General features: G+C 35.9%; 503 protein-coding genes, 1 tRNA gene, 8 pseudogenes, 7 riboswitches and 2 other annotated features (2 of these 521 running past the window's edge). Of the genes and pseudogenes, 380 read left to right on the forward strand and 132 right to left on the reverse strand.

The window, feature by feature from the left end; genetic code table 11:
- On the forward strand, positions 1–473 hold the 3' portion of the coding sequence (locus tag AC1Q8N_RS09650; protein WP_048541475.1) for a DoxX family protein. 28 nt of this gene lie to the left of the window's left edge; only the last 473 of its 501 coding nucleotides appear in the window; the start codon falls outside the window, past its left edge; its stop codon occupies positions 471–473.
- Positions 474–514: 41 nt separating this feature from the next.
- On the opposite strand, the gene AC1Q8N_RS09655 is transcribed toward AC1Q8N_RS09650, so the two are convergent.
- Together AC1Q8N_RS09655 and AC1Q8N_RS09660 are read right to left on the reverse strand one after the other, a co-directional pair.
- Positions 515–1,393: an alpha/beta fold hydrolase gene (locus tag AC1Q8N_RS09655; protein ID WP_048541477.1), complete on the reverse strand. Its 879-nt coding sequence runs from the start codon at positions 1,391–1,393 to the stop codon at positions 515–517.
- 15 nt (positions 1,394–1,408) lie between these two features.
- Positions 1,409–2,242: a GNAT family N-acetyltransferase gene (locus AC1Q8N_RS09660; RefSeq protein WP_048541479.1), complete on the reverse strand. Its 834-nt coding sequence runs from the start codon at positions 2,240–2,242 to the stop codon at positions 1,409–1,411.
- Positions 2,243–2,503: 261 nt separating this feature from the next.
- Between AC1Q8N_RS09660 and AC1Q8N_RS09665 the strand changes: the two genes are divergently transcribed.
- Positions 2,504–3,889 (forward strand): alkaline phosphatase, encoded by a 1,386-nt coding sequence (locus AC1Q8N_RS09665; RefSeq protein WP_000714921.1) that lies wholly within the window; start codon positions 2,504–2,506, stop codon positions 3,887–3,889.
- A 55-nt stretch (positions 3,890–3,944) separates the two neighbouring features.
- Positions 3,945–4,412: a hypothetical protein gene (locus tag AC1Q8N_RS09670; protein ID WP_048541481.1), complete on the forward strand. Its 468-nt coding sequence runs from the start codon at positions 3,945–3,947 to the stop codon at positions 4,410–4,412.
- 75 nt (positions 4,413–4,487) lie between these two features.
- Here AC1Q8N_RS09670 and AC1Q8N_RS09675 read toward each other — a convergent pair whose 3' ends face one another.
- Complete coding sequence (locus tag AC1Q8N_RS09675) at positions 4,488–5,138, reverse strand: GTP pyrophosphokinase (RefSeq protein WP_000456212.1); 651 nt, start codon at positions 5,136–5,138, stop codon at positions 4,488–4,490.
- A gap of 348 nt (positions 5,139–5,486) precedes the next feature.
- Here AC1Q8N_RS09675 and AC1Q8N_RS09680 point away from each other — a divergent pair, with 348 nt between their 5' ends.
- From AC1Q8N_RS09680 to AC1Q8N_RS09690, 3 genes are all read left to right on the forward strand, one after another.
- Positions 5,487–6,122 (forward strand): nitroreductase family protein, encoded by a 636-nt coding sequence (locus tag AC1Q8N_RS09680; protein WP_098076754.1) that lies wholly within the window; start codon positions 5,487–5,489, stop codon positions 6,120–6,122.
- Positions 6,123–6,254: 132 nt separating this feature from the next.
- Entirely contained in the window at positions 6,255–6,404 is a 150-nt protein-coding gene (gene rpmG / locus AC1Q8N_RS09685) for a 50S ribosomal protein L33 (protein ID WP_001265617.1), read from the forward strand.
- 89 nt (positions 6,405–6,493) lie between these two features.
- Positions 6,494–7,987, forward strand: coding sequence for a YcdB/YcdC domain-containing protein (locus AC1Q8N_RS09690; RefSeq protein WP_098076752.1), 1,494 nt, complete (start codon positions 6,494–6,496; stop codon positions 7,985–7,987).
- A 43-nt stretch (positions 7,988–8,030) separates the two neighbouring features.
- Here AC1Q8N_RS09690 and AC1Q8N_RS09695 read toward each other — a convergent pair whose 3' ends face one another.
- Entirely contained in the window at positions 8,031–8,918 is an 888-nt protein-coding gene (locus AC1Q8N_RS09695) for a hypothetical protein (protein ID WP_141519960.1), read from the reverse strand.
- Between the two features lie 181 nt (positions 8,919–9,099).
- Between AC1Q8N_RS09695 and sigK the strand changes: the two genes are divergently transcribed.
- A complete protein-coding gene (sigK, locus tag AC1Q8N_RS09700; RefSeq protein WP_000051382.1) occupies positions 9,100–9,813 on the forward strand; it encodes an RNA polymerase sporulation sigma factor SigK in 714 nt (237 codons plus the stop codon).
- 290 nt (positions 9,814–10,103) lie between these two features.
- Positions 10,104–10,892: a phosphatidylserine decarboxylase gene (locus AC1Q8N_RS09705; RefSeq protein ID WP_001255007.1), complete on the forward strand. Its 789-nt coding sequence runs from the start codon at positions 10,104–10,106 to the stop codon at positions 10,890–10,892.
- A 148-nt stretch (positions 10,893–11,040) separates the two neighbouring features.
- Here AC1Q8N_RS09705 and AC1Q8N_RS09710 read toward each other — a convergent pair whose 3' ends face one another.
- Entirely contained in the window at positions 11,041–11,196 is a 156-nt protein-coding gene (locus tag AC1Q8N_RS09710; RefSeq protein ID WP_000853283.1) for a sporulation histidine kinase inhibitor Sda, read from the reverse strand.
- Positions 11,197–11,443: 247 nt separating this feature from the next.
- Between AC1Q8N_RS09710 and AC1Q8N_RS09715 the strand changes: the two genes are divergently transcribed.
- From AC1Q8N_RS09715 to AC1Q8N_RS09750, 8 genes are all read left to right on the forward strand, one after another.
- On the forward strand, positions 11,444–11,956 hold the full coding sequence (locus tag AC1Q8N_RS09715; protein ID WP_048541490.1) for a YqeG family HAD IIIA-type phosphatase: 513 nt from the start codon (positions 11,444–11,446) through the stop codon (positions 11,954–11,956).
- Positions 11,957–11,959: 3 nt separating this feature from the next.
- Entirely contained in the window at positions 11,960–13,066 is a 1,107-nt protein-coding gene (gene yqeH, locus AC1Q8N_RS09720; protein ID WP_048541493.1) for a ribosome biogenesis GTPase YqeH, read from the forward strand.
- A 15-nt stretch (positions 13,067–13,081) separates the two neighbouring features.
- Positions 13,082–13,915, forward strand: coding sequence for a shikimate dehydrogenase (aroE, locus tag AC1Q8N_RS09725; protein ID WP_048541495.1), 834 nt, complete (start codon positions 13,082–13,084; stop codon positions 13,913–13,915).
- Between the two features lie 5 nt (positions 13,916–13,920).
- On the forward strand, positions 13,921–14,223 hold the full coding sequence (gene yhbY / locus AC1Q8N_RS09730; protein WP_048541496.1) for a ribosome assembly RNA-binding protein YhbY: 303 nt from the start codon (positions 13,921–13,923) through the stop codon (positions 14,221–14,223).
- Positions 14,224–14,353: 130 nt separating this feature from the next.
- Entirely contained in the window at positions 14,354–14,923 is a 570-nt protein-coding gene (nadD, locus tag AC1Q8N_RS09735) for a nicotinate-nucleotide adenylyltransferase (RefSeq protein WP_001226041.1), read from the forward strand.
- On the forward strand, positions 14,913–15,482 hold the full coding sequence (gene yqeK / locus AC1Q8N_RS09740) for a bis(5'-nucleosyl)-tetraphosphatase (symmetrical) YqeK (protein WP_048541499.1): 570 nt from the start codon (positions 14,913–14,915) through the stop codon (positions 15,480–15,482). Before nadD ends, yqeK begins: the two co-directional genes overlap by 11 nt.
- Positions 15,479–15,835, forward strand: coding sequence for a ribosome silencing factor (rsfS, locus tag AC1Q8N_RS09745; RefSeq protein ID WP_000653210.1), 357 nt, complete (start codon positions 15,479–15,481; stop codon positions 15,833–15,835). Before yqeK ends, rsfS begins: the two co-directional genes overlap by 4 nt.
- Positions 15,832–16,581 carry a methyltransferase domain-containing protein gene (locus AC1Q8N_RS09750; RefSeq protein WP_493521173.1) on the forward strand — a complete coding sequence of 250 codons (750 nt, stop codon included), beginning with the start codon at positions 15,832–15,834 and terminating at the stop codon, positions 16,579–16,581. The genes rsfS and AC1Q8N_RS09750 overlap by 4 nt, the downstream gene beginning before the upstream one ends.
- A gap of 171 nt (positions 16,582–16,752) precedes the next feature.
- Here AC1Q8N_RS09750 and comER read toward each other — a convergent pair whose 3' ends face one another.
- On the reverse strand, positions 16,753–17,580 hold the full coding sequence (gene comER / locus AC1Q8N_RS09755) for a late competence protein ComER (RefSeq protein ID WP_098076748.1): 828 nt from the start codon (positions 17,578–17,580) through the stop codon (positions 16,753–16,755).
- Positions 17,581–17,657: 77 nt separating this feature from the next.
- Here comER and AC1Q8N_RS09760 point away from each other — a divergent pair, with 77 nt between their 5' ends.
- The 3 genes from AC1Q8N_RS09760 to AC1Q8N_RS09770 all read left to right on the forward strand — a co-directional run bounded on the left by AC1Q8N_RS09760 (position 17,658) and on the right by AC1Q8N_RS09770 (position 21,214).
- The gene (locus tag AC1Q8N_RS09760; protein ID WP_098076746.1) at positions 17,658–18,257 is read left to right on the forward strand and encodes a helix-hairpin-helix domain-containing protein; all 600 of its coding nucleotides are present in this window, start codon (positions 17,658–17,660) and stop codon (positions 18,255–18,257) included.
- A gap of 63 nt (positions 18,258–18,320) precedes the next feature.
- Entirely contained in the window at positions 18,321–18,878 is a 558-nt protein-coding gene (locus tag AC1Q8N_RS09765; protein WP_000439786.1) for a ComE operon protein 2, read from the forward strand.
- 14 nt (positions 18,879–18,892) lie between these two features.
- Entirely contained in the window at positions 18,893–21,214 is a 2,322-nt protein-coding gene (locus AC1Q8N_RS09770; protein ID WP_098642269.1) for a DNA internalization-related competence protein ComEC/Rec2, read from the forward strand.
- A gap of 29 nt (positions 21,215–21,243) precedes the next feature.
- Here AC1Q8N_RS09770 and AC1Q8N_RS09775 read toward each other — a convergent pair whose 3' ends face one another.
- A complete protein-coding gene (locus AC1Q8N_RS09775) occupies positions 21,244–21,378 on the reverse strand; it encodes a YqzM family protein (protein ID WP_000997609.1) in 135 nt (44 codons plus the stop codon).
- A gap of 345 nt (positions 21,379–21,723) precedes the next feature.
- On the opposite strand from AC1Q8N_RS09775, the gene holA reads away from it, so the two are divergent.
- Positions 21,724–22,734, forward strand: coding sequence for a DNA polymerase III subunit delta (holA, locus tag AC1Q8N_RS09780; protein ID WP_001279932.1), 1,011 nt, complete (start codon positions 21,724–21,726; stop codon positions 22,732–22,734).
- A gap of 81 nt (positions 22,735–22,815) precedes the next feature.
- Here the strand turns inward: holA and rpsT are convergent, their stop codons facing one another.
- Complete coding sequence (gene rpsT, locus AC1Q8N_RS09785) at positions 22,816–23,073, reverse strand: 30S ribosomal protein S20 (RefSeq protein ID WP_001274014.1); 258 nt, start codon at positions 23,071–23,073, stop codon at positions 22,816–22,818.
- 181 nt (positions 23,074–23,254) lie between these two features.
- On the opposite strand from rpsT, the gene gpr reads away from it, so the two are divergent.
- The 31 genes from gpr (at position 23,255) to AC1Q8N_RS09940 (ending at position 54,348) form a co-directional block, all read left to right on the forward strand.
- Complete coding sequence (gpr, locus tag AC1Q8N_RS09790) at positions 23,255–24,358, forward strand: GPR endopeptidase (RefSeq protein ID WP_000662625.1); 1,104 nt, start codon at positions 23,255–23,257, stop codon at positions 24,356–24,358.
- On the forward strand, positions 24,358–24,720 hold the full coding sequence (locus AC1Q8N_RS09795; protein WP_142346260.1) for a YqxA family protein: 363 nt from the start codon (positions 24,358–24,360) through the stop codon (positions 24,718–24,720). The genes gpr and AC1Q8N_RS09795 overlap by 1 nt, the downstream gene beginning before the upstream one ends.
- 210 nt (positions 24,721–24,930) lie before the next feature.
- Positions 24,931–26,754, forward strand: a complete 1,824-nt coding sequence (gene lepA, locus AC1Q8N_RS09800) for an elongation factor 4 (protein ID WP_001030960.1) — start codon at positions 24,931–24,933, stop codon at positions 26,752–26,754.
- A gap of 159 nt (positions 26,755–26,913) precedes the next feature.
- Positions 26,914–27,288, forward strand: coding sequence for a winged helix-turn-helix transcriptional regulator (locus AC1Q8N_RS09805; RefSeq protein ID WP_001293536.1), 375 nt, complete (start codon positions 26,914–26,916; stop codon positions 27,286–27,288).
- Between the two features lie 51 nt (positions 27,289–27,339).
- Entirely contained in the window at positions 27,340–28,479 is a 1,140-nt protein-coding gene (hemW, locus tag AC1Q8N_RS09810) for a radical SAM family heme chaperone HemW (protein WP_098076741.1), read from the forward strand.
- Between the two features lie 133 nt (positions 28,480–28,612).
- Positions 28,613–29,629: a heat-inducible transcriptional repressor HrcA gene (gene hrcA / locus AC1Q8N_RS09815; RefSeq protein WP_000954947.1), complete on the forward strand. Its 1,017-nt coding sequence runs from the start codon at positions 28,613–28,615 to the stop codon at positions 29,627–29,629.
- Between the two features lie 114 nt (positions 29,630–29,743).
- The gene (gene grpE, locus AC1Q8N_RS09820) at positions 29,744–30,310 is read left to right on the forward strand and encodes a nucleotide exchange factor GrpE (protein ID WP_000392716.1); all 567 of its coding nucleotides are present in this window, start codon (positions 29,744–29,746) and stop codon (positions 30,308–30,310) included.
- Positions 30,311–30,336: 26 nt separating this feature from the next.
- Entirely contained in the window at positions 30,337–32,172 is a 1,836-nt protein-coding gene (gene dnaK, locus AC1Q8N_RS09825) for a chaperone protein DnaK (protein WP_000034697.1), read from the forward strand.
- A 193-nt stretch (positions 32,173–32,365) separates the two neighbouring features.
- Positions 32,366–33,481 carry a molecular chaperone DnaJ gene (dnaJ, locus tag AC1Q8N_RS09830; protein ID WP_000043954.1) on the forward strand — a complete coding sequence of 372 codons (1,116 nt, stop codon included), beginning with the start codon at positions 32,366–32,368 and terminating at the stop codon, positions 33,479–33,481.
- Between the two features lie 28 nt (positions 33,482–33,509).
- Complete coding sequence (prmA, locus tag AC1Q8N_RS09835) at positions 33,510–34,448, forward strand: 50S ribosomal protein L11 methyltransferase (RefSeq protein ID WP_098642270.1); 939 nt, start codon at positions 33,510–33,512, stop codon at positions 34,446–34,448.
- Between the two features lie 145 nt (positions 34,449–34,593).
- Entirely contained in the window at positions 34,594–35,343 is a 750-nt protein-coding gene (locus tag AC1Q8N_RS09840; RefSeq protein WP_064474770.1) for a 16S rRNA (uracil(1498)-N(3))-methyltransferase, read from the forward strand.
- A 6-nt stretch (positions 35,344–35,349) separates the two neighbouring features.
- Positions 35,350–36,702 carry a tRNA (N(6)-L-threonylcarbamoyladenosine(37)-C(2))-methylthiotransferase MtaB gene (gene mtaB / locus AC1Q8N_RS09845; protein ID WP_000108688.1) on the forward strand — a complete coding sequence of 451 codons (1,353 nt, stop codon included), beginning with the start codon at positions 35,350–35,352 and terminating at the stop codon, positions 36,700–36,702.
- A gap of 469 nt (positions 36,703–37,171) precedes the next feature.
- Positions 37,172–37,345, forward strand: coding sequence for a 30S ribosomal protein S21 (gene rpsU, locus AC1Q8N_RS09850; protein ID WP_000048061.1), 174 nt, complete (start codon positions 37,172–37,174; stop codon positions 37,343–37,345).
- A gap of 15 nt (positions 37,346–37,360) precedes the next feature.
- A complete protein-coding gene (locus AC1Q8N_RS09855) occupies positions 37,361–37,804 on the forward strand; it encodes a GatB/YqeY domain-containing protein (RefSeq protein WP_000054579.1) in 444 nt (147 codons plus the stop codon).
- A gap of 109 nt (positions 37,805–37,913) precedes the next feature.
- Complete coding sequence (yqfC, locus tag AC1Q8N_RS09860) at positions 37,914–38,207, forward strand: sporulation protein YqfC (protein ID WP_000732264.1); 294 nt, start codon at positions 37,914–37,916, stop codon at positions 38,205–38,207.
- A gap of 178 nt (positions 38,208–38,385) precedes the next feature.
- Positions 38,386–39,585 (forward strand): sporulation protein YqfD, encoded by a 1,200-nt coding sequence (gene yqfD, locus AC1Q8N_RS09865; RefSeq protein ID WP_098847169.1) that lies wholly within the window; start codon positions 38,386–38,388, stop codon positions 39,583–39,585.
- 3 nt (positions 39,586–39,588) lie between these two features.
- The gene (locus AC1Q8N_RS09870) at positions 39,589–40,548 is read left to right on the forward strand and encodes a PhoH family protein (protein WP_000840500.1); all 960 of its coding nucleotides are present in this window, start codon (positions 39,589–39,591) and stop codon (positions 40,546–40,548) included.
- 193 nt (positions 40,549–40,741) lie between these two features.
- Entirely contained in the window at positions 40,742–42,886 is a 2,145-nt protein-coding gene (locus AC1Q8N_RS09875) for an HD family phosphohydrolase (protein WP_048541521.1), read from the forward strand.
- Entirely contained in the window at positions 42,883–43,353 is a 471-nt protein-coding gene (gene ybeY / locus AC1Q8N_RS09880; protein WP_000054689.1) for an rRNA maturation RNase YbeY, read from the forward strand. Before AC1Q8N_RS09875 ends, ybeY begins: the two co-directional genes overlap by 4 nt.
- Positions 43,350–43,703, forward strand: a complete 354-nt coding sequence (locus AC1Q8N_RS09885) for a diacylglycerol kinase family protein (RefSeq protein WP_000715485.1) — start codon at positions 43,350–43,352, stop codon at positions 43,701–43,703. The genes ybeY and AC1Q8N_RS09885 overlap by 4 nt, the downstream gene beginning before the upstream one ends.
- Positions 43,704–43,802: 99 nt before the next feature.
- Entirely contained in the window at positions 43,803–44,201 is a 399-nt protein-coding gene (locus tag AC1Q8N_RS09890; protein WP_048541523.1) for a cytidine deaminase, read from the forward strand.
- The gene (gene era, locus AC1Q8N_RS09895; protein WP_001080239.1) at positions 44,194–45,099 is read left to right on the forward strand and encodes a GTPase Era; all 906 of its coding nucleotides are present in this window, start codon (positions 44,194–44,196) and stop codon (positions 45,097–45,099) included. The genes AC1Q8N_RS09890 and era overlap by 8 nt, the downstream gene beginning before the upstream one ends.
- 176 nt (positions 45,100–45,275) lie before the next feature.
- Positions 45,276–45,419: a YqzL family protein gene (locus tag AC1Q8N_RS09900; RefSeq protein WP_000883924.1), complete on the forward strand. Its 144-nt coding sequence runs from the start codon at positions 45,276–45,278 to the stop codon at positions 45,417–45,419.
- A gap of 33 nt (positions 45,420–45,452) precedes the next feature.
- Positions 45,453–46,199, forward strand: a complete 747-nt coding sequence (recO, locus tag AC1Q8N_RS09905) for a DNA repair protein RecO (protein ID WP_000487012.1) — start codon at positions 45,453–45,455, stop codon at positions 46,197–46,199.
- A 107-nt stretch (positions 46,200–46,306) separates the two neighbouring features.
- Positions 46,307–46,939 (forward strand): transcriptional regulator CcpN, encoded by a 633-nt coding sequence (gene ccpN / locus AC1Q8N_RS09910; RefSeq protein ID WP_000583754.1) that lies wholly within the window; start codon positions 46,307–46,309, stop codon positions 46,937–46,939.
- 29 nt (positions 46,940–46,968) lie between these two features.
- Positions 46,969–47,781, forward strand: coding sequence for a pyruvate, water dikinase regulatory protein (locus AC1Q8N_RS09915; protein WP_000368941.1), 813 nt, complete (start codon positions 46,969–46,971; stop codon positions 47,779–47,781).
- A gap of 850 nt (positions 47,782–48,631) precedes the next feature.
- The gene (dnaG, locus tag AC1Q8N_RS09920; protein WP_048541525.1) at positions 48,632–50,428 is read left to right on the forward strand and encodes a DNA primase; all 1,797 of its coding nucleotides are present in this window, start codon (positions 48,632–48,634) and stop codon (positions 50,426–50,428) included.
- Positions 50,429–50,487: 59 nt separating this feature from the next.
- A complete protein-coding gene (gene rpoD, locus AC1Q8N_RS09925; RefSeq protein ID WP_000764061.1) occupies positions 50,488–51,615 on the forward strand; it encodes an RNA polymerase sigma factor RpoD in 1,128 nt (375 codons plus the stop codon).
- Between the two features lie 385 nt (positions 51,616–52,000).
- Positions 52,001–52,357, forward strand: coding sequence for a cytochrome c550 (cccA, locus tag AC1Q8N_RS09930; RefSeq protein ID WP_000828145.1), 357 nt, complete (start codon positions 52,001–52,003; stop codon positions 52,355–52,357).
- 165 nt (positions 52,358–52,522) lie between these two features.
- Positions 52,523–53,230, forward strand: a complete 708-nt coding sequence (locus AC1Q8N_RS09935) for a tRNA (adenine(22)-N(1))-methyltransferase (RefSeq protein ID WP_098047955.1) — start codon at positions 52,523–52,525, stop codon at positions 53,228–53,230.
- Positions 53,227–54,348, forward strand: a complete 1,122-nt coding sequence (locus AC1Q8N_RS09940) for a Nif3-like dinuclear metal center hexameric protein (RefSeq protein ID WP_098047954.1) — start codon at positions 53,227–53,229, stop codon at positions 54,346–54,348. The genes AC1Q8N_RS09935 and AC1Q8N_RS09940 overlap by 4 nt, the downstream gene beginning before the upstream one ends.
- A gap of 40 nt (positions 54,349–54,388) precedes the next feature.
- On the opposite strand, the gene AC1Q8N_RS09945 is transcribed toward AC1Q8N_RS09940, so the two are convergent.
- Positions 54,389–55,339, reverse strand: a complete 951-nt coding sequence (locus tag AC1Q8N_RS09945) for a 4-hydroxy-3-methylbut-2-enyl diphosphate reductase (RefSeq protein WP_000706674.1) — start codon at positions 55,337–55,339, stop codon at positions 54,389–54,391.
- Positions 55,340–55,428: 89 nt separating this feature from the next.
- Entirely contained in the window at positions 55,429–56,163 is a 735-nt protein-coding gene (vrrA, locus tag AC1Q8N_RS09950; RefSeq protein ID WP_048541532.1) for a VrrA/YqfQ family protein, read from the reverse strand.
- 180 nt (positions 56,164–56,343) lie between these two features.
- Between vrrA and AC1Q8N_RS09955 the strand changes: the two genes are divergently transcribed.
- Both AC1Q8N_RS09955 and AC1Q8N_RS09960 read left to right on the forward strand, forming a co-directional pair.
- Complete coding sequence (locus AC1Q8N_RS09955; RefSeq protein WP_000194012.1) at positions 56,344–57,654, forward strand: DEAD/DEAH box helicase; 1,311 nt, start codon at positions 56,344–56,346, stop codon at positions 57,652–57,654.
- A gap of 190 nt (positions 57,655–57,844) precedes the next feature.
- Positions 57,845–58,741, forward strand: coding sequence for a deoxyribonuclease IV (locus AC1Q8N_RS09960; RefSeq protein ID WP_048541534.1), 897 nt, complete (start codon positions 57,845–57,847; stop codon positions 58,739–58,741).
- A 26-nt stretch (positions 58,742–58,767) separates the two neighbouring features.
- Here AC1Q8N_RS09960 and AC1Q8N_RS09965 read toward each other — a convergent pair whose 3' ends face one another.
- Positions 58,768–59,022, reverse strand: a complete 255-nt coding sequence (locus AC1Q8N_RS09965; protein ID WP_061677324.1) for a DUF2624 domain-containing protein — start codon at positions 59,020–59,022, stop codon at positions 58,768–58,770.
- A gap of 149 nt (positions 59,023–59,171) precedes the next feature.
- Between AC1Q8N_RS09965 and AC1Q8N_RS09970 the strand changes: the two genes are divergently transcribed.
- The 4 genes from AC1Q8N_RS09970 to AC1Q8N_RS09985 all read left to right on the forward strand — a co-directional run bounded on the left by AC1Q8N_RS09970 (position 59,172) and on the right by AC1Q8N_RS09985 (position 62,322).
- Positions 59,172–60,050 (forward strand): YitT family protein, encoded by an 879-nt coding sequence (locus AC1Q8N_RS09970; protein ID WP_000435955.1) that lies wholly within the window; start codon positions 59,172–59,174, stop codon positions 60,048–60,050.
- A gap of 241 nt (positions 60,051–60,291) precedes the next feature.
- On the forward strand, positions 60,292–61,062 hold the full coding sequence (locus AC1Q8N_RS09975) for a metal ABC transporter ATP-binding protein (RefSeq protein ID WP_001059648.1): 771 nt from the start codon (positions 60,292–60,294) through the stop codon (positions 61,060–61,062).
- On the forward strand, positions 61,062–61,895 hold the full coding sequence (locus AC1Q8N_RS09980) for a metal ABC transporter permease (RefSeq protein ID WP_000613823.1): 834 nt from the start codon (positions 61,062–61,064) through the stop codon (positions 61,893–61,895). Before AC1Q8N_RS09975 ends, AC1Q8N_RS09980 begins: the two co-directional genes overlap by 1 nt.
- A gap of 13 nt (positions 61,896–61,908) precedes the next feature.
- Positions 61,909–62,322 carry a Fur family transcriptional regulator gene (locus AC1Q8N_RS09985; RefSeq protein WP_001054512.1) on the forward strand — a complete coding sequence of 138 codons (414 nt, stop codon included), beginning with the start codon at positions 61,909–61,911 and terminating at the stop codon, positions 62,320–62,322.
- 79 nt (positions 62,323–62,401) lie between these two features.
- Here AC1Q8N_RS09985 and ispG read toward each other — a convergent pair whose 3' ends face one another.
- The 3 genes from ispG to AC1Q8N_RS10000 form a co-directional block, all read right to left on the reverse strand.
- Positions 62,402–63,511 (reverse strand): flavodoxin-dependent (E)-4-hydroxy-3-methylbut-2-enyl-diphosphate synthase, encoded by a 1,110-nt coding sequence (gene ispG, locus AC1Q8N_RS09990; RefSeq protein WP_122950842.1) that lies wholly within the window; start codon positions 63,509–63,511, stop codon positions 62,402–62,404.
- A 164-nt stretch (positions 63,512–63,675) separates the two neighbouring features.
- Positions 63,676–64,041: a hypothetical protein gene (locus AC1Q8N_RS09995; RefSeq protein ID WP_493521174.1), complete on the reverse strand. Its 366-nt coding sequence runs from the start codon at positions 64,039–64,041 to the stop codon at positions 63,676–63,678.
- Between the two features lie 74 nt (positions 64,042–64,115).
- Complete coding sequence (locus tag AC1Q8N_RS10000) at positions 64,116–64,874, reverse strand: DUF1189 domain-containing protein (protein WP_493521175.1); 759 nt, start codon at positions 64,872–64,874, stop codon at positions 64,116–64,118.
- 242 nt (positions 64,875–65,116) lie between these two features.
- Here AC1Q8N_RS10000 and AC1Q8N_RS10005 point away from each other — a divergent pair.
- The 14 genes from AC1Q8N_RS10005 (at position 65,117) to glcK (ending at position 79,355) form a co-directional block, all read left to right on the forward strand.
- Positions 65,117–65,190, forward strand: a tRNA-Ile gene (locus tag AC1Q8N_RS10005).
- A gap of 221 nt (positions 65,191–65,411) precedes the next feature.
- Positions 65,412–66,023 (forward strand): superoxide dismutase [Mn], encoded by a 612-nt coding sequence (gene sodA / locus AC1Q8N_RS10010; protein WP_001052034.1) that lies wholly within the window; start codon positions 65,412–65,414, stop codon positions 66,021–66,023.
- A 115-nt stretch (positions 66,024–66,138) separates the two neighbouring features.
- The gene (locus AC1Q8N_RS10015; RefSeq protein WP_000871369.1) at positions 66,139–67,416 is read left to right on the forward strand and encodes an MFS transporter; all 1,278 of its coding nucleotides are present in this window, start codon (positions 66,139–66,141) and stop codon (positions 67,414–67,416) included.
- 109 nt (positions 67,417–67,525) lie between these two features.
- A complete protein-coding gene (locus AC1Q8N_RS10020) occupies positions 67,526–69,652 on the forward strand; it encodes a peptidoglycan D,D-transpeptidase FtsI family protein (protein ID WP_048541541.1) in 2,127 nt (708 codons plus the stop codon).
- Between the two features lie 332 nt (positions 69,653–69,984).
- Entirely contained in the window at positions 69,985–70,902 is a 918-nt protein-coding gene (phoX, locus tag AC1Q8N_RS10025) for a phosphate ABC transporter substrate-binding protein PhoX (protein WP_493521176.1), read from the forward strand.
- Between the two features lie 27 nt (positions 70,903–70,929).
- Positions 70,930–71,880: a phosphate ABC transporter permease subunit PstC gene (gene pstC / locus AC1Q8N_RS10030; protein ID WP_098076721.1), complete on the forward strand. Its 951-nt coding sequence runs from the start codon at positions 70,930–70,932 to the stop codon at positions 71,878–71,880.
- A 1-nt stretch (position 71,881) separates the two neighbouring features.
- Positions 71,882–72,748 carry a phosphate ABC transporter permease PstA gene (pstA, locus tag AC1Q8N_RS10035; protein WP_048541547.1) on the forward strand — a complete coding sequence of 289 codons (867 nt, stop codon included), beginning with the start codon at positions 71,882–71,884 and terminating at the stop codon, positions 72,746–72,748.
- A 28-nt stretch (positions 72,749–72,776) separates the two neighbouring features.
- The gene (gene pstB, locus AC1Q8N_RS10040; protein WP_000226689.1) at positions 72,777–73,592 is read left to right on the forward strand and encodes a phosphate ABC transporter ATP-binding protein; all 816 of its coding nucleotides are present in this window, start codon (positions 72,777–72,779) and stop codon (positions 73,590–73,592) included.
- Positions 73,593–73,757: 165 nt separating this feature from the next.
- The gene (gene phoU, locus AC1Q8N_RS10045; protein ID WP_048541577.1) at positions 73,758–74,414 is read left to right on the forward strand and encodes a phosphate signaling complex protein PhoU; all 657 of its coding nucleotides are present in this window, start codon (positions 73,758–73,760) and stop codon (positions 74,412–74,414) included.
- A gap of 378 nt (positions 74,415–74,792) precedes the next feature.
- Positions 74,793–77,147, forward strand: coding sequence for a sugar phosphate nucleotidyltransferase (locus AC1Q8N_RS10050; protein ID WP_098847166.1), 2,355 nt, complete (start codon positions 74,793–74,795; stop codon positions 77,145–77,147).
- Between the two features lie 68 nt (positions 77,148–77,215).
- Positions 77,216–77,365, forward strand: a complete 150-nt coding sequence (gene rpmG, locus AC1Q8N_RS10055; protein WP_001265616.1) for a 50S ribosomal protein L33 — start codon at positions 77,216–77,218, stop codon at positions 77,363–77,365.
- A gap of 104 nt (positions 77,366–77,469) precedes the next feature.
- A complete protein-coding gene (locus AC1Q8N_RS10060) occupies positions 77,470–78,048 on the forward strand; it encodes a 5-formyltetrahydrofolate cyclo-ligase (protein WP_001206435.1) in 579 nt (192 codons plus the stop codon).
- A 103-nt stretch (positions 78,049–78,151) separates the two neighbouring features.
- Positions 78,152–78,352: a YqgQ family protein gene (locus AC1Q8N_RS10065; protein ID WP_000253699.1), complete on the forward strand. Its 201-nt coding sequence runs from the start codon at positions 78,152–78,154 to the stop codon at positions 78,350–78,352.
- 19 nt (positions 78,353–78,371) lie between these two features.
- The gene (gene glcK / locus AC1Q8N_RS10070) at positions 78,372–79,355 is read left to right on the forward strand and encodes a glucokinase (protein WP_000391711.1); all 984 of its coding nucleotides are present in this window, start codon (positions 78,372–78,374) and stop codon (positions 79,353–79,355) included.
- A gap of 80 nt (positions 79,356–79,435) precedes the next feature.
- Here glcK and AC1Q8N_RS10075 read toward each other — a convergent pair whose 3' ends face one another.
- Positions 79,436–79,609 (reverse strand): DUF2759 domain-containing protein, encoded by a 174-nt coding sequence (locus tag AC1Q8N_RS10075; protein ID WP_000524847.1) that lies wholly within the window; start codon positions 79,607–79,609, stop codon positions 79,436–79,438.
- A 170-nt stretch (positions 79,610–79,779) separates the two neighbouring features.
- On the opposite strand from AC1Q8N_RS10075, the gene AC1Q8N_RS10080 reads away from it, so the two are divergent.
- On the forward strand, positions 79,780–80,409 hold the full coding sequence (locus AC1Q8N_RS10080; protein WP_048541550.1) for an MBL fold metallo-hydrolase: 630 nt from the start codon (positions 79,780–79,782) through the stop codon (positions 80,407–80,409).
- Between the two features lie 9 nt (positions 80,410–80,418).
- Positions 80,419–81,531 carry a class I SAM-dependent methyltransferase gene (locus tag AC1Q8N_RS10085; RefSeq protein ID WP_048541553.1) on the forward strand — a complete coding sequence of 371 codons (1,113 nt, stop codon included), beginning with the start codon at positions 80,419–80,421 and terminating at the stop codon, positions 81,529–81,531.
- Positions 81,532–81,682: 151 nt separating this feature from the next.
- Here AC1Q8N_RS10085 and AC1Q8N_RS10090 read toward each other — a convergent pair whose 3' ends face one another.
- The 4 genes from AC1Q8N_RS10090 to metI form a co-directional block, all read right to left on the reverse strand.
- Positions 81,683–81,973, reverse strand: coding sequence for an ArsR/SmtB family transcription factor (locus AC1Q8N_RS10090; RefSeq protein WP_000894375.1), 291 nt, complete (start codon positions 81,971–81,973; stop codon positions 81,683–81,685).
- Between the two features lie 433 nt (positions 81,974–82,406).
- Positions 82,407–82,919 (reverse strand): cysteine hydrolase family protein, encoded by a 513-nt coding sequence (locus AC1Q8N_RS10095; RefSeq protein WP_048541554.1) that lies wholly within the window; start codon positions 82,917–82,919, stop codon positions 82,407–82,409.
- A 162-nt stretch (positions 82,920–83,081) separates the two neighbouring features.
- A complete protein-coding gene (gene metC, locus AC1Q8N_RS10100; RefSeq protein ID WP_000122285.1) occupies positions 83,082–84,245 on the reverse strand; it encodes a cystathionine beta-lyase in 1,164 nt (387 codons plus the stop codon).
- Positions 84,242–85,354, reverse strand: a complete 1,113-nt coding sequence (metI, locus tag AC1Q8N_RS10105; protein ID WP_098076766.1) for a cystathionine gamma-synthase/O-acetylhomoserine thiolyase — start codon at positions 85,352–85,354, stop codon at positions 84,242–84,244. The genes metC and metI overlap by 4 nt, the downstream gene beginning before the upstream one ends.
- 242 nt (positions 85,355–85,596) lie before the next feature.
- Positions 85,597–85,706: riboswitch (SAM riboswitch) on the reverse strand.
- 203 nt (positions 85,707–85,909) lie between these two features.
- A riboswitch (SAM riboswitch) is annotated at positions 85,910–86,019 on the forward strand.
- A gap of 70 nt (positions 86,020–86,089) precedes the next feature.
- Here metI and AC1Q8N_RS10110 point away from each other — a divergent pair.
- The 6 genes from AC1Q8N_RS10110 to AC1Q8N_RS10135 all read left to right on the forward strand — a co-directional run bounded on the left by AC1Q8N_RS10110 (position 86,090) and on the right by AC1Q8N_RS10135 (position 93,950).
- Positions 86,090–87,922 carry a bifunctional homocysteine S-methyltransferase/methylenetetrahydrofolate reductase gene (locus tag AC1Q8N_RS10110; protein ID WP_098076715.1) on the forward strand — a complete coding sequence of 611 codons (1,833 nt, stop codon included), beginning with the start codon at positions 86,090–86,092 and terminating at the stop codon, positions 87,920–87,922.
- Positions 87,922–91,320: a methionine synthase gene (gene metH, locus AC1Q8N_RS10115; RefSeq protein ID WP_098076712.1), complete on the forward strand. Its 3,399-nt coding sequence runs from the start codon at positions 87,922–87,924 to the stop codon at positions 91,318–91,320. The genes AC1Q8N_RS10110 and metH overlap by 1 nt, the downstream gene beginning before the upstream one ends.
- A gap of 18 nt (positions 91,321–91,338) precedes the next feature.
- Positions 91,339–92,397, forward strand: a complete 1,059-nt coding sequence (murG, locus tag AC1Q8N_RS10120) for an undecaprenyldiphospho-muramoylpentapeptide beta-N-acetylglucosaminyltransferase (RefSeq protein ID WP_088064408.1) — start codon at positions 91,339–91,341, stop codon at positions 92,395–92,397.
- A gap of 247 nt (positions 92,398–92,644) precedes the next feature.
- Positions 92,645–92,905: a DUF3966 domain-containing protein gene (locus AC1Q8N_RS10125; protein ID WP_000817963.1), complete on the forward strand. Its 261-nt coding sequence runs from the start codon at positions 92,645–92,647 to the stop codon at positions 92,903–92,905.
- A 102-nt stretch (positions 92,906–93,007) separates the two neighbouring features.
- On the forward strand, positions 93,008–93,382 hold the full coding sequence (locus AC1Q8N_RS10130; protein ID WP_001012499.1) for a nucleoside 2-deoxyribosyltransferase: 375 nt from the start codon (positions 93,008–93,010) through the stop codon (positions 93,380–93,382).
- 79 nt (positions 93,383–93,461) lie between these two features.
- A complete protein-coding gene (locus AC1Q8N_RS10135; RefSeq protein WP_141497593.1) occupies positions 93,462–93,950 on the forward strand; it encodes a hypothetical protein in 489 nt (162 codons plus the stop codon).
- A gap of 36 nt (positions 93,951–93,986) precedes the next feature.
- Here AC1Q8N_RS10135 and AC1Q8N_RS10140 read toward each other — a convergent pair whose 3' ends face one another.
- Positions 93,987–94,298 carry a hypothetical protein gene (locus AC1Q8N_RS10140; protein ID WP_001093232.1) on the reverse strand — a complete coding sequence of 104 codons (312 nt, stop codon included), beginning with the start codon at positions 94,296–94,298 and terminating at the stop codon, positions 93,987–93,989.
- 252 nt (positions 94,299–94,550) lie between these two features.
- Between AC1Q8N_RS10140 and AC1Q8N_RS10145 the strand changes: the two genes are divergently transcribed.
- Together AC1Q8N_RS10145 and AC1Q8N_RS10150 are read left to right on the forward strand one after the other, a co-directional pair.
- Positions 94,551–94,766, forward strand: a complete 216-nt coding sequence (locus AC1Q8N_RS10145) for a DUF3912 family protein (protein ID WP_001008334.1) — start codon at positions 94,551–94,553, stop codon at positions 94,764–94,766.
- Positions 94,767–94,864: 98 nt separating this feature from the next.
- Positions 94,865–95,272: a hypothetical protein gene (locus AC1Q8N_RS10150; RefSeq protein ID WP_098076707.1), complete on the forward strand. Its 408-nt coding sequence runs from the start codon at positions 94,865–94,867 to the stop codon at positions 95,270–95,272.
- Between the two features lie 233 nt (positions 95,273–95,505).
- Here AC1Q8N_RS10150 and AC1Q8N_RS10155 read toward each other — a convergent pair whose 3' ends face one another.
- The 3 genes from AC1Q8N_RS10155 to AC1Q8N_RS10165 all read right to left on the reverse strand — a co-directional run bounded on the left by AC1Q8N_RS10155 (position 95,506) and on the right by AC1Q8N_RS10165 (position 98,070).
- The gene (locus tag AC1Q8N_RS10155) at positions 95,506–96,900 is read right to left on the reverse strand and encodes an L-cystine transporter (RefSeq protein WP_048546455.1); all 1,395 of its coding nucleotides are present in this window, start codon (positions 96,898–96,900) and stop codon (positions 95,506–95,508) included.
- Positions 96,901–97,006: 106 nt separating this feature from the next.
- Complete coding sequence (locus tag AC1Q8N_RS10160) at positions 97,007–97,249, reverse strand: DUF2626 domain-containing protein (RefSeq protein WP_000440719.1); 243 nt, start codon at positions 97,247–97,249, stop codon at positions 97,007–97,009.
- A 125-nt stretch (positions 97,250–97,374) separates the two neighbouring features.
- Positions 97,375–98,070 (reverse strand): helix-turn-helix transcriptional regulator, encoded by a 696-nt coding sequence (locus AC1Q8N_RS10165; RefSeq protein ID WP_098076704.1) that lies wholly within the window; start codon positions 98,068–98,070, stop codon positions 97,375–97,377.
- Positions 98,071–98,275: 205 nt separating this feature from the next.
- On the opposite strand from AC1Q8N_RS10165, the gene comGA reads away from it, so the two are divergent.
- The 10 genes from comGA (at position 98,276) to AC1Q8N_RS10215 (ending at position 103,890) form a co-directional block, all read left to right on the forward strand.
- Positions 98,276–99,319: a competence protein ComGA gene (gene comGA / locus AC1Q8N_RS10170; RefSeq protein ID WP_048546451.1), complete on the forward strand. Its 1,044-nt coding sequence runs from the start codon at positions 98,276–98,278 to the stop codon at positions 99,317–99,319.
- Complete coding sequence (gene comGB / locus AC1Q8N_RS10175; protein ID WP_098076701.1) at positions 99,312–100,343, forward strand: competence type IV pilus assembly protein ComGB; 1,032 nt, start codon at positions 99,312–99,314, stop codon at positions 100,341–100,343. Before comGA ends, comGB begins: the two co-directional genes overlap by 8 nt.
- Positions 100,344–100,354: 11 nt before the next feature.
- The gene (gene comGC / locus AC1Q8N_RS10180; RefSeq protein WP_048546447.1) at positions 100,355–100,654 is read left to right on the forward strand and encodes a competence type IV pilus major pilin ComGC; all 300 of its coding nucleotides are present in this window, start codon (positions 100,355–100,357) and stop codon (positions 100,652–100,654) included.
- Entirely contained in the window at positions 100,651–101,106 is a 456-nt protein-coding gene (gene comGD, locus AC1Q8N_RS10185) for a comG operon protein ComGD (protein WP_098047944.1), read from the forward strand. Before comGC ends, comGD begins: the two co-directional genes overlap by 4 nt.
- Entirely contained in the window at positions 101,099–101,401 is a 303-nt protein-coding gene (comGE, locus tag AC1Q8N_RS10190; RefSeq protein ID WP_098076698.1) for a competence type IV pilus minor pilin ComGE, read from the forward strand. Before comGD ends, comGE begins: the two co-directional genes overlap by 8 nt.
- A complete protein-coding gene (gene comGF / locus AC1Q8N_RS10195; protein WP_098047942.1) occupies positions 101,371–101,841 on the forward strand; it encodes a competence type IV pilus minor pilin ComGF in 471 nt (156 codons plus the stop codon). Before comGE ends, comGF begins: the two co-directional genes overlap by 31 nt.
- Positions 101,838–102,209 carry a competence type IV pilus minor pilin ComGG gene (gene comGG, locus AC1Q8N_RS10200; protein ID WP_098076695.1) on the forward strand — a complete coding sequence of 124 codons (372 nt, stop codon included), beginning with the start codon at positions 101,838–101,840 and terminating at the stop codon, positions 102,207–102,209. The genes comGF and comGG overlap by 4 nt, the downstream gene beginning before the upstream one ends.
- 175 nt (positions 102,210–102,384) lie before the next feature.
- Positions 102,385–103,035, forward strand: coding sequence for a 2OG-Fe(II) oxygenase (locus AC1Q8N_RS10205; RefSeq protein ID WP_048546438.1), 651 nt, complete (start codon positions 102,385–102,387; stop codon positions 103,033–103,035).
- A 118-nt stretch (positions 103,036–103,153) separates the two neighbouring features.
- Positions 103,154–103,651, forward strand: a complete 498-nt coding sequence (locus tag AC1Q8N_RS10210) for a shikimate kinase (protein ID WP_098047940.1) — start codon at positions 103,154–103,156, stop codon at positions 103,649–103,651.
- A 38-nt stretch (positions 103,652–103,689) separates the two neighbouring features.
- A complete protein-coding gene (locus AC1Q8N_RS10215; protein ID WP_000106080.1) occupies positions 103,690–103,890 on the forward strand; it encodes a YqzE family protein in 201 nt (66 codons plus the stop codon).
- Positions 103,891–103,958: 68 nt separating this feature from the next.
- On the opposite strand, the gene AC1Q8N_RS10220 is transcribed toward AC1Q8N_RS10215, so the two are convergent.
- Together AC1Q8N_RS10220 and AC1Q8N_RS10225 are read right to left on the reverse strand one after the other, a co-directional pair.
- Positions 103,959–104,591: a VC0807 family protein gene (locus AC1Q8N_RS10220; RefSeq protein ID WP_001073110.1), complete on the reverse strand. Its 633-nt coding sequence runs from the start codon at positions 104,589–104,591 to the stop codon at positions 103,959–103,961.
- A 140-nt stretch (positions 104,592–104,731) separates the two neighbouring features.
- Positions 104,732–104,849: pseudogene (locus tag AC1Q8N_RS10225) on the reverse strand (GTP pyrophosphokinase).
- A gap of 73 nt (positions 104,850–104,922) precedes the next feature.
- On the opposite strand from AC1Q8N_RS10225, the gene AC1Q8N_RS10230 reads away from it, so the two are divergent.
- Both AC1Q8N_RS10230 and AC1Q8N_RS10235 read left to right on the forward strand, forming a co-directional pair.
- Positions 104,923–105,150: a hypothetical protein gene (locus tag AC1Q8N_RS10230; protein WP_000032702.1), complete on the forward strand. Its 228-nt coding sequence runs from the start codon at positions 104,923–104,925 to the stop codon at positions 105,148–105,150.
- A gap of 97 nt (positions 105,151–105,247) precedes the next feature.
- Complete coding sequence (locus AC1Q8N_RS10235) at positions 105,248–105,379, forward strand: hypothetical protein (RefSeq protein ID WP_098068043.1); 132 nt, start codon at positions 105,248–105,250, stop codon at positions 105,377–105,379.
- A 36-nt stretch (positions 105,380–105,415) separates the two neighbouring features.
- On the opposite strand, the gene AC1Q8N_RS10240 is transcribed toward AC1Q8N_RS10235, so the two are convergent.
- Together AC1Q8N_RS10240 and AC1Q8N_RS10245 are read right to left on the reverse strand one after the other, a co-directional pair.
- Positions 105,416–106,210: a YqhG family protein gene (locus tag AC1Q8N_RS10240; RefSeq protein WP_048546433.1), complete on the reverse strand. Its 795-nt coding sequence runs from the start codon at positions 106,208–106,210 to the stop codon at positions 105,416–105,418.
- Positions 106,197–107,879: a DEAD/DEAH box helicase gene (locus AC1Q8N_RS10245; protein ID WP_001100048.1), complete on the reverse strand. Its 1,683-nt coding sequence runs from the start codon at positions 107,877–107,879 to the stop codon at positions 106,197–106,199. The genes AC1Q8N_RS10240 and AC1Q8N_RS10245 overlap by 14 nt, the downstream gene beginning before the upstream one ends.
- Before the next feature lie 391 nt (positions 107,880–108,270).
- Between AC1Q8N_RS10245 and gcvT the strand changes: the two genes are divergently transcribed.
- The 12 genes from gcvT (at position 108,271) to AC1Q8N_RS10305 (ending at position 117,361) form a co-directional block, all read left to right on the forward strand.
- Positions 108,271–109,371 carry a glycine cleavage system aminomethyltransferase GcvT gene (gene gcvT / locus AC1Q8N_RS10250; protein ID WP_000631766.1) on the forward strand — a complete coding sequence of 367 codons (1,101 nt, stop codon included), beginning with the start codon at positions 108,271–108,273 and terminating at the stop codon, positions 109,369–109,371.
- A gap of 20 nt (positions 109,372–109,391) precedes the next feature.
- Complete coding sequence (gcvPA, locus tag AC1Q8N_RS10255) at positions 109,392–110,735, forward strand: aminomethyl-transferring glycine dehydrogenase subunit 1 (RefSeq protein WP_493521177.1); 1,344 nt, start codon at positions 109,392–109,394, stop codon at positions 110,733–110,735.
- Positions 110,732–112,207: an aminomethyl-transferring glycine dehydrogenase subunit 2 gene (gcvPB, locus tag AC1Q8N_RS10260; RefSeq protein WP_000795689.1), complete on the forward strand. Its 1,476-nt coding sequence runs from the start codon at positions 110,732–110,734 to the stop codon at positions 112,205–112,207. Before gcvPA ends, gcvPB begins: the two co-directional genes overlap by 4 nt.
- A gap of 328 nt (positions 112,208–112,535) precedes the next feature.
- Positions 112,536–112,739: a DUF3929 family protein gene (locus tag AC1Q8N_RS10265; RefSeq protein WP_000639160.1), complete on the forward strand. Its 204-nt coding sequence runs from the start codon at positions 112,536–112,538 to the stop codon at positions 112,737–112,739.
- A gap of 70 nt (positions 112,740–112,809) precedes the next feature.
- Positions 112,810–113,001, forward strand: coding sequence for a hypothetical protein (locus tag AC1Q8N_RS10270; RefSeq protein WP_000535935.1), 192 nt, complete (start codon positions 112,810–112,812; stop codon positions 112,999–113,001).
- Positions 113,002–113,117: 116 nt separating this feature from the next.
- The gene (locus AC1Q8N_RS10275; RefSeq protein ID WP_098076692.1) at positions 113,118–113,492 is read left to right on the forward strand and encodes a GntR family transcriptional regulator; all 375 of its coding nucleotides are present in this window, start codon (positions 113,118–113,120) and stop codon (positions 113,490–113,492) included.
- 3 nt (positions 113,493–113,495) lie between these two features.
- The gene (locus AC1Q8N_RS10280; RefSeq protein WP_493521178.1) at positions 113,496–114,368 is read left to right on the forward strand and encodes an ABC transporter ATP-binding protein; all 873 of its coding nucleotides are present in this window, start codon (positions 113,496–113,498) and stop codon (positions 114,366–114,368) included.
- A complete protein-coding gene (locus tag AC1Q8N_RS10285; protein ID WP_493521179.1) occupies positions 114,349–115,017 on the forward strand; it encodes an ABC-2 transporter permease in 669 nt (222 codons plus the stop codon). Before AC1Q8N_RS10280 ends, AC1Q8N_RS10285 begins: the two co-directional genes overlap by 20 nt.
- 14 nt (positions 115,018–115,031) lie before the next feature.
- A complete protein-coding gene (locus AC1Q8N_RS10290) occupies positions 115,032–115,664 on the forward strand; it encodes an ABC-2 transporter permease (protein WP_098642275.1) in 633 nt (210 codons plus the stop codon).
- Positions 115,665–115,695: 31 nt separating this feature from the next.
- Positions 115,696–116,319, forward strand: a complete 624-nt coding sequence (locus AC1Q8N_RS10295; protein WP_404519408.1) for an ABC-2 transporter permease — start codon at positions 115,696–115,698, stop codon at positions 116,317–116,319.
- 10 nt (positions 116,320–116,329) lie between these two features.
- On the forward strand, positions 116,330–116,926 hold the full coding sequence (locus tag AC1Q8N_RS10300; protein ID WP_048546478.1) for an ABC-2 transporter permease: 597 nt from the start codon (positions 116,330–116,332) through the stop codon (positions 116,924–116,926).
- A 246-nt stretch (positions 116,927–117,172) separates the two neighbouring features.
- Complete coding sequence (locus AC1Q8N_RS10305) at positions 117,173–117,361, forward strand: hypothetical protein (RefSeq protein WP_404519409.1); 189 nt, start codon at positions 117,173–117,175, stop codon at positions 117,359–117,361.
- Positions 117,362–117,377: 16 nt separating this feature from the next.
- Here the strand turns inward: AC1Q8N_RS10305 and AC1Q8N_RS10310 are convergent, their stop codons facing one another.
- The 5 genes from AC1Q8N_RS10310 to AC1Q8N_RS10330 all read right to left on the reverse strand — a co-directional run bounded on the left by AC1Q8N_RS10310 (position 117,378) and on the right by AC1Q8N_RS10330 (position 120,028).
- Positions 117,378–117,635, reverse strand: a complete 258-nt coding sequence (locus AC1Q8N_RS10310) for a DUF3975 family protein (RefSeq protein ID WP_098076677.1) — start codon at positions 117,633–117,635, stop codon at positions 117,378–117,380.
- Positions 117,636–117,650: 15 nt separating this feature from the next.
- Positions 117,651–117,965 (reverse strand): DMT family transporter, encoded by a 315-nt coding sequence (locus AC1Q8N_RS10315; RefSeq protein WP_000312623.1) that lies wholly within the window; start codon positions 117,963–117,965, stop codon positions 117,651–117,653.
- Position 117,966: 1 nt separating this feature from the next.
- Entirely contained in the window at positions 117,967–118,299 is a 333-nt protein-coding gene (locus AC1Q8N_RS10320; RefSeq protein ID WP_000312348.1) for a DMT family transporter, read from the reverse strand.
- 71 nt (positions 118,300–118,370) lie between these two features.
- Complete coding sequence (locus AC1Q8N_RS10325) at positions 118,371–118,952, reverse strand: TetR/AcrR family transcriptional regulator (protein WP_048546415.1); 582 nt, start codon at positions 118,950–118,952, stop codon at positions 118,371–118,373.
- A 98-nt stretch (positions 118,953–119,050) separates the two neighbouring features.
- Complete coding sequence (locus AC1Q8N_RS10330) at positions 119,051–120,028, reverse strand: LacI family DNA-binding transcriptional regulator (RefSeq protein ID WP_098076674.1); 978 nt, start codon at positions 120,026–120,028, stop codon at positions 119,051–119,053.
- A 318-nt stretch (positions 120,029–120,346) separates the two neighbouring features.
- Between AC1Q8N_RS10330 and AC1Q8N_RS10335 the strand changes: the two genes are divergently transcribed.
- Positions 120,347–120,883: a DNA polymerase III subunit delta gene (locus AC1Q8N_RS10335; protein ID WP_141519961.1), complete on the forward strand. Its 537-nt coding sequence runs from the start codon at positions 120,347–120,349 to the stop codon at positions 120,881–120,883.
- Between the two features lie 39 nt (positions 120,884–120,922).
- Here the strand turns inward: AC1Q8N_RS10335 and AC1Q8N_RS10340 are convergent, their stop codons facing one another.
- On the reverse strand, positions 120,923–121,306 hold the full coding sequence (locus AC1Q8N_RS10340; protein WP_000108656.1) for a rhodanese-like domain-containing protein: 384 nt from the start codon (positions 121,304–121,306) through the stop codon (positions 120,923–120,925).
- Positions 121,307–121,476: 170 nt separating this feature from the next.
- Between AC1Q8N_RS10340 and AC1Q8N_RS10345 the strand changes: the two genes are divergently transcribed.
- Complete coding sequence (locus AC1Q8N_RS10345) at positions 121,477–122,313, forward strand: lipoate--protein ligase family protein (RefSeq protein ID WP_000514070.1); 837 nt, start codon at positions 121,477–121,479, stop codon at positions 122,311–122,313.
- A gap of 28 nt (positions 122,314–122,341) precedes the next feature.
- Here the strand turns inward: AC1Q8N_RS10345 and AC1Q8N_RS10350 are convergent, their stop codons facing one another.
- From AC1Q8N_RS10350 to AC1Q8N_RS10365, 4 genes are all read right to left on the reverse strand, one after another.
- Positions 122,342–123,181, reverse strand: coding sequence for a hypothetical protein (locus AC1Q8N_RS10350; protein WP_000111930.1), 840 nt, complete (start codon positions 123,179–123,181; stop codon positions 122,342–122,344).
- 200 nt (positions 123,182–123,381) lie between these two features.
- Complete coding sequence (locus AC1Q8N_RS10355; protein ID WP_098642278.1) at positions 123,382–124,053, reverse strand: DUF1048 domain-containing protein; 672 nt, start codon at positions 124,051–124,053, stop codon at positions 123,382–123,384.
- Between the two features lie 7 nt (positions 124,054–124,060).
- On the reverse strand, positions 124,061–124,747 hold the full coding sequence (locus AC1Q8N_RS10360) for a DUF1129 family protein (protein WP_098047931.1): 687 nt from the start codon (positions 124,745–124,747) through the stop codon (positions 124,061–124,063).
- Between the two features lie 5 nt (positions 124,748–124,752).
- Positions 124,753–125,070, reverse strand: a complete 318-nt coding sequence (locus tag AC1Q8N_RS10365) for a PadR family transcriptional regulator (RefSeq protein WP_048546407.1) — start codon at positions 125,068–125,070, stop codon at positions 124,753–124,755.
- Between the two features lie 156 nt (positions 125,071–125,226).
- Here AC1Q8N_RS10365 and splB point away from each other — a divergent pair, with 156 nt between their 5' ends.
- From splB to AC1Q8N_RS10380, 3 genes are all read left to right on the forward strand, one after another.
- Positions 125,227–126,252 (forward strand): spore photoproduct lyase, encoded by a 1,026-nt coding sequence (gene splB, locus AC1Q8N_RS10370; protein WP_493521180.1) that lies wholly within the window; start codon positions 125,227–125,229, stop codon positions 126,250–126,252.
- Positions 126,253–126,396: 144 nt separating this feature from the next.
- Entirely contained in the window at positions 126,397–126,825 is a 429-nt protein-coding gene (gene mntR, locus AC1Q8N_RS10375) for a transcriptional regulator MntR (protein WP_001143070.1), read from the forward strand.
- A gap of 54 nt (positions 126,826–126,879) precedes the next feature.
- Positions 126,880–127,542, forward strand: a complete 663-nt coding sequence (locus AC1Q8N_RS10380) for an HAD family hydrolase (RefSeq protein ID WP_048546402.1) — start codon at positions 126,880–126,882, stop codon at positions 127,540–127,542.
- Here AC1Q8N_RS10380 and AC1Q8N_RS10385 read toward each other — a convergent pair.
- On the reverse strand, positions 127,539–127,940 hold the full coding sequence (locus AC1Q8N_RS10385; RefSeq protein WP_493521181.1) for an SA1362 family protein: 402 nt from the start codon (positions 127,938–127,940) through the stop codon (positions 127,539–127,541). The genes AC1Q8N_RS10380 and AC1Q8N_RS10385 overlap by 4 nt on opposite strands.
- A gap of 79 nt (positions 127,941–128,019) precedes the next feature.
- Positions 128,020–128,940: a DUF1385 domain-containing protein gene (locus AC1Q8N_RS10390; protein WP_000807116.1), complete on the reverse strand. Its 921-nt coding sequence runs from the start codon at positions 128,938–128,940 to the stop codon at positions 128,020–128,022.
- A 244-nt stretch (positions 128,941–129,184) separates the two neighbouring features.
- On the opposite strand from AC1Q8N_RS10390, the gene AC1Q8N_RS10395 reads away from it, so the two are divergent.
- The 4 genes from AC1Q8N_RS10395 to efp are packed head-to-tail and all read left to right on the forward strand — an operon-like array spanning position 129,185 to position 131,811.
- Positions 129,185–129,673: a YqhR family membrane protein gene (locus AC1Q8N_RS10395; protein ID WP_000076890.1), complete on the forward strand. Its 489-nt coding sequence runs from the start codon at positions 129,185–129,187 to the stop codon at positions 129,671–129,673.
- A gap of 52 nt (positions 129,674–129,725) precedes the next feature.
- On the forward strand, positions 129,726–130,166 hold the full coding sequence (aroQ, locus tag AC1Q8N_RS10400; protein WP_000757087.1) for a type II 3-dehydroquinate dehydratase: 441 nt from the start codon (positions 129,726–129,728) through the stop codon (positions 130,164–130,166).
- 4 nt (positions 130,167–130,170) lie between these two features.
- Positions 130,171–131,232, forward strand: a complete 1,062-nt coding sequence (gene pepQ / locus AC1Q8N_RS10405; protein ID WP_098076666.1) for a Xaa-Pro dipeptidase — start codon at positions 130,171–130,173, stop codon at positions 131,230–131,232.
- Positions 131,233–131,253: 21 nt separating this feature from the next.
- The gene (gene efp, locus AC1Q8N_RS10410) at positions 131,254–131,811 is read left to right on the forward strand and encodes an elongation factor P (protein WP_000626521.1); all 558 of its coding nucleotides are present in this window, start codon (positions 131,254–131,256) and stop codon (positions 131,809–131,811) included.
- A gap of 35 nt (positions 131,812–131,846) precedes the next feature.
- Here the strand turns inward: efp and AC1Q8N_RS10415 are convergent, their stop codons facing one another.
- Together AC1Q8N_RS10415 and AC1Q8N_RS10420 are read right to left on the reverse strand one after the other, a co-directional pair.
- Positions 131,847–132,167, reverse strand: a complete 321-nt coding sequence (locus AC1Q8N_RS10415) for a hypothetical protein (RefSeq protein ID WP_098076663.1) — start codon at positions 132,165–132,167, stop codon at positions 131,847–131,849.
- Positions 132,148–132,726, reverse strand: coding sequence for a GNAT family N-acetyltransferase (locus AC1Q8N_RS10420; RefSeq protein WP_098076660.1), 579 nt, complete (start codon positions 132,724–132,726; stop codon positions 132,148–132,150). Before AC1Q8N_RS10420 ends, AC1Q8N_RS10415 begins: the two co-directional genes overlap by 20 nt.
- 179 nt (positions 132,727–132,905) lie before the next feature.
- On the opposite strand from AC1Q8N_RS10420, the gene AC1Q8N_RS10425 reads away from it, so the two are divergent.
- The 9 genes from AC1Q8N_RS10425 to AC1Q8N_RS10465 are packed head-to-tail and all read left to right on the forward strand — an operon-like array spanning position 132,906 to position 138,415.
- Complete coding sequence (locus AC1Q8N_RS10425) at positions 132,906–133,187, forward strand: YqhV family protein (protein ID WP_000816054.1); 282 nt, start codon at positions 132,906–132,908, stop codon at positions 133,185–133,187.
- 27 nt (positions 133,188–133,214) lie between these two features.
- The gene (gene spoIIIAA, locus AC1Q8N_RS10430) at positions 133,215–134,141 is read left to right on the forward strand and encodes a stage III sporulation protein AA (protein ID WP_098076657.1); all 927 of its coding nucleotides are present in this window, start codon (positions 133,215–133,217) and stop codon (positions 134,139–134,141) included.
- On the forward strand, positions 134,135–134,650 hold the full coding sequence (gene spoIIIAB, locus AC1Q8N_RS10435) for a stage III sporulation protein SpoIIIAB (RefSeq protein WP_000238693.1): 516 nt from the start codon (positions 134,135–134,137) through the stop codon (positions 134,648–134,650). Before spoIIIAA ends, spoIIIAB begins: the two co-directional genes overlap by 7 nt.
- A 14-nt stretch (positions 134,651–134,664) precedes the next feature.
- Positions 134,665–134,868, forward strand: coding sequence for a stage III sporulation protein AC (spoIIIAC, locus tag AC1Q8N_RS10440; protein WP_000020914.1), 204 nt, complete (start codon positions 134,665–134,667; stop codon positions 134,866–134,868).
- A 23-nt stretch (positions 134,869–134,891) separates the two neighbouring features.
- Positions 134,892–135,275: a stage III sporulation protein AD gene (spoIIIAD, locus tag AC1Q8N_RS10445; protein ID WP_079998460.1), complete on the forward strand. Its 384-nt coding sequence runs from the start codon at positions 134,892–134,894 to the stop codon at positions 135,273–135,275.
- A gap of 10 nt (positions 135,276–135,285) precedes the next feature.
- Complete coding sequence (gene spoIIIAE / locus AC1Q8N_RS10450; RefSeq protein ID WP_048546392.1) at positions 135,286–136,458, forward strand: stage III sporulation protein AE; 1,173 nt, start codon at positions 135,286–135,288, stop codon at positions 136,456–136,458.
- A 12-nt stretch (positions 136,459–136,470) separates the two neighbouring features.
- Positions 136,471–137,103: a stage III sporulation protein AF gene (spoIIIAF, locus tag AC1Q8N_RS10455; protein WP_001161039.1), complete on the forward strand. Its 633-nt coding sequence runs from the start codon at positions 136,471–136,473 to the stop codon at positions 137,101–137,103.
- On the forward strand, positions 137,093–137,755 hold the full coding sequence (spoIIIAG, locus tag AC1Q8N_RS10460) for a stage III sporulation protein AG (RefSeq protein WP_493521182.1): 663 nt from the start codon (positions 137,093–137,095) through the stop codon (positions 137,753–137,755). The genes spoIIIAF and spoIIIAG overlap by 11 nt, the downstream gene beginning before the upstream one ends.
- Positions 137,756–137,770: 15 nt before the next feature.
- Positions 137,771–138,415 carry a SpoIIIAH-like family protein gene (locus AC1Q8N_RS10465; protein ID WP_048546387.1) on the forward strand — a complete coding sequence of 215 codons (645 nt, stop codon included), beginning with the start codon at positions 137,771–137,773 and terminating at the stop codon, positions 138,413–138,415.
- Between the two features lie 86 nt (positions 138,416–138,501).
- Here AC1Q8N_RS10465 and AC1Q8N_RS10470 read toward each other — a convergent pair whose 3' ends face one another.
- On the reverse strand, positions 138,502–138,696 hold the full coding sequence (locus AC1Q8N_RS10470; protein ID WP_002107729.1) for a hypothetical protein: 195 nt from the start codon (positions 138,694–138,696) through the stop codon (positions 138,502–138,504).
- A 470-nt stretch (positions 138,697–139,166) separates the two neighbouring features.
- Here AC1Q8N_RS10470 and accB point away from each other — a divergent pair, with 470 nt between their 5' ends.
- The 15 genes and pseudogenes from accB to AC1Q8N_RS10545 all read left to right on the forward strand — a co-directional run.
- Entirely contained in the window at positions 139,167–139,655 is a 489-nt protein-coding gene (gene accB / locus AC1Q8N_RS10475; protein WP_000472875.1) for an acetyl-CoA carboxylase biotin carboxyl carrier protein, read from the forward strand.
- A gap of 16 nt (positions 139,656–139,671) precedes the next feature.
- Entirely contained in the window at positions 139,672–141,024 is a 1,353-nt protein-coding gene (gene accC / locus AC1Q8N_RS10480) for an acetyl-CoA carboxylase biotin carboxylase subunit (protein WP_000592872.1), read from the forward strand.
- Between the two features lie 23 nt (positions 141,025–141,047).
- On the forward strand, positions 141,048–141,440 hold the full coding sequence (locus AC1Q8N_RS10485; RefSeq protein WP_000807630.1) for an Asp23/Gls24 family envelope stress response protein: 393 nt from the start codon (positions 141,048–141,050) through the stop codon (positions 141,438–141,440).
- Positions 141,441–141,787: 347 nt separating this feature from the next.
- A complete protein-coding gene (gene nusB / locus AC1Q8N_RS10490; RefSeq protein WP_000830249.1) occupies positions 141,788–142,180 on the forward strand; it encodes a N utilization substance protein NusB in 393 nt (130 codons plus the stop codon).
- Between the two features lie 23 nt (positions 142,181–142,203).
- Positions 142,204–143,064: a bifunctional methylenetetrahydrofolate dehydrogenase/methenyltetrahydrofolate cyclohydrolase FolD gene (folD, locus tag AC1Q8N_RS10495; RefSeq protein ID WP_000226735.1), complete on the forward strand. Its 861-nt coding sequence runs from the start codon at positions 142,204–142,206 to the stop codon at positions 143,062–143,064.
- 26 nt (positions 143,065–143,090) lie between these two features.
- A complete protein-coding gene (xseA, locus tag AC1Q8N_RS10500; protein ID WP_000415269.1) occupies positions 143,091–144,449 on the forward strand; it encodes an exodeoxyribonuclease VII large subunit in 1,359 nt (452 codons plus the stop codon).
- A complete protein-coding gene (xseB, locus tag AC1Q8N_RS10505; protein ID WP_000428423.1) occupies positions 144,439–144,669 on the forward strand; it encodes an exodeoxyribonuclease VII small subunit in 231 nt (76 codons plus the stop codon). The genes xseA and xseB overlap by 11 nt, the downstream gene beginning before the upstream one ends.
- Entirely contained in the window at positions 144,669–145,559 is an 891-nt protein-coding gene (ispA, locus tag AC1Q8N_RS10510) for a (2E,6E)-farnesyl diphosphate synthase (RefSeq protein WP_000150365.1), read from the forward strand. The genes xseB and ispA overlap by 1 nt, the downstream gene beginning before the upstream one ends.
- A 301-nt stretch (positions 145,560–145,860) precedes the next feature.
- The gene (dxs, locus tag AC1Q8N_RS10515; protein WP_000366437.1) at positions 145,861–147,753 is read left to right on the forward strand and encodes a 1-deoxy-D-xylulose-5-phosphate synthase; all 1,893 of its coding nucleotides are present in this window, start codon (positions 145,861–145,863) and stop codon (positions 147,751–147,753) included.
- A 3-nt stretch (positions 147,754–147,756) separates the two neighbouring features.
- A complete protein-coding gene (locus AC1Q8N_RS10520; protein ID WP_001274751.1) occupies positions 147,757–148,596 on the forward strand; it encodes a TlyA family RNA methyltransferase in 840 nt (279 codons plus the stop codon).
- A gap of 142 nt (positions 148,597–148,738) precedes the next feature.
- Complete coding sequence (gene argR / locus AC1Q8N_RS10525) at positions 148,739–149,188, forward strand: arginine repressor ArgR (protein WP_001032581.1); 450 nt, start codon at positions 148,739–148,741, stop codon at positions 149,186–149,188.
- Positions 149,189–149,454: 266 nt separating this feature from the next.
- The gene (gene recN, locus AC1Q8N_RS10530) at positions 149,455–151,194 is read left to right on the forward strand and encodes a DNA repair protein RecN (protein WP_000947743.1); all 1,740 of its coding nucleotides are present in this window, start codon (positions 149,455–149,457) and stop codon (positions 151,192–151,194) included.
- Between the two features lie 118 nt (positions 151,195–151,312).
- Positions 151,313–152,611 carry a SpoIVB peptidase gene (gene spoIVB, locus AC1Q8N_RS10535; RefSeq protein WP_048546381.1) on the forward strand — a complete coding sequence of 433 codons (1,299 nt, stop codon included), beginning with the start codon at positions 151,313–151,315 and terminating at the stop codon, positions 152,609–152,611.
- Between the two features lie 287 nt (positions 152,612–152,898).
- Positions 152,899–153,693, forward strand: a complete 795-nt coding sequence (spo0A, locus tag AC1Q8N_RS10540; RefSeq protein WP_033658812.1) for a sporulation transcription factor Spo0A — start codon at positions 152,899–152,901, stop codon at positions 153,691–153,693.
- 228 nt (positions 153,694–153,921) lie between these two features.
- Positions 153,922–154,314, forward strand: a pseudogene (locus AC1Q8N_RS10545) (glycosyltransferase family protein); the annotation flags it as partial.
- Between the two features lie 186 nt (positions 154,315–154,500).
- On the opposite strand, the gene AC1Q8N_RS10550 reads toward AC1Q8N_RS10545, so the two are convergent.
- Complete coding sequence (locus tag AC1Q8N_RS10550; RefSeq protein ID WP_001247671.1) at positions 154,501–154,647, reverse strand: YycC family protein; 147 nt, start codon at positions 154,645–154,647, stop codon at positions 154,501–154,503.
- 50 nt (positions 154,648–154,697) lie between these two features.
- Here AC1Q8N_RS10550 and AC1Q8N_RS10555 point away from each other — a divergent pair, with 50 nt between their 5' ends.
- On the forward strand, positions 154,698–155,426 hold the full coding sequence (locus AC1Q8N_RS10555) for a glycerophosphodiester phosphodiesterase (RefSeq protein ID WP_048546379.1): 729 nt from the start codon (positions 154,698–154,700) through the stop codon (positions 155,424–155,426).
- 48 nt (positions 155,427–155,474) lie between these two features.
- Here the strand turns inward: AC1Q8N_RS10555 and AC1Q8N_RS10560 are convergent, their stop codons facing one another.
- A complete protein-coding gene (locus tag AC1Q8N_RS10560) occupies positions 155,475–155,708 on the reverse strand; it encodes a DUF2627 domain-containing protein (protein WP_001190198.1) in 234 nt (77 codons plus the stop codon).
- Between the two features lie 136 nt (positions 155,709–155,844).
- Here AC1Q8N_RS10560 and AC1Q8N_RS10565 point away from each other — a divergent pair, with 136 nt between their 5' ends.
- From AC1Q8N_RS10565 to AC1Q8N_RS10655, 19 genes and pseudogenes are all read left to right on the forward strand, one after another.
- Complete coding sequence (locus tag AC1Q8N_RS10565; protein ID WP_048546377.1) at positions 155,845–157,917, forward strand: sigma-54 interaction domain-containing protein; 2,073 nt, start codon at positions 155,845–155,847, stop codon at positions 157,915–157,917.
- A 195-nt stretch (positions 157,918–158,112) separates the two neighbouring features.
- On the forward strand, positions 158,113–159,012 hold the full coding sequence (yqiS, locus tag AC1Q8N_RS10570) for a phosphate butyryltransferase (RefSeq protein ID WP_088048131.1): 900 nt from the start codon (positions 158,113–158,115) through the stop codon (positions 159,010–159,012).
- 34 nt (positions 159,013–159,046) lie between these two features.
- On the forward strand, positions 159,047–160,147 hold the full coding sequence (locus AC1Q8N_RS10575; RefSeq protein WP_000171359.1) for a leucine dehydrogenase: 1,101 nt from the start codon (positions 159,047–159,049) through the stop codon (positions 160,145–160,147).
- Between the two features lie 87 nt (positions 160,148–160,234).
- Complete coding sequence (buk, locus tag AC1Q8N_RS10580) at positions 160,235–161,338, forward strand: butyrate kinase (RefSeq protein ID WP_000056197.1); 1,104 nt, start codon at positions 160,235–160,237, stop codon at positions 161,336–161,338.
- Between the two features lie 4 nt (positions 161,339–161,342).
- Positions 161,343–162,764 (forward strand): dihydrolipoyl dehydrogenase, encoded by a 1,422-nt coding sequence (gene lpdA, locus AC1Q8N_RS10585; protein WP_000090438.1) that lies wholly within the window; start codon positions 161,343–161,345, stop codon positions 162,762–162,764.
- 27 nt (positions 162,765–162,791) lie between these two features.
- Positions 162,792–163,793: a 3-methyl-2-oxobutanoate dehydrogenase subunit alpha gene (bfmBAA, locus tag AC1Q8N_RS10590; protein WP_000852549.1), complete on the forward strand. Its 1,002-nt coding sequence runs from the start codon at positions 162,792–162,794 to the stop codon at positions 163,791–163,793.
- Positions 163,794–163,806: 13 nt separating this feature from the next.
- Positions 163,807–164,790 (forward strand): 3-methyl-2-oxobutanoate dehydrogenase subunit beta, encoded by a 984-nt coding sequence (gene bfmBAB / locus AC1Q8N_RS10595; protein WP_000290073.1) that lies wholly within the window; start codon positions 163,807–163,809, stop codon positions 164,788–164,790.
- A gap of 15 nt (positions 164,791–164,805) precedes the next feature.
- Positions 164,806–166,122, forward strand: a complete 1,317-nt coding sequence (locus tag AC1Q8N_RS10600) for a dihydrolipoamide acetyltransferase family protein (protein WP_098068060.1) — start codon at positions 164,806–164,808, stop codon at positions 166,120–166,122.
- Positions 166,123–166,462: 340 nt separating this feature from the next.
- Positions 166,463–167,641 carry an FtsW/RodA/SpoVE family cell cycle protein gene (locus AC1Q8N_RS10605; protein WP_000831201.1) on the forward strand — a complete coding sequence of 393 codons (1,179 nt, stop codon included), beginning with the start codon at positions 166,463–166,465 and terminating at the stop codon, positions 167,639–167,641.
- 107 nt (positions 167,642–167,748) lie between these two features.
- Positions 167,749–168,453 carry a DUF421 domain-containing protein gene (locus AC1Q8N_RS10610; RefSeq protein ID WP_048546371.1) on the forward strand — a complete coding sequence of 235 codons (705 nt, stop codon included), beginning with the start codon at positions 167,749–167,751 and terminating at the stop codon, positions 168,451–168,453.
- A gap of 70 nt (positions 168,454–168,523) precedes the next feature.
- Positions 168,524–168,988 carry an NUDIX hydrolase gene (locus AC1Q8N_RS10615; protein WP_048546369.1) on the forward strand — a complete coding sequence of 155 codons (465 nt, stop codon included), beginning with the start codon at positions 168,524–168,526 and terminating at the stop codon, positions 168,986–168,988.
- Positions 168,989–169,109: 121 nt separating this feature from the next.
- Positions 169,110–169,517 (forward strand): YjdF family protein, encoded by a 408-nt coding sequence (locus tag AC1Q8N_RS10620; RefSeq protein WP_000366594.1) that lies wholly within the window; start codon positions 169,110–169,112, stop codon positions 169,515–169,517.
- A 142-nt stretch (positions 169,518–169,659) separates the two neighbouring features.
- Positions 169,660–170,073 (forward strand): BrxA/BrxB family bacilliredoxin, encoded by a 414-nt coding sequence (locus tag AC1Q8N_RS10625; protein ID WP_001998211.1) that lies wholly within the window; start codon positions 169,660–169,662, stop codon positions 170,071–170,073.
- 252 nt (positions 170,074–170,325) lie between these two features.
- Positions 170,326–171,105 (forward strand): transporter substrate-binding domain-containing protein, encoded by a 780-nt coding sequence (locus AC1Q8N_RS10630; RefSeq protein WP_000735475.1) that lies wholly within the window; start codon positions 170,326–170,328, stop codon positions 171,103–171,105.
- Positions 171,106–171,141: 36 nt separating this feature from the next.
- Positions 171,142–171,801 (forward strand): amino acid ABC transporter permease, encoded by a 660-nt coding sequence (locus tag AC1Q8N_RS10635; RefSeq protein ID WP_048546366.1) that lies wholly within the window; start codon positions 171,142–171,144, stop codon positions 171,799–171,801.
- The gene (locus AC1Q8N_RS10640; protein ID WP_098076652.1) at positions 171,794–172,516 is read left to right on the forward strand and encodes an amino acid ABC transporter ATP-binding protein; all 723 of its coding nucleotides are present in this window, start codon (positions 171,794–171,796) and stop codon (positions 172,514–172,516) included. The genes AC1Q8N_RS10635 and AC1Q8N_RS10640 overlap by 8 nt, the downstream gene beginning before the upstream one ends.
- Positions 172,517–172,616: 100 nt before the next feature.
- Complete coding sequence (locus tag AC1Q8N_RS10645) at positions 172,617–173,585, forward strand: aromatic acid exporter family protein (protein WP_098076649.1); 969 nt, start codon at positions 172,617–172,619, stop codon at positions 173,583–173,585.
- A gap of 16 nt (positions 173,586–173,601) precedes the next feature.
- Positions 173,602–174,160 (forward strand): annotated as a pseudogene (locus tag AC1Q8N_RS10650) (L,D-transpeptidase).
- A gap of 132 nt (positions 174,161–174,292) precedes the next feature.
- Complete coding sequence (locus tag AC1Q8N_RS10655) at positions 174,293–174,532, forward strand: DUF3894 domain-containing protein (RefSeq protein WP_000281162.1); 240 nt, start codon at positions 174,293–174,295, stop codon at positions 174,530–174,532.
- Between the two features lie 77 nt (positions 174,533–174,609).
- On the opposite strand, the gene prli42 is transcribed toward AC1Q8N_RS10655, so the two are convergent.
- Entirely contained in the window at positions 174,610–174,702 is a 93-nt protein-coding gene (gene prli42 / locus AC1Q8N_RS10660) for a stressosome-associated protein Prli42 (RefSeq protein ID WP_000549038.1), read from the reverse strand.
- Positions 174,703–174,892: 190 nt separating this feature from the next.
- Between prli42 and AC1Q8N_RS10665 the strand changes: the two genes are divergently transcribed.
- On the forward strand, positions 174,893–175,438 hold the full coding sequence (locus AC1Q8N_RS10665) for a GNAT family N-acetyltransferase (RefSeq protein ID WP_002008488.1): 546 nt from the start codon (positions 174,893–174,895) through the stop codon (positions 175,436–175,438).
- Between the two features lie 127 nt (positions 175,439–175,565).
- A complete protein-coding gene (locus tag AC1Q8N_RS10670; RefSeq protein WP_048546358.1) occupies positions 175,566–176,684 on the forward strand; it encodes a tripeptidase T in 1,119 nt (372 codons plus the stop codon).
- Between the two features lie 44 nt (positions 176,685–176,728).
- On the opposite strand, the gene AC1Q8N_RS10675 is transcribed toward AC1Q8N_RS10670, so the two are convergent.
- Positions 176,729–176,929, reverse strand: coding sequence for a hypothetical protein (locus tag AC1Q8N_RS10675; protein ID WP_046957503.1), 201 nt, complete (start codon positions 176,927–176,929; stop codon positions 176,729–176,731).
- 144 nt (positions 176,930–177,073) lie between these two features.
- Here AC1Q8N_RS10675 and AC1Q8N_RS10680 point away from each other — a divergent pair, with 144 nt between their 5' ends.
- Positions 177,074–178,312 carry a DNA polymerase IV gene (locus AC1Q8N_RS10680; RefSeq protein ID WP_048546356.1) on the forward strand — a complete coding sequence of 413 codons (1,239 nt, stop codon included), beginning with the start codon at positions 177,074–177,076 and terminating at the stop codon, positions 178,310–178,312.
- Positions 178,313–178,353: 41 nt separating this feature from the next.
- Here the strand turns inward: AC1Q8N_RS10680 and AC1Q8N_RS10685 are convergent, their stop codons facing one another.
- The 3 genes from AC1Q8N_RS10685 to AC1Q8N_RS10695 all read right to left on the reverse strand — a co-directional run bounded on the left by AC1Q8N_RS10685 (position 178,354) and on the right by AC1Q8N_RS10695 (position 182,790).
- Positions 178,354–179,055 (reverse strand): MgtC/SapB family protein, encoded by a 702-nt coding sequence (locus AC1Q8N_RS10685; RefSeq protein WP_116443035.1) that lies wholly within the window; start codon positions 179,053–179,055, stop codon positions 178,354–178,356.
- Between the two features lie 111 nt (positions 179,056–179,166).
- Positions 179,167–181,872, reverse strand: a complete 2,706-nt coding sequence (gene mgtA, locus AC1Q8N_RS10690; RefSeq protein ID WP_142330264.1) for a magnesium-translocating P-type ATPase — start codon at positions 181,870–181,872, stop codon at positions 179,167–179,169.
- A gap of 328 nt (positions 181,873–182,200) precedes the next feature.
- Positions 182,201–182,368: riboswitch (M-box (ykoK) riboswitch) on the reverse strand.
- A 170-nt stretch (positions 182,369–182,538) separates the two neighbouring features.
- Complete coding sequence (locus tag AC1Q8N_RS10695; RefSeq protein WP_016086371.1) at positions 182,539–182,790, reverse strand: DUF3932 family protein; 252 nt, start codon at positions 182,788–182,790, stop codon at positions 182,539–182,541.
- 189 nt (positions 182,791–182,979) lie between these two features.
- On the opposite strand from AC1Q8N_RS10695, the gene rnz reads away from it, so the two are divergent.
- The 4 genes from rnz (at position 182,980) to sdaAA (ending at position 186,203) form a co-directional block, all read left to right on the forward strand.
- On the forward strand, positions 182,980–183,903 hold the full coding sequence (rnz, locus tag AC1Q8N_RS10700; protein ID WP_000397450.1) for a ribonuclease Z: 924 nt from the start codon (positions 182,980–182,982) through the stop codon (positions 183,901–183,903).
- A gap of 552 nt (positions 183,904–184,455) precedes the next feature.
- Positions 184,456–184,602 carry a hypothetical protein gene (locus tag AC1Q8N_RS10705; RefSeq protein ID WP_179194447.1) on the forward strand — a complete coding sequence of 49 codons (147 nt, stop codon included), beginning with the start codon at positions 184,456–184,458 and terminating at the stop codon, positions 184,600–184,602.
- Positions 184,603–184,646: 44 nt separating this feature from the next.
- Complete coding sequence (gene sdaAB / locus AC1Q8N_RS10710) at positions 184,647–185,306, forward strand: L-serine ammonia-lyase, iron-sulfur-dependent subunit beta (protein ID WP_000877441.1); 660 nt, start codon at positions 184,647–184,649, stop codon at positions 185,304–185,306.
- A gap of 18 nt (positions 185,307–185,324) precedes the next feature.
- Positions 185,325–186,203, forward strand: coding sequence for an L-serine ammonia-lyase, iron-sulfur-dependent, subunit alpha (gene sdaAA / locus AC1Q8N_RS10715; protein WP_000489470.1), 879 nt, complete (start codon positions 185,325–185,327; stop codon positions 186,201–186,203).
- A gap of 52 nt (positions 186,204–186,255) precedes the next feature.
- Here the strand turns inward: sdaAA and proI are convergent, their stop codons facing one another.
- Positions 186,256–187,095, reverse strand: a complete 840-nt coding sequence (gene proI, locus AC1Q8N_RS10720) for a pyrroline-5-carboxylate reductase ProI (protein WP_000027261.1) — start codon at positions 187,093–187,095, stop codon at positions 186,256–186,258.
- Between the two features lie 165 nt (positions 187,096–187,260).
- Here proI and AC1Q8N_RS10725 point away from each other — a divergent pair, with 165 nt between their 5' ends.
- Complete coding sequence (locus AC1Q8N_RS10725) at positions 187,261–188,214, forward strand: MBL fold metallo-hydrolase (RefSeq protein WP_064474854.1); 954 nt, start codon at positions 187,261–187,263, stop codon at positions 188,212–188,214.
- A gap of 9 nt (positions 188,215–188,223) precedes the next feature.
- Entirely contained in the window at positions 188,224–189,018 is a 795-nt protein-coding gene (locus tag AC1Q8N_RS10730) for an SDR family NAD(P)-dependent oxidoreductase (RefSeq protein WP_098076634.1), read from the forward strand.
- A gap of 29 nt (positions 189,019–189,047) precedes the next feature.
- Here AC1Q8N_RS10730 and AC1Q8N_RS10735 read toward each other — a convergent pair whose 3' ends face one another.
- Positions 189,048–189,233, reverse strand: a complete 186-nt coding sequence (locus tag AC1Q8N_RS10735; protein WP_001003210.1) for a YqzH family protein — start codon at positions 189,231–189,233, stop codon at positions 189,048–189,050.
- A gap of 224 nt (positions 189,234–189,457) precedes the next feature.
- Between AC1Q8N_RS10735 and argC the strand changes: the two genes are divergently transcribed.
- From argC to AC1Q8N_RS10770, 7 genes are all read left to right on the forward strand, one after another.
- Positions 189,458–190,495, forward strand: a complete 1,038-nt coding sequence (gene argC / locus AC1Q8N_RS10740) for an N-acetyl-gamma-glutamyl-phosphate reductase (RefSeq protein ID WP_098076631.1) — start codon at positions 189,458–189,460, stop codon at positions 190,493–190,495.
- A 10-nt stretch (positions 190,496–190,505) separates the two neighbouring features.
- Positions 190,506–191,729 (forward strand): bifunctional glutamate N-acetyltransferase/amino-acid acetyltransferase ArgJ, encoded by a 1,224-nt coding sequence (gene argJ, locus AC1Q8N_RS10745; protein WP_404519425.1) that lies wholly within the window; start codon positions 190,506–190,508, stop codon positions 191,727–191,729.
- A gap of 11 nt (positions 191,730–191,740) precedes the next feature.
- Positions 191,741–192,508 carry an acetylglutamate kinase gene (gene argB, locus AC1Q8N_RS10750; protein ID WP_098076625.1) on the forward strand — a complete coding sequence of 256 codons (768 nt, stop codon included), beginning with the start codon at positions 191,741–191,743 and terminating at the stop codon, positions 192,506–192,508.
- A complete protein-coding gene (argD, locus tag AC1Q8N_RS10755; RefSeq protein WP_098847153.1) occupies positions 192,505–193,665 on the forward strand; it encodes an acetylornithine transaminase in 1,161 nt (386 codons plus the stop codon). Before argB ends, argD begins: the two co-directional genes overlap by 4 nt.
- 12 nt (positions 193,666–193,677) lie before the next feature.
- Complete coding sequence (argF, locus tag AC1Q8N_RS10760; RefSeq protein ID WP_098068069.1) at positions 193,678–194,628, forward strand: ornithine carbamoyltransferase; 951 nt, start codon at positions 193,678–193,680, stop codon at positions 194,626–194,628.
- Between the two features lie 178 nt (positions 194,629–194,806).
- A complete protein-coding gene (locus tag AC1Q8N_RS10765; protein ID WP_098076763.1) occupies positions 194,807–195,367 on the forward strand; it encodes a DUF2062 domain-containing protein in 561 nt (186 codons plus the stop codon).
- Positions 195,368–195,425: 58 nt separating this feature from the next.
- On the forward strand, positions 195,426–195,632 hold the full coding sequence (locus tag AC1Q8N_RS10770) for a hypothetical protein (RefSeq protein WP_098076620.1): 207 nt from the start codon (positions 195,426–195,428) through the stop codon (positions 195,630–195,632).
- A gap of 24 nt (positions 195,633–195,656) precedes the next feature.
- On the opposite strand, the gene AC1Q8N_RS10775 is transcribed toward AC1Q8N_RS10770, so the two are convergent.
- Both AC1Q8N_RS10775 and AC1Q8N_RS10780 read right to left on the reverse strand, forming a co-directional pair.
- Positions 195,657–196,103: a MarR family winged helix-turn-helix transcriptional regulator gene (locus AC1Q8N_RS10775; protein WP_000445824.1), complete on the reverse strand. Its 447-nt coding sequence runs from the start codon at positions 196,101–196,103 to the stop codon at positions 195,657–195,659.
- Positions 196,104–196,175: 72 nt separating this feature from the next.
- Positions 196,176–196,955, reverse strand: coding sequence for a GDSL-type esterase/lipase family protein (locus AC1Q8N_RS10780; protein ID WP_048546328.1), 780 nt, complete (start codon positions 196,953–196,955; stop codon positions 196,176–196,178).
- Positions 196,956–197,317: 362 nt separating this feature from the next.
- On the opposite strand from AC1Q8N_RS10780, the gene cpdB reads away from it, so the two are divergent.
- A complete protein-coding gene (cpdB, locus tag AC1Q8N_RS10785; RefSeq protein ID WP_098847152.1) occupies positions 197,318–199,663 on the forward strand; it encodes a bifunctional 2',3'-cyclic-nucleotide 2'-phosphodiesterase/3'-nucleotidase in 2,346 nt (781 codons plus the stop codon).
- A gap of 50 nt (positions 199,664–199,713) precedes the next feature.
- On the opposite strand, the gene nhaC is transcribed toward cpdB, so the two are convergent.
- The gene (gene nhaC / locus AC1Q8N_RS10790; protein WP_048546316.1) at positions 199,714–201,087 is read right to left on the reverse strand and encodes a Na+/H+ antiporter NhaC; all 1,374 of its coding nucleotides are present in this window, start codon (positions 201,085–201,087) and stop codon (positions 199,714–199,716) included.
- 277 nt (positions 201,088–201,364) lie between these two features.
- Positions 201,365–201,585: a binding site (T-box leader), on the reverse strand.
- Positions 201,586–201,727: 142 nt separating this feature from the next.
- Here nhaC and AC1Q8N_RS10795 point away from each other — a divergent pair.
- From AC1Q8N_RS10795 to AC1Q8N_RS10830, 8 genes are all read left to right on the forward strand, one after another.
- A complete protein-coding gene (locus AC1Q8N_RS10795) occupies positions 201,728–202,084 on the forward strand; it encodes a hypothetical protein (RefSeq protein ID WP_404519426.1) in 357 nt (118 codons plus the stop codon).
- 122 nt (positions 202,085–202,206) lie between these two features.
- A complete protein-coding gene (gene bioA / locus AC1Q8N_RS10800; protein ID WP_098047911.1) occupies positions 202,207–203,595 on the forward strand; it encodes an adenosylmethionine--8-amino-7-oxononanoate transaminase in 1,389 nt (462 codons plus the stop codon).
- Positions 203,595–204,323, forward strand: coding sequence for a dethiobiotin synthase (gene bioD / locus AC1Q8N_RS10805; protein WP_097907239.1), 729 nt, complete (start codon positions 203,595–203,597; stop codon positions 204,321–204,323). Before bioA ends, bioD begins: the two co-directional genes overlap by 1 nt.
- Positions 204,289–205,476 carry an 8-amino-7-oxononanoate synthase gene (gene bioF / locus AC1Q8N_RS10810; protein ID WP_404519427.1) on the forward strand — a complete coding sequence of 396 codons (1,188 nt, stop codon included), beginning with the start codon at positions 204,289–204,291 and terminating at the stop codon, positions 205,474–205,476. Before bioD ends, bioF begins: the two co-directional genes overlap by 35 nt.
- Positions 205,473–206,213: an alpha/beta fold hydrolase gene (locus AC1Q8N_RS10815; protein WP_404519429.1), complete on the forward strand. Its 741-nt coding sequence runs from the start codon at positions 205,473–205,475 to the stop codon at positions 206,211–206,213. The genes bioF and AC1Q8N_RS10815 overlap by 4 nt, the downstream gene beginning before the upstream one ends.
- Positions 206,179–206,988, forward strand: a complete 810-nt coding sequence (bioC, locus tag AC1Q8N_RS10820) for a malonyl-ACP O-methyltransferase BioC (protein WP_098076612.1) — start codon at positions 206,179–206,181, stop codon at positions 206,986–206,988. Before AC1Q8N_RS10815 ends, bioC begins: the two co-directional genes overlap by 35 nt.
- A gap of 1 nt (position 206,989) precedes the next feature.
- Positions 206,990–207,988, forward strand: coding sequence for a biotin synthase (gene bioB / locus AC1Q8N_RS10825; RefSeq protein ID WP_098076609.1), 999 nt, complete (start codon positions 206,990–206,992; stop codon positions 207,986–207,988).
- A gap of 181 nt (positions 207,989–208,169) precedes the next feature.
- Complete coding sequence (locus AC1Q8N_RS10830; RefSeq protein ID WP_000549778.1) at positions 208,170–208,490, forward strand: hypothetical protein; 321 nt, start codon at positions 208,170–208,172, stop codon at positions 208,488–208,490.
- Positions 208,491–208,519: 29 nt separating this feature from the next.
- Here the strand turns inward: AC1Q8N_RS10830 and ribH are convergent, their stop codons facing one another.
- From ribH to AC1Q8N_RS10855, 5 genes are all read right to left on the reverse strand, one after another.
- On the reverse strand, positions 208,520–208,981 hold the full coding sequence (gene ribH / locus AC1Q8N_RS10835) for a 6,7-dimethyl-8-ribityllumazine synthase (RefSeq protein WP_098076606.1): 462 nt from the start codon (positions 208,979–208,981) through the stop codon (positions 208,520–208,522).
- Positions 208,982–208,999: 18 nt separating this feature from the next.
- Complete coding sequence (ribBA, locus tag AC1Q8N_RS10840; RefSeq protein ID WP_046956394.1) at positions 209,000–210,193, reverse strand: bifunctional 3,4-dihydroxy-2-butanone 4-phosphate synthase/GTP cyclohydrolase II; 1,194 nt, start codon at positions 210,191–210,193, stop codon at positions 209,000–209,002.
- Between the two features lie 12 nt (positions 210,194–210,205).
- Positions 210,206–210,850, reverse strand: coding sequence for a riboflavin synthase (gene ribE / locus AC1Q8N_RS10845; RefSeq protein WP_098047905.1), 645 nt, complete (start codon positions 210,848–210,850; stop codon positions 210,206–210,208).
- Positions 210,832–211,944, reverse strand: coding sequence for a bifunctional diaminohydroxyphosphoribosylaminopyrimidine deaminase/5-amino-6-(5-phosphoribosylamino)uracil reductase RibD (ribD, locus tag AC1Q8N_RS10850; RefSeq protein WP_098076603.1), 1,113 nt, complete (start codon positions 211,942–211,944; stop codon positions 210,832–210,834). Before ribD ends, ribE begins: the two co-directional genes overlap by 19 nt.
- A 310-nt stretch (positions 211,945–212,254) precedes the next feature.
- Positions 212,255–212,398, reverse strand: a riboswitch (FMN riboswitch).
- Between the two features lie 188 nt (positions 212,399–212,586).
- The gene (locus AC1Q8N_RS10855; RefSeq protein WP_001151582.1) at positions 212,587–212,793 is read right to left on the reverse strand and encodes a CDGSH iron-sulfur domain-containing protein; all 207 of its coding nucleotides are present in this window, start codon (positions 212,791–212,793) and stop codon (positions 212,587–212,589) included.
- 289 nt (positions 212,794–213,082) lie between these two features.
- Between AC1Q8N_RS10855 and AC1Q8N_RS10860 the strand changes: the two genes are divergently transcribed.
- Positions 213,083–213,328, forward strand: a complete 246-nt coding sequence (locus AC1Q8N_RS10860; protein WP_000360793.1) for a DUF2552 family protein — start codon at positions 213,083–213,085, stop codon at positions 213,326–213,328.
- 9 nt (positions 213,329–213,337) lie between these two features.
- On the opposite strand, the gene AC1Q8N_RS10865 is transcribed toward AC1Q8N_RS10860, so the two are convergent.
- Positions 213,338–214,261, reverse strand: coding sequence for an alpha/beta hydrolase (locus tag AC1Q8N_RS10865; protein WP_048546291.1), 924 nt, complete (start codon positions 214,259–214,261; stop codon positions 213,338–213,340).
- An 81-nt stretch (positions 214,262–214,342) separates the two neighbouring features.
- Between AC1Q8N_RS10865 and AC1Q8N_RS10870 the strand changes: the two genes are divergently transcribed.
- Together AC1Q8N_RS10870 and AC1Q8N_RS10875 are read left to right on the forward strand one after the other, a co-directional pair.
- Positions 214,343–214,822 carry a GNAT family N-acetyltransferase gene (locus AC1Q8N_RS10870; RefSeq protein ID WP_048546290.1) on the forward strand — a complete coding sequence of 160 codons (480 nt, stop codon included), beginning with the start codon at positions 214,343–214,345 and terminating at the stop codon, positions 214,820–214,822.
- 102 nt (positions 214,823–214,924) lie between these two features.
- Entirely contained in the window at positions 214,925–215,788 is an 864-nt protein-coding gene (locus AC1Q8N_RS10875) for a LacI family DNA-binding transcriptional regulator (RefSeq protein ID WP_048546289.1), read from the forward strand.
- A gap of 23 nt (positions 215,789–215,811) precedes the next feature.
- Here the strand turns inward: AC1Q8N_RS10875 and AC1Q8N_RS10880 are convergent, their stop codons facing one another.
- Positions 215,812–217,131, reverse strand: coding sequence for a Na+/H+ antiporter family protein (locus tag AC1Q8N_RS10880; protein ID WP_048546287.1), 1,320 nt, complete (start codon positions 217,129–217,131; stop codon positions 215,812–215,814).
- 131 nt (positions 217,132–217,262) lie between these two features.
- Entirely contained in the window at positions 217,263–218,261 is a 999-nt protein-coding gene (locus AC1Q8N_RS10885; protein WP_048546285.1) for an alpha/beta fold hydrolase, read from the reverse strand.
- A gap of 121 nt (positions 218,262–218,382) precedes the next feature.
- On the opposite strand from AC1Q8N_RS10885, the gene AC1Q8N_RS10890 reads away from it, so the two are divergent.
- A complete protein-coding gene (locus tag AC1Q8N_RS10890; protein WP_000151916.1) occupies positions 218,383–218,859 on the forward strand; it encodes a ribbon-helix-helix domain-containing protein in 477 nt (158 codons plus the stop codon).
- A 122-nt stretch (positions 218,860–218,981) separates the two neighbouring features.
- On the opposite strand, the gene AC1Q8N_RS10895 is transcribed toward AC1Q8N_RS10890, so the two are convergent.
- Positions 218,982–220,571 (reverse strand): bifunctional metallophosphatase/5'-nucleotidase, encoded by a 1,590-nt coding sequence (locus AC1Q8N_RS10895; RefSeq protein ID WP_493521183.1) that lies wholly within the window; start codon positions 220,569–220,571, stop codon positions 218,982–218,984.
- A gap of 203 nt (positions 220,572–220,774) precedes the next feature.
- On the opposite strand from AC1Q8N_RS10895, the gene AC1Q8N_RS10900 reads away from it, so the two are divergent.
- The 3 genes from AC1Q8N_RS10900 to AC1Q8N_RS10910 all read left to right on the forward strand — a co-directional run bounded on the left by AC1Q8N_RS10900 (position 220,775) and on the right by AC1Q8N_RS10910 (position 222,582).
- Complete coding sequence (locus AC1Q8N_RS10900; RefSeq protein ID WP_000727565.1) at positions 220,775–221,038, forward strand: YqkE family protein; 264 nt, start codon at positions 220,775–220,777, stop codon at positions 221,036–221,038.
- 70 nt (positions 221,039–221,108) lie between these two features.
- Positions 221,109–221,633 (forward strand): GrpB family protein, encoded by a 525-nt coding sequence (locus tag AC1Q8N_RS10905; protein WP_048546280.1) that lies wholly within the window; start codon positions 221,109–221,111, stop codon positions 221,631–221,633.
- A 121-nt stretch (positions 221,634–221,754) separates the two neighbouring features.
- A complete protein-coding gene (locus AC1Q8N_RS10910; protein WP_048546278.1) occupies positions 221,755–222,582 on the forward strand; it encodes an aldo/keto reductase in 828 nt (275 codons plus the stop codon).
- A 29-nt stretch (positions 222,583–222,611) separates the two neighbouring features.
- Here the strand turns inward: AC1Q8N_RS10910 and lolS are convergent, their stop codons facing one another.
- Together lolS and mciZ are read right to left on the reverse strand one after the other, a co-directional pair.
- Positions 222,612–223,526, reverse strand: a complete 915-nt coding sequence (lolS, locus tag AC1Q8N_RS10915) for an aldo/keto reductase (protein WP_098047900.1) — start codon at positions 223,524–223,526, stop codon at positions 222,612–222,614.
- Positions 223,527–223,724: 198 nt separating this feature from the next.
- On the reverse strand, positions 223,725–223,859 hold the full coding sequence (mciZ, locus tag AC1Q8N_RS10920; protein ID WP_048546274.1) for a Z-ring formation inhibitor MciZ: 135 nt from the start codon (positions 223,857–223,859) through the stop codon (positions 223,725–223,727).
- A gap of 74 nt (positions 223,860–223,933) precedes the next feature.
- Between mciZ and AC1Q8N_RS10925 the strand changes: the two genes are divergently transcribed.
- Positions 223,934–224,473 carry an NUDIX domain-containing protein gene (locus tag AC1Q8N_RS10925; protein ID WP_000067040.1) on the forward strand — a complete coding sequence of 180 codons (540 nt, stop codon included), beginning with the start codon at positions 223,934–223,936 and terminating at the stop codon, positions 224,471–224,473.
- A gap of 24 nt (positions 224,474–224,497) precedes the next feature.
- On the opposite strand, the gene AC1Q8N_RS10930 is transcribed toward AC1Q8N_RS10925, so the two are convergent.
- Positions 224,498–225,049, reverse strand: coding sequence for a GNAT family N-acetyltransferase (locus AC1Q8N_RS10930; RefSeq protein WP_000803489.1), 552 nt, complete (start codon positions 225,047–225,049; stop codon positions 224,498–224,500).
- Positions 225,050–225,204: 155 nt separating this feature from the next.
- Here AC1Q8N_RS10930 and spoIIM point away from each other — a divergent pair, with 155 nt between their 5' ends.
- The 9 genes from spoIIM (at position 225,205) to corA (ending at position 233,300) form a co-directional block, all read left to right on the forward strand.
- Complete coding sequence (gene spoIIM / locus AC1Q8N_RS10935) at positions 225,205–225,822, forward strand: stage II sporulation protein M (protein WP_223261357.1); 618 nt, start codon at positions 225,205–225,207, stop codon at positions 225,820–225,822.
- 106 nt (positions 225,823–225,928) lie between these two features.
- A complete protein-coding gene (gene fur, locus AC1Q8N_RS10940) occupies positions 225,929–226,384 on the forward strand; it encodes a ferric iron uptake transcriptional regulator (protein WP_000392655.1) in 456 nt (151 codons plus the stop codon).
- A gap of 103 nt (positions 226,385–226,487) precedes the next feature.
- A complete protein-coding gene (locus AC1Q8N_RS10945; RefSeq protein ID WP_001255255.1) occupies positions 226,488–226,718 on the forward strand; it encodes a YqzK family protein in 231 nt (76 codons plus the stop codon).
- A gap of 6 nt (positions 226,719–226,724) precedes the next feature.
- A complete protein-coding gene (xerD, locus tag AC1Q8N_RS10950) occupies positions 226,725–227,615 on the forward strand; it encodes a site-specific tyrosine recombinase XerD (protein ID WP_000390083.1) in 891 nt (296 codons plus the stop codon).
- A 143-nt stretch (positions 227,616–227,758) separates the two neighbouring features.
- The gene (locus tag AC1Q8N_RS10955; protein ID WP_053078532.1) at positions 227,759–228,502 is read left to right on the forward strand and encodes a FixH family protein; all 744 of its coding nucleotides are present in this window, start codon (positions 227,759–227,761) and stop codon (positions 228,500–228,502) included.
- Between the two features lie 442 nt (positions 228,503–228,944).
- Positions 228,945–230,129: a phosphopentomutase gene (gene deoB / locus AC1Q8N_RS10960; protein ID WP_048546267.1), complete on the forward strand. Its 1,185-nt coding sequence runs from the start codon at positions 228,945–228,947 to the stop codon at positions 230,127–230,129.
- A 12-nt stretch (positions 230,130–230,141) separates the two neighbouring features.
- Positions 230,142–230,963, forward strand: a complete 822-nt coding sequence (locus tag AC1Q8N_RS10965; protein WP_001078444.1) for a purine-nucleoside phosphorylase — start codon at positions 230,142–230,144, stop codon at positions 230,961–230,963.
- Positions 230,964–230,970: 7 nt separating this feature from the next.
- Entirely contained in the window at positions 230,971–232,275 is a 1,305-nt protein-coding gene (locus AC1Q8N_RS10970) for a pyrimidine-nucleoside phosphorylase (protein WP_001243077.1), read from the forward strand.
- A 62-nt stretch (positions 232,276–232,337) separates the two neighbouring features.
- Complete coding sequence (corA, locus tag AC1Q8N_RS10975) at positions 232,338–233,300, forward strand: magnesium/cobalt transporter CorA (RefSeq protein ID WP_002008459.1); 963 nt, start codon at positions 232,338–232,340, stop codon at positions 233,298–233,300.
- 34 nt (positions 233,301–233,334) lie between these two features.
- On the opposite strand, the gene AC1Q8N_RS10980 is transcribed toward corA, so the two are convergent.
- Positions 233,335–234,624: an NCS2 family permease gene (locus tag AC1Q8N_RS10980; RefSeq protein ID WP_404519434.1), complete on the reverse strand. Its 1,290-nt coding sequence runs from the start codon at positions 234,622–234,624 to the stop codon at positions 233,335–233,337.
- A gap of 134 nt (positions 234,625–234,758) precedes the next feature.
- The gene (locus AC1Q8N_RS10985) at positions 234,759–235,430 is read right to left on the reverse strand and encodes an SIMPL domain-containing protein (RefSeq protein WP_404519436.1); all 672 of its coding nucleotides are present in this window, start codon (positions 235,428–235,430) and stop codon (positions 234,759–234,761) included.
- 159 nt (positions 235,431–235,589) lie between these two features.
- Between AC1Q8N_RS10985 and AC1Q8N_RS10990 the strand changes: the two genes are divergently transcribed.
- Together AC1Q8N_RS10990 and AC1Q8N_RS10995 are read left to right on the forward strand one after the other, a co-directional pair.
- Positions 235,590–236,009 (forward strand): MarR family winged helix-turn-helix transcriptional regulator, encoded by a 420-nt coding sequence (locus AC1Q8N_RS10990; RefSeq protein WP_001003311.1) that lies wholly within the window; start codon positions 235,590–235,592, stop codon positions 236,007–236,009.
- Between the two features lie 102 nt (positions 236,010–236,111).
- Entirely contained in the window at positions 236,112–236,657 is a 546-nt protein-coding gene (locus AC1Q8N_RS10995; protein ID WP_098076574.1) for a hypothetical protein, read from the forward strand.
- A 17-nt stretch (positions 236,658–236,674) separates the two neighbouring features.
- On the opposite strand, the gene AC1Q8N_RS11000 is transcribed toward AC1Q8N_RS10995, so the two are convergent.
- The 5 genes from AC1Q8N_RS11000 to AC1Q8N_RS11020 are packed head-to-tail and all read right to left on the reverse strand — an operon-like array spanning position 236,675 to position 241,175.
- Positions 236,675–237,739, reverse strand: coding sequence for an ABC-2 transporter permease (locus AC1Q8N_RS11000; protein ID WP_404519438.1), 1,065 nt, complete (start codon positions 237,737–237,739; stop codon positions 236,675–236,677).
- Positions 237,740–237,777: 38 nt separating this feature from the next.
- Positions 237,778–238,842: an ABC transporter permease subunit gene (locus AC1Q8N_RS11005; RefSeq protein ID WP_493521184.1), complete on the reverse strand. Its 1,065-nt coding sequence runs from the start codon at positions 238,840–238,842 to the stop codon at positions 237,778–237,780.
- Positions 238,843–238,854: 12 nt separating this feature from the next.
- Positions 238,855–239,919: an ABC transporter permease gene (locus AC1Q8N_RS11010; RefSeq protein ID WP_048546256.1), complete on the reverse strand. Its 1,065-nt coding sequence runs from the start codon at positions 239,917–239,919 to the stop codon at positions 238,855–238,857.
- Positions 239,909–240,790 carry an ABC transporter ATP-binding protein gene (locus AC1Q8N_RS11015; RefSeq protein ID WP_048546251.1) on the reverse strand — a complete coding sequence of 294 codons (882 nt, stop codon included), beginning with the start codon at positions 240,788–240,790 and terminating at the stop codon, positions 239,909–239,911. The genes AC1Q8N_RS11010 and AC1Q8N_RS11015 overlap by 11 nt, the downstream gene beginning before the upstream one ends.
- Entirely contained in the window at positions 240,756–241,175 is a 420-nt protein-coding gene (locus tag AC1Q8N_RS11020; protein WP_000548033.1) for a GntR family transcriptional regulator, read from the reverse strand. The genes AC1Q8N_RS11015 and AC1Q8N_RS11020 overlap by 35 nt, the downstream gene beginning before the upstream one ends.
- Positions 241,176–241,341: 166 nt before the next feature.
- Between AC1Q8N_RS11020 and dacF the strand changes: the two genes are divergently transcribed.
- The 14 genes from dacF (at position 241,342) to AC1Q8N_RS11090 (ending at position 251,963) form a co-directional block, all read left to right on the forward strand.
- Positions 241,342–242,532 carry a serine-type D-Ala-D-Ala carboxypeptidase DacF gene (gene dacF / locus AC1Q8N_RS11025; RefSeq protein WP_000831992.1) on the forward strand — a complete coding sequence of 397 codons (1,191 nt, stop codon included), beginning with the start codon at positions 241,342–241,344 and terminating at the stop codon, positions 242,530–242,532.
- 170 nt (positions 242,533–242,702) lie between these two features.
- Entirely contained in the window at positions 242,703–243,053 is a 351-nt protein-coding gene (spoIIAA, locus tag AC1Q8N_RS11030; protein WP_000059133.1) for an anti-sigma F factor antagonist, read from the forward strand.
- Complete coding sequence (spoIIAB, locus tag AC1Q8N_RS11035) at positions 243,054–243,494, forward strand: anti-sigma F factor (protein WP_048546248.1); 441 nt, start codon at positions 243,054–243,056, stop codon at positions 243,492–243,494. It begins immediately after the preceding gene.
- 12 nt (positions 243,495–243,506) lie between these two features.
- On the forward strand, positions 243,507–244,265 hold the full coding sequence (gene sigF, locus AC1Q8N_RS11040; RefSeq protein WP_000350733.1) for an RNA polymerase sporulation sigma factor SigF: 759 nt from the start codon (positions 243,507–243,509) through the stop codon (positions 244,263–244,265).
- A 136-nt stretch (positions 244,266–244,401) separates the two neighbouring features.
- On the forward strand, positions 244,402–245,928 hold the full coding sequence (locus AC1Q8N_RS11045; RefSeq protein WP_000450092.1) for a sodium-dependent transporter: 1,527 nt from the start codon (positions 244,402–244,404) through the stop codon (positions 245,926–245,928).
- Positions 245,928–246,026 carry a methionine/alanine import family NSS transporter small subunit gene (locus AC1Q8N_RS11050; RefSeq protein ID WP_000016829.1) on the forward strand — a complete coding sequence of 33 codons (99 nt, stop codon included), beginning with the start codon at positions 245,928–245,930 and terminating at the stop codon, positions 246,024–246,026. The genes AC1Q8N_RS11045 and AC1Q8N_RS11050 overlap by 1 nt, the downstream gene beginning before the upstream one ends.
- A gap of 116 nt (positions 246,027–246,142) precedes the next feature.
- Complete coding sequence (gene spoVAA, locus AC1Q8N_RS11055; RefSeq protein ID WP_048546245.1) at positions 246,143–246,763, forward strand: stage V sporulation protein SpoVAA; 621 nt, start codon at positions 246,143–246,145, stop codon at positions 246,761–246,763.
- On the forward strand, positions 246,756–247,172 hold the full coding sequence (spoVAB, locus tag AC1Q8N_RS11060) for a stage V sporulation protein SpoVAB (RefSeq protein ID WP_048546243.1): 417 nt from the start codon (positions 246,756–246,758) through the stop codon (positions 247,170–247,172). The genes spoVAA and spoVAB overlap by 8 nt, the downstream gene beginning before the upstream one ends.
- Before the next feature lie 14 nt (positions 247,173–247,186).
- On the forward strand, positions 247,187–247,645 hold the full coding sequence (gene spoVAC, locus AC1Q8N_RS11065; RefSeq protein ID WP_000147730.1) for a stage V sporulation protein AC: 459 nt from the start codon (positions 247,187–247,189) through the stop codon (positions 247,643–247,645).
- 13 nt (positions 247,646–247,658) lie between these two features.
- The gene (spoVAD, locus tag AC1Q8N_RS11070; protein ID WP_404519441.1) at positions 247,659–248,675 is read left to right on the forward strand and encodes a stage V sporulation protein AD; all 1,017 of its coding nucleotides are present in this window, start codon (positions 247,659–247,661) and stop codon (positions 248,673–248,675) included.
- 3 nt (positions 248,676–248,678) lie between these two features.
- A complete protein-coding gene (spoVAE, locus tag AC1Q8N_RS11075) occupies positions 248,679–249,029 on the forward strand; it encodes a stage V sporulation protein AE (protein WP_000345909.1) in 351 nt (116 codons plus the stop codon).
- A 5-nt stretch (positions 249,030–249,034) separates the two neighbouring features.
- Complete coding sequence (spoVAEA, locus tag AC1Q8N_RS11080) at positions 249,035–249,604, forward strand: stage V sporulation protein SpoVABEA (protein WP_001254416.1); 570 nt, start codon at positions 249,035–249,037, stop codon at positions 249,602–249,604.
- Complete coding sequence (gene spoVAF, locus AC1Q8N_RS11085; protein ID WP_048546238.1) at positions 249,591–251,063, forward strand: spore germination protein SpoVAF; 1,473 nt, start codon at positions 249,591–249,593, stop codon at positions 251,061–251,063. Before spoVAEA ends, spoVAF begins: the two co-directional genes overlap by 14 nt.
- A 96-nt stretch (positions 251,064–251,159) precedes the next feature.
- Positions 251,160–251,963 carry a Cof-type HAD-IIB family hydrolase gene (locus AC1Q8N_RS11090; RefSeq protein WP_048546236.1) on the forward strand — a complete coding sequence of 268 codons (804 nt, stop codon included), beginning with the start codon at positions 251,160–251,162 and terminating at the stop codon, positions 251,961–251,963.
- A 31-nt stretch (positions 251,964–251,994) separates the two neighbouring features.
- On the opposite strand, the gene AC1Q8N_RS11095 is transcribed toward AC1Q8N_RS11090, so the two are convergent.
- A complete protein-coding gene (locus AC1Q8N_RS11095) occupies positions 251,995–252,861 on the reverse strand; it encodes a DUF1002 domain-containing protein (protein WP_000850509.1) in 867 nt (288 codons plus the stop codon).
- 187 nt (positions 252,862–253,048) lie between these two features.
- Here AC1Q8N_RS11095 and AC1Q8N_RS11100 point away from each other — a divergent pair, with 187 nt between their 5' ends.
- From AC1Q8N_RS11100 to ribT, 3 genes are all read left to right on the forward strand, one after another.
- Positions 253,049–253,486, forward strand: coding sequence for a peptidylprolyl isomerase (locus AC1Q8N_RS11100; RefSeq protein ID WP_000853789.1), 438 nt, complete (start codon positions 253,049–253,051; stop codon positions 253,484–253,486).
- 217 nt (positions 253,487–253,703) lie between these two features.
- Entirely contained in the window at positions 253,704–253,886 is a 183-nt protein-coding gene (locus AC1Q8N_RS11105; RefSeq protein ID WP_098076564.1) for a hypothetical protein, read from the forward strand.
- A gap of 67 nt (positions 253,887–253,953) precedes the next feature.
- Positions 253,954–254,322 (forward strand): GNAT family N-acetyltransferase RibT, encoded by a 369-nt coding sequence (gene ribT / locus AC1Q8N_RS11110; RefSeq protein WP_000908397.1) that lies wholly within the window; start codon positions 253,954–253,956, stop codon positions 254,320–254,322.
- 20 nt (positions 254,323–254,342) lie between these two features.
- On the opposite strand, the gene AC1Q8N_RS11115 is transcribed toward ribT, so the two are convergent.
- Together AC1Q8N_RS11115 and AC1Q8N_RS11120 are read right to left on the reverse strand one after the other, a co-directional pair.
- Complete coding sequence (locus AC1Q8N_RS11115) at positions 254,343–254,861, reverse strand: DUF309 domain-containing protein (RefSeq protein ID WP_000283580.1); 519 nt, start codon at positions 254,859–254,861, stop codon at positions 254,343–254,345.
- A gap of 97 nt (positions 254,862–254,958) precedes the next feature.
- A complete protein-coding gene (locus tag AC1Q8N_RS11120) occupies positions 254,959–255,054 on the reverse strand; it encodes a YjcZ family sporulation protein (RefSeq protein WP_000510194.1) in 96 nt (31 codons plus the stop codon).
- Positions 255,055–255,223: 169 nt separating this feature from the next.
- Between AC1Q8N_RS11120 and AC1Q8N_RS11125 the strand changes: the two genes are divergently transcribed.
- The 6 genes from AC1Q8N_RS11125 (at position 255,224) to phnF (ending at position 260,483) form a co-directional block, all read left to right on the forward strand.
- The gene (locus AC1Q8N_RS11125; RefSeq protein WP_001199757.1) at positions 255,224–255,967 is read left to right on the forward strand and encodes a segregation/condensation protein A; all 744 of its coding nucleotides are present in this window, start codon (positions 255,224–255,226) and stop codon (positions 255,965–255,967) included.
- 158 nt (positions 255,968–256,125) lie between these two features.
- On the forward strand, positions 256,126–256,698 hold the full coding sequence (scpB, locus tag AC1Q8N_RS11130) for a segregation/condensation protein ScpB (RefSeq protein ID WP_060488364.1): 573 nt from the start codon (positions 256,126–256,128) through the stop codon (positions 256,696–256,698).
- Between the two features lie 78 nt (positions 256,699–256,776).
- Positions 256,777–257,679 carry a ComEC/Rec2 family competence protein gene (locus tag AC1Q8N_RS11135; RefSeq protein ID WP_064474898.1) on the forward strand — a complete coding sequence of 301 codons (903 nt, stop codon included), beginning with the start codon at positions 256,777–256,779 and terminating at the stop codon, positions 257,677–257,679.
- 207 nt (positions 257,680–257,886) lie between these two features.
- The gene (gene nagA, locus AC1Q8N_RS11140) at positions 257,887–259,029 is read left to right on the forward strand and encodes an N-acetylglucosamine-6-phosphate deacetylase (protein ID WP_493521200.1); all 1,143 of its coding nucleotides are present in this window, start codon (positions 257,887–257,889) and stop codon (positions 259,027–259,029) included.
- Positions 259,030–259,033: 4 nt separating this feature from the next.
- Positions 259,034–259,822 carry a glucosamine-6-phosphate deaminase gene (nagB, locus tag AC1Q8N_RS11145; RefSeq protein ID WP_001024205.1) on the forward strand — a complete coding sequence of 263 codons (789 nt, stop codon included), beginning with the start codon at positions 259,034–259,036 and terminating at the stop codon, positions 259,820–259,822.
- Positions 259,752–260,483 carry a phosphonate metabolism transcriptional regulator PhnF gene (phnF, locus tag AC1Q8N_RS11150; protein ID WP_002194085.1) on the forward strand — a complete coding sequence of 244 codons (732 nt, stop codon included), beginning with the start codon at positions 259,752–259,754 and terminating at the stop codon, positions 260,481–260,483. The genes nagB and phnF overlap by 71 nt, the downstream gene beginning before the upstream one ends.
- A 70-nt stretch (positions 260,484–260,553) precedes the next feature.
- Here the strand turns inward: phnF and AC1Q8N_RS11155 are convergent, their stop codons facing one another.
- Positions 260,554–261,360 (reverse strand): Cof-type HAD-IIB family hydrolase, encoded by an 807-nt coding sequence (locus tag AC1Q8N_RS11155; protein WP_048546232.1) that lies wholly within the window; start codon positions 261,358–261,360, stop codon positions 260,554–260,556.
- Between the two features lie 165 nt (positions 261,361–261,525).
- Here AC1Q8N_RS11155 and glcT point away from each other — a divergent pair, with 165 nt between their 5' ends.
- From glcT to ptsP, 4 genes are all read left to right on the forward strand, one after another.
- Complete coding sequence (gene glcT / locus AC1Q8N_RS11160; protein WP_048546230.1) at positions 261,526–262,374, forward strand: glucose PTS transporter transcription antiterminator GlcT; 849 nt, start codon at positions 261,526–261,528, stop codon at positions 262,372–262,374.
- Between the two features lie 339 nt (positions 262,375–262,713).
- Positions 262,714–264,777, forward strand: coding sequence for a PTS glucose transporter subunit IIABC (gene ptsG / locus AC1Q8N_RS11165; RefSeq protein ID WP_098076561.1), 2,064 nt, complete (start codon positions 262,714–262,716; stop codon positions 264,775–264,777).
- A 135-nt stretch (positions 264,778–264,912) separates the two neighbouring features.
- Positions 264,913–265,176, forward strand: a complete 264-nt coding sequence (gene ptsH / locus AC1Q8N_RS11170) for a phosphocarrier protein HPr (protein ID WP_000411080.1) — start codon at positions 264,913–264,915, stop codon at positions 265,174–265,176.
- Complete coding sequence (ptsP, locus tag AC1Q8N_RS11175; RefSeq protein WP_098076558.1) at positions 265,176–266,888, forward strand: phosphoenolpyruvate--protein phosphotransferase; 1,713 nt, start codon at positions 265,176–265,178, stop codon at positions 266,886–266,888. The genes ptsH and ptsP overlap by 1 nt, the downstream gene beginning before the upstream one ends.
- 85 nt (positions 266,889–266,973) lie before the next feature.
- On the opposite strand, the gene AC1Q8N_RS11180 is transcribed toward ptsP, so the two are convergent.
- The 3 genes from AC1Q8N_RS11180 to AC1Q8N_RS11190 form a co-directional block, all read right to left on the reverse strand.
- Positions 266,974–267,333, reverse strand: a complete 360-nt coding sequence (locus AC1Q8N_RS11180; protein ID WP_000468021.1) for a DUF3915 family protein — start codon at positions 267,331–267,333, stop codon at positions 266,974–266,976.
- 196 nt (positions 267,334–267,529) lie between these two features.
- The gene (locus AC1Q8N_RS11185) at positions 267,530–267,748 is read right to left on the reverse strand and encodes a hypothetical protein (RefSeq protein WP_000100492.1); all 219 of its coding nucleotides are present in this window, start codon (positions 267,746–267,748) and stop codon (positions 267,530–267,532) included.
- Positions 267,749–268,038: 290 nt separating this feature from the next.
- A complete protein-coding gene (locus AC1Q8N_RS11190) occupies positions 268,039–268,656 on the reverse strand; it encodes a nitroreductase family protein (RefSeq protein WP_000180385.1) in 618 nt (205 codons plus the stop codon).
- Between the two features lie 330 nt (positions 268,657–268,986).
- Here AC1Q8N_RS11190 and AC1Q8N_RS11195 point away from each other — a divergent pair, with 330 nt between their 5' ends.
- The 4 genes from AC1Q8N_RS11195 (at position 268,987) to AC1Q8N_RS11210 (ending at position 272,727) form a co-directional block, all read left to right on the forward strand.
- Positions 268,987–270,279 carry a GGDEF domain-containing protein gene (locus tag AC1Q8N_RS11195; RefSeq protein ID WP_001023200.1) on the forward strand — a complete coding sequence of 431 codons (1,293 nt, stop codon included), beginning with the start codon at positions 268,987–268,989 and terminating at the stop codon, positions 270,277–270,279.
- Positions 270,280–270,369: 90 nt separating this feature from the next.
- Positions 270,370–271,506: a serine hydrolase gene (locus AC1Q8N_RS11200; protein ID WP_000591954.1), complete on the forward strand. Its 1,137-nt coding sequence runs from the start codon at positions 270,370–270,372 to the stop codon at positions 271,504–271,506.
- A gap of 4 nt (positions 271,507–271,510) precedes the next feature.
- On the forward strand, positions 271,511–272,389 hold the full coding sequence (locus tag AC1Q8N_RS11205) for an NAD(P)-dependent oxidoreductase (RefSeq protein ID WP_000440180.1): 879 nt from the start codon (positions 271,511–271,513) through the stop codon (positions 272,387–272,389).
- A 5-nt stretch (positions 272,390–272,394) separates the two neighbouring features.
- Positions 272,395–272,727 (forward strand): DUF3909 family protein, encoded by a 333-nt coding sequence (locus AC1Q8N_RS11210; RefSeq protein ID WP_064474902.1) that lies wholly within the window; start codon positions 272,395–272,397, stop codon positions 272,725–272,727.
- 42 nt (positions 272,728–272,769) lie between these two features.
- Here AC1Q8N_RS11210 and AC1Q8N_RS11215 read toward each other — a convergent pair whose 3' ends face one another.
- The 6 genes from AC1Q8N_RS11215 to AC1Q8N_RS11240 form a co-directional block, all read right to left on the reverse strand.
- Complete coding sequence (locus tag AC1Q8N_RS11215) at positions 272,770–273,045, reverse strand: hypothetical protein (protein WP_000054671.1); 276 nt, start codon at positions 273,043–273,045, stop codon at positions 272,770–272,772.
- A gap of 306 nt (positions 273,046–273,351) precedes the next feature.
- Positions 273,352–273,864: a 1,2-dihydroxy-3-keto-5-methylthiopentene dioxygenase gene (locus AC1Q8N_RS11220; RefSeq protein WP_000057324.1), complete on the reverse strand. Its 513-nt coding sequence runs from the start codon at positions 273,862–273,864 to the stop codon at positions 273,352–273,354.
- On the reverse strand, positions 273,842–274,480 hold the full coding sequence (locus AC1Q8N_RS11225) for a methylthioribulose 1-phosphate dehydratase (RefSeq protein WP_000811328.1): 639 nt from the start codon (positions 274,478–274,480) through the stop codon (positions 273,842–273,844). Before AC1Q8N_RS11225 ends, AC1Q8N_RS11220 begins: the two co-directional genes overlap by 23 nt.
- Complete coding sequence (locus tag AC1Q8N_RS11230; RefSeq protein WP_098076555.1) at positions 274,477–275,136, reverse strand: 2-hydroxy-3-keto-5-methylthiopentenyl-1-phosphate phosphatase; 660 nt, start codon at positions 275,134–275,136, stop codon at positions 274,477–274,479. The genes AC1Q8N_RS11225 and AC1Q8N_RS11230 overlap by 4 nt, the downstream gene beginning before the upstream one ends.
- Complete coding sequence (gene mtnW, locus AC1Q8N_RS11235; RefSeq protein ID WP_098642289.1) at positions 275,133–276,377, reverse strand: 2,3-diketo-5-methylthiopentyl-1-phosphate enolase; 1,245 nt, start codon at positions 276,375–276,377, stop codon at positions 275,133–275,135. Before mtnW ends, AC1Q8N_RS11230 begins: the two co-directional genes overlap by 4 nt.
- Positions 276,378–276,441: 64 nt before the next feature.
- A riboswitch (SAM riboswitch) is annotated at positions 276,442–276,547 on the reverse strand.
- 64 nt (positions 276,548–276,611) lie between these two features.
- Complete coding sequence (locus AC1Q8N_RS11240; protein ID WP_098076552.1) at positions 276,612–277,790, reverse strand: pyridoxal phosphate-dependent aminotransferase; 1,179 nt, start codon at positions 277,788–277,790, stop codon at positions 276,612–276,614.
- A gap of 14 nt (positions 277,791–277,804) precedes the next feature.
- Here AC1Q8N_RS11240 and AC1Q8N_RS11245 point away from each other — a divergent pair, with 14 nt between their 5' ends.
- The 4 genes from AC1Q8N_RS11245 (at position 277,805) to AC1Q8N_RS11260 (ending at position 281,568) form a co-directional block, all read left to right on the forward strand.
- Positions 277,805–278,668 carry a carbon-nitrogen family hydrolase gene (locus AC1Q8N_RS11245; RefSeq protein WP_141519955.1) on the forward strand — a complete coding sequence of 288 codons (864 nt, stop codon included), beginning with the start codon at positions 277,805–277,807 and terminating at the stop codon, positions 278,666–278,668.
- Positions 278,669–278,739: 71 nt separating this feature from the next.
- Positions 278,740–278,882, forward strand: a riboswitch (SAM riboswitch).
- A gap of 90 nt (positions 278,883–278,972) precedes the next feature.
- Entirely contained in the window at positions 278,973–280,154 is a 1,182-nt protein-coding gene (mtnK, locus tag AC1Q8N_RS11250) for an S-methyl-5-thioribose kinase (protein ID WP_098047890.1), read from the forward strand.
- Positions 280,151–281,212, forward strand: coding sequence for an S-methyl-5-thioribose-1-phosphate isomerase (gene mtnA, locus AC1Q8N_RS11255; RefSeq protein ID WP_098047889.1), 1,062 nt, complete (start codon positions 280,151–280,153; stop codon positions 281,210–281,212). Before mtnK ends, mtnA begins: the two co-directional genes overlap by 4 nt.
- Positions 281,213–281,430: 218 nt before the next feature.
- Positions 281,431–281,568 (forward strand): YvrJ family protein, encoded by a 138-nt coding sequence (locus tag AC1Q8N_RS11260; protein WP_000393342.1) that lies wholly within the window; start codon positions 281,431–281,433, stop codon positions 281,566–281,568.
- A 94-nt stretch (positions 281,569–281,662) separates the two neighbouring features.
- Here AC1Q8N_RS11260 and AC1Q8N_RS11265 read toward each other — a convergent pair whose 3' ends face one another.
- Positions 281,663–282,439 carry a 3-hydroxybutyrate dehydrogenase gene (locus AC1Q8N_RS11265; RefSeq protein WP_048562412.1) on the reverse strand — a complete coding sequence of 259 codons (777 nt, stop codon included), beginning with the start codon at positions 282,437–282,439 and terminating at the stop codon, positions 281,663–281,665.
- A 195-nt stretch (positions 282,440–282,634) separates the two neighbouring features.
- Between AC1Q8N_RS11265 and AC1Q8N_RS11270 the strand changes: the two genes are divergently transcribed.
- From AC1Q8N_RS11270 to AC1Q8N_RS11280, 3 genes are read left to right on the forward strand one after another with little or no spacing between them, the layout of a single operon-like run.
- On the forward strand, positions 282,635–282,967 hold the full coding sequence (locus AC1Q8N_RS11270) for a PadR family transcriptional regulator (RefSeq protein WP_098076549.1): 333 nt from the start codon (positions 282,635–282,637) through the stop codon (positions 282,965–282,967).
- On the forward strand, positions 282,967–283,734 hold the full coding sequence (locus tag AC1Q8N_RS11275) for a DUF1129 domain-containing protein (protein ID WP_098630439.1): 768 nt from the start codon (positions 282,967–282,969) through the stop codon (positions 283,732–283,734). Before AC1Q8N_RS11270 ends, AC1Q8N_RS11275 begins: the two co-directional genes overlap by 1 nt.
- 13 nt (positions 283,735–283,747) lie before the next feature.
- Positions 283,748–284,509 carry a DUF1129 domain-containing protein gene (locus AC1Q8N_RS11280; protein WP_098076543.1) on the forward strand — a complete coding sequence of 254 codons (762 nt, stop codon included), beginning with the start codon at positions 283,748–283,750 and terminating at the stop codon, positions 284,507–284,509.
- 163 nt (positions 284,510–284,672) lie between these two features.
- Here the strand turns inward: AC1Q8N_RS11280 and AC1Q8N_RS11285 are convergent, their stop codons facing one another.
- Positions 284,673–285,290, reverse strand: a complete 618-nt coding sequence (locus AC1Q8N_RS11285) for a DUF955 domain-containing protein (protein WP_098642290.1) — start codon at positions 285,288–285,290, stop codon at positions 284,673–284,675.
- 160 nt (positions 285,291–285,450) lie between these two features.
- On the opposite strand from AC1Q8N_RS11285, the gene AC1Q8N_RS11290 reads away from it, so the two are divergent.
- The 3 genes from AC1Q8N_RS11290 to AC1Q8N_RS11300 all read left to right on the forward strand — a co-directional run bounded on the left by AC1Q8N_RS11290 (position 285,451) and on the right by AC1Q8N_RS11300 (position 287,618).
- Complete coding sequence (locus AC1Q8N_RS11290; RefSeq protein WP_000288329.1) at positions 285,451–285,744, forward strand: DUF3928 family protein; 294 nt, start codon at positions 285,451–285,453, stop codon at positions 285,742–285,744.
- Positions 285,745–285,853: 109 nt separating this feature from the next.
- A complete protein-coding gene (locus tag AC1Q8N_RS11295; RefSeq protein ID WP_064474914.1) occupies positions 285,854–286,303 on the forward strand; it encodes an NUDIX hydrolase in 450 nt (149 codons plus the stop codon).
- Between the two features lie 139 nt (positions 286,304–286,442).
- A complete protein-coding gene (locus AC1Q8N_RS11300) occupies positions 286,443–287,618 on the forward strand; it encodes an acetyl-CoA C-acetyltransferase (protein WP_000552069.1) in 1,176 nt (391 codons plus the stop codon).
- A 31-nt stretch (positions 287,619–287,649) separates the two neighbouring features.
- Here AC1Q8N_RS11300 and AC1Q8N_RS11305 read toward each other — a convergent pair whose 3' ends face one another.
- Positions 287,650–288,402 (reverse strand): AAA family ATPase, encoded by a 753-nt coding sequence (locus tag AC1Q8N_RS11305; protein WP_000567977.1) that lies wholly within the window; start codon positions 288,400–288,402, stop codon positions 287,650–287,652.
- 10 nt (positions 288,403–288,412) lie between these two features.
- Positions 288,413–288,682, reverse strand: a complete 270-nt coding sequence (locus AC1Q8N_RS11310; RefSeq protein ID WP_098076540.1) for a hypothetical protein — start codon at positions 288,680–288,682, stop codon at positions 288,413–288,415.
- Between the two features lie 148 nt (positions 288,683–288,830).
- Between AC1Q8N_RS11310 and AC1Q8N_RS11315 the strand changes: the two genes are divergently transcribed.
- Both AC1Q8N_RS11315 and AC1Q8N_RS11320 read left to right on the forward strand, forming a co-directional pair.
- On the forward strand, positions 288,831–289,559 hold the full coding sequence (locus AC1Q8N_RS11315) for a DUF4184 family protein (protein WP_048546183.1): 729 nt from the start codon (positions 288,831–288,833) through the stop codon (positions 289,557–289,559).
- Positions 289,560–289,595: 36 nt separating this feature from the next.
- On the forward strand, positions 289,596–290,360 hold the full coding sequence (locus tag AC1Q8N_RS11320) for a CREC-EF hand family protein (RefSeq protein ID WP_048546181.1): 765 nt from the start codon (positions 289,596–289,598) through the stop codon (positions 290,358–290,360).
- 46 nt (positions 290,361–290,406) lie between these two features.
- On the opposite strand, the gene AC1Q8N_RS11325 is transcribed toward AC1Q8N_RS11320, so the two are convergent.
- Positions 290,407–290,838, reverse strand: a complete 432-nt coding sequence (locus tag AC1Q8N_RS11325) for a DUF3997 domain-containing protein (RefSeq protein ID WP_000758773.1) — start codon at positions 290,836–290,838, stop codon at positions 290,407–290,409.
- Between the two features lie 131 nt (positions 290,839–290,969).
- Here AC1Q8N_RS11325 and AC1Q8N_RS11330 point away from each other — a divergent pair, with 131 nt between their 5' ends.
- The 3 genes from AC1Q8N_RS11330 (at position 290,970) to AC1Q8N_RS11340 (ending at position 292,279) form a co-directional block, all read left to right on the forward strand.
- A complete protein-coding gene (locus AC1Q8N_RS11330) occupies positions 290,970–291,425 on the forward strand; it encodes an RDD family protein (RefSeq protein WP_000769076.1) in 456 nt (151 codons plus the stop codon).
- 181 nt (positions 291,426–291,606) lie between these two features.
- Positions 291,607–291,705 carry a hypothetical protein gene (locus AC1Q8N_RS11335; RefSeq protein ID WP_000145657.1) on the forward strand — a complete coding sequence of 33 codons (99 nt, stop codon included), beginning with the start codon at positions 291,607–291,609 and terminating at the stop codon, positions 291,703–291,705.
- Positions 291,706–291,769: 64 nt separating this feature from the next.
- Entirely contained in the window at positions 291,770–292,279 is a 510-nt protein-coding gene (locus tag AC1Q8N_RS11340; protein ID WP_000218424.1) for an SDR family NAD(P)-dependent oxidoreductase, read from the forward strand.
- Between the two features lie 66 nt (positions 292,280–292,345).
- Here the strand turns inward: AC1Q8N_RS11340 and AC1Q8N_RS11345 are convergent, their stop codons facing one another.
- Positions 292,346–293,446, reverse strand: coding sequence for an ABC transporter ATP-binding protein (locus AC1Q8N_RS11345; protein WP_098076533.1), 1,101 nt, complete (start codon positions 293,444–293,446; stop codon positions 292,346–292,348).
- 262 nt (positions 293,447–293,708) lie between these two features.
- Between AC1Q8N_RS11345 and malL the strand changes: the two genes are divergently transcribed.
- Positions 293,709–295,385 carry an oligo-1,6-glucosidase gene (malL, locus tag AC1Q8N_RS11350; RefSeq protein ID WP_098076530.1) on the forward strand — a complete coding sequence of 559 codons (1,677 nt, stop codon included), beginning with the start codon at positions 293,709–293,711 and terminating at the stop codon, positions 295,383–295,385.
- 40 nt (positions 295,386–295,425) lie between these two features.
- Here malL and AC1Q8N_RS11355 read toward each other — a convergent pair whose 3' ends face one another.
- Positions 295,426–297,186 (reverse strand): alpha-glycosidase, encoded by a 1,761-nt coding sequence (locus AC1Q8N_RS11355; protein WP_493521185.1) that lies wholly within the window; start codon positions 297,184–297,186, stop codon positions 295,426–295,428.
- A gap of 324 nt (positions 297,187–297,510) precedes the next feature.
- On the opposite strand from AC1Q8N_RS11355, the gene AC1Q8N_RS11360 reads away from it, so the two are divergent.
- The 4 genes from AC1Q8N_RS11360 (at position 297,511) to malR (ending at position 302,294) form a co-directional block, all read left to right on the forward strand.
- The gene (locus tag AC1Q8N_RS11360; RefSeq protein ID WP_000709925.1) at positions 297,511–298,770 is read left to right on the forward strand and encodes an extracellular solute-binding protein; all 1,260 of its coding nucleotides are present in this window, start codon (positions 297,511–297,513) and stop codon (positions 298,768–298,770) included.
- 64 nt (positions 298,771–298,834) lie between these two features.
- Entirely contained in the window at positions 298,835–300,136 is a 1,302-nt protein-coding gene (gene malC / locus AC1Q8N_RS11365; protein WP_001194989.1) for a maltosaccharide ABC transporter permease MalC, read from the forward strand.
- Positions 300,137–300,979, forward strand: coding sequence for a maltosaccharide ABC transporter permease MalD (gene malD / locus AC1Q8N_RS11370; RefSeq protein ID WP_001022607.1), 843 nt, complete (start codon positions 300,137–300,139; stop codon positions 300,977–300,979).
- 283 nt (positions 300,980–301,262) lie between these two features.
- Positions 301,263–302,294, forward strand: coding sequence for a maltose operon transcriptional repressor MalR (gene malR, locus AC1Q8N_RS11375; RefSeq protein ID WP_048546170.1), 1,032 nt, complete (start codon positions 301,263–301,265; stop codon positions 302,292–302,294).
- Positions 302,295–302,298: 4 nt separating this feature from the next.
- Here the strand turns inward: malR and AC1Q8N_RS11380 are convergent, their stop codons facing one another.
- Both AC1Q8N_RS11380 and AC1Q8N_RS11385 read right to left on the reverse strand, forming a co-directional pair.
- Entirely contained in the window at positions 302,299–303,462 is a 1,164-nt protein-coding gene (locus tag AC1Q8N_RS11380) for an aminotransferase A (protein WP_000434595.1), read from the reverse strand.
- 123 nt (positions 303,463–303,585) lie between these two features.
- Positions 303,586–303,786, reverse strand: a complete 201-nt coding sequence (locus AC1Q8N_RS11385; RefSeq protein ID WP_000929285.1) for a hypothetical protein — start codon at positions 303,784–303,786, stop codon at positions 303,586–303,588.
- A 309-nt stretch (positions 303,787–304,095) separates the two neighbouring features.
- Between AC1Q8N_RS11385 and kinB the strand changes: the two genes are divergently transcribed.
- Positions 304,096–305,370 (forward strand): sporulation sensor histidine kinase KinB, encoded by a 1,275-nt coding sequence (gene kinB, locus AC1Q8N_RS11390; RefSeq protein ID WP_098076521.1) that lies wholly within the window; start codon positions 304,096–304,098, stop codon positions 305,368–305,370.
- Positions 305,371–305,422: 52 nt separating this feature from the next.
- Here the strand turns inward: kinB and AC1Q8N_RS11395 are convergent, their stop codons facing one another.
- Positions 305,423–306,172, reverse strand: coding sequence for a DUF3967 domain-containing protein (locus AC1Q8N_RS11395; RefSeq protein ID WP_000387495.1), 750 nt, complete (start codon positions 306,170–306,172; stop codon positions 305,423–305,425).
- A gap of 236 nt (positions 306,173–306,408) precedes the next feature.
- On the opposite strand from AC1Q8N_RS11395, the gene nucA reads away from it, so the two are divergent.
- The gene (gene nucA, locus AC1Q8N_RS11400) at positions 306,409–306,843 is read left to right on the forward strand and encodes a DNA-entry nuclease (RefSeq protein ID WP_000811502.1); all 435 of its coding nucleotides are present in this window, start codon (positions 306,409–306,411) and stop codon (positions 306,841–306,843) included.
- 36 nt (positions 306,844–306,879) lie between these two features.
- Positions 306,880–307,269, forward strand: coding sequence for a competence protein ComJ (comJ, locus tag AC1Q8N_RS11405; RefSeq protein ID WP_098076518.1), 390 nt, complete (start codon positions 306,880–306,882; stop codon positions 307,267–307,269).
- A gap of 37 nt (positions 307,270–307,306) precedes the next feature.
- Here the strand turns inward: comJ and metE are convergent, their stop codons facing one another.
- The gene (metE, locus tag AC1Q8N_RS11410) at positions 307,307–309,595 is read right to left on the reverse strand and encodes a 5-methyltetrahydropteroyltriglutamate--homocysteine S-methyltransferase (RefSeq protein ID WP_098076515.1); all 2,289 of its coding nucleotides are present in this window, start codon (positions 309,593–309,595) and stop codon (positions 307,307–307,309) included.
- A gap of 128 nt (positions 309,596–309,723) precedes the next feature.
- Positions 309,724–309,911, reverse strand: a riboswitch (cobalamin riboswitch).
- Positions 309,912–310,265: 354 nt separating this feature from the next.
- Here metE and AC1Q8N_RS11415 point away from each other — a divergent pair.
- Entirely contained in the window at positions 310,266–310,697 is a 432-nt protein-coding gene (locus AC1Q8N_RS11415) for an NUDIX hydrolase (RefSeq protein WP_098076512.1), read from the forward strand.
- Positions 310,698–310,888: 191 nt separating this feature from the next.
- Here AC1Q8N_RS11415 and AC1Q8N_RS11420 read toward each other — a convergent pair whose 3' ends face one another.
- From AC1Q8N_RS11420 to AC1Q8N_RS11440, 5 genes and pseudogenes are all read right to left on the reverse strand, one after another.
- Positions 310,889–311,446 (reverse strand): PadR family transcriptional regulator, encoded by a 558-nt coding sequence (locus AC1Q8N_RS11420; protein ID WP_098076509.1) that lies wholly within the window; start codon positions 311,444–311,446, stop codon positions 310,889–310,891.
- Between the two features lie 159 nt (positions 311,447–311,605).
- Positions 311,606–312,763: pseudogene (locus tag AC1Q8N_RS11425) on the reverse strand (RNA-guided endonuclease InsQ/TnpB family protein).
- Positions 312,760–312,882 (reverse strand): annotated as a pseudogene (locus tag AC1Q8N_RS11430) (RNA-guided endonuclease TnpB family protein); the annotation flags it as partial. The pseudogenes AC1Q8N_RS11430 and AC1Q8N_RS11425, both read right to left, overlap by 4 nt.
- Positions 312,883–312,897: 15 nt before the next feature.
- Positions 312,898–313,023 (reverse strand): annotated as a pseudogene (locus tag AC1Q8N_RS11435) (MerR family DNA-binding transcriptional regulator); the annotation flags it as partial.
- Between the two features lie 199 nt (positions 313,024–313,222).
- The gene (locus tag AC1Q8N_RS11440) at positions 313,223–314,770 is read right to left on the reverse strand and encodes an MDR family MFS transporter (protein ID WP_404519457.1); all 1,548 of its coding nucleotides are present in this window, start codon (positions 314,768–314,770) and stop codon (positions 313,223–313,225) included.
- 425 nt (positions 314,771–315,195) lie between these two features.
- Between AC1Q8N_RS11440 and AC1Q8N_RS11445 the strand changes: the two genes are divergently transcribed.
- Positions 315,196–315,696: a hypothetical protein gene (locus AC1Q8N_RS11445; protein WP_000708184.1), complete on the forward strand. Its 501-nt coding sequence runs from the start codon at positions 315,196–315,198 to the stop codon at positions 315,694–315,696.
- A 31-nt stretch (positions 315,697–315,727) separates the two neighbouring features.
- On the opposite strand, the gene AC1Q8N_RS11450 is transcribed toward AC1Q8N_RS11445, so the two are convergent.
- Positions 315,728–315,961, reverse strand: a complete 234-nt coding sequence (locus AC1Q8N_RS11450; RefSeq protein ID WP_048546155.1) for an SPP1 phage holin family protein — start codon at positions 315,959–315,961, stop codon at positions 315,728–315,730.
- A gap of 163 nt (positions 315,962–316,124) precedes the next feature.
- Between AC1Q8N_RS11450 and AC1Q8N_RS11455 the strand changes: the two genes are divergently transcribed.
- Positions 316,125–316,766: a diguanylate cyclase domain-containing protein gene (locus tag AC1Q8N_RS11455; RefSeq protein ID WP_098079023.1), complete on the forward strand. Its 642-nt coding sequence runs from the start codon at positions 316,125–316,127 to the stop codon at positions 316,764–316,766.
- A 658-nt stretch (positions 316,767–317,424) separates the two neighbouring features.
- Complete coding sequence (locus AC1Q8N_RS11460; RefSeq protein WP_048546152.1) at positions 317,425–318,087, forward strand: YkyA family protein; 663 nt, start codon at positions 317,425–317,427, stop codon at positions 318,085–318,087.
- A gap of 31 nt (positions 318,088–318,118) precedes the next feature.
- On the opposite strand, the gene AC1Q8N_RS11465 is transcribed toward AC1Q8N_RS11460, so the two are convergent.
- Entirely contained in the window at positions 318,119–318,577 is a 459-nt protein-coding gene (locus AC1Q8N_RS11465) for a YkyB family protein (protein ID WP_048546151.1), read from the reverse strand.
- A gap of 168 nt (positions 318,578–318,745) precedes the next feature.
- On the opposite strand from AC1Q8N_RS11465, the gene ppx reads away from it, so the two are divergent.
- Both ppx and AC1Q8N_RS11475 read left to right on the forward strand, forming a co-directional pair.
- A complete protein-coding gene (gene ppx, locus AC1Q8N_RS11470) occupies positions 318,746–320,293 on the forward strand; it encodes an exopolyphosphatase (RefSeq protein ID WP_303740896.1) in 1,548 nt (515 codons plus the stop codon).
- Positions 320,294–320,400: 107 nt separating this feature from the next.
- Positions 320,401–322,509: a polyphosphate kinase gene (locus AC1Q8N_RS11475; protein WP_000425559.1), complete on the forward strand. Its 2,109-nt coding sequence runs from the start codon at positions 320,401–320,403 to the stop codon at positions 322,507–322,509.
- A 169-nt stretch (positions 322,510–322,678) separates the two neighbouring features.
- On the opposite strand, the gene AC1Q8N_RS11480 is transcribed toward AC1Q8N_RS11475, so the two are convergent.
- A complete protein-coding gene (locus tag AC1Q8N_RS11480; protein WP_000283744.1) occupies positions 322,679–322,915 on the reverse strand; it encodes a hypothetical protein in 237 nt (78 codons plus the stop codon).
- Between the two features lie 97 nt (positions 322,916–323,012).
- Positions 323,013–323,870, reverse strand: a complete 858-nt coding sequence (locus AC1Q8N_RS11485; RefSeq protein ID WP_048546146.1) for a metallophosphoesterase — start codon at positions 323,868–323,870, stop codon at positions 323,013–323,015.
- 244 nt (positions 323,871–324,114) lie between these two features.
- Between AC1Q8N_RS11485 and fadH the strand changes: the two genes are divergently transcribed.
- From fadH to AC1Q8N_RS11500, 3 genes are all read left to right on the forward strand, one after another.
- Complete coding sequence (gene fadH, locus AC1Q8N_RS11490) at positions 324,115–324,879, forward strand: 2,4-dienoyl-CoA reductase (protein ID WP_000660912.1); 765 nt, start codon at positions 324,115–324,117, stop codon at positions 324,877–324,879.
- A 255-nt stretch (positions 324,880–325,134) separates the two neighbouring features.
- A complete protein-coding gene (locus tag AC1Q8N_RS11495) occupies positions 325,135–326,352 on the forward strand; it encodes an EAL domain-containing protein (RefSeq protein WP_000564300.1) in 1,218 nt (405 codons plus the stop codon).
- 182 nt (positions 326,353–326,534) lie between these two features.
- The gene (locus AC1Q8N_RS11500) at positions 326,535–327,023 is read left to right on the forward strand and encodes a DUF3993 domain-containing protein (RefSeq protein ID WP_001233812.1); all 489 of its coding nucleotides are present in this window, start codon (positions 326,535–326,537) and stop codon (positions 327,021–327,023) included.
- A 117-nt stretch (positions 327,024–327,140) separates the two neighbouring features.
- Here the strand turns inward: AC1Q8N_RS11500 and AC1Q8N_RS11505 are convergent, their stop codons facing one another.
- Positions 327,141–327,377: a glutaredoxin family protein gene (locus AC1Q8N_RS11505; protein WP_001225788.1), complete on the reverse strand. Its 237-nt coding sequence runs from the start codon at positions 327,375–327,377 to the stop codon at positions 327,141–327,143.
- Between the two features lie 233 nt (positions 327,378–327,610).
- Between AC1Q8N_RS11505 and AC1Q8N_RS11510 the strand changes: the two genes are divergently transcribed.
- The 10 genes from AC1Q8N_RS11510 (at position 327,611) to AC1Q8N_RS11555 (ending at position 334,593) form a co-directional block, all read left to right on the forward strand.
- Positions 327,611–327,847 carry a YkuJ family protein gene (locus AC1Q8N_RS11510; RefSeq protein ID WP_000055151.1) on the forward strand — a complete coding sequence of 79 codons (237 nt, stop codon included), beginning with the start codon at positions 327,611–327,613 and terminating at the stop codon, positions 327,845–327,847.
- A gap of 215 nt (positions 327,848–328,062) precedes the next feature.
- On the forward strand, positions 328,063–328,212 hold the full coding sequence (locus AC1Q8N_RS11515) for a hypothetical protein (protein WP_000440533.1): 150 nt from the start codon (positions 328,063–328,065) through the stop codon (positions 328,210–328,212).
- Positions 328,213–328,286: 74 nt separating this feature from the next.
- Complete coding sequence (locus AC1Q8N_RS11520; RefSeq protein WP_098079026.1) at positions 328,287–328,805, forward strand: ribonuclease H-like YkuK family protein; 519 nt, start codon at positions 328,287–328,289, stop codon at positions 328,803–328,805.
- A 108-nt stretch (positions 328,806–328,913) separates the two neighbouring features.
- Positions 328,914–329,105: an antirepressor AbbA gene (gene abbA / locus AC1Q8N_RS11525; protein ID WP_048546142.1), complete on the forward strand. Its 192-nt coding sequence runs from the start codon at positions 328,914–328,916 to the stop codon at positions 329,103–329,105.
- Positions 329,106–329,266: 161 nt separating this feature from the next.
- Complete coding sequence (cbpB, locus tag AC1Q8N_RS11530; protein WP_000623572.1) at positions 329,267–329,710, forward strand: cyclic-di-AMP-binding protein CbpB; 444 nt, start codon at positions 329,267–329,269, stop codon at positions 329,708–329,710.
- A 142-nt stretch (positions 329,711–329,852) separates the two neighbouring features.
- Positions 329,853–330,737: a transcriptional regulator CcpC gene (ccpC, locus tag AC1Q8N_RS11535; RefSeq protein ID WP_002008407.1), complete on the forward strand. Its 885-nt coding sequence runs from the start codon at positions 329,853–329,855 to the stop codon at positions 330,735–330,737.
- A 71-nt stretch (positions 330,738–330,808) separates the two neighbouring features.
- Positions 330,809–331,531: a 2,3,4,5-tetrahydropyridine-2,6-dicarboxylate N-acetyltransferase gene (gene dapD / locus AC1Q8N_RS11540; protein ID WP_048546141.1), complete on the forward strand. Its 723-nt coding sequence runs from the start codon at positions 330,809–330,811 to the stop codon at positions 331,529–331,531.
- Between the two features lie 61 nt (positions 331,532–331,592).
- Positions 331,593–332,723 carry an N-acetyldiaminopimelate deacetylase gene (locus AC1Q8N_RS11545; RefSeq protein WP_098079028.1) on the forward strand — a complete coding sequence of 377 codons (1,131 nt, stop codon included), beginning with the start codon at positions 331,593–331,595 and terminating at the stop codon, positions 332,721–332,723.
- A 254-nt stretch (positions 332,724–332,977) separates the two neighbouring features.
- A complete protein-coding gene (locus AC1Q8N_RS11550; RefSeq protein WP_046956446.1) occupies positions 332,978–333,844 on the forward strand; it encodes a hypothetical protein in 867 nt (288 codons plus the stop codon).
- A gap of 83 nt (positions 333,845–333,927) precedes the next feature.
- A complete protein-coding gene (locus AC1Q8N_RS11555) occupies positions 333,928–334,593 on the forward strand; it encodes a potassium channel family protein (protein WP_002160673.1) in 666 nt (221 codons plus the stop codon).
- Positions 334,594–334,631: 38 nt separating this feature from the next.
- Here the strand turns inward: AC1Q8N_RS11555 and rnjA are convergent, their stop codons facing one another.
- On the reverse strand, positions 334,632–336,299 hold the full coding sequence (gene rnjA, locus AC1Q8N_RS11560) for a ribonuclease J1 (protein ID WP_000670370.1): 1,668 nt from the start codon (positions 336,297–336,299) through the stop codon (positions 334,632–334,634).
- 4 nt (positions 336,300–336,303) lie between these two features.
- Positions 336,304–336,516: a DNA-dependent RNA polymerase subunit epsilon gene (locus AC1Q8N_RS11565; protein ID WP_048546139.1), complete on the reverse strand. Its 213-nt coding sequence runs from the start codon at positions 336,514–336,516 to the stop codon at positions 336,304–336,306.
- A 547-nt stretch (positions 336,517–337,063) separates the two neighbouring features.
- Here AC1Q8N_RS11565 and AC1Q8N_RS11570 point away from each other — a divergent pair.
- Positions 337,064–337,837: a Cof-type HAD-IIB family hydrolase gene (locus AC1Q8N_RS11570; protein WP_000998280.1), complete on the forward strand. Its 774-nt coding sequence runs from the start codon at positions 337,064–337,066 to the stop codon at positions 337,835–337,837.
- A gap of 59 nt (positions 337,838–337,896) precedes the next feature.
- Here AC1Q8N_RS11570 and def (AC1Q8N_RS11575) read toward each other — a convergent pair whose 3' ends face one another.
- Positions 337,897–338,451 (reverse strand): peptide deformylase, encoded by a 555-nt coding sequence (gene def / locus AC1Q8N_RS11575; protein ID WP_048546135.1) that lies wholly within the window; start codon positions 338,449–338,451, stop codon positions 337,897–337,899.
- 155 nt (positions 338,452–338,606) lie between these two features.
- Positions 338,607–338,765, reverse strand: coding sequence for a YjcZ family sporulation protein (locus AC1Q8N_RS11580; protein ID WP_086692346.1), 159 nt, complete (start codon positions 338,763–338,765; stop codon positions 338,607–338,609).
- A gap of 513 nt (positions 338,766–339,278) precedes the next feature.
- Between AC1Q8N_RS11580 and pdhA the strand changes: the two genes are divergently transcribed.
- The 4 genes from pdhA (at position 339,279) to lpdA (AC1Q8N_RS11600) (ending at position 344,173) form a co-directional block, all read left to right on the forward strand.
- The gene (gene pdhA / locus AC1Q8N_RS11585; RefSeq protein WP_000536893.1) at positions 339,279–340,394 is read left to right on the forward strand and encodes a pyruvate dehydrogenase E1 component subunit alpha; all 1,116 of its coding nucleotides are present in this window, start codon (positions 339,279–339,281) and stop codon (positions 340,392–340,394) included.
- Positions 340,395–340,397: 3 nt separating this feature from the next.
- Entirely contained in the window at positions 340,398–341,375 is a 978-nt protein-coding gene (gene pdhB / locus AC1Q8N_RS11590) for a pyruvate dehydrogenase complex E1 component subunit beta (protein ID WP_000068162.1), read from the forward strand.
- 93 nt (positions 341,376–341,468) lie between these two features.
- Positions 341,469–342,755 carry a pyruvate dehydrogenase complex dihydrolipoyllysine-residue acetyltransferase gene (gene pdhC, locus AC1Q8N_RS11595; RefSeq protein ID WP_098079031.1) on the forward strand — a complete coding sequence of 429 codons (1,287 nt, stop codon included), beginning with the start codon at positions 341,469–341,471 and terminating at the stop codon, positions 342,753–342,755.
- Positions 342,756–342,760: 5 nt separating this feature from the next.
- The gene (gene lpdA, locus AC1Q8N_RS11600; RefSeq protein WP_000260106.1) at positions 342,761–344,173 is read left to right on the forward strand and encodes a dihydrolipoyl dehydrogenase; all 1,413 of its coding nucleotides are present in this window, start codon (positions 342,761–342,763) and stop codon (positions 344,171–344,173) included.
- A 39-nt stretch (positions 344,174–344,212) separates the two neighbouring features.
- Here the strand turns inward: lpdA (AC1Q8N_RS11600) and AC1Q8N_RS11605 are convergent.
- Both AC1Q8N_RS11605 and AC1Q8N_RS11610 read right to left on the reverse strand, forming a co-directional pair.
- Positions 344,213–344,856, reverse strand: a pseudogene (locus AC1Q8N_RS11605) (DHHW family protein); the annotation flags it as partial.
- A gap of 29 nt (positions 344,857–344,885) precedes the next feature.
- Positions 344,886–345,884: pseudogene (locus AC1Q8N_RS11610) on the reverse strand (MBOAT family O-acyltransferase).
- 246 nt (positions 345,885–346,130) lie between these two features.
- On the opposite strand from AC1Q8N_RS11610, the gene AC1Q8N_RS11615 reads away from it, so the two are divergent.
- The gene (locus tag AC1Q8N_RS11615) at positions 346,131–346,358 is read left to right on the forward strand and encodes a hypothetical protein (protein ID WP_048546134.1); all 228 of its coding nucleotides are present in this window, start codon (positions 346,131–346,133) and stop codon (positions 346,356–346,358) included.
- A gap of 1 nt (position 346,359) precedes the next feature.
- Here the strand turns inward: AC1Q8N_RS11615 and AC1Q8N_RS11620 are convergent, their stop codons facing one another.
- Positions 346,360–346,752: a DUF1885 family protein gene (locus AC1Q8N_RS11620; RefSeq protein ID WP_048546132.1), complete on the reverse strand. Its 393-nt coding sequence runs from the start codon at positions 346,750–346,752 to the stop codon at positions 346,360–346,362.
- A 127-nt stretch (positions 346,753–346,879) separates the two neighbouring features.
- Here AC1Q8N_RS11620 and AC1Q8N_RS11625 point away from each other — a divergent pair, with 127 nt between their 5' ends.
- From AC1Q8N_RS11625 to AC1Q8N_RS11640, 4 genes are all read left to right on the forward strand, one after another.
- The gene (locus AC1Q8N_RS11625; protein ID WP_048546469.1) at positions 346,880–347,176 is read left to right on the forward strand and encodes a DUF3055 domain-containing protein; all 297 of its coding nucleotides are present in this window, start codon (positions 346,880–346,882) and stop codon (positions 347,174–347,176) included.
- Between the two features lie 194 nt (positions 347,177–347,370).
- On the forward strand, positions 347,371–347,499 hold the full coding sequence (locus AC1Q8N_RS11630; protein WP_000536778.1) for a GapA-binding peptide SR1P: 129 nt from the start codon (positions 347,371–347,373) through the stop codon (positions 347,497–347,499).
- A gap of 59 nt (positions 347,500–347,558) precedes the next feature.
- Positions 347,559–347,687, forward strand: a complete 129-nt coding sequence (locus AC1Q8N_RS11635; protein ID WP_000536801.1) for a GapA-binding peptide SR1P — start codon at positions 347,559–347,561, stop codon at positions 347,685–347,687.
- A 45-nt stretch (positions 347,688–347,732) separates the two neighbouring features.
- On the forward strand, positions 347,733–347,861 hold the full coding sequence (locus AC1Q8N_RS11640; protein ID WP_048546130.1) for a GapA-binding peptide SR1P: 129 nt from the start codon (positions 347,733–347,735) through the stop codon (positions 347,859–347,861).
- Positions 347,862–347,896: 35 nt separating this feature from the next.
- Here the strand turns inward: AC1Q8N_RS11640 and AC1Q8N_RS11645 are convergent, their stop codons facing one another.
- Positions 347,897–348,727 carry a protein-glutamine gamma-glutamyltransferase gene (locus tag AC1Q8N_RS11645; protein WP_048546127.1) on the reverse strand — a complete coding sequence of 277 codons (831 nt, stop codon included), beginning with the start codon at positions 348,725–348,727 and terminating at the stop codon, positions 347,897–347,899.
- 75 nt (positions 348,728–348,802) lie between these two features.
- Positions 348,803–350,275, reverse strand: a complete 1,473-nt coding sequence (gene speA, locus AC1Q8N_RS11650) for an arginine decarboxylase (protein ID WP_000084901.1) — start codon at positions 350,273–350,275, stop codon at positions 348,803–348,805.
- Between the two features lie 368 nt (positions 350,276–350,643).
- Between speA and AC1Q8N_RS11655 the strand changes: the two genes are divergently transcribed.
- On the forward strand, positions 350,644–350,913 hold the full coding sequence (locus tag AC1Q8N_RS11655; protein ID WP_000456567.1) for a UPF0223 family protein: 270 nt from the start codon (positions 350,644–350,646) through the stop codon (positions 350,911–350,913).
- An 80-nt stretch (positions 350,914–350,993) separates the two neighbouring features.
- On the opposite strand, the gene AC1Q8N_RS11660 is transcribed toward AC1Q8N_RS11655, so the two are convergent.
- Entirely contained in the window at positions 350,994–351,620 is a 627-nt protein-coding gene (locus tag AC1Q8N_RS11660; RefSeq protein WP_048546126.1) for a YktB family protein, read from the reverse strand.
- 206 nt (positions 351,621–351,826) lie between these two features.
- Between AC1Q8N_RS11660 and AC1Q8N_RS11665 the strand changes: the two genes are divergently transcribed.
- Positions 351,827–352,015: a YkzI domain-containing protein gene (locus tag AC1Q8N_RS11665; RefSeq protein ID WP_001250166.1), complete on the forward strand. Its 189-nt coding sequence runs from the start codon at positions 351,827–351,829 to the stop codon at positions 352,013–352,015.
- 88 nt (positions 352,016–352,103) lie between these two features.
- Positions 352,104–352,895, forward strand: a complete 792-nt coding sequence (locus tag AC1Q8N_RS11670; protein WP_048546124.1) for an inositol monophosphatase family protein — start codon at positions 352,104–352,106, stop codon at positions 352,893–352,895.
- 44 nt (positions 352,896–352,939) lie between these two features.
- On the opposite strand, the gene AC1Q8N_RS11675 is transcribed toward AC1Q8N_RS11670, so the two are convergent.
- Complete coding sequence (locus AC1Q8N_RS11675; RefSeq protein WP_000400128.1) at positions 352,940–353,119, reverse strand: DUF5325 family protein; 180 nt, start codon at positions 353,117–353,119, stop codon at positions 352,940–352,942.
- A 140-nt stretch (positions 353,120–353,259) separates the two neighbouring features.
- Between AC1Q8N_RS11675 and typA the strand changes: the two genes are divergently transcribed.
- The 3 genes from typA to AC1Q8N_RS11690 all read left to right on the forward strand — a co-directional run bounded on the left by typA (position 353,260) and on the right by AC1Q8N_RS11690 (position 355,853).
- On the forward strand, positions 353,260–355,104 hold the full coding sequence (gene typA, locus AC1Q8N_RS11680) for a translational GTPase TypA (RefSeq protein WP_000914755.1): 1,845 nt from the start codon (positions 353,260–353,262) through the stop codon (positions 355,102–355,104).
- A gap of 156 nt (positions 355,105–355,260) precedes the next feature.
- Positions 355,261–355,563, forward strand: coding sequence for a YlaH-like family protein (locus AC1Q8N_RS11685; RefSeq protein ID WP_000893656.1), 303 nt, complete (start codon positions 355,261–355,263; stop codon positions 355,561–355,563).
- Between the two features lie 14 nt (positions 355,564–355,577).
- Positions 355,578–355,853, forward strand: coding sequence for a hypothetical protein (locus tag AC1Q8N_RS11690; protein WP_046956451.1), 276 nt, complete (start codon positions 355,578–355,580; stop codon positions 355,851–355,853).
- A gap of 35 nt (positions 355,854–355,888) precedes the next feature.
- Here the strand turns inward: AC1Q8N_RS11690 and AC1Q8N_RS11695 are convergent, their stop codons facing one another.
- Entirely contained in the window at positions 355,889–356,089 is a 201-nt protein-coding gene (locus tag AC1Q8N_RS11695; RefSeq protein WP_001995040.1) for a YlaI family protein, read from the reverse strand.
- A 145-nt stretch (positions 356,090–356,234) separates the two neighbouring features.
- Between AC1Q8N_RS11695 and AC1Q8N_RS11700 the strand changes: the two genes are divergently transcribed.
- Complete coding sequence (locus AC1Q8N_RS11700; RefSeq protein ID WP_048546122.1) at positions 356,235–356,690, forward strand: PNPOx family protein; 456 nt, start codon at positions 356,235–356,237, stop codon at positions 356,688–356,690.
- A gap of 246 nt (positions 356,691–356,936) precedes the next feature.
- Positions 356,937–358,265, forward strand: a complete 1,329-nt coding sequence (locus AC1Q8N_RS11705; protein ID WP_000358079.1) for a PhoH family protein — start codon at positions 356,937–356,939, stop codon at positions 358,263–358,265.
- Positions 358,266–358,310: 45 nt separating this feature from the next.
- Here the strand turns inward: AC1Q8N_RS11705 and AC1Q8N_RS11710 are convergent, their stop codons facing one another.
- Positions 358,311–358,808 carry a molybdopterin-binding protein gene (locus AC1Q8N_RS11710; protein WP_048546118.1) on the reverse strand — a complete coding sequence of 166 codons (498 nt, stop codon included), beginning with the start codon at positions 358,806–358,808 and terminating at the stop codon, positions 358,311–358,313.
- 150 nt (positions 358,809–358,958) lie between these two features.
- Between AC1Q8N_RS11710 and AC1Q8N_RS11715 the strand changes: the two genes are divergently transcribed.
- The 3 genes from AC1Q8N_RS11715 to pyc all read left to right on the forward strand — a co-directional run bounded on the left by AC1Q8N_RS11715 (position 358,959) and on the right by pyc (position 364,334).
- On the forward strand, positions 358,959–359,246 hold the full coding sequence (locus tag AC1Q8N_RS11715) for an Fpa/YlaN family protein (RefSeq protein WP_000135698.1): 288 nt from the start codon (positions 358,959–358,961) through the stop codon (positions 359,244–359,246).
- 125 nt (positions 359,247–359,371) lie between these two features.
- Complete coding sequence (gene ftsW / locus AC1Q8N_RS11720) at positions 359,372–360,553, forward strand: putative lipid II flippase FtsW (RefSeq protein WP_048546116.1); 1,182 nt, start codon at positions 359,372–359,374, stop codon at positions 360,551–360,553.
- A gap of 334 nt (positions 360,554–360,887) precedes the next feature.
- A complete protein-coding gene (gene pyc / locus AC1Q8N_RS11725; protein WP_048546114.1) occupies positions 360,888–364,334 on the forward strand; it encodes a pyruvate carboxylase in 3,447 nt (1,148 codons plus the stop codon).
- A gap of 233 nt (positions 364,335–364,567) precedes the next feature.
- Here pyc and ctaA read toward each other — a convergent pair whose 3' ends face one another.
- Positions 364,568–365,503, reverse strand: coding sequence for a heme A synthase (ctaA, locus tag AC1Q8N_RS11730; protein WP_001188735.1), 936 nt, complete (start codon positions 365,501–365,503; stop codon positions 364,568–364,570).
- Between the two features lie 496 nt (positions 365,504–365,999).
- Between ctaA and ctaB the strand changes: the two genes are divergently transcribed.
- The 7 genes from ctaB to AC1Q8N_RS11765 all read left to right on the forward strand — a co-directional run bounded on the left by ctaB (position 366,000) and on the right by AC1Q8N_RS11765 (position 373,139).
- Positions 366,000–366,923 carry a protoheme IX farnesyltransferase gene (gene ctaB, locus AC1Q8N_RS11735; protein WP_000017546.1) on the forward strand — a complete coding sequence of 308 codons (924 nt, stop codon included), beginning with the start codon at positions 366,000–366,002 and terminating at the stop codon, positions 366,921–366,923.
- Between the two features lie 93 nt (positions 366,924–367,016).
- Positions 367,017–368,066 carry a cytochrome c oxidase subunit II gene (gene coxB, locus AC1Q8N_RS11740; RefSeq protein ID WP_000745278.1) on the forward strand — a complete coding sequence of 350 codons (1,050 nt, stop codon included), beginning with the start codon at positions 367,017–367,019 and terminating at the stop codon, positions 368,064–368,066.
- A gap of 60 nt (positions 368,067–368,126) precedes the next feature.
- Entirely contained in the window at positions 368,127–369,962 is a 1,836-nt protein-coding gene (ctaD, locus tag AC1Q8N_RS11745) for a cytochrome c oxidase subunit I (protein WP_170956742.1), read from the forward strand.
- Positions 369,962–370,585: a cytochrome c oxidase subunit III gene (gene ctaE, locus AC1Q8N_RS11750; RefSeq protein ID WP_000557858.1), complete on the forward strand. Its 624-nt coding sequence runs from the start codon at positions 369,962–369,964 to the stop codon at positions 370,583–370,585. Before ctaD ends, ctaE begins: the two co-directional genes overlap by 1 nt.
- Positions 370,586–370,588: 3 nt before the next feature.
- A complete protein-coding gene (ctaF, locus tag AC1Q8N_RS11755) occupies positions 370,589–370,921 on the forward strand; it encodes a cytochrome c oxidase subunit IVB (RefSeq protein WP_000985692.1) in 333 nt (110 codons plus the stop codon).
- An 85-nt stretch (positions 370,922–371,006) separates the two neighbouring features.
- A complete protein-coding gene (gene ctaG / locus AC1Q8N_RS11760) occupies positions 371,007–371,912 on the forward strand; it encodes a cytochrome c oxidase assembly factor CtaG (RefSeq protein ID WP_000069010.1) in 906 nt (301 codons plus the stop codon).
- 228 nt (positions 371,913–372,140) lie between these two features.
- Positions 372,141–373,139, forward strand: coding sequence for a formamidase (locus AC1Q8N_RS11765; protein ID WP_000535797.1), 999 nt, complete (start codon positions 372,141–372,143; stop codon positions 373,137–373,139).
- 46 nt (positions 373,140–373,185) lie between these two features.
- Here the strand turns inward: AC1Q8N_RS11765 and AC1Q8N_RS11770 are convergent, their stop codons facing one another.
- Positions 373,186–373,551: a YugN family protein gene (locus AC1Q8N_RS11770; RefSeq protein WP_048546108.1), complete on the reverse strand. Its 366-nt coding sequence runs from the start codon at positions 373,549–373,551 to the stop codon at positions 373,186–373,188.
- A 206-nt stretch (positions 373,552–373,757) separates the two neighbouring features.
- Between AC1Q8N_RS11770 and AC1Q8N_RS11775 the strand changes: the two genes are divergently transcribed.
- The 6 genes from AC1Q8N_RS11775 (at position 373,758) to AC1Q8N_RS11800 (ending at position 377,286) form a co-directional block, all read left to right on the forward strand.
- On the forward strand, positions 373,758–374,792 hold the full coding sequence (locus tag AC1Q8N_RS11775; protein WP_048546106.1) for a CAP domain-containing protein: 1,035 nt from the start codon (positions 373,758–373,760) through the stop codon (positions 374,790–374,792).
- A gap of 186 nt (positions 374,793–374,978) precedes the next feature.
- A complete protein-coding gene (locus tag AC1Q8N_RS11780) occupies positions 374,979–375,422 on the forward strand; it encodes a YlbD family protein (protein WP_001143336.1) in 444 nt (147 codons plus the stop codon).
- A gap of 11 nt (positions 375,423–375,433) precedes the next feature.
- Entirely contained in the window at positions 375,434–375,679 is a 246-nt protein-coding gene (locus tag AC1Q8N_RS11785) for a YlbE-like family protein (RefSeq protein WP_001200991.1), read from the forward strand.
- A gap of 82 nt (positions 375,680–375,761) precedes the next feature.
- On the forward strand, positions 375,762–376,334 hold the full coding sequence (locus tag AC1Q8N_RS11790) for a histidine phosphatase family protein (protein WP_033657734.1): 573 nt from the start codon (positions 375,762–375,764) through the stop codon (positions 376,332–376,334).
- 116 nt (positions 376,335–376,450) lie between these two features.
- Complete coding sequence (locus AC1Q8N_RS11795) at positions 376,451–376,900, forward strand: YlbF/YmcA family competence regulator (protein WP_000634355.1); 450 nt, start codon at positions 376,451–376,453, stop codon at positions 376,898–376,900.
- A gap of 119 nt (positions 376,901–377,019) precedes the next feature.
- Positions 377,020–377,286, forward strand: coding sequence for a YlbG family protein (locus AC1Q8N_RS11800; RefSeq protein WP_002080814.1), 267 nt, complete (start codon positions 377,020–377,022; stop codon positions 377,284–377,286).
- Between the two features lie 55 nt (positions 377,287–377,341).
- On the opposite strand, the gene AC1Q8N_RS11805 is transcribed toward AC1Q8N_RS11800, so the two are convergent.
- Positions 377,342–377,731 carry a DUF7147 family protein gene (locus tag AC1Q8N_RS11805; protein ID WP_000616012.1) on the reverse strand — a complete coding sequence of 130 codons (390 nt, stop codon included), beginning with the start codon at positions 377,729–377,731 and terminating at the stop codon, positions 377,342–377,344.
- Positions 377,732–378,261: 530 nt separating this feature from the next.
- On the opposite strand from AC1Q8N_RS11805, the gene rsmD reads away from it, so the two are divergent.
- Positions 378,262–378,828, forward strand: a complete 567-nt coding sequence (rsmD, locus tag AC1Q8N_RS11810; RefSeq protein ID WP_001266975.1) for a 16S rRNA (guanine(966)-N(2))-methyltransferase RsmD — start codon at positions 378,262–378,264, stop codon at positions 378,826–378,828.
- Entirely contained in the window at positions 378,825–379,316 is a 492-nt protein-coding gene (gene coaD / locus AC1Q8N_RS11815) for a pantetheine-phosphate adenylyltransferase (RefSeq protein WP_000200598.1), read from the forward strand. The genes rsmD and coaD overlap by 4 nt, the downstream gene beginning before the upstream one ends.
- On the opposite strand, the gene ylbJ is transcribed toward coaD, so the two are convergent.
- Positions 379,308–380,537, reverse strand: a complete 1,230-nt coding sequence (ylbJ, locus tag AC1Q8N_RS11820; protein ID WP_000273093.1) for a sporulation integral membrane protein YlbJ — start codon at positions 380,535–380,537, stop codon at positions 379,308–379,310. The two genes, coaD and ylbJ, sit on opposite strands and share 9 nt — an antisense overlap.
- Before the next feature lie 113 nt (positions 380,538–380,650).
- On the opposite strand from ylbJ, the gene AC1Q8N_RS11825 reads away from it, so the two are divergent.
- Positions 380,651–381,442 (forward strand): patatin-like phospholipase family protein, encoded by a 792-nt coding sequence (locus AC1Q8N_RS11825; protein ID WP_000662602.1) that lies wholly within the window; start codon positions 380,651–380,653, stop codon positions 381,440–381,442.
- Positions 381,435–382,460 carry a SepM family pheromone-processing serine protease gene (locus AC1Q8N_RS11830; protein WP_000476311.1) on the forward strand — a complete coding sequence of 342 codons (1,026 nt, stop codon included), beginning with the start codon at positions 381,435–381,437 and terminating at the stop codon, positions 382,458–382,460. The genes AC1Q8N_RS11825 and AC1Q8N_RS11830 overlap by 8 nt, the downstream gene beginning before the upstream one ends.
- A gap of 24 nt (positions 382,461–382,484) precedes the next feature.
- Here the strand turns inward: AC1Q8N_RS11830 and AC1Q8N_RS11835 are convergent, their stop codons facing one another.
- Positions 382,485–383,726, reverse strand: coding sequence for a nucleotidyltransferase (locus AC1Q8N_RS11835; protein WP_165775555.1), 1,242 nt, complete (start codon positions 383,724–383,726; stop codon positions 382,485–382,487).
- Positions 383,727–383,879: 153 nt separating this feature from the next.
- Here AC1Q8N_RS11835 and AC1Q8N_RS11840 point away from each other — a divergent pair, with 153 nt between their 5' ends.
- The 3 genes from AC1Q8N_RS11840 to AC1Q8N_RS11850 all read left to right on the forward strand — a co-directional run bounded on the left by AC1Q8N_RS11840 (position 383,880) and on the right by AC1Q8N_RS11850 (position 385,252).
- The gene (locus tag AC1Q8N_RS11840) at positions 383,880–384,380 is read left to right on the forward strand and encodes a YceD family protein (protein ID WP_000872150.1); all 501 of its coding nucleotides are present in this window, start codon (positions 383,880–383,882) and stop codon (positions 384,378–384,380) included.
- Between the two features lie 61 nt (positions 384,381–384,441).
- The gene (gene rpmF / locus AC1Q8N_RS11845) at positions 384,442–384,615 is read left to right on the forward strand and encodes a 50S ribosomal protein L32 (protein WP_001984764.1); all 174 of its coding nucleotides are present in this window, start codon (positions 384,442–384,444) and stop codon (positions 384,613–384,615) included.
- A gap of 130 nt (positions 384,616–384,745) precedes the next feature.
- Positions 384,746–385,252, forward strand: coding sequence for an RsfA family transcriptional regulator (locus AC1Q8N_RS11850; RefSeq protein ID WP_048546098.1), 507 nt, complete (start codon positions 384,746–384,748; stop codon positions 385,250–385,252).
- Positions 385,253–385,286: 34 nt separating this feature from the next.
- Here the strand turns inward: AC1Q8N_RS11850 and AC1Q8N_RS11855 are convergent, their stop codons facing one another.
- Positions 385,287–385,760, reverse strand: coding sequence for an N-acetyltransferase (locus AC1Q8N_RS11855; RefSeq protein WP_000506689.1), 474 nt, complete (start codon positions 385,758–385,760; stop codon positions 385,287–385,289).
- Positions 385,761–386,139: 379 nt separating this feature from the next.
- On the opposite strand from AC1Q8N_RS11855, the gene panE reads away from it, so the two are divergent.
- The 39 genes from panE (at position 386,140) to pyrE (ending at position 429,765) form a co-directional block, all read left to right on the forward strand.
- The gene (gene panE, locus AC1Q8N_RS11860; protein WP_098047871.1) at positions 386,140–387,030 is read left to right on the forward strand and encodes a 2-dehydropantoate 2-reductase; all 891 of its coding nucleotides are present in this window, start codon (positions 386,140–386,142) and stop codon (positions 387,028–387,030) included.
- Positions 387,031–387,109: 79 nt separating this feature from the next.
- A complete protein-coding gene (gene bshC, locus AC1Q8N_RS11865) occupies positions 387,110–388,726 on the forward strand; it encodes a bacillithiol biosynthesis cysteine-adding enzyme BshC (protein WP_098079040.1) in 1,617 nt (538 codons plus the stop codon).
- Positions 388,727–389,094: 368 nt separating this feature from the next.
- Positions 389,095–390,027 (forward strand): 16S rRNA (cytosine(1402)-N(4))-methyltransferase RsmH, encoded by a 933-nt coding sequence (gene rsmH, locus AC1Q8N_RS11870; protein ID WP_000472512.1) that lies wholly within the window; start codon positions 389,095–389,097, stop codon positions 390,025–390,027.
- A gap of 15 nt (positions 390,028–390,042) precedes the next feature.
- Complete coding sequence (gene ftsL / locus AC1Q8N_RS11875) at positions 390,043–390,405, forward strand: cell division protein FtsL (protein WP_000067079.1); 363 nt, start codon at positions 390,043–390,045, stop codon at positions 390,403–390,405.
- A 21-nt stretch (positions 390,406–390,426) separates the two neighbouring features.
- Positions 390,427–392,577, forward strand: coding sequence for a penicillin-binding protein (locus tag AC1Q8N_RS11880; protein ID WP_088110381.1), 2,151 nt, complete (start codon positions 390,427–390,429; stop codon positions 392,575–392,577).
- A gap of 81 nt (positions 392,578–392,658) precedes the next feature.
- On the forward strand, positions 392,659–394,575 hold the full coding sequence (locus AC1Q8N_RS11885; protein WP_001266227.1) for a stage V sporulation protein D: 1,917 nt from the start codon (positions 392,659–392,661) through the stop codon (positions 394,573–394,575).
- Between the two features lie 207 nt (positions 394,576–394,782).
- Positions 394,783–396,258, forward strand: coding sequence for a UDP-N-acetylmuramoyl-L-alanyl-D-glutamate--2,6-diaminopimelate ligase (murE, locus tag AC1Q8N_RS11890; RefSeq protein ID WP_048546093.1), 1,476 nt, complete (start codon positions 394,783–394,785; stop codon positions 396,256–396,258).
- A gap of 23 nt (positions 396,259–396,281) precedes the next feature.
- On the forward strand, positions 396,282–397,256 hold the full coding sequence (gene mraY, locus AC1Q8N_RS11895) for a phospho-N-acetylmuramoyl-pentapeptide-transferase (RefSeq protein WP_000893058.1): 975 nt from the start codon (positions 396,282–396,284) through the stop codon (positions 397,254–397,256).
- Positions 397,257–398,609 carry a UDP-N-acetylmuramoyl-L-alanine--D-glutamate ligase gene (murD, locus tag AC1Q8N_RS11900; protein WP_048546091.1) on the forward strand — a complete coding sequence of 451 codons (1,353 nt, stop codon included), beginning with the start codon at positions 397,257–397,259 and terminating at the stop codon, positions 398,607–398,609.
- Positions 398,610–398,699: 90 nt separating this feature from the next.
- On the forward strand, positions 398,700–399,791 hold the full coding sequence (spoVE, locus tag AC1Q8N_RS11905) for a stage V sporulation protein E (RefSeq protein WP_000753516.1): 1,092 nt from the start codon (positions 398,700–398,702) through the stop codon (positions 399,789–399,791).
- A 104-nt stretch (positions 399,792–399,895) separates the two neighbouring features.
- On the forward strand, positions 399,896–400,990 hold the full coding sequence (gene murG / locus AC1Q8N_RS11910; protein ID WP_001265424.1) for an undecaprenyldiphospho-muramoylpentapeptide beta-N-acetylglucosaminyltransferase: 1,095 nt from the start codon (positions 399,896–399,898) through the stop codon (positions 400,988–400,990).
- A 61-nt stretch (positions 400,991–401,051) separates the two neighbouring features.
- Positions 401,052–401,957, forward strand: a complete 906-nt coding sequence (gene murB / locus AC1Q8N_RS11915) for a UDP-N-acetylmuramate dehydrogenase (RefSeq protein ID WP_048546089.1) — start codon at positions 401,052–401,054, stop codon at positions 401,955–401,957.
- 98 nt (positions 401,958–402,055) lie between these two features.
- Positions 402,056–402,826, forward strand: coding sequence for a cell division protein DivIB (divIB, locus tag AC1Q8N_RS11920; RefSeq protein WP_000798232.1), 771 nt, complete (start codon positions 402,056–402,058; stop codon positions 402,824–402,826).
- Between the two features lie 400 nt (positions 402,827–403,226).
- Positions 403,227–404,534 (forward strand): cell division protein FtsA, encoded by a 1,308-nt coding sequence (gene ftsA / locus AC1Q8N_RS11925; protein WP_048546087.1) that lies wholly within the window; start codon positions 403,227–403,229, stop codon positions 404,532–404,534.
- Between the two features lie 39 nt (positions 404,535–404,573).
- Positions 404,574–405,728, forward strand: coding sequence for a cell division protein FtsZ (gene ftsZ / locus AC1Q8N_RS11930; protein WP_000888983.1), 1,155 nt, complete (start codon positions 404,574–404,576; stop codon positions 405,726–405,728).
- A 312-nt stretch (positions 405,729–406,040) separates the two neighbouring features.
- Entirely contained in the window at positions 406,041–406,958 is a 918-nt protein-coding gene (gene spoIIGA / locus AC1Q8N_RS11935) for a sigma-E processing peptidase SpoIIGA (protein ID WP_048546085.1), read from the forward strand.
- Between the two features lie 19 nt (positions 406,959–406,977).
- On the forward strand, positions 406,978–407,697 hold the full coding sequence (sigE, locus tag AC1Q8N_RS11940) for an RNA polymerase sporulation sigma factor SigE (RefSeq protein ID WP_000976947.1): 720 nt from the start codon (positions 406,978–406,980) through the stop codon (positions 407,695–407,697).
- 157 nt (positions 407,698–407,854) lie between these two features.
- A complete protein-coding gene (sigG, locus tag AC1Q8N_RS11945; protein WP_000197753.1) occupies positions 407,855–408,634 on the forward strand; it encodes an RNA polymerase sporulation sigma factor SigG in 780 nt (259 codons plus the stop codon).
- Positions 408,635–408,806: 172 nt separating this feature from the next.
- On the forward strand, positions 408,807–409,085 hold the full coding sequence (locus AC1Q8N_RS11950) for a YlmC/YmxH family sporulation protein (protein WP_048546082.1): 279 nt from the start codon (positions 408,807–408,809) through the stop codon (positions 409,083–409,085).
- A gap of 117 nt (positions 409,086–409,202) precedes the next feature.
- Positions 409,203–410,021 (forward strand): peptidoglycan editing factor PgeF, encoded by an 819-nt coding sequence (gene pgeF, locus AC1Q8N_RS11955; protein WP_046956465.1) that lies wholly within the window; start codon positions 409,203–409,205, stop codon positions 410,019–410,021.
- Positions 410,018–410,692, forward strand: a complete 675-nt coding sequence (locus AC1Q8N_RS11960) for a YggS family pyridoxal phosphate-dependent enzyme (protein WP_000218035.1) — start codon at positions 410,018–410,020, stop codon at positions 410,690–410,692. The genes pgeF and AC1Q8N_RS11960 overlap by 4 nt, the downstream gene beginning before the upstream one ends.
- Before the next feature lie 19 nt (positions 410,693–410,711).
- On the forward strand, positions 410,712–411,182 hold the full coding sequence (locus AC1Q8N_RS11965) for a cell division protein SepF (protein ID WP_000119131.1): 471 nt from the start codon (positions 410,712–410,714) through the stop codon (positions 411,180–411,182).
- 6 nt (positions 411,183–411,188) lie between these two features.
- Entirely contained in the window at positions 411,189–411,452 is a 264-nt protein-coding gene (locus AC1Q8N_RS11970; RefSeq protein ID WP_000259082.1) for a YggT family protein, read from the forward strand.
- Between the two features lie 15 nt (positions 411,453–411,467).
- A complete protein-coding gene (locus AC1Q8N_RS11975) occupies positions 411,468–412,235 on the forward strand; it encodes a YlmH family RNA-binding protein (protein WP_000029706.1) in 768 nt (255 codons plus the stop codon).
- An 89-nt stretch (positions 412,236–412,324) separates the two neighbouring features.
- Positions 412,325–412,831, forward strand: coding sequence for a septum site-determining protein DivIVA (divIVA, locus tag AC1Q8N_RS11980; protein WP_001131609.1), 507 nt, complete (start codon positions 412,325–412,327; stop codon positions 412,829–412,831).
- A 51-nt stretch (positions 412,832–412,882) separates the two neighbouring features.
- Positions 412,883–413,107: a binding site (T-box leader), on the forward strand.
- Between the two features lie 71 nt (positions 413,108–413,178).
- Complete coding sequence (gene ileS2, locus AC1Q8N_RS11985) at positions 413,179–415,944, forward strand: isoleucine--tRNA ligase (protein WP_098079052.1); 2,766 nt, start codon at positions 413,179–413,181, stop codon at positions 415,942–415,944.
- 157 nt (positions 415,945–416,101) lie between these two features.
- Positions 416,102–416,431: a TraR/DksA C4-type zinc finger protein gene (locus tag AC1Q8N_RS11990; protein WP_001004658.1), complete on the forward strand. Its 330-nt coding sequence runs from the start codon at positions 416,102–416,104 to the stop codon at positions 416,429–416,431.
- Positions 416,432–416,555: 124 nt separating this feature from the next.
- Positions 416,556–417,014, forward strand: coding sequence for a lipoprotein signal peptidase LspA (gene lspA / locus AC1Q8N_RS11995; protein ID WP_000642186.1), 459 nt, complete (start codon positions 416,556–416,558; stop codon positions 417,012–417,014).
- A gap of 4 nt (positions 417,015–417,018) precedes the next feature.
- Complete coding sequence (locus AC1Q8N_RS12000) at positions 417,019–417,927, forward strand: RluA family pseudouridine synthase (protein ID WP_000005846.1); 909 nt, start codon at positions 417,019–417,021, stop codon at positions 417,925–417,927.
- A gap of 203 nt (positions 417,928–418,130) precedes the next feature.
- A complete protein-coding gene (gene pyrR, locus AC1Q8N_RS12005) occupies positions 418,131–418,673 on the forward strand; it encodes a bifunctional pyrimidine operon transcriptional regulator/uracil phosphoribosyltransferase (protein WP_001156490.1) in 543 nt (180 codons plus the stop codon).
- A gap of 146 nt (positions 418,674–418,819) precedes the next feature.
- The gene (gene uraA, locus AC1Q8N_RS12010; RefSeq protein WP_141499128.1) at positions 418,820–420,103 is read left to right on the forward strand and encodes a uracil permease; all 1,284 of its coding nucleotides are present in this window, start codon (positions 418,820–418,822) and stop codon (positions 420,101–420,103) included.
- 148 nt (positions 420,104–420,251) lie between these two features.
- Entirely contained in the window at positions 420,252–421,166 is a 915-nt protein-coding gene (gene pyrB, locus AC1Q8N_RS12015) for an aspartate carbamoyltransferase (protein ID WP_098642758.1), read from the forward strand.
- A complete protein-coding gene (gene pyrC / locus AC1Q8N_RS12020) occupies positions 421,150–422,436 on the forward strand; it encodes a dihydroorotase (protein ID WP_001108374.1) in 1,287 nt (428 codons plus the stop codon). Before pyrB ends, pyrC begins: the two co-directional genes overlap by 17 nt.
- Positions 422,433–423,530, forward strand: a complete 1,098-nt coding sequence (locus tag AC1Q8N_RS12025) for a carbamoyl phosphate synthase small subunit (protein ID WP_098047865.1) — start codon at positions 422,433–422,435, stop codon at positions 423,528–423,530. Before pyrC ends, AC1Q8N_RS12025 begins: the two co-directional genes overlap by 4 nt.
- Entirely contained in the window at positions 423,515–426,733 is a 3,219-nt protein-coding gene (gene carB, locus AC1Q8N_RS12030) for a carbamoyl-phosphate synthase large subunit (protein ID WP_098642756.1), read from the forward strand. Before AC1Q8N_RS12025 ends, carB begins: the two co-directional genes overlap by 16 nt.
- Complete coding sequence (gene pyrK, locus AC1Q8N_RS12035; RefSeq protein WP_000983346.1) at positions 426,730–427,509, forward strand: dihydroorotate oxidase B electron transfer subunit; 780 nt, start codon at positions 426,730–426,732, stop codon at positions 427,507–427,509. The genes carB and pyrK overlap by 4 nt, the downstream gene beginning before the upstream one ends.
- The gene (gene pyrD / locus AC1Q8N_RS12040) at positions 427,506–428,435 is read left to right on the forward strand and encodes a dihydroorotate oxidase B catalytic subunit (RefSeq protein WP_001081053.1); all 930 of its coding nucleotides are present in this window, start codon (positions 427,506–427,508) and stop codon (positions 428,433–428,435) included. Before pyrK ends, pyrD begins: the two co-directional genes overlap by 4 nt.
- A complete protein-coding gene (gene pyrF / locus AC1Q8N_RS12045) occupies positions 428,420–429,136 on the forward strand; it encodes an orotidine-5'-phosphate decarboxylase (RefSeq protein WP_048546062.1) in 717 nt (238 codons plus the stop codon). The genes pyrD and pyrF overlap by 16 nt, the downstream gene beginning before the upstream one ends.
- The gene (pyrE, locus tag AC1Q8N_RS12050) at positions 429,133–429,765 is read left to right on the forward strand and encodes an orotate phosphoribosyltransferase (protein WP_000711449.1); all 633 of its coding nucleotides are present in this window, start codon (positions 429,133–429,135) and stop codon (positions 429,763–429,765) included. The genes pyrF and pyrE overlap by 4 nt, the downstream gene beginning before the upstream one ends.
- A gap of 115 nt (positions 429,766–429,880) precedes the next feature.
- Here pyrE and AC1Q8N_RS12055 read toward each other — a convergent pair whose 3' ends face one another.
- Complete coding sequence (locus tag AC1Q8N_RS12055) at positions 429,881–430,135, reverse strand: YbeF family protein (protein WP_098077323.1); 255 nt, start codon at positions 430,133–430,135, stop codon at positions 429,881–429,883.
- A gap of 167 nt (positions 430,136–430,302) precedes the next feature.
- Complete coding sequence (locus tag AC1Q8N_RS12060; RefSeq protein ID WP_098642755.1) at positions 430,303–431,688, reverse strand: hypothetical protein; 1,386 nt, start codon at positions 431,686–431,688, stop codon at positions 430,303–430,305.
- A 100-nt stretch (positions 431,689–431,788) separates the two neighbouring features.
- Between AC1Q8N_RS12060 and AC1Q8N_RS12065 the strand changes: the two genes are divergently transcribed.
- Together AC1Q8N_RS12065 and AC1Q8N_RS12070 are read left to right on the forward strand one after the other, a co-directional pair.
- Entirely contained in the window at positions 431,789–432,220 is a 432-nt protein-coding gene (locus tag AC1Q8N_RS12065) for a YoqO family protein (protein ID WP_493521186.1), read from the forward strand.
- A gap of 15 nt (positions 432,221–432,235) precedes the next feature.
- Entirely contained in the window at positions 432,236–432,604 is a 369-nt protein-coding gene (locus AC1Q8N_RS12070; RefSeq protein ID WP_048546051.1) for a YoqO family protein, read from the forward strand.
- 33 nt (positions 432,605–432,637) lie between these two features.
- Here the strand turns inward: AC1Q8N_RS12070 and AC1Q8N_RS12075 are convergent, their stop codons facing one another.
- From AC1Q8N_RS12075 to AC1Q8N_RS12085, 3 genes are all read right to left on the reverse strand, one after another.
- On the reverse strand, positions 432,638–433,162 hold the full coding sequence (locus AC1Q8N_RS12075) for a DinB family protein (protein WP_098642753.1): 525 nt from the start codon (positions 433,160–433,162) through the stop codon (positions 432,638–432,640).
- A gap of 82 nt (positions 433,163–433,244) precedes the next feature.
- Positions 433,245–434,315, reverse strand: coding sequence for a M24 family metallopeptidase (locus tag AC1Q8N_RS12080; RefSeq protein WP_048546047.1), 1,071 nt, complete (start codon positions 434,313–434,315; stop codon positions 433,245–433,247).
- 342 nt (positions 434,316–434,657) lie between these two features.
- Positions 434,658–436,367, reverse strand: coding sequence for an Rqc2 family fibronectin-binding protein (locus tag AC1Q8N_RS12085; RefSeq protein WP_098642752.1), 1,710 nt, complete (start codon positions 436,365–436,367; stop codon positions 434,658–434,660).
- Positions 436,368–436,472: 105 nt separating this feature from the next.
- Between AC1Q8N_RS12085 and AC1Q8N_RS12090 the strand changes: the two genes are divergently transcribed.
- The 17 genes from AC1Q8N_RS12090 (at position 436,473) to spoVM (ending at position 454,465) form a co-directional block, all read left to right on the forward strand.
- Positions 436,473–439,196 carry a calcium-translocating P-type ATPase, SERCA-type gene (locus AC1Q8N_RS12090; protein WP_048546043.1) on the forward strand — a complete coding sequence of 908 codons (2,724 nt, stop codon included), beginning with the start codon at positions 436,473–436,475 and terminating at the stop codon, positions 439,194–439,196.
- A gap of 99 nt (positions 439,197–439,295) precedes the next feature.
- Positions 439,296–440,171: a YicC/YloC family endoribonuclease gene (locus AC1Q8N_RS12095; RefSeq protein ID WP_048546041.1), complete on the forward strand. Its 876-nt coding sequence runs from the start codon at positions 439,296–439,298 to the stop codon at positions 440,169–440,171.
- Between the two features lie 67 nt (positions 440,172–440,238).
- On the forward strand, positions 440,239–440,502 hold the full coding sequence (remA, locus tag AC1Q8N_RS12100) for an extracellular matrix/biofilm regulator RemA (RefSeq protein ID WP_001251456.1): 264 nt from the start codon (positions 440,239–440,241) through the stop codon (positions 440,500–440,502).
- Positions 440,503–440,515: 13 nt separating this feature from the next.
- Positions 440,516–441,133 (forward strand): guanylate kinase, encoded by a 618-nt coding sequence (gene gmk, locus AC1Q8N_RS12105; protein WP_001257740.1) that lies wholly within the window; start codon positions 440,516–440,518, stop codon positions 441,131–441,133.
- Between the two features lie 2 nt (positions 441,134–441,135).
- Positions 441,136–441,348 carry a DNA-directed RNA polymerase subunit omega gene (gene rpoZ / locus AC1Q8N_RS12110; protein ID WP_000933965.1) on the forward strand — a complete coding sequence of 71 codons (213 nt, stop codon included), beginning with the start codon at positions 441,136–441,138 and terminating at the stop codon, positions 441,346–441,348.
- Positions 441,349–441,520: 172 nt separating this feature from the next.
- The gene (gene coaBC, locus AC1Q8N_RS12115) at positions 441,521–442,726 is read left to right on the forward strand and encodes a bifunctional phosphopantothenoylcysteine decarboxylase/phosphopantothenate--cysteine ligase CoaBC (protein ID WP_098132062.1); all 1,206 of its coding nucleotides are present in this window, start codon (positions 441,521–441,523) and stop codon (positions 442,724–442,726) included.
- Positions 442,723–445,128: a primosomal protein N' gene (gene priA / locus AC1Q8N_RS12120; protein ID WP_098642751.1), complete on the forward strand. Its 2,406-nt coding sequence runs from the start codon at positions 442,723–442,725 to the stop codon at positions 445,126–445,128. The genes coaBC and priA overlap by 4 nt, the downstream gene beginning before the upstream one ends.
- A gap of 11 nt (positions 445,129–445,139) precedes the next feature.
- Positions 445,140–445,610, forward strand: a complete 471-nt coding sequence (gene def, locus AC1Q8N_RS12125; RefSeq protein WP_000279468.1) for a peptide deformylase — start codon at positions 445,140–445,142, stop codon at positions 445,608–445,610.
- Between the two features lie 23 nt (positions 445,611–445,633).
- Positions 445,634–446,578, forward strand: coding sequence for a methionyl-tRNA formyltransferase (gene fmt, locus AC1Q8N_RS12130; RefSeq protein WP_098047857.1), 945 nt, complete (start codon positions 445,634–445,636; stop codon positions 446,576–446,578).
- Positions 446,575–447,909, forward strand: a complete 1,335-nt coding sequence (gene rsmB / locus AC1Q8N_RS12135) for a 16S rRNA (cytosine(967)-C(5))-methyltransferase RsmB (protein WP_001249653.1) — start codon at positions 446,575–446,577, stop codon at positions 447,907–447,909. Before fmt ends, rsmB begins: the two co-directional genes overlap by 4 nt.
- Positions 447,910–447,913: 4 nt before the next feature.
- Positions 447,914–449,002, forward strand: coding sequence for a dual-specificity RNA methyltransferase RlmN (rlmN, locus tag AC1Q8N_RS12140; protein ID WP_000450539.1), 1,089 nt, complete (start codon positions 447,914–447,916; stop codon positions 449,000–449,002).
- A 4-nt stretch (positions 449,003–449,006) separates the two neighbouring features.
- Positions 449,007–449,759, forward strand: a complete 753-nt coding sequence (locus AC1Q8N_RS12145) for a Stp1/IreP family PP2C-type Ser/Thr phosphatase (RefSeq protein ID WP_000648694.1) — start codon at positions 449,007–449,009, stop codon at positions 449,757–449,759.
- Between the two features lie 8 nt (positions 449,760–449,767).
- The gene (gene prkC, locus AC1Q8N_RS12150; RefSeq protein ID WP_048546028.1) at positions 449,768–451,741 is read left to right on the forward strand and encodes a serine/threonine protein kinase PrkC; all 1,974 of its coding nucleotides are present in this window, start codon (positions 449,768–449,770) and stop codon (positions 451,739–451,741) included.
- Between the two features lie 268 nt (positions 451,742–452,009).
- Positions 452,010–452,891 carry a ribosome small subunit-dependent GTPase A gene (gene rsgA, locus AC1Q8N_RS12155; RefSeq protein ID WP_001113945.1) on the forward strand — a complete coding sequence of 294 codons (882 nt, stop codon included), beginning with the start codon at positions 452,010–452,012 and terminating at the stop codon, positions 452,889–452,891.
- 2 nt (positions 452,892–452,893) lie between these two features.
- Positions 452,894–453,538 carry a ribulose-phosphate 3-epimerase gene (gene rpe / locus AC1Q8N_RS12160; protein WP_000589963.1) on the forward strand — a complete coding sequence of 215 codons (645 nt, stop codon included), beginning with the start codon at positions 452,894–452,896 and terminating at the stop codon, positions 453,536–453,538.
- Between the two features lie 99 nt (positions 453,539–453,637).
- A complete protein-coding gene (locus AC1Q8N_RS12165; RefSeq protein WP_048546025.1) occupies positions 453,638–454,318 on the forward strand; it encodes a thiamine diphosphokinase in 681 nt (226 codons plus the stop codon).
- Positions 454,319–454,384: 66 nt separating this feature from the next.
- Positions 454,385–454,465, forward strand: coding sequence for a stage V sporulation protein SpoVM (spoVM, locus tag AC1Q8N_RS12170; protein ID WP_001213599.1), 81 nt, complete (start codon positions 454,385–454,387; stop codon positions 454,463–454,465).
- 73 nt (positions 454,466–454,538) lie between these two features.
- On the opposite strand, the gene rpmB is transcribed toward spoVM, so the two are convergent.
- Complete coding sequence (rpmB, locus tag AC1Q8N_RS12175; RefSeq protein ID WP_000124776.1) at positions 454,539–454,727, reverse strand: 50S ribosomal protein L28; 189 nt, start codon at positions 454,725–454,727, stop codon at positions 454,539–454,541.
- A gap of 375 nt (positions 454,728–455,102) precedes the next feature.
- Between rpmB and AC1Q8N_RS12180 the strand changes: the two genes are divergently transcribed.
- The 6 genes from AC1Q8N_RS12180 to fabD all read left to right on the forward strand — a co-directional run.
- Positions 455,103–455,465 carry an Asp23/Gls24 family envelope stress response protein gene (locus AC1Q8N_RS12180; protein WP_000021109.1) on the forward strand — a complete coding sequence of 121 codons (363 nt, stop codon included), beginning with the start codon at positions 455,103–455,105 and terminating at the stop codon, positions 455,463–455,465.
- Positions 455,466–455,487: 22 nt separating this feature from the next.
- Positions 455,488–457,164: a DAK2 domain-containing protein gene (locus AC1Q8N_RS12185; protein ID WP_000027123.1), complete on the forward strand. Its 1,677-nt coding sequence runs from the start codon at positions 455,488–455,490 to the stop codon at positions 457,162–457,164.
- Positions 457,165–457,451: 287 nt separating this feature from the next.
- Complete coding sequence (gene recG, locus AC1Q8N_RS12190; protein WP_001006889.1) at positions 457,452–459,500, forward strand: ATP-dependent DNA helicase RecG; 2,049 nt, start codon at positions 457,452–457,454, stop codon at positions 459,498–459,500.
- A gap of 88 nt (positions 459,501–459,588) precedes the next feature.
- The gene (fapR, locus tag AC1Q8N_RS12195; RefSeq protein ID WP_048546022.1) at positions 459,589–460,182 is read left to right on the forward strand and encodes a transcription factor FapR; all 594 of its coding nucleotides are present in this window, start codon (positions 459,589–459,591) and stop codon (positions 460,180–460,182) included.
- A complete protein-coding gene (gene plsX, locus AC1Q8N_RS12200) occupies positions 460,179–461,171 on the forward strand; it encodes a phosphate acyltransferase PlsX (protein WP_098047855.1) in 993 nt (330 codons plus the stop codon). The genes fapR and plsX overlap by 4 nt, the downstream gene beginning before the upstream one ends.
- 14 nt (positions 461,172–461,185) lie before the next feature.
- Positions 461,186–461,373 carry the 5' end (the start) of an ACP S-malonyltransferase gene (fabD, locus tag AC1Q8N_RS12205; protein WP_098079060.1) on the forward strand. 757 nt of this gene lie beyond the right edge of the window, so 188 of the gene's 945 nt are visible here — the first part of the coding sequence; its start codon is at positions 461,186–461,188; its stop codon lies beyond the right edge, outside the window.

Raw genomic sequence — 461,373 nt, forward strand, 5'->3', positions numbered from 1 at the left:
AAGCAGTTTCTTTTGTGTTAGCAGTAATTCGAGTGTATCTTGGTTATACATGGTTAATGGCTGGAATCGGTAAACTACAAGGAAAAGGGTTCGATGCAACTGGTTATTTACAAGGTGCAATTGAAAAAGCTAAAGGAGCACAACCGGCTGTTCAATCTTGGTGGGCATCATTTTTACAAGATTTTGCAATTCCAAACGTTGATCTATTTAATACACTTGTAACGTGGGGAGAAATTTTAGTCGGAATTGGTTTAATTGTAGGCTGTTTAACAAAAACAGCGGTCTTTTTCGGTCTTGTAATGAACTTTTCCTATATGCTTAGTGGGTCAATTGGTGTAAATCCTGAAATGGTTATCCTATCAATGTTCGTTCTAGTCTCTGGTATGAATGCTGGTAAATTTGGAATAGATGGTTTCGTTATTCCGAAAGTATTAGGATCAAAAACTCAAAAGCGCCAAAAGCAAGCTGCTTAATATATGAAAGCGGGTATCTCAAAATGAGATACCCGCTTATGTTATTTTTCAACTTTATTGTTCTTAAAGAATTCTTTTACATAACCTACAAATTCTTGTGGCTCTTGACGAAATGGTGCATGATAACCTTTTTCGATAATATGGAAAGTACTATTTTTTAAGAATTGATGATACGTTTCTCCTTCTTTCCAAGAAACGCTACTATCATTTCTTCCCCATATAATTAAGGTTGGTTGTTTAATTTCATTTGCATTGATTTGAAGACGTCTAGGCCATAATTTCATTTTATTGTAATGCTCTTCATCATTACGCTTGGATTTAACTTTGTTTTCATCATAATCTGCAATAGTAGAAACAGTATTTAAATCAGTCGACAACTGTGGTTTTGGTGAACCTTGTTTATTAACGAATGTATGAGGACCGCCTGTAGCATCAGTTAAAATAAGGTGGGTAACGGCTTCAGGATATAAATACGTTAAATTAAGAGAAATTTCTCCGCCCATTGAGTGTCCTAGTATTGCAAACGAATCATAACCTAGTTTTTTCATTAATTTATAATACAAATTTGCATGGTTTGGGAAAGAATAGTAAAAATCCATTGGCTTAGATGAGCGCCCGAATCCTAAAGCATCTACAGAAATAATTGTATGATCTTTTGCTAAGTCTGAGTAAATCTTTTGAAAACCATCTGACGATCCTCCAAATCCATGGATCATAAGTAAAGGTGGTTTTTCATTACCAATCTTTTTAAAGTAAATGGTTTGACCATCTATTTCTACCATTTTTTCCTCGGTAGCTAGTTTCGCTGTAAGTGTATTTTTCACTTGTTTTACTTGCTCTACTGGCTTTTCTGCTGCACTACATCCTACTAATAGTGTAAGAGTAAGACAACCTACCATAAAATAGCTAAATCGCGTCAATTAGGTGTCCCCTTTCTAACATAAGGCTGTGTCTATCATAGCAAATAGCATATTACGATTTCCAGGAAGTTGGCTACCATTTTTCATCATAAGAGGTGAAAGGAGCGTTTCTTGGAAATTTTCTGTTTGAAGAAATTTACGAAATGAAAATTGTGAATGTGGGACATCAATCCTTACTGTGCCATTCCAACATTCACAGATTCTCTTGAATAATTGAATAGCATCCTTCTCTTGTTTTGCGATAAGTGGAGTGACGCATAATATATTCCCTTTTTGTATACATAAGGAAAAAGCTTCTATACAGTTATTTCTCTCAATTTTAAAAGAGTGGCTCGTTCTTGGTAATAGTAATGAATAAAGTAAAGAACGATCGGCACCAGTTGTAATTTGATCGAGAGAAATAAGTGAGATAAGGTCTTTTTCTTTTACTTGTTGTGTATGAGTGATATTTGTCTTAGTAGTTTGTTTTTCAAAACGATGAATCGTCGTTACTGTTTGAAATTTGCATGATGTATAAAGAGGCTCGCCAGCTTTTGTTGCAATAAGTGCAATTGGTTGCTTTGGATGAGTGTGTTCTAAGCAACAATTTAGCAAAATACGTCCGATGCCTTGGCCTTGAAAATTAGGATGGACGATTAACATGCCAATAGTAGAAAAACTATCTTTAAAAGGAAATACTCCTCCAGCTGCAATCAGTTTATTTTCATGCATATAACCGATAAGTGTGCCGAGAGAAAGATACATTTCGAATTGTTTTTTCATAAATTCTTTATCTTGTAACCATCCAATAGCTTTACAAAGGTCGAGTAAATCAAAAATAAAAGATTCATCTAGCTTTATTGTTTTCATAAATACGCCCCACATTTCTATTAATTTTCATAAAAGTAGATTGAAAATGTTAAATAAGAGATTTACGTTACATGAAATCCAACTTGTTTATATTTTAATTGTAAAGGGGAAGAAGGTTGATACGAACAGACAAACTTATACAAATTATAACTGATATTTACATAAGTTAACAAAAAATTTACATATAACTAATTTTCTCTTAATAGTCTTCTATTAAATTTGATAGTGGGAAATGAATAACCTAATTAGGGGGACAAGACAGTGAAAAAGTTTGTGAAAAAAGCATGGCCATTTGCAGTTGTGGCGTCGTTAGCAGTTACTTCGGTGGCAACATGGAATTTTACACGTTCTAGTGAAGTAAATGCAGATGAGAGCGGAAGCAATGCAAAGATTAAAAATGTTATTGTGTTAATTGGAGATGGTATGGGTCCTTCATACATGACGGCTCATCGTTATATGAAAGATAATCCAAAAACATTCGAGATGGAATCTACAGAGTTTGATAAGCATCTTGTAGGAACACAAAAAACATATCCGGAAGATGAACATGAAAATATCACAGACTCTGCATCAGCAGCAACAGCTATGTCAGCGGGAATTAAAACATATAACGCGGCAATTGCAGTTGATAATGATAAAGCAGAAGTGAAAACTGTTCTTGAACAAGCGAAAGAAAAAGGGAAATCAACGGGACTCGTTGCTACTTCTGAAATTACACATGCAACACCAGCTGCTTTCGGTGCGCATGACATTAGTCGTAAAAATATGGATGCAATTGCAAATGATTATTTTGATGAAAAAATTAAAGGGAAGCATAAAGTAGATGTTATGCTTGGCGGCGGTGTAAAAAACTTTGTTAGAAAAGATCGTAATCTTACAGAAGAGTTTAAGAAATCTGGTTATAGCTACGTAACAGATCGAGATCAATTGTTAAATGATAAAAACGATCAAATTTTAGGTTTATTTGCACCAGGCGGTTTAGATAAAATGATTGACCGTAATGAGAAGACACCTTCATTAGAAGAAATGACAAATGCAGCAATTGAGCGTTTGAACAAAAATAAAAATGGTTTCTTCTTAATGGTTGAAGGAAGTCAAATCGACTGGGCTGGACACGATAATGATATCGTAGGTGCAATGAGTGAAATGGAAGACTTTGAAAAAGCATTTAAAGCAGCGATTGAGTTTGCGAAAAAAGATAAAAATACGTTAGTCGTTGCAACGGCAGACCACGCTACTGGCGGATTATCTTTAGGTGCGAATGGTGAGTATAACTTTAAAGTAGATCCAATTAAAGCTGCAAAACGCACACCAGACTTCATGGCAAATGAGATTGCAAAAGGTGCAAATGTAGAAGAGACATTAAAAAAATATATTGATTTACAATTAACACCAGAAGAAATTAAAGCGGTAAATGATATTGCTCCTTCAAAAGATGTAACAAAGATTGATAATGCGATTGAGGATATTTTCAATAAGCGTTCGGTTACAGGATGGACAACAGGTGGACATACGGGGGAAGATGTAAACGTATATGCATTTGGCCCTGGTAAATACTTGTTCTCTGGCGTTCAAGAGAATACAAATATCGCTAAACGTGTCTTTGATATTGTTGGCGGTGGCGATCCGAATAAAGGAAGACGCTAATTATCAAGAAAAGTGAGGCGAAATGCCTCACTTTTCTTTTTAGGAGATGGGAATGATGAGGACTTTTTTCAGAGGGATAGGAGCCCTTCTAATAGGTGTATTATTGCTAGTTGGATGTCAATCCAAGGAGAATTATATAGAACAAAAATCTACTACTAAAAAAATTGAGGAGAAGGTACAAATAACGAAAGAAGAAGAAAAATCGATTCAAGATGTTATGGAGAAATTTGTACGGACGACAAATGAAAAAAATCTTGCTGAACATATGGAGTTATTCTCAAAGAAGCTGCCTAGTGCTGAAGACTTAAAAACACAAAAAGAAGCCGCTTTTCAAAAGGGAAATAAGAAAATTGAATTGGAACATATAGACATGAAAGCTAGTAAAGCAGGGTATGTTGTAGTTGAAACAAAGGAAAAGGAAATAGATGGGGAGGTCACTCTTCAGAAAAATGTACAGTATGCACTTGGAAAAGAAGAGGATGGATGGAAAATTGAAGAGGTTCGCACGATAGGGAAGAAATAAAGTGAAACTTTAATCAGGGAGTCTTACTGCCCGTAAATAGCGAAATAAAAAAGGTTCTCATTGGAGAGAACCTTTTTATAGTGGTAATAGAATTTGATTTGAACATGCTTCGATATCATCAATATCTTGGCGAATTGTTGCCATTTTATTATCAAGATCTTCAGCCTTCATTGCCGCATCATGTAGTTCATCTTTTAAATACTCAGGTATTTTCCCTTCATATTTATAATAAAGTTTATGTTCTAAACTTGCCCAAAAGTCCATAGCAAGTGTACGTAACTGGATTTCTGCAAATACATCTTTTGTACCAGAATTCAGTGATAAAGGATACTTAATGATCATGTGTAAACTTTTATATCCGTTTCCCTTTGGATTAGCGATATAATCTTTTACTTCTATGATTTCCATATCCTCACGCTTTTGAATGACTTCTTTTAAATGATAAATATCTTCTACGAAGCAACATGTAATACGAATGCCGATGATATCTTGTAAATGTGTTTGTGCATTCTCAACTGTCGGTAATAAATTTTTACGTTCAAGCTTTTTAATAATACTTTCAGGTTGTTTTAATCTTGTTTTTATATGTTCAAACGGGTTGTAATCCTCTAAAAATTGAGCTTCCCGGTTCATAATTTCAAATTTAGTTTTTAACTCTTCTAAAGCAAATGTATATGGTAGTACAAAAGCTTTCCAGTAGTTAACTGTTGATTGGTTATATTCCATTTATATACACACCTTTTCCTATTTACAAGTGAGGTTGTTATTATACTAAATACCAAAGCATATAAGCGCAAGCAGCAAATGAGGAGATCATAAAACGATATTTAGTTTTCATACTTTCAACTCCTTTCGAGTAAGATTCTATATGAATAAACGTGATTGTTAATAAATTCACTATGTACAATTCTTATAGTAATAGATTCGTGTGAATTTCGTATGAACTAATTGTTTCAGATTTTTGTCTTTTTTTGTAAAGCATCATTATCTATAATTTAAAGTGTTTTCATTTTATTTATTTAATTGTATAAATTAATGTATATTTGAATTTGCGGTTATTAAGGAGGCTATACGGTGAACTTTGAAGAATTAGCAATTGCTAGACGTTCCGCAATGAAATTTGTACAAGGAATAGAAATCCCTGATGAGGATTTTAAAAAAATATTTGAGCTAACAAAGCTTTCGCCATCTTGTTACAATTTGCAACATACACATTATGTTGTAATTCGTGATCAAGAGCGAAAAGAAAGATTAAAAGAGTTAGCTTTCAGACAATATAAAGTTTCGAGTGCATCTGCGGTAATACTTGTTTGTGGTGATAAGAGAGCATACCAAAATGTCGAAAATATTTATTTTGGTATGAAGGTTTTAAAGATGATTGATGAATGTGAATATGAAGATACAATTAAGCAAACGAAAGGGCTATATGAAGGAAAAGGAGAACGCTTCATGGAAGAGGAAGCGATTAGAAATGCATCGTTAAGTGCGATGACTTTTATGTATGCAGCTAAATATTACGGCTATGATACGTGCCCAATGATCGGTTTCGATGAAAAAGCAGTGCAAAGTGAATTAAATATGCCGGAGCATGTAGCACCTGTTTTAATGATTACGATCGGAAAAAGCGATACTACTAAAATTCGCCCACGAGGATATCGAAAGCCGATTAGTGAGTTTGTTACATATGAAACATTTAAAAAAAAGGTATAGATTACTTAAACAAAAGGGTTCTATTTAGATCCCTTTTGTTTTGTAATTGACAAATAGAATGAAGTTATATAATATATAAATCGTAATCATTACGTTTTAGTTTGCGATCTTTGAAGGAAAGGAGAATTACATATGCGTGTAAATATTACATTAGCTTGTACAGAGTGCGGTGATCGTAATTATATTTCTAAAAAAAATAAACGAAACAATCCAGAGCGCATCGAACTAAAAAAATATTGTCCACGATTAAAGCGAGTAACGCTACATCGTGAGACGAAGTAGAAGACTAGAGATATCTCTAGTCTTTTTGTTTATAGCCATTTAGTTTTATTTGTTATAATTACCTTAAATTGTAATGAGGGAGAGGTATGATGAATCAAAAAGATAAAGAAAGAAAAGAGCAAGTGGCTCATATGATTGATATTCCAGATGATTTTAGGCTTGTTGTAGATGATCAAGAAGGTGTGGATGACCCATATCATCTATTATGGTGGGAGCATAAAGATGATGAGGAGAGAACGATACAAATTACGCTGAATAGACATACTGGTAATTTAATCGAATTTAGTATAGATGATAAAAAATATTTTTCGAGTGGTAAGGAAGCGCTAGAGGAGAATAAAGCAAGAGAGATTGCAAATGTATTTTTAAAAAAATATACAAAAGAAGGTTATGAATGTTATACATATGTAACGGTTAAGGACGACAGAAGTGGTTGGAAAGAAGTAAATTATATGCAAGAAGTGAATGGCTATCCACTGCCGAATACAGGATGTGTCGTGCAAGTTTGTCCTTCAGGTAATGTTGTGCATTTTCGTTATAATGGACAAAAAGCTATCGAGAAAAAAACGGTATGGCCAAGTGAAATTGTTGAGGAGAACGTCGTCTTAGAAAATTTGAAAGCTAGACAAGATATGAGACTTGTATTTGTGGATTTAACACACTCTTCATGTGAGTATGAAAATGGAGAGGAAGTAAAAGGGTACCATCTTGTATATGAACCAGAACCTAGCCATGCGTTTATTAATGCAAGTACAGGTAAAGATTTGTTTGGACCAGATCACTATAAATTGCCTCCAACTGTAGCTGTTGAAATAATGGAAAAAGGTAGCCAGCAAGATGATATATTCGATTTGCTTGACTGGGATAAAGACAGTTTTACAAAAGTAGCTGAGACGGAAGATGATGATGAAATAAGGATGAAATTTGTTCCAAAAGAGGAATTACAGAAACAAAAAGAAGAAAAAAATCCATATTTAATGAATGAATTTTTTAAGAAGCATTTACCGATGTTAAAATATAATAATTTTGTGTGCATTATGATTGATAAATCTACGAATGAATTAACTGGTTTTATAAAACTTACAGACGATAAAGAAGTAAAGCAAATACTGTCTAGAGAGGAATGTTTACAAAAAGCACTTCAATTTTTGGAACAAGTTATTCCAGATGTCACACAATATCTTCGTCTTTGGGAAGAACGTGAAGAAGCAGAAGATGGAATTGAAAGGTTTATCTTTTCCGTATATGTGAATGGCATTCCGGCAGAGTATAAGCAATTTATGGTTAATATCAATGCGGAAAATGGGGCTGTGGTGCATTATTCCGGAGAGTCTAGCAACCTTATAAAAGAATTGCTTACATACGAAACAACACCAAAAGTAAAAAAGGAAAAAGCGTTAGCAATATACAGAGGGGCCATGCGAGTTAATTTAGAATGGTTTTTAGAAAATGACGTAGAGGAAACGAACTACGAACTACTGTATAGACAAACGACGGATGAAAATTATAAAGAATCCTTCGATTGTAGTCGAGAAATTCGTTATATTGATGCGCATACTGGGGAGAAAATTTGGAGCAAGTAAAATAAAAAGAGTTATTTTTCAAAGAAAATAACTCTTTTTATTTTTATAATTTGCCTGTTCGTTTTTCAAATGTAAATGTGATAGGAAGGTTGCAAGGAGAACTATCACTTTTAAATGTTACTTTCCATTCTTTAGAATGAGCTTTAATTTCGAAATCAAGAAGGTTCATTGCTCTACGTTTATCTATTTCTAAAAACATATTATGAATTTCTGGTTCTTGCTGTAAATTAAGAGCCTTTAGTGTGACTGTTAATGTGAAAAAATTTCGCCCTTCATATACTATTTTTGATATTTTTGTTTTTTGTGTATTTAACAGTATATAAAAACGGTCTGATGGAGTTAATTGTACAGAGTCATCAGTAATTTCATCCTCCATATTATGAAGTTCAACTAAGAAAGATGTACTATGGGAAGAATCTTTTTTGCTTGTAATCTGTAATTCAGTGGGAATCATCGGTATTTCATAAAAATCATTCCTTATTATATTGTTGTAATCCTCGGAAAATTTACGGACTTCTTTTGGGAAAGAGTCTTCTTCTTTTGTACTTAAAAAAGTTTTATGTTGCTTTGGAATTTTTTCACTAAACTTTAATGTTTCTTTAAAGTAATAATTGGATCCAGTTAAAAATAAAAAACTACAAATTAATAAAAAAATTCGATAGTGATTTTGAAAGAACAATAGTATACATGTAATAAATCCAATTACATAGAAAATAAAGATAAGTAGTTCTAGTTTTGAGTGAAAGGAGAAACCATAGTTATGAAGAAATTTCATTCCAATTATAATTTGAGCTCCAAAAAACAAAGAAATTCCAAATTGAAAAAATAATAAATCAGGTCCTCTCTTAATAACAAAAGTAATGAACGAAATGAAAAGTAAAAATACCCCTAAATAAATTGTTACATTTAATAATCGATCTAATGTAAGCATGAATAGTGTCCCCTTTAATAGCATATTCATATATAACTAATAATTTATATAATTATAATATAACAATAAAATATTTTAAATATTGGAAGTGTTGAGTTTTATAAATAAACTGTACAGACACAAACAACCTCACGCCCACATACACATAATAAAGACCACTATTTTGGCGGAGGTGAAAGGTTTGAGTCTATTCGCCGCAATTGGATATATGGTTCGAGAAGTGTTTGTCTTTGTTTCTTATGTAAAGAATAATGCGTTTCCGCAGCCGTTATCATCAGACGATGAGAGAAAGTACTTAGAGTTAATGGAGCAAGGTGATGCTCAAGCGAGGAATTTGTTAATTGAACATAATTTACGGCTTGTAGCTCATATCGTTAAGAAATTTGAAAACACAGGGGAAGATGCAGAAGATTTAATTTCAATTGGTACAATCGGGCTTATTAAAGCGATCGAGAGCTATTCGGCAGGAAAAGGCACAAAACTTGCGACGTATGCAGCACGCTGTATTGAAAATGAAATTTTGATGCATTTACGTGTACTGAAAAAAACGAAAAAGGACGTTTCACTTCATGACCCGATCGGGCAAGATAAAGAGGGGAATGAAATATCGCTTATTGATATATTAAAATCAGAGTCTGAAGATGTAATTGATATGATTCAGCTTAGTATGGAGTTAGAAAAGATTAAAGAGTATATCGATATTTTAGACGAACGGGAGAAAGAAGTAATCGTGAAGCGTTTTGGACTGGGGCTTGATAAGGAGAAAACGCAACGAGAGATTGCAAAGGCACTTGGTATTTCCAGAAGCTACGTATCAAGAATTGAAAAGCGCGCTCTAATGAAAATGTTCCATGAATTTGTAAGAGCTGAGAAAGAGAAAAAAGCGAAAGAATAATGTACATTGCAAGCAGCCATATTTTAAAATGGGCTGCTTTTCTTTTTGTAAATAAGGAAAGAAAAAGAGTTGTGTTCAGAAGAAATCTATGTTCACTGTTGAAAATGACGGATTCTATCTGTAATATTAGAGGGTGCTAAACAATTTAAGAATAATACCATACTTAGTTTTCCGCATGTATAATGAAACAGTTCTATATGATATGTGGGAATAAGAACCAATTTTACATATGATATAGAAGGAAAAGAAGGGGAAGCTAAAGTTATAGACTGATTAGGAGGTTTCGCAATTTGCGACGTACATTATATCGACTTATGATCGAACTTACAAATGGTCGTTTTACTTCTTATATATTACGTAAATTTGCACAATCTCGTTTGAGCTCTATCATTATTCCATCGTATGCGAAAGTTTTTCAAATTAACCAAGATGAGATGGAAAAGGGTTTGAAGGAATATAGAACATTGCATGAATTATTTACGCGTAAGCTAAAAGAAGGAAAGCGTAGTGTTGATACAGATGCATCGAGTATCGTTAGTCCTGTTGATGGTGTTTTTGCTGATCACGGTCCTATTGAGGACACAAAAACATTTGATATTAAAGGTAAGCGTTATTCAATCGTGGATATGCTAGGTAATGAAGAACGTGCAAAGCGATATGCAGGTGGTACATACATGGTTATTTATTTAAGCCCAAGTCATTATCATCGTATTCATAGTCCGCTTTCTGGTTCTGTGACTGAAAGGTTTGTACTTGGTAGAAAGTCATATCCGGTAAATGCAGCTGGTATGGAATATGGGAAAGAGCCATTGTCAAAAAATTATCGCTCTGTTACAGAAGTAAATAGTGACGGTGAACATATGGCACTTGTAAAAGTAGGAGCTATGTTTGTTAATAGTATTGAGCTGTTGCATGAAAGAGACACTGTTCAAAAAGGTGAAGAAATGGCATACTTTACATTTGGCTCAACAGTTGTGTTATTGTTTGAAAAAGATATGATAGAAGTAGTGCAGGAATTGAAGAGTGGACAAGAGCTTCGTCTTGGTGAAAAAATTGCTACTCGTTCGGCTCATAAGTAAAGAAAACATTTTATAACTGTAAGCAAGAGTTATGGACAAAGATGCTTAATGACGAAATTCCCTAGATGGGAGTACTTGTTTATTCGAGAGCCATCGCAGGATGGCTCTTTTTACAAGTTAGCTCATTAAAATTTCACTTTATATGTAATCAAGACGATTTGACAAGCTTGTCCTCTAATGAGCGTCTAATCATTTCTTGTTTTATAAGTAAAATGAAGTCGGGATTTAATTTTAGTTCTTTTGCTTTATAATAAGACTCAGTGAGTAACTCAGTAGACAACTGTTCCATATATTTTGTTTTCAAGGTGAGTCACCTCCTAATAATTTAAGGATTGATTCGTTGTTGCATTTAATGTACCAAAAAAATATGACAGTCACAAACGAGTGGTTATCCACATACCTAGGTGGATAAAATGTGTATAGATTGTTAGTAAATTCCAAATTAGCTGAAAAATTAATGTGGAAAATGTGTACAATTTTATCCACAGGTCATATATCGAAATATGTTGTCGAAAAATTTTTATGAAAACTCCTCAAAGAGGTGAAAGAAATTGAAGCTATTTTTACCAAATGAATATGTGAAAAATGTATATCATGTTCAACCAGAAGATTTGAAAAAACGTGGAATTAAAGGTGTCATTACTGATTTAGATAACACGTTAATTGAATGGGATCGTCCAAATGCAACGCCACAACTTGAAGAATGGTTTTTGAAAATGAAAGAGCAAGGTATTCAAGTAACGGTCGTTTCAAATAATAATGAGCAACGTGTGAAAGACTTTGCTGATCCATTAGGTATTCCATTTATTCATAGTGCGCGTAAACCATTTGTTCGCGCGTTTAAGCGTGCGATACAAGAGATGCACCTGCAACCAGATGAAGTTGTAGTAATTGGAGATCAGTTACTAACGGATGTTTTAGGTGGAAACCGAGTGGGACTTCATACAATTTTAGTTGTACCGGTAGCACAAACCGACGGATTAGTAACGCGCTTTAATCGGAAAATTGAACGAAAAATTATGAGAAATATGAAGAAAAAAGGTTTAATTAACTGGGAGGAATAAAGTTTGACTGAAACAATTAAATGTATTGGTTGCGGTGTAGAAATTCAAACAGAAGATAAAAACGAAGTGGGATATGCTCCTACCTCATCTTTAGAGAAAGAACAAGTAATTTGTCAACGCTGTTTTCGCTTGAAACATTATAACGAAATTCAAGATGTATCATTAACAGATGATGACTTCCTACGCATTTTAAATGGAATTGGAAAATCGGATGCGTTAGTAGTTAAAATTGTAGATATTTTTGATTTTAATGGTAGCTGGTTACCTGGCCTACATCGTTTCGTGGGAAATAATAAAGTATTACTTGTTGGAAATAAAGCTGATTTAATTCCTAAGTCAGTAAAACATGATAAAGTAAAGCATTGGATGCGCTATAGTGCAAAGCAGCTAGGATTAAAGCCAGAAGATGTCTTTTTAATTAGTGCAGCAAAGGGACAAGGGATTGCTGAGTTGGCAGATGCTATTGAGTATTACCGCGGCGGAAAAGATGTTTACGTTGTTGGATGTACGAATGTAGGAAAATCAACATTTATTAATCGTATGATTAAAGAATTTAGTGATGAGACTGAAAATGTAATTACAACATCTCATTTCCCAGGAACAACACTTGATTTAATTGATATTCCGTTAGACGAAGAATCTTCTTTATATGATACGCCAGGTATTATTAACCACCATCAAATGGCTCATTATGTTGGAAAAGAAAGCTTAAAGCTTATTACACCAACAAAAGAAATTAAGCCAATGGTGTTCCAATTAAATGAAGAACAAACATTATTCTTCAGTGGATTGGCACGTTTTGATTATGTAAGTGGTGGTCGTCGTGCATTTACTTGTCACTTCTCGAATCGTTTAACAATCCATCGTACAAAGCTTGAGAAAGCAGATGAATTGTATAAAAATCATGCTGGGGATTTACTAAGCCCGCCAACACCAGAAGAATTAGAAAATATGCCAGAGTTAGTGAAATACGAATTTAATATTCGTGAACCAAAAACGGATGTTGTATTCTCTGGATTAGGATGGGTTACGGTAAACGAACCGGGAGCAAAAATTGTTGCACACGTACCAAAAGGAGTAAGTGTTTCGCTACGTAAATCTTTAATTTAATATGGAGAGGGATTTATGAAACAATTATATGGTGTAATCGGAAATCCAATTGGACATTCATTATCGCCTGTTATGCATAACGATGCATTTGAACACTTGAATATGGATGCCCATTATCATGCATTTCTTGTTAAAGAGGAAGTGCTAGGGGAAGCAGTAAGAGGTTTAAAAGCATTAGGTATTTCAGGATTTAATGTAACCACTCCGCACAAAGTTGCTATTATGGATTATTTGGATGAGATTGACCCGCTAGCAAAACAAATTGGTGCAGTAAATACAGTGGTTCATAAGGATGGGAAATTGATTGGCTACAATACAGATGGAATTGGTTTTGTCCGAGCGCTGCAGTCAATTAGTAGTGAACCACTTCAGGAGAAACGTATTTTATTGCTTGGCGCAGGTGGTGCTAGTCGAGCTATTTATTTTTCTCTTGCTGATGTAGGTGTGAAAGAGATTGATGTAGCTAATCGTACAGTAGATAAGGCGAAAGAACTTATTGCTGCATGTACAGCTACTGTTAATTCTGTTGCTTTATCGCTAGAAAAAGCAACAGAAGAACAAGGGAATTATGATATTATCATTCAGACGACAACAATAGGTATGCATCCACGCGTCGAATATACGCCATTACAAATTTCTTCGTTAAAAAAAGGGACGATTGTATCAGATATAATTTATAATCCATTTGAAACGAAAATTTTATATGAGGCAAAAGAGCAAGGTGCAATGATTCAAAATGGTATTGATATGTTTGTTTATCAAGGTGCACTTGCATTTGAAATGTGGACAGGGCGTGTACCGAATATCGATAGAATGAAACAATTAGTTATAAGAAAGCTTGGAGGCTAACATATATGTTAACAGGAAAACAAAAAAGATTTTTACGTGCACAAGCACATCATTTAACACCAATTTTTCAAGTAGGAAAAGGCGGAGTAAATGAAAATATGATTAAACAAATCGCAGATACTTTAGAAGTTCGTGAACTATTTAAAGTAAGTGTGCTACAAAACTGTGAATTCGATCGTCGTGAAGTTGCAGAAGAACTTGCAAAAGGCGCACGTGCTGAAATCGTTCAAGTAATTGGAAGTACAATCGTTTTATACAAAGAATCTAGAGAAAATAAACAAATTAAACTTCCTCGATCAAAAGACTAGCATATGCTATTTTTTATCGTTAGTGCGTAATGATGTAGAGAGCGAAACCAATTGAACTTTTATTAACAGTGAACTCTCTTCGGATAGGAATGAAGAGAGTTACTGTAGGTAAAAGGAAGGGGCGTTTCTTTTGAGAAAAATTGGCATCATTGGCGGTACATTTGATCCGCCACATTATGGGCATTTGCTAATTGCAAATGAAGTATATCATGCTTTGAATTTAGAAGAAGTATGGTTCTTACCGAACCAAATTCCACCGCATAAACAAGGACGGAATATTACAAGTGTAGAAAATCGCTTACAAATGTTAGAGCTTGCGACTGAGGCGGAGGAACATTTTTCTATTTGTTTAGAAGAGCTAAGCAGGAAGGGCCCATCTTATACGTATGACACTATGTTACAATTGACGAAGAAGTATCCGGATGTGCAGTTTCACTTTATTATTGGTGGAGATATGGTTGAGTATTTACCGAAGTGGTATAACATTGAAGCGTTACTCGATCTTGTGACGTTTGTTGGGGTTGCAAGACCTGGTTATACATTGCGTACGCCTTATCCTATCACCACTGTGGAAATTCCGGAGTTTGCAGTTTCTTCATCTTTATTGCGTGAGAGATATAAAGAGAAGCGAACATGTAAATATTTACTTCCTGAAAAAGTACAGGTGTATATCGAGAGGAATGGGTTGTATGAATCGTGAGAAAGCACTTCATATTGTCAAACAACAAATGCATGAAAAACGTTATATACACACAATAGGTGTAATGGAGACAGCAATTGAACTTGCTAAGTTATACGGTGTGGATGAAAAAAAGGCTGAAGTTGCAGCTATATTCCATGATTATGCGAAGTGTAGAGCGATTTCTGAGATGGAAGAGATTATTAAAAGTGAAGATTTGCCGAAAGATTTACTTTGTTATAACAAAGAGTTATGGCATGCGCCTGTTGGGGCATACTTAGTAGAAAAAGAAGTAGGCATTACGGATCATGAAATCCTGCAAGCTATTACATATCATACAAGTGGTCATGAGAAAATGACGATGTTAGATAAAGTAATTTATGTAGCTGATTACATTGAGCCTGGGCGAAAGTTTCCAGGGGTGGAGGAAGCTCGTAAACTCGCATATACGGATATAAATCAAGCTTTATTATTTGCGTTAAAGCGAACAATTCAATTTTTAATGGAAAAAAATCAAACGATTTATCCATTAACATTCCAAACATACAACGCAGTTATCAAGGAGGAAATTAGTAAATGAAAGATAAAGAGTTATTAGTATTAGCAGCAAAAGCAGCTGATGATAAGAGAGCAGAAGATATGGTTGTCCTAAATATGCAAGGTATTTCACCAATTGCAGATTATTTCATTATTTGTCACGGTAACTCAGATAAGCAAGTGCAAGCAATTGCGCGTGAAATTAAATCAAAAGCACATGAGTTCCAAATCGACGTACAACGTATGGAAGGTTTTGACGAAGCACGCTGGGTACTAGTTGACCTTGGAGATGTAGTTGCTCATGTATTCCATAAAGATGAGCGTAATCACTATAATTTAGAGCGTCTTTGGGGCGATGTGCCACGTGAGGATATTACAGACGAGCTAGACCAATGAAATACGAACAATTTGCATTGTTGTACGACGAACTAATGAATGATGTTCCTTATGATAAATGGGTGGAATTCACAGAGGAAAGTTTACAGCAAGCGGATATGAAAGAGGCGAAAATTCTTGATGTAGCATGCGGTACTGGTAATGTAACACTTCCGCTTGTACAAAAGGGTTACGATTTAATCGGTGTCGATCTTTCAGAAGAGATGTTAACGGTCGCTCAGCAAAAACTAGGCGGAGAAGGATACTTTATTCCTTTTTACCAACAAGACATGCGAGAGCTTGATGTTCCAGGTGAGTTTGACTGTGTAACGATCTTTTGTGATTCATTAAATTATGTATTGCAAGAAGATGGAGTGCAAGAAACATTTCGAAGAGTGTTTCACCATTTACGTCAAGATGGTTTGTTTTTATTTGATGTACATTCTTTATATAAAATACATCGTGTATTTCAAAATGAAACATACACAGTGAATGGAGAAGAAATATCTCTTATTTGGAATTGCTTCCCTGGTGAAGAATCAAATAGTGTAGAACATGATTTAACATTCTTTGTTCAAGACCCAGAAGAAGATGTGTACCATCGTTTTGACGAATGTCACGTGCAACGTGCATATCAGGTTGAAGAGTTAACGAAATGGCTTGAAGAAGCTGGTTTTACCGTGCTTCGCGTCACTGGTGACTTTGAGCGACTTGAAGTTACAGAACAAACAGAGCGTATTTTCTTCATGGCGAAGAAAAACGCATAAAACAAAAGCAACCGAGAAGGTTGCTTTTGTTTTATAAAGAAGTTGTAATTTTAGTTCTAGCATAATAGGAAGATGATATACGTGAAGTGTGAAAATGCTAGTTTAAGTGAAAATGTAATGTAAAAAAGTAAGTATTTATAAAAAGGATTTGGAATGACGATGACGTATTTATTATGTGTGTTTATTGAATTGTTGATCGACGCATTTTAAATCTTCATCAAATTTCTCATGTGTTCGCTCAATTAATTTATGAAACATATCCCCAACATGTTCTTCTAAAACACGAATGCCTTCTCCTGTAACGCCGCCTTTAACACATACTTTTTCTTGTAAAGTAGGCAATGTGAAAATCTCTTTTTCAAGTAGTTTCCCCATTCCAACGACCATTTCACTTACTAAAGTAGTGGCTTCTTCATGTGTAATATTTGTTTTATCTACAGCAGCGTTAATGAAACATTGTAATAAATAACTAAAGAATGCAGGGCCGCAGCTTGCTATATCAGATGAAACGCGCGTTATATCTTCTTCTATCATAAGGGGAGTAGAAATGTTTTTGAATAGGCGAAATAGCTTTTGTTGCCACTCTTCAGAGCATTTACTTCCAAATGTAAATAGTGATGCACCAGACAGGGCGCGGTTTGTAATGCTTGGAATGATACGTGCAACGTGGCAAGGTACAAGTGTCTCTAATTGTGACGGAGATATTGGACTTGTGATAGAAACTAAGCACTTTTCATCAGAAAAATGTTCAGCGTATTTTTGTAGGATCGGGTATATATCTATCGGCTTTACACAAATAAAAATAAGATGTGATCGTTCGATTACCTCATCGATAGTTTTGGCTATATGAACAGAAGGGTATTTTTCCTTTATATGATATGCTTTGGCGGGCGTTCGATTAATGATTGTAAGGCACGAAGGTTTGACAGCACGGGTTTCTAAAAATGCGTCGATTAGTATATTCCCCATGTTCCCTGTCCCTATAATTCCTATGTTCAATGTTTCATCCCTCCTTCGTAACAGCTTTCTCCTAAACAATATGAATGATGTTATAAATTTATGATTAGAGGTGTAAAATGATGTGGGATTTTCCAAAGAAATGGTTAGGGTTAGTAGCTATTATTGGAACTGTACTTTTTCTTCTTTTTTGGAAAACGAACCAGCATACAGAGCGAACGGTCGTTGCAACGGATGTGCAAGCGAAAGAGATAGAGAAAAAAAGTAAACCGAAAATATCGGATACAAAGCAGCAGAAAAAAATAATTGTAATTGATATGAAAGGGGCTGTTGTTAAAGAAGGGGTGTATGAAATGAAAGAAGGGGACCGGGTCAAGGATGCTATTGAAAAGGCAGGTGGTTTTTTACCCGAGGCAGATAGGAAGAAGGTGAATTTAGCACAAATGGTACAAGACCAAATGATCCTTTATGTACCGAATGAAAACGAACAAGTGCAAGAGGTAGCTGCTATTTCAAAGGGGGAGGGGAAAGTTCAAATAAATGCGGCTTCTAAAGAACAACTTGAAAAAATTACAGGCATTGGTTCTCGGAAAGCAGAAAGTATTCTGAAATATCGAGAAGAACATGGTCCTTTTCAGAAAATAGAAGATTTGTTAGAGATTGATGGGATTGGTGTGAAGTCATTGGAAAAAATAAAAGATCAAATTATTATTCCGTAAAAGATTGACGAAGTTTTTCTTCATTCGCTACACTACAAGTAGACAAAAAAGTAGGTGAAAAATATGGAACGAATTTCATGGGATCAATATTTTATGACGCAAAGCCATCTGCTATCTTTACGTAGTACATGTACAAGGCTTGCAGTAGGAGCGACAATCGTTCGTGATAAACGAATTATTGCTGGTGGATATAATGGTTCAATTAAAGGTGGCGTACATTGTATAGATGATGGATGCTACGTTATTGATAATCATTGTGTTCGTACAATTCACGCAGAAATGAATGCTTTATTACAGTGTGCAAAATTCGGTGTGAAAACGGAGGAAGCGGAAATTTATGTTACGCATTTCCCTTGTTTACAATGCTGTAAGGCGATTATTCAAAGTGGTATTACAGCAGTTTATTATGCGCAGGATTATAAAAATCATCCATATGCCGTAGAGTTATTTGAAAAAGCGAATGTAACAGTGAAACACGTTCCGCTAGAATATAATATTGCAGCATTAGAGGATCAAAAGCGTCATATGGAGTTAAAAGAACTATTTGCATCTTTAGAAAAAGAAAACTTATCAATGGAAGAATTACAGCATGTATTCACGAAAGCAAAAATGATGCTATAAGGAGTGAGTATGAGTTGTATGGACAATGGGGCTATGTTGCAATCTCGTTTATCATAGGGATTGCAATTGCCTTTTCCACTTCAGTTTTATTGCTGACTTGTTGTCTCGTTTTGTATGTTTTCTATTGTTTATACCGTACTTCGCGTAAAACCTTCTTTTTTTGTATGTTAGCGTGTTTTAGTGGCGCTATGTACACTACGTATATTCAAGGGAAAAACAAGCCTCTAGGAGGACCTTACGAAGTTACAAGGGGATTAATACAAAATACACCTCTTATTAACGGGGATCGCCTAACATTTCAAGTTGAAGATCAGAATAAAAATATAGTGCAGTTAAGTTACAAAATTAAATCGGCCTTGGAAAAGAAACAACTGCGACAATTACATGCAGGAGTATCATGTGTATTCGAAGGTGAGAGGAAAGAACCACCAATAGCTCGGAATTTTCATGGTTTTAATTATCGTGATTATTTGTATAAGCAAAATATTCATTTCATATTGGAGGCTACATATATTTCTGAATGCCAAAAAACATCGTTGTCACTCGTGCAATGGATTCTTCTTTTGAGACAGCAAGCAATCTTGGGCGTTACAGAAATGTTTCCAGCGCAATCAGGTGCTTTTATGAATGCATTAGTATTCGGTGATAGACAACAAATGACATTTGAAGTTGAAGAGCAATATCAGCAATTTGGTCTTGTACATTTGTTGGCGATTTCAGGATCGCATATCGTATTGTTAATGGTGATTGTGTATTTTATTTTGCTAAGAAGTGGTGTAACGAGGGAGGTAGCGACAGTATGTCTTATCTTTTGTATTCCTCTATATATGATTTTAGCAGGAGCATCACCGTCTGTTATAAGAGCTTCTATAACAGGAGTTTTGATGTTGATTGCTTTCATATGTTCTATTCGTTTATCTAGCTTAGATGCTTTAAGCGTTACAGCTATATGCATGCTTATATTTGATCCGTATCTTGTTTTTAATATTGGCTTTCAGTTTTCGTTCGTTGGTAGTTTCGCCTTGCTTTTGTCAGCCCCGCTTTTACTAGATAGTAGTAATGGAGTAATCCGAAATTCCATTTATATTTCTTTTATTTCACAACTCGTTAGTACTCCGATTTTGTTATATCACTTCGGTTATTTTTCTCCATATAGTATTTTTCTTAATATCCTATACGTTCCGTTTTTATCTCTTATTGTATTGCCGGGTAGTATTATCGTTTTGGTATGTATACCGATCGTCCCGTTTCTTGCAAAAGGACTTGCGAATGTACTATCAATAGGTTTGAATCTTTCTAATGATTTTCTAAGTTATTGTGAAAATTTACCGTTTATCCGCCTTGTTTTCGGGCAAACATCTATACTTCTTGTAGCTCTATATTACGCGAGTATTGTTAGTATATTGATGGTTTGGGAAAGGCGGGTGTCGAAGAAAATTATGTTCGTAGCTTCGGGTATATTTCTTTTTGTTTGTACATGTCATTATGTATATCCGTATTTTCGAGAAAGTGGGAGTGTTACATTTCTTGATGTTGGACAGGGAGACGCAATTTTAATTCGCCTCCCGTACGATAAAGGGATTTACCTCATTGATACCGGTGGCACAATGCGTGCAAATAAGGAAGAATGGCAACGGAAAAAGCATGAATTTTCTGTTGGAAATGATATTTTAATCCCTTATTTACAAAAGGAAGGGATTAAAACAATTGATAAATTAATTGTAACGCATGGAGATGCGGATCATATAGGTGCTGCGCAAGAGTTATTATCAAATATAACCGTAAAAGAAGTTGTATTTGGCCGAAAAGAACAAGATGCGGTATTAGAAAAATTATTAAAGAAACAGGCATTAGAAAAGGCAGTGAAAATAAGTGAAGTGGGGGAAGGAGAGAGTTGGAGCGTAAATGAAGCAGAATTTTTTGTGTTAGCTCCAACAGGAAAAGCAAGAAGTGAAAATAATGCTTCAATTGTAATATGGGCAAAATTAGGAGGGGCAACGTGGCTGTTTACAGGTGATTTAGAAGAAGAAGGAGAGAAATTTTTAATAGCTACGTATCCAGATTTACGGGCGGATGTTTTAAAGGTTGCTCATCATGGGAGTAATACGTCATCTATAGTGCCTTTTTTGAGCGCTGTACAGCCTGATGTAGCGATTATTTCTGTCGGTGAGCGTAATAGGTATGGGCATCCTCATAAGGAAGTGATAGAGCGTTTGGAGAAGATGGGGATTGAAATATGGCGTACGGATAAGCAAGGCGCTATTTCCTATGTGTTTAAAGTGGAACACGGAACCTTTCGTAGCAAAATCACATATGATGAAACACATGATAGATAAAAAAGAAGACTGCCAGTAAGCAGCAGTCTTTAAGAACCGATAAATTTAATAACAGTTGCAATGATGAAAAGTGTTGCGAAAAAACCAAATGAGACGATAAATCCTACCCCTGAATCAATAGCGTCATTGCGTTTACTTTGAACGTTCTGTTCAAAATCATTCATTTAGAATCCCTCCCCAACATTCCACTTTAGTATAAAATATTGTCAGAAAAAAATCTACAATTTCCATATGAAGAGAAATCGAGCGTTTTTACTACTTTAGATCATTAAGGAACGCGAGTTTTTTGTTTCCAAGCATGTTAACAGTTGGCACTTATACTCGAATTTTTATTGCGAATAATAAAGGGAAGGTGATTACCGCACACCAATAAGAAACCCGGGGCTTATTGCGTGGCGTTTAATATAAATAAAGGAACGGGTCATAAAGCCTGTTCCTTTGTACTTGTAAAACGAAAGCTAGGGCATTAGTATAAATATATATTGCCAAGTTAGGGAGTAGGAAAAAGTATGAGTGATATACATAAAAAGATTAAAAAGAAGCAGTTTGCTCCAGTGTATTTACTGTATGGAACGGAAGCGTTTTTTATAAATGAAACGATAAAGCTTATTACAACAGAAGCGCTTGAAGAGGAAGATCGCGAGTTTAATGTTGTGACATATGATTTAGAAGAAGCGTATTTAGAAGATGTGGTTGAGGATGCACGTACACTTCCTTTTTTCGGGGAACGTAAAGTGATATTAATAAAATCACCACTATTTTTAACTTCACAAAAAGAAAAATTAGAGCAAAATATAAAAATTTTAGAAGAATATATTGGGGAGCCTTCTCCATTTTCTATTCTTGTTTTTGTTGCGCCTTACGAAAAACTTGATGAACGAAAAAAAATTACAAAACTATTAAAGAAAACAGCGGATGTAGTAGAAGCGAATGCGATGCAAGTGCAGGATGTTCAGAAGTGGATTGTTGCTCGTGCAGATGAAGTACATGTGCATATAGATAATGCAGCTGTTAGTTTGTTGTTAGAGCTTGTGGGAAGTAATGTAACGATGTTGGCGAAGGAAATGGACAAGTTAACGTTATACGTCGGTATGGGCGGAGAGATTACACCGAAACTCGTTGGGGAGCTTGTGCCAAAATCGGTTGAACAAAATGTGTTTGCTTTGACAGAAAAAGTGGTAAAAAAAGATATTGCGGGTGCGATGCAAATTTTGGATGGATTATTTACGCAGCAAGAGGAACCAATTAAACTGCTTGCGTTATTAGTAAGTCAATTCCGCTTGCTCTATCAAGTGAAAGAGTTACAGCAGCGTGGTTATGGACAAAATCAAATTGCGTCTCATATTGGTGTGCATCCATATCGTGTAAAGTTAGCGATGAATCAAACGAAGTTTTTCTCTTTTGAAGAATTAAAAAAAGTGATTATAGAATTAGCGGAAGCTGATTATAGTATGAAGACTGGAAAAATGGATAAGAAACTTGTACTTGAGTTTTTCTTAATGCGGTTAAATCATATGTGATGAAACAAAAAGTTCACGTGCTTAGCACGTGAACTTTTTGTATATAAAAAAACGATCCAAATGGATCGTTTTTTAAACGCCTTACGCGTTTACTTGTTTCGCTAAGCGAGATTTTTGACGAGCTGCAGCGTTTTGGTGGATAAGACCTTTACGAGCTGCTTTGTCAAGTTTTTTAGAAGCAGTTTTGAAAGCTTCTTTAGCATTTTCAAGATCGTTATTAGTAACTAAAGCTTCTACAGTTTTAACAGCAGAACGCATGTCAGACTTGATAGAAGCGTTATGTGAACGACGCTCTTCGCTAAGTTTAGCGCGTTTGATAGCAGATTTGATGTTTGCCATACTTTTCACCTCCCTGGTGCAATCGAATGACTCGATTCTTAACATAGAACAAGTGATATTCTATCAAACGGTGAAGAGAATTGCAATAGTATATCAATGAAATTTCATGTAAAGGAAAGAATGACCTTATATAACTTTGGGAAATCTAACGATATTTACTATGAATTACGGAGGAGATACGATGAAAGAACCATTAGATTTAAGTAAATATAGTGTTAGAACGGACCTTGCTGTCGAGGCACATGAAATGCTGCAAGAGAGTCAAGAAGAGCAAAAAGGGATACAAGGAGTTATTGTCAAAGAGAGGGAAGAAGAAGGTATTACCATTACAAAAGTAACGATTGATGAAATTGCCTCTGAATCGATGGGTAAAAAACCTGGGAGTTATTTAACGCTTGAAGTACAAGGCATACGTCAACAAGATACGGAACTGCAACAAAAAGTAGAGCGCATTTTTGCAAAAGAATTTTCTTATTTCTTAGAAGAGGTTGGCGTTACGAAAGAAGCGAGTTGTTTAATTGTTGGTCTTGGGAATTGGAATGTAACGCCAGATGCGCTTGGACCAATCGTTGTAGAAAATGTATTGGTAACGAGACATTTGTTTCAATTGCAGCCTGAAAGTGTAGAAGAAGGGTTTAGGCCTGTTAGTGCAATTCGGCCGGGGGTAATGGGAATTACAGGAATCGAAACGAGCGATGTCATTTATGGAATCATTGAGAAGACGAAGCCAGACTTTGTCATTGCAATTGATGCATTAGCTGCCCGCTCTATTGAACGAGTAAATAGTACGATACAAATTTCTGATACGGGAATTCATCCTGGATCGGGTGTTGGGAATAAGCGTAAGGAACTTAGTAAAGAAACATTGGGTATTCCTGTTATCGCGATTGGTGTTCCGACTGTGGTTGATGCAGTTTCGATTACAAGCGATACAATTGATTTTATTTTGAAACATTTTGGAAGGGAGATGAAAGAAGGAAACAAACCTTCCCGTTCTTTGTTGCCAGCCGGTTTTACATTTGGAGAAAAGAAAAAATTAACAGAAGAAGATATGCCGGATGAAAAGAGTCGGAATATGTTTTTAGGTGCTGTAGGTACACTGGAAGATGAAGAGAAGAGAAAATTAATTTATGAAGTTTTATCTCCTCTTGGTCATAATTTAATGGTGACTCCGAAAGAAGTGGATGCTTTCATAGAGGATATGGCGAATGTAATAGCGAGTGGTTTAAATGCAGCCTTGCATCATCAAATTGACCAAGATAATACAGGAGCATATACACATTGATGGGAAGAGACGATAATCGTTTAAGCCGTTTTTCGCTTTTATGTATATGTAGTGCGGCCTTATGTTTACTTATGATAATAGCAGGGGTGGCACTTGCTAATCATGGTTTGAAAAGTATGAAAGGTTATCAGCAAATGTCGTATGAACAAATCGCTCATATGACAGGAACAGAGGGGACGGGTGCTGAATCAGAAATTTTGGAGGGTTCATTTTCCGCTACTGAAAAACAAAAACAATTAGAAAGCTTAAAAAGCTTTAATGTTGTAGAAGGAATTGGTATGGCAATAGCAAGTGCTACTTATGAAGTAACAAAGTTCGGAACGGATATAGTTGTTGGGAAAGTGAGAGAGATTTTTAGTTAAGGGTAGCAGGAAGAACGGTTGTCTTACCATTTTGTACGACAGCCGTTTTTAAATTTGAAAAAAGTTTGTCTCTTATGGTTTGTTCGCATAAGATATAGATAGAATGATTTGTATTGTAAGCAGCACGAGTTTTCATTGAATCTTTGCTGCTCTATTGATATAATCAGTGCTAGTGTATATTGGCGAGACTATTAGGAGTTGAGAACATAGATGAACAAAGAAGAAAGAGCAAAAAGACAGTCCAAAATCCGTAATTTCTCTATCATTGCTCATATTGACCACGGAAAATCAACGTTAGCAGACCGTATTTTAGAGAAAACAAACGCGTTAACACAACGTGAAATGAAAGCTCAATTGCTTGACTCTATGGATTTAGAGCGTGAGCGCGGTATTACAATTAAATTAAATGCAGTACAACTAACGTATAAAGCGAAAGACGGTGAAGAGTATATTCTTCACTTAATCGATACTCCAGGACACGTCGACTTTACGTACGAAGTATCTCGTAGTTTAGCGGCTTGTGAAGGTGCGATTCTTGTTGTGGATGCAGCACAAGGGATTGAGGCGCAAACATTAGCGAACGTATATTTAGCGCTTGATAATAATTTAGAAATATTACCAGTTATTAATAAGATCGACTTACCAAGTGCGGACCCAGAACGTGTACGTCAAGAGGTAGAAGATGTAATTGGTTTAGATGCATCGGAAGCTGTACTTGCTTCAGCGAAAGCTGGTATTGGTATTGAAGATATTTTAGAACAAATCGTTGAAAAGGTACCAGCTCCAACAGGGGATTCAGAAGAGCCTTTACAATGTATGATTTTCGATTCTTTATATGACCCGTACCGCGGTGTAATTGCATATATCCGTGTTGTAAATGGAACGGTAAAAGTTGGCGATAAAGTACGTATGATGGCAACTGGAAAAGAATTTGAAGTAACAGAAGTAGGTGTGTTTACACCGAAAACAACGCAACGTGACGAGTTAACAGTAGGTGATGTAGGTTTCTTAGCAGCATCTATTAAAAACGTAGGTGATACACGCGTAGGTGATACAATCACACATGCAAAACGTCCGGCTGCAGAGGCGTTAGCAGGTTATCGTAAATTAAACCCGATGGTATTCTGTGGTTTATATCCAATCGATTCTGCACGTTACAACGACTTACGTGATGCGTTAGAAAAATTAGAGTTAAACGATTCTGCTCTTGAGTTTGAACCAGAAACATCTCAAGCGCTAGGATTTGGTTTCCGTTGTGGTTTCTTAGGACTTCTTCACATGGAAATCATTCAAGAACGTATTGAACGTGAATTTAAAATCGATTTAATTACAACAGCACCAAGTGTTATTTATAAAGTTTATTTAACGAACGGTGAAGATGTTATTGTTGATAATCCATCTAATATGCCGGATCCACAATCTATTGATCGTGTAGAAGAGCCGTTTGTGAAGGCTTCAATTATGGTTCCGAATGACTATGTTGGAGCTGTAATGGAAATTTGCCAAGGTAAACGTGGAACGTTTATTGATATGCAATATTTAGATGAAACACGTGTTACACTAACATACGAAATCCCGTTATCAGAAATCGTATATGACTTCTTCGATCAGTTGAAATCAAATACGAAAGGATATGCATCGTTTGACTACGAGTTAATTGGTTACAAACCATCGAAACTTGTGAAAATGGATATTCTTTTAAATAACGAACAAGTCGATGCTCTATCATTTATCGTACACCGTGATTCAGCGTATGATCGTGGTAAAGTAATCGTAGAGAAATTAAAAGAATTAATTCCAAGACAACAGTTCGAAGTACCAATTCAGGCGACTATCGGAAACAAGGTTGTAGCACGTTCTACAATTAAGGCGATGCGTAAAAACGTACTTGCGAAATGTTACGGTGGTGACATTTCTCGTAAGCGTAAACTTCTTGATAAGCAAAAAGAAGGTAAAAAACGTATGAAGTCTGTTGGTTCTGTAGAAGTACCGCAAGAAGCATTCATGGCTGTACTGAAAATGGATGACAACTAATAATGGATTGTTATTTCATGCGGATTGAGATAAAAAAGAAGTCGTTTATACGGCTTCTTTTTTATGTATAATTACTTTTTAGACAACGTAGCTTCTCTCATTTACAATAGTGAGGTGGCTATATTTATGAATGATTGATATAGAGTTAGGAGACTATTAATGTCCGAAAATATTCGAAAAGATATTCACGAAAAAATACAAAATGGCAATTTTAATTGTGAAAAGGAATTGACGCTTTCTATTATTAGCGGGAAGTGGAAAGTTGTGATACTGTGGCATCTTGGTGTGGAAGGGCCTCATCGTTTTAGTGAATTACAACGATTATTCCCAAGCATTTCTCATAAAGTTTTGTCGAACCAATTAAAAGAGTTAATGGAAGATGGGATTGTTGACCGAACAGTATACCCAGAAATTCCTCCGCGAGTAGAGTATTATATGACGGAATTAGGCATGTCGCTTTTACCGATCGTTGAAATGATGTATGATTGGGGAAAAATGCGAATGGAACAAATTCGTAATACGTTAGAGAAGTGAAGATTCCTCCGGAGTGCGGAGGTTTTCTTTTTAGAAAGGTAGGAGTTATATTTGGTTCAAGCTGCATATATTCATATTCCATTTTGTCAGCATATTTGTCACTATTGTGATTTTAATAAAGTGTTTATTGAACGCCAACCGGTCGATCAATATTTAGAGTATTTAGAGAAAGAAATAATAAATACAGTTCAAAAAGTACCGTTTGATAGTATGAAAACGATTTTTGTTGGTGGAGGAACTCCGACAGCGTTAAATATGGAACAGACAAAAAAGTTACTAGATATTATAAACCGTCGCTTACGTCCGTTTGCCCCAAATTGTGAATTAACATTTGAAGCGAATCCAGGTGATTTACCAAAAGAGAAGTTAAATGTATTGCTAGAAGGTGGAGTGAACCGAATTAGTTTTGGTGTGCAAACATTTCGGGATGAGTTGCTTGAGAAAATTGGGCGTAAGCATACGAGGGAAGATGCATTTGTAGCAATTAGAGAAGCGCAGGAAGTGGGCTTTAAAAATATAAATGTAGATATTATTTATGCTCTGCCAGGGCAGACGATAGAAGATGTAAAAGAAACATTAGACATTGCTTTTACGCTTGGTGTACAACATTTCTCAGCATATTCATTAATTGTGGAACCGAAAACTGTGTTTTATAACTTAATGAATAAAGGGAAATTAAGACTTCCAGGTGAAGATCATGAAGCAAAAATGTATGAAATGGTAATGGATGAAATGGAGAAACACGGCTATAGCCAGTATGAAATTAGCAATTTCTCAAAAGGTGATAATGAAAGTAGACACAATCTCACATACTGGAATAATGAGGAGTATTATGGATTTGGAGCTGGAGCGCATAGTTATGTAAATGGAAAACGTATCCAAAATGTAGGGCCGCTCAAGCAATATTTCAATAAAATCGATGAAACTGGATTTCCGTATTTAGATGTTCACGCGGTGACGGAGAAAGAAAGAATGGAAGAAGAGTTGTTCTTAGGACTTCGAAAAACACAAGGTGTATCTAAAATATTGTTTCAAAAGAAATTTAATATGGAGATGAATCAAGTTTTCGCGAAGCAGTTGCAAAAAAATCAAGAACAAGGATTGCTTGAAGAGAAAGATGGATATGTTCGTTTAACGCGAAAAGGAAAATTATTAGGGAATGAAGTATTCCAATCATTTTTGATTGACTAATTAAATGTTCCATAAACGTGAAAAAGTTTCATTATTTCGTGACGTTTCCGTTGACAATTGAATGTCAATTTTGGTAAGTTATTAATAGATTTAGCACTCGAAGACAAAGAGTGCTAACAGAGGTGATGATGAGATGCTTACGGAACGTCAGCTCTTAATTTTACAAACAATTATTGATGACTTTATTGGATCAGCGCAACCTGTTGGGTCGAGGACGTTGGCTAAGAAAGATGAAATTACGTTTAGTTCAGCTACTATTCGAAATGAAATGGCTGATTTAGAGGAACTAGGATTTATTGAGAAAACGCATAGTTCTTCAGGACGTGTTCCTTCTGAAAAAGGATATCGTTTTTATGTAGACCATCTTTTAGCGCCGCAAAACTTACCGAACGATGAAATTGTACAAATTAAAGATTTATTTGCTGAAAGAATTTTTGAAGCGGAAAAGATTGCACAGCAATCGGCTCAAATTTTATCAGAGCTTACGAATTATACGGCCATTGTTCTTGGACCTAAGTTAAGCACAAATAAACTTAAAAACGTACAAATTGTACCGCTTGATCGTCAAACTGCAGTCGCTATTATTGTAACGGATACAGGGCATGTACAAAGCAAAACGATTACCGTTCCGGAATCTGTTGATTTATCAGATTTAGAAAAAATGGTTAATATTTTAAATGAAAAGCTGTCGGGTGTACCAATGGCAGAACTGCATAACAAAATCTTTAAAGAGATTGTTACAGTTTTACGTGGATATGTTCATAATTACGATAGTGCAATAAAAATGTTAGATGGTACATTTCAAGTTCCTTTATCGGAAAAGATATACTTTGGAGGCAAAGCAAATATGCTTTCGCAACCAGAGTTCCATGACATTCACAAAGTAAGATCCTTGCTGACGATGATTGATAATGAAGCCGAATTTTATGACATTTTGCGTCATAAACAAGTAGGTATTCAAGTGAACATTGGTAGGGAAAACTCTGCGACGGCCATGGAAGATTGTAGTTTAATTTCTGCAACATATTCGATTGGAGAAGAACAGCTTGGAACAATTGCTATTTTAGGTCCGACAAGAATGCAATACTCTCGGGTAATTAGTTTGTTACAGTTATTTACGAGGCAATTTACTGATGGACTTAAAAAGTAAATGAGAGTAATACATTCGCTCAAGTAATGAAATTTTCATTGCTGTGTGTAATATATAATGCTTAAGGAATTGTGTTCAGCATAATACCTAATACCTTTTAAGGAGGTGAATATTGTGGAAGAGCGTAACGAACAAGTGGTAGAAGAAGTAAAAGAAGCGCAAGTTGAAGAAGCTGTCACGACAGAAAACAGTGAAAAAACTGTAGAAGAAAAAAGTGAGGCTGCTCTTTTACAAGAAAAAGTAGATGAGTTACAAGCGAAGCTAACGGAAACGGAAGGTCGCACATTACGTCTACAAGCTGATTTTGAAAATTATAAGCGTCGTGTCCAAATGGATAAACAGGCTGCTGAAAAATATAGAGCACAAAGTCTAGTTTCAGATATTTTGCCAGCTCTTGATAATTTTGAAAGAGCGATGCAAGTGGAAGCAACTGATGAGCAAACGAAATCCTTGTTACAAGGTATGGAAATGGTGCATCGTCAATTGCTAGAAGCGCTGACTAAAGAAGGCGTTGAAGCGATTGAAGCTGTTGGTAAACAGTTTGATCCTAATGAACACCAAGCTATTATGCAAGTGGAAGATAGTGAATTTGAATCAAACGCGGTAGTTGAAGAATTCCAAAAAGGTTATAAACTAAAAGACCGTGTGATTCGCCCATCAATGGTAAAAGTAAATCAATAATTTACATAAAAGTAGGAGGATTCGCCATGAGTAAAATTATCGGTATTGACTTAGGTACAACAAACTCTTGTGTAGCTGTTATGGAAGGTGGAGAACCAAAGGTTATCCCAAATCCAGAAGGAAACCGTACAACACCTTCTGTTGTAGCTTTCAAAAATGAAGAGCGTCAAGTTGGGGAAGTTGCAAAGCGTCAAGCAATTACAAACCCAAATACAATCATGTCTGTTAAACGTCATATGGGTACAGACTACAAAGTAGAAGTTGAAGGTAAAGATTATACACCTCAAGAAATTTCTGCAATCATTTTACAAAACTTAAAAGCTTCTGCTGAAGCATACTTAGGTGAAACAGTAACGAAAGCTGTTATTACAGTACCTGCATACTTCAACGATGCAGAACGTCAAGCAACAAAAGATGCTGGTCGTATCGCTGGTTTAGAAGTTGAGCGTATCATTAACGAACCAACAGCAGCAGCGCTTGCTTACGGTTTAGAAAAACAAGATGAAGAGCAAAAAATCTTAGTATATGACTTAGGTGGCGGTACATTTGACGTATCTATCCTTGAGTTAGCAGATGGAACATTCGAAGTTATTTCAACTGCTGGTGACAACCGTCTTGGTGGAGATGACTTTGACCAAGTTATTATTGACCACTTAGTAGCTGAGTTCAAAAAAGAAAATAACATTGATTTAAGCCAAGATAAAATGGCACTTCAACGTTTGAAAGATGCAGCTGAAAAAGCGAAAAAAGATCTTTCTGGCGTAACACAAACACAAATTTCATTACCATTCATTAGTGCTGGAGCTGCTGGTCCATTACACTTAGAATTAACGTTAACAAGAGCGAAATTCGAAGAGATTTCAGCAGGTCTTGTTGAAAGAACGTTAGAGCCAACTCGTCGTGCATTAAAAGACGCTGGTTTTGCTCCAAGCGAATTAGATAAAGTTATCCTTGTTGGTGGATCTACTCGTATCCCAGCTGTACAAGAAGCTATTAAACGTGAAACTGGTAAAGAACCATATAAAGGTGTAAACCCTGATGAAGTTGTAGCATTAGGTGCTGCAGTTCAAGGTGGCGTACTTACTGGTGATGTAGAAGGCGTACTATTATTAGACGTAACTCCACTTTCTTTAGGTATTGAAACTATGGGTGGTGTGTTCACGAAATTAATCGAGCGTAACACTACAATTCCAACAAGTAAGTCACAAGTATTCTCAACAGCTGCTGATAACCAACCGGCAGTAGACATTCACGTATTACAAGGTGAGCGTCCAATGTCAGCTGACAACAAAACATTAGGTCGTTTCCAATTAACAGACCTTCCACCAGCACCACGTGGTATTCCACAAATCGAAGTAACATTCGATATTGATGCGAACGGTATCGTTAACGTACGTGCAAAAGACTTAGGAACAAGCAAAGAGCAAACTATTACAATCCAATCTTCTTCAGGTCTTTCTGATGAAGAAGTAGATCGTATGGTACAAGAAGCGGAAGCAAATGCTGACGCTGACCAAAAACGTAAGGAAGAAGTTGAACTTCGTAACGAAGCTGACCAACTTGTATTCCAAACGGATAAAGTTGTAAAAGATTTAGAAGGTAAAGTGGATGCGGCTGAAGTTGCAAAAGCAACAGAAGCGAAAGAAGCATTACAAGCTGCAATCGAGAAGAACGAGCTTGAGGAAATCCGTGCGAAAAAAGACGCTTTACAAGAAATCGTACAACAATTAACTGTTAAATTATACGAGCAAGCTCAAGCAGCTGCAGGGCAAGCAGAAGGTGCACAAGGAGCACAAGATGCTGGCGCGAAGAAAGACAATGTAGTAGACGCTGAGTTCGAAGAAGTAAAAGAAGATAAGTAATATAAATAAGTAAGATGACAAAAAGTCAAAGTCAAGCGTGCCTTGACTTTGGCTTTTTTCACGAATGAAAAGAAAAGTGTGAGGTTCTTAAGTTTTTTACTTTGCATACTGTAAGTGAGGAAACTTTGTTGCAAAGCACTTTCTTTCGGTGTTAAAATTACGTTTATGTGAAAGATTCGGGGGTTGTAAATTTATGAGTAAACGAGACTATTATGAGGTCCTTGGACTTAGCCAGGGTGCTTCAAAAGATGAAATAAAAAAAGCGTATCGTCGTTTGGCTAAAAAATACCATCCAGACGTAAGTAAAGAAGAAAATGCAATTGAAAAGTTTAAAGAAGTACAAGAAGCATACGAAGTATTAAGCGACGATCAAAAGCGCGCGCAATATGATCAATTTGGTCATGCTGGTGCAAATCAAGGTTTCGGTGGCTTTGGCGGCGGAGGAGACTTCGGCGGTGGCTTCGGTTTCGAAGATATCTTTAGTTCGTTCTTTGGCGGCGGTGGCGGTAGACGTCGTGATCCAAATGCTCCGCGTCAAGGTGCTGACTTACAATATCAAGTTACTTTAGAGTTTGAGGAAGCTATTTTTGGTAAAGAATTAAATGTTGAGATTCCAGTAGAAGATCCATGTGATACTTGTAAAGGTAGCGGAGCGAAACCAGGAACTTCAAAAGAAACATGTAAACATTGTTCAGGATCAGGGCAAGTAAGTGTAGAACAAAATACACCATTTGGTCGTATCGTAAACCGTCAAGCTTGTGGTCATTGTTCAGGAACTGGTCAAATGATTAAAGAAAAATGTACGACATGTCACGGTTCTGGTAAAGTACGTAAACGCAAAAAAATCAATGTTAAAATTCCAGCAGGTATTGATAATGGTCAACAAATTCGTGTATCTGGAAAAGGTGAAGCGGGCGTAAATGGCGGACCGGCAGGAGATTTATATGTTGTTGTTCATGTGAGAAATCATGAATTCTTTGAGCGTGAAGGAGATCACATTATTTGTGAAATGCCATTAACATTTGCGCAAATGGCACTTGGTGCTGAAGTGGAAGTTCCTACTGTTCATGGGAAAGTGAAGCTGAAAATTCCAGCAGGAACACAAACAGGAACAGAATTCCGCTTAAAAGGAAAAGGTGCTCCGAACGTACGTGGATACGGTCAAGGAGATCAATATGTAGTCGTTCGTGTTGTTGTACCGACGAAATTAACTTCACATCAAAAAGAGTTATTACGTGAATTTGCGGGACAAGAAGAGCAGGATGATAGTTTATTTGGAAAGCTTAAACGTGCTTTCAAAGGGGAATAATGGAAATGAAAAATGGAGTTGGTAAATTGTGAAATGGTCAGAAGTTAGTATTCATACAACAGAAGAAGCAGTAGAAGCTGTCTCTCATATTTTACATGAAGCTGGTGCTAGTGGAGTTGCGATTGAGGATCCAGCGGAGTTGACGAAAGAGCGCGAGCAACAATATGGTGAAATTTATGCATTGAACCCAGATGAATATCCGGCGGAAGGTGTATTAATAAAAGCATATTTCCCACAAACGGATTCTTTACAGGAAACGATTGCGGGTGTAAAATCATCTATTGATATGCTTCCATCTTACGACATCGAAATTGGTACTGGAAATATTACCGTTAACGAAGTCAATGAAGAAGATTGGGCTACTGCTTGGAAAAAATATTACCATCCAGTACAAATTTCTGATACATTCACAATTGTGCCGACGTGGGAAGAATATACACCAGCTTCTCCGGAAGAAAAAATTATTGAATTAGATCCAGGTATGGCGTTTGGGACAGGAACTCACCCGACAACAACGATGTGTATTCGTGCTTTAGAAAAAACAGTTCAGCCAGGTGATACTGTCATTGATGTAGGAACAGGTTCTGGTGTACTTAGTATTGCAGCGGCAAAATTAGGTGCGTCTTCTGTTCAAGCGTATGATTTAGATCCGGTTGCAGTGGAAAGTGCAGAAATGAATGTACGTTTAAATAAAACAGATGATATCGTGTCTGTTGGGCAAAATAGTCTTTTAGAAGGTATTGAAGGTCCTGTTGATTTAATCGTAGCTAACTTATTAGCAGAAATTATTCTTTTATTCCCTGAGGATGCAGCAAGAGTTGTGAAGTCGGGCGGATTATTTATTACATCGGGCATTATTGCAGCGAAGGAAAAGAGAATTTCTGAAGCGCTAGAAGAAGCTGGATTTACAATTGAAGAAGTATTACGAATGGAAGATTGGGTAGCAATTATTGCACGAAATGCGTAATATAGATTTTAGTTTATAATGAAAAGGGGAGTCTCTCACTATAAGGTGAGGGACTTGCCGTTTGTTATATGAAAAAATGATAACGTTTCGTTCTTTTCGTAAGTGTTGACTTACGAAAGGAACGAAACTCTACTAAGGTGATTATATGCAACGTTATTTTGTAGAAGAGAAATATGTAAATGAGACAAGTATTCGCATTGTAGGTGATGACGTACATCATATTGCAAGAGTGATGCGTATGTCAGCTGGTGATCACATTTATTGCTGTGTAAACGGAAAAACAGCAGTATGTTCAATTGATGAAATTACCAGTGAATTTATTAATACGGCTATTGTAGAATGGGTAGAGGCGTCAAGTGAACTTCCTGTTTTCGTGACGATTGCAAGTGGACTGCCAAAAGGAGACAAGCTAGAGTTAATTTTCCAAAAAGGAACTGAGCTTGGGGCGGCCGCATTTTTACCATTTCAAGCATCTCGCTCTATTGTAAAATGGGATGCGAAAAAAGCTGATAAAAAAGTTGAGCGTTTAAGAAAAATTGTGAAAGAAGCTGCGGAACAATCGCATAGAAGCGAAATTCCAGAAGTGCATGCTCCGGCATCATTTAAGCAATTGCTTTCAATGAGTAATGAGTATGATGTATGTCTTGTTGCGTACGAAGAGGAAGCAAAACAAGGTGAGAAATCCAATTTTGCTAAAGCTTTAACGACGATGAAACCAGGCCAAAAACTATTGATTGTATTTGGACCAGAAGGTGGTTTAGCGGAGGAAGAGATTACTACGCTTCGTGAACATAAATTTGTACCATGTAGTTTAGGACCAAGAATTTTAAGAACAGAAACGGCGCCGTTATATGCGTTAAGTGCTGCTTCGTATCATTTTGAATTGATGGGGTGATGATCAATGTCAACTGTTGCGTTCCATACGTTAGGTTGTAAAGTAAACCACTATGAAACAGAGGCCATTTGGCAATTGTTTAAACAAGGTGGATATGAAAGAACTGAATATGAAAAGAAAGCTGATGTATATGTTATTAATACGTGTACAGTAACGAATACGGGGGATAAGAAAAGCCGTCAAGTTATTAGACGTGCTGTTCGTCAAAATCCGGATGCGGTTATTTGTGTAACGGGATGTTATGCACAAACATCTCCAGCGGAAATTATGGCGATTCCAGGTGTAGATATTGTAGTTGGTACACAGGATCGTGAAAAGATGTTAGGATACATCGAAGAATTCCGCAAAGAGCGTCAACCAATTAATGCGGTCCGCAACATTATGAAAACACGTGTATACGAAGAACTGGATGTACCTTATTTCACGGATCGTACACGTGCATCTTTAAAAATACAAGAAGGTTGTAATAATTTCTGTACATTCTGTATTATTCCTTGGGCACGTGGTTTAATGCGTTCTCGTGATGGAAAAGAAGTTATTAAACAAGCGCAGCAATTAGTAGATGCAGGTTATAAAGAAATCGTATTAACAGGTATTCATACAGGTGGGTACGGTGAAGATATTAAAGATTATAACTTAGCTGGATTACTTCGTGATATGGAAGCGGAAGTAGGCGGATTAAAACGTCTTCGTATTTCTTCTATTGAAGCGAGTCAGATTTCAGATGAAGTAATTGAAGTGTTAGATAAGTCTGAAGTAGTTGTACGTCACTTGCACATTCCATTGCAATCTGGATCTAATACTGTATTAAAGCGTATGCGTCGTAAGTATACGATGGAATTTTTCCAAGAGCGTTTAGATCGATTGAAAGAAGCGTTACCAGGCCTTGCGATTACATCGGATGTAATTGTTGGTTTCCCAGGTGAAACAGAAGAAGAATTCATGGAAACATACAATTTCATTAAAGAGAATCGCTTCTCTGAGTTACACGTATTCCCTTACTCAAAGCGTACAGGAACACCTGCAGCGCGTATGGAAGATCAAGTTCCTGAAGATGTGAAGAATGATCGTGTTCATCGTTTAATTGAACTATCTAACCAATTAGCGAAAGAGTATGCGTCACAGTTTGAAGGGGAAGTGCTTGAAATCATTCCGGAAGAGCAATTTAAAGAGGGCGACCGTAAAGGGTTATATGTAGGCTATACGGATAACTACTTAAAAATTGTATTTGAAGGATCAGAAGAGTTAATTGGTAAGCTAGTGAAAGTGAAAATTACGAAAGCTGGTTATCCATATAACGAAGCGCAATTTGTTCGTGTTCTTGAAGATGATGTAAAAAAAGAATCAGCAAGCGCATAAAATGAAACTTTAATCAGTGGGGTTTTTGTTCCTCCCCACTAATTATCAGCCGGATTCTTACCTAAGTTCTTTGCTTGTGCTGAATTTTGAGGTGGGGGGTCTTCCTGCCCGGCAAATAAATAGCGGGATAAAAAAAGCATGCAAACGGAAACGATTTGCATGCTTTCTTTTTTCGTGGAGAAGTTAAGTGCTGAAAAAGGCAGGTACGTCGAATGAGTAGTTGTTTCGTACATTCCTGCATTAAAAAAGATGTAATGATAAAAATATAGTTGTCTTCAGGGGAAAAGGATAATAGCTATCTACGTAGCTTTTGAACAGGAAAGGGCATCTATTCTTCTTTTATTCTGCCAAATAGTTGACCTGAAGTGATAAAATGTATTATAATCGTAAAAGACATGCTGAAGAAGGGTTTCTTTTTGCATGCTGAAATTAGTATGTAAGTGTGATGTTTCGGAGGGAGGGAAAGAGAATGTCAAAAACAGTCGTTCGTAAAAACGAGTCTTTGGAGGATGCACTTCGCCGTTTTAAAAGATCGGTTTCTAAAACTGGTACACTTGCTGAAGCAAGAAAGCGCGAGTTTTATGAAAAACCAAGTGTAAAACGTAAGAAGAAATCTGAAGCGGCAAGAAAGCGTAAATTCTAAGAGAGGGTGTAAGTGATGAGTCTTCTCGGTCGTTTAAACGATGATATGAAACAAGCGATGAAGAATAAACAAAAAGAAAAATTAACCGTTATTCGTATGGTTAAGGCTGCTTTACAAAATGAAGGTATTAAACTGCAACATACTCTTACTGAAGAAGAGGAATTAACAGTTTTAGCTCGTGAAGTAAAACAGTATAAGGACTCCCTCCTTGAATTTAAAAAAGCTGGTCGTGAAGACCTTGTTAATAAACTGCAAAGTGAAATTCAGATTTTAAGCGCATATTTGCCGGAGCAATTAACAGAAGAAGAACTAGCGAATGTAATTAAGCAAGTTATTTCTGAAGTTGGTGCAACTTCTAAAGCAGATATGGGTAAGGTGATGACTGCTGTTATGCCGAAAGTAAAAGGTAAAACAGACGGATCACTTGTGAATAAGTTGGTTATCCAGCTATTAGCATAAAAAAACGTCTCATTTCGTATGAGACGTTTTTTTTATGCTTTTTTTCAGTTTGGACGTGATATTACAAGCTCTTTTTTCATACATATGGGATGAGAGGGGGTCTTTTGAGATGAAAAAATTAGAACAAATGAAGAATTGGTTAACAAAGCAAATAGACCTGCCAGTGGATGTGCTAATGGATCTACCTCGGATCACGCTTGTTGGGCAAGTGCATATCTATATAGAAAATCATCGGGGTTTATTAGTGTTTTCAGATAAAGAAGTAAGATTGTTATTAAAGCACGGTCAATTATTAATTAAAGGGCAATCCTTTATTATTAAAACAATCCTTCCAGAAGAACTTTTGCTTGAAGGGATAATTGAGCAAGTGACGTTTTTAGAAAACGAAAAAAAAGAGGAGTGAGGGAAACTTCCATATGTGAAGTTTTTCTTCGTTATTTTCGTGATTTGACCTTACTATTCAGTTTATCTCGCTATTTATGGGTGGTAGAACTCTTTATTTTATTTTCGTACGAGCTATTTTGCTAATTAAAGTGAAAAAAGTAGTGTGTATACTTTTGGAAAGGTAGTGGAGATAGTAGATGAAAAATAAATGGTTTATAAAATGGCTTGGATATGTAAAAGTACGAATTGAAGGTAGAGGTGCAGAACGGTTCGTTAACGAATGTGTACGTAGAAAATTATTAGTTTGGGATGTTAAGAAGATTGCTGATGAAACGTTAGTTTTTTGTATGTTATTACGAGATGTGAAGAAAATAAAACCAATTTATAGAAAAAATGAATGTAAACTATATTTTATTGGGCGTTACGGTTTTCCCTTTTTGAATAAGCGTTTAATTAAAAATAGTGGATTCTTAATTGGTTTTTTAATTTTCTTTTTTGGCATGATTGCATTATCCAATATGGTTTGGAAAATTGAAATTACAGGGGCGAAACCTGAAACAGAATATATATTGATGAAAGAATTGGACAAAATGGGTATTAAAAAAGGGAAATTACAATTCCAAATGCCTAATGTAGAAGATGTACAACGTCATTTGACAGACAATATTAATGCGATTACTTGGGCGGGACTAGAAATAAGAGGAACGACGTATCATTTTAAAATTGTTGAAAAAAACGAGCCGAAAAAAGAAAAGGAACAAAGGCCGCAAAATTTAGTAGCAAAAAAAGAAGCGATTGTGACAAAAACATTTGTTGAAGTAGGAAAACCAGTCGTCTTGAAAAATGACCATGTCGAAAAAGGGCAGCTTCTCGTATCAGGGGTATACGGTAATGAGGAGAGTCCGACGATTGTTTCGGCGAAAGGTATTGTATATGGAGAAACGTGGTACACGTCTGAGGTGAATGTACCACTGAAGACGCAATTTCAAGTATATACTGGCAATGCATATAATGAGCATTACCTTACATTTGGGAGTGTGAAAATAAAAATATGGGGATTTCAACATGATAAGTATAAACGCTCTCGTACTGAAAGTGTAAAACACGATGTGAAACTATTTGGTTTTACACTGCCGATCGCGTATGAAAAAGATATTGTACGAGAAGAGGAAGAAGCGAATCGGGAATATACTGAAAAACAGGCAATGAAAGTAGCGAAAGAGATGGCTGAAAAAGAACTAAAGAAAAAATTGGATGAACATGCTATGATTGTAAGTGATAAGATTTTGAGTAAAGAGGTTGAGGCGGATCAACTAAAAGTCACATTGCATTATACTGTGATCGAAAATATTGCAGAGCCACAACCAATATCCGAATCCGATATTCAAGGAGACTGAGTAATGGCAGAACAATTAGTAGAAATGAACCAACAATTGGAAAATGCTAACGAAGCAATCGCTCTTTTTGGAGTCAATGATGCTCATTTGAAAGTAATTGAACGGGAATTGAATGTATCGATTGTAACTAGAGGTGAAACTGTTCATGCATCTGGAGCAGTTGAAACTGTGACACTCGTAGAAAAAATCTTACAGCAATTACTTGTTGTTATTCGAAAAGGTATATCAATTACAGAAAGAGATGTTGCGTATGCAATTCAGCTCGCACAACAAGGGAAAATTGCTCAATTTGAAGAGTTATATGAAGAAGAAATCTTCAAAACGGCAAAAGGTAAATCCATTCGTGTAAAAACAATGGGGCAAAGAAGATATATTCATGCAATGAAGAAGAATGATATTGTATTTGGAATGGGACCTGCTGGGACTGGGAAAACATACTTAGCTGTAGTAATGGCTGTGAGAGCTTTAAAGCAAGGGTATGTAAAGAAAATTATTTTAACGAGACCGGCTGTAGAAGCTGGAGAAAGTTTAGGTTTTTTACCAGGAGATTTGAAAGAGAAGGTAGATCCGTATTTACGTCCATTGTATGATGCTTTGCACGATATTCTTGGACAAGAATATACGCAACGTATGATGGAGCGAGGGGTAATTGAAATTGCACCTCTTGCTTATATGAGAGGGCGTACGCTCGATGATTCATTTGTTATTTTAGATGAAGCGCAAAATACAACGGGTGCACAAATAAAAATGTTTTTAACTAGATTAGGTTTTAGTTCTAAAATGGTTATTACGGGGGACCCTTCACAAGTAGACTTACCAAAAGGGGTAAAATCAGGGCTTTCGCTAGCTTCTAACATTTTATCTGGTGTATCAGGTCTTTCATTCATTACATTAGAACAAACGGACGTTGTGAGGCATCCGCTGGTGCAACGTATTATTGAGGCATATGATAAAATGGAATGATCCTATTTGTCAGGATCATTTCTTTTTGTATTAAGGTTGGCGAACGGCATATTTTTTACTATCATAAAAGATAAGAGAAATAAACTATAGGTGCTGGTGTATCAAAATGTTACTTAAAAGTATTGTTGGCTAGAAGAAATGAAAGCTATAAATAGTTTCACTTTATTTCTGGAGAGGAGAAGGTATTGAAATCATGTTAAGATCTGAAGAAATTTCTAAGTGGTTTCGTAATTTACAACATTCGAAAAAACTAAGTTGGATTTCTTACGTTTTATTAGGAGCAGTGCTGTTTTTTGCACTTATGAATAATGTAAAACCAGAGCAATTAGATGTTGATATGTATTCTATTGCAAAAAAAACAATTCATTCTCCTATTAAAATTGAAGATAAGGTTATAACGGACAGAAAAAAACAAGAGGCCGCTCAAAAAGTTGGAGATCAATATACATATAGAAGTGAATATAAACAAAATAGAGTAGATATTGTAAATGATGTTTTTGCTAAGGTAAATGAAGCAATTCAAGAGATGAAAGCTGCTGGACCTGAAGAGCAAAAAAAGATGACCGATGCAAATAAATTAGAAAAATTGAAGAAGAAGTTGCCATCTAATTTAACAAAGGAATTATCTGATGAGAATTTATTATATTTTATTAATGCAGAACCGGATCAATTAGAATTAGCAAAGAACGCGGCTCTAACGTCTATTAGTGTTATTATGGGTGGAAATATTAAAATGTCCGAAGAAATAGCAGCAAAAGAGCGATTTGTTAATGAAATGAAAAGCCTCAATGTGAATAGTGGATTGAAGGAAGCTGTGAACGCGCTAGGATCATATGCGATTACAGCAAATTATTTTTATGATCCGGCTGTAACGAAAGAGAAGAAGAAAGCGGAAGAAGATTTAATTCCACCTGTTTATATTCTTCAAGGACAAGTTATTGTTAGAGAAGGTGAAACAATTTCAAGTGATATGTATAATCAGTTGAAATTAGTCGGTTTATTAGAGAAAGGTAATAGTTTTCAGCCTTATGTTGGATTAGCAGTGCTCATTGGTGTGTTACTGTACTTTATGCATAAGCAGTTTGAAGTATTTTTACAGCGTAAAAGAGAAGATAGACCGTATATTTTAGCGTATATTACAATTTTATCTATCACGATTGTTTTGATGAAAACGATTAGTTTGTTTCAAAAGCTTGAATATGCAGGAATTGCGTATGTTGTCCCGGTTGCGATGGGAACAATACTTGTAAAACTAATGATTGGCGACCGATTTGTATTTTTAACAAGTATGATTTTTTCTGTGTGCGGAAGTATTATGTTTAATGAAGGGGTAACAAGTACACTGAATTATAGTGTAGGTATTTATGTGTTGTTAAGTTCATTATCAGTAAGTATTTTCTTAAGAGAAAAAAATCGTCGTACGATGATTTTGCAAGCTGGTATACTCGTTTCTATCTTAAATGTGGTCGTCTTAGCGGCGTTATTATTATTACGTAATGGGAATTTTTCACCTCTTGAAATTGGAACGCAATTATTGATGGCTTCCGTTTCAGGAATTATCTCATCCGTTTTGGCTATGGGGATATTACCGTATTTAGAGAGTGGACTTGGAATTGTATCAAGCATGAAGCTTATGGAACTATCAAGTCCGAATCATCCGCTTTTACGTAGAATTTTGTTAGAAGCGCCAGGAACGTATCACCACAGTGTAATGGTAGCGAATCTTTCTGAGGCAGCGTGTGAAGCGGTTGGAGCAAATGGTGTATTAGCACGTGTAGGGGCGTATTATCATGATGTAGGAAAAACAGTACAACCGCAATTTTTTATTGAAAACCAGATGGGAATTGAAAATCCACATGATAAATTAGATCCTGTGACGAGTAAAGATATTATCATTGCTCATGTAACAGATGGAGTCAGAATGCTCGAAGAATACCATATTCCGCAAGAAATTATCGATATTGCTGGACAACACCATGGTACAACATTACTTAAATATTTTTATTATAAGGCGATTAAAGAAGATAAAGAAAAATATACAGAAGAGATGTTTCGCTATCCGGGATCAAAAGCAACTTCTAAAGAGTCGGCAATTGTTGGTATTGCTGATAGTGTTGAGGCAGCGGTACGTTCTATGAATCACCCAACGCCAGATCAAATTAATAATTTAGTACAAAGTATTATTAAAGATCGCCTGCAAGATGGGCAATTTAGTGAATGTGATTTGACGTTTAAGGAACTACAAATCGTTGGAAAAACGTTATGTGAAACGTTAAATGGTATTTTCCATTCGCGTATTACATATCCGGAACCACCGGAAGAGAAGGAGAAAGAATGAGTTTATTAATTGATTTCATTGATGAAACAGAAGAAGTGAAAGAAGAATATGTGAATTTAATTCGTGAGATATTAGAAAAAGCAGCTCAAATGGAAAAAATAGAGGATGGTGCGGAGTTATCAGTGACATTTGTAGATAACGAACGCATTCGCGAGATTAATCGTGATTACCGAGATAAGGATCAGCCTACTGATGTCATTTCCTTTGCTATGGAAGAAATGGGAGAAGGAGAAATGGAAATTGTAGGTGCAGAGATGCCTCGTATGTTAGGTGACCTTATTATTTCTATTCCGAGAGCGAAAGAACAAGCTGAAGAGTATGGACATTCTTTTGATCGTGAACTTGGCTTTTTAGCGTTACATGGCTTTTTACATTTACTTGGTTATGACCACATGACAGAAGAGGATGAAAAAGAAATGTTTGGAAGACAAAAAGAAATTTTAGAGGCATTTGGATTAGGTCGATGAAAAAAGGAAAACTTATAAATAGTTTTGGATATGCTATAGCAGGTATATTCTTTTGTCTTCGTCATGAACGAAATATGAAAATTCATTATGTAGCCGCAGTCATTGTTATATGCTGCGGCTTTTATTTCCATATTACGAAAGTAGAGTGGATGGTATTACTTATTGTAATAGGAATTGTAATGAGTTTAGAGATGGTAAATACGGCTGTGGAAAAAACAGTAGATTTAGCGACTACCGATATACATCCGTTTGCGAAAATTGCAAAGGATGTCGCAGCCGGATCGGTTTTATTGTTTGCGATAATAGCCGTTATAATTGGTGCTATTATCTTTTTGCCGTATGTGGTATAGTTGCATTCCAAAGCTTTTATGAAGCTTTGAAAGTGCCTTAAAGGCCTTTAATGAGAGAGTGTATCTATTCACAGCTGTGGACAGGAAGGATGCGGGAATATGAATAGTAAACAATTAATTCAAGAAGCAATCGAAGCGCGTAAACAAGCGTACGTACCATATTCTAAATTTCAAGTAGGTGCAGCATTATTAACACAGGATGGAAAAGTATATCGTGGATGTAATGTTGAGAATGCATCATATGGCTTATGTAACTGTGCAGAAAGAACAGCTTTATTTAAGGCGGTTTCTGAAGGAGATAAAGAGTTTTTAGCTATCGCGATTGTGGCGGATACAAAGCGTCCAGTACCTCCTTGTGGAGCATGTCGACAAGTTATGGTAGAATTATGTAAACAGGATACGAAAGTATACCTATCAAATTTACATGGTGACGTTCAAGAGACGACAGTCGGAGAATTGTTACCAGGAGCATTTTTAGCGGAGGATTTACATGAATAGAAAAGGTTATAAATCAGGTTTTGTCTCTATTATTGGCAGACCGAATGTTGGGAAATCTACATTTTTAAATCGTATTATCGGCCAGAAAATTGCCATTATGAGTGATAAGCCACAAACAACTCGTAATAAAATTCAAGGCGTATATACAGAAAATGATTCACAAGTAATTTTCATTGATACACCAGGAATACATAAACCTAAACATAAATTAGGCGACTTCATGGTGAAGATGGCTCAAACGACATTAAAAGAAGTTGATATTGTTCTGTTTATGGTCAATGCAGTTGAAGGATTTGGTCGCGGTGAGGAATTCATTATTGAGAAATTAAAAGAAACGAAACAACCAGTATTTTTAGTAATTAATAAAATTGACCAACTTCATCCAGAGCAATTATTAGAGTTAATTGATCAATACCGTAAACTATATGAGTTTGCAGAGATTGTACCAATTTCTGCATTAGACGGCAATAATGTGGATGCTTTAATTGGAACAATTAAAAAGTATTTACCAGAAGGACCGCAATACTATCCAGATAATCAAGTAACGGATCATCCAGAGCGATTTATTATTTCAGAGCTTATTCGTGAAAAAGTATTACATTTAACACGTGAAGAAGTGCCGCACTCTGTAGCGGTTGTTATTGATGCAATTCAAAAACGTGAGGGCGGAGCGGTTTATATAAACGCAACGATTGTTGTTGAACGTGCATCACAAAAAGGAATTATTATAGGTAAGCAAGGAAAGATGTTAAAAGAAGTCGGTAAGCGAGCTCGTTTTGACATTGAAGCATTACTTGGTTCTAAAGTATTTTTAGAAGTATGGGTAAAAGTGCAAAAAGATTGGCGTAATAAAATGTCTCAGCTTCGTGACCTTGGTTTCCGCGAAGACGAGTACTAAAATAGAGTAAAGTTGTAATCAGCGGATGTTTTGTTCATCCGCTGATTATTGGTTTTTATGAGTTTTGATAAATTAGGAAAAATTTTTCTCACATGAAAATGGACAAAATGGGTCAATTTAATAACAACAAAGGAAATTGGTTTATAGGCTACGCTTATTGAGAAAGGTGGATTCTTATGCTAGATTTTACCTGGAAGTTTTTCTCCAAAACAGGAAGCATTGAAACGTACTTGCTTTTGAAAGAAATGGAAAAAGACGTAAACGATGAGATGGATCAACATGAAGAGGAGCTAGCGCATCTAGACTCTCCAATTTCTTGACCCGTTTTGTTCAAACCTTGGATGGTGACGAACATGTTTCAAAAAGTTGAGGGCATCGTTATCCGTACGACAGATTACGGAGAAACGAACAAGATTGTTACAATATTCTCAAGAGAATTGGGTAAGGTAAGTGCAATGGCAAGAGGAGCGAAAAAACCGAAAAGCCGGTTAGCATCTGTTTCGCAACTTATGACCCATGGTAATTTTCTTATTCAAATGGGATCTGGACTTGGAACTTTGCAACAAGGCGAGATTATTTCAACTATGAAAGAAATTCGCGAGGATATATTTTTAACTGCTTATGCATCATTTATTGTTGAGTTAACTGATAAAGCAACAGAAGATAAAAAACATAATCCATATTTATTTGAAATGTTATATCAAACGTTGCATTATATGTGTGAGGGTGTTGATTCAGAAGTATTATCATTAATTTATCAAACGAAAATGCTTCCGGTATTAGGGATGCGCCCGTACTTTGATACATGTGCGATTTGTCATCAAGAAACAGATTTTGTCGCCTTCTCTGTCCGGGAAGGCGGTTTTCTGTGCTCGCGTCATGCTGAGCAAGACCAGTATCGTATACCAGTGGGGGAAGCTGTTCATAAATTATTACGTCTTTTCTACCACTTCGATTTACATAGACTTGGCAATGTATCGGTGAAGGATAGCACAAAAAAACAAATGCGTTTAGTATTGAATACATATTATGATGAATATTGCGGGATTTATTTAAAGTCAAGACGTTTCTTAGAACAACTTGATAAGTTTCAAATATAATTTGGGGCCGTATACGGTCCTTTTTACATCCTATCTTTTTCAAATAGCATATTTAGTATATAATATTTAAGAGATAGTATAACTTTTTTCGTTGTGCATTAAAGGTGGTGATTATCATAGAGCTGAATAAACGGCAAGAACATATCATTCAGATTGTAAAAGATCACGGTCCTATTACAGGGGAGTCAATTGCTGCGCAATTAGGATTAACACGTGCAACACTAAGACCAGACTTAGCAATTTTAACGATGGCTGGTTATTTAGAAGCGCGTCCACGCGTAGGTTATTTTTATACGGGTAAAACCGGGGGGCAGCTATTATCTGAGGCTGTTAAGAAAATTAAAGTACAAGATTATCAATCTAGACCAGCTGTAATTGATAAAAATGTATCAGTATACGATGCGATTTGTACAATGTTTTTAGAGGACGTAGGTACCTTATTTGTTGTAGATCAGGCGATTCTATTAGTTGGTGTTGTGTCTCGTAAAGATTTATTAAGAGCTAGCCTTGGAAAGCAGGATTTAACCTCTCTTCCGGTTAATATTATCATGACAAGGATGCCAAACATTACGATGTGTCGTAGAGAGGATTCTTTATATGATATTGCGATGGAATTAATAGAAAGACAGATTGATGCGATGCCGGTTGTGAAGGATACGAAGCAAGGTTTAGAAGTGATTGGACGAATTACAAAAACAAATATTACACGTGCGTTTGTAAACTTAGTAAATAACGAATAAGTGTAATTTGTTTAAAGTGAGGTAATATAATGGATAATAAAATCGTATATGTCGTATCTGACTCTGTTGGAGAAACGGCTGATTTGGTTGTTCGAGCAGCGATGGGGCAATTCCCATTTGCTCCTGATATTAGACGTGTACCGTATGTAGAAGATACAGGGACATTAAAAGAAGTGATTTCGATTGCTAAGAGCAATCAAGCGCTTATTTGTTTTACGTTAGTAAAGCCTGACATGCGTCAGTATTTAGTGACAGAGGCTGCGAAAGAAGGCGTAGAGGCATATGATATTATCGGGCCTCTTATCGATCAAATTGAAGAAATTACAGGGCAAGTACCAAGATATGAGCCGGGTGTTGTTCGTAGATTAGATGAAGAATACTTTAAAAAGATTGAAGCGATTGAGTTTGCTGTAAAGTATGATGATGGTAGAGACGCGCGTGGTATTTTAAAAGCAGATATCGTGTTGATTGGGATTTCGCGCACATCAAAAACACCACTTTCTCAATATTTAGCTCATAACAAACGTTTGAAAGTTGCTAATGTACCGCTCGTACCAGAAGTAGATCCGCCTGAAGAGTTATATCAAGTGGCTAAAGAAAAATGCTTCGGTTTGAAAATTACGCCAGAGAAGTTGAATCATATTCGAAAAGAGCGATTGAAATCACTTGGACTAAGTGATGGTGCAACATATGCCAATATTAATCGTATTAAAGAAGAAATTGATCACTTTGAGAATGTAGTTGGTAAAATAAATTGTCAAGTAATTGATGTGTCGAATAAAGCGATTGAAGAAACAGCCAACATTATTGTGAATGCAGTGCAAAACCAAAAATTGTTTTAGCACATTTACCAAAGGTGAATGTGCTTTTTTCGCTCGTGAGAAACACAATACCTGTTGATTTCGTAATAGATTATAGCGGAGTGGTTATACTTATATTCTTCTGTCTTTTTATTATGCTAAAGGCAGGGTTTCGTTATCCTGAAATAGAAGATGAAAAAATAAAGGGATATGTAGCGTAGTTGAAGAAAATATATTATAATAAAAAATTGTGATAAAAACCTATATTTTACGTTTAGACTTTAATTTTTCAGAATAAACTAGGGATAGGATTTACGAAAAGACATGTAATTACGTTAAATCGACAAAATCTATACAAGAAAACGCACATTATGGAAGGATTCGCAGAAGGGATGTAGAATACAGAAATATGCAAAACATCAATATCGTATTAGTTGATGCAGATGCATAGCCTGTGAATGCTGAAAATTGTGCAAGTTGGAACGAAAGTTCATGTCGAAATTTTGTTTGTCACATCGTATGCTCATCGTTTAAGGAAGTAGCAAGGGAAATTGGATCTATGTAGATACTGAATAAGCTACAGTTGATTTTTTATATGTATCAACATGAAAAAAACAGATCTCGTGATCACATAGGATATGGTGCTTGCTAGTCTTCTTGTAAAAAAGTGTATATGTATTGTCTCCAGGAGGTACATTTGTAACAGGTGAGCAAATGGATACAATTTTATATAGTAGGTACGTATCTGCGAAATTACGCAGAAAAGTGCCTACAAAATCGTTTGATAACGTGATCGACAACACCTTCTAATAAGTTTAGAAAAAATATTGTCGAATTATAAAGGAATTTTTTAATTTTTATCGAATACAAAATACGACACGGAGATGGATTTATGGGGAACAGAATTCCCGAAGAAGTTGTTGAACAGATTCGGACGTCATCGGATATTGTAGAAGTGATTGGTGAATACGTTCAACTTAGAAAACAGGGGCGTAACTATTTTGGCCTTTGTCCATTTCATGGTGAGAATTCTCCTTCATTCTCTGTTTCATCTGATAAGCAAATTTTTCATTGCTTCGGATGTGGAGAAGGTGGAAATGTATTTTCCTTTCTAATGAAAATGGAAGGATTGGCTTTTACCGAGGCTGTTCAAAAGCTAGGTGAAAGAAATGGAATGGCGGTTGCAGAGTATACATCAGGGCAAGGACAACAAGAAGACATATCTGATGACACTGTCATCATGCAACAGGCTCATGAACTTTTGAAAAAGTATTATCATCATTTATTAGTAAATACAGAAGAAGGAAATGAAGCACTTTCGTATTTGTTAAAACGTGGTATTACGAAAGAGATGATTGAGAAGTTTGAAATTGGTTATGCGTCACCTGCTTGGGATGCAGCAACGAAAATTTTACAAAAAAGAGGTTTATCGCTGTCTAGTATGGAACAAGCTGGTCTTCTCATAAGAAGCGAGAAGGATGGTAGTCATTATGATCGCTTCCGTGGAAGAGTTATGTTTCCAATCTATACGTTACAAGGTAAAGTGATAGCGTTTAGTGGAAGGGCATTAGGAGATGACACTCCAAAATATTTAAATAGCCCTGAAACACCGATTTTTCATAAAAGTAAATTGTTGTATAACTTCCACCAAGCGAGGCCGTTTATTAGAAAACGTGGGCAAGTGGTCCTTTTTGAAGGGTATGCTGACGTAATGGCTGCGGTAAAAAGTGGTGTGGAAGAAGCTGTCGCGACAATGGGAACAGCTTTAACTGAAGAACAAGCAAAACTTCTGCGACGTAACGTTGAAACTGTTGTTCTTTGCTATGATGGTGATAAAGCAGGGCGAGAAGCAACGATGAAAGCAGGGCAATTATTGCTAAAAGTTGGTTGCCAAGTGAAAGTTACATCCTTGCCAGATAAGCTTGATCCTGATGAATATGTGCAACAATATGGGACAACTGCTTTTGAAAATCTTGTGAAATCAAGTATAAGTTTTGTTGGTTTTAAAATAAATTATTTGCGTTTAGGGAAAAATTTGCAAGATGAGTCTGGCAAAGAAGAATATGTGAAAAGTGTTTTAAAAGAGTTATCGTTGCTACAGGATGCGATGCAGGCAGAATCATATTTGAAGTCATTATCGCAAGAATTTTCGTATTCAATGGAAACTCTTTTGAATCAATTGCACCAATATCGCAAAGAACAAAAGGTACAGCAAAAACAAGTAAAGCAGGTTTCTAAGCCGTCTCAAATTGTTCAAACAAAACCGAAGTTAACAGGTTTTGAAAGGGCAGAAAGAGAAATTATTTATCATATGTTGCAAAGTCCAGAAGTGGCTGTTCGTATGGAATCCCACATAGAAGATTTTCATACAGAAGAACATAAAGGGATTTTATATGAACTATACGCATATTATGAAAAGGGAAATGAACCTTCAGTCGGAACATTTTTAAGTTGGCTCTCTGATGAGAAGTTGAAAAATATTATCACTGATATTTCGACGGATGAATTTATTAATCCAGAATACACAGAAGAAGTGTTACAAGGCCATTTGGAGACGCTCACCCGTCATCAAGAAAAACTTGAAAAGATGGAAATCATCTTTAAGGTAAAACAAATGGAAAAAACAGATCCTGTAGAGGCTGCTAAGTATTATGTAGCATATTTACAAAATCAAAAAGCGAGAAAATAGCTTTTTTGATAAATTTTTAGTATAATGAATGTTTGTATCTCGCGTAAGGAGGGGAACAGATGGCTGACAAACCAGCTCGTTCTAAACAAATTGAAACTGAAATGACCCTTGAGCAAGTGAAAGAACAACTCACTGAGCTCGGAAAAAAACGTGGCGTTCTTACATATGAAGAGATTGCAGAACGCATGAATGGATTTGAAATTGAATCCGATCAAATGGATGAATACTATGAATATTTAGGTGAACAAGGGATTGACTTAGTTGGTGATAATGATAACGACGAAGGTCCTAATAATCGCCAAATTACAAAAGCGGAAGAAGAATTTGACCTTAATGATTTAAGTGTACCACCTGGGGTTAAAATCAATGATCCCGTTCGTATGTATTTAAAAGAAATTGGTCGTGTAGATTTACTATCTGCAGAAGAAGAAATTCGACTTGCAACGCGTATTGAAGAAGGCGATGAAGAAGCGAAACGTCGTCTTGCAGAAGCAAACTTACGTCTTGTAGTAAGTATTGCAAAGCGCTACGTGGGCCGTGGTATGCTTTTCTTAGACTTAATCCAAGAAGGGAATATGGGTCTAATTAAAGCGGTTGAAAAGTTCGATTATCGTAAAGGTTTCAAATTTAGTACGTATGCAACTTGGTGGATTCGCCAAGCGATTACACGTGCGATTGCAGACCAAGCACGAACAATTCGTATCCCAGTTCATATGGTTGAAACGATTAATAAGTTAATTCGTGTACAACGTCAATTACTACAAGATTTAGGACGCGAACCATCTCCAGAAGAGATTGGTGAAGAAATGGATCTTGCTCCAGAAAAAGTACGCGAAATCTTAAAAATTGCACAGGAGCCAGTTTCTCTTGAAACACCGATCGGTGAAGAAGATGACTCCCATTTAGGTGATTTTATTGAAGACCAAGAAGCAACATCGCCTGCGGACCATGCAGCGTATGAATTGCTAAAAGAACAATTAGAAGATGTGTTAGATACACTAACAGATCGTGAAGAAAATGTTCTACGTCTTCGTTTTGGTTTAGATGATGGACGAACTCGTACGCTTGAAGAAGTTGGGAAAGTATTCGGCGTAACGAGAGAACGTATCCGTCAAATTGAAGCAAAAGCACTTCGTAAATTAAGACATCCAAGCCGTAGTAAGCGTCTTAAGGATTTCTTAGAATAGGCTACCTTTAAGTTTACTTCACCTTTGTGAAGTAAACTTTTTTATTTTGTTAACTTTTGTTAAACTTTAGCTATCAGCAACGATTACAATTTCTTGTAATTTATTTTACAGAATTGTCTTTTGATTTGCAAATGCTCATTTTTCGATTTTTCGATTAATTTTGTGTATTCTATACAAAAATATATGTAGAAAAGTGAAAAATATGATGAGAAACGTTAATAATTATCGAAATAATAAGCGATATAACAATAAAAAACAATAAACTGAATTTATGGAATATTTTTAACGATTAGTAGTTTACTCTTTTCTGATAGAGCGTTTTCAAGTACAATGGAAATGACTGAATCATCTAACTATTTAGGGGTATAGAGGGGGGAGAAGAGATATGAAACGTAATCCGCTGATTCCGTTCGCTCTTATTGCAGCATTAGGTATTATCGTTATGTTTGTATTTTCATTTCAGGGGCTAAATAAATCTAAAGAGTTAGCTGATGCAAAAAATGGCGGGAAGCCAGCACAAACAGCATCAAAGCCAGAGGATATTGTGAAACAAAGCTGTACGAGCTGCCACGGTGATCAATTACAAGGGGCAGTAGGACCTAATTTGCAAAAAATTGGTGGGAAACTTTCAAAAGATGAAATTAAAGAAATTCTTTCGAAAGGTAAAGGGAACATGCCACCAAATATAGTCCCAGCTGATCAAGCTGCTAAAGTAGCTGATTGGTTATCGAAGAAAAAATAAAGTTCCGTATGACAAGCCTTTTGCTTAAGCAAAAGGCTTGTTTTTCTATATTTTCTAAAATACGATGAATGATAGAGAAGTGAATTGTTGTTATAGGCTTGCAACAACTACTATAAATTCATTATCATGGAGACAGACTGACAAGAGAAGGAGTAATGGAAATACATGAATGAAGTAAAGCTTTCAAAACGATTAGAAGAAGTTGTGCGTGAAATACCGGTAGGATCTACAGTTGCTGATATTGGATCAGATCATGCGTATTTACCGTGTTATGCAATTATAAATAATATTGCTACAAAAGCAGTTGCAGGAGAGGTTGTAGAGGGGCCATTTCGCTCTGCGCAAGCAACTGTAGCTGAAAGTGGCTTACAAGATAAAGTAGATGTGCGTAAAGGGAATGGATTAGCTGTTATCGCGCCAGGAGAAGTAGATGTAATTACGGTTGCCGGAATGGGCGGGGCGTTAATTCGTGACATTTTAGAAAGTGGTAAAGAAAAATTAGAAGGTGTAACGCGTTTAATTTTACAGCCGAATATTGCAGCGCATCACATTCGTGAATGGTTTATTGAGAATGGATGGGAACTTATCCATGAAAAAATCGTAAAAGAAGATGGGAAAATTTACGAGATTTTAGTAGGAGAGCGAGGAAACATCGCGTCGCCTTATTCTGAAAATAAACAAGCTGAATTGTTTATGGGACCATTTTTAATAAAAGAAAAAAGTGAAGCTTTCGTTGAAAAATGGGAAGGAGAATTGAAAAACTTCCAAAATATTTTAAAGCAGTTAGAACGTGCGGCTGATTCTGAAGAAACAAAAGTGAAGCGTGCGGAAGTAGAAGCGAAAATGAAAATGATAGGGGAGGTTTTATCATGAGTAAAATTCCAAATGGCCATGAAATTATTTCTTTATTTGAAAGTATGTATCCGAAGCATTTGGCGATGGAAGGAGATAAGATTGGCCTGCAAATTGGAGCGCTTAATAAACCCGTACAACACGTATTGATTGCGTTAGATGTAACGGAGGAAGTTGTGGATGAAGCAATTCAATTAGGGGCGAATGTCATTATTGCACATCACCCTTTAATTTTTAATCCGTTAAAAGCGATTCATACAGATAAAGCGTACGGAAGAATTATTGAAATGTGTATTAAAAATGATATCGCCATTTATGCAGCACATACAAATGTGGATGTTGCTAAGGGCGGGGTAAATGATTTACTTGCTGAGGCGTTAGGATTGCAAAATACAGAAGTTTTGGCACCGACATATGCAGAAGAAATGAAAAAAGTTGTTGTGTTTGTGCCAGTAACTCATGCAGAAGAAGTACGAAAAGCATTAGGAGACGCAGGTGCTGGTCATATCGGCAATTATAGCCACTGTACGTTTAATAGCGAGGGTACAGGCACGTTTGTACCTCAAGAGGGAACAAATCCTTATATCGGGGAAACTGGGCAGTTAGAACGCGTAGAAGAAGTGCGAATCGAAACGATAATTCCAGCTTCACTACAACGAAAAGTGATTAAAGCAATGGTAACTGCACATCCATATGAAGAAGTAGCATATGATGTGTATCCACTTGATAACAAAGGTGAAACATTAGGGCTTGGAAAAATAGGATATTTACAAGAAGAAATGACACTTGGACAGTTTGCGGAACATGTAAAGCAATCATTAGATGTGAAGGGCGCAAGAGTTGTTGGGAAATTAGATGATAAAGTGCGCAAAGTAGCTGTACTTGGTGGCGATGGTAACAAATACATCAATCAAGCTAAATTTAAAGGAGCGGATGTATATGTAACGGGTGACATGTATTATCATGTTGCTCATGATGCTATGATGCTCGGTTTAAATATAGTTGACCCAGGACATAACGTTGAAAAAGTAATGAAGCAAGGTGTACAAAAGCAATTACAAGAAAAAGTGGATGCAAAGAAATTCAATGTACACATTCATGCTTCGCAATTACATACGGATCCATTTACATTTGTATAAGAAAAATAAAAACCGTTGCTCATATAGGCAACGGTTTTTATTATTGTTCTTTTTTCACTTTTACACGAGGTAATATTTTTTGTAATGGTACTTTTCGAACTCTCTCCCATGTAGCGGGATTCATTGGATCATATTGATCTAAGAAAGCGATAACTTCTTTTGTAATTGGAGTTGGAGTAGAAGCACCTGCTGTAACAGCTACGTTTTCTACACCTTGTAGCCACTCTAATTTAATCTCACTTACGTCTGCAACGCGATATGCTTTCGTACCAGCGATTTCTTGTGATACTTGTGCTAAACGGTTTGAGTTGTTACTTTTCGGATCACCGACAACAATTGTTAAGTCTGCAACATCAGCTTGTTTAGCGACAGCTTCTTGGCGAACTTGAGTTGCTAAACAAATTTCCTTATGGAATTCTGCTGTTGGGAATTTTTTCTGAATGTCCTCCATTAAATGTTGAACATCCCATTGGCTCATCGTTGTTTGATTTGTAACTAAAATTTTATCTGTTGGAATTTCTAATGTTTTTAAATCATCAGCTCTTTCGATAAGGTGAACGATGTCAGGTGCAATACCAACTGCGCCTTCTGGTTCTGGATGATTTTTTTTGCCGATATAAATGACATGGTAACCTTCAGCTTTCTTTGCTTCAATAAGGTCATGTGTTTTTGTAACATCTGGACAAGTGGCATCGATTGTCGTTAAACCTTTTTCTTTTGCACGTTGTTTAACTTCTGGAGAAACACCGTGTGCAGTGAAAATAACAGTACCAGATTCGATTTTATCTAAAATTTCTAATCGACTTGGACCGTCTAATGTAATGATGCCATCTTCTTCGAATGCATCTGTTACATGTTTGTTGTGAACAATCATACCTAAAATATAAATAGGTCTTGGTAATGATGTATCTAATGCGGCGTTACGTGCAATAACCATCGCGTCCACAACACCGTAGCAATAACCACGAGGGGAAATTTTAACAATTTTCATATGAGTAATCCTCTCCTTCTAAACAAGGGATACTTTTGTGCATAGTCTTTTACATTATAAAGGAGGAATGGATAGAAAACAAAGGATTGTTACACATATAGTTTTGGTTTTGTTGCTATTTTTTGAACAGGCTCCTCTCGTAATTCTTTTTCTATGACAGGCTCAATCACTATTTTTTTTCTTTTTCTTTTTTTTTGTGGAGGAGGCGGAGTTGCTACCTCAACCTTTTCTGTTATGTCTTCAGTTGGATTTTTAGTTGGATTTTCTTCCGTACTTTTTCCAGAGGTGAGGATTTTAACAATGCTTGGTAGGTTACGCATAATAGGACCGTACTGTTCGACGACAGGGCTTACAGATTGAACGACTTGGGATACTTTTTCAATATTGTTTATCATATTAGTTGGATTCGAAATTAAATTTGCAAAAAAACTGCCGATGCCGCTACTTGATGCTGCTGTAGTTGCTGCACCGCCGCGCGTTTCATTTGATTCATACATTTGAGGGGGAATCATTTGCTCTGGATGTTGTTGCATATATGGTTGATATTGTTGTGAGTATTGCTGCGGGTATTGTTGTTGGTATTGGTATTGTTGTTGATATTGGGGCGGCGGTTGCTGGTGCATCATTGGCGGCGGTCCATCCATTTGTCGATAAGGTGGAACCATTTGCATGAAAGGCTCGGTTGGATCGTGTTTTTTAAAGAGTTTAGCAAGGAAACCTTTCTTTTTTTGCGCCATCGGTGGTAGTTGTGGAATTGGATATGGTGTATAAGGTTGCTGTCCTTGATTCGGATACATTTGCCTTGTGTGGGATTTGGGAAACATGTGAGAAATCCTCCTTTCTTCAGTTAGGTATATACACATACAATATGCAATAAGAGGGAAGAAGGTTAGTTTTTGAAGTAAAAACCTAAACTAAAGATGGATTTTACTTGTAGATTTCGATATAATGTAGACTTGGCTGATTTGTGCGCGCAGTAGAAATTTAGAAAGAAGGTGTAACTTATGACACAACAAACTTTTACACAGTATGATTTTAAACCATTTTTAATAGATGCAGTTCGTGAACTACGCTTTACAGAGCCGACAGGAATTCAAAAGAAAATTTTCCCGGTCGTGAAAAAAGGTGTAAGTGTAATTGGACAATCCCAAACAGGTTCTGGGAAAACACATGCATACTTACTTCCTACATTGAACAGAATTAATGCAAGTCGTGAAGAAGTACAACTTGTTATTACAGCGCCTACTCGTGAGTTAGCACAACAAATTTACGAAGAAATCGTGAAATTAACAAAGTTTTGTGCGGAAGATCAAATGATTACAGCACGTTGTTTAATTGGTGGAACTGATAAACAACGATCAATTGAAAAGTTGAAAAAACAACCTCATATTGTAGTTGGAACACCAGGACGTATTAAAGATTTAGTAGAAGCACAAGCATTATTTGTTCATAAAGCAAATACTATTATTGTCGATGAAGCAGACTTAATGCTTGATATGGGATTCATTCATGATGTAGACAAAATTGCATCACGCATGCCTAGAAACTTGCAAATGCTAGTTTTCTCTGCAACAATTCCTCAAAAACTAAAACCGTTTCTGAAGAAATATATGGAGAATCCAGAGCATATTCATATCAATCCAAAACAAGTTGCAGCTGGAAATATTGAGCATTATTTAGTACCTTCTAAACATCGTAACAAAATCGATTTAGTGAACAAAATGTTGTTACAATTTAAACCGTATTTAGCAGTTGTTTTCACGAATACGAAGAAGATGGCGGATCAGGTTGCTGACGGATTAATGGAACGTGGCTTAAAAGTTGGACGAATTCACGGAGATTTATCACCGCGTGATCGTAAAAAAATGATGAAACAAATTCGTGATCTTGAATTCCAATATATTGTTGCAACTGATTTAGCAGCACGTGGTATTGATATTGAAGGAATTAGTCATGTTATTAACTACGAACTTCCATCAGATTTAGATTTCTTCGTTCACCGCGTTGGAAGAACAGCACGTGCGGGGCATTCAGGTATTGCAGTGACGATTTATGATCCAGCAAACGAAGAAGCGTTAGATAGTTTAGAAAAACAACGTCATATTGAGTTCAAGCATGTAGAGTTACGCGGAGATGAGTGGGCGGATTTAGGTGAACGTCGTCGTCGTAAGAGCCGTAAAAAACCAAATGATGAACTTGATGTTATGGCAACGAAAGTTATTAAAAAGCCGAAAAAAGTAAAACCAAACTATAAACGTAAACTTGCAACAGAACGTGATAAAGTGAAGAAAAAATATAGCAATAAAAAAAGATAAGGGGAGCCCCCTTATCTTTTTTTATCCGGATATTTGCGGGATAATAATCGGTGGGGAATGGAAAAACACTGATTAAAGTTTCGGTGTAGCTAGTTACAATTTGCGTAGTGTTTTAGGAACAAACAATTCGCTACATATTTCTACAAATTATGCTATCATTATATCTATTGTATATTGAAGAGGTGATTGTATGTTAAAGATTGGATCTCATGTTTCTATGAGTGGTAAGAAAATGTTATTAGCAGCAAGTGAAGAGGCTGTTTCATACGGTGCAACGACGTTTATGATTTATACAGGTGCACCGCAAAATACACGAAGAAAACCAATTGAAGAATTGAACATAGAAGCAGGAAGAAAACATATGGAACTAAACGGTATTGAGGAAATTATCGTACATGCGCCATATATTATTAATCTTGGGAATACGACGAAGCCAGAAACATTCCAATTAGGTGTAGACTTCCTTCGCATGGAAATTGAAAGAACATCGGCATTAGGTGTAGCGAAACAAATCGTTCTTCACCCAGGTGCGCACGTTGGTGCAGGAGCGGATGCTGGTATTCAACAAATTATTAAAGGGCTTAATGAAGTATTAATGCCAGAGCAGACGGTTAACATTGCGTTAGAAACGATGGCAGGAAAAGGAACAGAATGCGGTCGTAGCTTTGAAGAAATTGCAAAGATTATTGATGGTGTAAAATATAATGAAAAATTATCAGTATGCTTTGATACGTGTCATACGCACGATGCAGGATATGATATTGTAAATGATTTTGACGGCGTATTAAATGAATTTGATAAGATTGTTGGTATGGATCGTTTGCAAGTACTTCATATTAATGATAGTAAAAATGTATGCGGCGCAGGAAAGGACCGTCATGAAAATATCGGCTTCGGTCATATCGGTTATAAAGCGTTACATCATATTGTGCATCATCCGCAGTTAATGCACGTACCAAAAATTCTTGAAACGCCATATGTAGGTGAAGATAAAAAAGATAAGAAGCCACCATATAAATTAGAAATCGAAATGCTGAAAAATGGTACTTTTGATGAAGGAATTCTTGAGAAAATTAAAGCGCAATAAGCAATAAGGAGGGGATTTTCCCCTCCTTATTTTAGTAGTTGCTGAAATAAAGTATTTACTTGTTGGGCAGTAGCAGGGGAGGTTACTTTTGCTATTTGTTTTAAGAGCGCTAGCCGTTCGTCATTATCGTAAATGTTAATATTCTTTCCTTTCATAAGTAAAACAATTTGATCCGCTTGTGCAGTCGTAATAGAAACTTCATATTCTTTACTATATTTCAATAACTCTTTTGTAGAAATATGATTTAATTTTTTATTTACAAGTTGTTTAATGAGGTTCATCGAGTTATCCTCCTTCACACGTTCTTCTATCGAAATATATGAGTACGTAGCTTGTACATATTCGTATAGAGTTTCTTTTTCCATGAGAAAAAGAAGCGTATGTTATAATATAAGGACAAAACTATAGAAAAAGAGTATAAGGAGGACTTATGGAACAAAAGCAACATCGAAAAGAAAGTGTTATCCATCTTATTTATCGTTTAGTTATGATTATTTTTGGGGCAGCATGCGCAGCGGTAGCAATTGAACTATTTTTAATGCCAAATAAAATTATTGATGGTGGAATTATTGGTATTTCTCTTATATTAGATTATCTTACTCCTAATATTTGGTGGTTAAGTTTCTCTACTTTAGTCGTTATTCTCAATATCCCATTTATGTATTCAGGTTATAAGCAAATCGGGAAAACGTTCATGTTATCTTCGGCGTTCGGTATTGTAGCTTTAGCGTTTATTGAATCAACGTTACATGCTGTTCCACCATTTACAACAGAGCCGATTTTAGCAACAGTTTTTGGTGGTCTTATTTTAGGTATTGGTGTAGGGCTCGTTATTCGCCATGGTGGATCAATGGACGGAACAGAAATTATGGGTATTTTATTAACGAAGAAATTACCTTTCTCTGTTGGCGAATTTGTAATGTTTGTGAACTTATTCATTTTTGCATGGGCAGCATTTGTATTTGGTGTTGAACAAGCTATGTATTCTGTTATGACGTACTATATTGCATTCAAAACAATTGATACAGTCATTCAAGGTTTAGATGAAACGAAAGCAGTTTTAATTGTATCAGATCAATATGAGGAAGTATCAAATGCGATTTTGCATCGTCTTGGTCGTGGAACTACAAAGCTTGTAGCGAAAGGCGGTTACACGGATAAAGAAAAAGAAGTTATTTATGCAGTTGTAACGCGTCTGGAAGTGACGAAGTTAAAATCAATTGTGTATGAAATTGATGCGAATGCGTTTGTTACGATTATGAATACACAAGAGACAAATGGTGGCAAGTTTAAATCGGCTATCCACTAGAAAATTTATCCAGTAAAAATCCTCGCCAACCGTTAGGGGATGGCCTCATCTGATTAAAGTTTCACTTTATAGGAATACTTTTCGAAAGCAGAGAATTTTTCTCTGCTTTTTGTTATAATAGTAAGGTTTCTTGAAAAAATTGATATATTTTAGGCAGATTGGTTTACAACTATAATAAGCTGTACTATAATTCAAATAGATATAAATCGGAATCATTCTGAATTAAAATAGGTGAGATGCTATGAATAATATATTAGAAATAGAAGGATTGTCATTTCGATATGAAGATCGAAATGTGTTAGAAGATATTAATTTGCAAGTTCCGAAGGGAGCTTTTTTAGGTTTAGTTGGGCCAAATGGTTCTGGGAAATCAACTTTGCTAAAATGTTTATTAGGCGTTTTAAAGCCAAAACAGGGAAGTATTCGTTTGTTTGGTGTTGACAGTAAGAAGTTTAAAGAATGGAACAAAGTTGGTTATGTGTCGCAAAAGGCAAATAGCTTTAATTCTGGTTTTCCGGCCACTGTTTTTGAAGTTGTATCAATGGGACTCGTTTCGAAAAAAGGGCTGTTTCGCTTTTTCACGAAAAACGATAAGGAAAAGGTAGAAAAAGCGATTGCTGATGTAGGGATGAGTGCGTTTCAAGGGCGCAATATCGGAGAACTTTCTGGTGGACAACAACAGCGTGTATTTATTGCTCGTGCGCTCGTTAGTGATCCTGAATTACTCATTTTGGACGAGCCTACTGTTGGAATCGATGTGAAGAATGTAGAAAGTTTTTATGAGATATTAGAGGATTTAAACAAAAGGTTAGGAATCACATTAATTCTCGTTACTCATGATATGGGAGCTGTTACTGAGAAGGTAACACATGTTGCATGCTTAAACCAACATCTACATTTCCATGGAAATGTAGAGAAGTTCCGAGAGTTAGAAGATGCAGAAATGTCCGTCTTATATGGACATCATGTTCATCGTTTAGAACACGAGCATGAGCATCACGGGAGGATATAATGATACAAGATTTTTTACAATATGACTTTTTACGGAACTCTTTATATGCAGGGATTTTAATAGGACTTGTTGCGCCGCTTATCGGTGTATTTGTTGTCATTCGCCGAATGTCGCTTATTGCGGATGCTTTAAGTCACGTGACATTATCGGGTATTGCTGCAAGTTTACTACTAGAAAAAACAATTTTCACAGGAGGATTTTTAAATCCGTTATATATGGGAATGATTTTTTCTATTGGTGGGGCGTTACTAATTGAAAAATTACGTACTGTATATAAACATTATCAAGAATTAGCAATTCCGATTATTCTTTCAGCAGGAATGGGGATTGGGGTTATTTTTATATCACTTGCAAATGGATTTAACACTGATTTATTTAGTTATTTATTTGGGAGTGTAAGTGCTGTAACAAGTACGGATTTAATAATCATTGGCATTGTAGCAATTGTTGTTATTGTAACGATCACTTTATTATACAAAGAGTTATTTTTACTATCGTTTGATGAGGAATATGCTGTATCAACCGGTTTGAGTGCAAAGTGGATTCACTTTATTTTCATTATATTGGTTGCTCTTGTTATTGCAGTATCAATGCGTGTAGTAGGGGTTCTCCTCGTATCATCATTAATGACGTTACCAGTTGCAGCAAGTATTCGTATTGCGAATGGATTTAAACAAACAATTTTCTTTTCCATTTTATTTGGTGAAATTGCAGTAATTGGTGGAATGTTTGCTTCATATCAACTTGATCTAGCACCAGGTGGTACAATTGTTATGATAGCAGTTCTTATTTTAATTGGTGCGATTTTATGGAAAAAGAAAAAAACTGCATAAAGTAGGGATAGATATGAATCTAACAGAAGCTTTACGCCTAATGAAAGATAAAGGATACAAACATACTGGGAAAAGGGAAGAAATGCTCAGGTTATTTGCAGCTCACAATCGTTATTTAACGGCGAAAGACGTTTTAGAGCATATGAAGGATGATTATCCAGGTCTTAGCTTTGATACGATTTATCGTAACTTAACGGTGTTTGCTGAAATCGGTGTTTTAGAACAAACGGAATTAAATGGTGAAAAACATTTTCGTTTTACATGTTCTATTATGGAACATCATCATCATTTTATTTGTTTAGATTGCGGGGGAACGAAAGAGATTACTTCCTGCCCGATGGATTTTATGAATAAAGATTTTAACGGTTATGAAGTAACCGGTCATAAGTTTGAAATATATGGCCGTTGTCCAAAATGTGCAAAATAAGAACTCGTCGGTTACATAACTGACGAGCTTTTTTACGTAAAAAAGAAGGTTGCCCACAAATATTGTGGCAACCTTCTTTTTATTGTTCTTGTGTTTCTTTTTCTTTTTCTTTTTCTCGTTCAGCAGCCATTTCAGCAGCAATTACATCGATTTCTTTTTTCAGTTCTTCTACCATTATTTCTTCTGGTACTTTACGAACAACTTGCCCTTTACGGAATAATAATCCTTCTCCACGTGCACCGGCAATACCGATATCAGCTTCACGAGCTTCACCAGGACCGTTTACAGCGCAACCAAGTACTGCAACTTTAATTGGTACTTTTAGTGTAGAGATGTATTCTTCCACCTCGTTAGCGATGCTAATTAAATCAATTTCAATGCGACCACAAGTTGGGCAAGAAATAAGTGTTGCTGCATTAGATGCAAGACCGAATGACTTTAATAGTTCACGCGCAACTTTTACTTCTTCAACTGGGTCAGCACTTAATGAAATACGTAGTGTATTTCCGATGCCTTTATTTAAGATTGCGCCAAGACCAGCGGCACTTTTTACAGTTCCGGCAAATAATGTTCCGGATTCTGTAATACCTAAATGTAATGGGTAATCAAAAGCACGAGCAGCTTTTTCGTATGCTTCAATTGCTAAGTTAACATCAGAGGCTTTCATAGACACGATAATATCGTGGAAATCTAAGTCCTCTAAAATTTTAATGTGATGTAGGGCGCTCTCGACCATACCATCTGCAGTTGGGTATCCGTACTTTTCTAAAATGTGACGTTCTAATGAACCTGCGTTTACACCGATACGGATTGGAATACCGCGTTCTTTTGCTGCATTTACAACAGCTTCTACTTTATGGCGACGACCAATGTTACCTGGATTGATACGTACTTTATCAATGCCACCTTCAATTGCTTTTAAAGCAAGACGATAATCAAAATGAATATCAGCAACAAGTGGAATGTTGATTTGTTTTTTAATATCAGCAATAGCATTTGCTGCGCGTTCGTCTGGAACAGCAACACGGACGACTTGACAGCCAGCTTCTTCTAAACGTTTAATTTCAGCAACTGTTGCTTCAACATCATGTGTTTTTGTTGTTGTCATACTTTGTATAATTAATTCATTATTACCGCCAATTGTTAAATTACCGACTTTAACTGGACGTGTTTTTGTACGATGAGTCATTTCATTCACGAATAGATCGCTCTCCTTATAAAAGAAGTTTCTTATTTAGTCCCTCATATCAATGAAAGTATACGTGATACAGGGCTATAGAAACCGAAGTGCTCGGTTTCACTTTTACTATTGTATCAGCGCCTTTATGTAATTGACAAGGATTAAGTGATTGCTCATTGATATAACGGGAATTTATAAGACTTTCCAATTTGTATTTTTGTAGCAGATGTACTTTTGTTTAGTTGTTTAAAGTCATCAATTACCTTTTCAATGGAAGGGATTTTTTTCTTATTAATTTGTTCGGTAATAGAAAGAACTGTCTCACCTGTTTTGACTTCGATTGTTTTATAAGTTACATCTGTTTCTTTTTCTGCTTTGTTCTCTTTCTTTTGTTTTGTATCTGTATTTTTTTGCTTTATCGTTTGGGCAGCGGTTGTTTTTTTATATGAACTTAACATCGGTAAAGTGCCGATTTTTATATCGTAATAAAATATATAACCAAGAACAAGCACGAATAAGAATATACCTAATCTTTTCATATTCTTCACTCCTTTGCTAGGAATATATGCTTGTCCAAAAAAAAAATGCCTATTTAGGCATTTTTTTTTCGTTCTTATTTTTCTTTCGGTTTTGGAACTTCTTTAATCGTTAAGTAAAGAACAATTAAAACAACTGCGATATAAATGAATGTTGAACCAGGTACAACAATTTTGAATAGATCCATAATCATAAAGAAGATTGTTGGGATTGTGTAGCTGTATGCAGTTAACGTCCATATTTGCTTATAAGATAATTTACGTTGACCACTCATAGCAGAACCTATAAACGCAAGTAAAGTAATTCCTAAGAAAGTAATAAACAATTGGAATAGGTACACTAACACTCCAATAACGGCTAGTAAAATTGGATAAATACTATCGAATACAGAAATGAAATCTTGCAAATCTTTCTTCTCAAGAGATGTCCCTAATAAATCATTATAGGAGTATGTTTGTGTTTGACCATTTCCTATAGAAACTACTTTATCTTTTAAAATAAATAAACCAGTTTTGTTTTGATATGTTTCTATATCTGTTGTATTGGGGTCAAATACGAAAAGAGCATCTCCCTCTTCCTTTAGAATAGGTTGTTCAATATCTGCTTTTAGTTCACCGTTTTCGATTTTAAAATCAGGTAAATCTTTTTCAATTGCTTGATTTACCATGCTGACACTATCTTGGATAAAGCTGCCGTAAAAGAATGTTCTTGGAATAGTAGTGATTAGACAAAGTAGCATAATATACAAAATGGTTTTTCCGATTTTTTGAAAACGGAATAGCGCCATATCTTTAGGCGAATATACGCTTTTTGCTAATTGGGTAAATATGGACATAGATTCACTTCCTTTATGTATGTATAAAATCATTGTAACGTAGGAATCTAGAGAATCTCAAGATATATTATATTTACATATAGTGGAGATAACTAAATTTCTTTTTATTAATTTTCTTCTTTTATATGAGAAAAATACAATTGACACTTTTCTTTGTCATATGGTAAATTTATCTTACATTTCTTAAAGGATATATCCGATAGGAATTCCTTTATTTGATATGTTGTTACATACATAATTGTGGACCCTTAGCTCAGCTGGTTAGAGCAGACGGCTCATAACCGTCCGGTCGTAGGTTCGAGTCCTACAGGGTCCATATCCATTTCGCATGTTTATTATGTCAGTGGGAAGCTTCCTTGTAGAAGGGAGCTTTTTTTACGGAATATATGAGCATTTTAATTGAAAAGAAGTGGGATTTTTGCTACGTTAATGATAGCAAGACAATGTGATTTATTTGTTTGCACCCTATGGCAATTAGGGTAGAATGAAGTTGTATGTCACTTAAGTGGCAATACATAAACTGGGAGGAATATAACAATGGCAAAACACGAATTACCAAATTTACCTTATGCGTATGATGCTTTAGAGCCTCACTTTGACAAAGAAACAATGAACATCCATCATACAAAACATCATAACACTTACATTACAAACTTAAACGCTGCTTTAGAAGGTCATGCAGAATTAGCTGACAAAAGCGTAGAAGAATTAGTTGCAAACTTAAACGAAGTACCAGAAGCAATCCGTACAGCAGTACGTAACAATGGTGGCGGACATGCTAACCATACATTCTTCTGGACAATCTTATCTCCAAACGGCGGCGGACAACCAGTAGGCGAACTTGCAACTGCAATTGAAGCGAAATTCGGTAGCTTCGATGCATTCAAAGAAGAATTCGCAAAAGCTGGCGCAACTCGTTTCGGTTCTGGTTGGGCTTGGTTAGTAGTAAACAATGGTGAGTTAGAAGTAACAAGCACGCCAAACCAAGATTCTCCTCTAACTGAAGGTAAAACTCCAGTTGTAGGTTTAGATGTTTGGGAACATGCTTACTACCTAAATTATCAAAACCGTCGTCCTGACTACATCGGTGCATTCTGGAACGTTGTAGATTGGAACGCTGCTGAAAAACGTTACCAAGAAGCAAAATAATTGTAATAACGATAGAAAAAGCTAGGAGAATGCTCCTAGCTTTTTCTATGCTTTCCTTTTACATAATTGGGCTTGTCTTTGGAAGACTAGAACATGAAGTAAAGGAGAGTTGTGTATGAAGTGGAAACATATAATTGGTGACGTTGAAGTGAATCGGGATTTAGTGTTGTTGCTCCTTATTGGAGGTTTATACACGCTCGCAATTTCTTTATCGAATACGTTTGTTAACATTTATTTATGGAAACAAACACAAAATTATGTGAATCTTGGCTTGTATAATTTGGCCAGCGTTGTATTGCAGCCTCTCACATTTCTTATAGGTGGGAAATTAGCGAAGCGTATTGATCGCTCAATCTTGTTACGAATAGGCGTAGGCACGTTAGCTATTTTTTTTATCGTTGTTTTAGTAGCGGGAAAAAGCGCTTCTCACTATATTTTATTAATGGGGGCTCTTTTAGGAGTCGGATATGGTTTTTACTGGCTCGCGTTTAACTTATTAACATTTGAGATTACAGAACCAGAAACAAGAGATTTCTTTAATGGGTTTCTTGGACTTCTTACATCCTTCTCTGGCATGATTGGACCGATAGCAGCTGGATACACAATTTCACGTATGGAAAAATGGAGTGGCTATACGGTCATATTCTTTCTTTCGTTAGTGTTATTTGCAATTGCTGTTATTTTAAGCTTTTTTGTATCTAAGAGAGAATGTGAAGGACGGTATGAAATTGTACAAGTATTGAAAGAGCGGCAGATTGATAAAAATTGGGGAAGAATTACACGTGCTCATTTTTTCCAAGGGTTGAGAGAGGGAACGTTTATTTTTGTGATTTCCGTGTACGTGTATTTAGCGACGGATAGTGAACTCGCCTTAGGAAAATATAGCTTAGTAAATTCTGCTGTATCATTTGTATGTTACTACTTAGTCACTCGTATGTTAAAGAAAGAGTGGCGGAAAAAAGCAATTTTACTTGGAGGCATTATTTTATATGCTGTCGTATTTTTAGTTATATTCAACGTTACATACGCAAAATTACTTATTTATGCAGCGTGTATTGCGGTTGCATACCCTATTTTGCTTGTTCCGTACGGGTCCATGACATACGATGTAATTGGCAGAGCGAAAAATGCGAGAGAGTGGCGTGTAGAGTATGTAGTTGTCCGAGAATTATGGTTAAATGCAGGAAGAATTTGCTCGATTTTAAGTTTTTTATGCGCTGTACTATTCTTTCCGCCCGAAAAAAGTTTACCTTACTTATTATGTATTTTAGGTGCAGGACATTTTCTTATTTATTTTGCAGTTAAAAATGTCAAATATGATGAGGGAAATGCAAGTAAAACAAGTGTTGTAACGCAAGCAAATGCGCAGAATCAAACAGAACCAGAAGGTTAACTTCTCGGTTGTTTTATGCTAGAATAGAAAAAGATGTAAGACAGCAGTGAGGACACCTGTATGAAGGTGTCCCTTTCACATTACATAGCTGTTGGTAGAGGAGGTTTGTATGAGCAAGAAGCAGAAACAACAAAAGAAAAAGACTCACGTTCCTTTTCGGTTAAACGTGCTGTTTTTCTGCGTGTTTTTAATGTTCTCCGCGGTTATTGTAAGGCTAGGATATGTACAAATTGTTCGCGGTGAGGAATATAAGAATGAAGTGGAGAGGAAAGAGAACTCGACGATAAGTAATCCTGTACCACGTGGGAAAATATTTGACCGTTATGGGCGAGCTGTAGTAGATAATGCAGCTGTACGTACGATTACATTTACAAAAATGAAAGGATCAACTGCAGAGGCTCGCTTAGAAACAGCGAAAAAGCTAGCAGATTTGATTGAAGTACCGACAGATAAATTAACAGATCGTGATAAAAAAGATTATTGGCTTGCTATTCATAAAGAGGAAGCGAAAGAAAAAATTACGAATAAAGATCGTCAAGAGTTTAAAGATAAAAAAATTGACGATAAAGAATTAGACGAGCGTCAACGAGGTCGCGTGACGGAAGAAGAAGTGAATCAATTATCTGCAAAAGATTTAGAAATACTAGCAATTAAAAGCAAAATGGACGGCGGATATGCAATGACACCACAAGTCATTAAGAAGGATGCCACAGAAAAAGAATATGCGATTATTAGTGAAAAATTAGCGGAATTGCCAGGAGTAGATACGAGTGTCGATTGGGAACGAAAATATGCATATGATGGTGATTTATTCCGAAGTGTACTTGGTGGGGTGTCAACGTCTGATGAAGGTTTACCGAGAGAAAGACTAGATTACTATCTTGTTCGTGATTATAATCGAAATGAACGAGTAGGAAAAAGTTATCTTGAACAGCAATATGAAGATAGCCTACATGGTACGAAAGCGGAAGTGAAAAATATTACAGATAAAAATGGTAATATTTTAGAAACGATTAATGTATCAAAAGGGCAAAGTGGTAATGATCTGAATTTAACAATTGATATGGAATTACAAAAGCGTGTAGAAGAAATTATCACTAAAAGTTTATTGAAATATAAAGGTGGGCAACCACTTTTAGATCGTGCATTCGTTGTAATGATGAATCCGAAAAATGGTGAAGTTTTATCTATGGCAGGGAAACAGTTAGTGAATGAAAATGGTGAAACGAAAGTACAAGATTTCGCATTAGGAACGATGACAAGTTCTTATCCGATGGGATCGACTGTAAAAGGCGCTACAATACTTACTGGATATCAAACAGGCGCTATTCAACCAGGTTCGGTTCAACTTGATGAACCAATTGTATTAAAAGGACCGCTAAAAAAATCGTCTTGGAAGACGATGGGATATATTGATGACCTTACAGCGTTAAAAATGTCTTCAAACGTTTATATGTTTAAAACAGCGATGAATATTGCTGGTGTTCCCTATGTACGAGGCGGTACGTTAGATATAAAACAAAAATCATATGATACGATGCGTTACTATTTCGGTCAATTTGGACTTGGTGTAAAAACTGGCATTGATTTACCGAATGAAACGGCTGGACAAAGAGGTAGAACAGATCATATGCCAGGTTTCTTATTGGATTTATCAATTGGACAGTATGATACGTATACACCACTTCAATTAGCACAATATGTTTCAACAATTGCAAATGGTGGTTACCGTATGCAGCCGCAAGTTGTAAAAGAAATTCGTCAACCGGCAGTGAAACCAGATGAAGTTGGAAAAGTGGTTCATTCAATGGAACCGAAAGTACTAAACCGTGTAGATATGCCTGAATCACAAATTAAACGTGTTCAGGAAGGATTTAAGCAAGTGTTTAACAGTCCGGGTGGTACGGCTTTAAACTATTTTTCGACTGCAAAATATACAGCTGCTGGTAAAACAGGTACAGCTCAAACTGTGTATGGCGGAGATAAAGAGATTGGTAGAAATGCAAAAGGTGAGCGCAAAGAGACATATAACTTAACGTTAGTAGGTTATGCGCCATTTGAAGACCCTGAAGTAGCATTTTCTGTTGTTGTACCTTGGGTAGATGATAAATCAGGTATTAATGGATATATTAGCCGTGACATTATGGACGCGTACTTTGATTTGAAAAAGGTAGAAAATGGCGAAGCTACAAAAGATGAAATAGATAAGAAAAATAAAGAGCAAGATGATGAATAAAAAAGTTGTAAAAAAAGCACACTATCTGAAAAGATAGTGTGCTTTTTTTTATGGTTCATGCATACGTTTTAATAAAGTGGACAAGCATATCATATCGGGAAATTAAGGGACCTCGCAAATGATACGTATGCATTTCCCTATGGAGGATAAGGATTTTATGGACCAATCATTAGTGAAGATGAATGGTGGCTACGGATTAGAATTTCACCTAATGTTGATTCTTGTGGAACTTTACAAAACTTTTACAAACAATTAAAACCGAATTAATAGTTTAGCAGTATTCTTATATCTGTAATCCTGTTATTTCCGGTTACTTCTAGGAGGAAGAACACGTGAAATGGATAAGTGCATCGATTAAAGTTTTCGTATTGTCGACATGTTTCTTTTATGTTGGCACGTCTACTGCATTTGCTGTGAATGAAATGGGAGAAGTGAGAGTTGATGGATCCTCAACAGTTTTTCCTATTATAGAAGCGGTAGCGGAGGAATATACAAAGGTGCATCCAAACGTGAAAATTTCCATCAGTGTTTCTGGAACAGGAGGAGGATTTAATCGTTTCAGTAAAGGAGAAGTAGATATAAATAATGCTTCGAGAGCAATGAAACAAGTGGAAGAAAATGAGATGAAAAAAAACTCCATTCAGTTTACACCGTTTGAAGTCGCTTACGATGGCCTTACGATCGTTGTGAGTCGCCAAAATACTTGGGTAGACAATATGACGGTAGACGAGTTACGTCTATTATGGAGTGAAGATGGAAGCGAAAAGCGATGGTCACAAATTCATTCATCATGGCCACGTGAACAGGTGAAGTTTTATGCGCCAGGTGTAGACTCTGGTACGTATGATTATTTTCAAAATGTCATCTTACAAAATAGTCGCATTGTAAAAAAAGTCTCTTTGTCTGAAGATGATCAAGTTATTATGCAAGGGGTAATGAATGATGAAAATGCCATTGCTTTTGTAGGATATGCTTATTATATGGCCAATCGAGATAAGGTGAGAGCAATAAAAGTGAATGGTGTACTTCCGACGAAAGATACCATTCAATCAGGTAAGTATAAGCCATTATCTAGGCCGTTATTTGCTTATGTAAATGATGCATCTATCCGAAATAAAATGAATGTAGCAAATTATATTGAGTTTATGATTCAGCATGTAGGTAATCTTGCTGAAGAGGTTGGATATGTAAAATTACCAAAAGAAAAATACAATGAACAGCTGCGGATGTTAACAGAAATAAAAAGGTAATGTCAGGGTGGAAAGGGGTTTTCATCTTTGGCTCATAATGACAAAAGTCAAATTACATTTTCTGTACAACATTTGATTGAAAGAAATACAAAACAAAGAAAAAAAACGCAGCGAATCAATCGAATCGTTCCATTATTACTAAAAATAATGGCTAGCGTGTCTATTGTAACGACACTTGGAATTATTTTCACATTGGCAAATGAAACGTTGATGTTTTTTCAAAAAATACCATTACACTCCTTTTTGACGGGAAAAGAATGGTTACCTTTTTTTGAAGATCCTAAATTCGGTATATTACCACTTATATGTGGAACGTTCCTTGTAACAGCAATTGCCATGTTCGTAGCAATTCCTATCGGTTTAGCGTGTGCTGTATTTTTAAGCGAATATGCTTCAAACGGTGCAAGGAAAGTATTAAAACCGATGTTAGAACTATTAGCAGGTATTCCGACAATTGTATATGGTTTTTTTGCATTAACAGTTGTCACACCACTTTTACAACGGATTATACCAGATTTACAGTTTTTTAATGCGATTAGTCCAGGTATTGTTATTGGCTTTATGATGATACCTACAATTGCATCTCTATCTGAAGACGCGATGAGAGCTGTAGCGAAAGGAACGAAAGAAGCTTCGTTAGCACTTGGAGCAACTCGGTTTGAGATGGTAAAACAAGTCGTGTTTCCTTCGGCTTTTACAGGGATTATGGCAGCAATCCTATTAGCTGCTTCCAGAGCAATTGGCGAAACGATGATAGTTGTAATTGCAGCGGGATCTACACCGAATGTATCGCTCGATCCGACACACTCTATTCAAACGCTAACAGCCTATATTGTGCAAGTGAGCTTAGGTGATGCTCCGCATGGAACAATTACGTATTACAGCATGTATGCTGTAGGCGCAACGTTATTCTTGTTTACTCTTATAATGAACATCATTTCACACTCTATTATGCGCCGCTTTAGGAGGGTGACATAATATGCGAATGTTGAATCATAAAAAAATACAAGAAAATATGGCATCACGTTTTTTAAAAGACCGAGTTTACAAGTTGTTATTTTATATGGCAATTTTGTTTTCAATAGTAATACTGCTTATTTTGCTTTTTCAAATTTTTGAAAAAGGTATAAGTTACCTTTCGTTAGATTTCTTTACAAACTTCGCTTCGCGTAATCCGAAAGAAGCTGGGATTGCTGCAGCTTTGTCAGGAACAATATTATTTATGAGTATTGTTATACCAGTCTCCTTTATATTTGGAGTTGGAACGGCTCTTTATTTGGAGCAATATGCGAAGGAATCTATATTTAAAAAGGTAATAGAAATTAATAATCAAACGTTAGCAGGAGTACCTTCCGTTGTATTTGGATTACTCGGCTTAACTATTTTTGTATATGCTCTTCATTTAGGAGAGAGTATTATTGCGGCGGCACTGACGATGAGTTTACTCGTTTTACCGGCAGTTGTTGTAGCGAGTCAAGAAGCGATACGATCTGTACCAAGTTCATTATTAGAAGCTTCTTACGGATTAGGTGCTACGAAGTGGCAAACGATGTATCAAATTGTATTGCCATCTGCTTTCCAAGGAATTATAACGGGTTGTATGTTAGCGATATCAAGGGCGATTGGAGAAGCGGCACCGCTATTAGTTATCGGGGCACTTGTATTTGCAAATTATGTTCCATTTAGTATGTTTGATAGATTTACAGTTTTACCAATTCAAATTTTTAATTGGATGAGTAGACCGCAAGAAGAATTTCAGTATGTAGCAGCTGCTGGGATGATTGTTTTGTTAGGTTTATTACTCTTTATCAATATATTTGTCTTATGGTTACGAAATCGAAAATAAGTTGGAAATGGATGAAAGGGGAATTCAAATGGTAGCAACAGTAGTAAATGTACAGGTGAAAAACGAGGAGAAAATCGAGACTGCACCAAAGAAAGTAGTATTTGATACGAAAAACTTAAATTTATGGTACGGAGAAGACCATGCTTTAAAAGATATTAACTTAAGCATTCATGAGAATGAAGTTACAGCAATTATCGGGCCAAGTGGTTGTGGTAAATCAACGTACTTAAAAACATTAAATCGTATGGTAGAGTTAGTACCAATCGTGCGAACTACAGGTGTAATTGAATATAGAGAGCGCAATATATTTGAAAAATCATACCCAGTTGAAGAATTAAGAACTCATGTGGGAATGGTGTTCCAAAAGCCAAACCCATTTCCGAAATCTATTTATGAAAATGTAGCATATGGCCCGAAAATTCATGGTATTCGTGATAAAAAAACATTGGATGAAATTGTTGAAAAAAGTTTACGTGGAGCAGCGATTTGGGATGAGTTAAAAGATCGTTTGCATGATAATGCATACGGTTTATCTGGTGGACAGCAACAGCGTCTATGTATCGCACGTTGTTTAGCAATTGAACCAGACGTTATTTTAATGGATGAGCCAACATCGGCACTAGATCCAATTTCAACATTAAAAGTAGAAGAATTAATTCAAGAGTTAAAGAAAGACTTTAGTATTGTGATCGTAACGCATAACATGCAACAAGCAGCACGTATTTCAGACAAAACTGCTTTCTTCTTAAGTGGAGAAGTTGTGGAATATACAGATACAAATAAATTATTTACGACACCTTCAGATAAGCGTACAGAAGACTATATTACAGGCCGATTCGGTTGATATCGTTGCAAGGCTAAGAGCAAATACCCTCTTAACAGAGGGTATTTCTTATTTTTACCTCATTTAATTAGAGAAGTAATACTTCTCCTATCTTAAGGCTTATTACAAGTAGGCTAGGTAGGAGATCTATATATAATGGCACATAATATTGAGGGGGAAGAAACAATGGTAAGAGAACAGTTTCAATGTGATTTAAAAATGTTGCAGCAAAAGGTGATTGAGCTTGGAGAGCTAGCGAGGGAAGCTTTATTGCTTGCTATGGAAGGTCTTCATAAAAGGGATGTAGAGAAAGCGTTAGAGGTAATAGATGGTGATTATCGTATGGATAATTTAGAAGAGGAAATAAATGATCTTGCGCTTATGCTTATTACGAAGCAGCAACCTGTAGCAAGTGATTTAAGAAGGATTTTCATTTCAATTAAAACAGCGACAGATTTAGAGCGTATTGCAGATCATGCTGTTAATATTGCGAAATCAACAATTCGTCTTGGGGAAAAAGAGGTGGTTGTTAGTTTGCACAATCTTGATGAAATGTTTGCAATTGCAAATAAGATGCTACAGTTAGCGCTAGAAGCATATGAGCAAGAAAATTTAACTTTGGCGAAACAAATTGCTGAAATGGATGATTCAGTTGATGAAATATATGGGAAAGCGATTCGTGAATTTATATCTTCAGTTCCAGAACAACCAGAAGCAATTACACAAATTACACAATTATCCTTTGTGGCGAGATATATCGAGCGTGTAGCAGATCATATTACAAATATTGCTGAAAATGTTTTTTATTTAGTAAAAGGAAAGCATTACTTATTAAATGAATAAAGAAAAAGGCAGGTGAAACATCACCTGCTTTTTTTAGTCAAAACATGACAAAAAAAGCTCGTTGTTTCCTTTAGTTTATGATGATAAGATGTATCATAATATAATGGAAAAAATAGGACATATATGTTGTTCACTTATTAAGAGATATTTTACTAAGTTAATAGTAAGCGCTTTCTTTCGTGGCGTTGAAAAGGTACATGTATATAGACAGTTTTACCGCCTGTAAAAGCCCGAGTGGTCAGGGCTAATAATCAGTGGGAGATGCACAAAATCCCTACTAATTAAAGTTTCATTTTATACTGCTAGTTAATGCGGGGTAGATAATATACATATCGTATATGAAGTTACTGATCATTATATAAGTGGAGGCTGAAGTATATGAAGGGGGTTATTTTAGCTGGAGGAAAAGGACGACGCCTTAGACCATTAACATGTAATACTCCAAAGCCGATGTTACCATTATTAGAAAAGCCAGTTTTGGAATACAATATTGAATTATTACGTCAGCATGGTATTCGTGAAATTGCAATTACTGTTCAGTATATGAGTACAGCCATTAAACAATATTTTGGTGACGGTAGCAAATGGGGAGTTAACTTGTACTACTTTGAAGATTCTCCCCCGCTTGGAACCGCAGGGAGTATTAAACAAGCGGAAACATTTTTAGATGAAACGTTTGTTGTGATAAGCGGGGATGCGTTAACTGATTTTCAATTATCAGAAGGAATTATGTTTCATGAACAAAAGAAAAGAATGGTAACTATGTTTGTAAAGGAAGTAGAAAACCCACTCTCATTCGGTTTAGTTGTAATGAATAAAGAACAAGAGGTTACACGATATATAGAAAAACCGAGCTGGAATGAAGTAGTCTCTAATATTGTGAATACAGGTATATATATTATGGAGCCAGAAATTTTTTCTTACATACCGCCCCGAGAGTTTTTTGATTTCAGTCAAGATGTGTTTCCGCTATTGGCAAATAAGAACGCGTTATTTGCATATTTGTCAGAAGGTTATTGGTTAGATATCGGTACATTTGATCAATATCGACAAGCACAATTTGATTTGTTAACGAAAAAATTGCAAGTACCTATTCCTTACACGGAAGTATTGCCGATGGTATGGATGGGGGAAGGTGTGACGATTGGAAAAGGAACGAAAATTCACGGTCCTTCTTTTATTGGAGAAGGAGCAAAGATTGGTGCTGGAGCTGTAATTGAGCCATACTCTATTATCGGGAAAAATAGTGTGGTTTCAAGTTATTCTCATCTTCAAAAAAGTATTGTTTTTGCAAATGCGCACATTGGTCAGTATTGCGAGCTATTAGAAACGATCATAGGAGAGCATACAATGGTGGAAGATGACGTTACACTGTTTCAAAAAAGCATTGTAGCGGATCATTGTCATATAGGGAAAAGTACGGTAATTAAGCAAAAGGGAAAACTATGGCCATATAAGGCAATTGACAGCTATTCAGTAGTAGGATCGGCTGGTGTTCAAGAAAGCGAAAAGAGTGCAGGATGGTTGCAAAAAAGCCGCATTGTAGGAAGAGGTAATGTTGAAATCACTCCTCAATTTATTGTGAAAGTTGCGATGGCGTATGGATCTCTTTTTGCCAAAGGAGAAAGTATATTAATTGGGAGTCAAGAACATATAGAAACGACTTCTTATAAAAATCTCTTTCTTCATGCGATTCATGGTATCGGGGTTCATACGATGGAATGCAAAGAAATGAACGAATCGCTTTTTCAGTATAGCATTCAGGATTTACAATGTGCTGGTGGGGTTTTCATTCAAGTGGAAAATGAAAAAGAGGTTGTTATAAAGTTATATGGTAAGAATGGGGTACAATTAACGTATAAGCAGCAAAAAGCGATAGAACAAGTATATATGTCCGAGTCGTTTTATTACGTATGTGAGAAAGAAATGGGGCGGAATAAGCTAGTCCACGTTTCTTTACATGATTATATAGAGGCTGTATTAGAGCGTGTTGATATTGAGAAAATACAAAAACAAAAGTTTCATCTTCTTATTAATAAGAGGAATGATATGTTACAACATTTACTGATGCTCTTTTTACAAAGGCTCGGATGCACAGTTACATGGATTTATGCGGGCGAACAAAAGGATCATGTGAAAGCTTTGATGAAATCAAGCAAAGCAAATATGGCACTTATGTTTTCAGAGCAAGGAAATTATTTCGAGTTATATGATAATCATAGTAATATTTACCAAGGAACAGATTTTGAAGAGGTAGATATTCCAGATTTATTACTTGAATCAGCAGGAAATATTTACCCGATGTCTTTGAAATTAGGAGAATGTTACCTTCTATTTTATACGCAGGATGAAAAAAAGTCGTTTCAAGCGAGATGGAAGCGAGATATTTTATATCGAATTGGAAAATTATTCGAGTTAATAGCATTGCAGGGGAAAACATTTCTCAGCATAGTAGAGCAATCACCGCCGCTTTATCTACTTTGTGATGAAGTTGTATGTTCATGGAATGAAAAAGGAAAAGTAATGAGGAAATTATTGGCTGATATGGAAAGAAAGGAAGAAGGTATATTTGAAGGAGTACAGTTCAAATATACCGAAAAAGAGTGGTCTTATATCGTGTCTGACACAAAACAACCGAAATTTTTAGTGTATTCGCATGCCAGAAACCCAGTAATAGCAAGGGAAAACATGAAAAATCTTATAGAAAAAATTAGACAATATCAAAAGGTGTAGAATTTTTATTTTAAAAGTGGTATTATAGTATAGTCTGATTTAAGTTATTAGTACTGGAGGGAATAAGAATGCGTGTGAATATTACTCTAGCATGTACAGAATGCGGAGATCGTAACTATATCTCAAAGAAAAACAAACGTAACAACGCTGAGCGTATCGAGCTTAAAAAGTATTGCAAGCGTGACAAGAAGTCTACGTTACACCGTGAAACAAAGTAAGCAGTAGGAATATTTTCCTACTGTTTCTTTTTTTATTCGATTCCTCTGTTAAAAGTGATACACTATCATCGTAGAGCAAAGTATCACTGTGAGGGGGAAAGTGTGTGAGAGAAGAGAAAGTACGTTTACGTAAACAAATAATAGAGCACATGAATTCTTTATCAGAAGAACGGTATACAACTTTATCAGAGCAAATTGCATTTTCGTTGTATGCGCAAAAAGAGTGGGCTGAAGCTAAAACAGTTGGAATCACTCTCTCAATGGAAAATGAAGTGAATACATATGCTATTATCGAAAAAGCTTGGGAAGAAGGAAAGAAAGTTGTTGTTCCAAAGTGTAACAAAGAAACACGAACAATGTCTTTCCGGCAAATTAGTAATTTTGATCAATTAGAAATAGTGTATATGAATTTACGTGAACCAATTCCAGCGCGTACGGAAGAAGTGAATGCAGATGACATTGATCTTCAAATCGTGCCAGGTGTAGCTTATACAGAGCGAGGAGAGCGGATTGGATATGGCGGTGGGTATTATGATCGTTATCTCTTGCATTATAAAGGGAAAACGCTATCATTAGCTTATAGTTTTCAAATAGTAGAACATATTCCAGTAGAGCCGTTTGATAAAAACGTAGAAAAAATTATTACAGAAAAAGGAACAATGGTTAAAAATGGGCTTGTATAGACAAATAAAAATTGACGAGACTTTTTCTTCTTGATTATAATAAAATATGTGAACGTTTTCTTATTATAATTTTTTATAGTAAGTGAGCATAGAGGGTGATAAAATGGTATCTATTTATGATATTCAGCAATTGCTAAAGAAATTTGGTACGATTATTTATACGGGTGATCGAATTGCAGATTTACAATTAATGCAAGATGAATTGCGTGAATTAAATCAATCACAGTTAATCGATCCACAAGACTATCAAACAGCTTTATTTTTATTGAAGCAAGAAATTCAAAAAGAGCTAAATAAGAATTAGATAAAGGTAGGTAAGCAACATGGAAGAGAAATGGTTAGTTGGGGTTGACCTTGGTGGTACAACAATTAAATTAGCATTTATTAATGTGTACGGTGAAATTTTACATAAGTGGGAAATCCCTACGAATACAAATGAGCAAGGAAAACATATTACGCTTGATGTAGCGAAAGCTATTGATAAAAAGTTAGAAGAGTTAGGTGAATTGAAAAGCAAGTTAATCGGTATTGGTATGGGAGCTCCTGGTCCTGTACACGTGGCGTCTGGAATGATTTATGAAGCGGTCAATTTAGGATGGAAAAACTATCCGTTAAAAGATTTATTAGAAGTAGAAACAGGATTACCTGTTGTTATTGATAATGATGCAAACTTAGCAGCGCTTGGTGAAATGTGGAAAGGTGCTGGTGAAGGAGCAAAAGATTTAATCTGTATGACACTTGGCACTGGTGTTGGTGGTGGTGTAATCGCCAATGGTGAGATTGTACACGGCGTAAGCGGAGCTGCTGGTGAGATTGGACATATTACAGTAGTTACAGAGAATGCTTTCCCATGTAATTGCGGGAAGTCTGGTTGCTTAGAAACTGTAGCATCTGCAACGGGTATTGTGCGTGTTGCTATGCAAAAAATACAAGAGACTAATAAAGAGAGTGTTCTACGTTCTATGTTAGCAGAAGAAGGGCGTATTACATCAAAAGATGTGTTTGAAGCACTTGGACAAGGTGACGAGCTAGCAGGCGAAGTAGTAGAAAAAGTAGCTTCTTATTTAGGGTTAGCTGTAGCGAACCTTGCTAGTACGTTGAACCCAGAGAAAATTGTTATTGGCGGAGGCGTGTCTAAAGCTGGAGATGCACTATTAGAGCCAATTCAACGTTATTTCGAGCAATATGCTTTCTCACGTGCTGTAAAGAGCACAAAGTTAGCGATTGCAATACTTGGTAATGATGCAGGTGTTATCGGAGGAGCTTGGCTTGTAAAAAAGCACAAATACGAAGCGAAGATGGTATAAGTTGTGAAATATGAAAAGAGGAAGGGGAAACCCTTCCTCTTTTTGTGTGAAATCTTGATGAAGAATAACATGTAAATGAATTAAGCTGCTGGTGGGTACCCGTTATATAGAACAGTCATGATCGTAAACCATCCGAAAACGAGTACAGTTGCAATTGCAAAGCCGCCCGCGAATAAGTTTTTTTCGCGAAGAGTTCTAAGCGTAGCGAATACAGCTAACAGAGTGACTAGCGCAAAAATAATAACAAGGCCCATACAATATCCTCCTCTGTCTACCCATTCCTCAATATGAGTTTTTAGAATATTAACTCTTTTATATTGTACATGTTTTAAAAATGATTGTCGAGATAGCATCCTTTCTTTTCCTAAGAGAAAAAAATGTTGTATCATTGAAAGTAAGTTTAATAATTGGAGGAGATTTTCATATGAAATGGATACAAATGCCGTTAGGCCCATTACAAACGAATGCTTATATTTTAACGAATGATCAAAATGAGTGTATTATCTTTGATCCTGGTCACGAAGGAGAGAAGCTCGTTACATATTTACAAGAAGAACAATTAAAGCCACTTGCTGTTTTATTAACACATGCTCACTTTGATCATATTGGTGCTGTTGACGCGGTAAGAGACGCTTTTCATATTCCTGTGTACGTACATAGAGAAGAAGCAGATTGGTTAGGCGATGCAACTGTAAATGGCTCTCAAATTTTTATGATGAATCGCAGTATTACAGCAAAACCAGCAGATCATATTATTGATGCAGAAGGTGCATTAGCAATTGGTTCATTTAATTTTGAGATTTTTGAGACGCCAGGACATTCTCCAGGCAGTATTTCTTATTATTGTAAAGAGGCGAATGCTGTATTTTCTGGTGATGTATTGTTCCAAATGAGCATCGGAAGAACAGATTTACCCGGTGGAAGTTTTGCTGAATTGATTGGAAGTATTGAAGAAAAATTATTTGTATTACCAGATGAAACAGCGGTGCTATGTGGACATGGTCCAGAAACAAGCATTGGTTTTGAAAAAGAAAATAATCCATTTTTACAGTAAGGAGCTAGTATGGAGATGGAGCTCATTTTAAAAGAATGGATGGAGAAAGAGAAGGATTATTCAATTTCATATAGTACGTATATGAACCTCGTATTGTACACAGAGGGACATGGCTATTATATGAAGGAACGTGAAAAAATTGGAAGACAAGGGGATTTTTTTACAAGTAGCAACGTATCCTCTGTTTTTGCAAAAACATTTGCTAAATTTTTTATTCGTCTTGTTGAAAATGGTGAAGTTGCTCCGAATATTTGTGAGATTGGTGGGGGAACAGGAAGGTTTGCCTATGATGTTTTACAAGAGTGGAAGCAAGTATCTCCAGAAACCTTTATTGATTTAAACTATTCAATGATTGAAATGAGCCCTTTTCATAGAAACTTACAGCAGAAAAATCTTTGTTCGTTTTCTAATGTGTCGTATTATACGTCGCATAGTGAAATGGGAGAATCGTTCGAAGGGATTCTTTTTTCGAATGAGTTATTTGATGCATTTCCTGTTGAAGTAATTGAGAAGAGAAATGGAATATTGTATGAAGTACGTGTGACGTACACAGAGGAAGGGAAACTCGCAGAAGTATGTAGACCGCTACAGAAAAATATTGGTCGATACTTATTGAAATATAATATTCATCTTGCTGAAGGTCAGCGTTTTGAAGTGCCACTTGCGATGGAAGAATATATAGAAGAAATTGCGAAATGGTTTCAACGAGGTGTATGTATTACCGTTGATTATGGATACACAAAAGAAGAATGGATGCATCCTGCACATCAAGAAGGAAGTTTACGAGGATATTACGAGCATAAGTTAATCCGTAATCCTTTAGAGCATCCAGGTGAAATGGATCTTACTACTCATATTCATTGGGACGAACTGAAAGAGATGTTTAGCCTGCAAGGCATGAATATAGTATGGCATAAGAAGCAATCTGAGTTTTTGTTAGCAGCAGGAATATTAGATCAGCTTACGGGTCACCAAGATCGAAATCCTTTTTCTGAAACTCAAAAACAAAATCGTGCAGTTCGTTCTATGATTTTGAGCGGAGGATTAGGGAGTGCATTTGATGTTGTGATACATACGAAACATATGCAACAGTTACACTTGGATCAGCATTTGAAAATATAAAAAAACAAGACACAGCATATTTCTGTGTCTTGTTTTTTAATACGACTTTTTAATTATGTAGCATCATATATTTTCTCTCATGATATATATTTATATTAAAGATATGAGATAAAAAATATAAAATACGCCCTTTTTCTCTGTTTATGAGCTCTTAACCTAATAATACGCGAACGAGTTGAATAATTGTCTCGTTTTCTACTTTGTAATAAATTTCCAATCCTTTTCTTTCACTGGAAACGATTTTAGCACTTTTTAATTTTGCTAAATGCTGTGAAATTGTAGATTGTGGCATGTTTAAGCCAGTGTACATTGTAGAAACGTTGCTTGGACCACGTTCAATTAATCCTTTTACAATACATAAGCGAACAGGATGAGCAAGTACTTTCAATAATTCTGCATTGCTTTCATATAGTTCTATTTCTTTTTGAAAGGTTTCTAACATGTTCTTTTCCACCTCCGTGTGAGCTGTTATACCATACTATACATACCAAAAAATTAAAGAAAAGAAAACAGTTGTTGCAGAAAAAAAGTCCTAAAGTAAAGAAATTGTAAGAAAAGAGACCCTGATGTAAATAAAGTAGATAAATTTGCATGGTTTTGTAAAATGACATTTTTGGGCGAAAATTTCGATGCGTTTTAAAAATTGAAAGATATAGATATATTTGTAACACAATTTTATCATGATTTTCTTATTCTTTCAAATGAATATACAAAATTTTTAAAATAATAAGAAAAAGGAATTATAATGTTATATATAGAATATAAAACAGGTTAAAAGAAAGGAAGCTGAATATAGTCAGCTTCTTTATGGTGATAACAAAATATTTGAGTATAGCTGATAAATTTTAGAATTACCAAGACATTAGTTATATATTCTAGAGTTCATCTTTTATCAGCTTTAAAAATCTGCGGTTCCATATGTTCTCATAAAAATCAATTGTCTCTTTTGCGGACATAAATGGATTATTTAACGTAGAGGTTGCTTTCTGTACCATGAAGTTTTCGTATTCTAGTCCATGGGAAAATTTAATCGTAGCATCCATACAGTACTCTGTTTGGGCACCACAAAATTCAATACGGTGTACAGATAATTGTTCTAAAATCTCTTTCAAGTTTGTTTTATAAAATGAATTGGCATGTGTTTTTCTTACAAAAAAATCTTGTTCCTGAACATCTAGATCAGCATGAATAGCCCAAAGTTCTTTTTCGGGTACTAAATCATCGTCACAATGTTGAATAAAAATGATTGGTTTATTTGATTTTCTGTATGAAGAAATTCTTTTATTTACTTTTGTAAGTAAATTTTGTAAATCGAATAAATGCTCTTCGCTATAACATACTCCATTTTGTAAATCGATAACGATTAAAACATCTGCACAAATATCCATTATTTTTGCCCCCTTTTTTACTTCTTAATATATCAATTAATTCATTATTTAGAAATAGATGGTGCTCTTTTGTTTTTTTATGGACTATACGAAAAGTAAAAAATATACTTAACGGTATAAAAAAGAAGATATGAAAACTTAATTTCATATCTTCTGTTCGTTCTATGCATTTACAGGTTCTTCTACATAAGAAAGGGCATTTTCAAAATCGGATATTAAATCGTCAACATTTTCAAGGCCGACGGATAACCGAAGTAATGAATTAGAAATCCCTCTTTCATCACGAGCTTCTTGCGACAATGCTGCATGTGACATTTTAGCTGGGTAGGAAAGAATCGATTCGACAGCTCCTAAACTAACTGCAAAGACAGGTAATTTTACTTTTGATAAAAATTGGCGGAGTGCGTCTTCTGATTGTAAAGTGAAAGATAGGACAGCTCCGGCTGATGTAGCTTGAGATTGTTGAATATCAAATCCAAGATGTGTTTGTAAGCCAGGATAATAGACATTTTTAACTTTAGCGTGCTCTTGTAAATAATGCGCAATTTTATTGGCGTTTGCAGCTGAATGCTCAAGACGTACATGCAATGTTTTTAGACCGCGAAGTACGAGAGAACAATCTTGAGGACCTAAAATAGCGCCGAATGCATTTTGTAAAAATCCAAGTTTTTGAGCGAGTTCGGCATCTTTTACAACCGCTAATCCGGCAGTAACATCACTATGACCGGCAATGAATTTTGTGGCACTATGAAGAACGACATCGGCGCCAAGATCAAGTGGTTTCTGGAATAGTGGTGTCAAAAATGTATTATCAACAAAAGTAAGGGCGTCAATAGATTTTGCAAGTTTAGAAACAGCACGAATATCTGTCACTTTTAAAAGTGGATTAGAGGGTGTTTCCACATAAAAGAGTTTTGTGTTTGGCTTAATGTTTTGCTTTATTTCTTCTACATTTGTCATATCAACAAATGTATGTGACACACCGTAACGGGAGAGCACTTCAGTTATAATTCGGTAAGTTCCTCCGTATACGTCTTCTGAAATGAGTACGTGATCGCCTTGTGAAAGAAGGAGGAATGCAGTAGAAATCGCTGCAATTCCTGATGCGAAGGCAAATCCCTTTGTTCCTCCTTCTAATAAAGCAATGATATCTTCAAGAGCTTCACGAGTTGGATTACCAGAGCGACTATAGTCATATTTTCCGAACGTATCTACATCAAACTGATGGAATGTTGATGTATTATAGATGGGAACGTTAACAGCTCCTGTTTGTGAGTCATGTTTATATTGGTTGTGCAGTAAGAGTGTATCTATAGAATAACTCATATTCTTACCCCTTCTTTTACAAGTTTAATGGCTTGCTTTAAGTCTTGAATTAAATCGTTACTATTTTCAATGCCAACGGAAAATCGCAGAAGACGATTACATACACCGTTTGCTGTTCTGATTTCTTCAGGAATATCAGCGTGTGTTTGCGTTGCTGGATACGTCATTAAACTTTCAACACCACCAAGACTTTCAGCAAATGTAATTAAGGATAAAGATTGTAAGAATGGATTAATCCATGTTTCATCTTTCAGACGAAATGAGATCATGCCACCTCTTTCAGGATAAAATACATCTGTCACCCCGTCTTCATCATTTAAATAAGCAACAACTGCTTTTGCATTTTCTTCATGTTGTCTCATGCGAAGCGCTAACGTTTTCATACCACGAATTAATAGCCATGAGTCAAATGGACTTAAGACCGCACCAGAGGCATTATGATAATGAGCGATTTCCTCACAAAGTTCCTTTCCTTTTGCAACGACAAGTCCGCTTAGGACATCGTTATGTCCTCCTAAATATTTCGTTGCGCTATGAAGTACAATGTCGGCACCTTCTGTTAATGGCTGCTGTATATAAGGCGTATAGAATGTGTTGTCTACAATAAGAAGTAGTCCGTGTCTTTTCGCTACAGTTGCGACAGCGGCAATATCAGTAACTTGCATTAACGGATTAGTTGGAGTTTCTATGAAAATAGCTTTCGTTGCAGTTGTGATAGCTTGCTCAATTTGTTTAATGGATTGTGTATTTACGTATCTACATCGAACATTCCACTTTTTTTCGTGCTCAGAAAATAATCGATAAGTGCCCCCGTATAAATCTTCAGATACAATAAGTTCGTCTCCAGAACGGAATAGGGAGAGGACGAGGAGAACAGCTGCCATCCCTGAACTACAGGCATAACCTTGTTCACCATATTCTAAGTCTGCGATTGCCTGCTCTAAAAGACCACGAGTTGGATTGCCAGTTCGTGAATAGTCAAAGCCAGTAGAGTTACCAATTCCGTCATGACGATAAGCAGTTGAAAAATAAACAGGTGGGTTAACAGTTCCTGTTGTAGTTTCGCTCCGGTTTCCGATTTGTGCTAGTTTTGTTTCAATAGTTGACATGTGAAAATTCCTCCTTTTTAAATTAACAATTAAGTGAATGTAAAGTGAAACTTTAATCAGTGAGGGATTCATCCCCACTGATTATCAGCCCTCACCAATCGGGCTTTTACGGGCAGTTGATTCCCACCTAACTTCTTTGTTCCAGCTGAATTTTGAGTTGGGAATCTTACTGCCCTCAAATAGCGGGGGAAAATAAAAAAAGCCTTCTAAAGAAGAAGGCTTTCGGTTTGAATAGAGTCTTCTTCTCATCTGTCAAATCTTTCACAATTTGCTGGAATTAGCACCTTATTAACAAATGTTAATGGTTGCTGAGGCGTCAAAGGGCCAGTCCCTCTACCTCTCTAGATAAGAATGTTCGTATGAAATTTTATTATGTTTTTAACTTTACAACAAAAGATAATTGAATTGCAACTTTATTTTAAATAATTTTTATTTTTCCGCAAGTGTCATTGACTTTTGCATTTGTGCATGCTAAATTTATTAAAAAATTAACAAACATTGTTAAAAGGGGAACGTATTTCCTTTTAGCTACATAAATAAAATAATAAAGACAAACTCTTATTGAGAGCGGTGGAGGGAAAGGCCCTGTGAAACCCAGCAACCTTCAAACGAAATGTTTGAAACGGTGCTAATACCTGCAAAACGAATGTTTTGCATAATAAGAGGAGGAACAATTATGTCCCCCTCTTCAAAGTGAAGAGGGGGTTTTTATATTGATAGAAATGAGGGAGATTTGTGAAATTACTAGATTTATTATCAAAAGGAATTGTAATAGGTGATGGTGCGGTTGGGACGTTATTACATTCACATGGTTTGCAAAGTAGTTTTGAAGAATTGAATATATCTGATCCAGATTTAATTATATCGATTCATAAGCAATATGTAGCTGCTGGGGCTGATGTGATTCAAACAAATACGTACGGAGCAAATGAAGCGAAATTACGTATGTATGGTTTAGAAAATCAAGTTACTGAAATTAATAGAGCCGCAGTAAAACTGGCGAAAGCATCTGTTACAGACAGAAATGCAATTTTAGGAACAATTGGTGGTATGAAACATATCGGAGCTGTTACGACAACTGATATGGAAAGAGAATTTATGTTACTGGAACAGGCAAGTGCATTACTAGAAGAACAGGTTGATGGACTGCTATTAGAAACTTTCTATGATGAGTTTGAATTACTTCATGCTGTTCAGGTGTTACGAAAACAAACGAATATTCCAATTGTAGCTCAATTAGCATTGCATGAGGCAGGTACAACTCAAAATGGAAATGATGTAAATGAAATATTAAAACAGCTTTTAGATTACGGTGCAAATGTTGTTGGATTGAACTGTCAACTAGGGCCACTTCACATGACGGAAGCTTTTAAAATGATATCGATTCCGCAAAATGGCTACTTGTCAGCATATCCAAATGCAGGTCTCCCGAATTATGTGGAGGGACGCTACGTATATGAGGGAAGTCCGGCTTATTTCGAAGCGATGACACCGAAATTTATTGAGCAAGGTATCCGATTATTGGGTGGTTGTTGTGGCACGACTCCAGAACATATTGAAAGTATGAAACGTGCAATTGCAAATGTTACACCTGTAATAGAAAAGGATACGATTCAAAGACCGAAAGTAGTTCATACACATGAGAAACGTTCGAAAGCTCATGTCACTTTAGCAGAGAAAGCAAAAAAACAAACGACAGTAGTAGTGGAATTAGATCCACCGAAAACGTTAGATACGCAGCGATTTTTTGAAGGCGCAAGAGCATTGAAAAGAGCTGGGGCAGATGCTATTACTCTAGCAGATAATTCATTAGCATCGCCTCGCATCTCGAATATGGCAATGGGGGCATTATTAACGAAGCACGATATTCCGGTATTGACGCACTTAACGTGTAGAGACCATAACGTCATCGGACTACAATCTCATTTACTAGGCCTATCAGCGTTAGGTATGGAAGAAGTGTTAGCTTTAACTGGGGATCCAGCACGCGTTGGTGATTTTCCAGGTGCCACTTCTGTATATGATTTGTCCTCTATTGAGCTCATTAAAATGATTAAAGAAATGAACGACGGGCGCTCGATTTTAGGGAAATCAATTGGTCCAGCAACAAGGTTTTCAGTGGGAGGTGCGTTTAATCCGCATGTAAGACATTTAAAAGCAGCGGTTAAGCGAATGGAACGGAAAATAGATGCTGGAGCGGAATATTTCTTAACGCAGCCAATTTATGATATCGCGTTAATTGAAGAAGTGTATGAAGCGACAAAGCATTTGGAACAACCTATTTTTATTGGGATTATGCCATTAATAAGTAAAAGGAATGCAGATTTCCTTCATTTTGAGGTACCGGGTATTACACTACCTGAAGAAATAAGGGAGAGAATGGATGGACATGAAACGAAAGAGGCAGCAATTAAGGAAGGAATTCTCATTTCACAAGAATTAATCGATGCGGCGATGAAGTATTTTAACGGCATTTATCTTATTACACCATTTCTAAAATATGAAATTACAGAACATCTTGTTAAATATGTGAGAGAAAAGCAAGAAGTGAAAGAAGGTATTAATTGATGAAATGTATAGAAGAAAAATTACAAAATAACATCTTAATATTAGATGGTGCAATGGGAACAATGATCCAGCAAGAGGACTTAACTGCGGAAGATTTCGGAGGAGAAGAGTACGAAGGCTGTAATGAATATTTAGTAGAAACAAGGCCTGATGTCATTTTAAAGATTCATAAAGCTTATATTGAAGCTGGAGCAGATATTATTGAAACAAATACATTTGGGGCGACAAATATTGTATTAAGTGATTATGAGTTGTCTCATTTAGATGAGGAATTAAATGAGACGGCAGCGCGTTTAGCGAAGCAAGCGGTCAAAGAAAGCGGGAAGGAAGTATATGTTGCGGGAGCAATGGGACCAACAACGAAAGCGATTAGTGTTACAGGTGGTGTGACGTTTGAAGAATTAATTGAAGCCTATACACGGCAGGCTAGAGGCTTATTGAATGGCGACGTAGATGTATTACTCGTTGAGACGAGTCAAGATATGCGTAACGTGAAGGCTGCTTATATTGGAATTCAAGCAGCTTTTGATGAGCTAAATAAAATTGTACCTATTATGATTTCAGGAACGATTGAACCGATGGGAACGACTCTGGCCGGGCAAACAATTGAGGCTTTTTACTTATCAGTAGAACATATGAAGCCATTATCTGTTGGGTTAAACTGTGCGACCGGTCCGGAGTTTATGAGAGACCATATTCGTTCACTATCTGAGTTGTCGGAGTGTTACATTTCTTGTTATCCAAATGCAGGTCTTCCTGATGAAGATGGACATTATCATGAATCGCCATCTTCTCTCGCTGAAAAAGTGAAGCGATTTGCTGAAGAAGGATGGGTTAATATTATCGGTGGTTGTTGTGGCACAACACCAGAACATATAAAAGCAATGAAATCCGCGTTAGCCTCTCTTAAGCCGCGTGAACACCACGAAAGAGCTGGACACGGGGTTAGTGGATTAGAGGCACTTCAATATGATGACTCTATGAGACCATTATTTGTTGGTGAAAGAACAAACGTTATTGGGTCACGTAAATTTAAACGATTAGTAGCAGAAGGGAAATTTGAAGAGGCTGCTGAAGTCGCAAGAGCGCAAGTGAAGAAAAATGCTCATATTATTGATATTTGTATGGCAGATCCTGATCGCGATGAAATAGAAGATATGGAAAACTTCTTGGCAGAAGTTACGAAAGTGTTAAAAGTACCAATTATGATTGATTCAACAGATGAAAATGTGATGGAGCGAGCTCTTACTTATATACAAGGAAAAGCTGTTATTAATTCAATTAATTTAGAAGATGGAGAAGAACGATTTAAAAAAGTGACGCCGCTTCTTCAAAAATATGGTGCTGCTATTGTTGTAGGAACAATTGATGAAGATGGTATGGCGGTTAGTGCAGAACGAAAACTCGAAATCGCAAAAAGAAGTTATGAGTTATTGACGACGAAATATGGTATACGCCCGTCAGATATTATTTTTGATGCACTTGTATTTCCTGTAGGGACAGGTGATGAAGAATATATCGGCTCGGCGGCAGCGACGATAGAAGGAATTCGTCTTATTAAAGAAGCCTTACCAGAATGTTTAACGATTTTAGGTGTAAGTAACATATCTTTTGGTTTACCACCAGCTGGCCGAGAAGTATTAAATTCCGTCTTTTTATATCATGCAACGAAAGCAGGATTAGATTACGCAATTGTGAATACGGAAAAATTAGAACGGTATGCGTCAATTCCAGAGGAAGAAAAACGTCTTGCTGATGCACTACTTTTTGAAACGACGCAAGAGACGTTAGAAGAATTTACAAATTTTTATCGCGCGGCAAAAAAGAAAGATGTCGTTACCCAAGAAACATTAACTCTTGATGAAAGGCTGGCAAATTACATTGTAGAAGGTACGAAACAAGGACTACAAGAAGATTTAAGCCGTGCACTTACAGAAGGAAGAAAACCTTTGGATATTATTAATGGCCCACTTATGACAGGAATGGATGAGGTGGGACGATTATTTAATAATAATGAGCTTATCGTTGCCGAAGTATTGCAAAGTGCTGAAAGTATGAAAGCTGCCGTAAGCTATTTAGAGCCACATATGGAATCTAGCGAGAGTGCGAAAAAGGGGAAAGTATTATTAGCAACTGTTAAAGGTGACGTACATGATATTGGGAAAAACCTCGTTGAAATTATTTTATCGAATAACGGATATGAGATTATTAATTTAGGAATCAATGTTCGTTCGGATCGAATTGTTCAAGAAGTACAAGAAAAGAAGCCTGACATTATTGGTCTTTCTGGTTTATTAGTAAAATCAGCGCAACAAATGGTAACGACTGCTGAAGATTTAAAAGCTGCAAATATTGATGTTCCAATCGTTGTAGGCGGGGCAGCGTTAACGAGAAAATTTACAGAAAATCGTATTTCACCATCATATAAAGGGCTCGTATGTTATGCGAGTGATGCGATGACTGGTCTTGATATTATTAATAAGCTTCAAAAGGAAGAAGAGCGTGAGAAGATGAAACAAGATAAAAAAGAGCGTCATCTTCATATCGTAAAAAAAGAGGAGAAGAAAGTAGAAATTCCAGCAGTAATTGAGCCATTAGCGAAGGCAGAGGTTATGATACCTGATTCAACAAAACGAATTGTATTACGTGATATTCCAGCCCTTCATCTCGCTCCATTTTTAAATAGACAAATGCTACTTGGACATCACCTTGGATTAAAAGGAAATGTGAAGAAGCTTTTGCGAGAGGGAGATAAGAGAGCACACGAATTAAATGATTTAATAGATGAATTATTGCAGGAAGGACAATCTTGGTTAAAACCGAAAGCGGTGTATCAATTTTTCCCAGCGCAAAGTGATGGACAAAACATTGTAATATATGATCCAGAAGATCATACGCGTGTTATAGAGCGTTTTACATTCCCAAGACAAGGAAAAGCACCATATCGTACTTTAGGTGATTATTTACGACCAGTTGGAGATGAGATGGACTATGTTGCTTTCCTATCTGTTACGGTTGGGGAAGGCGTTCGGAACATTGCTGAAGAGTGGAAGGCGAAGGGTGATTATTTACGCAGCCATGCGATCCAATCGTTAGCGCTTGAACTAGCAGAAGGTCTTGCTGAAAAAACACATATGCTCATTCGTGATCGCTGGGGTATTCCAGATTCACTAGAACTGACGATGGAAGAACGTTTCCGTACGAAATATAGAGGGATACGAGTGTCTTTCGGTTATCCAGCATGTCCAGAACTTGCGGATCAAGAAAAGTTATTTCGCCTTATTCATCCAGAAGAAATAGGTATTTCATTAACAGAAGGATTTATGATGGAGCCAGAAGCGTCTGTAACGGCTATGGTATTTTCTCACCCTGAGGCAAGATATTTTAGTGTATTATAGTGTAGAAGGGGGAGACGTATGAAGAAAATAGTCTTTACAGGTGGCGGTTCGGCAGGGCATGTAACACCTAATTTAGCCATCATTCCACATTTACAAGAACAGAATTGGGATATCTCGTATATTGGTTCTCATCAAGGGATTGAGAAAACGATTATAGAAAAGGAAGGCATTCCGTACTATAGTATTTCAAGTGGAAAGCTACGTCGTTATTTTGATTTAAAAAATATAAAAGATCCTTTTCTTGTAATGAAGGGTGTTATGGATGCGTATGTAAGGATTCGAAAACTAAAACCGGATGTGATTTTTTCAAAAGGTGGTTTCGTATCTGTACCAGTCGTAATTGGAGGCTGGCTAAATAGAGTCCCTGTTTTATTACATGAATCTGATATGACGCCAGGACTAGCAAACAAAATTGCGCTCCGTTTTGCTTCGAAAATATTTGTTACATTTGAAGAAGCTGCGAAACATTTACCGAAAGAAAAAGTAATCTATACAGGATCTCCTGTACGTGAAGAAGTGCTAAAGGGAAATCGTGAAAAAGGTTTAGTGTTTTTAGGTTTTTCACGTAAAAAGCCAGTTATTACAATTATGGGAGGAAGTTTGGGCGCAAAGAAAATTAATGAAACGGTTCGAGAAGCGTTACCAGAACTTTTGAAAAAATATCAAATTGTTCATCTTTGCGGAAAAGGTAATCTTGATGAAAGCTTACAAAATAAAGAAGGATATAAACAATTTGAATATATACATGGAGAACTGCCAGACATATTAGCGATAACAGATTTTGTTATTTCACGTGCGGGCTCTAATGCAATTTTTGAGTTTTTAACATTGCAAAAGCCGATGGTTTTAATTCCGCTATCGAAATTTGCAAGTCGTGGAGATCAAATACTAAATGCAGAGTCTTTTGAAAGACAAGGATATGCTTCCGTATTGTATGAGGAAGATGTGACTGTGAAATCACTTATAAAGCATGTCGAAGAATTAAATCAAAATAATGAAATGTATAAAACAGCACTAAAAAAATATAATGGAAAAGAAGCAATTCAAACAATCATTCAACATATTTCAGAGGCATGATGAAACGATCATGTCTTTTTTAGTAGGATGAAAGATTCCAAGGATTGATATTTTTATGTTACAATAAAGTGAAACTTTAATCAGTGGGGGAGGGGTTAATCCCCACTGATTATTAGTTGAACCAATCGGGCTTTTACGGGCAGTTAATCCCACACCTAACTTCTTTATTTTTGCTGAATTTTGAGGTGGGGGTTTTACTGCCCGTTAATGCGGGGTAACAAATGGATTAGTAGGGAAATTCCAAGTAATGAAGCGTGAAAATACGAATGGATTAGGAGTGACTGTGTTGGAGCTAAGTCTCTATGAAAATACTGCACTTATTATATGCTTTGTGTTGTACGTTGGTAGTGTTATTGTTTATATTTCAAGGAAATTTTCGCAAGAAAGAGAGCTTGAAAAATCAGAAATAACAGCTGAACTAGAAATGTTAGCTGATGAAAGTTATAAAAAGAAGAAAATAAAAGAAGAGCATGAAGAATCCCATCATTTAAACGCAAATAAGTTTTAAAGATGGGGATTTTTTTTTGAAGTCGTTCTTTAGTTCTTTATTATGTTTATAGCAAGTAACGCTAAAAGGAGTTTCCCGTACATAATGAAGGAGTGTATATAAATGAATTTTTATGTCGCCTCAGGATTCCAAAATAAACATCTTGTACGTTCTATAGCAAATGAACTGAAACATGCAGGATGGCACCATACATATGATTGGACAAGAAACGAAAGAGCAGTGAATCAAGATCAATTAAGAGAAATTGGTCAGGCAGAAAAGAATGCTATTAAAGAAGCGGATGTCTTTTTACTTATATTAGATGGCGGAAACGGGAGCCATACAGAGTTTGGAATGGCGATTGCGCTAGAGAAAAAGATATATGTATATCATGAAAGAAACCCGCTTCAAACAACGTTCTATCATTTGCCAGAAATAAATATTTTTGAAGGAGATGCAACTGAATTTGCATCTTATGTTATGAATCATGTGAAATAATAGTAACGACCTAAAAGGTTATAAAAGTGATCTTTTGGGAACAGTGATGATAAGAAACGTATATAAAGGAGTATATAATATGAAATTAGAAAATGGATGGGAAACGAGCTTTTTAGAAGTCGTACAAAATAGTGAATTTAAGAAAGAGGCCGTTCTTAGTCAATTGCTTTGTGGGGATAGTGAAGAAGTAGAAGAGCTTGTGGATGATTACGGATATGAAGAGATTATTGAACGCGAACATGATGATGAATTAGCAGAAGTTTTAGGTGAAGAACTTTTCGGTGAGATGGAACGACACGTATTCTTATCTTCACAGCCAGAAGAAAAACTTATTTCATTCGTAAATGGATTAGGTTTTCATGTGTTAGATTGGATCGTTCTTCTTGAAACAGAATTTGGCATTGATAGTGTACACTTTACGTCGGACGCCGTGAAAATGTTAGAAAAACGCTTTAGACAATTTCCATACATAGAAGATAAGACAATTTTTGATATGACATTTGGAGAAGCAATGGATGTATTAGAATCCATTACAGGATTACAACTGAAGGAAAAGATGAACGTATAATGTAAAAAAAGAACGTGATATCCTCACGTTCTTTTTTTACATTATAATAATTTTGTCATCTAGTTTTGTTTGTCCGCTAAGAAGTGCGTTTAAATATTCCACTTTTCTTATACAGGCCTGTATATGTCTTTCAACCTCTTGCAACTCTGCTTGGTGATGTGTTTCAATCGGATGAATTTGTACGTTGAATTTTTCAAATTGACTACTATATGTTATTTCTGCATAGCCGCTCATAATATCCATTTCGTTATGAAATAAAAATTGTTTCGTTTTGTCACAGAATGATACATTCTGAAAGCCATATACTTTTAATGCGTCAATTACTTTTTTAATCATTTTTGTATTCATTTTTTAACCCTCTTTGCGAAGTTCTACTTATATATTATAACATAAAAAATTACATAGAAAGCGCTTCCAAGTGTATTTTATTATAAACTTTACGTTTCAATCACAAAAATGAAACAAAGAAAAAATAATTGTAAAGAAGGGAGGACTCTTTTATTGTTTCGTCATATATATAGAGAAATAGTGCAAGGAAAGGAAAATTTCCGAATTTGAGTTCGTATTTCAAATTTAAGCGCAATAAAAGAGGTGAGAGACTTGAACTTTGATATTGTAGGACAAAAAGCATATATAAAAGATGGACCGCATCGGAACCGAATTGGAATTGTAAAGAACAGCGAGACAAAATTAGAATCGCAGTTTGCTATTGTAATTGGAGAACAAATCATTGATGTAGAGCTAAAGGATATCGTGTTAGTTGGAGTAGACGTAGGACAATTTCATAAATGGTGCGAACAAAATGGTTATTTGTGAAAAGGACGGGCTGTGAGATAATAAAAATAATTGTAGCAGCATAAGAATGAGAGAATACGAGATTGGTATTCTCTTTTTCAGTGTTTTAGGAGGCGAGAATGAAGTATAAAGAACAAGATTTTACATTGGAGTTAAAAGAGAAAATTCAGTGTATGGAGAAGGAAACAGAGAGAATATCATTTAAACTTTTTAAAGATTATTCACATTTGTACATAGAAAAAAACATGGAATTATTTATAGAACTCATCAGAGATAAAGAAGATCCTTTTGAAACAGGATATTCTTCATCCATTTCGATAGCTGTATTAGATGAAGAAGGAGAGATGACTGAATTTTATACAGTTCCTATCTGGGAATGTTGTAATTATTTTTTAGGAGTACCGCTTCAAATAAGGTTTTGGGGAGGTAAGTTAAGTGGTGAACTTGTTGATGAAACTTATTGTGAGATAGAGGAGGAGTTAAAGGAGCGGTTGGAAGAGTTTTTACAGTTTGCAGATGAGGAATAATAGTTAGTCTTTAGTTTATAATTAATAGTTATTAAAAAAATGAAAAGTAGCATAATTTAGTTATATCTATACGTAATGATATATAAGTGGTGTTCTTATCATGGCTGAAGTAATTGGTAGAGCTTTATACATAGTGTTTGAAACAATATGTTATGCCTTATGTATAAAAGACAAAGAGGAAGATGAAAAGAACTAAAAAAGGACGCTAACAGTTTTTGTTAGCATCCTTTTTATTATGAAGCAATTTCACCAGTTTTTGTATCATCTTGATTGTACGTATCTTGATCTAATTCACCAAGCCATTTACTAGAAATAAGACCTGCTGTCATAGAACCACTTACGTTAAGAGCTGTACGACCCATATCGATTAATGGTTCAACTGAGATAACAAGAGCGACAATACCGATTGGTAAGTTCATTGTAGATAGTACGATTAACGCTGCGAATGTTGCACCACCACCAACACCGGCAACACCGAATGAGCTAATAGCAACGACAGCGATTAAAGTTAAAATAAATTGTGGTTGTAATGGATCGATTCCTACAGTTGGAGCGACCATCATTGCAAGCATTGCTGGATAAATACCTGCGCAACCGTTTTGTCCGATAGATACTCCGAATGATGCTGCGAAGTTTGCAATCCCTTCGGAAATACCAAGCTTTTCTTTTTGCGCTTCAATATTTAATGGCATTGCACCAGCACTAGAGCGAGATGTGAATGCAAATGTTAATACAGGGAACACCTTTTTTAAATATTGAATTGGATTTAAACCAGATAGAGCAATTAATAATAAGTGGATAACGAACATTATGATAAGTGCCACGTAAGACGCTAACACGAAGTTACCAAGTTTTAAAATAGCATTTATATCGCTACCAGCAACTGTTTTTGCCATAAGAGCTAATACGCCGTATGGAGTAAGACGTAAAATTAATGTTACCATACGCATTACGATTGCATATACAGCATCAAGCATTTTCTTAAATAGTTCTGCTTGTTCTGGATATTTTCGTTTTACCCCTATAAAGGCGATACCGATAAAGGCTGCAAATATTACAACAGAAATTGTTGATGTTGGACGAGCACCTGTTAAATCAAGAAACGGATTTGTAGGTAACAGCTCTAATAATTTATCTGGAATTGTTGTTTTTTCAATAGAAGTAAATCTTTCTTCAACTAGTTTCAGACGAGCAGATTCTGCATCACCTTGTTGCAGGCCTGTTGCAGATACATCAAATCCTGCACTTGCGGCGATACCGACAGCTGCAGCAATTCCTGTAGTAAGAATTAAAATTCCGATAATAAGACCACTAATTTTACCAAGGTTTTTCGTTAACTGTAATTTTGTAAATGCGGAAATAATAGATACTAAAATAAGTGGCATAACGATCATTTGAAGTAATTTCACATAACCGTTACCGATCAAGCCAAACCAAGTATTTGATTCAATAATTACTTTAGAAGTTGGCTCATAAATAAATTGTAATATAAGACCGAATATAATTCCGACTCCTAAAGCAGTAAATACACGTTTATTAAAAGATACATGCTTACGTTGCATATAATATAATACGCCAACTAAGATGAGCATGACTGCAACGTTAATTCCGACAAGCAGTGTATTCATGTTGATTCCCCCTAATTCCAATCTGTTATATAGAATATAAGGTAATAAAACCTATAAGTCAACTAGGGAATTGCGGAATTAAAAAAAAGATGGCAAAATGCCATCTTTAATGTCCAGCTCCAGGGACAAGTAAAAACGTCGTGTAGTATGTAAATCCTATGAAGAAAACAGTTAAATATGCCCCGAATACGTATATATACATACGCTCTGTTAAATTTAAATAGCTTAAAAGTACGAAGAAACCTGTTTGTCCTAAAAATAGTAGTGCGGCCTGTTGCATATCCCCTACGTAAAACATAACCGAGAAAATTCCAGTCCAAAAGCCGAGAACGCGAAACATGCGCTCCATGCCATCTCCCTCCTTTTCTAAAAAAAGTAAACCTCTCCTCATTATAGTTTATTTTTCTTACTATTGTAAATATTCATTCATATAAAAAGAAGCCAATTATAATTGGCTTCTTTTTATATGAGAAATTAAATTGTTAGTTTATAATTACAAGATTTACATCCATCTAGTAGACTATCGTTTCGAGTTAATTCCGTGTTAGGGAATAGGATTTCAAAAATCCCTTTCATCATATCTCCGTGCATATTACAAATTTCAGTTGGGTGATGAACAGCAACCTCTTTAAATGGACAATTGTGTACATCGTAGAAAATTTTCGTTCCATCTGCACTTAATTCAAATACAGGTGATAAACCAGCTGTTGAGAAAGCTTCTTTTGCAATTTGGACTTTTTGCTCTACTGTTAAAGCATCTTCATTCACATGTAAACGCTGCATATGTTGTTGCATTAACTCGGCCCCGAATTGTTTTCCTGTTTCGTATAGCGCTTTTTCACCAGCGGCGCCAAGGCTAAGTAAAGAATTAAATGCTATTCTTGCTAACAATTGATAATCGCGGAATGGAAATTGTAATTGAATCACATCTTCAGATAATACATATAATCTGCTTGGTCTTCCGCCTTTTCCAGTTTTCTTTGTTTCCGATTTCAGCATATGAACATCTTCTAATTTAGATAAATGTAAACGTGCTACGTTTGGATGAATGGCAAACTCATCTGCAATTTCTTGTACAGTTACGTAACTATGTTTTTGAGAAATATATTTATAAATGTAATAACGAGTTGGGTCAGATAATACACCAGTAATTTTTAAAGCTTGTTCCATGAGGATCTCCACCTTTATCACTTTATCCAAGATAATAACATTATAATACAGATAAACTTCCATATAGGTAATTTCAGACAATAATTCGGAAATTGTTCATAATTTCACAAACATATTTTCCCTTTTTGCTCTAGTGAAAATACAAAAATACCGATTTTTCTGATGGTTTTTTTCATGCTATATACATAGTGGGGAGGGAAAAATGATGAATGGAATTGAAAGCTTTGCGAATATGATTTTGAAAGAGGCGTGTAGGGTACAAGCTTCGGATTTACACATTGTGCCCCGGAAGAAGGATGTAGCGGTTCAACTACGTATAGGAAAAGATTTAATGACGAAACAATACATTGAAAAGGAATTTGGAGAAAAACTTGTTTCACACTTTAAATTTTTAGCATCCATGGATATAGGGGAGAGGCGGAAGCCACAAAATGGTTCATTGTATTTACAAATGGATGGACAAGAAGTATATTTGCGCCTTTCCACGCTTCCAACCGTATATCAAGAAAGTCTCGTTATTCGTCTTCATTTACAAGCATCTATTCAGCCGTTATCTCATCTTTCGTTATTTCCAAGTACAGCGAAGAAACTACTTTCTTTTTTGCATTATTCACATGGGTTACTCGTCTTTACGGGACCGACTGGTTCAGGAAAGACAACAACAATGTATGCATTATTAGAGGTAATTAGAAAAAAGAAAACACGTCGCATCGTTACACTAGAAGATCCAGTTGAAAAAAGAAATGACGATGTATTACAAATTCAAATAAATGAAAAAGCAGGTATCACATATGAGGCGGGACTGAAGGCTATTTTACGCCATGATCCAGATATTATTTTAGTCGGTGAAATTCGTGATGAAGAAACAGCGAAAATTGCTATAAGAGCAAGTTTGACTGGACATTTAGTAATGACGACATTGCATACGAATGATGCGAAAGGAGCGATACTTCGGTTTATGGACTTTGGCATAACAAGGCAAGAGATTGAACAATCTTTATTGGCTATAGCTGCACAGCGACTTGTCGAATTGAAGTGTCCGTTTTGCCAAAGAAAGTGCTCAACTTTATGTAAATCAATGAGGCAAGTAAGACAAGCGAGTATTTATGAGTTGTTATATGGATATGAGTTAAAACAAGCGATTAAAGAAGCAAACGGGGAATGTGTCACATACGAGCATGAGACATTAGAATCTTCGCTACGAAAAGGATACGCTTTAGGATTTTTAGAAGAGGATGTGTATGTTTAAGAGAATATGGAGTTTAAGTGATCAAGTAGTATTACTGAAACGATTAGGAGAACTATTAGAAAAAGGATACTCCCTTTTGCAGGCATTAGAATTTTTACAGTTTCAATTACCTTTAGAAAAGAAAGTACAATTGCAGCGTATGATTGATGGGTTAAAAGATGGAAAAAGTCTACACGATTCTTTTCATCAATTAAAGTTTCATCAGGAGATGTTAAGCTATTTATTTTATGCCGAGCAACATGGTGATATTTCTTTTGCGTTGCAACAAGGGAGCTCACTTCTTTATAAAAAGGATAAGTATAGGAAAGATATGATGAAAATAATGCAGTATCCTATGTTTTTGGCGTTCTTTTTAATAATCATGATTTTTGTTTTTAACCGCATTTTATTACCGCAGGTTGACATGGTATATAGTTCGTTTGGTTCTACAGCACCTTTACTTACAGAACAAATATTAAGTGCAATTAAGCTGCTACCCTATCTTATTATGAGCACTATTTTTATCGTCTTAATTGGCTGTAGTGTATATATAGTTTACTTTCGGAAGCTCCCGCATATGAAGCAGATAAAAATTATGCTTCGTATTCCCCTCATAAAAACATTTCTTATTTTAAAGCATTCGCATTATTTGGCTACTCAATTGAGCGGCTTATTACACGGAGGACTATCGGTACTTGAGGCTATAACAATAATGATGGAGCAAAAGTATCATCCATTCTTTCAGTATGAAGCGGGCCGAATTAAACACCAATTAATTGCGGGAGAACCGTTGCAAGCTATTATTGCAAAAAGTGGATATTACGAGGAAGAGCTATCTTATATTATTACGCATGGACAAGCAAATGGTAATTTGGCAATTGAATTAGGTGACTATAGCGATCTTATCATGGAGAAGATGGAGCAAAAAGTTAAACGTATGTTAGTGATCATTCAACCGATTTTGTTTACGTGTATTGGAGGAATAGTCGTTCTTATGTATTTAGCGATGATTATGCCAATGTTTCAAATGATGAATTCTATTTAGGAGGTATTTACATGCAAAATGAGGAGGGATTTACCCTTTTAGAAATGTTATTAGTTATGGTCGTTATAACTGTACTATTACTATTAATTATTCCGAATGTAGTTACACAGCGTTCATCCGTCGAAGGAAAAGGATGTAAAGCCTATGTGAAATCTATAGAAGCGCAAATACAAGCATACCATTTACAACATAATAAAATTCCTTCGCTAAAAGAGCTAAGGGATGAAAAATATATTACATCTGATAAGTGTCCGAATGGTGAATCCATTCATATTTCAAATGATGGCACAGTAACAACTGGGAAACTGTGAAACAAAAAGGTTTTACTCTTTTAGAAATGCTACTCGTTCTCTTTGCAATTTCTGTGCTAAGTATGGTCATGTATTACAATGTACATTCGTTATATGAAAAACGGAAAATCGAACAATTTTTGAGGCAGTTTTCAAATGATATTTTGTATATGCAACAATTAGCGATAAACCGTCAAAAACATTATACATTACGATGGTATAAAGATAGACATATGTACTATATAGGGGAATCGAGTACGAATCTTGCTATCATTAAAAGAGAATATGATAGCGATATACAAATTGATTTGAATACTTTTCCCAATCCGATGACATATAATCCGAGTGGAAATATTAATAGAGGTGGTACAATTTTACTTTCGTATCGAAGTTATAAATATGAGGTTGTATTTCAGCTTGGAAGAGGGAGATTTACGTATCGTGAAATGTCAAAAAGGGTCAGTGATGGCTGAGATGCTTGTAGCATTAAGTATAGTAATGATGGCGGTATCTTTACTACTTCCGCAAACAGTATTAATTATGCAAGAACGAAAGAATATACAGATGCGTTATAATGCATTTGTATTATTAAAAAGGGAAGCAGCTTTATATATGTATGAAAATGAGGCGAAACAACAGAAAGAAAAAGTCATAAATGGAAATGTATATTACACATATTGGGGAGGAAATGAAGTTTGTGCTATGTGGAAAGATGTGAAAGGAAGAATGACGGAACAATGCTTTTATGCAGGAGAAAAAACAAATTAGAAGTTGGATTTACATTAATAGAAATGATCGTATGTTTTTTTCTGTTATCACTGTTCTTTTTACTCTTGCCACGTTTAAACTTTATCGGAATAGAAAACAAACAATCGAAAGGATTAAATAATTGGGAATGGGATGTGTTTATAGGACAAGTACAGTTAGAGTTTCGTGAAGTATCTTTTGTAGAAAAAATAGTCCCTGAAAATAAAGATAATCTTTTGCGCTTCCGTCTTCGTACTGGAGATGAAGTGACGTATGAAAAATTGAATAATCATCTTATAAGAAAAGTGAATATGCGCGGAAGAGAAGTTATATTACAAAATGTTGAAATGGTTTCGTATGAAGTAACACCTCATTTGCTCTTTATAAATGTGAAAGATATGAGTGGGAAAATATATGAAGGTGTAGCTGTCAGGTATAGCGAAATGGAAATAAATACATGAGAAAACAAGCTGGATTTACGATGCCAGGAACAATCATTTTTCTTGTATTATTAACTTCGTTCTTTGTATACGAAACGAATATGTTGCTTATAGATAAAAAATTTTATATTGAAATAGAGCAAAAGTTTGTACTGGAAGAACTACTAAATCGATCAATTACAAATATAAAAAAAGACTTACAGCAAAAAGAAAAGGAAGATACTTTTTTCTTTCAATATGAAAAAGGCGAAGCAAGTGGAAATTACGTCTTTGAAAACGATGATATACTCGTTTCGTTGCAGTGCAAAATTAAACAGGAAATTTTGTATAAAGTAAGTTTTTGGTATAGAAAAAAGGATGAAAAAATATTCGATTGGATAGAAGGATAGTCTGTGAAATATACGGACGAAAACCATAATTTCTCATTTTGTAATAGGTTGTTTTTTAAAAGGAAATGGATAAATAAAACAATTGAAAGTTTAAATTTTCTCAAAAAAGAGAAAGGTAGAAAGAATATGATATATTCAAGCTATCCAAACATATTTTTTTAGGGAGAATAGGGAAATGATAAATAACAATCAAATAGGTGAAAATAAGGAACAAACTATTTTTGATCATAAAGGAAATGCAATTATGACAGAAGATAGGGAAATACACATTATTTCAAAATTCGAAGAACCTCTTATTGTCGTGTTAGGAAATGTATTAAGTGATGAAGAATGTGGAGAATTGATTGAATTGTCTAAAAGTAAAATAAAGCGTTCTAAAGTTGGTTCATCACGTGATGTAAATGATATTCGAACGAGTAGTGGTGCATTTTTGGACGATAATGAACTTACTGCGAAGATTGAAAAACGAATTTCATCTATCATGAATGTTCCTGTGTCGCATGGAGAAGGATTGCACATTTTAAATTATGAAGTGGATCAACAGTATAAAGCGCATTATGATTATTTTGCAGAACATAGTAGATCAGCTGCTAATAATCGTATTAGTACGCTTGTCATGTATTTAAATGATGTAGAAGAAGGCGGAGAAACGTTCTTTCCGAAATTAAATCTTTCTGTACACCCTAGAAAGGGAATGGCAGTATACTTTGAGTATTTTTATCAAGACCAATCATTAAATGAGCTGACGTTACATGGAGGGGCACCTGTAACGAAAGGTGAAAAATGGATTGCAACGCAGTGGGTGAGAAGAGGCGCTTATAAGTAAAGGCGTGTATGAGACGTTTTGTTCTTCATTGTATAAGAAGAACAAAACGTTTTTTTATTAAATAATGGAATCATTCGTTATAATAACAAATAATAACGAATGATTGAGAGGAACGAACATGAAATCTATATACATAACCGGTTATATGGGAGCTGGGAAAACAACAATTGGAAAAGCGTTAAGTAAAGAACTTCATATGGATGTTGTCGATACAGACCAAAAAATTGAAGAGAATCAGGAGAAGGCAATTCGTGATATTTTTGCCGAAGAAGGCGAAATCGCTTTTCGGGAATATGAAAGTGAAATGTTACGTTCACTACCGAGTTGTAATGTAATTATTACAACTGGTGGTGGAATCATCGAGCGAGAGGAAAACCGAAAGTGGATGAAGGAAAATGGAACTGTCGTGTATTTATATTGTGATCCACATGTAATTGCAGAAAGACTTCGTGAAGATACGACACGTCCACTATTTCAGAAGAAAGATATAGAGGCATTTGTGGCAAAATTTGAATCGCGCCGAGCTCATTATGAAGAGGCTCATATACATATTGATACGACGAATAAATCGGTAAAACAGATTATGAATGAGTTAAAAGAAAAGATTAATGAATAAAAAAGTGGACATACTAATCAAGTAGAGGTGATGATAATATGTCTACTAATGATTATGTTCGCTTTGTGACGCAGCAGTTTGTGTCGTATATGGATGCTCCAAAAGAAGATCGTAAACAAAAGAAAGAACAACGTCGTGCTGAAAAAGAGCCATTTATGAATAAATGGTTTGGTGTTATGCCGCTTAGTGCTGCTTTGTTTTATCGAAACGTAAAAGATAAAAGAAAAAAATCAAGTTAACGATTTCGTAATATGTGTAGCAAAATGAAAATCCCCTAGTAGCATCATACTACTAGGGGATTTTTTATTTACTGTACAGATTCTTTTTCTTCTGTAACAGCATGTATTTTATTGTTAACCCATACGAATCCTATTCCGATACAAATGGAAATGCCCCACCCAACAGCGGTCATAATCGCTCTCATTTCACCATAGCCATCTACACCGAAAACAGAGATGAAATAAATTTTTAAGAAGCTTTTTAATATAAATTGTAGCCCGAAAAATAGCGTTAAATATTGTAGTGCTGGATAGATCCGACTATCACGATACAGTTCACGACTTTTATCACGGTCATGGCCTTGCAATGCGGCAATATCTGCTGCGAAATATAACATAAGTGGTTTTTTTATAAAAATGGTACATATGACGATAATACCGAGTACGATGTGATAATACGCATCGTTCCACAACATTCGTTCAGCTGATCCAGATAATAGGTCTACTGTTGTATTAGAAATGAGTGTAATTAAAATAAAGAATCCTGTTACGTTAAACTGTTTTTCTTTTTTAAAGGTATACAGTGTATAAATAATCCCCGGAACAGAGGAAAGTAACATCGCGTAATAAGGATCGATATAAGGTTTTGCAAATTTCCAAATGAGGAATGGGATTACGAGATAAAAGACAAGATCTAATATAGCTTTTTTATTTTGATTCATATAAATCCTCCTTAAGTCATACATATATTTTATAATATAATTTCTGAAAATTGTATAAAGTTTAATAGGAAAAGAAAAAATATATTAATTTTTGAGGGATTAGTAGATTAAAAAAATTGCCCCTAGCGTAGTAAGTTTTTTTAGTATATAATAAAGGAAACGCTTTCATTTTTTGGTTTGTTCACAAAATGGACGGAAAATCACATATTTACTATCGATATGTTGCTTTATAATGAAACTAATTAAATATACATGCATACAATATTGTGAAATAAATAACATAAATAATCTATATAAATGTAAACGTTATCAAAATAGAGAGGTGGAGACAATGAGTAAATTTTTCTTCAATCATAATCCAGCAACAGTAGAGGATGGAAGGCTTGTTAAGTATGCTGAAATTATTTATGGAGAAGGTGGCCGTTCTGTATTAGAAAATTTAATGGTGAAGGCATCTATCAGATTGCGTGATCGTTATCCGAATAAATCTGACGAGCAGATCTCGAACCTTGTAAATAAAGGCATCCATGATATGTTTCAAAAATATGTGAGTGAGTAAGAGTAGCCAATGGCTGCTCTTATTTTTTTGTATAAGGATTGTATCTCTAGCTGAAAATAAGGATGTATTTTGAAAGATATAAAAAGGAGTGATAAAGATGAGCAATGGAATTGGTCGTTCAAAAGAAAATCTTCCAACTGATGCTAATCATGTGAGCGCAAAGGATCGTGCGCATCAAAAACGTATGACAAAGCAAAAACAACAAGAGCGTAATGGCGATAGAGGATAACTCAAAAAAAGCTCCTTCTAAAACAGAAGGGGCTTTTTAAGATAGAAAATGATTTGCGGTAACATAAAAAAGTCCACCGTTAATAATTTGCACTGTAATACGTGGCTCGTATTGTTCTTGTAGTGCTTGTTTTTCAATTTCATAGCTTTCGGGAAGTTCATCACTTTCTTCATAAAAACGATTTAAAAGGTCTAAATCATGATTCCAGCGCACTCTTGCTTCTTTCGCCCACGTATGGTCATCTTCTGCAATAATATTTTTTAAAGCGTCCTCTATACGTTGTAAACCGCTTTGCGGTTTAATGATAGGTGAGAGCGTAAAACAAAAGTCAGGTATTTTCGGTGTAAGTTTAATTTTCGTTAATGTTTCATGAAAGTTTGCAATCATTGTGCCAGAAATGAGATGAATACCAATCGAGTGAAGGATGTCCTTTTTTCGATCACATTGATAGGAAACTTTAATATTTACACCGAGCCACGGATGGAGCGGTGTATGTGTCGCTCCGCTATGCCGTACTTCCTCATATAAACGTATGTAAGAGCCTAATTCTTTTGTCGTTTGGAAAATTTGATGAAGGCGTGGGGAACCGTAGTGAATCAGTTCACCATCGCTTTCTTCATTTTCTGGATTCGTAACAAGAGTAAGGCGCATCGGATTCGGTACGCCTCCTGTTTTCTCAAGATAGTGCCAATAAAAAGGGCGATTCATTAATAATTTATCCATCTCAATTGTTAACTGCACATCTAATAAATGAGGAGAACGTTCTAAAATTTCACAGTTATTCGCCTCAAAAAAATTGTATAAGTAATTATGAATTTCATGTTGCTGCATAGCCTTGCACCTCAGCTTCATTTCGTTTCGCAAAGTCGATAATAGATGTTAAGTTTTCCATCTTAATTCGGATTTCTCCTTCGCTTTTTGATTGCGCAAATATTTCTTGAATGTGCGCGTCGATGTTTTTCATATTAATTCTCGTTAAAATTTCATCAAGCTCGCCGATAACACGCTCAAATAAATTGATTTTTTCATATAACAGTTTCAAAATATGTTCTTCAACAGTATGTTTTGTAGCTAAGTTATAAATATGAACATCATTCTTTTGACCAAGACGGTGAATACGTCCGATTCTTTGTTCAAGACGCATTGGATTCCATGGCAAGTCATAATTGATCATATGGCTACAAAACTGTAAGTTAATCCCTTCGCCACCAGCTTCCGTTGCAATTAATACTTGTGCGTGGTTTTGGAAAAGCTCCTTCATCCAATCTTTCTTCCCGCGTTTAAACCCGCCGCGGAATGGAACGGAAGAAATACCGTGTTGTTGTAAAAACCATTGTAAATACATTTGTGAAGCTCTATATTCAGTGAAGATAATGACTTTATCGTCAATTTCTTTTATAAGCTCAAGAGCTTTATTCGCTTTTGAGTTGAAAGGAATATGATTAATTTTGTCCATTAGCACATCAATATGTGGGTCCTTTATGTAATGCTCATTTTCTTTCTGCCTTTTTTCCACATGTTTTTTTAATGAGTAGTAAACAGCTTCACGACTACTACACGCTTCCCGTTTTAAAGTTAACGATGAGAAAGCAGATGTGAAGGCATCTTGTCCTCGCCAATTTTCAATACCATTATACAAAGCTTGCTCTTCTTCATTAAACTCAACAAAAATTGTACGTACATGTCTTTTTGGCCAATCAATTCCGGTATTATGACGTCGATTTCGGACCATCACTTTGTTAATAAGAGCTTTTAAATCTTCATCAGATTCGGCGGAACGATTTTTTGAAGCGTAATATTCTTCAAAGTTGGATTGATTGCCTAAATGTCCTGGCTTTAATAAAGATACAAGGTTAAAAATTTCATCGATCTTATTTTGAACAGGCGTAGCGGTTAATAATAAACAAAATTTCTTTTTTAATCGTTGTGCAAATTCATAGTTTTTTGTTTTATTATTTTTAAGTTTATGTGCTTCATCGATAATAATAAGGTCATATTCTAGGTTCAAAACGATATCGCGATGCGGTGAACGTTTTGCAGTATCAATTGATGATACAATCACATCGGCTTGTTCCCACGAGTAGCTTTTCTTTTGGGCTACAGCTGGAATAAAAAACTTTGTATTTAATTCGTATGCCCATTGTGATACGAGAGAGGCAGGGACGAGTATAAGTACTTTTTTCACAAGACCGCGGACCATATATTCTTTTAAAATAAGCCCAGCTTCAATCGTTTTCCCAAGTCCCACTTCATCTGCTAGTATCGCTTTACCATTCATTTGTTCAATGACATTTTGAGCGACTTCTAATTGATGAGGAAGTGGTGTGAAATGAGATAAATGCTTCGGTGCTTGTAATCCATCGAAAGTAGGAACAAGTAACGATTTTTCTGTTTTATAAGCTAAATGATATAAATCCCAGTTTGTCCAAGGACCATCTTCGTTAATTCTATTTAAAAAATTGTTTTGCCACGTTCGATCTACGGAAATATCGACATTCATTACGACTCTCCCACCTTTTATAAACTAAAGTAATTATTAAAAAATCTTTATTATATAAGCCTTGTAATAAGGCTCTATTACACTTGCTGAAAGTTAAAGAATAGGAAAAGATAAAGGGCTAAATTTTGAAAATTGTATTTAATAAGATTAAGAATGAAAAATTCTAAATTATTTTTTATGCTAGAATATTGATGAAATATAGCGAATAATGTTAGGATAATGGTGTGAAATGTGTGGAATCTTTCGTATTTTATCCAAGAAAGTGATTTTTTATTTACGCTTTCATAAAAAAATATAATGAGATTCCGTATATCCTATCTTTTCAGAGTGAAAATGTTTAGATATGGCGAGCAACTTTTATTGATTTGTCAAAGCATAAGGGGGAGAGAGCATGATTACATTACAACGTACACCGTTATTTGATGTATACGCGAAGTATGGTGGAAAAACAATCGACTTCGGTGGTTGGGAATTACCAGTTCAATTTTCAAGCATTAAAGAAGAACATGAAGCTGTACGTACGGCTGCAGGTTTGTTCGATGTGTCTCATATGGGAGAAGTTGAGGTAAAAGGTGTAGATAGTTTAGCATTTTTACAACGTGTTGTTACAAATGACGTTTCTACCTTAAAGGTAGGAGGCGCACAATATACAGCTATGTGCTACGAAAATGGTGGTACAGTAGATGATTTATTAATCTACAAACGTGGTGAAGAAGACTATTTATTAGTAATCAATGCATCAAATATCGAGAAAGATTACGAATGGTTAGCTAGCCATGTAATTGGCGATGCAACAGTAGTCAATGTTTCTAGTGAAGTTGCACAGCTTGCAATTCAAGGTCCAAAAGCAGAAGGCATTTTACAAAAAGTTGTGTCAGAAGATTTGAAAGAAATTAAGTTCTTTAAATTTAAAAACGATATTCTTGTAGATGGAATTCCAGCACTTGTATCTCGTACAGGTTACACAGGTGAAGATGGATTTGAAATTTACTGTAAGAGTGAAGATGCTGCAAAACTTTGGGAGAAACTTCTTGAAGTTGGAGCAGAAGAAGGCTTAAAAGCATGTGGTTTAGGTGCTCGCGATACACTTCGCTTCGAAGCAACATTACCACTTTATGGTCAAGAATTATCAAAAGATATTACACCGATTGAAGCTGGCATCGGCTTTGCGGTAAAACCAAATAAAGAAGCAGACTTCTTTGGAAAAGAAACGTTAAAAGAGCAAAAAGAAAACGGTGCGCCTCGTAAATTAGTCGGCATCGAAGTAATCGAACGTGGAATTCCTCGTACGCATTACCCTGTATTTATTGGAGAAGAAAAAATCGGGGAAGTAACGAGTGGTACACAATCTCCAACGTTAAAGAAAAGCATTGGTTTAGCACTAATTGATGTAAAATACGCAGCAGTTGATACAGAAGTAGAAATTGAAATTCGTAATAAACGCGTCAAAGCAGTAGTTGTTCCAACACCATTTTATAAACGTTCAAAGTAACGGGGAGAGGGGTAGATTTCATGTTGCATCGTTATCTTCCAATGACAGAAGAAGACAAAAAAGAAATGTTACAAACGATCGGCGTTCAAACGGTCGATGAGTTATTCTCTGATATTCCAGAGAGTGTTCGTTTTAAAGGGGATTTAAAAATTAAAGAAGCAAAATCAGAGCCAGAGCTTTTAAAAGAGTTAACTCAAATGGCTAGTAAAAATGCTAACTTAAAAGAATACGCTTCTTTCTTAGGAGCAGGTGTATACGATCATTACGCTCCAGTAATTGTAGATCACGTTATCTCTCGCTCAGAATTTTATACAGCTTACACGCCATACCAACCAGAAATTTCACAAGGGGAATTACAAGCGATCTTTGAATTCCAAACAATGATTTGTGAATTAACAGGAATGGATGTAGCAAACTCTTCTATGTACGACGGAGGTACAGCTTTAGCTGAAGCAGCAATGCTAGCAGCTGGCCATACTCGCAAAAAGAAAATTCTTGTATCTAGTGCAGTTCATCCAGAATCAAGAGCAGTACTTGAAACGTATGCAAAAGGTCAACATCTTGAAGTTGTTGAAATTAATCATAAAGATGGTGTAACAGATTTAGACGTATTACAAAGTGAAGTAGATGATACAGTTGCTTGTGTAATCGTTCAATATCCAAATTTCTTCGGACAAGTTGAAAAATTAGCTGATATTGAAAAAATCGTTCATCAACAAAAATCATTATTTATCGTTTCTTCAAATCCATTATCATTAGGCGCATTAACACCACCAGGAAAATTTGGTGCTGATGTTGTAATCGGTGATGCACAACCATTTGGTATTCCAACGCAGTTTGGTGGACCACACTGTGGTTACTTTGCAACAACGAAAGCATTTATGCGTAAAATTCCAGGACGTCTTGTTGGACAAACTGTAGATTCAGATGGTAAACGTGGATTTGTATTAACGTTACAAGCACGTGAACAGCATATTCGCCGTGATAAAGCGACGTCTAACATTTGTTCAAACCAAGCGTTAAATGCATTAGCAGCATCAGTTGCAATGACGGCACTTGGTAAACAAGGTGTGAAAGAAATGGCACGTCAAAACATTTCTAAAGCACAATATGCAAAACGTCAATTTGAAGCGAAAGACTTCACTGTAACATTTGCTGGACCATTCTTCAATGAGTTTGTTGTAGATTGCAAGCGTCCAGTGAAAGAAGTAAACGATGCATTATTACAAAAGAATATTATCGGCGGTTACGACCTAGGCCGTGATTATAAAGAGCATGAGAACCATATGCTTGTAGCAGTAACTGAGCTTCGTACAAAAGAGGAAATTGACACACTTGTAAACGAAATGGGGGCTATCCAATGAAGAACCAAGACCAAGCACTTATCTTTGAAGTGAGTAAAGAAGGACGCATAGGATATAGCCTACCAAAATTAGATGTAGAAGAAGTGAAACTAGAAGATGTGTTTGAGAGCGATTATATTCGAGTAGAAGATGCAGAGCTACCAGAAGTATCTGAACTTGACATTATGCGCCACTATACAGCACTTTCAAACCGTAACCACGGTGTAGATTCTGGATTCTATCCACTTGGATCTTGTACGATGAAATATAATCCGAAAATTAATGAGAATGTAGCTCGTTTCGCAGGATTTGCAAATATTCATCCATTACAAGATGAAAAGACAGTACAAGGTGCAATGGAATTAATGTACGACTTACAAGAGCACTTAATTGAGATTACAGGTATGGATACTGTTACATTGCAACCAGCAGCGGGTGCACACGGAGAATGGACAGGTTTAATGTTAATTCGTGCATACCATGAAGCAAATGGTGACTTTAACCGTACGAAAGTAATTGTTCCTGACTCTGCTCACGGAACGAATCCAGCATCTGCAACTGTAGCTGGTTTTGAAACAATTACAGTAAAATCAAATGAACATGGTCTTGTTGACTTAGAAGATTTAAAACGTGTTGTAAACGAAGAAACAGCAGCACTTATGTTAACAAATCCTAATACATTAGGTCTATTCGAAGAAAATATTTTAGAAATGGCAGAAATCGTCCATAACGCAGGCGGTAAATTATACTATGATGGTGCAAACTTAAATGCGGTATTAAGCCAAGCGCGCCCAGGAGATATGGGATTTGACGTTGTGCATTTAAACCTTCATAAAACATTTACAGGTCCTCACGGCGGCGGTGGCCCAGGTTCGGGTCCAGTAGGTGTGAAAGCTGATTTAATTCCGTACTTACCAAAACCAATTTTAGAGAAAACGGAAAATGGCTATCACTTTAACTATGATCGTCCAGAAGCAATTGGACGCGTAAAACCATTCTATGGTAACTTCGGAATTAACGTTCGTGCATACACATACATTCGTTCTATGGGTCCAGATGGACTACGTGCAGTAACGGAGTATGCGGTATTAAATGCGAACTATATGATGAGAAGATTAGCACCATTCTATGATCTTCCGTTCGATAGACATTGTAAGCATGAGTTTGTATTATCAGGTCGTCGCCAAAAGAAACTTGGTGTACGTACATTAGATATCGCAAAACGCCTGCTTGATTTCGGTTACCATCCACCGACAATTTACTTCCCATTAAATGTGGAAGAATGTATTATGATTGAGCCGACAGAAACAGAATCAAAAGAAACATTAGATGGTTTCATTGATAAGATGATTCAAATTGCTAAAGAAGTAGAAGAAAATCCAGAAGTTGTACAAGAAGCGCCACATACAACGGTAATTAAACGTTTGGATGAAACATTGGCTGCTCGTAAACCAGTTTTACGTTATGAAAAGCTAGCTCCTGTACAAGTTTGATTAGCATAACAAAGGAAGAACTCGCTATATGCGGGTTCTTTTTTTGTATGGAGAATTTGTCCCACGATTTGTGGGCTGATTAAAGTTTCACTTTATGCAGAACTAGTGAAGAAAATGTTAAAATTTTATATTTTTTGTTTCATAATGGTGTAAAGAAGTAGTTTCATAGGTGATTTTGTTGAAAAAGTCGGTTTGATAAAAGTATTTATTTTTGTTAGAATTTTATTGAAATTAAGAAGATGCAATGAGATAGGAATGACTCATTTTTATGTATATGTGAAAAAACGAGCAAGTTGGGGGTGAAAATGTGGGATATCGGTGTTATAGAATGATATACCATTTAGAAAACGGAAAAACGATTAAAGATGTAAAAGAATTTTGTTATCGAGATCAAGGAAAAGTATTAGAAAGAGTAGCACATCGTGTAATGGATAATAGAGAAGTGACTGCAATTGATAAGCAAGGAACAATCATTTCAATAGCATGTGAGGACATTGTAAAGGTGGAACTTGATTACATAACAGAAAGTTAACCTTGAGTCATATCGAATTATTCGATACAATATACTGTTGAATGGTGACGAGAGAAGAGAGGAGTTTATTATGGGTAGTACAAGACACTTTTATATGTTTATCTTAGCGTTTGTTCTTGTTGTAGCATTAACGATTTATTTAATTGTTGATAGCACTTGGTACAACACAGTTCATCCAGCGTTCCTTCTGTTTATGTATGTAGGAATTGCGGTAGTGAGTTTCGGAATGAGAGATGAGATGTTAGATCGCTTTGAAAAGTGATACATATACGAAAGACCAACAGGAAAATGTTGGTCTTTTTTTCTTGCCAAAAATAGGATGGTGTGTATATACTGTATATATAAGGTATACACAGTATATACACACTGGAGGAAAACATGAATATTATTATTTCGAATTCTTCCCAAGACCCTATTTATGTACAAATAAGAAAACAATTAAGCCAGCTTATTTTAAAGGGTGGTTTAAAGGGTGGAGACCAATTACCGTCTATTCGTAGCTTAGCGAAGGAATTACAAATTAGTGTAATTACAACGAAGCGTGCGTACGAGGAGCTTGAAAAAGAAGGATATATAGAAACTGTTGCTGGGAAGGGGACTTATGTTTCACGTAAAAATAATGAACTGCTAAAAGAACAAAGGCTGCGTCTATTGGAAAGTAAAGCGGAAGAGATTGTGAATGAAAGTAAAGCGTTGCAGCTTTCACTTGAAGATTTACAGCAGATGATTGCGTGTTTATATGAGGGGGAATAAGAGATGTTAGAGCTAAAAAATGTTTGTAAAAGTTATCAAGATTTTGCAGTGAAAAATATAAGTTTTACACTGCCACGCGGATATATTATGGGATTTGTCGGACCGAATGGAGCCGGGAAAAGTACGACAATCAAAATGATTATGAATTTAATTAGAAAAGATAGCGGCGATATAAAAATTTTTGGCAAAGACAATAAGAAAGCCGAGAAGGAAATAAAACAAAATATCGGATTTGTATATGATGAAAATCATTACTACGAAGATTTAACGTGTGAACAAATGAAGCGTATTATTGCACCGTTATATAAAAAGTGGGACGAAGAGCAGTATCAATCGTATATGCAAAGATTACAAGTTCCAAAGTATAAAAAAATTAAAGAGTTATCTAAAGGGATGAAAATGAAATTTGCGATTGCCATCGCACTTTCACATCATGCGGAATTTATCATTATGGATGAACCGACAGCAGGATTAGATCCAGTTGTTCGAAGTGAATTACTTGATATTTTGCAAGAAATTGTAATGGAAGATGAAGTATCTGTATTATTCTCAACACACATTACAACAGATTTAGAGCGCATCGCAGATTATATTACGTTCATCAACGATGGAGAAATTATATTTACTGGTGAAAAAGAAGACTTAATGGAGAACTACGTAATCGTAAAAGGAAGTAACGATTTATTAGACCGAGAAGGAAAAGAGCTATTTGTTGGATTACGAAAAAATAAATTTGGTTTTGAAGGTTTAGCGAAGGATAAACAAGCGATTGTCGATTGGTTTGGAAATGAGGTTGTATTAGAAAAGCCTACATTAGACGATATCATCGTTTACACCGCCAAAGGGAGAGGTGCTTATGCGTCAGCTCGTATATAAAGATTTGTTCTTTTTTCGGGGGATATGGCCAGTGTATCTTACTATACCCTTTATATTCTTTTTGTTTGAACCCGGTGATGGAATGCTGTTTCCTATGAGTTGTTTATTTATAACTCTTTCCTCAGTTACGATATTAATTGTAATAGATGAACGGAATACAAGTGAAATTATTATGAATAGTTTACCGTTAAGTAGAAAGGATATCATAATTGCTAGATATATTTCCTGTGCAATATTCATTGTAGGTGGCATGCTCTCTACGATGTTAGTTGTTTTTCTTATAAGAGGCATTGTGGTCATTGGTGATATCGGTGCCTATCATCCTAATCTATACATTGAAATTCCATGGTATGAAGTAATAAATGGAGCTATTTACGCCTTGTTTTTTGTTGTGATACTTTTCCCTAGTTATTACGGTACAAAATCGAAGGTAGTAAGAAGTATAGTATCGGCAGCATCAATGGGAGTGGGTGTAATTTTTTGGATGTTTATTAGTGATGGGCTGAATGAAACAGCACCTTCGTTCATTGAGTGGATTATGAATCCTATGCATGTTGGTGTGTTTATAGTTGGAATTATTACATTAGTTAGTATTTATATCGCTTCTATGCTTCTTACAATTAAAATTTATGAAACGCGTGATTTATAGAGAGGAGAATTCATATGCAACAGTTGATTTTGAAGGAGTTTGTCTTACAGAAGAAGATGTTTCCTTTCTATTTTTTAATACCTATTTTATCTGTTTTTAGAAATTCCGTAGAACCGATGGGGATTGCAATAGGATTATTTATAACATGTAGTACGATTATATATATTTCTTTTTATTATGACGAGAAAAGTAAAACAGAAAAAGTATTAGTGAGTTTGCCTATAATGAGAAAGGAGATAGTTATAGCTAAATATATTTCAAGCACATTATTTATTATAGCCGGTTTGAGCATAACTTCTATAGTCGTAATACTAGGAAATATTTTGTTGAACAGAGATATAGTTATTCCTGGATATGCAATATTTTCAGCAATAGTAGCAACTTTGATTTATTGTGTAGTAACGATACCTACTAATTACATTGGAGGATATAGAGCTATTACTGTCTTGAATGTGATTATGATTTTTCCTTTAATGGGTATGATTGGTCTTATGTACAATATTTTTGGTGATGAAATAATTATGTTAAAAGTACTCCACTCTCAAGAGGCTACACTAGCAATGAGTTTTCTTGGTATCGGAGTGTTAGTAAGTATAGTCATATCAATGTTTCTCTCAATGAAAATGTTTCAGGAGGCAGAGTTATAGAAGGGACATTTTCATATTAGGAGGGTAAAACATGATCAAGCAATTAGTCTTAAAAGATATAGTGTTGCAAAGAAAGTTAGGATTTGTTTATCTTATATGTTTGTTTTTCCTTGCTATTGTTGATTTTCGTAGTGATAGTTTCCTTATGACGATTAGTGTATCTATACCTTTTCTTGGTATGGTACTGTCAATGAGTTATGAGGGGAAAAATAAAAGTGAGATGATAGTAAATAGTTTGCCGTTTGAGCGTAAAGAAATTGTCATAGCAAAATACATATTTGTAAGTATTTTAGTTGTTTTAGGTGGGATTTTCTCACTTGTAGTTGGTTTAATTCAGTTACAAAATGAACATATAACTGTATTTATGCTATGGGGAGAGATTCTTGGCGGAATAACGGGAGGATTGGTTTATAGCATGATTGTACTCCCAATCGAATTTTCAGTAGGATATAGTAGTGCAAAACAAATTGCTCCTTTCATCGGAATTGCATTTGGGTATTTAAGTGGATTGATTGTAAGTAACGTATGGTTAGATGTAGAGAATGCTTGGAACATGAGTCTAGTCGTAAATATTTGTTTTATAGCAGGACTCCTTCTTTTATATGTTATGTCTATGTTTTTCTCAATTCATTTGTACAATGAACGTGATTTATAAGGAGGGAGCAATTGTGAAGCAACTTATAATAAAAGACTTTATCGTGCAATGGAAATTTTTAATTTGGTACATACTGTATCCTGTTTTCTTTTATATGGCCGTAACAGATACGGAAAATCTGTTCATAATTATGTCAGTAATTTTTACAATTGGGGCAACAGTAAAAACATTTGAAGCAGATAGTAAAAATGAGAGTGAAGTTATAGTAAATAGTTTACCAATATTGAGAAAACAAATTGTGTATGCGAAATATATAGTAGCAATTATTATTCTTTTTATAAGCGTAACGGTCGGTTGTTTCACGATGGGAATGAAGAATGGGGTTAACCTATTTGGATTTATTGAAACGACAATGGTTGCTAGTATTAGCTTTATTTTAATGTATTTAAGCTTTGTTTTACCAATATCGTTTTGGTTAGCATATAAAAAAACTATTTTTATTGCGATTTTTATACTAATAGCACCTATGGCTATTTCTTCTATTTTCTTTGGAATCAACCTAGAACAAATTCAACTATATAACAGTGTGTTATTTGTTAGTTCAATATGCATGTTCATAGTATCTGTCTTCGTTTCAGTGAAGTTGTATGAGAAGAGAGAATTTTAAAAGGTGCCTTATATAAGGCACCTTCTTCAATAACGACAATATGAAAGTAAGAGTTTATAAACAGAGAGGCTGTTTGGTACAACATCTTTTGGAGTATGTAATATAAAGCTGAAAATGATAACGAGAATGAGAAAGAGGAAAAATAAAAATAGGATCTGCTTATGTATAGAATTTTGCATATTATCCACTCCTTTTTTAGGTAGTATGTCCAAAAGAAAGGAGTGTATGAAAAATGTTAGGGGGAGAATGATGAATAAAAGAAAATGGTTATATAGAATAGGGATATTTCTATTTTCAATCGGTCTCATATTAGCAAATTTTTACTCAGATATACCATCACCATTTCCTAATTTACATAAAGGAGTTGGTATAAGTATTGTCATAGTTGGTCTACTTTGTCTTATCGTATCAAACTTCTACAGAAAGTCTGAATGAATATAAAAAAGGACAGTTACTCTTTTTCAGAGTAACTGTCCTTTTTAAATAATTTATTCCATAGCTTGGCGATACTCCATATAATGACGATTGCAATGGAGGCAATGATGGACCAAACAATTGATATCATTTCAAGTGTCATGTTAGGAAGGAATGTGAGAATGGATACTATTTTATGAAACAACCATTCTATTATATGAAAACTAATTTGCAGTAGAATGACAGTCCCAAGCGTAATCCATGCTAACAGTTGCTTCCCTTTTTCTTTCCACATGACATTCACCTCACGTTAGCTTAATAGTTTTAAGCCAACAGCGCCGCATAGAATGCAACTTAAGAAGGCAAGACGACGCCAATCCGCTGATTCGCGGAAAATAAGAATGCCTAGAAGCGCGCTTCCGGCAGTTCCGATTCCAGTCCAAATCGCGTAAGCAGTTCCCATCGGTAACGTGTTCATCGCAAGGGATAAGAAGAAGAAGCTTACGCCGAAGTTAGCGATCAAAATAACTTTTGGTGCCCAGCCTTTCTTTTCAGTGGCTACTTTCATAAAGAGTACACCAATAATTTCACAAATACCAGCTAGAATTAAAAATACCCAAGCCATTTTATGCGGCCTCCTTCGCTTCTTTTTCTTCTGTTACTCGTTTTAAACCAATTACGCCGAAGAAGATTAAGCCGATTAATAAAACTTTTACAATAGAGAAAGGTTCTCCGAAGATGAAAATTTCTGTAAGAACGATCCCACCAGCTCCAATTCCTGTAAAGACGGCGTATACAGTGCCGACAGGTAAATCTTTATAAGCTCTGAATAATAAAACGAAACTAATTGTAATTAATAACGCAACGCCAGCCCATTCAAGTGGTGCCTCCGCGTGTTTTAGTCCAATTACCCAAAAGATTTCAATAATACCAGCTAAGATTACATAAATCCATGCCATATGTCATTTCTCCTTCCTACCAGTCGTTAGGTAAAGGGCTTAAAAACGACGCATTGCAAAGGAGCAATCCGTCAGTTTGAAAGGCCTCGCCAAAATACTTGCCAAGAGGCGTTTAAACGAGTCTCAAAGCGATTTAAACCTGCGAATAGTAGTTCAACCATAAGTCCGTCTAGTAAGCATAGAAAAGCTTCTAGAGCGTCTTCTACTTCAATGTTATGCAGCTCACTTTGCTCGTTTGCCTGTTTAAATATAGGGAATAAAAGTTTTCCGACGTTTTCAATGTGTGCATTCGCTTTTTCGATAATTTGTACGCGGAATGCATCAGGCGGAAAATAAGAAGTTCGTAACCAAAACATTGATTCTTCACTTTCACCAAATCGTTTTGCGTAGCCCTTTAGTAACTGTAAGAGCAATTCTTCAGTAGACGAATTTGAAAATTTTTCGATATCGTCTGTGAAGCTCTGTAAATCTTTTTGAAGAGCAGATTCTAAACATATAAAATATAGCTCTTCTTTTCCTTTAAAGTGTGCGTAAATCGATGGTTTTTTAATCCCAACTTCTTGAGCAATATTTGCCAATGAAGTTCCTTCATAGCCGTAGCGTGCGAAATGAGAAAGTGCTACAGCTTTAATGCGGTTTGCTGTCATTTTCATCCCCTACCTACCGTTCGTTAGGTTCATTATATGAGATGGAAAATATAAAGTCAATAGGTGAAGAGCTGAAAAAGAGCGCTACAGGTAACGCTCTTTTTTTAGACAGTATCTCGCTCAATTAAATGGAATGAAAGCTCTTCTGCCTTCCCGGCAATTTGCTCGCTTTGGATTTGTTTATGGAATAAAGAAAAAGCATGTGAGCCCATTGCGAGACCGGGGTGTTCAATTGTGGAAATTTCTAACGCCTTTGAAATTTCATGATTATCAAATCCAAGGATAGCAAGTTCTTCAGGGACTCGAATGCCATGTTTTCGCGCCTCTGTTAATAAACCAGCTGCAACTTGATCGTTCGCTGTAAAAATAGCGGTTGGGCGATTTTTCATGTTTAAAATGCGATGAAGTATTTTTGCACCATCCTGCATCGTATAGCATTGATGAAAAATCCAATCTGGATGTACCGTTTTACCTTCGTTATGCAGCGTATCAGCAAATGCTTTTTCGCGCTCCATAGAATTTGCACTCGTTTTTCTTGCTAAACAGATTCCGATTTTTTCATGGCCTTTACTGAGTAAATAGGCAGTGCCGAGACGGAAGCCTTCATAGTGATCTACGTAGACGGATGAAATGAGGGGATGCTTTATCTTTTCACATGAAATAATAGGGGCAAATTTTGCGAAAGGTTCAATTTGTTCCCAAGAACTCGTTCGAGAGCAAATAATCATTCCATCGAATTGTTTCATTTTCATCATTTCAAGAACACGAATCTCTTCGAGGCTATCGTAATTTGTTTGACATAAATTAATGTGATATCCAGCTGCTAACGCTTTGTTTCCGATTCCTTCAATAATGGTACTGAAGTATGGAAGATTAATGAAAGGGAGCATAACCCCGATTGTATATGTTTTTCCCTTTATTAAATGAATAGCATTTATATTTTTTGCATAGTTCAATTCTTCAACAGCATCTAGAACACGCTTACGCTTTTCTTCTTTTACGTAAGGGTGATTATTAAGAACGCGGGAAACAGTTGATATGGATACACCAGCAGTTTTTGCAATTTGTTTTATATTGGCCATATGTATCACCTCTTCCACTTATTATAAAGGGAAAATAATAAGAATGAAAAAATCTTGACCTGAAAAGCTTTTCACAAACTATGGTATGAATAAGGCTTCTTTTTATTCGCGTAACCTTTTTATTTGGGCGTGAGAATGATAGAGGTCTTTTTTGCGTCTATAAAAGAAGTTTTGTCAAAATGTGTGAGAATAACGTGGAAAGTTTTCAAAGGTGGAGTTTGGTAGCGAAGCGAATATGAAGAGCATATAAACGCTTCGTTCGTTAAGAGAGCGGTATGAAAGGGCGGAAACAAATTGAAAAAAAGAATCATTTGTTTCGTGTTTTCTAGTTTCGTGCTTAGTTCGTGTTCGTTTCAGCAAACGATGCAAGAAGAAAAGCACTTTGTGGGAACAACAGGAGGAACTATAGATCGTGTTACGGATCCAATTCCGCTGAAGGAGCTTCCAAAATATTTTCCAGTGAAATTTAAAGTTCCGTCGTTTTTACCGTATGACATTACGAGTGATGTGAAGGGGGAAGTCAGAACGATTGGAAAGAAGAAGGCTGTTGTCATGATTAAATATAAACAGCGGGAGCCGGGGAGAAATGAGTACATTGAGCTAAATGTTGCGAACTTTCCTTATAGTTTTCCGGATTTCGTGGAAGAGAAGCGATTTCAAGAACAAATGAAATTGAATAATGGGGCGTTCGCTTATTTTAAAAATAAGGATGATTCCGAGCGAGGAGACGAGTTTGCTACGCTTATATGGAAAGAGAAAGGACTTGAATATCAGATTTTGTATCGTAATGCACAAGAGAATGACAAAGATGTGATTAAACAAAATTTATTATACATTGCGAATAATATGGAATGAAAAAACTAGCTGAATCATTCAGCTAGTTTTTGTATGTTATTATTTCTTTTTAATTTTTCCAGTCCACGTTTTGAATCCACCTTGTAATTGGTAGAAATCTTTGTAGCCTTGTTTCTTTAAGTATTGAGCCGCACGACCAGTACGGAATCCGCTTTGGCAGTATAAGTAAACTGGTTGATCTTTACGAAGTTCTTTATGACGAAGGCGAATTTGTGATAACGGAATGTTACGTGCGCCTAAAATATGCCCTGCAGTATATTCGTCTGCTTCGCGAATATCGATAAGCTGTGCTTTACGGTAGCCAGCGCGAAACTCTTCTTCTGAAAGTGTTTTAATTAATTTTCTCTGATAGAAATACATCCATACAGTGTAGCCGATGAACGCTACGATTACGGCTAATAAAATAATCCAAGTTGTTGACACGGTTCTATCGCTCCCTTTTTTCTTATCCTACTTTCAATATTATAATGCCCGTATGTATTTATGCAACAGATTCATTTGCATATAAGAAGAAATTTCGTATTCTTTCACAAATTTTGTCGAATTTGGTAGACTAGAGAATGTGAAAAATAATTGGTTATATGAGGTGCAGGATGGGAAAAGAAAAATGGTGTTATATTAACTCTGGTCAATGTTCACCGGCATTTAATATGGCGTTAGATGAATGTTTATTAAATTGGCAAAGTGAAAAGAAAATGCCACCAACCATTCGTTTTTATGAATGGGAAGTACCAACATTAACAGTTGGGTATTTCCAGCGTGTTGAAAAAGATATTAATATGGATGTAGTTAACGAAAAGAAATACGGATTCGTTCGTCGTCAAACAGGCGGCAGGGGTGTGCTACATGATAAAGAATTAACGTACAGTGTTATTGTGTCTGAAGATCATCCAAATATGCCAAAAACAGTTACAGAAGCGTATCGTATTATTTCGCAAGGTTTACTAGACGGTTTTAAAGCATTAGGATTAGAAGCTTATTATGCAGTTCCAAAAACAGAAGCAGACCGTGAAAATTTAAAAAATCCACGTTCAGGCGTATGTTTTGATGCGCCATCTTGGTATGAAATTGTAGTAGAAGGAAGAAAAATCGCAGGTAGTGCTCAAACACGTCAAAAAGGTGTAATTTTACAGCACGGATCGATTCCGTTAGAAATAGATTTAGATGAGTTATATGATCTGTTTTTATTCCCGAATGAACGTGTAAAAGAGCGTATGAAGAGTATGTTCTCTTCTAAAGCAGTAGCAATTAATGAATTAACAGACCGTACGTTTACAATCGATCAGTTAATTAAAGCGTTTGAGGTTGGGTTTGAAAAAGGATTAGATGTAGAACTTGTTCCATATGAATTAACAGAAGAACAATTACATGAAGTGCAAACATTAGCAAAAGAGAAGTATGAAAGTAAGGAATGGAACTATAAAAAATAAGAGGCGGCAATTGCCACCTCTTATTTTTTTATAGTAAATTAAGTACTTTTTCTACTTTGATTCCTTTATCTTGTAAAGAACGAAGGCGATTTACAACGTCCATAATTTCTTTGTCAAATGTAACGCTAATACCTTGGCTTTGTAGTTCTTTTTTTAATCCTTCAATAGAATCATCTATGTCGATGCCAAGCTCGTAATCTTGACAAACTTCAATTGTCTTTTTCACGAGTTTCACATAATTTTCTTGTAGTTTTGTATTTGTTTCAGTCAAAGCAGGTTGCTTCGGTTTTGCAGGCGCGACCGGTGCTGTCTCTTGCTTTGTAACTGGAGTAGGTACTGCTTTTTTCACAGGTGCTGGAGTAGATAATTCCACAGCAGCTTCTACACTTACTGGCTTCGGCGTTGGTACCGGAGTAGGTTTAGGTGCTGCAGGTGTTTCTACTCGCGTAACAGGTTTTGGAGCCGGTGTAACTGCTTTTGGAGCTTCTACAACTACTTCTTTTTTCGGAGTAGCTTCTACAACAGTTTCTTCTTGCTCAGCAGCTTCTTTATTCTCTTTGCTCCACATAACGCGTTCAACTTCTAGAGAAACATTGTTTTTGTTCATCGCTGTTAATGTAACTTTACCAACTTCAGCGTTCCCAGTGAAATCAACAATTTTATAAATAACACTCTTGTTCCAATCCACGTTTCCGCTCAAAAATAATTCTTCGTTACATTTTGGCGTTAAGCCCTCGATTTTAATTTCTGCGTTTACACCGTTTTCACTATATACCATAATTAGCGAAGCATTTACATCTTCGTCTGCTAACATTAGTTCACGTACCATTTTGCCGGTGCGTACTTGCGTTTTCTTCTTAACTGACATTTAATTTCTCCTCTCAAAAATTCAGTAATAATAAAAAAATCGTATAACGAAAAATAATTGCTCACGAAGATTTATGATACCGATAATAAAAGCATCACGTCAACAATTAACTTTAATTATTTTGCATTTTTCTTATTTTCTTTATGAAATTTTTCAATTTGTAAAATTAGACAGAAGAAAAACAGCCTTTTGAAAGGCTGTTAAAAATTTGATTTTTTATATAGTAATTTATATAAAACAAAAAATGAGATAGCGATTAAGGCGTTTTGCCAAAAGGTTAGATGATAAATGAGATAAGGTTGTTTTTTAAAATAAACATGTAAAAATACAGATGCGCAAAATGGAGTAGCGAACGTAAATCCAAATAGAATTCTTCTTTTCCAAGTCGTTTTTTGATCAAAAGAGTAACGCTTTAAAAAATACAAAATAAGCAGTATTCCTAGAATAATGAGTGAAACAGACAAAATAGTTCCAGGGACACTAAAAGCTGGAGTGAAGTGTTCCGTATTCTTTCCAAAAGTTAAAATGAAAAATGAAACAATTGCATCGATTCCAAACTGTATAGCAAGAAGTAAACTAATAGCAAAACCGATTAGAGAAGTTTTTTCTAACTTTGTTTGGGTTGGTAAAGCTGATATAAGTTCATCGCAATAAGATTGTAAATCATCTCCAAAGATGTCATAAGCATTTTTATTTTCGGCTTGTGCTTCGATGAGATGATCTAATATTTCTAGTAACAGTTCCTCCATTTGTTGCTCGGGTACGTTTGATATTCGAAGATATAATAACATATCACCATAAGCAGCTTCGTTTTCAGATGTTAATAACTTTCTTTTTTCATTGTTTAACTTAACCATTTCTTTTTCGGTCATCGTATCGTTACTCCTTTTTAAAGTCTAAATATTCTTTTTTGAAGAAGATTTTGTATAGTGCATAGCAAGAGATAGCCAGTAAAGTGCCGATCCAAGGTGAGATTTGTAATGTAGTATAGGGCTGTTTCATAAATAAAAAGGAAATACCGATTAATAGTACCCATAGACTATGGCGTATTAAAAAACTTCCTACGTGTTTCCAAATAGTTGTTTTATTTTTAAATAAGTCAGTGTTAATAAAGTCAAAGACGAAACGTATGATGAGATGTATGGACAGTATAAATGCAAACAGATAAATGAAATCAATGTGTACAAATTTAAAACGCGTTTCATTTGAAAATAAGGGGAATACCAATGCAATCACGGAAGAAATTGCAAAGTATATTGCTAACAAATAACTAGTTATAAATAAAGGAATCGATAATTGTTCCCATAAACTTGGCTTCGGTAGGGCAGCAATGAGTTCGTCACAGTATGCCTGTAAGTCGTCGCCGAAAATATCATAAGCAGTTTTTTCTTCTTGCTGCCCTTCAATAAGGTGATCTAGAATTTCAATTAGCAATTCTTCCGCATGGTATTCTGGTACTTTAGCTAAGCGAATGTATATTAACATGTCACTATAGGCGGTTTCATTTTCTGTAGTTAATAATTTACGCTTTTCGTTATTTAGTTCGATTAAATCTTTCGCCTTCATCCCTATCACTCCCCTTGTAATAAATTGTTCACTGTAGTTGAAACCATTCCCCAGCTTTGTTTAAATTCTTCAAGCTGTTCTAATCCTTTCTCGGTTACGTGATAATATTTACGTTTTGGACCAAGTGAGGAGGCTTTTAATGTTCCTTCAATCAATTTTTCTTTTTGCATACGTAACAATAACGGATATATGCTTCCTTCGCTTACGAATGTAAATCCTTGTTTATTTAATTTTGTACTCAGTTCATATCCGTACACTTCTTCTTGTGAAATGATGTATAGGATGCAACCTTCGAGCACACCTTTTAACATTTGGCTGTGCATGATTTCACCACCTTTTACTCAGGTAACTTGCGTTGCAAGGTAGCTGATATCCAAATTATAACATTCAGTAACTTGCAACGCAAGTTACTGAAGTGGAAAACTTTAATGCGTGTTAAATTTTCAGTGTTTCCCATACTAACGAGAGGAGGGAAGTATATGAAACCATTTATGCCAAAACTCGTTTACTTTGAACCGAAGGCACTCGAATATCCGCTTGGAAAAGAGCTGTATGAGAAGTTTACGAAGATAGGATTAGAAATTCGTGAAACGACATCCCATAATCAAATTAGAAATTTGCCAGGTGAAAATGACTTGCAAAAGTATCGTAATGCAAAGGCAACACTTGTCGTTGGGGTGAGGAAAACATTAAAGTTTGATACGTCAAAACCGTCAGCTGAATATGCAATCCCGCTCGCAACGGGGTGTATGGGACATTGTCATTATTGCTATTTGCAAACGACACTTGGGAGTAAGCCTTACGTTCGCGTGTATGTCAATCTTGATGAAATATTTGAGAAGGCAAAGCAGTATATGGATGAAAGAGCACCTGAAATAACACGATTTGAAGCGGCTTGTACATCAGATATTGTTGGAATTGATCATTTAACACATGCATTAAAGCGGGCGATTGAATTCATTGGAGAAAGTGAGCATGGGCGTTTACGTTTCGTTACGAAATATTCGCACGTTGATCATTTATTAGATGCAAAACATAATGGGAAAACTCGTTTTCGATTTAGTATTAATTCACGGTATGTAATCAAAAAATTTGAGCCGGGGACATCACCTTTTGAAGAACGAATTGAAGCAGCTCGTAAAGTAGCAGGTGCGGGTTATCCACTTGGGTTTATAGTTGCGCCACTTTATATGCATGAAGGATGGGAAGAAGGATACCGTGAACTATTTGAGCGACTGTACAATGCGCTAAAAGATTTGTCGATACCGAATTTAACATTTGAATTAATTCAACATCGCTTTACAAAACCAGCAAAAAAGGTCATTCAAGAGCGTTATCCGAATACGAAACTGGAAATGGATGAAGAAAAGCGTAAATATAAATGGGGACGATACGGCATCGGGAAATACGTATATAAAAAAGATGATGCGGAAGTATTGGAAGAAACGATTAGAGGATATATTCATCACTTTTTTCCTAACGCAGAAATTCAATATTTTACATGAAAAGAACTTGTATTGGAATGCAAGTTCTTTTTTCTTTTATATATTTAGGCTTGTTTTCAACTTGTCACGTTATTCTTTCTGGTGTATCATTTTATTGATTGCTTCGTACGGAATGAGCAAAATGAAATTGGATGGAGGAAACCGATGCCTACCCCTAGTATGGAAGATTATATTGAACAAATTTATTTGTTGATTGATGAAAAGGGTTATGCCCGCGTATCTGATATTGCTGAAGCGCTGAGTGTACATCCATCCTCTGTAACAAAAATGGTGCAAAAATTAGACAAAGATGAATATCTAATTTATGAAAAATATAGAGGGCTTGTATTAACATCAAAAGGTAAAAAAATCGGAGAGCGTCTCGTATACCGTCATGACTTGCTAGAGCAATTTATGCGTATTATCGGTTTGGATGAAAGTAAAATTTACAATGATGTAGAAGGAATTGAACATCATTTAAGTTGGGAAGCAATTGACCGTATTGGTGATCTAGTGCAATATTTTGAACAAGATGAGATTCGAGTGGAAACACTTCGTGGCGTTCAAAAAGCAAATGAAGAGAAAAGTAATTAAGGGGGAACGTATGTCGTTTCCTTTTTTATTTCAACCGAAAAGGATGGGGAAATTATGAAAGCAATTATTTTTGATTTTGATGGATTAATTGTGGACACAGAAACAATATGGTTTCACTCTTTCAGAGACGCCGTTCGTGAGTACGGTGGGGAGTTACCTTTAGAGGAATTTGCAAAATGTATTGGAACGACAGATGATGTACTATATGCATATTTAAATGAGCAATTAAAAGAGAAGTTTAACAAGGATGCATTAAAAGAAAAAGTGAAAACTTTACATAAAGAGAAAATGAAAATACCAGAAGCTCGTGACGGGGTAAAAGAATATTTAGAGGAAGCGAAAGAAATGGGATTGAAAATCGCATTAGCTTCCAGTTCATCTAGAGAATGGGTTACTTCTTTTTTGGAAGAGCTACAAATTCGAGATTATTTTGAAGTCATTAAAACAAGGGAAGATGTTGAGAAGGTAAAACCGGATCCAGCACTTTATCGAATTGCAATAGAAGATTTAGGGATTGATCCGTCTGAAGCTGTTGTATTTGAAGACTCGTTAAACGGATTAAAAGCAGCGATTGCAGCAGGATTAAAGTGCGTTGTTGTACCTAATGATGTGACACGGAATTTACCATTTGAAAATCATCACCTTCGAATTGAAAGTATGAAAGATAAAAGTTTGAAAGAAGTACTGCAAAATATAAAAAAAGACCGTATTTCCTAAAAGGAAGCACGGTCTTTCTTTTTGTTTTTTTTACCTTCAATAACAGTTAAATGAGATTGTTTTCTTTTTCGCTTCAAAGTGGAAGGAGCGCCTTTTTTCCCTTTGTCATTAGAAGCGTTTGATTTAAATAAAGAATTGCTTAGGGGTGCTACATTTTGTTTCCCATGTTTGCGGTTCGATTGTTTCGCTGCACGCTTATAAGAGCTTCGCGAATTTGCAGAACCACTAGAATTTGTAAACATCTTGTATAGCAAATAAAAGATACCGACAACAAGTAACATGTACCCGATATTTCTTAATACACCCATTGGATTTGTAATGACAGATGAGACAAGGCCGAATATTGCTAATCCGATAATAAGCATAACTATAGCGAATGTAAACGAACGACCGTTCATAAGGGACACCTCCTAAAAACATATATTAAAATTAGTATATTAACGATGAGGAAAGGAGTTGAACACCAATTTTAAATAATTATTGTTTGTTTTCTAAACGTAATAATTCTTCAAACGATGCAATGGCTACTTCCACTTGATCATCTGTTGGTTCTTTCGTTGTTAATAGTTGCAGCCATAGTCCGGGATATCCAAGTATGCGTAATACTGGAATATCGCGTAATCGATTTGTAAATTGTAACACTTCAAAAGAAATGCCGAGTACGACTGGAATTAATAAAATTCGGTTTACGACTCTGGCCCAAAGTGGATCTGTAGGGACAAGGAAATAAACAAACATTCCAATAATGACTGTAAATATAATAAAGCTACTGCCACAGCGATAATGAAGGCGAGTTTGTTTTTGAACATTTTCTACAGTCATTGGAAGATTATTCTCATAGGCATTAATTACTTTATGCTCCGCACCATGGTACTGAAATACCCGCTTAATAAGTGGGGTTAAAGAAATAAAGTATATATAGCTCAATAATAGCATGAGCTTAATGACACTTTCGACAATGATTTGCCCTGTATGAGAAGGGAAAATCGGTCTCGTTAATTCAGCTAGTAGTGCAGGAACTGCTGTGAAAATGACTTTACCGAATATGAAAGATAAAACGCCAACTGCTGCAACTCCTAATACCATCGTTAATTTCGATTGTTCTTCTTTGTTATTTGCAATTTGTTCGTCTTCTTCTGGGTGGACATCAAATCGTTCTGAAGCAAAGTTTAAATGTTTTGCTCCATTCGCACTTGCATCCACAATAGCGGCAATCCCTCGTAAAAATGGAATTTTTTTCAGGATAGATAATGCTTTATTACGAACGCGTGGTAATCGATAAAATTCAATCGATTTGTCTTTACGACGAACCGCTGTAACAGTATATTCTCTACCGCCAAACATAACTCCTTCTATGACTGCTTGCCCGCCATATATTTGTTTTGACTCTTCTGCCATGTTAACACCAACCTGTATTTGTTTCTCTCTTATGTAGAAAAAGAGGCAATTGTCATACTGGGTTCTGTCATTTTGAAATAAGACAATCACCGAGTTTCCTTTATTTTATCGACAAATACAAGTATATGACAAGGAAAAATGTTAAGAGAGTCGGACATTTCTTATTCTTTTTATAGACAAATTTCGCAGTATTTAAACATGGTTCAAAATAGTTTCGGGCATACTATTGAGCGGAGGTGTCGATGTGAGTCAAGAACAATTAGGAACAAGGAATTTTGTACAAATTGGTTTATTTGGTGGAATCTTTTGGGGGGGGATATGGTATTTCCTTCATATATTTTCATTTACGGAAGCAGGACCGAACTATTTACTTTTACCATTTGCCTTTGGAAGCTGGAAAGAAGGGGTATGGGGCAATGTGTCAGGAATTGTTTGTATGGGACTACTTTCGATTTTAATTGCCTTTTTGTATAAAGCGTTTTTGGCAAAGTTTGAAGGAATTATTCCAGGGATGATTTATGGGCTATTTTGGTGGGCGTTACTATTTTTCGGAATGGGATTAATAGCGCCTGCCATTAAAAGTGCACTCCATTTACCGAAAGAAACAATTGTGACGACGATATGTATTTTTATATTGTATGGTGTGTTTATAGCATACTCTGTTTCCTACGCAGTAAATACCAATAAAGCTGAGCGAGAAGGGGAAGAGAAGACAAACTATTCAAATAAGTGACTCCTATGTTAAAATGTTGTATAGATATTTAATATTAAGGAGTTTTAAACATATGAAAAAGGTACTCCTCGTAAACGGTCCTAACCTAAATCGCCTCGGTGTCAGGGAGGTAAATGTATATGGAAAGGGCACGCTAGCGACACTTGAAGCAGATATGAAGCAAGAAGCAGAAACAATGGGAGTGGAGTTAGAATGTTTCCAATCGAATCATGAAGGTGCGATTATCGATCGTATTCATGAGGCGGAAGATATATATGAAGGGATCATTTTAAATCCTGGAGCATTTACGCATTATAGCTATGCGATTCGAGATGCAATTGCGAGCATTTCGATTCCTGTTATTGAAGTACATATTTCTAACATTCACCAGCGTGAGTCGTTCCGTCACGAATCTGTGACGGCAGCTGTTTGTGCGGGACAAATTGTTGGATTTGGTTTTTATGGCTATAAGTTAGCGTTATTTGCATTAATGGAGAAATTGAGGGAGGCATAAAGTAATGGAGAAAATCGAAAGAGTAAGAAGTGCATTTGATGAGGCTGGTATTGACGGTATTTTGTTAACAAATGAACATAGTCGTAGATATATGGCTAACTTCACAGGAACAGCTGGTGTTGTACTGATTTCGAAAAATCATGCTCAATTTATTACAGATTTCCGTTATGTAGAGCAGGCTAGTAAACAAGCGGTTGGATACGAGATTGTACAGCATGCAGGATTAATCATTGATGAAGTTGCAAAGCAAGTGAAGGAACTGGGAATTCAAAAGCTTGGCTTTGAGCAAGATACTCTTACATATAGTTCTTATTCAGCGCATAAAGAAGTAATCGATGCTGAATTTATCCCAACTTCTGGGCTTGTAGAAAAGTTACGCTTGATAAAGACTGATTCAGAGATTAAGATATTAAAGGAAGCTGCACAGATTGCAGATGCTGCCTTTGAACATATTCTATCATTCATTCGCCCGGGAGTATCTGAAATTGAAGTGTCAAATGAACTTGAATTTTTCATGAGAAAACAAGGAGCAACATCTTCTTCGTTTGATATTATCGTTGCTTCAGGTCTTCGTTCGGCATTACCGCACGGCGTGGCATCTGAAAAAGTGATAGAAACAGGAGATTTCGTTACATTAGACTTCGGCGCTTATTACAAAGGGTATTGCTCTGATATTACTCGTACGATCGCAGTTGGTGAACCATCTGATAAATTGAAAGAAATTTATAATATCGTTTTAGAAGCACAATTACGTGGTGTGAACGGTATTAAAGCTGGTTTAACAGGCCGTGAAGCGGATGCGTTAACGCGCGATTACATAACGGAAAAAGGATACGGTGAATACTTCGGACACTCTACTGGTCATGGAATCGGTCTTGAAATCCATGAAGCACCAGGTTTAGCGTTCCGTTCTGATACAGTTCTTGAACCAGGTATGGCTGTAACAGTAGAACCAGGTATTTATATTCCAGGTATTGGCGGCGTACGTATTGAAGATGATATCATTGTAACAAGTGAAGGTAATGAAGTAATTACGAAATCACCAAAAGAACTTATTATTTTGTAATATACAGGAGGATTTTTTTACATGATTTCAGTAAACGATTTTCGTACAGGTTTAACAATTTCAGTGGACAATGCCCTTTGGCAAGTAATGGATTTCCAACACGTAAAGCCAGGTAAAGGTGCTGCATTCGTTCGCTCTAAACTACGTAACCTTCGCACAGGATCTGTTCAAGAGAAAACATTCCGTGCAGGTGAAAAAGTAGAAAAAGCACACATCGAAAACCGTCGTATGCAATACTTATACGCGAGCGGTGAGTCTCACGTATTTATGGATAACGGAACTTACGAACAAATCGAACTTGGTGAAAACCAAATCGAGCGCGAACTTAAATTCCTAAAAGAAAACATGGAAGTATCTATTATGACATATCAAGATGAAGTACTTGGTGTTGAACTTCCGAACACAGTTGAATTAAAAGTGTCAGAAACAGAGCCTGGTATTAAAGGCGATACAGCTTCTAACGTAACAAAACCAGCTACATTAGAAACTGGTCTTGTTGTACAAGTACCAATCTTCATTAACGAAGGCGAAATGCTTATCATCAACACTGGTGAAGGTAAATACGTTTCTCGTGCATAGTAGAAAAGCACTCGTGATCATCACGAGTGCTTTTTTTATAGGAAATAGGGTAAATAATAAATCGTGGTTATAACAAAGCTGACTAAGACAAGTGAAAGGGTACCCATAATGTAAGGGGTCAAAACAATTTGAAATGGTTTTATCTCGCCAGTCTCAACGCCAGTCAGTATTTTACTGATGGCATGATCTGTAATGTTGTTTCTATGATTACTCATAATAATTAGCCACGTAATTGCAAATATTGCTAAACTACCAAGGAAAAAGGCCTCTATAAATGACCAACCGACCAATAATGAAAAAAGATAAATAAGAGCTAATTCTACTACGACAGTTAAACTAATTTTTACTACCTTCATATTTTTCCTTCTCCTTTTGTAGGTCTAGCCAATTTAGAAATTTTTCACGTGACACGACATGTAGTACACAAGAAGATTTTACTTCATTCTCTAAGGCAGAATGTTCACCAGGGAATCTATCTTCCACATGCAATGAAATATAAGGCAGTTTTTCTTGTGCTTTTAACGAACGGACATTATTCGTTTTAGCTCCAGCAAATACGTAGGAAAGTTGTAAGTCTAAAAAAGCAATTTTAAAGATTTCTTTTTTAGCAGCCTCATTATATCCTTTTCCCCAGTATGGATAGCCGAGCCAACTACCAATGTGAGATTGTTTCTTCTCATAATTAATATGTTTAAGTGTGGTGAGACCAATTATTTCGTTTTCTTCATTTACAATCATTCTCGATAAAGACCTCTTTTGGCGCTCTTCTTCTATTACGAAAAGAAGAAATGCTTTCGTGTCTTCGATCTTTTCTACTTTTATTCCTAATGCATTTTTTACGTGTGGATCACTTGATAGCTTGAAAATCACATTTGCATAGCGTAAATCGAGTGGTACTAAAGTAACGTGTTGCATCGTCTATACCCCTTTTAAATTAAATATACCATAAAATAATAGGAATATTCAGATTTAATAAAAGTGTTAGAGAAAAGTTATGTTTTTAATTCTGAAATAGACAACCTCTGCATATGGTTGTACAAATATATTCTTTTTTAGCATACGCACTAGTAACCGTTATGGGAGAAGGTGGGAGAATGAAACAGTGGCTAGCGGCAATGGAAACATCCGTGCTTGTAATGGGGTTACTTCGGTTGTTTTCAGGTAGCGCGGAAATATTCGCCGCTTTGCTTATGCTTTATGTGAATGATGCGAAGAAAGCATTGTTTATAAATGGTATGTTGGCGTTTGTTGGACCGACCGTATTAATTTTAACAATGACAATAGGCATAGCGAGTGTGGCAAGTGAGATTTCTTTCTTGAAACTCTTTTTTCTAGCGCTTGGAATTGGCTGCATTTTTATCGCGTTGTTGAAATAGTAAGTCGAGTATAGTGGGGAGAAGCTGATGAAAGAAGTATTAGAAGTTTTACCGAAAACGATGAAGCAGCTAGTGGAAAGTTGTAAGTGGTGCGATGCTCTAGAGGAAATTCGTGTTCGAATTGGAAGACCGCTAGAGTGTATTGCTCATGGCGAAGTGTTTTTTTATGACTATACCGTTACAGCAGAGGATGCCATTTACTTATTGAATAAGTTAAGTCAATTCTCAATTTATACGATGGAAGAGGAATTAAAACGTGGGTATGTGACACTTCGAGGAGGACATAGAATCGGCTTAGCTGGAAAAGTCATTACAGAAAAAAGCGCAGTGAAAATGATTCGAGATGTCTCTTCCTTTAATATTCGTATCGCTCGTCAAAAAATAGGAATTGCTGAACCACTTTTGCCGTATTTGTATGAATCACGATGGTTAAACACGATGGTAATTGGCCCACCCCAAACGGGGAAAACAACACTTTTAAGAGATGTAGCACGTTGCATGAGTCAAGGTGTAAGTGCGTCGAAAATTCCTTCTTGTAAAGTGGGGATTGTTGATGAGCGGTCAGAAATTGCAGGCTGCGTGAAAGGTATTCCGCAATATGACTTTGGAGCGCGAGTAGATGTGTTAGACGCATGTCCAAAAGCTGAAGGAATGATGATGATGATTCGTTCTATGAGTCCAGATGTTTTGATTGTAGATGAAATTGGACGTAAAGAAGATAGTGAAGCAATTATGGAGGCGGTGCATGCTGGGGTTCAGCTTTTTATAAGCGCACATGGATTTTCTTATGATGATGTTGTGAAACGTCCATCACTAAAAGCGGTGCTGGAGCTCGGTATATTTGATAGGTTTGTGGAGCTATCAAAAGCAAGAGGGCCAGGAACAGTTATGCAAGTAAAAGATAAATATGGAAAATCGGTATTACCTCATAGAAAGGCTGAGGGCGTATGGTAAAAATATTTGGTGCAGTGTTAATCGTTGCGGTCAGCACCTTTTTCGGATTTTCATACGCTAAAAGATACAGTGAGAGACCAAGGCAACTTAGATTATTAAAAGCGGCACTTCAATCATTAGAGGCAGAAATTATGTATGGGCACACACCTTTGTCTGAAGCTGCCGAGCGATTAGTGAAACAAATGCCTAAGCCGTTAAATTGGATATTTCAAAGTTTTGCTAGAAGGCTAGAAGGCGGAGAACAAACAGTAAGAGAAGCTTGGATAGATAGTTTGAAAGAAAATTGGAAGCTAACAGCATTTCAACAAACTGAGTACGAAATTTTGCAGCAATTTGGCGAAACGCTCGGACAGCATGATCGTGAATCACAACAAAAACATATACGCTTATGCATTACACATTTAGAGAGAGAAGAAGAAGAAGCGAAAGCGTTACAACTGCAATATGAAAAAATGATTAAGAGCTTAGGGGTACTAGCGGGGCTACTTATCGTAATTTTACTGCTATAGGAGGGAGAAAGGCGATGTCCATTGATGTTGGATTAATATTTCAAATCGCCGGAATCGGCATTGTTTTAGCTTTCATTCATACCGTACTAAAAGAATTAAAGCGAGAGGATATTGCAAATTGGGTTATCCTTGTCGGTTTTGTCGTTATTTTATTTCATGTGGCATTTTTAATTAATACGCTATTCGACAAGATTAAGAGTGTCTTTCTCTTCCAGTAAAGGAGGCGGTTCGAATCGAAATTATACAAATTGTCGGATTAGGCCTCGTTGCTACGTTTTTAGCAGCTGTATTGAATCAGCATAAATCTAGCATTACGTCGTTATTTATTGTGTTCGTAGGTAGCGTGATGTTTCTTCTTTTAATTGATCAAATTCACTCTATTTTACAAATGATTGAGAGGGTAGCGAGTGAAGCGAAAGTTAGCAACGTATATGTAGAAACGTTGCTAAAAATTATTGGGATTGCGTATATTGCTGAGTTTGGAGCGCAAATTACAAAAGATGCAGGGCAGGGGGCAATCGCTTCGAAAATTGAATTAGCTGGAAAAATCCTAATTCTAGTAATGGCGATTCCGATTTTGACGGTTGTCATTGAAACTATTCTCGGATTTTTACCGACGGGATAAGGGGGAGTGAATGTTGAGGGGGTTTGGAGCTAAGCTGCTATTTGCTTGCTTCCTTTTCTTTTCTTTACCGGTTGTTGTACAAGCTTCTCCTGTAGAAACAAACGTCGTTGATCAACAATTGGATAAGCTCGGAATTGAAGATGTGAAGCAATTTTGGGACGGGCTTGTTACAAAATATGGAGGTTATTTACCAGAGAGTCAAAAAGGTAGCTTTATGGAGTTTGTAAAGGGAGAAAAAGAAATTTCTGTAAAAGAGTGGATGCTAGGTTTATTAAAGTATTTATTTCATGAGCTTGTTGCAAATGGGAAGCTGCTTGGAACGCTCATTATGCTTACAATTTTTAGTGCATTGTTGCAATCACTGCAATCTGCATTTTCAAAGAGTAGTGTAAGTAAAATTGCCGATGCTGTTGTATATATGGTACTGATTATTTTCGCATTAAATAGTTTTTATGTCGTCATGACATATGCAAGAGAAACGATACAAACAATGGTAGATTTCATATTAGCGCTATTGCCAATCTTGCTTGCACTCATAGCAACTGGAGGTGGTGTTGTATCTGTATCGTTTTTTCATCCGATTATCATTTTCTTAATGAACACGAGCGGGCTTTTGATGAATTATATCGTTCTACCACTTTTATTACTTGCAACGATATTAAGTATTGTAAGTACGATGAGTGATCAATATAAAGTTACGAAATTGTCCAAGCTTCTGCAAAACGTTAGCGTTGGGATTATCGGTATTTTTTTAACGATTTTTTTAGGGGTATTATCTGTACAAGGAACAGCGACAGCTGTTGCTGATGGAATCGCTGTGAAAACTGCTAAATTTGTAACAGGGAACTTTATTCCCGTAGTAGGAAGAATGTTTACAGAGGCGGCGGATACCGTTATTAGTGCATCGGGATTATTAAAAAACACAGTCGGAATTATTGGGCTCGTCATTCTATGCTTAATTGTTGCTTTTCCAGCGATTCAAATTTTTTGTATCGCGTTTATTTATAAATTTGCAGCAGCAGTATTACAGCCAGTTGGCAGCGGAGCAATTATTCAATGTTTAGATATTATCGGGCGAAGCATTATTTATGTATTTGCTTGCTTAGCTATCGTATCATTTATGTTCTTTTTAAGTATCACAATTATTATTGCTGCGGGGAACATTACACTTATGATGCGGTAGGAGGTGAAGGGTATGCAATTTGTTACAGAGTGGATTAGAAATATTATCGTTTTTTTACTCTTAGCGACAATGCTGCATCTTATTCTTCCAAATTCTAATTTGCAAAAGTACGTCAAATTCGTTGTAAGTCTATTATTAGTTGTTTTAATCTTAACGCCTCTTTTTAAACTATTGCAAACAGATGTGAATGAAGTAATCGCAAATTTTAATGAAGAGAAGTATGTAGCAGAAGGATCTGTAAAAAATTCAATAGATTCGAAGAAAAAAGAAATACAAGCTCTAACACGTGCATATAGTTTAGAAGAGATGGCTACCAAAATGAAAAAAGAAGTAGGAAAAGAATTCGAGAAAAAGTATGGTATGACAGTCTCTGAAATACAAATAGTCGCAGCGGAAAGTACAGCGGAAGTAAAGTCAGCGAAAGATATTCAAACTGTTGTTGTGACGCTGAAAGAAAAAGAACGTAGTAAAAATGATGCAATCGAAACAGTAAAACCAGTTGAAATTAACACGAAAGAACCACCGAAAAAAGTAGAAGAAACGAATGTGGAAATGAAAGACTTCTTTTCAAGCAGGTGGCAACTAGAGAATAAACAAATCCAAGTTCAAATGGAAGGGAGGACAGGTAGAGTAAATGGACAATAAAGATAAAAATTCGAAGTTCTCATTTTTTCGAAACTTATTGAATGGGGATGAAAAAGAAAGCAATGAGAAGGGAAAAAAGGTAACACCTAAGTTTTTACTTGTCCTACTCATACTTGGGATTTTGCTTATGTTTTCTAGTAATTTCTTTTCAGGAAAAAAAGAAGAAGTACCTGTATTTAAAGAACAAAAAACGCAAAACCAAGAAAAAGACGTACCAACTTTTGGACAAAAAAATAACGATAATATTTCAAATGTAGAAAAATATGAAAAAGCGTATGAACAAGAATTAAAAGCAGCCTTAGAAGAAATAGCGGGAGTAAAAGATGTAACGATTAAAGTGAATTTAGATTCATCAGAAGAAAAAATATTAGAAAAAAATACAGTGAAACGTTCACAAACAACAGGTGAAACAGATAAGACAGGTGGTAAGAGGGAAGTAGAAGATGAGTCCCTTGATGAAAAGACAGTTATTATACGTGAAGGTGATAAAGAAACTCCCGTTGTTTTGCGAACAGAGAAACCGAAAGTGCGAGGTGTCCTTGTCGTAGCAAAGGGAGTGGATAATATACAAGTTAAAGCGATGGTAAAAGAAGCTGTAATACGGCTGCTAGATGTACCAGCTCATCGTGTTTCAGTTTCGCCGAAAAATTGATAGGGAGGAAATCAAGTGTTAAAAAAACAAACGGTTTGGCTATTAACGATGTTAAGTTTAGTTGTTGTACTATCTGTTTATTACGTAACAACTCCTGACAAAATGAATACTGCATCGCCGGCAACAGGTGAAAAGATTGGACAAGAAAAACAAGGTACTGATAAAGCGGTAACAAATGAAGCACCGAAAGAAACGCCAAAAAAAGAAACTACAAGCAAAGAAACATCAAATAAAGAAACAGACAAAAAAGAGAGTGCTCAAAAAGAAACAAGTAAAAAAGATGCTAACGTAACAGTTCAATCAAGTGATGAAAATTTCACAGCGTTACGTATGCAAATGGAAGATCAGCTAAGTGAACAAAAATCAAGATTACAAGAAGTGATGAATTCAGCAAAATCTTCAGCAACAGAAAAGAGTAAAGCGAAAGATAATTTTGATGCAATTACTACAATGGAAACGAAGCAAGAATTACTTGAGACAGTGATTAAGTCTCAAGGAGGATATAAAGATGCCCTTGTAAGAGCTGATGGAACTGACATTAAAGTAACTGTGAAAGCAGCAAAGCATTCACAAAAAGAAGCGAATAAAATTATACAGCTTGTAAGAAGTGAAGGCGGATCAAAAGATGTAGGTGTGAAATTTGATCCACCAACAAAATAAAAACTAATAATCCGCGGGGGAATCCCTCGCGGATTATTAGTTTTTACGAATCGGGTTGTTTGAAAATAGTTATAGAAAAAAAGCTATCATTTTCGATAGCTTTTTTCTGTTTCGTCTTTGTAGTTGTTTTTATTATGTTCAACTCGGAACGGAGAAATACGTTGTGAGTAAAAGATTAGCGGTTCATGGTAATGATGATTACTTTTTCCGGATTTGACGTGGATGAAGAGAACGAATGCCCAGACCATTACGGCAGGTAAGAAGAGAATGAGCCATATCATATGTCCACACCTCGATACGATATATTTTCTACACTTTGAACATACTATTCTTATATGAAGGAATGATGAACGGTGTGTAAACAAAAAAATAATATTTGGTAAAAATATGTTGTTGACTATAGATGAGGTGAAGAGTGGAGCGGTAATGATTTGTTTATTGTGTAGCATTGTGAAAAAAGTAAGGAATGTTTTTTTAGAAGTGGTCTTGCCAATTTTGTGTGAAACTTGGTATTATTACTAGGTAATAAATTTTTATTGGAATAATATTTTTACAGGAGTTTCGATTTATTATAAAGAAATATAAATTGGAATGTTTAAAAAATTTATCGTAAGATGGAAATAGCAATTATTTCTATTAGTAAATGAAATGCATTTTCTAATAGAGTACATCGTATTTTTACAGTCAATCTAGTTTTAGTGGCGATAATCTGTAAAAACGGGACAAACAAGAGTATGGGAGTGGATTTTACATGTTTAAAATTCAAGAAGTTCGTGAATTAATTAAATTAATTGATAGCTCTAATATTGATGAATTTGAATACAAAAAAGATGGTACGACAATCAAAATGAAAAAGCGTGGTAATGAAGTTGTTGCGGTGCAAGCACCTGTAGCAAAACAAGTCGTGCAACCAGTAGCACCTGTTGAAGTTGAAACAACAGTAGCGGCAGCACAAGTGGAAGTACCAAAACAAGAAGAGCAAAAAGTGGTTCAAAATGAAAACCTACATAAAATTACATCACCGATGGTAGGTACATTCTATTCTTCATCTTCGCCTGATACACCTGCATATGTAAGTGTAGGAGACAGAGTATCAAAAGATTCTATCGTATGCATTGTTGAGGCTATGAAGTTATTTAACGAAATCGATGCAGATGTAGATGGTGAAATTGTTGAGATTCTTGTTAATAATGGACAGCTTGTTGAGTATGGACAACCGCTATTTCTTGTAAAAGCGTAATAAGGGAGTCTTTGTGATGATAAAAAAAGTATTAATAGCCAATCGTGGGGAAATTGCTGTACGAATTATTCGTGCTTGTAAAGAAATGGATATTGAAACAGTCGCAATTTATTCAGAAGCAGATAAAGAGTCACTTCACGTACAAATTGCTGATGAGGCGTATTGTGTAGGACCAACGATTTCGAAAGAAAGCTATTTAAATTTGACGAACATTATTAGTGTTGCGAAGTTAACAGGCTGCGATGCTATTCATCCAGGATACGGATTTTTAGCAGAGAATGCAGATTTTGCAGAGCTATGCCGTGAATGTAACTTGATTTTTATCGGTCCAAGTCCAGAAGCTATTTCAAAGATGGGCACAAAAGACGTTGCTCGTGATACAATGAAAGAAGCAGGGGTTCCGATTGTACCAGGTTCACAAGGGATTATTAAAAATACCGAAGAAGCGATCGAGCTTGCTAATCAAATTGGATATCCAGTTATTATTAAAGCGACTGCAGGTGGCGGCGGAAAAGGTATTCGTGTTGCACGCCATGAAGAAGAGCTTGTAAAAGGAATTCAAATTACACAACAAGAAGCTAGTACCGCTTTTGGGAACCCTGGTGTATACTTAGAAAAGTACGTTGAAGATTTCCGCCATGTTGAGATTCAAATAATGGCAGATACACATGGAAATGCCATTCATTTAGGAGAGCGTGATTGTACAATTCAGCGCCGCTTGCAAAAACTACTAGAAGAAAGTCCATCACCTGCACTTGATGAAAATGTTCGCAAGCAGATGGGTGATGCGGCAGTTAAAGCGGCGGTAGCGGTTGATTATACAGGTGCTGGTACGGTTGAGTTTATTTATGAATATAGAACGAAAAGCTTTTATTTCATGGAGATGAATACGAGAATTCAAGTTGAGCATCCAGTTACTGAAATGGTAACAGGGATGGATTTAATTAAAGAACAAATTCGTGTTGCTTCTGGAGAAAAGTTATCGTTACAGCAAGAAGAAGTACAATTTAATGGTTGGGCAATTGAATGCCGAATTAATGCGGAAAACCCTGCCAAAAAATTTATGCCATCCCCAGGTAAAGTAGAAATGTACTTGCCACCAGGCGGATTTGGTATTCGCGTCGATTCAGCTGTATATCCGGGATATTCAATCCCACCTTTCTATGATTCGATGGTTGCTAAATTAATTGTTCACGGAAAAACACGTGAAGAGGCAATTGCAAAAATGAAGCGTGCACTCAGTGAGTTTGTCATTGAAGGCGTACATACGACAATCCCGTTCCATTTGCAATTGCTAGATCATCCTGATTTTGTAAAAGGTGAGTTTAATACGAAGTTTTTGGAAGAGCATGAACTTGTGACGCAGTGATACATTAAAGGAGGTTTTTTTTCATGGCTGAACATATGTTAGATATGGGTCAAGATACAACTCTTGGTAAAGTAGAAATTGCACCAGAAGTAATTGAAGTAATCGCAGGTATTGCAGCTGCTGAAGTAGAAGGTGTAGCGGCAATGCGTGGTAATTTTGCTACAGATGTTGTTGAGAAGTTAGGTAAGAAAAATCATGGTAAAGGTGTAAAGGTTGAATTAGCAAACGAAGATATTATCGTTGACCTTTATGTTGTAATGTATTTTGGCGTAGCAATTCCAGTTGTTGCACAAAAGATTCAAGACAACATTCGCCAGGCACTCTTTACAATGACAGGGCTTGAGCCAAAAGAAGTGAATGTTCACATCGTTGGCGTAACATTCGAAACACAGAAAACAGAAATTGAACCAGTGTAAGAATGAAAAAGGTGCCTAGTAACATAGGCATCTTTTTTATCGTTTCATTTCTTCACAAATTAAAACCCTCTAATTATTATACTATTTCAAAAAATAAGAAATCAAAAAGAAGATATTTCGTTTTTCCAAAAAACGTACATTGTGATAAGATATGGAACTTGAAGTTAATCTTTTTATTATTTTTCAGCCTTGTAACCCGTGTGTGAAACGATAAATTGTGTTATTATCATTGTATTATAAGGTTGGAAAATCAATGAAAACTGTAAGAGTAAGTGAATTGACGGCTTATAAATTATAATAATATAACAAAGCATAAGGAAAGACTTGAAGCATAAAGGAGAGTTACAATGAAACGTAGGACGGCTAGAGAAAGAGCTATGCAAGCATTATACCAAATGGATATTACAGGTGAATTAGAACCGAAAGTAGCGGTGGAAAACACGCTAGATGAAGGTGAAGAAACAAATGAGTTTCTAGAATCACTTGTAGTAGGTTTTGTAGAAAATAAAGAAGTAATTGATGAAGCGATTCGTCAAAACTTAAAAAAATGGAAGCTGGAGCGTATTAGTATTGTTGATCGCAGTATTTTACGTGTAGCTGTGTATGAAATGAAATACATGGAAGAAATTCCACACAACGTAACAATTAATGAAGCGATTGAAATTGCTAAAACATTTGGGGATGAGGAATCTCGTCGTTTTATTAACGGCGTTTTATCTAATATAAAAGATACACTGTAATTTCTTTAAGGGGGAATCTTAAAATGGTAGCAGTAATCATCAAAGGAAATGAAGTTGCGGAGAAAAAACGAGCACAATTAACAGAAGAAGTTGTGAAGTTGAAAGAGCAAGGGATTGTACCAGGATTAGCAGTTATTCTAGTTGGAGAAGATCCAGCATCTCGTTCTTATGTAAAAGGAAAAGAAAAGGGCTGTGAACAAGTAGGAATCTATTCAGAGCTAATTGAACTTCCTGAAACAATTACTGAGGAGCGTTTGCTTGCTGAAATCGATCGCTTAAATGGCGATGACCGTATTAATGGCATTTTAGTGCAATTACCTTTACCAAAACATATTGAAGAAAAAGCTATCATTGAAAGAATTTCACCAGAAAAAGATGTAGATGGATTTCACCCAATCAGCGTGGGACGTATGATGACGGGACAAGATACATTCCTTCCATGTACACCGCACGGTATCGTAGAATTAGTAAAAGAAACAAATCTTGATATCTCAGGAAAACATGTTGTAGTAATTGGAAGAAGTAATATTGTCGGCAAGCCAGTGGGGCAATTGTTCTTAAATGAAAATGCAACTGTCACATATTGTCATTCTAAAACGCAAAATATGAAAGAGTTAACGAAGTTAGCTGATATTTTAATCGTAGCTGTTGGACGACCTAAAATGGTAACAGCTGATTATATTAAAGAAGGAGCGGTTGTAATCGACGTTGGTGTGAACCGTTTAGAAACAGGTAAACTTTGTGGTGATGTTGATTTTGACAACGTGTTAGATGTTGCAGGTTACATTACACCTGTGCCAAAGGGTGTTGGTCCAATGACGATCACAATGCTTCTTCATAATACTGTTGAATCTGCTAAGCGTGCAGGTGTCGTTTGTAAATAATTTGAGTCGGCTATGAGGAGAGAGAAATGGAAAAACAATATTTAACCGTTACAGCGTTAACACGCTATATAAAAACAAAAATAGAATATGATCCGCATTTGCAGTCTGTTTGGTTAAAAGGTGAAATTTCCAACTTTAAAAATCATAGTCGTGGCCACATGTACTTTACATTGAAAGATGAAAATGCAAGAATCGCAGCGGTTATGTTTGCGGGTCATAATCGTAATATTAAATTCAGACCTGAAAATGGGATGAAGGTACTTGTGAAAGGGAAAATTTCCGTTTACGAGGCGAGTGGTTCTTATCAAATTTATATTCAAGACATGCAGCCTGACGGAGTCGGAAACCTGCATTTAGCTTACGAACAATTAAAGGTTCGTTTAGAGGAAGAAGGTTTGTTTTCTCAAGTTTATAAAAAAACAATTCCTCCTTATGCTAAAACAATAGGTGTGATTACGTCGCCAACAGGGGCAGCGATTCGTGATGTTATAACAACGATTAAACGTCGTTATCCAATTGGAAATGTTATTGTGTTTCCGGTACTTGTACAGGGGGAGTCAGCAGCTCCCTCAATTGTACAAGCGATTCGTACAGCGAATGAAATGGGAGAGATAGATGTCCTAATCGTTGGGCGAGGGGGAGGCTCTATTGAAGAGTTATGGGCTTTCAATGAAGAAATGGTAGCAAGGGCAATCTTTAAGAGTGAGATCCCTATTATTTCAGCAGTAGGCCATGAAACGGACTTTACAATTGCGGATTTTGTTGCCGATTTACGTGCGCCAACACCGACTGCAGCAGCTGAGCTGGCAGCGCCTAACATTATAGAGTTACAAGAAAAGGTATTACAAAGAACTCTAAGATTGCAAAGAGCAATGAGAGAGTTAGTACATAAAAAAGAAGAAAAACTACAAGTATTGCAAAAATCTTATGCGTTCCGTTATCCAAGACAAGTATATGAGCAAAAAGAAGAGCAATTAGATAGAGCGTTAGAACAGCTTGTTTTAGCGAAAGAGCGCTATATTGATAAAAAGGTAAATCAGTTAAAACAGCTTTCATTTTATTTAGAGAAGCACCACCCAGCTCAAAAAATTATGCAAACGAAGGTAGCGGTTGAAACATTGCAAAAGCAATTGCAACGTGAAATGCAAACATTACTTCAAACGAAAGAATTTGCTTTTGTCAGAGCTGCTCAAAAACTTGAAGCGTTAAGTCCGCTTAAAGTAATGATGAGAGGGTACGGGCTTGTATATGATGAAGAGAAGCAAGTGTTAAAAAGTGTGAAAGATGTTAGCCTTGGAGATGCTGTTTCAGTTCAATTACAAGATGGAATACTAGATTGTAGCGTATCAGGCATAGAGGAGCGTGAATTGAATAATGGAAAATAAATTAAGCTTTGAAGAGGCAATTTCGCAACTTGAGCACCTCGTTTCTAAGCTAGAGCAAGGTGACGTACCTTTAGAAGAAGCAATTTCTTATTTTAAAGAGGGTATGGAATTATCTAAGCTTTGTGATGAGAAGTTGAAGAACGTACAAGAACAAATGGCAGTTATTCTTGGGGAAGATGGAGAGCTTGAACCGTTTACTGCTTTAGGAGATGAAGCATAGTGACTATTGCTTTTGATACTTTTTTGAAAGAAAGTAAAACTTTCGTAGAAGAGAAGCTTGTAAGCTATGCAAATGAATTACAATGTCCAAATGTACTTCGTGAAGCGATGGCATATTCTTTGGAAGCGGGTGGAAAGCGTCTCCGCCCGTTACTTTTATTTGCGACATTACAAGCGTTTGGTAAAGAAAGAAATCTTGGAATAGGTGCAGCTTGTGCTCTTGAAATGATACATACATACTCGTTAGTTCATGATGATTTACCTTGTATGGATGATGATGATTTAAGAAGAGGTAAGCCCACAAATCATAAAGTATTTGGTGAAGCGATGGCAGTTTTAGCAGGCGATGGTTTGTTGACCTATGCTTTTCAAGTTATTATGGCATATGAACAAAAGGAAATCTCTGCTGAAAAAAAAGTAAGACTTGTACTTGAGCTTGCAAAAGCGGCAGGACCAGAAGGAATGGTTGGCGGACAAGTGGCAGATATGGAAGCTGAAGGGAAACAGCTTACGATTGATGAGTTGGAGTATATTCATAAGCATAAGACTGGGAAACTACTTGAATTCGCTGTACTTGCAGGATCGATACTTTCTGATGCCACAGAAGAACAAGAAGAAAAGTTACTTGCGTTTGCAAAATATATCGGCCTAGCTTTCCAAATTCGAGATGATATTTTAGATGTGGAAGGAACCGAAGAAGAGATTGGAAAACCGATTGGTAGTGATGTTTCCAACGAAAAGAGCACATATACGACGTTATTTACTGTAGATAGAGCAAAGGATATTTTAGAAGAAACAATTGCAAAAGCAAAAGGTGCTATTGGTTCCTTGCAATTACAAGATGAATATTTACTATCTATTTGCGATTTGATTGCAAAACGTAATAACTAATATAACAGCGTTTCCATTTGTTGAGTCATTCATCATTTTATGATATAAATGTAGGAAAAGGTTTTTCTTTTCTTGTTATTGGCAAAAATATATGTAGATTACATTGCCGTTATCACTTCGTGTTAGCGGCTATTTTTTTCATCGCCTAAAGAAATATGGTTTATAATAGGATTAGGGCGCAATAGACTGGTTAATTGCAGGACAAGGTGAAAAATAAAAAAGATAATTTCTTGTTTTGTGTAAATGTTTTTTATAATATTTGACATGTTGACAGATTATGAAATGAAAGTGAGTGATCCATGTGGATCTAACGCAAATTCAAAACCCTAGTTTTTTGAAAGATATGTCTATCGGTGAACTAGAGGGATTGAGTGAGGATATTCGTAAGTTTTTAATTGAAGAGCTCTCTCAAACAGGTGGACATATTGCACCTAATTTAGGTGTAGTAGAACTCACAATTGCTCTGCATAAATTATTTGATAGTCCGAAAGATAAATTTTTATGGGACGTAGGACATCAATCCTATGTACATAAAATTTTAACAGGACGTGCAAAGGAATTTGGTACATTAAGGCAATATCAAGGTCTATGTGGTTTCCCAAAACGTTGCGAGAGTGAGCATGATGTATGGGAAACTGGCCATAGTTCGACATCATTATCTGCTGCAATGGGAATGGCTCTAGCACGTGATTTAAAGAAAACGAAAGAATATGTTATACCAATCATTGGAGATGGTGCTCTAACCGGCGGAATGGCTTTAGAGGCATTGAACCATATTGGACATGAAAAAACAGACATGATTGTTATTTTGAATGATAATGAAATGTCAATTGCACCAAACGTTGGTGCGCTTCATAATGTACTGGGACGTCTACGTACCGCAGGGAAATACCATTGGGTAAAAGATGAACTAGAGTATATATTAAAGAAAATCCCAGCAGTCGGTGGGAAAGTTGCTGCGACAGCAGAGAAAATAAAAGATAGTCTTAAATATTTACTAGTATCCGGTGTCTTTTTCGAAGAATTAGGCTTTACATATTTAGGTCCAGTTGATGGGCACGATTATGAAAAGTTATTCGAAACGTTGCAATATGCAAAGAAAACAAAAGGCCCAGTGCTTGTTCATGTTATTACGAAAAAAGGAAAAGGTTTTAAACCAGCTGAGAGTGATGTTATTGGAACTTGGCATGGAACAGGACCTTATAAAATTGAATCAGGTGACTTCGTTAAACCGAAAGAAGTTGCACCGGCATGGAGTGCTGTTGTTAGTGATACAGTACTTAAGCTAGCGAGAACGGATGAGCGTATCGTTGCAATTACACCTGCAATGCCTGTTGGATCGAAACTTGAGAAATTCCAAAAAGAATTCCCGGATCGTATGATTGATGTAGGTATTGCAGAACAGCATGCTACAACAATGGCGGCGGGTATGGCAACGCAAGGAATGAAGCCATTCTTAGCGATTTATTCAACATTTTTACAAAGAGCATATGATCAAGTTGTTCATGATATATGCCGCCAAAATTTAAATGTCTTCATCGGAATCGATCGCTCTGGTTTAGTAGGAGCAGATGGTGAAACGCATCAAGGGGTATTTGACATCTCATTCTTACGTCATTTGCCGAATATGGTACTTATGATGCCGAAAGATGAAAATGAAGGGCAACATTTAGTATATACGGCGATGCAATATGAAGATGGACCAATCGCATTACGTTATGCGCGCGGTAATGGACTTGGTGTTCATATGGATGAAGAACTAAAGGCGATTCCAATCGGTACTTGGGAAACGTTAAAAGAAGGTACACAAGCGGCTATTTTAACATTTGGTACGACAATACCAATGGCAATGGAAGCAGCTGAGCGTCTTGAAAAGGCTGGAGTTTCAGTGAAAGTAGTGAACGCTCGCTTTATTAAACCGATGGATGAAGCATATTTACATGATCTCTTAGGGAAAAATATACCGATTTTAACGATTGAAGAAGCTTGCTTAATTGGTGGTTTTGGAACGGGAGTAGTTGAATTTGCATCTGAGAACGGGTACCATAGTGCGTTAATTGAACGAATGGGTATTCCAGACCGTTTCATAGAACACGGTAGTGTAACAAAATTATTAGAAGAAATTGGTTTAACGACAGATGCTGTTGTAGACCGTATTCATACAATGATTCCATCAAAACAAAAAAGGGCGTAACAAATGAGTGCAAAAAAAGAAAGAGTAGATGTACTATTAGTAGAGCGAGGACTTATAGAAACACGTGAGAAAGCAAAACGCGCCGTTATGGCCGGACTTGTATATGCGAATGAGATGAGACTTGATAAGCCAGGAGAGAAGATCCCACAAGATACAGAGATTACGGTGAAGGGACAAGTTATGCCGTATGTAAGCCGTGGTGGTTATAAACTTGAAAAGGCATTGGAGACATTTCACCTGGATTTACAAGATAAAGTTATGATAGATATTGGTTCATCAACTGGTGGCTTTACAGATTGTGCGCTTCAAAACGGAGCGAAATTATCTTATGCATTAGATGTGGGATACAATCAACTTGCGTGGAAATTGCGTCAAGATGAGCGTGTTGTCGTAATGGAACGGACAAACTTCCGTTACGTGACACCAGCAGACTTAGAACGTGGTTTACCGCAATTTGCTAGTATCGATGTTTCATTTATATCATTAAAGCTTATACTGCCGGTTTTAAAAACAATGCTTATGCCTAATGGGGATGTAGCAGCGTTAATTAAACCACAGTTTGAAGCTGGAAGAGAGCAAGTTGGGAAAAAAGGTATCGTTCGTGATCGAAAAGTACATGAGGCTGTCGTAGAAATGATTGTCGACTTTGCTATAAAAGAAGGATACGACGTAGAAGGTTTAACATTCTCACCAATTACGGGCGGGGATGGTAATATTGAATTTTTAATTCATCTGAAATGGCATGGTGAACGTGAGAATGGCGAAAATCATTCTCCAGTTTCTGTTGAGCAAGTAGTTACAGAGGCGCATGATGTCCTAAAACAAAAAGGAAAAGGGGAATAACATATGTTGTTCCTCTTTTTGTTGTAATTGTATAATGATTGTAAAAACAATTGTGTACAAGCAACGAATTATAAGTTAACATAAATAAGTGAAGTATACCAATGTTTAAACTATGGTAAGAGATAGTGTGAGGTGCAAATGTATGAATAAAGGTCAGCGCCATATTAAAATCAGGGAAATTATTGCGAACAAAGAAATTGAAACACAAGATGAATTAGTTGATATTTTACGTAATGAGGGATTTAATGTAACGCAAGCAACAGTATCGCGCGATATTAAAGAACTGCACTTAGTGAAAGTGCCATTACATGATGGGCGCTATAAATATAGCTTGCCAGCAGATCAACGATTTAACCCGTTACAAAAATTAAAACGCAATCTAGTGGATTCATTTGTAAAATTAGACACGGCAGGACATATGCTTGTGCTAAAAACATTGCCTGGTAACGCTCATTCACTTGGAGCACTTATTGATCATTTAGAGTGGGATGAGATCATCGGAACCATCTGTGGTGATGATACTTGCTTAATTATTTGCCGTACACCTGAAGATACAGGTGTTGTCTCTGATCGTTTCTTAAATATGTTGTAAAAAAAAATCTTGTTTGCTTTCCTCTGTAAAGTGGAAAGTGAACAGGATTTTTTTATTGGTTAAAAATGTTAATTCTTAATTGTAATATAATATTTTCTCTGAATAAAATTAGAAAATAGGTGGATTGACCCGTAAAACGAATGTTTGGTACAATGGAGCGGTTAGAAAAGTAATTTATACATACAAACATATAGTTTGACTATTTGAATGAAGAACTGAGAAAAGCCCTTAATAGGGGATTAGTTTATAACGAGGTGAATGGGGCATTGTTATCGGAATTATCGATTAGAAACTTTGCTATTATTGAGGCATTAAATATTTCTTTTCAAAAAGGGTTAACGGTTTTAAGTGGTGAAACAGGGGCCGGAAAATCGATTATTATTGATGCGATTAGTTTACTTGTAGGTGGCCGTGGTTCAGCGGAATTTGTTCGATACGGAACAGAAAAAGCTGAGATAGAAGGGCTATTTTATGTAGAAGATGATAAGCATCCGTGTATTGAAAAGGCAGAAGAGTTGGATATAGAAATAGAAGACGGCATGATTATTTTGAAGCGTGATATCGCTGCAAACGGAAAAAGTGTATGTCGTGTAAATGGGAAACTGGTCACCCTTAGTATATTAAAGGAAATTGGAAAAACACTTGTTGATATTCATGGGCAGCACGAAACACAAGATTTAATGAATGAAGAGCGTCATATGTTTATGCTTGATCATTTTGATGGAGATCGCATTGTCAAACAATTGGGTATATATCAAAATGTATACGCTGACTATGAGAAATTAAAAAAACAGTTAAAATCGTTAAGTGAAAATGAACAACAAATGGCGCATCGCTTAGATTTAATTCAATTCCAGCATGAAGAAATCAGTAAGGCGGATTTAAAGATGGATGAAGAAATTGAATTAACTGAAGAACGATTGCAAATTTCTAATTTCGAAAAAATTTACAAAGCATTAGGCGATGCATATCGCTCATTAAGCGCTGACGGACAAGGGTTAGATAATGTACGAAGCGCAATGGGACAAATGGAGAGTATTACACATTTAGATGAAGTTTATCAAGAAAATCATGATTCAATTGCAAATAGCTACTACTTATTAGAAGAAGTTGCATATCAACTTAGAGAAAAGCTCGATATGATGGAATATGATCCGAAGCGTTTAGACGAAATTGAAACGCGTTTAAATGAAATTCGTATGCTAAAGAGAAAATATGGAAATACTGTAGAAGAGATTTTAGCGTATGCTGATAAAATTGAACAAGAAATTTTTACGATTGAAAATAAAGACGTTCATATTGAAACGACGAAGAAGCAATTAAAGGAATTAGAAAGTGTTATTCTGCAAGAAGCAACGTCGTTAAGTAATATGCGTCATGAGCTTGCAGAGCATCTTACAAATGCCATTCATCAGGAATTAAAAGAATTATATATGGAGAAAACAAAATTTGAAGTGAGAATCATGAAGAGAGAAGGAAATGCTGAAGAGCCTCTTGTTGAGGGTGCCCCGGTAAGACTTACGGCGGATGGCTACGATCATGTGGAATTTTATATTTCAACAAATCCAGGTGAGCCGCTAAAACCACTTTCAAAGGTCGCTTCTGGCGGAGAGTTATCTCGTATTATTTTAGCTTTAAAAAGCATTTTTTCTAAGCATCAAGGTGTTGCATCTGTTATTTTTGATGAAGTGGATACTGGTGTAAGTGGTCGGGTTGCACAGGCTATTGCGGAAAAAATTTATCGAGTATCAGTAAACTCGCAAGTACTTTGTATTACGCACTTACCTCAAGTAGCTTCAATGGCGGATTCACATTTATTTATTCGAAAACAAGTAGCGAATGATCGGACAATTACATCAGTTACCGTTTTAACTATGGAGGATAAAGTAACAGAAATAGCTCGAATGATTTCTGGTGTGGAAATTACAGATTTAACGACAGAACATGCGAAAGAATTACTTACGCAAGCGCATCATTTTAAACAGACAGCAGAGGCTATCCAGTAATGGATAGCTTTTTTTCTCAAATAATGATTTCTTAATTCTTCCGGTTATAAATAAAGCACTGCAAGGAGAGATTAAAAAGTGAAGCCAAGAGGCTGAATGTGGGGTAGGAGCGAGGAGAGTGAACAAATTGAGATTAGAAAGATTTCGCAAAATAATAGGTCTTTGTCTCCTTGTTTCTTTAGTTTTTATTGGGTGTTTTAAACCGCTTCGGACGTTTATTTCATCCCCGAAGCAACTTGTTGTTTTTGAAGGGCAACAATCAGAAATAGCTTCATTACCAGTTTTTCACGCTTCATCTACAGATCGTCATGTGTTTACAGTAAGTTCCAATGAACAAAAACAAGGACTTATGGTAAATCCTCATCAAAATGGTGAAGCAGATATGGTGTTTCAGCTTGCTGGTTTTCCAGTGAAAAAAGTAAATGTGAAAGTATTGAAAGATTTTAAAGTTATTCCAGGTGGACAATCAATTGGTGTGAAGTTAAATACAAAAGGGGTACTTGTTGTAGGCCATCATTTAATTCAAACTGAAAAAGGGAAAGTATCTCCTGGTGAAACAGCTGGTGTGCAAATTGGAGATATGATTACTGAAATTAATGGTAAAACAATTGAAAGAATGAGTGATGTAGCGCCATTTATTCATAATAGTGGTGAAACAGGTGAACCGCTTAATCTTGTTTTGTTAAGAGATGGAAAACATATCCGCACTAAGTTAACACCACAAAAAGACAGTGGAGAATCGTCTTATCGTATTGGTTTATATATTCGTGATTCGGCAGCTGGAATCGGAACAATGACATTTGTTCATCCTGATTCTATGAAATATGGGGCACTTGGTCATGTCATTTCTGATAACGATACGAAAAAGCCGATTCAAGTCGAAGATGGACAAATTATGCGTTCGACAGTTACATCAATTGAAAGAGGTAGTCATGGGAATCCAGGAGAGAAATTAGCGAGGTTCTCACCAGATCGTGAAGTGATTGGTAATATTACAATAAATAGTCCATTTGGTATATTTGGGAAATTGAATACAAATATACCAAATGGCGTAATGGATAAAGCGATGCCTATTGCACTATCTCATCAAGTAAAAGAGGGACCGGCAAAAATATTAACAGTTATTGATAAAGATAAAGTGGAAGCGTTTGATATTGAAGTTGTAAGTACAGTACCGCAAAAGTTTCCAGCTACAAAAGGCATGGTAATAAAAGTAACAGACAAACGTTTATTAGCGAAAACGGGTGGTATCGTACAAGGCATGAGCGGAAGTCCAATTGTACAAAACGGGAAAGTAATTGGTGCTGTTACACATGTATTTGTAAATGATCCAACGTCAGGATATGGTGTTCATATTGAATGGATGTTACATGAGGCTGGAATTAACATTTATGAACAAGAAAGAAAAGCGAGCTAATTATTAATTAGCTCGCTTTTCTTTTGAAAAATTCGTTGAAATTTTGTAAAAGCTCCGCAAGAGGTGTTTTTTGTTGTAAAATAAAAGAAAAGGGTTGAACGTTTCGTTGTATTTCTATGATGGAATGTGTTGCGAAAGGGAATAAATGAACGATAAACATATTTTTTTGTGATTTTATCGGAAAGTAACAAACTTTAAAAGGGAATTTTCACACAATTGTCGAACAATTCATGTAGCCTAGAAGGATACACATGTCGGAGAATCGATTCGGTAAGGGAGGAAAAGCTGTGGAGAAAATTAAAGTCTGTCTTGTAGATGATAATAAAGAATTAGTATCAATGCTAGAGAGTTACGTAGCTGCTCAAGATGATATGGAAGTAATCGGTACTGCTTATAATGGTCAAGAGTGTTTAAATTTATTAAATGATAAGCAGCCGGATGTACTTGTTTTAGACATTATTATGCCACATTTAGATGGTTTAGCTGTACTAGAGAAAATGCGAAATATTGAAAGGCTAAGACAGCCTAGCGTAATTATGTTGACAGCATTTGGACAAGAAGATGTGACGACAAAAGCTGTTGACTTAGGTGCTTCATATTTCATATTAAAACCATTTGATATGGAGAATTTAACGAGTCATATTCGTCAAGTGAGCGGTAAGGCGAACGCTACCATTAAACGTCCACTTCCATCTTTCCGTTCAGCAACTACAATAGATGGAAAACCGAAAAACTTAGACGCGAGCATTACGAGTATCATTCATGAAATCGGTGTGCCTGCTCATATTAAAGGGTATATGTACTTAAGGGAAGCAATCTCTATGGTGTACAATGATATCGAATTACTTGGATCTATTACGAAAGTATTGTATCCAGATATCGCGAAGAAATATAATACAACAGCAAGCCGCGTCGAGCGTGCAATCCGTCACGCAATTGAGGTAGCATGGAGTCGTGGGAATATTGATTCTATTTCGTCCTTATTCGGTTATACAGTATCCATGTCAAAAGCAAAACCTACGAATTCCGAGTTTATCGCAATGGTTGCGGATAAGTTGAGACTTGAACATAAGGCTAGCTGAGAGTAAAGATAGTAAGGGATTTAAGTTTTAGTAAAGCTTAATCATTCTTTAAATTTATACTCGATATTAAATGTAAAACCAATGAACTTTTTATTTAATGACCAATGAATTTTAGAATTCGTTGGTCTTTTTATTTTATTGAGAACAAGAGATCATTTGATATCATGGAAGATAAATCCTGTTTTTAGTAATATTACATATAAGTGAGTTTTTTAAAAGATAATTAAAAATGAAAAAATAACTAGAGAATGGGTATCAAGTCAGTTCTCCATGTACCGTATTGGACAATGGTTTGAGCAGAAGAACGACACGATAACTAATTACGTATCGAACTATAGTACAACGAAGTATAAAATCGTTACTGTATATTCGTATGTTATCAAATTATTTGTTTATGTAGCTGTTCTGGCGGCTGTTATACTTTATAAAAAGAAAGATGAAAATGAATCGGAAGTTATACGAATTGCGATGATTAGTACGTTAGGGGTGTTTACTTTCTTATTACTATGGGAAACAGCTCCTCATTATACTTATGAAGCATTTGCATTTATGAATATTCCAGCTTCTTTAGGGTTGTATAAATTGTTTATGATTTTTAATAAAGAAAAGAAACATGCATAATTTGAGTAACTGAAATGAGTAGTAAGAAACCCCCTCTTTTATTAAAAGAGGGGGTTTAATTTATTGATTATAAATGTTTGAAAAAAGATTAAATGGAATCATAGTATATCTGTTAAAGGATTTTAGTAGGGAAGTCATCCGTGATATAATAGAAAATAATAAAAAGCCCTGCAAAACAGGACTGTATTATTCCTCGTCTTTATTTTGTTTTTCTAATTCAACTAACTTTTGAATTAGAATGTGCTGCGGCATATGCATAAGTTGTTCAAGTGGAACACCTAATGCTTTTGATAGGCGGACTGCAGTGTCTGGAGAAATTTGTAATGGTCTCATAGAAGTACCTCCTTTTTCGTATAGTATAGCATAAGATTGGGGGAGTGAGGATGACTCTTATATTTGCACATCGTGGTGCAGCGGGAACGTACCCAGAAAATACAATGATTTCATTTGAAGCAGCTGAATCTTTTAGAGCAGATGGAATTGAGCTTGATGTTCAATTAACGAAAGATGGAAAAGTGGTCGTCATTCATGATGAAACAGTGGACCGGACAACAAATGGAAAAGGTGCGGTTCGTAATTATTTATATGAGGATTTATGTAAATTAGATGCGAGCTATAAATTCGGTGATAAAGTAGGCTTTTGTAAAATACCTCTTTTAGAAGAGGTATTAGAATGGATTGATAAAACAGAGTTGCTACTTAATATTGAACTGAAAAATAATAAAATTCCATACAGAGGTTTAGAGGAAGAAGTTATAACGCTTGTACGGAAATGTAATCTAGAAGATCGTGTTATATTTTCTTCATTTAATCACTACAGTATGAAAAGGTGTCATATGATGGCTCCTGATATTCAAACAGCGATTTTATATCGTGAAGGTTTGCATAGTCCGTGGGCGTATGCGAAAAAAATGGGCGCTACAGCAGTGCACCCTAATTATCGTTATCTTCAAGATGCTGTTGCTGAATTAACGATGGAAAGTGGTGTAGAGGTTCGGCCCTATACAATAAATGAAGAAACGCTTATGCGTAAATATTTTGATATGAATATTTCGGCAATTATTACTGATTACCCCGAAACAGCAAGAATGTTATTGCCAATAAAAAAATGAGACCGCGTGTAACGGTCTCATTTTTTATTTATAAATAGTGGGGCCTTCCTACCTTCTAAAGCGAGCTTGTACTTTATTTCGTTTACGGTCTCGGTGTAAGACGAAGCCTCCGAAGATATAAAACCCGAGCCCGAAGCAGAGAGCGCCGATTAAAAATTGTAACCATAGTATAGAGAGTGGAGGAAATAGAATCCCGAATACAGTATCTCTCATTAACTTAATGCCAAACACAGCTAATGAAATAGGGATGAGTGCTAATGATAGAGCAAGGTAACGCTGCATATAAACGCTCCTTTTCAGATTATTTTGTTTATTTTAATGATGTTATATGAAAAGGGGGTTTGTCAAGAGGGGGCTGAACGAGTAAGATAAGGGTGTGAAAAATTTTGCAGAGATACTTCGAGAGGAAGTGTAATATATGAAACAAAAAGTTTTAATTGTTGGTGCAGGTGAAGGTGGTAGTACACTGCTGAATCTGTTACAAAGTTCAAATATATTTCAAATTATAGGGATTATTGATATAAATCCGATAGCAAAGGGATTACAAATGGCTAAGGAATATGGGGTTACAATTGGAGAGAGTGTAACGCCGTTTCTTTCTATGCATATTGATGTAATGTTTGATATGACGGGTGACGATGATTTACATAAAGATTTAATAAAGAAAAAGCATAAAGATACTCTTCTTATACCAGGTGATATTGCGAAAATTGTTACGAGATTAGCACATGAGAAGGAAAGTTTAATTGGAAAATTAGAAGAACAGACGCAGCAAGGGGATTTAATTTTAAATTCTACGCATGACGGTATGATTGTGATTGATCGAGAGGGACAAGTACGCCTATTTAATAAAAGTGCAGAGCGTATTATCGGATATAAAAAAGAAGATGCGGTAGGGAAATATATTTTAGAAGTTATTCCGACTAGTAAATTGCTTCGTATTATACGTACGAAACAAATAGAAGTAAATTATGAACTGACATTAGAGAATGAAAAGAAAATTATTACAACCCGTATTCCAATATTAAAAGAGGGAGGAGAGGTACAAGGGGCATTTGCGATTTTTAAAGATATAACAGAGGTTGTAGATCTTGCGGAAGAAGTTACAGATTTAAAGGAGATTCAAACGTTACTTGAGGCGATTATCAACTCGTCTGAGGAAGCAATTTCGGTCGTGGATGAAAAGGGAAGAGGATTAGTAATTAACCCTGCGTATACGAAATTAACAGGTTTAACAGAAGAGGACATTATTGGGAAACCGGCTACAACTGATATTGTAGAAGGTGAAAGTATGCATATGAAAGTACTTCGAACGCGTAGGGCGGTACGCGGAATACATATGAAGATTGGACAAAAGAAGCGTGATGTAATTGTAAACGTAGCGCCAGTTATAGTGGATGGGATATTGAAAGGAAGCGTTGGTGTAATTCGTGACGTATCAGAAATTCAAAAGTTAACAAATGAATTGAATAGAGCAAGGCAAATTATTCGAACGTTAGAAGCGAAATATTCATTTGATGACATTGTCGGAAATTCAGATGAAACAACGGCCGCTATTGAACAGGCGAAACTTGGAGCGAATACACCGGCAACAGTATTACTACGCGGAGAATCTGGAACGGGTAAAGAATTGTTTGCACATGCAATTCATAATGGAAGTAATCGAAAATATAATAAATTCGTCCGGGTAAACTGTGCTGCTATTTCCGAGACTTTATTAGAAAGTGAATTATTCGGTTATGAGGAAGGTGCATTTTCAGGAGCAAAAAGAGGCGGAAAACGAGGTTTTTTTGAGGAAGCGAATAACGGTAGTATCTTTTTAGATGAAATAGGAGAATTGTCTGCAAATACGCAAGCAAAACTCCTTCGCGTGTTGCAAGAAAAAGAAATTGTAAAAGTTGGTGGAACGAAAGCGATACCTATAAATGTCCGGGTAATTGCAGCGACACATGTGAATTTAGAAAAGGGCATTCTAGAAGGAGAGTTTAGAGAAGATTTATATTATCGATTAAATAAAATTCCAATTCAAATTCCGTCTCTTCGTCAGCGAAAAGGAGATATACCGGCAATTGCAGACAGATTGATTCAAAAAATTAACCAAGATTATGGTCGGAATGTAGAGGGGCTCACTGATTCGGCTATTTCATATTTACAATCATATGAATGGCCAGGAAATGTGAGGGAGCTTGAAAACATTTTAGGACGAGCTATTATCTTTATGAATTATAACGAAATATATATTGATGTCCACCATTTACCACCTTTACATACAGAGGAGCAGACTGAGGTAAAACAAAATAACTTATTACCTGAATTAGAAGAAAAGCCACTTGAACAATTAGTGACAGAGTTTGAAGGGCATATCATTCATGAATGTTTAGAGAGGTTTGATGGAAATAAAACAAAAACTGCAAGAGCATTAGGAATTTCGGTTCGAAATTTATATTACAAGCTAGAAAAGTATGAGTGTGCAAAAAATAGCATGCAATAAATTGCGTACCGTGCAATTTATTGCATGGTATACAAAAAGCGACAAAATAAGACAGAATGTTTTGTTATTTTCCAAAGTATTGATTTTACTGCATTTTGAATGCGTTTTCATTATTGGTAAGACCACTTTTGAAAGTTGGCACGGTATTTGCTTTATAAATAGACGAGGGACGACGGAAAGGGTTGATTACAAAATATGAAGTTAGAACACTTAATTGATCAAGCAGCAGGACAGCCTAAAAAAACTGTGGCTGTAGCAGTAGCTGAAGATCATGAAGTAATTGAAGCTGTAGCGAAAGCAATTAAATTACAGCTAGCTCAATTTCGTCTATATGGAAATCAAGAAAAAATAATGGGGATGCTACAAGAACATGGTTTACAAACTTCAGAACACATTGAAGTGATTGCAGCAGCGTCAAGTGCTGAGGCTGCAGAACTTTCTGTTAAAGCTGTAAGAAATGGCGAAGCAGATGTGCTTATGAAGGGAAACATCCCGACAGCAAATATTTTGAAAGCTGTATTAAATAAAGAGTGGGGACTTCGTAAAGGTAGCGTACTTTCACACGTTGCAGCATTTGAAGTTCCAAATTACGATCGTCTTATCTTTGTTACAGATGCAGCGATGAACATTGCACCTGATGTAACACAAAAAGCTGCTATTATACAGAATACTGTAGAAGTTGCCCAGGCAATAGGAATAGATTTGCCAAAGGTAGCACCAATTGCAGCGGTAGAGGTTGTGAATCCTGCGATGCAAGCGACAATTGATGCAGCGATGTTAACTCAAATGAATCGCCGCGGACAAATTAAAAATTGTGTCGTTGATGGACCACTTGCTTTAGATAATGCAGTATCACAAATTGCAGCAGAACATAAAGGCATAGTAAGTGATGTAGCAGGTAAAGCAGACATTTTACTCGTCCCAACGATTGAAGCTGGAAATGTGCTATACAAATCACTCGTATACTTTGCGGATGCAAAAGTAGGAGCTATGATTGCTGGCGCAAAAGCACCAATTGTTTTAACATCTCGTGCTGATTCAGCAGAAACAAAAGTATATTCATTAGCATTGGCAGTTACGACTGCTTCAAAATAAACCAAACAGGGTAAAACACTAGGGGGAAACGACAATGACATTAGAAATCTTCGAATACTTAGAAAAATATGATTATGAGCAAGTAGTATTTTGTCAAGATAAAGAATCTGGTTTAAAAGCAATCATCGCAATTCATGATACAACACTTGGACCAGCTCTTGGTGGAACAAGAATGTGGACATATGATTCTGAAGAAGCGGCGATTGAAGATGCATTGCGTCTTGCAAAAGGGATGACATACAAAAACGCAGCAGCTGGCTTAAACTTAGGTGGTGCGAAAACAGTAATTATCGGTGATCCACGTAAAGATAAGAGCGAAGCGATGTTCCGTGCATTAGGACGATACATTCAAGGATTAAACGGACGTTACATTACAGCTGAAGATGTTGGTACAACAGTAGATGATATGGATATTATTCACGAAGAAACTGATTTTGTAACAGGTATTTCACCATCATTCGGTTCTTCTGGTAACCCATCTCCAGTAACTGCATACGGTGTTTATCGTGGTATGAAAGCAGCTGCGAAAGAGGCTTTCGGTACTGATAATTTAGAAGGAAAAGTAATTGCTGTTCAAGGTGTTGGTAACGTAGCGTACCACCTATGCAAACATTTACATGCTGAAGGAGCAAAATTAATCGTTACAGATATTAATAAAGAAGCTGTACAACGCGCGGTAGAAGAATTCGGTGCATCAGCAGTTGAGCCAAATGAAATTTACGGTGTTGAATGTGATATTTACGCACCATGTGCATTAGGCGCAACAGTTAATGACGAAACTATTCCACAACTTAAAGCAAAAGTAATCGCAGGCTCTGCAAATAACCAATTAAAAGAAAATCGTCACGGCGACATGATTCATGAAATGGGTATTGTATACGCACCAGACTATGTTATTAATGCTGGTGGTGTAATTAACGTAGCAGACGAATTATATGGATACAATAGAGAACGTGCACTAAAACGTGTTGAGTCTATTTATGACACAATTGCAAAAGTAATCGAAATTTCAAAACGCGATGGCATTGCAACTTATGTAGCAGCAGATCGTTTAGCTGAAGAGCGCATTGCAAGCTTGAAAAACTCTCGTAGCACATACTTACGCAACGGTCACGACATTATTAGCCGTCGCTAATCATTCATATATTACTTTTACAAAAGGTGTGGTTACCTCTTATGAGGTTTCCACCTCCTTTTGAATTTATTAGTGGAGGTAGCAACAGTGTCTTTAAATCGAATTCTTGTTATTAATCCGGGTAGTACATCCACAAAAATTGGTGTTTTTGATAATGAAAGGCCCGTTTTAGAAGAAACTATTCGTCATGACGAAGAACAAATTGGAAAATATAAAAGAATTATCGATCAATATGAGTTTCGCAAAGAAACGATTTTAGAAGTTCTACATTCTCACGGTATTAACATTTCAAAGTTAAACGCAGTTTGTGGGCGTGGGGGATTACTTCGTCCAATCGAAGGCGGAACATACACAGTAAACGATTCGATGTTAGAAGATTTGAAAAATGGGTTTAGCGGTCATCATGCTTCAAACCTTGGAGGCATTTTAGCATATGAAATCGCTTCTGGATTAAATATTCCGGCATTCATAGTAGATCCTGTCGTTGTAGATGAAATGGAGCCGGTTGCTCGTATAAGCGGTATTGCTGGTATGGAACGTAAAAGTATTTTCCATGCATTAAACCAAAAAGCGGTTGCTCGTAAAGTGGCTGAAGAATTAAATCACAAATACGAGGATTTAAATTTATTAGTTACACATATGGGTGGCGGTATTACAGTTGGTGCTCATAAAAAAGGAAAAGTTATTGATGTGAATAACGGCTTAAACGGAGAAGGCCCATTTAGTCCAGAGCGTGCGGGTACAGTACCGGTAGGGCAATTAGTGGAGATGTGTTTCTCTGGTGAGTATTACCGTGACGAAATGGTTAAAAAACTTGTTGGACAAGGTGGACTTGTAAGCCTAATCGGTACAAATGATGCGATCAAAGTGGAACAAATGGTTGAAAAAGGTGATCCAGAAGCAACTCTTATTTATAAAGCAATGGCATATCAAGTTGCAAAAGAGATTGGCGGAGCTAGCGCTGTACTTCACGGGAAAATTGATGCAATCGTTTTAACTGGTGGACTTGCGTACAGTAAAATTCTTGTTGATGAAATAAAAGAACGTGTTGACTGGATTGCAGATGTTATCGTACATCCAGGGGAAGATGAATTACAAGCATTAGCAGAAGGAGCACTTCGTGTATTACGTGAAGAAGAAGCGCCGAAAGAGTATGTTGTACGAGAAAAACAAACAGTAGCTAGGGGTTGAGATAATGGCAAGAGAATATGATTTAGTCATCGTTGGCGGCGGTACTGGTGGATATGTTGCTGCTATTCGAGCATCACAACTAGGTTTAAAAACTGCACTTGTTGAAAAAGAAAATCTTGGTGGTACTTGTTTGCACAAAGGATGTATTCCTAGTAAAGCTCTTTTACGTAGTGCGGAAGTATACGCAACTGCTAAAAAAAGCGAAGAGTTCGGAGTTATTGCAAGTAATGTAGAACTAAACTTTGCGAAAGTGCAAGAGCGTAAAGAGAAGATTGTAACGCAACTTCATAAAGGTGTTCAACACTTAATGAAACAAGGTAAAATTGATGTGTTTGAAGGTATCGGCCGTATTCTTGGCCCATCTATTTTCTCTCCAATGCCGGGGACAATTTCAGTTGAACTTGCAAGTGGAGAAGAGAATGAAATGTTAATTCCAAAAAATGTACTTGTTGCAACAGGTTCTCGTCCGAATTCATTACCAGGTTTAGAATTAGACGGAGAGTATGTAATGTCTTCCGATCATGCTCTAAAAATGGAAACGCTTCCTAGCTCGATTATTATCGTTGGTGGCGGTGTAATCGGTATTGAGTGGGCATCTATGCTTGCTGACTTCGGTGTAGAAGTTACAGTATTAGAGTATGCGAAAACGATATTACCACTAGAAGATCAGGACGTTTCAAAAGAAATGCAACGTCTATTCAAGAAAAAAGGTATTAAAGTGGTAACTGGTGCAAAAGTATTACCAGAAACATTGGTAAAAGATAACGGAGTAACAATTCAAGCTGAACATAACGGTGAGAATAAAGAATTTAAAGCAGAAAAAATGCTTGTATCTGTAGGAAGACAAGCCAATACGCAAAATATTGGTTTAGAGAATACGGATATCGTTGTGGAAAAAGGATACATTCAAACAAATGAGTTTTATCAAACGAAAGAATCTCATATTTACGCAATCGGAGATGTAATCGGCGGCTTACAACTTGCTCACGTTGCTTCTCATGAAGGAATTGTTGCAGTAGAACATATTGCTGGTAAAGAAGTTACACCAATTGATTACTCTATGGTATCAAAATGCGTATATAGCAGTCCAGAAGTTGCTTCTGTCGGTTTAACAGAACAAGAAGCGAAAGAAAAAGGCTATAAGTTAAAAGTAGGTAAGTTCTCATTCCGTGCAATCGGAAAAGCACTTGTATACGGCGAATCAGATGGTTTCGTAAAACTTGTAGTTGATGAAGAAACAAATGACATTCTTGGTGTTCATATGATTGGACCACATGTAACAGATATGATTTCTGAAGCTGGTCTTGCAAGAGTACTTGATGCAACACCGTGGGAAGTAGCACATACAATTCATCCGCATCCATCATTATCTGAGGCGATTGGTGAAGCAGCATTAGCTGTAGATGGAAAAGCGTTACACGCATAAAAATGTGGATTTAGGAGGTTATGAAAAATGGCAGAAGTAAAAGAAAAGCGCCATGAAGAGCTTGGCTTAAGTGATGAGCAAGTATTAGAAATGTTCCGTACGATGTTACTTGCACGTAAAATCGACGAACGTATGTGGTTATTAAACCGTGCGGGTAAAATTCCATTCGTAATTTCTTGTCAAGGACAAGAGGCTGCACAAGTTGGAGCAGCATTCGCTCTTGATAGAGAGAAAGATTATGCATTACCATACTACCGTGATATGGGTGTTGTACTAGCGTTCGGTATGACAGCTAAAGAGCTTATGTTGTCTGCTTTCGCGAAAGCTGGAGATCCAAACTCTGGTGGTCGTCAAATGCCTGGTCACTTCGGTCAAAAGAAAAATCGTATTGTGACAGGATCATCTCCAGTAACAACGCAAGTACCACATGCAGTTGGTATTGCATTAGCTGGAAAAATGGAAAAGAAAGATTTAGTAACGTTTGTTACATTTGGAGAAGGTTCTTCAAACCAAGGTGACTTCCATGAAGGGGCAAACTTTGCTGGTGTACACAAACTACCTGTTATTTTCATGTGTGAAAATAATAAATACGCAATCTCTATTCCAGTTGAAAAACAATTAGCATGTAAAAACGTATCAGACCGTGCAATTGGTTACGGTATGCCTGGATATACAATAGACGGAAACGATCCGCTTGCAGTATATAAAGCTGTAAAAGAGGCAGCAGACCGCGGTCGTCGTGGTGAAGGCCCAACTTTAATTGAAACAGTATCATATCGTTTAACAGCACATTCTAGTGACGACGATGATCGTGTTTATCGTGATAAAGAAGAAGTAGAAGAAGCAAAGAAAAAAGATTCAATTATAACATTTGCAGCTTATTTAAAAGAAGCTGGCGTGTTAACTGAGGAATTTGAAAAACAAATGTTAGACGAAATTATGCATATCGTAAATGAAGCAACAGAATATGCAGAAAATGCTCCGTATGCAGCACCTGAAGATGCATTGAAGCACGTATACGCAGAATAGGGGGGAACGTTTCATGGCTGTAATGTCTTATATTGATGCTATTACATTAGCAATGCGCGAAGAAATGGAACGCGATGAGAAAGTATTTGTTTTAGGTGAAGATGTTGGTAAAAAAGGTGGCGTATTTAAAGCGACACACGGATTATATGATCAATTTGGTGAAGATCGTGCGCTTGATGCACCGCTTGCAGAATCTGCAATTGCTGGGGTAGCAATTGGTGCGGCAATGTATGGTATGCGTCCAATCGCTGAAATGCAGTTTGCCGATTTCATCATGCCAGCAGTAAACCAAATTGTTTCTGAGGCAGCAAAAATTCGTTATCGTTCTAATAACGATTGGACTTGTCCAGTTACAATTCGTGCGCCATTTGGCGGCGGTGTTCACGGTGCATTGTATCATTCGCAATCTGTGGAAGCGATGTTTGCGAACCAACCAGGTTTGAAAATTGTTATTCCTTCTACACCATATGATGCAAAAGGTTTATTAAAAGCAGCAATTCGTGATGAAGATCCAGTATTATTCTTTGAGCATAAGCGTGCATATCGCTTAATTAAAGGTGAAGTGCCAGAGGATGATTACGTATTACCAATTGGAAAAGCAGATGTAAAACGCGAAGGTGACGATATTACTGTTATCACGTACGGATTATGTGTTCACTTTGCTCTTCAAGCAGCTGAGAAGTTAGCGCAAGATGGCATCTCTGCACATGTCCTTGATTTACGTACTGTATATCCATTAGATAAAGAAGCAATCATTGAAGCAGCTTCTAAAACAGGTAAAGTTCTTCTTGTAACAGAAGACAATAAAGAAGGAAGTATTATAAGTGAAGTGGCAGCAATTATTGCTGAAAACTGTCTGTTTGATTTAGATGCGCCAATCGCACGTCTTGCAGGTCCAGACGTTCCAGCAATGCCATATGCACCAACAATGGAAAAATTCTTTATGGTAAATCCAGATAAAGTTGAAAAAGCAATGCGTGAACTTGCGGAATTTTAATCGGGGGGACTATACATGGCTGTAGAAAACATCACAATGCCTCAGCTCGGGGAGAGCGTTACAGAGGGTACAATTAGTAAATGGCTCGTTAATGTTGGCGATCACGTAAACAAGTATGATCCGCTTGCAGAAGTAATGACTGATAAAGTAAATGCTGAAGTACCATCTTCTTTCACTGGTATTGTGAAAGAATTAATCGCTGGTGAAGGTGAGACGTTAGCTGTAGGTGAAGTAGTTTGTGTTATTCAAGTAGAAGGCGCAGATGAAGTAGCAGCGACAGCTGTTGAGGAAAAAACAAAAGAAGAACCAAAGGCAGAAGTAGCTACGCCTGAAAAAGCACCGAAAGCAAAACAACCAACTGATGGAAAACCACGTTTTTCACCAGCTGTTTTAAAACTTGCAGGTGAGCATAATGTTGATTTAGATTTAGTAGAAGGTACGGGAGCAAATGGCCGTATCACTCGTAAAGATATTTTAAAGCTAGTGGAATCTGGAAATATTCCGCAAGCAGGTGCGAAGAAAGAGGAAGCGGTAGCAGCAGTAGTAGAAGTGCGTCCAGAAGCACCAAAAGCAGCGCCAGTAGCACAAAAAGTAGAAGCTGCAAAACCAGTTTCTGTACCAACAATGCCTGGCGATATCGAAATTCCAGTAACAGGTGTGCGTAAAGCAATTGCGGCGAACATGTTACGTAGTAAACACGAAGCGCCACATGCTTGGATGATGATTGAAGTAGATGTGACAAACCTTGTGTCATACCGTAATTCAATTAAAGGTGATTTCAAAAAGCGCGAAGGCTTTAATTTAACGTTCTTTGCTTTCTTCGTAAAAGCAGTAGCGCAGGCGTTAAAAGAGTATCCTCAAATCAATTCAATGTGGGCTGGCGATAAGATCGTTCAGAAGAAAGATATTAACCTTTCTATCGCTGTTGCAACAGAGGACGAACTATTTGTACCAGTAATTAAACACGCGGATGAGAAGACGATTAAAGGTATCGCTCGTGAAATTACAGAGCTTGCAGGAAAAGTACGTACGAAATCGTTAAAAGCGGACGAAATGCAAGGTGGAACATTTACAATTAATAACACAGGATCATTTGGTTCTGTTCAATCTATGGGTATTATTAATTATCCACAAGCGGCTATTTTACAAGTTGAATCAATTGTAAAACGCCCAGTAATTATGGATAATGGTATGTTCGGTGCTCGCGACATGGTTAACTTATGTTTATCACTTGATCACCGTGTACTAGATGGCTTAATTTGTGGTAAGTTCTTAGGACGTGTAAAAGAAATTTTAGAAAATACGTCAGAAAATAATACATCTGTATATTAATAAAAAGCTCGCTTATGCGAGCTTTTTATCATCTTATTTCTTCATCTACATTCTACTATATGTATAATATCTTCCCCAGTAATCTTACAATGAACGATTATGTATTAGGAATTTATGAAAATACATTGCTGATATATGGTATATGGATATAAAATAAGAAAAGAATAATTTTTTTGGCAAATCTTACTGACGAAACTGTAGTATAATATATTGTATTGTATGAAAAAGAGAGTTATTCTATATAAGTGTTTTATAGATAATGTGTAATCAGTCGTCAAAACATGAAGAATGTTGACTCCTGGTTTTTTATTTTGCTGTAACAATGTTTCAGGAGGATGTCATGAAAAGAAGTACCGAGTTTCTAAAAAGTTTAGATGTAAAATTAATATTAATTTTGTTAGCATTATGTGTTACGAGTATAGCTGCTATATATAGCAGTCAGCAAACTGGCCAATATGGAGAGGCAAACTTTGCGATGAAACAGGGTTTGAACTACATAATTGGAGTTGTATTGTTATTGCTTGTTGCAAGCATCGACTTAGATCAATTACAAAAATTGTCTTGGCCACTTTATATCGTCGGATTTGGTTCACTTATTCTTTTGAAAATACTACCGGTTTCCACTTTCACACCTGAAAAATTAGGTGCAAAAAGATGGTTTGTATTTCCGTTAGTTGGACAAATTCAACCATCTGAGTTTTTCAAAATTTCATTGCTTCTCGTAGTAGCAAGTATAGCAGTGAAACATAATGCACAGTATATGGCAAGGACATTCCAAACGGATTTACAATTAGTAGGTAAAATTGTGCTTGTATCCCTTCCGCCTATGGCTGTTGTATATAGCCAACCAGATACAGGGATGGTGTTCTTATATGCTGCTGCAATTGCATGTATTTTATTTATGTCAGGTATTCAGAAGAAATTGATAGCGTTATGTACAGTTATTCCAGTCACCATACTATCGGCGTTAATATTTATTTACGTAAGGTATGAGGATTTCTTCTTTAATAAGTTAGTTACGTTACTAAAACCTCACCAACAATCACGTATTTTAGGTTGGTTAGATCCATTTGAACATACAGATCAAGGTTATCAAACACAGCAATCGATCTTAGCTGTAGGTAGTGGCGGTATGGAAGGGAAAGGATTTGGCGAAGGGAACGTCTATATCCCTGAGAAGCATACTGACTTTATTTTTGCTACAATTGCCGAAGAAGGTGGATTTATCGTAGCAGCGTTAGTTGTATTCTTGTTCCTATTACTACTATATCGAACAATTATTATCGGTTATTCTGCTGATAATTTATTCGGTACATTATTATGTGCTGGATCAATCGGAATATTAACGGTTCAAATATTCCAAAACATCGGTATGATCGTTGGATTAATGCCTGTAAAAGGGATTGCATTACCGTTCTTATCATATGGGGGGAGTTCCTTGTTCTCTAATATGATTATGATGGGTCTCATATTATCCGTACGAAAAACGTATAAAAAGTATATGTTTTCCGTCAAGTAAGAAAAGCTGATTCGTTTAAAAACGAATCAGCTTTTTTACATATATGCTCTTAAACGTTGCAAACTAAAACAAAGTAGCAGTTTGAGACGGGTAAGGAGTGCAAAGTGATGCATATGCATATTTTTGAAGGGGCACGGCATCTTTCCAATAGTGAATGGGTTATTCGGGCTATTATAGCATACATATTTTTAATATTAGTTGCGAAAGCGATGGGGCAAAGATCCATCGCGCAACTTCGTTTTTTAGATGTCGTATTAGTATTATTGCTTGGTGGAAATATTTCTAACGCATTATCTGATGAAAAAGTAGGATTACTCGGATCAATGATTACAACGTTCATACTCGTTGTACTTCACATTATAAGCTCAGTCTTAATGTTGAAATGGGATAGATGGAGACGCTTTTTAGAGCCAGCACCTATTATTCTTATACACAATGGTTCCATTGATTTTAGCAATTTGAAAAAAGCGAGAATTACGGTGGAATATTTATTTTCGGAACTTCGTATGCGAAATGTGAGTGATATTCAAAAGATTAAATTAGCATTATGGGAAGCGAACGGTGTCGTTTCTATATTTCAGTATCCAGAATATGAAGCAGTTTCACGGCTTGATCTGAAAGTGGCGGGAAAAAAATCTCCAGTTTCATTTGTATTAGTAAAGGATGGGAGCATTCAGAAAGATGTTCTTGCTTTATTAGGGAAAACAGAAGAATGGGCGAGAGAATTTCTAGAGAAAAACGCAGAAGTTGAATCCATTATGTTAGCTACAGTAGATGAAGCACATAAAATAAATATTTTGTTAAAAAAATGAAAAATATACGCATTTTGTCGTTTCATACATATGATACAATAGTGTGGACAACGAAAAAGGAGGCGATACGATGGGATATGTAGAAGAATTACGAAAAATAGTTGGTCATCGCCCTTTAATTTTAGTTGGTGCTGTTGTACTCGTTATAAATGAAAATGGGGATGTTTTATTACAGCAAAGAACAGAGCCTTACGGAAAATGGGGATTGCCTGGCGGATTAATGGAGCTTGGCGAATCACCAGAAGAAACAGCTTGCCGTGAAGTATATGAAGAGACAGGAATAGAAGTGAAGAACTTGCGATTAATTAATGTATTTTCGGGAGCGAATTATTTTACAAAACTAGCAAATGGTGATGAATTTCAATCCGTAACGACAGCCTATTATACGGATGAATATGAAGGGGAGTTTGTTATGAATAAAGAAGAAGCGGTTCAGCTTACATTCTTCCCACTAACAGAACTACCTGATTATATTGTAGGATCGCATAAAAAAATGATTGGTGAATATATGAAGATTATGGAAAAAAAGATATAATAATAATGAAAGAAATACAAAAACACAGTTCTGGTTGGTAGTCCAGACGCATGATTTCATGTCAGTAACCTTCCCCTCCGGGATGTCCCGTATTTCTAATTTTTTTAAGGAGGGGCTGTCAGTGGATTTGACAGTATATCACGATGGTCAATTTTTTGTTGGAATCATTACATGTAAAGAAAAAGGGAAGTTGTATGGAGCGAGGTATATCTTTGGAACGGAACCTTCAGACGAAGAAGTGCTTATATTTGTGAACGGTTCAATGTTAGCGTATTTTCAGCACTTTGCAAAATGTGGCGTGGAAGTGAAAGAAAAACAGCGTCCCAAAAATATAAAGCGGATCATACGACAAGCAGCAAAAGAAGTAAATGTAAACCGCTTTACTAAGGCGCAAGAGGCAATTAGCTTATCTTATGAACTGCATAAACAAGAAAAGAAAGTGCAATCTAAGGAGAAGCGAGAGGCTGAAAAACAAAGAAGACGTTTAATTAAAGTACAAAAAGCAAAGCAAAAACATCGTGGTCATTAAGAAAAGGTGTTAGAGCAGGGCTCTAACACCTTTTCTATACCCAAATACAAGTAAACTTACTTGTATTTCATAAACATTAACTGGTAAGATACAAATAGGTAGTTTTAGAGGAGGGAAAAGATTGATTAATTTTAACTTTTTTATGAATGATGTTGTCCGCCAAGCACGTGAAGAGATTGTTTCTGCTGGATATACAGAATTGACGACGCCAGAAGCAGTAGATGAAGCGTTTAAAAGAAATGGAACAACACTTGTAATGGTAAACTCTGTATGTGGTTGTGCAGGTGGCATTGCTCGTCCTGCTGCTGCGCATTCTGTACATTATGATAAACGTCCTAACCACCTTGTAACGGTGTTTGCAGGGCAAGATAAAGAAGCAACAGCAAGAGCTCGTGAATATTTCGAAGGGTATCCACCTTCTTCTCCATCATTTGCTTTATTAAAAGATGGAAAAATTGTAACGATGGTAGAACGTCATGAAATTGAAGGTCATGAACCAATGCAAGTTATTGCAAAACTACAATCTTATTTCGAAGAGAATTGTGAAGAACTATAAATATAAGCGAAAAGGCGGTACGTCCACAATGAAGTGGATGTACCGCCTTTTTTTATTTAGTATTAAAATTTATGGGATATGCATAGTTATGTTGTTTTATGCAATATTTTATACATAACAAACGTTGTTTGTATTGAAATTTTATTTATTTTTATTTTATATATTGCATAAAAATTAAAGTGCTGATACAATACAAACATCGAATAAATATTCTATTAAACTTTTAAATATACATTATTAGGGGGAAGAAAGATGAAGAAGTTATTATCAATATCGTTTGCACTTATTTTAATTGTAAGTATGTTCAGTGCTTGTAGTAATGGGGAAGAAAAGGCTACTGGAAAAAATAAGAAAGTACTGGTTATGGGGACTTCAGCAGATTATAAACCATATGAATACGTAGAAGCTTCAAAAAGTGATGAAATTATCGGCTTTGATGTTGATGTTGCTAAATATATCGGAAAAGAACTTGGTTATGAAGTGAAAGTGAAAGATATGGATTTTGGTGGTTTATTAGCATCCCTTAGCTCAGGAAAAGTTGATTTCGTAATGGCAGGTATGACGCCAACGGCAGAGCGTAAAAATAATGTTGATTTCACAGATATATATTTTGTTGCGAAAAACATGGTCGTTTCTAAAAAGGATTCTAATATTCAATCTGTAGAGGATTTAAAAGGGAAAAAAGTAGGGGTACAAACAGGATCTATCCAAGAAGAGAAAGCAGCAGAATTTAAAAAACAAGTAGATTTCAAAGTTGAGGGACGTGACCGTATACCAGAAATCGTACAAGAAATTAAAGCTGGTCGTTTTGACGCTGCAATTATAGAAGACACAGTTGCTAAAAATTATTTAGAAAAAATGAAAGAATTACAAGGAATTGAAATTAAAGAAGCACCAGAAGAAGTAGGAGCAGCAATTGCCCTTCCGAAAAATAGTGATAAAACAGCAGAATTTAATAAAGTAATTAAAAAAATGCAAGAAAATGGAGAAATGGATAAATTAGTGAAGAAATGGTTTGGCAGCGAAAAATAAGCTGCCTTTCACTTTTCTGTGAGGGGAATGAAAAGAATGAACTTAGATTTTTCGGCGATTACGCCTTCGATACCATATATACTAAAAGGGCTAGAAGTTACTTTAAAAATTGTAGCAGTATCAGCGTTAGTTGGGTTTATTTTAGGAACGTTATTAGCGCTTTGCAAAATTGCTAGAATACGAGCATTAAATATAGCGGCAGATTTTTATACATCAATTTTCCGTGGTACACCACTTGTATTGCAATTAATGATTATTTATTTCGGTGTCCCGCAAATAATTGGTTATGAAATACCAGCATTCTTGGCGGCTGTACTAGCATTTAGTTTGAATTCAGGTGCATACATGTCAGAAGTAATCCGTGCCGGCATTCAAGCGGTTGATAAAGGACAAACAGAAGCGGCGATGGCATTAGGAATTCCATACGGAAAAATGATGCGAAATATCATTTTTCCTCAAGCTTTAAAAAATATATTACCGGCACTTGTAAACGAGTTTGCGACACTTACGAAAGAATCGGCTGTAGTAACAGTAATAGGAGCGACCGATTTAATGCGCCGTGCTTACATTGTAGGCGGTGAGACGTTTAAATATCTTGAACCATTACTTTTTGTTGGACTTATTTATTATATGCTAGTCATTATTCTTACATTAGTCGGGAAGGCAATTGAAGGGAGAATGAAGAAAAGTGATTAAAATTGAAAACCTTCATAAATCATTTGGAAAAAATGAAGTATTAAAAGGGATTACAACAACGATTGAAAAAGGGGAAGTAGTAGCAATTATTGGACCGTCTGGATCAGGGAAATCAACATTTTTACGTTGTATGAATGTGCTAGAAGCACCGACAAATGGTCACATTTGGATTGGAACGGAAGAAGTAACGAATCCGAAAACGAATATTATGCACGTTCGTGAAAATGTTGGAATGGTATTTCAGCATTTTCACCTATTTCCTCATATGACTGTATTAGAAAATATTACGTATGCTCCTATCAATGTAAAAGGAGTAACGAAACAAGAAGCTGACAAGAAAGCCGAGAAACTTTTAGAAAAGGTCGGTTTATTAGATAAAAAAGATACGTATCCGAATCGTCTTTCGGGAGGACAAAAGCAACGTGTAGCAATTGCGAGAGCGTTAGCGATGGAACCAGAAGTTATGTTATTTGATGAACCAACATCAGCACTAGATCCAGAGATGGTAAAAGAAGTGTTAGAAGTTATGAAATCATTAGTTACGACAGGAATGACAATGGCGATTGTTACACATGAAATGGGATTTGCAAAAGAAGTAGCAGATCGTGTTCTCTTTTTAGATGGTGGAAAGCTTGTAGAAGATAGTGTGCCAGCAGAATTTTTTGCAGCACCGAAAAGTGAACGTGCGCAACAATTTTTACAAAAAATATTGTAATCTGTAAAAGTTACGTGAATAATAAGTAGAAAAGGATGACATTGTGTCATCCTTTTTTTATACTAGCTGTAAATACGTTTATACATATAGGAGCAATGATATGTTCAAAATTGGATACCGTACAGTAAAAACAGCAATAGGGACAGGCGTAGCCGTTTTTATTGCGCAGTTATTAGGATTAGAATTTTATAGTTCAGCGGGCATTTTAGTTATATTATGTGTACAAAATACGAAACGTAAATCACTTCAAGTATCGCTACATCGTTTTTTAGCTTGTGTATTATCAATGGTATTCGCGTTTTGTATTTTTGAAACAATTGGATATACACCACTTGCAATTAGTATATTATTACTTACATTTATTCCGACTGCAGTTATGCTCAAAATTCAAGAAGGTATTGTCACGAGTTCAGTTATTGTGATGCATCTATATTCATTGAAACAAATTACATGGCTTATTGTTGGGAATGAAATTGCGATATTAACGATAGGAATTAGCGTGGCTTTATTAGTGAATATGTATATGCCAAGTAGTGAAAATAAGCTAAAAGAGTATCAGGATACAATAGAAAGTAACTTTAAAACAATTTTGTTTGAAATGGTCGTGTATTTACGAAACAGAGAAAGTAGCTGGAGCGGGGCAGAACTTATTGAAACTGAAAATATGCTAAATGAAGCTAGAGATTTATCGTTTAAGAAACTTGAGAATGCATTTATGCGAGAAGATGACTATTACTATCGTTATTTTAATATGCGTATGCAACAATTCGAAATTTTAGAGCGAATGATTCCGTTAGCAGCTTCTTTATCGTGGACATATGAACAAGCTGACATGATTGCGGATGTGGTTGAAAACATTAGTAATGCTATTAGCCCTCAGAGTACCGGGGTTATTTCTTTAAGACAGCTTCAAGAAATGAGAGAATTATTTAGAGATATGCCATTGCCCGTTACACGTGAAGAATTTGAGATACGTGCGAAACTTGTTCAACTTGTATACGAAATGGAACAATATTTACTCATTAAAAGTCGCTTTAAGGGAAAGGATAATATAAAAGAACTTATATAGAAGGTAGGAATTATCTATGCCGTATCTTCTCTCTTTCATATTATGTCTTTCTTTATCGCCTATTTGGCCTCTTGGTGATAATCCACGTGCCGGAGATCCTTTCATTATTGTAAATAAAGCGACGAATAAACTAGCTTATATTGACGATGGGAAGATTCAGAAGGTTTTTCCAGTCGCGACAGGGAAAACAAATGAATTAACTCCAGAGGGAACTTTTGATGTTGTAATGAAAGCGAAGGATCCGTATTATATTGCGAAGGATATTCCAGGTGGGTCACCGAAAAATCCACTTGGGTCAAGGTGGATTGGATTTAATGCAAGAGGAACTGATGGAAGTAAATATGGAATACATGGAACAAACCAACCTAGTTCAATTGGAAAGTATATTTCACAAGGATGTATACGAATGAAGAAAAACGATGTGGAGTATTTATTTGATCGCATTCCAATTGGAACGAAAGTATGGATTGTGAAGTCGAAAAAATCATTTCAGCAATTGGCAAAAGAAAAAGGAGCCATTGCATATGAAAAAGCCAACAAAGGTTGGCTTTTTCATATGCAATAAGTTGTCTTGACATGTGTACATAACCATGAGTTAATGAGAGTATAGAAAGATAAAGTGAAACTTTAATCAGTGGGATGTTTTTTACCTGCGGATTATCAGCCCTCACCGATCAGGATAAAAATTAGATAAAGGGGTTGCTCATATGTACTTGAATCCAAAAATTTCGTATATGCAATTTTTTATGGGATTTCTATTTGTTATTACATTCATATTGGCAACTTTTAATATATGTTCTTATCTTGTAGCAATTGTATGTATGGCATTACTCAATCTTACTTTTGTTATTGGAGCATTTCAGCAGAAACAATATACAAGTTTTATAACAGCACTTGTAATGTCATTCTCCTTTAGTATTGTAGCGATTGTGCTTTATATAAAATAAACCATCTCGATATCGAGATGGTTTATTTTATTGTGTTATGTGTAAAAAGTAAAAAAAGGACGAACACATCGTCCTTTTTACCAAAACATACTTGCGCCAGCAAGTAATGTTGTTACAAGCATAGAAATTAGCATTACATAAATCATAACTTTTTGAGCTTTTTTATGCATCGTTAAACCTCCTTGCAAATCAGTACAATATCATTGTAACGAGAAATGATATTGTGGACAAGGGGAGAGAAGTGACAAAATTCGAGAAGTGCGTGTAAAGTATAACAGGAAATTTGTATGTATGTAGAGAATATATAATTAATGATAGAGTATAAGTTTTTTGTTATGCAAGCTGAAGAATGGAGATACGATGATGAAAATATATGAAACAAATCGTTTACATTTAAGGGAAATTGATGAGTCGTATGCTGAAAAAGTTCTTCAATATTACGACAGAAATCGTGAATTTTTAAAAGCTTGGGAAGAGTATAGACCGGATGATTTTTTTACGTTAGATTATCAGAAGAAAAAGTTACAAAAGGATAGAAAAGAGTTTGCAGAAGGTAAAATCATCAGGCTTTGGATTTTTAAAAAGGGTGATGATACGAAAATAATTGGATGTATTTCATTTAATTTAATTGTTCGCGGAATTTATCAATCTTGTGTACTCGGCTATAAATTAGATAAGGCAGAGTTAAACAAAGGTTATACGACAGAAGCGCTTAGAAAAGCGATTCAAGTTGCTTTTGAAGAATTTCAGTTACATCGTATAGAAGCACCGATTATGCCACGAAATTTAGCATCTATACAAGTAGTGACGAAGATAGGCTTTCAATATGAGGGCGTGTCTAGGAAAATGTTAATGGTTAATGGAGTATGGGAAGATCATATGCGCTGGGTATTGTTAAATGAGTAATAGAAAGCAGATGGTTATCTAGACATATAAACCGTCTGTTTTTTGTCTTGTATTTCGAAACTTTTGCGAAATTCTGTTATAATTAATAGTGTTACATACATAATGGTAGTGCAGGAGGCGCAGTCTTATGATTAATCAAGAACGTTTAGTAAATGAATTTATGGAATTAGTACAAGTAGATTCTGAAACGAAATTTGAAGCAGAAATTTGTAAAGTATTAACAAAGAAGTTTACAGATTTAGGTGTAGAAGTATTTGAAGATGACACAATGGCTGTTACTGGGCATGGTGCAGGTAATTTAATTTGTACTTTACCAGCAACAAAAGATGGTGTTGATACAATTTACTTTACTTCTCATATGGATACAGTAGTTCCTGGTAATGGAATTAAGCCTTCTATTAAAGATGGATATATCGTATCAGATGGTACTACGATTTTAGGTGCGGATGATAAAGCTGGATTAGCATCAATGTTCGAAGCAATTCGTGTTTTAAAAGAGAAAAACATCCCTCATGGTAAAATTGAATTTATTATTACAGTTGGAGAAGAATCTGGTCTTGTTGGTGCAAAAGCATTAGATCGTGAGCGCATTACAGCGAAATACGGTTACGCATTAGATAGCGATGGAAAAGTTGGTGAAATCGTTGTTGCAGCTCCAACACAAGCGAAAGTGAATGCAATTATTCGTGGGAAAACAGCTCATGCTGGTGTAGCACCAGAAAAAGGTGTATCTGCAATTACTATCGCAGCGAAAGCAATTGCGAAGATGCCACTTGGTCGTATTGATTCTGAAACAACTGCAAATATTGGACGTTTTGAAGGTGGTACACAAACAAATATCGTTTGCGATCATGTACAAATCTTTGCAGAAGCGCGTTCTTTAATCAATGAAAAAATGGAAGCACAAGTTGCAAAAATGAAAGAAGCATTTGAAACAACTGCAAAAGAAATGGGTGGTCATGCAGACGTTGAAGTAAACGTTATGTACCCAGGATTTAAATTTGCTGAGGGCGATCACGTTGTAGAAGTTGCAAAACGTGCAGCTGAAAACATTGGTCGTACACCTTCTCTTCACCAAAGTGGTGGCGGAAGTGATGCAAACGTAATTGCAGGACACGGTATTCCAACAGTTAACTTAGCGGTTGGTTATGAAGAAATTCATACAACAAACGAAAAGATTCCTGTTGAAGAATTAGCGAAAACAGCAGAATTAGTTATAGCAATTATTGAAGAAGTAGCGAAGTAATGGAATAGAAAAAGCGTGTAAATCACAATTGATTTACACGCTTTTTATTTGGATTCGATTGCTTTTACAAGGCGGATCAGCCAATATAAGAAAATCCATGGCAATATATAAGTTGTTGCTATATGTACTAGGCGAGGGAAGAACCCAAACGTATTAATATTAAAAATAGGAAGCAGTAAATAATTAATGGCTATGATTAATATAATCACAAGGAACGTATAGTTGAGTTTATTAGTTGATTTCATCATAATCATCCCTTTTTGTGATTTTATACATTTTATGTAAATTATATCAAATGTATGAAAGGAAAAGAACAAGCAATTATTATAACTATTATGCAAAATTTGATATAATGAAAGAACGAACGTTCTGATTAGGGAGTGAGTACTGTGCGAGAAATGTATCCGAAAAATGGTCGTGTTATTTTGCATGTAGATATGAATTGTTTTTTCGCATCTGTTGAAATTGCTCATGACCCATCATTACAAGGGAAGCCGTTAGCAGTTGCTGGAAATGAAAAAGAAAGAAAAGGAATTATTATAACATGTAGTTATGAGGCAAGAGACTATGGAATACGTACAACGATGCCTCTTTGGGAAGCAAAAAGGTTATGCCCGCAATTAGTTGTAATGCGTCCTAATTTTACATTATATCGTGAAGCTTCATTTCAAATGTTTCAAATTCTTTCCCGTTTTACGGAAAAAATACAACCAGTCTCTATAGATGAGGGGTATTTAGATATTACAGATTGCTACGCACTCGGTTCACCTCTTGAAATAGCAAAGATGATTCAGCAGGCGTTATTAACAGAGTTACAGCTTCCGTGTAGCATCGGAATTGCTCCTAACCTTTTCCTAGCAAAAACAGCTTCTGATATGAAAAAGCCTCTCGGTATTACGGTGCTTCGAAAACGAGATATTCCAGAAATGATTTGGCCACTTCCAGTTGAAGCAATGCATGGAATTGGAGAAAAAACAGCTGAAAAATTAAATGATATTCATATACAAACAATTGAGCAGTTAGCAAAAGGAAACGAACATATCATTCGCGCTAAAATTGGAAAGCATGGCGTTGATTTACAACAGCGGGCAAAAGGTATGGATGATAGGGAAGTTGATCCGAGTCAAATGGGACAACATAAAAGTGTCGGTAATTCGATGACTTTTTCAAAGGATATGGATGAAGAGAAAGAATTACTTGATATGTTAGAACGGCTATCAAAATCAGTGAGTAAAAGATTACAAAAGCGAACGCTTGTCAGCTATAATATTCAAATTATGATTAAATATCATGATAGGCGGACAGTAACGCGGAGTAAGCAATTGAAAAATGCGATTTGGGAAGAACGAGATATTTTTCAGGCAGCATCTCGTTTATGGAAGCAACATTGGGACGGTGATTCCGTTCGTTTACTAGGTGTTACAGCTACTGAAATAGAGTGGAAGACAGAATCGGTGAAACAATTAGATTTGTTTTCATTTGAAGAAGATGCGAAAGAAGAGCCGCTACTTGCTGTCATCGATCAAATTAATGATAAGTATGGAATGCCGATTTTACAACGAGGTAGTCAATTATTACGTAAGCAAGAAAAGTCTTTTCAGCAAAAGTTAGAAAATAAGTTTATGTAGAAGGTGTCATGAAGCTGTAAATATCATGACACCTTTCATTTTTAACTTACCTCTAAATCTAATGAAGTTTTCCAACCAGCTGCAGTAACATCAGATTCTAATAGCATTCTACCTACTACTTTTTCAATTAGGACTGCTGCATTTGTACTGCAATGTAATGTAGCTTGTATACACACTTTTTGATTAGAATCTACGTCTTCGCTATACAATTCTTTTAAACCGATGCCTTCAGAACTTACCATGTGCATAAGTAAAAAACGAATATGGGATTCATGTTCCTCTGAACAAGTAAGAGAAAGTAAGTAATTCGTTTGTTCAGGTGATTCTTCTTTTGATTTCTGATTCATAAAGAGAGCGATTGGGCGAAGTAGTATATTTGCTAGTAAAACGCCGGCTGCACCTAATATAGCTGCAACGAGGAAACCAGCACCTGTAAGAGTACCAACAGCAGCTGCGCACCATAGAGTAGCTGCTGTATTAAGCCCTCTAATACTAAAACCATCGCGGATTATAACGCCGCCTCCTAAAAAACCAATCCCACTAACGACTTGAGCAGCAATACGTGAGGGGCTAGCATCGTGATCAAGCATGACGGATAATAAAACAAATATACAGGCACCAAGTGATACGAGAGCATTTGTCCGTAATCCAGCCATCCTGTGTCTCCATTGCCGTTCCATTCCGATGCAAGCACCTACAATAATTGCGATAAATAATCTTAATACAATGTCATACCATACCATCATGGTCACCTCCATACATATAAGTCCATGTTATATTTTTGAGAATGCGTGGGGAGTACCTGCTCATTCTCATTTTTATCCCACTATTTGCGGGCTGATGAAAGCTTCACTTTATAACCAGCTATGAAACTTTTTAATATAAACTTTTTTTAGGAACTGTGTTAAGAAAGCATAGCCTAATAGTATTCCTATTAACCAAGGGAAGTAGCTAAGTGGTAATGCTTGTAATCCAACGGCTGCTCCAAGTGGCGAGAATGGAATATAAATTCCGATTGCCATAATACAAGCGGTTAATAAAAGAACCGGTATTGATGCAGTACTTTGAATGAACGGAATCTTCTGTGTTCTTATCATGTGAACAATTAAAGTTTGTGTTAGCAATCCAACGACAAACCAACCAGATTGGAATAATGATTGTTCGCTAGCTGTATTTGCACCGAAGACGTTCCACATGACTACGTATGTGATAATATCAAATATGGAACTAATGGGACCGATGCAAATAATGAAGTTTCGTAAGTTGGCAGTATCCCATTTTCTTGGTTTGTCTAAAAACTCTTTATCCATTTTGTCCCATGGGATAGACAGTTGTGAAATATCATAAAGTAAGTTTTGAATTAAAAGGTGAATGGCAAGCATCGGCAAGAAGGGGATGAAAGCACTTGCTACTAATACACTAAATACATTTCCGAAGTTAGAGCTAGCTGTCATTTTAATATATTTTAAAATATTTCCGAATGTAGTACGTCCTTCTAAAATGCCTGCTTCTAATATTGTTAAACTTTTTTCGAGTAAAATAATGTCGGAAGACTCTTTTGCAATATCAGTAGCAGTATCAACACATATGCCAACATCAGCTTCACGTAACGCTACGGCATCGTTAATGCCATCTCCCATATAACCTACAGTGTGTCCGTTTCCTTGTAATACTCGTATAATGCGAGATTTTTGCATTGGATTTAGTTTAGCAAATACAGTTGTTTCTTCGGCTAATTTTGCTAATGCTTTATCAGGTAAAGAATCGATTTCGTAACCAAGGACAGGCTCACCGATATTTAATCCAACTTCTTTGCAAACTTTTCTTGTCACGATTTCGTTATCGCCAGTTAAAATTTTTACTTGTACACCATGTTTCTGCAATGCTTGAATGGCAGTAGCTGCAGATGGTTTCGGTGGATCTAAAAAGCCAATATATCCAGCGAGAATCATATCATTTTCATCTTGTACCGCGTACTCTGTATCATTTATTGGTCTATCTTTTTTATAAGCTACAGCAATAACACGCATACCTTCACTATTTAATGTCTCACTTAGTTGTTTTACATTTGAACGCATGTCATCGGTAAGAGAAACAACTTTTCCATCTACTTCAGTGTAGTTACAAATAGATAAAATTTCTTCTACTGCTCCTTTACAAACCATTGTATGTTCACCTGAAATATCTTTCACGATGACAGACATACGCCGGCGAGCAAAATCAAATGGAATTTCATCTAGTTTTTGAAAAATGGATGGATTAAACTTCTGGTTTTCTTCTGTATGCTTCATAACGGCTTTATCTATTAAATTTTTCAATCCTGTTTGATAGAAGCTATTTAAATAGGCAAAGTGTAATACACGATTACATGTATTACCGTTAGGATCTAAATGGCGGACAAGTACAACTTTATCTTCTGTTAAAGTTCCTGTTTTATCGGTACAAAGAATGTTCATAGCACCTAAGTTTTGAATAGAATTCAGTTGTTTTACAATTACTTTTTGTTTAGACATGTTAACGGCACCTTTTGCTAAATTAGCAGTTACAATCATTGGTAACATTTCAGGTGTGAGACCAACAGCAATTGCGATAGCGAAGAAGAAAGCCTCTTGCCAATCCCCTTTTGTGAATCCATTAATGAGAAGAACGATAGGCGCCATAATAAGCATGAATGTAATTAAGAGCCAGCTTACTTTGTTTACACCTTTATCAAAGCTTGTTTCTACTCGTTTGCCGATAACCCTTTTTGCTAAAGAGCCGAAATACGTATCGGTACTTGTGGAGATGACAACAGCTTTTGCACTACCACTTACAATATTTGTACCCATAAAACAAAGGTTTTCCATATCGAGTGGATTGTAATTTTTTTTCATGTTTTTCGGTAAGATATGTTTATTCTCTGTATGATAGCAGTTTTCGTACTTTTCCACAGGCAGTGCTTCCCCAGTTAAAGAAGACTGATTCACAAATAAATCTTTAGCTGATAGAATACGCACATCAGCCGGAACGATATCACCGGCTGAAAGTGAAATAATATCGCCAGGTACAAGTTCTTCAATTGGAATTTCCATTGTATAATTTTGCTTTAAATTTGTTACTTTTTTTGTTTCGTGTACAAATCCATCTATTCTAAAGACGCTCGCCGTTGTTCGAACCATAGCTTTTAACTGATTCGCAGCTTTTTGAGAACGAAATTCTTGTAAAAAACGAATCGTTGCACTTAGCATTACCATTACAGATACGACAAGGGTTCCTTGTATGTCATCTGTGAAAAAAGAGAGTGCGCCGAGAGCTAATAAAACAAAAATAAACGGATTTTTAAATGCCAGTAGAAATTGAATGTACCACGGTGATGTTTTATTATGAGCTATTTCATTCGGGCCATATAAAGTAAGTCTAAGAGCCGCTTCTTGTTTAGAGAGTCCATCTTTTGTTGTTTCTAAAAGTTGTAACGCCTTGTTTGCATCTTGTGTTGCGACTTCCACCAATAATTCATTATTTGTTTTCATACGATCTTGATCGTATGAATGTTTTGTTTCTTGTCTTTGTAAATTTAACATCGGTAGTTCCTCCTTTTTCATGAAGGAGGAAACAATCTGTTACTCGACTATTTAAAATTAGGAGGAACAGCTTCTTTCCTACCTACATGATGAAATATTAACGTAAAACATATGGGTATCTGGGCCGAATCATCAATTGCCAACTGTTCCTCACCTCCGTACAATTTAGTAGTTTCTGAATATGCTATGTTTGTTTCATAGTAAGGTGCATATATAAAAAGACCTTTACTCAAAACGAGTAAAGGTCTGAATTCGCAGTTAAAAGAGTCCACAACAAAGACTGTTAATAAACATAGATAAAAACAGTTTTTGTGCATGACAAAAATAGATGCACCTCTCCCTCGTTGAGTTTTAGCACTGTATAGCATAGGTACTGAAACCAGCTACGTTAAGAAAGGCCTTCATTCCGACCTTTCCTGTTGACCCATTGGCGTCTCTCGACATTTTTGGGCAGCAGCGTTTCTCTATACAGGAGCCTCACCTAACAGAGACCATATTCAATTACAATTTGAATGTTAGCACTGTAAATTTATAGTGTCAATATCTTTTTTTTGAAAAATCAAATAGGTTTATGATGGCTATATAGTAGGAAATAAGAGGAGTTTTTTTTGAAATAAGGTGGGGAAATAAATAAAAAGCACTGATTACAGTGCTTTTTATTACAGATTATGAGATTGTAGTATTTTCAAAAATAACAATTTCTGAACTGTTTGTTGTTGAAACGCGTTGTGCGTAATATGTTAAAGCTGAAGAAATATATGTTGGTAATGAATCATTTGTATGTGTTGTTGTATATTCATGGATTAATTCTTTCAAAGTCGTCCATTCTAATTGTGCTGGGTGATCAGACACGAAAGAACTTACCCAGCGATCAAATGAAGATGAAAAATCAGTTTGTAAACGAAATGCTTCTTTCATAATAAAACGCTCCCTTAAAATGTAGTATAATCATTTTAACATAAAACACGAACGATTACTAAGTTTTTTGAGTATAACGTTCGTGATATATAGTTGTCTAGATGATTGGTTATGTAAATTCGATTTGCCATTTGAAATAACATTCCGTAAGATGAAAGGTAGATTATATAAAGAGCTGGAGGAAAGAAAGTGGAATTTGTATTTTTAGGAACTGGTGCAGGTGTTCCTTCGAAAGGAAGGAACGTTTCGGCAATTGCTTTGCAATTGTTAGAAGAACGAGGACAGACTTGGTTATTTGATTGTGGCGAGGCGACGCAACATCAAATATTACATACATCAGTACGCCCACGCCGCATTGAAAAAATATTTATTACGCATTTACATGGTGATCATATTTTTGGCTTGCCTGGTTTATTAGGAAGCCGTTCATTTCAAGGAGGGACTACACCTTTAACAGTGTATGGACCAAAAGGAATTAAACAATTTATTGAAGTGGCATTATCAGTAAGTACGACACATGTAAAATATCCACTTGAAATTGTGGAGATAACAGAAGAAGGTACTGTATTTGAAGATAATGAATTTCACGTGGAAACGAAAAGATTGTCACACGGTATTGAATGTTTTGGGTATCGTATTGTAGAGAAAGATATACAAGGTGCTCTTTTAGTCGATAAATTGCTGGAGATGGGTGTGAAACCGGGCCCGCTCTTTAAACGTTTAAAAGATGGAGAAGTAGTTGAATTAGAAAATGGTACGATATTAAATGGAAAAGACTTTATTGGTCCACCTCAAAAGGGAAGAATTATTACCATCTTAGGCGATACAAGATATTGTGAAGCGAGTAGAGAGCTGGCACAAGACGCTGACGTACTTGTTCATGAAGCAACTTTTGCAGCAGAAGATGAACAACAAGCGTATGATTATTTTCATTCCACATCTAAGCAAGCTGCGAGTATTGCACTTCAGGCAAATGCAAAACGATTAATATTGACTCATATTAGTTCTCGTTATCAAGGGGATACATATAAGGAATTATGGAAAGAGGCAAGAGAGCTATTTTCTAATACAGAAATAGCTACGGACTTGAAAATTTTTCCGGTAGAAAGATAATAATGGTGTGAAAAAATGGTGACGAAAGGTTGCCATTTTTTTATTTCTAAAAAAAATTTAAAATAAAACTGTTATCATTTTATGTTTATATTGGATGGAACAGAAAGTTTTAATGATGTGAAGAAATAGGATGAAAATGCATAATACCGATTGTTTAGAAAAACTGTTATATAAGTCAGATGACATAAGAGTGGTACAAATAGCAAAAACAGATCGTTATTCAGAACTTTTAAAATTCATTAAAAGTAAGCGTTTTATTAAAAACGAGCTATAATGAGGGCAGATCAAAATTTATTGTAGGCTACATGCATTTTAGCCATTTGTCGTAATAAGTGAAGTTGACTAAATCGTGAGAGAGCAACATGGAATTTATAATAGGAAAGATATTACTATTATTTGTACTAAGTCTTTTTTCATTTTTTAGCTTTAAAGCACTAAAAGATATGAAAGCAATGGGCGTTTCACTTGTTTATGCTATGCTTGTAAGGGGTTCTGTGTTAAACTTTGGATTGCTACAAGACTTTATTGTGGATTAGCTTATATGATTAGTAAATGAAGGTAATGCTAAGTTTCTTATTTATTATGATAATTGGTATTATTTCAGGATATATTGTTTCACTGTTATTCAAAAACTATCCAATTCGTATAGCGGAACAAATTCGTCGTACAACTGGAAAAGCAACCGATTCGGTAGCTTAATAGAATAGTAAAATTTTTTTCATAGAGGTTTAGGGGGAGTTATGATGAAGTATCGCTCAGTATTTGATATTATTGGTCCAGTTATGATTGGTCCATCAAGTTCACATACAGCAGGCGCAGCAAGAATGGGGCAAGTTGCTCGCCAGCTGTTTCGTCATGAACCAGAAAGAGTAAGTATTTCATTATATGGATCATTTGCAAAGACGTATCGTGGGCATGGTACAGATGTAGCGTTAATAGGTGGGATATTAGGGTTTGAAACAGATGACTTACGTATTCCAGAAGCGCTAGACATAGCAAAAGAGCGCAAAATCGAAGTAGAATTTATTGAAGAAGATGCAAATGCACCTCACCCAAATACAGCGAGAATTCGTTTGTATAAAGGTGAAGAAGAAATTGAAGTTGTTGCTTGCTCAATTGGTGGCGGTAAAATTGAAGTTGTAGAATTAAACGGATTCGATCTTCAATTAACAGGCACGAGTCCAGCACTGCTTATTGTAAATAACGATCGCTTCGGTGCTATTGCAGCAGTAGCTTCAATCCTTGCGAAACATGAAATTAACATTAGTACAATGAGTGTTTCTCGTAAAGAAAAAGGAAGAAGAGCGCTTATGGTTATCGAAACAGATGAATTATTAGCAGATGAAGTGATTGAAGAAATAAACGCGCAACAAAATATTTGTCAAGTAACTATTATGGAATAATTGCAGGGGGGACACACCATGTTTCGGAACGCAGCGGAACTAGTGGCGCAAGCTAAAGAACAAAATGTAAAAATCGCAGAAATTATGATTCAATGTGAAATGAAAACAAGAAGTATTTCACGTGAAGAAGTAATTGCTGGTATGGAAAAGAACTTAGTCGTGATGGAGCAAGCAGTAGAACGTGGTATTCGCGGAGTGAAATCACCAACTGGTTTAACTGGCGGAGATGCTGTAAAAGTTCAGGCGTATATGAATAGCGGAAAAGGCTTATCTGGAGATACGATTTTGGACGCGGTGAGTAAAGCTGTTGCAACAAATGAAGTAAACGCAGCGATGGGAATTATTTGTGCAACACCAACAGCAGGGTCTGCTGGAACAGTGCCAGGTGTACTGTTTGCACTGCAAGAAAAATTACAGCCGACACGCGAAGAGATGATCGAATTTTTATTTACAGCAGGAGCTTTCGGTATGGTTGTTGCGAATAATGCTTGTATTTCCGGCGCGGCAGGAGGTTGCCAAGCTGAAGTAGGTTCAGCAAGTGGTATGGCAGCAGCAGCAGCAGTTGAGATGGCTGGTGGAACACAAGATCAAGCAGCTACAGCGATGGCGATTTCATTAAAGAATATGCTTGGTTTAGTATGTGATCCTGTTGCAGGGCTTGTAGAAGTACCTTGTGTAAAACGTAATGCAGCAGGAGCTGCGAATGCGATGATTTCAGCTGATTTAGCATTAGCTGGCGTAACGAGTACAATTCCATGTGATGAAGTGATTGAGGCGATGTTTAGAATCGGACAAACGATGCCAGTAGCACTTCGTGAAACAGCTGAAGGTGGACTTGCAGCAACACCAACTGGTCGCCGTCTGCAAGAAGAGATTTTTGGGAAGACTAATAACTAAACAATATATGTTAATAAAAAAATGGAGCTCAAGTAAAATTGAGCTCCATTTTTTATTTTTCTTTTGTTAGTTGTTCTAATGTTTTCCCAAGATTATGTGATCGTTGTGTAGCCTGTGTAATACAAGAAATAAGTGCTTGTTGAAATTTATGTTCTTGTAATACTTCAATGCCTGCTTCGGTCGTTCCGCCAGGAGAAGTAATTTCCTTTCGCAAAACAGAAGGGTGTTTTTCACTTGCTTTTAGCATTTCAGCAGCACCAATCATCGTCTGAAGAATAAGTGACTTTGCAACATCTTCTTTTAAACCAATTGTTTTTGCGGCTTCTTCCATCGCTTCCACTACGTAATAAATATAAGCAGGCCCACTTCCAGATAATGCAGTGACAGCATGCATATCTTCTTCCTCTACAACAGAGACGAGACCGATCGTTTCAAATAAAGCTATGGCAGTCTGAATATGTTCCGCTGTTGCATGTTTTGAAGGCGAGATAGCAGTAGCTGATTTTAAAATAGCTGCAGATGTATTTGGCATCGCACGAATAATCGGAACATCTTTTTGAAGTAGGTTTCTAATCGAGTGAGTAGAAACACCTGCTAATAAGGAAATAATAAGCAAGTTATTATGTATATCTTCTTTAAAAGGAGTAAGCGCTTCTGCAACATCCTTTGGTTTCATTGCTAGAAAAAGAATAGTTGTATCAGTAAGTAGCTCTTTTTTATTATGCGTACCTTTTACGCCATATTTTTTATGTAGCTCCTGCAATCTTGTCTCGTTAGAACGATTACTTACGGTAATTTGTTCGCCTTTCACAACATTTGCATGTAACAAGCCACCAATAATCGCTTCAGCAATAGAGCCTGCACCGAGAAAGGAAATGTTTTGAATAGACATGATGTTCCTCCTTTAAATTTGGTTAGAAATTCTTATAAATGTACATACATTCGTTTTTTTACAGGAAACACCTCTTTTTATCTGAAAATAATGACAAATATATATAGAAGTTGTAAACTGAAGAAGTATTCATTTTTGAACCGGAAAGAGACAGGGGGGCTAAGCATGACGGCGATTCACCGAATGGAGATTCCTGTGCCATTTGCAGTTGAAACTGTGAATGTGTTTTTAGTTGAGGGGGAGACATTAACATTAATTGATACAGGGACGAATACAGAAGAGGCAAGAAGTGCTTTAGAAAGGCAATTAGGTACATTAGGATATGCGATAGAAGATATTAAAACAGTAGTCATTACGCATCATCATGCGGATCATTGTGGGCTTTTAAATATATTTTCTGAGAAAACGAACATTATTGGACATCCTTGGAATGAGCCTTGGATCACGCAAAATCCAGAATTTTTAAAGTGGTATCATGAGTTTTTTAGAGAGACAGCTTTGCAATTTGGTGTTCCAGCGGCATTTTTGAAAGACGAGGCGTTATTGACGACGAAGACACTTAAATATTCTTGTAATAGATCGTTAACGCATACTGTGAGAGAGGGAGATCGTATTGATTCTTTACCTGGGTTTACAGTAATCGAAACACCAGGTCATGCTTCCACTCATATTTCATTATATAGAGAATCTGATGGAATATTAATTGGCGGGGATGCTCTCATTAGCCATATTTCTTCGAATCCCATATTAGAACCACCATATGAAGGACAAACAGAAAGGGCGCGCCCGTTATTACAATATAATCAAACATTAAAGCGTTTAAGTGAAATGAATATTTCGCGCATTTTATCAGGACATGGAGAAGATGTTCTAAATGTGAAACAACTTATTGAAACGAGATTACAAAAGCAAGAAACACGTGCGTTTAAAGTGCTTGAGTTATTAAAGGAAAAACCAATGACAGCATTTGAAGTATGTGTAAAACTATTTCCGGTATTATATAAGGAGCAATTGCCACTTACTATTTCAGAAACTGTTGGACAATTAGACTTTTTAGCATATAATCAACAAGTGATGATTGATGAATCTTCGCAACAATTGATTTATTATGCAAAGTAGGTGACAGCAATGACGGGACGTTTACAAAATAAAGTAATCGTCATTACAGGTGCTTCTAGTGGAATTGGAGAGCAAGTTGCAATGCAAGTTGCAGAGCAGGGGGCGACTCCAGTATTAATGGCTAGAACAGAAGAGAAATTAAAAGCGTTAGCAGAGAAAATTAAAGAAACTTATAATACGCCTTGCTATTATTATGTATTAGATGTAAGTGAAGAGATGGAAGTACAATCTGTTTTTTCAAAGGTATTACAAGAAGTGGGACGTATTGATATATTAGTAAACAATGCGGGATTTGGTATTTTTAAAACATTTGAAGATGCGTCAATGGATGAAGTGAAAGATATGTTCCAAGTAAATGTATTTGGATTAGTAGCTTGTATGAAAGCGGTACTACCCTATATGGTGAAAAGGAACGAAGGACATATTATTAATATTGCTTCACTTGCTGGGAAAATTGCAACTCCAAAATCGAGTGCGTATGCAGCGACGAAACATGCAGTATTAGGATTTACGAATAGTTTACGCATGGAGTTGTCTAGTACAAATATTTTCGTAACAGCGATTAATCCAGGTCCGATAGATACAAACTTTTTTGAAATAGCGGATCAATCCGGTACATATGTGAAAAATATGGGACGGTACATGTTAAAACCAACATATGTAGCAGAGCAGATCGTAAAATCGATGCAAACGAAAAAGCGTGAAGTAAACTTACCGAAGTGGATGGGCATTGGTCCGAAACTTTATGCACTATTCCCAGGTTTATTTGAGCGTGTTGCAGGTAAATCATTAAATAAAAAATAGGAGATTTCCATATGGAAATCTCCTATTTTTTATTTTCCAGTCACATAATCGTAAACGATATCCTCAACTGCCTCGTATACATCAATTTCAGTATTTGAATGAATTATCGTTTGAATATGTTTAATTAGCATTTCCTGATCCTCATTTGACATAGGATTACATTGATATTGTTGAAAACTTTTTATGATCATTTTCTCAATTAATTTTTCATTCATGTTTTTCCCTGCCTGTATGTACGTATGTATTGTTTTATTGTACTTGAAGTGAAATGAAAAAACTACTATACATTGTTTTTGTATAAAAATCCGGTTGTGTATATTGTTTTTCTAGTAAAATTAAGTTTTTTAAGTTTGTAAAATTTATAAATATTTAATTGACTCTATAAATATACAATATTATAATCATACTTAATTTAAAGAATCGATATGAGGAGGAGCATATGAAAGTCGTGATTATTGGAGCAACTGGGTATGGAGGTATTGAGTTAATTCGGTTATTAGAGCAACATCCATATTTTTCGATAGCATCTCTTCATTCTTTTTCGCAAGTTGGCGAGTCTATAACAAATGTATATCCGCATTTTCAAAATGTTCTTGTTCATACGTTACAAGAAATTAATGCGGAGGAAATAAAGAAGAAAGCGGAAATTGTATTTTTAGCAACCCCAGCAGGAGTATCAGCAGAGTTAACTCCAAAATTATTAGCAGTAGGTTTAAAAGTAATTGACCTATCTGGAGACTTTCGTATGAAAGATCCTTTCATATATGAACAGTGGTATAAAAGGGCAGCTGCAAAAGAAGAAGTTCTTAGTGAAGCTGTATATGGGTTAAGTGAATGGAAAAGGTCCGAGATTCAAAAGGCAAATTTAATTGCAAACCCAGGATGTTTTGCTACAGCCGCATTATTAGCGATATTGCCGTTAGTGCGTAGCGGCATGATTGAAGAAGATTCCATTATTATTGATGCGAAATCAGGAGTATCTGGAGCTGGCAAAACGCCAACAACAATGACTCACTTTCCTGAGTTATACGATAACTTGCACATTTATAAAGTAAATGAGCATCAACACGTTCCTGAGATTGAGCAAATGCTTGCAGAGTGGAATAGGAAAACGAAGCCAATCACGTTTAGTACACATTTAATACCGATATCACGGGGGATTATGGTTACCCTTTATGCGAAAGTAAAACGAGAAATGGAAATAGAAAAACTTCAAAAATTATATGAAGAAACGTATGAACAATCGGCTTTTATTCGAATTCGCACGCAAGGAGAGTTTCCAAGTCCGAAAGAAGTGAGGGGCTCAAATTATTGTGATATGGGGGTAGCTTACGATGAAAGAACAGGAAGAGTGACAGTCGTTTCTGTTATAGACAATATGATGAAAGGTGCGGCTGGGCAAGCGATTCAAAATGCAAACATAGTTGCGGGACTAGAAGAAACAACAGGCTTACAACATATGCCGCTTTATCTATAAGGGGGACATGATGATTAAAGTAGAGTCTATAACAAAATTGGAAAATGGTTCAATTGTAACGCCAAAAGGCTTTTTGGCAATCGGTACTGCAAATGGTTTAAAAAAAGAACAAAGAGATTTAGGTGTGATCATTTGTGAAGTGCCAGCATCATGTGCCGCTGTCTATACAACGAATCAAATACAAGCAGCCCCGCTGCAAGTAACGAAAGACAGTATAGCAGCTGAGGGGAAATTACAAGCGATTATCGTCAATAGTGGAAATGCAAATGCTTGTACAGGAATGAAAGGCTTACAAGATGCCTACGAGATGCGTGCATTAGGGGCGGAACATTTTGGAGTGAAAGAAAATTACGTTGCAGTAGCTTCAACAGGTGTAATTGGTGTTCCTTTACCGATGGATATAATCCGAAAGGGAGTTGCAAATCTTATCCCGACGAAGGAAGTAAGTGAAGCTCATTCTTTTTCTGAAGCGATTTTAACGACGGATCTTATAACGAAAGAAACGTGCTATGAGATGATGATTGATGGGAAGAAAGTGGTGCTTGCTGGTGTTGCTAAAGGTTCAGGGATGATTCATCCGAATATGGCAACGATGCTGAGTTTTATTACGACAGACGCTCATATAGAGCATGATGTATTGCAAATAGCATTATCACAAATAACGAATCATACATTTAATCAAATTACGGTGGATGGAGATACTTCTACGAATGATATGGTCATCGTTATGGCAAGTGGATTATCAGAAACGAAACCAATCAATACGGAACATGCAGATTGGGAAACTTTCGTAGTTGCTTTACAGAAGGTATGTGAAGATTTAGCAAAAAAAATTGCACAAGATGGTGAAGGTGCTACGAAGTTAATAGAAGTAAATGTGCTAGGAGCTCGAACGAATGAAGAGGCAAAGAAAATTGCAAAGCAAATAGTCGGTTCGAGTCTTGTGAAAACAGCAATACATGGTGAAGACCCAAATTGGGGGCGAATTATTAGCAGTATGGGACAAAGTGAAGTAGCGATTAATCCAAATACAATTGATATTACTCTTCAATCTATCGCTGTGTTAAAAAATAGTGAACCTCAAATGTTTTCTGAAGAGGAAATGAAAAAGAAATTAAAAGAACATGAAATTATGATTGATGTGTATTTACATTTAGGAGAAGAAACCGGATCAGCTTGGGGCTGTGACTTAAGCTATGAATATGTGAAAATAAACGCTTGTTATCGTACATAAGGAGAGGGAAGATGAGCGATTATATTGTAGTGAAATGCGGCGGTAGTATGTTGGATCAATTAAATGATGTGTTTTTTGATTGTATAAAGAAATTGCAACAGAAGTATAAAGTAGTGATTGTCCATGGTGGCGGCCCAGAAATTGATGCGCAATTAAAAGATTGTAACATCAAAGTAGAAAAAAGAGATGGGTTACGAGTAACACCAAAAGAAGTTATGGATATTGTTCAAATGGTGCTATGCGGAAGTACGAATAAAAAATTTGTAATGAAGTTGCAAAGGCATAATTTACTTGCGGTAGGTTGTTCAGGGTGTGACGGCAATTTACTTCAAGTTCAACCTGTCAGTGAAGAAATAGGATATGTGGGAGAAGTAAGTTATGTCGAAACAGCCTTACTAAAAGGATTGATAAATTTGAATTATATTCCTGTCATTGCTCCAATCGGGATAAATGATAATGAGATTTATAACATAAATGCGGATAACGCTGCAGCTGGAATTGCGTCCGCGTTATCCGCAAAAGAACTCATTTTTATTACGGATGTAGATGGGATATTACATGAAGGAAAATTAGTAAAGAAAACGGATGAATTTGAAATTGTTACTTTAATAGAAAAAGGAGTTATTACAGGCGGGATGATTCCGAAAGTACAGGCGGCACTAGCGTCATTAAAAATGGGAGTGCAAAAGATAAGTATTGTGAACGGTACAAAAGATTTTGCTGAAGTTACGGGAGAGTGTATCGGAACGACGGTAACGAAAGGGGTAAGTATCGTATGACAAGTCATCTTTTTCAAACATATGGGAGAAGAAACATTGAGTTTGTAAAGGGAAGTGGAACGAAAGTTATTGATAAAAATGGTAAGCAATATTTAGATTTCACATCAGGAATTGGCGTATGTAATTTAGGGCATTGTCACCCTACTGTTATGAAAGCTGTACAAGAGCAACTTCATGATATATGGCATATATCTAACCTGTTTACAAACAGCTTACAAGAAGAAGTAGCGTCATTATTAACAGAAAATACAGCGTTAGATTCTGTTTTTTTCTGTAATAGCGGGGCAGAGGCGAATGAGGCTGCTTTGAAGCTGGCTCGTAAGTATACTGGAAAATCTCTCGTCGTAACATGCCAGGAGTCTTTTCACGGTAGAACATTCGCAACGATGAGTGCGACGGGGCAAAATAAAGTGAAAGAAGGATTTGGTCCACTCCTTCCGTCTTTTTTACATATCCCTTTTAACGACGTGAAGGTGTTAGAGGAAGTAATGAATGAAGAAGTAGCGGCGGTAATGGTAGAAGTTGTTCAAGGAGAGGGAGGAGTCATACCTGCTAATCTATCTTTTTTGGAAGAGATTGAAACATTATGTAATAAGTTCGGCTCCTTATTTATTATAGACGAAGTACAAACGGGGATAGGAAGAACAGGAACACTATTTGCTTACGAACAAATGGGAATAAAACCTGATATCGTTACCGTTGCAAAGGCACTAGGAAATGGTATTCCTGTTGGAGCGATGATCGGCCGTAAGGAACTCGGAACGTCGTTCACTGCAGGAACACACGGTTCAACGTTTGGCGGGAATTATATTGCAATGGCTGCAGCGAAAGAAGTATTGCAAGTAAGTAAGAATCCATCATTTTTAAAAGAGGTAAAGGAAAAGGGGGAGTACGTATTAGAGAAGTTGCGAGAGGAATTACGACATGTTGAATGTATTCAAAATATACGTGGTAAGGGACTTATGATTGGGATTGAGTGTAAGCATGAAGTTGCAAGTTTTATAGAAAAACTAGAGGAAGAAGGGCTTCTCGTATTACAAGCAGGGCCTAATGTGATAAGACTATTACCACCACTTATTGTAACGAATGAAGAGTTAGAACAGGCAGTATATATGATAAAAAAAGTAGTTTGTACAAAAAACGTATCAATCATATAAGGGGGAAATTCCATGTCAACTGTACAAGTACCGAAATTAAATACGAAAGATCTGTTAACATTAGAAGAACTGACGCAAGAAGAAATCATTTCTTTAATTGAGTTCGCTATATATTTAAAAAAGAATAAGCAAGAGCCTTTATTACAAGGAAAAATATTAGGACTTATCTTTGATAAACATTCAACTCGTACTCGCGTATCTTTTGAAGCAGGAATGGTACAGCTCGGAGGACATGGCATGTTTTTAAGTGGGAAAGAGATGCAAATTGGAAGAGGGGAGAGCGTTTCAGATACTGCGAAAGTATTATCTCATTATATTGACGGGATCATGATACGTACATTCTCACATGCCGATGTAGAAGAGCTTGCAAAAGAATCGAGCATTCCTGTTATTAATGGATTAACGGACGATCACCATCCTTGTCAAGCGTTGGCAGATTTAATGACAATATATGAAGAAGTAAATACATTTAAAGGAATAAAATTGGCTTATGTAGGTGACGGGAATAACGTATGTCATTCATTGTTGTTAGCGAGTGCGAAAGTTGGAATGAATATGACTGTTGCAACGCCTGTAGGGTATGAACCGAATGAGAAAATTGTAAAAAAAGCGTTAGCGATTGCTGAAGAAACAGGAGCTGAAATTGAAATTTTGCATAACGCTGAATTAGCAGTGAGTAAAGCAGATTTCATTTATACTGACGTTTGGATGAGCATGGGGCAAGAGGGAGAAGAAGAGAAATATACTTTATTTCAACCGTACCAAATTAATACCGAACTTGTTATGCATGCAAAGCAAACGTATCGTTTCTTACATTGTTTACCTGCCCATCGTGAAGAGGAAGTAACAGGAGAAATTATAGATGGACCGCAGTCTATCGTATTTGAGCAAGCGGGTAATCGATTGCATGCGCAAAAAGCATTATTAGTAAGTTTATTTAAAAATGTAGAAGAGCTTTCCTAAATGATGTGCACCCCAATTGTTAAGCACGAATAACAATTGGAGGTGTGCTTTTTAGATTGAAATGTCGTATGTATATTTGGTTAACCATCTCTAAATCATTTATAATAAAAAGAGTAAACTAAATTTGTTTTTCATATCATGTAGGGACATACTAGATAGAAAAAATATAGTTAAAGAGATGATGAATTTGAAAACAACTAAGAAAACATATTCCTTTTTTCAGCGGATGTGGAGAATATTAAAGTTTCAATATTATAAGTTGCTTCGGTCGCCAGAAGGAGCGAAGAAAGTATCATTAGGCTTTGCGATTGGTTTTGGTTTAGAGATGTTGGTCATATATACGGCATCGCTCGTATATATAATATTTTATCCGATTGTTCGAATAGTAAAGGGATCTTTTCCTGCTGCGGTTATTGGCAATATTATTGGAAAAATATCGTTTCTACCGGTATTTTTATTTCCGTTTGCTTATGCACTAGGAAAAATGATATATCCATTTCATGTGCAAAAAATACATCATGAACCATTTACGATATCTGATTTGTTTTCGAGTCATATTTTTACGATATTAAAGGGTTTATTGCAGAGTGAAGTGTATGTATTAATTGGAATGACGATTTTAGGAGTTGTGTTTGGTGTAGTTTCATATTTCGTTGTGCATTATTTATATGAAAAGAACCGTAAGTTACGTTTAAAGAACAGAAAGAAACGAGTGAGAGAACCACTCGTGCAAATATAAAGAGTGTCACATTCATTTTCTCCTTTGAATATGTTTAAGAAAAAGGGGGAGAGAATGAATGTATTATTATTACGTACCTCAAGTATACCCATATGTAAATTATTATCCGGTTTATGATGTGAGTAGACAATACGAATTATATCGACAACAACAATTACAGCAATTACCACAAATACCACAACAACAGCCTACGCAAGAACAGAAACCATATTTAACGACATGGCCATATTCAAATGTGTACTATGGTAATTATTACGAATCATAAAGCTGCTTCTATGTAGAAGCAGCTTTATGCGTTTGTTTTCAAAATTAAATTTTGAATGGTTTGAAGAGAGTGAATGAGCTTTTCGCGCTCTTCCTCAGATAATGTTTGGAAATTTTCTTTTAATTTGTCTAAAATGAATTGTTGATACTGATTTACTAACAATTTCCCTTCAACTGTTAGGGAAATTAAAATGACCCGTCGATCTTTTTCGCTATAATGACGCTCTATTAGTTCTTCTTGAATCAGTTTGTTTAATAGAGGTGTCATGTTAGGCCGTGAAATCGCTAGCCGCTTGCCGATTTCGGAAACTGCTAATGTGCCATTTTCATGCAGAAGCAGCAATACTTGTGTATGTGATGGCGGCATATGTCTTTGAGAAGAAAATTCTCCAGGAAGCATAAATTTGCGATAAAAAAGAGGCACTAGCGAAAGAAGATGATCAACAATACGTTCCCACTCGCGTGATTCCATATAAAGGCCCCCTTCCACTATCATTGTAACAAAAAAGACATGTTATAAAAATAGAATTGTTTCATGGAAATTTTAATATTTGTAGGCCAATACTTTTTTTGTAAATGAATCGGCAATAATTGCGTAGCCATCATCATTTGGGTGCACTTGGTCAAAGAGTAAATCTTTTTTATCATTTGATATTAATTTACGAATTGGTAAAACGATAGATGGTTGATTTGCTTTTGAAATGGAATAAACGGATTCATTCCATCCATCTAAAAACATATCTGCATAACTGGCGATGGAGTCATCGAGTTGTAACGGATTATAGAGTTCTGAGAGAATGAGTAAAGCGTTCGGATTTTGATCTCGAACTGTCTTTACGATATTTTTTATATCCGCTTCAAAATGAGCTTTTTCTTTATTTAACATTTTAATACCATCTATAACACCGACATCACGATTTAAACGGAATAAATTATTTCCTCCAATATTAATTGTAATGATATTTGCCGCTCTAATTTTTTGCTTTACATCTTCTGATTGCACTTTTTTAGCGAGACGATCTGTTGTAAGACCGTTTATCCCAAGGTTTTCTACTGTAATTGGCTTATGAATTTGTGCTTCTATTTGTCTAGAAGCTAATTCAGCAAATCCCCCTTGTGTCGATCCATATCCTTTGGCGAGTGAATCACCTAGTACGAGATGATAAAAGGAATCGTTTGTTTGCTTATCAATCCAACTTGGAGTAGATATTTTTTCTGTGTTTTCTTCGGGTTCATTTTGTTTTGTCTCATCGTTCTTTTCAAAATAAGAATAAGAAATGATTAGAAGGAGGAGACAAACAATTGTTAAGATGACTTTTTTCATATATTCATCCTCCTTGTAATTGGTAATTGTATCATATTCAGCAGTATTAACAATGTAAGGGCATATTATATATTTATGAAAAGTTTACAACAACTTTACAGAAAATTTGTAGAAGTATGTCAAAAAATATTGACGATATGAAAGTACATTATATATGATAATGTCAGATAAGGTGAAATTTTAATGAGTAGGGCTTTATTTCCCACTAATTAAAATTTCACTAATCGGGCGTTTAAGGGGACTACTCATTAGCGCAGGATGAAATGAAAATCTTGTCTCTAATAGAAGAAAAAAGGTATGTGGTTAGAGGGAAATAGAGGTTTATTTCATTATTTTTGGTAATTGTATAAGGGGGATTTTTTGTGAAAAAGTCAAAAAAAATGCTAGCTGGAGCAACTCTTGCGATTGGTGTAATGGCACCACAGGTGTTGTCAATAACAGCTCATGCGGATGAGAATACTGGGGAGAGTACAGTTAAGTTACGAATTCTAGAAACATCAGATATTCACGTTAACTTAATGAATTATGATTATTATCAAACGAAAACAGATAATAAAGTAGGTCTCGTGCAAACGGCAACACTTGTTAATAAAGCACGTGAAGAAGCGAAGAACTCTGTCCTATTTGATGATGGGGATGCATTGCAAGGGACACCACTTGGAGATTATGTAGCGAATAAAATAAATGATCCGAAGAAGCCTGTGGATCCTAGTTATACACATCCATTATATCGTTTAATGAATTTAATGAAGTATGACGTCATCTCTCTTGGGAATCATGAATTTAACTACGGTTTAGACTATTTAAACAAAGTAATTAGTAAAACAGAGTTCCCAGTTATTAACTCCAACGTCTATAAAGATGATAAAGATACTAATGAAGAGAACGACCAAAATTACTTTAAACCATATCATGTTTTTGAAAAAGAAGTAGAAGATGAATCAGGACAAAAACAAAAAGTGAAAATTGGCGTAATGGGATTTGTTCCACCTCAAGTTATGAACTGGGATAAAGCAAATTTAGAAGGAAAAGTGAAAGCGAAAGATATAGTTGAAACAGCGAAGAAAATGGTGCCAAAAATGAAAGCAGAAGGTGCAGATGTTATCGTTGCACTAGCGCATTCGGGCGTTGATAAGAGTGGGTACAACGTTGGCATGGAAAACGCTTCGTATTATTTAACAGAAGTTCCTGGTGTAGATGCAGTATTAATGGGACATGCACATACTGAAGTGAAGGATGTATTTAATGGTGTTCCAGTTGTAATGCCTGGTGTCTTTGGAAGTAACTTAGGTATTATTGATATGCAATTGAAAAAGGTAAACGGAAAATGGGAAATACAAAAAGAGCAATCGAAGCCGCAACTTCGTCCGATTGCTGATAGTAAAGGGAACCCATTAGTACAATCTGATCAAGAATTAGTTAATGAAATTAAAGATGATCATCAAGCGACAATTGATTATGTGAATACACCTGTAGGTAAAACGAAAGCACCAATTAATAGTTATTTTTCATTAGTACAAGATGATCCTTCCGTACAAATTGTGACAAATGCGCAAAAGTGGTATGTAGAGCAAGAACTTAAAAAACCAGAGTACGAAAAGATTAAAGATATTCCGGTTTTATCTGCAGGTGCACCATTTAAAGCAGGTGGCCGAAACGGTGCTGCATATTATACTGATATTCCAGCTGGAACGTTAGCAATTAAAAACGTTGCAGATTTATATGTATATCCGAATACGTTATATGCTGTAAAAGTAAACGGAGCGCAAGTGAAAGAATGGCTTGAAATGTCGGCAGGTCAGTTTAATCAAATTAATCCTAAACCAAAAGAAAAAATTGAACAGCAATTGGTGAATACAGGATATCCTACATATAACTTTGATATTATAGATGGTTTAAAATATGAAATTGATGTAACACAACCGGCGAAATACGATAAAGATGGAAAAGTTGTAAATGCAAATACGAATCGTATTGTAAATATGACATATGAAGGTAAGCCAGTAGCTGATGATCAAGAGTTTATCGTTGCTACAAATAATTATCGCGGTAGCAGTAAAACGTTCCCTGGTGTAAGTGAAGGAGAAGTTATTTACCAATCGCAAGATGAAACACGTCAAATCATAGTGAAATATATGCAAGAAACACCGGCTATTAATCCGACAGCCGATCAAAATTGGACATTTAAACCGATTGTTGCAGATAAATTAATTACAACATTTGATTCTTCACCAAAAGCAAAAGAGTATATAAAGAAAGATGGAAAGATATCATATGTTGGACCATCTGAAAATGAATTTGCTAAATATGCAATTGATATAACGAAGAAGAACGATGATGATAAGGAAACTGGTGGAGAGAATCCAACGACACCGCCAACAGGTGAAGGTAATAATGGAGGAAATCCAACGACACCACCAACAGGTGAAGGGAATAATGGAGGAAATCCAACGACACCACCAACAGATGAAGGTAGTAATGGAGAAAATCCAACGACACCACCAACAAATGAAGCAAATAATGCAGGATCTGGACAAACTACAACGGATAATCAAAACTCAAAAGAAACAACAACTGTAAGTGAAAATAAAGAAGACCGTGATTTACCGAAAACGGGTACAAGTGTTGCTTCTACAATTGGAGCAGGCTTGGCGTTTGTTGGAGCGGGATTACTTCTGTTATTTAGAAGAAAGAAAGCAAATAGATAGTCGAGAAATATAAAAAAGGATTACCGATTCAGGTAATCCTTTTTAGTATATTATGAAATTGTTACTGCTTTTTCTTTCTTCCATGAAAGACCAAATCCAGTGAAACCAACAATAATTGTTAAGACTGGGCAAGCTAAACAGAAAATTGCGAATGGAAGGTAATCGAATGTCGGAACGCCAAGGACGTTTGACAAGAATACACCACTTACTCCCCATGGTACGAGCGGGTTAATAACTGTACCTGCATCTTCTAATACACGTGATAAATTACGACGTTCTAAACCGACTTCATCGTATTTATTAGCAAATGCTTGTCCTGTTAAAACGATTGATAAGTACTGCTCACCAAGTAAGAAGTTTACACCAATTGCAGTTGAAGCCGTAGAAATAATTAAACGTGTGCTATTTTTTACGAAGCTAGAGATGATATTCATGAGCTGCGTAATAATACCCATTCCTTGTAATAATCCTCCCATACAAAGAGCCAGGAAAATAAGTGCAATCGACATCATCATACTTTGTAGACCACCGCGAGATAGTAAGCTATCAATGTCTTTAATACCAGTTTTAGAAACGTATCCGTCTTGCATAATTTTCATTAAATCAGCTAAAGAAGTGCTAGGTTTAAAAATAAAGAGAATAATAATTCCTACCACAATTCCTGCAAGTAATGTTGGAACTGCTGGAACTTTTTTAAATGCGAATAGGAACAGTAATAAAATTGGAATTAGTGTAACGATAGAAATCGTTGTATTTTTCTCTAAAGTGCTAATAAAGTTTGTGAAGTCAACGTCTCCGCTAGTACCGCCTCCTAAAATGAAAAATGCGATAAAAGCAATAATGAAAGCTGGAACTGTTGTCCAAAGCATGTTACGAATATGCTCAAATAAATCTACACCTGTTACAGCAGGAGCTAAGTTTGTTGTATCAGATAAAGGAGACATTTTATCTCCAAAGAATGCACCAGAAATAATTGCACCAGCGATTAGAGCTGGATCGTATCCGAGAGCACTACCCATACCCATAAAGGCAAGTCCTACAGTTGCGGCAGTTGTAAAGGCACTACCGATACTTGTTCCAACAATTGCACAAACAACAAAAACAGTTGGAACGAAAATCTTTGGAGATACAAGCTGGAAGCCGTATACCATTAAAGTTGGAATTGTTCCAGCAGCGATCCAAACACTAATTAATACGCCTACAAGCAAGAAAATAAAAATAGATGGAATACCAGCTGAAATACTACTGATCATCCCTTTTTCCATAGTAGACCAAGAGATTTTTTTCATAAATCCAAATGCTAATAAAAGAACGATACCAAATAAAATTGGGATGTGTGGTGAAACTTCTAATTGAATAACACTAAAGCCAATACAGAAAAAAATAAATAATGTTAAAAGAACAGATTCGATTTTTGAAACCATTGTTTTCCCCTCCTAAGTAATTTAAAATAGCTCTTTTTTATATAAAATTCGCCAATATTGTGTATTTCCTTCTAAAATTTAGAATTTTGTGACAAATTATCGGTAATTGTTGGTCCTTCAATATGATACGGAAATGATTGGATAAAAAAACGTCCCTGCATATAATTATGCAGGGACGAAGATATCGCGGTACCACCCTAGCTTGTGAAATGAATGTATCACAAAATAAAGGGTCGTATGATATGCGCTAATAAAATAAAAACGCCCCTGCAATATATGCAGGGACGAAAAATTCGCGGTACCACCCTAAATTGTGAAACAGTTTCGTTTCACCACTCTTTAGATATAACGGTCTATAACCGTCTTTCACTACTCCTTACGTTTCGCAAAAGAAGCTCCAGGGGGTAATTCATAATTCGCTCTGTACTGGTTCGCACCGACCACCAGCTCTCTGAAATCAGAAATCGAAATACTACTAAATCCTATCAATGCCGATTCATATGATGTTAGTTAAATTTTTATCACATTTTCATCTTATATGTCAATAAAAATGTTCAATATTTTTTTAGGGAAATAAAGGTTAAATGTTTTTAATGTTCTAAATTTGTACGTTATAATGAATTTGAAAGGGGAGGAAAGAGTGAAGAAAAAAATAATTCTTTTTACCACCTTACTAGTCATTGGCGGAAGTGCTGGAATTTACACAGCTTTTGCAGCTGAATCAGAGCAGGCGAAACAAAAGCAAATACAGCAGTCAGAAGTGAAGAAAGCGAAAGAAACGGAAGCGAAGAAGTCGATGGAAAAAGCAGCTGAGAAACTAGGAGTTTCTACTGAAGGGAAAACAAAAGAAGAGGTTACGAAAGAAGTAAATACTACAAGATTTGAGAAGCGCCATGATTTATTAATTGAACATGCAAAACAACTTGGAATTGATACAGAAGGAAAAAAAGATGAAGAGATTATTTTAGAAATTGGAAAGGTACAACACGGAAAGTAGAACAACTTATCGTATGATAAGTTGTTCTTTTTTAAGAACTATTTGATTTAAAAATAATTGACAGTCATTTAAATTTAATGTTAACTTTATTTATAAAATAGTTAACATTAGGGGTGACAATTGTGACTGTTAATAGTAATACGACTGAAAAATCGTCTTATACATATGAAGAATTATCGGAGAAAAATAAAGCTTATGTATGGCATCCGTTTACACAAATGAAAGATTATTTAGAAGAAGACCCTGTCATTATTGAACGTGGAGAGGGAAGAAAGCTATACGATGTAAATGGAAATGAATATTGGGATGGTGTTTCATCTATTTGGTTAAATGTTCACGGACATCAAGTACCAGAATTAGATGAAGCAATTCGTGAGCAATTAAATAAAATTGCCCATTCTACTATGTTAGGACTTGCTAACGTTCCATCTATTTTATTAGCAGAAAAAATAATTGAAGTTGTGCCAGAAGGTTTGAAGAAAGTATTTTATTCAGACTCCGGTTCTAGCGCCGTTGAAATTGCAATTAAGATGGCCTTTCAATATTGGCAGCATAAAGGAAAACCGAAGAAACAAAGATTTGTTACATTAAAAGAAGCTTATCACGGTGATACAATTGGAGCTGTTTCAGTAGGAGCGATAGACTTGTTTCACCAAGTGTATAGTTCACTTTTATTTGAGGCAATTAAAATGCCGTATCCATATACATATCGTTCTCCTTATGGAAATAATAAGGAGGAAATTGTGAAAAAACATTTAGAAGAAATGGAAGAGCTGCTGAAAGAAAAGCATGAAGAAATTGCGGCGATTATTGTAGAGCCTTTAATGCAAGGTGCTGGCGGTATGATTACAATGCCAAAAGGATACTTAAGAGGGCTCCGTAATTTATGTACAAAATATAATGTTTTATTTATTACAGATGAGGTAGCGACTGGATTTGGGCGTACGGGGAAAATGTTTGCATGTGAACATGAAAATGTAACGCCGGACATTTTAACAGCCGGAAAAGGTTTAACAGGTGGATATTTACCAGTTGCAATCACCGTAACGACAGATGAAATTTATAATGCCTTTTTAGGAGACTATGAAGAACAAAAAACATTTTTCCACGGTCATAGTTATACAGGGAATCCGTTAGGGTGTGCGGTAGCCATTGCGAATCTAGAGCTATACGAGAAAACAAATTTAATAGAAGAAGTGGCAAGTAAGACAGAATATGTAGCGATGCAATTAGAATCGCTCTTTGCGTATAAACATGTAGGCGATATTCGTCAGTGCGGGTTAATGGTTGGAATTGAACTTGTGAAGAATAAAGAAACGAAAGAAGCGTTTGAATGGACAGAGAGAGTCGGTGTTCAAGTATGTAAACGTTCAAGAGAGCTGGGCATGATTTTGCGACCACTCGGTAATACGATTGTATTTATGCCTCCTCTTGCTTCTACAATTGATGAGATTGATGATATGTTACGTATTTTGTATAAAGCAATCTCGGATGTTACGGAGGGAGAATAATGGGCGGTTTTTTTGTTACAGCAACGGATACTGAAGTGGGGAAAACTGTAGTTGCGGGTGCATTAGCAGGTGTATTTAGAGAATTGGGATATAACATCGGGGTATATAAACCGTTGCAAAGTGGACATGTTGCATCAAATCCAGAGGGAGATGCAGCAAGGTTAAAAGCATTATCGGGTGTACCAACAAAAGAAGATGAAATTTGCCCTTATTCTATTGAAGAACCTCTTGCTCCGAGACTTGCCATGAAAAGAGCTGGAAGAGTAGTACATTTAAAAGACATTATGGATCATTATAATGAACTATTGAAAGAGTTTAATAGCCTATTTGTAGAAGGGGCAGGTGGACTGGCTGTTCCATATACAGAAGACGCTTTAGTAATTGATTTCGCAAAGGAATTACAGCTTCCTCTTATTATAGTCGCACGCCCTACATTAGGAACAGTAAATCATACAGTTTTAACGATTGCTTATGCAAAGGCACAGGGCTTAACAGTAGCAGGTGTAATTTTATCCGGCTGCAAAGAATGTGAAATGGAAAGAGTACAAGAAAATAAAGAAATGATTGAAGAGCTAAGTGGGGTACCGGTTTTAGGTTTATTACCATTCTTTGAAGGGGCGTTTACAAAAGAAGAAGTCTTGGAATCTGCAAAAGAGTATATAATGATTTCAAAATTAGAGGAGTTCATCCGAAATGAATCAAACGTGGCGCACACATCTTCAATCTAAATTGCAACAATTAAATAAGCAAGGGCAGTATCGCAATTTGCATGTAACAGAACAAGCAGAAGAGACATGGCTTATTCGAGATGAAAAAAGGATGCTAAATTTAGCGTCAAATAATTATTTAGGGTTAGCTGGAGATGAGAGGTTAAAAGAAGCTGCTATTGCATGCACAAGAAAATATGGAACTGGAGCGACAGCATCAAGGCTCGTTGTAGGAAATTATTCACTGTATGAAGAGGTTGAGAGAAGTATATGCGATTGGAAAGGCACTGAAAAAGCCTTAGTTGTAAATAGTGGATATACCGCAAATGTTGGAGTCATTTCTTCATTAGCCTGTCGTCACGATATTGTGTTTAGTGACAAATTAAATCACGCAAGCATCGTTGATGGGATTATATTAAGCGGAGCAGAGCATAAAAGGTATCGTCATAATGATTTAGATCATTTAGAGAAGCTGTTGCAAGTAGCACCGCCCAAAAAGAAGAAATTAATCGTAACGGATACTGTTTTTAGTATGGATGGTGATACTGCGTATTTGAGAGAGTTAGTGGAGCTGAAAGAGAAATACGGGGCAATCATTATAGTCGATGAAGCACATGCGAGTGGAATATATGGAAGTGATGGAGCAGGGTTGTCTCATATAGAAAAAGATATTGCTCAAAAAATTGATATACATATGGGGACGTTTAGCAAAGCTCTAGGGTGTTATGGTGCGTATTTGACAGGTGATGCAATGTATATAGAGTATTTACAAAATATGATGAGAAGCTTTATTTTTACAACAGCTTTACCACCAGGAACGTTAGGAGCAGTGCAAAAAGCAATTGAAATTGTGAAAGAAGATAATGAGAGAAGAGAGAGACTTATTGAGAATGGAGCATATTTTAGGACACATTTACAAGAAGCTAGTTTTGATATTGGGAATAGCTCAACTCATATTGTACCGATTGTAGTCGGTTCAAATGAAGCAGCTTTACGGTTTAGTAGAAGGCTGCAAGAGGTAGGTATTGCAGCAATTGCAATTCGTCCACCAACGGTTCCAGTTAATAGTTCACGGGTCCGTTTTGCAGTTACGTCCCAACATACAATAGCTGATTTGAAATGGGCTATTCAGCATATTATACGCATTGGTAAAGAAGAGGGGTTTTTCGTATGAAAGAGCTAAAGGTTATTTTTATTCCTGGATGGGGAATGGAAGAAGGTGTTTGGACTTTAGTTCTGCCGTATTTTAAAGGATATTCTGTTCAATGTATCAATTGGCGTAATGTGAAAGAACAAAGTGAATTTGCGGGGCGAATAATAGATGTAGCAAAAGATGAAAATGTAATTTTAGTTGGATGGTCACTAGGAGCGTTAGCAGCAGTTCAAGCTCATAAAAAGGTTAAGGCAAAAGGTATCGTACTAATTGGTGGTACTGCCAAATTTACAAATATGAGCGATTATACGAGTGGATGGAATACTCTGCATGTAGAACGGCTGAAAAAGAATTTAGCGAGAAAGAAAGAAGATACGCTCAAGCGGTTTTATGAAAATATGTTTACAAAAGATGAGCTGAAAGAGAATAAAAGGTTTGAAAATATGATAAAACGCTTTAAAGGTGACTCTATTCAGTCTTTGCAATTAGGTTTGGAGTATTTAATAGAAGCAGATATGAGAGAAGAACTGAAAGAAATTAAAGTCCCTATACTACTTATTCACGGAGAGCAGGATGTAATTTGTCCATTGTCTGCAGCGCGTAGTATGGCTGAGAATGAGACTGCCACGCTCAAGGTAGTAAGTGAGGCTGGACATGCATTATGCGTAACGAATTTCGAATATTGCGGAAATGAGATAATTCAATTTGTAGAGGGGATACGACATGATCAACAAAACGTTACTTCAAAAACGGTTTAACGCGGCATCTGTATCCTACGATCAATATGCAAATGTACAAAAAAAGATGGCACATTCATTACTTTCTACATTGAATCGGCGATATAGTGCAAATTCATCGATACGTATTTTAGAACTTGGATGCGGAACAGGATATGTTACAGAGCAATTATCAAACTTATTTCCGAAAGCACATATTACAGCCATTGATTTTGCTGAAAGTATGATTGCAGTTGCGAAAACTAGACAAAATGTGAAAAATGTAACGTTTTACTGTGAGGATATCGAAAGATTACGACTAGAAGAAACATATGATGTTATTATTTCAAATGCCACATTTCAATGGCTAAATGATTTAAAACGAGTGATAAGAAATTTATTTCATTATTTGTCTATAGATGGGATATTACTCTTTTCAACGTTTGGACAGGAAACATTTCAAGAATTGCATGCTTCGTTCCAGCGGGCGAAAGAAGAAAAAAATATACAAAATGAAACATCGATTGGGCAACGTTTTTATTCGAAAAATCAGTTGCGCCACATGTGTGAAATAGAAACAGGGGATGTGCATGTTTCTGAAACATGTTACATAGAGAGATTTACAGAAGTTAGGGAGTTTCTACACTCTATTCGAAAAGTAGGAGCGACCAATAGTAATGAAGAATCATATTGTCAAAGTCCCTCACTCTTTCGTGCGATGCTTCGCATATACGAAAGAGACTTCACGGAAAATGAAGGGATAATGGCGACGTATCACGCTTTATTTATGCATATAACAAAAGAGGGGAAGAGATGAAATGAAACAAGTACAAACAAAAAGGGATTGGAAAAAACTTGCACATGACGTAGTAGAAGAGAAAATGATTACGAAAGAGGATGCAATTACAATATTAGAAGCTGATGATACAGAAGTGTTAGAAATTATGAATGCAGCTTACATCATTCGCCATCATCACTTTGGTAAGAAAGTAAAATTGAATATGATTATTAATACGAAATCTGGATTATGTCCTGAAGATTGCGGATATTGTTCACAGTCTATTATTTCAGAGGCGCCGATTGATAAATATGCATGGCTAACGCAGGAAAAGATTGTAGAAGGAGCACACGAAGCAATTCGCCGTAAAGCGGGTACATATTGTATTGTAGCATCTGGTCGTCGCCCGACGGATAAAGAGGTGAATCACGTAATTGGAGCAGTTAAGGAGATTCGTGAAACGACAGATTTGAAGATTTGTTGTTGTTTAGGTTTCTTAAACGAAGATCAAGCAGGACGTTTAGCAGAAGCGGGTGTACATCGTTATAACCACAACTTAAATACACATGCAAATAATTACGAAAGTATTTGCTCCACTCATACGTATGACGATCGTGTTGATACAGTTCAAAAAGCGAAACAAGCAGGCATTTCACCATGCTCTGGGGCAATTTTTGGAATGGGGGAGACAATAGAAGAACGTGCTGAAATTGCATTTGAATTACAACGTATAGATGCAGATTCAATTCCATGTAATTTCCTTGTTGCTGTAAAGGGTACGCCGCTTGAAGGACAAAAAGAATTAACGCCGATAGAATGTTTAAAAGTACTGGCGATGATGCGTTTTGTAAACCCAACGAAAGAAATTCGTATTTCAGGAGGACGTGAAATCAATTTACGCTCTGTGCAGCCAATCGGTTTATTTGCAGCAAATTCTATTTTTGTTGGAGATTACTTAACGACAGCTGGACAAGAACCGACTGCAGACTGGGGTATGATTGAAGATTTAGGGTTTGAGATTGAAGAATGTGCATTATAAGATAGATAAAAAGCAAACTTGTAAAAGAGTTTGCTTTTTTTGTAAATAAAATGTAATAAATAGTTGTGAAAGCTTGATACTATTGGTTTTTGAGCGAAAAAAAGAATTTTGGTGGACGAATTTTCCAGGCCCCAATTGTACATAGTAAATATGTAATTTATATTGGGTTGGAGGATTTTACATGCACAAATATATATTAGCGATTATGACTTGTCTAATTTTACTAAAAGCAATAAGTGCTGATCCAGTTAAGGCTGCCGAAAATCCTGAACAAAAAGAAATGCAACAACGAATTGAACAACATTTTCGAACGAAAGCTGAACATTTTGGATTGAAAACAGAAGGGAAAGATTTAAAGGAAGTGCGAAAAGAAATTACTATTATAGAAGAAGCGAAGAAAAGAGAGAATGTATGGAGAACAGCACAAACGCTTCGTATACAAACAGAAGGAAAAACAATGGATGAATTAATAAAAGATGTACGGAAAAAAGTGAAAAAATAAAAAAGAGGCCGCAGCCTCTTTTTTATTTTTTATGCCCATTGTTTTGATAAATGAGCCATTTCAATCGCAGCAACGGCGGATTCATAGCCTTTATTACCTGCTTTCGTGCCCGCGCGTTCAATCGCTTGCTCGATCGTTTCAGTCGTTAATACACCGAAAATAACTGGGATGTCTGTTTGTAGTGATAAAGATGCAACTCCTTTTGCTACTTCATTACAAACGTAATCGTAATGTGTTGTAGCACCACGAATGACAGTACCTAACGTAATTACAGCATCATACTTTCCGCTATTAGCCATCTTTTTAGCGATTAAAGGAATTTCGAATGCGCCAGGAACCCAAGCAACATCGATATCAGTTTCTTCTATACCGTGACGCTTTAATCCATCTAAAGCTCCGCCGAGTAACTTACTTGTAATAAATTCATTAAAACGTCCAACAACAACCCCAACTTTTAATCCTGTACCAACTAAATGACCTTCGAATACCATAATAAATCTCTCCCTTAATTATAAGTTTAGTAAATGTCCTAATTTGTTTACTTTTGTTTGTAAATACGTTTTATTCTCTTCTTTTGTTGGCATTTGCAATGGTACACGCTCGATTACTTCTAAATCGTAACCTTGTAAGCCAGCAATTTTTCGTGGATTATTCGTTAATAATCGTAAATGTTGTAAACCTAAATCTTTTAAAATTTGAGCGCCAATACCGTAATCACGCAAATCAGCTGGGAACCCAAGTTTTTCGTTTGCTTCTACAGTATCGAATCCTTCTTCTTGTAACTTATAAGCGCGAAGCTTATTAAGAAGGCCGATGCCTCGTCCTTCTTGTCTCATATAAAGAAGAACGCCTTTTCCTTCACGTTCAATTTGAGCAAGTGCAGCATGGAGTTGTGGTCCGCAATCACAGCGACATGAGCCAAATACATCTCCTGTTAAGCACTCTGAATGAACGCGTACAAGTACAGGCTCTCCTGTTGAAATATCACCTTTTACGAGTGCGATATGCTCTTTCGTATCTAATGAATTAGAATAGCCAATTGCATGGAAAGTACCGAAATCTGTAGGTAATGTAATTTCCACTTCTCGCGTCACTAGTGTTTCATGGTGGCGGCGATAAGCAATTAAATCTTCTATTGTAATCATTTTTATATCAAATTGTTTTGCGCACTGTAGTAAATCAGGTACGCGAGCCATCGTACCGTCCTCATTAATAATCTCACAAATGACTCCAGCTGGTTCTGCTCCGCAAAGCTGTGCTAAATCGACGGCGGCCTCTGTATGACCAGCTCGGCGTAGGACACCGCCTTCTTTCGCGATTAATGGAAAGATATGTCCAGGACGATTGAAATCAGCACCTTTTGATGCAGGGTTTAATAATTCTTGTATCGTAGTCGCCCGTTCGTGAGCGCTAATCCCTGTTGTTGTAGAAACATGATCAATACTCACTGTAAATGCAGTATGATGCGAATCTGTATTATGAGCTACCATTGGTTCTAATTGTAGACGTTCTGCGTATTCTTCCGTAATCGGTACACAAACGAGACCACGCCCATGTGTAATCATAAAGTTAATCGTTTCTGGCGTAATATACTCTGCTAAAGCGATAAAGTCGCCTTCATTTTCACGGTTTTCATCATCGCATACGATAACGACTTTTCCTTGTTTTAAATCTTCTAGAGCTTCTTCAATACGATGAAACATAATGCTTCCCCCTTATAGAAATCCATTTTCTTGTAAAAAGCTTTCGCTCATTGAACCTGTTCGTTTTACAGGTTTAGAAATAAAGCGTTCGATATATTTACCGATCATGTCACACTCAATGTTTACGATGTCACCGGCATTCTTTTCTCCGATAACAGATTCACTTACTGTGTGCGGGATGAGTGAGATTGTGATGGAAGATTCGTCTATATCAAATATTGTTAAACTCGTTCCATCAACAGCAACGGATCCTTTATGCAAACAATAGCGCAGCAATTCATCAGCAATAGCTATTTTGTAATAGACGGCATTATAGTGTTGTTTTTTGTTTAATATCGTTCCGATGCCATCAATATGTCCTGAAACGAAATGTCCACCGAATCGTCCGTTTGCAGCTATCGCCCGCTCTAAATTTACTTTAGAGTGTTGTTTAAGCATGCGAAGTGATGTTGATTGCATCGTTTCAGGCATTGCGTCCACTGTGAATGAAGTTGTTGTGAAACTCGTTACAGTTAAGCAAATACCGTTAACCGCGATACTATCACCTAAGTGAGCATCTGATAAAATATTATTTGCATGGATCGTTAACTTCATCGCTTCTCCGCTTTGTTGCATGTTTGCAATCGTTCCTAATTCTTCTACAATTCCTGTAAACATTCCGTCACCTCACTTCGGGCATTCGCAACGATTTTTATATCATCACCAATTTGTTTCATCTCTTGAATTTCCAAGGAAAGTGCATCTTGCAATGCTGCGAAACCATTTCCCCCAAATAAAGTAGGGGCATCTTTCCCGCCAATTAATTTGGGGCTTATATAAGTTACAATTTCATTGAGATGCTTTGTTTGTAAGAAGCTTGCGTGAACTGTTTGACCACCTTCAACGAATAGAGAAAGAATTTGCTTCTCTCCAAGAAAGAAAAGGAGGTCCTTGATTTCTATATGTTTTGTTTTCATTTGGAATATAGCTATATTTTCAGATTCATAAGAAGCTATTTTCTCTTTATTTACATCCTTACCGACAATAATCCATGTCGGTGCTAAACCATCTGTTATGACATGAGAAGATGGTGGCGTTCGTAAATGGGTATCTAAAATAACACGAATAGGATTTTTACCCCCGTTAGGAATTCTTGTCGTTAAATGCGGATTATCAGCTATAACTGTATTCACTCCAACGAGAATCGCATCATGTGTATGACGATATTGGTGAACATCAGCTCGTGCTTCTTCACCTGTAATCCACTTACTTTCACCCGTGACAGTTGCTGTTTTTCCATCTAAGCTCATCGCTGTTTTTATTGTTACAAATGGACGTTTCGTTCTCATGTAGTGAAAAAAGAAACGATTTAATAAGGTGGCTTCTGTTTCAAGAATACCGGTAGTTACTTCGATGCCAGCTTCTTCTAATCTCTTTTTTCCAGTACCAGAAACGAGAGGATTGCAATCAAGAGTAGCAATTACAACCCGTTTGACTCCTTTTTTGATGAGCAATTCACAACAAGGTGGTGTTTTTCCAAAATGGCTACACGGTTCAAGTGTTACATAAACGGTAGCTCCTTTTGCTTTTTCACCAGCCATATGAAGAGCGTGAACTTCTGCATGTTCTTCACCAGCACGTAAATGAGCGCCAATACCGACGATGTTTCCTTCTTTTACAACAACAGCACCAACCATAGGATTTGGACTTGTTTGTCCAGATGTCCCTTCTGCTAACTGCAGGGCAATCCTCATATATTCTTGATCTGTCATTCTCTTCACCTCTCCTGAAAAAATCAAAAAACCCCAAGGATTTTATATCCTTGGGGTTTGGGAGACGTGATTTCTAGAAATATAGTTCGAATACGAAAGTACAGGAAAGAAACCTAACGATGATTGGTATTTTTGCATAAGGAAAAAACCTAGCAAAAATATCGAATTTTTCAAACGCTAGTCGTATCTTTTTATTTCAGTATAGAAACATAAGTATACAAAATAAAACATATATAAAGATTCAAAACGAAACTTTATAAATATGCATACTGAAATAAAAGTGTATTCGCTATATAAAATTACTAGAAAACATATCCTTCTCCCATCCAGACTATACTGTCGGCCCTAGAGTTTCACTAGATCCACCGTTTTCGAGTTGAAAACGGGTCACGGACTTAGAAGTTTGCACTTCATCACCGCCGGTTGGGAATTTCACCCGACCCCGAAGGATGTTGTTTGCTCAAATTATAGCACAAAAAAAATAAAAGGCTAGAAAAAAATATTCGAATGTGAAGAATTGTGTGAAAATATATGTAAGTTGGAATGAGGACAAAAGTACGAGGAATGTTGTAAGGAAAAGGGGGACGAGAGTTAATGAAAAGAAAAAACATGCACAAAAAAATGTGCATGTCACATGTGAAATTATTCTGCCTCTGGTGCTCTAACGACAGACTCGAATTTCCCTTTATGCGAAGCATCGCAATAAGGCATATTTTTTGATAAACCACAACGGCATAAAGAAAATGCCGGTTTTGCTGGGAATACATTCCCTTGTGAATCGACTAATTCCACGTCCCCTGTAACGCGAAAAGAGCCATTATCATTTACTTTAATTTGTACTTTCGCCAACGCTATCCCTCCTTCCCAAACGCTTAATTTCATCATATAATTAAGAGAAGTACTTGACAATATAAAGTGAAACTTTAATTAGTGGGGGAGGTATCCCCCCACTAATTATTAGTTGAACCAATCGGGCTTTTAGGGGCAGTTAATCTCCCACCTAACTTCTTTGTTTTAGTTGAGTTTTGAGGTGCTCATTTTACTGCCCGCAAATAGCGGGGTAAAATGAGCACTTTCTTTGGGAGAGAAGAGAGTGTTATAATGTTTTTTATAACTGAATAGAGTAAGGTGACGAGAGATGGATAAACAATTACATACATTACGAAACATTGCAAATGAGCGCACGTGGGCATCATTTTTGAATGATAATCATCCATATAGTTTGTTACATTGGTCCATTGCAGGTGTAGGGCAAGAGGCAAAGGATGTTTGGTTACTTCAAGATGAAGTAACATTTCAAACGACAGAATTTCCAACGTTAGATGATGCAATGCAATGGATTTCTGAAAATATGGAACAAGTTACAGACGTTTTAGCGCAATAAAAAACAGGCTTATGCAAGCCTGTTTTTTGTTTCTTTTACATATGAGTTTAAAAATTGATCAACGGCTGCTTCATACTCTTCTTTATTTTCGTTATAAGAGCAAGCGTGTGCACCGCGTTCTGCAATATAAAGTTGTTTATTGTTTTCTTTTGCTTCATATAGTGCTTTCGTCATATCAGCTAAAATATAATCATCATCTTTACTATGAATAAAGAGGACGGGATTGTTAATATTCTTTATACAATCGATTGGTGAAACTTCGCGAATCGTATAACCGTCACGCACTTTTAAAAAAGCATTTGCTAAAGGTAATAAGGGCCATTTAGGTAAATGGAATTCAACCTTTAAACGGTGTTGTAATTGTCCGTAGAAATCAGAAAAAGGACAATCTGCAATATAGAAATCAGCACCATCTTCTACAAGTCCTGCGTATTGAAGAAGTGTTGCAGCTCCCATAGATTCACCATGAATACCGAGTGTTATATTTGTTCCAAAGCGACTTTTTAGCCAGTCAACTACAGATTTTAAATCATGTTTTTCATAGTATCCATAGCTTGTTGTTTTTCCGCCAGTTTTACCATGACGACGATGATCATAAATAACGACATTATACCCTCTGTTTAAAAATAACCTTGCATATTTTACAGAGTTCATTTTATTTACAGTTACGCCGTGACAAAAAATCATAAACTTATTGGAATGACCAGCAGGAATGTAATATCCGTGAAGATCATATCCGAATTGCGAGGGAATATGAATTTCTTCTTTATGAAGAGCATCAAAATCCTCTATACGAAAATGTTTTTTCGTTTCTCTTTCGAGTACTTCTTCCTCTGTTTTTTTCTTTAAGTACATCACTTTATTTGTAAAGAAAATCCCAAGGGCAGTTATCGCACCTAGTATAGTAAACAATGCTGCAAAAAAACGTTTCATACTTTACCTCATCCTCCAAATACCGTTACATGTGATACACTTACATTGTATCACAATGATAGAAAAGGGGAGAAATAGGAAATGGTGTATATACAAAAAATTACGCCAGCGATGAAAGAAACAATCCGAATGTTCATGTGTGAGAACTGGGGGAGTTCATTGATGGTTTCACGTGGGAAGGGGCATCAGTTAGAAGAGTTGCCAGGATTTATTGCGCTCTCAGATGACAGAATAATCGGAATTATAACATATGAAGTGACCGGAAATATGTGTGAAATTGTGTCGTTAGATAGCTTTGAAGAAAGAAAAGGAATAGGGACGAAACTTGTAGATTGTGTATTACAAGTTGCAGAAGAAGAACGGTGCGGGCGGGTTTGGCTCATAACAACAAATGATAATATGAATGCGTTACGATTTTACCAAAAACGTAAATTTGTGATGACTCATTTATATGTGAATGCAGTGGAAAAAGCACGAGAAATAAAGAAAGAAATTCCACGTATTGGGTATGATAATATCCTAATTCTACATGAAATTCAGTTAGAATATCGTTTAGTGTAATGATGTAACAATTTTCAGAAATATAAGTTATTAACCTTGACGAATATTGTAATTTAGGTTACCGTAAAATTGTAATCTATTACCATATTAAGGGGTGACGATGTGGCAACTATACGTGATGTTGCAAAATTAGCAGGTGTTTCAGTCGCAACCGTTTCACGAGTTATTAACGAAAAAGGATACGTTCATGAGGACACAGTTAAACAAGTAAAGGAAGCAATTGAGGAATTACGTTATAGGCCAAATAGTACAACAAAGCCATTGTTTAAAGAGAATTCAACGATAATTGCATTACTTGTAGATAATGTATATAACCCATCAAACATCACTTTGCTACATTGTATTGAGGAAATAGCATATAAAGAAGGATATCAAATCATTGTTTGTAATATAGAGAATAAAGATAGATACATACATATGTTGAAGGAAAATAACGTTGCAGGTGTTATTTTGACAAAATCTGTTTTTAAAAGTATAGGAGAAATTCCACTTCCCTTTGTTGTGATTGATGAAAAAAAATCCCATGCAAATTATTATGAAAATGGACAAAGAGCGGTTTCTTTATTAAAAGAAAAAGGCTGTCACTTCCTTGCTTATTTCAATGAGGGAGAAGATAGTGAAGAAATGGAAGATCACATATCAGGATTTTTAGACGCTGTTTGGGAGGAAGGAATCTCTTATCGAGAAGTATGTGTACAAGGGTATACGAATAAACAGTTTATTACATTCTTGCAAACTTCTCCGTATATAGATGGAATTGTAACTTCAAGTGAAAAGGTTACTTTTGAGTTAATTCAAGCAGCGAAAAATTTAAATATCCGTATACCGGATAAGTTAAAAATTATTGGACTGAACGGGAGTATAGACAGTGAGTGGACAGGTCCGTCATTCATGCAAATGGAGAGTTGTGTCGAAGAAAATGGGAAAATAGCGTTGCAACAATTAAAAGGAAAAATAAAAAAGTAAAAGGTGCGTATAAAACGCACCTTTTATAATGTAATGGCGGCAATAAAGCCAAATATGAGTAACGGTATATTATAATGCAGAAAAGTTGGTACACATGTATCCCATATATGATGGTGTTGACCATCAGCATTTAAACCGGATGTTGGTCCAAGTGTACTATCTGATGCTGGTGATCCTGCATCGCCTAGCGCTCCGGCTGTACCGATAATTGCAATTGTAGCCATTGGACTAAATCCAAGCTGTATGCAAAGAGGTACAAAAATTGTTGTTAAGATAGGGATGGTTGAAAAGGATGAACCAATTCCCATCGTAACGAGAAGCCCAATCACAAGCATAAGAAATGCAGCGAGTGGTTTATTATTTCCAATTATATGTGCACTCGTTTGCACAAGAGATTCAACATGTCCTGTTTTTCGAAGAACAGCGCCAAATCCAGCGGCAGCGATCATAACAAAACCGATAAAGGACATCATGCGCATTCCGCTTGTTAATATCGCATCTGCTTCTTTAAGAGGTAGACTACCACTTACTGATAAGACGATAATCCCTGCTAAAGCACCGAAAATCATCGATTCTGTTGCTAATTGAACAGTTAATGTGGCCATGATAGATAATAATCCGAAAGTAATACTACGTTTTGTATAGGGAACGATTTCATTGGCGGTAGTATGAACTTGTTCTATTTCATACGTACGAGGTTTCCGGTACGTAATGAATACGGCTACACATAATCCAATAATCATACCAATTGCTGGAATAGTCATTGCTTTTGGAATAAGTGCGACATCAAATGTAAGACCGCTTTGCGCAGCATTTGTTTGCAATACGTCATGATAAATTTTTCCGAACCCTGCTGGAATCCACATATAAGGAGTAATCAATCCGAATGTAATAATACATGTAACAAGTCTGCGATCCACTTTCAGCTCATTTAATACTTTTAAAAGTGCTGGAATTAAGATGGGGATGAAAGCGATATGAACAGGAATCACATTTTGTGAGAAACAAGCCATCGTTAAAATGATGAATAAAATAAGTATTTTAGAATAAACTTGTTTTTTCGTGTCTTGTTCATTGCCGATCCATTTTAGTGCAGTTTGAATCATAGCATCTGGAAGTCCTGTTTTGGAAAGGGAAATAGCGAAACCGCCAAGCATTGCATAACTTAAAGCGATTGGAGCACTGTTTCCAAGGCCAGTTGTAAAAGTATTAATAGTTTCTGAAATACCGAGTCCACCGATAATTCCGCCTGTTAAAGCTCCAACAATGATGGCGACAATGACCTGGACACGTAACAAACTAAGCAATAGCATAACTGCTACTGCGACGAGTACAGCATTCATAATAAATGTAATCTCCCTAAAATTTTATTGTGCTAAGGCAAGTAAATATGAAGCACTTTGCTATATTTATACATAGTTGCGACATATTATTATAAATTGTTTTCTATGAAATGTAAAAGAGCCTTTTGTTACTAATGTTGAAAAGCTAGCTCTTGTTTAATTGATTGTAAAGAATTGGCGAATAATTCAGGTTCTTCTAAATCAGGAGAATGTGCTGAATTTGGGAACCAAATCATTTTTTTTATGGGGGCTTCTATCACATCACAATATTCCTGAACGAGAGCATAAGGAGTTTGATAATCATAGCGACCAGAACAAAAATAAACCGGAATAGATAAGCTTGAAATAGAAGAAAAGAAATCGATTGTCAACATTTCTTCCCATAAAACGCCAGATTTTAAATTTCCTGCGAGAAACTTGAACCAATCTAATAGCGTATATTCAGGGGAAAAGAAGCCTTTTCGTATGAAAGAAAAGGAAGATCCGTTTTGGATTGCTCCACCGAATGTGCCAAGCCACTTTCTTTGAATAATAAGGCGTCTCGTATCTAAAAATGGTGGTTTGCCTAATTTTAAAAGGGACGCTAATGCTTTTTTATGATCATGTTTTTTTGCAGAACGAATTAAATGCTGATATAGCAATTCTTCGTTTTGTTTCATATGTACAATCTGCCCAATACCGATGTAAGCCTCGATATACTGTGGATATTGATGTGCTATGTTAAGCCCAATAATGCTTCCCCAAGAATGACCAGCGAGAAATAGTTTCTGTTTATTGAACTTTTTAAGTACATATTGAATCACTTCTTTTGCATCGGAAACGAATTGTTCGATTGTAAAATTTGCTCCGAAATCTTTCATTGAAAAGGATTTACCTGCCCCGCGCTGATCCCAATTAATAACGATGAAGTGTTTCTCCAATTCTTTTTGAAAATGACGAATAAATCCAATTTGTGCCATGCCAGGTCCGCCATGACAGCATAATAAAATTGGCTGCTCTATGTTTTGCCCGCGCATAAGGAGAGTTTGTTTTCGATTATGGATCATAACGCTTTCCATCGTAGCAATACTATTAGGAATGAGTTGTTTATTTTCATTATAAAACTGTGGGGTATAGCTACGAAAAAGCATATGGAAATCCTCCTTTTCTGAAATCGTATGAATCGCACAGGCTATTCGTTTTGCATATACTGTTAGAAAATCATTGTAACATACCATACTAGTGTCATTTCAACACGGGAGGAGGGAAATTGTGACGATTGGAGAAATTATAGATTGCTTAAATAGACGTGAATCCATCGCTATTATAGCAAAACGTCTTGAAATAAGCCCATATACATTATCAAAGAAATTAAGATTGATTGGATACGAATATGATGGAGAACAGAAGAAACGTATTTTTGTAGGAGATGGAGAAGAACCGCGTCACTTACAACTCCAAGAAGCGACAGCCCTTCAATATGCGAAAACGGATTATCAATTATTAATTTATGAGCAATTACAAAGTATTTATGAGTTATTAAGAAAGAGAGAAGAAGTAATTGTGCCCATTATGAGTATAAGTACAGAGAAAAAGAAACGTACCTTTTCTATTAATAAAGAAATATTAGCAAAATTAGACGTTATATCAGAAGCGAAAGGAATTCAAAAATCTAAACTTGTAGAAGAGGCGTTACAACAATTTTTACAACAATATGATTTTAACAAAACATCACATTTTGATAACTAAAGAAAAGGATACTATGTTCATTGTAAGAACGAGTATCCTTTTTAGGTTTTGCTAATATTGTGGATTAAGTATAAGTGCGTATCCTTTACAATAAAAATCTGGATCGCATATGAGGGAAATACTTAATTTATCTTTTGAATTCTTCCATCAATAACTGGCTGAATTGGTTCTTTTAATTGTTTTACATAATCGACGAGCGCTTCAAAGTCGTTTGGACCAGTTTCTGAATTCTTCCCATTTTTAAATGATACGAATCCGTCACCGCCAGAAGCTAAGAAAGCATTCGCAACTACGCTATACGTTTTAGATGGAGATAACTCTTCGCCATTTGTTAAGCGTATATTCGTAACCTTTTCACCGCTTGGTTTATTTGCATCCCACGTATATTGAATACCTGAAATTTGAAGCATTCTTGTTGTTCCTTTTTGCCATTGTTGATTTAAAATGTCGCGAATATCTTGACCTGTTAAATCTACTTTAATCAATTGGTTTCCAAAAGGCTGAACGCCATATAATTCGCCCCAAGTAATATCGCCAGCATCTAAGTCATTACGAATGCCACCAGGATTCATAAGCGCGATTTGAGCTTGCATCGTTTGACGCTGTGCGTCGGCAATTACATTCCCAAGAGTAGATTCACCAGCATCATTTTGTTTACGGTCGATAGGTGCTGTAGATTTTCCTACAACTTCATTTACAAGTGGTGCGATTGTTTCTTTATATTGATCTATTTTTTGTTTTACTTGTTTATCAGGTTCCACACCTTCATGATATGTTGTAATCACTTCAGCTTTTTTCTTTACAATATCTTTTGTTTTACGATCAATTGTTACATCTACGTCTGAGAAAGCTGTTCCATAAGAGTTCGCTTGGACGATTAGTTTATTATTTACAGTACCATTTACATACGTGTGACTATGTCCACCGAAAATAACATCAACTTCCGAGTCTGTTTCATTTGCAATTCGAGTAAGGTCTCCATTTGTCACGCCAGACTCATCAGTTGTTCCGCCGACATGGGCAAGGACGACGATGGATTTAACACCGAGACGCTTTAATTGTTGCGCTGATTTATTAATTGCTTCTACTTCGTCAGTGATCTGTACATTTTTAAGCATAGTAGGCATCACGACATTTGGCGTATCAGTTGTAACAACGCCAATGAATCCTACAGGAACACCATCTACCATTTTTACAGTAAATGGTGGTAAAAATAAGCGACCAGTTGATTTGTTATAGAAGTTAGCAGCGACATAAGGGAAGTTAGCACCTTTGAAATTACCTGTTTTCTCGTGATATCCACCGTAAATGAGGCGTTTCATTTCATCGATACCTTCATCAAATTCATGGTTTCCGATTGTACCAACATCGAATTTTAAGTCATTTAAAAATTCAATTGTTGGTTCATCTTGTAACAACGCTGAAACTGGTGGACTAGCTCCGACAATATCGCCAGCATGTACGAGAAGTGTATTAGGGTTTTGCTTTTTACGTTCTTTTAAATAAGTAGCTAAGTAATCAGCACCACCAGCTTCTTTGTTATTAATTTTTTTAACAGTATCTAGTTGTCCATGGAAATCATTAATACCAAGCATTTGTACGTCTACGTGGCGGTTTTGTTCAGCTGGAATCTGGGATGGGGGAGCGGCAAATACGCTTGAAAAAGTTATGGTGCTTAAAACGGCAACAGCAGGAATGATTTTTTTCCACATAATTCATTTCTCCTTTTTTTTTATAATCTGACATCATACGACATAATTTTAATAGATTCATAGGATTATATCTATATAAAAATTTAGTTTTTTCGAAAAATTAACATATTTACAAAAGGTGAATAATAGAGTAAAGAACCTTTTTTATTGTCGAGTTCATTGTGTATCTACTATAATGGAGAAAAAAGTAAAAGGTGAGTAGCATGAAGAAAAAGAAACAAAGACAAATGCAAAGACAATCGCAAGTGAATAGACCAGAGAAAGAGTCGCTTACATTAGGCGATCAATTAAATGATTCACTCATGCAGCAATTAAAGAATAAGAAGAAAGAATTGCAAGTGAGAGAAGAGAAAAAAGAGGCAGCTGAACTGGAAAGAAAGCGCCAAGAACAAAAAGAACGTGAAAAGAATAAATCATTTGAAGAACTGTTAAGTGAAAGTAGCCTTACTTGGAAAGACTTTAAATAATATAAAAAAATGATCAGTGCATACCGCTGATCATTTTTTTGACGAGCTTGTAAGAAAAGGGGAGTTTAAAATGAGAAAAATTGTAGTCGTTCCGCATGAAGATCATTGGAACGAAAAATTTCAAATAGAGGCTGAACGATTAAAATCGGCGATGCCAGAAATGGTGAAAGTCCATCATATTGGAAGTACATCAGTGCCAGGACTGGCAGCTAAACCAATTATAGATATGATTATGGAAGTAGAGAGTATCGACAGAGTAGATCATTGGAATGAACGTTTTGAAGAGCTTGGTTACATCGTAAAAGGGGAAAATGGTATTTCAAGACGTCGTTATTTTATTCATGGAACGGAGGAAAAACGCTCGTATCACTTACACGTTTTTGAAAAAGGAAATCCTGAGATAGTAAGGCATTTAGCGTTTCGTGATTATATGATGGCTCATTGTGAAGAAGCAGAGGCATATGCAACCTTAAAGAAAGAATTAGCCGAAAAATATACATATGATGGCACGTTATATACGGAAGGAAAAAATGAGTTTGTACGTAGTGTTGATGAAAAAGCGAAAGAATGGAGAGAAGGGAATATGAATAATTGAGTTTGCGTTTTAGTGTATAAAATTATTATGTAAACTGTACATATGTTTTGACTTTTTGGTTGAATCTTGTTGAAATAAAGTGGTGGCTTATAAAAAATGTAAGAATGAGAGGGAGACGAATGTGCACATTCCAACAACTACACTTCATAATGGCGTAAAAATGCCGATGATTGGTCTAGGCGTTTATAAAGCGAAAGAAGGCGATGAAGTAAAACAAGCAGTAAAAACAGCGTTAGAGGTTGGATACCGTTCGATTGATACAGCAACTGTATATGAAAATGAAAGCGGTGTCGGAGAAGCGGTTCGTGAATCAGGAATTCCGAGAGAAGACATATTTATTACAACAAAAGTTTGGAACGATGATCAAGGATACGAGGAAACACTTGAGGCGTTTGAAAAAAGCTTAAAGAAATTACAAATGGACTATGTAGATTTATATTTAATACATTGGCCAATAAGAGGGAAGTATGTCGATACGTACCGAGCGCTAGAAAAACTGTATGAAGAAGGTAAAGTGCGCGCGATTGGTGTTTCAAATTTTCATAAACATCATTTAGAACTGTTATTACCAAATTGTAAAGTGAAGCCGATGGTCAACCAAGTGGAACTTCATCCGATGTTAGCGCAATTTGAATTGCGTAATTTCTGTCAAGGTGAGCAAATTCAAATGGAAGCATGGAGCCCATTAATGAGAGGCGGGGAAGTATTCGAGAACCCGATTATTCAGGCCATTGCTACGAAATATGAAAAAACACCTGCGCAAGTTATATTAAGATGGGATATTCAGAGCGGGGTAGTGACGATTCCTAAATCTGTTACACCATCTCGCATTAAGGAGAATTTTTCTATCTTTGATTTTTCACTAACAGAAGAAGAGATGACTCAAATTAATACGTTAAATCGTAATTTACATGTAGGAACGAATCCGGATAAATATGATACGCTATAAAAAGACGCTACCAGTATGGTAGCGTCTTTTTAACGATGTAAAGCGTAAGTATCACATTTAGCAATTTGCTGAAGTTGTATATATTGAGCTGTTGTTAACTGTGTTTGTTTACTAGCCTGGGCATTTTCTTTCAATTGCCCAATAGAGCTTGCACCAGGTATAACAGCTGCAACAGTTTCGTTATGTAAGCAATATTGAATAGCTGTTCCTGTTAAAGAGCTTTCTCCGATTATTTCTTTTACATTCGCAAGTGTCGCATATAATTCATCGTAAGAATAAGAAAGATAATTCTTTTCTTTTACTCTTTCTATCTTTCTTGCATTATTATCAGTTAAAATTCCTTTTGCAAGTGGCCCACGAGCAATAATGCTAATTTGATGTTCACTTAGAAGTGGGAACCATTCTTCAGGGCGACGATTTAAAAGGCTATATTCCATTAGCACACTAACGATATTGGAACGTTTAGCATATTCACGGATCACATTTGGACGTATAGAAGAAATACCGTAATGACGAATAATACCTTCTTTTTTTAATTCTTCAAAGGCTTCAATTGTTTCATCTATTGGATCTTCAATCGTCCCGCCGTGAAGTTGATAAAGATCAATATAATCAGTTTGAAGTCTACGTAAACTTTCTTTCACTTCAGCCTTTATGTAATTTTTAGAAGGATCCCAAGACCACCCGTTTTTTTCTTCTGTCCATCGATTTCCAACTTTTGTTGTAAGAACAATTTGGTCTCGTTTCCCTTTTAAGGCTTTTCCAACAAATTCTTCGTTTAATCCATAATCATATAAATCCGCTGTATCAAAAAAATTGATTCCTAAATCGATTGCTTCATCGATAATATGCATAGCTTCTGTTTCAGATGTACCGAGAGACATACAGCCAAGTCCCATTTCTGTCACAAACAAATCTGAGTTTCCTAATTGACGTTTTTTCATAGGTCAACCTCCTTACCTTTATTGTACGCAAGGGAAAAGAGGTTGACAAACGTTTACTTTTTACCCCGCTTTAACGGGCAGTAAGACCCCCACTTTAAAATTCGGCTCATACGAGGAAGTTAGGTGGGAGATTAACTGCCCGTAAAAGCCCGATTCGTTCAACTAATAATCAGAGGGGATGAACAAAACCCCCTCTGATTAAAGTTTCACTTTATTTGCTGCAATCCACTCTTGTACAGTTGTATACTCTTTTCCATATTGTTTTAGCTTATGGCGAATTTGCCATGCTTTTCCGACTAAAGTGACGCGATTTGGTAAAATATAAACTTTCATTTCTATCACGCTCCTTTCAATGTGGTAAAATGTATGAGGAAAGAATAGGAAATAGAACAGGGAGATGAAGTAGTATGAGTAATCTTGCAGAGAGAACAGTAAAAACTGAACCGATTTTTGATGGTAGAGTTATAAAAGTTCGTGTTGATGATGTAGTATTACCAAATGGAGCAATGAGTAAACGTGAAATTGTAAATCACCCTGGTGCAGTTGCTATTATTGCTATTACTGATGAGGGGAAAATTGTGCTTGTCGAGCAGTATCGTAAAGCGCTTGAAAAGGCGATTATAGAAATTCCGGCCGGCAAGTTAGAACCTGGTGAAAAACCTGAGGTGACAGCAGTTCGTGAATTAGAAGAGGAAACAGGATATGTATGTGAAAATATGGAGCTTATTACTTCTTTCTATACATCTCCAGGATTTGCAGATGAAATTTTATATGTATATAAAGCGACAGGTTTGACGAAAAAAGAAAATAAAGCCGAGTTAGATGAAGATGAATTCGTGGAATTGATGGAAGTATCGTTAGAAGAAGCGATTATTCTTATGAAAGATCTTCGTATTCATGATGCGAAGACGATGTTTGCAGTACAATATTTACAACTACAAAAATAAACACTCGCCAAAGGCGAGTGTTTTTTAATTGATTTTTGCGTATACGCGTGCATCACGTAAGCTACCATCTGGTGCTATGAAATCATTTTCCATTGTACCTTCTAGAATAAATTCTAAACGTTCTGCTAGGTTACATGCATTTGCATTTGTTGCATCAGTACGAATTTCAATTCTTCTAGCACTTAGCTTATCAAAGGCAAATTGAATGGCACCTTTAATGGCTTCAGTCATATAGCCTTGTTTTGTATAAGCACTATGCAGCCAGAAGTGAAGTGAAAACTTTGGAATATCCCAGTTTTCAGGCTTGAGCGTTATAGCTCCGATGAATGTACCAGATACTTTATCGTATAAGTGAAAATCAAGTGTTTCACGAAGTAAAAACTGCCCGTGAGCGTTACGAACGATTTCTTCAGCACTTTCTTCTGTTTCAGCGTTAATTGGCATCCACGGTACTAAGTCTTCTAGAGAAGCTTGGATTGCTTCATACACTTCTGCACCATCACCTGGAAATGGCTTACGAACTTGTAAGCGTTCAGTTTGAAATAATGTTGGAAAATCTAATAATAATGGTTTCAAGAGAAATCCCTCCTATTCTCTACTTTTTAGTTTAGCAAAGTAGAGCGGAATTTCAATGTTAATTCGTCATACTTTTTTCTTTCTTTCATACATTTTTAATAAGAGTGTGAACGGAGGGAAGAAAAATGTGGAGAAAAACTTGGCAAGACCGTGTAATGTCTCACATACAGGAAAACTCTTCATTATATATATTTAACGCTGTTTTATTATTGATGGGAGTAATATTTGGGGCCATTCTTGTAAATAGTTTACAATTGAATCAAAAACAAGATTTATCATTTTATTTACAACGTTTTTTTGGACAAGTTTCTAAAGGAGAATTTGCTGTTGCGAGCGAAATGTTTCGAGAAAGTTACTTTTCGCAATTAAAATACATTGGATTTATTTGGATTTTGGGGATTTCAATTATTGGATTGCCACTTATTTTTATTTTATTATTTGTAAAAGGAGTAGTTGTCGGATTTACAGTAGGTTTTTTAGTAAGTCAGCATGGATGGAATGGATTATTATTAGCATTCGTTTCTGTATTGCCACAAAATCTCATTATTATTCCAGTATTTCTCGTTATGACAACAATTGCCGCAAGCTTTTCCTTACGCATGATTAGACATCAATTTATTCGGAAAATAACCGAACCGCTATTACCATTATTAATTCGTTATACATGCTTTTTTCTTGTAATCGGAGTAGTGTTAGCTCTTGCTTCTAGTGTAGAAGCTTACGCATCACCAGTTTTAATGAAAGAAGTCGTTGAGGCTATTAATAAACAATAAATACTTTTTGAGAATAATTATCAATTTGTTTTTATTGTTTTTCTTTTGACAGAAGCCCTTCTTCTGATATAATGGTGTAAGAGTGGCGAGGAGGGAGTAGTACCGAATGGAAGAAAGAATTGAACGAATTAAGAAGCAATTACATGCAGCGAGCTACAAATTAACACCGCAACGTGAAGCAACAGTTCGTGTGCTGCTAGAAAATGAAGAAGATCATTTAAGCGCAGAAGATGTTTACCTCCTTGTAAAAGAAAAGTCGCCAGAGATCGGATTAGCAACCGTCTATCGAACTTTAGAACTATTATCTGAGTTAAAAGTTGTCGATAAGATTAACTTCGGAGACGGTGTTTCACGCTATGACTTACGCCAAGAAGGTGCGCAGCGTTTCCACCATCATTTGATTTGTACACAATGTGGTGCTGTACAAGAAATACAAGAAGATTTACTTGGTGAAGTGGAAAGGAAAGTAGAACATGACTGGAGCTTTAAGGTGAAGGATCATCGTTTAACATTCCATGGGATTTGTAAAAATTGTCAAGAAAATGAAACGGATGAAAAATAACCTTTTCCTATTTAACTAGGAAGAGGTTTTTTATTTGAATAAGGTATAAATTGGTGAAAGCTTGGCATATGTTGTAATAACTTATATTTTGGAGGAATTTACAATGCGCCGAGTTTTAAAATTAACTTTTGATGGGATAAAAGTATTTTTATTATTTACAAGTTGTACGATTTTGTTTTATTTCGCTATACTATGGATAAATGAAGAATATGAAAGCTATCATCGTTATGAAAAGCCAAAAGAAGAGACTGTAGAAAAAGTATCAGGGAATGAAGAGCCGGCAAAGGATGCTTTCGTAAATAGAATGATGTTTTTCTATGAAAATGGGGAGTAGTGTAGATTGGAAGATCAATTAAAAGATTTTATTCATTATATGGTTGTCGAAAAAGGGCTAGCGAAAAATACAGTAGTATCTTATGAACGTGATTTAAAAAGTTATGTAAAGTATTTGCAAAATGTAGAACAGGCGAAAAGCTTTCATGAAGTAACACGCTTGCACATTGTTAATTTTCTGCAGCACTTAAAAGAAAACGGAAAATCTTCGAAAACATTAGCACGTCATATTGCATCGATTCGTTCGTTTCACCAATTTTTACTTCGTGAACGGGCGGTAGAGCACGACCCATCCGTACATATTGAAACGCCGCAAGGAGAACGGAAATTACCGAAAGTACTATCAATCGATGAAGTAGAGGCGTTACTTCAGACACCAAAAATGACGAGTGCTTTTGGGGTTCGTGACAAAGCGATGCTAGAGTTATTGTATGCAACAGGACTTCGTGTTTCGGAATTAATTGCCTTAAATTTAGAAGATGTACATTTAACGATGGGATTTGTTCGTTGCATAGGGAAAGGGAATAAAGAAAGAATTATTCCACTAGGAAGTTTAGCGACGGAAGCGATTCAAAAGTATATTGAAAAGGGAAGAAGAGAATTGATGGGTAAAAAAGTAGTAGATGCACTCTTTTTAAACCATCATGGGAATCGATTATCAAGACAAGGATTTTGGAAAATTTTAAAACGATTGGCGAAAGAAGCAAATATTGAAAAAGAGCTTACACCGCATACGTTGCGCCATTCTTTTGCTACGCATTTATTAGAAAATGGAGCAGACTTGCGTGCTGTGCAAGAAATGCTTGGACATGCAGATATTTCAACGACGCAAATTTATACGCATGTTTCAAAAGCTAGATTAAAAGATGTATATAAACAGTTTCATCCGAGAGCATAGTTACTATGCTCTTTTTTCATAGATTCAAAAGGCTACAGTACTTCACAAAAACTTCACAAACATTTCGTACATTGTTTTCAGCAGAAGACTAGAATATTACAATGTATTTCCTCTATACTAAATAAGGTATGAAGGAGGAAATGATGATGAAAAAACTTATTATGACTTTATTTATCGCGATGCTAGCATTGGTTGGCTGTAATACAAACAAAGAAGAACCGAAAAAAGAACAGAAACTAGAAGCTGTAAAAGTAGCAGTTCAAACAAATCCGAAAGAAATTAAACCTGGTGAAAAAACAGAAGTACAAGCACTTGTTACACAAGGAAAAGAAAAAGTAACAGATGCTGAAGATGTAAAGTTTGAAATTTGGAAAGCTGGCGACGAAAAGCACGAGATGTTAGATGGTAAGCATAAAGGAAAAGGTGTTTATGCAGTAGAGAAAACGTTCGAGACGGATGGAGTATACCATATTATCGCTCACACAAATGCACGTGAAATGCATGTTATGCCAGAAGTAAAAGTGGCTGTAGGAAATGCGAAAGTAGAAGATGCGAAAAAAGAAAATAGTGATCACGGTGCAGGGCATGGCGATCATAAAAGCGATACAATGATCCATCTTATGGCTGGTGATATAAAAGCAAATGCTGAATCGACTATGAAAGTTCATTTAAAACAAAAAGAAGAAGCGTTAACTGGTGCTGAAGTACAACTTGAGATTTGGAAAGATGGTGTTGAAAAACACGAATTTATTCCAGCGAAAGAAGGAAATAAAGGAGAGTATGAAACGAAACATACTTTCAAAGAAAATGGTTCTTACAAAGTGAAAGTTCATGTTAAAAAAGGCGAACTACATGAACATAAAGAAGAAACAGTAGAAGTAAAATAAAAAGCAGCTCTTTAGAGCTGCTTTTTATTTTTATTCCGTAAACGTCCAATTGATGAGGGCTTATAATCAGTGGAGAAGAACTAAACTCCTACTAATCAAAGTTTCACTTTATATGAAGAAATAAATCATAAAATAATTAGCACTTATTTGCATAATGGATTACAATAGAAGTGTGAAGAAAATGAGAAATTCTACGAAAATGTATTAAAAAGAAAGCGTAAACATGTTATGATATCTGTATCAGATGTCTGACATCTGACTTAGAAAAAACTAGAAATGTTTTTGAGTCGTTTCGAAGTAAACGAAATAGGTTAGAGAATCAATTAAAGAAGTACTGTTTGACAATGAGAACGAAAGAGAATTCTTATGGAGAACAGTTTCACTTTATAGCGTTTTGAACATACTACAAGAAGTAGAACTGAACTTATAGGAGGTCGCAGTTATGAATAAATATAAACGTATATTCCTAGTCGTAATGGATTCTGTTGGAATCGGTGAAGCACCAGATGCTGAGCAATTTGGTGATTTAGGATCTGACACAATTGGTCACATTGCTGAACATATGAATGGGTTACAAATGCCTAACATGGTGAAATTAGGTCTTGGTAACATTCGTGAAATGAAAGGTATCTCTAAAGTAGAAAAACCACTTGGATATTATACAAAAATGGAAGAGAAATCTACTGGTAAAGATACAATGACAGGTCACTGGGAAATTATGGGTCTTTACATTGATACACCATTCCAAGTTTTCCCTGAAGGCTTCCCGAAAGAATTACTTGATGAATTAGAAGAAAAAACAGGTCGTAAAATCATCGGTAATAAACCAGCTTCTGGAACTGAGATTCTTGATGAGCTTGGTCAAGAGCAAATGGAAACAGGATCTTTAATCGTTTACACTTCTGCTGATAGCGTATTACAAATCGCAGCACACGAAGAAGTAGTGCCGCTTGATGAGTTATATAAAATTTGTAAAATTGCACGTGAATTAACATTAGATGAGAAATACATGGTAGGTCGCGTTATCGCTCGTCCATTCGTTGGTGAGCCTGGAAACTTTACACGTACACCAAACCGTCATGATTATGCATTAAAACCATTCGGCCGTACGGTAATGAATGAATTAAAAGATAGTGACTACGATGTTATTGCTATCGGTAAAATCTCTGACATATATGATGGTGAAGGTGTAACTGAGTCACTTCGTACGAAGTCTAATATGGATGGAATGGATAAGCTTGTAGATACATTAAATATGGACTTTACAGGTCTTAGCTTCTTGAACTTAGTTGACTTTGATGCATTATTTGGACACCGCCGTGATCCACAAGGGTACGGAGAAGCTCTGCAAGAGTATGATGCTCGTCTTCCAGAAGTATTCGAAAAACTAAAAGAAGATGATTTATTATTAATTACAGCAGACCACGGTAATGATCCAGTTCACCACGGTACTGATCATACACGTGAATATGTACCGTTATTAGCATATAGCCCAAGCATGAAAGATGGCGGACAAGAATTATCAATTCGCCAAACATTTGCTGATATTGGTGCAACGGTAGCAGAAAACTTCGGCGTGAAAATGCCAGAACACGGAACAAGCTTCTTAAACGAGCTAAAGAAATAGGGGGATAAACAAATGAATCGTGAACTTATTACAAAATCAGCTTCATACTTAAAAGAGAAATTTCAAGAAACGCCACAAGTAGGACTAATCCTTGGATCTGGACTAGGTGTATTAGCAGATGAAATCGAGAACGCAGTAACAGTACCTTACAGTGAAATCCCTGAATTCCCAGTATCAACTGTAGAAGGTCATGCAGGTCAACTCGTATTCGGTACACTTCAAGGTGTAACAGTAGTAGCAATGCAAGGACGTTTCCACTTCTATGAAGGATACGACATGCAAAAAGTAACATTCCCAGTTCGTGTTATGAAAGAACTAGGTGTAGAAACAGTTGTTGTAACAAATGCAGCTGGTGGTGTAAATACATCATTTGAGCCAGGCGATCTTATGTTAATTTCAGATCACATTAACTTCATGGGTACAAATCCATTAATCGGACCGAATGATTCTGAAATGGGCGTACGTTTCCCTGATATGTCTACATCATATACGACAGAACTTCGTGAAATGGCGAAACAAGTTGCAGCGGACTTAAATATTAAAGTACAAGAAGGTGTATACGTTGGAATGACAGGTCCTGTATATGAAACACCTGCTGAAATTCGTATGCTTCGTACACTTGGCGGAGATGCAGTTGGTATGTCAACAGTACCTGAAGTAATTGTAGCGCGTCATGCTGGTATGAAAGTACTTGGTATTTCTTGTATTTCAAATATGGCAGCTGGTATTTTAGATCAGCCACTTCATCACGATGAAGTAATCGAAACGACAGAACGTGTTAAAGCTAACTTCTTAGCATTAGTAAAAGCAATCGTAAAACAAATGAAGGGGTGACCTCACAATGAGAATGGTGGACCTAATTGCAAAAAAACGTGACGGACATGCATTAACGACAGAAGAAATTAACTTTATTGTTGAAGGATATACGAATGGTGATATTCCTGATTACCAAGTAAGTTCACTTGCAATGGCAATTTTCTTCCAAGATATGAACGATCAAGAACGTGCTGATTTAACTATGGCAATGGTAAATAGCGGTGATACAATCGACTTATCAGCTATTGAAGGGGTAAAAGTAGATAAGCACTCAACAGGTGGTGTTGGTGATACAACAACACTTGTGTTAGGTCCATTAGTAGCCGCTTTAGGTGTACCGGTTGCAAAAATGTCTGGACGTGGGTTAGGACATACTGGTGGTACAATTGATAAATTAGAAGCAGTTCCAGGATTCCATGTTGAAATCGAAAATGATGAATTCATGCGACTTGTAAATGAAAACAAAATCGCAGTTATTGGTCAAAGTGGAAACTTAACACCTGCGGATAAAAAGTTATATGCACTTCGTGATGTAACGGCAACAGTAAACTCAATTCCGCTTATTGCAAGTTCGATTATGAGTAAAAAAATTGCTGCTGGTGCAGATGCAATTGTTCTTGATGTAAAAACTGGAGCAGGTGCATTTATGAAAACAGATGAAGATGCAAAACGTTTAGCAGAAGCAATGGTGCGCATTGGTAATAACGTTGGTCGTAATACGATGGCTGTTATTTCTGATATGAGTCAACCACTTGGTGAGGCGATTGGTAACGCACTTGAAGTACAAGAAGCAATTGATACATTACAAGGTAAGGGGCCGAAAGATTTAGAAGAGTTATGTTTAACACTTGGAAGTCAAATGGTATACCTTGCTGGACAAGCTTCATCTTTAGAAGATGCACGTGAGAAATTAATTGAAGTAATGAACAACGGTAAAGCGCTAGAATCATTTAAAACGTTCTTATCAGCGCAAGGCGGCGATGCTTCTGTTGTTGATGATCCTTCTAAATTACCACAAGCACAGTTTAAAATTGAAGTAGAAGCGAAGGAAGATGGTTATGTATCAGAAATCGTTGCAGATGAAATCGGAACAGCAGCAATGCTTTTAGGAGCAGGACGTGCGACGAAGGAATCTGAAATTGATTTAGCAGTTGGCTTAATGCTTCGCAAAAAAGTAGGGGACAGCGTGAAAAAAGGTGAATCCCTTGTTACAATTTACGCAAACCGTGAAAATGTGGAAGATGTAAAAGCAAAAATTTATGAGAACATGAAGATTGCTAACGAACATGTAGATGCACCAACGTTAGTGCACGGCATCGTTACTGAATAATAAAAAAGGGCCAAGGAGTATTTCTCCTTGGCTTTTTTTGCTATTTTTTGTTTATAATAATAATGGGTGAAATTATGATTAGAATTTGTGCAATAACAAAAACAGATGAAGTATTATATGATGTTTCGCTAGAAGAAACAACGAAAGACCATATTGTATGGTATTGGCTAGATTTATATAAGCCAACGAAAGAAGAGTATACATACATTTTGCAAGATCATTTTAAGTTCCATCCCCTTGCAATTGAAGACTGTATAGAATATGTACAGAGGCCAAAAGTTGATTTTTATGATGGATATAACTTTTTAGTTCTTCATGCATTTGGTGAGGATGGATTAGAACCGCACGAGATCGATTTATTTATTAGTGATCGTTTTATTGTTTCTTTCCACTTTTCTCATAACAATGCAATCGAAAGAGTATGGAAAACACTTGGAGAAAAGAAGCGTATTAAAAATAGTCCTTTACACGTAGCGCATACAATTATCGACCAAATTGTAGATGACTATTTTGCGCCTGTATATTACATTGAGGATCATTTAAATGCAATTGATGATAATTTAACGGGTGAGACAGCAGGAAGTGTATTAGAAGAAGTATTTGATATACGTGCAGATTTATCGAAGCTAAGGCGCACAATCATTCCGATGCGTGATTTATTGTATCGTATTTTAAATTCGACTCGTTTTTACGGTATAAGTGATCATGAGATTTACTTTAAAGATATACATGACCATTTGCTTAAACTAACAGAAATGATTGAGGCAAGCCGCGAGTTAACGGCAGATATTCGGGATAGCTATTTTTCATTAAACTCACATCATATGAATAACATTATGAAAACATTAACTGTATTCTCGACTATTTTCATGCCATTAACATTTATTGCGGGAGTATACGGAATGAACTTTACGCATATGCCAGAGCTTGGTGGACAATATAGTTATTTTATTTGTCTACTTCTAATGGCGCTAATTGGCGGTGGGATGATGGCTTGGTTTTATAAAAAAGGGTGGTTTAAGTAAAAAAACACCGAGGAAAATTCCTCGGTGTTTTTACTTAACCAATAGCATGTAATACAAACATGGCTAAGAATAAGCATGTAACGATATACATAGACGGTGCGACTTCTTTACGCTTTCCAAGAGCAATTTTTAAGATAGGATAAGCAATAAATCCGAACGCAATGCCATCAGCGATACTATATGTGAGCGGGATCATGACGATAATTAAGAACGCTGGAAATCCTTCTGAAAAATCGTTCAGAGGAATTTGTTGAATGCTTGTAATCATCAGGCCGCCAATAATAATTAAGATTGGTGCAATGGCACTATCAGGAATTAGTTTCACAAACGGAAGTGCAAACAGTGATGCGAAGAATAGCAACCCTGTAACGATAGACGTCAGACCTGTCTTTCCGCCTGCAGTAATACCTGCAGCACTCTCTACTGTTGATACGGTAGGGCTTGTGCCAAATAGACCACATGTCATTGCTGAAATTGCATTGGCTTGGTAAGCACGTGGGAATTTACGGTCATCTTCTAATAAACCGTGCAGAAGTCCCATGTTCTCAAAAATAAGCACCATGCTTAAGGAGAATGTTGCAATCCAAAACGGTAAGGAAGAAAGTTTGCCAAATGACATAGCTCCAAACACATCGCCGTAATTAGCGAATGAGAATGAACTATTCCCGATTTGACTTGTATCAACAAGACCAAATAGCCATGCAATACCAGTTCCTATTGCAATCGTCCATAAAAAGCTTCCACGTACGTTACGAATAAATAGTACAAGTGCAACGATAAGAGTAAGTAGTGTCGCAAGAACGACAGGGTTACTTAATTTACCCATTGCAACAGCAGTATTTGGATTCGAAACGACTAAACCACCTTTTTGCAATCCGATAAATGCTAAAAATAATCCGATGCCGACAGTAATAGCTTCCTTTAATGACTTTGGAATCGATACTGAAAGCACGCGAGCGATTGGTGTAAACGCAGCAATTGCAAAAATAATACCAGAGATGAAGACAGCTGCTAATGCTTCCTGCCAAGCTAATCCGAGCGTATGCACAGCAGTGTACGTGAAGAATGCATTTACGCCCATACCAGGGACAAGAATAGCAGGTGCATTTGCCCAAAATGCCATGACCAGACATCCGACAAATGAACTGAAAACAGTTGCTAAAATTCCAGCTTCAAGAGGAATGCCAGCATCGGATAAAATGGATGCATTTACAATCATAATATATACGATTGTGAAAAATGACGTAACCCCAGCTAAAACCTCTTGTTTTGGTGATGTTTCGTGTAAACCTAATTTAAATGTTCTTTCAAGTATTCCTTTCATGTTAAACCTTCTTTTTCATATCCCTCTCCCACCCGTGATATCTCTTTTGTAAGAGCTCACCGTCCTTTATTATATCAGAACATCATGTTTTTACAACAAGGAAAATGATAACGTTTACTTATAAATGAAATTATTTATAAATACGTAAAAATCGCCCTTATTGTAGAAATGATTTCTAATTCTCCCGATTGAATGGGAGGAGCTGCTTGTGCATGTAAAGTAGCATAGGACGCAACTTCCCGTGGTAATTGAGCAGATTCTTCAACGAATGAGAGTGGAACAGGATTAATGTTTAAATTGTATGTACTCGCAATAGCACGAGCTTTTTCTACCGCTTGTTGCAGAGCTTGAATGAGAGCTTGCTCATAATATTTATTTGGGTGAGATATTCGAAAACGTAATCCTTTTGCTACGTTTGCTCCATTTGAAACGGCTATATCATATACTTCCCCTGCTTTTTGTACATTTAAAACGGTAATTTCATACAAATGTTCCACACGATATCCTTGTAGTAATGCTTTATCATTTATATATTCGTATTGGGGAGTGATTGTATAAGAAATCGTTTCTATGTTTTTATCAGAAATACCAAGCTGTTTAAGTGCATCCAGCAATTGTTTTGATTGCACTGCATTTTCTTCTTGCGCTTGTTTCACATTTTTACTATCAGTTCGAATGCCAAGTGTTAATATAACAACATTTGGTTTTGCTTTTACAACGCCTTCACCTTGCACCGTAATGGTAGCTTCTTTACCAGTATTAGCTGTACGTATGTTGTGTAAATAAGGATTCATTCCACCTTGCATCTTCCATCACCATCCTTATTTATATGTATATGTGTGAACAAAAAAGAAATTTGTATGAAAAAGTTACATAAATGAGAATGTTAAAGGAAGAAAGCATATACAACGAGGGTATTTATAGATTATAATATGTGTAAATATGATAAAAAAGGGACGAGGCTAGTGAACGAAAAAAGAGAAACACTGATTTTAGAGTTATCCGGATCATTTCGAAAGATGATACGTTTATTACAAAATGATATTAATACACGTTTTGCAGAACATATGCCATACAATGAATTTTCTGTATTACGCGCGTTATTTTTAAACAGTCCACAGATGGCTTCGCAAATTGCGAGTGAAGTAAACGTAACCTCTAGTCATATTACAGCTGTTACTGATCGTCTCGTACGAAAAGGGTTTGTAGAAAGAAAGCGTTCAAATTCAGACCGTCGTATCGTGTACCTAGAAATTACAGAACACGGAAGAGAAGTAACTGAAAAACTTGAAGCTGTGCGTAAAGAATATTATAAAGAGAAATTTAAAGGTTGGAGCGACCAAGAAATCGAAATGGTTTTAGAGCTATTTGGCCGCGTATTATAATAAATGAGGATAGGAAGCGAAAGCTTTCCTATCCTTTTTCTTTTGAATAAAAACATTTTGAAACTCCAATACTTTAATTAAAAAGAATCGGAGTGAAAAATTATGAAACGTATTTGTACGCTTTTCATTATGATTGGAAGTTTTTTCTGCTTTCATCAATTCGTGGACGCTGCAACGCCTCTTCAAGTCGTTCAGAAAGAATTACAACATATTTCAAATAAGCAACCTGTTTTATATTCAAAACTATGGATTCGCTCTATGCAGAATGCTATTTTATTTCATCATAGTGATAATATTCGGCATGAAGATACGATAAGTAATGTAACAAAGTCTTCTCTTATAAAAGTAAAACAACTTCCACTTCAGAAAGCATCGCAGTATATCCCGAGATTATCGCAATATATTTCTAAGTTTGAATCTGAGAATGTGCAAGTGTATTATGTTGCAGCGCGTTATGAAGTGAAAAAAGAAAATCCGTATCAGTTAAATGGCATGAATTATTTTATGCAAGTGTTTATTCAACAAGGAGGAGAATGGAGAATTGCTGAAAGCATAGTTGCTCCAACAGATCAAATCGTCGCAAATGGTGACGGGTTTGGAATGAAGCAAGAAAAAGAGTATGGGAAAAGAAGAGAGAATGTGAAATAACCTCCTTTTGAAGGAGGTTATTTCGTGCGAAGTAAAAATTTTTTATTTATGAAATAGTTAAGTACTACATAGCTAAATACTCCTATTATTATGAATCCAGCGTAATAACTTAATATTGGATCATTTTTTTCACCTGTTAACCAGCCTCCTAATAGTGCGAAACATATCGTGACACACGGTATAAATAGACGTTGTAGTTTAGTGAATAATAATAGTTTACCGTTATTTTCATTTTTTGTCCGATTATAGAAAAATACTCCTAATGGTAAAAGAAAAAGAATATATAGAATCGGAGTGATAAGTTTCCGGATGGGCTGGAATTGGTGTTGCACCGTAACGGATTCTTTTAGATTGTTAATGTTTACTTCTTTTACTTTTGGATTAAATGTATAAGATATATAAGTATTATTAGTAGGTGCAAAAACTTCAATGTTCTCTACATATGATGTGTAATTCGCTTTCTTAAGGAAAAATTCAGTTGTAGATATATTTGTGTGAATCCAAGTGAAATGAAACAGCAACATGCTTAGTCCAGATGGTAATATAATAAAAACTAAGCTTAATATACTATGTGAAATGACATTACCAGCAATTGTTCCTATAAAAATTGCTATTGTAAAAATCGCAATCCATGTAATGGTAACATAACATAATAATGTAAGTATTGGCCAGAAGGATTGATATTGGTTAAACAGATTAACTGTTAGGATAAAATACATTAAGATGATATTAAGGCTCATTATGAATATAATTACAATTGTCCCGAACACCCATTTAGAAAGAAAAAGTTCTTTTCTCGTGAATGGCATTGCGAATAACAGATGATCTGTTTGATTTCGTTTTTCCCAACTTATTAATGAACAAGCGAGTAATATGAAAGTTGGAATGAAGGGGATGATAAGAGTATCCCCATTTAAACTATAGCTGAAATAGTTATCTTGGTTTGCTGAAAGACTTGTTAGTTGAATCTGTAAATCATTAAAATAGCTAATAGGTAAAAACCAAAAACTACTACAAGCAAAGAGTAAAAGAATGTACTTACTTTGCTTGTAATGATGTAACCATAAAGCCTTATAAAACATGTTATTCCTCCAATGCCCAACATGTGATTATGTTGAATTTAGTTAATATTCCAAGTAAACTTCCATTTTAATATTTTTGGCAGGAAGAAATACATAATTAAACTAGTAACTAAAAATCCGATGTAAAAGCTGCCCAATGACTGCGCGCGACTTAGTATTAAGCCTCCAACGATCCCACCAAAGAAAATAGCACAAGCCGATACTACTTTTTGTAGTTTTGGATATAATAAGTAGTTACCGTTTCGCTCATTGGCTGAACAAGCATATAAATATATACCGAGTGGTAATAAAACAATGATATGTACGATAGGTCCAATCAATGTTTTTACCGGTGGAATCTTTGTAAAGTTTGGTTCGTTATGACGTACTCCGTTTCGATCGGTATAAGCATTTTGTGGATCATAATTAAAGTGAATATTGAAATCTTCTGCTGCACTAGAAATACGTATGTTTTCCATCACATTATATATAAGGCCACTGTTCTCATGAAATTCAGTGTTTGAGTGAACAGCAATGACGCCTGAAATAAGTGTTGGAAGTAATAATGGGAACATGAATAGAGCGGCAGTGAGAACTCCTTGCGATATAACATTCCCTGCGATTGTTCCTATACATAAGGCAAGTGTATAAATAGCAATTAATACAATTAACATGTATATAAAATAACTATGAAAGGGGGAGAATACTTGATATTTATTATGAAAAGTTAACTTTTTCATAATAGCAAATAGCCCCCAGTTTAAAACGACAACAGCGGTGATGTTGCAGATTCCAAACAACCACTTTGTTATATAGAGGTGTGAACGTTTAAAGGGCATAGACCATAGCAAGTCGCTAGAGTTATCTTGTCTTTCCCATCCAATTAACGTACAAGCTAGAACGATAAGCACAATACCTAACAGCATGACAGAATCTAGAAGTGTTAAATTAAAGGTGTAATGATATACAGAGTTCCACTTTTTGTTGTCATTTAGAAATTGTTGCTGTTGAATAGAAGTCATATAGTAGTAATATGACAAAGTATAGAGACTGGCAAGCCAAAATAACCATACAACATATTTACTTTGGTGATACGTTCTTAGCCACAGTGCTTTTTGAAACATAGGATCTCTCCTTTAAAAAACTTTATAATTTGTTAAGCGTGATAATACAACATAAGTAATAATTCCAGCGAAAAACAAAGCGATATAGTAGTTAAGTAAGAAATGAAATTGGTTTAGTTTATAGCCACCTAGTAATGCAAAGTAAATGGTTGTCCCCCATATACATATTCGTAAATGCTTTTGGAAAATAAATATCTTTTGACTGTTTTCATTTGGCGATCGTTTATATAAATATGTTCCAAGTAGTAAGTAAACTATTGTATAAAAAATAGGGACTAACATCGATTTAGCTGAATAATAGTGATAAGATGCTGGATTTCTTAAAGTAGTTGAGTCATTTTCTTTTTTACGTGATTCAGGATTATAATGGTAATAAATCGTGAAGTTATATATTGGTGCAACTATATTTGTTTTTTTATTGATTTCATAAAGTTGTTGATCTAATTTATTATTTTTAGTATTGGTAGCCTCTAAATGGTTTAGCGTAAAAGTGTATACTAGTGGAATAAATGTAAGTCCCATTAATAGCCACGGAATACAAAAAACAACCTGGGAAACAATGCTTCCAGTAAAAGTACCGATGCATAGTGCAGCTGTATATACTGCAACATAAGAAACAATTGCATAAAGAAAGTATCGATGAAATGGACTAAAAGATTGATAATCAAAATGAATGGTTGTTCTATAAATAACATACATAAGGATCCAATTTATAAGTAACGAGCCCAAAATACAAAATGAACCAAAAGCCCATTTAGATAAGAAAACATCTTTTCTTTTAAACGGCATCGTCATAAGTAGTGTATTCGATTGGTTGCTACGTTCCCACCCTATCAATAAACAGGCTAAAGCAATAATAAGAACTGTTAACAAAAAACTATTACCTTCTCCCGAAGAAAAGGCATAAAAATAATAATACTGCTTCCCTTTTTCTTGTAATTCGTAATACGCATCAAGTTCTTTCTGCGCAATTCTATAGTAGCTGAAAGATAATAAGTAAAGCGAACTAAAGAAGAATAGTAACACAGCATATTTCCCGCGTTTCCAATTCCACATCCACAACGCCTTATGAAACATACCCATCCTCCTCCAGTGTCGTAACGAAGACATCTTCAAGTGACATTGTTAATTCTTCAATGAGTATAGGTTGTTCTTTATAAAACTTCTCCAGTGTTGTAGCCACATTTCCCTCAATTAAGATTGTATATACTTTTCCTGTTTGATTTAATATTTTAATATTGCTTAAGTTTTCTAGTTTTTGAGGTAATGAACGTTCGTAAGCTACTTGTATTTTTGCAAATCGTGATTTGGCATCGTCTAGTGATGTAATAGACGAGATAGTATGGCCTTTTAATATAATGATTGTATCTGCAATTTGTTCCACTTCATCTAAATGGTGAGTTGAGATGAAAATGGTAATCTCTTTTTCTGCAACTTCTCCAACGAGAAACTGTAAAATTTGCCTTTTCACGATAGGATCAAGTCCGTTTGTCGGTTCATCCAAAATGATATATTCTGCTTTTGTAGAAACGGCTAAAATGATGGCAAGCAGTGCTTTCATTCCTTTTGAATAGCTACGAATTCGTTTGTTAGGTAAGTTAAAACGTTCTAACAGTTCATAGAAATATGCTTCATCAAATGCGGTATAAACTTCTTTATAAAACTTTACAATTTCTTTTACCGTATATCCGTTCAATATGTTAGTAGAATCCGGAACATATACGATTTTTTGCTTTATTTCAGGACACTGATGAATGTTTGTCTCTTCATATGTAACAGTCCCTGCATCAGGGTCTAAAATGCCGACCATCGTTCGTAATAAAGTTGTTTTCCCCGCACCGTTTCTTCCGAGTAATCCGATGATACTTCCTCTTTGTAATGTGAAAGAAACATCATCTAAAATCGTTTGATTATCAATTGTTTTCTTCAAGTTTGTCACTTTCAGCATCCGCATTTCCTCCAATCTCTTTATAGTATGAATCTATCCAATCATGAATTTTATCTTTCGTAACACCAAGATAAGAGGCTTCTAATAGTAATTGATGAAATTGCTTTTCAACCATAGCGATTTTCCTTTCGTCTAATGTTGGGGTAATCGATTGAGATACAAATGTTCCTTTTCCTCGTAATGTTTCAATAATCCCTTGTCGTTCTAACTCTTGGTACGCTTTACTCACTGTATTTGGATTTATAACGAGTAAAGAAGCGAGTTCGCGTACAGAAGGTAGTTTGTCACTTGGAGCTAACATGTTCTTCAATACGAGTTCTTTTATATTTTGAACGATTTGTTCCCATATCGGAGTGTTGCTTCTTGGATCAAGTTGAATATGCAAGAGCAATGTCTCCTTTCTGACTTGTATTAAGTGTACTACTATATGTAATACACTTAATACAATATAGGTGATGAATATATTTGTCAACTGAAAATATTAGAAAAATATGGTATTAAAAAATAATAAATTGGAAAAAATAGGTTTGATATAGAATGGAGGGTTAGTCATGAAGCGAGTTTTTGGAATACTTGTTTGTTTCATGTTATTGCTTTCTGGTACTTCAGTTAGTTTCGCACAATCTGAGAAGACGAAGCAGGAAAAAACAGAAGAAACAACGCCGAAGTTAGCGGAACAAGCGTCATCAGCAATTGTAATTGAACAAGATACAGGTAAAGTTTTGTTTGATAAAAATCCAAATGAGAAGTTACCACCTGCTAGTATGACGAAGATTATGACAATGCTATTAATTATGGAACAAGTTGAAAAAGGAAAACTAAAACTGACCGATAAAGTTAGAGCAAGTGAGCATGCAGCTTCAATGGGTGGATCACAAATCTTTTTAGAGCCTGGAGAAGAGATGACTGTAAATGAAATGCTAAAAGGTATTGCTATTGCATCTGGAAATGATGCGTCTGTTGCAGTAGCGGAGCATATCGCGGGTTCAGAAGAAGGTTTTGTAAATATGATGAACAAAAAAGCGAAAGATTTAGGACTGAAAAATACTCATTTTCAAAATCCAACAGGTCTTCCGGCTAAAGACCATTATTCCACAGCAAATGATATGGCTATAATGGCAAAAGAATTGATGAAGTACCCACTTATTCGCAAATATACAGGTAAATACGAAGACTATTTACGAGAAGATACGGATAAGAAGTTTTGGCTCGTGAATACGAATAAGTTAGTACGTTTTTATCCTGGAGTAGATGGTGTGAAAACGGGCTTTACGACAGAAGCAAAATATTGTTTAACAGCATCGGCTGAAAAAAATGGCATGCGTGTTATTTCAGTTGTTATGGGAGCACCTACATCGAAAGAACGGAATAATCAAGTAACAAAGCTTCTTGACTATGCATTTGGACAATATATGACAAAGAAATTGTATACACGTGGCGAAAAAATTAAGACTGTACAAGTAGGAAAAGGGAAAAAAGAAAAAGTAGATTTAGTTGCGTCAGACAATGTGTCTCTTCTTATGAAGAAGGGCGAAAATATGGACAAAGTAAAGCAAGAAGTAATTGCTGAAAAGAAAGTGAAAGCGCCGATTAAAAAAGGTGACGCGCTTGGTACACTTGTTATTAAAAAAGATAAAGATGTTTTATTAAAACAAACAATTGTAGCAAAAGAAGATGTTGCTGCAGCGAGCTGGTGGGAGTTATTTAAAAGAAGTTTTGGGATGTTTTCAACATCAAAATAGCGGCAAACATTTTGCCGCTTTTCTATTCGTATGAAAGTAAATAATTGCCGAATGTTTTCACTTTATGGCGAAATAGTTCTTCTTTTGTCAGCAGGAAGGATTCTTATGTTGTATCACGAAAATCTTTATGTATGTAAATGAGTAAAGTTTGAGCATAAGGAGGAAATCGTGTGAGTCTTTCCATGCAATTAGAAGTAAAGCGTGACGTCCTATGTGTGAGACTAGCGGGTGAATTAGATCATCATACTGCTGAAGAGTTGCGAACGAAAGTAACAGATATGATTGAGACACATGGTGTTCATCATATTGTTTTGAGCCTAGAGAACTTATCGTTTATGGATAGTTCTGGTTTAGGTGTTATATTAGGCCGATATAAGCATGTAAAGGGATTAGGTGGAGAAATGGTTGTTTGTGCAATTTCACCGCCTGTTAAGCGTTTATTTGAAATGTCGGGCTTATTTAAAATTGTTCGCTTAGAAGAAAGTGAAGCGCATGCGCTCGCGACGTTGGGGGTGGCATAAATGAGAAATGAAATGAACCTTCAATTTTCAGCATTAAGTCAAAATGAATCATTCGCTCGCGTTACAGTAGCTGCTTTCATTGCGCAACTAGATCCAACGATGGAAGAACTTACGGAGATTAAAACAGTTGTGTCAGAAGCAGTTACGAATGCAATTATTCATGGATACGATGGAAATGCAGAAGGTGTTGTTTATATTTCTGTAATTTTGGAAGAAGCAATGGTGAAACTCACGATTCGAGATGAAGGGATTGGCATCTTTGATTTAGATGAAGCAAGACAACCCCTTTTTACAACTAAACCTGAATTAGAGCGTTCCGGAATGGGATTTACTATCATGGAAAATTTTATGGATGAAGTAGAAGTTATTTCAAACGAATCTTTCGGGACAACAATCCATTTGACAAAATACTTATCAAATAGTAACGCTCTATGCAATTAAGGAGAATAGCCTATGGACATAGAGGTCAAAAATGAGAAGAAGAAACCTCAGTTAAAGGACCACGAGCTAAAAGCGTTAATTCAACAAAGTCAAGATGGAGATCAACAAGCGAGAGATACAATCGTTCAAAGTAATATGCGTCTCGTATGGTCGGTTGTGCAGCGTTTTCTTAATCGAGGATACGAACCAGACGATTTATTTCAAATTGGATGTATTGGGCTCTTAAAATCGGTAGATAAATTTGATTTATCTTTCGACGTGAAATTTTCAACATATGCAGTTCCAATGATTATTGGAGAAATACAACGATTTTTACGTGATGATGGATCAGTGAAAGTAAGTAGATCTTTAAAAGAAACAGGAAATAAAATTCGAAAGATGAGAGACGAGCTTTCGAAAGAATTCGGAAGGGCACCAACGATTAACGAAGTAGCCGAAGCGTTAGAACTAACGCCAGAAGAAGTGGTTCTGGCGCAAGAAGCGAGTCGTGCTCCTTCATCCATACATGAAACGGTGTATGAAAACGATGGAGATCCAATCACTATTTTAGATCAAATTGCTGATCAATCTGAAACGAAATGGTTTGATAAAATTGCTTTAAAAGAAGCAATTAGAGAATTAGATGATCGAGAACGTTTAATTGTATATTTACGCTACTATAAAGACCAAACCCAATCAGAAGTAGCGGAGCGCATAGGTATTTCGCAAGTACAAGTTTCAAGACTTGAAAAGAAAATATTAAAACAGATGAAAGATCGAATAGATGAGTAGCTATCTATTCGATTTTTTTATGACTTTAATTTAGTAGGGATTGTAAACTTTCGTAAAAATTAACAGAATTTATTGATAATTTAGTAAATTTAAAATATAATCCAAGTATGAACTTGTCACAAAGGGGGAAGGAAGTATGGAAACGAGGCAACAATGGGGAACGAGGGCCGGATTCATTTTCGCAGCGGTCGGCTCTGCCGTTGGATTAGGAAACATATGGCGTTTTCCTTATACAGCGTATGAAAATGGGGGAGGCGCATTCTTTTTACCGTACTTATTCGCATTATTAACGACTGGTATTTCATTATTGGCGTTTGAATTTGCTCTTGGGCATCGTCATCGTGGTTCAGCGCCACTTACATTCTTCCGTATTAGTCCGCGTGCTGAATTTATCGGATGGTGGCAAATGTGTGTAACGTTTATCGTTTCAACATATTATGCAGTAATTATTGCTTGGTCTATTTCCTATACGTACTTTGCAATTACTGGAGCATGGGGGAAAGACACGCAATCATTTTTATTTAAAGAGTATTTGCATGTTGCAGATAAGCCTGGACAGTTTGGAGGGCTCGTACCGGAAGTATTAATTCCATTAGCTCTCGTTTGGATTATCGTGCTCGGTGTAGCATTTAAAGGAGTTAAAAAAGGAATTGAAGTTGTTAATCGTATTTTCATCCCTTTATTAGTTGTTATGTTCCTTATTATCGTAGTTCGTGCAGTGACGATGGAAGGTGCAATGCAAGGGTTGGATGCATTCTTCAAACCAGATTGGAGTCGTATTTTTGATGGGAAAGTATGGCTTGCTGCTTATGGTCAAATTTTCTTTAGCTTATCTTTAGCATTTGGAATTATGATTACGTATTCTAGTTATTTACCGAAAAACTCAGATACAACAAATAATGCCTTTATTACTGGCTTTGCAAACTCAGGATTTGAATTGTTAGCTGGGATTGGGGTTTTTGCAGCTCTTGGATTTATGGCAAATAATATGGGAGTACCAGTTGATAAAGTAGCAAGTGCTGGTGTAGGACTTGCGTTCGTAGTATTCCCGCAAATCATTAATGAGTTACCGATGTCACCGTTATTTGGCGTATTATTTTTCTTATCATTAACGGTTGCTGGAATTACATCCCTCATTTCACTTGCGGAAGTATGTTTTGCTGCCGTATCTGAAAAATTCAGCTTAAGTCGCCAAAAAACAATTGGAATTATGGGGACGCTTCTCGTACTAGTTTCTCTTGTTTTTGCAACACGTGGCGGGCTTATGTTCCTAGATGTTGTTGATTATTTCGCTAATAACTTCGGATTAATTTCAATTGCATTAGCGGAAGTGGTTACGATAGGGCTCATTCTACGCCGTTTACCAGTTTACCAAAATCATGCAAACTTCGTATCTGATATTAAGTTAGGGACGTTTTGGAGAGTAAGTTTACTCGTTATTACCCCGCTTATGTTAGGGTACATGTTAATTGATGGCACAATCCAAAATATTAAAAAGAACTACGGAGATTATCCAACGGAGTTTGTCGTAACATATGGTTGGTCAATTGCAGCAGCTTTCCTTATCGTTGCATTAATCATTAGTATAAAGAAATGGAATGCACAAATACATTCAGATTCTGCTAAGCTTGAAAAAGAATGGAAAGATCGGGGTGTTTCATAATGAGCGGATCAGCGATTATGATGATGGTGATTGGTATGGTAGTCATTTGGGGAGGACTCGCATTAAGTATTGCAAATTTATTTAAGAAAAAGGCATAAACTAAAAAACATCTGTACCGAAACGGTACAGATGTTTTTTTATGAAAAAATTGTATTAGAAAAAAAATCAATAACCATACTACAACTACGAGGAAGAGTGAAGAGGTGAATAGAAATTGGAACAAACAATTTATATTAAAATGCGTAATCGATTAAAAGTTTCTCCTACGTATGAAGTGAAACTACGTGATGTCGCTCAACTTGCCGGAGATACTGTGGTAGTTGAGTCGTTACAGGATGAGGTAGTTTACAAAATAACAGCGCATGATAAGACGCATGTTGTAATTGATGTTATGAAAATTATTGAGATTATTAGGCGAAAAGCGGCTCATATACAAATTAATTTACTCGGTTCTGGACAAACTCTTGTTGAAATTATATATGAAAAAAAGAAAGTACATCCGGTTTTCTTCGGACTTGTATGGTTGTTACTTTTTATTGGAGCTGCTCTTGCGATCATTTATTTCCATGAAGATGTAAGCATGCAACAAGTGCACCAGCGGTTATATTACATGATTACGGGAGAATTTAAGGCGCAGCCACTGCTATTTCAAATTCCTTATTCAGTAGGTCTTGGGTTAGGTATGGTCTTATTTTTTAATCATGTATTTCAAAAGCGAATTAATGAAGAGCCGAGTCCGTTAGAAGTGGAGATGTTCCAATATCAGCAGTCACTTGACCAATATGTAATTGTTCATGAAAACAAGGACAATATGAAACAACTTGCCGATGATTGAGTCTGGGCTTGTTATTTTAATTGGTTTAGCGGGAGGAATTGCAGTGGGTAGCGGATATGTCGCATTTTTAGCTGTACTTGGTATAATCCCCCGTCTAGCTCAATTAACGAGAAGTGGAAAGCACATTCAATATTTTGAGTGGGCAGTTATTGCAGGTACGTTAACAGGAGCTTGGTGTAGTTTGAAAAACATTACATTTCAAACGTCGCAATATTGGCTTGTTATATTAGGAATATTTTGTGGCACATTCATTGGAATGCTTGCAGCCGCATTAACAGAAGTGTTAAATGTTTTACCTATTTTAGCGAAACGAGTAGGGATAGAAGGGAAAATCGTTGTTTTACTCGTTGCTCTTGTACTTGGCAAAGTAATAGGCTCATTGTTTCACTGGATTTATTTCGTAAAGTAGGAGGCAGTATATAAATGACAGGGCGAAAACTAAAGGATGATTACATAAATAAAGTGAAGGAGTACCATCCAAAACCAAACTATTTCCTAAATTGTGTCAAGGCATTTCTTGTAGGTGGATTCATTTGTACTGTCGGAGAAGTATTGATGAAATTTTATATACATTATTTTCATTTCAGTGAACAAGAGGCAGGAAATCCGACAGTTGCAACGCTTGTATTATTATCGGCGATTTTAACAGGTTGTGGTGTATATGATAAAATCGGTCAATTTGCTGGAGCGGGATCGGCCGTACCTGTTACGGGATTTGCAAATTCTATGGCGAGCGCTGCGCTAGAACATAAGAGTGAAGGAATTGTGCTTGGGGTTGCTACAAATATGTTTAAGCTAGCGGGAAGTGTTATCGTTTTTGGGGTCGTTGGTGCATACGTTATTGGATTAATAAGATATACTTTTAACATTTTTATGTCTTAAAGGAGGGGCTAGTATGAGGTTGACCGGAAAACAAACGTGGGTATTTCAAAATGATATTTATGTGAATGCAACCGGTACTGCTGTCGGTCCAAAAGAAGCTGAGGGCCCTCTTGGGAAGGATTTTGATATTTCATATGATGATTTACATTGCGGAGAGGAAAACTGGGAACTTGCTGAACGAAGATTAATGTCAGATTCAATTCAACAAGTCTTGCAAAAAGGAAATGTAAAAACATCACAAATTGATTTCTTTTTAGCGGGTGATTTATTAAATCAAACAGTGACAGCAAATTATGTTGCGCGTAAGTGGGGGATTCCCTTTTTAGGGATGTTTAGCGCTTGTGCAACCTCGATGGAGACTTTAGCTGTTGGAGCAGCCTTTATAGATGGTGGATTCGCAAATCGTGTTTTAGCGACGGTAAGTAGTCATAATGCAACGGCTGAAAGACAGTTCCGTTATCCAACAGAGTATGGGGGACAAAAACCAGGAACAGCAAATTCCACTGTTACAGGTGCGGGATCCATATTAATTAGTAAAGAAAAAAGTGCTATTAAAATTACGGCAGCTACGATTGGAAAAGTGCAAGATTTAGGGATTGCGAATCCTTTAGATATGGGGTCGGCGATGGCACCTGCTGCTGCTCATACAATTCAACAACACTTTGAAGATTTGAAGAGAAGTGCAGCAGATTATGATTTGATTGTTACCGGTGATTTATCAGCTATTGGGACACCAATAGCAAAACAACTGTTACTGGAAGAAGGTTATGATCTTGGGCATATATATAATGATTGCGGATTAATGATTTATGATCCCGGTCAAGAAGAAGTATTTGCCGGTGGTAGTGGTTGTGCTTGTTCAGCTGTTGTCACATATGGTCATTTATTAAGTGAGATGCAAAAAGGGAACTTACAACGAATTTTTGTCGTTGCTACTGGCGCGTTATTAAGTCCGACGATGATGCAGCAGAAAGAAACCATTCCAACAATTGCACATGGTGTCGTATTTGAGAGAGTGAAGGGAGAGTGAATTGTGGATTTTATATATGCATTTCTTGTAGGAGGCGCCATTTGTGTAATTGGACAGGTATTGTTAGATTTCGCAAAGTTAACACCAGCCCATTTAATGGCTACCTTTGTAGTTATAGGAGCAGTTTTAGATGGATTCGGATTGTACGATAAGCTTATAAAGTTTGCTGGTGCTGGTGCGACAGTTCCTATTACAAGTTTTGGACATTCACTATTACATGGGGCAATGCATGCGGCAGAAAAACACGGATATATTGGGATTGGTATGGGTATGTTTAGTTTAACATCTGCAGGCATTTCTGCAGCGATATTATTTTCATTTTTTGTAGCACTTATATGTAAACCGAAAGGATAAATTAAATGAGACGAAGGGTTGTTTTGGTCACAGATGGAGATGAATATGCAAAGCGAACAATTGAGCTTTTAACGAAGGAATTTGGGGGAAGGTGTATTTCAGCATCACAAAGTAATCCAACCAAATTGACAGGGAAGAAAGTTGTTGAGCTTATTATGCAAACGCCATATGACCCTGTATTTGTCATGTTTGATGACAGTGGATTTATTGGAGAAGGATCTGGTGAAAAGGCTTTAAAATATGTAGCCACACATAAACAAATTGATGTACTGGGGATTTTGGCAGTAGCGTCTAATACACATCATTGGGAATGGGCACGTGTAGATGTCAGTGTAGATCGAAACGGGAATTTAACCGAATACGGTGTTGATAAATTTGGACTTCCAGATGGTGAAATTGGCAGAATTAGCGGAGATACAATTTATTGTTTAGATGATCTGAATGTTCCTGTCATTGTGGGAGTTGGTGATATCGGTAAGATGTGTGGAAACGATGAATGGGAGAGAGGATCACCTATTACTAGAAAAGCGATTCAATTAATTTTGGAAAGGAGTGGTTTTTATGACGAAGCCTAAAAAAGTGGATATCCCTATTTCATCTTTCATAAGTGATAATGAAAATTACTTAAAGCAAACAGCTGGACTGGGTGTTACATACGACGTTGGCATCCGTAAATTTCAAATTTTAAATAAAGAAATTGGTGTGTTATTTGTAAACGGGCTTTGTGATACAAATTATATTATCCCTATTTTAGAAGAAGCGGTGGATACAAATGAGATAAGGGATGTAGAAGAAGATACAGTGAAGCTTTTAGAGAATCGTTTAATCCATCAACAAGTAAGCAAAGTGAAAACGATGGATGAGGTAATGCTCCAAGTATTATCAGGACTTATCGTTATATTTGTGGAAGGTGAAACGGAAGCGTTCGCAATAGATGTTCGCAGCTATCCAGGACGAACACCGACAGAACCTGATACTGAAAAAGTAGTACGCGGTGCGAGGGATGGATTTGTTGAAAATATCGTTGTAAATACAGCGTTAATTCGTAGGAGAATTCGAGATCCACGTCTTCGAAATGAAATGATTCGAGTAGGAGATAGATCTCAAACTGATATTTGTATTACATATGTTCAAGATGTTGCAAATCCAGATTTAGTAAAGATTATAAAGCAAGAATTAAATAACATTGATGTCGATGGAATTACGATGGCGGATAAAACAGTGGAAGAATTTGTTGTAAAGCAAAGCTATAATCCATTCCCGCTTATTCGATATACAGAAAGACCGGATGTAGCGGCGAATCATTTATTAGAAGGACATGTGTTAGTACTAGTTGATACATCACCGAGTGCTATGATTACTCCAACAACATATTTCCACCATTTACAGCATGCGGAAGAGTTTAGACAAAATCCAGCTGTCGGTACATTTTTACGTTGGGTACGCTTTTTAGGTGTCTTATTCTCCTTATTTTTACTACCATTTTGGTTAGTGTTTGTATTTGATCCAACTCTTTTACCAGAAAACCTTGCTTTCATTGGACCGACTAAGATGACACATTTACCAATTCTATTACAGGTGTTGATGGCCGAAATTGGACTTGAGTTTTTAAGGATGGCAGCCATTCATACGCCAACGCCGTTATCTTCTGCTGCAGGGTTAATTTCCGCTATATTAATTGGTCAAATAGCAATCGATGTAGGTTTGTTTGTACCAGAAGTTATTTTGTATGTAGCAGTTTCTATGATCGGTGCATATGCAACACCGAGTTATGAATTAGGATTAGGAAATAAAGTTGGAAAATTGTTTGTTATTATTTTAACAGGTCTCTTCCATGAGATGGGATTTGTAATTGGTATGACGATATTGATTTTATTTTTAACGTCTATAAAAAGTTTACAAACGCCTTATTTATGGCCGTTTTTACCATTTGATTGGGGTGCATTAACAAAAATTCTACTTCGCCCGACGATGTCTAGTTTAAAAGTACGACCAAGTATTGTAAGACCTCAAAATGTAAAAAGACAAAAATAAACGGGATTATACACCCGTTTATTTTTTTAGCAAAAATTTATTGTTTTTTAACAAAAATCAAACATTTTTTGTGTACACTTAGAGTAGATATTGTGTATGGAAGGGGAAGAGGACATGATTAAATTATTTGTAAGTGATTTAGATGATACGCTCGTTTACAATGTGAATCATATGCAAAAAGAAGATGAACGTGCACTTTGTTGGTTAGCTGAAAAAGGGACAAATATTTGTTTTGCCTCTGGCCGCTTTACTCATCGAATTGATGAAGTCGTAAATAGGTTTGCATTCCCGTATTACACAACTAGTTTAAATGGAGCAACGATGTTACTGCCGGATGGAAAAATATTTCATGAATCAAGTTTTGAAGATGGGATTGCCCAGGAAATATATCGATATATCCATAAAAAGGGACTAGCAGATATTGTTTGTGCAAATGAGCAACGGTATACAAAAAGAAAGAATGAACATCATCATACTTTTGAAACGTATATGGGCGTGCATATTGCTGAGATAGAAGCATTAGAAGAGGAATTTGGTAAGACTGTACATCCTGCGAAATTGTTTGTTTTTGGGGAAGAAGAGACAATTGCAGCATTAGATCAAGAGTTACGAGATACATTTCAGAGCGAAGCGGAAGTTTTTATGTCTGGTAAACGCTATGTTGACATTATGCCAAGGGGAGTAAGTAAAGGGAGTGCTTTAAGGCGACTAATGGAACATTTACAAATTGAAGCAAATGAAGTTGCATGTATTGGAGATTCTTTCAATGATATTTCTATGTTTGAAGTAACTCCGCATTCATTTACTCTACATCATGCTCATCCATATGTGAAGAATAAGGCAAATTATATTGTTCGTTCGGTCGAAGAAGCTGTTATGAAATTGCCATTACTTGTATAAAAAAAGAAACTCGTCACTGACGAGCTTCTTTTTACTTGAATAACGATTTAACAAAATCAATGATACTTGAGAAGAAATCTTTAACTTTATCTAGGAAACCTTGCCCTTCTTCAGATCCTAAAAAGGCAGAAACATGTTCTTTTGCTTTATTTAACTGACTGCCAACTTGATTCCAATCGATATTAAGATTTTTCATTTTATCAAATAGCGCAACTAAGTTATCTAACTGTTCATCCGTTAATGTAATACCAAGTTGATCCGCAATTTTTTTAATTAATGAACGTAAATCTTCAGTCGTTTTTGGCTGTTCTTTGGCAATTTCTTCTTTAATTTTTGCAACAAGTTGAACTGCTTTTTCTTCACCAATTTTATCGCCGAGCTGGGCTGTTTGCACCATTTCTTCATTGGCTACTTTTTTTACTTCCTCAGGAATTGCTTTGTTCGATGTTGTTTCATAGGCTTTCATTAAACCGGTTAAAGCAGCAGTTCCTGAAACTTTAAATGGTGCAGTAATTTGAATTTCTGCATCTTTCACACCTGCTGTAATAAGTGCGTTTGTGTACATTGCATCTGTTATCGAATTAATGTTTTTTGAACGTACAATGAGACCAGAACCTGGCTTTGTGTATGTAATCATAGAAGAGGAAATTGCTCTCGTACCAATTTGGGCTTTTGGAACAATCCCTTCTAGAAATTTATGTTCTTCCGCATTAGACACAGTAATGATTGTAGCATCTTTTGGTGCTTTCATTTCTTTTAACAGATCTTGTTTTTGTTGTTCAGACAAGTTTTCTCCTAGTGTAACAATTGATTCTCCTTCGATGATGTCTGCAAACGAAGCTGTTGGCATCATAAATACCGTTACAGCCAATAGCAGAGCTAGTAATTTCGTTTTCACGAAAAATCGCTCCCTTTCTCTTTCTAAAATTTTCGGGCAACACAGTTATTATAGTATATATTTCTTATTTGTCACCTAGCTTTTTCCACATTTCGAAAAAGAAGTATCTAGATTGTCGGATTCTTTTTGTTTCTAGTCATGAATGTGGTAATATAGTGCTGAGATAGTTGAAAGGAGACATATACGTATGAAAACTTTAGGATACATATTAATGGAAAATGGTGAAAAAATCGAGTTAGAATTTTTCCCAGAAGAGGCACCAAAAACAGTAGAAAACTTTAAAAAACTAGCAGAGCAAGGATTTTATGATGGTGTGACATTCCACCGCGTTATTCCTGGATTCGTAAGCCAAGGTGGAGATCCAACAGGAACAGGTGCAGGTGGCCCAGGTTACTCTATCCCATGTGAAACTGATGGAAATCCTCATAGACACCTTGTAGGTTCACTTTCTATGGCTCATGCTGGCCGTAATACAGGCGGTAGCCAATTCTTTGTTGTTCATGAGCCACAACCGCATTTAGATGGTGTACATACTGTATTCGGTAAAGCAACAAGCGGTATTGAAACAGTATTAAACATGCGTCAAGGCGATGTAATGAAAGAAGTTAAAGTTTGGGAAGAATAAGTTAATGGGAAAAGAGAGCTATGGCTCTCTTTTTGTTTTTTAATAGGAATGGGTATTTCGTTTGCAGTACATGATACAAGTAGTACTGTTATTGTAGCGAAAATATGGCGCTTATAAGAACAAAATTTTAACAAATTACATAGAATACATTAGATTTCATGTTTCAATAAATATTTTTATTACATTAATTTTGCTAGAATTCATTTGCTCCCAGGTGATGAATATTGAAGTGGTAATGAGCGATGGATGTTTCTTTTTACTTTCATATAACAGCGTTTCTTTGTTAATCTACTTAGAAAAAATAGTACTGAAACATATATTTGACTTTCTTCTTTTCGCTTTGTATGATTATCAAGTTGTTTTAGGCCCTTCTCACTCTGTTGAAAATATTGTAAAATGAATGTGATATGAAAAGAGTGGTTGAGGGGATTAATAGTTTGTAACTTTTGTAAGAAGGGATAAGGGTTATGTTAATTCGTTTTAAAAAAAGTTATGAAAAGATTGCAATGGGGCTTCTTTCATTTATGCCAACTGAAAAAGATGTGAAAACATTACAATTGACTATGAAAGATTATGAAGCAAAGGATGATTGGCAATTGTATTTGTGGAAACAAAACGAAGATTTTGTTGGGATAATGGGGATTGTAAAAAAAGAGAATCAAGTGTTGGAAATTCAGCATTTGAGTGTGAACCCGTCTCATCGTCATATGGGTATTGGGACGAAGATGGTTCAAGAGTTAAAGAGTAAATTTCTTGAGTTTACAATTTGCGGAAATGAGCAAACAGCAAGTTTTTGCAAAAAGTGTAAAGGGCTAGAACAAAATATACATTCGTGAAAGCAGAGATAAGTGGTTTATTATCTCTGCTTTCTTTTTTGTAATTGTTCGTTTCGTTCAGCGATGACCTCTGTTCGATCACGTAATGTGTGCTTATGTATTATATATTCATTAGAAGTAGCATTCACGTCTTTCCAAGGAAGGTTTTGTTTCTGACATAATTCCATGCAGTGCTTTTCTAATGCTGTATCCGATAATGGTAAAAATAACGGTGTAAAACTCTCTTCTTTCTGTATAGATTGCAATCTATCCTGGAGTAAGCATAGAAGTTGTGTCTGATTTATTCCTAAACGTAGTAAAGGTGCACTGTTTATTTCTAAAATCTTTATGGCGCTTTTCATCATTTTCTCTGCGCCATTCCAGTTAGAGCGTCTTTGATGGTATAAAGAAACTGCAATTTGAATAAGACCGACTAAATAATTATCACGATTTTCTCTCGGTTTTGTTTTCCAATATTCTTCCAGTATCTCGTGGCATTCAAAATAATCATAATCTCCGTGAAAATGAATTAAAAATTGGATGTATTCGGTAGGATACATTTTCTTCACCCCTGTTTAACGGTTATAAATACAAGTTTATCATAGAAATATAAACAATAAACGACTAGGGAATTTTCCCTAGCCGTTATTGTTCATATTAGCAGAAGCAAGCTGCCCCTACAATAATTAGTAAAATAAACAATACAACAAGTAATGCGAACCCACCGCTAAAACCGCAATCAACGTGACCCATAGTTTTTTGACCTCCTACATTGTTCTTACTACACTGTTATCATATGAAGCGGTGGGCATGATGACATAGGCATAGGTCTATTTTTAATTAAATTTCTTAAAAAGGTTGGATAGAACATGAGTATGCTCTATACTTATGTTGTTATAGAAAAAATGTGGTGGGATGCTTTGTGCAGTATAATTTTAAAGTAGAGGCTTTTGAAGGGCCTTTAGATTTATTGTTACATTTAATACATCGTTATGAAATTGACATATATAATATTCCTGTAGCGGAAATTACAGAGCAATATTTATCTTATGTTCATACGATGAAAGAACTACAATTAGATGTTGCAAGTGAGTATTTAGTAATGGCTGCGACTTTATTACAAATTAAAAGTAAAATGTTGTTGCCGAAACATGAAGAAGATGTACTTGATAACGGTGATGACTTTATAGATGATCCTCGTCAAGAATTGATGGAGAGGTTAATTGAATATAAGAAATATAAGCAAGTTGCTACTGAGCTAAAAGAAAGAGAACAAGAAAGAGCACAGCTATATACACGTCCGCCAATTGATTTTACATCGTTGCAACAAGAAGAGGAGACAAACTTGCCTCTTGATGTTACGTTATATGATATGCTAGCGGCATTTCAAAAATTAATGCGCCGTAAAAAAGCAAAAAAACCTGTAACAACACGTATTACTCGTCAAGAAATACCAATTGAAAAGCGCATGATTGATATTTTAAAACAGTTAGAAATACAAGGTGGTCGTCAAAGTTTTTATGATTTGTTTGTTGATGATGAACGGGAAATAATGGTTGTAACATTTTTAGCGGTTCTTGAGCTTATGAAAAATCAACAAATCATAATTGAACAGGAACATAATTTTGATGAAATTTTCGTATCAAGCTCTACTAAATCTGCATAGAGTTAGTATGGAAAATGGGATGGAAATAATATATCTCATGCTAGGTTTGAATGTATCGTTTGGAACAAGAGAAAAAATATTGAACCGAACGCATTGATTGTGATTCGGTTTTTTGATGTGTATTTTTATGGAGAAAATTGGAGGGAGGAGCTCGTAAAATGGATAGAAGAGAACAGAAATCAATCATTGAAGGGCTTTTATTTGTTTCTGGTGATGAAGGGATTTATCCAGAACAAATAGCGAAAGTGCTTGAAATTGAAGGAAATGAAGTAATCGATATTTTAGAAGAAATGCAAAAAGAATGTGAAGGTGCACACCGCGGTTTGCAAATTGTACAGTATGCAAAAGTATATCGTTTTGCTACAAAGAAAGAACATGCTTCGTACTATCAAAAATTAATAGATATCCCAACAGCTGCTTCACTTTCTCAGGCTGCTTTAGAAACGTTAGCGATTGTGGCATATCGTCAACCTATTACAAGGACTGAAATGGAAGAGATTAGAGGGGTGAAAACCGATAAGGCGTTACAAACGTTAGTTTCACACTTACTTATAAAAGAAATGGGAAGAGCAGAAGGTCCAGGGCGTCCTATTTTATATGGAACAACGAAAGAATTTTTGGATACATTTGGATTGAAAACATTAGATGATTTACCGGCACTTTCTGAAGAGAATGAACAAATGAATGAAGCAGATTTATTCTTTGGTTCTTTACAGGAGATATCGAAATAAAAGCTTAGCATTTTGCTAAGCTTTTTTTGTATATCAATTATATACCGTGCCATACTAATTGAAAAAAGGAGACGAGTTATGAGAAGTATGCGAAGTATTTTATTGTTAGTTTCTGTTTTGTTATGCTTTTCTTTAAATAGTGCATCGGCTAAAAGATATATGATGTCTATTCATACCGCGTCTCCTTTACATATGCAGCGGCAACATTTTGGTAAAATGAAAGTGAGTTTTTTAAAAGTTGGGCAAGGTGATGCGACACTTATTACATTGCCAAATGGACAAACGATGTTAATTGACGGGGGACCTTATGAAGCAGGTGAGGTTATCATTCAAAAACTAATCGAAAAAGGGATTAACCATTTAGATGCTATCGTCAGTACGCATCCTGATATGGATCACATTGGAGGACTCATTCCGATTGTAGAGCAAATGCCGGTAGCACTTATATTAGATAGTGGAAAAACATATAGTTCTTTTACGTATCACACATACCGGAATCATATTAAAAAAAGAGGAATTCCTTTCGTTTCAGTAAAAGAGGGACAATACATACCGCTAGATCCGCATGTTTCCATACAAGTATTAAACAATGGGAAATCAAAAGATGAAAATAATGAATCTTCAATTGTGTTAAAGGTACGATACGGAAAAGCGGATTTTTTACTAATGGGTGATGCTGATGTGCGGACGGAAACTGAAATATTAAAGCAATTTGATGTACATGCAGATGTGTTAAAGGTGGGACATCATGGCTCCTATACTTCAACAAGTGAAATGTTTATAAAGAAAGTAGAACCGCAGTTTGCAATTCTTTCATATGGAAGCAGAAATCCGTATGGACATCCGCATCAAAGTGTAGTGAGACGCTTAAAACAGCATGGTATAATGATATATGGAACAAACAAACGTACAGTAGAAATGGAAACAGACGGCGAGCATATTACAATAGGCTCTAGTGGATTAATGCCATTACTTAAGTGAGTAATATGATAGGGGATATTCTCCCTTTTTGGAAAACTGAATAACATATATTATAATTGCAAGAGACGTACTAAGTTTCCTTTTTGTTAAACAAAGAGGAAATTTCATTCGAATGTATAGACAACTACTCGTGCATATATTAAGATGGAATTAGGCGAATAAGGTAATAATAACAAGTAGGTATTTCATGGGAAAGGATCGATGAAAATGAAAACGCAAGTTGTCATCAATGCCAAAATTTATACAGGTCAAGAAGTAGTGGAAAACGGATTTATTCGTTACGCAGAAACAATTAAAGAAATTGGTTTGATGGCTCAATATGTATCACAAGAAAATGAAGCGGTTTTAGATGCAGCAGGGAAGATTGTGATTCCAGGTATGATTGATGTTCATATTCATGGTGGATACGATATTGATGCGATGGATGCAAATAGCGATGGATTAGTAACTCTAGGTAAAGAAATGTTAAAAGAAGGAGTTACAACTTACTTTCCAACAACAATGACACAAGCTCCAGAAGCAATCGAAGCGGCACTACATGCTGCGAAGGAAGCAAAAGAAAAAGGAGCACATTTCGAATATATTCACTTAGAAGGACCGTATGTTTCAAAAAAACGTGCAGGTGCACAACCACTTGAACATATTGTTCCTGCGAATATTGAACAATTTAAACAATGGCAGGAAGCAAGCGGGAATCTAATTAAATTAGTAACATATGCACCTGAAGAAGAAGGTGCGTTAGAGTTTGAGCAGTATCTTGCTGAAACTGGTGTTGTTGGCACAATGGGGCATACAGATGCAATTGATGCGCAACTAAAAAATAGAAACATTACACATGCAACGCATTTATACAATCAAATGCGTGGATTACATCATCGAGAACCAGGAGTTGTTGGTCATGTGTTATTAAATCCAGATGTAATGGTTGAAGTAATTACAGATGGTATTCATATTCACCCTGATATGGTGAAATTAGCATATAAATTAAAAGGACCGAAAAAAGTAAGTGTTATTACTGACGCAATGCGTGCAAAAGGTCTTGAAGATGGATTATATGAGCTTGGCGGACAGCCAGTACATGTAAAGGATGGTAGTGCTCGATTAGGAGATGGAACGTTAGCTGGTAGTATTCTAAAAATGGATCAAGCTTTCCGAAATGTAATTGAATTTACAGGTTGTTCAATCGAAGATGCAGTACTGATGACATCAGTTAACCAAGCAGAAGAGTTTGGATTAAATCATAAAGGTGCATTAGCGGTAGGAAAAGATGCAGACTTTGTTGTGATGAATGAAGATTTACATGTATATGATACGGTTCGTTTAGGAATTCATATGAAGGAAGGGAAGTAATTAAATGAATATTCTTGTTGTAAAAACTCCAGAAGAACTAGCAGAAGCAGGATATAAATTAATTGAAGAAGTTGTAAAAACAAAAGAAAATCCAACATTAGGAATGGCTACAGGAAGCTCTCCATTAGGTATTTATGCAGAAATGCGAAAAAATAAACTTGATACAAGCCGTGTAACCACTGTAAACTTAGATGAGTACGTAAATTTACCACATGAAGATAAAAACAGCTATCACTATTTCATGCAAGAACAGTTGTTTGATCATCTTCCATTTAAACAAACTTATGTACCAAACGGGATGGCAAGTGATTTAGAGGAAGAGTGCAAACGTTACGAGGGCATTCTAGCTGCTAACCCAGTTGACCTACAGATTCTTGGAATCGGTGAAAACGGTCACATCGGATTTAATGAACCAGGAACACTGTTTAATTCTCCAACAAACATTGTTGAATTAACAGAGTCTACACGCCAAGCAAACCTTCGCTTCTTCGAAAAAGAAGAAGATGTGCCAACGCATGCGATTACAATGGGAATTGGAAGCATTATGAAAGCGAAACAAATTCTACTTGTTGCTATGGGTTCTAAAAAGGCAGAAGCTGTGAAAGAATTATTGCAAGGTGAATATAGCGAAGCGTGTCCTGCTACAGTTTTACAACGTCATCCGAATGTAACCGTAATCGCTGATCAAGAAGCTCTATCTTTATGCAGTGAGGCGATTGCTGATGAACATCGACAAGTATTCACCATTTCCGATCTATTATCAGATTCAAGAGTGGGTGAAACAGCTAATTGAGGACGGCGAATGGAAGCCGGGAGATAAAATCCCATCTGAGAATGAACTTTGCGATAAGTTCGAAGTAAGTCGTATGACAATCAGACAGGCGATTAATAATTTAGTGGAACAAGGTTATTTATATCGGAAACGTGGAATCGGTACGTTTGTCCAACTTCCGAAAGTGGAACAAAAATTGCAAGGAATGACGGGATTCACAGAAGATATGATTTCTCGTGGGATGAACCCAAGTAGTCAATTACTTAGTTTCCGCCTAGTTCCAGCTACTGCGAAAATAGCAGACCGGTTGAGAATACAGGAGGGAGAGTCGGTTTATGAAGTGAGGCGTATACGTTTAGCTGATGATGAACCGATTGCTTTTGAGACGACATATTTGTCGCCAGCTCTTGTAAAAGATATTAACGAAGAAATATTGCAACAATCTTTATATGAACATTTAGAGAAAAAACTGGGCTTTAAACTTGTTAGCGCTACTCAATCAATTGAAGCTTCAATTGCAACGGATAATGAAGCTGAACATCTGCATATTCCTAAAAAGGCGCCAGTGCTTGTAATGCGTCAATGGTCATATTCAGAAGGTGAAGTACCGTTAGAGTATGTGAAATGTATTTATCGTGGGGATCGTTATAAGTTTATTACAAACATCGCACGTAACAAATAATATATTTCAGTTTGTGAAGTACAGTTAATGTCAAATTGTTTAACATGTAAAGAAAAAATACGACTCATCCTTATAAGGAGTGAGTCGTATTTTTATTATGAGCAATTACGTGGTTAACAGCATCTTTAACTGTATTTACTACATAGTGAGCGTGTTCTTTTACTGCGTCATCTGCTTGAGACATAGCAAAACTGTGAGGAGTTAAAGAAAACATCGGGATATCATTATAAGAATCCCCTATGCAAGCAACTTCCTCTGGTTGTAGTTGAAACTCTTTTAATAAAACAGAAATAGCAGCCCCTTTACTAATATTAGGTGGCATTACATCTAAACATTGTTCTGCTGAAATGAATGTACTAACTTTTCCGTGGAATTGTTCATCAATTTTTTTCTGAAGGAGTTGTAAGCTTTCCTTTGTTCCACCGACAGAGATTTTATTTGGAAAAATTGTATCATCAATTTTCTGTAATAGATGCGGTTCTTCAACAGAAGTCATCGCTACTTGTTGTTCAAGCTCATGAATGAACGGTGTTTTCTCTTCAATGTAATAATTATGCTCATCACTTACATAACGAAAATAAGGATCTTTATTTGTCATTGCTAACAGATCAGGTAGAATACTCGAATCGAATGTTGCGGATAATAGTTGCTTGTTTTCATGTGTGTACACGAAAACACCATTTACACTAATACGATGGAAATTTGTATTTACAGCTTTCATTAAGTCTGCAATTTCATTATCCAGTCGGCCAGAAGCGAAACAAAGAATAACATTTTGCTCAGCAAGACTACGAAGTGCTACAATATCCTGTTCGTCAATTAACCCTCCGTGTTGCATCATTGTACCATCGATATCACTTACAAACATTTTAATCATGTTGTTATCCCCTTTCTATGTACAGTTGCTCTTACATTATACGCATCATATATAAACATGTCTAAAAAACGAATTTTTATGAAATGGTAGATGTTTTATATTGACGACAAAGAAGAATGTTCTGTAACATAAAAGCAGGCTATTTAAGTACGAGGGTGGTGTTATATGAGTAATTATCTAGAAATTAAAAAAGTTTTAAATAATAATGTCATCATTGCTAGCCATCCTGAACATGAGGAAGTAGTAGTGATCGGTAAAGGAATTGGATTTGGGAAAAAAGCGAAAGACATATTGGAGCAAGAACAAATTGAAAAAATGTTTGTTTTAAAAAATGAACGTGATCGTGAACAATACAAACTGTTAGTGCCGCATGTGAGTGAAAAATTAATCGAATTAATGAATGATATTATGTTCTACATTCAAGAAAAAGCAAAATCACCATTGAATGAACATATTCATATCGCTTTAACAGATCATATTTCTTTTGCGATTAAGCGGTTAAAACAAGGACTTACAATTGATAATCCTTTTTTAGTTGAAACGAAAATGCTCTATCCAGAGGAATATGAAATTGCTGAAGGTGTTGTAGACCTTTTAAATTCTCGTTTGCAAATTACATTGCCAGAAGGAGAAATTGGTTTTATTGCACTCCATATTTACAGTTCACTTACAAATTCAGATTTATCTTCAGTTAATCAAAACTCCCGTCTCATTGCACATCTTGTATCTTTAATTGAGACAAACTTACAAATTACATTAGACCAAGAAAGTATCCACTACTTACGCCTTATTCGTCATTTACAATATGCTATTGAACGGGTGAAAAAAGGGGAGAAAGTAGAGGAATCACAAAGTTTTGCTGATTTATTAAAGGCGGAATATCCCGTCTGTTATAATTTAGCTTGGAAGCTAGTTAAGGTCATGCAAAAAGAATTGCAACTTCCTGTGTATGAAGCAGAGAGCATATATTTAACGATGCACCTGCAGCGCTTAGTGAAAGCAGAGCATGTGTAAAAAGACATATATTTTTGTCTAAAATGAAAACGTTAAAAAAAATCATTGAATCGCTTACAATAGTTATGTATAATAACTATTGCAAAGTTATACAAATTTCGACAAACACATTAAGGTAAGTAACGAAAACGTTTGCCTTAATTATAGTGAACTTATACGTAAACCTATTTTTGACACGTGTTACTGATTCGATCAGGCATGAGTGGAGAAAAGCAAGGAATGTAAGCTTGAGAAAGGGATATACTACCCTTTGTATAGCTATCGTTCTATCTTTTTTTCCTCATGTCTTTTTGGCGTTTGTCGGAAGGTATCAATATAGATAAGAGAGGAAGGGTTTCCATGTTTAAGAAGATCTTTGGTGTTCTTCAAAAAGTCGGAAAAGCGTTAATGCTTCCAGTAGCGATTTTACCGGCAGCAGGTATTTTACTTGGATTTGGTAATGCATTTCAAAATCCACAGTTAACAGATGTTATTCCTGCTTTAAAAGCAGATTGGTTCGTAATGGTAGCAAAAATTATGGAACAATCTGGTGATATTATTTTCGCTAACCTTGCATTATTATTCGCAGTTGGGGTAGCAATTGGTTTAGCTGGTGGAGACGGAGTAGCTGGATTAGCAGCGTTCGTCGGCTACTTAATTATGAACAAAACGATGAGTGTGTTCTTAGAAGTAGATAAGCTAGTGAAAGTAACAAGTTCTGGAGCAGACCCAGTAAAAATTGGATTTACAGATCCAGCATATGCAAATGTATTAGGAATTCCAACGCTACAAACGGGAGTGTTTGGTGGTATTATCGTCGGTATAGTAGCGGCATATTGCTACAATAAATACTTCAACATTGAATTACCATCATACTTAGGTTTCTTCGCAGGTAAGCGTTTCGTACCGATCGCAACTGCAACATTCTCTTTAGTAGTAGGTATAATCATGTGTTTCATTTGGCCATACATTCAAGGTGGCTTAAATACGTTCTCACATCAAATGATTGATGCAAATAGAACATTAGCAGCATTCATATTCGGTTTAATTGAACGTTCATTAATTCCATTTGGATTACATCATATTTTCTATTCACCGTTCTGGTTCGAATTCGGTCAGTATACAAATGCAGCTGGCGAATTAATCCGTGGTGACCAAAAAATCTTTATGGCACAGTTAAAAGACGGTGTAGAATTAACAGCAGGTACATTTACAACTGGTAAGTATCCGTTCATGATGTTCGGTCTTCCAGCAGCAGCATTAGCAATGTACCATGAAGCACGTCCAGAAAATAAAAAATTAGCAGCTGGTATTTTAGGATCTGCTGCATTAACATCTTTCTTAACAGGTATTACAGAACCACTTGAATTTTCATTCTTATTCGTAGCACCAGTACTATTCGGAATTCACGCAGTATTCGCTGGTCTATCATTTATGACAATGCAAATTTTAGGTGTTAAAATTGGTATGACATTCTCTGGTGGTTTAATCGACTTTATGTTATTCGGTGTACTGCCAGGCCGTACAGCATGGTGGTGGGTAATTATTGTTGGTCTTGTACTAGCAGTTATTTACTACTTCGGATTCCGCTTTGCAATCCGTAAATGGAATTTAAAAACACCTGGTCGTGAAGTAGCAAATGCGAATGACGGCGCAGGTAAAACAGAAGCAGGAGAACTTCCACGTGAAGTATTAGTAGCACTTGGTGGTAAAGAAAACATTGCTTCTTTAGACGCTTGTATTACTCGTTTACGTGTTCAAGTTAACGAACAAAAGAATGTAAACAAAGATCGCTTAAAAGAGCTTGGAGCAGCTGGTGTACTTGAAGTTGGAAATAACATTCAAGCTATTTTTGGACCGAAATCTGACACATTAAAATCACAAATTCATGATATTATGTCAGGTCGTACACCTCATGTTGAAAAAGAAGAGCCTGTAAAGGTAGAAGAAACTCCTAAACAAGTTGATGAAAACGAAACAATCGTATCACCAATTGAAGGGAAAATCTTACCGATTACAGAAGTACCTGATCAAGTATTCTCAGGAAAAATGATGGGAGACGGATTTGCAATCGAGCCAACAGAAGGAACAGTAGTTTCTCCAGTTAACGGTGAGATCGTCAACGTATTCCCTACAAAGCATGCGATTGGTATTCAATCTGAAGGTGGAAAAGAAATTTTAATCCACTTCGGTATTGATACTGTAAAATTAAATGGTGAAGGTTTTGAAGCACTTGTAGCACAAGGCGACAAAGTGAAACAAGGACAACCATTATTAAAAGTAGATCTTGCATTTGTAAAAGAAAATGCACCATCTATCATTACACCAATTGTCTTTACGAATTTACAACAAGGACAACAAGTCGAATTGAAAAAAGATGGAAATGTTAAGAAGGGCGAAAACGCTATTATTGACATTCAGTAGGAATTTGACGCAAAATGTTTATAATTATAATAGGCGATGTGGTTGACCGAACATCGCCTATTATATACAATAGATGATGTAGTACTCACGTCTATACAACTAAAAAATACTGTAATTTAAAGGAGATAAATTATCATGGAAAAAATCTTTAAAGTAACTAGCGACTCAGGAATTCATGCTCGTCCAGCAACACTACTTGTAAACACTGCAAGCAAATTTGGTTCTGACATTAACTTAGAGTATAACGGAAAAAACGTTAACTTAAAATCAATCATGGGCGTTATGTCTTTAGGCATTCAACAAAACGCAGAAATTAAAATCACTGCAAATGGTGATGATGCAGCTCAAGCACTAGCAGCTATCGAAGAAACTATGAAAAACGAAGGATTAGGAGAATAATGACTCTTAACATTCAAGGGATCGCTGCATCAAGTGGGATTGCTATTGCAAAGGCTTTCAGACTTGAGAATCCTGAATTTAACATCGAAAAGAAATCAATTACAAACGAAGCTGCTGAAATTGCACGCTTAGACGCTGCGCTTGAGAAAGCAAAAACTGAATTAGAAGCAATTAAGGACCATGCTTTTGCTGAGCTGGGTGCTGATAAAGCTGCGATCTTTGAAGCACATTTATTAGTGTTAAATGATCCAGAACTAGTAAACCCAGTAAAAGATAAAGTAAATAGTGAAAAAGTAAATGCTGAATTTGCAATGGATGAAGTTGCATCAATGTTTATTTCTATGTTTGAAAACATGGATAACGAATATATGAAAGAACGTGCTGCGGACATTCGTGACGTAACAAAACGCGTTCTTGCACATTTACTAGGAATTAACTTCTCAAACCCTGGTACAATTTCTGAAGAAGTAATCATCATTGCTGAAGATTTAACACCATCTGATACAGCTCAGTTAAACCGTAAGTATGCAAAAGGTTTTACAACTGATATCGGTGGACGTACATCTCACTCTGCAATTATGGCTCGTTCTATGGAAATTCCTGCAGTTGTTGGTACGAAAGTTGTTATGGAGAGAATCCAAAACGGCGATATCGTAATCATCGACGGTTTAGATGGAGAAGTAATTGTAAATCCATCAGAAGAAACTCTTCGTTCTTTTGAAGAAAAGAAAGCGAAATTTGAAGAGCAAAAAACTGAATGGGCAAAATTAAAAGACCAAGCTACTGTAACAAGTGATGGACATCACGTTGAGCTTGTTGCAAATATCGGAACACCAAATGATGTACAAGGTATTATCGATAATGGCGGAGAAGGCGTTGGTTTATACCGTACAGAATTCTTATACATGGGCCGTGACAATCTTCCAACAGAAGAAGAGCAGTTCGAAGCGTATAAAGCAGTTCTTGAAGGTGTAAAAGAAGGTCAACCTGTTGTTGTTCGTACACTTGACATCGGTGGAGATAAAGAGCTTCCATACTTACATTTACCAAAAGAAATGAACCCATTCTTAGGATACCGTGCAATTCGCTTATGCCTTGATGAGCAAGATGTGTTCCGTACACAACTTCGTGCATTACTTCGTGCTAGCGTATACGGTAACTTAAAAATTATGTTCCCAATGATTGCAACTCTTGATGAGTTCCGTCAAGCGAAAGCAATCTTATTAGAAGAGAAAGCGAAACTTGTAGAAGCGGGTACAACTGTTTCTGATTCTATTGAAGTGGGTATGATGGTTGAAATCCCAGCTTCAGCAGTATTAGCAGATCAATTCGCAAAAGAAGTTGATTTCTTCTCTATCGGAACAAATGACTTAATCCAATACACAATGGCTGCAGACCGTATGAACGAACAAGTAGCTTACTTATACCAACCATATAACCCATCTATTTTACGTCTTGTAAAAATGGTTATTGATGCGGCTCATAAAGAAGGCAAATGGGCTGGTATGTGTGGTGAGATGGCGGGAGATTCACTTGCTATCCCATTATTATTAGGATTAGGTTTAGATGAGTTCAGTATGAGTGCAACATCTATTCTTCCTGCAAGAACACAACTAAGCAAGTTGTCAAAAGCAGAAATGGAAACATTAGCAGAAAAAGCATTAATGATGTCAACTGCTGAAGAAGTTGTTGAATTAGTTAAAAGTATATAATAGTAAAAAACCTGAGCCGATTTGAAATCGGTCTCAGGTTTTTTTATTACACATACCTTAGGTGATTTTATTGATTAAACTTCTCTTAAAGAGCAATCGCGATAACATCTTCTGGGCAAACACGTAGAATCCCTTCAAATCTATCGTCATTACGATTGTTTCCATTCTTATCATCTTTGTTGTTGTCTTTGTCGTTATCTCTTCTTAATGCAGAGAATAGAGCAATACCGTTACAGAACCCCTCAAAAACTAAATTGCGGAATGTTCCATTTCCTTTTAGTTTAAGAAGTGAAATTTCAGTGCCTATAGAAAGATTTGCAAGTACGTTACATACAGCAGGTCGTTGTGGTCTAATTTCTTCTCTCTCTTTCTCACGATGGTTGTGCTCTCTTTCATGATGATGACAGTCTCTAAAGTTATCACAGCATCCAAATGATCCAAACATAATCCTCATCACCCCCTTCACACTTATAATCTATGTAAGTTCGGTAGTGAGTGACTGGACAGAGAGTGGAATTTTTTCTGGGGGATTTTCTCATTTTAAAAGAATAGCTGGGTGTTTAGTACGGAATGATGTTTAAAATAGGGGGAATATCACAAAAAAGTGTAAAGACCACCGAAATGAATGAAATAGGTAGGCTTTACACTTTTTTACTTTTATATAAAACGATGATATATACAGGGAGAGCTAAGAGTAGTGGTGCAATGGATCTTGCAGTATGTTTTTCTGCGTCTAATTGGAACGTTTCTTCTTTTGGGAATTGTAACACTGATATGTTTGTAGCATCGCCAATAAAATATAACAGTAGTACAGTTACTATGTAACTTAAAAGTGCGATAAAGCTTCCGTATGAACTCAATGAAAATCCCTCTCTTGTTATCTATTTGTTATCATTGTATCATAATTGTAACAAAAACACACGGTTATATTTCAATGCTTTAACAAAATTCGACACGAAACGCCATTTATGTGTATGGGGATAGCATAAAATTTACTATTTTTTTATGTATAGATGTCGAATAATACATTGTAATATTACGGGTGTGTGACAGAAGAAAAAGAAACGAAGGTAATGAAATTACCTTCGTTTCTTTTTTATACCGTATTAACAGGCAGTAAGCCCCTCACATTGATTAAAGGTTCACTTTATTATTTTGCCCATTCACTCACTTGTTCTACGCTCATTCGTGGTGCAGGATGACCTTTTAAAGTCGATTCACCAATTGTAATAAGCATAATTGGTACGTAACGAGATGAAACATTGAATTCTTCTGTAAGTGCTTGTGGGTTGAAACCACCAATAGCACAAGTATCCCAGCCAGTTGCTTTAGCCGCAAGCATAAGTTGCATTGCTGCTAAAGATGCATTTGAAAAGGCTGCATCTCTTGGGAATTGCTCACGAGCATATGCAGACTCAATATTTTTAGCTAAGCGCTCTTTTGCTTCTTCTTTCATAAATCCTTGTTCTACAATTGGACCATAAACGGGTTCAACGTTTTTATAAGCTTCTAAATCACCTAAAATAGCGACTACAGCAGAAGCATCAAGTATTTGTTGCTGGTTATAAGCAATTGGATGCAATCGTTTCTGTACATCTTCACCTTGGAATACAAGGAATTTCCAGTGCTGCAAGTTCCAAGCAGAAGGTGCTTGAGCAGCTCCCTTTAAAATCTCGTGTAACTCTGTAGATGAAATTTCTTTCTCTGGGTTGAATGCACGTGTAGATGTGCGTTCGTATAGAACATTAAAAAAGTTGTCGTTTGTCATTATATATCCTCCAAGTAACATATCAAATTATAAAAAAATACATGTAATATATTCTACTTACATTTTGTAAGTTGTCGAATTTAAGAATATAATATCTTTATTTTAATTGTCAAGTTTTAAAGAGGAAGCTAGGGCATTCATACAAACGATACAATTCCTATCATCATACACTAAAAAAGGAATTTATAGAGAAAAAGCGAAGAGAGCATTCTCAATTAGCTTGTTAATATGTATCCCTCACTCATTAAAGTATTTAGAGAACAGTCTTTTTATAAAATGTTTGTGAGGAATGCAGTAGAACAAGATATATGAAGTGAGTGAAGACTAGTGATGAACATACTACATTTTTTATTAGAGAATACGGTTTTCCAAAATGTATTACAAGATCTTCAGTTAAATGTCCTTTATATAGAAAATGGATGCACACATCAACAAACGATAGAAAATATTCATCCAAAATGTATGTTTATAGCAAATAGTTTTGAAGAAGGAGAATTATTGTTTCAGAGAACAAAACCACATATTGTAATTATGTATGTAACAGATTTTTCTCAAATAAAATATATAAAGAATATGTATAATCCACAGAGTACTTTTATTGTCATTTGGGATCAACAGATAACCAGTGAGTTTACAGAGGTGCTTACGTTAGGAATACGTAATATTGTGATAGCTCCTGTGACTCCACAAATGGTGTTAGAGGAAGTGAATAAGAGTTTGTATCAGCTTTCTTTAGTGCGGCAAGTAAGTTTGCAACAAGAACTACTTCAAACGATGTTTGATTTTCAAAATGATCTATTATTTATAGTAGAAGACGATGAGATTGTTGATTGTAATACAAATTTTTTAGAGTTTTTCGGATATGAAAATTTATTTGCCTATCGTGAGCAACATTTAGTATTTGCTGAACATTTTATTAGAGAAAACGGATACTATTCAACAACTCATGATATAACATGGTTAGATGATACATTATCATATGATAGAAGAATTAAGATGTCTAATTATGAAGGGGAAGTGTCAACTTTTTTATTGCGTGCGACACCACTGCCAGAAGATTTATCAAGATTTATTGTGAAGTGTACAGAGATTACAGAATTAGATGAAATCTATCAAGAACAAGAAAGGCTTGCTATGATAGATTCGTTAACAGAGATTTATAATCGTTTGAAGTTCCAACAAATACTAGAGGCAGAATGGGATAATGCAATGCGTAACGATGAAAAAATAGCACTTATTTTATTTGACATAGATAATTTTAAAACAGTAAATGACACATATGGCCATGATTTTGGTGACTTAGCATTAATTCAGCTTGCAGAGCTTATGAAATCTAAAGTGGAGCAGCAACATGTATTTGCAAGGTGGGGAGGAGAAGAATTTATTATATTAGTAACGAATACAGTAGAAAAAGAAGCATTTCAGGTTGCGGAATCATTACGATTTTTCATTGAAACAAAGCATTTCTCCGGAATTTCGAAATTAACAGCGAGTTTTGGAGTCGCGTTATATGAACAAGGGATTACAAGAGAAGAATTAATGCAACGAGCGGATATCGCATTATATGAAGCGAAAAAAAATGGGAAAAATCAAGTGTGTGTATATAGAAAAGAAAAAAAGTGATTTTTCGCAACAAATTGTTGCGATTTTTTTTTATTGTTTGATAATAGAATGTGGGGGGGATTTTGGACGAAGGAATTATGGAGGAACAACATGATAAAAAAAATAATGACGATGGCTTCGCTGTCTGCTGTAGTTTGTGGTGGAGTATACTATTTTCTCTATAATCCCAATATAAAGGAAAGCACTGTATTAACAACTAAGGTGAATCCTACTATTGAATCAGAAGTACAAGAGAATATAGAAGAAAAAGAAGAACAACAAATTGATTATGCTAGTATATCTCAAAAGTTAGATCAATATTTAATAGGAAAGCAATTTAATGGAACAGTTTTAGTAACAGATAAAGAGCATGTTATATTGAATAAAGGATATGGATATGCTGATGTTCAAAATAAGATAGAAAATACGCCTCAAACAAAATATCGTGTCGGTTCTATTACGAAAACAGTCGTGGCCACATCTATTTTACAGCTGCAGGAACAAGGGAAGTTAAATATTCAAGATAATGTAAATAAATATATTCCCTCTTTTCCGGTAGATAAAAATATCACCTTATATCATTTGTTAACACACACATCAGGTTTACCAGAAAGCGGAAAAGGGAAAGTGAATGCAGCTTCTCGTATAAATTTAGTAAATTGGATTGGAAGTCAAAAGTTAGAATTTCCACCAGGCGCAGGTTGGAGATATACAGATTATAATTATATGGTGCTTGCCTATATTATAGAAAGCATATCAAAAAAACCTTTAGGAGATTACATAAAAGAAAATATATTTACTAAAGCAGAAATGCATGAATCTGGTATGGGAAATATGGCTCAGGGAGATCAGCATTTTACTAAAGGATATGTAAAGAAAGAGAATGTACTTGAACCTGCACAAAAATTGTTAATGGAGTGGTTATACGGATGCGGTGAGATGTATACGACAGTTGGCGATATGAAGAAGTTAGACGAAGCGATTATAAATGGGAAACTTCTTTCTGAACAAAGTAGACAAGCGATGTTTTCACCTTCAACAGAACGAAAATATGCATATAGTTTTTACATATATCCGGATTATTTTCATAATCATGGTGTACTATCTGGTTGGAACACTTTCAATAATTTTAATAAAGAAAAAGGCACTTTTGTTATATTATTTTCAAATGTGAAAAATAGTATAGATGATGATTTTAATAATGAGTTTCGAAAGATGGTAAGTGATTTATTAGAACAAAGGGGATGAGAAAATGGAACGTAAAAATGTATCAATAGGTTTCATCGGTATTGGTGTAATGGGAAAAAGTATGGTGCGTCATTTAATGCAAGACGGCTATCAAGTATATGTATATAATAGAACGAAAATGAAGACAGACTCTTTAGTGCAAGATGGTGCGAATTGGTGTGATACACCGAAAGAGTTAGTGAAGCAAGTTGATGTTGTAATGACTATGGTTGGATATCCACATGATGTAGAAGAAGTGTACTTTGGGATAGATGGGATTTTGGAGAATGCAAATGAAGGTACGATAGCAATTGATTTCACGACATCTACACCAACATTGGCAAAACGTATTAATGAAACCGGTAAAAGTAGGAATGTATATACGTTAGATGCGCCTGTATCTGGAGGAGACGTTGGTGCGAAAGAAGCAAGGCTCGCAATTATGGTCGGTGGTGAAAAAGAAATATATGAAAAATGTTTACCGTTATTTGAAAAACTAGGAACAAACATTCAGTTGCAAGGACCAGCTGGAAGTGGACAACATACAAAAATGTGCAATCAAATTGCGATTGCTTCTAACATGATTGGAGTATGTGAAGCTGTTGCTTATGCAAAAAAAGCTGGACTAGATCCGGATAAAGTATTAGAAAGTATTTCAACGGGAGCAGCAGGTAGTTGGTCATTGAGTAACTTAGCTCCTCGAATGTTAAAGGGAGATTTTGAACCAGGGTTTTATGTAAAGCACTTTATGAAAGATATGAAGATAGCTTTAGATGAGGCTGAAAAATTACAATTACCAGTACCAGGTTTAAGTTTGGCGAAGGAATTGTATGAAGAGTTAATAAAAGATGGGGAAGAGAATAGCGGAACACAAGTGTTATACAAAAAATACATAAAGGGGTAAATGAGATGGATCTTCAAAAATTTGATGAGATGATTGATACTGTACAACGAGCAATTTGTATACAAATTAATGAGAAACAAAAAGAAGCTTTTAAACAAAAGTATGATTTTGAGCCGGAATTCGAATATGGAAGAGATGAGAAGGGGCATTATGTTATTCGAACTTCAAAAAAGATGTTAGAAGAAATGGATTTTTATTTGGCATTGAAATATGATCGAGATGGAGTTGACCTTTATATGCAAGCAGAGATTGACGGTATATGTCACGTATCTGTTAGCTATAGTGAAGACGTCTTGCACCTACAAGAATTGTTTCAATTTCTAGAAGAAAATAAATAAAAGTCCTCATTTGAGGACTTTTATTTATTTTTAATTTTATAATTATAAGCTAGAAGCCCGGCGGCATCGTTCGATTGGGAATGGAATAACTTGCGCGATGTGATTAGGACCGAATTGCTTTGCACGAGCATGGCGTACTATATAAAATGCACACAGAATTGAAACAGGAATAGCACCGAATAAGCCGAAAAATAAAGCGCTTACACAAGATGCGACAAAACCTAAAACACCAACTTCCAACTCTTCCATAATAGCTCCTAGAATAACAGGAAGTGCTCCACACGTAACCCCTAGTATAAGTGCGATAAGTAAACTCATGATTATCCCCCTCTGTTTGCGATATTCTTTTCCTTTTTATTTAATTGTAGTATATCATATACAAAACAGAATTTTCAGAAAAAATTCAAAAAAAGTTCAATAAATGTTCAAAAAGTGTTAAAAAATTCGCTTAAAACATAGAAGGGGAGATTGTTTTGGAATAGACGGAATCATATGCTTGAGAAAATAAAAAATCAGGCTTATTTCATTTTTGGAAATAAGCCTGTTCCATAGGAGGATGTATATATGTAGAGTGAATAAAAGGTTGGAAAAGGGGATCCAAGTCCTTTTATTCAACTAACTACCTTAATAAATTGGAACCCAGCCTTCAGTTGTAACAAAAATACGAATAGCTACAACTTGACGATCATCTTGCAAGGTAAAATAATGTCTTGCATTTTCAGGAACAGATATGAGATCGCCTGGCTCAAGTTCAACGTCAAAGAATTTCCCATCTTTTCCTTCAATAGCAAAGATGCCATGACCACTAACAATAAAGCGAACTTCATCATCAGTATGATGGTGTTCTTTTTGGAAATTAATTAATAATTCGTCAAGGTTAGGTGTGCTATTTGAAAGTGAAATTACATCATGTGCTTTATAACCTCGGCGCGCTGAAACATCAGCGATTTCTTTTGAAAACACAGCTAATATTTCAGCCTTGTTTTCATCTGTTAACGAATAATTTTCATTTAAATAAGTAGGAAGTTTAGAGATGTTCCATTTCTCATATAAAACGCCTTCCTCTTGTAGAAATTTAGATACTTCCACTTCATTTTCGATGCGAGTATTTACTTCATGAATACGAATTTGCGCCATTAGAAACGCCTCCTTGAATTGATAATAGTTTTATATGAAATTGGAATAAAAACTCATAAGCTTCTAATCTTTTCTTTGCATCAAAGCTATCTCGGCCCCATACGGTAATACCATGGTTACGGATCAATACTGCTCCCGAATCTCCTTGTATGTGCTTTCGGAAGTTTTCTCCAAGCGTTGGGATATGGGCATGGTTTTCGATAATAGGAATGTGAATTGTTGCACCTTCTTCCCAAATATCGAGAGCTTTAATAATTTCTTGATTTTGAAGGGTGACTGCATCACTATATAAATTTGTGATGACATTATTATCAGTTGTATGAACATGAAGTACGCACCCAGCATTCGTATTGTTATAAATATGTGTATGCAATATTGTTTCTGCTGAAGGGCGTAATTCAGTCTCTAATACGGGAACCCCTAGATGATCTACTAATAGAAAATCATCTGGAGTAGTTTTTGTTTTATCTTTACCACTTGCTGTAATAAGAAAAGTAAGTGGCTCATGACTAACCTTTATAGAAATATTACCACTCGTTGCTGGAAACCAATTTCGTGTTGTTAATTCTTTTTTTATCTCGCTTAAGTCATACCATTGACGAAAAAGTTGTTTCATGATTTCACCTCCAACAAATGTTTTAATTGGGTTTGAACATCGTGAAATGTTTCAAACGGTGTATAAGCAATATAATTCTCTTCACACTTTGTAATAAGGAAGTCACGAGCAAATACTTTATCTGCTTGTTTCGCAGCTTGTAAATCAGTAATTGAATCTCCAATCACAATATGGAAGTCATTCGTATCACTTAATTTACGGATTAAAGATGATTTGCATAATCCGCAATGATTTTGACAATGATGATCACAAGGATGAGGCCACTTAACTGTAATGAATTCATTTGAAAAGTCTGTTTCATTACAGTAAATTTGCTCTTTTGGAATGATTCCTTGTAAGAGTGGATAGACGAAGAAATCCATTCCACCTGATATAACGTAAAAAGAAATGTTATTTTCATTTACAAATTGTATAAATTCATGAAAACCACTACGGATTTCAGCAGTTTCTATTAAAAATTGAATCATATCATCGTGTAGGCTAGTAGGTATTAATTGAAATAATTGAGAAACACCTTCTTGAACAGACAGCTCTTGTGATAAAATTCTATTCTTTACTTCTTCGGCTTCTGGTGGTGCGAATTTTTCCATAATGGACATAATGTTATCATTATTTGTAATCGTGCCATCGAAATCACAAAATACTTGAATACTCATAATTTCACCCCATGAGAGGGATTTCCCCATATTTGTAGTGCACTATGCAAATTTATGTCATCTACTTCATGGAGTGGTGTATTTTGCAAAGTAGCATCAATTGCAGTACGGAAAGCTTTACCGCCCCCTTGCGCTCCACTCGGATGTCCATGTATCCCGCCGCCAGCATTAATAACAACATCTTTACCGAAATCTCGTAGAATAAAGGGAACGAAACCAGGGTGAATACCAGCAGACGGAACAGAAAAACTCTTCTTGAAAAATGCATCGTCTTCAGTTAAATATTTTGAGATAGCAAGAGCCTCCTCTTTTTCTAGTGCAACACTTCCGTATGGAGATGGGAATAATGAAAAGTCAGCACCAGCATAACGTAGTAGCTTTCCTAGTAATAATGGAGAGGAAACTCCATATAACTTGGATGCTGAATAAGCACCACTTACAGCAGGGTGTGCCATAATAGGAACTGGGATTTCATCATCTTCTGCAAGTGATTGTAGTACATCTAGTCCGTAAGCAAATACATTAAATAATAGAATATCTGCCCCAGCTTGCACTGCGCGTTTCGCATTTTCTTTTAAATCAAAAGTTCGTCCTGTTAAATTTACGGCATATAACGTTTTATGTCCGTATGTTTCATATACTGAGTCTAAAACTTCTTTTCCAGATACAATGCGTTTCGTAAGTGGTGTTAATGTATTCTCAAATAATATTTCATCATCTTTTACTATATCTACACCACCAATTGCTTGATCGCGTAATTGCGTTTTTAAATACCCAATATTTCGTCCGATCATTCCTTTAAAAATGCTCATTAAAAGGGGACGCTCATGCACTTGTAAAAGATTTCGAATGCCATCTATCCCGAATTTCGGACCAGGGAAATACCGTTTTAACTCGTCTGAAAATGTTAAGTCGATTAATTTCACTTCGCCATCAAGTGATAGCTTTCCGAATGTAGTTGTTAAAATTGCTGGTAAGTCTGGACTGAAGTTTAATAACGGATATTCGATTTTAATAATCCCACGTTTAACTTTTTTACGTAAATACGAATTGGTATGTTCTTGTTCAGCTAATTCCTCAACATGAATGACGTTGCCTTTATGCTGTTTTAATTGTTCTTGCAATAAGTGTGGCAAATGAGTCCAAGAGCCAATTGTTAAACCGAGTGCAATTTGCTCAGCTTTTTTTTCTAAGTTATGTGAATCATCATGGATTAAATACGTCGCTATAATTCCGCTCATTGTTAAAACCTCCTAGTTAAATAAAAAAACCTCTCAGCTAAGGAGAGGTTTTTTTACAACCAGCTCCTTATCTGTCAGCGTAATGCTGCGAGAATTAGCACCGTGTCTACAATTGTAGATCGGTTGCCGGGTTTCGTCGGGCTCGTCCCTCCACCTGCTCTTGATAAGAAGTATTTAGAAATGTTTAAATTTTTAAGATAACTGAATTTTGTCAGATATTTTTCATGTTGTCAATTACTTTTTGAAAAAATTTAATTTATCAATTCGATTAATGGCTTCTCGTAATCTATCTTCTGTATGCAAGAGACCAACACGGACATACCCTTCGCCATGCTCACCAAATCCAACACCAGGAGCAACTGCAACGTGTGCTTTTTCTAGTAAAATATCAGAAAATTGCTCAGATGTATATCCTTTCGGAACAGGAAGCCATGCAAAGAATGAGCCTGTTGGAATGTCTACATTCCAACCAATTGAGTGACAAGCTGAAACAAGAGCGTTTCTTCGAGATTCGTAACTATTTACAAGGTCTATTACGCAAGACTGTGAACTTAATAGTGCTTCGCGGGCAGCATCTTGAACTGCACCAAAAATACTAACATACATATGATCTTGTAATAAGTTAATTGTCTCAATCACACTTTCATTCCCCACAGCAAAAGCGATGCGCCATCCAGCCATATTGAAAGTTTTCGATAGAGTGTAAATTTCAATACCTGTATCTTTAGCACCGTCTGCTTGCAAGAAACTAACAGGTTTTTGACCATCGAATCCAATCGCACCGTAAGCAAAATCATGAATGACTAATATATTATGTTTATTAGCAAAATGAATCGTTTCATCAAAGAAATCTTTTGATGCAGTAGCACCGGTAGGATTATTTGGATAGTTTAAAAACATTAACTTTGCACGCTTAGCGGTAGTGGCATCAATTTTTGTATAATCTGGTAAAAAATTATTTTCTGCAATAAGCGGCATTGTTTCAAATTGTGCTTTTGCTAAAGCAACTCCTGATAAATAATCTGGATAGCCTGGATCTGGAACGAGAATAGTATCACCAGGGTTTGTAAAACAAAGTGGTAATTCTACTAATCCAGCTTTTCCACCAAACAAAATAGCAACTTCTGTTTTTGGATTTACTACTACATCATATTCGCGTTGATAGAATGTTGCCACGGCTTCTTTTAAACTTTCGTGTCCGCGAAATGGCGGATATTTATGATGAATGGTCTTTTCAGCAGCATCTTGTAAAGCTTTTACGATATGCTGCGGTGTTGGTTGATCTGGATTACCTTGACCTAGATTAATAACATCGTGACCAGCTGCAACGACTTTGTTAACTTTTGCAACAAGTGAAGCAAAAAATTGTGTAGGCAATGATGTTACTATCTTAGAAGGTTGAAATAATTTCATACTTTCCACCTCTTTTGAAAGTTGTTACAATTCTAGTGACAAATGATATAATCTTTCCAGTATTTTGTAAAGAAAAAATTAAGAATGGGGCTGACAAAATGAAAGTCGCATGTATTCAAATGGATATTGCCTTTGGAGATGTAGAAAAGAATATTGAGAATGCTAAAAATAAAATAAGCGAAGCGATGAAGGAAAGACCAGATGTGATTGTCTTACCAGAACTATGGACAACGGGATATGATTTAACGAGGCTTATTGAAATTGCAGATAGGGATGGATTGCAAACGAAAGAAGAGCTGAAAGAATGGTCGAAGCAATATGGTGTACATATTGTCGGTGGGTCTATAGCGAAGCAAACAGAACAAGGTGTTACAAATACAATGTATGTGGTAAACAAGGAAGGAGAACTAGTCAATGAATATAGTAAAGTGCACTTATTTCAGCTTATGGATGAACATAAATATTTAATTGCTGGAAATAGTACAGGTGAATTTAAGTTAGATGATGTAGAGTGCGCCGGCACAATTTGTTATGATATTCGTTTTCCAGAGTGGATGCGCGTCCATACTGCGAAAGGTGCAAAAGTTTTATTTGTTGTAGCAGAATGGCCATTGGTTCGTTTAGCGCATTGGCGTTTGTTATTGCAAGCAAGAGCAGTTGAAAATCAGTGTTATGTTGTTGCATGTAATAGGGCAGGTAAGGATCCGAATAATGAGTTTGCCGGTCATTCTTTAATTGTCGATCCTTGGGGCGAAGTTGTTGTAGAAGCGAATGAAGAAGAATCAATTTTATTTGGAGAGCTTCATTTTGAGAAAATTAAAGAAGTACGCAAAGGAATTCCAGTTTTTGCAGATCGTCGTCCAGAATTATACAAATAAAATGTTGACAAGTGATTTTTATTATTGGTATAGTCTTCAACATAAAGTTAAAAATTCAAAAAATTATACAACTCTTATCAAGAGCAGGTGGAGGGATTTGGCCCGATGAAGCCCAGCAACCGACCGTAATACCATTGTGAAATGGGGCGTTTATTTACGCCAAAAGGCACGGTGCTAATTCCAGCAGAAAGTAAACCTTTCTGGCAGATAAGAGGGGAGAAGATAAACTTCAAACCTCTTTCTTTGTGGAAAGAGGTTTTTCTACGTCAGAAAAACCTCTGAATTAAAAAAGGGGGAGAAGACGATGGGATATTATTCATTAACTGAAACGACAGCTATACAATATGCGAAAGAACACGGTTATTTTGAAAGGAAAGCAAATGTAGTTTGTCATGAAATTGGAGATGGAAATTTAAATTACGTGTTCAAATTAGATGATGGAGAGAAGTCTATTATAATAAAACAAGCACTGCCATATGCAAAAGTAGTTGGTGAGAGCTGGCCACTGTCTATAAAAAGAGCGACGATTGAAAGTAAAGCATTACAAATTTTTGCGAAGTATGTGCCGGAATATGTGCCGGTAGTGTACAGTCATGATGAAGAGTTAGCAGTAACAGTCATAGAAGATCTATCAAGGCTAACAATTGCAAGAAAAGGATTAATAGATGGAGAGGAGTACCCGCTTTTATCCCAACATATTGGTCGCTTTCTAGCACATGTGTTGTTTTATACTTCAGATTTCGGTTTACAATCAGAAGAGAAAAGGGTACTAGAAGGTGCATTTGTAAACCCAGATCTTAGTAAAATCACGGAAGATTTAGTGTTTACAGATCCGTTTAGTCATTATGATACGAATGATTATGAACCAGAGTTACAACTAGCGGTGGATGAACTGTGGAGTGACAAAAATTTAAAATTAAAAGTAGCACAGTATAAATATAAGTTCTTAACAAGAAAAGAAGCGCTTATTCATGGTGATTTACATACTGGTAGTATTTTTTCATCACCTGCTGAAACGAAAGTAATTGATCCAGAATTTGCAACATATGGTCCATTTGGATTTGATCTTGGCCAATTTATTGCAAATTTATTATTAAATGCGTTATCACGTGAAGAGGAAAAAAGAAGTGTGCTATTTTTCCATATTGAGAAAACATGGAGTTATTTTGTAGAAGCTTTTACGAAGTTATGGATTGGAGAAGGTGTAGAAGCATATACGAAAGAGAAACAATGGTTGCCAATTATTTTGCAAAATATTTTTACGGATGCCGTTGGATTTGCCGGATGTGAGCTTATCCGTAGAACAATTGGCTTAGCGCATGTAGCTGATTTAGATGGAATAGCAAATAAAGAAACGAGAATTCAAGCTAAGAAACAAGCGTTATCCTTAGGTAAAGAACTAATAAAATATGAATCTAAGAGTGCTGATATTCAACTGTTCCGAACATTATTTCAACAGACAGTTTCTGGAGGAATAAAAGCATGAGTACAATTGTTACTGTTCCGAGATCTGTCAGTTGGAAAGGTGATGCCATTGCAGTATTAAATCAAACAAAGTTGCCGCATAGTACAGAATACAAAACATTAACGACGATTGAAGAGGTATGGAAAAGTATTGTCATGCTAGAAGTACGAGGAGCACCTGCAATTGGAATTGTAGCTGCATTTGGCTTGGCACTTGCATCAAAAAAATATAATACTGTACATATGGAAGAATTTCAAAAGAAGTTTAATAGAGATTGTAATTATTTAGGAACGTCACGCCCAACAGCAGTCAATTTATTTTGGGCAATCGATCGTATGAGAGAATCAATTCGAGAAATTACTACAATAAAAGAAGCACAAAAAAAATTAGAAGAAGAAGCGCTTCTCATTCAGCAAGAAGATGAAGCAGTATGCCGGAGTATTGGAGAACATGCATTAACATGTTTTAAAGATGGTGATCACATTTTAACAATTTGTAACGCTGGAAGCATTGCAACTGCTAGATATGGTACTGCATTAGCACCGTTTTATATTGGGAAAGAAAAAGGTGTACGTTTACATGCGTATGCGTGTGAAACGAGACCGGTTTTACAAGGCGGGCGTTTAACGACCTGGGAATTAAAACAGGCAAATATTGATGTAACACTTATTACCGATAATACGGCAGCTCATGCTATTCAAACGAAAGAAATAAACGCGATTATTGTAGGAGCAGACCGAATTGTCGCAAATGGAGATACAGCAAATAAAATCGGAACAATGAATTTAGCTATATTAGCAAATTATTTCGATATTCCATTTTACGTTGCAGCTCCGTTATCTACGTTTGATATTACGAAACAAACAGGTACAGAAATTGTTATTGAAGAAAGAGATGAAACCGAAGTTACGAAAATTTTTGGAAAACAAGTGGCGCCAATTGGAACTGATGTTTATAATCCTGCATTTGACGTAACACCGAATGAATTAATTACAGGTATTATTACTGAAAAAGGCATCATACACGGAGATTATAAACGGGAAATTGCATCGTTATTTGAAAGACAAGCTAATACATAATAGCTTGTTTTTTTATCCCGCATTAACGGGCGGTAAGACCCCCACCTCAAAATTCAGCGGAAGCAAAGAAGTTAGGTGGGGGTCAACTGCCCGTAAAAGCCCGATTGGTTCAACTAATAATCAGTGGGGGATGAAGAAAACCCCCACTGATTAAAGTTTCACTTTATGCCTAAATGTTTTCTTTTCCCTTATTTATATAATGGAAGGAGGCGGAAAAGATGGAAGAGTGGATCAGGATGATAGGTAATGTAGGGTTTCCGATTGTTGTAACATTATATTTACTCCATCGTATTGAAAGTAAATTAGATGGGGTAATTGTTGCAATCGAGAAACTCCCTAAACAATTACTAAAGTAGGAAGGTCCTCGCGATAGAAAGTAAAATAAAGTTTGCTCTTCGTGAGCAAACTTTATTTTTTACCCCGCATTAATGGGAAGTAAAAGCCTTCACTTTATTGAGCAGTATAACCACCATCGATAACAACGGCTTGTCCAGTTATACCTCTTGCTTTTTCACTCGCTAAAAACATAGCATAATCAGCGATTTCTTGTACTTGCAATAAGCGTTTTTGTGGTACAAGTGGATAAATAACATCTTCTAAAACATTTTCAAGTGGTACATTTCGTGTAGTAGCTAAATCTTGTAGTTGATTACGTACAAGAGGGGTATCGACATAACCAGGACAAAGCGCATTAACGGTAATTCCGTGAGTAGCGCCTTCTAAAGCGGCAACTTTTGTTAATCCGATTACGCCATGCTTCGCGCTATTGTAGGCGGATTTTCCCGCAAATCCAACGAGGCCATTAATGGAGGCTACATTAATAATTCGGCCATACTTTTGTTTTTTCATGATTGGGAAGGCATGCTTAATTGCGATAAAAGGAGCGATTTGCATAATTTTAATAAGCAGTTCGAACTTTTCGGTTGGAAAATCTTCAATTGGTGAAACGTGCTGCATTCCTGCGTTGTTAATTAATATATGTAATGAACCGAAATGCGTAACGGTTTGAGAAATTGCAGCGGTAATTTCTTCTTCAGATGTAACATCACATTTTAAACCGATAGCTTGATAGCCTTCTTTTTGTAATTGTTCAGCAGCTTCTTTTGCACGTTCTTCAAGACGATCGGTAATAACAACTTTTGCACCTTCTTTTGCAAAAGCGTTTCCCATTTCATAACCAATGCCACTTGCAGCGCCTGTTAAAAAAACAACTCGATTTGTAACCATGATGAAAAACATCCCTTCGTCATAAAGTTCTCATATTGCTCTATTTAGAGAGTGGATAATGAAAATCCTGCAAAGATTTGGAAAAATATTGTTAGCTATCTTGTTTTGCAAAATAGTCTCTGCTATACTATTTTGTAAAGCAAGATACTTACGCTTATCTATCTTGTAAAACAAGATAGTGGGAGGATTTGAATTATGTCGACAAGTCAAATGCTGAAAGGGATTTTAGAAGGATGCTTACTTGCTATTATTTCTGAAGGTGAAATATACGGTTATGAAATGAGTGAAAAGCTAGCGAAGTATGGCTTTACAATGGCGAGTGAGGGAAGTATTTATCCGTTATTAATACGAATGCAAAAGGAAGGATTAATAACAAGTGTAATGAAGGAATCTCCATCTGGCCCAAAGCGAAAATATTATACATTAACAGAAAAAGGCGAGGAAGCACTTAATGAATTTATGAATCGCTGGGAAGCGATGCAAAGTAGTGTAGAGCGTCTACTTGAAGGGAAGGGGAGAAAAAAATAATGATATCCAGTGAAGCACGAAAGTTTTTATTAGATATGAGATTATTTTTAGTGGCAAAGGGTGTGAAAGAAAGCGATATTGAAAATTTTATAGAAGATGCAGAACTCCATTTAATTGAGGGTGAGAGTGATGGGAAAAGTGTAGAAGATATTTTCGGAAGCTCACCGAAAGAATATGCAAATGAACTTGTAAAAGTAATGGAAAAGGATAGACAGGAAACGTGGAAGCAAATTGGTTTTACAGTAATGAATATCGTATCGTTTTGGATTATTGCTTCTATCCTAATAGTGAATAACGGATTATTACAGATGTCGCTTATTCAGTGCGTTGGGTATAGTTTGTCATTGATTTTAGTTGTTATAGGTCCTAATTTTTTACTTCGCAAAATGACCTTCGTAACAAGCTTTACAAAAACGTGGTTTTCTATGTGGTTTTTAGTTATGGTAGCGCCAATGTTTTTAATGGGGGCTGTTACGATATTAGATGTAATCTATCCTACCAAAACGTTTACATTCACCCAAACGCAAAGTTATATATTAGCTGGAGCTATTTTTATGATCACAGTTGCGATAAATATATATTTTGAAGGATGGTTTAAAAACTTATATTTAATTATTCCACTTTCGATTATGTTACTGTTTAAAACATTTACATCAGAAGATCTCGTGCAAATGTTATTTCAAATTATATGTTTATACGGAAGTTTGTTTATTTTAATTTTCCTTGAAATTATGATGAAGACGAATAGAAGAGAAGTGGTTAAATAAGGGAGGGGTTATCATGCAGATTTCTAAAGAAGGAGAAAAGTTTTTAATCGATACGAAAGTGTATTTAATAACAAAAGGAATGAAAGAAGAAGATGTGGACGCTTTTCTAGAAGATGCAGAACTTCATTTAATAGAAGGCGAGAAAGAGGGAAAGACGGTAACGGATATATTCGGTGATTCACCAAAAGAGTATGCGGAAGAATTGGCGAAAGAGATGGAGAAGGATAAAGGTGGGAGTATAAAGAGTATTCTTGCGATGATAATTGGTATTGGTGGGTATTGGATATTAACTCATATTTTATTTAATAATCCAAATCAGCAATTTACACTAACGAATATACAGTTAATTGGCTATCCTATCGTCTTAATCATTACGATTATTGGAACCATTGTTGCGTTTAGAATGTCTTCTTTTAAAAATAAATTTGTAGAGTTCGGGATTATTTACATAATAGTAATGGTTCCCATTTTATTATTAGTATTATTGATGTTTGTTGATAAATGGTACGGTACACCTATTTTGCAATTATCGACAATGCAAACATATATATTAGCAGCAAGTATCTTTTTATTACTTTTCGTTGGAGAAGTGTATGTCCTTGGTTGGATGGGTGTTTTGGTGCTAATTGTTCCTTTAGCGATTATGTTTATATTTAAAGGATTAGAAGAAAAAAATGTATTTTGGGGAATTGCAAAGATATTACTTATGTATGGAAGTATATATGGGTTAATGAGATGGTCTTTAAAAATTGAAGAGAGAAAAAGTGTAAACTAGTATTTCAAAAAAAGCGGCTGCTCTGGATATACAATAAATTATTTCCAAAGAAATACTATATTTTGATTTTAAGAGAGATTACGCTTAGATGTATAGTGTATCCTTTGGCAGCCGAGAATTGGTTTGTGGATTAAATAAGTTGTTTTAAACAGTAACATGACAGTTACTGTTTTTTTCTTTGTAATAAAGAGCTTTGTAAAGAGAGCTCTTTTTGTTCGTTTGTTAATAAGGAATGAATATGGACGTTTTCAGGACGAGGTACGATAGGGTACATAAGATTTGTTGGAGAAGGATGGTGCTCCGAGCCAGTTAGGGAATGAGGATCTGCGTGAGTAAGTTTTCCGTGAATACGTCTTGTAAATAAAATATGACCGACTTCGTGAGCGAGCGTGTATATATTTTTCATGGGGGCAGCCGAGTTTGTTAAAACGATATAACCAGTAAGTTGCTGTTGTTTTGCTAAAGAGTAAGCGCAGGCAATTACGGCTGTTTCTTTGAAATAATCACTGCCAATATAACAAATGTAAAGGTCGCATTCAGGAGCTTCATTTACACACGTTTGGAAAAAGGATGCTAATTTTTCCTGACTTTGAATAGAATTTTTATAACTAATTTCACGGTCAGAAAAACGAAAAAGTTCATTTAAAATAATTACGTCTTTAATTTGAAATGTAATGGGGTGCCAAATTGATTCTGCAACTGCTAAATCTTTTGCGATACGGTCATCAGAAATATTGGCGCCTGGAGTAATGCAAATACATATATTGACGTATGGATCCATAAGGAACACCTCAACTGAAAAAATTCTTCCTATAATATATGTTGGGAAAAGACCCTATGTATGGATAAACGCCTTGTTTATTACAAGTCGAAAAAATTTCATAGTTCTATAACGTAGTGTGATCATCTTTTTGATATAGTAAAGGAAAGGGGGAGAATATATGTATACATTAAAAATCGTTTCAGACAGAGAAGCTCTTTATCAATTTGCAAGTTATGTAAGAGTTGTGCAAGGGGTGGAAGATGTATATGTAGAGGTGGGAGAACCTTTATATGAACATCCATTAATGAAGTTTTATGTACATATTAAGCTGGGGGAAACATATGAGCAACATAAAGCGTTACAAGAAATAGCAAGGTTAGTAGAATTAGGGCGTTTTACATACGTTCATTATCGTAATGATGAAATTGAAGAAGCTTTTGAAGCTGTAAAATATGAAAGTTTTAAGAAATAAAAATGAAAAAAAGGAAGCGAAAGCTTCCTTTTTTTCTTGGAAATTACATCAACAAAAGGAGAAAAATTTTGTTATGATAAGGGAGGGTGAGGAAAGGAGAATTTACATAATGGGGTATATTGAAGAGTTACGCAAAGTTGTTGGGACAAGACCACTTATTCTCGTTGGATCAGCAATAATTATACTAAATGATAATCAAGAAGTATTGCTTCAATATCGTTCAGATACATATGATTGGGGTGTACCTGGCGGCGCGATGGAACTAGGAGAAACGACGGAAGAAACTGCTCGCCGAGAATTATTAGAGGAGACGGGATTAACTGCAAAAATAATGCAATTTCTAGGTGTCTTATCAGGAAAGGAAGTATATTTCCGTTATCCTAATGGGGATGAAATTTTTAATGTTATTCATCTGTATCAGGGGCATCATGTGAGTGGAGAATTAAGGCTTGATCATGAGGGATTGAAGCTTCAATATTTTCCGGTAGATAAGTTACCAAAATTGAATGAAACGACAGAGAAAATTTTACAAAAATTTTTATATGCATTAACAGAATAGAAGGTTAATTCCTTCTATTTTTATTATATTAAATATTTTGATTTTTTAGTATGTTTATAGTATGATAGATGTAGACATACATCTTATGGAATTTCACCTAAAAACTGACTAGGGTACATAAGAGAGGGGCAAGTGCAAAATGCATAATGTTGTTATTACAGCTGCAGTTCGTTCGCCAATTGGAACTTTTGGAGGAGCGCTAAAAAATGTAACGCCAGTAGAATTAGCGGTTCCTGTACTTCAGGAAGCTGTAAAACGAGGCGGGGTAGAACCACACGAAGTTGATGAAGTAATTTTAGGTCATTGTATTCAAAGAACTGATGAAGCAAATACTGCAAGAACAGCTGCATTAGCGGCAGGATTTCCTGACACAGTTACGGGTTATACAATCCAACGCCAATGTTCTTCAGGTATGCAAGCAATTATGTCAGCTGCAATGCAAATTCAATTAGGTGTAAGTGATGTTGTTATTGCAGGTGGAGTAGAAGCAATGAGTTCAAGCCCTTATGCATTAAAACAGCACCGCTGGGGACAACGTCTACAGCACGGAGAAATTCGTGATACGGTGTGGGAAGTACTAGAAGATCCGATTCACCATATTATGATGGGTGAAACGGCTGAAAATTTAGTTGACCAATATGAAATTACAAGAGAGGAACAAGATGAAGTTGCGCTTCGTAGTCATACATTGGCACTACAAGCAATCGAGTCTGGATATTTTGACGAGCAAATTGTTCCTATTACGATAAAAGAACGTAGAAAAGAAATAGTATTTTCGAAGGATGAACATCCACGTGCAGATATTACAGCGGAAAAATTAGCAGGATTAAAACCAGCTTTCCGTAAAGATGGATCTGTAACGGCAGGGAATGCATCTGGCCTTAATGATGGAAGTGCGGTTCTAGTATTAATGAGCGAAGAAAAAGCGAAAGAAAAAGGCTTACAACCGTTAGCTAGAATTGTTGGATATTCAGTAGCTGGAGTAGATCCGAAAATTATGGGTATTGGACCAGCACCAGCAATTCGTAAAGGGTTAGAAAAAGTAGATTGGTCATTAGAAGATGCTGATTTACTGGAAATTAATGAAGCTTTCGCGGCTCAATATCTAGCTGTAGAGAAAGAATTAGGTTTAGACCGTGAAAAAGTGAATGTAAACGGTAGCGGTGTAGGACTTGGACATCCAATCGGTTGTACAGGAGCTCGTATTACTGTAAGTTTAATTCATGAATTGAAGAGACGCGGTTTAGAAAAAGGAATTGCTTCTCTATGCGTCGGTGGCGGTATTGGGGTAGCATTATTTATAGAAGCACTATAAAAAAGAAGCAGCAATCGCTGCTTCTTTTTTATTAAGAATCAAATAAATGATGAAATAATCGATCACGATTTTCAAAGAAAAGTTTTGTCGTTTGGTAATGCTCGGTTTCTTCTAATGTGGATTCATGAATCCCTTCTTGTGTTAAAGAATATATAGTGGATTCAGGATAAGCCATTAAAATAGGAGAGTGCGTCGCGATAACAAATTGTGAACCTTGTTCCGCTAGTTCGTGCATTCGAATAAGCATGGAAAGTTGCCTCATTGGTGATAGAGCGGCCTCAGGCTCATCTAAAATGTATAAACCTTGTCCTGAAAAACGGTTCATAAATAAGGAAAAGAATGATTCGCCGTGTGATTGTTTGTGTAGTGAGATACCACCATATGAGTCAATAACTGGATTCCCGCGTGCTTCTAGATCAGCATCCATCTCATCAATATAAGAAGCAACGTTATAAAATGATTCAGCACGAAGAAAGAAACCGTCGTTTGGTGTATTGAAACTTTTAGAAATTCGAAGGTATTCATGTAAAGATGAATGTGAATCGTTTGTGCTAAAGCGGAAATTCTTCGTTCCACCTTCTGCATTAAATCCTAAAGCGATTGCAATTGCTTCGAGTAATGTTGATTTTCCCGTTCCGTTTTCTCCAATAATGAATGTTACATTTGGATGGAAGGCAAGTGATTGTAAAGTTCGGATAGCGGGTAGACAGTAAGGATATGCGGAAAAACTAGGGATATTTTCTTTTTTTAATGTGACATTTTTTAAAAAGGGTACGTCAATCAATATATAAACCTCAATTCATAACGGATTTTGATTCTAAAAAAGCAGCAAATACAAGGGTAAGACAGCTTGCAAATAGTATTGTATATTGAAGTGCGCGAAAGCCAAGACCTTCCCAGCCTAAAGTCATTCTCTTCCATATGAAAATAAAAAGAACGCTTATAAAACCAACGAGAGCAGGCATATATTTTATAATTTTTAAGTGCTTCCACAGAAAAAAGCCGATGTATGTAAGTACAAAGAAGATAAGCAGAATGAGAAAAAAGGCAAGTGTTAATGACACGTGAACCTCTCCTTATTTTCTGAATATTTTATGTGGATTATAACATGTAAACTATCATATTCCAATGTGAAAATAAATATTGCATCAAGATCAATTCTCTCGTTATGATAGATGGTATTCTATTGAAGATATGAAAAGGAGTTAAAACATGCCGTTTACATTTGCGCATCCAGCAGCAGTTCTTCCTTTTGTGAAAAAGCGTTCTCAATATATTTCAGTAACGGCTCTTATATTAGGCAGTATGGCGCCTGATTTTGAATATTTTTTACACTTTAGACCATATGGTGTTATTGGGCATACATGGCTTGGATTCTTATATTTAAATTTACCACTTGTATTTCTGTTAGCATATATGTATCATTACATTTTAAAAAAGCCGTTTATAACACATTTACCTAAACCATTTGCTGGCTATTTTGCATATGCAGTAGATGAGAGGTGGGGGCTTCATACATGGAAGGATTTCTTTGTATTTTGCTATTCTGCTTTATTTGGTATGCTCACGCATGTCGTTTGGGATGCATTTACTCATAATACAGGCTATTTTGTTACGAAGATACCATTGTTACAAAGAGGATTACATAGTATCCCGGTGTATAAATATATGCAACACGGGAGTACATGTGTTGGTTTCTTATTACTATTATACGTACTATGGAAGTATAAAGATGAAACAGGGAAAGATATTATGATAGCTTCAGAAAAAAGGAAGTATTGGGTTTCGGCAATCATTTTCGCAGCTCTAGTATTTATCGTTCACGCATTCGTAGATCCCTATTTTCATATTTTCCAAATAGGGGGTATAATAGTATCTGGACTGACAAGTTCCTTTTGTGGAATTCTCATTGTTTCTATAGTCTACAAAGCAAAGGACTAATTTATATTAATGAATGATAGTGTTAGGAGAAATTATATGATGAAAGCATGGAAAAATATTTTTGTTTTATGTAGTTTTCTTCTTATGTTAAGTGGTTGCTTCCATCAAGAAGAAAAGAAAGTTGAACCGAAGAAGAAAGAATCTATTCCTGAAACAAAAGAATATGGTGGGCGTGAGCTGAAAAAAGTAGGACAAAAAGTGAAAGAAACAGGGTGGGGTACTTTTAAGTTAGAACAGATTCAATCTGTAAATCAAACATTTGAAGTAGCACCAATGAAAATTCACATACAAGATGTAAAAGTAATCTCTTTATCGCAGATGAGTAAAGATGCAAAAAATGCATTAAAAGTATTTACGGCATTAACTCCTGAAGAAGTAAAGCGTAGATTAGGAGATAAAGTAAGTCAAGAAGATGCGGAGTTATATGCATCGATAAGTGGTACAGAGATTAGTGATACGATTCGTTACGTTGAAATTACATATAAGGTGGAAAATAGCGGGAATAAAAATATGCAATTTTTCTCTATGAATGATGTTACGATTAATGATAAGCAACATTTTAAAGTAGCAACTCAAAACTTTTTATATGATGAAGATACGCTCGTTGGTACAAAAAATGTATCAAGGGAAGACTATAAGCCTGGTGAAACAAGAGATGGTATTATCGGCTTAATACTTGATGATGGAAAAGAAAAGGTAAAGGATATTAAGTTTACAACAGATAATGTAGTCGCAGCAGATACAGAAACGCAAGATGTTGTAAAAGAGGCACAAACTTTTAATATCTCACTTTCTGAGTAGGGGATTTTTAAAAACATAAAAGAAAAAACAGTCAGCATTAAAAATATTATGCTGACTGTTTTTTCTTTTCTTTTATGTATGAATCTACATTTTGAAAAGGTACCTTAATTTTAAATGCATCTTTTTGTTCATTAAATTGCTTTTCATTATAAGGACCAAAACGTTTATTATGCTTTACGTCAATAATCCAATAATGCTCACTTTTTTTATTTGCAATTGCTCCGTCAGGGTTATTCGGATCTGACTTTTCCTCAATTTGTTTTGCAATAATGTATTTATCATCCCAAGCTATGTCTGTAATTTTTGCAGGAATGTATTGTGTGGCATATACAGCATCTTGCGATGGGAAAAGTTCAAATGCATTTCCAGAAGTACGTATGAGTTCGTATTCATCGTTAATCGTATAAGTTATATGATTTGTATTTCCAGCACAACCGGCTAATAGGAATGCGACGAATAGGATTATCCATTTTTTCAATATGGGAACCTCCTTTACAATGCTGTTGTAACACATTGTACAAGAAAAGTAAGAGAAACGCTAGTTTACAATGTTTTTTAGAAGTGGTACGATGAGACGGGTAAAGAAGGATATGAAGGAGTCGACATAAAATGAAGTTAAAGATGCATCGTCCAGCGCTTGTAATGAATCGCATAGGTGCTTCCCTAATTGACATGTTTTTAATCTCGGTTATGTATGGTGCAGTAGTAGCTATTATGACCGGAAATTATAGTGCTATTTTTAATCGCTTTAATATTAGTTTTGGTGATTATAGATATGATCTCGCAGTAGTTTTTATATTAATGGCGATATATTTTATTTTGGTACCCTTTATTTGGAACGGTGTTACACTTGGTAAAAAGGTAACGAGAATAAAATTAATTTCATTAAAGAGTGAAAAGTTAACATTACAAACATTAATTATAAGATTTTTTGTATTGTTATTACCGAACATATTGCTACTTGGAATTCCGATATTATGTAACGTATATATGATGTTATTCCGCAAAGATAATTGTGGTTTTCAAGATTTAATTACAAAAACAAAAGTGATAAGTCTTGTATAATAAAACAGAGACCTTTTTATACATAAAATAAGAAGGTCTTTTTTAATTATATAAATATATTTTAAAGGATATATAATAAGAAAAAGTTAATCCATATCATTTTTGATTTCAATAGATTGAAAATTAAGAAAATGTTATAATGATTAAAATAATATCTTTATATAATAAGGGGGAAATTGAAATGACTGGGGGTAGCGTAATCTTTTGGGGGATTTTAATTTTCATCGGTTTAGTTTTCGACCAGCGTAATAGTAAGAAAAAAGAAGGAGTAAAAAAGTAATCGCTTACAAATTAATAAGCAACTTTTCTTGCTTGCAGACTAATCTCATAAAGGAGTATACTGAATGACGGTAAGACTTATAGAAGGGGTAATGAAAATGAAGCTTGCAGGAAAAGTTGCTATCGTAACTGGCGGTGGCATCGGTATTGGACGTAATACAGCTCTTTTGTTGGCTAAACAAGGCGCAAAAGTAATTGTGACGGACATTGATCAAGAAAGTGGACAAGCAACAGTGGAGGAAATTACGAATCTAGGCGGAGAAGCACTTTTTGTATCCTATGATATGGGAAAGCAAGGAGATTGGCAACGCGTTATCAGTATTACTTTGAATGCATTTAGTCGCATTGATATGCTTTTTCAAAATGCTGGTTTATATAAAATAGATTCTATTTTTTCTCGCCAACAAGAGAACGATTCCAATGTACTTTGTATTAATGACGTTTGGATAGAGATAAAACAATTAACGTCATCTTTTATGAAACAGCAAGAAGAAGTGGTGCTGAGTGACTTACCGATTTTCGGTATTATTGGCACGAAAGGACAATCATTTCATACAGTAGAAGCCCTGGTATAATAATGAAAACCGCCCTCAAAGTATGTGGACGGTTTTTTTGTATGTTATGTAGAGGAAAATTATTTTTTAACGAATACGTTGTTCAGTTTGACTATCAAAGAAATGCGCTTTATTCATATCAAATGCTAGTTTAATTGGATCTCCAGGTGAAAATGTATGTCTTGCATCAACACGTGCTGCAAAATCTTGATCTCCAAGTTTCATATATAAAATAGATTCAGCACCTAGTAACTCAGCAACTTCGATTTTTGTTGTGAAGGCAGTAGATTGTGAAGCTTCTAAAAATAATAGTTCATCATGAATGTCTTCAGGACGAATACCTAAAATAATGTCCTTATTTACATAGCCTTGTTCACGTAACATCTTCATTTTTCCTTCAGTTACTTTGACTTTTAATGAATTATCTATAACGAAATCGGTTTCAGTCAATTTACCACGGAAGAAATTCATTGCTGGAGAGCCAATAAATCCACCAACGAAAATATTTTCAGGTGTCTCATATACTTCTTTTGGAGTTCCGATTTGTTGAATTTTTCCGTCTTTCATAACAACGAGACGTGAAGCCATTGTCATTGCTTCTGTTTGATCATGTGTTACGTAAATTGTTGTCGTTCCAAGACGGTGATGTAATTTAGAAATTTCTGAGCGCATTGCAACACGTAATTTAGCGTCTAAGTTGGATAAAGGCTCATCCATTAAGAATACTTTCGCGTCTCGAACAATCGCTCTCCCTAACGCAACACGTTGACGTTGTCCACCAGACAACGCTTTCGGTTTTCTATCTAAATATTGTTCCAGTCCTAAAATTTTTGCTGCATCTTTCACACGACGATCGATTTCATCTTTTGGTATTTTTCTAAGTTTTAATCCAAATGCCATATTATCATACACACTCATATGTGGATATAAAGCATAGTTTTGGAAGACCATTGCGATATCGCGATCTTTTGGAGGGACATCATTCATTAGCTTACCATCAATTGAAAACTCTCCTTTTGAAATATCCTCAAGTCCAGCCACCATTCGTAATGTTGTAGATTTTCCGCATCCAGAAGGACCGACAAATACGATAAACTCTTTATCTTGAATGTGTAAATTAAAATCTGTTACAGCTGTTACATTATTATCATATATTTTATAAATGTTTTCTAATTTCAATTCTGCCATGGTATTGCCCCCTAGAAAAAATTATGCAAACGTTTTCTTTGAGTTCATTATAAACTAATAGATTCAAAAAATAAACAAAAAAATAAAACGTTTTCATTTATTAGAGGGATATTAGTAATTTGCGTATGTTTTCTTAGAAAAATAAGAATAAAATTTGTAAGCGCTATTTTAAATTTAGATAGAATCTGTTATCATTCATTAATGAAAACGTTTGCGCCTTAAAAAAGAGAAAATCGAATTATTAATGAAATGGGGTAGCATAATGGAAAAACAGTGGTGGAAAGAAAGTGTAGTATATCAAATTTATCCTCGTAGCTTTATGGATAGTAACGGTGATGGTATTGGGGATCTTCGTGGGATTATTTCAAAGCTAGATTACTTAAAAGAATTAGGGGTTGATGTCATTTGGTTATCACCGGTCTATGAATCTCCAAATGATGATAATGGTTATGATATAAGTGATTATTGTAAAATTATGAATGAGTTCGGAACGATGGAAGATTGGGATGAGCTATTACATGAAATGCATGAACGTAATATGAAACTTATGATGGACTTAGTTGTTAACCATACTTCTGATGAACATAATTGGTTTATTGAATCACGTAAATCAAAAGATAATAAATATAGAGATTACTATATATGGCGTCCTGGAAAAGAAGGAAAAGAGCCGAACAACTGGGGAGCAGCTTTTAGTGGATCTGCATGGAAATATGATGAAATGACAGATGAATATTATTTACATCTGTTTTCTAAAAAACAGCCAGATTTAAATTGGGATAATGAAAAGGTAAGACAAGATGTTTATGAAATGATGAAGTTTTGGTTAGAAAAAGGAATTGATGGCTTCCGTATGGATGTTATTAATTTTATTTCTAAAGAAGAGGGATTACCAGCTGTTGAAACTGAAGAAGAGGGGTATGTTTCAGGTCATAAGCATTTTATGAATGGTCCAAACATTCATAAATATTTACATGAAATGAATGAAGAAGTATTATCTCATTATGATATTATGACGGTTGGTGAAATGCCTGGTGTAACGACAGAAGAAGCGAAAATGTATACTGGGGAAGAACGAAAAGAACTGCAGATGGTATTCCAATTTGAACATATGGATTTAGATTCGGGAGAAGGCGGAAAATGGGATGTAAAACCATGCTCACTCCTTACTTTAAAAGAGAATTTAACGAAGTGGCAAAAAGCATTAGAGCATACAGGGTGGAATAGCCTGTATTGGAATAACCATGATCAGCCACGCGTTGTATCTCGTTTTGGTAATGATGGAATGTATCGCATTGAATCTGCGAAAATGTTAGCGACGGTGCTTCATATGATGAAAGGAACACCATATATTTATCAAGGAGAAGAAATCGGAATGACGAACGTTCGATTTGAATCGATTGATGAATATCGAGATATTGAAACATTAAATATGTATAAGGAAAAAGTGATAGAGCACGGTGAAGATATAGATAAAGTAATGCAGTCTATTTATATAAAAGGCCGAGATAATGCTAGAACACCGATGCAGTGGGATGATAAAGATCATGCTGGATTCACAACAGGTGAGCCTTGGATTACGGTAAACCCTAATTACAAAGAAATCAATGTGAAACAAGCGATCCAAAATAAAGATTCAATTTTTTATTACTATAAAAAATTAATTGACCTACGCAAAAATAATGAAATAGTTGTGTACGGATCATATGATTTAATATTAGATAATAATCCTTCTATTTTTGCATACGTAAGAACATATGAAGAAGAAAAACTTCTTGTTATTGCAAACTTTACGGCGGAAGAATGTGTATTTGAATTGCCTAAGGACATTAGTTATAGTGAATTAAAGTTATTAATACACAATTACGACGTAGAGAGTGGATCGATAGATAACATTGTATTACGTCCATATGAAGCGATGGTATTTAAATTAAAATAAGAAAAATCCTTATGCCACACCTTGGCATAAGGATTTTTTATTACCATTTTAAGATTGAGAATCCATATGGAGGAAGTGTAACTTGTAATACACTTGCTTCCGCTGAAAATTCTTCGTTTGTATAAATGTTAATAATTTTCTTTCCAGTAACATGGAGAGGGAGTGAAGCTGTAACATCACTGTTAGTCGGATTTAAAACGAAAAAGATAGTTTCATCTTCATATGTTTTCGTATAAGAAATATAATTATGTTCATCATTTGCTTCGATGAATTGGAAAGTACCATGTCCTCCAAATGCTTTATATTGCTTTCGTAATGAAATTAATGTTTGTATATGTGTAAATAATAGATGATCTTGTTCTTTCGTATCCCAAACCATACATTTGCGACAATCTGGGTCCATACCACCGTCCATACCAATTTCGTCTCCATAATAAATACAAGGAGAGCCGATGAAGGAAAGATGGAATACATAAAGTAACTGTAACTTATTTTTATCTCCGTTACATGTTGTCAATATTCTTGGTGTATCATGACTGTCTAATAAATGAAACGCTGCTTCATTTACATTCATAGAGTAGGAATGTAGAGATTCTGTAATTTGTTTCATAAATTCATTTGCTTTAATGGAATCATTAGCAAAGTAAGACAGTAGAGCGTTTGTAACAGGGTAGCTCATTACAGCATCAAATTGATCTCCTTGTAGCCATGGAAGTGCATCGTGCCAAATTTCTCCTAAAATATATACTTCAGGATTTAATGCCTTTATCTCACTTCGGAATTCTCTCCAAAAGCTGTGGTCTACTTCATTTGCTACATCAAGGCGCCAACCGTCTATATTGAATTCTCTTACCCAATAACGCCCTACTTCAAGTAAGTATTCTTTTACATCTGGGTGTGCTGTATTTAATTTAGGCATATACGGTGTAAACGCGAAAGTATCATAATTCGGGAGTGGCTCCGTTACAATTGGAAATTCATGAATATGGAACCACTCTTTATAAGCAGACTTCTCACCGTTTTCTAGTACGTCTTGGAATTTATCGAAAAAGTATCCACTATGATTAAACACGGCATCGAGCATTACTTTTATACCGTGTGTATGACATGCCTGAACGAGTTCTTTGAACGTTTCTTTCGTCCCGAATTGCGGATCGATTTCCATGTAGTCAATTGTGTCATATTTATGGTTTGAATGTGCTTTGAAAATAGGTGTGAAGTATATTCCCGAAATTCCAAGCTTAACAAGGTAATCGAGGTTTTGAATAATACCAGCAAAATCTCCGCCGAAAAAATTAGTTGGAGTTGGCTCAGCGCTTCCCCAAGGAAGAGTGTTTTCTGGATTTAGTGCACGATCTCCATTAGCGAACCGTTCTGGGAAAATTTGATACCAAACGGTGTCTTTAATCCAAGTAGGTGCTTGAAACACATCATTTGCATGAATAAATGGCAAACAGAAAAAGTTACCAACGTCATCATTTGGAATACTGGAAAAAAATCCTCGCTCTGCATAAATAAGCGTTTCTGTATCATTTTTTAATTCGAATCCATAACGTAAGCGCTTAAATTTAGGCTCGATGGAAATGGACCAATAATCAAACAATGCAGTAGAACCAGTTTTTTTCATCGATGTGCTTGATGTAATCCACTTCCCGTCTTTCCAATCATAAGGATCACCATAAATAAGAGTGGCATTTTGAACATCGTCTCTTTTCGTATGTATTCGGATGTGAATTGTTTTTTCATCGTAAGCGTAAGCGTAATTATCTTTTGGCCTATGATAAATGGCTTCTTTAAGCATATAGAAAATCCCCCTTTAATATCTCCATGCATATTGTTCCCTTAAGTATAATAATAAAGCATATGTTGCAAACGATTGCCTTTCTGTTAGCTTTAATATTGCTTATAAGAGTAGTATTCATTACATATAAAGTCAATGTATAAAGAGAATAATGATATTATTTTTTAAATTAATATTTGCAAAATGAATAAAAGAATGTATAATGATAGACAAATAGCGCAAACGTTTTCATAGATTGAGATATTGTTTGTGCTTCTATTAAACCATTTAATGCAAACGTTTTCAATTAGTAAGGTACATATACAATTTAGGGAGGTTTTTGGGATGAAGAAAGCATTATCATTATTAACGGTTTCAGCATTATCAATTGGTATGTTATCTGCATGTGGACCGAAAGATTCAGGGAAGAAAGAAGAAAGTAAAGCGAAGAAAGATTACGACCTTCTCGTTTGGGAAGATGATAAAAAAGGTGTTGGTTTAGAACCAGCAGTGAAAAGTTTTGAGGAAAAATATAAAGTAAAAGTAAAAGTCGTTGAAATGCAAATGACAGATCAAGTGAAGAAGTTACGCCTTGATGGACCAGCGGGGACGGGACCAGATGTTGTAACATTGCCACATGATCAAATTGGAAACGCAGTAACAGAAGGTTTACTTTCTGAAGTGAAAGCTGATGATGCTGTGAAGAGCAGATTTACTGAATCATCAATAGAAGCACAGACATATAACGGGAAATTATATGGTTTACCAAAAGCAATTGAGACACCAGTCTTTATTTACAATAAAAAATTAATGCCAAAAGCACCAGAAACGATGGACGAGCTGTTTAACTTCTCAAAAGAATTTACGAAGGATGGCAAGTATGGATTTTTAACACTAGGAGATAACTTCTACTTTGCTAATGCATTCATGGCAGGTATGGGTGGTTATGTGTTTGGTGAAAAAGATGGAAAGCCAAATGCAAGTGATGTTGGATTAAATAATAGTGGGGCAGTACAAGGTGCTGAATATCTTCAAAAATGGTACAAAGAAAAGTTATTCCCGAAAGGTATTATCGGTGAATCGGGTGGACCTGCTGCTGATGGACTATTTAACGAAGGAAAAGCAGCATCTATCATGAATGGTCCATGGGCGTTCCAAGCAATGGAAAAGAACGGAATTGATTATGGCGTTGCTCCAATGCCGAAATTACCAAACGGTCAACCAATGAAAACATTTGTTGGGGTTAAAGGGTGGCATGTAACAAGTTTCTCTAAACAAAATGATTTAGCTACAAAGTTCACTGAATGGGTAACAAATGAAGAGAACGCAAAAATTCGATTTGAGAAAACAAAAGAAATTCCTCCAGTAAAAGCAGTAATGGAAGATCCAATCATTAAAGATAATGAAGCTGCAAAAGCAGTTGCAACACAATCTGAAAATGGAATTCCAATGCCGAACATTCCAGAAATGCAAGAAGTATGGAAACCAGCTGGAGATGCGCTTCAATTAGTTGTTACGGAAAAAGAGGCACCAAAAGCAGCACTTGACAATGCAGTGAAGCAAATTAAAGGTAATATTGAGGCAAATCATAGTAAGAAAAAATAAGGTGAAATTCGTGCCTCTCATATGAGGGGCACGAATTCTCTCCCAGAAAAAAGGGGGAAGGAACATGCAAACATCTATGGAACCAGCAAATGGTTTAAACGGTTCAAAGCATAGGAAAATGGCAACCATGTTATCTATCATTCCAGGCGTGGGCCAAATGTATAATAAGCAATTTGTAAAAGGGCTTATTTTTCTAGTATTAACAGGTTCATTTATTGTAGCCTTTGCTGATTTATTAAATATGGGATTATGGGGAATTGTAACGCTAGGTACAGAAGTTCCACGTGATCATTCTGTCTTTCTATTAGTAGAAGGAATCTTGGCACTCATCGTCATCGTTTTTGGACTCGGAATATATGCATTTAATTTATATGATGCATACCAAAACGGGAAGAAACGTGATATAGGAACACCTTTAAACTCTGTAAAAGAGCAATACCGTAATTTACTAGATCAAGGTTTTCCATATTTAATGGTTTCACCAGGTTTTCTATTACTTATCTTTGTAGTTGTATTTCCAATCATCTTCGTAATTTTAATTGGATTTACGAATTATGATTTATACCACTCTCCTCCAGCTAAATTAGTAGATTGGGTGGGCTTCAAAAACTTTATTGATATCTTTACATTACCGATGTGGAGAGAGACATTTTTAAGCGTATTTTCTTGGACTGTCATTTGGACATTCGTTGCAACGACATTACAAGTTGCGCTTGGTATTTTCTTAGCGATTATCGTAAATCAGCCTGGTATTAAAGGGAAGGCAATTATTCGAACAATCTTCATTTTACCGTGGGCGGTTCCAGCATTCGTATCTATTCTTGTTTTCTCTGGTATGTTTAATGAGACATTTGGAGCAATTAACAATCAAGTATTAGCTTTATTTGGAATTGAAAAGATTGCTTGGATGACAGATCCATTTTGGGCAAAAATTGCTTTAATTATGATTCAAACGTGGCTTGGATTCCCGTTCGTCTTTGCAATGACAACAGGTATACTGCAATCGATTCCAGGGGAGTTATATGAAGCTGCTACAGTAGATGGAGCTACAGCTTGGCAACAGTTTCGTAAAATTACATTGCCACTTGTTCTATATGCAACAGCACCAATATTAATTACACAATATACGTTTAACTTTAATAACTTTAGTATCATCTATCTATTTAACGGCGGAGGTCCTGCTGTAGCTGGACAAGACGCAGGTGGAACAGATATTTTAATTTCATGGATTTATAAGTTAACGATGACTTCGGCGCAGTACGGGAAAGCGGCAGCTCTTACAATGATCTTATCGTTAATCGTTATTACAGTTGCGTTATGGCAATTTAAGAGAACAAAATCATTCCAAGAAGAGGATATGATGTAAATGAATATTAAAAGACAAAAGATGTTACGTCTCTCATTAAGTTATCTCGTTATTTTCGTAATGTGTGCCATCATTTTCTATCCATTATTATGGATTATTGGCTCATCGTTTAATCCGGGTGATAGTTTATCTGGATCAAGTATTATTCCGCAAAATGCAACGTTAGATCATTATCGTAAGTTATTAGATTTAGAGAATAGTAATTATTTACTATGGTATAAAAACACATTAAAAGTAAGTGTTATAACGATGATTTTCTCAGTGTTAGCAATTAGTTTTACTGCTTATGCATTTTCAAGATACCGTTTTGTTGGAAGAAAAAATGGTTTATTAACATTTTTAATTCTGCAAATGATTCCAAACTTTGCGGCGCTAATCGCTCTATACGTATTAGCACAGTTAACAGGGTTAATCGATACGCACCTTGCATTAATTTTAATTTATGTAGGCGGGGCAATTCCAATGAATACATGGCTTATGAAAGGATATTTTGATACGATTCCGAAAGAATTGGATGAGTCAGCTCGTATGGATGGGGCAGGACATTTCCGTATTTTTTGGCAAATCATTATGCCACTTGCAAAGCCAATCGTAGCGGTTGTGGCGTTATTCACTTTCATCGGTCCATTTACAGATTTCATTTTAGCGAGTGTTATTTTGCGCACACCAGAAAATTATACGTTAGCAGTTGGGTTATATGAAATGGTAGCGAAGAAATTTGGTAATGAATTCACAACGTTCGCAGCGGGTTCAGTATTGATTGCAATCCCAATTTCAATTTTATTCCTATCATTACAAAAATACTTTATATCTGGTTTAACTGCTGGAGGTACGAAAGGATGAAAAATGGGACATTATGTCCCATTTTTCTTTTCATCTCCCTATAAAAAGCTTTATAGGGAGATGAAAAGAGATTTGACATCACATATGAAAAGAAGTGAAATAAATAGTATATTATAGTATAGGAAAAAAGAGCTATATCCCTTACAATACATGGAGAGGGAGAATATGATAGGTATTACAAGATAGAATCAATGAAAGTTTATGATTGCTCCTATTACTTGCAACGGGTGCAAGATTAAAATATATAACAAAATGGCAGAGAAGTGAGAGGAGGGGGATTTTTATGACAGTTACAATTAAAGATGTGGCGAAGAAGGCGAATGTAGCACCATCTACCGTTTCTCGTGTAATTGCTGATAATCCAAGTATAAGTGAAAAAACAAAGCGTCGTGTTCGGAAAGTAATGAGTGAACTAGGGTATCATCCCAATTTAAACGCAAGAAACCTAGCTAACCAAACAACAAAAACACTTGGTCTTGTTATGCCAAGTTCTGCAAGTAAAGCTTTTCAAAATCCGTTTTTCCCAGAAGTTATAAGAGGGATTAGTTCATTTGCACATGTGGAAGGGTATGCGCTTTATATGTCGACAGGTGAGACGGAAGATGAAATTTTTAATGGTGTTGTAAAGATGGTACAGGGGCGCCAAATTGGTGGCATTATTCTTTTATATTCAAGAGAGAATGATCGGATTATTCAATATTTGCATAAACAAAATTTCCCGTTTGTTTTAATTGGGAAACCGTATGATCGAAAAGATGAAATTACATATGTAGATAATGACAATTATACAGCTGCAAGAGAAGTAGCAGAATATTTGATTTCATTAGGTCATAAACAAATCGCGTTCATCGGCGGTGGATCAGATTTACTTGTAACGAGAGATCGTTTGGCTGGTATGAGTGATGCTTTAAAATTAGCGGACATTGTATTACCAAAAGAGTATATTTTACATTTTGATTTTTCGAGGGAAAGTGGTCAACAAGCCGTTGAGGAGTTAATGGGACTACAGCAACCACCGACAGCAATTGTGGCAACTGATGATTTAATTGGACTTGGTGTGTTAAGTGCTCTTTCTAAAAAAGGATTCGTTGTACCAAAGGATGTTTCCATTATAAGCTTTAACAATGCTTTATTATCAGAAATTGCGAGTCCGCCACTTTCGACAGTTGATGTGAATATTTATCAACTAGGATATGAGGCAGCAAAAGCTTTAGTGGATAAAGTAGAGAATGCAGAGTCTACTGCAAAGTGTATTATTATTCCTCATAAATTACTAAAGCGCCAAACTTGCGATCATTATGCAACAAAAAGCTAAGAGTTTAACTCTTAGCTTTTTGTTGTAGAAAGGCCTCTAATCGATCACAGCCTTCTTTTAAAGTTTCAATACTATACGCATAGGACAAGCGAAGATAGCCTTCACCATATTCAGAAAATGCAGTTCCAGGAACGACAGCTAGTCCAGCTTCTTTGACAAGGTCAAGTGCAAAATCAAATGATGAAGATGTTAAATGACCAACATATGGGAATAAGTAAAATGCACCTGTTGGCTTTTCAACTGTTAAGCCCATTTGAATGAGTCGATTATATACATAATCGCGGCGTTTCTTGTATTGATGACGCATCATTTTTGGTGCATCTTTAGCAGCTGTTAATGCTTCAATTGCAGCATATTGAGCGATTGAAGTAGCACACGTTACGTTATATTGATGAACTTTTAGTATATGTCCTGCTAAATAGCTTGGTGCGAATAATAGACCGATACGCCAGCCAGTCATAGAATGAGATTTTGATAAACCGTTAATGACGATAGTCTTTTCACGCATTTCTGGGAAATGAGCGATAGATGTATGCTTTTGTTCATATACAAGTTCGCTATAAATTTCATCAGAAAGGACGAAAATATTTTTATCTTTTAAAACAGTTACAATATCCTGTAATTCTTCTTTTGATAAAGTTACACCAGTTGGATTAGAAGGATACGGCAGTACGACGCATCTTGTTTTTTCTGTAATAGCATTTTCTAGCGCTTCGGCTGTTAAACGGAAGCCAGTTTCACGAACATCGATAAAAATAGGTGTAGCACCGCATAATCGAATAATTGGTTCGTATCCTGGATAAATAGGGGCAGGTAAAATAACTTCTGTTCCTGGCTCTAAAATCGTTCGGAATGCAATATCAATTGCTTCACTAGCACCGATTGTAACGATGGTTTCGTTTTCAGGTGAATACTGTAAATCGTAGTTATCTTTTACAAAGTTACAAGCTGCCTTGCGTAATTCTAGTAAACCAGCGTTATGTGTATAGCTTGTATAATTTTCTGTAATAGCCCGTTTTGCCGCTTCTTTTACGAGAGAAGGCGTAGGGAAATCGGGTTGTCCAATTGTTAAAGAGATAAGATTATCATAGTTTTGAATCATGTTAGAGAATTGACGGATTCCAGAAATTTGGATGTCTTTCACTCTAGGATTAATGAATTGTTCCATTGTATCTCCCTTTCTTCCGTTTGAAAATTAAGTTCATTTTAACATATTTTCTATGATTTCGCTTGCGTATATGTTATGTAGAAAGAGAGGGGTAATAGAAAAAAAGCCGCTGTAAGCGACTTTTTAATATCCGTACTCCCAATCTATTTCATCTTCATTCCAAAGTACAGAGGATACTTTGCCAAGGTGAACAACTGATTCATTCACAGCACATGTGCAATTTTCTTCTCCGGTTTTATGCTGTAACTCTTCATATACTGATTTTTCAACATTTTCTAGAACGACCAAATTTTCTTCTTTTAAAACAAGCGTAGTACCCGCCATATTTATCTTCCTCCTACTAAAATAATGATCACTTATTTGTAAACATAGATAGTATGGATTATATGCTGTATTTTGCTATAGTTGTCCGTCTCATGAAGTATTTTTTATTTTCTTTGTAATCCGTATTCATTGTATACTGTCAGGCAGAAATTTGGTACAGGGTTTACATTCATTTCGAAAATCTGTAACAATTATTATGTGCTGTTAACAAAGAATTAACAAATTCGTTAAGAAAATTCAAAATTTTAAAACAAATAAACCCGTAAAATGATATAATCATATCAAAATACATATAGGGGATGAGAGGCTATGGAGATGATCCGTGATTTAATGATCCAAATTGCCATCATTATTTTGCCACTATTTTTATATGAAGCGATTCGTTTAAATCGTTATCAAGAAATGCCTCCGAAGCCGAACCGCTACTTTATTATGTTTTTATCCAGCATTACACTCATTCTCTCCATGACATACTCTATTTGTTTTGGTGACATTTGTGGGTATAATTTTCACCCAATCCCGATTGTTAGTGGTTTTTTATATGGTGGAATTGTTGGTTTAATTCCGGCCGTTATTTTTGTTGCATATGAATGGGCGCTAAAGGGAATGAGCCTTCTTCCGGTAATAGAAGTAATATTTCTATTGATAGTTCCATTATTTTTATCAAAGAAATGGTCTCTATTTTCAAGGGATAAGAAGTTAATTTTAGCATTTATGATTTCATCACTATACGTACTTGTTTCTTTAGTGATTGGTATGATTAACGTTCTGTTAGAAACGGGGTTTACACCACACATTTCACACTTATATAGCGGATATATATTTGCTTCGCTTATTATGGTTATGACTATGGTATTTCAAGTGTACTTAACAGAATATTTAAACGAAAATGCAATATTACGTACAGAGATGCAAAAGTCAGAAAAGCTTAATATTGTAAGTGAGTTGGCAGCAAGTGTTGCACATGAGGTTCGAAATCCGCTCACTGTTGTTCGTGGTTTTATTCAATTGTTAGAAAGTACGGAAGATGTGAAGAATAAGGATTATATGCGTCTCGTATTAGCCGAATTGGATCGGGCAGAACAAATTATTTCAGATTATTTGAATTTAGCAAGGCCGCAAATTGAGAAAAAAGAACACATTTGCTTATCCGCTCAATTAATTGAAATGACAACTCTTATGTCATCATTTGCAGCGATGCAAGGTGTATATTTGCAAGTTGAGATTTCTGAAAGTCTTTATACGATCGGTGATAAGACGAAATTGAAGCAAGCTATTATGAATGTTGTTAAAAATGGTATTGAAGCAATCCAAGGAAATAAAGGATATTTAAAAGTAACGGCTATGCAAAAAGATGAAACGATAGTAATAAGAGTTAAAGATAGTGGTGTTGGAATGACGAAAGAACAGTTAGTAAGACTGGGACAACCGTATTATTCTTTAAAAGAAAAAGGGACAGGATTAGGACTTATGGTAACATTTAGTATTTTACAAGCGCATAATGGTACGCTGGAATATAAAAGCGAAAGTGGGAAAGGAACTGAAGCGATTATTATATTGCCAGCTGTAAGAAATAAGGAATAAAAGTTACCGATGGAAGGTAACTTTTTATTTTATATAGGAAAAAAATATTATTTTATTCAGATGTTTTTTCTTGTTTTGATCGGCTAAATAAACTTCTAAATGATTGAAAAAAACTTTGTTCTTTCGAAGCTGCGACTAATCTTTTTGTTTCTTGAATTTCGCGAATCACTTGCATAAGTTGTGCATCCCGGTTGCTGTCTTTATTATAAATTTGATTTACGAGTTTATTCATTTTTTCCTCTTGCTTGGATTCTCGTTTATACATATGATTCATTAATAAGTCCATCTTTTCTTTTTGCAGGGCATCTGTTTGAGCGGCATGATCTACTAACTCTTGTAGCATTTTTTCTTGAGAGCCTTCTTTTACATAAACTTGTTGCATCAATTCATCTAGCTTTTCATCTTTTAAACGATTTTGGGTAATAAGGGTAGAATTTTGATGAATAATTGCTTCATTTAATTGAGCGAGCATTTCAAGTTTTAACATGAACTCCTCAAAGTTACGCCCATCTTCTTTTTCTTTCGTTTGTATTTCTTGCTTATCTTGTATAGCGGGTACAGGCGGGGCCTCTTTTTCTTTTAAAATAATAGGTATCGTTTCTGAAATATCTTCTTGCAGTTTAGCAGCTCTTTCATGTATAGATTTCAATAGTTTTAAATCATCCAGTTTATAAATACGAGCATCAGCTGTTTTTGAAATGATATAACCATGTTCCTCTAACAGTTGGCTATATTTACGGACTATATGTTTTGGGATGCCTGTTTTATTCGTGACATCTTTCGTTTTATAGATAGCTTCCATGTTATTTCCTCCCCAAAAAGTATCGTATATATCATTTCAATCTTTTATGAGGACTTCCTTTAAAAAAGAATGTCGGAAGGTTATTAGTTTTCTACAGCATTAGTGAAAAGATGAAGAAAAATGAGAGTTTTTGGCGGAATGGCGAAGAAGAGCTAAAATAATGTCTGAAAACATATACAGGAGAAGTTTGTTATAATAACTGAGGAAAAGAAACTGGTAGAAGCATGGAGGTATACATGAAGCAATTAAAAGGTATTATCATTTCAATTATTGCAATTCTTTCTATTGTAGTAGCGGTTTATGAAGTACTTGTTCCAGAGGAAACAAGTATCAAAAAAACGAATGCATATGATCAAGTTCTAGAATTTCCGAAAGAGCGATATCCAGAGACAGGGAAACATATTACGGATGCTATAAAAGAAGGACATTCAGAAGTTTGTACAATCGACCGTGGTGGTGCTGCGGATAGAAGAAAATTATCGTTAGCTCCATACCCATCAAAAAAAGGGTATGATCGTGATGAATGGCCAATGGCGATGTGTAAAGAAGGCGGAAAAGGAGCACATATTGAATATATAAGTCCAGCAGATAACCGCGGAGCAGGGTCTTGGGTAGGAAATAAGTTAGATAAATACCCAGATGGTACGCGTGTGAAATTTGACGTAAAGTAGTAGTTGCATATTTCATAATGAAGGAGAAGGGGAACGATGGAGTTAACAATTTCTTATTCGCAATTAATGTTGATGAACTATGACGGTGATCAGCCTTACGTAGACTGGACGGATGAAGATTTTGAAAGAGGTTATGCGAAGGTGGATGGAACTGTTATTTTTGAAGCACTTTCTGATTATATTTGTGAAGTAAAAGTGACCCCTGGGAAACATATTGAGAAAGAAGAGGTGATTAGAACGGTTACAGTTCCTTTTACAGTTAAAAATGAATGTATCGTTGTAACAAGTATTCTTTCGAATAAATTCCAAATCCCTATTCCGAATGGTGAGTATACGGTTGTATTACAGGCAACTCCTCTTGAAGAACCAACGGATGATGAATTATATAAAATACAATACGAATTCTTTTTTGAAAGTAAAGAATAAAAAATGGGTTATCCTTTTTGAGGATAACCCATTTTTGTTATGCGTTTGTTTTTAGTAGGGAACGAGCATCTTTTGCTGCTTGCACCATGTGTTCTAAAGCCGGGATAACTTCTTCCGTTCTTCTCGTTTTTAAACCACAATCAGGATTAATCCAGAAATATTTAGGATCACATACTTCTAAAGATTGTTCTACGATTTTATACATTTCATCTTTACTCGGTACACGTGGGCTATGAATATCATATACACCTAGACCGATGCCTTTTTCGTATGTTGTATGTTTTAATGTGTCAATAAATTCACCGTGACTTCTTGATGTTTCGATAGAAATCACATCTGCATCTAATGCGCGAATCGCATCAACAATATCTTCGAAGTTACTGTAACACATATGCGTATGAATTTGTGTTTCATTTGCTACAGAAGAAGTTGCTAAAAGGAAGGATTGTACTGCCCATGTAATATAAGCATCCCAATCTTTTTCTTTTAGTGGCATTCCTTCACGAAGTGCTGGCTCATCGACTTGGATTACTCGAATTCCGGAAGATTCAAGTAGTTCAATTTCGTGACGAAGAGCTAATGCAATTTGATACGAAACTTCTTTTCTTGGAATGTCATTTCGAACGAAGGACCAATTTAAAATCGTAACAGGTCCAGTTAACATTCCTTTTACAATTTTCTCTGTTAAGCTTTGTGCATAAACCGTTTCCTTAATAGTCATTCCGTTAATAAAGGCAACATCGCCATAAATAACAGGTGGTTTTACGCAGCGAGAACCGTATGATTGTACCCAACCGTTTTTAGTGAATGAGAAACCAGCAAGGCGCTCACCAAAATATTCGACCATGTCAGTTCTTTCGAATTCACCATGTACAAGAACATCAAGACCAATTTCTTCTTGGTAACGAATCCATTTTTCTGTCTCTTTTTCAATAAATTGTTCATATTGTTCATTTGAAATAACACCGTTACGCCATTCTTTTCGAGTTTGACGAACTTCAGTTGTTTGCGGGAAGCTACCAATAGTCGTTGTTGGTAATAACGGTAACTCCAGGGCAACTTGTTGTAATTCGTATCGTTTTTCAAATGGAAGAGGACGTGAAAAATCTTCTTCTTTTAGTGCTGTTCGTGCTGTTTTAACATCTTCTCGGTTACGTGCAGCAGATGAACGAATTGTATGATGTACATTTCGGTATGTTTCCAGCTCATTACTAATGCTTTCTGTACCTTGAGTAAGAGAGGAATGAATAAGAACTAACTCTTCTAATTTTTGATTTGCAAATGCTAACGCATCGAATAGCTCAGTTGATAAGTGAGTTTCTTCTGTTTTATCAATTGGCGTATGCAATAAGCTACAAGAAGGCTGAACGATGAAATCTTTCGTTTGGACTTGTTTTTGTAACGTTGTAAATAACGTAAGAACTTCATCAAGGTCAGCTCTCCAAATGTTACGGCCATCTATACAACCGACAGCTAAAGTTTTATCAGCTGGGAATCCATATTTTGAAATAGCATTTAGATTACCTTCTTTACCATGAACGAAATCTAATCCAATACCCGATACAGGGAATGTAATAATTTCTTCATAGTTTTCTTCTACACTATCAAAATATGTTTGTAAAAGAAGATTCGCATTTGGAACTTCTTTACGAATAGCTTCATAAATTTCTTTTGCTTGTTGAACTTCTTCTTTCGTTAAAGAAGCAAAAATCGGTTCATCAACTTGAATGACTTGTGCACCAGCTGCATGTAGTTCTGAAATCAGTTGTACGTAAGGTGCAACTAACTGTTTTAAAATCGTAGCAAATTGCTCTTGTGTGTAGCCTTTAGCTAATTTTAAGAAAGTATATGGTCCTAAAATAACAGGTTTTCCATCTACTCCTAATTCTTGTTTTGCCTCTTCGTATAAGCGAAGTGGACGATTATCTTTTAAAGAGATTTGTAATCCCTCTTCATATTCAGGAACGATATAATGATAGTTTGTGTTAAACCATTTTGTCATTTCAGAAGCTACGTGATCTTTAGAGCCACGCGCCATTGCGAAATATACATCAAGGTAAGATGTAAACTCAGAAAAACGTGATGGGATAAATCCTAGCATATAAGCAGTATCCAAAACGTGATCATAATATGTAAAGTCGCCAATTGGAATGAGTTCAATCCCTTTTTCTTGCTGTACTTTTACGTGTTGAAGGCGAATTGTTTTCATCTTTGTTAAAAATTGTTCTTCATCGATTTTATTGGACCAAAAAGCTTCCAATGTCTTTTTCCACTCTCGTTGTAGTCCGATACGTGGATAACCTAAGTTACTTGTTTGAATTGCCATTTTAAATTCCTCCCTAATTGAAAGTAAGCATTTCCGTTTACTAGGAAATACCTATAACAAAAAGCATAAAGGCATAGAAAATAAGCCTTCCTTTTTGTTTTAACACCTCATCATCATCCGTGAATCTATCAGTGTTGTTAAAACAGGCAGGTCTCCTGACTTATGCTTCATATAATCTCTTTTACCTTCCCGTTTTCACAGTGGCATAGAAAAGAAATCTCAGCATTTACAGTGGCGGGACCGTGTTGGAGTTTCACCAAGCTTCCCTTTTAAACACGAAACGAAATTTTCGTGTACCTATTTTCCTTTTGAAAGGAAGTTAACAAGCGATATGATATTGAAACAAATTCTAACACAATTTTTGGAATTTTGTCTACTGTTTTAAAATAAGAAAATTCTAAAGTTTTTTATTTTTATTATTCAGATCATTCTGGTTTTTATAAGACGAAGAAAAGTAAGAGGAATTGAAAGTAAGTACGATTAAACATACAAAGAAGTATGTACTTGTACAGAGCTAAGATGCTAGTTATGTTATTTGAAAATTCATCCATATTCTGGAATGAGGAAGGGAATTGAATGGTTCATTTTGAAATAGTAAGTTATCACAAGAAAGAAAAAGGTTTCTGTATAAAGATACATATACTAAGTTTATAGAAATGGGGAATTTCAATTGGAACAAAGTACACAAAATATTTATTCACCACCAAAACATATAGTTTCAGCAGCGACAATTGTAATTAATGAACAAAAAGAAATCTTATTAATTAAGGGACCTAGAAGAGGATGGGAAATGCCAGGTGGACAAGTTGAAGAAGGAGAGTCTTTGAAGGATGCTGCAATAAGGGAGACTAAAGAGGAGACAGGTGTTGATATTGAAGTTTTAAAATTTTGTGGAGTATTCCAAAATGTGAACCATTCAATATGTAATACGTTGTTTTTAGCTAGACCAGTTGGAGGTAAATTAACGACTACACCAGAAAGTTTGGAAGTAGGGTTCTATCCTATTGAGCAGGCGTTAGAGATGGTGAATTTTATGAATTTCAGACAAAGAATTGAATACAGTTTGGATGAAAAACAACAACCTTTTTATATAGAGTTTTAAGAGGGAATCTTCCATTATGGGACGCCAGTGACGAATAAATCTTTGTTATATTTTTGATTGCAGTGAAATAAGTATCTTATAGCGAAAATAAAACAAGCATCCCCCGTCCTAAATTAGAACGGGGCTATGCTTGTTTTAGGGTGTAAAAAGAAATAACTTTATTGTCTTTTTACAGTTTCTCCTTTATAAGTTTAACCTTCATCTATATCAATTTCTGAAAGTTGCCCTGCAACTGCATCTGTAAGGAGGGTGTTTAACCATTGCAATTCAACTGAGATATGTTCAATAACACTTTGCAAAATATATAGTTGTGCACGTGGAATTTGTCCTTTGCTACAATCATAAATAGCTTGCATTTTATGTAAATATTGAACGGTATCATTTTTCTTTTTTTCTAAAATAGGAACTAACTCTTGGTCATCACCAAAATGAGCGAAAGAGAGTGCCGAATAAATTGGTTTATATATTTGATTTTTTGCCTCGAATTGTTTTAATAGCAACTTGTGAAATAATTGTTTACCTTCTTTTGTTATATGAAAGATTGTTTTATCGGGTCTATTCGTATCTCGAACAATAGTTGTAATACGAATTGCACCGTGCTTTTCTAATTGCTCGAAGGCGTAGTAAAGTGATCCTTTTGCATATTTAATATAACAATCCATTTGTCTTTCTTTCATGATGTGTTGCACTTCATATGGATGTTTATCCCCTTCGAGTAGCAAACCGAGAATGACTAATTTCATGCTCATTCTGTCTCAACTGCTACTAAAAATATAGACAAATGTATATTCTTAGAGTATTCCTGCTTCTACGTGCCCTGCCTCGCTAATCACTTGCTACTACAGTTTGCTGTGACACTCCACAGGCGTAAATTCCGATGTAGCCCACCGTACATATATACAATCTATTTACGTTAGTATTGTATATTCTTTTGCTTGTAAAAGGTTGATTGCTGCGTTCAAATCTCTATCCATTACATTGCCACATTCACATGTATATACTCGGTCAGATAGCTTTAAATCCACTTTCTTTTGACTGCAACATGAGCATAACTTTGACGATGGATAAAACCGGTCTACTTGACGTAATTCAATTCCATATTCCTCACATTTCGTCAAAAGCCACGTTTTAAAAGCAAAAAAAGACTGCTTGGCAATTGTTTTAGATAAATGTTTATTCTTCATCATACCTTTCACATTCAAATCTTCCACTGTAATAAACGTTGGCTTGGTTTTCACCACATTCGTTACAATAGACTTTACATACTCTATTCGAATATTCGCTAATCGAGCATGCAACTTTTGCACTCTAAGAACATTTTTATCTATATTCACTCTTTTATTAGTAACAGATTTTTCACCTCTCTTTTTTAGATTTTCAAATTTACGTGCTAAAGAGCGTTGTTCACGTTTTAACCGTTTTTCTATCTTTTTTACTTTTATTGTTTTGTTGATGTTTTCATGAACGATACCATCGCTACGTGTAGCAAAATCCTTCACTCCTAAATCAATCCCTAGACCTATTTTATTGAGTGCTAACTTTGTTGCCATTTCTTCCAATTCGCAAAGTACAGATACAAAATATCTTCCTGCTCTTTGATATACTGTGCCACTTTTTACAGTTGCATTTTTAGGGATATATCCATATTCTTTTAACCTTACCCAACCAATTGTAGGAACTTTGACTCTATGTCTTTCTACTGTCCAATCTGTTTTGTTGTTTTTCGGAAAGTAGCACTTCACATCTTGCTTTCTCTTTTTTTTATATCGTGGAAACTTAGATAAACCTTAAAAAAGCCGCTTAAAAGCTTTATCTCCATTCATAATCACTTGTTTTACCGCTTTGCTCGACACTTCTTTAATCCACTGGTCACACTCTTTTGTATGAATATTGTTCAGCCATTTGGAAAAGTCATAGCCACTAAGAAATTTCCCCTCCGACTCATATGCCTCTTTATTTTTAGAGATATACAGGTTATATACATATCGACACACCCCAATAGTTTGACGGATTTTACTAATTTGTTCAGTTGTCGGTTTGATTTCTATTAAATATGTTCTTTTCATAAGTCTTCATCCTCCGACATTTTCTTTTTGTATTTTCTCAACCCATATATTCTACAGCTAAATACATGAATGATAGATATTAAATCCTGAACAAGTTCTTCTTGAATACCCATATATTCCTTATACTGTTCTTCTGTAGAATATCTTCTTCCTTTTTGGTTTCGGTAAGCAGTTAAAACACCTTGATTGTCCCACCTTTGTAATGTCTTAACAGAGACATTAAGCATTTCTGAAAATTCTTTTGGTTTATATTGTTTCATAATTACTTTTTTGCTATATATGCACACTTTTGTCTATGTTTTTGTTTACTGTTTCTTTCTCCTGTATATAGAAACTTTATCCCGATTGGTGAGGGATAATAACCAGTGGGAATGGTTCCTTACTGATCAAAAATTTACTTTATATATTATAAGCGGCATACCCTTTTTCATAAAGGGTATGCCGCTTCTTTTTTCTATACTAACTTACTTGCTTTTGTTTTTGTTTTTGTTTCGTTTTTGGACCTGTAAAGAGTCGTTCATTTCCCATAAGTAAAATACAAATAATACTTAGTACAGCCGGGATAAGTGCCCAGAAGAATGTGCTGGCAATAGAGGTAGCTAGAGCCTCTTTAATACCAGTTAATATTTCAGCTGGAATCTTCTCGGTAGCACCTTGTGATAATAAGAAACTTGTGTCTCCGCCTTGTGGAGCTAATTTAGCTAGTTCAGGAGGGAACACCGTGCTTAATTTATCTGTAAAAATATGATTTTGAATGGTACCGAAAATTGTTACACCAAGAGTCATACCGAGTGAACGGAAGAATGAGTTTGTTGATGTAGCAGAACCACGATCTCGCATTTCTAACTTGTGGATAGAAGACATACTTAAAACTGAGAACGAGAAACCAACTCCAAGTCCAGTGAGAACCATAAATAGTGTTACAAGTAGACGAGGTGTATCCATCGTTAAAGTACTTAGTAAATAAATACCAATTACAAAGAAAACGCCAGATACGATCATGATGTTACGATAACTTGTTCGTGAAGCTAACTGTCCACCTGTTTGACTTCCAATTACAGAGCCAACCATCATAGGTGTTAAAATTAATCCAGCATTGGAGGCTGAACCGCCGAGAACACCTTGAACGAAGATTGGAATATAAACTGTACAGATAATAAAAGCGGCACCATAGAAAAAGGCAACGCCTTGGCTAGCTGCGAATAAAGGTTTTTTAAAAAGATGGAAAGAAATGATAGGCTCCGTTGCTTTTCGTTCTATGAAGAAGAAAATAATGAGCATAATAACAACTGTTATAAATAAACCGATAATTACAGTGGAATTCCATGCGTATTCTTTACCACCAAGTTCTAAGGCGAACATTAAGCAAACGATACTAATAACAAGCGTAATGGCACCAGCCCAATCAATTTTTTGTTTTCTAAATTCTAGAGATTCACTGTAGTATTTAGTAATGAAGAAGAAGGAGATAATTCCTAATGGAATATTAATATAGAAGACCCAATGCCAACTTATATAGTCTGTAATATAAGCACCTAATAAAGGGCCAAATACACTAGATGTTCCGAAAACCGCACCAAATAGCCCTGTCATTTTTCCGCGCTTTTCTGGTGGGAATATATCGTACATAATCGTGAAGGCGATAGGCATAAGAGCACCGCCACCGATCCCTTGAATTGCTCTATAAATACTTAGTTGCTCAATACTAGATGCTGTCCCGCAAAGTGCAGAACCGAATAAGAAAAGAATGAGACCACCAATATAAAAGCGTTTCCGTCCGTACATATCAGAAAGTTTTCCGAATATAGGCATCCCTGCCATTGTTGCTACCATATATGCAGACGTGACCCAAACAAACTTGTCAAATCCTCCTAGGTCTCCAACAATCGTTGCCATTGCTGTTGCAACGATTGTATTATCCATTGCCGCCATTAAAATACCAAGTAATAAACCTGCAACAACAAATTTTGTATTGTTGGAGTCTTTTTTTGATAATTGAGATTCCAAATATAACCCTCCTTTAATAATAAGTAAACTATATGAAGTTTTGAGTGCAGCGCATAAAAATTTGAAATATAGTTTTTTAAATTAATTTACATAAGTGCACTGACAAAGCCATAAAGAATATTATAGTCAAATTTGACTAAAAGGCAAACTTTTTCTTTCGCCAAAATATTCAGTTGTATGGACAGAGAAAGAGTGAGCAATACTTAGTATTGGTGTAAAGTCAATGAAGGAAATTGTAAAAAAATATTTCAGTAAGAATACCTTCTGTTAACAGAGGAAAAATGGTTTTTTCTTTATATTGTCGAATAGGATAAAAGAAAGAGTAATAACTATATATCGTTTGTAACAAGCTTTATTAATATTGTGTGGAGAGGCAGAATAAGGTCGTATGGATATGATGCATCTGAAATGGGGTGAATATTATTATGAAAATATGGAAACGAATTTCAGATCAAGGTAGGCGTTCAATGCCGCTACAACCGGTGTTATGGATTGATGGCTCAAAAAAAGAAAACGAATGTCCTAATGTAGCAGTTACATTGCAAATCCGTAGTATGTATAAAGAAAAATTTTCATATGAACTGACCTATGATGTAAATGACATACTTATTATTCGAATTGAAGTTGAAAATAAAGGAATGGAAATGATTTCACGAGTTGTAGTAAGTCATATGATTCGAGATTATTTTGCCTATATTCCAAACTCATTAAAGGCTGATAAGGGGATGAGTGAGTTCCTGTTCCAGCTTGTAAGGTGGCGGATTGATAATTTATTACCGAATGAGAAGGTAGAACTAATTTGTAAAATAAAAGCAAATAAAGATAAAGCACTTAAAAACGCATTATTTCAGGCTACATATACATTTCAATATAAAGGAGTATCATATGGTCCACTGCAAACAAATGAAGTTGTTGTGCGGCAATGATAAAAAGGAACCTGTAAGAAAGGTTCCTTTTTTAATGAAGATTGTGTTTTTTGAGTACTTTTTTTTGCTCCATTCCTTTTTTTCCTACATAATTATTTTTATAACCAAAATATAAAATGAAAAGAAAGGAAGCAACATTTACAATAGCATCAATTTGATCGTTTGTAATAAAGTTCACTCCGAAAGAATTAAACAGTAATTTTAATGATAATAGAAAACCTGCTAGTAAACGTATAATATCTGATAGATTCTCTTTTTGTAGCATATAAGTCACCTCTTTCTAAAACGATATATAGTATATATATGAAATAGAATAGAAATGGTAGACAAGCTTAAGCGGAAATGTACACTCAATATGTACATTTTTTATTTTGTAGAAAAACATAATTGTTATAGAAACATATATTGGTATAGAAAGGAGGAGAAGTATGAAACATAAAGGGAAAATTAGTGGGTTATTACTTGGGAATACAGTGGCAGTTACAGAATGGATTGCGCTTCAGGATGTAATTACAAAACTGGATTCGCGATCATTTTATACCGTCTTTATTATTTATATATTGCAAATGATACTCAGCTATTATTTTGGACATTGGTATGATAAAAGAGCGAGTGGGCGTATGGATACGGAAGTAGGGGGAATGGCAAGTAATGATTTTGTAGTTGATTTCTTTGAGAAAGTAGCTGCTTTATCAGAACGGGATTCTCATAATATTACAGTGTACATTCTTTCTGTGAAAGAATGGAAAGAACTAAAAGAAACAGTGCAAGAAAAAAAAATGGAGGTGTTAGTACAAAAATTGGAGAGTACGATTGTAAAGACAATTCGTAAAGGAGATGTCGTTACTAGGTGGGATGAAAATAAGTATGTTATTGTGGCGATTGATAACGGACATGAAAAGTCGACAATAACAAATCGATTAATGAAAAATATTGAAAGTGAAATAGAAAATGGTTTGTTAAGTATGACGCTATTATTTGGAGCTGCTAGTTATCCAATAGGAGGAAAAACTTTTGAAGAATTGTTAAGAAAGGCACAAAATCAATTGTACCAGCATAGGGGTTTGTAAGAAAATGAGTGAAACTTTGATTTAAAGAAATATGATATGAAGAAGTTTTTAATGTAACATTTTTTTGACTTTTATTACAAAAAGAACTTTTATTGTAATAAAAGTCTTTAAAAATATATGGAATAAGCATATAATTATGATGGATGTGTCAATGCATTTGCACAATGTGTTTCATTTTAAAAGTGTAGAGGGAAGCATGCTCTACACTTTTCCTTTTTAGGGAATGACAAGAATAATTGTAAGTTGTTGCAAGTTAGCATTTAAACTGTGTAAAATGAACAAAGAAATTATTTGATAGAAAGCGGAAAGGGAATGATAGAATGATAGACGTGAGAGAACAACGAACATCTTTTATCAGGTGAATTATTACTGTTGTTCTTCAAATTATTATGGCTGTGATGAATTCCGTTGTACTTTTATGTAATACATAGTATGAACAAGTTTTAAAAAGTACCAAGTAAAAGTATATGTAAAGATGGATACGAAATTGCTATTGAGTTCAAAGACGTAAAATGTAATTTCAAGTAATACAATTTGACAAGTATAATAAATAATATCAATGATTTTCGTAAAAAAGGTGCGAGTGTGGAGTTTATAGAAGGGTATATAATTTTCATAGCTTTTTACACGATGATCGTATATAAGTAGGAGGAAAAAGATGTTGAAGTATAGTAAATTAGCAATTGTAACTGCATTATCAATGACTTTATTAGCCGGTTGTTTCGGGCCGAAACCAGAAGAGGAATTATATGTTGCGTTTGAAAATGCTGCAAAGCAAGAAAAAACAATGTTTGAAGATGCAAAGAAACTTGAAACTTTAGAGAAAGAAGGACAAGAATTATATAACCAGATTGTTCAAGAAGGAAAAGATAATAATCAAGCTGTTAAGGAAAAACTGAACCAAGCAGTGAAAAATACAGATGAACGAGAAAAAGTGCTAAAAAAAGAAAAAGAATCTTTAAATAAGGCACAAGAAGAAGTGAAATCAGTAGATAAATATGTGAAGAAAATTGAAGATAAGAAATTGAAAGATCAAGCAAGTAAAGTGAAAAGCACATATGAGAAACGACAAGATTCATTTAACAAGATGTATGATAGCTATAATAAATCGTTAAAACAAGAAAAAGAATTATATACAATGTTACAAGATAAAGGTACAAAATTAAAAGATATTAGTGAAAAGGTAAAAGTAGTAAATCAATCTTATAAGGATATTGAATCAGAAAAAGACAAGTTTAATGAATTTACGAAATCTTATAATACAGAAAAAATAGCTTTTTATAAACAAGCAAATATTAAAATTAAAGAAGAGAAAAAATAAAACAGTTTGGCCTACAATTGGCCAAACTGTTTTATTTTTTTGTATAAGTACGACTATACCATGGAACAGGTTCACTTAATTTTTTTTCTTGTTTCAGTGCTTCAGGACCAATATAATCTTGAAGTATTTTTTTTGCTACTGTTAAAGATAAGGTTGTTTTCGGATTTCGATAGGAGGATTCAAGATGACCAAGATGTGGTAGGATTCGAAAATCTTCTTTGGTAGGAGGAATATGGAAAAAATAATCACCTAAACGTATAAGAACATCAGATTGTTGTTGGCTAAAACGTGGATTTCTAGAAAAATGTAATCCTTCTTTAATAGCTTTTTTTTCAGCAATTAAGCGTTCTAAAGCCGTCTTTTTTAACCAGTATAAATACTTCGGATTAGTTGCAGCTTTAGCATGACGATTCACAACGAAAATAGATTGAGCTAGTCGATTAATAGAATGTTGGTTTTGTAATTGAGATTGTGGTTGTGAAGGTTTCATATTGAATCTCCTTTCAATTTTTCATTATTATAACATAAATAAAAGAGGTTTTTATTATATGCAAAAAGTGATTGTATATATTTTCAATATTAAAGCAATATTGTTACAAAAAACAACTATTTTGTATAATAGTAATAGAATGTGTTTTAGAAATTTGATAATGAAAGAGTGAGAAGTTTGAAAGAAATATTAAAACAGCAATATGCCATTATAGATATTGGATCTAATACAATGCGTTTAGTTATTTATGAAAAGCAAAACGGAGGTTTTTATAAGGAGATTGAAAATACGAAAGTGGTTGCTCGGCTAAGGAATTACTTAATTGATGGTGTGTTGAATGAAGAAGGAATAGAGGTATTGTTACAAACGTTATTTCAATTTCAAGAAAGTACACGATTCCACCAGTTGCATCATGTGCTTTGTGTTGCAACTGCAACAATTAGACAGGCTGAGAATCAAGAGGCAATTAAAAAACTGGTTGAAGGACAAACAGACTTTACTCTTAGAGTCTTATCAGAATATGAAGAAGCACGTTACGGCTATTTAGCGGTTATGAATTCAACTTCGTTCTCTGAAGGAATTACAGTAGATATTGGTGGAGGAAGTACAGAAGTTACATATTTTCGAAATAGAGAGATTCTAGAGTACCATAGCTTTCCTTTTGGAGCACTTTCTTTAAAGCAACAATTTATTAAAGGGGATATACCTACTGAAGACGAGTTGGAAAAGATTCAAACGTACTTAGAATATCAATTTCGAACATTACCATGGTTAATTGATAAGAAATTGCCTCTTATTGCAATTGGTGGTAGTGCGAGGAACTTAGTGAAAATCCATCAAAATTTAATTTGTTATCCTATAGCAGGGGTACATTTATATAAAATGAAAGAAGAAGATATTAAAAATGTGAAAGAAGAATTGGAAGCATTGTCGTTCATAGAACTTCAAAAATTGGAAGGATTGGCAAAAGATCGAGCAGATACAATTATTCCAGCAGTCGAAGTTTTTCATACGCTTGTTAATGTTATAGAGGCACCAGCATTTGTGTTAAGTAGAAAAGGGTTACGAGAAGGTGTTTTCTATGAAGAGTTGACAAAAGATTTGGGGATTTCATATTATCCGAACGTAGTCGAAGAAAGTTTGTATTTATTATCACATGAATATGAAATGGATATGGAATTTGTAATGCAGCTTATTAAACACGGAAGACTCATTTGTCAACAACTTGAAGAAACGGGGCTGATTTCTATGTCAGTAAAAGACTGGGAAGTATTTCATCAAGCAGCGAAAGTATTTAATATAGGTAAATATATAGACGAAGAAGCGAGCCGCTTACATACGTTTTATTTATTAGCGAATAAAACAATTGATGGGATGATGCATAAAGAGCGAGTTAGATTAGCGCTTATTGCGTCTTATAAATCAAAAATGTTATTCAAACAACATTTGTCCCCATTTGAAGGATGGTTTGATAAAAATGAACAAAAAAAAATCCGCCTATTAGGGGCTGTTTTACAGTTTTCAGCAGCTCTGAATATAAGACAAAGATCACTTGTTGAATCGATATCTATAACAGAAAGTAAAGAAGGATTAACATTTAAAATTGTATGTGAGCAATCGGCATTAGCGGAAAAAGTGCAAGCTGAAAAACAAAAAAAGCAGCTGGAAAGAGTGTTGAAAACGACTATTAATTTATCCTTCGAATCAACACGTTAAGTTGTACGGATGTCTTTACAAAAAATTAACACCTTGGAATATTGTAATTTGCTAAAATAAAAGTAACTAAATTATAGTAAAAAAGTTTCAGGGGAAGTGTGAAGAGGATGGAAATGTTGATGGGGAATATAGTAAATTTAAATGATACAGCTTATTACAATAATCGAGAATTAAGTTGGTTAGCATTTAATGAACGTGTACTACAAGAAGCGCAGGATGAAACAAATCCGCTCTTGGAAAGATTAAAGTTTATTAGCATTTTCAGTTCCAATTTAGATGAATTCTTTATGGTACGCGTAGCAGGATTGAAGGATCAAGTGAGTGCTGGGTTTAACCAACCAGAAAATAAGGCTGGCTTAACACCAAAAAAGCAATTAAATAAAATTGCGATAAAGGCCCATGAATTAATGACTGTACAATACGATACGTTTAAAAATTATGTGTTGCCAGCGCTGGAGTTAGAGGGGATTGAACGTTTAACATTCCACGATTTGACGAAAGAACAGAGGGAATTTATAGAAGAGTATTTTGATGAGCAGATTTTTCCAGTGTTAACACCTGTAGCTATTGATGCATATCGTCCATTTCCGATGTTATTAAATAAAAGTTTGAATTTAGCTACTCTTTTATATGATGAGAAACAAGTGGAGGAAGAAAACCGCACGAAGTTAGGAATTGTACAAGTTCCTTCATTACTTGAACGTTTCATATTTTTACCGAGTGAGGGGCAAAAGCATAAATTTATTTTATTAGAAGATGTAATTAGTGGTTTTACTCATAAATTATTTACAGGATATAAAGTATCGTCTGTTACTCGTTTCCGTATTACACGCAATGCGGATTTAACGATTCATGAAGAAGGTGCGAGGGATTTATTAAAGGTAATTGAAAAAGAATTAAAAAAGCGTAAGTGGGGAGCTGCTGTACGTTTAGAAGTTGGCAAAGAGCATATTGATGAAAGAGTATTAGCATTATTATATGAGGTGTTGGAAGTAAAAGATGAAGATGTGTATATAATGGATGGACCATTAGATTTAACATGTCTATTTTCTTTATATAAAAAACTAGCTCCTTTATATGAACATCTAGTATATCCGGCTCTTATTCCGCAACGGCCTCAAGACTTGGGGGATGCGGAAGATGTATTCGAAAAAGCAATTGAGCATGATATTTTATTACATCATCCTTTTGAATCATTTCAGCCAGTAGTTGATTTTGTACGTGATGCGGCAGACGATCCGAATGTACTTGCAATCAAACAAACATTATATCGAGTAAGTGGGGATTCGCCGATTATTCAGGCGCTAAAGGTAGCAGCTGAAAAAGGGAAGCAAGTTACGGTATTAGTTGAATTGAAGGCAAGATTTGATGAAGAAAATAATGTGCATTGGGCTAAAGAATTAGAAAAGGCAGGCTGTCACGTTATTTACGGTGTAAGTCATTTGAAAACACATAGTAAAATTACGCTAGTTGTAAGAAGAAAAAACGGAAAAATCGAAAGGTTCGTACATCTCGGGACTGGAAATTATAATGACGCAACAGCAAAGTTATATACTGATTTTGGGTATATTACATCACGAAAAGACTTTGGGGTCGATGCAACAAATTTCTTTAATTATTTGAGTGGTTATACAACCAAGCCACATTTTCATCATTTATCGGTTGCACCATTTGATATAAGAGAGCAATTTATGGATTTAATAGATGAAGAAATCCGTTATCATAGGCAATATGGAAATGGATATATTATCGCTAAGATGAATTCATTAACAGATAAACCATTAATCAAAAAAATGTATGAAGCATCACAAGCTGGAGTAAAGGTAGAGCTCATCGTTCGAGGAACGTGTTGTTTAAGGCCTGGTATTCCAAATGTAAGTGAAAATATTCGGGTAGTTAGTGTTGTCGGGAGATATTTAGAACATAGCCGAATTTATTATTTCCATCATAATGGAGAAGAGAAAATATACTTATCTTCAGCTGACTGGATGACGCGGAATATGGAGAAGCGAGTAGAAATATCTTTCCCGATATTAGATATTGAAATGAAGGCGAGAATTAAGGCGATTTTACAACTTATATTAGCTGATAATGTGAAAACACGTGAACAGAATAAATCTGGTGAGTACTACTATGTTATTAATAGTAGTACAGAAGAAATTGATAGCCAAGTGAAGTTGTTTAAGATGGCGTATCAAAACACGGATGCTGAATAATGAGAACAAAGTAAAAAAACCTCTTTTTTTAAGAGGTTTTTTTACTTTGTTCTCTACTTATTATACATTCTCTAAATAGAAGGATGCGTAGAGAGAATAGTTTTTATTGTAAGCATGTTAATGGATCAGTTAAGAGAGGGAATAACATTGGTAGAATTGTTGGAGTACATTAATAATAGAATGGTTGTTGACAAGGTCCGCCATAACAAGGATAAGGTGTTGGCGGTGGGAAAGGTGGTGGATATGGTGGGTAATACGGTCTAGGACCGAAAGCTAATGCTCCACCGAGCAGTCCACCAGCAATCCCAGCTAGAAATGGAACACCAAAAAACGGAAAGAAGCGTGAGTCGCCTACTGGACCAATAGGTGCTGAACGGACTGGGATTGGTTGATAATATGGATACATGAACAAACCTCCTTTATTGGACTCATTTTTATCATATGGTAAATGAAACGTGGATGAGCGCGTACAAGAAAGGATATGTAAGAAAATAGGCGAATTATTACGAATGTTGGAGCGTAAAAATTGTAATTTCAGGTTTTGCCATAAATCGGAATGGGACGCGTGTTCTGCCGAGACCTCGATTGACATAGAGAGCTAAATCTTGAATCGTATAGAAACCTTCAACATAGTTTTTAGCAAGTGATGGGGTAATAATAGCACCTAAAAAGGGAATTTGTACTTGTCCGCCATGGCTATGACCAGAAAGTTGTAAGTTAACTGGATATTTAGCGATTTGTGGTGCAATATCTGGCTCGTGAACAAGAACAATGTTATAAGTGTTTTGCCTCGCGTGCTGTAGTGTCTTCTCTATTTTGGGTTTGCCTAGTAGTATATCATCAAGACCGAAAATTGAAATTTCACTATTATCCAGTAGACGAATTCTCTTTTCGCTATTTAATAGTAGTTCAAATCCAGATTCACGCATGATGTGCTCGTAGTATTCCGTTCCATATCCGCCGTGATCATGGTTACCATAAATAGAAAATTTACCGAAGGGTGCTTGTATATTTTTTAAAATAGATGGAACGAAAGGAGTGTCAGTATATGTTTGATAATTATCAATGAGATCACCAGTGAAAAGAACAATGTCAGGTTTTACAGCATTAATTTTAGAAACGATTTGAGATAAATGTTGGAGAGAGAAATAGTATCCGAGATGTAAATCGCTAAATTGAAGAATCTTCATACCATGAAAACTTTTGGGTATGAGTTGTGATTTAAGTGTATGCTCTGTAAAAGAGAGTAAATGAGGCTCAATATATTTAGCGTAATAGTATCCGATGCTAGTGGTTATAAATGAATATAGACAAGTGCGCATTCCAGCTTTAAAAAAATCTCTTCTTGTAATTTTCTTCATAAAAATATGAGTATACCTATTTAACTTATATCACATGTTGTTGTTACATTTATAGGTTACTCAAATCTCCTTTCAGTTTATTTAAAATATATTTTAAATAATAAAAAAGTAGTATAGATTACGAAAAAAATGAATAAAAAGAAACCTCTTTACGTTAAAATATCAGAAAAGTTTAAAAATATAAAGATTTCTATTAAATAAAATGATAAAATGAATGTGTATTCATTTTTGGGAGGGGATGTATGTGAAAGAAAAGGTAGTTATTATAACAGGTGGATCGAGCGGAATGGGAAAAGGAATGGCGACCCGTTTTGCAAAAGAAGGGGCACGAGTTGTTATTACAGGACGCACAAAGGAAAAACTAGAGGAAACAAAGTTGGAAATTGAACAATTTCCGGGGCAAGTATTACCCGTACAAATGGATGTAAGAAATACTGATGACATTCAGAAAATGATTGAAGAGATTGATGAGAAGTTTGGACGAATTGATGTTTTAATAAACAATGCAGCTGGAAACTTTATTTGTCCAGCAGAAGATTTATCCGTGAATGGCTGGAATTCAGTCATTAATATTGTATTAAACGGTACATTTTACTGCAGCCATGCTGTCGGAAAATATTGGATTGAAAAAGGTATAAAAGGGAATATCATTAACATGGTAGCAACATATGCATGGGATGCAGGTCCGGGAGTTATTCATTCGGCTGCTGCGAAGGCTGGAGTATTAGCAATGACGAAGACACTCGCTGTTGAGTGGGGCCGTAAATATGGAATACGAGTTAACGCTATCGCGCCAGGACCAATTGAACGTACGGGCGGTGCTGATAAATTATGGATTTCAGAAGAAATGGCTAAGCGTACGATACAAAGTGTTCCGCTTGGAAGACTGGGCACGCCAGAAGAAATTGCAGGTCTAGCTTATTATTTATGTTCAGATGAAGCTGCGTACATAAATGGAACTTGCATGACAATGGATGGAGGACAACATTTACATCAATATCCATTTTAAAAGGGATAAGAAAATGAATGTTTGATTCATATTCTCACGGTTAAATGTGACGGAATTGTGACATGTGAAAGAAAAGTATTTACAAGAGGTCATATATACGTTATATTTAAGACCTCTTTTTTCTTCATAGTAGAATTGCTAATTCCCCTTAGCATTTTACCCCTCTAATCCCTTCAGGAAAACTGAAGGGATTTTTTATTATTTTTCCGTAAATATCATGTTATAATTTTTGAAAAGTAAAGGGAGGGAAGCACATTGATAGATGCATTAGATGTAATGAGTAACTTGGATAAAGTCCTTCCTTATTATCAAGCTATTTTTAGTGCTGATGAGCATACTGTAATTGGATATGAGGTAGTAGGACGTATTCAAACAGAAGAGGGCATACAAAGTTTAGCGTCTTTCTTTCATGATGATTCTATTCCGAGTGAGTTTCAACTGGAAGCGGATAACATTATAGTAGAAAAAGCTTTAAATCGTTATTTAGAAAGTGATCAAAAACTATTATTATTTATACATCGGAATGCTAACGTATTAATGAACGATGATGATGAAAGTTTACTTCAACTTTTATTGATGTATGAAGAGCAAGGTTTAAATTTGAAACACATTGTTTTAGAAATTACAGAACATGAATGTAAAGAAGATATAGAGCAATTTAATCATTTGCTTATGTATTATCGTACATATGGTATTCAAATTTCGATTAATAAAGTCGGAACGGGTACAAGTAATTTAGAACGTATTAGCGTGTTAGCACCGGATATTTTAAAAGTAGATTTAACAAACTTAAGGCAAACTGCACTTTTACAATCTTATCAAGATATTTTATATTCTTTATCATTACTTGCTAGAAGAATTGGTGCAACATTGTTATATGAAGAAATAGATGCTTTTTATCAACTACAATATGCTTGGAAAAACGGTGGTAGATATTATCAAGGGAATTATTTGAAAGAGTGCTTACCTGATTTTATTGAAACGAATGTTTTGAAAGAACGACTTGGTAATGAGTGTCATCAATTTATTCAACATGAGAAGAAGAAATTACAAAAAATTTATAATTTAACAGAAATGTTACGTGATCGAATTGGTGATGTTCTAGCCAAACAGAAAAAGAATGAAGATATAAATGATTGGTTATTACAATTTAGCCAAAGTGTATCACAGTGTAGTTTCCGCATATTTATTTGTAACGAAGATGGTTTCCAACAATCAGGAAACGTTATGAAAAAAGATGGGGAATGGATTGTGATGCCTGAGTATTATATGAAGAACTGGAGTTGGCGTCCGTATTTTCTAGAAAATATTATGAAAATGCGTTTTGAGAATAAGGCAAGACTTTCAGATTTATATGCTGATATTGAAACCGGTGAGATGGTACGAACATTTTCCTTCCCAATTGATGATGAAAACTTTTTATTTATAGATTTATCGTATGAATATTTATATGAAGAAGATGTTTTATTTTAATGCACGAAGAGATTCGTGCATTTTTTGTTTGTTTTTATCATAAATTGGTAATAGTGAAAATGGTGATGAAAATGCTGTCTATCGTTGTAAAGATTTTACGAACGAAACCATCCCTGTCTTTGCATAATCATTGTTACAATGAATACTACAAAGACAAGTTTTCTTAAAAGGAAGGTGAAAAAATGAGGAAATATGGAATATGGTTAGTTCTATTTGTATGCGTTGCCTTTCTAGTTGGTTATAGTGTCACAACTGTTTTAGGAAAAGAGGAAGTGAAAGTCGATCGGGAAGAAGTGTTTACAACGATACAAAAAGGCTATGAAACCCAATTTTCAATTCGTGGGAAGCATTTGCCGATGAATAAGATGATAGAAACGTTATCACCATATTTTACAGAGAATTTCCTTCAAGTATTTACAGATGAAAATAGTAGAAGTGATAAACAAAGTGGTGAATATTTACTTCCAGCAAAAGAAGCGCCGTTTTCTTTTCATTCAGAAACGAAAATGTCATATGATGAAGAGCATAAAATTTTATATGTATATGAGCGGGCGAAAAGTGGACAATATCAAATTATAACATTGCAAAGAGATCAAGGGAAATGGAAATTGGCCGGATATCATGAAAGCCAAGAACTTTTAACTGAAATAAAACGATTACAACAATTATAAAGTGAAACTGTAATTGGTGGGGGATGTTCATCTCTCACTCATTAATAGCTCGCACCAATCGGGCTATTACTGCCCACAAATAGTGGGATAAAAATAAGAATAGGTCTTTACCTATTCTTATTCAATATTGAGTAGCTGTTGTAATTTTTCAATTTGAAAACCAGCAACAACTTCTCCATCAATTACAACTGTTGGAGTTGAATACGAATCATAGTCGTATAAAAGACGATTGCGTGCAGCAGCGTCTTTTTTTACGTCAAATTCTTCATATACAACGTTATTATGCTTTAAAAATTCTTTCACAATGACACATGGCGGACAATCAGGTTGTGTGTAAACCTCAATTTTTCTCATTGTAATTCCTCCTTTTTTCTGTTTTTTATTATATTCTTCCAGTATAAAAATCGCAATAAAGAAGGGAAAAGATGTTCTTTCTGTTTTTTCCTTCGCATTTCGACAAATTTTTAGTTGAGTTTCTGGCCAATAACCTTTATCCTAGACTGTGGAACATTTTTTCTGTTATGACGGATAGAATGAGTATAGCTGTAAAACCTATTGGTAGGAAGATCAGAGAAAGGAGAGATTTCATGTCTCTACTCCAAGGAATTTTAACTCGACTTGTTAGTCTACAAGAACAAGCTGAAAGCGGTGAAGTAGCACAACGCTATTTTGAAGTGAACGGTGAGCGCAAATGTAGCGTGAAATTTTTCGATAAAAGTGAAATGTATGAGTTAGAAGTGTATCAACAAGGTGAAAAACCTCAAGTGTATCAATTCGATAATATCGATATGGTTGCAATTGAGATTTACGATATCATTTCTTGATACATATAAAAAAGGTGTTGCCATATGGCAACACCTTTTTTAGTTCTATTACTTTTTAGCATATATGTATAGGGAGTTTTCATTTTTCCTACAATGGTAATAAAGTGAAATTGTAATCAGTGGGGATTCTTCGTCCTATACTGAATATTAGTCATCACCAATTGGGTGTTTACAGATAGCAAAAGCGAGATAAAAATAACGAGGAGGTGTGTTGTATGGAACGTTTACCAGTTGTGATTTGTCCTAAATGTCACAATTCTGCTGAGATTATTCATGTATTAACAGCTCAATCGAATCAAAATGTAATTTATACGTGCCAAGTTTGCCATTATGTAATTCGAAATATTGAAACGAATAAAGGATAGGGAGTTATAATTTTTATTTTTGTCCCATACAATGAAAATACGAAAAGTCTGTCTAATTGAAAGGACGTGACTATGTGGCCGGTGAACATACATTTTATAATGTTTCAGAGAGACATTTAAATTTTGATATGGTCTTTAGCCGTATTTGTAGTTTCATTGAAAAAGATCCACGAAATTTATATCGCTTATCCATTGGGACAGACTCACAAGCACATCAAAAGGATACGAGGTTTATTACGGCAATTCATATTCATCGCATTGGAAAAGGTGCCTGGGGGTGTTTACACCATAAATCAGTGAAAGATAAGCCAGCAACTTTACGTGAGAAAATATATTTAGAAACGCAGTTTAGCCAAGAGATCGCATGCCTATTTACTCCAAATCATATACAAACAATATGGGATTTATTGCATCCATATGCTCAAGAGGGAGCAGGATTTATAATGGAAATTCACTTGGATATCGGAAATGATGGTTTAACAAAAGAATTTATTCTAGATATGACAGCGAAAATTCAAGCGATGGGATTAACGGCAAAAATTAAGCCAGATGCTTATGCGGCGTTTAGTTATGCAAATCGATATACGAAATAAAAAACAATTTTTATATATCCTTCGTTAAAAACTGAATATTACATCTATTAAATAGGTTGGAAATTATATATAATAAGAGTAACGATGCGAGTATAAGGAGAGGGGTATATGAAAAGGGAATTTGTTTTAACAGAAGAAGAAGAGAGTTTGTTACTAGATATTCTATTTCAGCAAAATTATGCGAGTGAAATTTTAGCTGTGGAAATTACAGATATTGAGAATGGTTTAAAGCAGACAGATGTGACACAATATAAAAAAATCACAAGGTTATTTTACAGATTAAAAAATAAGGGGTATTAAGCACTACCGGGATGGTAGTCTTTTTTTTGTGTTGTATGCTAAAATAGCTGTGTAATTTTGTTTTTATTGAAATAAAGTAAGGACAAAATAATAATATGAAAACGCTGTCATAAAATATGAATAGATTCGGTGATTAAAAGTAGGAAAATGGGGGATGTAATATGATTAGTATTCCGAAAGACGAGTTTCAACAAATTTTTGTGAAAGATTTAATGATTTCATCAGAAAAAGTAGCACATGTCCAAATGGGGAATGGTTTAGAGCATGCTTTACTCGTTCTTGTGAAATCTGGATATTCGGCGATACCTGTTTTGGACCCGATGTATAAATTGCATGGGTTAATTAGTACTGCTATGATTTTAGATGGTATGTTAGGGTTAGAACGTATTGAGTTTGAAAGACTTGACGAAATGAAAGTAGAACAGGTGATGAAGGAAGACATTCCGGTTCTTAAGTTAGAAGATTCGTTTGCAAAAGCTTTAGAAATGACAATTGATCATCCTTTTATTTGCGCTGTCAATGAAGATGGGTATTTTGAGGGGATTTTAACACGTCGGGCTATTTTAAAATTGTTGAATAAAAAAGTAAGGCAACATAATCGATAATGTGAGAAAAGTGACTTCATAGAAGCGGAGAAGTCACTTTTTTTTCGTGCATATCAGTTGTGTATGTATTATATTTAAAAAGATAAAAAATATAAGAGTATATAGTTAAATTAAGGATGAAAAGCTTATTGAGATAAGGTGTATGGAAGCTAAGGAAAGAGGGAGAAAGTTGCAAATTGATGATTTTCAAATGATGGTTGTGTTAGCTCAGGAATCAAATATGAGAAAAGCGGCGGAACGTTTATTTGTTTCACAACCTGCGCTTAGTCAACGATTACAATCTATGGAGAAACAATGGGGAATGAAGTTTTTTATTCGCTCACAAAAAGGATTGACAATTACACCTGAAGGGGAAAAAGTCGCAAATTATGCAAAAGAAATGCTGCAAAAGGAAGAGGATATTAAAAGTGAGCTAGCTGTTTTTAGAACAGAAACTCACGGAACGTTAAAAATAGCTGTTGCATCAGTTATTGGTCAATATTGGCTTCCTCCTGTTTTGAAGAAGTTTGTACATAAATACCCTTCTGTGAAAATATCGCTGTTTACTGGCTGGAGTAGTGAAGTACAAAAGCAATTTTATGAAGGGGACGTTCATGTTGCTATATTGAGAGGAACACAAGAATATAAAGGTCAGAAGCAACAATTATTTGAAGATGAACTTTATTTAGTGGATAAAGAAATAAAAGATATTACGATGTTAAAAGAAACAAATAGACCATTTATTCAATTTAAAAGTGATTCGACTTATTATGGACAAATACAAAATTGGTGGTATGGTTTATTTTCTAATCCACCTAAGAGAACAATTGTGGTTGATCAAATTGAGACTTGCAAACAACTCGTTTTAAATGGTATAGGTTATGCTCTTTTACCTTCTACTGTTTTAAAAGAAGTACAGGAAAATATGTATAAAACACCTGTTCAATTAACGAGAGAAACATGGTTATTGACGAGTGAATCGGCCAGACAATTAAAGCAAGTAAGGGCATTTTTAGAAATTATAGAAGAAATTCAAATGGAAAAATAGGATTATTATCTTGCTACTCGCTCTATCGTTTGGTAGAGTAACATTATAAATGGATTTAGGAGGCAACAAGAATGAAAATGATGGACGCTAACGAAATTATTTCGTTTATTCAAAAAAGTGAAAAGAAAACTCCTGTAAAGGTATACATAAAAGGGGATTTAAAAGAAGTAACATTCCCTGAAACGGTACAAGCATTTGTAAATAAAAAGTCTGGTGTATTATTTGGAGAATGGTCTGATATTAAGACAATTCTTGATGAAAATAGCAAGCACATTGCTGATTACGTTGTTGAAAATGACCGTCGTAATTCTGCAATTCCAATGCTTGATTTAAAAGGTATTAAAGCTCGTATTGAGCCAGGCGCGATTATTCGTGATCACGTTGAAATCGGCGACAACGCTGTTATTATGATGAATGCAACAATTAATATCGGTGCTGTAATTGGTGAAGGTACTATGATTGACATGAACGCGGTACTTGGTGGACGTGCAACTGTTGGTAAGAACTGTCACGTAGGTGCAGGTGCAGTACTTGCAGGTGTTATTGAGCCGCCTTCAGCAAAACCAGTTATCGTTGAAGATGATGTTGTAATTGGTGCAAACGTAGTTGTGTTAGAGGGAGTTACAGTAGGTAAGGGTGCAGTTGTAGCAGCAGGAGCTGTTGTAACAGAAGATGTACCTCCATATACAGTTGTTGCCGGTACTCCAGCACGTGTAATTAAAGAGATTGATGAGAAGACAAAAGCAAAAACTGAAATTAAACAAGAGCTTCGTCAATTAAACCCAGAGAAATAAACACAAAAAAAGCGTAAGAGCATAACAGGCTCTTGCGCTTTTTATAGATAGAGGTGCAAAAATGGCAGTAAGCAAATTCGTTCAAATTCGTAGAGACTTACACAAAATACCGGAAATTGGATTTAAAGAGTGGAAAACACAACAGTATATTTTAGATTACATCGGAACGCTTTCGAATGAATATGTGGAAGTGAAAGTATGGAAAACGGGTGTCATTGTTAAAGTAAATGGAAAAAATCCAGAAAAAATTATCGGTTATCGCGCAGATATAGACGGTTTGCCAATTACTGAAGAAACTGGATATGAGTTTGCTTCTATTCATGAAGGAATGATGCATGCATGTGGACACGATTTGCATACAACAATCGGTTTAGGCCTTCTAACAGCAGCTGTAACAGAAAGAATAGATGATGACCTTGTGTTTCTATTCCAACCAGCTGAAGAAGGGCCAGGAGGGGCTCTTCCTATGTTAGAGAGTGAAGAGTTAAAAGAATGGAAGCCGAATATCATTCTTGGTCTTCATATTGCACCTGAATACGCTGTAGGAACAATTGCCACAAAAGAGGGGCTATTATTTGCAAATACATCAGAGTTATATGTTGATTTGAAAGGGAAAGGTGGACATGCAGCCTACCCGCATACTGCAAATGATATGATTGTAGCGGCAAGTCACCTTGTTACACAACTTCAATCCGTTATTAGTCGTAATGTGAATCCTCTTGATAGTGCAGTGATTACAATCGGAAAAATAACAGGTGGTACAGTTCAAAATATCATAGCAGAAAAGTCTCGGTTAGAAGGAACGATTCGAACTTTATCAGTGGAATCAATGAGGCGTGTTAAAAGTAGGATTGAGGCAATTGTTGCAGGTATAGAAGCTTCCTTCCAATGTGAAGCTGTTATTGACTATGGAGCGATGTATCATCAAGTATATAACCATGAGGTATTAACGAGAGAGTTTATGCAGTTTGTAAGTGAACAAACTGATATGAATGTAATTACATGTACTGAGGCAATGACAGGGGAAGATTTTGGTTATATGCTTCAAGAGATTCCTGGATTTATGTTTTGGCTTGGGGTAAATTCAGAATATGGTTTACACCATGCAAAATTAAAACCAGATGAAGAGGTTATTGAGAAAGCTATCGTATTTTTAGATCAATATGTAAAGTGGAAAGGAACTAGAAAGTAAACTCGCTCGCCAACTTTGAAAAAACTTACAGTTGGTACTTGTTAGTTCCAAGACGAAAACATCTTTCATATTTGTTTTGGATACACATTGGCATACAAATGGATAAAGTAATGAGCAGCGGTTTTGAGCCGCTGCTCATTATTCATTATCGCTTATTGAGAAGATGATTAGTTAACTAGCTTATATATGTTTACATTTCGTGTAGAAAGTGTGTAAAATCAAGGTGAAACATAGAAAAAAGGGTGGGGAATTACGTGCAAATTAGCAGTGCAATGTTGTGTTTCGTCTTATATGCGTATGTTATTATTGCGGCGGTGTATTTTGGGATAAGTTTTTATGCCTACCGTTTAGTAGATAATCACGAATATGACGAAACATATAAATGGGTGAAAAGATATTTATCACCTGTATTAGAAATTATGAATGGGTTTGTGCTCTTTTTATTTATTGGATTAATTGCTTTCTCGACGAGTTTAGTAGGGAATAAAACGACATTATTTGTACTAGGTATCATTATTTTTATGTTGTTAGGGATACGGATTGGTAACACAGTGTTTTGGAATGAAAGAAAAGTAGATGGTTGGACTGGAATGTTAATCCCGTGTATGTTAGCGGCTATCGTGACAAACATAGAGCATGAGTATTATCAATTACATTTTTGGCTTATTATCGTTTTAACAATTCTTTCAGTTTTGTACATAAGTACGGTAGTACTCACATACATTGCACATGAAAAAGGTGATGTTAAAGGAACACGCTTCTTTAGAGGGCGAGCATTATTTTGGAGTGTGCCAACGATGGCTGTTATAGGAATTATTGCGATATTAGTAAATGGATATCAATTTACTAATTGGCAACTGTTTTTAGAAAATTGGTGGATTTTCATTATTTCGTTTATCGCTTTTTTAGGTGCAACACATTATTTATTCCATCAACATCATTATATATTGGCATTGCTATTCGCATTTACACAACTATTATTTGCTTTCTTCGGACAAGAAACGTTATTATTCGTTTTTGAAACATTTAGTTCATTTGGAAATATATTTGTATTTGGTATGTTAATTTTCAGTATCGCATTTTATTTACAACAGTATTTTTATATGCAAAAACAAAAATAAGAATGATATACAGGTTTTTGTAGCAAATCTAAAGTATGTTACAATAAAAATACATAGTATTCGATGTTATTGGAGGAATTCCTGTGGGTGAAAAAGAGAAAGAATTTGCTGTCATTGGCCTTGGACGTTTTGGTGGAAGTATTTGCCGAGAACTCGCTCAATTAGGTATGGAAGTAATGGCAATTGATTCAGATGAGGATAAAATTAATGAGTTTGCAAATATAGCTTCACATGCTGTAATTGCAGATTCAACAGATGAGATGGTATTAAAAAGTCTTGGTATTCGTAATTTTGATCATGTAGTCGTTGCTATTGGAGACAATTTAAATTCAAGTATTTTAACAACATTAATTTTAAAAGAGTTAGGTGTAAAAAATATTACTGTAAAAGCTCAAAATGATTACCATGAAAAAGTGTTAAGTAAAATAGGGGCAGATCACATTGTGCACCCCGAGCGTGATATGGGAAAAAGGATTGCTAATAATATTGCATCAAGTAATGTATTAGACTATCTTGAGCTTTCAGATGAGCATAGTATTGTAGAGATTATTGCAAATAAAAAAATTGATGGTCATTCTTTAATCGAATTAGATATTCGTGCGAAGTTTGGATTGAATATTGTAGCGATTAAACGTGGTAAAGAAGTTATTGTATCTCCTCGAGCTACGGAAAATATTCAAGTGGGAGATATATTAATTGTAATTGGTCATGACGATGAAGTAGATCGTTTTAAACACTTTTTAAGATAAGAGAAAAGGACAATACCATGAAGGTATTGTCCTTTTTCTTATATTTCCATAATGATTGGTAAAATCATTGGGCGACGTTTCGTTTTCTCATATAGGAATGGTGCTAATGTGTCTGTAATTTCATTTTTAATTTCAGACCATTGTGTTGTTTTACGCTCCATTACTTTTTCTAAATGAGTTGTAATTAATGTTTGAGCATCATTAATTAAATCACTACTTTCGCGCATATACACGAAACCACGTGAGATAATATCAGGTCCTGCTGCAACTTTAAACTCTTTCATATCAATGCTTACAACTACAATAACAAGTCCTTCTTCAGAAAGAATACGACGATCACGTAACACGATATTACCGATATCTCCAATACCATTTCCGTCAATATAGACAGATCCAGATGGTATTTTACCAGCTACGCTTGCTTCATCAGAACGAAGAGCAAGAACATCTCCATTATCCATGATGAAACAGTTTTCTTCTGGAATACCACAATCGTTTGCTAACTTCATATGCATACGTTGCATGCGGTATTCACCATGAATTGGCATGAAATACTTCGGTTTAATTAGACGAAGCATTAGTTTTTGTTCTTCTTGTCCACCGTGTCCACTCGTATGAATGTTTGACAGTTTTCCGTGGATTACATCAGCACCAGCACGATACAACATGTTAATTGTACGGCTTACACTAATTGTATTACCAGGGATTGGTGAAGAAGAGAAAACAACTGTGTCGCCAGGAATAATTTGAATTTGACGATGAGTACCATTAGCAATACGTGAAAGTGCTGCCATTGGCTCACCTTGACTACCTGTACATAAAATAACAACTTTATTAGCCGGTAGGCGATTTAGTTGAGCTGTATCTATGAATGTATCCTTCGGACAGCGAATATAACCAAGGTTTTGTCCGATTTCAATCGCCGCTTCCATACTGCGACCGAACACAGCCACTTTACGATTGTTTTCAACAGCCGCTTCAACAACTTGTTGCAAGCGATGGATATTTGATGCAAAGGTTGCAAAGATAATACGACCTTCTACTTTGCGGAAAATATCTTGAATACTATCACCAACACGGCGCTCAGACATTGTAAAGTTTGGAACTTCACTGTTTGTACTGTCAGATAAGAGACAAAGTACGCCGTCTTTTCCGATTTCAGCCATTTTTGTTAAGTCCGCTGGTTCACCGACTGGTGTGAAATCAAATTTGAAATCGCCAGTATGAACAACTTGTCCTTGAGGTGTTTTCACAACAACTCCGTATGAATCTGGGATACTGTGAGTTGTACGGAAGAAGGAAACAGATGTCTTTTTAAATTTAATAACATCATCTTCTTGAATTTCATAAAGTTTTGCTTTACGAAGTAATCCGTGCTCTTCTAATTTGTTTTTGATTAGTGCAATTGCTAATTTTCCGCCATAAATCGGGATGTTTACTTGACGTAATAAGTAAGGAATTCCACCGATATGATCTTCGTGACCATGTGTAATGAATAATCCTTTAATTTTATCTTCGTTTCGCACAAAATAAGTGTAATCTGGTATTACATAATCGATTCCGAGGAGTTCGTCTTCTGGAAATTTAATTCCAGCATCAATAATAATAATTTCATCTTGAAATTGAACAGCATATGTATTTTTACCGATTTCACCAAGTCCACCTAAAGCAAAAACGGCAGCTTGATCATTCTTTAGAAATTTCATATGACTATACGATTTCCGCTAATATTAAATCAGCGTTTTCTTTTTCATATTCAAGATGAGCACCAGTAACAGACTGAACGAACTCGATATTATATGCGAACTTATTTAATTTCTTACGAACATCCTTTTCAGACGTAGCCTCTAAATATAAAACTTTTGTATTTTCACGTACTGGAACCTCAGTCAATTTTACTTGATAAAATACTTTAAAAATCATTTGGAAAACCTCTCCTTGTCTATGTTTTGCATTATCTGTTACTTATTATAAAGCAAACAGTCACGATTTTCATGTTTTTTCGAATGAGAATGAAGAAAAAGCCCGAAATGGGCACAATTTAAGCGATTGTCTTTTTACGGACTAGATCTTTTAAATAACGCTTGAGCTTTTTCTTCAGCTTCTTCAGCATGATTACTCCTTCCTTTCCTTATTTAAAACATGCATATTACTAGTGAAAACTCCGTCTCTGATATAAGAAAGAAGACAAAAGTGAATGTTGAATCTTGTCCTTTCTCATACAGGGAAAGTTATTCTATAGTAACGATTAGTAGCCGTTAGTTATAGGTATAGTATGAGAAAGAATAGAAAAGAAAATTCATACGAACAAGTATCCACATTTTTTACTAACATATATATGCAGGTTTCATAAATAAGGTCAGAAAGTGAACGCTTTCTTCACAGATGTTTAATATGTTATACTTTTTTTTAGAATTTGAAAAGCGATAATCAAAATAGGAATATAGAGTAACAGAAAGGATTTTGACAAATGAATGATAAAATTGTCTTTTTTGATATTGATGGAACATTATTAGATCATGATAAGAAGATTCCGCAATCTACACGAGATGCAGTAAGACATTTACAAGAGAAAGGTGTGCATGTAGCAATTGCGACAGGACGTGCGCCATTTATGTTTGAAGATATTCGTGAGGAACTCAATATACATAATTATGTTAGCTTTAATGGACAGTACGTTGTATTTGAAGATGAGGTAATATTTAATAACCCGTTACATCCAGCTGCCTTACATAAGTTTACTCAGTTTGCAAAACAAGAAGGATATCCACTTGTATATCTTGATCATCAAGAAATGAGAGCATCAGTGGAATATCATGATTATGTGAAAGAAGGTTTTGGAAGCTTAAATTTTGAGCATCCGGCATATGAACCTGATTTCTATGAGAAACGTAATATTTATCAAACACTTCTTTTCTGTGAAGTGAATGAAGAAGAAAAGTTTATTAATCATTACCCAGACTTTCATTTTATTCGCTGGCATGCATATTCCATGGATATTATTCCAAATGGCGGTTCTAAGGCAAAAGGGATTGAGAAATTCATTGAAAAATTAGGATTTAACCGTGAACAAGTGTATGCATTTGGAGATGGTTTAAATGATTTAGAAATGATTGAAGCAGTTGGGACGGGTATTGTGATGGGGAATGGTCATGAAGACTTGAAAAAACTTGCAAATCATGTGACAAAGGATGTTAGTGAAGACGGCATATATCATGGCTTAAAATGGGCTGGATTGCTATAAGTGAATATGGAACCCATTTCATATAAAAAAAGGCGGAAGATTAACTCCCGCCTTTTTTATTATCGCTCTAAAGGTTTTGAATCGTCAGGAGCAGCAAATGGATTTTCTTTATTAATGTGGTCATAGAACATAACACCATTTAAATGGTCAATTTCATGCTGAAATACGATTGCTGGTAAACCTTTTAAACGCAATTTTACTTCTTCGCCGTTGATAGATGTTGCTTTCACTGTAATTCTTGTGTAACGAGGGACATAACCAGGTACTTCACGGTCTACTGATAGACAGCCTTCACCACTTTGTAAATATGTACGCTCAACAGAATGACTAATGATTTTTGGATTGAATAATGCATGACTATATAACGTACCGTCTGTATCTGTTACATGAACCGCAATCATTTTCTTTGAAATACCGATTTGTGGAGCCGCTAATCCGATTCCAGGGCGTAAATTATATTTTTCAGCCATTTCAGGATCTTGGCTATTTATTACAAATTCAATCATTTCTTTAAGTGTATTTGTATCTTCTTCGCTCGCTGGTATTACTACCTCTTCTGCAACATTTCGCAAAATAGGATCTCCTTCGCGAATTACATCTTTCATTGTAAGCATATGTAATCTCTCCTTTCCCTTTTAGTCTACCAAAGGAGCCGAAAAAAGTCATCGACAAGTAGGGAGAAGCGCTTTGGAAAGAGTTCTATTGTATGTAATAAAAAGAAACAGACGGCAAAGCCGTCTGTTTCTTTCCATAGTTGTTTCATTTTACATTAGCGAATGCAAGCAGCACCAACGATAATTAAAAGAATAAACAACACAACGATTAAGGCGAAGCCGCGTCCAGACCCGCCACAAGACCCGCCACAAGAACCGCCATAACCGTAGGAAGGATATGAACAAGTTGGATAGCAATATGAGTATCCGTACATGAGATGACCTCCTTTATCATTTCCCGCTAATACTGCGGTTACTACAATGTATGGAGGGAAGAGTAGAAATGTATGGGTAATTACCTATAAAAGGAAGAAGAGTTTGTATATTTTTGCTAAGAAGGGAGAAAAACTAAAGAGAATTAAATCGTTTACATATTATTCTAAGAGAAAAAACAAGTTAAAAAGGGAATAATATAACAGCGGGTTAATGCTTACTAATACAGATGTGAAAAATAAAAACACGTTTGTGTAGAAGAAGCCTGCAGATTATTTATAAAAAAACGTATTCAAAGTAATTGACATCGTAATTAGAATAGTTGTAAACTAAAAAACGTGATCAAGATTGTATTAATATGTTTCTGAAAAAACATTAGTACAGATTGTTAGGTACACAAAATTATTCTCAACCGACAAATAAATTTGTTGGTTTACATTGTTGCGTTTTCAGTCTAGCCAATAGATAGTGAAAGCGTTTCAGAATATGGTTCAAGAGAGGAAGAGGTGAACGGAATGGGTACTAAAACAAAAAAGACCCTATTTAATGTTGATGAGCAAATGAAAGCTATCGCAGCTCAATTTGAAACATTACAAATTTTAAATGAAAAAGGCGAAGTTGTGAATGAAGCGGCTATGCCTGAATTATCTGATGATCAATTAAAAGAATTAATGCGCCGTATGGTGTATACTCGCGTACTAGATCAACGTTCTATTTCTTTAAACCGTCAAGGACGTTTAGGTTTCTACGCACCAACAGCTGGACAAGAGGCTTCTCAATTAGCAAGTCATTTCGCACTTGAAGCAGAAGATTTCATCTTACCAGGATATCGTGATGTGCCACAATTAGTATGGCACGGTTTACCATTATACCAAGCATTCTTATTCTCTCGTGGACATTTCATGGGTAACCAAATGCCTGAGAATGTAAATGCACTTGCTCCACAAATCATCATCGGTGCGCAAATCATCCAAACTGCTGGTGTTGCGTTAGGTATGAAACTACGTGGTAAAAAATCTGTTGCAATTACTTACACTGGTGACGGTGGTGCTTCACAAGGTGACTTCTACGAAGGTATGAACTTTGCGGGTGCATTCAAGGCTCCAGCAATCTTCGTTGTACAAAACAACCGTTATGCAATCTCTACTCCAGTAGAAAAGCAATCTGCAGCTAAAACTGTAGCACAAAAAGCAGTAGCAGCAGGTATTTACGGAATTCAAGTAGACGGTATGGATCCATTAGCTGTATACGCAGCAACTGCTTTCGCTCGTGAGCGTGCAGTAAACGGAGAAGGCCCTACTTTAATCGAGACTTTAACATTCCGTTACGGTCCACATACAATGGCTGGTGATGACCCAACTCGTTACCGTACAAAAGATATCGAGAACGAATGGGAACAAAAAGATCCAATCGTACGCTTCCGTGCATTCTTAGAAAACAAAGGCCTATGGTCTCAAGAAGTTGAAGAGAAAGTAATCGAAGAAGCAAAAGAAGATATCAAACAAGCAATTGCTAAGGCTGACCAAGCTCCAAAACAAAAAGTTACTGATTTAATGGAAATCATGTACGAAAAAATGCCTTACAACTTAGCTGAACAATATGAAATTTACAAAGAAAAGGAGTCGAAGTAAGCCATGGCTCAAATGACAATGATTCAAGCAATCACTGATGCTTTACGCGTTGAAATGAAAAATGACCCTAACGTACTTGTGTTTGGTGAAGACGTTGGTGTAAACGGCGGTGTATTCCGTGCTACTGAAGGTTTACAAGCTGAATTCGGTGAAGATCGTGTAATGGATACTCCACTTGCAGAGTCTGGTATTGGTGGACTTGCAGTTGGACTTGCATTAGAAGGCTTCCGTCCAGTTCCAGAAATCCAATTCTTCGGTTTCATTTATGAAGTAATGGATTCAGTTTCTGGTCAATTAGCTCGTATGCGTTACCGTTCTGGTGGACGTTGGACTGCTCCAGTAACAATTCGTTCTCCATTCGGTGGCGGTGTTCATACTCCTGAACTACATGCTGATAGCTTAGAAGGATTAGTGGCTCAACAACCTGGTCTAAAAGTTGTTATTCCATCTACTCCATACGATGCAAAAGGTCTTTTAATCTCTGCGATTCGTGACAACGATCCAGTTATCTACTTAGAGCATATGAAATTGTACCGTTCATTCCGTCAAGATGTACCAGAAGGCGATTACACAATTGATTTAGGTAAAGCTGATATCAAACGTGAAGGTACAGATGTATCTGTTATCGCTTACGGTGCTATGGTTCATGCTGCATTAAAAGCTGCTGAAGAACTTGAAAAAGAAGGTATCTCTTTAGAGGTAGTTGACTTACGTACAGTTCAACCATTAGATATCGAAACAATCATCGCTTCTGTTGAAAAAACAGGCCGCGTAGTTGTAGTTCAAGAAGCACAAAAACAAGCTGGTATTGCAGCTAACGTTGTAGCGGAAATTAACGACCGTGCAATCTTAAACTTAGAAGCTCCAGTTGTACGTGTTGCAGCTGCTGATACAGTATTCCCATTCTCTCAAGCTGAGAGCGTATGGTTACCAAACCATAAAGATATTGTTGAAGCTGTTAACAAAGTAATGAACTTCTAATTTTTAGCTTTTCATGTGCAAAAGAAATCAGCACATGCTGGTTTCTTTTGTACATATTCCATAATAATGAAATGAATCAGGGGGCTGAATTCCGTGGCATTTGAATTTAAACTACCAGATATCGGTGAAGGTATCCACGAAGGTGAAATCGTAAAATGGTTTATTAAACCAGGCGATGAAGTAAACGAAGACGATGTACTTCTTGAAGTACAAAATGATAAAGCAGTAGTAGAAATCCCTTCTCCTGTTAAAGGTAAAGTACTTGAAGTACTTGTAGAAGAAGGAACAGTTGCAATTGTAGGAGATACATTAATTAAATTTGATGCTCCTGGATACGAAAACCTTAAATTTAAAGGTGACGATCATGATGCAGCTCCAAAAGCTGAAGAAGCAGTAGAAGCTCCAGCAGCGGAAGCTACTCCAGCAGCAACTGCAGAAGTAGTAAATGAGCGCGTAATCGCTATGCCATCTGTTCGTAAATATGCTCGTGAGAACGGCGTAGACATTCATAAAGTAGCTGGTTCTGGTAAGAACGGCCGTATCGTAAAAGCTGACATCGATGCATTTGCAAATGGTGGACAAGCAGTAGCAGCAACTGAGGCTCCAGCAGCAGTAGAAGCTACTCCAGCAGCAGCGAAAGAAGAAGCACCAAAAGCACAACCAATCCCAGCTGGTGAATATCCAGAAACTCGTGAGAAAATGAGTGGTATCCGTAAAGCGATTGCTAAAGCAATGGTTAACTCTAAGCATACAGCTCCTCACGTAACATTAATGGATGAAGTAGATGTAACAGAACTTGTTGCTCACCGTAAGAAGTTCAAAGCTGTTGCAGCTGACAAAGGTATTAAATTAACTTACCTTCCATACGTTGTTAAAGCTTTAACATCTGCATTACGTGAATACCCAATGTTAAACACTTCTTTAGATGATGCTTCTCAAGAAGTAGTTCATAAACATTACTTCAACATCGGTATCGCAGCTGATACAGACAAAGGTCTATTAGTACCAGTTGTTAAAGATACAGATCGCAAGTCTATCTTCACTATTTCTAACGAGATCAATGATCTTGCTGGTAAAGCACGTGATGGTCGTTTAGCTCCGGCTGAAATGAAAGGTGCTTCTTGCACAATCACAAACATTGGTTCTGCAGGTGGACAATGGTTCACTCCAGTTATCAATCACCCAGAAGTAGCAATCCTTGGTATCGGCCGTATCGCTGAGAAGCCAGTTGTGAAAAACGGTGAAATCGTTGCAGCTCCAGTATTAGCATTATCTCTAAGCTTTGACCATCGTTTAATTGACGGCGCAACTGCTCAAAAAGCATTAAACCAAATTAAACGTCTATTGAATGACCCACAATTATTAGTAATGGAGGCGTAATAACAATGGTAGTAGGAGATTTCCCAATTGAATTAGATACAGTCGTTGTTGGTGCAGGTCCTGGTGGATACGTTGCGGCAATTCGTGCAGCACAATTAGGTCAAAAGGTAGCAATTATCGAAAAAGCTAACCTTGGTGGCGTATGCTTAAACGTTGGATGTATTCCTTCAAAAGCGTTAATCAATGCAGGTCATCGTTATGAGAATGCAATGCATTCTGATGACATGGGTATCACTGCAGAGAACGTAAAAGTTGACTTTACAAAAGTTCAAGAATGGAAAAACGGCGTAGTTAAGAAATTAACTGGCGGTGTTGAAGGCCTTCTTAAAGGTAACAAAGTTGAAATCATTCGCGGTGAAGCTTACTTCGTAGATGCTAACACATTACGCGTAATGACTGAAGATGCAGCACAAACGTATACGTTTAAAAATGCTGTTCTTGCAACTGGTTCTACACCAATCGAAATTCCAGGATTCAAATACTCTAAACGTGTTATCAACTCTACAGGTGCTTTAAGCTTACCTGAAATTCCTAAAAAACTTGTTGTAATCGGCGGCGGTTACATCGGTATGGAATTAGGAACTGCATATGCTAACTTCGGTACAGAAGTTACTGTAGTAGAAGCTGGCGACGAAATCTTAGCTGGTTTCGAAAAAGCTATGAGCTCTGTTGTTAAACGTGCTCTTCAAAAGAAAGGTAACGTAAATATCCATACAAAAGCTATGGCTAAAGGCGTTGAAGAAACAGAAACTGGCGTAAAAGTTAGCTTCGAAGTTAAAGGTGAAATCCAAACTGTAGAAGCAGATTACGTATTAGTAACTGTAGGTCGTCGTCCAAACACTCAAGAAATTGGTCTTGAGCAAGTTGGAGTTAAAATGACTGACCGCGGCATCATCGAAATTGATGAGCAATGTCGTACAAACGTATCAAACATCTATGCAATCGGTGATATCGTTCCTGGACCACCATTAGCTCACAAAGCTTCTTACGAAGGTAAAGTAGCTGTTGAAGCAATTAGTGGCCATGCATCAGCAATCGATTACATCGGAATTCCTGCAGTATGCTTCACTGATCCTGAATTAGCATCTGTTGGTTACACTAAGAAACAAGCTGAAGAAGCAGGAATGACAGTAGCTGTATCTAAGTTCCCATTCGCTGCTAACGGTCGTGCATTATCATTAAACAGCACTGACGGTTTCCTACAACTTGTAACGCGTAAAGAAGATGGTCTTCTTGTAGGTGCTCAAGTTGCAGGTGCAGGCGCTTCTGATATTATCTCTGAGATTGGTTTAGCTATCGAAGCTGGAATGACAGCAGAAGATATCGCTCAAACAATCCACGCTCACCCAACATTAGGTGAGATCACAATGGAAGCAGCTGAAGTTGCTCTTGGAATGCCAATTCACATTGTAAAATAATTATAAAAAAACGTCTTCTAAATTTAGAAGACGTTTTTTTTATTCTTTATTTTCAAATTGATACATTTTTTATTTGTACTAGTGTCATTATAAAGGAATAACACGATATCAGCATTTAGTTTTTCAAGTTCTTGTTTTACATTTTTGCTTGCCGCAAATCGTGGATCAATAAATGTTGTTTGTTCAAACTCTTGTGCAAATAAAGGATAAGTTGCATCTGCATAAGAATCTTTAATAATGACAGCATGTAGTTTGGTTTTTGCATCTGGATTTAAAATATTTATCTGTGCATAGTCTGTTTTGTAAACGGAACTATAGTCTGGTGAAAGCTTATTTTGGTCCACTGCAAAGAATTCCTTCATCGATTCTTCTGATTTTGGACCGAGATATACAGTTTAATTATCCCACATATTTGGGTTTTGCTTTAATTGTACATATGGGATTGTTTCAGGTGTTTCTATTAAATTATGCAGTTGTTTATTCCAACTACCGATAAATTGTCCATTTGGTTTTTCTATAGTTATTTTATAATCATCTCGATTAACAGCATTACCTTTAAATGTTTTAGATTCATTAGCAATGTGCTTCATTGTTTGCTCGTATGCATAAAATGCACCTTTCATATTCCAATGATGACCGGTCTTAAAGTATAGATCTTCTAATTGTTCATGAGTAAATTCCTTTAGTGAAATTTTTCATAGTTAGCCCTCCTTTAGAAGCGGAAGTAAATAAATGGATTGTAAGTTGCATTCGTTAAATACATCATAGTTATGATTAAGACACTCAAGTAATAAAGTGGAGATAAAATGACTACCTTTTTATTTGCTAATTGATTCTTGATCCAAGAGAAAAATGGAGCGGATATAATAATAGCAAGTATTAAAGGTTCCCCGATAATTCATCACATAGAAATAACTCGTAATGTCAGTCAACGATCTATTTAATCCGAACATTTTTCCTACTCCGATTGCCATATCACTGTAACCTGAAAAATCGAAATAAATTTGTAATGTGTAAGCGATCGCACCAATCCAAGCGGTAGATACGCTCATTGTTGCTGGATCCATCGTAAATATTTCATCGGTAATAGCTCCTAATTGATTCGCAATTAAAACCTTCTTTCCTAATCCAATGATAAAATGACGAATTCCTTCTGAAAACTTATCAGCAGTAACTGTTCTAACATGTAATTGAAAAGCGATTGTATTATATCGAACAATGGGTCCTGCTACTAATTGTGGGAAAATAGTAAAGTATAGTACGAGGTCAAATAGATTTCGCTGAGCTTCTACTTTTTTCTTATAAATGTCAATAATATAACTCATTGCATGGAAAGTGAAAAATGAAATCCAAATTGTAAGGGGATTTTTTCTAGTACAATGTTTGTATGAAAAATGCCATTTATATTATCTACTAAGAAATTAGCGTATTTAAAATATCCGCGTATAGCAGTATTGACAACGATTGCTATAGTAAGAATAACTTTTCTATTTGTACTAGACAGTCGGTCTTTATTAAGCCATATTTCGAACCAATAGTTGATGAAAATAGAAAAAAGCATTAGGAAGACATATATTGGTTCTCCCCAAGCATAAAATAATAAACTAAATAATAGAAGAACTATGTTTTGTAATTCTTTCCGTACTGAGTAGTACACGAAAAGAATTGCAGGTAAAAAAAGGAATAAGAAAAACAAATTGCTAAATACCATGTATCATTAAATCCTTTCTATCTTTTCTCTTTAAGGAGTATGCCATGCGATGAATGAATAATCTATCTTATAGGAGATATGAGAGAATGTATTGTTAAAAACTAGGAATATTCACATTAGAATAGTTGGAGAATTTGAAAAAGAAAAATATAACGATGAATTAGATGGGATTTGGAAAAGTTTACCTTCAAAATGTTAAGAGGGAAGAGTTGAAGCATATAATAGGAAGAAAAAGGAGGTAACGCTATGAAAATTACACTAGCTTCATTTTTTCATCTAGTTTTATGGAGTGGATTTTCAGTAGTGTTATTATTGTCAAGTCGTGATAAACTTCATTATAAAATTTTTCTTTTTCTGATATTTTTGTACTTAGCGTATGTAATAGCGTATGTCATACTAAGTGCAAGGAGAAAAGCGATGCTTCTTACTTGCACAAATAGTATGATCTTTCTAATCATTTATTTTTGTTTTTAAATTAACGTTTATAGAAATACATTGTTCTTCCATTAAATAATTGTAATTCTCCTTCTAATTTCTTCGCTAGAAAACGGCAAAATTCATTTGCTTTTCCTTTATCACCGAATGTTGCATTAGGTGGTAAAGAAATCTGAATAAAAGATTGTTCCTTTTCTATACCAACACCAACATATATGGAGTCATATCGATCGTGAGTAGCTTGTAGTTTGAATGTTGTTGCTGATGTATCTATAATTTCATAAGGAAAAGCGGTATTTGTATAAGCGTAATTAATTTGAACACCAGTTTTGGAAGTAACTGTTTTATAGTACTGAAAAAGTTGTTTTATATCATCTGTTGAAACAGTTTGTTGATTGGATTTAGGTACAAGCGTAATAAAGGCATGTTGCATATAAGTTCCTCCTAACTTAGTAGAATACTATCATTCTACATCCTACTGAATTTTTTGACAATTAAAAGGAGTATTCCTTTTTTTGTTTAATATACTAATGAAAGGTGATGTAGAAAGGTGGAAACCGATGTTTGAAAAATTGTATGATGAGCATGAAAGTGTGAAGGTACGATTTTTGGGGTTTATGACATATGATACTCGTTATGATTTTGGGGTTATTTATACAAATATGTTTTTTGGAAAGCCGCTCATTGTTTGTATGCAAACAGGAAGGTCTACTTTACTTGGAAGAGATGATGTAGAGAATGTGCAACATATACAGGAAGTTTTTAAATTAGGGTCAGAAGAGGAAGCAGCAGAGTTAGCTCAGTTTTTTAAATTTTTAGTCCCATCTACTTCTTTGCATGCGGAATATGAAGAATAATTAATGTAAAACAGTCGTACGTATAAATATGGCTGTTTTTTTGTTTGAATATCGCATACTAATTTAAATTAAAAATATTTAATGTGTTATACTAAAAACCTATTGACGTAAAAAGTATAACATATTAAAATAAAGACAGAAAGTTAAGCGGTTACAAAAGTTTTTGGGATTATAAACTTAGGGGGAAATGAAAAATGGGAACGATCGTATGTCAAGATTGTGAAGGTACAATTGCACACTTCGAGGATGAGAAAGTAACGGTACTTTACGGGAAATGTGGATCTTGCGGATGTGATCACACAGAGCATACAAAAGCCCAATAATTGATAGGAAATGGACAGCTAAAAGTTTTTAGGACCATAAACTTAGGGGGAAATGAAAAATGGGAACAATCGTATGCCAAGTATGTGAAGGAACAATCGGACATTTTGAAGATGAAAAAACGACAGTGCTTTACGGAAAATGTGGTACAAATTGTGACTGTGCTAATAGAGACAAGGCGAAAGCTTAATTATAAATAAGTAGATTATTATTAAAACTCAGGGGGAAATGAAAAATGGGAACAATCGTATGCCAAGTATGTGAAGGAACAATCGGACATTTTGAAGATGAAAAATCAACAGTACTATACGGAAAATGTGGATCTCATTGCGACTGTGACCATAAAGAACATACAAAAGCTTAAATAAGAAGAAGCGCCTACATATGTAGGCGCTTTTTTTAATAAATTGTAGTTGTATGGCCAACTGTTGCAACGATTGCATCATCTCTAATTGGAATAAATCCTATCGATGTCTGTGGAGTGCTAGGAGAGCCGTAGTGGCTCATGAGACGGCTATCAATACGGGTAATAGTATCGGTCAAGAAAGCTGAAATAAAAGCGTAAGGGACTCGTCGTTCATTTAATGAGTATATAATTTCCTCTTTTGTTTTTACACCTACGCCATGTCCGTAAAAAAAGAAATTTCCTAGATAGATTGTATTTTCTCCTTGCCACTCGATCGTAGCTGGATTCACTTGTGGATTTTTAAAATAAACGAGATCACCTGGAACAAGATCGCCACCCGTTTTTGTTATGAGCTTTAAATCTTGATCGTAGTCCCACGTATAAAGTAAAAGGTTTGCAAAGAGACGGTTGAAAGTTTCTTCCTCATATAATGATAGTAAAGCTTTGTAAAAAATAATGATCATAGCGGTGGCGCATTCAGTTCCATATAGTTTTCCGTTTTTGAAAATATCTTGTATGGCAATGGAAGGGGGTATGTTTGGTAGTAGCTCGAATCCTCCAAGTGGTGTTCTTTTCCAATACTGGGGGTTGCAAAAGGATTGTTGAAATGTGCGAAACTGAAATCCACTTTGAAAAAGTTCTAATGCAGAAGTAATAATATTCACTCGCAAATTTAGATCAAAGCTGAGTTCATCAGATGTTCGGAAGGAATAAATTTCTTGATTTCCTGCCATTATTGATAAAATTTGTTGTTTCTCAGCTGCAAATGGCTCATATTCATTTGTGATATAAGGATGTACAATAGAACGGCCTATTACAATCATAATAGTATCCCCACCTATACGTTACATTACTTAATATCGTATGGGAAAAGAGAAAAAAGGTGAAAGAAAAGCCTATCAACTGATAGGCTTGTACTCTTTAATCACACGTAATGTTTGTAATGTCATATCTTCAGGACCTTGTACAGGTAAACCCGCTTCTAAGTTTTTACGAATATACTCTAAGTTATCTTGTGTAATAATTTCCCCCGGAGTAAAGATTGGAATCCCTGGCGGATAAACCATAACGAAATCAGCTATAATACGACCTGCTGCATTTTCAAACGGAATGACTTCTGTTTCCGAATAAAAAGCATCTCGAGGAGAAAGTGCTAGCACTGGTATTTCTGGAATTTCTACTTGTATTTGAACACCTTTATCGGCTTTATTTCTAAATGTTGCTGCTAAATCTTGTAATGCTGCAATAAGTGTATTTGTCTCACTTTCTGTATCCCCAAAAGTGACAAGACATAGTATGTTGTATAAATCCGAGAGTTCTACTTCAATGTTATATTGCTCTCTAAGCCATACTTCAGCCTGATGGCCTGTAATACCTAAATCTTTTACAGATACAATTATCTTTGTAGGATCGTAGTTAAAAGTAGCATCTGTACCTAGCATTTCTTTCCCAGGACAGTAAAGATCCTCAACAGCATTAATAGCATCACGAACTTGTTCCGCTAACTGAATTGTTTGTTCTATGAGTGCTGTTCCTTCTGTAGCAAGACGTTTTCTAGCAACATCTAGGGATGCTAACAAGATGTAAGAAGTTGATGTAGTCGTAAGCATGCTAATAATAGATTGAACATGTTTAACGTTCACAAGGCCTTCCTTCACGTTAAGAATAGAACTTTGCGTTAAAGATCCTCCTAATTTGTGAACACTTGTTGCTGCCATATCTGCACCGGCTTGCATCGCTGACATCGGCAATTCATCGTGAAAATGAATATGAACACCATGAGCCTCATCAACTAGTACAGGGATATCATAAGAATGGGCTAATTGGACAATCTGTTCTAAGTCCGCAGCAAAGCCAAAGTATGTTGGATTAATAACAAGTAAGCCTTTCGCATCTGAATGCTCTTCAAGTGCCTTTTTGACAGATTGAATTGTGATTCCGTGTGAAATACCAAGTTTTGGATCGATTTCAGGATGCATGAAAATCGGTTTTGCACCTGAGAAAATAATAGCTGACATTACTGATTTATGCACGTTTCGTGGCACTAGGATTTTGTCACCAGGACCGCACACGCTCATCACCATTGTCATTATTGCACCACTTGTACCTTGAATAGAAAAGAAAGTATGATCTGCACCAAATGCAGCGGCTGCTAAATCTTGTGCTTCTTTAATCATACCTTTTGGATGATGTAAATCATCGAGCGGCGCAATATTAATTAAATCAATTGCTAATGCATTATGCCCAATAAATTCGCGAAATGTAGGATCCATGCCCTGTCCTTTTTTGTGACCAGGAATATGGAATTGAATTGGATTTCGCTTACTGTGCTCAACTAAAGCGGTAAACAATGGTGTTTCGTATTGGGACAATCTATACACCCCTTCTTTTTCATAATATTTATTAGAGTTTGTTTTATATAATCTTGTTCTAAAAAAGTTAAGTGCTTTTTAGAATGAGACTTGTTTTTCTGCCGATCACAAAAGCATTTTTGAGATGGTAGGTTCACTTTATTTTCTATAAAACAAAAGCATTATATCACCAATAATTATAGATGTATAGAAAAAAATATTTTTACGGTGAGTATGTTAAATAGTTATTTCCAATTAACTTATAGAGGAAGACAATTCCATCACAATGAATAAATAGTGTATAATGCAAAGTGGCTATAGTGAAGAAGAAAAACCCCCCTTTTAAGATAGCATGTTGAAATAAGAAGAAATGATAAATGAGGTGCGAAATGGAATATCAATATCCGTTAGATTATAATTGGTCAAATGAGGAAATGGTTGTAATTGTGAAGTTTTATGAAGCAATTGAGAAAGCATATGAAAAAGGAATTATAAGAGAAGAATTAATGGGATTATATCGTCGTTTTAAAGAGATTGTTCCATCTAAAGCAGAAGAGAAGAAAATTGATAAAGAGTTTCAAGAAGTAAGTGGATATTCTATATACCGTGCGATTCAAAGGGCGAAAGAAACTGAAGAACAAAAGCTTGTGAAAATGTAAAAAAATTTTGAAAAATGAAAACTGAAGTGATATAATGTGATAACAACTAAAAACGGACAATATAAATTGTCCGTTTTCTACTATCGATTACAAAGTGCATATAAAGGAAGGAGTGATTGCATCGTAGATTCAATCTTAGCAAGGAATTGTTCGTTGGTCATTGCTGAAAACTCCTCTGGTGATATATGAATCCCAACTAATAATTCTGCTTTTTTCACAGTAGCTAGACGTTCAATCATCTTTTGTAAGTCTTTTGTTTCAAGTGTTTTATGTAATTTTACACTTGGCTTAGTATGGTCAATGGACCAAACGAAGTCATTTGGAATATTTGTTTTTAAATCATTTAAATGTTCTAAGAAGGCGTGAGCCGTCTCCACTTTTTGTGGACACTCATAGATTAAACCAAAGTATATGAAGGCATGAGTACCCCATAATCCAATTTGGAAATGTGGCAGCATTTTATAACCGCGTTTATTTGTTGAAAAAGCAACCCAAGTATCGTTTGGTGGATTGACTTTGCGGCGTGCATGTTTTGCTACATGATAAAAAAAGTTCTCATCAGTTTGTTTGGATAAATACGTTGCAAACTGTTCCCCTAAAGCTTCAAGCTTAGGATGAATGTTCGTTTTAATTGCACTCATTCGTTCTTCGAGACCATCAACTGTAAAGACCTCAAAATCAGTTGACTTGAATGTTTGTAGTGTCATGATTGTTCCTCCAACTCCTATTTTGCTTTTATTTTAGCATAGCTTGTACTATTCATAAAAAAAACAGCACAAAAAAATTTAAATAAAAAAATATAATTTTGTTGCATAGATGATTTATCCAACATAGTATAGTATAAAACAAAAAATCAGAATATTGAATCAATTCTAGTCCGAGGGCAGACGAATATTGGGAGGAGGCAAATAATATGAGACAGGTGATTAATGCGTTAAAGAGAACAGATGCTGAAAAGAGAATACCGGTGCTACGTTTGGAGCTAGATTATGAATTAGCAACTTTATATGATGCGATGATGGAAAATGATAAACTGAAAAAAGAAGAGTGTGTACAAAAGTTAGAAGTGTTAAGACTTGAAATGATTCGTTTAGAAGCGTAATAATAGTATATGTATAAAAAATTAGTTGGTGCGAACCTTATAAAGGGTTCGTTTTTTCTGTGAACAGTATAGATCGGAGTGTTTAAACATGCAAGAAGTATGGAAAGACATCGATGCACACGCCAAACAGTGGATTCGAGATGCAGGAGAGTTTTTAATGGCATCAATGGAAAAAGCACTTATTATAGAAACGAAATCCAATGCAGCTGATTTAGTAACAAATATGGACCGAGAAATAGAACAGTTTTTAATTGGGAAAATTAAAGAAACATTCCCGAACCATAATATTTTAGGAGAAGAAGGTTATGGAGATGAGGTAACTTCTTCTGATGGGGTTGTTTGGTTAATTGATCCAATTGATGGCACGATGAACTTTGTTCATCAAAAAAGAAATTTCGCAATTTCAATTGGAATTTATGAGAACGGTATCGGAAAGGTTGGACTCATTTATGATCCAGTTCATGATGAATTATACCATGCGGTAAAGGGAGCTGGAGCATTTTGTAATGAAGTACCAATACCTTTATTGGAAAAAGGAACTGTAGAGCAAGGTATTGTAGCTTTAAATGCGATATGGCTTACCGACAATCCAATGCTTAATAAGGAAAGTATGATGGCACTGGTTAAGAAAGCAAGAGGCACGAGATCATATGGCTGTGCAGCGTTAGAGATGGTATACGTTGCAACAGGAAGAATAGATGCATATGTAACGCCGAGATTATCACCATGGGATTTTGGTGGGGGACAGATAATTGTAGAGGAAGTTGGAGGCAAGGTGACAACTTTTTCTGGATCCCCGCTTTCTATCGTAGAGAAGAGCAGCGTATTAGTTGCAAAACCAGGAGTGTATGAAGAGTTGTTACGATTTATAGCGGAGTAACAAAAAAAGTAAGAGGCTGTATAAGCGCTTCTTACTTTTTGACGTTATTTCGATTTACGCATTTTTCTTTTTGTTACAAAACCGTATCCAACTGTAACAAATGTGCCGATAATGCAAATAATAATACCGATGGGACTATTTTCAGCAACCATAATGCCGATACCGATTAAGAAAATAACACCGATAATTGCAGTTAATAAAAAGCGATATTGAATGTGTTCCATTTCTTCACCCTCCAATCTCATTTTACTTTCACAAAAGTAAGAATACAACTATATTTTCATTCTTGATTTTATTTTGATTGCCATTGTATCCCCTTCGCTCTTATAATAGAGAAGGATTAAAAAGACATTAGGAGTTGGACATGTTGAAAAAACGACAAGATTTACGAAATATAGCAATTATTGCCCACGTTGACCATGGTAAAACAACACTTGTTGACCAGTTATTACGTCAAGCGGGGACGTTCCGTGCGAATGAACATATTGAAGAACGCGCAATGGACTCAAACGATCTAGAAAGAGAACGTGGTATTACAATTTTAGCGAAGAATACTGCGATTCACTATGAAGATAAAAGAATTAACATTTTAGATACACCTGGTCACGCTGACTTCGGTGGAGAAGTAGAACGTATCATGAAAATGGTTGATGGTGTTCTACTTGTTGTTGATGCATATGAAGGTTGTATGCCACAAACACGATTTGTTTTAAAGAAAGCTCTTGAGCAAAACTTAACTCCAATCGTTGTTGTAAACAAAATTGACCGTGACTTCGCTCGCCCTGATGAAGTAGTTGATGAAGTAGTTGACTTATTCATCGAACTTGGTGCAAACGAAGATCAATTAGAGTTCCCAGTTGTATTTGCATCAGCAATGAACGGAACAGCAAGCTTAGATTCAAATCCAGCAAATCAAGAAGAGAATATGAAATCATTGTTTGACACAATTATTGAACATATTCCAGCACCAGTTGATAACAGCGAAGAGCCACTTCAATTCCAAGTAGCACTTCTTGATTACAATGACTATGTTGGTCGTATCGGGGTTGGACGCGTATTCCGTGGTACAATGAAAGTAGGACAACAAGTTGCATTAATGAAAGTTGATGGAACTGTAAAACAATTCCGTGTAACGAAATTATTTGGTTACATTGGATTAAAACGTCAAGAAATTGAAGAAGCAAAAGCTGGAGATTTAGTAGCTGTTTCGGGTATGGAAGACATTAACGTAGGTGAAACGGTATGTCCGGTTGAGCATGAAGAGGCTTTACCATTATTACGTATTGATGAGCCAACACTACAAATGACATTCCTTGTAAATAACAGCCCATTTGCAGGTCGTGAAGGTAAATTCATTACATCTCGTAAAATTGAAGAGCGTCTTCGTTCACAATTAGAAACAGATGTAAGTTTACGTGTAGATAATACGGATTCTCCTGATGCGTGGATCGTATCTGGACGCGGGGAATTACATTTATCTATCCTAATTGAAAACATGCGTCGTGAAGGTTATGAACTACAAGTATCTAAGCCTGAAGTAATTATTAAAGAAGTTGATGGCGTAAGATGTGAGCCTGTAGAGCGCGTGCAAATCGATGTACCTGAAGAATACACTGGTTCTATTATGGAATCTATGGGTGCACGTAAAGGTGAAATGTTAGATATGGTGAATAACGGAAACGGTCAAGTTCGCCTTACTTTCATGGTTCCAGCACGTGGTTTAATTGGTTACACAACAGAATTCTTAACATTAACTCGTGGTTACGGTATTTTAAACCATACATTCGATTGCTACCAACCAGTACACGCTGGACAAGTTGGTGGACGTCGCCAAGGTGTTCTAGTTTCACTTGAAACAGGAAAAGCATCACAATACGGTATTATGCAAGTTGAAGACCGTGGTGTAATCTTCGTTGAACCAGGTACAGAAGTATATGCTGGTATGATTGTTGGAGAACATACTCGTGAGAATGACTTAACAGTTAACGTTGTAAAAATGAAACAACAAACTAATATTCGTTCTGCGACGAAAGATCAAACTTCAACAATGAAAAAACCTCGCTTAATGACTTTAGAAGAGTCATTAGAGTACTTAAACGATGACGAGTTCTGTGAAGTAACTCCAGAATCAATTCGTCTACGTAAAAAGATTCTTGATAAGAGCGAGCGCGAAAGAGCTGCTAAGAAAAAGAAATCTGTAGAAGCGTAAAATAATAGAACAGCTACCTTTGAGGGGTGGCTGTTTTTTTATTGTATTTATTTTTGGAATATTTACTCTTTTTTGTGGACAGTATTTTTTTTGCGGGTTACTCTTGTATTAAGTACATAAATAAAATTTGTTTCTTGTGAGAAAGGGGGATGAATGATGTTAGAAAGAATGTCGTTTTTTGCGAAATTATGTAAAGTTGATGAAAATCCGGAACTAGGGATGTGGTTGCTGTATGGCATCATTATTATATTAAGTGCACTTGTGTATAATTTAGGTTTTGCAAGAAAACTATCAATAATAAAAAATATAGTGATATATATATCGTTAGCGATTGGATGTACAGTTTTAACTTTCTTTGCAGTTTTTTTACCTGTTGGAGAGGGCCTTGTTGTAGCGGCAATTGTACTTGGGATTTATAGGTTGCGTTTACGTCAAGCGAGACAACAAAAAGCAGGGTGAGGGGGCAAATTTTTATGCGTTCAGTACAAGATGCGTTATATAATTGGTTAACAATTAAAACAGTTGCCGAAGCACGTCCAGATGATCGTGCTGCACAAGAAACGTATTTGTTATTTGAAAATATGATATATGAAGAACATAAATTAAAGAATGTGGAAGTTAAAAAGAATGAAGAAATGTATTTGATTACATATGAAATGAATGGAGAAAGAAAATCTGCAAGGTTTCCGCTAGAAGCTATTGATTGTTTTTTGGATCAAATGAATCGTGAACCTGAAAAATATAAATAAGTCCTTATCTATATGATTAAGGACTTATTCACATTTTACCAATCGTCTTCGACTTTTTTATCACGGTATAATCGGAAATTACCACTTGCATGACGTTCCATCGTACGTTCTGCAATTCGTTCCGAACATTCCATGCACATATATGTATGAATAGGGCGGTTACGTAGTTTTTTTGCCATAGGATTTTCATCATCTAACATATCTTTTTTATCACAAATCATACACTTGACTCTCATTTCGTCACCTCAATACGAATTCTATCAGTATAAGTATATCATGGAAGTGTAATATTTTTGAATAATAGCGGGAAAAAATAATATTTTCGCAATTCGAAAAATAAGTTATGATAAGGATATAGTAAGTATATTTGGAGGTGGAAATATGGCGAATGTAGTAGATCCTACATTAACAGATGATTTAGTACAAACGTTACGTAAAGAATGTATTGTTATGGTAGCAACAACAGACTTCGAAAAACAAGTTCCTAACGTAAGTGCTATTTCTTGGGTGTATGCAGTGAGTAAAACTAGTATTCGATTTGCAGTAGATCAACGTTCACGTATTGTGGAAAATATACGGCATAGTACTGGGCTAGTATTGACTATAATGGCGAATGAATCCGTATTTTCCATAAGTGGTGCAGGTGAAATTTTGACTGATAGAATGGAAGGTATTCCTCTAAAATTAACTGTAATAGAAGTAAAGGTACAAGAAGTACGTGATGTTATGTTTTATGGAGCGAAGCTTGCAACTGAGCCAACCTATGAAAAAACATATGATATTCGCGCAGCGAAAAAGCTGGATAACCAAGTGTTAGTAGGAATAAAAGAATTATAAATGTGATAAATAAGAAAATAAGTTATTAACTTTTGTAATCAGTTATTGTGATTTTATGTTAATAATTATAATTAAAAGTAATATATTGAATAGAAATGAATAAAAAATAAATAAAAGGTTTCATGGTTATGAATTTCGATTCTACCTCGTTTATACGGTACATATAATTATAACAATGGTTCGTCCATATTTTATGGATGAAACCCTTGTTCTACAAATTTAAAAGTGGAGTCAGGGGGTAACAGGTTGGATAAAATTTATGTGTTAGATACGAATGTACTTTTGCAGGATCCTTTATCTATTTTTTCATTTGAAACAAATGAAGTAGTGATTCCAGCAGTTGTATTAGAAGAGGTTGATTCGAAAAAACGTTATATGGATGAAGTAGGACGAAACGCTCGTTATGTATCTAAGTTAATAGACAAATTTCGTGAAATAGGAAAGCTGCATGAAAGTATTCCGTTAGAAAACGGCGGTACATTTCGTATTGAATTAAATCATCGTTCATTTGTTCAACTACAAGATATTTTTGTAGAAAAAACAAATGATAATCGAATTTTAGCTGTAGCAAAAAATCTATCTTTAGAAGAACAAGAAAAAGAGGACGGGAAGTCTGTTATTTTAGTAAGTAAAGACGTGCTCGTAAGGGTAAAAGCTGATGCAATTGGTTTGAAAGCGGAAGATTATTTAAGTGATCGTGTAATTGAAGTAGATAATATATATTCAGGATTTTTAGAAGGGTATATATCAAAAGAGCAATTAGATTATTTTTATGAAAAAGGTGAATTGCCTTTATCCGAAATTGCAAATCACCCTTTTTATCCAAATCAGTTTGTAGTAATGAAAGATGCATTAGGGGGATCTAGTTCAGCACTTGGCATTGTGGATCATTTAGGTAAGAAGGTAAAGAAACTTATTTTTCACAATGAACAAGTATGGGGGATACGACCACGAAATGTGCAGCAAATTATGGGATTAGAATTGTTGCTTCGTGAAGATATTCCGCTAGTCACGTTAACAGGGAAAGCTGGTACAGGAAAAACATTACTCGCGTTGGCTTCAGGACTCATGCAAACGGAAGATTTAGGACTATATAAAAAACTACTCGTTGCAAGGCCAATTGTTCCAGTCGGAAAAGATATCGGTTATTTACCAGGAGAAAAAGAAGAAAAGTTAAGACCATGGATGCAACCGATTTTTGATAATCTAGAGTATTTATTTAATACGAAAAAGCCAGGAGAGTTAGATGCTATTTTAGCTGGAATGGGTTCGATTGAAGTAGAGGCCCTTACCTATATACGTGGGAGAAGTATTCCAGATCAGTTCATTATAATTGATGAAGCACAAAATTTAACGAAGCATGAAGTGAAAACGATATTAACAAGGGTAGGAGAAAAAAGTAAAATTGTATTAATGGGAGATCCTCAGCAAATTGATCACCCGTATTTGGATGAATATAATAATGGTTTAACATATGTTGTAGAGAAGTTTAAAGAGCAACGTATTAGTGGTCATGTAAAGTTTGTTAAAGGGGAGCGGTCTAATTTAGCTCAACTTGCAGCGGATTTATTATAAAAGGAGTGAGCTGAGGCTCACTCCTTTTTCTTCCAAGTATACACTTTAAATAATTGTAAATTTACGGATGTTACGGATTGGATTTTGTCTATTAGATCCATCATTGTAATATAGATGAACAGGTCCATCCTCTTTTAATGGCTTTCCTTCTTTTGAAAAACCAAGAATAGCATTTTCTACAGTTTCTAATGGAAGTATTATTGTTTGATCTACTGTTTCAATTTCGACTTGCGTAGCGTCCTCTAAAATTTCGGCGTTAGCAAGAAATGGATGAAATGGTATACCGAACGTTCCAGTAATTAGTTGTTCTTTTTTATATTTCTTTACACTTTGTTGTATCGGTGGAAACGCAGCACCATCACGGATTTCGCGATCCCAATGCTCTGAAGTGTTTTTTAAATAAGCTTCTAGTTCTGAAGTGTTTTCTCTTGTTTCATCAAAGTAAGTTGTCAAATCTACTTTTCGATCATCAAAGATCCAAACAGTTGGATCGATAGTGATTGGAAAACGAACTTTTCCATTAATAAATAAAATTTCGCTCATTGTTGTTCCCCCATTTGTGTTATACTCCCACTTTTCAGTATAATAGCATTAGACACGGTTGTCACAAAAAATGTTTCTATTGCAATTTACTAAAACTATCGCTAATATTAATAGATAGGAGAGAGTAGGACGGAAACGGAGGGAATCAATTTGGCGTCTGAGACAGTATCAAATCATCAGGAAAAGGCACTAGCCCTTCTACAAGCGGATGCGGAGAAGATTTTAAGACTTATTAAGGTGCAAATGGACAACCTTACAATGCCGCAATGTCCATTATATGAAGAAGTGTTAGACACACAAATGTTTGGACTATCCCGCGAGGTCGATTTTGCAGTTCGCCTTGGTCTTATTGCAGAAGAACAAGGGAAAGCAATGTTAGGAGAGCTTGAACGTGAGTTATCTGCACTTCATGAAGCATTTACGAACAAACAACAATAACGGGTTCAAATAGGGGGGCTCAAACTGAAATAGTTTGGGCTTTTTATTTGTATAATAAAGCAGGAAGAATCAATGTACATATGGAATACAACAATAATTAAATTGAAACAGAAAGAGGAAATGAAATGAAAAGAGTATGGAAATCAATGGATTATTCATTATTACTTCCTCTTGTTATCTTATGTGTGTTGGGAGTTATAATGGTATATAGTTCTAGTTCCATTGTCGCGATTTCGTCGAAATATAACTGGCCAGCAGATCACTTTTTTAAAAAACAATTAGTTGCTCTTGCTATTGGAACGGTAATACTAGTGATTGTCGCTGTAATTCCTTATAAATTTTGGAAGAAAAAAATAGTGCTTGCAGCGATGGGGTTAGGGAGTCTCGGCTTACTAACAGCAGCTTTCCTTTTCGGTAAGGTAATCAATGGTGCAAAAGGATGGATACTAGGTATACAACCAGCTGAGTTTGTAAAAATAGCAGTTATTATTACGCTAGCAAGTTTTTTTGCTAAGAAACAAGAGAGGCAAACCCCTTTTTTTCAAGGGATAATACCTCCTATATTTGTTGTCGGTGGATCGATGGTGTTAATTTTATTACAAAATGACTTAGGAACTGACATATTAATAGGTGGAACAGTGTTAATTATGTTCTTCTGTTCAGGAGTTAATGTTAACTTGTGGATTAAAAGATTTTTATTAACATCTGTCGTGTGGGTTCCGGCGTTGTATTTTATCGGAAACTATAAATTAAGTCAGTACCAAAAAGCTCGATTTTCAGTTTTTCTTGATCCATTTAGCGATCCGCAAAAAGATGGATTTCAATTAATAAATTCATTTATTGGAATTGCCTCAGGTGGGTTAAATGGTAGAGGACTAGGAAATAGTATACAAAAGTATGGCTACTTACCAGAGCCGCAAACGGATTTTATTATGGCGATTATATCTGAAGAACTAGGTTTTATAGGTGTAGCTATCATTTTAATCTGTTTACTACTTATTATCATTCGTTCGTTTAGAGTAGCACAGAAGTGTAAAGATCCATTTGGAAGTTTAATTGCAATCGGAATTGCAAGTTTAATTGGGATACAAACTTTTGTTAATGTTGGTGGTATGTCTGGATTAATACCACTTACAGGAGTACCTTTACCGTTTATTAGTTATGGTGGTAGTTCTTTATTGGCTAATCTAATTGCGATGGGTATATTATTAAATGTTGCTAGTCATGTAAAACGACAAGAGAAACAACAAAATGAGGTAATGAAAGAAAGAGAGCAAGATGGACCGCGTCTTGTTGTAGTAAAATAAAAAACACATTGTGCTTTAGAGCGCGATGTGTTTTTTTATGTGCAAGAAATATTAAATAGGATGCATTAATTGGTATATACACTAAAAAATATATCACATTAAATTAAATGTGATATACAATTAAGTTGTTAGAAAAGGAAGAGGTATGCTATACTATTTTTGTGAAACAAATTGATCAGAAAACTTATCATTTGTTAAAAAATAAGGTATGATGGATAAAAATAAAGTGAAGCTTTCTAAGTATAATATAATGTAGAAAGTGAAGAACTTCACGCTCTTTATGGTGTGTATATATTTTATCTCTAGAGTGGTAGGAAAGTAGAGGGGGAAAATCATGACAAAGCTGCAACGTATTCAAAAAGTATTGGTAGCTAACCGTGGAGAGATTGCAATTCGTGTGTTTCGAGCTTGTTCGGAACTTGGATTAAAAACAGTTGCAATCTATTCTAAAGAGGATAGTGGTTCTTATCATCGTTATAAAGCCGATGAGTCCTATTTAGTTGGGGAAGGGAAAAAGCCAATTGATGCTTATCTAGATATTGAGGGCATTATTGAGATTGCGAAAAGTAATCATGTAGATGCAATCCACCCTGGATATGGTTTCTTGTCAGAAAATATTCAATTCGCAAAACGTTGTGAAGAAGAAGGGATTATCTTTATTGGTCCAAAGAGTAAGCATTTAGATATGTTTGGAGATAAAGTGAAAGCAAGAACACAAGCGCAGCTAGCACAAATTCCAGTTATTCCTGGTAGTGATGGACCGGTAAATTCAGTAGAAGAAGTTGGAGAATTTGCTGAAAAGTATGATTACCCGATTATTATTAAAGCTTCCCTTGGCGGTGGTGGTCGTGGTATGCGTATTGTACGTAGTAGTGAAGAATTAAGAGAATCGTATAATCGAGCGAAGTCAGAAGCGAAAGCAGCCTTTGGTAATGATGAAGTATACGTTGAAAAATTCGTTGAAAAACCTAAACATATAGAAGTTCAAATTTTAGCAGATGAAGAGGGCAATGTTGTTCATTTATACGAGCGTGACTGTTCTGTACAACGTCGTCACCAAAAAGTGGTAGAAATTGCACCTAGTGTGTCGCTTTCAGATGATTTGCGTCAGCGTATTTGTGATGCTGCTGTGAAATTAACGAAAAATGTAAATTATTTAAACGCAGGAACAGTAGAATTTCTTGTAAAAGGTGATGAGTTTTACTTTATTGAAGTAAATCCGCGTGTTCAAGTTGAACATACAATTACAGAAATGATCACAGGGGTAGATATCGTTCAATCGCAAATTTTAATAGCTGATGGACATGCATTACATAGTAAAATGGTAGGTGTTCCGAAGCAAGAGGAAGTAGTTGTTCATGGATTTGCGATCCAATCTCGTGTAACGACTGAGGACCCACTAAATAATTTCATGCCGGATACAGGAAAAATTATGGCATACCGATCAGGCGGTGGTTTCGGTGTTCGTCTTGATACAGGTAATAGTTTCCAAGGTGCTGTTATTACACCGTACTATGATTCTTTACTTGTAAAAGTTACAACATGGGCACTTACTTTTGAACAAGCTGCTGCGAAAATGGAACGTAACTTAAAAGAGTTCCGTATTCGTGGTATTAAAACAAATATTCCATTCCTAGAGAATGTAGTAAAACATAAAAACTTCTTATCAGGAGAATATGACACTTCATTTATTGATGCGTCACCTGAACTATTCCTGTTCCCGAAACGTAAAGACCGCGGAACAAAAATGTTAAATTACATTGGGTCAGTAACAGTAAATGGCTTCCCAGGAGTAGGGAAAAAAGAGAAACCAATTTTCCCGGATGCTCGTATACCGAATGTATTACACTCAGAGCCGGTTCAAAATGGAACGAAACAAATTTTGGATGAGCGTGGAGCGGACGGATTAGTAAAATGGGTACAAGATCAAAAGCGTGTACTTTTAACGGATACAACATTCCGTGATGCGCATCAGTCATTACTGGCGACGCGTATTCGTACAAAAGATTTACATCAAATTGCAGAGCCGACAGCGAGAATGTTACCGAACCTATTCTCAGCGGAAATGTGGGGTGGTGCAACGTTTGATGTTGCATATCGTTTCTTAAAGGAAGATCCATGGGAACGATTACTAGATCTTCGTGAAAAAATGCCAAACGTTTTATTCCAAATGTTACTTCGTTCTTCAAACGCAGTTGGTTACAAAAACTATCCGGATAATTTAATTCAAAAATTTGTGGAATGTTCTGCTCAAGCTGGAATTGATGTGTTCCGTATTTTTGATAGCTTAAACTGGGTAGAAGGTATGAGAGTTGCGATTGATGCTGTACGAGATACTGGTAAAATTGCAGAAGCAACAATGTGCTACACAGGAGATATTCATGATCCGTTACGTAGTAAATATGATTTAAATTACTATAAAAACTTAGCAAAAGAGTTAGAAGCATCAGGAGCACATATATTAGGAATTAAAGATATGGCAGGCTTATTAAAACCTAATGCGGCATATGATTTAGTTTCTGCATTAAAAGAGACGGTATCGATTCCGATTCACTTGCATACACACGATACGAGTGGAAATGGTATATTAACGTATACAAAGGCAATTGAAGCAGGTGTTGACATTGTCGATGTAGCAGTAAGTTCTATGGCTGGTCAAACGTCACAACCAAGTGCGAACACGCTATACTATGCATTAGGTGGAAACGAAAGACAGCCAGACGTTAATATAGATTCATTAGAAAAACTATCTCATTATTGGGAAGATGTACGTAAATACTACGCACCGTTTGAAAGTGGTATGAATGCACCTCATACAGAGGTATATATGCACGAAATGCCAGGCGGACAGTATAGTAATCTACAACAACAAGCGAAAGCGGTTGGTTTAGGAGATCGCTTCGATGAAGTGAAAGTAATGTACCGCCGTGTGAATGACATGTTTGGCGATATTGTTAAAGTAACGCCATCATCTAAAGTTGTCGGTGATATGGCATTATTTATGGTTCAAAATCACTTAACAGAACAAGATGTTTTAGAGCGTGGGCATTCTATGGACTTCCCAGGATCTGTTGTTGAAATGTTCTCAGGAGATTTAGGACAACCGTATGGTGGTTTCCCGAAAAAGTTGCAAGAAATTATTTTAAAAGGGAAAGAGCCATTAACAGTAAGACCGGGTGAATTATTAGAGCCAGTAGATTTCGACGCGTTAAAAGAAGAGCTATTCCATAAGCTTGGACGCGAAGTGACGATTTTTGATGTAGTTGCATATGCATTATATCCAAAAGTATTTATGGATTACGAAAAAGTTGCTGAGCTTTATGGAAGTGTATCTGTGCTTGATACACCGACATTCTTCTATGGTATGAGACTTGGTGAAGAAATCAATGTGGAAATCGAACAAGGTAAAACATTGATGGTTAAACTAGTATCAATCGGAGAGCCTCAGCCAGATGGAAATCGTGTTCTTTACTTGGAGTTTAACGGTCAACCACGTGAGATAGTTGTGAAAGACGAAAGTGTGAAAGCAACAGTGGCACAACGTGTGAAAGGAAACCGTGAAAACCCAAACCACATTAGTGCAACAATGCCAGGAACGGTTATTAAAGTAGTTGTTAAAGAAGGCGATGAAGTGAAAAAAGGCGATTCTATGGCAATTACAGAAGCGATGAAAATGGAAACGACAGTTCAAGCGCCGTTCAATGGGAAAGTGAAAAAAGTATATGTTAACGATGGAGATGCAATTCAGACGGGTGACTTACTCATTGAATTAGATCACTAAAAAAGAAAAAGAGCTGTGTAAATGCAGCTCTTTTTTTTCCGCTATTCGCCGGGCAGTAAGACACCCGCCTCAAAATTCAGCGAAAACAAAGATGTTAGATGGGGGATCAACTGCCCATAAAAGTCTGATTGGTGCGGGCTAATAATCAGTGGGGATGAAGACCCCCACGGATTAAAGTTTCACTTTATTGCAAAAAATACCTTGCCAATTCGGCAAGGTATTTTCATTTAACTTTATTTTGTTTGTTTAGAAGTTGATTCAGCTTCTTTTGCATTCACTTTACTTCGTGTACCTAACATAACTAAATAGCATAGTACAGCAAACAAGCAAGAAATGAATAGTGAATGTAATAATGCCATTACTAAATTAGCATTTGTAAATACGACTAAAATTCCTACGATAGCTTGAAGTGTAACAAGGATAAATGAAATGATCCATCCCCAGTATACGACAGGCTGCTGCTTGTAATGGCGAATAGCGAGAATCATCGCGTATAGTATCCAAGCGAAAATTAACATCGCTGCAACTCTATGTCCCATTTGAACCCATTCATGTAGTTGAGTTGGCATAGGTCTATTTTTGCTACATAAAGGAAAGTCTGGACAGGCTAAGCTAGCTCGTTCGTGACGTACTAAAGCACCTGTGTAGACGACAATATAACTGTAAATTGTTACACCATAAATATGAAATTTCATTTTTTTGTCCATAATAAGTGAACGTGCATCAAATTTTTGATCAATTTCAAAGATAAGACACGTTAATAAAATGACAGAAGCAAATGAAATTAAGGAAATACCGAAATGGATAGCAAGTACAGCTGGCATTTGTCCCCAAACAACTGCTGCCGCTCCCATTAATGCTTGCGCAACTAAAAATACGAAGGATAAAATTGCTAACGTTTTTGTTTCGCGCACATGTTTATAATATTTCCAGGACAAAATACAAAGGAGAGTGACAAGAATTCCTGCTGATCCTGATGTAAGGCGGTGACTTAGTTCAATAATAGTTTCCATTGATAAATTAGATGGAACAAATTCACCGTTACAAAGTGGCCATGATTTACCGCACCCTTGGCCAGAACCTGTTTTTGTAACTAAGGCGCCTCCTAGTAAAACTATTAATAAATCAAGACTCGTAATGACTGCTAACCATTTAATAAAGCGTTGCAATCTATTTCACCATCTTTCTGCTATGAAGTTATTGCGAAATATTTTCATTCCATTATGTATAGAATAAAAAGCGCTAGTTCCTATGATATATAAAAAATAATAAAATAGCAAAGAAATGGCGGGGGCAGACAGGGGAGAGAAAATGGGTGTGGAAATAGGATATATAAGGGAATTTTTAGGTGAAAAACAGGCTATTTTGAAAAGATATGGGGAGAATACGTGTTAAATATGACAAAAAAGTTTATTATAGAAGGTAACATCATGTTATGATAAGGACAAGTAAGAATTAAGTTTTTATATTCGACACAAAAAGTTCATGTTTTCTTCACAAAATGTTCGGGAAATATGATTTAATATATTGGAGTATGGGCGTAGATTAGTAGTAGAATGGATTAACAATATTTCTACTGTAATAATATTGCTATATAGAAGCGAAATATTTCATTCGAAATAGGCGCAAAAAGAAAGATGAAAGTTTTAAGAGGGGGTTAAAGTGATGAGCCATGCAACAAGTGAGCTGCATGATGAGTCAGCTGTTACAAGTGTACCGGAAACAACTCGGCTACAAGATTTATCAGCGCTCGTTAAAATGGGGATTGTAAACTCAAATACACTTACTGTATTTACAGGATTTTGGTTGGCATTACATTTTAATGGATTAAGTGTGATGGACAATCTGGATAAGTTATTCTTTACAATCGTTGGTTCTGGATTAATTATGGCAGGGGTATGTTGTTTAAATAACTACATTGATCGAGACATCGACCCGTTAATGGAAAGAACAAAAACCCGTCCAACAGTTACTGGGAAGTATAAACCGGGATTTGCACTTACATTTGGACTAGTTATATTACTTCTTGGATTTGTATTTTTATTATTAACAACACCAATGGCAGTATTAATGGGATTTATTGGTGCTTTCACATATGTTGTCTTATATACGTTATGGACAAAGAGAAAGTATACACTAAATACTGTTGTAGGTAGTATATCTGGAGCAGTTCCACCTTTAATTGGATGGGCAGCAATCGATCCATCTTTAGGCCATCCAATTGCTTGGATGTTATTTTTAATTATGTTTATTTGGCAAATCCCACATTTCCTCGCATTAGCGATGAAACGTGTTGATGAATATCGAAATGCAGGAATTCCAATGCTTCCTGTAGTTCATGGATTTGAAATTACGAAACGCCAAATTATGATTTGGACAGTATGTTTATTACCACTACCATTTTATATGAGTGGACTAGGGATAACATTTATGGTAATTGCAACATTGTTAAACATCGGATGGATCGTTTTAGGATTTTATGGCTTCCGTAAGCAAGATGACATCAAATGGTCCGTACAAATGTTTGTTTATTCCCTAAATTATTTAACAATCTTATTTGTATCAATGATTGTAGTTACATTCTTCTAAGACAACGACATAATTGGATTTCTTTACGTTGAGATTTACTTTACTTAACTATAAAGTACAATCTAATTCACAAGGAAAGTGGGGGTTGTTTGTATGAAGAAACAGTGGCGACTGCTTTCGTTCGTTTCACTGCTGGCTTTACTGTTAGGGGGATGCGGTAAAGCCTTTCAATCTACTTTAATTCCGCAAGGAGAAGTAGCAAAAATGCAATATGATTTGCTCTTACTAGCAACTGCGATTATGGTAGGAGTAGTACTAGTAGTTACTATTATTTTCTTATATGTAATTGTGCGTTTCCGACAAAAGAAAGGTCAGGAAGATTATATTCCTGAGCAAGTTGAAGGGAATCACAAACTAGAAATTATTTGGACAGTTATTCCGATTATTCTTTTGTTAATCTTAGCTGTTCCGACGGTTACATATACATTCAAACTTGCTGATGTAAGTGCGATGGAGAAAAAGAATATTGATAAAGATACTATCGTTGTTGATGTAACAGCGAATCTTTATTGGTGGGAATTTTCTTATAAATCAGAAAAAATAGTAACTTCTCAAGATTTAGTCATCCCCACAGGTAAGAAAGTGTATTTGAATTTGAAGGGTGCCGATATTAAACATTCGTTTTGGGTTCCATCTTTAGCTGGGAAAATGGATACAAATACAGACAATGTGAACAAAATGTGGTTAAAGGCAGATAAATCGGGCACTTATAATGGTTTTTGTACAGAATTTTGCGGCCCATCACATTCTTTAATGCAATTCAAAGTGAAAGCTTTAGATGAAAGCGAGTACAAAAAGTGGCTTGCTGATATGAAGAAGATTGATGGGAAGAAAGAAGTAGCTTCAACAAAGGCGCAAGAGGGCCAAGAAATATTTAATAAAAGCTGTATTGGTTGTCACGCAGTTGGATCTAATGATAGTAGACCACCTTCCGCTCGTATCGCACCAAACTTAGCAAACTTTGCGGATCGCGATATGGTTGCCGGTATTGCCGAAAACAATGAAGAAAACTTAAAAAAATGGCTGAAAGATCCTGAAAATATGAAACCAGGAAATAAAATGACTGGTAAATATGGCAACTTAACGGATGATCAAATTGATGCATTAAATGCATACTTACAAACGTTAAAAGTTGAAAAGTAAAGAGGGATTATTCGCGAAGGGGAGGTTGAAAACGTGAGTTCTGTAGCAAAAAAACAGGGGATGGGTGCTGTCATATGGGATTATTTAACGACAGTAGACCATAAAAAGATTGCCATTCTCTATTTAATTGCAGGTGGATTGTTTTTTATAATAGGCGGAATAGAAGCTCTATTTATTCGCCTTCAATTAGCGATTCCTAACAACGCTTTTCTTGTTGGGGATGCTTATAATCAAGTATTAACGATGCACGGTACAACAATGATTTTCCTCGCAGCTATGCCACTCGTGTTTGCATTTATGAACGCCGCTGTACCACTTCAAATTGGTGCACGTGATGTAGCGTTCCCGTTTTTGAATTCACTCGGATTTTGGTTATTTTTCTTTGGTGGAGTATTTTTAAATTTAAGTTGGTTTTTAGGTGGAGCACCTGATGCAGGCTGGACATCTTATGCATCTTTAGCTTTAGCCTCTAAAGGCCATGGTGTTGATTTTTATGTACTCGGCTTGCAAATCTCCGGTATTGGTACATTAATTGGAGGTATTAACTTCCTTGTAACCATTATTAATATGCGTGCGCCAGGAATGACGTATATGCGTATGCCGATGTTTACATGGACGACATTTGTAACATCTTCTCTAATATTATTCGCTTTTCCGCCGTTAACTGTAGGATTAGGACTTTTAATGTTAGATCGTTTATTTGGAACAAGTTTCTTTAATCCAGCATTGGGCGGGAATACGATTATATGGGAGCATTTATTCTGGATTTTCGGTCATCCAGAAGTATACATTCTTATACTCCCAGCTTTCGGAATATTCTCAGAAATCTTCGCGACATTTTCGAAAAAACGATTATTTGGTTATTCGTCGATGGTGTTTGCGACAGTATTAATTGGATTCTTAGGATTTATGGTATGGGCGCATCATATGTTTACTGTTGGACTTGGTCCAGTTGCAAATGCTATTTTCTCAGTTGCAACAATGGCGATTGCAGTACCGACCGGTATTAAAATATTCAACTGGCTCTTTACGATGTGGGGAGGAAGTATTCGTTTTACGACACCGATGATGTGGGCAGTAGCTTTCATTCCATCATTCGTAATGGGTGGAGTTACAGGTGTTATGCTAGCATCTGCACCAGCGGATTATCAATTTCATGATAACTATTTCGTAGTAGCTCACTTTCATTATGTAATTGTCGGCGGTGTTGTATTTGGTTTACTTGCAGGAGCTCATTATTATTGGCCACTGATGTTTAATAAAGTATTGAATGAAACGTTAGGAAAGATAACATTTTGGCTATTCTTTATCGGTTTCCATTTAACGTTCTTCATACAGCATTTCCTTGGTTTAATTGGTATGCCACGTCGCTACTACACATATCTTGAAGGCCAAGGGTTGGAAATGGGGAATATGATTAGTTCTATTGGAGCGGTATTTATGGCTCTTGGAACGATTGTTCTTCTATTCAATGTAATTAAAACGACAGTTTCAAAAGAAAAGGCTGGTCGTGATCCATGGGATGCACGTACATTAGAATGGACAATGCCAGCACCAACACCAGAATATAACTTTAAACAATTACCATTTGTTCGCGGGTTAGATCCGTTTTGGATTGAAAAACGTGAAGGGAATAAAGAGATGACAGCGGCGGAACCAATTGGTGATATTCATATGCCAAATCCATCGTTTTCACCATTTATCATTTCTTTAGGATTATTTATAGCGGCATTCGGTGCAATGTATATGCAGGGTGGAAAAGATAAGTTTTGGTTATTAGTAGCAATTATCGGTTTAATCATTACATTTGGTACAATGTTCCTACGTTCAGTAATCGATGATCATGGATATCATATTCATAAGGAAGATTTAGAAGATAAGGGGGGCAAGGCATAATGCATGTAGATGAAAAATTAACGAATGAAACATTTCCAGCAGAGCCTGAAAAAGCAACCCTTGAGGGAAAAAATAAGTTCGTCGGTTTTTGGTTATTTCTTGGAGGCGAAACAGTATTGTTCGCTTCCTTGTTTGGCACATATTTAGCGTTAAAGAATTCTACAAATGGTGGACCAACATCTCAAGAGATGTTCCAAATGCCACTCGTTTTCATTATGACGATGCTTTTATTAACGAGTAGCTTAACGAGCGTATATGCGATGTATCATATGAAAAACTTTAACTTTAAGAAAATGCAACTTTGGCTATTAGTAACAGTGTTGCTAGGTTTAGGGTTTTTAGCATTTGAGATATATGAGTTTTATCATTATACGCATGAATTTAAGCATACTATGAGAAGTAGTGCATTTGGTTCCGCGTTTTATGCTCTTGTTGGTACACATGGTCTCCACGTATTGTTTGGATTATGTTGGATTTTAACATTAATCTTTAGAAATGCGAAGAGAGGTCTAAATTTATACAATGCACCGAAGTTTTATGTTGCATCGATTTATTGGCACTTTATTGACGTAGTTTGGGTGTTTATTTTCACTGTAGTATATTTGATGGGAATGGTGGGATAAACAATGGCGATAAAGCAAATGAATAATCCTAAAGTTGATCTTGTTTATCGGAAGAGAAAAAGTGCGGAGGAAATGAAGCATCAAGTTATTACATTTGCATTAATGATTTTTTTAACATTAGTTGCATTTGCAGCAGTCGCATATCCGAAAACTTTTAGTCCGACTTTCTCAGTACCATTTATTTTACTATTAGCAGTGGTACAAGTAATTTTTCAATTGTATTATTTTATGCATATGAGTCATAAAGGACATGAAGCGGCAAGTTTCTTTCTTTATTCTGGTCTGTTGATCGGGTTAATTACAATTTTAGCTTTTATGACAATTGTGTGGATTTGAAAAGTGAAGAATAAGGGAGCTTGTGTCGTCACAGCTCCCTCTTCATGTTATGTGAAAGGATAATCTTAAGAAGGTAGGTGTGACAATGAGTAACTTGTGGATATTTGGTTTTCAAGCTCTATGGAGTCCAATCTTTTTACTATTTATGCTTTCGATCCTTATCGGGTACTTTTTAATTATTGGGCCATATAGAATGCGATTTGAACATGCGAAAAAGGTAAGTAAGAAGCAAGTTTTTTATTTTACGACCGGGATTGTTCTTTTGTATTTTGTAAAGGGAGGGCCTATTGATTTAATTGGTCATATTATATTTAGTGCACATATGTTTGAAATGGCAGTTATGTATATTGCAGTTCCACCGTTATTGTTGCTTGGTATACCAGTTTGGTTATATCGTTATATTACTTCTTTTAAGTTCGTTCAAATTATATTGAAGATATTTGCTAAGCCACTTATTGCATTGTTTGTATTTAATGGCCTGTTTTCTTTTTATCATTTACCAGTTGTTTTTGATACAGTAAAACAAAGTCAAATTGCTCATCCTATTTGTCTCGCTATATTGTTCTTTACCGCAATCATGATGTGGTGGCCGATGCTAAATCCATTACCAGAATATCAAACGTTAAGTGATATAAAGAAACTGGGTTATATGTTTGCTAACGGTATATTATTAACGCCAGCTTGCGCGTTAATCATTTTTGCGACGGCGCCATTATTTGCAACGTATACGGATCCGGCTGCTTGGATGAAGGCGATGGAACTATGTGTACCAGCGGGAACTTTATCTGATTTAAATATAACTGGACCAGAATTTTTACACTGGATGCCAGTCGTACAAGATCAACAAACAGGTGGCATCATTATGAAAATTGTCCAGGAAATAGTGTACGGTACGATTATTGGTTATGTATTTTTTAGGTGGGCACGTAGAGAGCGTGAAAAAGATAAAGAGCAGTTGCAACAATTACCGCCATATTTACAGACTAAGTAAAAAAGTGTATGGGTTTCCATACACTTTTTTAGTTTTAGTAAACTATAAAAAGATTGAATTTTCAATTTATTCATGTTAAGTTAGTGTAGGCATGTACTAAAAGTGGATATAAGATTTACTACTAGCTTTAATACGTAATGATTCCATGTGTAGTGCAAGTTTTTTAGAGAGTTACAAATTTATATTGTTATCTTTAATAAACAAGAACTATTTTAAGGGGGAATTTAAATGGGTAGTAGTGGAAGTATGGTAAAGCCAATTAGTGGTTTTTTAACAGCATTAATACAATATCCAGTACCGGTAGTAGAGTCACGTGCAGACATTGATAAACAAATTAAACAGATCATAAAAACAATTCATTCAACTAAATCAGGGTATCCTGGATTGGAATTGATAGTATTTCCAGAATATAGTACACAAGGGCTTAATACAAAAAAATGGACTACAGAAGAGTTTTTATGTACAGTTCCTGGGCCAGAAACAGACTTGTTTGCTGAGGCATGTAAAGAGTCTGAGGTATATGGTGTTTTTTCTATAATGGAAAGAAACCCTGATGGTGGAGAACCGTATAATACAGCGATAATTATTGATCCACAAGGTGAAATGATTTTGAAGTATCGTAAGCTAAATCCTTGGGTGCCAGTCGAACCTTGGAAAGCTGGAGATTTAGGCTTACCTGTTTGTGATGGACCTGGAGGAAGTAAATTAGCTGTTTGTATTTGTCATGATGGTATGTTTCCTGAAGTAGCTCGTGAAGCAGCTTATAAAGGTGCAAATGTCTTGATTCGTATTTCTGGATATAGCACACAAGTTAGTGAACAATGGATGTTAACTAATCGTTCGAATGCATGGCAAAACTTAATGTATACATTGTCAGTGAACTTAGCGGGTTATGATGGGGTATTTTATTACTTTGGTGAAGGACAAGTATGTAATTTTGATGGGACTACTTTAGTGCAAGGACACCGAAATCCTTGGGAGATTGTTACTGCCGAAGTATATCCAGAGCTAGCAGATCAGGCTAGATTAGGATGGGGTCTCGAAAATAATATATATAATTTAGGTTCAAGGGGATATGTAGCGACTCCTGGAGGGGTGAAAGAAAACCCGTATACGTTTGTAAAAGATTTAGCTGAAGGTAAATATAAGGTTCCTTGGGAAGATGAGATTAAAGTAAAGGATGGAACTATTTATGGGTATCCAGTCAAAAAGACGATTCATTCTTAAGTAAGATAAATAGAAAAAGCGCATCACTATGATGCGCTTTTTCTATTTACTCAATGATTTGGAACTCTTTTAACTCTTTTTCGATATTTTGTAGGAGTTGTTCGCTTTTTTGAAGTACATTCGTTGGGAAAGTTTCACCATCACCATATTCAACGCCGTGAGGATAATAATGTTTTCCTAATAAGGGAGGAAGTAGCTTTATTTCAGCGTGTCTGCTACCAACATCACCTTCAACAGCCAAACCTTGTACGCGCAAATAATAAATATCATTTAATATTTCAAATTTATAATCGTATGTAACTCGTTCATAATCCCACTGTCCAGCAAGTACAAAATGGTTCTTTTCCATAATCTCTGTTAATAGTGTTAAATCCACGACTGCCCCATTAAATTTCGTATTTTTAAATTGCATATAATACCTCCTCTTTTCATGTCACATCATTATTTTTATAATAGTATGAATAGTAAGAAAGTGCAATTCATATTGAGAGAAAAGGTAGAATCCAGACTTTTTTTGCGAAAATATGATATAGTGAAAAGAGTACGGTACACACAAAAAAGGAAAGAAAAGGATTTGTGTATATCTCAATTTTATGTTTTGTGCAGGAGGTATATCGATTGAAGAAATTATTGCGTATCGTAATGATTACATTTTTAATTTTAGCTGTTGATTTATACGGGAAATTACTCGTTTCACAATATATATTAACCCCATCTCAATCAAAGCAAGAAAATAAAATTGTGAAAAAGAAAAAACAAGTAAATGAAGACTCTTCCGATACTGTTTTAAATATGATTGGTGGGGATTCTGAAAATTTATTAGCAAAATGGGGCGAACCATCTCGAATAGAGCCATCTGCTTACGGATATGAATGGTGGGTATATAATCAAGATTTAACTAAGTATGTGCAATTTGGAGTTGCAGAACGAAAAGTTGTAACGGCGTATGTTGCTGGTGAGCAAGTTAAGGTGCCGCCTTATTATATAAATGAAAAGTATGAAGAAGTGTATAAAAAGAATCCACTCTCGCATGAGATTTCGTTAAAAAGAGGGAAACATAGTTATCAATTTGAGTTATCTGACACGGAAGTGATGGAACAACCATTAATACCTGTAGAAGATGGCTGGGCACAATTATATTTTGATCATTTTACACATGAGCTTGTTGGTGTTCGTTATATGGATGATGAAACGTTATTACGCCAAAGACCGTATCAGCTTGTTTATTCGGGTGAATTACTAGCTGAACAACCATTGACTCCAGATAAAATGAAACAAATAGAGAATGGGAATATGCAACAAATTTTTGATTTAACAAATATTATTCGAAGTCGCCATAAGTTACCGCTGTTAGCTTGGGATCAACAAACAGCAGAGGTGGCTATAGGGCATAGTAAAGATATGAAGGATAATAATTACTTTTCACACGATTCACCTACACTAGGTACGTTAGGAGATCGTTTACAGCGCGGGAAAGTAGGGTTTCAACTTGCTGGTGAGAACATAGCGGCGCAACATAGTGATGGAATTGCGGCGGTGCAAGGTTGGTTAAATAGTGAAGGGCATAGAAAGAATGTATTAAATGAACAATTTACAGGATTAGGTGTTGGGGTATACGATAAGTTTTATACACAAAACTTTATTCGAAAATAAAGTGAAATTTTAAGTTGGGTAGGGGAAACCTCACGTTTAAGTACTTCGTATTCACTGAAGTGTAGGTCGGAATCTTACCGTATGCAAATAGCAGGATAAAAAGGTGCATGAATCGTCTAAAAATAGGCGAACCATGTGCCTTTTTTTTCTTACTATATAGTAGATATACATGAAGAGGTGAGGATTATGCCAACAACAAAAGGGCCGTTACATCCATCGGTTCAACAGTTTAAAGAGTTTGTAAACCATCACCCTAAAATGGTTCATGAGGTTAGAAGTGGTCACAAAACTTGGCAACAGTTTTATGAAGAATGGTACTTACTTGGTGAAGAAGACCCGATATGGGCAACTTTTAGGCCTGATGGAGCGCCAGCTTTTTCTTCGGTAAAAGAAAATAAACAAGAAAAAGAAAAAGATAATCGAACTGAAGAGGAAAAAACTGCTGATGTGATGGGACAAATGCTTTCTTTCTTTAAAAAGCTAGATGTGGAACAGATGCAACACCATTTAGCTAATGTGACGAGTGCTATTGGTAGTGTGCAACAAGTTTTTCAACAATTTCAAGGGAAGCCCGCGCGGCAAGAAGAAAGTACTTCCGAAAATAATCCATTTTTCTTTCAGAAGGATTAGGGGGAAAGCGGATGAGAGCGGAAATTATGGAGTTTATAAAGGCTGATGAGGATTTATCTCGCTATATTAGGGAGCAACCGTACTGGTATAGAAAACTAACGCGAAACCCTGAAGAAAAAGAGGCATTTGAGTTAGCGGCTATGCAGCATTTCAAAAAAACGATACCAGATAAAGTTGAGAAATTTCAAAACCAATTGGCAGTTGCCTCCATTATGATCGATATGTTTCAGTATATGAAGCAGCAAAATACAACATAATTGGAAGGGAAAACTATGTCCGTCATGCAGAACTTTTGATACAATAGAAGCGGATTATTTAAAAAGGAGTTGCAGCATGAGCATGACGGAAATTTGTTTAGTACGACATGGACAAACTGATTGGAATTTTCAAGAGATTATTCAGGGACGTGAAGATATTCCGCTTAATGAAGTGGGAAAGAAGCAAGCAAGTCAAAGTGCAGTTGCTTTGCAAGCGGAAGCATGGGATGTAATTATAAGTAGCCCATTAATTAGAGCGCACGAAACAGCTAAGGAAATTGCAGGGGCTGCAGGATTGCAATCGATTTTATTAGATGAGCGATTTGTTGAACGTAATTTTGGTGAAGCTTCCGGGAAGCCGGTTGCGACTGTTAGGGAGCTAATTGCAGAAGGTAAAGTAGAAGGTATGGAGCAAGATGAAGAGATTGTAACTCGTTGCTTTGCTGCTATAAAAGATGTTGCAGAAACCCATTCTGGCAAACGTATTATCATTGTAGCTCATTCACATGCGATAAAAGCAATTTTACATGCAATTGCACCGGAAGATATTTCGTTTAAGACACCATTAAAAAATGCATGTATTAGTTATGTGAAAGAAAATAGTGGGAAATGGGATGTTCTGAAATATAATATTGCGGAACATATTAATGTATAAGTATGTGCTGGGATTATACGGAAAATAGTTAGAGTGATATCTTTCTGTTTAGTGAGACACTTCAATTAGTAGTTCTATTCTAAATGTGGTATGATGAATACTCGGAGGTGTCTCTCATGATTGTAGCGACGCTGGAAAGCGTATTGATATTAGATAAGGCAGAGCAGCTTGCAAAAGCGATTATCTGTTCAGATATAGCAGAAGACTATCGTAAGTGTTATAAAGAATTGCATGAAGATATGGAAGTTCAGACGTTAATTCAGCAATTTACAGCGATGAAAGAACGATATGAAGAAGTGCAACGTTTCGGTAAATACCATCCTGATTATACTTTCGTTTCGACGAAAATGAGGGAGTTAAAGCGTTCTGTAGACTTACATGATAAGGTTGCAGCTTTTAAACGAGTAGAAACAGCTTTGCAAAAGTTGTTAGATGAAGTTAGTGTAGCAATCGGTTCTGAGGTGTCTTCTTCCATCAAAGTTCCAACAGGAAATCCATTTTTTGATGCTGGTGGCTGTGGTGGCGGTTGTGGTACCGGCGGAGGTTGTGGCTGTAAAACGGGGTAAATCACCCCGTTTTTTAGAAGGTAGAAGAAAACGTATACAGAGTTTGTCCTGTAATGTCATAAATTTCTGATTGGTTTTCATAAAATATATGTTTTTAAAAGGAGAAGATGGAGAAGATTATGTTCGGGCAACGACAAAGTATGATTGTTTATTTACATTCATTGAAACATGCCAAGATTTTAAGGAAATATGGTAACATACATTACATATCAAAACGCTTAAAATACGCAGTAGTATATTGTGATATGGAACAAATTGAGCATATGATGCAAAAGTTGAACAAACTTCCTTTTGTGAAGAAGATAGAACAGTCGTACCGCCCGTATTTAAAAACGGAATTTGAAAATTCACGTCCTGATCGGGCAAAAGAATACGATTATAGTTAATAGAAAAAATCCCCTGCTAATTTTAGTAGGGGATTTTTTTACTTGAAATAACATTTTATTTCATTGGAGGAATGAAATTATTCATTCGTAAAATACCAATTAAATGATTGAAAAACAGTTCTTTTTCTGGGAAAGTTGTGGATGGTTTTACCGTAAAGGTAGTCACTTTTCTTCCTAGTTGTTCTGCCGTTTCTTCAAATAAAATGACGCGTTTACTTTTTTTATTTTCAAGTACAGGAATGCCTTCACGACATATGTATAATGGTTGGAAATCACCAGTAGTAGTTGGTTTTAATATTACAACAAGTGAGCACACTTTTTTTTCATTTTTAATCGTTTCAAATTGTAACATATGTGTTATACGTTCTTGATTTGCTTTGGCAATTTCAAGTAATTCATATAAATCAGAGTAGCCTTCTCCGAGTTCTATAAAGCGTTGAATCATATTTTTTCCTCCTCTTTCTTTTATTTACTGTACCATCTCACTTTTTAAATGAAAAGTAGACAAAGAAAAAAAACCCTGCAAAGCAGGGCCCTTCTTATACTAGCATGTACTAGTAAGAAGGCAAAGGGAGAGGAGAAACCGGAGGAAGAACTTATGGGGAAACGTAAGTCTTCTCCGCGGTTGGCAACAACATCGAAGGTGATGTTGTTATAATTATTTATGTCCAATCTAAATGAAGATATACATCATGAAATTAAATTTTATGTTTGGCTTTTTATTTTTCTTTTTTTTATTTTATGATAGGATAAAAAAGATAAAGTGAAACGAATATACATAATGGGTTCGTGTTAGCGCATGGTGAGATGAATACATAAAAATGCAGAGCGGTTATTTTAAGCCAAAGTTCTCCTATTGTTCGTTGAGAAATGAATGGAAAATTTCATGGAATAGTATAGTTTGGTAGCGGTTACCGAATGGAGAAAGGTTTTCTATAATTGCTCGATAGATTGAAATAAAGGTAGTGACAACAGATGAGAGTAGTTTCAGGAAAATGTAAAGGGCATCCACTAAAAGCGGTGCCAGGTAATACAACACGTCCAACGACAGATAAAGTGAAAGAATCAATCTTTAATATGATAGGTCCTTATTTTGATGGTGGTATCGCTCTTGATTTATTTGGCGGTAGTGGTGGTCTTGGAATCGAGGCTATAAGTAGAGGGATTGATAAAGCAATTTTTGTTGATCGAGATAATAAAGCGATAAAAGTAATCCATCAAAATTTAGAAAGTTGTCGAATACAGGAACAAGCTGAAGTATATCGAAATGATGCAGAACGTGCGGTAAAGGCTCTTATAAAACGTGAAATATCATTCGATCTTATATTAATTGATCCTCCATATAAAGATCAAAAAATTGTATCTTTAATTAGTGTGATGGATCAACATGGATTGCTACATAGAGATGGATTAATTATGTCAGAGCATGGTAATGATGTGGTTTTACCTGATTCTATAGGGAGTCTTGTAAAAGTAAGAGCTGAAAATTATGGGATTACAGCAATATCGATTTATAAGTATGAAGGTGAGGGGACGGAATGACTAGTATAGCTATTTCTTCGGGAAGTTTTGATCCAATTACCCTTGGGCATCTGGATATTATTAAAAGGGGAGCAAAAGTATTTGATGAGGTATACGTAGTAGTTTTAAACAACTCGTCAAAAAAACCGTTCTTTTCAGTTGAAGAGCGCTTAGATTTAATTCGAGAAGCAACAAAGGATATCCCGAATGTAAAAGTAGATTCACATAGTGGACTACTAGTGGAGTATGCGAAAATGCGTAATGCAAACGCGATTTTGCGTGGGTTACGAGCGGTTTCTGATTTTGAATATGAGATGCAAATTACTTCTATGAATCGAAAATTAGATGAAAATATTGAAACCTTTTTTATTATGACAAATAACCAATATTCATTTTTAAGCTCGAGCATTGTAAAAGAAGTTGCGAGATATGGAGGAAGCGTAGTAGATCTTGTACCTCCTGTTGTAGAACGTGCTTTAAAAGAAAAGTTTCAAACCCCGTTAAAGTGAACGGGGTTTTTCTTTGTTGCTACGAAAAAATAATAAGATAACATATACATATAAACAAAATAAAGTAAAGATCGGTCCATAGTGTACAAAAGATGTCCAAATTTCTTGCAGTATAGAAGAATGATTCGATAAAAATACGGGGATATCTTTTTGCATAGGTGAAAAAGAGCTTACTTTTTCATAAAATGGTTTCCAAAATATAAAAGTAAAAATAGGAGCCAGAATACTTTGGATAATTCGTGCGAAAAAATAGGGCTTAAATCGGATGTCTGTTTCAGCTAATATGCTAGCAACTTGTGCCTGAATAGAAAGGCCGCTAAACGCTAAAATAAAGCTTGTTACCATAGCTTGCTGCAGGAGGGGTGTTTCATTTATTTGACTAATCATTTGGCTACCGAGTGTCATTTCAAAAATGCCTGATAAGATTGGAATACTAAATTCTGTAGTTAATTGGAAGAATGATAAAATATGTTGCATAATAAAAGAAAGTGCTGCTGTAATATGAAATACAGTAATCATTTTATTTAAAACAGAGAATAAAATAATAAATCCACCAATCATAAGTAACGTTTGAATAGAAGAAACGATAGCGTCCCCAAGTAATTTTCCTAATGGTCTTTTTTCTTGCATGCGCGTCTCGTGTAGGACTGAAAAAGGGTTTTGAAAAGGACGTTTTTTAGTAGGATGTTGATCCTTCGTGGAAATATTGTTATTGCCGTAAAAACGCATCAATAACCCGACGGCAAAGTTACTTAAATAATGTGCAGCAGCTAATACGATTCCTAATTTCGGATTATTGAAAAAACCGATAGAAACAGCTCCAAAAATAAAAAGTGGATTAGATGAGTTTGTAAAAGATACGAGGCGTTCTGCTTCGATTTGTGTTAGCTGATTACTTTTACGTAGTCTAGCGCTTAATTTGGCGCCAGCAGGGAATCCAGAAGCCATTCCCATTGCCCAAACAAATCCGCCTATCCCTGGAACGCGAAAAAGTGGTCGCATGAGTGGTTCTAATATAACACCTATAAATTTTACAACACCAATACTAATTAGAAGTTCCGCAATGATGAAAAACGGTAAAAGTGAAGGGAATACAACTTCCCACCATATATTTAACCCTCGAATGGAAGCTTGCAAAGCAGCTTGGGGGTGAAGTACAAGAGAAAAGGTTAAAAACAGTGTTGATATGGTAAGAAAAGCCGTTTTCCATTTTTCATACATGTAAGTAAATCCCCCTTTGTCCCAAAAAACGTTCATTTCAGTATACGTGGATACGTAGTGCATTTAGACCATAAGTATGAAAAAGGAATGAAAAAAATTAAAGGGTGAGAAAAATGAAAGAACCGAAAATTGGCTTAGCTCTTGGATCTGGGGGCGCAAAAGGGTTTGCGCATATTGGTGTTATAAAAGTTTTAAGAGAAAATGGTATACCGATTCATATGATTGCAGGAAGTAGTATGGGGGCTTTAGTAGGTACGTTTTATGCAGCTAGCTCAAACGTTGAAAGGTTGTATAAACTGGCAAATGTTTTTAAGAGGAAATATTATTTAGATTTTACAGTTCCGAAAATGGGATTTATTGCTGGAAAACGTGTCAAAGATATGATTAAAATGTTTACATATAATAAAAATTTAGAAGAGTTAGATATCCCGACGGCTGTTGTGGCTACTGACATCTTGAAGGGGGAAAAAGTAGTTTTTACAAGTGGTCCTGTTGCAGAGGCTGTGAGAGCTAGCATATCTGTACCTGGAGTATTTGTACCAGAAAAGATAGATGGACGATTATTGGTGGATGGCGGAGTGATTGATCGCATTCCAGTATCGGTTGTGAAAGAGTTAGGTGCCGATATTGTTATTGCTGTTGATGTATCGCCGATTAAAGTGAATGGAGAGGTTACGTCTATTTATGATGTAATTATGCAGAGTATTGAAATTATGCAACATGAGCTGGTGATGAATCGACAAATTGCATCGGATTTAATGATGCGACCAGCTGTAGAACAATTTAGTTCACGTGCTTTTACAAACATTGAAGACATTATTCGAGTTGGAGAAGTAGAGGCGGAAAAACATGTTGCAAATATTTATTTATTAATTGAGCAGTGGAAGGAGAAACATAATGTTTAAGCGTTTTCGGTTTATATATGCAATTTTAATAGGGGTTATATTGGCGATGTTACTTGTTTACGTACGTTTACCGTATTATGTAACAAAACCAGGAATGGCGGCCAAATTAGAGCCTTACGTTCAAGTTGAGGGTGGAACGAAAGAATCCGGTGATTTTATGCTTGTTACGGTTTCAATGGGACCAGCAAATGTGGTGAATTTAATAGCGGCACAGTTTAATAAATATACACATATTTCGAAAGCGGAAGAAATATTGCAAAAAGGTGAGAGTGATGAAGAATATCAATTTCGCCAAAATTATGCCATGAAAGATTCGCAAAATGCAGCAATCTATAATGCGTATAAACGTGCAAACCGTACTGTTTCTTTTGAAAATAAAGGTGTATTGGTTGCAGGAGTAGCGAAAGGGATGCCGTCAGAAGGAAAGCTTAAGCTTGGAGATGTCATCATAGCTGTCGACGGAAAAACATTTGAAAAGACGGAGCAATTTATTGAATATATGACAGGGAAAAAAGAAGGGGAAGCAGTAAATATTGAGTACAAGAGAAATGGAAAACAGTTAAAAGAAAATTTAAATGTAAAGACCATTCCGAATGGAAATGGGCGTGTTGGTATAGGGGTTTCTATCGTTACTGAAAGAGAATTAATGGTAGATCCGAAAGTGAAAATTGATTCTCATGAAATAGGCGGACCATCGGCAGGCCTAATGTTTACATTAGAAATATATAATCAACTTGTGGAAGATGATTTAACAAGAGGGCATGAAATAGCTGGAACAGGGACGATAAATGAAAAGGGAGAAATTGGCCCGATTGGTGGTATTCAGCAAAAAGTGGTTGCTGCAAGTGATGCTGGTGCTGAAGTGTTCTTTGCGCCAAATGAAAAAGGTGCGGAGAAATCGAATTATAAAGATGCGCTTGAGGCTGCGAAAGATATTAAAACAAAAATGAAAGTTGTACCAGTTGATACGCTGGATGATGCATTGCTGTATTTGGAAAAAATGGGCGAGAAAAAATAAACCTCTCTGAAAAAGAGAGGTTTTTTATAGAAATTTTGCAGTTGTTTCATCATAACGAATTGGATGGTGTGTTGCATCTTGTTTTAGTAGTTGTGTTCGTAATGGTTCTTGCATGATGGAGAAATATACAGAATTGGCTTTTCGCTCTATATGTAAAGTAGGATGGTCAAATGTTTTTGTATGGGTAAGGATGGGAAGTTCTATTTTTTTCTTGTTTTTTGAAAGGTAAGTTTGTCCTTTTTGTGACATGCCTAGTAGACGAATGTACGGTGCATGCTGCTCTATATTTGCGCTATGTATTTCTTCTTTTGTTGTATTTGTTAAAATGTGTGTACAGGCTCTTTGTAATCTAGTCCATGTATAACGCTTCGTTTTTAATGCTTCCATGAATGAATGGAAGGAGGAACTGTTTTGTATTTTTGATAAAATACGATGCTCTAAACCTTCTTCTATTTCATATATATGTCGTAAGTCTTCTGGAGACATCGTCATGAGTTTGTATTTGAAAAATGAAAAGTATTGTTCCCAATTATGTAATATCCCGTAGTTTTGTTTGTAACTTGCTAAAAGAGAAGCAGTCGCTTTTGGGATAAAAGGCTCAATTTCTGTAAAAGAACTATTTTCGCTAAAAAGTTTTTTACGAATACTAGTTGCGCTTGCAATATGTTGGTCGCTAAATGTTTCATCATGATAATGAGATGCGAATCTTTTTATCGTTTGTGCTTGCATAGAACTATTTTGTAAGAAAATTGATTTCATGTATTGGAATCCTAATATGTTATTCGGTTGTGACATGTCTATGTTTTTTTCGGATGGTAAAATGTGTAGGAAGGCTTCAGATGTAGCTTTTGCGTAACTGTTACCTGCATTCATAAATTGCTTTACAAGACGATTAAAAGTATCTTCTTCATTTTTTTGCACAGAGATGGTGTTATGAAAATTTTCAATCTGCCCATCTTCACTACCGAAACAAATTTCAGAAACACGCAGGGCGTTTAAAATAGAAATAGCGCCATTTGCAAAGGTTTCAGCCTTTTGTGTTGAGAAGGCGTATGGAAGCTCTACAACAAGGTCTACACCGCATGATAAGGCCATTTTGGTACGATACCATTTGGATATGAGTGCTGGCTCACCACGCTGTAAAAAAGGGCCACTCATAACAGCGATTGTAATATCGGCGTGTGTTAACTTTTTTGTTTGTTGCACATGATAATCATGACCGTTATGAAAAGGGTTATATTCAACAACAATACCACTGGCTTTTATGGTAATCTCTCCTTTCGATGTAGCATCTTTTTCAAAAACGTGATACTCTATATATTATTTACTATGATGACTTCATTATAGTGTAAAGAAAAAACATTGACAAATATAAAATGGCTAGCTATAATTTTGTTTGTTGCCTTGAGGTGATATGATATGAAATGGTCCATCCATCAATTGAATAAATTGAGAAATAAAGGATTGACATTGGATGAGATGGTAGATGTAAGTGAGCTACAAGAGGTCGAGAAAGATATTCGTGAAATTAATCCTGCTCATGTAACAGGAAGAGTTGATTTTGGCTCCGGTAAGTTTACGTTCCATCTACATATAACTGGAAGCATGGTTTTACCATGTTCTCGCTCTTTAGTAGATGTGACATTACCATTTGACATTAAAACAACTGAGGTGTTCCAAACTTCACAAGAAGAATTTGAAACTGAAGCTGAAATTCATTGTTTAGAAGGAGAAGTACTTGACTTACTGCCCGTAATCAAGGAAAATATACTTTTGGAGATTCCAATGCAAATTTTCAGTGATGATGTTTCTGGTGGAGCACCGATGCAAGGTCAAGACTGGCAAGTGATTTCGGAAGAAAACAAAGAAAAGACTGTTGATCCACGATTAGCAGGACTTGCAAAGTTTTTTGACAAATAATCGGAAGACTGGTTTAGGCCTTCATATGAAAATAACTATTTCTTTTAAGGAGGTGGGAAGAATGGCTGTACCTTTTAGAAGAACTTCTAAAACAGTAAAAAGAAAGCGTCGTACGCATTTCAAATTATCAGTACCTGGTATGGTAGAGTGCCCAAGCTGTGGTGAAGCGAAATTAGCTCACCGTGTATGTAAAGCATGCGGTACTTACAAAGGTAAAGAAGTAATCAGCAAGTAATTGCGGGAAAATAAACGTAGAAGATATCTTCTGCGTTTATTTTTTTTTGTCTTATTCTTTATTTGTTGTATTCTATCTTTTCTAGTAACTGCATATGCTTAATAAAAAATGCATAGGGAGGACTAGAGAGATGGCGACAACAAGACAAGATGCTTGGACTGATGATGAAGATTTGCTTCTGGCAGAAGTAGTACTCCGGCATATTCGAGAAGGTGGAACGCAATTATCTGCCTTTAAAGAAGTGGGAAGACATTTATCTCGTACACCAGCAGCATGTGGCTTTAGATGGAATTCTTACGTTAGAAAGCAATACAAAGAACGTATTGAAGAAGCGAAGCAACTACGTAAAGTAGAAAATTATGAAGTAAAAGAGACAAAGGTAGTAGAGCCTACGTCAATTACATTGAATGATGTTATTGATTTCTTGCAAAATTATAAAGATGAAAACTCTTTAATGGTGTTGCAACAGCAAATTGAATCGTTACAAACAGAGAGAGAGAGTCTTTTGGAGCGATTATCAGTATATGAGGAAGAGTATAGAACATTGCTTGATTATATCGATCAAAAAAGAAGTGTAATGGTAGCGGAAAGAAATAGCACTCGTTCGAATGGGAAATTAGAAAAGTTAAAGAAATAAAAAAACAGCTGCTATGTAGCTGTTTTTTTATTTCTTATGCAGACTCTTCGTTTGTAACCGTATTCAAATTTGTTTCTGGGTTCCAAACATAAAAATCACCATCAGGTACTGATACAGGCTGGAAATTTAATTTATCCCAAAAACCAGCTGAATGGATACGTGCGATCGTTTTAATTGGGAACTGTAGCCCCTTCGCATAATTTACAAGCATTTCTCCGAATCCTTGTTTTTGGAAAGTTGGTAACACTTCAAGTTTATAGAGTTCTAGGTAAGTACCTGTAATTTCGAATGGTTCCCCGCCGTGCCTTTTCATATACAGACTCATACGTGCAATTAGTGATCCGCCATAATAAATACCGTAAAATGGAGATTCACTATCGTTTTCAATAATGTTTGCCTGTAATTCTTCTAACATGGATAATTCTTGAGCTCCGCAACCTTTAAATTTTTTAAATTCGTCTAATGTTTTATAATTGATGAGCAAGCGCTCAACTTTTGGGAATCCCATAACATCACATCCTTTTCTTGTCTCGTTGAATGCAGAAAAGTAAAAATATTTATAATAATATTATAACTCATTTTTTTATTTTTATGAAGAAGATAGTATATTTCTTTTATTATTTTTTTGAGGATTTGCTAAACTAAGAGTAGAAGCATATTAATAGGTAGTATATACATATTGAAAGAAGAGGTTGCATTTGTTTGTTAAAGAGCAATGGAATTGTAAACTGTGTTCATGGGATTGAGAACGATAGAGTGAAACTGTAATCGGTGGGATTTGTTCACCTTTAGTTAATTATGATTGATTCCGCACCAATCAGGCGTTTGCGGGATAAAAAGGGGGAGGGAAAAGGGACTTGTGTATCGTATTTATATGAGTTCCTTGTGTGAAAATGAAAATCGGAGTTGTGGGACCAGGAGCTATCGGTCTGTTATATGCATTTTATTTACAAAAAAGTAATCAAGATGTTACGTTGTTTACAAGGACAGCTAAACAGGCTGAGGAATTGAATATAACGGGTGTAACTTGTATGAGGGAGGAAAAACGTGAAACCGTATTCCCGCCTGTTTTGCCAATAGAAAGTATGCTAGATCAGAAGCTAGACTATATATTTATTGCTGTTAAGCAATATCATATAACTGACATACTGCCTTTTGTGCGAGGGGAATCCTCATTAATCTTTTTGCAAAACGGAATGTCGCATCTTCATGCTATGCAGAAAATAGGGAATGAAAATATTGCAGTTGGGATTGTAGAGCATGGTGCAAAAAAAGAAGAAAGACATACCGTTTATCATACGGGGATAGGTGTAACGAAGTTTGGAATCGTGCACGGCCAGTCTATACATTTTGAAAAAATATTTAACTGCTTTCCATTTCCTCATTTTCCGATTCAAATAGAAGATGATTGGAAGGATGTCATGCACAAAAAATTAGTAGTTAATGTATGTATCAATCCATTGACAGCATTATTACAAGTCCAGAACGGAGATTTGATTACGAACCCTTTTTTTTATCGATTGATGGAGCAAGTTTTTCAGGAAGTCGTTTTTCTTGTTAAAGAAGAAAAAGAAATGGTATGGAAAATGGTACGTCACGTATGTGAAAGAACGTCTCATAATACATCATCTATGCTGGCAGATGTAAGGGCGAATAGACAAACGGAAATTGGTGCGATTGTTGGATATGTATTAGAAGAAGCTAAGAAACAGCAACAATCCGTTCCGACACTGCAATTTTTGTTCGATGCAATAAAAGGATTAGAAGTAAAAGAATAAGTGTAATTCTTTGCTTTTACGTGCAACATTGACTACAATGTGGATTGGTGAGAGAACAGGATACGAAAGGAAGAATTATATGGAGATAAAAGAAATCTCTGTTCCGCAACAAGGTGTTGTAGCGGACTATATGAACGGTAAAAAAGAGATACAGTCTTGTTTTGACTATATGTTAACAGAAGATGCTTTTAAACAGCGTGTACATGATTTGCGTGAGAGGGAGTTTTTCCGCCAAGATTTAGTAGCGCATTTATTAGAATATAATACAAAATTACAAGCGGGAGAAGCTACGATTCAAAATGTAAAAGCGCTTGGAGATGAAAATACATATGTTGTTATAGCTGGACAACAAGCTGGGTTATTAACTGGACCACTTTATACAATTCATAAAATCATTTCAGTTTTACAGCTTGCAAGGGAAAAGGAAGAAAGTTTAGGTGTTAAAGTTGTTCCTGTTTTCTGGATTGCTGGTGAAGACCATGATATGGATGAAATTAATCATACTTTTGTAACGAAGAATAAAAAAATAAAAAAGACTATTTTTCATGACCGTAATCCGAAAGTGGCGAGTGCTTCAGAGTCCGAGCTTTCTTTGGAAGACTGTAGAAAGTGGATTGAAGAAATTTTCAAAACATACCCTGAAACGAATTTTACAAAGGATGTACTGCGATTTATTGATGATTCTTTGGGGAAATCGAATACGTATGTAGATTTCTTTGCCCATCTTATTATGAAAATGTTCGTTAATTCTGGTTTAATTCTTGTTGATTCGCATCATCCTGAATTAAGAAAATTAGAAGTGCCGTTTTTTAAGCAAATTATAGATAAGTATAAAGAAGTGCAAGAGGGGCTTCATAACCAACAGGAAATAATTAAAGAATTAGGATATAAACCGATTATTGAAACAAAGTATAATGCAGTACATATATTCATGGAAATTGATAATGAGCGAGTATTACTTGAAGACGATCAAGGGAAGTTTGTAGGGAAGGATGGAGCGTATTCCTTTTCATATGAGGAATTGATGGAAGAGATGGAAAGAAGTCCGGAACGCTTTAGTAATAATGTTGTAACGCGCCCTCTTATGCAAGAGTATCTATTTCCTACGCTCGCGTTTATTGGAGGACCAGGGGAATTAGCTTACTGGAGTGAATTGCAACAAGTTTTCCATACGATTGGTTTCCAAATGCCGCCTGTCGTTCCGCGTATTACAATCACTTATGTAGAGAGGGATATAGCGACAGATTTATACGATTTGCAATTGCAAGACAGTGATCCTTTTTTAAATAACGTAGATAAGTTGCGTGAAAACTGGTTATCTAATCAAATAGAGGAACCGATAGATGATCGATTTGTAGAGGCGAAAAAAGAAATAATTGATATCCATACGTCATTACAACAGTTTGTGAAGAAAATAGATCCTGGATTAAGTGCGTTTGCAGGGAAAAATGAATTCAAAATTAATGAACAAATTGAACTGTTGGAAAGAATGTTGAAAAGAAATGTTGAGAAAAAACATGAAGTACAGCTAAATAAATTCCGTCGCATACAATTTGCACTTCGTCCATTAGGGGCGCCGCAAGAGCGTGTGTGGAATGTATGTTACTATTTAAATCAGTTTGGTTTGGATTTCGTTGATCGTGTAATGGAAAAACCGTTTTCTTGGGACGGAAAACATCATGTTATAAAACTATAAAATCTTGCTCTTAGGAGCAGGATTTTATTTTTGTCTTGTTGAATTTACTGTGAAGTGAAATTTTTCTGAATTATCAATTTTAAAAAAGTGAATATCGTAATTATGCAGGATACTTAAATATATGACAAAATAGCACAAAATGTAAACGTATTATCATCTTTTTCGACAGTTTTTTATTTAAATTCCCGCAAAAGATGATAAAATTTAGTATATAATAAAAGAAAATAGCGATTTGTATAGTATGCTGCCTTTGTAGGTAAGTTAAATGAGTCGTTCTTTCATAGTATTTCGTTCTCTAATCGTGAAATATGCGTTTGGAGGAGGAGATGCATTCAACATAATTAATTGGAAAAAGAGTAGGTGCAACAATGTTTAAACACGTAACAGTGCTTTTGAAGGAAACAGTAGACGGCTTAGATATAAAGCCAGGTGGTACATATGTAGATTGTACACTGGGGGGAGGAGGACATAGTTCTTATTTATTATCCCAATTAACTGAAGGTGGAAGATTAATCGCGTTTGATCAAGATGAGATAGCGATTCAAAATGCGAAAGAAAGATTCTCTTCATATGGTGAGCAGTTCATAACAGTAAAGAGTAATTTCCGTTATTTATCTGAAAAACTACAGGAATTAGGTATAACAGAAGTAGATGGTATTTTATTTGATTTAGGTGTTTCATCCCCACAATTAGATACACCAGAGCGTGGCTTTAGTTATCATCATGATGCACCGTTAGATATGCGGATGGATCAAGATGCCCCATTAACAGCATATGATGTTGTAAATAGCTGGTCATATGAGCAACTTGTAAGAATTTTCTTCCAGTATGGTGAAGAGAAATTTTCAAAACAAATAGTAAGGAAAATTGAAGCGTATCGTGAGAATAAAGCTATTGAAACGACAGGAGAATTAGTAGAACTAATTAAAGAGGGTATTCCAGCTCCTGCTCGTAGAACGGGTGGACACCCTGCGAAGCGAGTGTTCCAAGCAATCCGTATTGCGGTAAATGATGAATTGAAAGTATTTGAAGAAGCGTTGGAATCTGCAATTGAGATGGTCAAGCCGGGCGGAAGAGTTAGTGTTATAACATTCCATTCTTTAGAAGACCGTATTTGTAAAACGACGTTTAAACGAAATAGCACAACGCCACAATTGCCACCAGGATTACCGATTATTCCTGATGAATTTAAGCCCAAATTAAAGCTTATTACGAGAAAACCGATTTTACCTTCTGATATAGAGTTAGAAGAAAATAATCGAGCGCGTTCTGCGAAATTGAGAATCGCTGAAAAACGATAAAAAGGGGAGAGAGGTATGAGTAACTTAGCTGTAAAGTACAAACAACAAGCGCAAGAAGAGATACAGATTCAAACGCCCCCACAGCAGATGGTTCAGCCAAAAGCTAAAGCGAAGATTACAAGAATCGAAAAACTGTTGTATGTAGCATTTATTGGCTTTTTATTGTATGCCTGTGTAGCGTTTATTGGAAATAAAGCAGGCCTTTATCAAGTTAATGTAGAAGCAGCGACGATAGAACAAAAAATTGTACAGCAGCAAAAAGAAAATCAAGAGTTACAGGCTGAAGTAGAGAAGTTAAGTCGCTATGAACGAATCGCTGAAGTTGCAAAAAAACACGGGCTAGAAATTAATGCGAATAATGTGAAGGGCCTCAAATAAGGCAATAGGTGTGAAGGGAAAATGAAGAGAAATATGACTAAATTTCATACCAATAAGGGAGCAGGGTATTTTATGATTTTATTCCTCCTGCTCTTTTTGCTATTGTTAGCCCGATTTTTTTACATACAAGCAACAGGAACTGTTCATAATCAAGATTTGGATGCACTTGCTAAGCAAAAACATAGTAAAACAGGAGTTCTGGAAGCAAATCGCGGGACGATTTATGATCAAAACGGTCATGTATTAGCGCAAGATGCAAACTCTTATAAACTTGTAGCAGAATTAAAAGGTGCGAATCATGTTGAAAATAAAGAGGATACTGCAAAGAAAATTGCGGGAGTACTCGGAAAAGACGAAGAGAAGATTTTAGCCACGTTAAATAAAAAAGATAAAAATCAAGTCGAATTTGGATCACTAGGTAAAGATTTGACGAAAGAACAGAAGGAACAAATAGAAGCATTGAAATTGCCAGGCATATCTTTTATTACTGAAAATGCAAGAGTGTATCCGAACGGTGATTTTGCATCTTACGTTATAGGTCATGCTAAACCGAATGAAGAGGGAACTTCGATAGGGCAATTTGGTTTAGAAAAAAGTTTAGATAAGTATTTAAGTGCTTCTAACGGAAAAGTAGCTTATACAGGTGATCGTAAAGGTGTGTCTCTTGACGGTGGGAAAGTGAACGTAGAAGCACCTAAAAACGGAGATAACGCATATTTAACGATAGATCAACGTATTCAAAGTTACTTAGAAGATGCGATGAAAGCTGCAAGTAAGCATTACGATCCAGAAAGTTTAATAGGGATTGTTGCGGATCCAAAAACAGGGAAAATATTAGCGATGTCTAGTAAGCCTAGTTATGATCCAAATGATCGTCAAATTAAATATTTCTTCAATGACGCAATTGCAAATGCATTTGAACCTGGATCAACAATGAAAATTTTCACGCTAGCAGCAGCTATTAATGAAGGTGTGTATAAAGGGCAAGATTATTATCAGTCTGGTACATATCAAGTCGGAAACCGAAAAATAAAAGATCATAACGGCGGCGCTGGATGGGGATCTATCACATTTGATGAAGGGGTAGAGCGCTCTTCAAACGTAGCGTTTGCAATTTTAGGGGATCAAAAACTTGGCCCCGAACGTTTCCGAAAATATATTCATAGTTTTGGATTAGATGAAAAAACGAACATTGATTTACCTGGTGAAGGTTCAAATACAATTGGATTCGATCAGCAAATACAGCAAGTAACAACAGCTTTTGGACAAGGTTCTACTGTAACGCCAATACAGCTTGTACAAGCTGCAACTGCTATTGCAAATGATGGGAAAATGATGAAACCTTATACAATTGATAAAATTGTAGATCCAATAACAGGCGAAGTAAAATTAGAACATAAGCCAGAAGAAGTGGGAAAACCTGTTACGAAAGAAACAGCAGCGCAAGTAAGACAGTTATTAGAACGCGTCGTTACATCGCCGAAAGGAACAGGAACTGCTTATAAAATCGATGGATATTCAGTTGGTGGTAAAACAGGGACAGCGCAAATTCCGGATGGAAAAGGTGGCTATATGACGGGAAGAGAGAATTATATATTCTCATTCTTAGGGATGGCACCTATGGACGATCCGCAACTTGTTGTGTATGTAGCTGTAAAACAGCCGGAATTGAAAGATGATGAGAATGGCGCACAGCCTTTAGCTGATATTTTTAAATATGTAACTAAAAATAGTTTAGAGTATTTAAAGATTAAGCCAAATGAAATAAAAGACCCGAAAAAATATGTGAAAGAACAACAAACTGTCGTTCCGGATGTAACAGGGAAAACGATGGAAGAAGCGAAAAAAGCAATTGATAAAGCAAAACTTCGTCCAATCGTATTAGGTGAAGGGAAAGTGCAGCAGCAAGTGCCAAAAGCAACTGAGCAAACATTAAAAGGTGACCGAGTCTTCTTAGTAGGAGATAAACCTACAATGCCAAATATACAAGGCTGGGCACTGCGTGATGTTATGAATTTAGCGAAAACATTAAAGCTTAACCTAAAACCTACTGGTACCGGATATGTAACTGAACAAAGTGTGGCAGAAGGAACATTGTTACAACCTGGTACAGAGTTAGGTGTAACGCTTGTACCGCCACTTGAACCACAACAAGAAGCAGAAGAACAGTAATGGTAAAAGAGAAGAAGTTCTAATTAAATAAGTACAAGCATATATTGGAACAAGCTAGGCGTAAGGGAGGCTTGTTCCAATATGCGTGTATCAAATGTAACGGTTAGAAAACGACTTATTTTTATACTCATATCAGGTATACTTATTTTCACTATCATCGATATTCGTCTTGGATATGTGCAATTTTTTCTTGGCAATATGTTAACGGATCGTGCGAAGGATTCATGGAGTCGAAATATTACTTTTGAACCTGAACGTGGGAAGATTTTAGACCGGAATGGTGTGGAACTTGCTACGAATAAAAGTGCCCCAACTGTCTTTGTTGTACCGAGGCAAATTGAAAAACCAGCAGAGACTGCAGAGAAGTTAGCTGCAGTATTAGGTGTGGAAAAAGATGAGATTTATAAGAGAATTACAAAAAAAGAATCAATTGTAAGGTTAGATAAAGGCGGAAGGAAAATATCACATGATAAAGCGAAAGAGGTACGAGGATTAAGTTTGAAAGGTGTTTATATCGCAGAGGACTCTATCCGGTACTATCCATTTGGCAACTTTTTATCACACGTATTAGGGTTTGCAGGTAGTGATAACCAAGGTCTTATGGGACTGGAAAAATATTATGATAAAGAGCTAAATGGTGATGAAGGTCATGTGCGTTTTTTTGCAGATGCAAAAGGACAAAGGATGCCTAATGTTGGCGATGATTTCAAAAAACCAGAAGCTGGTTTGAATTTAGGTTTAACAATTGATGCACGTATTAATAGAATTATGGAAAGAGAAATGAATATTGCAGAGTCGACATATAATCCAGATGGTATGATTGCGATTGCAATGAATCCGAAAAATGGTGAAATTTTAGGTATGTCGAGTCGGCCGAGTTTTGATCCAGCAGATTTTCAAAGTGTTTCTCCAGAAGTGTATAATAGAAACTTACCAGTATGGAGTACGTATGAGCCTGGTTCAACATTTAAGATCATTACGTTAGCAGCAGCCTTGAATGAAAATTTAGTAGACTTAGAGAAAGATACGTTTTATGATGATGGAGCAGCTGAAGTGGGGGGAGCTAGATTGAAATGCTGGAAAGCGGGAGGCCATGGTAGCCAAACGTTTTTAGAAGTAGTTCAAAACTCATGTAACCCAGGATTTATTGAACTTGGTGATCGTCTTGGTAAAGACCGATTGTTTAAATACATTCGTAATTTTGGCTTTGGACAGAAAACCGGAATTGATTTGCAAGGTGAAGGTAGTGGGATTTTATTTAATTTAGATAAAGTCGGTCCAGTCGAGCAAGCAACTACTTCATTTGGTCAAGGAGTTTCTGTAACACCAATTCAACAAGTGGCAGCAGTAGCAGCGGCTGTAAATGGTGGGACATTGTATCAACCGTATATAGCTAAGGAATTTATTGATCCGAAAAATAATCAAGTTGTAAGTAAAAAGACACCTGTGGAAAAAAGAAAAGTTATTTCCAAGGAAACTTCAGAAAAAGTTCGGTATGCATTAGAGAATGTTGTAGCAAAGGGATCTGGTAAAGGTGCTTTCATTGATGGGTATCGTGTAGGTGGAAAAACAGGTACGGCTCAAAAGGTGAAAGATGGTAAATATTTAGAGAATAATTATATAGTATCTTTTATCGGTTTTGCTCCAGCGGATGATCCGGAAATTGTTGTCTATGTTGCTGTTGATAATCCGAAAGGTGTAACGCAATTTGGTGGAGTAGTAGCAGCTCCAATTGTTGGGAATATTCTTCGGGATGCACTTCCTGTTATGGGAGTGAAACCGAGAAAAGAACAAGTTGAGAGAGAATATAAATGGGGCGATACACCAACTGTGGAAGTTCCGAATTTAATTGGTATGAAAAAGAAAGACTTACAGACACAACTCGTCGACTTGAAGCTTGATATAAGTGGAGACGGAGAGAAAGTAATTAAACAATCCCCAGAAGCAGGAGCTAAAGTGAAAGAAGGCTCAAAAATTAGAATTTACTTCGGGAATTAAAGGTAACCTAGTACGTTTTATGGTACAATTGGTGGAAGTGAGTTCTTTATAGAAGAGTTACTTAATTTGAGGCTGTAAGAGCCCCAATTATAAATAAGTCTATTTATTAGACACAGTAGCACTTACCTCCTATTTTACATATTTAGGAGGTAACGTGTTGCTTATTAAAAAAGAGATAAATACACAATGTAGAGAGGGTTTAGTGAAATGAAGTTGCATACACTTTTATCATGTTTGCATGATTTTCCAGTTGTTCCAAAAGAAAATCCAGAAATCACATCTATAGAAGCTGATTCACGTAAAGTGAAAGAGGGAAGCTTATTTGTATGTATGAAAGGATATACGGTTGATAGCCATGATTTTGCTAAGCAAGCAGCGGCACAAGGAGCGGCTGCTATTGTTGCGGAAAGACCAATTGATGTTGACGTTCCAGTTGTACTTGTGAAAAACACTTTTCGTTCGTTAGCGGTTTTAGCTGATTATTTTTATGGTCAACCAACACACAAGTTACATTTAATCGGAATTACAGGTACAAATGGAAAGACAACAACATCGCATATTATGGATGAGATTATGCGCGCACATGGTCATAAAACGGGGCTAATTGGAACGATTAATATGAAAATCGGTGATGAAACATTTGAGGTGAAAAATACAACACCAGATGCACTAACACTTCAACAGACATTTTTAAAAATGGTTGAGCACGGTGTAGATAGTACAGTAATGGAAGTTTCGTCACATGCTTTAGATCTTGGTCGTGTACACGGATGTGATTACGATGTAGCAGTGTTTACAAATTTAACACAAGATCATTTAGACTATCATAAAACGATGGAAGAATATAAACATGCAAAAGGGTTGCTATTTGCACAACTTGGCAATAGTTATAACCATGATCGTGAAAAGTACGCGGTACTGAATAACGATGATGCTGTAACTGCGGAATATATGAGAAGTACTGCGGCAACTGTTGTAACGTATGGAATTGATACAACAAGTGATATTATGGCCAAAGATATCGTTATGACGAGTGCTGGAACTACATTTACGCTTGTAACACCGTATGAAAGTGTAAATGTTACGATGAAATTGATTGGGAAATTTAATGTATATAACGTACTAGCGGCAACAGCAGCAGGACTTGTTTCTGGTGTAAGTTTAGAAACGGTTATTGATGTAATAAAGCAACTAGCTGGAGTTCCAGGACGTTTTGAAGTAGTTGATGGTGGACAAAATTATACAGTTATTGTTGATTATGCACATACACCAGATAGCTTAGAGAATGTATTAAAAACAGCAAAACAGTTTGCAAAAGGCGATGTATATTGTATCGTCGGTTGTGGTGGAGATAGAGATCGAACAAAGAGACCAATCATGGCAAGTGTTGCAACAAAATATGCAACTCATGCAATTTACACTTCAGATAATCCAAGAAGTGAAGAGCCAGGAGCTATTTTAGATGATATGGTGCAGGGTGCAAATGGGAATAATTATGAAGTAATTATTGATAGAAAAGAAGCGATATACCATGCAATTGCTAACGCGAAAGCTGAAGATATCATCATTATTGCTGGTAAGGGTCATGAAACGTATCAAATTATTGGTAAAGACGTTCATCATTTTGACGATCGTGAAGTCGCTAAAGAAGCAATTACAGAGCGTTTAAACAACGAAGAGTAAACAACGTGAGAGGAGGACTACATGTGCTTGAGCAAGGTTTATTAGTAACGGCTGGGGTAGCATTCTTAATTTCTGTTGCCCTTTCGCCATTATTTATTCCATTTTTAAGGAAATTAAAGTTCGGACAGAGTATTCGTGATGAGGGACCAAAGTCACATCAAAAAAAATCAGGGACACCTACAATGGGTGGTATTGTCATATATGTATCTATGATGGTAACTTCACTTATTATGGCGATTAAGTTTAATCATTTAGGTGCAGAGGTTTCGTTATTATTATTAGTGACATTTGGCTACGGATTAATTGGATTTTTAGATGACTACATAAAGGTAGTTAAGAAGAGAAATCTTGGTTTAACATCAAAACAAAAATTAGTAGGTCAGCTTGTTATTGCTATTGCGTTCTTTTTAATTGGAAAAGGGCAAGCGTTCCACACATACATCATGATTCCGGGAACAGATGTTAAGTTTGAACTAGGTTGGGCGTATTTTGTACTTGTATTATTTATGCTTATTGGTGGATCAAATGCAGTTAACTTAACTGACGGTTTAGATGGTTTATTATCAGGAACAGCTGCTATTGCATTTGGAGCTTTTAGTATTATTGCAGTAGCGCAAGAGCAATTTGGAGTAGCGATATTCTGTATGGCAGTTGTAGGAGCTGTACTTGGATTTTTAGTATTCAATGCAAATCCAGCGAAAGTGTTTATGGGAGATACAGGTTCCTTAGCTTTAGGTGGAGCCATTGCAGCTGTAGCGATTTTATTAAAACAAGAATTACTACTTGTAATCATTGGTGGAGTATTCGTAATGGAAACTTTATCTGTTATTATTCAGGTCATTTCTTTTAAAACAACAGGAAAACGTGTCTTTAAAATGAGTCCATTACACCATCATTATGAATTATGTGGTTGGTCAGAGTGGCGTGTTGTTGTGACATTTTGGTCTGTAGGATTTTTATTAGCTGTGTTAGGAATTTATATCGGGGTGTGGATGTAATTGAAAACTGTAACTGAATTTCAAAATAAAAATATTCTTGTATTAGGCATTGCAAAAAGTGGTTATGCAGCAGCTACGTTGTTACAAAAATTAGGGGCAAATGTTATCGTAAATGACGGAAAGCCTTTAGCAGATAATGTACTTGCTGCAGAATTACAAGCAAAAGGAATGGACGTTGTATGCGGTGGTCATCCTTTAGAATTGTTAGAGAGAAATATTTCTCTTGTAGTAAAAAATCCAGGAATCCCGTATTCTAATCCAATATTAGTTGCCGCGAAAGAAAAGCAAATTCCAATTGTTACGGAAGTTGAATTAGCATATCGTATTTCAGAAGCGCCATTTATTGGGATTACGGGGTCTAACGGTAAAACGACGACGACAATGCTTGCATTTGAAATGCTAAAAGAAGGACAAAAGCATCCTATAATTGCAGGGAACATAGGAACTGTAGCGTGTGAAGTAGCACAGGGTGCAAAAGAAAATGAAGTTGTAGTTACAGAGCTTTCATCGTTCCAACTGATGGGAGTAGAATTGTTCCAACCTAAAATTGCTGCGTTTTTAAATTTATTTGAGGCCCACTTAGATTATCACGGGACGAAGAAGGAATATGGTTTAGCAAAAGCAAATATTTTTAAAAACCAAACAGAAAATGATTATAGTGTAATAAATGCAGATGATGCAGATGTGATGGCTTTAGCTGCTTATAGTAAAGGGCAAAAAGTACTATTCTCGACAAAGAAAGAAATTGAAGATGGTGCGTGTATAAAAGAGAATGCTCTTTGTTTTAAAGGTGAAAAAGTTGTTGAAGTAGGCGATATCGTTTTACCTGGTCAACATAATTTAGAAAATATTTTAGCAGCGATGAGTATCGCAAAATTATTGGGTGTTTCTAATGAAGCAATTACTGTGGTATTAAAACGTTTTACAGGTGTAAAACATCGTTTAGAATATGTAACAACTATTAACAATCGTAAGGTTTATAATGACTCAAAAGCAACGAATATGTTAGCGACTGAGAAAGCTTTATCTGCGTTTACACAACCGATTGTGTTATTAGCAGGTGGGCTTGATCGTGGAAATGAATTCGATGATTTAATTCCATATTTCAAAAATGTAAAAGCAATTGTAACATTTGGACAAACAGCTCCAAAACTAGTAAGAGCTGCAGAAAAAGCGGGATTAGATACAATTGAAAGTGTCGATACTTTAGATGAAGCGGTAGTGAAAGCTTATGCTCATTCTACAGATGGCGATGTAATTCTTCTTTCTCCAGCATGTGCAAGCTGGGATCAATTTAAAACATTTGAAGAAAGAGGAGACATTTTTATACAAGCTGTGCATAAACTTATATAAAGTAAATCAAAACATCAGTAGGCTAACACCTACTGATGTTTTGTTACATAGGGCAAAAGTTTCTGCCTAAAGAGGTGGTGTTTATGGGTAATGAAGAAAACGCCTGATTTTATTCTCATCATCGTTACACTTGCGTTGTTAACAATCGGAATGGTTATGGTGTATAGTGCGAGTGCGGTTTGGGCCTCTTATAAAATGGGGGACTCATTCTTTTTTGCAAAAAGGCAATTGCTATTTGCAAGTATTGGTGTAGTGGCTATGTTTTTAATTATGAAAATTGATTATTGGGTGTGGCGTACGTATTCAAAAGTAATTTTGCTAGTTTGCTTCATTCTTCTTATTCTTGTTCTTATTCCTGGGGTAGGACTTGTTCGAGGAGGAGCGCGAAGTTGGATTGGAATCGGGGCATTTTCCATTCAACCGTCAGAATTTATGAAATTTGCGATGATTATTTTCTTAGCAAAATTTTTAGCGGAACGACAAAAATTAATTACCTCTTTTAAACGTGGTTTACTACCAGCTCTTAGTTTTGTATTTCTTGCTTTTGGGATGATTATGTTACAGCCAGATCTTGGCACAGGAACTGTAATGGTTGGGACATGTATTATTATGATATTTATCTCGGGAGCAAGGGTATTTCACTTTGCAATGTTTGGTTTGCTTGGTGTAGCAGGATTTGTAGGGCTAATTGCATCAGCACCGTATCGAATGAAACGTATTACATCATATTTAGATCCGTGGTCAGATCCGCTTGGAAGTGGATTTCAAATTATTCAATCGTTACTCGCAATTGGACCTGGTGGATTATTCGGGCTTGGACTTGGACAAAGTAGACAAAAGTTTCTTTATTTACCTGAACCGCAAACAGACTTTATATTTGCGATCTTATCCGAGGAATTAGGTTTTATTGGTGGTTCATTTGTGTTATTATTATTTAGTCTATTATTATGGCGTGGGATTCGTATAGCTTTAGGAGCGCCAGATTTATATGGTACGTTTTTAGCAGTAGGTATTGTGGCGATGATTGCGATTCAAGTAATGATTAATGTTGGTGTTGTAACAGGATTGATGCCTGTAACAGGTATTACTTTGCCGTTTTTAAGTTATGGTGGATCAAGTTTGACATTAATGTTAATGGCAGTAGGTGTATTATTAAATATAAGTCGCCATTCTCGCTACTAAACCCTGTTTTATAAGACAGGGTTTTTCGTATGTGCGCGAAGAAACATGATGTATATAGAAATAAATACGACTGAAATAAGAAAAGAGAAGCGGAGGAGTTAGTAGTGCGTGTATTAGTAAGTGGTGGGGGCACTGGAGGTCATATTTATCCGGCTCTTGCTCTAATAAGAGAAATAAAAAAATTAAATCCGGAAGCAAGGTTTTTATATATTGGTACGGAGAGTGGATTAGAGAGCACAATCGTTCCAAAAGCAGGCATACCGTTTCAATCTATTGTTATAAGTGGATTTAAGCGTAAAATATCGTTAGATAACGTGAAAACGGTGATGCGTTTCCTAAAGGGTGTACAAGATAGTAAACGATATATTCGTCGTTTTAATCCTGATATTGTGATTGGAACGGGTGGATATGTATGTGGACCAGTTGTATATGCTGCAGCAAAATTAGGTATTCCAACCATTGTACATGAACAAAATAGTGTACCTGGTGTAACGAATAAATTTTTAAGCCGCTATGTTGATAAAGTTGCGGTTTGTTTTGAAGCGGCTGCAGAACATTTTCCACAGTCAAAAGTGGTGATGACAGGGAATCCAAGAGCATCAGAAGTAATGGATCAGAATGGAATGAAAGGAAAACGTTCAGTAGGTTTATCTCTTCCTAAAAAATCGGTACTTATTTTTGGTGGAAGTCGTGGGGCTAGACCGATTAACGATGCTTTCGTAGAGGCAATTGAACAGTTTGGAAATAAAAGTTACGAAATATTGTATGTAACAGGTGAAGTTCATTATGACAAAGTGATGGAAGCAGTGAAGCAAAAAGGGAATCCGAATAATGTTATTATTAAACCTTTCATTCATAATATGCCAGAGGTACTTACAGGTGTAGATCTTGTTGTTTCAAGAGCGGGGGCAACAACACTTGCAGAATTAACCGCGTTAGGTAAGCCAAGTGTGTTAATACCGAGTCCTTACGTAACAAATAACCATCAGGAAAAGAATGCACGTTCCGTTGTCGATAAAGGAGCAGCAAAAATGTTGCTTGAAAAAGATTTAACCGCAGAAACGCTTATTCGTGATATTGATGAGATTTTATTAGATGCACAAACATTACAAAATATGAAGCTGGCTGCGGGGCAATTAGGTATTCCCGATGCAGCAAATAAGCTGTATGAAGTAATGAATAAGCTTGTAAAAAAATAACGTTAGGTGAACGCCCTGCATACTACTGTAATAAGGATACTTAGTATGGGGGAGATTGTTTATGGAGCAATTAGTAAATGAGCTTATAGAAGCAAATGTTGGTCGCGTGTTAGTGAATGAAGCGTTAGCGCGTTATACCACTATGAAAATAGGTGGACCAGCTGATATTTTAATTGTGCCAAAGCATGTTGCCAGTATTGAAAAAACGTTGCAGTTAGTAAAAAAATATAAAACAAAGTGGACTGTAATTGGTCGAGGTTCGAACCTTCTTGTATCTGATCTAGGTATAGAAGGTGTCGTTATTCGTTTAGGAGAAGGATTAGACCACTTAGAAGTCGAAAAACATAGAGTAAGAGTTGGTGGTGGGTATCCCCTTATTAAATTATCAACTTTACTTAGTCGTCAAGGGTTATCCGGCCTGGAATTTGCCAGTGGTATTCCAGGAAGTGTTGGTGGTGCAGTGTATATGAATGCAGGAGCACATAAATCGGATATATCAAACATATTATCAAAAGCTCTTATTTTGTTTGAAAACGGAACAATTGATTGGTTAACACATGAAGAAATGGAGTTTTCCTATCGTACTTCTGTATTGCAAACGAAACGTCCTGGTATTGTTTTGGAAGCTGAGTTTCAATTGCAGGTAGGGGAGCGTGAGGGAATCGTAAGCGTCATGCAAAAGAATAAAGACTACCGTCGTGAAACACAGCCGTGGAATCATCCTTGTGCAGGAAGCATATTTCGGAATCCAATCCCATACTTTGCAGGAGACTTAATAGAAAAGGCGGGGCTTCGTGGTTATCAAATAGGCGGAGCTCAAATTTCTGAAATGCATGGGAATTTTATTATTAATACTGGGGGAGCCAGTGCGCAAGATGTCTTATCTTTAATTGCATTAATAAAACAAACAATTGAGGATAAATTTGGCGTAGAAATGCATACAGAAGTAGAAATCATTGGAAGATAACGGTTATTCGTTCCGCTCATTATCATTTATGTTATAATAAGAAGATAAGAACGGCATGAGGAACATGCCGTTTTTTATGTTACGTAGGGGGATCGTACATGAAAAATAGTAAAGTGATTAAACTACAGGATCGTGTACCAAAGTTAAAAAATCAACAGAAGAAAAACAAGAAAAATGTTAATCATCGGTTGATTTTATACATATCAATTTTATTTTTATTAGTGCTCTTTTTAATTTATTTTCGGTCTCCGCTAAGCAATATCAAAAAGATAAGTGTGTTTGGAAATCATTATATGACAGATGAACAAGTGATGAAGGAATCAGGTGTGACGTATGATACAAGTTATTTCCGAGTGACGGCACATAAAGCAGAAGAAAACCTAACGAAACGAAAAGAAATTAAAGCAGTAAATGTAAAAAAACGTTTTCCAAATAAAATTGATGTTCATATTGAAGAATATTTAACGATTGGTTATATAAACAAAGATGGGAAATTACAACCGTTACTAGAGAACGGGAAAACACTTGATGTACTTCCGAACGGAAAACTTCCTGTTGCAGCACCAATTTTTGAACCTTTTAAAGAGGAAAAAATGAAGGAGTTAATTGCTGAGCTTGAAAAATTAACACCAACTATTTTAAGGTCTATTTCTGAAATTCGTTATTCACCGACGAATGCGAATGAAGATCATCTTACTTTATATATGAACGAAGGGTACGAAGTGAGCACTACGATTCAAAATTTCGCAAAGCGTATGGAAGCTTATCCGCTTATCTTAAAAACAATTGAGCCGGGTAAAAAGGTATTAATTGATTTAGAAGTAGGGGCATATACGAAAGAATTAGGAGCGGAAGAAAAAAAAGAATAGAACGATAGTTTTTACTACGTTCCTGTAGAAAAAACGAAACGAATGTTCTATTGAATGCATCTGAATTTACAAGAATGGTTCATTTGATGAAAAAGATGTAAAAATTCTTAGATTCATACTAGGATTGGTACAAGTTTCACTTTTCTATGAGTACATCTTAGTGTAGACTTATACTTGGCGGTAATCTTTACACTTGAAATAGAATTATTTCAAGATAAGCAGTTATTCAAAGTTTACTGCGATATTCTTAAATGAATGTTAAATAAAAATAAGAAAAATATAGGGTTAAAAAAGGGAAACGTATAAAGACGTTGAATATTTTTCTTATAAATAGTAAAGTTGCGATTGTTGTTCCATATATTGAGTTGTATGGTATAAATAAAGAAGGAGGTGCCAAAGAATGAACAGCAATGAAATATATGTTAGTCTTGACATCGGTACATCCAATGTTAAAGTCATCATTGGTGAAATGGTTAATGACAGCTTAAACATTATTGGTGTTGGAAATGTAAAATCAAATGGTTTAAAGAAGGGATCGATAGTTGATATAGACGAGACTGTTCGATCAATTAAAAAAGCAATTGAACAAGCTGAGCGCATGGTGGGAATCCACATTGAGCAAGTTGTAGTAGGTGTCAATGCAAACCAGGTACAGCTACTTCCTTGTCACGGAGTAGTCGCTGTTTCAAATGAAGATCGTGAAATCGGGAATGAAGATGTCTTACGCGTTCTAGATGCAGCACAAGTTGTGTCAATTGCTCCAGAGCGTGAGTTTATTGATGTGGTACCTCGACAGTTCATCGTAGACGGTCTTGACGAGATTAACGATCCACGCGGGATGATCGGTGTAAGATTAGAAATGGAAGGTACACTTATAACAGGCTCGAGAACTTTACTACATAACCTACTTCGTTGTGTAGAAAAAGCAGGTCTTGAAATAGTTGATATTTGTCTTCAGCCTTTAGCGGCTGCAACAGTTGCTATATCTTCAGATGAAAAAAATAGAGGAGTGGCCCTTGTTGATATGGGGGGAGGATCTACAACTTTATCTATTTTTAAAGATGGAGAGTTACAAGCGACGAGCGTATTACCGTTAGGTGGAGACCATATAACGAAGGATATTGCGATTGGGTTGAAAACTTCAACAGACAATGCAGATCAAATAAAGTTGAAATATGGACATGCTTTTTATGATACAGCATCTGAAGAAGAGATGTTTACGGTTCCTATTATGGGAAGCGATCAAACAGAACAATATTCTCAGTTGGAATTATCGGATATAATAGAGGCTCGTGTAGAAGAAATTTTAATGTTTGTTCAAGATGAAGTGCGTAAGTTAGGAGTAAAGCAAGTAGCTTCTGGCTATGTACTAACTGGTGGAATTGCTTCTATGCCGGGTGTTCTTGATCTTGCATATGATATTTTACATGAAAATGTTCGTATAGCGACTCCTGATTATATTGGTGTGCGTGAGCCACAATATACAAGTGGAGTAGGATTAATTAAACATTCTTATCAAAAAGCTAAATTACGTGGAAAAAATGTGCAGGAAAAGCAAGAACATTTTGAACCAGTACCAGCACCAGCACCAACGCCGGTACAACAGCAACCTGCGAAACAAAAAACTCGTAATCAAAACAATAATAATCAAAATGATGAACGTATGATGTCAAAAGTAAAACGTGTATTCCGTTATTTATGGGATTAAAATTGGACACGAAAAATGAGGTTCTAGGGGGATTTCGACATGTTAGAGTTTGATACTACTCAAGATCAATTAGCGAATATAAAAGTTATCGGTGTCGGCGGTGGCGGAAACAATGCTGTAAACCGTATGATCGAACACGGTGTACAAGGTGTAGACTTTATCGCTGTGAATACTGATGCACAAGCATTAAATCTATCAAAAGCTGAAACAAAAATGCAAATTGGTGGAAAATTAACACGTGGACTTGGTGCAGGTGCAAACCCTGAAGTAGGGAAAAAAGCTGCAGAAGAAAGTAAAGAACAGATCCAAGAAGCACTTCGTGGTGCGGATATGGTCTTCGTAACTGCTGGTATGGGCGGCGGAACTGGAACTGGTGCAGCTCCAGTTGTTGCTCAAGTTGCAAAAGAATTAGGTGCATTAACAGTTGGTGTTGTGACACGTCCATTTACATTTGAAGGACGTAAACGTGCAACGCAAGCAGCATCTGGTATTGCGGCATTTAAAGAAAATGTAGATACACTTATTGTAATTCCAAACGATCGCTTATTAGAGATTGTTGATAAAAATACGCCGATGTTAGAAGCATTCCGTGAAGCAGATAACGTATTACGTCAAGGTGTTCAAGGTATTTCTGATTTAATTGCAACACCAGGTTTAATTAACTTAGACTTCGCAGACGTAAAGACAATTATGTCTAATAGAGGTTCTGCTTTAATGGGTATTGGTTCTGGTAATGGAGAAAATCGTGCTGCTGAAGCTGCGAAAAAAGCGATTTCTAGTCCATTATTAGAAACATCTATTGATGGAGCTCAAGGTGTTATCATGAACATTACGGGTGGAGCTAACTTAAGCTTATATGAAGTACAAGAAGCGGCAGACATTGTAGCTTCAGCTTCAGATCCAGAAGTAAATATGATCTTCGGTTCTGTTATTAATGAAGGATTAAAAGATGATATCGTTGTAACTGTAATTGCAACTGGTTTTGATGATAGTGCTTCGACGCAGCCACCAAAACCAATTATCCGTCCGACTGCGAATCACACGCAACAACAGCAACAGCAAGTAGCTCAACCTTCAAAACAACGTGAAGTTAAGCGTGAAATGAAACGTGAAGAGCCGGTTGTGCATGAGCGTCATACAGATTCAGATGACATCGATATTCCAGCATTCTTACGTAACCGTCGTAGACGATAAAAGAAAAGGGGCTTTTATGCTCCTTTTTTGTTTTATACAGGGAAAAGATCTGCTAAGCAGGTCTTTTTTTATTTTATATATTTCGATTTATCCCGCTATTTGCTGGGCGCCTGATTGGTGCGGGGTGATTAAAGTTTCACTTAATATATAAGTAAAAAGATATAGTATTCTATGAAACATATACTTTTATTTTTTACCGACAGATTTTGTCTAGAAAGCACAAAATAACAAAAAAACACCTCCGCAAATTGACACACTTTCCTATTGGATATGCATTATACTAGTCTCAACTTAAAAAAAGAGGTGAATTGTTTGGTTGTTTACGCCGACGTTGTTTGGTTGTTAAACGCCTGCATTGATTTTCTTTTACTTTTATTAACAGCAACCGTGTTAAAAAAGAAGATCAAAAGATGGAGGCTTGTGTTAGGGGCATTTATAGGTTCAACCATTGTTATTTTTGCCTTTACTCCTTTTGCTTCTATGATGACACATCCAATTATGAAACTACTGTACTCGTTACTTATTGTGTATACAGCATTTGGGTTTACAACGTTTAGAAACTATGCACAAACTGTTTTTACTTTTTACTTTGTAACCTTTATGGTTGGCGGAGGGTTAATTGGGACTCATTTCTTTTTGCAAACGAATGAAATGGTAAATGGATTGGTTCAATCTCAATCAATTTCTTACGGTGATCCAATTAGCTGGTTGTTTGTTGTTTTTGGTTTTCCAGTAATTTATTATTTTTCTAAAAAGCGTATTGAAAGCGTAGAGGTTACAAAAATACACTATGACCAAATTGTGAAATTGAAAATTCAATTAGCTGAAGAGGAACTAGAACTCGCAGGTTTAATTGATAGTGGGAACCAACTTTACGACCCGTTAACAAAAACACCCGTTATGATTATGCATATTTCATCATTAGAGCATTGCTTGCCAGCTTGGTTAACAGAACAAATTTATTCCAAAACAGAGATTCCTCAAATACCAGAAAATGATTCTGGCTGGGCGACAAAATTACGCTTAATTCCTTTCAGAGCAGTAGGAGTAGAGAATCAATTTTTATGGGCAATTAAGCCAGACAGTGTGCAAATTTATCATGAAGGTAGTTCTATTGTAGTCAGCAAAGTATTGATTGGAATAAATACACAACAGTTGTCAACCAATGGAGAGTATCAATGTATTGTGCATCCGAAAATGTTAATTTCTCAAAAAATGGTAATTGCTTAATAATGGGAGGCGGGATAATATGATGAAATTAAAATTTTATTTAGTATACCTTTGGTATAAAGTATTGTTGAAATTAGGAATTAAGACCGATGAAATTTATTATATTGGTGGAAGTGAAGCGTTGCCACCACCGTTAACGAAAGAAGAAGAGGAAGTTCTTTTGAATAAATTGCCAAAAGGAGATCAGGCAGCAAGATCGTTACTGATTGAACGCAACTTACGGTTAGTTGTATATATAGCAAGAAAGTTTGAAAATACAGGGATAAATATTGAAGACTTGATTAGTATAGGAACAATTGGCCTTATTAAAGCAGTGAATACATTTAATCCGGAAAAGAAAATAAAATTAGCGACATATGCCTCACGTTGTATAGAAAATGAAATTTTAATGCATTTGCGTCGGAATAATAAAAATCGTTCAGAAGTTTCTTTTGACGAACCGCTTAACATCGATTGGGATGGGAATGAACTTTTGTTATCAGATGTATTAGGTACAGATGATGATATTATTACAAAAGATTTAGAAGCTACTGTAGATCGTCATCTTCTAATGAAAGCATTGCATCAATTAAATGATCGTGAAAAACAAATTATGGAACTTCGGTTTGGGCTTGCTGGAGAAGAGGAAAAGACGCAAAAAGATGTGGCGGATATGCTTGGGATTTCACAGTCATACATTTCGCGTTTAGAAAAAAGAATCATAAAAAGATTACGAAAAGAATTTAATAAAATGGTGTAAAGAATAAGACCAGCCGTTATCTAGGCTGGTCTTATTCTCTTTCGTTGTAGGAGAAGAGACAACGAAAATGAAAAATGAAGAGAAAACCGCATGCATAAAATCCCCTTCAAAGGAAATACTTTACACTGTACAGCAACTCCCGATAGGAGGGAACACTTTGACGAGAAACAAAGTAGAAATTTGCGGTGTTGATACAGCTAAACTTCCCGTACTAAAAAATGATGAAATGCGTAAATTATTTCGTGAAATGCAAAGTGGAGAGATAAGCGCAAGAGAGAAATTAGTGAATGGAAACTTACGTCTTGTACTGAGCGTCATCCAAAGATTTAATAACAGAGGAGAATATGTTGACGATTTATTTCAAGTTGGTTGCATCGGACTTATGAAATCCATTGATAACTTTGATTTAGGCCAAAATGTAAAATTTTCAACGTATGCTGTGCCGATGATTATTGGGGAAATACGCAGATATTTGCGTGATAATAATCCGATTCGCGTATCTCGATCATTAAGAGATATTGCGTATAAAGCGTTACAAGTAAGAGAGAAATTGATTGCAGAAAATTCAAAAGAACCAACAGCAATGGATATTGCAAAAGTGCTTGAAGTGACTCATGAAGAAATTGTTTTTGCATTAGATGCGATTCAAGATCCAGTTTCATTATTTGAACCGATTTATAACGATGGGGGAGATCCTATCTTTGTTATGGATCAGTTAAGTGATGAAAAACAAAAGGACGAGCAGTGGGTTGAAGAGCTAGCACTGAAAGAAGGGATGAAGCGTTTAAATGATCGTGAGAAAATGATTATTCGAAAACGTTTCTTTCAAGGAAAGACACAAATGGAAGTTGCAGAAGAAATTGGGATTTCTCAAGCACAAGTGTCACGTTTAGAGAAATCAGCTATTAAACAAATGAATAAGACGATTCAAGGATAAGGTTTCACCATTTATGGTGAAACCTTTTTATATGTAATATAGTTTGTCTTCGCTCATAGTAGGGAAGTTGTGCTCATATAATGAAAATAATATGGGATTAGTAGAGGGTGCTTCCTGTTAATTTGAGAAACAGTGTTTTTTCAATTCGTCATATATAAGGGAGAGGATGAAAATGATAAAAATTTCGGAGTTGCAGATGAAAGAGATAATAAATGTTTCAGATGGAAAAAGGCTTGGGAATATTGGAGATATTGAAATTGATATGAACACAGGGAAGATCGGGTCTATTATTATTTCCAAACAGGCACGTATGTTAGGGATCTTTGGGAAGGATGTAGAAATTGTAATTCCTTGGGAGGAAATTATGAAAATTGGGGAAGATGTCATACTTGTTAGAGTAAATCCTGTTAATTCTGTAACAGAATCAATACAAACACCGACAATTTCATAAAGAATATTACAAATTCCTCTTTTTTTTCTGTTGGCATTATGAAAAAATAAAAGTATGGTAAAATAGACAGGAAGTACCATGCTTTTTTATGTTATTTTAATTAAAAGGAGTCACTTTATGAGACAACCATTTAAATATGTGGACGGTATACTGTATTTACAAGCGTGGAAAGAACTTGGAAACATTACTGCTGGATTTACGACAAAAGATGGTGGGGTAAGTACGGGCTCCTTTCATGCGATGAATTTAGGATTACATGTGAATGATATCGTGGAGAACGTTCATGAAAACAGACGCATTTTAGCAAATAAGTTACAAAAACCATTAGAAAACTGGATTTGCTCTGAACAAGTTCATGATCATCATGTTGAAAAAGTAGGACAACAGGAAAAAGGAAGTGGCGTCTATTCATATGAAGACGGCATTTCAAAAACAGATGGCATTTATACGACTAATAATGATGTTCTTCTAACATCATGTTACGCGGATTGTGTTCCACTCTATTTTTATGCACCATCACATGGTATGATAGGACTTGCGCATGCTGGATGGAAAGGGACTGTAAAAGAGATTGCAAAGGAAATGATTCAAAAATGGAATGCAGAAGGGATTTCAAGTGATGAAATTCATGTTGCAATTGGACCAGCAATTGGATCTTGTTGTTACGTTGTTGATGATCGAGTGTTAACAGCAGCAGAACAAGTAGTAAACGGCTCTGTCCCTTATAAAAAAATTTCTGATGGGCAGTACGCAATTAATTTAAAAGAAATTAATCGTATATTATGTGTACAATCAGGCATAAAAGAAGAGAATATTGTAATGTCATCTCTTTGTACAAGCTGTGAAGAACAACTATTTTTCTCTCATCGTCGTGATCAAGGTAAGACAGGAAGAATGTTGAGTTTCATAGGTTTTAAGGAGGAAGAAAGCAAGTGACAGTACAAAAAAATTTAACAACTGTAAATGAAGCAATTAAACAATCTTGCGTACGAGCGGGACGTTCGTTGCAAGATATTAAACTCGTTGCGGTTACAAAAACGGTAGGAATTGAAAAAACAAACGAAGTAATTGAAGCTGGAATTATCGATTTAGGTGAAAATAGAAATGAAAGTTTCTTACAGAAGTACGAACATTTCGGTTCAAAAGTGAATTGGCATTTTATTGGATCATTACAAACGAGAAAAGTAAAAGAAATCATTAATGAAATTGATTATTTACATTCGTTAGATCGTCTTTCACTTGCAAAAGAAATTCAAAAACGTGCTGATAAGAAAGTGAAATGTTTTATTCAAGTGAAAACATCATCTGAAGAATCAAAGCAAGGATTGGCAATAGAAGAAACCGTTTCTTTTATTCAAAGTTTGCAAGAATTGGATAAGATTGAAGTGGTGGGACTAATGACAATGGCTCCGTTTACAGAAGAAGAGGAAGAAATCAGACGCTGTTTTAAGGAGTTGTGTATGCTACAAACAGAGGTGCAGGAGCTAGAATTATTACATGCGCCATGTAAAGAATTATCAATGGGAATGTCTAATGATTACACGATTGCAATTGAAGAAGGTGCTACATATATTCGTTTGGGGACGATTTTAGTAGGAAAAGCGTAAAAGGAAGGAGAATCTTATTATGAGTTGGTCAAAAGTAAAATACTTCTTTTTTGATACACCGGAAGAAAAAGAAGCAGCTCAATATAGTTATGAAAAGGAGCAAACAGACATGAAGAAGCAGCAAGATCCACCAGAACAACAAGATGTTGCGTTTCCAAAAGCGCAACCGAAACAAAATGTTGTGAGCATTGAAACGGCAAAGCAATCTTCAAAAGTTGTTTTATTAGAACCACGCACATATTCGGAAGCACAAGGGATTTCGGACCATTTAAAAGGTAGACGAGCTGTTGTGATTAATTTACAACGAATGTCTACTGATCAAGCTGTACGTATCGTTGACTTTTTAAGTGGTACTGTATACGCTATAGGCGGGGACATTCAAAAAATAGGACCGAAAACATTTATGTGTACCCCTGAAAATGTAGATATTGTTGGTGCAATTTCAGAGTTATTCGGTGAAGAAGAAGACACAAATATAAAGAGGTGGTAATACGCCATGGTAACAGTTTTAAACGTTTTAATTACTGCTATCGAGATCTACTCGTGGGCACTTATTATTTACATTCTTCTATCATGGTTCCCTGGTGCAAAGGAATCAACTTTTGGAGAAATTCTTGCGCGTATTTGTGAACCGTATTTAGAACCATTTCGCAGATTTATTCCGCCGCTTGGTATGATTGATATCTCTCCACTCGTTGCGATTTTCACGTTAAAGCTTGCTACGAATGGTTTAATAAGTATATTCAACTATTTCTTATAGTAAGAGGTTAAATACATGAGCATCTATGAACATTTCAGACCCGATGAAGAGGTCTTTGTGGATAAGGTGTTAGAGTGGAAGCGAGCAGCGGAGTACCATCAAGTGAAGTTAACAGACTTCCTTGATCCAAGACAACAACAAATTGTCACTATGGTAATAGGACAAGGGGATGTTGCTGTACAGTTTGATGGTGCAACGCCTCATGCAGAGCGTAAGAGAGCACTCATTTATCCGGACTATCTAGTAGTGAATGAAGAGGAATTTCAAGTAGAAGTATTGGAAATTGACTATCCTTCCAAGTTTTATACGCTAGAACATAGGCAAATATTAGGTACATTTATGTCTCTTGGTTTAACGAGAGAAAAATGTGGTGATATTTTGCTTCAAGAAGATCGTGCCCAAATTGTAGTCGCGAAAGAAGTTGTATCTTATATTGAGATGAACTTACAATCTATAGGGAAAGTGAAAGTCTCCTTATCACCAGTACAAGGAGAAAAAATTCTACAGATGCAAGAAACGTGGGGAGAGAAATCTGGAACGGTTTCTTCACTTCGTTTAGATGTTATGTTAGCTGAAATGTTACATATATCCAGACAAAAAGTACAACCTTTCATAAAAAATGGTTTAGTAAAAGTTAATTGGAAAACAGTGGAGCAAACTTCTTATGAATGTTATCCAGGAGATGTTTTTTCAGTGAGAGGATATGGACGAAGTAAATTGTTTTCTGTAGAAGGTAGAACAAAGCGCGACAAATGGAGAATTTTGTATGGTATACTAAAATGATTGGTTTTTTAGAAGGAAATCCTCCTATTTTGTCGAAGAAAAGATATAATTGAAATAGGAAATTTAGATAACTACTTGGAGGTGGCGTTGTGCCGTTAACACCATTAGATATTCATAACAAAGAATTTGGTCGCGGATTCCGTGGCTATGATGAAGATCAAGTAAATGAGTTTCTTGATCAAATTATCAAAGATTATGAATTAGTCATTCGTGAGAAAAAAGCTTTAGAAGAAAAAGTTGCGCAATTAGAAGGGAAGTTAGATCATTTCTCTAATATTGAAGATACGTTAAACAAATCTATCATCGTTGCACAAGAAGCAGCGGAAGAAGTAAAACGTAATGCGCAAAAAGAAGCAAAATTAATCGTACGTGAAGCTGAAAAGAATGCAGATCGTATTATTAACGAAGCGTTAGTAAAATCAAGAAAAGTTGCCTTTGATATTGAAGAGCTAAAGAAACAAGCGAAAGTATTCCGCACTCGTTTCCGTATGTTATTAGAAACACAGCTTGAAATGTTAAACAACGATGATTGGGATAAACTAATTGAGTTAGAAGACGAAGTAGATGAACTGTTGAAAAAAGAAGAAACAGTGTAAGCTTGACGTTTTTCTCATTATTACATATAATTTTAAACAACATATTTATTAAGAAAAACGAAGATAGGGATAAGTACCTTTTTCATACCTTATATAGCGAACTGAGGATGGTGTAAGCTCAGGATAAGGAGATAATGGGAATATCACCCTGGAGTTCCGCGCTGAACAAATAGAGTAAGCGTAGGCGTATATTCGCGTTAAGAATATAAAGAGGATTGTATACATACGTATAGGATCTACTAGGGTGGTACCGCGGGAGACTTTCTCGTCCCTTTTGGGGATGAGAAAGTCTCTTTTTTATTCCGTTTTTTAAGTGTTTCTTTTATACATGTAAGGAGGAATTGAGCATGGAGTACAAAAATACATTACTAATGCCAAAAACAGAGTTCCCAATGCGTGGGAATTTACCAAAACGTGAGCCTGCAATGCAAGAACAGTGGGCTGAAATGAATATTTATGAAAAGGTACAAGAACATACGAAAGGTCGTCCTTTATTTGTACTGCATGATGGACCTCCATATGCGAATGGTGACATTCATATGGGACATGCATTAAATAAAGTGTTAAAAGACTTTATTGTTCGTTATAAATCAATGACTGGTTACTGCGCACCATATGTACCGGGTTGGGATACACACGGTTTACCAATTGAGCAAGCTTTAACAAATAAAGGTGTAAAGCGTAAAGAAATGACAGTTGCTGAGTTCCGTAAGTTATGTGCAGAGTATGCATATGAACAAGTAGAACGTCAACGTGAACAATTTAAGCGTTTAGGTGTACGTGCAGATTGGGATAACCCATATATTACTTTAGAGCCGGCTTATGAAGCGCAACAAATTAAAGTGTTCGGTGATATGGCGAAAAAAGGTTATATCTATAAAGGGCAGAAACCAGTTTACTGGTCTCCAACGAGTGAATCAGCTTTAGCAGAAGCTGAAATTGAATACCAAGATAAAAAATCAGCATCTATTTACGTAGCATTCCCTGTAAAAGACGGAAAGAACGTATTAGAAGGTGATGAGAAATTCATTATCTGGACAACAACACCTTGGACGTTACCTGCAAACTTAGGTATTTCTGTTCACCCAGAACTTGAATACGCTATTGTAAAAGTAAATGATGAAAAATATATTATTGCTTCTGAACTATTTGAGACAGTTGCAAAAACGTTAGAGTGGGAAAATGCTGAAGTTGTGAAAACGGTAAAAGGTAGCGAACTTGAGTATACAGTTGCAAAACATCCATTCTACGATCGTGATTCATTAGTTATGCTAGGAGATCACGTAACAACAGATGCAGGTACAGGTTGTGTTCATACAGCACCAGGACACGGGGAAGATGACTTCGTTGTTGGTAAAAAGTATGGATTAGAAGTACTTTGCCCAGTTGATGATAAAGGTGTATTAACAAATGAAGCACCTGGATTTGAAGGCTTATTCTATGATAAAGCTAACAAGCCAATTACAGAAAAATTAGAAGAAGTAGGCGCGTTACTGAAGCTAGCATTCATTACGCATTCATACCCACATGATTGGAGAACGAAAAAACCAATTATTTTCCGTGCGACAGCACAGTGGTTTGCATCTATTGAAGCGTTCCGTAAAGAATTATTGGAAGCTGTTGCGGAAACAAAATGGGTACCAGCATGGGGAGAAACTCGTCTTCATAATATGGTTCGTGACCGTGGTGACTGGTGTATTTCTCGTCAGCGTGCATGGGGTGTGCCAATCCCTGTATTCTATGCAGAGAATGGTGATCCAATTATTACAGATGAAACAATTAACCATGTAGCAGATTTATTCCGTGAGCACGGTTCTAACGTATGGTTTGAGCGTGAAGCGAGAGATCTATTACCAGAAGGATTTACACATACAGGTAGCCCAAATGGTGAATTCCGTAAAGAAACAGACATCATGGATGTATGGTTCGATTCAGGTTCTTCTCACCAAGCAGTATTAGAAGAGCGCGAAGACTTACAACGTCCAGCTGATTTATATTTAGAAGGATCGGACCAGTATCGTGGTTGGTTTAACTCTTCATTATCAACAGCAGTTGCTGTAACAGGTAAAGCTCCATATAAAGGCGTACTAAGCCATGGTTTCGTATTAGATGGTGAAGGGCGTAAAATGAGTAAGTCGATTGGAAACATCGTCGTACCGAAGAAAATTATGGATCAATTAGGTGGAGATATTTTACGCTTATGGGTATCTTCTGTTGACTATCAATCTGATGTACGTATTTCAGATGATATTTTAAAACAAGTAGCAGAAGTGTATCGTAAAATCCGTAACACATTCCGTTTCTTATTAGGAAACTTAGATGACTTTAAGCCAAGTGAAAATACAGTAGCTGTAGCTGAACTTCGTGAAGTAGATCGTTATATGTTAGTGAAATTAAATGACTTAATTACAAAAGTAAAAGAAGCATATAAAACATACGACTTCGCTGCTGTGTATCATGCAATTCATAACTTCTGTACAATTGATTTAAGTTCATTCTACTTAGACTTTGCAAAAGACATTTTATACATTGAAGGTGCAAACCATGAAGATCGTCGTGCAATTCAAACTGTATTATATGATGTTCTTGTTGCATTGACGAAACTTGTAACACCAATCTTACCGCATACAGCTGATGAAGTATGGCCATACATTCCGGGTGTAACAGAAGAAAGTGTACAATTAACTAATATGCCAGAAGCTGTACAATTAGATGGTGCGGAAGCATTAAAAACAAAATGGGATGCATTTATGACGCTGCGTGATGACGTATTAAAAGCGTTAGAAGTAGCTCGTAATGAGAAAGTAATCGGTAAGTCATTAAATGCAAGTATTACGCTATATCCGACTGTAGAAATGAAAACTATGTTAGAGTCTATTAGCGAAGACTTAAAGCAATTATTCATCGTTTCTGAGTATAAACTTGGTGGTATGATGGAAGAAGCGCCAGCAGATGCGCCGAAGTATGAGCATACAGCGGTTGTTGTTGCTCAAGCAACTGGTGAAACATGTGAACGTTGTTGGGTAGTTTCAGAAACAATTGGTAAAGACGCTGAACATGAAACATTATGTGAGCGTTGTGCAACAGTTGTTAAAGAAAACTATGTAAAATAATAAAAAAACTGACTGTGCGTAAGTACAGTCAGTTTTTTTATTGATGATATATTAAAATAACTTTCACTCTCTTTCCTATGAAGGAAAAATGTGTGTGAGGTAAGCATAGAAATTTCGGACACACTAATCGTACATTGCAGCTGGGAGGAATGTACACGTGAATGAAATGTATATGGAAATCAAAGAAGAATTGCAATTGATGCGAAAAGAGTTACAAGAGAGGCTAGCTAAAGAGGTCATGCACAAATATGATACAGAGTTTAGCGAAGAGCTTGGATATGAAATTAAGGAAGAGATAAAGAAAAAACTCCTATTACATGATATAAAAGAGGACTTAAAAGATGTAGAACGTGCATTATTTAAAATGGAAATAGATATGTATGGTATTTGTGAAGAAACGGGGAGAGCAATTTCGGTAAAACAAATGAAGACGATGCCGACTGCCCGTACCATTCATGAATTTTTCTATGAAAAAGTAAATGTATGAATGCGCACAACGATATTATATTACCTTTTTTTAATTTATTTTATTCTTCTATAAAGGTTCATTGTGAAAAGGTTGCAGCTATGCTAAAATTTTGAGGTACACTGTCTTTGTGGGGGAAATGAAAATGATATATTATGTAATAGCGTTATTTGTCATTGCCATCGATCAAATATCGAAATGGCTAATTGTAAAGAACATGGAATTGGGTACGAGCATTCCGATTATCGATAATGTATTATACATAACATCACATCGAAATAGAGGAGCTGCCTGGGGGATTTTAGAAAATAAAATGTGGTTTTTCTACATTATTACAGTCGTTTTTGTAGTATTTATCGTAATTTATATGCAAAAATATGCGAAAACAGACAAACTTCTAGGGATTTCATTAGGTCTAATATTAGGCGGAGCAATTGGTAATTTCATTGATCGTGTATTTAGACAAGAAGTAGTGGATTTCATTCACGTGTATATTTTCTCGTACAACTATCCAGTATTCAATATAGCTGATTCAGCATTATGTATTGGTGTTGTATTAATTATTATTCAAACATTATTAGAAGGCAAGAAAACGAAGGAGTAATTGAATGAGTGAAGTAGTACAAGTAACAGTTGCAGAAGAACAAAAAAGTGAGCGAATTGATAAATTCGTTGCAGAAATAAACAGTGAATGGTCACGTTCACAAGTACAACAATGGATTAAAGATGATGTCGTTACAGTTAATGGAAAATCGGTAAAAGTGAATTATAAAGTTAAAGAAAACGATGAAATTACAGTAACGATTCCTGATCCAGAAGAGTTAGATATCCAAGCAGAAGATATGGGCTTAGAAATTTATTATGAAGATGCAGATGTACTCGTTGTAAATAAGCCACGTGGTATGGTTGTACATCCAGCTCCAGGGCATACAAGCGGTACGCTTGTAAACGGACTTATGCACCATTGTACAGACCTGTCAGGTATTAACGGTGTAATGCGTCCTGGTATTGTGCATCGTATTGATAAAGATACATCTGGACTATTAATGGTTGCTAAAAATGATGTGGCGCATGAGTCACTTGTAAATCAACTTGTAGCAAAAACAGTAACAAGACGTTACAAAGCGATTGTACACGGTGTGATTCCGCATGATAAAGGAACGATCGATGCGCCAATTGGTCGCGATAAGAAAGAACGTCAAAGCATGACAGTTGATGAAAATGGTAAGAATGCTGTTACACACTTCCAGGTGTTAGAACGCTTTAAAGATTTTACACTTGTAGAATGTCGCTTAGAAACGGGACGTACGCACCAAATTCGTGTTCATATGAAATATATTGGCTATCCACTTGCAGGAGATCCGAAGTATGGTCCGAAGAAAACATTAGACATGAATGGACAAGCACTTCACGCAGGTATTTTAGGGTTTGACCATCCTCGTACTGGTGAATATATTCAGTTTGAGGCACCGATTCCAGAAGTGTTTGAAGACGCATTAAATATTTTACGGAAATAGTATTGACAAATCATAAGAAAACTGAGATACTGACAACAGTTAAATAATGATCCTTTAACACAGCCCCGTGAGGTTGAGAAGGTAACGGTTTGAAATACATAGGGTATGCTGTACCCTTTTTTCAAAAGTCCTCTCGCACACGCTGAGAGGACTTTTTTTATACCATTACTCTCACGCAAGAAAAAAGCTTGGAGGTGTAGAGCATGCAAGAGAAAGCTGTTGTTTTAGATGACCAAATGATTCGCCGCGCTTTAACACGAATTAGTCATGAAATCGTGGAACGAAATAAAGGTGTCGATAATTGTGTTCTTGTCGGAATTAAAACTCGTGGAATTTTTATTGCACAACGTTTGGCAGAACGAATTGGTCAAATTGAAGGAAAAGAAATGGAAGTTGGAGAGCTAGATATTACGTTATATCGTGATGATCTAACACTACAATCGAAAAATGAAGAACCACTTGTAAAAGGTTCTGATATCCCTGTAGATATTACGAAGAAAAAAGTTATCCTTGTGGATGATGTATTATATACAGGAAGAACAGTTCGAGCAGCAATGGATGCTCTTATGGATTTAGGTAGACCATCACAAATCCAACTGGCGGTTCTTGTTGATAGAGGTCATCGTGAACTACCAATTCGCGCTGATTATGTAGGAAAGAACATTCCAACATCAAGTGAAGAGCGTATCGAAGTTGATTTGCAAGAGACAGATCAACAAGATCGAGTAAGCATATACGATAAGTAAAGCCCTTTTAAATGTAGTCCTGTGAGGCTGCCAAAGGGTCTTGGCTTTCATATGTCAAATTTGGCATACGAAAGTGTAGGACTCTTTGTGCACAGGCACAAAGAGTTTTTTTATTGCAAAGATTTAAACTGAAGGAGGATGTAACAATGGAACAAAAGCCAGTGTTAGACGTTAATGAAGTACCGAAACCGGGAAAATGGTTATTTTTAAGTATACAACATTTGTTCGCGATGTTTGGATCAACAGTGCTTGTTCCGTTTTTAACAGGATTGAATCCGTCAGTAGCATTAATATCAAGTGGATTAGGAACGCTAGCGTTTCTTCTTATAACGAAAGGTCAAGTACCTGCCTATCTAGGATCATCATTCGCCTTTATCGCACCGATTATAACAGCGAAAACAGCAGGTGGACCTGGAGCAGCAATGCTTGGTGGTTTGTTTGCAGGACTTGTGTACATCTTAATCTCACTCGGAATTAAGAAGTCAGGATCAGAGTGGATTATGAAATTACTTCCGCCAATCGTAGTTGGTCCAGTCGTAATGGTAATCGGTCTAGCTTTAGCACATACAGCAGTTAACATGGCGATGAACGGTGCGGATGGCAAATATAGCTTTACACACTTTTCAGTAGCATTAGTAACATTAGCAATTACAATTATCTGCTCTATATTCGGAAGAGGGTTTTTCAGTATCATACCAGTGTTACTGGGCATTGTCGGCGGATATATCTTTGCTTACTTCCAAGGGCTAGTAAACTTAAAGCCGGTAGCTGAGGCAAAATGGTTTGTTGTACCAGATTTCACAGTACCATTTGTAACATATACTCCGGAGTTTTCGTGGAAGATTGTACTCTTGATGGTACCAGTAGCATTAGTAACAATTTCAGAACATATCGGACATCAAATTGTACTAGGAAATGTTATTAAAAGAGATTTAATTGAAAAACCAGGTTTACATCGCTCAATCTTCGGTGATGGAATAGCAACATTGATTGCATCACTAATAGGTGGACCACCGAATACAACGTATGGTGAAAACATCGGTGTGTTAGCAATTACGAGAGCATACAGTGTATACTTATTCATCGGCTCAGCGGTGTTTGCAATCATGTTCGGATTTATCGGTAAGATTTCTGCACTGATTCATTCGATCCCAACACCAGTTATGGGTGGTGTATCAATCTTACTATTCGGTGTAATTGCATCAAGCGGATTACGCATGATGGTAGATGATAAAACAGACCTAAGTGACAAACGAAACTTAATGATTGCATCAGTAATACTAGTAATCGGTATTGGTGGAGCGGTACTCCACGTAGGAGAATCGTTCCAAGTAGAAGGAATGGCACTAGCAGCAATTGTAGGTGTACTATTAAATCTACTACTACCAGAAACGAAACAAATAAAACAATCTAAGCAGATTGCTTCATAATAATAACCTTTTAATTCAGTCCTGTGAGACCGGAAAGGGTGGCTTCTTCCTTGCACCCTAGTCTCAAATGACTAGGGTATTTTTATACAAAAGTTGTTATAAAAATACAAAAGTGGTAACATAAAAATCAGAAAGATGAGGGATGACGATGAGCCATTTGTTAACGATGAGTGAATTATCGGAAGTAGAAATTTCAGAAATCCTAAAAGACGCAGAAGATTTCGCGAATGGAAAAGAGAGCAAAACGACAGAGCAAACTTTTGTTGCGAACTTGTTCTTTGAGAATAGTACGAGAACGAGATTTAGCTTTGAAGTTGCTGAGAAGAGATTAGGAATTGAAGTTTTAAACTTTTCAGCGGATGCATCAAGCGTACAAAAAGGAGAAACTTTATACGATACGATAAGAACACTAGAATCAATCGGAACAAAAGCGGTGATCGTCCGCCATGAGCAAGATCGCTACTTCGATGAACTAAAAGAACAGGTAAATATCCCAATCTTAAACGCTGGAGATGGATGTGGAAATCATCCAACGCAGTGCCTACTCGATCTTCTTACAATTAAACAAGAGTTTGGAAGATTTGAAGGATTAAAGATTGCGATAGTAGGAGATATTCGTCATAGCCGAGTAGCACGTTCTAATGCAGAAGCATTAACGAAACTGGGTGCAACAATTTACTTTGCAAGTCCAGAAGAGTGGAAAGATGAAGACAGCACGTTTGGAACATACAAACCATTAGATGAACTTGTTCCAGAAGTGGATGTAATGATGTTACTTCGTGTACAACATGAGCGTCATGATCATTATGAAACAGACATTATGAAAGAGTATCATGAGAAACACGGATTAACAGTGGAAAGAGAAAAGCGTATGAAAGAAGGAAGCATTATTATGCATCCAGCTCCTGTAAACCGTGATGTTGAAATTGCAAGTGAACTTGTTGAGTGTGAGCGTTCACGCATATTTAAACAAATGGAAAATGGAGTTTACGTAAGAATGGCTGTACTAAAACGCGCCTTACCAAATGTATTAGGAGGAATGAAACATGAATTACTTGTTTAAAAATGGTCGTTATATGAATGAAGAAGGAAAAATCGTAGCAACAGATCTTCTCGTACAAGACGGTAAAATCGCTAAGGTAGCAGAAAATATTACGGCAGATAATGCTGAAGTAATCGATGTGAACGGAAAGTTAATCGCACCTGGATTAGTAGATGTACACGTACATCTTCGTGAACCAGGTGGTGAACATAAAGAAACAATTGAAACAGGTACACTAGCAGCGGCAAAAGGTGGGTTCACTACAATTTGTGCAATGCCAAATACACGCCCAGTACCAGATTGCAGAGAACATATGGAAGACTTGCAAAATCGTATTAAAGAAAAAGCGCATGTCAACGTACTACCATACGGAGCAATTACAGTACGCCAAGCTGGTTCTGAAATGACAGATTTCGAAACATTAAAAGAACTTGGAGCATTTGCTTTCACTGATGACGGTGTAGGCGTACAAGATGCTAGCATGATGTTAGCTGCTATGAAGCGTGCAGCGAAATTAAATATGGCAGTAGTTGCGCATTGTGAAGAGAATACTCTTATTAATAAAGGTTGTGTACATGAAGGGAAGTTTTCTGAGAAACACGGATTAAACGGTATCCCATCAGTATGTGAATCTGTACATATTGCAAGGGATATACTGCTTGCTGAAGCGGCAGATTGTCACTATCACGTATGTCACGTAAGTACGAAAGGTTCTGTACGCGTAATTCGAGATGCGAAACGCGCTGGAATTAAAGTAACAGCAGAAGTAACACCTCATCATTTAGTGTTATGTGAAGATGATATCCCATCAGCTGATCCTAACTTTAAAATGAACCCGCCGCTTCGTGGAAAAGAAGATCACGCAGCACTAATTGAAGGTTTATTAGATGGAACAATTGATATGATCGCAACTGATCATGCACCGCATACAGCGGAAGAGAAAGCGCAAGGAATTGAAAGAGCACCATTCGGAATTACTGGTTTTGAAACAGCATTCCCACTTCTATACACAAACCTTGTGAAAAAAGGAATTATTACATTAGAGCAGTTAATTCAATTCTTAACAGAAAAACCAGCTGATACATTCGGCTTAGAAGCAGGTCGCCTGAAAGAAGGTAGAACAGCTGATATTACAATCATTGATTTAGAACAAGAAGAAGAGATTGACCCAACAACATTCTTATCAAAAGGAAAAAATACACCATTCGCAGGTTGGAAATGCCAAGGATGGCCGGTAATGACAATCGTTGGTGGTAAGATCGCATGGCAAAAGGAGAGTGCATTAGTATGAAAAGACAACTTATCTTAGAAGATGGAACAGTATTAATTGGAAAAGGTTTCGGAGGAGAAATCGAAAAGTCAGGTGAGGTTGTATTTACAACAGGAATGACTGGATATCAAGAAACATTATCTGATCCATCATATTGCGGTCAAATCGTAACATTCACGTACCCATTAATCGGAAACTACGGCATTAACCGTGATGATTTTGAATCAATTCACCCATCTGTAAATGGTTTAATCGTAAACGAAATTTGTGATCATCCATCAAACTTCCGTAATGAAATTTCGTTAAATGATTACTTAAAAGAAAGAAATATCCCAGGGTTAGCAGGAATTGATACAAGAAAATTAACGAGAAAAATTCGTCAATACGGTACATTACGTGGACGTATATGTAACATGGATGCAGATGTAGAATACATCGTGAGCCAATTAAAAGCGACAGTATTTACAGATCACGTGAAACGCGTATCAACGAAAGATCCATACCCAAGCCCAGGCCGTGGACACCGAGTTGTACTTGTAGACTTCGGAATGAAACATGGTATTTTACGAGAATTAAATAAACGTGACTGTGATGTAATTGTAGTACCTTACAATACAACAGCAGAAGAAATTTTACGTCTTAGCCCAGATGGAATTATGTTAAGTAACGGACCTGGAGATCCAAAAGATGTACCAGAAGCAATTGAAATGTTAAAAGACATTATCGGTAAAGTTCCTTTATTCGGAATTTGCTTAGGACATCAACTATTCGCTCTAGCATCTGGTGCGAATACAAGTAAGTTAAAATTCGGTCACCGTGGTTTAAACCATCCGGTAAAACATCTTGCAACTGGAAAAGTAGCAATTACATCTCAAAATCATGGTTACGCAGTAGAAGAAGAATCAGTTAAAAATACAGAACTTGAAATTACACATGTTGCTTTAAATGATGGAACAGTAGAAGGTCTTCGTCATACGAAGTTCCCAGCATTTACAGTGCAATACCATCCAGAAGCTTCTGCAGGACCAGAAGATGCAAACGATTTGTTCGAAGATTTCTTAGCAATGATTGAAAACTTCAAGAAAGAAGGGGAAGAGTTATGCCAAAACGCCTAGACATTAACACAATTTTAGTAATCGGATCAGGACCAATTGTAATTGGGCAAGCAGCAGAGTTTGACTACTCTGGTACACAAGCTTGTCAATCTCTTAGAGAAGAAGGTTACAAAGTAATCCTTGTTAACTCTAACCCAGCAACAATTATGACAGATACTGCAACGGCAGATAAAGTATATATAGAACCATTAACACTAGAATTTGTAAGCCGTATCATTCGTAAAGAACGTCCAGATGCAATCTTACCAACATTAGGTGGTCAAACAGGCCTGAATATGGCTGTTGAACTTGCGAAATCAGGCATACTTGAAGAGTGCGGAGTTGAAATTTTAGGAACAAAATTATCAGCAATCGAGCAAGCGGAGGATCGTGATTTATTCCGTACCTTAATGCAGGAATTAAATGAACCAATTCCATCTAGTACCATTATTCATACGCTAGAAGAAGCACATGAATTTGTAAAAGAAATTGGATATCCAGTTATTGTTCGCCCAGCATTTACAATGGGGGGAACAGGTGGCGGAATCTGTAGTAATGAAGAAGAACTAGTTGAAATCGTATCAGGTGGATTAAAACATAGTCCGGTAACACAATGTTTATTAGAAAAGAGCATTGCTGGTTGTAAGGAAATTGAATATGAAGTAATGCGTGATTCAAATGATAACGCGATTGTAGTATGTAACATGGAAAATATCGATCCAGTTGGGGTTCACACAGGTGATTCTATCGTTGTAGCACCGAGCCAAACATTAAGTGACCGTGAATATCAAATGTTACGAAACACTTCATTACGAATTATTCGTGCATTAGGAATTGAAGGTGGATGTAACGTTCAGCTTGCACTTGATCCATATAGCTTCCAATATTATGTAATCGAAGTAAACCCGCGTGTAAGTCGTTCATCTGCACTAGCATCTAAAGCAACTGGATATCCAATTGCGAAGCTAGCGGCAAAAATTGCAGTCGGTTTAACATTAGATGAAATTATAAATCCAGTAACACAAAAAACATATGCTTGTTTCGAACCAGCATTAGACTATGTTGTTTCAAAAATTCCACGCTGGCCATTTGATAAGTTTGAATCAGCAAACAGAACACTGGGTACACAAATGAAGGCAACTGGTGAAGTTATGTCAATCGGACGTAACTTAGAGCAATCATTATTAAAAGCGATTCGTTCTTTAGAACTTGGTGTTTATCACTTAGAGTTAGAGCATTTAAAAGAGCTTGATAAAGAGACAATGAAAAAACGCATTATAAAAGCTGATGATGAGCGACTGTTTATTGTAGCAGAAGCAATTCGTCAAGGTGTAACGAAAGAAGAAATCAACAATTGGTGTGAAATGGACTTCTTCTTCTTACAAAAAGTTGAAAATATCGTAAACATGGAACGCGAAGTAAAAGCAAATGTAGGAAATATGGAAGTATTACAATCAGCGAAAGAAATGGGCTTCAGTGACCATTACATCGCCAATGCTTGGAACAAAACAGAGCGTGAAATTTACGATATGCGTAAAGAAAGCAACATAACTCCTGTTTATAAAATGGTAGATACTTGTGCGGCAGAGTTTGAATCTGCAACACCCTACTACTACAGCACATATGGTGACGAGAATGAATCAGTTAGAACAGATCGTAAGAGTGTTGTCGTACTAGGATCTGGTCCAATCCGTATCGGTCAAGGTGTTGAGTTTGACTATGCAACAGTTCACTCTGTATGGGCAATTAAAGAAGCGGGATATGAGGCAATCATTGTTAATAACAATCCAGAAACAGTTTCAACAGACTTCAGTATTTCTGACAAATTATACTTTGAACCATTAACAATTGAAGATGTAATGCACATTATCGATTTAGAAAAACCAGAAGGTGTTATCGTCCAATTCGGTGGACAAACGGCAATTAACTTAGCTGCTAAATTAGAGGCTCACGGTGTGAAAATCTTAGGAACATCACTTGAAGATTTAGACCGTGCAGAAGATCGTGATAAGTTTGAAGCAGCTCTAACACAACTTGGTATTCCGCAGCCAGTTGGTAAAACAGCAACGACTGTAGAGCAAGCGGTAGCAATCGCTGACAAAATTGGTTACCCAGTATTAGTAAGACCATCTTACGTACTAGGTGGACGCGCGATGGAAATCGTATATCGTCAAGAAGAACTGCTGCACTACATGAAAAATGCGGTTAAAGTTCACGCAGATCATCCAGTATTAATCGATCGTTACATGGTTGGTAAAGAAATTGAAGTAGATGCAATTTCAGACGGTGAGAATGTATTCATTCCAGGTATTATGGAACATATTGAACGCGCTGGAGTTCACTCTGGTGACTCAATCGGAGTATATCCACCGCAAAGCTTATCTGCAAAACTGAAAGAACAAATTATTGAACATACAATTGCACTTGGAAAAGGTTTAAACATTGTTGGATTACTAAACATTCAGTTTGTAGTATTCAAAGATGAAGTGTATGTAATTGAAGTAAATCCACGTGCGAGCCGTACAGTACCATTCTTAAGTAAAATTACAGGCGTACCGATGGCGAATGTTGCAACGAAAGTTATTTTAGGTCAAGATCTTGTAGAACAAGGATATGGAACTGGTTATCACCCAGAAGAGAAAGAAGTGTATGTAAAAGCACCGGTATTCTCATTTGCGAAGCTACGTTCAGTTGATACAACATTAGGACCTGAAATGAAATCAACAGGGGAAGTAATGGGTAAAGACTTAACACTTGAAAAAGCATTATACAAAGGGTTAGTTGCTTCAGGAATTAACATCCCAACGCACGGATCAGTAATCATCACTGTAGCGGATAAAGATAAAGAAGAAGCAATGGAAATTGCAAAACGTTTCCACGAAATCGGCTATAACTTATTAGCAACAGCTGGAACAGCACAATCGTTAGCAGAGCAAAACATTCCAGTGCAAGTTGTAAATAAAATTGATTCTGAAGAATACAACTTACTTGATATTATCCGTCAAGGAAAAGCACAGTTTGTAATCAATACATTAACAAAAGGCAAACAACCAGCGCGTGATGGTTTCCGCATTCGCCGTGAATCAGTAGAAAATGGTGTGGCTTGCTTAACATCACTTGATACAACGAGAGCAATCTTACGAGTATTAGAATCTATGACATTCTCAGCTCATTCAATGAAAGAAATTACGCAAACGAAGCGTCACGAGGTGGTACACGCATGATGCAAAAGCAAAATATGATCGTCGTTAACCAAAAAGAAATCGCAAAAAACATTTACGAATTAGTGCTTCAAGGGGATCTAGTGCAGCAAATGAACGATCCAGGGCAGTTTGTACACATTAAGGTAGCAGAGGGCATTACGCCCCTTCTGCGCCGCCCAATTAGTATTTGTAATGTCGATCAAGACAAGAACGAATTTACAATGCTATATCGTGCGGAAGGACAAGGAACAAAAACATTAGCGAAAAGAAAACAAGGCGAACTTGTAGATGTGTTAGGACCACTTGGACATGGTTTTCCTGTAGAAGAAGCGGAAGCTGGACAAACGGCTCTATTAGTTGGAGGGGGAATTGGTGTACCACCACTATATGAATTGTCACAGCGTCTTGTAGCAAAGGGAGTACGCGTTATTCACATCTTAGGTTTCCAAACGAAAGATGTTGTCTTCTATGAAGAGAAATTCGCAGAGCTTGGTGATACGTATGTTGCAACAGTTGATGGTACGCATGGTACAGAAGGCTTTGTAACAGATGTAATTGATAGCTATGGAATCGACTTTGACATTCTATACTCATGTGGACCTTTAGCGATGCTTCGTGCATTAGAAGGACGCTATAAAGAGAGAAAAGCCTACATTTCATTAGAAGAGCGTATGGGCTGTGGCATTGGAGCATGTTTTGCATGTGTATGCCATTTACAAGCAGATCCGAGTGGACATTCTTACAAGAAGGTGTGTAGTGACGGACCAGTATTTCCAATCGGGGAGGTTGTACTATGAACAGATTGCAAGTTGAATTACCAGGGTTATCATTAAAAAATCCAATCATCCCAGCATCTGGTTGCTTCGGATTTGGTCGTGAGTATGCACAGTTCTATGATTTAAGTGTACTTGGATCAATTATGATTAAAGCGACAACAGAACAGCCTCGTTACGGAAACCCAACGCCTCGTGTTGCGGAAACACCAGGCGGAATGCTAAATGCAATCGGGCTTCAAAATCCTGGATTAGAAAAGGTAATGAATTCTGAATTACCTTTTCTCGAGCAATTTGATCTTCCGATTATTGCGAATGTTGCTGGCTCACAAGCTGAGGATTATGTAGCAGTTGCGAAAGAAATTTCAAAGGCACCTAATGTTCATGCGCTAGAATTAAATATTTCTTGTCCAAACGTAAAAACGGGTGGTATCGCTTTTGGTACGAATCCTGAAATTGCTGCTGATTTAACGAAGCGAGTAAAAGAGGTTTCTGAAGTACCGGTATATGTGAAATTGTCACCGAACGTGGCAAACATTGTGGAGATTGCAAAAGCAATTGAAAATGCGGGTGCGGACGGTTTAACGATGATTAATACATTGCTTGGTATGCGTCTAGATTTAAAAACAGCTAAACCAATTTTAGCAAACCGTACAGGCGGATTATCAGGTCCTGCGATTAAGCCAGTAGCAATTCGTATGGTACATGAAGTAAGTCAAGCGGTTAACATTCCGATTATCGGAATGGGTGGTATTGAAACTGCGGAAGATGTAATTGAATTCTTCTATGCTGGCGCAAGCGCGGTTGCAGTTGGAACAGCGAACTTTATCGATCCGTTCGTATGTCCGACAATTATTGAAGAATTACCAGCATTACTAGATGAATTAGGATTTGATCACATTTCGGAATGTCAAGGAAGGAGCTGGAAACAAACATGTCACAGTCGTTAATCGTTGCACTAGATTTTCCAGGGAAACAAGATGTAGAACAATTCTTACACCACTTTGAAGGGGAAGAGCTATTTGTCAAAGTAGGTATGGAGTTATTTTACAAAGAAGGCCCTGCGATTATTACGTACTTAAAAGAAAAAGGGCATAAGATCTTCCTAGATTTAAAACTTCATGATATTCCGAATACAGTAAAAAGCGCTATGCGTAGCCTAGCTAGTCTAGATGTTGATATGGTAAATGTTCATGCTGCTGGGGGAAGCAGTATGATGAAAGCTGCGATTGAGGGATTAGAGGAAGGTACGCAAGAAGGAAAAGAGAGACCGATTTGTATTGCAGTTACACAACTAACAAGCACTTCGGAAGCTATGATGAAAAAAGAGATTGGCATTGAGAAAACGTTAGAAGAAGCGGTTGCTCATTATGCAAAACTAACGAAAGAAAGTGGACTTGATGGTGTTGTTTGTTCAACACTTGAAGTTCCGAAATTACGTGAAGTATGCGGAAATGAATTTGTAACAGTAACACCGGGGATTCGTCTTGCAAGCGATGATATAAATGACCAGGTGCGCGTAGCAACACCGAAACGTGCGAGGGAACTTGGCTCAAGCTACATCGTAGTTGGACGTAGTATTACAAAAGCGGAAAATCCGCTTGAAGCGTATAAAACAGTAAAACAACAGTGGGAAGGTGTAACAGTATGAAAAAAGAAATCGCATCGCATTTATTAGAAATTGGAGCAGTATTTTTACAACCGAATGATCCATTCACTTGGTCCTCAGGTATGAAATCACCAATTTATTGTGATAATCGTTTAACTTTATCTTATCCAAAAGTACGTCAAGCGATTGCAGCTGGATTAGAAGAGTTAATTAAAGAGCACTTCCCAACTGTAGAAGTTATTGCAGGAACAGCAACGGCTGGTATTGCGCACGCTGCATGGGTAAGCGATCGTATGGATTTACCAATGTGCTACGTACGTAGTAAAGCAAAAGGTCACGGTAAAGGGAACCAAATTGAAGGAAAAGCTGAAAAAGGTCAAAAAGTAGTAGTAGTAGAAGACTTAATTTCAACTGGCGGTAGTGCAATTACATGTGTAGAAGCACTTCGCGAAGCTGGATGTGAAGTATTAGGAATCGTATCAATCTTCACATACGAGCTAGAAGCAGGAAAAGAAAAACTAGAGGCAGCTAACGTAGCATCATACTCTTTAAGCGACTACAGTGCATTAACTGAAGTAGCAGCAGAAAAAGGTATGATCGGACAAGCTGAAACGAAAAAATTACAAGAGTGGCGTAAAAATCCAGCAAACGAAGCTTGGATTACAGCGTAACACGAAAAAAACGACCGCGGGGGAACGCGGTCGTTTTTTTTATATTATTGTTATAATTTCATGTAAAGTTCCATCAATATCAAAGAAAATCATATTCTAATCTCCTTGCTAACAACTATTTAGCGTTTTCCGCAACTTCATATCCTCTTACAAACAATAGAGTCATATAAGAAACAATGAACGAGAAGATGCTGTACATGCCAACCCAAAAGAAAAATTTTGGAGTAAAGGCGATAACACCTATTATTAAAAAACTAGCAAACGTTACAATTGGCATTACGTAATATGTTTTCGTTCTACGTGTTCCAATAACAGAAATGATAAAGATAAGTAATGGACAAATTAATAAGACGAAAATCAATTCATTCATAGTTATGTCCCCTTTTCTAATGGAAGTAATCTGTTTCTCGTAAACGTTTTGGAATAAATACTCTCTTAATATAACTTCGCTAACATGTATATAATACCTTTTGAAAGTCAGTAATAAATGCTGGATTTCATAGTAAAAAAGCGTAAGCAAGAGAAAACTTGCTTACGCTATAGAATAAACATCGCAACGATCGTGGTGACAATTAAGCCAATCACAACTGGTAAAAAATTTCGGCGTGCGAGTTCAAATGGGTCCACTTTACAAATGGCAGCGGCAGGAATAAGTGCCCAAGGAATTAAAGTCCCGCCTCCGGTCCATATAGCAGCAATTTGCCCGAGTGCTGTTAATGTAGCTGTTCCATGCCCAAGTGCTGTTCCGAAAAGATTGGCAATTGAACCAGCAAGCGATATACCAGAAAAGCCAGATCCATCTAAACCTGTTATGACACCAACGATAGTTAATGTTCCCGCCGATACATATTGATTTAAAGGAACTGTTTGAGACAAAGCGATTCCTAAGTCGTTAATGATTCCGTGTGAACCTTTCGGTAAATAGTCCCCGATAATTTTTACAAAACCGCTATCCCCTAAATAAAAGAGTGCAGCAATTGGGATAACTGGACCAAAGATTTTAAATCCGAATTGGAGCCCTTCTATAAAATAATCGGTCGTTTTATTTAGTCCATTACCTTTGTAGGCGATGAGAGAAATGATGATAATTATAATAACAGTCGTCCCGCCGATAAGTGCAGTTGCGTCGCTTCCTTGTAGTTTAAATTGAATCATGCAAAGGATATCGATGGCATATACGATCGGAATGCAAATAGCGAGCCATTTTTTTGTCCGAGGAGATAATGAAGTGAGCGTTTTAGAAGACGCAGTTGATGGAATAGATTCTTGTATGGATAAGCCTGTATGAAATTCTTTTCGTAAGAAGAAAAATGCGACGGAAGTTGTCACAATGCCCATAACAATTACGAGAGGAACACTGGCAGAAACAACGCTGGAAACAGGAAGACCAGCAGCGTCTGCAGTTAATTTTGGTGCACCTTGAATAACGAAGTCACCAGATAAGGCGATGCCGTGTCCGAATAAATTCATAGCAATTGCCACTCCAATTGGAGGAAGACCAACGCGTACAGCGACCGGTAATAAAATAGCTCCCATTAAGGCGACAGCGGGAGAAGGCCAAAAGAAGAAAGAAATTGTCATCATTAAAAGGCCGATCATCCAATAGGCGAGGGTAGGTGTACGAATCATCTTTGTAAATGGTGAAATCATCGTGTCATTTATGCCAGTATGAACGAGTAGATTACTCATTGATACGATAATGGAGATGATTAATATAGTTGGTAATAGTTCAGTAATAGCGTAAATGAAACTTTGAAAAATACCGCTAATGGCAAGAGGGATAGAACTTGTAGCAGTTAATGCTAACAAAAAGATAAAAACGATACAAATAATCGTCGTATCTTTCCGGAGAATAAAAAAAGTAATAATAGTGAGTAAACAAAGAATATAGAGAGCATGCAACAGCGTTAATTCAACTCCCATAACATTCACATCCTTTAGGCGTTCGTGTAGTTTATTGTATGAAAGCAGTGAAAGTATGTGAATATAGGAAAAAGAAAAAAGTGAAATTTCATGTACTGTAATGGTAAGAACAATAAATGGATGTTACAATACAATTAATCCTAAAAATGGAATTAAAGGAGGGCTTATGCGCAAAATAATTGGATTTTGGGGATTTATCCTCCCTTGTAGTCTATTAATCATTTTAAATATATTTACAAGCAATGAATGGATCAGTATCATACCTGTTTTCGGATTTGTTTTTGTACTTTTATATAACTGGGATGATATGAAACAATATAGTAAGAAAAGTATCGGAATTATGATAGGTATCATTGTTATTTGCTCATTTTTCGTAGGGTTTATTTTAATAGAAGGACAGAAGCAAATGGAGAAAATGTCTATTTTTCAAGAATGGATGTCTTCTGCAAAAGGTCTTTATCTTGTAATTGTCGTTGTTGTTTTTCTAAGAATTGTTATAAGCGTAGCAAGTTACATATTAAAGGGAAAGTAGAATGGGGGAGTACGATTGAGAGAGAAAATAGGGTACTATGGCGTGCTCGTTTGTTTACTATTATCAGTTGTTTCAGGGCAATTTCTTAAAAGTGAATGGGTGCCAGTTATATTATGTATAGGAGTATTGATTTTTGCACCTATGTATCGCTGGAAAGAATGGAAGGCATATAGCCGAAAAAAGAAAATTGTTTTCAGCATCGAGTTTATCATTGTAATAAGCACGATTCCATTTTTGTTATTGAAAGGAAATGAGATAATAGATGGAATTGTAATGTTTCAAGGCTGGTTATTTATTGCGAAATTGATATATTTAATATGCATTTTAATGTTGGTAGCGGTAGTCGCCAAAAAAGTAAATGAAAAGCTATTCGCTAATGAATAAAAGAAAATGCCACCCTTATTCGGTGGCATTTTCTCATTTTACTGAATGAGATTTTTGCATCTTTTTAACTAAACGAATTTGTCCGCGATGATTGATTTCATCTTCAAATACGTGAAACCACTTAAAGTAGTTATTTGCTGGTTTGTCATACCAAAAGTCTGTCGTTTGAAATAGCCATTCATCAGGTAACGATTGAAAAGTCTCGATCGTTTTGGAACGTACTTCTTGTAATGTGTTTATGTAAAATTCTATAGAGTTTCCTTTTATTTTCTCGTGGCCAAGAGCTCCTAACTCAATAGCAGGTAACCAACGTTCTAATTCAGCTTCCGTTGGTTCTCGGTCTTCAAAAGTATGAATCTGGTAGTAAAATTCAATAGCGGCCATATGGTACAAAAGCATGCCAATTGAGTTTGCTTCCTCATCATATAAATAATCAAGTTCTTCAATTGATAAACCTTCCACCGCTTGCATTGTTGTGTAGCGAGCGTAATTCATCATGGAAACAAGTTTGGAAAATTCAGGCTGTAAACCATCTATTTTATCAATTACAAAATTCAATTAAAATTCCCCCTCTTTAAACGATTACTCCAGAGAAAGAATTCTATGTGCAACGAAAAACTCCTTTAAAAAGGCTATGATTTTAACAAGGGATAACAATTAGTTCCCGATTTGATTTTGTAATAACTTCATATCCGTCTTTTGTAATGACAATATCATCTTCAATTCTACAACCGCCCCAGTTTGGTATATAAATGCCTGGTTCCACTGTAACAACCATACCTTCTTCTAAAGTAGCTTTACTTTCTTGGGATAAGCGGAGAGGTTCATGAATTTCTAACCCAAGACCATGACCAGTAGAGTGTCCAAAATATTGACCGTATCCATGTTCTGTAATGTAATCTCTCGTTATATCATCGATATTTTTCGCAGTTTCCCCAGGTTTAATTGCTTCCGTCCCACGTTTTAACGCTTCTCGTACAATATTGTATATCTTTTTGAATTCTTCTGACGGTTCCCCAATTGCTACAGTACGTGTTATATCGGAACAATATCCATTATAAAGTGCACCGAAATCTAATGTAACGACGTCGCCTCGTTCGATTATTTTATTTGATGCAACTCCATGAGGAAGTGAAGAACGGACGCCAGAAGCTACAATGATTTGGAAGGAAGAGGATGTAGCCCCTTTTTTTCGCATGAAAAATTCTAACTCATCTCGTACATCATTTTCACTAATTCCTGGTTTTAGAAACGTAAGGATGTGGTGAAATGCTTCGTCAGCAATATTAGCTGCGATTTTCATTGTTTCTATTTCAGGCGTGTCTTTAATAATACGAATATTTTCGATGATTTCGCACACTTGAACCATTTCCGCATGTACGTATTTTTGTAAGTTTTTATATTGTTGCAATGTCATGTTGTTTTCTTCAATTCCGAGTTTTTGAATGTTTAATTTCGATACTTGAGTTGCAATTTCTTTTTCTAAATTTCCTGTATGCATAATAATTTCAGCATCTTTTATTTGTGATTTCGCTTGATCTACATAGCGAAAATCAGTGATGAAAACAGCTTTATCCGCAGAGATTAAGACGACGCCAGCACTACCTGTAAAGCCTGTTGCATATTGGCGATTTTCTTTTTTTGTAATAAGCAATCCGTCAATTTCATAGTTTTGTAGTTGATTTTGGATTTTATTAATTTTTAAAGTCATGTTAATTCCCCCTATTCATAGTATTGAATAAAGCAAATAGCGTGCCAAAATGTATATTTGAAGAAAGGATAGTAGGGGAAACATATATTTTAGGGGAGATAAAAAATAGCCCGCAATTTGTGGGAGACTTTTTGTTCATAAAATCCAGATTGCTTCAATAAATGGCAGAGGATGAAAAAATATTGATTGGAGTTACACGTGCACTTTATTTATATGCTGTAAAAAAATTTATACAAATGTGAAATGAAACTGTCAATTTTTTTGACAATATTGAATGGATATAGCAACTAAATTGAAAAAATATAAAAAATGCGTTACTTATAAGCAACGCATTTTTTATATTTACGCTTTTAATTTCATTACAGTATCAGCATCCGGTGTTACATATACGGTTTGTTGATTGTCGTACGTAACAAAACCAAGTTTTGCACCACTCGGTTTTTTGACATGGCGTATTTTGGTGAAATCTACAGGAACAGAACTAGAATCTTTTGCTTTACTGAAATAGGCAGCGATTTTAGCTGCTTCTAACACAGTGTCTTCGGTAGGTTCAAGAGAACGAATGACAACATGAGACCCAGGGATATCTTTCGTATGTAACCAAATTTCATCACGACGGGCAAATTTCGTTGTTAAGTAATCGTTTTGTTTATTGTTCTTACCGACGAAAATTTCTGTGCCATCACTTGCTACATATTTATCTAATACTGGTTTAGTAGGCTTTTTCTTTGCGTTTTTCGTTTTACGATTACGCATATAACCTTCTTCAGCTAATTCCTCGCGAATTTCTTCAATATCTTTTGAAGAAGCAGCTTCCATTTGTTGAAGTAAGCTATCAAAATAAAGAATTTCTTCATTTGTTTTTTCGATTTGTTCTTCTACAACAACAACTGAATTTTTTGCTTTTTGGTACTTTTGGAAATAGCGTTGCGCATTGTCAGATGGTGTTTTTAAAGGATCTAATGTAATTTTTACAGTTCCGCCATTTTCGTCGTAATAGTTAACGACTTCAATATCTTTATCACCTTTTTTCAAAGCGTACATATTGGCTGTAAGTAGTTCTCCGAATAGTTGATATTTATCTGCTTTTCCGGCATCTTGTAATGTTTTTTCTAGTTTAATGAGTTTCTTCTCATTTTTATTTTTTTCGTTTTGCATAAAGCGCTCTAAATCATAAGCTTGTTGTTTTACACGGTCACGCTCTGCTTTTCCGAAAAAGAAACGGTCTAGCAATTCACTAACAGATGAGAATGTCTTGTCTTCTCCTGCTAAGTGCGCAAGAGGGAAAAGATAAAAGAATTCTTTCCCATTTGAAGTAGTCATAGTTGGTGAATATGTATGAGTTAGTAATGGTTTTTGTATGGAGAAAAATGCGTCCGCCAATGCTTTTTCATTTACCATACCTGCTTTTTTCACTACTTCTTTTGCGAATAACGGCGAAATTCCCGTGAAGGTGCCGACAAGCTGTTTATCCATGTTTCCAGATAGAAAGTCTAGCGGTCTAATAAATTCATCATTTGTTTCAATCTGGAGTGGGTTAATTTTATGTTGTGCTGGTGGTGCAATGTACTCCGCTCCAGCATATACAGTTCGATGTCTGTTTACCGCTAAAGAAACGTGTTTTAAGCTATCTAAAATATTGTTTGTTTTTGTGTCTACTAAAATGATGTTACTATGTCGTCCCATTATTTCAATTACTAATGTTTTTAGCGATTCGTCACCAATTTCATTTCTGCTACGAACGGTAATTTGAATAATGCGCTCTAAATCAATTTGTTCAATTTTTTCAATGAACCCACCTTCTAAATGCTTACGAAGAAGCATACAAAACATTGGCGGAAGTGCAGGTGAATCGTAATTTTGATTTGTTAAGTGTAAACGTGCATATGTCGGATGAGCGGAAAGAATTAGTTTTTGATTTTTTCCGTTTGCTCGAATATGTAATAAAATCTCGTATTTTGAAGGTTGATATATTTTGGAAATTCTTCCTGTGTAAAGAGAATTTGCAATTTCATGTGTAATTGCTCTTGTAAATAATCCATCGAATGCCATAAATGAACACTCCTTTCTAACTAAAAGTTAATTATAGCATTTTTTTGGACGAGGCTGAATAAGCTTTCAATAGAGTATGTCTGGAATCAGGAGGTCGATAGCGGGATGAACTGGTATGGAATGCGTGCACACGAAGTGGAAGAAAGAACGAATACGAATGTGAAGGTTGGGCTTACAGAGAAGGAAGCAGAAGGGCGAATAAAAAAATTTGGTACAAATGAATTAGATGAAGCCAAAAGGCCTTCTGCACTGATGGTATTTTTGGCGCAGTTTAAAGATTTTATGGTACTTGTTTTATTTGGTGCAACAATAGTTTCAGCTTTTTTAGGTGAATACATTGATTCTATTGCGATTGTTGCGATTGTTATTATCAATGGTATTCTTGGCTTTTTTCAAGAAAGAAAGGCTGAAAAGTCACTGGAAGCTTTAAAAGAGCTAGCCGCCCCGCAAGTTACTGTAATGCGGAATGGAAATTGGGTAAAAGCACCGTCTAAAGCACTTGTTTTAGGTGATATCATTAAATTTTCTAGTGGTGATCGTATTGGGGCGGATGTACGTCTTGTTGAGGCATCAAGTTTATATATCGAAGAATCAGCTTTGACAGGAGAGTCAGTACCGGTGCAGAAGAAGGTAGAAGCTCTGCAGGGGCAAGATGTTTCAATTGGTGATCAAAAAAATATGGCTTTTATGGGTACGATGATTACACGAGGAGCTGGAACAGGGGTCGTTGTAGCAACTGGTATGAATACAGCGATGGGCCAAATTGCAAATATGTTACAAAATGCAGAGCAAATGGAAACACCGCTGCAAAGAAGATTAGAGCAACTCGGGAAAATATTAATTATTGTGGCTCTTATTTTGACAGCGCTTGTCGTATTAGCCGGTGTGTATCAAGGGAATGAAGTGTATCATATGTTTTTAGCAGGCGTGTCGCTAGCTGTTGCTGCTATTCCTGAAGGATTACCAGCAATTGTTACAGTAGCTTTATCGCTTGGTGTACAGCGTATGATTAAAAAGAGAGCAATTGTAAGGAAGTTACCAGCGGTAGAAACGTTAGGATGCGCTTCTGTTATATGCTCTGATAAAACAGGAACAATGACGCAAAACAAAATGATGGTAACACATATGTGGTCAGGTGGGGAATTATGGAAAGTTACAGGTCAAGGATATGAACCTAATGGCTCTTTTTTGAAAGGTGAAAAAGAATGCGATCCAGCTAAAACAAAAGCACTGTATCAACTACTAACATTTGGTTCACTTTGTAATAACGCAAATATTATTCAAAAGAAAAAGGCGTATGTATTAGATGGAGATCCAACTGAGGGAGCACTTGTAGCTGCAGCAATGAAAGCGGGGATAACGCGTGAGGCACTGAAAGGGAAATTTGAAATTATTCGTGAATTTCCATTCGATTCAACTCGAAAAATGATGAGTGTTATTGTGCGAGATAGAGAGGGGAAAAAGTTTCTTGTTACGAAGGGAGCACCAGATGTCCTCCTGCAAATGAGTCAAACGATTTTATGGGGGGATAAGCAACAACCGTTAAGTGAGTTGTATAGAAAAGAAGTACAGGCGGCTATTCATAGTTTAGGTAGTCAAGCGCTCCGAACAATTGCAGTTGCATTTAAGCCATTAAAAGTAACAGATTCTATTGAACATGAAAGAGACGTTGAAAAAGATTTTATGTTGGTCGGGATACAGGGAATGATTGATCCGCCAAGACCAGAGGTAGAACAGGCTGTAAAAGAGTGCAGAGAAGCTGGTATTCGAACAGTGATGATTACAGGAGATCATAAAGTGACAGCAATGGCAATTGCGGAACAATTAGGGGTTTTACCACCTGGTGGACGTGTTGTTGAAGGAGTAGAACTCGCGAATATGGATGTAGAGGAACTAGAAAGTGTTGTAGAAGATACGTATGTATTTGCTCGAGTATCACCTGAACATAAATTGAAGATTGTTAAGGCGTTGCAAAATAAAGGGCATATAGTAGCGATGACAGGTGATGGAGTAAACGATGCTCCGGCTATAAAAACAGCGGATATTGGGATAGCGATGGGAATTACAGGGACAGACGTTGCGAAAGAAGCTTCTTCTCTTGTTTTACTAGATGATAATTTTGCTACGATTAAATCAGCAATTAAAGAAGGTAGAAATATATACGAGAATATACGTAAGTTTATTCGTTATTTATTAGCATCGAACGTAGGAGAAATTTTAGTCATGTTATTTGCAATGTTACTTGCATTACCGCTGCCGATGGTTCCCATTCAAATTTTATGGGTGAACTTAGTGACTGACGGATTACCGGCGATGGCATTAGGATTGGATAAGGCGGAAGGAGACGTTATGAAGAGAACGCCGCGTCATCCGAAAGAAGGGGTATTTGCTAGAGGGCTTGCCTGGAAAATTATAAGCCGTGGCTTTCTAATTGGAGCAGTGACGTTAGTGGCGTTTATTATTGCATATAATCAACATCCAAATGAACTGAAATATGCACAAACTGTGGCGTTTGCGACGTTGGTACTTGCACAACTTATTCATGTATTTGATTGCCGGAGTGAACATTCTATCTTCCACCGTAATCCGTTTGGGAACGTGTATTTAGTAGGAGCGGTTATTATTTCTTTACTGTTAATGTTAGTGGTTATATATTATCCACCGCTACAACCGATCTTTAGTACAATGCCAATACAAGCGAGAGATTGGTTGTTAATTGGAGGTTTGTCATCAATTCCGACCTTCTTGTTAGTAGGTTCTTTATTAACAGGGAAAAAGGGGAAGAAGGAAAAGCCAGTATTATATAAGAAGGGATTAAACTTGAAATAGTCAATGATATGAAAATGTGATATAATTTACAGAAGGTAGTAGAGCCTTGTCTCTATTACCTTTTTCATTGAGTTATTTCATGGCTTGGATGTGATAAAAATGATTTGTAGTATGACAGGATTTGGAAGATCGAAAGTAGAAAATGATACTTTTCAAATTACAGTAGAAATGAAATCGGTGAACCACCGTTTCCTAGAGATGAGTATTCGACTTCCGAAGCAAATGATGATATTTGAAGAAAAAATTCGTAAAATAATTGCAGAACAAGTTCGGCGTGGACGCATTGAAGTGTCTATTAGTATAACGGGTGAAGGGCTTGTTGAAAGAAAATTAAGTGTGAATTGGTCGCTTCTTGAGCAGTACCGATCGATTATGGAAGATATAAAAGGAAAATTTCAATTACAAGATTCTATTACACTTCAGCAATTAATGGAAATGCCAGAAGTAACAGCGATTGAAGAAGTAGAAAATGTAAATGAACAATTTGAGAACGGTTTATATGAGGCTGTTCGCCAAGCTGCTCATATGTTAAAAACGATGAGAGATGGCGAAGGAGAACGATTACATAAAGATATAGCGTATCGTTTACAAGAGATTCACAATTGTGTAAATGCAATTATTCCGCATGTACCGATTGTTACACAAAAATATCGTGAACGATTAGAAAATCGCTTAAAAGAATTACATAATCAAGATCTAGATGAACAAAGATTGTTAACAGAAGTCGCAATCTTTGCAGAGCGTTGTGATATTCACGAAGAGTTAGTTCGTTTGCAAAGTCATTTAGAGCAATTTCGTGAAACACTGCAGATTGAAGAGCCTGTTGGAAGGAAAATGGATTTCATCGTGCAAGAGATGCATAGAGAAATTAATACGATTGGTTCTAAGGCAAATGACTTAACAATTTCAAAATATGTTGTAGAAATGAAAAATAACCTTGAAAAAATTCGTGAACAAGTACAAAATATTGAGTAGCTTTCAAAAAATATATAAAGTTATACGTGGTGGAGAAATCGGATAGACTTACTAGGAGGCGCAAACTATGGCCATGCGGTTTTTAAATATTGGATACGGAAATATTGTATCTGCTCATCGAATTATTGCTATTGTAAGTCCGGAGTCAGCTCCTATTAAACGAACAGTACAGGAAGCACGCGAACATAATGCTTTGCTTGATGCTACGTATGGGAGAAAAACAAGGGCGGTTATTGTTATGGATGATGGGCATGTGGTATTAAGTCCAATTCAGCCAGAGACGATTGCACATCGTTTGAATAATAAAGAAGATTTAAGTGAGGAAGGGTAGGTTTTACATATTTATGAGAAGTAGAAGAGGATTGCTCATCGTTCTTTCAGGACCTTCTGGGGTTGGTAAAGGAACGGTTCGAAAAGAGCTGTTTAGTCATGAGGATACACGTTTTCAGTACTCCATTTCAGTAACGACACGTAAGCCACGTGAAGGTGAAGTAGATGGTGTAGATTATTTCTTTAAAGAGAGAGAAGAATTTGAGGAAATGATTCGTAATGAAAAATTACTTGAGTGGGCTGAGTTCGTAGGTAATTATTACGGAACACCGATTGACTATGTTGAAAAAACATTACAAGAAGGAAAAGATGTATTCTTAGAAATTGAAGTGCAAGGAGCAATTCAAGTTAAGAAAGCTTTCCCAGAAGGTGTATTTATTTTCTTAGCACCTCCAAGTTTATCTGAACTAAAGAACCGTATTGTCGGCCGTGGTACAGAAACTGAAGATGTTATTGAAAATCGTTTAACGGTAGCGAAAGAAGAAATCGAAATGATGGACGCTTACGACTATGTTGTAGAAAACGATCAAGTTGAATTAGCTTGTGAAAGAATTAAAGCAATTGTGGTTGGTGAACATTGCCGCCGCGAAAGAGTAGCAAAATATTATAAAGAAATGACGGAGGGTCTATAATTATGTTAAATCCATCAATTGATTCATTATTAACAAAAATCGATTCTAAATATACACTTGTAACAGTAGCTGCAAAACGTGCGCGTGAAATGCAACTTGCTGATAACTGTGTTATCGAGCAACCTGTTTCTCATAAATGTGTAGGTAAATCATTAGAAGAAATCGATGCAGAAGTATTAAAATATGTACCAAGCGAAGGCAAAATCATCGATTAAGACATTCTTTTCGACAAATTAAAACATAGACTTTATAATTTTCTATGTAACGGTAACAACCTATTTACAAGTAGGTTGTTATTTTTTTACGATAGGGAAGAAATATTGGTACTGATGAGCTGGGAATTCTGTTTCAGTATTATAAGTTTGAAAAAGAAAGAGGACGAGCCATATGCTAAAAGGGAAAAAGATACTTCTATGTGTAACAGGAGGCATTGCGGTCTTTAAAGCGGCTGCGTTAACTAGTAAATTGACACAAGCTGGTGCTATTGTAAAAGTAATGATGAGTGAGTCGGCAATGAAGTTTGTTACGCCTCTTACATTTCAAGCACTTTCTCGCCATGACGTATATACAGATACATTCGATGAGAAGGACTCGGCTGTTATTGCACATATCGATTTAGCAGATTGGGCAGATGTAGTACTTGTTGCACCTGCTACTGCCAATTGTATTGGGAAGTTAGCTGGTGGTATTGCAGACGATATGATTACAACTACTTTGTTAGCTACTACAGCCCCAGTGTGGATTGCACCTGCTATGAATGTGCATATGTATGAAAACAAAATTGTACAAAAAAATATGATGACGTTGAAAACGTTAGGATATACATTTATTGAGCCTGGAGAAGGTTTTTTAGCGTGTGGTTATGTTGCGAAGGGAAGACTAGAAGAACCGGAAGCAATTATTGCACGGTTAGAAGAGGCTTTTTCCGAACAAAAACCGTTGCAAGGAAAAAAAATATTAATAACTGCTGGCCCAACTCGTGAAAAGATTGATCCAGTGCGTTTTATGACCAATTTTTCTTCTGGGAAAATGGGATATGCAATTGCGGAAGTGGCAGCGAACTTAGGTGCTGATGTCATACTTGTTTCGGGACCGACAGCATTAAACCCACCATTACATGTAAATACGGTACAAGTGGAATCTGCACAAGATATGTTAGAAGTAGTTCTGCAACAGTATAAAAACGTAGATGTTGTCATTAAAACAGCAGCAGTTGCAGATTATCGCCCGAAATATGTTCATGATAATAAAATGAAAAAGAAAAATGGAGATGCTGTAATCGAACTCGAGAGAACAGTAGATATTTTAAAAACGTTAGGTGAGATGAAGGATCAACAGTTACTTATCGGTTTTGCGGCTGAAACGACAAAGGTAGAAGAATACGCAACAAAAAAATTACGTGAGAAAAATGTGAATATGATTGTTGCGAACGATGTAAAGGCACAAGGAGCTGGATTTGGTACAGATACAAACATTGTAACAATGTATAGAAAAGATGGAGAAGTTATCGAGTTACCACTTTTAACGAAGAAAGAGGTTGCTCGTGAAATATTAAAGCAAATTGAAATGATGTTAGAAGATGATCGTCTATGAAATTTGCAAGTGTAATTGTTGATGTACCTGCACGTCAGACAGATCGACCATTTGATTATATTATCCCTAAAAAGTGGGAAGATATTGTCCAGATAGGCATGCGTGTAGTAGTTCCATTTGGCCCAAGGAAATTGCAAGGCTTTATTATTGGGATTAAAGATTCGGCTGAAGTAGAAAGTAAGAAGCTAAAGACAATCCATGAAATATTAGATGTAACACCAGTTTTAAACGAGGAATTATTAAAGCTTGGATATTGGCTTACAAGCGAAACGTTATGTTATATGATTTCAGCCTTTCAAGTCATGCTTCCAACGGCGATAAAAGCTACGTATAAAAAGCGTCTACAACTTCGTAAACAAGAAGAAGTAGCACCTGAACTACTGTTTTTATTTCAGGAAAAAGAAGCGATAGATTGGGAAGCTATTGAGACGCAGCCGCACCTATACCGCACGATTCAACAAGAAATTAAAAATGGCACGATTGAAGTTGTTTATCAGGTAAAAGATAAAGTGCAAAAGAAGAAACAAAGAGTCGTTCAACCGGAGTTGCCAGAAGATAAATTGGAATTAGCAGCATTTGAACTGAAAAGTAAAAAACAACAAGATGTACTCTATTATTTTGTGGAAAATTATAAAAGTGTGCCGTTGAAAGTGATAACAGAAGAGTTGCAAATAACAGACGCTCCGATTAAAGCACTTGTTAAAAAGGGGCTAATTTCAGAAAAGTATGTGGAAGTGTACCGAAATCCGTATGACGATGATGATTTTGAACAAACGAAACCATTCCCACTTACGGAGGAACAAAAGCAAGTTATTGCACCGATTTTATCATCAATTACAAATGAAACTTACAATCCATTTTTACTATATGGTGTTACAGGAAGCGGAAAAACAGAAGTATATTTACAATCTATAGCAGCGGTGCTCGCGAAAGGGAAAGAAGCTGTTGTACTTGTTCCTGAAATTGCACTAACGCCTCAAATGGTAGATCGTTTTAAAGGCAGATTTGGCTCGCAAGTTGCGGTTCTTCATAGTGCGCTGTCTGTTGGAGAAAAATATGATGAATGGCGTAAGATTTTAAGAAAAGAAGTGAAAGTTGTAGTTGGTGCACGTTCAGCTGTATTTGCTCCTTTTGAAAATTTAGGGATTATTATTATTGATGAGGAGCATGAATCGAGCTATAAGCAAGAAGATAATCCGCGGTATCATGCAAGGGATGTAGCTGTCTGGAGGGGGCAATATCATAAATGTCCTATCGTTCTTGGCAGTGCAACACCGACACTTGAATCGTTTGCAAGAGCGAAAAAAGGTGTGTATGAATTACTAACGATGGAAAAACGTATGAATAAACAAGCGTTACCAACAGTAGAGATTGTTGATATGCGTGAGGAACTTCGTGACGGGAATCGTTCCATGTTTTCGAAGGCATTGCATGAAAAAATAGCAGATCGATTAGAAAAGAAAGAACAGATGGTACTCTTTTTAAATAGAAGAGGTCATTCTACATTTGTTATGTGCCGTGATTGTGGGTATGTTGTACAATGTCCGCATTGTGATATCTCGCTGACATATCATAAAATGAACCATCGTTTAAAATGTCATTACTGCAGTCACGAAGAGAATATGCCGACTGCGTGTCCTGCTTGTCAAAGTACATATATTCGTTTCTTTGGTACAGGTACACAAAAGGTAGAAGAAGAAATTACAAAACTATTTCCAGAGGCACGAGTTATTCGAATGGATGTAGATACGACAAGTCGCAAAGGAATGCATGAAAAATTATTAAAGGCGTTCGGGGAAGAAAAAGCAGATATACTACTTGGAACACAAATGATTGCGAAAGGATTAGATTTTCCTAAAGTAACGCTTGTCGGGGTTTTAACTGCAGATACGATGCTTCACTTGCCTGATTTTCGAGCGAGTGAAAAGACGTATCAGTTATTGACGCAAGTAAGTGGACGAGCAGGCAGACATGAATTGCCAGGAGAAGTTATAATTCAAACGTATACGCCAGAACATTATAGTATAGAGTTAGCAAAGAACCAACAATATGATGTGTTTTTTGACCAAGAAATGCAAATGAGACGAACAAGACAATATCCACCTTATTACTATGTTGTACTTGTAACAGTATCCCATCCAGAATTATTAAAGGCAGTGCAAGTGACGGAAAAAATTGTCGGTCATTTACGGGCGCACTGCACAGAGCAAACGATGGTGTTAGGACCGGTTGCTTCAGCAATTCCAAGGATAAAAGATAGATATCGTTATCAATGCATGATAAAATACAAACGGGAACCAAACTTAAAGAACGTGCTCAAAATGGTAAATGAACATTATCAAGCAGAAATGCAAAAAGAGCTACAAATCTCAATTGATTTTAATCCAACAATGTTAATGTAGCGGAGGGAAATATGGCAGTTTTAGAAATAGTAAAGCATCCAAATGAAGTGTTAGAAACACCATGCGAAAGAGTAATTAACTTTGATAAAAAGTTAGTAAAATTGTTGAAAGATATGCATGAAACAATGTTAATTGCGGACGGAGTCGGTTTAGCTGCGCCTCAAGTAGGTGTAAGCTTGCAAGTTGCGGTAGTTGATATCGGTGATGATACGGGGAAAATCGAGTTAATCAATCCATCGATACTAGAAAAACGTGGTGAACAAGTAGGTCCCGAAGGCTGTCTAAGCTTCCCGGGACTTTATGGTGAAGTGGAACGTGCGGATTATATTAAAGTACGTGCTCAAAATCGCCGAGGTAAAGTATTTTTACTAGAAGCAGAAGGATTTTTAGCACGTGCAATTCAACATGAAATCGATCATTTACACGGTGTGTTATTTACATCGAAAGTGACAAGATATTATGAGGAAAACGAATTAGAATAGGTATCAAAAGGAGCGGTTTTTGAATGATAAAAGTAGTATTTATGGGAACACCGGACTTTTCAGTGCCGGTGCTTCGTCGTCTTATCGAAGATGGCTATGATGTAATAGGTGTTGTGACGCAGCCTGATCGTCCGGTAGGTAGAAAAAAAGTATTAACACCTACACCTGTTAAAGTTGAAGCAGAAAAACATGGTATTCCGGTGTTACAACCGTTAAGAATTCGTGAAAAAGACGAATATGAACAAGTCTTGGCATTAGAGCCAGATTTAATTGTAACAGCTGCTTTCGGTCAGATTGTACCAAATGAAATTTTAGAAGCACCGAAGTATGGATGTATTAACGTCCACGCGTCTTTACTACCTGAACTTCGTGGTGGTGCACCAATCCATTATGCAATTATGGAAGGTAAAGAAAAAACGGGTATTACAATTATGTATATGGTAGAGAAATTGGATGCTGGTGATATCTTAACGCAAGTAGAAGTCGAGATTGAAGAGCGTGAAACGACAGGCTCTTTATTCGATAAGTTAAGTGAAGCAGGGGCACACCTTCTATCTAAAACAGTACCCTTATTAATTCAAGGTAAGTTAGAACCAATTAAACAAAACGAAGAAGAAGTAACGTTTGCATATAATATAAAACGTGAGCAAGAGAAAATTGATTGGACAAAAACAGGTGAAGAAGTATACAATCACATTCGCGGATTGAATCCATGGCCAGTCGCTTATACGACTTTGGTAGGACAAGTTATTAAAGTATGGTGGGGAGAGAAGGTCTCTATTACAGAGAAAGCTGAACCAGGTACAATAGTAGCTCTTGAAGAAGATGGATTTGTTGTTGCAACAGGGAATGAGACAGGGGTTAAAATCACTGAATTGCAACCTTCTGGTAAAAAACGTATGAGTTGTTCGCAATTTTTACGTGGCACAAAACCTGAAATTGGAACGAAGTTAGGAGAAAATGCATGAGACAAAATGTTCGTGAGTTAGCTCTTGATGGCTTAATTCAAGTAGAAAAAAGTGGTGCATACAGTAACTTACTTCTAAATAATCTAATTGAAAAAAATGCAATTGATAGAAAAGATATTGGTTTGTTAACTGAAATTGTATATGGAACGATTCAACGTCGTGACACATTAGATTATTATTTACAGCCTTTTTTAAAAAAGAAGGTTGAGGCGTGGGTAAGAGTATTACTTCGCTTATCTTTATATCAAATGATTTATTTAGACCGAGTGCCAGAAAGAGCGGCTATTCATGAAGCAGTTGAAATTGCAAAGCGTCGCGGGCATAAAGGGATTGCTGGTATGGTAAACGGGGTATTACGTTCGATTCAGAGAGAAGGGGTACCTTCTGTAGATGAAATCAAGGATCCAATAGAACGTTTGGCAATTGCAACAAGTCATCCAATGTGGCTTGTGCAAGACTGGGCTTCTGAATATGGTTTAGAGACAGCAGAGAAAATGTGTGAAGTGAACATGTTACCCCCGGTACCAACAGCGCGTGTAAATGTTGATAAAATAACAGTAGAAGAAGCAATAGAGTTGTTGGCTGGTGAAGGTATAGAAGCGAAGCGCGGCGATTTATCAGAGGATGCAATTCAAATTGAAAGAGGGAATGTAGCGCATACAGATGCGTTCAAAAAAGGTTTTCTTTCTATTCAAGATGAAAGTTCTATGCTTGTAGCACGCGCTTTAGAACCGAATGAGGGAGATGAAGTTCTTGATAGTTGTGCTGCTCCGGGCGGAAAGACGACGCACATTGCAGAGCGATTAAAAGGAACAGGTCAAGTTATGTCTCTTGATTTACATGCACACAAAGTACGTTTAATTAAACAACAAGCGGAGAGACTTGGTCTAGAAAATGTCGAAACAAAAGCACTAGATGCTAGAAAAGTGCAAGAACACTTTGCGAATGAAACATTTGATAAAATATTAGTAGATGCACCATGTTCTGGATTTGGTGTTATTAGACGTAAACCTGATATTAAGTTAGGTAAAAATAAAGGCGATAGTGAAAGATTATCGACGATTCAACTTGCAATACTAGAAAAAATAGCACCGTTATTAAAACAAGGTGGTCGCCTTGTTTATAGTACGTGCACAATAGAAAAAATAGAAAATGAACAAGTAATAAAGCAATTTTTACAAGAGCATCCTGAATTTGAATGGGATACTACGATAAAAGATCGCATGCCAGAAAAGTTAAATCCGTATATTGATGAAGGTCAAGTGCGAATTTTACCGCATTATTTTGCAACAGATGGCTTTTATATTGCTTGTTTAAGGAAGAAGGTGTAGCATCGTGGAAACGACTGTGAGAAAACAAAAGAAAAATCTAGAAACGAAGAAACCATCAATTTATTCTTTACAACTTCATGAAATGCAAGATTGGTTAAAGGAACAAGGAGAACCTAAATTCCGTGCAGGACAAATCTTTGATTGGCTATATAAAAAACGTGTAAAAAATTATGACGACATGTCGAATCTTTCTAAAGGATTACGCGATAAATTGTCGAATTCCTTTGATATTACTACTTTAAATACATTAGTAAAACAAACATCTTCTGATGGAACAATTAAATTTTTATTCCAATTATATGATGGCTATTCTATTGAAACAGTGTTAATGCGACACGAATATGGAAATTCTATTTGTGTAACAACACAGGTTGGATGCCGTATTGGTTGTACGTTCTGTGCATCTACACTTGGTGGGTTAAAACGAAACTTAGAGGCTGGAGAGATTGTAGCGCAAGTAGTAGAAGTGCAACGTGCACTTGATGAAACAGAAGAACGTGTAAGTTCGCTTGTTGTTATGGGAATTGGAGAGCCGTTTGATAATTACGACAACTTAATGTCATTCTTACGCATTGTAAACCATGAAAAAGGAATTCATATTGGTGCAAGACATATGACAGTTTCAACAAGTGGAATTGTTCCAAAAATTTATAAGTTCGCTGAAGAAGATATGCAAATTAATTTTGCGATTTCATTGCATTCTGCAAATACAGAGTTACGTTCAAAATTAATGCCGATTAACCGTGCTTATAAGCTACCAGACTTAATGGAAGCTGTTAAATACTATGTAAATAGAACAGGGCGTCGTATTACGTTTGAATATGGCTTATTTGGAGGAGAAAATGACCAAGTTGAGCAAGCTGAAGAACTTGCTGCGCTTTTAAAAGGTGTAAAATGTCATGTAAACTTAATTCCGGTAAACTACGTACCTGAACGTGATTATGTACGTACGCCACGTGAACAAATTTTCTTATTTGAAAAAACGTTAAAAGATCGTGGAGTGAATGTAACAATTCGTCGTGAACAAGGTCATGATATTGATGCAGCCTGCGGTCAGTTACGTGCGAAGGAGCGTAAAGAAGAGACGAGGTGACGAGATGAAAGCCGTGTTTCTATCAGATAAAGGAAAAGTTCGTCAACATAATGAAGATAGTGCGGGAGTTTTTCACAATTTAGATGGAAATATTTTAGCGGTAGTAGCAGATGGAATGGGAGGTCATCGAGCTGGTGATGTAGCTAGCTCGATGACCATTCAATTATTTCATGATTATTGGAAGCAAACGCATAATATGAATGAACCAAAAAAAGTAGAAGAGTGGTTACATACGAGTGTTGGGATTATTAATGAGCGTATATATGAGTACTCTAAGCAACATGTAGAATGTAATGGCATGGGAACAACACTTATAATAGCGATTTGTACGCCAAACTTTGTGACAATAGGTCATATAGGAGATAGTCGTTGTTATATGGTATCAGAGGGAGAAATATCGCTTGTAACGGAAGATCACTCACTTGTAAATGAACTTGTAAGACATGGTGAAATTTCAAAAGAAGACGCAGAATATCACCCGAAAAAGAATGTTTTGTTAAGGGCATTAGGAACAGAAGAAAAAGTCGGATTAGATGTTAAAACATTGGTGCTTGAGGAAGATGATCAGTTACTTCTTTGCTCGGATGGGTTATCTAACAAAGTTTCTATTGCTGATATGCAACAAATTTTACAGTTAAATGAACAGCTTGAAACTAAGGGACAACGTCTCATTCAATTGGCGAATGATCGTGGCGGGGAAGATAATATCACCCTTGTTCTTATTGATTATGCGGGTTCGACAAACGAAAGTAGGTGAAGTGCAACGTGCTGATTGGAAAACGCTTAAATGACCGTTATAAGCTGCTGAAAATGATTGGTGGTGGTGGAATGGCCAATGTGTATTTAGCTCATGATGATATACTTGGCCGAGATGTAGCGGTAAAAATATTAAGACTCGACTATTCAAATAATGAAGAGTTTATTAAACGTTTCCATCGAGAAGCGCAGTCTGTTACAACGTTGTCGCATCCAAATATTGTGAATATGTATGATGTCGGAGAAGAAGATGGTATATATTATCTTGTAATGGAGTATGTACCAGGACAAACATTGAAGCAATACATAATTGAGCGAGGGATGTTACCTATAGGAGAAGCTCTTGATATTATGGAGCAGTTAACATCCGCCATGGCACATGCCCATCATTTTGAAATTGTGCACCGTGATATTAAACCGCACAATATTTTAATTCGAGCTGATGGAGTAATAAAAGTAACAGATTTTGGAATTGCGACAGCTACAAGTGCAACAACAATTACACATACAAATTCGGTACTCGGTTCGGTACATTACTTATCACCAGAACAAGCACGCGGCGGGATAGCAAATAAACAATCAGATATTTATTCCCTAGGAATCGTTATGTTTGAGTTGTTAACAGGAAGACAACCGTTTTCTGGCGAATCTGCTGTTGCTATAGCTTTAAAACATTTACAAAGTGAAATTCCGTCTCCAAAGAGATGGAATGAAAATATTCCGCAAAGTGTTGAAAATATTATATTAAAGGCAACTGCGAAAGATCCGTTTCACCGATATCAATCTGCCAATGCGATGAAACGAGATATTGAAACTGCGCTATATCCAGAGAGGATAAATGAGCAGCCATTTTACATACCGGAAGATATGGAAGCGACAAAAGCGATTCCGATTATTCAACAAGAACAATTATTCGAAAATGTAACTGATGAAACAATTGTTTTAAAAGGAAGTAAAGTGGATGAACAGAAAAGAAAAGAAGAAACGGAATTATATAAGAAGAAAAAACGAAGTAATAAATGGATCAAAGTTTTAATTACGACATTTTTACTTTTAGCAATTGGAATAACGTTAGCGCTTACTGTTATTCCGGGATTCTTTATTCCAAAAGATGTAAAAGTCCCTGATGTGGCTGGTATGAAGTATACGACAGCAGTAAATACATTAGTTGAAAAGGGTTTTGAGGTTACGGAACCTAATATTGTATATACAGATGATGTTGAAACCGGTGATGTGATAAAAACAGACCCTGTGGCAGGTAGAGTCGTGAAAGAAAACTCTAAAATTACTATCTATCAATCAGGTGGAAAAAAGAAAAGTAAGATGAGTGATCTCACAGGAAAAGATTTTGAGAGTATAAGGAATGAATTAGAAGAAAAATATAAGCAAGTTACAATAAATTATATTGAAAATGATAGGCCAAAAGGTGAAATCGTAGAGCAAATTCCGACGCCTGATCAAATGGTAGTAGAGGCGGAACAAGAACTGAAAATTTGGGTAAGTAAAGGTCCTTATCAAATTAGGCCAGGTGATTTTTCAGGATGGACTGAAAATAGCGTAAATGGTTATTTGAATGAGAGAAAACTAACCCCAGATATAAAACGAGAGTATTCCGATACTGTTGATAAAGGACTTGTAATTTCGCAATCTCCAAAACCAGGAACGCCGTTAAAAGAAGGAGATAAAGTGACGATTATCATCTCAGAGGGGCCTAAGCCGAAAATAACGAAAACAGTGAAAGTGGATAATATTTCTATTCCGTATGAGTCTTCTATAATTGGTGAGAAAAAACCGCAAACAATAGAAATTTATAAAGAAGATATGCAACAAAAAATGGATAGACCAATTGAAACTAGAACAATTTCAGAGTCGGCAACTATTTCTTTAGAATTTGTAATTCAAGAAGGTACAAAAGGACACTATAAAATTGTACGAGATGGTGTAACGATTATCGACAAAGAAGTACCATACCCAACTCAATAATAATGACTTCCGTTTTCTTTCTAGAGGGGATGGAATGTATTACTCTTGCCTGTTATGCTGTCTACATATAGTGGACTGTATAACAGGCAAAAATATATGATTCAAAAAGCTATAAAAGTGATACTGTTATAAATAATATTTTAAATTTGATGGTAGATTAAATATATTAACTTGTATATATGACGGGTTTTGAAATAAGTATTTAAAGAATTTTAAACCATTTAATATTAATGACAGCTTCACTTTATACAAAATAAAGGAGAATTATATGCCAGAAGGAAAAATTGTAAAAGCTCTAAGTGGATTTTATTATGTGCAGCATGAAGAAGGGATTACACAATGCCGTGGGCGTGGTGTGTTCAGAAAAAATAAAATTACGCCACTGGTAGGAGACCAAGTTGTCTTTCAAGCAGATAATCCAACTGAAGGATATGTGCTTGAAGTATTTGATCGGAAAAATGAACTTGTTAGGCCTCCTATTGCTAATGTTGATCAAGCAATTCTCGTTTTCTCTGCAGTAGAACCAGATTTTAATCCGGGACTATTAGATCGATTTTTAGTGCTGATTGAATATCATAACATTAAGCCGATTATTTGCATTAGTAAGATGGATTTAGTGGATGAAAAAATGAGAGAGACTGTTGAATCTTATGCAAATGACTATCGTGAGATGGGATATGATGTATTATTTACTTCTATAAATACATCGGAAAGTATTGATATTTTAAAACCATTCTTAGAAGGTTGTATTTCTGTCGTTGCAGGGCAATCTGGTGTTGGGAAATCTTCTATGCTTAACGTTTTACGTCCAGAGTTAGAATTGAAAACGAATGATATTTCCTCGCATTTAGGACGCGGGAAACATACGACAAGACACGTGGAATTAATTGCGGTTGGAAGCGGACTAGTTGCAGATACACCTGGTTTTAGTTCACTGGATTTCATAGATATAGAGGTAGAAGATCTTACATATTGTTTTCCAGAGTTGAAAGAAGCGAGCCAATACTGTAAATTTAGAGGGTGTACACATCTTTCTGAACCGAAATGTGCTGTGAAGACAGCAGTTGAAGAAGGGAAGATTACAGAATATCGTTATAAAAATTACAAACAATTCGTAGAAGAAATTAGAGAGAGAAAGCCGAGGTATTAGTTATGATTAAAATTGCACCATCGATCTTATCAGCAGATTTTTCAAAATTAGGGGAAGAGATTAAAGATGTAGAAAAAGGTGGAGCGGATTACATTCACGTCGATGTAATGGATGGACATTTCGTACCAAATATTACGATTGGACCATTAATTGTAGAAGCTATCCGTCCAATTACATCTTTACCATTAGATGTACATTTAATGATTGAAAATCCTGATAACTATATCCCGACTTTCGCAAAAGCGGGAGCAGATATTATTACTGTTCATGTAGAGGCGTGCCCTCATTTGCATCGTACAATTCAGCTAATTAAGTCTCATGGCATTAAAGCAGGAGTTGTATTAAATCCGCATACGCCAGTTTCGACGATTGAGCATGTATTAGAAGATATCGATATGGTATTGCTTATGACAGTAAACCCTGGATTTGGTGGACAGAAATTTATCCATTCTGTATTACCGAAAATTAAACAAGTGGCAGAAATGGTTAAAGAGCGTAATCTAGAAGTAGAAATTGAAGTTGATGGTGGTGTAAACACTGAAACAGCACGACTTTGTGTTGAAGCAGGAGCAAATGTACTTGTAGCTGGATCAGCAGTATACAATCAAAAAGACCGTGGTGAAGCAATTCGTGTCATTCGTGGATAATGAATGAACGAGTCTTTATCCTAGTGAAACTGCTAGTGTAGTAAGTTTTCACTATTTATAAAGGATAGAGAAAAAATATGTAAAAAGGCAATCTACCGAATGGCAGATTGCCTTTTTACAATAGAAGGGGAAGGAAACATGATTATTCATATTTTAGCGGGTGGACCTGCGGAATATTGTGCAGATTTTTCTCGATATGAAAATGAGAAAGTAGTGTGGGCGGCAGTTGATAGAGGAGTATATCGTCTATTAAAAGGAGGGATTACTCCAGCTGTTGCATTTGGAGATTACGATTCAGTTACTGAAGAGGAATTAGTATGGATGGGCCAGCAAACAAATGACTTACATATTGTTCCTCGTGAAAAAGATCAAACAGATTTAGAAATTGCGATTAATTGGGCGTTAGAACAAAATCCGACATTGATTCGTATTTTTGGTGCCACCGGTGGAAGGCTGGATCACGGTTTAGCAAATATACAGATGCTTTTAAGAGGGTTAGAAGTAGGGGTAGAAATGTGTATTGTAGACAATAAAAATGAAATAAGCGTAAAAAAAGTGGGTACACATATAATTGAAGAAAATAAAAATTTCCCTTATGTATCTTTTGTGCCGGTTACTGAAATAGTAGAAGGGATTACATTACTTGGTTTTAAGTATCCTCTAACTAATAAAACAATAGAATGGGGATCAACACTTTGTATTAGTAATGAACTCGTTGAGGAAAAAGGTACTTTTTCATTTACTTCTGGCATATTAATGGTGATAAGAAGCACTGATTAAAGAAACAATTTTGCTCCTTACATCATATAGTGAACAAGTGGAGTAATGGGGATTAGGAGGGAAACCATGAGATTTTATACAATTAAGTTACCTAAATTTCTTGGTGGAATTGTTCGTGCCATGTTAAATACCTTCAAAAAAGATTAAAAAAAGCACCTATTACCGGTGCTTTTTCCATTGTCATAGTAAAAAAAGAGCCTAGCGGCTCTTTTTTTTATTATTAAACACGTTCGATTTTGCCAGATTTTAATGCTCTAGCAGAAACGTAAACACGTTGAACTTTTCCGTCGATGCGTACGCGAACTTTTTGAAGGTTAGCGCCCCATTTACGTTTTGTAGCGTTCATTGCGTGAGAACGAGAGTTACCAGAACGAGCTTTTCTTCCAGTGATAGCACAAACACGAGCCATTTATATTTCCCTCCCTTGATACCTTACCATACGTAATTTTTCAATGTTAGTCTTTTTTGCGATGCTAAAAACACTACTATAATTTAACACAACTAAAAAGAGAATGCAACACCGTAGAAAAAAGAAATCAAGAAAAATTACTTGACACCATATGTCGATGATGAAAAGTTGAAATCAAGAAAAATTGCTTGACATATTATAGTGGTACATGTTGTATAATAACAATGGACTATTTTGCTCATCATAAAAAATGTGATTTAAAACATAAAATATGAGAGTGAAAAGAAAGAACGATGGAATTTTCTTTAAAAAGATTATATGATAGTAACTAAAGTAGTCTAGCTCACTTTCACCATTTATGAAGGGGGAAACGAGATGTCAATTGAAATTAAAACGAAGTATGGTCAAATTGATATTAGTACAGATGTAATTGCAACAATTGCTGGAGGTGCCGCAGTAGATTGCTACGGTATCGTAGGTATGGCATCAAAAAATCAGTTAAAAGATGGTTTAACAGACATTTTACGAAAAGAAAACTTCACTAGAGGTGTTATTGTTCGTAAAGATGAAGATGAAGTACATATTGATATGTATATTATTGTGAGCTATGGTACGAAAATTTCAGAAGTAGCACATAACGTGCAGACGAAAGTGAAATATACATTAGATCAAACTGTAGGACTAGCAGTAGATTCTGTAAACATCTACGTACAAGGAGTTAAAGTAATAAACTTGTAATGTGCATTAAGGAGGAAAATCTGTGTCAATTCAAAAAATTGATGGGAAACGTTTATCACAAATGATCATGCAAGGAGCGAATAATTTAACAAATAATGTTCAGCTTGTTGATGCATTAAACGTATTTCCGGTTCCAGATGGCGATACCGGTACAAACATGAACTTATCAATGACTTCAGGCGCACGTGAAGTGAAAGCAAATCCTTCACAGCATGCTGGTAAAGTCGGCGTAAGTTTAGCCAAAGGATTATTAATGGGAGCACGTGGTAACTCTGGAGTTATTTTATCTCAGTTGTTCCGTGGTTTCTCTAAATCCATTGAACAAAAAGAAGAATTAACAACAGTTGATTTTGCTGCAGCTTTAGATGCTGGGGTAGAAGCGGCTTACAAAGCGGTTATGAAACCGATTGAAGGAACGATTTTAACGGTTGCAAGAGAAACGGGTAAATATGCAGTGACAGTTGCGAAAAAACAGCGCGACTTTGTTTTGTTTATGGAAGACGTTGTGAAAGAAGCGAATGCATCGTTAAATCGTACGCCGGATTTATTACCTGTATTAAAACAAGTTGGCGTTGTAGATAGCGGTGGTAAAGGTCTTGTTGTTGTATACGAAGGATTTTTAGCTGACTTAAAAGGAGAAACGATTTCTTCTAATGTGTCTGCCCAACCATCTATGAATGACATGGTACGCGCAGAACATCACCGTAGTGTACAAAGCCAATTGAGTACAGAAGATATTAAATATGGATATTGTACGGAATTTATGGTGAAATTAGAGCCTGAAAAAATGAAAGAACATAATTTCTCTGAACAAAAATTCCGTGAAGATATTAGTGTGTACGGAGATTCACTACTTGTTGTATCAGATGATGAGGTTGTTAAGGTTCATATTCATGCGGAACATCCTGGAGATCCTATGAATTATGGACAACGCTATGGTAGTTTAATTAAGATTAAAGTAGAAAATATGCGTGAACAGCATACTGCTTTATTAGATGAGCCTACTATGATGCCTGAGCCAACTAGCCAGTCTAAAGAGAAACAACCGTACGGTATCGTAACTGTTGCTATGGGATCTGGTATCAAAACTTTATTTGAGAGCATTGGCGCGACGAAAGTTATCGAAGGTGGCCAAACAATGAATCCAAGTACGGAGGATATTGTGAAGGCGATTGAAGAAGCGAATGCTGAAAAAATCATTATTTTACCGAACAACGGAAATATCGTGATGGCAGCAGAACAAGCAGCGTCAGTTGTGGATCAAGAAGTGATTGTAATTCGTTCAAAAACAGTTCCTCAAGGTATGGCTGCAATGTTAGCTTTTAATCCAGTTGGAACGTTAGAAGAGAACGAAGAAAACATGAAAGAAGCTTTATCTCATGTGAAAACCGGTCAAATTACGTATGCTGTACGTGATACGGAAATTGATGGTGTAGCGATTCAAAAAGATGATTTCATGTGTATTGCAGATGGAAAAATTGTATCAACAAATGCTGCAAAAGTAGGAGCTGCAAAGCAATTACTAGAAGCACTTATTGATGAAGATTCTGAAATTGTAACGATTCTACAAGGTGAAGATGCAACTGATGAAGAAGTAGCTGAGTTAGTTGCATTTGTAGAAGAGAATTTTGAAGATGCAGAAGTAGAAGTACATGCTGGAAACCAACCGGTGTATTCGTTCATCTTCTCTGTAGAATAAGAAAAAATTCGTTTTGAAAATAAATGGATTACTTACTTACTTGCTAATGGATAAGAAGTAGTAATATGAAGTTTATTACTAGTTTTTATTCAAAAGGCTAGCATATTGAAGATAAAAAAGAGCCTTGCTGCTAATAGTGAGGCTCTTTTCTTTCGTATTGTTTATGAGGGATTTGAGTAGTTTCTCTAAGAATGCCTATGATAGAATATATAGGGTGAAAGAGAGCGATTACAGATGTCAATAGTATGAATGAATCAAAGAAAATAATGTGACGGAGCGTGAGAATCTTGAATGAAGTTGTACAAGTTCCTGTTACGGATGTAAAGGGAATCGGAGGAGAAACATCTGAATTACTACACGAGATGGGGATTTATACAGTTTCTCATCTATTAGAACATTTTCCGTACCGTTATGAAGATTATGCGATGAAAGATCTTGCTGAAGTAAAGCATGATGAACGTGTAACAGTTGAGGGAAAGGTTCATAGTGCTCCTTTACTGCAATATTATGGGAAGAAGAAGTCTCGTCTTACGGTTCGTGTCCTCGTCGGTCGTTATTTAATTACAGCTGTATGCTTTAATAGGCCGTACTATAAGCAGAAGTTAAATTTAAATGAAACAGTAACGATTACTGGTAAATGGGATCAGCACCGTCAAACGATTGCGGTATCAGAGCTTCATTTTGGACCAGTTGTACGTCAACAAGAAGTAGAGCCTGTATACTCAGTGAAAGGGAAACTTACAGTAAAACAGATGCGCCGTTTTATTGCCCAAGCGTTCAAGGAGTATGGAGAATCTATAGTTGAAGTGTTACCTGATGGATTGCTAAGTCGATATAAATTATTGCCGCGTTATGAAGCGCTTCGGGCGTTGCATTTTCCAGCAGGACAGGAAGATTTAAAACAAGCACGTCGCCGTTTTGTATATGAGGAGTTTTTCTTATTCCAGCTAAAAATGCAAACATTACGGAAAATGGAGAGGGAAAATTCGAAAGGGACGAAAAAAGAAATTCCTTCAGCAGAATTGCAAGAGTTTATTGATGCACTTCCGTTTCCATTAACTGGTGCACAGCGTCGGGTAGTAGATGAAATTATGAAAGATATGACATCTCCTTATCGGATGAATCGTCTGTTGCAAGGTGATGTAGGTTCTGGGAAAACAGTCGTTGCAGCGATTGGCCTTTATGCAGCGAAGTTAGCACATTATCAAGGTGCTTTAATGGTTCCTACAGAAATTTTAGCAGAGCAACATTATCAATCGCTTGCAGAGACGTTCTCGCACTTTGGTATGAATGTTGAATTGTTAACCAGTTCTGTTAAAGGTGTAAGGCGTCGAGAGATTTTGGCAAAATTAGAACAAGGAGAAATAGATATCCTTGTTGGAACACATGCTTTAATTCAAGATGAAGTTATCTTTCATAGGTTAGGTCTCGTTATTACTGATGAACAACATCGATTTGGTGTAGCGCAGCGACGAGTTTTAAGGGAGAAAGGTGAAAGTCCGGATGTTTTATTTATGACGGCGACGCCAATTCCGCGTACGTTAGCAATTACTGCATTTGGAGAGATGGATGTTTCTATAATCGATGAGATGCCAGCTGGTAGAAAGGTAATTGAAACATACTGGGCAAAACATGATATGTTAGATCGAGTTCTCGGTTTTGTGGAGAAGGAGATAAAAAAAGGAAGACAAGCATATGTTATTTGTCCCCTTATTGAAGAATCTGAGAAACTTGATGTACAAAATGCGATTGACTTACATAGTATGCTGACTCATCATTATCAAGGGAAATGTCAAGTCGGATTAATGCATGGCAGACTCTCATCTCAAGAAAAAGAAGAGATAATGGGACAATTTAGTGAAAATAAAGTGCAAATTCTTGTGTCGACAACAGTTGTTGAAGTAGGTGTGAACGTACCGAATGCGACTGTAATGGTTATTTATGATGCAGAGCGTTTCGGTTTATCGCAGCTCCATCAGCTCAGGGGACGTGTTGGGCGTGGTAGTGAACAATCATATTGTTTATTAATCGCGGATCCAAAATCGGAAACGGGAAAAGAGCGAATGCGTATTATGACCGAAACGAATGATGGATTTGTATTGTCAGAAAAAGATTTAGAGTTAAGAGGTCCTGGAGATTTCTTTGGAAGTAAGCAAAGTGGTTTACCAGAATTCAAGGTTGCTGATATGGTACATGATTATCGAGCGTTAGAAACAGCTAGACAAGATGCGGCGTTACTAGTAGAATCAGAAGCGTTTTGGCATAATGATCAGTATGCTTCGCTGCGTACTTATCTTGACGGGACAGGTGTGTTCCAAGGAGAGAAGCTCGATTAAAGGGAGGCAACGAAAGTTTTTGTTGCATTCTACTTTTAATGATTATATACTACTGTTAGTACCTAGTCATAAAAACGGATGGTGCGGTATGAAAAAAAGAAGAAGTAAAAAAGAAAGACAACAATTATTACAACAAACAATAGAAACGAATCCTTTTATTACGGATGAAGATTTAGCAGAAAAATTTCAAGTGAGTATACAAACCGTACGTCTTGACCGTATGGAATTATCTATTCCTGAATTAAGAGAAAGAATTAAACATGTAGCTACAAAGCAACATGAAGAAGATGTGAAATCTTTACCGTTAGAAGAGGTTGTCGGAGAAATTATCGATATAGAATTAGATAGACATGCGATTTCTATCTTTGAAGTGAAGGTAGAACACGTATTTAAAAGAAATCAGATTGCCCGTGGGCATCATTTGTTTGCACAAGCAAACTCACTAGCTGTTGCGGTTATTGATGAAGAATTAGCTTTAACTGCAAAGTCTACCATTCGATACATTCGTCCTGTAAAATTAGGAGAGCGTGTTGTTGCAAAAGCGCGCGTTGAAGATGTAGAGAATGATAAAGGACGGACCGTTGTCAAAGTGCGTAGCTTTGTTGGAGAAGAACTTGTTTTTACAGGCACTTTTGAAATGTATCGATCTAGTAATTATAGTGAGGAAGGTAACAACTTATGAAAATCGCAATAGATGCAATGGGCGGCGATCATGCTCCAAAGGCTGTCGTATTAGGAGCAATGAAAGCTATTAAGGAATATTCTGATTTACATATTACGTTAGTAGGGAAAGAAGAGGAGATTCGTCAATACTTAACGAGTGAAGAACGAATTACTATACTTCATACAGATGAAAAAATCGAATCGACAGATGAACCAGTAAGAGCGGTTCGACGAAAAAAACAAGCCTCAATGGTACTAGCAGCGCAGCAAGTGAAAGACGGCGTAGCGGATGCTTGTATATCAGCTGGTAGTACAGGAGCTTTAATGGCGGCTGGATTGTTCGTTGTAGGTCGTATGGAAGGAATTGAGCGACCAGCTTTATCCCCTACAATGCCAACGATTGATGGAGAAGGTTTTGTTATGTTAGATGTTGGAGCGAACGTTGATGCAAAACCAATTCATTTATATCAATATGCAGTAATGGGATCTGTATACGCTGAGAAAGTAAGAGGAATTAAAAATCCTCGTGTTGGACTTTTGAACGTTGGAACAGAGGATGGCAAAGGGAACGAGCTTTCAAAACAAGTCTTTGCAATGCTTAAGGATGCCCCAATTCATTTTGTTGGGAACGTTGAATCAAGAGATTTATTGCAAGGTGTAGCAGATGTTGTTGTATGTGATGGTTTTACAGGGAATGTAGCGCTAAAATCATTAGAAGGAACAGCACTTGCGTTATTTTCTATGTTAAAAGAGCAGTTAATGAGTTCGTTTACGAGCAAATTAGCAGCAGCGGTATTAAAGCCAAAACTTATGGTATTAAAAGATAAAATGGATTATTCGGAGTATGGAGGAGCGGCATTATTTGGATTGAAAGCTCCAGTCATTAAGGCTCACGGTTCTTCCAATGACCAATCAATATTTAGTGCGATTCGTCAAACGAGAGAAATGGTAGCGAAAGAAGTTATTCCTACTATTTCAAGCGTAATGGAGAAAGAGCCACTCCAATAAGAGGAGGATTTGAAATGGGAAAACTAGCATTTCTTTTTCCGGGCCAAGGTTCACAGGCAGTTGGAATGGGTAAACAGTTAGCGGAGAATAATAAAGAGGTTGCAAATGTGTTTGCGAAAGCAGATGAGGTGTTGCAAGATTCACTTTCAGAAGTGATTTTTGAAGGGCCGCAGGAAAAGCTTACGTTAACGACAAATGCGCA

The sequence above is a fragment of the Bacillus sp. GW823-FHT06B01 genome (assembly GCF_058952315.1).

Excerpts from the sequence above, each read along its gene's own strand:
- AC1Q8N_RS09660 (WP_048541479.1), bottom strand. The coding sequence starts at position 2,242 with ATGAAAACAATAAAGCTAGATGAATCTTTTATTTTTGATTTACTCGAC.
- AC1Q8N_RS09670 (WP_048541481.1), top strand. The coding sequence starts at position 3,945 with ATGAGGACTTTTTTCAGAGGGATAGGAGCCCTTCTAATAGGTGTATTA.
- AC1Q8N_RS09675 (WP_000456212.1), bottom strand. The coding sequence starts at position 5,138 with ATGGAATATAACCAATCAACAGTTAACTACTGGAAAGCTTTTGTACTA.
- rpmG (WP_001265617.1), top strand. The coding sequence starts at position 6,255 with ATGCGTGTAAATATTACATTAGCTTGTACAGAGTGCGGTGATCGTAAT.
- AC1Q8N_RS09690 (WP_098076752.1), top strand. The coding sequence starts at position 6,494 with ATGAATCAAAAAGATAAAGAAAGAAAAGAGCAAGTGGCTCATATGATT.
- AC1Q8N_RS09695 (WP_141519960.1), bottom strand. The coding sequence starts at position 8,918 with ATGCTTACATTAGATCGATTATTAAATGTAACAATTTATTTAGGGGTA.
- aroE (WP_048541495.1), top strand. The coding sequence starts at position 13,082 with ATGAAACAATTATATGGTGTAATCGGAAATCCAATTGGACATTCATTA.
- yhbY (WP_048541496.1), top strand. The coding sequence starts at position 13,921 with ATGTTAACAGGAAAACAAAAAAGATTTTTACGTGCACAAGCACATCAT.
- yqeK (WP_048541499.1), top strand. The coding sequence starts at position 14,913 with ATGAATCGTGAGAAAGCACTTCATATTGTCAAACAACAAATGCATGAA.
- rsfS (WP_000653210.1), top strand. The coding sequence starts at position 15,479 with ATGAAAGATAAAGAGTTATTAGTATTAGCAGCAAAAGCAGCTGATGAT.
- AC1Q8N_RS09750 (WP_493521173.1), top strand. The coding sequence starts at position 15,832 with ATGAAATACGAACAATTTGCATTGTTGTACGACGAACTAATGAATGAT.
- AC1Q8N_RS09760 (WP_098076746.1), top strand. The coding sequence starts at position 17,658 with ATGATGTGGGATTTTCCAAAGAAATGGTTAGGGTTAGTAGCTATTATT.
- AC1Q8N_RS09765 (WP_000439786.1), top strand. The coding sequence starts at position 18,321 with ATGGAACGAATTTCATGGGATCAATATTTTATGACGCAAAGCCATCTG.
- AC1Q8N_RS09775 (WP_000997609.1), bottom strand. The coding sequence starts at position 21,378 with ATGAATGATTTTGAACAGAACGTTCAAAGTAAACGCAATGACGCTATT.
- holA (WP_001279932.1), top strand. The coding sequence starts at position 21,724 with ATGAGTGATATACATAAAAAGATTAAAAAGAAGCAGTTTGCTCCAGTG.
- rpsT (WP_001274014.1), bottom strand. The coding sequence starts at position 23,073 with ATGGCAAACATCAAATCTGCTATCAAACGCGCTAAACTTAGCGAAGAG.
- gpr (WP_000662625.1), top strand. The coding sequence starts at position 23,255 with ATGAAAGAACCATTAGATTTAAGTAAATATAGTGTTAGAACGGACCTT.
- AC1Q8N_RS09795 (WP_142346260.1), top strand. The coding sequence starts at position 24,358 with ATGGGAAGAGACGATAATCGTTTAAGCCGTTTTTCGCTTTTATGTATA.
- lepA (WP_001030960.1), top strand. The coding sequence starts at position 24,931 with ATGAACAAAGAAGAAAGAGCAAAAAGACAGTCCAAAATCCGTAATTTC.
- AC1Q8N_RS09805 (WP_001293536.1), top strand. The coding sequence starts at position 26,914 with ATGTCCGAAAATATTCGAAAAGATATTCACGAAAAAATACAAAATGGC.
- hrcA (WP_000954947.1), top strand. The coding sequence starts at position 28,613 with ATGCTTACGGAACGTCAGCTCTTAATTTTACAAACAATTATTGATGAC.
- dnaK (WP_000034697.1), top strand. The coding sequence starts at position 30,337 with ATGAGTAAAATTATCGGTATTGACTTAGGTACAACAAACTCTTGTGTA.
- dnaJ (WP_000043954.1), top strand. The coding sequence starts at position 32,366 with ATGAGTAAACGAGACTATTATGAGGTCCTTGGACTTAGCCAGGGTGCT.
- AC1Q8N_RS09840 (WP_064474770.1), top strand. The coding sequence starts at position 34,594 with ATGCAACGTTATTTTGTAGAAGAGAAATATGTAAATGAGACAAGTATT.
- mtaB (WP_000108688.1), top strand. The coding sequence starts at position 35,350 with ATGTCAACTGTTGCGTTCCATACGTTAGGTTGTAAAGTAAACCACTAT.
- rpsU (WP_000048061.1), top strand. The coding sequence starts at position 37,172 with ATGTCAAAAACAGTCGTTCGTAAAAACGAGTCTTTGGAGGATGCACTT.
- AC1Q8N_RS09855 (WP_000054579.1), top strand. The coding sequence starts at position 37,361 with ATGAGTCTTCTCGGTCGTTTAAACGATGATATGAAACAAGCGATGAAG.
- yqfC (WP_000732264.1), top strand. The coding sequence starts at position 37,914 with ATGAAAAAATTAGAACAAATGAAGAATTGGTTAACAAAGCAAATAGAC.
- yqfD (WP_098847169.1), top strand. The coding sequence starts at position 38,386 with ATGAAAAATAAATGGTTTATAAAATGGCTTGGATATGTAAAAGTACGA.
- AC1Q8N_RS09870 (WP_000840500.1), top strand. The coding sequence starts at position 39,589 with ATGGCAGAACAATTAGTAGAAATGAACCAACAATTGGAAAATGCTAAC.
- AC1Q8N_RS09875 (WP_048541521.1), top strand. The coding sequence starts at position 40,742 with ATGTTAAGATCTGAAGAAATTTCTAAGTGGTTTCGTAATTTACAACAT.
- ybeY (WP_000054689.1), top strand. The coding sequence starts at position 42,883 with ATGAGTTTATTAATTGATTTCATTGATGAAACAGAAGAAGTGAAAGAA.
- AC1Q8N_RS09885 (WP_000715485.1), top strand. The coding sequence starts at position 43,350 with ATGAAAAAAGGAAAACTTATAAATAGTTTTGGATATGCTATAGCAGGT.
- AC1Q8N_RS09890 (WP_048541523.1), top strand. The coding sequence starts at position 43,803 with ATGAATAGTAAACAATTAATTCAAGAAGCAATCGAAGCGCGTAAACAA.
- era (WP_001080239.1), top strand. The coding sequence starts at position 44,194 with ATGAATAGAAAAGGTTATAAATCAGGTTTTGTCTCTATTATTGGCAGA.
- AC1Q8N_RS09900 (WP_000883924.1), top strand. The coding sequence starts at position 45,276 with ATGCTAGATTTTACCTGGAAGTTTTTCTCCAAAACAGGAAGCATTGAA.
- recO (WP_000487012.1), top strand. The coding sequence starts at position 45,453 with ATGTTTCAAAAAGTTGAGGGCATCGTTATCCGTACGACAGATTACGGA.
- AC1Q8N_RS09915 (WP_000368941.1), top strand. The coding sequence starts at position 46,969 with ATGGATAATAAAATCGTATATGTCGTATCTGACTCTGTTGGAGAAACG.
- dnaG (WP_048541525.1), top strand. The coding sequence starts at position 48,632 with ATGGGGAACAGAATTCCCGAAGAAGTTGTTGAACAGATTCGGACGTCA.
- rpoD (WP_000764061.1), top strand. The coding sequence starts at position 50,488 with ATGGCTGACAAACCAGCTCGTTCTAAACAAATTGAAACTGAAATGACC.
- cccA (WP_000828145.1), top strand. The coding sequence starts at position 52,001 with ATGAAACGTAATCCGCTGATTCCGTTCGCTCTTATTGCAGCATTAGGT.
- AC1Q8N_RS09935 (WP_098047955.1), top strand. The coding sequence starts at position 52,523 with ATGAATGAAGTAAAGCTTTCAAAACGATTAGAAGAAGTTGTGCGTGAA.
- AC1Q8N_RS09940 (WP_098047954.1), top strand. The coding sequence starts at position 53,227 with ATGAGTAAAATTCCAAATGGCCATGAAATTATTTCTTTATTTGAAAGT.
- AC1Q8N_RS09945 (WP_000706674.1), bottom strand. The coding sequence starts at position 55,339 with ATGAAAATTGTTAAAATTTCCCCTCGTGGTTATTGCTACGGTGTTGTG.
- vrrA (WP_048541532.1), bottom strand. The coding sequence starts at position 56,163 with ATGTTTCCCAAATCCCACACAAGGCAAATGTATCCGAATCAAGGACAG.
- AC1Q8N_RS09955 (WP_000194012.1), top strand. The coding sequence starts at position 56,344 with ATGACACAACAAACTTTTACACAGTATGATTTTAAACCATTTTTAATA.
- AC1Q8N_RS09960 (WP_048541534.1), top strand. The coding sequence starts at position 57,845 with ATGTTAAAGATTGGATCTCATGTTTCTATGAGTGGTAAGAAAATGTTA.
- AC1Q8N_RS09965 (WP_061677324.1), bottom strand. The coding sequence starts at position 59,022 with ATGAACCTCATTAAACAACTTGTAAATAAAAAATTAAATCATATTTCT.
- AC1Q8N_RS09970 (WP_000435955.1), top strand. The coding sequence starts at position 59,172 with ATGGAACAAAAGCAACATCGAAAAGAAAGTGTTATCCATCTTATTTAT.
- AC1Q8N_RS09975 (WP_001059648.1), top strand. The coding sequence starts at position 60,292 with ATGAATAATATATTAGAAATAGAAGGATTGTCATTTCGATATGAAGAT.
- AC1Q8N_RS09980 (WP_000613823.1), top strand. The coding sequence starts at position 61,062 with ATGATACAAGATTTTTTACAATATGACTTTTTACGGAACTCTTTATAT.
- AC1Q8N_RS09985 (WP_001054512.1), top strand. The coding sequence starts at position 61,909 with ATGAATCTAACAGAAGCTTTACGCCTAATGAAAGATAAAGGATACAAA.
- ispG (WP_122950842.1), bottom strand. The coding sequence starts at position 63,511 with ATGACTCATCGTACAAAAACACGTCCAGTTAAAGTCGGTAATTTAACA.
- AC1Q8N_RS09995 (WP_493521174.1), bottom strand. The coding sequence starts at position 64,041 with ATGAAAAGATTAGGTATATTCTTATTCGTGCTTGTTCTTGGTTATATA.
- AC1Q8N_RS10000 (WP_493521175.1), bottom strand. The coding sequence starts at position 64,874 with ATGTCCATATTTACCCAATTAGCAAAAAGCGTATATTCGCCTAAAGAT.
- sodA (WP_001052034.1), top strand. The coding sequence starts at position 65,412 with ATGGCAAAACACGAATTACCAAATTTACCTTATGCGTATGATGCTTTA.
- AC1Q8N_RS10015 (WP_000871369.1), top strand. The coding sequence starts at position 66,139 with ATGAAGTGGAAACATATAATTGGTGACGTTGAAGTGAATCGGGATTTA.
- AC1Q8N_RS10020 (WP_048541541.1), top strand. The coding sequence starts at position 67,526 with ATGAGCAAGAAGCAGAAACAACAAAAGAAAAAGACTCACGTTCCTTTT.
- pstA (WP_048541547.1), top strand. The coding sequence starts at position 71,882 with ATGCGAATGTTGAATCATAAAAAAATACAAGAAAATATGGCATCACGT.
- pstB (WP_000226689.1), top strand. The coding sequence starts at position 72,777 with ATGGTAGCAACAGTAGTAAATGTACAGGTGAAAAACGAGGAGAAAATC.
- phoU (WP_048541577.1), top strand. The coding sequence starts at position 73,758 with ATGGTAAGAGAACAGTTTCAATGTGATTTAAAAATGTTGCAGCAAAAG.
- AC1Q8N_RS10050 (WP_098847166.1), top strand. The coding sequence starts at position 74,793 with ATGAAGGGGGTTATTTTAGCTGGAGGAAAAGGACGACGCCTTAGACCA.
- rpmG (WP_001265616.1), top strand. The coding sequence starts at position 77,216 with ATGCGTGTGAATATTACTCTAGCATGTACAGAATGCGGAGATCGTAAC.
- AC1Q8N_RS10065 (WP_000253699.1), top strand. The coding sequence starts at position 78,152 with ATGGTATCTATTTATGATATTCAGCAATTGCTAAAGAAATTTGGTACG.
- glcK (WP_000391711.1), top strand. The coding sequence starts at position 78,372 with ATGGAAGAGAAATGGTTAGTTGGGGTTGACCTTGGTGGTACAACAATT.
- AC1Q8N_RS10075 (WP_000524847.1), bottom strand. The coding sequence starts at position 79,609 with ATGGGCCTTGTTATTATTTTTGCGCTAGTCACTCTGTTAGCTGTATTC.
- AC1Q8N_RS10080 (WP_048541550.1), top strand. The coding sequence starts at position 79,780 with ATGAAATGGATACAAATGCCGTTAGGCCCATTACAAACGAATGCTTAT.
- AC1Q8N_RS10085 (WP_048541553.1), top strand. The coding sequence starts at position 80,419 with ATGGAGATGGAGCTCATTTTAAAAGAATGGATGGAGAAAGAGAAGGAT.
- AC1Q8N_RS10090 (WP_000894375.1), bottom strand. The coding sequence starts at position 81,973 with ATGTTAGAAACCTTTCAAAAAGAAATAGAACTATATGAAAGCAATGCA.
- AC1Q8N_RS10095 (WP_048541554.1), bottom strand. The coding sequence starts at position 82,919 with ATGGATATTTGTGCAGATGTTTTAATCGTTATCGATTTACAAAATGGA.
- metC (WP_000122285.1), bottom strand. The coding sequence starts at position 84,245 with ATGAGTTATTCTATAGATACACTCTTACTGCACAACCAATATAAACAT.
- metI (WP_098076766.1), bottom strand. The coding sequence starts at position 85,354 with ATGTCAACTATTGAAACAAAACTAGCACAAATCGGAAACCGGAGCGAA.
- metH (WP_098076712.1), top strand. The coding sequence starts at position 87,922 with ATGAAATGTATAGAAGAAAAATTACAAAATAACATCTTAATATTAGAT.
- murG (WP_088064408.1), top strand. The coding sequence starts at position 91,339 with ATGAAGAAAATAGTCTTTACAGGTGGCGGTTCGGCAGGGCATGTAACA.
- AC1Q8N_RS10125 (WP_000817963.1), top strand. The coding sequence starts at position 92,645 with ATGAAGCGTGAAAATACGAATGGATTAGGAGTGACTGTGTTGGAGCTA.
- AC1Q8N_RS10130 (WP_001012499.1), top strand. The coding sequence starts at position 93,008 with ATGAATTTTTATGTCGCCTCAGGATTCCAAAATAAACATCTTGTACGT.
- AC1Q8N_RS10135 (WP_141497593.1), top strand. The coding sequence starts at position 93,462 with ATGAAATTAGAAAATGGATGGGAAACGAGCTTTTTAGAAGTCGTACAA.
- AC1Q8N_RS10140 (WP_001093232.1), bottom strand. The coding sequence starts at position 94,298 with ATGAATACAAAAATGATTAAAAAAGTAATTGACGCATTAAAAGTATAT.
- AC1Q8N_RS10150 (WP_098076707.1), top strand. The coding sequence starts at position 94,865 with ATGAAGTATAAAGAACAAGATTTTACATTGGAGTTAAAAGAGAAAATT.
- AC1Q8N_RS10155 (WP_048546455.1), bottom strand. The coding sequence starts at position 96,900 with ATGAATACACTGCTTGTCGGAATTAACGTTGCAGTCATGCTCATCTTA.
- AC1Q8N_RS10160 (WP_000440719.1), bottom strand. The coding sequence starts at position 97,249 with ATGGAGCGCATGTTTCGCGTTCTCGGCTTTTGGACTGGAATTTTCTCG.
- AC1Q8N_RS10165 (WP_098076704.1), bottom strand. The coding sequence starts at position 98,070 with ATGGAACAAGCTTTAAAAATTACTGGTGTATTATCTGACCCAACTCGT.
- comGA (WP_048546451.1), top strand. The coding sequence starts at position 98,276 with ATGAATGGAATTGAAAGCTTTGCGAATATGATTTTGAAAGAGGCGTGT.
- comGB (WP_098076701.1), top strand. The coding sequence starts at position 99,312 with ATGTTTAAGAGAATATGGAGTTTAAGTGATCAAGTAGTATTACTGAAA.
- comGC (WP_048546447.1), top strand. The coding sequence starts at position 100,355 with ATGCAAAATGAGGAGGGATTTACCCTTTTAGAAATGTTATTAGTTATG.
- comGE (WP_098076698.1), top strand. The coding sequence starts at position 101,099 with ATGGCTGAGATGCTTGTAGCATTAAGTATAGTAATGATGGCGGTATCT.
- comGF (WP_098047942.1), top strand. The coding sequence starts at position 101,371 with ATGCTTTTATGCAGGAGAAAAAACAAATTAGAAGTTGGATTTACATTA.
- comGG (WP_098076695.1), top strand. The coding sequence starts at position 101,838 with ATGAGAAAACAAGCTGGATTTACGATGCCAGGAACAATCATTTTTCTT.
- AC1Q8N_RS10205 (WP_048546438.1), top strand. The coding sequence starts at position 102,385 with ATGATAAATAACAATCAAATAGGTGAAAATAAGGAACAAACTATTTTT.
- AC1Q8N_RS10210 (WP_098047940.1), top strand. The coding sequence starts at position 103,154 with ATGAAATCTATATACATAACCGGTTATATGGGAGCTGGGAAAACAACA.
- AC1Q8N_RS10215 (WP_000106080.1), top strand. The coding sequence starts at position 103,690 with ATGTCTACTAATGATTATGTTCGCTTTGTGACGCAGCAGTTTGTGTCG.
- AC1Q8N_RS10220 (WP_001073110.1), bottom strand. The coding sequence starts at position 104,591 with ATGAATCAAAATAAAAAAGCTATATTAGATCTTGTCTTTTATCTCGTA.
- AC1Q8N_RS10230 (WP_000032702.1), top strand. The coding sequence starts at position 104,923 with ATGAGTAAATTTTTCTTCAATCATAATCCAGCAACAGTAGAGGATGGA.
- AC1Q8N_RS10235 (WP_098068043.1), top strand. The coding sequence starts at position 105,248 with ATGAGCAATGGAATTGGTCGTTCAAAAGAAAATCTTCCAACTGATGCT.
- AC1Q8N_RS10240 (WP_048546433.1), bottom strand. The coding sequence starts at position 106,210 with ATGCAGCAACATGAAATTCATAATTACTTATACAATTTTTTTGAGGCG.
- AC1Q8N_RS10245 (WP_001100048.1), bottom strand. The coding sequence starts at position 107,879 with ATGAATGTCGATATTTCCGTAGATCGAACGTGGCAAAACAATTTTTTA.
- gcvT (WP_000631766.1), top strand. The coding sequence starts at position 108,271 with ATGATTACATTACAACGTACACCGTTATTTGATGTATACGCGAAGTAT.
- gcvPA (WP_493521177.1), top strand. The coding sequence starts at position 109,392 with ATGTTGCATCGTTATCTTCCAATGACAGAAGAAGACAAAAAAGAAATG.
- gcvPB (WP_000795689.1), top strand. The coding sequence starts at position 110,732 with ATGAAGAACCAAGACCAAGCACTTATCTTTGAAGTGAGTAAAGAAGGA.
- AC1Q8N_RS10265 (WP_000639160.1), top strand. The coding sequence starts at position 112,536 with ATGATATACCATTTAGAAAACGGAAAAACGATTAAAGATGTAAAAGAA.
- AC1Q8N_RS10270 (WP_000535935.1), top strand. The coding sequence starts at position 112,810 with ATGGGTAGTACAAGACACTTTTATATGTTTATCTTAGCGTTTGTTCTT.
- AC1Q8N_RS10275 (WP_098076692.1), top strand. The coding sequence starts at position 113,118 with ATGAATATTATTATTTCGAATTCTTCCCAAGACCCTATTTATGTACAA.
- AC1Q8N_RS10280 (WP_493521178.1), top strand. The coding sequence starts at position 113,496 with ATGTTAGAGCTAAAAAATGTTTGTAAAAGTTATCAAGATTTTGCAGTG.
- AC1Q8N_RS10285 (WP_493521179.1), top strand. The coding sequence starts at position 114,349 with ATGCGTCAGCTCGTATATAAAGATTTGTTCTTTTTTCGGGGGATATGG.
- AC1Q8N_RS10290 (WP_098642275.1), top strand. The coding sequence starts at position 115,032 with ATGCAACAGTTGATTTTGAAGGAGTTTGTCTTACAGAAGAAGATGTTT.
- AC1Q8N_RS10295 (WP_404519408.1), top strand. The coding sequence starts at position 115,696 with ATGATCAAGCAATTAGTCTTAAAAGATATAGTGTTGCAAAGAAAGTTA.
- AC1Q8N_RS10305 (WP_404519409.1), top strand. The coding sequence starts at position 117,173 with ATGATGAATAAAAGAAAATGGTTATATAGAATAGGGATATTTCTATTT.
- AC1Q8N_RS10310 (WP_098076677.1), bottom strand. The coding sequence starts at position 117,635 with ATGTGGAAAGAAAAAGGGAAGCAACTGTTAGCATGGATTACGCTTGGG.
- AC1Q8N_RS10315 (WP_000312623.1), bottom strand. The coding sequence starts at position 117,965 with ATGGCTTGGGTATTTTTAATTCTAGCTGGTATTTGTGAAATTATTGGT.
- AC1Q8N_RS10320 (WP_000312348.1), bottom strand. The coding sequence starts at position 118,299 with ATGGCATGGATTTATGTAATCTTAGCTGGTATTATTGAAATCTTTTGG.
- AC1Q8N_RS10325 (WP_048546415.1), bottom strand. The coding sequence starts at position 118,952 with ATGAAAATGACAGCAAACCGCATTAAAGCTGTAGCACTTTCTCATTTC.
- AC1Q8N_RS10330 (WP_098076674.1), bottom strand. The coding sequence starts at position 120,028 with ATGGCCAATATAAAACAAATTGCAAAAACTGCTGGTGTATCCATATCA.
- AC1Q8N_RS10345 (WP_000514070.1), top strand. The coding sequence starts at position 121,477 with ATGGGAAAAGAAAAATGGTGTTATATTAACTCTGGTCAATGTTCACCG.
- AC1Q8N_RS10350 (WP_000111930.1), bottom strand. The coding sequence starts at position 123,181 with ATGTCAGTTAAGAAGAAAACGCAAGTACGCACCGGCAAAATGGTACGT.
- AC1Q8N_RS10355 (WP_098642278.1), bottom strand. The coding sequence starts at position 124,053 with ATGACCGAAAAAGAAATGGTTAAGTTAAACAATGAAAAAAGAAAGTTA.
- AC1Q8N_RS10360 (WP_098047931.1), bottom strand. The coding sequence starts at position 124,747 with ATGAAGGCGAAAGATTTAATCGAACTAAATAACGAAAAGCGTAAATTA.
- AC1Q8N_RS10365 (WP_048546407.1), bottom strand. The coding sequence starts at position 125,070 with ATGCACAGCCAAATGTTAAAAGGTGTGCTCGAAGGTTGCATCCTATAC.
- splB (WP_493521180.1), top strand. The coding sequence starts at position 125,227 with ATGAAACCATTTATGCCAAAACTCGTTTACTTTGAACCGAAGGCACTC.
- mntR (WP_001143070.1), top strand. The coding sequence starts at position 126,397 with ATGCCTACCCCTAGTATGGAAGATTATATTGAACAAATTTATTTGTTG.
- AC1Q8N_RS10380 (WP_048546402.1), top strand. The coding sequence starts at position 126,880 with ATGAAAGCAATTATTTTTGATTTTGATGGATTAATTGTGGACACAGAA.
- AC1Q8N_RS10385 (WP_493521181.1), bottom strand. The coding sequence starts at position 127,940 with ATGAACGGTCGTTCGTTTACATTCGCTATAGTTATGCTTATTATCGGA.
- AC1Q8N_RS10390 (WP_000807116.1), bottom strand. The coding sequence starts at position 128,940 with ATGGCAGAAGAGTCAAAACAAATATATGGCGGGCAAGCAGTCATAGAA.
- aroQ (WP_000757087.1), top strand. The coding sequence starts at position 129,726 with ATGAAAAAGGTACTCCTCGTAAACGGTCCTAACCTAAATCGCCTCGGT.
- pepQ (WP_098076666.1), top strand. The coding sequence starts at position 130,171 with ATGGAGAAAATCGAAAGAGTAAGAAGTGCATTTGATGAGGCTGGTATT.
- efp (WP_000626521.1), top strand. The coding sequence starts at position 131,254 with ATGATTTCAGTAAACGATTTTCGTACAGGTTTAACAATTTCAGTGGAC.
- AC1Q8N_RS10415 (WP_098076663.1), bottom strand. The coding sequence starts at position 132,167 with ATGAAGGTAGTAAAAATTAGTTTAACTGTCGTAGTAGAATTAGCTCTT.
- AC1Q8N_RS10420 (WP_098076660.1), bottom strand. The coding sequence starts at position 132,726 with ATGCAACACGTTACTTTAGTACCACTCGATTTACGCTATGCAAATGTG.
- AC1Q8N_RS10425 (WP_000816054.1), top strand. The coding sequence starts at position 132,906 with ATGAAACAGTGGCTAGCGGCAATGGAAACATCCGTGCTTGTAATGGGG.
- spoIIIAA (WP_098076657.1), top strand. The coding sequence starts at position 133,215 with ATGAAAGAAGTATTAGAAGTTTTACCGAAAACGATGAAGCAGCTAGTG.
- spoIIIAB (WP_000238693.1), top strand. The coding sequence starts at position 134,135 with ATGGTAAAAATATTTGGTGCAGTGTTAATCGTTGCGGTCAGCACCTTT.
- spoIIIAC (WP_000020914.1), top strand. The coding sequence starts at position 134,665 with ATGTCCATTGATGTTGGATTAATATTTCAAATCGCCGGAATCGGCATT.
- spoIIIAE (WP_048546392.1), top strand. The coding sequence starts at position 135,286 with ATGTTGAGGGGGTTTGGAGCTAAGCTGCTATTTGCTTGCTTCCTTTTC.
- spoIIIAF (WP_001161039.1), top strand. The coding sequence starts at position 136,471 with ATGCAATTTGTTACAGAGTGGATTAGAAATATTATCGTTTTTTTACTC.
- spoIIIAG (WP_493521182.1), top strand. The coding sequence starts at position 137,093 with ATGGACAATAAAGATAAAAATTCGAAGTTCTCATTTTTTCGAAACTTA.
- AC1Q8N_RS10470 (WP_002107729.1), bottom strand. The coding sequence starts at position 138,696 with ATGATATGGCTCATTCTCTTCTTACCTGCCGTAATGGTCTGGGCATTC.
- accB (WP_000472875.1), top strand. The coding sequence starts at position 139,167 with ATGTTTAAAATTCAAGAAGTTCGTGAATTAATTAAATTAATTGATAGC.
- accC (WP_000592872.1), top strand. The coding sequence starts at position 139,672 with ATGATAAAAAAAGTATTAATAGCCAATCGTGGGGAAATTGCTGTACGA.
- AC1Q8N_RS10485 (WP_000807630.1), top strand. The coding sequence starts at position 141,048 with ATGGCTGAACATATGTTAGATATGGGTCAAGATACAACTCTTGGTAAA.
- nusB (WP_000830249.1), top strand. The coding sequence starts at position 141,788 with ATGAAACGTAGGACGGCTAGAGAAAGAGCTATGCAAGCATTATACCAA.
- folD (WP_000226735.1), top strand. The coding sequence starts at position 142,204 with ATGGTAGCAGTAATCATCAAAGGAAATGAAGTTGCGGAGAAAAAACGA.
- xseA (WP_000415269.1), top strand. The coding sequence starts at position 143,091 with ATGGAAAAACAATATTTAACCGTTACAGCGTTAACACGCTATATAAAA.
- xseB (WP_000428423.1), top strand. The coding sequence starts at position 144,439 with ATGGAAAATAAATTAAGCTTTGAAGAGGCAATTTCGCAACTTGAGCAC.
- AC1Q8N_RS10520 (WP_001274751.1), top strand. The coding sequence starts at position 147,757 with ATGAGTGCAAAAAAAGAAAGAGTAGATGTACTATTAGTAGAGCGAGGA.
- argR (WP_001032581.1), top strand. The coding sequence starts at position 148,739 with ATGAATAAAGGTCAGCGCCATATTAAAATCAGGGAAATTATTGCGAAC.
- AC1Q8N_RS10550 (WP_001247671.1), bottom strand. The coding sequence starts at position 154,647 with ATGAGACCATTACAAATTTCTCCAGACACTGCAGTCCGCCTATCAAAA.
- AC1Q8N_RS10555 (WP_048546379.1), top strand. The coding sequence starts at position 154,698 with ATGACTCTTATATTTGCACATCGTGGTGCAGCGGGAACGTACCCAGAA.
- AC1Q8N_RS10560 (WP_001190198.1), bottom strand. The coding sequence starts at position 155,708 with ATGCAGCGTTACCTTGCTCTATCATTAGCACTCATCCCTATTTCATTA.
- AC1Q8N_RS10565 (WP_048546377.1), top strand. The coding sequence starts at position 155,845 with ATGAAACAAAAAGTTTTAATTGTTGGTGCAGGTGAAGGTGGTAGTACA.
- yqiS (WP_088048131.1), top strand. The coding sequence starts at position 158,113 with ATGAAGTTAGAACACTTAATTGATCAAGCAGCAGGACAGCCTAAAAAA.
- AC1Q8N_RS10575 (WP_000171359.1), top strand. The coding sequence starts at position 159,047 with ATGACATTAGAAATCTTCGAATACTTAGAAAAATATGATTATGAGCAA.
- lpdA (WP_000090438.1), top strand. The coding sequence starts at position 161,343 with ATGGCAAGAGAATATGATTTAGTCATCGTTGGCGGCGGTACTGGTGGA.
- bfmBAA (WP_000852549.1), top strand. The coding sequence starts at position 162,792 with ATGGCAGAAGTAAAAGAAAAGCGCCATGAAGAGCTTGGCTTAAGTGAT.
- bfmBAB (WP_000290073.1), top strand. The coding sequence starts at position 163,807 with ATGGCTGTAATGTCTTATATTGATGCTATTACATTAGCAATGCGCGAA.
- AC1Q8N_RS10600 (WP_098068060.1), top strand. The coding sequence starts at position 164,806 with ATGGCTGTAGAAAACATCACAATGCCTCAGCTCGGGGAGAGCGTTACA.
- AC1Q8N_RS10605 (WP_000831201.1), top strand. The coding sequence starts at position 166,463 with ATGAAAAGAAGTACCGAGTTTCTAAAAAGTTTAGATGTAAAATTAATA.
- AC1Q8N_RS10610 (WP_048546371.1), top strand. The coding sequence starts at position 167,749 with ATGCATATGCATATTTTTGAAGGGGCACGGCATCTTTCCAATAGTGAA.
- AC1Q8N_RS10615 (WP_048546369.1), top strand. The coding sequence starts at position 168,524 with ATGGGATATGTAGAAGAATTACGAAAAATAGTTGGTCATCGCCCTTTA.
- AC1Q8N_RS10625 (WP_001998211.1), top strand. The coding sequence starts at position 169,660 with ATGAATGATGTTGTCCGCCAAGCACGTGAAGAGATTGTTTCTGCTGGA.
- AC1Q8N_RS10630 (WP_000735475.1), top strand. The coding sequence starts at position 170,326 with ATGAAGAAGTTATTATCAATATCGTTTGCACTTATTTTAATTGTAAGT.
- AC1Q8N_RS10635 (WP_048546366.1), top strand. The coding sequence starts at position 171,142 with ATGAACTTAGATTTTTCGGCGATTACGCCTTCGATACCATATATACTA.
- AC1Q8N_RS10645 (WP_098076649.1), top strand. The coding sequence starts at position 172,617 with ATGTTCAAAATTGGATACCGTACAGTAAAAACAGCAATAGGGACAGGC.
- AC1Q8N_RS10655 (WP_000281162.1), top strand. The coding sequence starts at position 174,293 with ATGTACTTGAATCCAAAAATTTCGTATATGCAATTTTTTATGGGATTT.
- prli42 (WP_000549038.1), bottom strand. The coding sequence starts at position 174,702 with ATGCATAAAAAAGCTCAAAAAGTTATGATTTATGTAATGCTAATTTCT.
- AC1Q8N_RS10665 (WP_002008488.1), top strand. The coding sequence starts at position 174,893 with ATGATGAAAATATATGAAACAAATCGTTTACATTTAAGGGAAATTGAT.
- AC1Q8N_RS10670 (WP_048546358.1), top strand. The coding sequence starts at position 175,566 with ATGATTAATCAAGAACGTTTAGTAAATGAATTTATGGAATTAGTACAA.
- AC1Q8N_RS10675 (WP_046957503.1), bottom strand. The coding sequence starts at position 176,929 with ATGAAATCAACTAATAAACTCAACTATACGTTCCTTGTGATTATATTA.
- AC1Q8N_RS10685 (WP_116443035.1), bottom strand. The coding sequence starts at position 179,055 with ATGGTATGGTATGACATTGTATTAAGATTATTTATCGCAATTATTGTA.
- mgtA (WP_142330264.1), bottom strand. The coding sequence starts at position 181,872 with ATGTTAAATTTACAAAGACAAGAAACAAAACATTCATACGATCAAGAT.
- AC1Q8N_RS10695 (WP_016086371.1), bottom strand. The coding sequence starts at position 182,790 with ATGAAAGAAGCATTTCGTTTACAAACTGATTTTTCATCTTCATTTGAT.
- AC1Q8N_RS10705 (WP_179194447.1), top strand. The coding sequence starts at position 184,456 with ATGAAGGTAATGCTAAGTTTCTTATTTATTATGATAATTGGTATTATT.
- sdaAB (WP_000877441.1), top strand. The coding sequence starts at position 184,647 with ATGAAGTATCGCTCAGTATTTGATATTATTGGTCCAGTTATGATTGGT.
- sdaAA (WP_000489470.1), top strand. The coding sequence starts at position 185,325 with ATGTTTCGGAACGCAGCGGAACTAGTGGCGCAAGCTAAAGAACAAAAT.
- proI (WP_000027261.1), bottom strand. The coding sequence starts at position 187,095 with ATGTCTATTCAAAACATTTCCTTTCTCGGTGCAGGCTCTATTGCTGAA.
- AC1Q8N_RS10725 (WP_064474854.1), top strand. The coding sequence starts at position 187,261 with ATGACGGCGATTCACCGAATGGAGATTCCTGTGCCATTTGCAGTTGAA.
- AC1Q8N_RS10730 (WP_098076634.1), top strand. The coding sequence starts at position 188,224 with ATGACGGGACGTTTACAAAATAAAGTAATCGTCATTACAGGTGCTTCT.
- AC1Q8N_RS10735 (WP_001003210.1), bottom strand. The coding sequence starts at position 189,233 with ATGAATGAAAAATTAATTGAGAAAATGATCATAAAAAGTTTTCAACAA.
- argC (WP_098076631.1), top strand. The coding sequence starts at position 189,458 with ATGAAAGTCGTGATTATTGGAGCAACTGGGTATGGAGGTATTGAGTTA.
- argJ (WP_404519425.1), top strand. The coding sequence starts at position 190,506 with ATGATTAAAGTAGAGTCTATAACAAAATTGGAAAATGGTTCAATTGTA.
- argB (WP_098076625.1), top strand. The coding sequence starts at position 191,741 with ATGAGCGATTATATTGTAGTGAAATGCGGCGGTAGTATGTTGGATCAA.
- argD (WP_098847153.1), top strand. The coding sequence starts at position 192,505 with ATGACAAGTCATCTTTTTCAAACATATGGGAGAAGAAACATTGAGTTT.
- argF (WP_098068069.1), top strand. The coding sequence starts at position 193,678 with ATGTCAACTGTACAAGTACCGAAATTAAATACGAAAGATCTGTTAACA.
- AC1Q8N_RS10765 (WP_098076763.1), top strand. The coding sequence starts at position 194,807 with ATGATGAATTTGAAAACAACTAAGAAAACATATTCCTTTTTTCAGCGG.
- AC1Q8N_RS10770 (WP_098076620.1), top strand. The coding sequence starts at position 195,426 with ATGTATTATTATTACGTACCTCAAGTATACCCATATGTAAATTATTAT.
- AC1Q8N_RS10775 (WP_000445824.1), bottom strand. The coding sequence starts at position 196,103 with ATGGAATCACGCGAGTGGGAACGTATTGTTGATCATCTTCTTTCGCTA.
- AC1Q8N_RS10780 (WP_048546328.1), bottom strand. The coding sequence starts at position 196,955 with ATGAAAAAAGTCATCTTAACAATTGTTTGTCTCCTCCTTCTAATCATT.
- nhaC (WP_048546316.1), bottom strand. The coding sequence starts at position 201,087 with ATGGTTTCAAAAATCGAATCTGTTCTTTTAACATTATTTATTTTTTTC.
- bioD (WP_097907239.1), top strand. The coding sequence starts at position 203,595 with ATGGGCGGTTTTTTTGTTACAGCAACGGATACTGAAGTGGGGAAAACT.
- bioF (WP_404519427.1), top strand. The coding sequence starts at position 204,289 with ATGAATCAAACGTGGCGCACACATCTTCAATCTAAATTGCAACAATTA.
- AC1Q8N_RS10815 (WP_404519429.1), top strand. The coding sequence starts at position 205,473 with ATGAAAGAGCTAAAGGTTATTTTTATTCCTGGATGGGGAATGGAAGAA.
- bioC (WP_098076612.1), top strand. The coding sequence starts at position 206,179 with ATGATCAACAAAACGTTACTTCAAAAACGGTTTAACGCGGCATCTGTA.
- bioB (WP_098076609.1), top strand. The coding sequence starts at position 206,990 with ATGAAACAAGTACAAACAAAAAGGGATTGGAAAAAACTTGCACATGAC.
- AC1Q8N_RS10830 (WP_000549778.1), top strand. The coding sequence starts at position 208,170 with ATGCACAAATATATATTAGCGATTATGACTTGTCTAATTTTACTAAAA.
- ribH (WP_098076606.1), bottom strand. The coding sequence starts at position 208,981 with ATGGTATTCGAAGGTCATTTAGTTGGTACAGGATTAAAAGTTGGGGTT.
- ribBA (WP_046956394.1), bottom strand. The coding sequence starts at position 210,193 with ATGTTTCATCGTATTGAAGAAGCTCTAGAAGATTTAAAACAAGGAAAA.
- ribE (WP_098047905.1), bottom strand. The coding sequence starts at position 210,850 with ATGTTTACAGGAATTGTAGAAGAATTAGGAACGATTGCAAACATGCAA.
- ribD (WP_098076603.1), bottom strand. The coding sequence starts at position 211,944 with ATGACAGATCAAGAATATATGAGGATTGCCCTGCAGTTAGCAGAAGGG.
- AC1Q8N_RS10860 (WP_000360793.1), top strand. The coding sequence starts at position 213,083 with ATGGATAAACAATTACATACATTACGAAACATTGCAAATGAGCGCACG.
- AC1Q8N_RS10865 (WP_048546291.1), bottom strand. The coding sequence starts at position 214,261 with ATGAAACGTTTTTTTGCAGCATTGTTTACTATACTAGGTGCGATAACT.
- AC1Q8N_RS10870 (WP_048546290.1), top strand. The coding sequence starts at position 214,343 with ATGGTGTATATACAAAAAATTACGCCAGCGATGAAAGAAACAATCCGA.
- AC1Q8N_RS10880 (WP_048546287.1), bottom strand. The coding sequence starts at position 217,131 with ATGAATGCTGTACTCGTCGCAGTAGCAGTTATGCTATTGCTTAGTTTG.
- AC1Q8N_RS10885 (WP_048546285.1), bottom strand. The coding sequence starts at position 218,261 with ATGCTTTTTCGTAGCTATACCCCACAGTTTTATAATGAAAATAAACAA.
- AC1Q8N_RS10895 (WP_493521183.1), bottom strand. The coding sequence starts at position 220,571 with ATGTGGAAAAAAATCATTCCTGCTGTTGCCGTTTTAAGCACCATAACT.
- AC1Q8N_RS10900 (WP_000727565.1), top strand. The coding sequence starts at position 220,775 with ATGAAGAAAAAGAAACAAAGACAAATGCAAAGACAATCGCAAGTGAAT.
- AC1Q8N_RS10905 (WP_048546280.1), top strand. The coding sequence starts at position 221,109 with ATGAGAAAAATTGTAGTCGTTCCGCATGAAGATCATTGGAACGAAAAA.
- lolS (WP_098047900.1), bottom strand. The coding sequence starts at position 223,526 with ATGAAAAAACGTCAATTAGGAAACTCAGATTTGTTTGTGACAGAAATG.
- mciZ (WP_048546274.1), bottom strand. The coding sequence starts at position 223,859 with ATGAAAGTTTATATTTTACCAAATCGCGTCACTTTAGTCGGAAAAGCA.
- AC1Q8N_RS10925 (WP_000067040.1), top strand. The coding sequence starts at position 223,934 with ATGAGTAATCTTGCAGAGAGAACAGTAAAAACTGAACCGATTTTTGAT.
- spoIIM (WP_223261357.1), top strand. The coding sequence starts at position 225,205 with ATGTCTCACATACAGGAAAACTCTTCATTATATATATTTAACGCTGTT.
- fur (WP_000392655.1), top strand. The coding sequence starts at position 225,929 with ATGGAAGAAAGAATTGAACGAATTAAGAAGCAATTACATGCAGCGAGC.
- AC1Q8N_RS10945 (WP_001255255.1), top strand. The coding sequence starts at position 226,488 with ATGCGCCGAGTTTTAAAATTAACTTTTGATGGGATAAAAGTATTTTTA.
- AC1Q8N_RS10955 (WP_053078532.1), top strand. The coding sequence starts at position 227,759 with ATGATGAAAAAACTTATTATGACTTTATTTATCGCGATGCTAGCATTG.
- deoB (WP_048546267.1), top strand. The coding sequence starts at position 228,945 with ATGAATAAATATAAACGTATATTCCTAGTCGTAATGGATTCTGTTGGA.
- AC1Q8N_RS10965 (WP_001078444.1), top strand. The coding sequence starts at position 230,142 with ATGAATCGTGAACTTATTACAAAATCAGCTTCATACTTAAAAGAGAAA.
- AC1Q8N_RS10970 (WP_001243077.1), top strand. The coding sequence starts at position 230,971 with ATGAGAATGGTGGACCTAATTGCAAAAAAACGTGACGGACATGCATTA.
- corA (WP_002008459.1), top strand. The coding sequence starts at position 232,338 with ATGGGTGAAATTATGATTAGAATTTGTGCAATAACAAAAACAGATGAA.
- AC1Q8N_RS10980 (WP_404519434.1), bottom strand. The coding sequence starts at position 234,624 with ATGAAAGGAATACTTGAAAGAACATTTAAATTAGGTTTACACGAAACA.
- AC1Q8N_RS10985 (WP_404519436.1), bottom strand. The coding sequence starts at position 235,430 with ATGCAAGGTGGAATGAATCCTTATTTACACAACATACGTACAGCTAAT.
- AC1Q8N_RS10995 (WP_098076574.1), top strand. The coding sequence starts at position 236,112 with ATGAAACGTATTTGTACGCTTTTCATTATGATTGGAAGTTTTTTCTGC.
- AC1Q8N_RS11000 (WP_404519438.1), bottom strand. The coding sequence starts at position 237,739 with ATGTTTTATAAGGCTTTATGGTTACATCATTACAAGCAAAGTAAGTAC.
- AC1Q8N_RS11005 (WP_493521184.1), bottom strand. The coding sequence starts at position 238,842 with ATGTTTCAAAAAGCACTGTGGCTAAGAACGTATCACCAAAGTAAATAT.
- AC1Q8N_RS11010 (WP_048546256.1), bottom strand. The coding sequence starts at position 239,919 with ATGTTTCATAAGGCGTTGTGGATGTGGAATTGGAAACGCGGGAAATAT.
- AC1Q8N_RS11015 (WP_048546251.1), bottom strand. The coding sequence starts at position 240,790 with ATGCTGAAAGTGACAAACTTGAAGAAAACAATTGATAATCAAACGATT.
- dacF (WP_000831992.1), top strand. The coding sequence starts at position 241,342 with ATGAAGCGAGTTTTTGGAATACTTGTTTGTTTCATGTTATTGCTTTCT.
- spoIIAB (WP_048546248.1), top strand. The coding sequence starts at position 243,054 with ATGAGAAATGAAATGAACCTTCAATTTTCAGCATTAAGTCAAAATGAA.
- sigF (WP_000350733.1), top strand. The coding sequence starts at position 243,507 with ATGGACATAGAGGTCAAAAATGAGAAGAAGAAACCTCAGTTAAAGGAC.
- AC1Q8N_RS11045 (WP_000450092.1), top strand. The coding sequence starts at position 244,402 with ATGGAAACGAGGCAACAATGGGGAACGAGGGCCGGATTCATTTTCGCA.
- AC1Q8N_RS11050 (WP_000016829.1), top strand. The coding sequence starts at position 245,928 with ATGAGCGGATCAGCGATTATGATGATGGTGATTGGTATGGTAGTCATT.
- spoVAB (WP_048546243.1), top strand. The coding sequence starts at position 246,756 with ATGATTGAGTCTGGGCTTGTTATTTTAATTGGTTTAGCGGGAGGAATT.
- spoVAC (WP_000147730.1), top strand. The coding sequence starts at position 247,187 with ATGACAGGGCGAAAACTAAAGGATGATTACATAAATAAAGTGAAGGAG.
- spoVAD (WP_404519441.1), top strand. The coding sequence starts at position 247,659 with ATGAGGTTGACCGGAAAACAAACGTGGGTATTTCAAAATGATATTTAT.
- spoVAEA (WP_001254416.1), top strand. The coding sequence starts at position 249,035 with ATGAGACGAAGGGTTGTTTTGGTCACAGATGGAGATGAATATGCAAAG.
- spoVAF (WP_048546238.1), top strand. The coding sequence starts at position 249,591 with ATGACGAAGCCTAAAAAAGTGGATATCCCTATTTCATCTTTCATAAGT.
- AC1Q8N_RS11090 (WP_048546236.1), top strand. The coding sequence starts at position 251,160 with ATGGAAGGGGAAGAGGACATGATTAAATTATTTGTAAGTGATTTAGAT.
- AC1Q8N_RS11100 (WP_000853789.1), top strand. The coding sequence starts at position 253,049 with ATGAAAACTTTAGGATACATATTAATGGAAAATGGTGAAAAAATCGAG.
- AC1Q8N_RS11105 (WP_098076564.1), top strand. The coding sequence starts at position 253,704 with ATGAATATTGAAGTGGTAATGAGCGATGGATGTTTCTTTTTACTTTCA.
- ribT (WP_000908397.1), top strand. The coding sequence starts at position 253,954 with ATGTTAATTCGTTTTAAAAAAAGTTATGAAAAGATTGCAATGGGGCTT.
- AC1Q8N_RS11115 (WP_000283580.1), bottom strand. The coding sequence starts at position 254,861 with ATGTATCCTACCGAATACATCCAATTTTTAATTCATTTTCACGGAGAT.
- AC1Q8N_RS11120 (WP_000510194.1), bottom strand. The coding sequence starts at position 255,054 with ATGGGTCACGTTGATTGCGGTTTTAGCGGTGGGTTCGCATTACTTGTT.
- scpB (WP_060488364.1), top strand. The coding sequence starts at position 256,126 with ATGGATAGAAGAGAACAGAAATCAATCATTGAAGGGCTTTTATTTGTT.
- AC1Q8N_RS11135 (WP_064474898.1), top strand. The coding sequence starts at position 256,777 with ATGAGAAGTATGCGAAGTATTTTATTGTTAGTTTCTGTTTTGTTATGC.
- nagA (WP_493521200.1), top strand. The coding sequence starts at position 257,887 with ATGAAAACGCAAGTTGTCATCAATGCCAAAATTTATACAGGTCAAGAA.
- nagB (WP_001024205.1), top strand. The coding sequence starts at position 259,034 with ATGAATATTCTTGTTGTAAAAACTCCAGAAGAACTAGCAGAAGCAGGA.
- phnF (WP_002194085.1), top strand. The coding sequence starts at position 259,752 with ATGAACATCGACAAGTATTCACCATTTCCGATCTATTATCAGATTCAA.
- AC1Q8N_RS11155 (WP_048546232.1), bottom strand. The coding sequence starts at position 261,360 with ATGATTAAAATGTTTGTAAGTGATATCGATGGTACAATGATGCAACAC.
- glcT (WP_048546230.1), top strand. The coding sequence starts at position 261,526 with ATGAGTAATTATCTAGAAATTAAAAAAGTTTTAAATAATAATGTCATC.
- ptsG (WP_098076561.1), top strand. The coding sequence starts at position 262,714 with ATGTTTAAGAAGATCTTTGGTGTTCTTCAAAAAGTCGGAAAAGCGTTA.
- ptsH (WP_000411080.1), top strand. The coding sequence starts at position 264,913 with ATGGAAAAAATCTTTAAAGTAACTAGCGACTCAGGAATTCATGCTCGT.
- ptsP (WP_098076558.1), top strand. The coding sequence starts at position 265,176 with ATGACTCTTAACATTCAAGGGATCGCTGCATCAAGTGGGATTGCTATT.
- AC1Q8N_RS11180 (WP_000468021.1), bottom strand. The coding sequence starts at position 267,333 with ATGTTTGGATCATTTGGATGCTGTGATAACTTTAGAGACTGTCATCAT.
- AC1Q8N_RS11190 (WP_000180385.1), bottom strand. The coding sequence starts at position 268,656 with ATGACAAACGACAACTTTTTTAATGTTCTATACGAACGCACATCTACA.
- AC1Q8N_RS11195 (WP_001023200.1), top strand. The coding sequence starts at position 268,987 with ATGAACATACTACATTTTTTATTAGAGAATACGGTTTTCCAAAATGTA.
- AC1Q8N_RS11200 (WP_000591954.1), top strand. The coding sequence starts at position 270,370 with ATGATAAAAAAAATAATGACGATGGCTTCGCTGTCTGCTGTAGTTTGT.
- AC1Q8N_RS11205 (WP_000440180.1), top strand. The coding sequence starts at position 271,511 with ATGGAACGTAAAAATGTATCAATAGGTTTCATCGGTATTGGTGTAATG.
- AC1Q8N_RS11210 (WP_064474902.1), top strand. The coding sequence starts at position 272,395 with ATGGATCTTCAAAAATTTGATGAGATGATTGATACTGTACAACGAGCA.
- AC1Q8N_RS11215 (WP_000054671.1), bottom strand. The coding sequence starts at position 273,045 with ATGAGTTTACTTATCGCACTTATACTAGGGGTTACGTGTGGAGCACTT.
- AC1Q8N_RS11220 (WP_000057324.1), bottom strand. The coding sequence starts at position 273,864 with ATGGCGCAAATTCGTATTCATGAAGTAAATACTCGCATCGAAAATGAA.
- AC1Q8N_RS11225 (WP_000811328.1), bottom strand. The coding sequence starts at position 274,480 with ATGAAACAACTTTTTCGTCAATGGTATGACTTAAGCGAGATAAAAAAA.
- AC1Q8N_RS11230 (WP_098076555.1), bottom strand. The coding sequence starts at position 275,136 with ATGAGTATTCAAGTATTTTGTGATTTCGATGGCACGATTACAAATAAT.
- mtnW (WP_098642289.1), bottom strand. The coding sequence starts at position 276,377 with ATGAGCGGAATTATAGCGACGTATTTAATCCATGATGATTCACATAAC.
- AC1Q8N_RS11240 (WP_098076552.1), bottom strand. The coding sequence starts at position 277,790 with ATGAAATTATTTCAACCTTCTAAGATAGTAACATCATTGCCTACACAA.
- mtnK (WP_098047890.1), top strand. The coding sequence starts at position 278,973 with ATGGGATATTATTCATTAACTGAAACGACAGCTATACAATATGCGAAA.
- mtnA (WP_098047889.1), top strand. The coding sequence starts at position 280,151 with ATGAGTACAATTGTTACTGTTCCGAGATCTGTCAGTTGGAAAGGTGAT.
- AC1Q8N_RS11260 (WP_000393342.1), top strand. The coding sequence starts at position 281,431 with ATGGAAGAGTGGATCAGGATGATAGGTAATGTAGGGTTTCCGATTGTT.
- AC1Q8N_RS11265 (WP_048562412.1), bottom strand. The coding sequence starts at position 282,439 with ATGGTTACAAATCGAGTTGTTTTTTTAACAGGCGCTGCAAGTGGCATT.
- AC1Q8N_RS11270 (WP_098076549.1), top strand. The coding sequence starts at position 282,635 with ATGTCGACAAGTCAAATGCTGAAAGGGATTTTAGAAGGATGCTTACTT.
- AC1Q8N_RS11275 (WP_098630439.1), top strand. The coding sequence starts at position 282,967 with ATGATATCCAGTGAAGCACGAAAGTTTTTATTAGATATGAGATTATTT.
- AC1Q8N_RS11280 (WP_098076543.1), top strand. The coding sequence starts at position 283,748 with ATGCAGATTTCTAAAGAAGGAGAAAAGTTTTTAATCGATACGAAAGTG.
- AC1Q8N_RS11285 (WP_098642290.1), bottom strand. The coding sequence starts at position 285,290 with ATGGATCCATACGTCAATATATGTATTTGCATTACTCCAGGCGCCAAT.
- AC1Q8N_RS11290 (WP_000288329.1), top strand. The coding sequence starts at position 285,451 with ATGTATACATTAAAAATCGTTTCAGACAGAGAAGCTCTTTATCAATTT.
- AC1Q8N_RS11295 (WP_064474914.1), top strand. The coding sequence starts at position 285,854 with ATGGGGTATATTGAAGAGTTACGCAAAGTTGTTGGGACAAGACCACTT.
- AC1Q8N_RS11300 (WP_000552069.1), top strand. The coding sequence starts at position 286,443 with ATGCATAATGTTGTTATTACAGCTGCAGTTCGTTCGCCAATTGGAACT.
- AC1Q8N_RS11315 (WP_048546183.1), top strand. The coding sequence starts at position 288,831 with ATGCCGTTTACATTTGCGCATCCAGCAGCAGTTCTTCCTTTTGTGAAA.
- AC1Q8N_RS11320 (WP_048546181.1), top strand. The coding sequence starts at position 289,596 with ATGATGAAAGCATGGAAAAATATTTTTGTTTTATGTAGTTTTCTTCTT.
- AC1Q8N_RS11330 (WP_000769076.1), top strand. The coding sequence starts at position 290,970 with ATGAAGTTAAAGATGCATCGTCCAGCGCTTGTAATGAATCGCATAGGT.
- AC1Q8N_RS11335 (WP_000145657.1), top strand. The coding sequence starts at position 291,607 with ATGACTGGGGGTAGCGTAATCTTTTGGGGGATTTTAATTTTCATCGGT.
- AC1Q8N_RS11340 (WP_000218424.1), top strand. The coding sequence starts at position 291,770 with ATGACGGTAAGACTTATAGAAGGGGTAATGAAAATGAAGCTTGCAGGA.
- AC1Q8N_RS11345 (WP_098076533.1), bottom strand. The coding sequence starts at position 293,446 with ATGGCAGAATTGAAATTAGAAAACATTTATAAAATATATGATAATAAT.
- malL (WP_098076530.1), top strand. The coding sequence starts at position 293,709 with ATGGAAAAACAGTGGTGGAAAGAAAGTGTAGTATATCAAATTTATCCT.
- AC1Q8N_RS11355 (WP_493521185.1), bottom strand. The coding sequence starts at position 297,186 with ATGCTTAAAGAAGCCATTTATCATAGGCCAAAAGATAATTACGCTTAC.
- AC1Q8N_RS11360 (WP_000709925.1), top strand. The coding sequence starts at position 297,511 with ATGAAGAAAGCATTATCATTATTAACGGTTTCAGCATTATCAATTGGT.
- malC (WP_001194989.1), top strand. The coding sequence starts at position 298,835 with ATGCAAACATCTATGGAACCAGCAAATGGTTTAAACGGTTCAAAGCAT.
- malD (WP_001022607.1), top strand. The coding sequence starts at position 300,137 with ATGAATATTAAAAGACAAAAGATGTTACGTCTCTCATTAAGTTATCTC.
- malR (WP_048546170.1), top strand. The coding sequence starts at position 301,263 with ATGACAGTTACAATTAAAGATGTGGCGAAGAAGGCGAATGTAGCACCA.
- AC1Q8N_RS11380 (WP_000434595.1), bottom strand. The coding sequence starts at position 303,462 with ATGGAACAATTCATTAATCCTAGAGTGAAAGACATCCAAATTTCTGGA.
- AC1Q8N_RS11385 (WP_000929285.1), bottom strand. The coding sequence starts at position 303,786 with ATGGCGGGTACTACGCTTGTTTTAAAAGAAGAAAATTTGGTCGTTCTA.
- kinB (WP_098076521.1), top strand. The coding sequence starts at position 304,096 with ATGGAGATGATCCGTGATTTAATGATCCAAATTGCCATCATTATTTTG.
- AC1Q8N_RS11395 (WP_000387495.1), bottom strand. The coding sequence starts at position 306,172 with ATGGAAGCTATCTATAAAACGAAAGATGTCACGAATAAAACAGGCATC.
- nucA (WP_000811502.1), top strand. The coding sequence starts at position 306,409 with ATGAAGCAATTAAAAGGTATTATCATTTCAATTATTGCAATTCTTTCT.
- comJ (WP_098076518.1), top strand. The coding sequence starts at position 306,880 with ATGGAGTTAACAATTTCTTATTCGCAATTAATGTTGATGAACTATGAC.
- metE (WP_098076515.1), bottom strand. The coding sequence starts at position 309,595 with ATGGCAATTCAAACAAGTAACTTAGGTTATCCACGTATCGGACTACAA.
- AC1Q8N_RS11420 (WP_098076509.1), bottom strand. The coding sequence starts at position 311,446 with ATGAGCATGAAATTAGTCATTCTCGGTTTGCTACTCGAAGGGGATAAA.
- AC1Q8N_RS11445 (WP_000708184.1), top strand. The coding sequence starts at position 315,196 with ATGAAAATATGGAAACGAATTTCAGATCAAGGTAGGCGTTCAATGCCG.
- AC1Q8N_RS11450 (WP_048546155.1), bottom strand. The coding sequence starts at position 315,961 with ATGCTACAAAAAGAGAATCTATCAGATATTATACGTTTACTAGCAGGT.
- AC1Q8N_RS11455 (WP_098079023.1), top strand. The coding sequence starts at position 316,125 with ATGAAACATAAAGGGAAAATTAGTGGGTTATTACTTGGGAATACAGTG.
- AC1Q8N_RS11460 (WP_048546152.1), top strand. The coding sequence starts at position 317,425 with ATGTTGAAGTATAGTAAATTAGCAATTGTAACTGCATTATCAATGACT.
- AC1Q8N_RS11465 (WP_048546151.1), bottom strand. The coding sequence starts at position 318,577 with ATGAAACCTTCACAACCACAATCTCAATTACAAAACCAACATTCTATT.
- AC1Q8N_RS11475 (WP_000425559.1), top strand. The coding sequence starts at position 320,401 with ATGGAAATGTTGATGGGGAATATAGTAAATTTAAATGATACAGCTTAT.
- AC1Q8N_RS11480 (WP_000283744.1), bottom strand. The coding sequence starts at position 322,915 with ATGTATCCATATTATCAACCAATCCCAGTCCGTTCAGCACCTATTGGT.
- AC1Q8N_RS11485 (WP_048546146.1), bottom strand. The coding sequence starts at position 323,870 with ATGAAGAAAATTACAAGAAGAGATTTTTTTAAAGCTGGAATGCGCACT.
- AC1Q8N_RS11500 (WP_001233812.1), top strand. The coding sequence starts at position 326,535 with ATGAGGAAATATGGAATATGGTTAGTTCTATTTGTATGCGTTGCCTTT.
- AC1Q8N_RS11505 (WP_001225788.1), bottom strand. The coding sequence starts at position 327,377 with ATGAGAAAAATTGAGGTTTACACACAACCTGATTGTCCGCCATGTGTC.
- AC1Q8N_RS11510 (WP_000055151.1), top strand. The coding sequence starts at position 327,611 with ATGTCTCTACTCCAAGGAATTTTAACTCGACTTGTTAGTCTACAAGAA.
- AC1Q8N_RS11515 (WP_000440533.1), top strand. The coding sequence starts at position 328,063 with ATGGAACGTTTACCAGTTGTGATTTGTCCTAAATGTCACAATTCTGCT.
- abbA (WP_048546142.1), top strand. The coding sequence starts at position 328,914 with ATGAAAAGGGAATTTGTTTTAACAGAAGAAGAAGAGAGTTTGTTACTA.
- cbpB (WP_000623572.1), top strand. The coding sequence starts at position 329,267 with ATGATTAGTATTCCGAAAGACGAGTTTCAACAAATTTTTGTGAAAGAT.
- ccpC (WP_002008407.1), top strand. The coding sequence starts at position 329,853 with ATGGAAGCTAAGGAAAGAGGGAGAAAGTTGCAAATTGATGATTTTCAA.
- dapD (WP_048546141.1), top strand. The coding sequence starts at position 330,809 with ATGAAAATGATGGACGCTAACGAAATTATTTCGTTTATTCAAAAAAGT.
- AC1Q8N_RS11545 (WP_098079028.1), top strand. The coding sequence starts at position 331,593 with ATGGCAGTAAGCAAATTCGTTCAAATTCGTAGAGACTTACACAAAATA.
- rnjA (WP_000670370.1), bottom strand. The coding sequence starts at position 336,299 with ATGAAATTTCTAAAGAATGATCAAGCTGCCGTTTTTGCTTTAGGTGGA.
- AC1Q8N_RS11565 (WP_048546139.1), bottom strand. The coding sequence starts at position 336,516 with ATGATTTTTAAAGTATTTTATCAAGTAAAATTGACTGAGGTTCCAGTA.
- AC1Q8N_RS11570 (WP_000998280.1), top strand. The coding sequence starts at position 337,064 with ATGAATGATAAAATTGTCTTTTTTGATATTGATGGAACATTATTAGAT.
- def (WP_048546135.1), bottom strand. The coding sequence starts at position 338,451 with ATGCTTACAATGAAAGATGTAATTCGCGAAGGAGATCCTATTTTGCGA.
- AC1Q8N_RS11580 (WP_086692346.1), bottom strand. The coding sequence starts at position 338,765 with ATGTACGGATACTCATATTGCTATCCAACTTGTTCATATCCTTCCTAC.
- pdhA (WP_000536893.1), top strand. The coding sequence starts at position 339,279 with ATGGGTACTAAAACAAAAAAGACCCTATTTAATGTTGATGAGCAAATG.
- pdhB (WP_000068162.1), top strand. The coding sequence starts at position 340,398 with ATGGCTCAAATGACAATGATTCAAGCAATCACTGATGCTTTACGCGTT.
- lpdA (WP_000260106.1), top strand. The coding sequence starts at position 342,761 with ATGGTAGTAGGAGATTTCCCAATTGAATTAGATACAGTCGTTGTTGGT.
- AC1Q8N_RS11615 (WP_048546134.1), top strand. The coding sequence starts at position 346,131 with ATGAAAATTACACTAGCTTCATTTTTTCATCTAGTTTTATGGAGTGGA.
- AC1Q8N_RS11620 (WP_048546132.1), bottom strand. The coding sequence starts at position 346,752 with ATGCAACATGCCTTTATTACGCTTGTACCTAAATCCAATCAACAAACT.
- AC1Q8N_RS11625 (WP_048546469.1), top strand. The coding sequence starts at position 346,880 with ATGTTTGAAAAATTGTATGATGAGCATGAAAGTGTGAAGGTACGATTT.
- AC1Q8N_RS11630 (WP_000536778.1), top strand. The coding sequence starts at position 347,371 with ATGGGAACGATCGTATGTCAAGATTGTGAAGGTACAATTGCACACTTC.
- AC1Q8N_RS11635 (WP_000536801.1), top strand. The coding sequence starts at position 347,559 with ATGGGAACAATCGTATGCCAAGTATGTGAAGGAACAATCGGACATTTT.
- AC1Q8N_RS11640 (WP_048546130.1), top strand. The coding sequence starts at position 347,733 with ATGGGAACAATCGTATGCCAAGTATGTGAAGGAACAATCGGACATTTT.
- AC1Q8N_RS11645 (WP_048546127.1), bottom strand. The coding sequence starts at position 348,727 with ATGATTGTAATAGGCCGTTCTATTGTACATCCTTATATCACAAATGAA.
- AC1Q8N_RS11655 (WP_000456567.1), top strand. The coding sequence starts at position 350,644 with ATGGAATATCAATATCCGTTAGATTATAATTGGTCAAATGAGGAAATG.
- AC1Q8N_RS11660 (WP_048546126.1), bottom strand. The coding sequence starts at position 351,620 with ATGACACTACAAACATTCAAGTCAACTGATTTTGAGGTCTTTACAGTT.
- AC1Q8N_RS11665 (WP_001250166.1), top strand. The coding sequence starts at position 351,827 with ATGAGACAGGTGATTAATGCGTTAAAGAGAACAGATGCTGAAAAGAGA.
- AC1Q8N_RS11670 (WP_048546124.1), top strand. The coding sequence starts at position 352,104 with ATGCAAGAAGTATGGAAAGACATCGATGCACACGCCAAACAGTGGATT.
- AC1Q8N_RS11675 (WP_000400128.1), bottom strand. The coding sequence starts at position 353,119 with ATGGAACACATTCAATATCGCTTTTTATTAACTGCAATTATCGGTGTT.
- typA (WP_000914755.1), top strand. The coding sequence starts at position 353,260 with ATGTTGAAAAAACGACAAGATTTACGAAATATAGCAATTATTGCCCAC.
- AC1Q8N_RS11685 (WP_000893656.1), top strand. The coding sequence starts at position 355,261 with ATGTTAGAAAGAATGTCGTTTTTTGCGAAATTATGTAAAGTTGATGAA.
- AC1Q8N_RS11690 (WP_046956451.1), top strand. The coding sequence starts at position 355,578 with ATGCGTTCAGTACAAGATGCGTTATATAATTGGTTAACAATTAAAACA.
- AC1Q8N_RS11695 (WP_001995040.1), bottom strand. The coding sequence starts at position 356,089 with ATGAGAGTCAAGTGTATGATTTGTGATAAAAAAGATATGTTAGATGAT.
- AC1Q8N_RS11700 (WP_048546122.1), top strand. The coding sequence starts at position 356,235 with ATGGCGAATGTAGTAGATCCTACATTAACAGATGATTTAGTACAAACG.
- AC1Q8N_RS11710 (WP_048546118.1), bottom strand. The coding sequence starts at position 358,808 with ATGAGCGAAATTTTATTTATTAATGGAAAAGTTCGTTTTCCAATCACT.
- ftsW (WP_048546116.1), top strand. The coding sequence starts at position 359,372 with ATGAAAAGAGTATGGAAATCAATGGATTATTCATTATTACTTCCTCTT.
- pyc (WP_048546114.1), top strand. The coding sequence starts at position 360,888 with ATGACAAAGCTGCAACGTATTCAAAAAGTATTGGTAGCTAACCGTGGA.
- ctaB (WP_000017546.1), top strand. The coding sequence starts at position 366,000 with ATGAGCCATGCAACAAGTGAGCTGCATGATGAGTCAGCTGTTACAAGT.
- coxB (WP_000745278.1), top strand. The coding sequence starts at position 367,017 with ATGAAGAAACAGTGGCGACTGCTTTCGTTCGTTTCACTGCTGGCTTTA.
- ctaD (WP_170956742.1), top strand. The coding sequence starts at position 368,127 with ATGGGTGCTGTCATATGGGATTATTTAACGACAGTAGACCATAAAAAG.
- ctaE (WP_000557858.1), top strand. The coding sequence starts at position 369,962 with ATGCATGTAGATGAAAAATTAACGAATGAAACATTTCCAGCAGAGCCT.
- ctaF (WP_000985692.1), top strand. The coding sequence starts at position 370,589 with ATGGCGATAAAGCAAATGAATAATCCTAAAGTTGATCTTGTTTATCGG.
- ctaG (WP_000069010.1), top strand. The coding sequence starts at position 371,007 with ATGAGTAACTTGTGGATATTTGGTTTTCAAGCTCTATGGAGTCCAATC.
- AC1Q8N_RS11765 (WP_000535797.1), top strand. The coding sequence starts at position 372,141 with ATGGGTAGTAGTGGAAGTATGGTAAAGCCAATTAGTGGTTTTTTAACA.
- AC1Q8N_RS11770 (WP_048546108.1), bottom strand. The coding sequence starts at position 373,551 with ATGCAATTTAAAAATACGAAATTTAATGGGGCAGTCGTGGATTTAACA.
- AC1Q8N_RS11780 (WP_001143336.1), top strand. The coding sequence starts at position 374,979 with ATGCCAACAACAAAAGGGCCGTTACATCCATCGGTTCAACAGTTTAAA.
- AC1Q8N_RS11785 (WP_001200991.1), top strand. The coding sequence starts at position 375,434 with ATGAGAGCGGAAATTATGGAGTTTATAAAGGCTGATGAGGATTTATCT.
- AC1Q8N_RS11790 (WP_033657734.1), top strand. The coding sequence starts at position 375,762 with ATGACGGAAATTTGTTTAGTACGACATGGACAAACTGATTGGAATTTT.
- AC1Q8N_RS11795 (WP_000634355.1), top strand. The coding sequence starts at position 376,451 with ATGATTGTAGCGACGCTGGAAAGCGTATTGATATTAGATAAGGCAGAG.
- AC1Q8N_RS11800 (WP_002080814.1), top strand. The coding sequence starts at position 377,020 with ATGTTCGGGCAACGACAAAGTATGATTGTTTATTTACATTCATTGAAA.
- AC1Q8N_RS11805 (WP_000616012.1), bottom strand. The coding sequence starts at position 377,731 with ATGATTCAACGCTTTATAGAACTCGGAGAAGGCTACTCTGATTTATAT.
- rsmD (WP_001266975.1), top strand. The coding sequence starts at position 378,262 with ATGAGAGTAGTTTCAGGAAAATGTAAAGGGCATCCACTAAAAGCGGTG.
- coaD (WP_000200598.1), top strand. The coding sequence starts at position 378,825 with ATGACTAGTATAGCTATTTCTTCGGGAAGTTTTGATCCAATTACCCTT.
- ylbJ (WP_000273093.1), bottom strand. The coding sequence starts at position 380,537 with ATGTATGAAAAATGGAAAACGGCTTTTCTTACCATATCAACACTGTTT.
- AC1Q8N_RS11825 (WP_000662602.1), top strand. The coding sequence starts at position 380,651 with ATGAAAGAACCGAAAATTGGCTTAGCTCTTGGATCTGGGGGCGCAAAA.
- AC1Q8N_RS11830 (WP_000476311.1), top strand. The coding sequence starts at position 381,435 with ATGTTTAAGCGTTTTCGGTTTATATATGCAATTTTAATAGGGGTTATA.
- AC1Q8N_RS11840 (WP_000872150.1), top strand. The coding sequence starts at position 383,880 with ATGAAATGGTCCATCCATCAATTGAATAAATTGAGAAATAAAGGATTG.
- rpmF (WP_001984764.1), top strand. The coding sequence starts at position 384,442 with ATGGCTGTACCTTTTAGAAGAACTTCTAAAACAGTAAAAAGAAAGCGT.
- AC1Q8N_RS11850 (WP_048546098.1), top strand. The coding sequence starts at position 384,746 with ATGGCGACAACAAGACAAGATGCTTGGACTGATGATGAAGATTTGCTT.
- AC1Q8N_RS11855 (WP_000506689.1), bottom strand. The coding sequence starts at position 385,760 with ATGGGATTCCCAAAAGTTGAGCGCTTGCTCATCAATTATAAAACATTA.
- bshC (WP_098079040.1), top strand. The coding sequence starts at position 387,110 with ATGGAGATAAAAGAAATCTCTGTTCCGCAACAAGGTGTTGTAGCGGAC.
- rsmH (WP_000472512.1), top strand. The coding sequence starts at position 389,095 with ATGTTTAAACACGTAACAGTGCTTTTGAAGGAAACAGTAGACGGCTTA.
- ftsL (WP_000067079.1), top strand. The coding sequence starts at position 390,043 with ATGAGTAACTTAGCTGTAAAGTACAAACAACAAGCGCAAGAAGAGATA.
- AC1Q8N_RS11880 (WP_088110381.1), top strand. The coding sequence starts at position 390,427 with ATGAAGAGAAATATGACTAAATTTCATACCAATAAGGGAGCAGGGTAT.
- AC1Q8N_RS11885 (WP_001266227.1), top strand. The coding sequence starts at position 392,659 with ATGCGTGTATCAAATGTAACGGTTAGAAAACGACTTATTTTTATACTC.
- murE (WP_048546093.1), top strand. The coding sequence starts at position 394,783 with ATGAAGTTGCATACACTTTTATCATGTTTGCATGATTTTCCAGTTGTT.
- spoVE (WP_000753516.1), top strand. The coding sequence starts at position 398,700 with ATGAAGAAAACGCCTGATTTTATTCTCATCATCGTTACACTTGCGTTG.
- murB (WP_048546089.1), top strand. The coding sequence starts at position 401,052 with ATGGAGCAATTAGTAAATGAGCTTATAGAAGCAAATGTTGGTCGCGTG.
- divIB (WP_000798232.1), top strand. The coding sequence starts at position 402,056 with ATGAAAAATAGTAAAGTGATTAAACTACAGGATCGTGTACCAAAGTTA.
- ftsA (WP_048546087.1), top strand. The coding sequence starts at position 403,227 with ATGAACAGCAATGAAATATATGTTAGTCTTGACATCGGTACATCCAAT.
- ftsZ (WP_000888983.1), top strand. The coding sequence starts at position 404,574 with ATGTTAGAGTTTGATACTACTCAAGATCAATTAGCGAATATAAAAGTT.
- sigE (WP_000976947.1), top strand. The coding sequence starts at position 406,978 with ATGATGAAATTAAAATTTTATTTAGTATACCTTTGGTATAAAGTATTG.
- AC1Q8N_RS11950 (WP_048546082.1), top strand. The coding sequence starts at position 408,807 with ATGATAAAAATTTCGGAGTTGCAGATGAAAGAGATAATAAATGTTTCA.
- pgeF (WP_046956465.1), top strand. The coding sequence starts at position 409,203 with ATGAGACAACCATTTAAATATGTGGACGGTATACTGTATTTACAAGCG.
- AC1Q8N_RS11965 (WP_000119131.1), top strand. The coding sequence starts at position 410,712 with ATGAGTTGGTCAAAAGTAAAATACTTCTTTTTTGATACACCGGAAGAA.
- AC1Q8N_RS11970 (WP_000259082.1), top strand. The coding sequence starts at position 411,189 with ATGGTAACAGTTTTAAACGTTTTAATTACTGCTATCGAGATCTACTCG.
- AC1Q8N_RS11975 (WP_000029706.1), top strand. The coding sequence starts at position 411,468 with ATGAGCATCTATGAACATTTCAGACCCGATGAAGAGGTCTTTGTGGAT.
- ileS2 (WP_098079052.1), top strand. The coding sequence starts at position 413,179 with ATGGAGTACAAAAATACATTACTAATGCCAAAAACAGAGTTCCCAATG.
- lspA (WP_000642186.1), top strand. The coding sequence starts at position 416,556 with ATGATATATTATGTAATAGCGTTATTTGTCATTGCCATCGATCAAATA.
- AC1Q8N_RS12000 (WP_000005846.1), top strand. The coding sequence starts at position 417,019 with ATGAGTGAAGTAGTACAAGTAACAGTTGCAGAAGAACAAAAAAGTGAG.
- pyrR (WP_001156490.1), top strand. The coding sequence starts at position 418,131 with ATGCAAGAGAAAGCTGTTGTTTTAGATGACCAAATGATTCGCCGCGCT.
- uraA (WP_141499128.1), top strand. The coding sequence starts at position 418,820 with ATGGAACAAAAGCCAGTGTTAGACGTTAATGAAGTACCGAAACCGGGA.
- pyrB (WP_098642758.1), top strand. The coding sequence starts at position 420,252 with ATGAGCCATTTGTTAACGATGAGTGAATTATCGGAAGTAGAAATTTCA.
- pyrC (WP_001108374.1), top strand. The coding sequence starts at position 421,150 with ATGAATTACTTGTTTAAAAATGGTCGTTATATGAATGAAGAAGGAAAA.
- AC1Q8N_RS12025 (WP_098047865.1), top strand. The coding sequence starts at position 422,433 with ATGAAAAGACAACTTATCTTAGAAGATGGAACAGTATTAATTGGAAAA.
- carB (WP_098642756.1), top strand. The coding sequence starts at position 423,515 with ATGCCAAAACGCCTAGACATTAACACAATTTTAGTAATCGGATCAGGA.
- pyrK (WP_000983346.1), top strand. The coding sequence starts at position 426,730 with ATGATGCAAAAGCAAAATATGATCGTCGTTAACCAAAAAGAAATCGCA.
- pyrD (WP_001081053.1), top strand. The coding sequence starts at position 427,506 with ATGAACAGATTGCAAGTTGAATTACCAGGGTTATCATTAAAAAATCCA.
- pyrF (WP_048546062.1), top strand. The coding sequence starts at position 428,420 with ATGTCACAGTCGTTAATCGTTGCACTAGATTTTCCAGGGAAACAAGAT.
- pyrE (WP_000711449.1), top strand. The coding sequence starts at position 429,133 with ATGAAAAAAGAAATCGCATCGCATTTATTAGAAATTGGAGCAGTATTT.
- AC1Q8N_RS12055 (WP_098077323.1), bottom strand. The coding sequence starts at position 430,135 with ATGAATGAATTGATTTTCGTCTTATTAATTTGTCCATTACTTATCTTT.
- AC1Q8N_RS12060 (WP_098642755.1), bottom strand. The coding sequence starts at position 431,688 with ATGGGAGTTGAATTAACGCTGTTGCATGCTCTCTATATTCTTTGTTTA.
- AC1Q8N_RS12065 (WP_493521186.1), top strand. The coding sequence starts at position 431,789 with ATGGTAAGAACAATAAATGGATGTTACAATACAATTAATCCTAAAAAT.
- AC1Q8N_RS12080 (WP_048546047.1), bottom strand. The coding sequence starts at position 434,315 with ATGACTTTAAAAATTAATAAAATCCAAAATCAACTACAAAACTATGAA.
- AC1Q8N_RS12085 (WP_098642752.1), bottom strand. The coding sequence starts at position 436,367 with ATGGCATTCGATGGATTATTTACAAGAGCAATTACACATGAAATTGCA.
- AC1Q8N_RS12090 (WP_048546043.1), top strand. The coding sequence starts at position 436,473 with ATGAACTGGTATGGAATGCGTGCACACGAAGTGGAAGAAAGAACGAAT.
- AC1Q8N_RS12095 (WP_048546041.1), top strand. The coding sequence starts at position 439,296 with ATGATTTGTAGTATGACAGGATTTGGAAGATCGAAAGTAGAAAATGAT.
- remA (WP_001251456.1), top strand. The coding sequence starts at position 440,239 with ATGGCCATGCGGTTTTTAAATATTGGATACGGAAATATTGTATCTGCT.
- gmk (WP_001257740.1), top strand. The coding sequence starts at position 440,516 with ATGAGAAGTAGAAGAGGATTGCTCATCGTTCTTTCAGGACCTTCTGGG.
- rpoZ (WP_000933965.1), top strand. The coding sequence starts at position 441,136 with ATGTTAAATCCATCAATTGATTCATTATTAACAAAAATCGATTCTAAA.
- coaBC (WP_098132062.1), top strand. The coding sequence starts at position 441,521 with ATGCTAAAAGGGAAAAAGATACTTCTATGTGTAACAGGAGGCATTGCG.
- priA (WP_098642751.1), top strand. The coding sequence starts at position 442,723 with ATGAAATTTGCAAGTGTAATTGTTGATGTACCTGCACGTCAGACAGAT.
- def (WP_000279468.1), top strand. The coding sequence starts at position 445,140 with ATGGCAGTTTTAGAAATAGTAAAGCATCCAAATGAAGTGTTAGAAACA.
- fmt (WP_098047857.1), top strand. The coding sequence starts at position 445,634 with ATGATAAAAGTAGTATTTATGGGAACACCGGACTTTTCAGTGCCGGTG.
- rsmB (WP_001249653.1), top strand. The coding sequence starts at position 446,575 with ATGAGACAAAATGTTCGTGAGTTAGCTCTTGATGGCTTAATTCAAGTA.
- AC1Q8N_RS12145 (WP_000648694.1), top strand. The coding sequence starts at position 449,007 with ATGAAAGCCGTGTTTCTATCAGATAAAGGAAAAGTTCGTCAACATAAT.
- rsgA (WP_001113945.1), top strand. The coding sequence starts at position 452,010 with ATGCCAGAAGGAAAAATTGTAAAAGCTCTAAGTGGATTTTATTATGTG.
- rpe (WP_000589963.1), top strand. The coding sequence starts at position 452,894 with ATGATTAAAATTGCACCATCGATCTTATCAGCAGATTTTTCAAAATTA.
- AC1Q8N_RS12165 (WP_048546025.1), top strand. The coding sequence starts at position 453,638 with ATGGCAGATTGCCTTTTTACAATAGAAGGGGAAGGAAACATGATTATT.
- spoVM (WP_001213599.1), top strand. The coding sequence starts at position 454,385 with ATGAGATTTTATACAATTAAGTTACCTAAATTTCTTGGTGGAATTGTT.
- rpmB (WP_000124776.1), bottom strand. The coding sequence starts at position 454,727 with ATGGCTCGTGTTTGTGCTATCACTGGAAGAAAAGCTCGTTCTGGTAAC.
- AC1Q8N_RS12180 (WP_000021109.1), top strand. The coding sequence starts at position 455,103 with ATGTCAATTGAAATTAAAACGAAGTATGGTCAAATTGATATTAGTACA.
- fapR (WP_048546022.1), top strand. The coding sequence starts at position 459,589 with ATGAAAAAAAGAAGAAGTAAAAAAGAAAGACAACAATTATTACAACAA.
- plsX (WP_098047855.1), top strand. The coding sequence starts at position 460,179 with ATGAAAATCGCAATAGATGCAATGGGCGGCGATCATGCTCCAAAGGCT.